Source organism: Vibrio comitans (genome assembly GCA_024346835.1).
Taxonomy (GTDB): domain Bacteria; phylum Pseudomonadota; class Gammaproteobacteria; order Enterobacterales; family Vibrionaceae; genus Vibrio; species Vibrio comitans.
The window spans coordinates 2,421,770-2,883,142 of the sequence record AP024866.1 but is presented as its reverse complement, the minus strand read 5'-3'; the positions used below and the strand labels follow the sequence as shown (position 1 = coordinate 2,883,142).

421 protein-coding genes, 8 tRNA genes, 3 rRNA genes, 1 other RNA gene and 1 pseudogene (2 of these 434 only partly in view) are annotated in these 461,373 nt (G+C 44.9%); 287 read left to right on the top strand and 147 right to left on the bottom strand.

The genetic code is table 11. The features are described 5' to 3' along the window. The 5 genes from OCU46_RS13285 to hemN form a co-directional block, all read left to right on the top strand. Positions 1 to 14: the end of a c-type cytochrome gene (locus OCU46_RS13285; RefSeq protein WP_141271719.1), read on the top strand. Its footprint begins 604 nt before the window's first position; the window shows 14 of its 618 coding nt (coding positions 605–618); the start codon falls outside the window, past its left edge; its stop codon occupies positions 12 to 14. Positions 15 to 759: 745 nt separating this feature from the next. Next, a complete protein-coding gene (locus tag OCU46_RS13280) occupies positions 760 to 1,410 on the top strand; it encodes a methyltransferase domain-containing protein (RefSeq protein WP_141271720.1) in 651 nt (216 codons plus the stop codon). Continuing rightward, on the top strand, positions 1,397 to 1,957 hold the full coding sequence (yihI, locus tag OCU46_RS13275) for a Der GTPase-activating protein YihI (protein WP_141271721.1): 561 nt from the start codon (positions 1,397 to 1,399) through the stop codon (positions 1,955 to 1,957). Before OCU46_RS13280 ends, yihI begins: the two co-directional genes overlap by 14 nt. Before the next feature lie 6 nt (positions 1,958 to 1,963). Further along, positions 1,964 to 2,452 carry a DUF2489 domain-containing protein gene (locus OCU46_RS13270; protein ID WP_141271722.1) on the top strand — a complete coding sequence of 163 codons (489 nt, stop codon included), beginning with the start codon at positions 1,964 to 1,966 and terminating at the stop codon, positions 2,450 to 2,452. Between the two features lie 130 nt (positions 2,453 to 2,582). Further along, positions 2,583 to 3,956 (top strand): oxygen-independent coproporphyrinogen III oxidase, encoded by a 1,374-nt coding sequence (hemN, locus tag OCU46_RS13265; RefSeq protein WP_141271723.1) that lies wholly within the window; start codon positions 2,583 to 2,585, stop codon positions 3,954 to 3,956. A gap of 42 nt (positions 3,957 to 3,998) precedes the next feature. Here the strand turns inward: hemN and glnG are convergent, their stop codons facing one another. From glnG to glnA, 3 genes are all read right to left on the bottom strand, one after another. Continuing rightward, positions 3,999 to 5,408: a nitrogen regulation protein NR(I) gene (gene glnG / locus OCU46_RS13260; protein ID WP_141271724.1), complete on the bottom strand. Its 1,410-nt coding sequence runs from the start codon at positions 5,406 to 5,408 to the stop codon at positions 3,999 to 4,001. 27 nt (positions 5,409 to 5,435) lie between these two features. Continuing rightward, positions 5,436 to 6,491 (bottom strand): nitrogen regulation protein NR(II), encoded by a 1,056-nt coding sequence (gene glnL / locus OCU46_RS13255; protein ID WP_141271725.1) that lies wholly within the window; start codon positions 6,489 to 6,491, stop codon positions 5,436 to 5,438. A gap of 228 nt (positions 6,492 to 6,719) precedes the next feature. Beyond that, a complete protein-coding gene (gene glnA / locus OCU46_RS13250) occupies positions 6,720 to 8,129 on the bottom strand; it encodes a glutamate--ammonia ligase (protein ID WP_141271726.1) in 1,410 nt (469 codons plus the stop codon). A 555-nt stretch (positions 8,130 to 8,684) separates the two neighbouring features. Between glnA and typA the strand changes: the two genes are divergently transcribed. From typA to OCU46_RS13230, 4 genes are all read left to right on the top strand, one after another. Then, positions 8,685 to 10,514, top strand: coding sequence for a translational GTPase TypA (gene typA, locus OCU46_RS13245; protein WP_141271727.1), 1,830 nt, complete (start codon positions 8,685 to 8,687; stop codon positions 10,512 to 10,514). A 377-nt stretch (positions 10,515 to 10,891) separates the two neighbouring features. Next, a complete protein-coding gene (locus OCU46_RS13240) occupies positions 10,892 to 11,806 on the top strand; it encodes a virulence factor BrkB family protein (protein ID WP_141271728.1) in 915 nt (304 codons plus the stop codon). Then, the gene (gene dtd, locus OCU46_RS13235) at positions 11,778 to 12,212 is read left to right on the top strand and encodes a D-aminoacyl-tRNA deacylase (RefSeq protein ID WP_141271729.1); all 435 of its coding nucleotides are present in this window, start codon (positions 11,778 to 11,780) and stop codon (positions 12,210 to 12,212) included. The genes OCU46_RS13240 and dtd overlap by 29 nt, the downstream gene beginning before the upstream one ends. Positions 12,213 to 12,257: 45 nt before the next feature. Then, a complete protein-coding gene (locus tag OCU46_RS13230) occupies positions 12,258 to 13,181 on the top strand; it encodes a bifunctional GNAT family N-acetyltransferase/hotdog fold thioesterase (RefSeq protein WP_141271730.1) in 924 nt (307 codons plus the stop codon). Here the strand turns inward: OCU46_RS13230 and OCU46_RS13225 are convergent. The 4 genes from OCU46_RS13225 to hslR all read right to left on the bottom strand — a co-directional run bounded on the left by OCU46_RS13225 (position 13,178) and on the right by hslR (position 18,401). Next, positions 13,178 to 15,073, bottom strand: coding sequence for an AsmA family protein (locus tag OCU46_RS13225; protein WP_141271731.1), 1,896 nt, complete (start codon positions 15,071 to 15,073; stop codon positions 13,178 to 13,180). The two genes, OCU46_RS13230 and OCU46_RS13225, sit on opposite strands and share 4 nt — an antisense overlap. Before the next feature lie 104 nt (positions 15,074 to 15,177). Then, a complete protein-coding gene (gene pckA / locus OCU46_RS13220; protein WP_141271732.1) occupies positions 15,178 to 16,806 on the bottom strand; it encodes a phosphoenolpyruvate carboxykinase (ATP) in 1,629 nt (542 codons plus the stop codon). Between the two features lie 321 nt (positions 16,807 to 17,127). Further along, positions 17,128 to 18,000: an Hsp33 family molecular chaperone HslO gene (gene hslO, locus OCU46_RS13215; protein WP_141271733.1), complete on the bottom strand. Its 873-nt coding sequence runs from the start codon at positions 17,998 to 18,000 to the stop codon at positions 17,128 to 17,130. A gap of 14 nt (positions 18,001 to 18,014) precedes the next feature. Continuing rightward, a complete protein-coding gene (gene hslR / locus OCU46_RS13210) occupies positions 18,015 to 18,401 on the bottom strand; it encodes a ribosome-associated heat shock protein Hsp15 (protein ID WP_141271734.1) in 387 nt (128 codons plus the stop codon). 183 nt (positions 18,402 to 18,584) lie between these two features. Between hslR and gspC the strand changes: the two genes are divergently transcribed. The 14 genes from gspC to cysQ all read left to right on the top strand — a co-directional run bounded on the left by gspC (position 18,585) and on the right by cysQ (position 31,433). After that, a complete protein-coding gene (gspC, locus tag OCU46_RS13205; RefSeq protein ID WP_141271735.1) occupies positions 18,585 to 19,529 on the top strand; it encodes a type II secretion system protein GspC in 945 nt (314 codons plus the stop codon). A gap of 96 nt (positions 19,530 to 19,625) precedes the next feature. Then, complete coding sequence (gspD, locus tag OCU46_RS13200) at positions 19,626 to 21,656, top strand: type II secretion system secretin GspD (protein ID WP_141271736.1); 2,031 nt, start codon at positions 19,626 to 19,628, stop codon at positions 21,654 to 21,656. Continuing rightward, positions 21,656 to 23,164, top strand: coding sequence for a type II secretion system ATPase GspE (gene gspE / locus OCU46_RS13195; RefSeq protein WP_141271737.1), 1,509 nt, complete (start codon positions 21,656 to 21,658; stop codon positions 23,162 to 23,164). Before gspD ends, gspE begins: the two co-directional genes overlap by 1 nt. Then, positions 23,164 to 24,381: a type II secretion system inner membrane protein GspF gene (gene gspF / locus OCU46_RS13190; protein WP_141271738.1), complete on the top strand. Its 1,218-nt coding sequence runs from the start codon at positions 23,164 to 23,166 to the stop codon at positions 24,379 to 24,381. Before gspE ends, gspF begins: the two co-directional genes overlap by 1 nt. A 29-nt stretch (positions 24,382 to 24,410) precedes the next feature. Continuing rightward, entirely contained in the window at positions 24,411 to 24,854 is a 444-nt protein-coding gene (gene gspG / locus OCU46_RS13185) for a type II secretion system major pseudopilin GspG (protein WP_141271739.1), read from the top strand. Between the two features lie 12 nt (positions 24,855 to 24,866). Beyond that, positions 24,867 to 25,466: a type II secretion system minor pseudopilin GspH gene (gspH, locus tag OCU46_RS13180; RefSeq protein WP_141271740.1), complete on the top strand. Its 600-nt coding sequence runs from the start codon at positions 24,867 to 24,869 to the stop codon at positions 25,464 to 25,466. After that, complete coding sequence (gspI, locus tag OCU46_RS13175; protein WP_141271828.1) at positions 25,453 to 25,809, top strand: type II secretion system minor pseudopilin GspI; 357 nt, start codon at positions 25,453 to 25,455, stop codon at positions 25,807 to 25,809. Before gspH ends, gspI begins: the two co-directional genes overlap by 14 nt. Then, on the top strand, positions 25,796 to 26,437 hold the full coding sequence (gspJ, locus tag OCU46_RS13170) for a type II secretion system minor pseudopilin GspJ (RefSeq protein WP_141271741.1): 642 nt from the start codon (positions 25,796 to 25,798) through the stop codon (positions 26,435 to 26,437). The genes gspI and gspJ overlap by 14 nt, the downstream gene beginning before the upstream one ends. Beyond that, positions 26,418 to 27,464 carry a type II secretion system minor pseudopilin GspK gene (gene gspK, locus OCU46_RS13165; protein WP_141271742.1) on the top strand — a complete coding sequence of 349 codons (1,047 nt, stop codon included), beginning with the start codon at positions 26,418 to 26,420 and terminating at the stop codon, positions 27,462 to 27,464. The genes gspJ and gspK overlap by 20 nt, the downstream gene beginning before the upstream one ends. Further along, positions 27,433 to 28,677, top strand: a complete 1,245-nt coding sequence (gene gspL, locus OCU46_RS13160) for a type II secretion system protein GspL (RefSeq protein WP_167495397.1) — start codon at positions 27,433 to 27,435, stop codon at positions 28,675 to 28,677. The genes gspK and gspL overlap by 32 nt, the downstream gene beginning before the upstream one ends. After that, positions 28,677 to 29,177: a type II secretion system protein GspM gene (gene gspM / locus OCU46_RS13155; RefSeq protein WP_141271743.1), complete on the top strand. Its 501-nt coding sequence runs from the start codon at positions 28,677 to 28,679 to the stop codon at positions 29,175 to 29,177. Before gspL ends, gspM begins: the two co-directional genes overlap by 1 nt. Further along, complete coding sequence (locus OCU46_RS13150; protein ID WP_141271744.1) at positions 29,177 to 29,950, top strand: type II secretion system protein N; 774 nt, start codon at positions 29,177 to 29,179, stop codon at positions 29,948 to 29,950. The genes gspM and OCU46_RS13150 overlap by 1 nt, the downstream gene beginning before the upstream one ends. 101 nt (positions 29,951 to 30,051) lie before the next feature. Then, complete coding sequence (gene nudE / locus OCU46_RS13145) at positions 30,052 to 30,615, top strand: ADP compounds hydrolase NudE (protein ID WP_141271745.1); 564 nt, start codon at positions 30,052 to 30,054, stop codon at positions 30,613 to 30,615. Further along, positions 30,615 to 31,433, top strand: coding sequence for a 3'(2'),5'-bisphosphate nucleotidase CysQ (gene cysQ / locus OCU46_RS13140; RefSeq protein WP_141271746.1), 819 nt, complete (start codon positions 30,615 to 30,617; stop codon positions 31,431 to 31,433). The genes nudE and cysQ overlap by 1 nt, the downstream gene beginning before the upstream one ends. Position 31,434: 1 nt before the next feature. Here cysQ and bioH read toward each other — a convergent pair whose 3' ends face one another. Beyond that, positions 31,435 to 32,199, bottom strand: a complete 765-nt coding sequence (bioH, locus tag OCU46_RS13135) for a pimeloyl-ACP methyl ester esterase BioH (protein WP_141271747.1) — start codon at positions 32,197 to 32,199, stop codon at positions 31,435 to 31,437. A 131-nt stretch (positions 32,200 to 32,330) separates the two neighbouring features. On the opposite strand from bioH, the gene OCU46_RS13130 reads away from it, so the two are divergent. Together OCU46_RS13130 and nfuA are read left to right on the top strand one after the other, a co-directional pair. Further along, entirely contained in the window at positions 32,331 to 33,059 is a 729-nt protein-coding gene (locus OCU46_RS13130; protein WP_244311416.1) for a ComF family protein, read from the top strand. A 155-nt stretch (positions 33,060 to 33,214) separates the two neighbouring features. Then, positions 33,215 to 33,805, top strand: a complete 591-nt coding sequence (nfuA, locus tag OCU46_RS13125) for a Fe-S biogenesis protein NfuA (protein WP_141271748.1) — start codon at positions 33,215 to 33,217, stop codon at positions 33,803 to 33,805. Between the two features lie 72 nt (positions 33,806 to 33,877). On the opposite strand, the gene envZ is transcribed toward nfuA, so the two are convergent. The 4 genes from envZ to OCU46_RS13105 form a co-directional block, all read right to left on the bottom strand. Further along, entirely contained in the window at positions 33,878 to 35,266 is a 1,389-nt protein-coding gene (gene envZ / locus OCU46_RS13120; RefSeq protein WP_141271749.1) for a two-component system sensor histidine kinase EnvZ, read from the bottom strand. Positions 35,267 to 35,282: 16 nt separating this feature from the next. Further along, entirely contained in the window at positions 35,283 to 36,002 is a 720-nt protein-coding gene (gene ompR / locus OCU46_RS13115; protein ID WP_208727146.1) for an osmolarity response regulator transcription factor OmpR, read from the bottom strand. Positions 36,003 to 36,222: 220 nt separating this feature from the next. Beyond that, positions 36,223 to 36,723, bottom strand: a complete 501-nt coding sequence (greB, locus tag OCU46_RS13110; RefSeq protein WP_141271751.1) for a transcription elongation factor GreB — start codon at positions 36,721 to 36,723, stop codon at positions 36,223 to 36,225. A 27-nt stretch (positions 36,724 to 36,750) separates the two neighbouring features. After that, positions 36,751 to 38,652 carry an ATP-dependent zinc protease family protein gene (locus OCU46_RS13105; protein WP_141271752.1) on the bottom strand — a complete coding sequence of 634 codons (1,902 nt, stop codon included), beginning with the start codon at positions 38,650 to 38,652 and terminating at the stop codon, positions 36,751 to 36,753. A 228-nt stretch (positions 38,653 to 38,880) separates the two neighbouring features. Here OCU46_RS13105 and OCU46_RS13100 point away from each other — a divergent pair, with 228 nt between their 5' ends. Continuing rightward, a complete protein-coding gene (locus tag OCU46_RS13100) occupies positions 38,881 to 41,205 on the top strand; it encodes a Tex family protein (protein ID WP_141271753.1) in 2,325 nt (774 codons plus the stop codon). Positions 41,206 to 41,249: 44 nt separating this feature from the next. Here the strand turns inward: OCU46_RS13100 and recG are convergent, their stop codons facing one another. Then, positions 41,250 to 43,328 carry an ATP-dependent DNA helicase RecG gene (recG, locus tag OCU46_RS13095; protein WP_141271754.1) on the bottom strand — a complete coding sequence of 693 codons (2,079 nt, stop codon included), beginning with the start codon at positions 43,326 to 43,328 and terminating at the stop codon, positions 41,250 to 41,252. Positions 43,329 to 43,709: 381 nt separating this feature from the next. On the opposite strand from recG, the gene rpmB reads away from it, so the two are divergent. The 5 genes from rpmB (at position 43,710) to OCU46_RS13070 (ending at position 47,197) form a co-directional block, all read left to right on the top strand. Continuing rightward, positions 43,710 to 43,946 (top strand): 50S ribosomal protein L28, encoded by a 237-nt coding sequence (rpmB, locus tag OCU46_RS13090; RefSeq protein WP_004728407.1) that lies wholly within the window; start codon positions 43,710 to 43,712, stop codon positions 43,944 to 43,946. Between the two features lie 13 nt (positions 43,947 to 43,959). Beyond that, on the top strand, positions 43,960 to 44,127 hold the full coding sequence (rpmG, locus tag OCU46_RS13085) for a 50S ribosomal protein L33 (RefSeq protein ID WP_017029383.1): 168 nt from the start codon (positions 43,960 to 43,962) through the stop codon (positions 44,125 to 44,127). A gap of 106 nt (positions 44,128 to 44,233) precedes the next feature. Beyond that, the gene (gene mutM / locus OCU46_RS13080) at positions 44,234 to 45,049 is read left to right on the top strand and encodes a bifunctional DNA-formamidopyrimidine glycosylase/DNA-(apurinic or apyrimidinic site) lyase (RefSeq protein ID WP_141271755.1); all 816 of its coding nucleotides are present in this window, start codon (positions 44,234 to 44,236) and stop codon (positions 45,047 to 45,049) included. A 95-nt stretch (positions 45,050 to 45,144) separates the two neighbouring features. Then, positions 45,145 to 46,185, top strand: a complete 1,041-nt coding sequence (locus OCU46_RS13075) for a glycosyltransferase family 9 protein (protein ID WP_244311417.1) — start codon at positions 45,145 to 45,147, stop codon at positions 46,183 to 46,185. Between the two features lie 7 nt (positions 46,186 to 46,192). After that, complete coding sequence (locus OCU46_RS13070; protein WP_141271757.1) at positions 46,193 to 47,197, top strand: NAD-dependent epimerase; 1,005 nt, start codon at positions 46,193 to 46,195, stop codon at positions 47,195 to 47,197. 21 nt (positions 47,198 to 47,218) lie between these two features. Here the strand turns inward: OCU46_RS13070 and coaD are convergent, their stop codons facing one another. Continuing rightward, the gene (gene coaD, locus OCU46_RS13065; protein WP_141271758.1) at positions 47,219 to 47,695 is read right to left on the bottom strand and encodes a pantetheine-phosphate adenylyltransferase; all 477 of its coding nucleotides are present in this window, start codon (positions 47,693 to 47,695) and stop codon (positions 47,219 to 47,221) included. Beyond that, on the bottom strand, positions 47,692 to 48,741 hold the full coding sequence (locus OCU46_RS13060; protein WP_141271759.1) for a glycosyltransferase family 9 protein: 1,050 nt from the start codon (positions 48,739 to 48,741) through the stop codon (positions 47,692 to 47,694). Before OCU46_RS13060 ends, coaD begins: the two co-directional genes overlap by 4 nt. A gap of 93 nt (positions 48,742 to 48,834) precedes the next feature. Between OCU46_RS13060 and OCU46_RS13055 the strand changes: the two genes are divergently transcribed. Continuing rightward, positions 48,835 to 49,539 carry a 3-deoxy-D-manno-octulosonic acid kinase gene (locus tag OCU46_RS13055; protein WP_141271760.1) on the top strand — a complete coding sequence of 235 codons (705 nt, stop codon included), beginning with the start codon at positions 48,835 to 48,837 and terminating at the stop codon, positions 49,537 to 49,539. Here OCU46_RS13055 and waaA read toward each other — a convergent pair. Further along, on the bottom strand, positions 49,513 to 50,799 hold the full coding sequence (gene waaA / locus OCU46_RS13050) for a lipid IV(A) 3-deoxy-D-manno-octulosonic acid transferase (RefSeq protein ID WP_141271761.1): 1,287 nt from the start codon (positions 50,797 to 50,799) through the stop codon (positions 49,513 to 49,515). The two genes, OCU46_RS13055 and waaA, sit on opposite strands and share 27 nt — an antisense overlap. A 96-nt stretch (positions 50,800 to 50,895) precedes the next feature. Between waaA and OCU46_RS13045 the strand changes: the two genes are divergently transcribed. The 4 genes from OCU46_RS13045 to OCU46_RS13030 are packed head-to-tail and all read left to right on the top strand — an operon-like array spanning position 50,896 to position 55,135. Further along, the gene (locus tag OCU46_RS13045; protein WP_244311419.1) at positions 50,896 to 51,954 is read left to right on the top strand and encodes a CDP-glycerol glycerophosphotransferase family protein; all 1,059 of its coding nucleotides are present in this window, start codon (positions 50,896 to 50,898) and stop codon (positions 51,952 to 51,954) included. A gap of 24 nt (positions 51,955 to 51,978) precedes the next feature. Next, positions 51,979 to 53,064, top strand: coding sequence for a glycosyltransferase (locus OCU46_RS13040; RefSeq protein WP_141271763.1), 1,086 nt, complete (start codon positions 51,979 to 51,981; stop codon positions 53,062 to 53,064). Then, entirely contained in the window at positions 53,061 to 54,026 is a 966-nt protein-coding gene (locus tag OCU46_RS13035) for a glycosyltransferase family 52 (protein ID WP_141271764.1), read from the top strand. The genes OCU46_RS13040 and OCU46_RS13035 overlap by 4 nt, the downstream gene beginning before the upstream one ends. A 2-nt stretch (positions 54,027 to 54,028) precedes the next feature. Then, complete coding sequence (locus OCU46_RS13030) at positions 54,029 to 55,135, top strand: glycosyltransferase (RefSeq protein ID WP_141271765.1); 1,107 nt, start codon at positions 54,029 to 54,031, stop codon at positions 55,133 to 55,135. 125 nt (positions 55,136 to 55,260) lie between these two features. Here OCU46_RS13030 and OCU46_RS13025 read toward each other — a convergent pair whose 3' ends face one another. Genes OCU46_RS13025 through rfaD form a run of 6 tightly spaced genes read right to left on the bottom strand, consistent with a single transcriptional unit; the run spans position 55,261 to position 61,342 of the window. Then, complete coding sequence (locus OCU46_RS13025) at positions 55,261 to 56,334, bottom strand: glycosyltransferase family 4 protein (protein ID WP_141271766.1); 1,074 nt, start codon at positions 56,332 to 56,334, stop codon at positions 55,261 to 55,263. Next, positions 56,331 to 57,116, bottom strand: a complete 786-nt coding sequence (locus OCU46_RS13020; RefSeq protein WP_141271767.1) for a glycosyltransferase family 2 protein — start codon at positions 57,114 to 57,116, stop codon at positions 56,331 to 56,333. Before OCU46_RS13020 ends, OCU46_RS13025 begins: the two co-directional genes overlap by 4 nt. A 7-nt stretch (positions 57,117 to 57,123) precedes the next feature. Beyond that, entirely contained in the window at positions 57,124 to 58,206 is a 1,083-nt protein-coding gene (waaF, locus tag OCU46_RS13015) for a lipopolysaccharide heptosyltransferase II (RefSeq protein ID WP_141271768.1), read from the bottom strand. Next, a complete protein-coding gene (locus OCU46_RS13010; protein WP_141271769.1) occupies positions 58,199 to 59,422 on the bottom strand; it encodes an O-antigen ligase family protein in 1,224 nt (407 codons plus the stop codon). The genes waaF and OCU46_RS13010 overlap by 8 nt, the downstream gene beginning before the upstream one ends. 4 nt (positions 59,423 to 59,426) lie before the next feature. Further along, the gene (gene lpxM, locus OCU46_RS13005; RefSeq protein ID WP_141271770.1) at positions 59,427 to 60,389 is read right to left on the bottom strand and encodes a lauroyl-Kdo(2)-lipid IV(A) myristoyltransferase; all 963 of its coding nucleotides are present in this window, start codon (positions 60,387 to 60,389) and stop codon (positions 59,427 to 59,429) included. An 11-nt stretch (positions 60,390 to 60,400) separates the two neighbouring features. Next, positions 60,401 to 61,342, bottom strand: a complete 942-nt coding sequence (gene rfaD, locus OCU46_RS13000) for an ADP-glyceromanno-heptose 6-epimerase (RefSeq protein WP_141271771.1) — start codon at positions 61,340 to 61,342, stop codon at positions 60,401 to 60,403. A gap of 168 nt (positions 61,343 to 61,510) precedes the next feature. Between rfaD and OCU46_RS12995 the strand changes: the two genes are divergently transcribed. Further along, a complete protein-coding gene (locus tag OCU46_RS12995; protein ID WP_141271772.1) occupies positions 61,511 to 62,644 on the top strand; it encodes an LPS O-antigen chain length determinant protein WzzB in 1,134 nt (377 codons plus the stop codon). A 15-nt stretch (positions 62,645 to 62,659) separates the two neighbouring features. Further along, positions 62,660 to 63,826, top strand: a complete 1,167-nt coding sequence (locus tag OCU46_RS12990) for a nucleotide sugar dehydrogenase (RefSeq protein ID WP_141271773.1) — start codon at positions 62,660 to 62,662, stop codon at positions 63,824 to 63,826. Positions 63,827 to 63,923: 97 nt separating this feature from the next. On the opposite strand, the gene hslU is transcribed toward OCU46_RS12990, so the two are convergent. The 5 genes from hslU to priA form a co-directional block, all read right to left on the bottom strand. Beyond that, positions 63,924 to 65,258, bottom strand: a complete 1,335-nt coding sequence (gene hslU / locus OCU46_RS12985; RefSeq protein WP_141271774.1) for an HslU--HslV peptidase ATPase subunit — start codon at positions 65,256 to 65,258, stop codon at positions 63,924 to 63,926. 9 nt (positions 65,259 to 65,267) lie between these two features. Then, positions 65,268 to 65,792, bottom strand: a complete 525-nt coding sequence (gene hslV, locus OCU46_RS12980) for an ATP-dependent protease subunit HslV (RefSeq protein WP_141271775.1) — start codon at positions 65,790 to 65,792, stop codon at positions 65,268 to 65,270. A 146-nt stretch (positions 65,793 to 65,938) separates the two neighbouring features. Continuing rightward, entirely contained in the window at positions 65,939 to 66,487 is a 549-nt protein-coding gene (locus tag OCU46_RS12975) for an SPOR domain-containing protein (protein ID WP_141271776.1), read from the bottom strand. Positions 66,488 to 66,553: 66 nt separating this feature from the next. Continuing rightward, on the bottom strand, positions 66,554 to 67,558 hold the full coding sequence (cytR, locus tag OCU46_RS12970) for a DNA-binding transcriptional regulator CytR (protein WP_141271777.1): 1,005 nt from the start codon (positions 67,556 to 67,558) through the stop codon (positions 66,554 to 66,556). Positions 67,559 to 67,749: 191 nt separating this feature from the next. After that, positions 67,750 to 69,951 (bottom strand): primosomal protein N', encoded by a 2,202-nt coding sequence (priA, locus tag OCU46_RS12965; RefSeq protein WP_141271778.1) that lies wholly within the window; start codon positions 69,949 to 69,951, stop codon positions 67,750 to 67,752. Positions 69,952 to 70,250: 299 nt separating this feature from the next. Between priA and rpmE the strand changes: the two genes are divergently transcribed. Together rpmE and OCU46_RS12955 are read left to right on the top strand one after the other, a co-directional pair. Beyond that, positions 70,251 to 70,469, top strand: a complete 219-nt coding sequence (rpmE, locus tag OCU46_RS12960) for a 50S ribosomal protein L31 (RefSeq protein WP_004737142.1) — start codon at positions 70,251 to 70,253, stop codon at positions 70,467 to 70,469. 167 nt (positions 70,470 to 70,636) lie between these two features. After that, positions 70,637 to 71,899, top strand: a complete 1,263-nt coding sequence (locus OCU46_RS12955; RefSeq protein WP_141271779.1) for a malic enzyme-like NAD(P)-binding protein — start codon at positions 70,637 to 70,639, stop codon at positions 71,897 to 71,899. A gap of 95 nt (positions 71,900 to 71,994) precedes the next feature. On the opposite strand, the gene metJ is transcribed toward OCU46_RS12955, so the two are convergent. Next, complete coding sequence (gene metJ / locus OCU46_RS12950) at positions 71,995 to 72,312, bottom strand: met regulon transcriptional regulator MetJ (protein WP_141271780.1); 318 nt, start codon at positions 72,310 to 72,312, stop codon at positions 71,995 to 71,997. Positions 72,313 to 72,502: 190 nt separating this feature from the next. Between metJ and OCU46_RS12945 the strand changes: the two genes are divergently transcribed. From OCU46_RS12945 to metF, 3 genes are all read left to right on the top strand, one after another. Then, positions 72,503 to 73,666, top strand: coding sequence for an O-succinylhomoserine (thiol)-lyase (locus OCU46_RS12945; RefSeq protein WP_141271781.1), 1,164 nt, complete (start codon positions 72,503 to 72,505; stop codon positions 73,664 to 73,666). A 2-nt stretch (positions 73,667 to 73,668) separates the two neighbouring features. Continuing rightward, entirely contained in the window at positions 73,669 to 76,077 is a 2,409-nt protein-coding gene (locus tag OCU46_RS12940) for a bifunctional aspartate kinase/homoserine dehydrogenase II (RefSeq protein ID WP_141271782.1), read from the top strand. A gap of 186 nt (positions 76,078 to 76,263) precedes the next feature. Further along, positions 76,264 to 77,163, top strand: coding sequence for a methylenetetrahydrofolate reductase (metF, locus tag OCU46_RS12935; protein WP_141271783.1), 900 nt, complete (start codon positions 76,264 to 76,266; stop codon positions 77,161 to 77,163). Between the two features lie 66 nt (positions 77,164 to 77,229). Here the strand turns inward: metF and OCU46_RS12930 are convergent, their stop codons facing one another. From OCU46_RS12930 to argE, 3 genes are all read right to left on the bottom strand, one after another. Next, positions 77,230 to 77,760: a PadR family transcriptional regulator gene (locus tag OCU46_RS12930; protein WP_141271784.1), complete on the bottom strand. Its 531-nt coding sequence runs from the start codon at positions 77,758 to 77,760 to the stop codon at positions 77,230 to 77,232. A gap of 386 nt (positions 77,761 to 78,146) precedes the next feature. Next, entirely contained in the window at positions 78,147 to 80,777 is a 2,631-nt protein-coding gene (gene ppc / locus OCU46_RS12925) for a phosphoenolpyruvate carboxylase (RefSeq protein ID WP_141271785.1), read from the bottom strand. Between the two features lie 180 nt (positions 80,778 to 80,957). Continuing rightward, a complete protein-coding gene (gene argE, locus OCU46_RS12920) occupies positions 80,958 to 82,121 on the bottom strand; it encodes an acetylornithine deacetylase (protein ID WP_141271786.1) in 1,164 nt (387 codons plus the stop codon). 131 nt (positions 82,122 to 82,252) lie between these two features. On the opposite strand from argE, the gene argC reads away from it, so the two are divergent. From argC to OCU46_RS12895, 5 genes are all read left to right on the top strand, one after another. Continuing rightward, positions 82,253 to 83,272 carry an N-acetyl-gamma-glutamyl-phosphate reductase gene (gene argC, locus OCU46_RS12915; protein WP_141271787.1) on the top strand — a complete coding sequence of 340 codons (1,020 nt, stop codon included), beginning with the start codon at positions 82,253 to 82,255 and terminating at the stop codon, positions 83,270 to 83,272. A gap of 21 nt (positions 83,273 to 83,293) precedes the next feature. Then, entirely contained in the window at positions 83,294 to 84,076 is a 783-nt protein-coding gene (argB, locus tag OCU46_RS12910; protein WP_141271788.1) for an acetylglutamate kinase, read from the top strand. Positions 84,077 to 84,153: 77 nt separating this feature from the next. Then, a complete protein-coding gene (locus OCU46_RS12905; RefSeq protein WP_141271789.1) occupies positions 84,154 to 85,368 on the top strand; it encodes an argininosuccinate synthase in 1,215 nt (404 codons plus the stop codon). A 53-nt stretch (positions 85,369 to 85,421) separates the two neighbouring features. Next, positions 85,422 to 87,296: an argininosuccinate lyase gene (gene argH, locus OCU46_RS12900; protein ID WP_141271790.1), complete on the top strand. Its 1,875-nt coding sequence runs from the start codon at positions 85,422 to 85,424 to the stop codon at positions 87,294 to 87,296. Positions 87,297 to 87,627: 331 nt separating this feature from the next. Next, positions 87,628 to 87,975, top strand: a complete 348-nt coding sequence (locus OCU46_RS12895) for a RidA family protein (protein WP_141271791.1) — start codon at positions 87,628 to 87,630, stop codon at positions 87,973 to 87,975. Between the two features lie 57 nt (positions 87,976 to 88,032). Here the strand turns inward: OCU46_RS12895 and OCU46_RS12890 are convergent, their stop codons facing one another. Beyond that, on the bottom strand, positions 88,033 to 89,484 hold the full coding sequence (locus tag OCU46_RS12890) for a dihydrolipoyl dehydrogenase (protein ID WP_141271792.1): 1,452 nt from the start codon (positions 89,482 to 89,484) through the stop codon (positions 88,033 to 88,035). A 144-nt stretch (positions 89,485 to 89,628) separates the two neighbouring features. Next, a complete protein-coding gene (locus OCU46_RS12885; RefSeq protein WP_141271793.1) occupies positions 89,629 to 90,357 on the bottom strand; it encodes a glutathione peroxidase in 729 nt (242 codons plus the stop codon). A 138-nt stretch (positions 90,358 to 90,495) separates the two neighbouring features. Between OCU46_RS12885 and oxyR the strand changes: the two genes are divergently transcribed. Further along, positions 90,496 to 91,380: a DNA-binding transcriptional regulator OxyR gene (gene oxyR / locus OCU46_RS12880; protein ID WP_141271794.1), complete on the top strand. Its 885-nt coding sequence runs from the start codon at positions 90,496 to 90,498 to the stop codon at positions 91,378 to 91,380. A gap of 43 nt (positions 91,381 to 91,423) precedes the next feature. Here oxyR and OCU46_RS12875 read toward each other — a convergent pair whose 3' ends face one another. Then, positions 91,424 to 94,066, bottom strand: coding sequence for a penicillin-binding protein 1A (locus OCU46_RS12875; RefSeq protein ID WP_141271795.1), 2,643 nt, complete (start codon positions 94,064 to 94,066; stop codon positions 91,424 to 91,426). A gap of 132 nt (positions 94,067 to 94,198) precedes the next feature. Between OCU46_RS12875 and OCU46_RS12870 the strand changes: the two genes are divergently transcribed. The 16 genes and pseudogenes from OCU46_RS12870 (at position 94,199) to OCU46_RS12795 (ending at position 109,541) form a co-directional block, all read left to right on the top strand. Beyond that, positions 94,199 to 95,050: a hypothetical protein gene (locus OCU46_RS12870; protein WP_141271796.1), complete on the top strand. Its 852-nt coding sequence runs from the start codon at positions 94,199 to 94,201 to the stop codon at positions 95,048 to 95,050. Continuing rightward, positions 95,047 to 95,592 carry a hypothetical protein gene (locus OCU46_RS12865; protein WP_141271797.1) on the top strand — a complete coding sequence of 182 codons (546 nt, stop codon included), beginning with the start codon at positions 95,047 to 95,049 and terminating at the stop codon, positions 95,590 to 95,592. The genes OCU46_RS12870 and OCU46_RS12865 overlap by 4 nt, the downstream gene beginning before the upstream one ends. Beyond that, positions 95,589 to 96,149 (top strand): hypothetical protein, encoded by a 561-nt coding sequence (locus tag OCU46_RS12860; RefSeq protein WP_141271798.1) that lies wholly within the window; start codon positions 95,589 to 95,591, stop codon positions 96,147 to 96,149. The genes OCU46_RS12865 and OCU46_RS12860 overlap by 4 nt, the downstream gene beginning before the upstream one ends. A 175-nt stretch (positions 96,150 to 96,324) precedes the next feature. Next, positions 96,325 to 97,278 (top strand): annotated as a pseudogene (gene pilQ, locus OCU46_RS12855) (type IV pilus secretin PilQ); the annotation flags it as partial. Positions 97,279 to 97,428: 150 nt separating this feature from the next. Beyond that, positions 97,429 to 97,947, top strand: a complete 519-nt coding sequence (aroK, locus tag OCU46_RS12850; RefSeq protein WP_141271800.1) for a shikimate kinase AroK — start codon at positions 97,429 to 97,431, stop codon at positions 97,945 to 97,947. Positions 97,948 to 97,982: 35 nt separating this feature from the next. Next, on the top strand, positions 97,983 to 99,086 hold the full coding sequence (aroB, locus tag OCU46_RS12845) for a 3-dehydroquinate synthase (protein WP_141271801.1): 1,104 nt from the start codon (positions 97,983 to 97,985) through the stop codon (positions 99,084 to 99,086). 21 nt (positions 99,087 to 99,107) lie between these two features. Beyond that, positions 99,108 to 100,529: an SPOR domain-containing protein gene (locus OCU46_RS12840; RefSeq protein ID WP_141271802.1), complete on the top strand. Its 1,422-nt coding sequence runs from the start codon at positions 99,108 to 99,110 to the stop codon at positions 100,527 to 100,529. A 67-nt stretch (positions 100,530 to 100,596) separates the two neighbouring features. Then, the gene (locus tag OCU46_RS12835) at positions 100,597 to 101,418 is read left to right on the top strand and encodes a Dam family site-specific DNA-(adenine-N6)-methyltransferase (protein WP_141271803.1); all 822 of its coding nucleotides are present in this window, start codon (positions 100,597 to 100,599) and stop codon (positions 101,416 to 101,418) included. Positions 101,419 to 101,529: 111 nt separating this feature from the next. Beyond that, positions 101,530 to 102,201 (top strand): ribulose-phosphate 3-epimerase, encoded by a 672-nt coding sequence (rpe, locus tag OCU46_RS12830; protein ID WP_141271804.1) that lies wholly within the window; start codon positions 101,530 to 101,532, stop codon positions 102,199 to 102,201. A 1-nt stretch (position 102,202) separates the two neighbouring features. Beyond that, a complete protein-coding gene (locus OCU46_RS12825) occupies positions 102,203 to 102,886 on the top strand; it encodes a phosphoglycolate phosphatase (RefSeq protein WP_141271805.1) in 684 nt (227 codons plus the stop codon). 142 nt (positions 102,887 to 103,028) lie between these two features. Then, positions 103,029 to 104,054, top strand: coding sequence for a tryptophan--tRNA ligase (gene trpS, locus OCU46_RS12820; RefSeq protein WP_141271806.1), 1,026 nt, complete (start codon positions 103,029 to 103,031; stop codon positions 104,052 to 104,054). Between the two features lie 72 nt (positions 104,055 to 104,126). Continuing rightward, on the top strand, positions 104,127 to 104,717 hold the full coding sequence (locus OCU46_RS12815) for an aminodeoxychorismate/anthranilate synthase component II (RefSeq protein ID WP_141271807.1): 591 nt from the start codon (positions 104,127 to 104,129) through the stop codon (positions 104,715 to 104,717). A 275-nt stretch (positions 104,718 to 104,992) separates the two neighbouring features. Next, on the top strand, positions 104,993 to 106,201 hold the full coding sequence (locus OCU46_RS12810; protein WP_141271808.1) for an aspartate aminotransferase family protein: 1,209 nt from the start codon (positions 104,993 to 104,995) through the stop codon (positions 106,199 to 106,201). A gap of 23 nt (positions 106,202 to 106,224) precedes the next feature. Beyond that, complete coding sequence (astA, locus tag OCU46_RS12805) at positions 106,225 to 107,244, top strand: arginine N-succinyltransferase (RefSeq protein WP_141271809.1); 1,020 nt, start codon at positions 106,225 to 106,227, stop codon at positions 107,242 to 107,244. A gap of 23 nt (positions 107,245 to 107,267) precedes the next feature. After that, positions 107,268 to 108,731 carry a succinylglutamate-semialdehyde dehydrogenase gene (gene astD, locus OCU46_RS12800; protein ID WP_141271810.1) on the top strand — a complete coding sequence of 488 codons (1,464 nt, stop codon included), beginning with the start codon at positions 107,268 to 107,270 and terminating at the stop codon, positions 108,729 to 108,731. Between the two features lie 18 nt (positions 108,732 to 108,749). Further along, positions 108,750 to 109,541, top strand: a complete 792-nt coding sequence (locus OCU46_RS12795) for a DUF1338 domain-containing protein (protein WP_141271811.1) — start codon at positions 108,750 to 108,752, stop codon at positions 109,539 to 109,541. Positions 109,542 to 109,612: 71 nt separating this feature from the next. On the opposite strand, the gene crp is transcribed toward OCU46_RS12795, so the two are convergent. The 6 genes from crp to OCU46_RS12765 form a co-directional block, all read right to left on the bottom strand. Then, the gene (gene crp / locus OCU46_RS12790; RefSeq protein ID WP_141271812.1) at positions 109,613 to 110,245 is read right to left on the bottom strand and encodes a cAMP-activated global transcriptional regulator CRP; all 633 of its coding nucleotides are present in this window, start codon (positions 110,243 to 110,245) and stop codon (positions 109,613 to 109,615) included. A 222-nt stretch (positions 110,246 to 110,467) separates the two neighbouring features. Continuing rightward, positions 110,468 to 111,337: a phosphoribulokinase gene (locus tag OCU46_RS12785; RefSeq protein WP_017031392.1), complete on the bottom strand. Its 870-nt coding sequence runs from the start codon at positions 111,335 to 111,337 to the stop codon at positions 110,468 to 110,470. 66 nt (positions 111,338 to 111,403) lie between these two features. After that, positions 111,404 to 111,625: a YheU family protein gene (locus OCU46_RS12780; protein WP_141271813.1), complete on the bottom strand. Its 222-nt coding sequence runs from the start codon at positions 111,623 to 111,625 to the stop codon at positions 111,404 to 111,406. Positions 111,626 to 111,642: 17 nt separating this feature from the next. Then, the gene (locus tag OCU46_RS12775) at positions 111,643 to 112,623 is read right to left on the bottom strand and encodes a hydrolase (protein ID WP_371858842.1); all 981 of its coding nucleotides are present in this window, start codon (positions 112,621 to 112,623) and stop codon (positions 111,643 to 111,645) included. Further along, entirely contained in the window at positions 112,623 to 113,087 is a 465-nt protein-coding gene (locus tag OCU46_RS12770) for a TIGR02444 family protein (RefSeq protein ID WP_141271815.1), read from the bottom strand. The genes OCU46_RS12775 and OCU46_RS12770 overlap by 1 nt, the downstream gene beginning before the upstream one ends. Next, positions 113,084 to 115,003, bottom strand: a complete 1,920-nt coding sequence (locus OCU46_RS12765; protein ID WP_141271816.1) for an ABC transporter ATP-binding protein — start codon at positions 115,001 to 115,003, stop codon at positions 113,084 to 113,086. Before OCU46_RS12765 ends, OCU46_RS12770 begins: the two co-directional genes overlap by 4 nt. 119 nt (positions 115,004 to 115,122) lie before the next feature. Here OCU46_RS12765 and kefG point away from each other — a divergent pair, with 119 nt between their 5' ends. The 5 genes from kefG to OCU46_RS12740 all read left to right on the top strand — a co-directional run bounded on the left by kefG (position 115,123) and on the right by OCU46_RS12740 (position 119,405). Further along, positions 115,123 to 115,719: a glutathione-regulated potassium-efflux system ancillary protein KefG gene (gene kefG, locus OCU46_RS12760; RefSeq protein WP_141271817.1), complete on the top strand. Its 597-nt coding sequence runs from the start codon at positions 115,123 to 115,125 to the stop codon at positions 115,717 to 115,719. Continuing rightward, positions 115,706 to 117,517: a glutathione-regulated potassium-efflux system protein KefB gene (kefB, locus tag OCU46_RS12755; protein ID WP_141271818.1), complete on the top strand. Its 1,812-nt coding sequence runs from the start codon at positions 115,706 to 115,708 to the stop codon at positions 117,515 to 117,517. The genes kefG and kefB overlap by 14 nt, the downstream gene beginning before the upstream one ends. Then, positions 117,507 to 117,704: a YheV family putative zinc ribbon protein gene (locus tag OCU46_RS12750; protein WP_017029455.1), complete on the top strand. Its 198-nt coding sequence runs from the start codon at positions 117,507 to 117,509 to the stop codon at positions 117,702 to 117,704. Before kefB ends, OCU46_RS12750 begins: the two co-directional genes overlap by 11 nt. Before the next feature lie 86 nt (positions 117,705 to 117,790). After that, the gene (slyD, locus tag OCU46_RS12745; RefSeq protein ID WP_141271819.1) at positions 117,791 to 118,354 is read left to right on the top strand and encodes a peptidylprolyl isomerase; all 564 of its coding nucleotides are present in this window, start codon (positions 117,791 to 117,793) and stop codon (positions 118,352 to 118,354) included. A gap of 109 nt (positions 118,355 to 118,463) precedes the next feature. Continuing rightward, on the top strand, positions 118,464 to 119,405 hold the full coding sequence (locus OCU46_RS12740) for an isoaspartyl peptidase/L-asparaginase family protein (RefSeq protein ID WP_141271820.1): 942 nt from the start codon (positions 118,464 to 118,466) through the stop codon (positions 119,403 to 119,405). 33 nt (positions 119,406 to 119,438) lie between these two features. Here the strand turns inward: OCU46_RS12740 and OCU46_RS12735 are convergent, their stop codons facing one another. Continuing rightward, positions 119,439 to 119,681, bottom strand: coding sequence for a SlyX family protein (locus OCU46_RS12735; protein ID WP_017029458.1), 243 nt, complete (start codon positions 119,679 to 119,681; stop codon positions 119,439 to 119,441). Between the two features lie 265 nt (positions 119,682 to 119,946). Here OCU46_RS12735 and fkpA point away from each other — a divergent pair, with 265 nt between their 5' ends. From fkpA to rplQ, 37 genes are all read left to right on the top strand, one after another. Then, positions 119,947 to 120,717, top strand: a complete 771-nt coding sequence (gene fkpA / locus OCU46_RS12730) for an FKBP-type peptidyl-prolyl cis-trans isomerase (RefSeq protein ID WP_141271821.1) — start codon at positions 119,947 to 119,949, stop codon at positions 120,715 to 120,717. A gap of 151 nt (positions 120,718 to 120,868) precedes the next feature. Then, the gene (locus OCU46_RS12725) at positions 120,869 to 121,594 is read left to right on the top strand and encodes a helix-turn-helix transcriptional regulator (RefSeq protein WP_141271822.1); all 726 of its coding nucleotides are present in this window, start codon (positions 120,869 to 120,871) and stop codon (positions 121,592 to 121,594) included. Position 121,595: 1 nt separating this feature from the next. Beyond that, entirely contained in the window at positions 121,596 to 121,988 is a 393-nt protein-coding gene (gene tusD, locus OCU46_RS12720) for a sulfurtransferase complex subunit TusD (RefSeq protein WP_017031384.1), read from the top strand. Further along, on the top strand, positions 121,985 to 122,341 hold the full coding sequence (tusC, locus tag OCU46_RS12715; RefSeq protein WP_141271823.1) for a sulfurtransferase complex subunit TusC: 357 nt from the start codon (positions 121,985 to 121,987) through the stop codon (positions 122,339 to 122,341). The genes tusD and tusC overlap by 4 nt, the downstream gene beginning before the upstream one ends. A gap of 2 nt (positions 122,342 to 122,343) precedes the next feature. Then, positions 122,344 to 122,616, top strand: coding sequence for a sulfurtransferase complex subunit TusB (tusB, locus tag OCU46_RS12710; RefSeq protein ID WP_141271824.1), 273 nt, complete (start codon positions 122,344 to 122,346; stop codon positions 122,614 to 122,616). Between the two features lie 190 nt (positions 122,617 to 122,806). Then, positions 122,807 to 123,181, top strand: a complete 375-nt coding sequence (gene rpsL, locus OCU46_RS12705) for a 30S ribosomal protein S12 (protein ID WP_004399892.1) — start codon at positions 122,807 to 122,809, stop codon at positions 123,179 to 123,181. Between the two features lie 97 nt (positions 123,182 to 123,278). After that, positions 123,279 to 123,749, top strand: a complete 471-nt coding sequence (gene rpsG, locus OCU46_RS12700; protein ID WP_017029464.1) for a 30S ribosomal protein S7 — start codon at positions 123,279 to 123,281, stop codon at positions 123,747 to 123,749. 136 nt (positions 123,750 to 123,885) lie between these two features. Further along, positions 123,886 to 125,979 (top strand): elongation factor G, encoded by a 2,094-nt coding sequence (gene fusA, locus OCU46_RS12695; RefSeq protein WP_141271825.1) that lies wholly within the window; start codon positions 123,886 to 123,888, stop codon positions 125,977 to 125,979. Positions 125,980 to 126,128: 149 nt separating this feature from the next. Then, the gene (tuf, locus tag OCU46_RS12690) at positions 126,129 to 127,313 is read left to right on the top strand and encodes an elongation factor Tu (protein WP_337972447.1); all 1,185 of its coding nucleotides are present in this window, start codon (positions 126,129 to 126,131) and stop codon (positions 127,311 to 127,313) included. A 470-nt stretch (positions 127,314 to 127,783) separates the two neighbouring features. Continuing rightward, positions 127,784 to 128,095: a 30S ribosomal protein S10 gene (gene rpsJ, locus OCU46_RS12685; protein WP_004736761.1), complete on the top strand. Its 312-nt coding sequence runs from the start codon at positions 127,784 to 127,786 to the stop codon at positions 128,093 to 128,095. 14 nt (positions 128,096 to 128,109) lie between these two features. Beyond that, positions 128,110 to 128,739: a 50S ribosomal protein L3 gene (gene rplC, locus OCU46_RS12680; RefSeq protein WP_141270907.1), complete on the top strand. Its 630-nt coding sequence runs from the start codon at positions 128,110 to 128,112 to the stop codon at positions 128,737 to 128,739. 16 nt (positions 128,740 to 128,755) lie between these two features. Then, positions 128,756 to 129,358 carry a 50S ribosomal protein L4 gene (gene rplD / locus OCU46_RS12675; RefSeq protein WP_141270906.1) on the top strand — a complete coding sequence of 201 codons (603 nt, stop codon included), beginning with the start codon at positions 128,756 to 128,758 and terminating at the stop codon, positions 129,356 to 129,358. Next, positions 129,355 to 129,657 carry a 50S ribosomal protein L23 gene (gene rplW / locus OCU46_RS12670; protein ID WP_017029101.1) on the top strand — a complete coding sequence of 101 codons (303 nt, stop codon included), beginning with the start codon at positions 129,355 to 129,357 and terminating at the stop codon, positions 129,655 to 129,657. Before rplD ends, rplW begins: the two co-directional genes overlap by 4 nt. A 15-nt stretch (positions 129,658 to 129,672) precedes the next feature. Next, entirely contained in the window at positions 129,673 to 130,497 is an 825-nt protein-coding gene (rplB, locus tag OCU46_RS12665; protein WP_141270905.1) for a 50S ribosomal protein L2, read from the top strand. Positions 130,498 to 130,516: 19 nt separating this feature from the next. Next, positions 130,517 to 130,795 carry a 30S ribosomal protein S19 gene (rpsS, locus tag OCU46_RS12660; protein ID WP_004736729.1) on the top strand — a complete coding sequence of 93 codons (279 nt, stop codon included), beginning with the start codon at positions 130,517 to 130,519 and terminating at the stop codon, positions 130,793 to 130,795. Between the two features lie 10 nt (positions 130,796 to 130,805). Next, complete coding sequence (gene rplV, locus OCU46_RS12655; protein ID WP_021712519.1) at positions 130,806 to 131,138, top strand: 50S ribosomal protein L22; 333 nt, start codon at positions 130,806 to 130,808, stop codon at positions 131,136 to 131,138. Between the two features lie 16 nt (positions 131,139 to 131,154). Continuing rightward, a complete protein-coding gene (gene rpsC, locus OCU46_RS12650) occupies positions 131,155 to 131,853 on the top strand; it encodes a 30S ribosomal protein S3 (protein ID WP_017029097.1) in 699 nt (232 codons plus the stop codon). 11 nt (positions 131,854 to 131,864) lie between these two features. Next, positions 131,865 to 132,275, top strand: coding sequence for a 50S ribosomal protein L16 (gene rplP, locus OCU46_RS12645; RefSeq protein ID WP_017029096.1), 411 nt, complete (start codon positions 131,865 to 131,867; stop codon positions 132,273 to 132,275). Continuing rightward, positions 132,275 to 132,466 carry a 50S ribosomal protein L29 gene (gene rpmC, locus OCU46_RS12640; RefSeq protein WP_017029095.1) on the top strand — a complete coding sequence of 64 codons (192 nt, stop codon included), beginning with the start codon at positions 132,275 to 132,277 and terminating at the stop codon, positions 132,464 to 132,466. Before rplP ends, rpmC begins: the two co-directional genes overlap by 1 nt. Then, the gene (rpsQ, locus tag OCU46_RS12635; RefSeq protein WP_017029094.1) at positions 132,466 to 132,720 is read left to right on the top strand and encodes a 30S ribosomal protein S17; all 255 of its coding nucleotides are present in this window, start codon (positions 132,466 to 132,468) and stop codon (positions 132,718 to 132,720) included. The genes rpmC and rpsQ overlap by 1 nt, the downstream gene beginning before the upstream one ends. A 164-nt stretch (positions 132,721 to 132,884) precedes the next feature. After that, the gene (rplN, locus tag OCU46_RS12630; protein ID WP_006075569.1) at positions 132,885 to 133,256 is read left to right on the top strand and encodes a 50S ribosomal protein L14; all 372 of its coding nucleotides are present in this window, start codon (positions 132,885 to 132,887) and stop codon (positions 133,254 to 133,256) included. A gap of 11 nt (positions 133,257 to 133,267) precedes the next feature. Next, on the top strand, positions 133,268 to 133,585 hold the full coding sequence (gene rplX / locus OCU46_RS12625; RefSeq protein ID WP_017029092.1) for a 50S ribosomal protein L24: 318 nt from the start codon (positions 133,268 to 133,270) through the stop codon (positions 133,583 to 133,585). A gap of 24 nt (positions 133,586 to 133,609) precedes the next feature. Then, a complete protein-coding gene (rplE, locus tag OCU46_RS12620) occupies positions 133,610 to 134,149 on the top strand; it encodes a 50S ribosomal protein L5 (protein WP_017029091.1) in 540 nt (179 codons plus the stop codon). A 17-nt stretch (positions 134,150 to 134,166) separates the two neighbouring features. Further along, positions 134,167 to 134,472, top strand: coding sequence for a 30S ribosomal protein S14 (gene rpsN / locus OCU46_RS12615; protein WP_141270904.1), 306 nt, complete (start codon positions 134,167 to 134,169; stop codon positions 134,470 to 134,472). A 30-nt stretch (positions 134,473 to 134,502) separates the two neighbouring features. Next, entirely contained in the window at positions 134,503 to 134,895 is a 393-nt protein-coding gene (rpsH, locus tag OCU46_RS12610) for a 30S ribosomal protein S8 (protein ID WP_017029089.1), read from the top strand. 10 nt (positions 134,896 to 134,905) lie between these two features. After that, positions 134,906 to 135,439 carry a 50S ribosomal protein L6 gene (gene rplF, locus OCU46_RS12605; RefSeq protein WP_141270903.1) on the top strand — a complete coding sequence of 178 codons (534 nt, stop codon included), beginning with the start codon at positions 134,906 to 134,908 and terminating at the stop codon, positions 135,437 to 135,439. 9 nt (positions 135,440 to 135,448) lie between these two features. Beyond that, a complete protein-coding gene (gene rplR / locus OCU46_RS12600) occupies positions 135,449 to 135,802 on the top strand; it encodes a 50S ribosomal protein L18 (protein WP_021712512.1) in 354 nt (117 codons plus the stop codon). Positions 135,803 to 135,816: 14 nt separating this feature from the next. Next, complete coding sequence (gene rpsE / locus OCU46_RS12595; RefSeq protein ID WP_017029086.1) at positions 135,817 to 136,317, top strand: 30S ribosomal protein S5; 501 nt, start codon at positions 135,817 to 135,819, stop codon at positions 136,315 to 136,317. A gap of 5 nt (positions 136,318 to 136,322) precedes the next feature. Next, positions 136,323 to 136,499, top strand: a complete 177-nt coding sequence (gene rpmD, locus OCU46_RS12590) for a 50S ribosomal protein L30 (RefSeq protein WP_017029085.1) — start codon at positions 136,323 to 136,325, stop codon at positions 136,497 to 136,499. Between the two features lie 6 nt (positions 136,500 to 136,505). Beyond that, positions 136,506 to 136,940 carry a 50S ribosomal protein L15 gene (gene rplO / locus OCU46_RS12585; RefSeq protein ID WP_021712509.1) on the top strand — a complete coding sequence of 145 codons (435 nt, stop codon included), beginning with the start codon at positions 136,506 to 136,508 and terminating at the stop codon, positions 136,938 to 136,940. 20 nt (positions 136,941 to 136,960) lie between these two features. Further along, the gene (gene secY / locus OCU46_RS12580) at positions 136,961 to 138,295 is read left to right on the top strand and encodes a preprotein translocase subunit SecY (protein WP_017029082.1); all 1,335 of its coding nucleotides are present in this window, start codon (positions 136,961 to 136,963) and stop codon (positions 138,293 to 138,295) included. Positions 138,296 to 138,334: 39 nt separating this feature from the next. Next, complete coding sequence (rpmJ, locus tag OCU46_RS12575; protein WP_000868186.1) at positions 138,335 to 138,448, top strand: 50S ribosomal protein L36; 114 nt, start codon at positions 138,335 to 138,337, stop codon at positions 138,446 to 138,448. A gap of 147 nt (positions 138,449 to 138,595) precedes the next feature. After that, the gene (rpsM, locus tag OCU46_RS12570; RefSeq protein ID WP_004738779.1) at positions 138,596 to 138,952 is read left to right on the top strand and encodes a 30S ribosomal protein S13; all 357 of its coding nucleotides are present in this window, start codon (positions 138,596 to 138,598) and stop codon (positions 138,950 to 138,952) included. Between the two features lie 21 nt (positions 138,953 to 138,973). After that, the gene (gene rpsK, locus OCU46_RS12565) at positions 138,974 to 139,363 is read left to right on the top strand and encodes a 30S ribosomal protein S11 (RefSeq protein WP_004398450.1); all 390 of its coding nucleotides are present in this window, start codon (positions 138,974 to 138,976) and stop codon (positions 139,361 to 139,363) included. A 31-nt stretch (positions 139,364 to 139,394) separates the two neighbouring features. Continuing rightward, a complete protein-coding gene (gene rpsD, locus OCU46_RS12560) occupies positions 139,395 to 140,015 on the top strand; it encodes a 30S ribosomal protein S4 (RefSeq protein WP_119009569.1) in 621 nt (206 codons plus the stop codon). 24 nt (positions 140,016 to 140,039) lie between these two features. After that, complete coding sequence (locus OCU46_RS12555; protein WP_141270902.1) at positions 140,040 to 141,032, top strand: DNA-directed RNA polymerase subunit alpha; 993 nt, start codon at positions 140,040 to 140,042, stop codon at positions 141,030 to 141,032. A 26-nt stretch (positions 141,033 to 141,058) separates the two neighbouring features. Beyond that, positions 141,059 to 141,439 carry a 50S ribosomal protein L17 gene (gene rplQ / locus OCU46_RS12550; RefSeq protein WP_005383141.1) on the top strand — a complete coding sequence of 127 codons (381 nt, stop codon included), beginning with the start codon at positions 141,059 to 141,061 and terminating at the stop codon, positions 141,437 to 141,439. 109 nt (positions 141,440 to 141,548) lie between these two features. On the opposite strand, the gene OCU46_RS12545 is transcribed toward rplQ, so the two are convergent. The 3 genes from OCU46_RS12545 to OCU46_RS12535 all read right to left on the bottom strand — a co-directional run bounded on the left by OCU46_RS12545 (position 141,549) and on the right by OCU46_RS12535 (position 144,215). Beyond that, positions 141,549 to 142,040, bottom strand: a complete 492-nt coding sequence (locus OCU46_RS12545) for a DUF2780 domain-containing protein (protein WP_141270901.1) — start codon at positions 142,038 to 142,040, stop codon at positions 141,549 to 141,551. Positions 142,041 to 142,174: 134 nt separating this feature from the next. Next, complete coding sequence (locus tag OCU46_RS12540) at positions 142,175 to 143,443, bottom strand: O-acetylhomoserine aminocarboxypropyltransferase/cysteine synthase family protein (RefSeq protein WP_141270900.1); 1,269 nt, start codon at positions 143,441 to 143,443, stop codon at positions 142,175 to 142,177. Between the two features lie 151 nt (positions 143,444 to 143,594). Then, positions 143,595 to 144,215 carry a BamJ family beta-barrel-assembly machinery protein gene (locus OCU46_RS12535; protein WP_141270899.1) on the bottom strand — a complete coding sequence of 207 codons (621 nt, stop codon included), beginning with the start codon at positions 144,213 to 144,215 and terminating at the stop codon, positions 143,595 to 143,597. A gap of 281 nt (positions 144,216 to 144,496) precedes the next feature. Between OCU46_RS12535 and OCU46_RS12530 the strand changes: the two genes are divergently transcribed. Further along, positions 144,497 to 145,081 (top strand): LysM-like peptidoglycan-binding domain-containing protein, encoded by a 585-nt coding sequence (locus OCU46_RS12530; RefSeq protein ID WP_141270898.1) that lies wholly within the window; start codon positions 144,497 to 144,499, stop codon positions 145,079 to 145,081. Between the two features lie 7 nt (positions 145,082 to 145,088). Here the strand turns inward: OCU46_RS12530 and OCU46_RS12525 are convergent, their stop codons facing one another. Then, positions 145,089 to 145,541, bottom strand: a complete 453-nt coding sequence (locus OCU46_RS12525; protein WP_141270897.1) for a GNAT family N-acetyltransferase — start codon at positions 145,539 to 145,541, stop codon at positions 145,089 to 145,091. Positions 145,542 to 145,726: 185 nt separating this feature from the next. Here OCU46_RS12525 and cobA point away from each other — a divergent pair, with 185 nt between their 5' ends. Continuing rightward, the gene (gene cobA / locus OCU46_RS12520) at positions 145,727 to 146,563 is read left to right on the top strand and encodes a uroporphyrinogen-III C-methyltransferase (RefSeq protein ID WP_141270896.1); all 837 of its coding nucleotides are present in this window, start codon (positions 145,727 to 145,729) and stop codon (positions 146,561 to 146,563) included. A gap of 52 nt (positions 146,564 to 146,615) precedes the next feature. Here cobA and OCU46_RS12515 read toward each other — a convergent pair whose 3' ends face one another. The 6 genes from OCU46_RS12515 to msrA all read right to left on the bottom strand — a co-directional run bounded on the left by OCU46_RS12515 (position 146,616) and on the right by msrA (position 151,332). Beyond that, entirely contained in the window at positions 146,616 to 147,107 is a 492-nt protein-coding gene (locus OCU46_RS12515; protein WP_141270895.1) for a DUF3299 domain-containing protein, read from the bottom strand. 10 nt (positions 147,108 to 147,117) lie between these two features. Then, positions 147,118 to 148,377 carry an ABC transporter permease gene (locus OCU46_RS12510; protein WP_141270894.1) on the bottom strand — a complete coding sequence of 420 codons (1,260 nt, stop codon included), beginning with the start codon at positions 148,375 to 148,377 and terminating at the stop codon, positions 147,118 to 147,120. Further along, entirely contained in the window at positions 148,377 to 149,093 is a 717-nt protein-coding gene (locus OCU46_RS12505; protein ID WP_141270893.1) for an ABC transporter ATP-binding protein, read from the bottom strand. Before OCU46_RS12505 ends, OCU46_RS12510 begins: the two co-directional genes overlap by 1 nt. A gap of 72 nt (positions 149,094 to 149,165) precedes the next feature. Next, positions 149,166 to 149,924, bottom strand: coding sequence for a zinc uptake protein ZrgA (gene zrgA / locus OCU46_RS12500; RefSeq protein WP_141270892.1), 759 nt, complete (start codon positions 149,922 to 149,924; stop codon positions 149,166 to 149,168). Between the two features lie 146 nt (positions 149,925 to 150,070). Continuing rightward, complete coding sequence (locus OCU46_RS12495; RefSeq protein ID WP_141270891.1) at positions 150,071 to 150,622, bottom strand: YtfJ family protein; 552 nt, start codon at positions 150,620 to 150,622, stop codon at positions 150,071 to 150,073. Positions 150,623 to 150,690: 68 nt separating this feature from the next. Further along, positions 150,691 to 151,332: a peptide-methionine (S)-S-oxide reductase MsrA gene (gene msrA, locus OCU46_RS12490; RefSeq protein ID WP_141270890.1), complete on the bottom strand. Its 642-nt coding sequence runs from the start codon at positions 151,330 to 151,332 to the stop codon at positions 150,691 to 150,693. 140 nt (positions 151,333 to 151,472) lie between these two features. Between msrA and tamA the strand changes: the two genes are divergently transcribed. The 4 genes from tamA to OCU46_RS12470 are packed head-to-tail and all read left to right on the top strand — an operon-like array spanning position 151,473 to position 157,956. Further along, positions 151,473 to 153,197: an autotransporter assembly complex protein TamA gene (gene tamA, locus OCU46_RS12485; protein ID WP_167495355.1), complete on the top strand. Its 1,725-nt coding sequence runs from the start codon at positions 151,473 to 151,475 to the stop codon at positions 153,195 to 153,197. Continuing rightward, entirely contained in the window at positions 153,197 to 157,036 is a 3,840-nt protein-coding gene (gene tamB / locus OCU46_RS12480) for an autotransporter assembly complex protein TamB (RefSeq protein WP_141270889.1), read from the top strand. The genes tamA and tamB overlap by 1 nt, the downstream gene beginning before the upstream one ends. A gap of 15 nt (positions 157,037 to 157,051) precedes the next feature. Then, the gene (locus OCU46_RS12475; RefSeq protein ID WP_141270888.1) at positions 157,052 to 157,396 is read left to right on the top strand and encodes a gamma-glutamylcyclotransferase family protein; all 345 of its coding nucleotides are present in this window, start codon (positions 157,052 to 157,054) and stop codon (positions 157,394 to 157,396) included. Positions 157,397 to 157,434: 38 nt separating this feature from the next. After that, positions 157,435 to 157,956 (top strand): lipocalin family protein, encoded by a 522-nt coding sequence (locus OCU46_RS12470; RefSeq protein ID WP_141270887.1) that lies wholly within the window; start codon positions 157,435 to 157,437, stop codon positions 157,954 to 157,956. Here the strand turns inward: OCU46_RS12470 and fbp are convergent. After that, complete coding sequence (gene fbp, locus OCU46_RS12465) at positions 157,953 to 158,969, bottom strand: class 1 fructose-bisphosphatase (RefSeq protein WP_141270886.1); 1,017 nt, start codon at positions 158,967 to 158,969, stop codon at positions 157,953 to 157,955. The genes OCU46_RS12470 and fbp overlap by 4 nt on opposite strands. A gap of 217 nt (positions 158,970 to 159,186) precedes the next feature. Between fbp and mpl the strand changes: the two genes are divergently transcribed. Together mpl and OCU46_RS12455 are read left to right on the top strand one after the other, a co-directional pair. Then, the gene (mpl, locus tag OCU46_RS12460) at positions 159,187 to 160,542 is read left to right on the top strand and encodes a UDP-N-acetylmuramate:L-alanyl-gamma-D-glutamyl-meso-diaminopimelate ligase (RefSeq protein ID WP_141270885.1); all 1,356 of its coding nucleotides are present in this window, start codon (positions 159,187 to 159,189) and stop codon (positions 160,540 to 160,542) included. Beyond that, on the top strand, positions 160,542 to 161,171 hold the full coding sequence (locus OCU46_RS12455) for a flavin prenyltransferase UbiX (protein WP_141270884.1): 630 nt from the start codon (positions 160,542 to 160,544) through the stop codon (positions 161,169 to 161,171). Before mpl ends, OCU46_RS12455 begins: the two co-directional genes overlap by 1 nt. A 76-nt stretch (positions 161,172 to 161,247) precedes the next feature. Here the strand turns inward: OCU46_RS12455 and OCU46_RS12450 are convergent, their stop codons facing one another. Beyond that, positions 161,248 to 162,624, bottom strand: a complete 1,377-nt coding sequence (locus OCU46_RS12450) for a PhoH family protein (RefSeq protein ID WP_141270883.1) — start codon at positions 162,622 to 162,624, stop codon at positions 161,248 to 161,250. Between the two features lie 298 nt (positions 162,625 to 162,922). Between OCU46_RS12450 and rapA the strand changes: the two genes are divergently transcribed. The 3 genes from rapA to OCU46_RS12435 are packed head-to-tail and all read left to right on the top strand — an operon-like array spanning position 162,923 to position 167,575. Next, positions 162,923 to 165,829, top strand: coding sequence for an RNA polymerase-associated protein RapA (gene rapA, locus OCU46_RS12445; protein ID WP_141270882.1), 2,907 nt, complete (start codon positions 162,923 to 162,925; stop codon positions 165,827 to 165,829). 15 nt (positions 165,830 to 165,844) lie between these two features. Further along, complete coding sequence (rluA, locus tag OCU46_RS12440) at positions 165,845 to 166,582, top strand: bifunctional tRNA pseudouridine(32) synthase/23S rRNA pseudouridine(746) synthase RluA (RefSeq protein ID WP_141270881.1); 738 nt, start codon at positions 165,845 to 165,847, stop codon at positions 166,580 to 166,582. Positions 166,583 to 166,606: 24 nt separating this feature from the next. After that, positions 166,607 to 167,575 carry a D-2-hydroxyacid dehydrogenase gene (locus tag OCU46_RS12435; protein WP_141270880.1) on the top strand — a complete coding sequence of 323 codons (969 nt, stop codon included), beginning with the start codon at positions 166,607 to 166,609 and terminating at the stop codon, positions 167,573 to 167,575. A 72-nt stretch (positions 167,576 to 167,647) separates the two neighbouring features. Here the strand turns inward: OCU46_RS12435 and OCU46_RS12430 are convergent, their stop codons facing one another. The 4 genes from OCU46_RS12430 to argR form a co-directional block, all read right to left on the bottom strand. Beyond that, entirely contained in the window at positions 167,648 to 168,097 is a 450-nt protein-coding gene (locus OCU46_RS12430) for a universal stress protein (protein WP_141270879.1), read from the bottom strand. A 72-nt stretch (positions 168,098 to 168,169) separates the two neighbouring features. Continuing rightward, a complete protein-coding gene (locus OCU46_RS12425; protein WP_141270878.1) occupies positions 168,170 to 170,743 on the bottom strand; it encodes a TRAP transporter permease in 2,574 nt (857 codons plus the stop codon). 249 nt (positions 170,744 to 170,992) lie between these two features. Further along, the gene (locus OCU46_RS12420; RefSeq protein WP_141270877.1) at positions 170,993 to 171,964 is read right to left on the bottom strand and encodes a TAXI family TRAP transporter solute-binding subunit; all 972 of its coding nucleotides are present in this window, start codon (positions 171,962 to 171,964) and stop codon (positions 170,993 to 170,995) included. A gap of 433 nt (positions 171,965 to 172,397) precedes the next feature. Beyond that, positions 172,398 to 172,868 (bottom strand): transcriptional regulator ArgR, encoded by a 471-nt coding sequence (argR, locus tag OCU46_RS12415; protein ID WP_141270876.1) that lies wholly within the window; start codon positions 172,866 to 172,868, stop codon positions 172,398 to 172,400. A gap of 296 nt (positions 172,869 to 173,164) precedes the next feature. On the opposite strand from argR, the gene mdh reads away from it, so the two are divergent. Next, positions 173,165 to 174,100 (top strand): malate dehydrogenase, encoded by a 936-nt coding sequence (gene mdh / locus OCU46_RS12410; protein ID WP_141270875.1) that lies wholly within the window; start codon positions 173,165 to 173,167, stop codon positions 174,098 to 174,100. Positions 174,101 to 174,218: 118 nt separating this feature from the next. Continuing rightward, a complete protein-coding gene (locus tag OCU46_RS12405) occupies positions 174,219 to 174,407 on the top strand; it encodes a hypothetical protein (protein WP_141270874.1) in 189 nt (62 codons plus the stop codon). Between the two features lie 52 nt (positions 174,408 to 174,459). Here OCU46_RS12405 and ispB read toward each other — a convergent pair whose 3' ends face one another. Then, positions 174,460 to 175,431, bottom strand: coding sequence for an octaprenyl diphosphate synthase (ispB, locus tag OCU46_RS12400; RefSeq protein ID WP_141270873.1), 972 nt, complete (start codon positions 175,429 to 175,431; stop codon positions 174,460 to 174,462). Positions 175,432 to 175,699: 268 nt separating this feature from the next. On the opposite strand from ispB, the gene rplU reads away from it, so the two are divergent. The 9 genes from rplU (at position 175,700) to OCU46_RS12355 (ending at position 182,283) form a co-directional block, all read left to right on the top strand. Then, positions 175,700 to 176,011, top strand: coding sequence for a 50S ribosomal protein L21 (rplU, locus tag OCU46_RS12395; RefSeq protein WP_017029047.1), 312 nt, complete (start codon positions 175,700 to 175,702; stop codon positions 176,009 to 176,011). Positions 176,012 to 176,030: 19 nt separating this feature from the next. Continuing rightward, positions 176,031 to 176,288 carry a 50S ribosomal protein L27 gene (rpmA, locus tag OCU46_RS12390; RefSeq protein ID WP_017029046.1) on the top strand — a complete coding sequence of 86 codons (258 nt, stop codon included), beginning with the start codon at positions 176,031 to 176,033 and terminating at the stop codon, positions 176,286 to 176,288. Between the two features lie 199 nt (positions 176,289 to 176,487). After that, positions 176,488 to 177,654 carry an Obg family GTPase CgtA gene (cgtA, locus tag OCU46_RS12385; RefSeq protein ID WP_141270872.1) on the top strand — a complete coding sequence of 389 codons (1,167 nt, stop codon included), beginning with the start codon at positions 176,488 to 176,490 and terminating at the stop codon, positions 177,652 to 177,654. Between the two features lie 112 nt (positions 177,655 to 177,766). Continuing rightward, positions 177,767 to 178,825 (top strand): FUSC family protein, encoded by a 1,059-nt coding sequence (locus OCU46_RS12380; RefSeq protein ID WP_141270871.1) that lies wholly within the window; start codon positions 177,767 to 177,769, stop codon positions 178,823 to 178,825. A 121-nt stretch (positions 178,826 to 178,946) separates the two neighbouring features. Next, a complete protein-coding gene (locus OCU46_RS12375; protein WP_141270870.1) occupies positions 178,947 to 179,714 on the top strand; it encodes a threonine/serine exporter family protein in 768 nt (255 codons plus the stop codon). Then, a complete protein-coding gene (locus OCU46_RS12370; protein WP_141270869.1) occupies positions 179,711 to 180,187 on the top strand; it encodes a threonine/serine exporter family protein in 477 nt (158 codons plus the stop codon). The genes OCU46_RS12375 and OCU46_RS12370 overlap by 4 nt, the downstream gene beginning before the upstream one ends. An 11-nt stretch (positions 180,188 to 180,198) precedes the next feature. Next, a complete protein-coding gene (gene folA, locus OCU46_RS12365) occupies positions 180,199 to 180,681 on the top strand; it encodes a type 3 dihydrofolate reductase (protein WP_141270868.1) in 483 nt (160 codons plus the stop codon). A 2-nt stretch (positions 180,682 to 180,683) separates the two neighbouring features. Then, positions 180,684 to 181,622 carry a LysR family transcriptional regulator gene (locus OCU46_RS12360; RefSeq protein ID WP_141270867.1) on the top strand — a complete coding sequence of 313 codons (939 nt, stop codon included), beginning with the start codon at positions 180,684 to 180,686 and terminating at the stop codon, positions 181,620 to 181,622. Between the two features lie 121 nt (positions 181,623 to 181,743). Continuing rightward, positions 181,744 to 182,283 (top strand): porin family protein, encoded by a 540-nt coding sequence (locus tag OCU46_RS12355; protein WP_141270866.1) that lies wholly within the window; start codon positions 181,744 to 181,746, stop codon positions 182,281 to 182,283. 5 nt (positions 182,284 to 182,288) lie between these two features. Here OCU46_RS12355 and apaH read toward each other — a convergent pair whose 3' ends face one another. The 6 genes from apaH to lptD are packed head-to-tail and all read right to left on the bottom strand — an operon-like array spanning position 182,289 to position 189,115. Then, entirely contained in the window at positions 182,289 to 183,092 is an 804-nt protein-coding gene (apaH, locus tag OCU46_RS12350; RefSeq protein ID WP_141270865.1) for a bis(5'-nucleosyl)-tetraphosphatase (symmetrical) ApaH, read from the bottom strand. 12 nt (positions 183,093 to 183,104) lie between these two features. Next, on the bottom strand, positions 183,105 to 183,485 hold the full coding sequence (apaG, locus tag OCU46_RS12345; RefSeq protein WP_141270864.1) for a Co2+/Mg2+ efflux protein ApaG: 381 nt from the start codon (positions 183,483 to 183,485) through the stop codon (positions 183,105 to 183,107). A gap of 30 nt (positions 183,486 to 183,515) precedes the next feature. Next, the gene (gene rsmA / locus OCU46_RS12340) at positions 183,516 to 184,319 is read right to left on the bottom strand and encodes a 16S rRNA (adenine(1518)-N(6)/adenine(1519)-N(6))-dimethyltransferase RsmA (protein WP_141270863.1); all 804 of its coding nucleotides are present in this window, start codon (positions 184,317 to 184,319) and stop codon (positions 183,516 to 183,518) included. After that, complete coding sequence (pdxA, locus tag OCU46_RS12335) at positions 184,316 to 185,302, bottom strand: 4-hydroxythreonine-4-phosphate dehydrogenase PdxA (RefSeq protein WP_141270862.1); 987 nt, start codon at positions 185,300 to 185,302, stop codon at positions 184,316 to 184,318. The genes rsmA and pdxA overlap by 4 nt, the downstream gene beginning before the upstream one ends. Further along, the gene (gene surA, locus OCU46_RS12330) at positions 185,292 to 186,602 is read right to left on the bottom strand and encodes a peptidylprolyl isomerase SurA (protein ID WP_141270861.1); all 1,311 of its coding nucleotides are present in this window, start codon (positions 186,600 to 186,602) and stop codon (positions 185,292 to 185,294) included. The genes pdxA and surA overlap by 11 nt, the downstream gene beginning before the upstream one ends. A 53-nt stretch (positions 186,603 to 186,655) precedes the next feature. Then, the gene (gene lptD / locus OCU46_RS12325; protein ID WP_141270860.1) at positions 186,656 to 189,115 is read right to left on the bottom strand and encodes an LPS assembly protein LptD; all 2,460 of its coding nucleotides are present in this window, start codon (positions 189,113 to 189,115) and stop codon (positions 186,656 to 186,658) included. A 150-nt stretch (positions 189,116 to 189,265) separates the two neighbouring features. Here lptD and djlA point away from each other — a divergent pair, with 150 nt between their 5' ends. Next, positions 189,266 to 190,111, top strand: a complete 846-nt coding sequence (gene djlA, locus OCU46_RS12320; RefSeq protein WP_141270859.1) for a co-chaperone DjlA — start codon at positions 189,266 to 189,268, stop codon at positions 190,109 to 190,111. Positions 190,112 to 190,120: 9 nt separating this feature from the next. Further along, positions 190,121 to 190,666 (top strand): DUF924 family protein, encoded by a 546-nt coding sequence (locus OCU46_RS12315; RefSeq protein WP_141270858.1) that lies wholly within the window; start codon positions 190,121 to 190,123, stop codon positions 190,664 to 190,666. Here the strand turns inward: OCU46_RS12315 and OCU46_RS12310 are convergent. The 5 genes from OCU46_RS12310 to leuA all read right to left on the bottom strand — a co-directional run bounded on the left by OCU46_RS12310 (position 190,663) and on the right by leuA (position 196,311). Beyond that, positions 190,663 to 191,442: a DUF547 domain-containing protein gene (locus OCU46_RS12310; protein ID WP_141270857.1), complete on the bottom strand. Its 780-nt coding sequence runs from the start codon at positions 191,440 to 191,442 to the stop codon at positions 190,663 to 190,665. The genes OCU46_RS12315 and OCU46_RS12310 overlap by 4 nt on opposite strands. A gap of 86 nt (positions 191,443 to 191,528) precedes the next feature. After that, entirely contained in the window at positions 191,529 to 192,131 is a 603-nt protein-coding gene (leuD, locus tag OCU46_RS12305; protein WP_141270856.1) for a 3-isopropylmalate dehydratase small subunit, read from the bottom strand. Between the two features lie 11 nt (positions 192,132 to 192,142). Continuing rightward, positions 192,143 to 193,549, bottom strand: coding sequence for a 3-isopropylmalate dehydratase large subunit (gene leuC / locus OCU46_RS12300; RefSeq protein ID WP_141270855.1), 1,407 nt, complete (start codon positions 193,547 to 193,549; stop codon positions 192,143 to 192,145). A gap of 50 nt (positions 193,550 to 193,599) precedes the next feature. Next, positions 193,600 to 194,691: a 3-isopropylmalate dehydrogenase gene (gene leuB, locus OCU46_RS12295; RefSeq protein WP_141270854.1), complete on the bottom strand. Its 1,092-nt coding sequence runs from the start codon at positions 194,689 to 194,691 to the stop codon at positions 193,600 to 193,602. Between the two features lie 69 nt (positions 194,692 to 194,760). After that, a complete protein-coding gene (gene leuA / locus OCU46_RS12290) occupies positions 194,761 to 196,311 on the bottom strand; it encodes a 2-isopropylmalate synthase (RefSeq protein WP_141270853.1) in 1,551 nt (516 codons plus the stop codon). Positions 196,312 to 196,739: 428 nt separating this feature from the next. Between leuA and OCU46_RS12285 the strand changes: the two genes are divergently transcribed. The 10 genes from OCU46_RS12285 to OCU46_RS12240 all read left to right on the top strand — a co-directional run bounded on the left by OCU46_RS12285 (position 196,740) and on the right by OCU46_RS12240 (position 209,968). Further along, positions 196,740 to 197,393, top strand: a complete 654-nt coding sequence (locus OCU46_RS12285) for a TetR/AcrR family transcriptional regulator (RefSeq protein WP_141270852.1) — start codon at positions 196,740 to 196,742, stop codon at positions 197,391 to 197,393. Next, on the top strand, positions 197,390 to 198,715 hold the full coding sequence (locus OCU46_RS12280) for an efflux RND transporter periplasmic adaptor subunit (protein WP_141270851.1): 1,326 nt from the start codon (positions 197,390 to 197,392) through the stop codon (positions 198,713 to 198,715). The genes OCU46_RS12285 and OCU46_RS12280 overlap by 4 nt, the downstream gene beginning before the upstream one ends. Beyond that, positions 198,712 to 201,819 (top strand): efflux RND transporter permease subunit, encoded by a 3,108-nt coding sequence (locus OCU46_RS12275; RefSeq protein WP_141270850.1) that lies wholly within the window; start codon positions 198,712 to 198,714, stop codon positions 201,817 to 201,819. Before OCU46_RS12280 ends, OCU46_RS12275 begins: the two co-directional genes overlap by 4 nt. Positions 201,820 to 201,957: 138 nt before the next feature. After that, entirely contained in the window at positions 201,958 to 202,515 is a 558-nt protein-coding gene (locus OCU46_RS12270) for a phosphatase PAP2 family protein (protein WP_141270849.1), read from the top strand. A 3-nt stretch (positions 202,516 to 202,518) separates the two neighbouring features. Further along, positions 202,519 to 203,577 (top strand): MJ1255/VC2487 family glycosyltransferase, encoded by a 1,059-nt coding sequence (locus OCU46_RS12265; protein WP_141270848.1) that lies wholly within the window; start codon positions 202,519 to 202,521, stop codon positions 203,575 to 203,577. Positions 203,578 to 203,954: 377 nt separating this feature from the next. Continuing rightward, a complete protein-coding gene (gene leuO, locus OCU46_RS12260) occupies positions 203,955 to 204,923 on the top strand; it encodes a transcriptional regulator LeuO (RefSeq protein ID WP_141270847.1) in 969 nt (322 codons plus the stop codon). A 229-nt stretch (positions 204,924 to 205,152) separates the two neighbouring features. Beyond that, a complete protein-coding gene (locus OCU46_RS12255) occupies positions 205,153 to 206,988 on the top strand; it encodes an AMP-dependent synthetase/ligase (RefSeq protein ID WP_141270846.1) in 1,836 nt (611 codons plus the stop codon). A 353-nt stretch (positions 206,989 to 207,341) separates the two neighbouring features. Further along, positions 207,342 to 209,063 (top strand): acetolactate synthase 3 large subunit, encoded by a 1,722-nt coding sequence (locus OCU46_RS12250; protein WP_141270845.1) that lies wholly within the window; start codon positions 207,342 to 207,344, stop codon positions 209,061 to 209,063. A gap of 1 nt (position 209,064) precedes the next feature. Continuing rightward, positions 209,065 to 209,559: an acetolactate synthase small subunit gene (ilvN, locus tag OCU46_RS12245; RefSeq protein ID WP_141270844.1), complete on the top strand. Its 495-nt coding sequence runs from the start codon at positions 209,065 to 209,067 to the stop codon at positions 209,557 to 209,559. Positions 209,560 to 209,836: 277 nt separating this feature from the next. Further along, a complete protein-coding gene (locus OCU46_RS12240; RefSeq protein WP_337972446.1) occupies positions 209,837 to 209,968 on the top strand; it encodes a hypothetical protein in 132 nt (43 codons plus the stop codon). 73 nt (positions 209,969 to 210,041) lie between these two features. On the opposite strand, the gene pykF is transcribed toward OCU46_RS12240, so the two are convergent. Next, a complete protein-coding gene (gene pykF / locus OCU46_RS12235) occupies positions 210,042 to 211,454 on the bottom strand; it encodes a pyruvate kinase PykF (RefSeq protein ID WP_141270843.1) in 1,413 nt (470 codons plus the stop codon). 505 nt (positions 211,455 to 211,959) lie between these two features. Between pykF and OCU46_RS12230 the strand changes: the two genes are divergently transcribed. Both OCU46_RS12230 and OCU46_RS12225 read left to right on the top strand, forming a co-directional pair. Continuing rightward, positions 211,960 to 212,943 (top strand): Gfo/Idh/MocA family protein, encoded by a 984-nt coding sequence (locus OCU46_RS12230; protein WP_141270842.1) that lies wholly within the window; start codon positions 211,960 to 211,962, stop codon positions 212,941 to 212,943. 107 nt (positions 212,944 to 213,050) lie between these two features. Beyond that, positions 213,051 to 213,986, top strand: coding sequence for a LysR family transcriptional regulator (locus OCU46_RS12225; RefSeq protein ID WP_141270841.1), 936 nt, complete (start codon positions 213,051 to 213,053; stop codon positions 213,984 to 213,986). Here OCU46_RS12225 and OCU46_RS12220 read toward each other — a convergent pair. Both OCU46_RS12220 and OCU46_RS12215 read right to left on the bottom strand, forming a co-directional pair. After that, positions 213,979 to 214,473, bottom strand: a complete 495-nt coding sequence (locus OCU46_RS12220) for a hypothetical protein (RefSeq protein ID WP_141270840.1) — start codon at positions 214,471 to 214,473, stop codon at positions 213,979 to 213,981. The genes OCU46_RS12225 and OCU46_RS12220 overlap by 8 nt on opposite strands. A 106-nt stretch (positions 214,474 to 214,579) precedes the next feature. After that, complete coding sequence (locus OCU46_RS12215; RefSeq protein WP_371858836.1) at positions 214,580 to 216,658, bottom strand: alkyl/aryl-sulfatase; 2,079 nt, start codon at positions 216,656 to 216,658, stop codon at positions 214,580 to 214,582. Between the two features lie 267 nt (positions 216,659 to 216,925). Between OCU46_RS12215 and OCU46_RS12210 the strand changes: the two genes are divergently transcribed. From OCU46_RS12210 to OCU46_RS12200, 3 genes are all read left to right on the top strand, one after another. Further along, positions 216,926 to 217,342 (top strand): glycine zipper family protein, encoded by a 417-nt coding sequence (locus OCU46_RS12210; protein ID WP_141270838.1) that lies wholly within the window; start codon positions 216,926 to 216,928, stop codon positions 217,340 to 217,342. A 105-nt stretch (positions 217,343 to 217,447) separates the two neighbouring features. Further along, a complete protein-coding gene (locus tag OCU46_RS12205) occupies positions 217,448 to 218,038 on the top strand; it encodes an alpha-ketoglutarate-dependent dioxygenase AlkB family protein (RefSeq protein ID WP_141270837.1) in 591 nt (196 codons plus the stop codon). 31 nt (positions 218,039 to 218,069) lie between these two features. Then, complete coding sequence (locus tag OCU46_RS12200; RefSeq protein ID WP_141270836.1) at positions 218,070 to 218,987, top strand: M14 family metallopeptidase; 918 nt, start codon at positions 218,070 to 218,072, stop codon at positions 218,985 to 218,987. Positions 218,988 to 219,044: 57 nt separating this feature from the next. Here the strand turns inward: OCU46_RS12200 and OCU46_RS12195 are convergent, their stop codons facing one another. Beyond that, positions 219,045 to 220,412: an MATE family efflux transporter gene (locus tag OCU46_RS12195; RefSeq protein ID WP_141270835.1), complete on the bottom strand. Its 1,368-nt coding sequence runs from the start codon at positions 220,410 to 220,412 to the stop codon at positions 219,045 to 219,047. A 94-nt stretch (positions 220,413 to 220,506) separates the two neighbouring features. On the opposite strand from OCU46_RS12195, the gene OCU46_RS12190 reads away from it, so the two are divergent. Beyond that, positions 220,507 to 221,397: a LysR family transcriptional regulator gene (locus tag OCU46_RS12190; protein WP_141270834.1), complete on the top strand. Its 891-nt coding sequence runs from the start codon at positions 220,507 to 220,509 to the stop codon at positions 221,395 to 221,397. A gap of 23 nt (positions 221,398 to 221,420) precedes the next feature. On the opposite strand, the gene OCU46_RS12185 is transcribed toward OCU46_RS12190, so the two are convergent. After that, on the bottom strand, positions 221,421 to 221,801 hold the full coding sequence (locus tag OCU46_RS12185) for a DoxX family protein (RefSeq protein WP_141270833.1): 381 nt from the start codon (positions 221,799 to 221,801) through the stop codon (positions 221,421 to 221,423). A gap of 445 nt (positions 221,802 to 222,246) precedes the next feature. On the opposite strand from OCU46_RS12185, the gene OCU46_RS12180 reads away from it, so the two are divergent. The 4 genes from OCU46_RS12180 to OCU46_RS12165 all read left to right on the top strand — a co-directional run bounded on the left by OCU46_RS12180 (position 222,247) and on the right by OCU46_RS12165 (position 226,991). Then, positions 222,247 to 224,208, top strand: a complete 1,962-nt coding sequence (locus OCU46_RS12180) for a metallophosphoesterase family protein (RefSeq protein WP_141270832.1) — start codon at positions 222,247 to 222,249, stop codon at positions 224,206 to 224,208. A 73-nt stretch (positions 224,209 to 224,281) separates the two neighbouring features. Next, positions 224,282 to 224,815, top strand: coding sequence for a DUF3299 domain-containing protein (locus tag OCU46_RS12175; protein WP_244311380.1), 534 nt, complete (start codon positions 224,282 to 224,284; stop codon positions 224,813 to 224,815). 201 nt (positions 224,816 to 225,016) lie between these two features. Further along, positions 225,017 to 225,868 carry a formate transporter FocA gene (gene focA / locus OCU46_RS12170; protein ID WP_141270831.1) on the top strand — a complete coding sequence of 284 codons (852 nt, stop codon included), beginning with the start codon at positions 225,017 to 225,019 and terminating at the stop codon, positions 225,866 to 225,868. 115 nt (positions 225,869 to 225,983) lie between these two features. Further along, positions 225,984 to 226,991: a substrate-binding domain-containing protein gene (locus OCU46_RS12165; protein WP_141270830.1), complete on the top strand. Its 1,008-nt coding sequence runs from the start codon at positions 225,984 to 225,986 to the stop codon at positions 226,989 to 226,991. Between the two features lie 59 nt (positions 226,992 to 227,050). On the opposite strand, the gene edd is transcribed toward OCU46_RS12165, so the two are convergent. After that, on the bottom strand, positions 227,051 to 228,847 hold the full coding sequence (gene edd / locus OCU46_RS12160; protein WP_141270829.1) for a phosphogluconate dehydratase: 1,797 nt from the start codon (positions 228,845 to 228,847) through the stop codon (positions 227,051 to 227,053). Further along, positions 228,844 to 229,365 carry a gluconokinase gene (locus OCU46_RS12155; protein WP_141270828.1) on the bottom strand — a complete coding sequence of 174 codons (522 nt, stop codon included), beginning with the start codon at positions 229,363 to 229,365 and terminating at the stop codon, positions 228,844 to 228,846. Before OCU46_RS12155 ends, edd begins: the two co-directional genes overlap by 4 nt. 154 nt (positions 229,366 to 229,519) lie before the next feature. On the opposite strand from OCU46_RS12155, the gene OCU46_RS12150 reads away from it, so the two are divergent. Further along, positions 229,520 to 230,896 carry a GntP family permease gene (locus tag OCU46_RS12150; protein WP_141270827.1) on the top strand — a complete coding sequence of 459 codons (1,377 nt, stop codon included), beginning with the start codon at positions 229,520 to 229,522 and terminating at the stop codon, positions 230,894 to 230,896. Between the two features lie 8 nt (positions 230,897 to 230,904). Continuing rightward, the gene (locus tag OCU46_RS12145) at positions 230,905 to 231,513 is read left to right on the top strand and encodes a bifunctional 4-hydroxy-2-oxoglutarate aldolase/2-dehydro-3-deoxy-phosphogluconate aldolase (protein WP_141270826.1); all 609 of its coding nucleotides are present in this window, start codon (positions 230,905 to 230,907) and stop codon (positions 231,511 to 231,513) included. 70 nt (positions 231,514 to 231,583) lie between these two features. Here OCU46_RS12145 and OCU46_RS12140 read toward each other — a convergent pair whose 3' ends face one another. Beyond that, positions 231,584 to 232,777, bottom strand: a complete 1,194-nt coding sequence (locus tag OCU46_RS12140) for an MFS transporter (protein ID WP_141270825.1) — start codon at positions 232,775 to 232,777, stop codon at positions 231,584 to 231,586. A gap of 112 nt (positions 232,778 to 232,889) precedes the next feature. Between OCU46_RS12140 and OCU46_RS12135 the strand changes: the two genes are divergently transcribed. Beyond that, positions 232,890 to 233,804, top strand: coding sequence for a LysR family transcriptional regulator (locus tag OCU46_RS12135; RefSeq protein ID WP_141270824.1), 915 nt, complete (start codon positions 232,890 to 232,892; stop codon positions 233,802 to 233,804). 63 nt (positions 233,805 to 233,867) lie between these two features. On the opposite strand, the gene OCU46_RS12130 is transcribed toward OCU46_RS12135, so the two are convergent. The 4 genes from OCU46_RS12130 to OCU46_RS12115 form a co-directional block, all read right to left on the bottom strand. Beyond that, positions 233,868 to 235,085: a quaternary amine ABC transporter ATP-binding protein gene (locus tag OCU46_RS12130; protein WP_141270823.1), complete on the bottom strand. Its 1,218-nt coding sequence runs from the start codon at positions 235,083 to 235,085 to the stop codon at positions 233,868 to 233,870. Then, entirely contained in the window at positions 235,078 to 235,977 is a 900-nt protein-coding gene (locus tag OCU46_RS12125) for an ABC transporter permease (protein WP_141270822.1), read from the bottom strand. The genes OCU46_RS12130 and OCU46_RS12125 overlap by 8 nt, the downstream gene beginning before the upstream one ends. 66 nt (positions 235,978 to 236,043) lie before the next feature. Continuing rightward, positions 236,044 to 237,033: an ABC transporter substrate-binding protein gene (locus OCU46_RS12120; RefSeq protein ID WP_141270821.1), complete on the bottom strand. Its 990-nt coding sequence runs from the start codon at positions 237,031 to 237,033 to the stop codon at positions 236,044 to 236,046. A gap of 458 nt (positions 237,034 to 237,491) precedes the next feature. Further along, on the bottom strand, positions 237,492 to 238,010 hold the full coding sequence (locus OCU46_RS12115; RefSeq protein WP_141270820.1) for a tetratricopeptide repeat protein: 519 nt from the start codon (positions 238,008 to 238,010) through the stop codon (positions 237,492 to 237,494). Positions 238,011 to 238,245: 235 nt separating this feature from the next. On the opposite strand from OCU46_RS12115, the gene OCU46_RS12110 reads away from it, so the two are divergent. Continuing rightward, positions 238,246 to 238,515, top strand: coding sequence for a hypothetical protein (locus OCU46_RS12110; RefSeq protein WP_141270819.1), 270 nt, complete (start codon positions 238,246 to 238,248; stop codon positions 238,513 to 238,515). 1,057 nt (positions 238,516 to 239,572) lie between these two features. On the opposite strand, the gene OCU46_RS12105 is transcribed toward OCU46_RS12110, so the two are convergent. From OCU46_RS12105 to OCU46_RS12090, 4 genes are all read right to left on the bottom strand, one after another. Next, positions 239,573 to 240,028 (bottom strand): hypothetical protein, encoded by a 456-nt coding sequence (locus OCU46_RS12105; protein WP_141270818.1) that lies wholly within the window; start codon positions 240,026 to 240,028, stop codon positions 239,573 to 239,575. Then, the gene (locus tag OCU46_RS12100; protein WP_244311379.1) at positions 240,009 to 240,314 is read right to left on the bottom strand and encodes an STAS-like domain-containing protein; all 306 of its coding nucleotides are present in this window, start codon (positions 240,312 to 240,314) and stop codon (positions 240,009 to 240,011) included. Before OCU46_RS12100 ends, OCU46_RS12105 begins: the two co-directional genes overlap by 20 nt. 11 nt (positions 240,315 to 240,325) lie before the next feature. Continuing rightward, entirely contained in the window at positions 240,326 to 241,423 is a 1,098-nt protein-coding gene (locus OCU46_RS12095) for a hypothetical protein (RefSeq protein ID WP_244311378.1), read from the bottom strand. Between the two features lie 479 nt (positions 241,424 to 241,902). Next, a complete protein-coding gene (locus OCU46_RS12090) occupies positions 241,903 to 242,595 on the bottom strand; it encodes a hypothetical protein (protein WP_141270816.1) in 693 nt (230 codons plus the stop codon). A gap of 389 nt (positions 242,596 to 242,984) precedes the next feature. On the opposite strand from OCU46_RS12090, the gene OCU46_RS12085 reads away from it, so the two are divergent. Then, positions 242,985 to 243,905: an IS5 family transposase gene (locus OCU46_RS12085; protein WP_141270815.1), complete on the top strand. Its 921-nt coding sequence runs from the start codon at positions 242,985 to 242,987 to the stop codon at positions 243,903 to 243,905. Positions 243,906 to 244,207: 302 nt separating this feature from the next. Here the strand turns inward: OCU46_RS12085 and OCU46_RS12080 are convergent, their stop codons facing one another. Both OCU46_RS12080 and OCU46_RS12075 read right to left on the bottom strand, forming a co-directional pair. Next, positions 244,208 to 245,227 carry a hypothetical protein gene (locus tag OCU46_RS12080; protein ID WP_141270814.1) on the bottom strand — a complete coding sequence of 340 codons (1,020 nt, stop codon included), beginning with the start codon at positions 245,225 to 245,227 and terminating at the stop codon, positions 244,208 to 244,210. Between the two features lie 949 nt (positions 245,228 to 246,176). Then, the gene (locus tag OCU46_RS12075; protein WP_141270813.1) at positions 246,177 to 246,497 is read right to left on the bottom strand and encodes a hypothetical protein; all 321 of its coding nucleotides are present in this window, start codon (positions 246,495 to 246,497) and stop codon (positions 246,177 to 246,179) included. Positions 246,498 to 246,801: 304 nt separating this feature from the next. Here OCU46_RS12075 and OCU46_RS12070 point away from each other — a divergent pair, with 304 nt between their 5' ends. Beyond that, on the top strand, positions 246,802 to 246,999 hold the full coding sequence (locus OCU46_RS12070) for a helix-turn-helix domain-containing protein (RefSeq protein ID WP_141270812.1): 198 nt from the start codon (positions 246,802 to 246,804) through the stop codon (positions 246,997 to 246,999). 233 nt (positions 247,000 to 247,232) lie between these two features. On the opposite strand, the gene OCU46_RS12065 is transcribed toward OCU46_RS12070, so the two are convergent. The 5 genes from OCU46_RS12065 to rpsU all read right to left on the bottom strand — a co-directional run bounded on the left by OCU46_RS12065 (position 247,233) and on the right by rpsU (position 251,935). Next, positions 247,233 to 247,308 (bottom strand) — tRNA-Ile (locus OCU46_RS12065). A 151-nt stretch (positions 247,309 to 247,459) separates the two neighbouring features. Next, positions 247,460 to 249,304, bottom strand: coding sequence for an RNA polymerase sigma factor RpoD (gene rpoD / locus OCU46_RS12060; protein WP_141270811.1), 1,845 nt, complete (start codon positions 249,302 to 249,304; stop codon positions 247,460 to 247,462). Between the two features lie 96 nt (positions 249,305 to 249,400). Further along, entirely contained in the window at positions 249,401 to 251,164 is a 1,764-nt protein-coding gene (dnaG, locus tag OCU46_RS12055; protein ID WP_141270810.1) for a DNA primase, read from the bottom strand. Between the two features lie 86 nt (positions 251,165 to 251,250). Continuing rightward, positions 251,251 to 251,694: a GatB/YqeY domain-containing protein gene (locus tag OCU46_RS12050; protein ID WP_141270809.1), complete on the bottom strand. Its 444-nt coding sequence runs from the start codon at positions 251,692 to 251,694 to the stop codon at positions 251,251 to 251,253. A gap of 25 nt (positions 251,695 to 251,719) precedes the next feature. Beyond that, a complete protein-coding gene (gene rpsU / locus OCU46_RS12045) occupies positions 251,720 to 251,935 on the bottom strand; it encodes a 30S ribosomal protein S21 (protein WP_001145625.1) in 216 nt (71 codons plus the stop codon). Between the two features lie 221 nt (positions 251,936 to 252,156). Here rpsU and tsaD point away from each other — a divergent pair, with 221 nt between their 5' ends. Together tsaD and OCU46_RS12035 are read left to right on the top strand one after the other, a co-directional pair. Further along, complete coding sequence (gene tsaD, locus OCU46_RS12040) at positions 252,157 to 253,176, top strand: tRNA (adenosine(37)-N6)-threonylcarbamoyltransferase complex transferase subunit TsaD (protein WP_141270808.1); 1,020 nt, start codon at positions 252,157 to 252,159, stop codon at positions 253,174 to 253,176. Positions 253,177 to 253,349: 173 nt separating this feature from the next. Beyond that, positions 253,350 to 253,985, top strand: coding sequence for an alternative oxidase (locus tag OCU46_RS12035; RefSeq protein ID WP_141270807.1), 636 nt, complete (start codon positions 253,350 to 253,352; stop codon positions 253,983 to 253,985). Between the two features lie 55 nt (positions 253,986 to 254,040). On the opposite strand, the gene plsY is transcribed toward OCU46_RS12035, so the two are convergent. Next, complete coding sequence (plsY, locus tag OCU46_RS12030) at positions 254,041 to 254,634, bottom strand: glycerol-3-phosphate 1-O-acyltransferase PlsY (RefSeq protein WP_141270806.1); 594 nt, start codon at positions 254,632 to 254,634, stop codon at positions 254,041 to 254,043. Positions 254,635 to 254,806: 172 nt separating this feature from the next. Here plsY and folB point away from each other — a divergent pair, with 172 nt between their 5' ends. Genes folB through OCU46_RS12015 form a run of 3 tightly spaced genes read left to right on the top strand, consistent with a single transcriptional unit; the run spans position 254,807 to position 256,472 of the window. Then, on the top strand, positions 254,807 to 255,166 hold the full coding sequence (gene folB, locus OCU46_RS12025) for a dihydroneopterin aldolase (protein ID WP_017031336.1): 360 nt from the start codon (positions 254,807 to 254,809) through the stop codon (positions 255,164 to 255,166). Then, a complete protein-coding gene (gene folK, locus OCU46_RS12020; protein ID WP_141270805.1) occupies positions 255,163 to 255,672 on the top strand; it encodes a 2-amino-4-hydroxy-6-hydroxymethyldihydropteridine diphosphokinase in 510 nt (169 codons plus the stop codon). The genes folB and folK overlap by 4 nt, the downstream gene beginning before the upstream one ends. After that, the gene (locus tag OCU46_RS12015; protein ID WP_141270804.1) at positions 255,669 to 256,472 is read left to right on the top strand and encodes an undecaprenyl-diphosphate phosphatase; all 804 of its coding nucleotides are present in this window, start codon (positions 255,669 to 255,671) and stop codon (positions 256,470 to 256,472) included. Before folK ends, OCU46_RS12015 begins: the two co-directional genes overlap by 4 nt. A gap of 72 nt (positions 256,473 to 256,544) precedes the next feature. Here OCU46_RS12015 and OCU46_RS12010 read toward each other — a convergent pair whose 3' ends face one another. After that, entirely contained in the window at positions 256,545 to 257,777 is a 1,233-nt protein-coding gene (locus OCU46_RS12010) for a multifunctional CCA addition/repair protein (RefSeq protein WP_141270803.1), read from the bottom strand. Between the two features lie 165 nt (positions 257,778 to 257,942). On the opposite strand from OCU46_RS12010, the gene OCU46_RS12005 reads away from it, so the two are divergent. After that, positions 257,943 to 259,574 (top strand): ExeA family protein, encoded by a 1,632-nt coding sequence (locus OCU46_RS12005; RefSeq protein WP_141270802.1) that lies wholly within the window; start codon positions 257,943 to 257,945, stop codon positions 259,572 to 259,574. Beyond that, positions 259,574 to 260,398 (top strand): general secretion pathway protein GspB, encoded by an 825-nt coding sequence (locus OCU46_RS12000; RefSeq protein ID WP_141270801.1) that lies wholly within the window; start codon positions 259,574 to 259,576, stop codon positions 260,396 to 260,398. Before OCU46_RS12005 ends, OCU46_RS12000 begins: the two co-directional genes overlap by 1 nt. Before the next feature lie 47 nt (positions 260,399 to 260,445). Here OCU46_RS12000 and OCU46_RS11995 read toward each other — a convergent pair whose 3' ends face one another. From OCU46_RS11995 to OCU46_RS11985, 3 genes are all read right to left on the bottom strand, one after another. After that, complete coding sequence (locus tag OCU46_RS11995) at positions 260,446 to 261,057, bottom strand: TIGR04211 family SH3 domain-containing protein (protein WP_141270800.1); 612 nt, start codon at positions 261,055 to 261,057, stop codon at positions 260,446 to 260,448. Between the two features lie 156 nt (positions 261,058 to 261,213). After that, positions 261,214 to 262,479 carry an inorganic phosphate transporter gene (locus tag OCU46_RS11990; RefSeq protein ID WP_141270799.1) on the bottom strand — a complete coding sequence of 422 codons (1,266 nt, stop codon included), beginning with the start codon at positions 262,477 to 262,479 and terminating at the stop codon, positions 261,214 to 261,216. A gap of 44 nt (positions 262,480 to 262,523) precedes the next feature. Further along, positions 262,524 to 263,204, bottom strand: coding sequence for a TIGR00153 family protein (locus OCU46_RS11985; protein ID WP_141270798.1), 681 nt, complete (start codon positions 263,202 to 263,204; stop codon positions 262,524 to 262,526). 187 nt (positions 263,205 to 263,391) lie between these two features. On the opposite strand from OCU46_RS11985, the gene OCU46_RS11980 reads away from it, so the two are divergent. The 3 genes from OCU46_RS11980 (at position 263,392) to hldE (ending at position 269,398) form a co-directional block, all read left to right on the top strand. Next, entirely contained in the window at positions 263,392 to 264,909 is a 1,518-nt protein-coding gene (locus OCU46_RS11980; RefSeq protein WP_141270797.1) for a CYTH and CHAD domain-containing protein, read from the top strand. A gap of 113 nt (positions 264,910 to 265,022) precedes the next feature. After that, entirely contained in the window at positions 265,023 to 267,887 is a 2,865-nt protein-coding gene (gene glnE, locus OCU46_RS11975; RefSeq protein WP_141270796.1) for a bifunctional [glutamate--ammonia ligase]-adenylyl-L-tyrosine phosphorylase/[glutamate--ammonia-ligase] adenylyltransferase, read from the top strand. A gap of 80 nt (positions 267,888 to 267,967) precedes the next feature. After that, positions 267,968 to 269,398 carry a bifunctional D-glycero-beta-D-manno-heptose-7-phosphate kinase/D-glycero-beta-D-manno-heptose 1-phosphate adenylyltransferase HldE gene (gene hldE, locus OCU46_RS11970; RefSeq protein ID WP_141270795.1) on the top strand — a complete coding sequence of 477 codons (1,431 nt, stop codon included), beginning with the start codon at positions 267,968 to 267,970 and terminating at the stop codon, positions 269,396 to 269,398. Positions 269,399 to 269,552: 154 nt separating this feature from the next. On the opposite strand, the gene tolC is transcribed toward hldE, so the two are convergent. Continuing rightward, positions 269,553 to 270,881, bottom strand: a complete 1,329-nt coding sequence (tolC, locus tag OCU46_RS11965) for an outer membrane channel protein TolC (RefSeq protein ID WP_141270794.1) — start codon at positions 270,879 to 270,881, stop codon at positions 269,553 to 269,555. A gap of 261 nt (positions 270,882 to 271,142) precedes the next feature. Here tolC and nudF point away from each other — a divergent pair, with 261 nt between their 5' ends. From nudF to parC, 6 genes are all read left to right on the top strand, one after another. Beyond that, a complete protein-coding gene (gene nudF, locus OCU46_RS11960; RefSeq protein ID WP_141270793.1) occupies positions 271,143 to 271,778 on the top strand; it encodes an ADP-ribose diphosphatase in 636 nt (211 codons plus the stop codon). Beyond that, the gene (locus tag OCU46_RS11955; RefSeq protein WP_141270792.1) at positions 271,760 to 272,200 is read left to right on the top strand and encodes a DUF1249 family protein; all 441 of its coding nucleotides are present in this window, start codon (positions 271,760 to 271,762) and stop codon (positions 272,198 to 272,200) included. Before nudF ends, OCU46_RS11955 begins: the two co-directional genes overlap by 19 nt. Positions 272,201 to 272,233: 33 nt before the next feature. After that, complete coding sequence (gene cpdA, locus OCU46_RS11950) at positions 272,234 to 273,052, top strand: 3',5'-cyclic-AMP phosphodiesterase (RefSeq protein WP_141270791.1); 819 nt, start codon at positions 272,234 to 272,236, stop codon at positions 273,050 to 273,052. Continuing rightward, positions 273,053 to 273,646: an esterase YqiA gene (gene yqiA / locus OCU46_RS11945; RefSeq protein ID WP_141270790.1), complete on the top strand. Its 594-nt coding sequence runs from the start codon at positions 273,053 to 273,055 to the stop codon at positions 273,644 to 273,646. A 326-nt stretch (positions 273,647 to 273,972) separates the two neighbouring features. Next, on the top strand, positions 273,973 to 275,853 hold the full coding sequence (parE, locus tag OCU46_RS11940; RefSeq protein ID WP_141270789.1) for a DNA topoisomerase IV subunit B: 1,881 nt from the start codon (positions 273,973 to 273,975) through the stop codon (positions 275,851 to 275,853). A 2-nt stretch (positions 275,854 to 275,855) separates the two neighbouring features. Then, positions 275,856 to 278,108: a DNA topoisomerase IV subunit A gene (gene parC / locus OCU46_RS11935; protein ID WP_141270788.1), complete on the top strand. Its 2,253-nt coding sequence runs from the start codon at positions 275,856 to 275,858 to the stop codon at positions 278,106 to 278,108. 221 nt (positions 278,109 to 278,329) lie between these two features. Here the strand turns inward: parC and degS are convergent, their stop codons facing one another. The 3 genes from degS to zapG form a co-directional block, all read right to left on the bottom strand. After that, positions 278,330 to 279,412 (bottom strand): outer membrane-stress sensor serine endopeptidase DegS, encoded by a 1,083-nt coding sequence (gene degS, locus OCU46_RS11930; RefSeq protein WP_141270787.1) that lies wholly within the window; start codon positions 279,410 to 279,412, stop codon positions 278,330 to 278,332. A 103-nt stretch (positions 279,413 to 279,515) separates the two neighbouring features. Next, the gene (locus OCU46_RS11925; protein WP_141270786.1) at positions 279,516 to 280,886 is read right to left on the bottom strand and encodes a Do family serine endopeptidase; all 1,371 of its coding nucleotides are present in this window, start codon (positions 280,884 to 280,886) and stop codon (positions 279,516 to 279,518) included. A gap of 113 nt (positions 280,887 to 280,999) precedes the next feature. Further along, positions 281,000 to 281,434: a Z-ring associated protein ZapG gene (zapG, locus tag OCU46_RS11920; protein WP_141270785.1), complete on the bottom strand. Its 435-nt coding sequence runs from the start codon at positions 281,432 to 281,434 to the stop codon at positions 281,000 to 281,002. A 118-nt stretch (positions 281,435 to 281,552) separates the two neighbouring features. Between zapG and zapE the strand changes: the two genes are divergently transcribed. The 8 genes from zapE to sspB all read left to right on the top strand — a co-directional run bounded on the left by zapE (position 281,553) and on the right by sspB (position 287,900). Next, on the top strand, positions 281,553 to 282,671 hold the full coding sequence (zapE, locus tag OCU46_RS11915; protein WP_141270784.1) for a cell division protein ZapE: 1,119 nt from the start codon (positions 281,553 to 281,555) through the stop codon (positions 282,669 to 282,671). Between the two features lie 266 nt (positions 282,672 to 282,937). After that, the gene (gene rplM, locus OCU46_RS11910) at positions 282,938 to 283,366 is read left to right on the top strand and encodes a 50S ribosomal protein L13 (protein WP_021714364.1); all 429 of its coding nucleotides are present in this window, start codon (positions 282,938 to 282,940) and stop codon (positions 283,364 to 283,366) included. Positions 283,367 to 283,381: 15 nt separating this feature from the next. Further along, the gene (gene rpsI / locus OCU46_RS11905) at positions 283,382 to 283,774 is read left to right on the top strand and encodes a 30S ribosomal protein S9 (protein WP_141270783.1); all 393 of its coding nucleotides are present in this window, start codon (positions 283,382 to 283,384) and stop codon (positions 283,772 to 283,774) included. Between the two features lie 328 nt (positions 283,775 to 284,102). Then, entirely contained in the window at positions 284,103 to 284,693 is a 591-nt protein-coding gene (gene petA / locus OCU46_RS11900) for a ubiquinol-cytochrome c reductase iron-sulfur subunit (protein ID WP_017026826.1), read from the top strand. Continuing rightward, positions 284,693 to 285,955 (top strand): cytochrome b, encoded by a 1,263-nt coding sequence (locus OCU46_RS11895; RefSeq protein WP_141270782.1) that lies wholly within the window; start codon positions 284,693 to 284,695, stop codon positions 285,953 to 285,955. The genes petA and OCU46_RS11895 overlap by 1 nt, the downstream gene beginning before the upstream one ends. Continuing rightward, on the top strand, positions 285,955 to 286,692 hold the full coding sequence (locus OCU46_RS11890) for a cytochrome c1 (protein ID WP_141270781.1): 738 nt from the start codon (positions 285,955 to 285,957) through the stop codon (positions 286,690 to 286,692). The genes OCU46_RS11895 and OCU46_RS11890 overlap by 1 nt, the downstream gene beginning before the upstream one ends. 84 nt (positions 286,693 to 286,776) lie before the next feature. After that, positions 286,777 to 287,412, top strand: coding sequence for a stringent starvation protein SspA (gene sspA / locus OCU46_RS11885; RefSeq protein WP_141270780.1), 636 nt, complete (start codon positions 286,777 to 286,779; stop codon positions 287,410 to 287,412). Then, positions 287,412 to 287,900: a ClpXP protease specificity-enhancing factor gene (gene sspB / locus OCU46_RS11880; RefSeq protein ID WP_208733532.1), complete on the top strand. Its 489-nt coding sequence runs from the start codon at positions 287,412 to 287,414 to the stop codon at positions 287,898 to 287,900. The genes sspA and sspB overlap by 1 nt, the downstream gene beginning before the upstream one ends. Positions 287,901 to 287,958: 58 nt before the next feature. Here the strand turns inward: sspB and OCU46_RS11875 are convergent, their stop codons facing one another. Genes OCU46_RS11875 through OCU46_RS11860 form a run of 4 tightly spaced genes read right to left on the bottom strand, consistent with a single transcriptional unit; the run spans position 287,959 to position 291,535 of the window. Beyond that, positions 287,959 to 288,735: a BON domain-containing protein gene (locus OCU46_RS11875; RefSeq protein ID WP_141270778.1), complete on the bottom strand. Its 777-nt coding sequence runs from the start codon at positions 288,733 to 288,735 to the stop codon at positions 287,959 to 287,961. A 28-nt stretch (positions 288,736 to 288,763) separates the two neighbouring features. Beyond that, complete coding sequence (locus tag OCU46_RS11870) at positions 288,764 to 289,354, bottom strand: phosphoheptose isomerase (protein ID WP_017026832.1); 591 nt, start codon at positions 289,352 to 289,354, stop codon at positions 288,764 to 288,766. 2 nt (positions 289,355 to 289,356) lie between these two features. Continuing rightward, positions 289,357 to 289,725: a YraN family protein gene (locus OCU46_RS11865; protein WP_141270777.1), complete on the bottom strand. Its 369-nt coding sequence runs from the start codon at positions 289,723 to 289,725 to the stop codon at positions 289,357 to 289,359. Beyond that, positions 289,709 to 291,535, bottom strand: coding sequence for a penicillin-binding protein activator (locus tag OCU46_RS11860; protein ID WP_141270776.1), 1,827 nt, complete (start codon positions 291,533 to 291,535; stop codon positions 289,709 to 289,711). Before OCU46_RS11860 ends, OCU46_RS11865 begins: the two co-directional genes overlap by 17 nt. A gap of 62 nt (positions 291,536 to 291,597) precedes the next feature. On the opposite strand from OCU46_RS11860, the gene rsmI reads away from it, so the two are divergent. From rsmI to lpxC, 16 genes are all read left to right on the top strand, one after another. Further along, the gene (gene rsmI / locus OCU46_RS11855) at positions 291,598 to 292,461 is read left to right on the top strand and encodes a 16S rRNA (cytidine(1402)-2'-O)-methyltransferase (RefSeq protein WP_141270775.1); all 864 of its coding nucleotides are present in this window, start codon (positions 291,598 to 291,600) and stop codon (positions 292,459 to 292,461) included. 63 nt (positions 292,462 to 292,524) lie between these two features. Next, positions 292,525 to 292,905: RNase P RNA component class A (rnpB, locus tag OCU46_RS11850), an RNA gene on the top strand. Positions 292,906 to 293,131: 226 nt separating this feature from the next. Further along, positions 293,132 to 294,082 carry a 16S rRNA (cytosine(1402)-N(4))-methyltransferase RsmH gene (gene rsmH / locus OCU46_RS11845; protein ID WP_141270774.1) on the top strand — a complete coding sequence of 317 codons (951 nt, stop codon included), beginning with the start codon at positions 293,132 to 293,134 and terminating at the stop codon, positions 294,080 to 294,082. Continuing rightward, positions 294,079 to 294,414, top strand: coding sequence for a cell division protein FtsL (gene ftsL, locus OCU46_RS11840; RefSeq protein WP_141270773.1), 336 nt, complete (start codon positions 294,079 to 294,081; stop codon positions 294,412 to 294,414). The genes rsmH and ftsL overlap by 4 nt, the downstream gene beginning before the upstream one ends. Further along, positions 294,414 to 296,171: a penicillin-binding transpeptidase domain-containing protein gene (locus OCU46_RS11835; RefSeq protein WP_141270772.1), complete on the top strand. Its 1,758-nt coding sequence runs from the start codon at positions 294,414 to 294,416 to the stop codon at positions 296,169 to 296,171. Before ftsL ends, OCU46_RS11835 begins: the two co-directional genes overlap by 1 nt. 8 nt (positions 296,172 to 296,179) lie before the next feature. Continuing rightward, positions 296,180 to 297,664: a UDP-N-acetylmuramoyl-L-alanyl-D-glutamate--2,6-diaminopimelate ligase gene (gene murE / locus OCU46_RS11830; protein WP_141270771.1), complete on the top strand. Its 1,485-nt coding sequence runs from the start codon at positions 296,180 to 296,182 to the stop codon at positions 297,662 to 297,664. After that, on the top strand, positions 297,664 to 299,025 hold the full coding sequence (locus tag OCU46_RS11825) for a UDP-N-acetylmuramoyl-tripeptide--D-alanyl-D-alanine ligase (RefSeq protein WP_141270770.1): 1,362 nt from the start codon (positions 297,664 to 297,666) through the stop codon (positions 299,023 to 299,025). The genes murE and OCU46_RS11825 overlap by 1 nt, the downstream gene beginning before the upstream one ends. Next, positions 299,022 to 300,104 carry a phospho-N-acetylmuramoyl-pentapeptide-transferase gene (mraY, locus tag OCU46_RS11820; RefSeq protein ID WP_141270769.1) on the top strand — a complete coding sequence of 361 codons (1,083 nt, stop codon included), beginning with the start codon at positions 299,022 to 299,024 and terminating at the stop codon, positions 300,102 to 300,104. Before OCU46_RS11825 ends, mraY begins: the two co-directional genes overlap by 4 nt. A 3-nt stretch (positions 300,105 to 300,107) precedes the next feature. Then, complete coding sequence (gene murD, locus OCU46_RS11815) at positions 300,108 to 301,436, top strand: UDP-N-acetylmuramoyl-L-alanine--D-glutamate ligase (RefSeq protein ID WP_141270768.1); 1,329 nt, start codon at positions 300,108 to 300,110, stop codon at positions 301,434 to 301,436. A gap of 58 nt (positions 301,437 to 301,494) precedes the next feature. Continuing rightward, entirely contained in the window at positions 301,495 to 302,763 is a 1,269-nt protein-coding gene (gene ftsW / locus OCU46_RS11810) for a cell division protein FtsW (protein WP_141270767.1), read from the top strand. A gap of 2 nt (positions 302,764 to 302,765) precedes the next feature. Next, positions 302,766 to 303,842 (top strand): undecaprenyldiphospho-muramoylpentapeptide beta-N-acetylglucosaminyltransferase, encoded by a 1,077-nt coding sequence (gene murG, locus OCU46_RS11805; RefSeq protein WP_141270766.1) that lies wholly within the window; start codon positions 302,766 to 302,768, stop codon positions 303,840 to 303,842. Positions 303,843 to 303,872: 30 nt separating this feature from the next. Next, entirely contained in the window at positions 303,873 to 305,333 is a 1,461-nt protein-coding gene (gene murC, locus OCU46_RS11800; protein ID WP_141270765.1) for a UDP-N-acetylmuramate--L-alanine ligase, read from the top strand. A gap of 126 nt (positions 305,334 to 305,459) precedes the next feature. Beyond that, positions 305,460 to 306,257 carry a cell division protein FtsQ/DivIB gene (locus OCU46_RS11795; RefSeq protein ID WP_141270764.1) on the top strand — a complete coding sequence of 266 codons (798 nt, stop codon included), beginning with the start codon at positions 305,460 to 305,462 and terminating at the stop codon, positions 306,255 to 306,257. After that, positions 306,238 to 307,503 carry a cell division protein FtsA gene (gene ftsA, locus OCU46_RS11790; RefSeq protein ID WP_141270763.1) on the top strand — a complete coding sequence of 422 codons (1,266 nt, stop codon included), beginning with the start codon at positions 306,238 to 306,240 and terminating at the stop codon, positions 307,501 to 307,503. Before OCU46_RS11795 ends, ftsA begins: the two co-directional genes overlap by 20 nt. 30 nt (positions 307,504 to 307,533) lie before the next feature. Further along, positions 307,534 to 308,742 (top strand): cell division protein FtsZ, encoded by a 1,209-nt coding sequence (gene ftsZ, locus OCU46_RS11785; protein ID WP_141270762.1) that lies wholly within the window; start codon positions 307,534 to 307,536, stop codon positions 308,740 to 308,742. Between the two features lie 93 nt (positions 308,743 to 308,835). After that, the gene (gene lpxC / locus OCU46_RS11780; RefSeq protein ID WP_017026849.1) at positions 308,836 to 309,753 is read left to right on the top strand and encodes a UDP-3-O-acyl-N-acetylglucosamine deacetylase; all 918 of its coding nucleotides are present in this window, start codon (positions 308,836 to 308,838) and stop codon (positions 309,751 to 309,753) included. Positions 309,754 to 309,843: 90 nt separating this feature from the next. On the opposite strand, the gene OCU46_RS11775 is transcribed toward lpxC, so the two are convergent. Then, on the bottom strand, positions 309,844 to 310,299 hold the full coding sequence (locus OCU46_RS11775) for a DUF721 domain-containing protein (protein ID WP_141270761.1): 456 nt from the start codon (positions 310,297 to 310,299) through the stop codon (positions 309,844 to 309,846). 283 nt (positions 310,300 to 310,582) lie between these two features. Between OCU46_RS11775 and secA the strand changes: the two genes are divergently transcribed. From secA to OCU46_RS11745, 6 genes are all read left to right on the top strand, one after another. Next, positions 310,583 to 313,309: a preprotein translocase subunit SecA gene (gene secA, locus OCU46_RS11770; protein ID WP_141270760.1), complete on the top strand. Its 2,727-nt coding sequence runs from the start codon at positions 310,583 to 310,585 to the stop codon at positions 313,307 to 313,309. A gap of 77 nt (positions 313,310 to 313,386) precedes the next feature. Next, entirely contained in the window at positions 313,387 to 313,788 is a 402-nt protein-coding gene (gene mutT, locus OCU46_RS11765) for an 8-oxo-dGTP diphosphatase MutT (RefSeq protein WP_141270759.1), read from the top strand. A gap of 64 nt (positions 313,789 to 313,852) precedes the next feature. Beyond that, positions 313,853 to 314,677, top strand: a complete 825-nt coding sequence (gene dapB / locus OCU46_RS11760; protein WP_208733531.1) for a 4-hydroxy-tetrahydrodipicolinate reductase — start codon at positions 313,853 to 313,855, stop codon at positions 314,675 to 314,677. A gap of 459 nt (positions 314,678 to 315,136) precedes the next feature. Next, positions 315,137 to 316,276 (top strand): glutamine-hydrolyzing carbamoyl-phosphate synthase small subunit, encoded by a 1,140-nt coding sequence (carA, locus tag OCU46_RS11755; RefSeq protein ID WP_141270757.1) that lies wholly within the window; start codon positions 315,137 to 315,139, stop codon positions 316,274 to 316,276. Positions 316,277 to 316,292: 16 nt separating this feature from the next. Further along, positions 316,293 to 319,523 carry a carbamoyl-phosphate synthase large subunit gene (carB, locus tag OCU46_RS11750; protein WP_141270756.1) on the top strand — a complete coding sequence of 1,077 codons (3,231 nt, stop codon included), beginning with the start codon at positions 316,293 to 316,295 and terminating at the stop codon, positions 319,521 to 319,523. Positions 319,524 to 319,891: 368 nt separating this feature from the next. Then, the gene (locus tag OCU46_RS11745) at positions 319,892 to 320,686 is read left to right on the top strand and encodes a TSUP family transporter (protein ID WP_141270755.1); all 795 of its coding nucleotides are present in this window, start codon (positions 319,892 to 319,894) and stop codon (positions 320,684 to 320,686) included. On the opposite strand, the gene OCU46_RS11740 is transcribed toward OCU46_RS11745, so the two are convergent. The 8 genes from OCU46_RS11740 to gltB (OCU46_RS11705) form a co-directional block, all read right to left on the bottom strand. After that, complete coding sequence (locus tag OCU46_RS11740) at positions 320,601 to 321,467, bottom strand: LysR family transcriptional regulator (RefSeq protein WP_141270754.1); 867 nt, start codon at positions 321,465 to 321,467, stop codon at positions 320,601 to 320,603. The two genes, OCU46_RS11745 and OCU46_RS11740, sit on opposite strands and share 86 nt — an antisense overlap. A 68-nt stretch (positions 321,468 to 321,535) precedes the next feature. Continuing rightward, the gene (locus tag OCU46_RS11735; RefSeq protein ID WP_141270753.1) at positions 321,536 to 322,150 is read right to left on the bottom strand and encodes a trimeric intracellular cation channel family protein; all 615 of its coding nucleotides are present in this window, start codon (positions 322,148 to 322,150) and stop codon (positions 321,536 to 321,538) included. Continuing rightward, a complete protein-coding gene (mtnN, locus tag OCU46_RS11730; RefSeq protein WP_141270752.1) occupies positions 322,150 to 322,851 on the bottom strand; it encodes a 5'-methylthioadenosine/S-adenosylhomocysteine nucleosidase in 702 nt (233 codons plus the stop codon). Before mtnN ends, OCU46_RS11735 begins: the two co-directional genes overlap by 1 nt. A gap of 75 nt (positions 322,852 to 322,926) precedes the next feature. Continuing rightward, on the bottom strand, positions 322,927 to 323,352 hold the full coding sequence (locus OCU46_RS11725; RefSeq protein ID WP_141270751.1) for a DUF1499 domain-containing protein: 426 nt from the start codon (positions 323,350 to 323,352) through the stop codon (positions 322,927 to 322,929). Between the two features lie 47 nt (positions 323,353 to 323,399). Beyond that, on the bottom strand, positions 323,400 to 324,812 hold the full coding sequence (locus tag OCU46_RS11720) for an FAD-dependent oxidoreductase (protein ID WP_141270750.1): 1,413 nt from the start codon (positions 324,810 to 324,812) through the stop codon (positions 323,400 to 323,402). 26 nt (positions 324,813 to 324,838) lie between these two features. Continuing rightward, positions 324,839 to 329,302 carry a glutamate synthase large subunit gene (gene gltB / locus OCU46_RS11715; RefSeq protein ID WP_141270749.1) on the bottom strand — a complete coding sequence of 1,488 codons (4,464 nt, stop codon included), beginning with the start codon at positions 329,300 to 329,302 and terminating at the stop codon, positions 324,839 to 324,841. Positions 329,303 to 329,713: 411 nt separating this feature from the next. Beyond that, on the bottom strand, positions 329,714 to 331,183 hold the full coding sequence (locus tag OCU46_RS11710) for a glutamate synthase subunit beta (protein ID WP_141270747.1): 1,470 nt from the start codon (positions 331,181 to 331,183) through the stop codon (positions 329,714 to 329,716). Between the two features lie 2 nt (positions 331,184 to 331,185). Further along, positions 331,186 to 335,727, bottom strand: a complete 4,542-nt coding sequence (gltB, locus tag OCU46_RS11705; protein WP_141270746.1) for a glutamate synthase large subunit — start codon at positions 335,725 to 335,727, stop codon at positions 331,186 to 331,188. 521 nt (positions 335,728 to 336,248) lie between these two features. Here gltB (OCU46_RS11705) and mnmL point away from each other — a divergent pair. The 3 genes from mnmL (at position 336,249) to OCU46_RS11690 (ending at position 340,158) form a co-directional block, all read left to right on the top strand. Next, positions 336,249 to 337,187, top strand: coding sequence for a tRNA modification radical SAM protein MnmL/YtqA (mnmL, locus tag OCU46_RS11700; RefSeq protein ID WP_141270745.1), 939 nt, complete (start codon positions 336,249 to 336,251; stop codon positions 337,185 to 337,187). Between the two features lie 86 nt (positions 337,188 to 337,273). Continuing rightward, positions 337,274 to 339,643 (top strand): aerobic respiration two-component sensor histidine kinase ArcB, encoded by a 2,370-nt coding sequence (gene arcB / locus OCU46_RS11695; protein WP_141270744.1) that lies wholly within the window; start codon positions 337,274 to 337,276, stop codon positions 339,641 to 339,643. 50 nt (positions 339,644 to 339,693) lie between these two features. Continuing rightward, a complete protein-coding gene (locus OCU46_RS11690) occupies positions 339,694 to 340,158 on the top strand; it encodes a hypothetical protein (RefSeq protein WP_141270743.1) in 465 nt (154 codons plus the stop codon). A gap of 68 nt (positions 340,159 to 340,226) precedes the next feature. Here OCU46_RS11690 and arcA read toward each other — a convergent pair whose 3' ends face one another. After that, entirely contained in the window at positions 340,227 to 340,940 is a 714-nt protein-coding gene (gene arcA / locus OCU46_RS11685; RefSeq protein WP_141270742.1) for a two-component system response regulator ArcA, read from the bottom strand. A 416-nt stretch (positions 340,941 to 341,356) separates the two neighbouring features. Continuing rightward, the gene (locus OCU46_RS11680) at positions 341,357 to 341,869 is read right to left on the bottom strand and encodes a hypothetical protein (RefSeq protein WP_141270741.1); all 513 of its coding nucleotides are present in this window, start codon (positions 341,867 to 341,869) and stop codon (positions 341,357 to 341,359) included. A gap of 427 nt (positions 341,870 to 342,296) precedes the next feature. Here OCU46_RS11680 and thrA point away from each other — a divergent pair, with 427 nt between their 5' ends. From thrA to thrC, 3 genes are read left to right on the top strand one after another with little or no spacing between them, the layout of a single operon-like run. Next, positions 342,297 to 344,756 (top strand): bifunctional aspartate kinase/homoserine dehydrogenase I, encoded by a 2,460-nt coding sequence (gene thrA / locus OCU46_RS11675; protein ID WP_141270740.1) that lies wholly within the window; start codon positions 342,297 to 342,299, stop codon positions 344,754 to 344,756. 2 nt (positions 344,757 to 344,758) lie between these two features. After that, the gene (gene thrB / locus OCU46_RS11670) at positions 344,759 to 345,721 is read left to right on the top strand and encodes a homoserine kinase (RefSeq protein ID WP_141270739.1); all 963 of its coding nucleotides are present in this window, start codon (positions 344,759 to 344,761) and stop codon (positions 345,719 to 345,721) included. Next, positions 345,718 to 346,998 carry a threonine synthase gene (gene thrC, locus OCU46_RS11665; RefSeq protein ID WP_141270738.1) on the top strand — a complete coding sequence of 427 codons (1,281 nt, stop codon included), beginning with the start codon at positions 345,718 to 345,720 and terminating at the stop codon, positions 346,996 to 346,998. Before thrB ends, thrC begins: the two co-directional genes overlap by 4 nt. Positions 346,999 to 347,121: 123 nt before the next feature. Here the strand turns inward: thrC and grcA are convergent, their stop codons facing one another. Then, the gene (grcA, locus tag OCU46_RS11660; protein ID WP_017026874.1) at positions 347,122 to 347,499 is read right to left on the bottom strand and encodes an autonomous glycyl radical cofactor GrcA; all 378 of its coding nucleotides are present in this window, start codon (positions 347,497 to 347,499) and stop codon (positions 347,122 to 347,124) included. A gap of 319 nt (positions 347,500 to 347,818) precedes the next feature. On the opposite strand from grcA, the gene nfo reads away from it, so the two are divergent. The 3 genes from nfo (at position 347,819) to OCU46_RS11645 (ending at position 350,213) form a co-directional block, all read left to right on the top strand. Then, positions 347,819 to 348,670, top strand: a complete 852-nt coding sequence (gene nfo / locus OCU46_RS11655) for a deoxyribonuclease IV (protein ID WP_141270737.1) — start codon at positions 347,819 to 347,821, stop codon at positions 348,668 to 348,670. Positions 348,671 to 348,910: 240 nt separating this feature from the next. Further along, complete coding sequence (ung, locus tag OCU46_RS11650; protein WP_141270736.1) at positions 348,911 to 349,591, top strand: uracil-DNA glycosylase; 681 nt, start codon at positions 348,911 to 348,913, stop codon at positions 349,589 to 349,591. 70 nt (positions 349,592 to 349,661) lie between these two features. Beyond that, positions 349,662 to 350,213, top strand: coding sequence for a hemerythrin domain-containing protein (locus OCU46_RS11645; protein WP_141270735.1), 552 nt, complete (start codon positions 349,662 to 349,664; stop codon positions 350,211 to 350,213). Positions 350,214 to 350,269: 56 nt separating this feature from the next. On the opposite strand, the gene OCU46_RS11640 is transcribed toward OCU46_RS11645, so the two are convergent. Beyond that, entirely contained in the window at positions 350,270 to 350,455 is a 186-nt protein-coding gene (locus OCU46_RS11640; protein WP_141270734.1) for a DUF3545 family protein, read from the bottom strand. Between the two features lie 401 nt (positions 350,456 to 350,856). On the opposite strand from OCU46_RS11640, the gene OCU46_RS11635 reads away from it, so the two are divergent. From OCU46_RS11635 to OCU46_RS11620, 4 genes are all read left to right on the top strand, one after another. Beyond that, positions 350,857 to 352,311 carry an alanine/glycine:cation symporter family protein gene (locus OCU46_RS11635; protein WP_141270733.1) on the top strand — a complete coding sequence of 485 codons (1,455 nt, stop codon included), beginning with the start codon at positions 350,857 to 350,859 and terminating at the stop codon, positions 352,309 to 352,311. Between the two features lie 105 nt (positions 352,312 to 352,416). Then, positions 352,417 to 353,190, top strand: a complete 774-nt coding sequence (gene yaaA, locus OCU46_RS11630; RefSeq protein ID WP_141270732.1) for a peroxide stress protein YaaA — start codon at positions 352,417 to 352,419, stop codon at positions 353,188 to 353,190. A gap of 51 nt (positions 353,191 to 353,241) precedes the next feature. After that, positions 353,242 to 353,796: a GNAT family N-acetyltransferase gene (locus OCU46_RS11625; RefSeq protein ID WP_141270731.1), complete on the top strand. Its 555-nt coding sequence runs from the start codon at positions 353,242 to 353,244 to the stop codon at positions 353,794 to 353,796. Positions 353,797 to 353,834: 38 nt separating this feature from the next. Continuing rightward, positions 353,835 to 354,263, top strand: a complete 429-nt coding sequence (locus OCU46_RS11620) for a VOC family protein (protein WP_141270730.1) — start codon at positions 353,835 to 353,837, stop codon at positions 354,261 to 354,263. A 40-nt stretch (positions 354,264 to 354,303) separates the two neighbouring features. Here OCU46_RS11620 and srmB read toward each other — a convergent pair whose 3' ends face one another. Both srmB and OCU46_RS11610 read right to left on the bottom strand, forming a co-directional pair. Beyond that, the gene (gene srmB, locus OCU46_RS11615) at positions 354,304 to 355,524 is read right to left on the bottom strand and encodes an ATP-dependent RNA helicase SrmB (RefSeq protein WP_141270729.1); all 1,221 of its coding nucleotides are present in this window, start codon (positions 355,522 to 355,524) and stop codon (positions 354,304 to 354,306) included. 74 nt (positions 355,525 to 355,598) lie between these two features. Further along, entirely contained in the window at positions 355,599 to 356,324 is a 726-nt protein-coding gene (locus tag OCU46_RS11610; RefSeq protein WP_141270728.1) for a tRNA1(Val) (adenine(37)-N6)-methyltransferase, read from the bottom strand. Between the two features lie 306 nt (positions 356,325 to 356,630). On the opposite strand from OCU46_RS11610, the gene brnQ reads away from it, so the two are divergent. Continuing rightward, positions 356,631 to 357,944, top strand: coding sequence for a branched-chain amino acid transport system II carrier protein (gene brnQ, locus OCU46_RS11605; protein WP_141270727.1), 1,314 nt, complete (start codon positions 356,631 to 356,633; stop codon positions 357,942 to 357,944). Positions 357,945 to 358,032: 88 nt separating this feature from the next. Here the strand turns inward: brnQ and fldB are convergent, their stop codons facing one another. Continuing rightward, positions 358,033 to 358,551 (bottom strand): flavodoxin FldB, encoded by a 519-nt coding sequence (gene fldB / locus OCU46_RS11600; RefSeq protein WP_141270726.1) that lies wholly within the window; start codon positions 358,549 to 358,551, stop codon positions 358,033 to 358,035. A gap of 117 nt (positions 358,552 to 358,668) precedes the next feature. On the opposite strand from fldB, the gene xerD reads away from it, so the two are divergent. The 5 genes from xerD (at position 358,669) to lysS (ending at position 364,944) form a co-directional block, all read left to right on the top strand. Beyond that, positions 358,669 to 359,580 (top strand): site-specific tyrosine recombinase XerD, encoded by a 912-nt coding sequence (gene xerD, locus OCU46_RS11595; protein WP_141270725.1) that lies wholly within the window; start codon positions 358,669 to 358,671, stop codon positions 359,578 to 359,580. 50 nt (positions 359,581 to 359,630) lie between these two features. Then, positions 359,631 to 360,371 (top strand): bifunctional protein-disulfide isomerase/oxidoreductase DsbC, encoded by a 741-nt coding sequence (gene dsbC / locus OCU46_RS11590; protein ID WP_141270724.1) that lies wholly within the window; start codon positions 359,631 to 359,633, stop codon positions 360,369 to 360,371. 60 nt (positions 360,372 to 360,431) lie between these two features. Further along, positions 360,432 to 362,171 (top strand): single-stranded-DNA-specific exonuclease RecJ, encoded by a 1,740-nt coding sequence (gene recJ, locus OCU46_RS11585; protein WP_141270723.1) that lies wholly within the window; start codon positions 360,432 to 360,434, stop codon positions 362,169 to 362,171. 117 nt (positions 362,172 to 362,288) lie between these two features. Then, a protein-coding gene (gene prfB / locus OCU46_RS11580; protein WP_141270722.1) for a peptide chain release factor 2 occupies positions 362,289 to 363,387 on the top strand; the annotation gives its coding sequence in 2 pieces (ribosomal slippage) (positions 362,289 to 362,363 and positions 362,365 to 363,387; 1,098 coding nt in all). A 39-nt stretch (positions 363,388 to 363,426) separates the two neighbouring features. Continuing rightward, positions 363,427 to 364,944: a lysine--tRNA ligase gene (gene lysS, locus OCU46_RS11575; RefSeq protein WP_141270721.1), complete on the top strand. Its 1,518-nt coding sequence runs from the start codon at positions 363,427 to 363,429 to the stop codon at positions 364,942 to 364,944. A 51-nt stretch (positions 364,945 to 364,995) separates the two neighbouring features. Here the strand turns inward: lysS and OCU46_RS11570 are convergent, their stop codons facing one another. Further along, entirely contained in the window at positions 364,996 to 365,439 is a 444-nt protein-coding gene (locus OCU46_RS11570; protein WP_141270720.1) for a CBS domain-containing protein, read from the bottom strand. A 247-nt stretch (positions 365,440 to 365,686) separates the two neighbouring features. Here OCU46_RS11570 and queA point away from each other — a divergent pair, with 247 nt between their 5' ends. From queA to ispH, 7 genes are all read left to right on the top strand, one after another. After that, positions 365,687 to 366,739: a tRNA preQ1(34) S-adenosylmethionine ribosyltransferase-isomerase QueA gene (queA, locus tag OCU46_RS11565; protein ID WP_141270719.1), complete on the top strand. Its 1,053-nt coding sequence runs from the start codon at positions 365,687 to 365,689 to the stop codon at positions 366,737 to 366,739. Between the two features lie 204 nt (positions 366,740 to 366,943). Continuing rightward, positions 366,944 to 368,080, top strand: a complete 1,137-nt coding sequence (gene tgt, locus OCU46_RS11560; RefSeq protein WP_141270718.1) for a tRNA guanosine(34) transglycosylase Tgt — start codon at positions 366,944 to 366,946, stop codon at positions 368,078 to 368,080. Between the two features lie 143 nt (positions 368,081 to 368,223). Continuing rightward, on the top strand, positions 368,224 to 368,559 hold the full coding sequence (gene yajC / locus OCU46_RS11555; protein ID WP_141270717.1) for a preprotein translocase subunit YajC: 336 nt from the start codon (positions 368,224 to 368,226) through the stop codon (positions 368,557 to 368,559). Between the two features lie 22 nt (positions 368,560 to 368,581). Then, complete coding sequence (gene secD, locus OCU46_RS11550) at positions 368,582 to 370,435, top strand: protein translocase subunit SecD (RefSeq protein ID WP_141270716.1); 1,854 nt, start codon at positions 368,582 to 368,584, stop codon at positions 370,433 to 370,435. 14 nt (positions 370,436 to 370,449) lie between these two features. After that, positions 370,450 to 371,397: a protein translocase subunit SecF gene (gene secF, locus OCU46_RS11545; protein ID WP_141270715.1), complete on the top strand. Its 948-nt coding sequence runs from the start codon at positions 370,450 to 370,452 to the stop codon at positions 371,395 to 371,397. 88 nt (positions 371,398 to 371,485) lie between these two features. Beyond that, positions 371,486 to 371,917: an FKBP-type peptidyl-prolyl cis-trans isomerase gene (fkpB, locus tag OCU46_RS11540; protein WP_141270714.1), complete on the top strand. Its 432-nt coding sequence runs from the start codon at positions 371,486 to 371,488 to the stop codon at positions 371,915 to 371,917. Positions 371,918 to 372,118: 201 nt separating this feature from the next. Then, on the top strand, positions 372,119 to 373,063 hold the full coding sequence (ispH, locus tag OCU46_RS11535; protein ID WP_141270908.1) for a 4-hydroxy-3-methylbut-2-enyl diphosphate reductase: 945 nt from the start codon (positions 372,119 to 372,121) through the stop codon (positions 373,061 to 373,063). 66 nt (positions 373,064 to 373,129) lie between these two features. On the opposite strand, the gene OCU46_RS11530 is transcribed toward ispH, so the two are convergent. Beyond that, complete coding sequence (locus tag OCU46_RS11530; protein WP_141270713.1) at positions 373,130 to 374,614, bottom strand: carbon starvation CstA family protein; 1,485 nt, start codon at positions 374,612 to 374,614, stop codon at positions 373,130 to 373,132. Positions 374,615 to 374,831: 217 nt separating this feature from the next. On the opposite strand from OCU46_RS11530, the gene OCU46_RS11525 reads away from it, so the two are divergent. Further along, positions 374,832 to 375,188: a DUF2799 domain-containing protein gene (locus OCU46_RS11525; RefSeq protein ID WP_141270712.1), complete on the top strand. Its 357-nt coding sequence runs from the start codon at positions 374,832 to 374,834 to the stop codon at positions 375,186 to 375,188. A 42-nt stretch (positions 375,189 to 375,230) separates the two neighbouring features. On the opposite strand, the gene murQ is transcribed toward OCU46_RS11525, so the two are convergent. Both murQ and OCU46_RS11515 read right to left on the bottom strand, forming a co-directional pair. Continuing rightward, the gene (murQ, locus tag OCU46_RS11520) at positions 375,231 to 376,133 is read right to left on the bottom strand and encodes an N-acetylmuramic acid 6-phosphate etherase (protein ID WP_141270711.1); all 903 of its coding nucleotides are present in this window, start codon (positions 376,131 to 376,133) and stop codon (positions 375,231 to 375,233) included. 8 nt (positions 376,134 to 376,141) lie between these two features. Then, a complete protein-coding gene (locus tag OCU46_RS11515; protein ID WP_141270710.1) occupies positions 376,142 to 377,260 on the bottom strand; it encodes an anhydro-N-acetylmuramic acid kinase in 1,119 nt (372 codons plus the stop codon). 94 nt (positions 377,261 to 377,354) lie between these two features. Between OCU46_RS11515 and nagZ the strand changes: the two genes are divergently transcribed. Beyond that, positions 377,355 to 378,344, top strand: coding sequence for a beta-N-acetylhexosaminidase (gene nagZ / locus OCU46_RS11510; protein ID WP_141270709.1), 990 nt, complete (start codon positions 377,355 to 377,357; stop codon positions 378,342 to 378,344). Here nagZ and btsR read toward each other — a convergent pair. Both btsR and OCU46_RS11500 read right to left on the bottom strand, forming a co-directional pair. Further along, positions 378,318 to 379,043 (bottom strand): two-component system response regulator BtsR, encoded by a 726-nt coding sequence (gene btsR, locus OCU46_RS11505; protein WP_141270708.1) that lies wholly within the window; start codon positions 379,041 to 379,043, stop codon positions 378,318 to 378,320. The two genes, nagZ and btsR, sit on opposite strands and share 27 nt — an antisense overlap. After that, positions 379,036 to 380,721, bottom strand: coding sequence for a sensor histidine kinase (locus OCU46_RS11500; RefSeq protein WP_141270707.1), 1,686 nt, complete (start codon positions 380,719 to 380,721; stop codon positions 379,036 to 379,038). Before OCU46_RS11500 ends, btsR begins: the two co-directional genes overlap by 8 nt. A 266-nt stretch (positions 380,722 to 380,987) precedes the next feature. Here OCU46_RS11500 and OCU46_RS11495 point away from each other — a divergent pair, with 266 nt between their 5' ends. Both OCU46_RS11495 and tyrA read left to right on the top strand, forming a co-directional pair. Beyond that, positions 380,988 to 382,058 (top strand): 3-deoxy-7-phosphoheptulonate synthase, encoded by a 1,071-nt coding sequence (locus tag OCU46_RS11495; protein ID WP_017031266.1) that lies wholly within the window; start codon positions 380,988 to 380,990, stop codon positions 382,056 to 382,058. A gap of 16 nt (positions 382,059 to 382,074) precedes the next feature. Next, positions 382,075 to 383,202, top strand: coding sequence for a bifunctional chorismate mutase/prephenate dehydrogenase (tyrA, locus tag OCU46_RS11490; RefSeq protein ID WP_141270706.1), 1,128 nt, complete (start codon positions 382,075 to 382,077; stop codon positions 383,200 to 383,202). 61 nt (positions 383,203 to 383,263) lie between these two features. On the opposite strand, the gene ettA is transcribed toward tyrA, so the two are convergent. Further along, complete coding sequence (ettA, locus tag OCU46_RS11485; protein ID WP_141270705.1) at positions 383,264 to 384,931, bottom strand: energy-dependent translational throttle protein EttA; 1,668 nt, start codon at positions 384,929 to 384,931, stop codon at positions 383,264 to 383,266. A 198-nt stretch (positions 384,932 to 385,129) separates the two neighbouring features. On the opposite strand from ettA, the gene OCU46_RS11480 reads away from it, so the two are divergent. After that, positions 385,130 to 387,058 (top strand): transglycosylase SLT domain-containing protein, encoded by a 1,929-nt coding sequence (locus OCU46_RS11480; RefSeq protein ID WP_141270704.1) that lies wholly within the window; start codon positions 385,130 to 385,132, stop codon positions 387,056 to 387,058. A gap of 32 nt (positions 387,059 to 387,090) precedes the next feature. Next, the gene (gene trpR, locus OCU46_RS11475; RefSeq protein ID WP_017243547.1) at positions 387,091 to 387,387 is read left to right on the top strand and encodes a trp operon repressor; all 297 of its coding nucleotides are present in this window, start codon (positions 387,091 to 387,093) and stop codon (positions 387,385 to 387,387) included. 54 nt (positions 387,388 to 387,441) lie between these two features. Here the strand turns inward: trpR and yjjX are convergent, their stop codons facing one another. From yjjX to bamD, 5 genes are all read right to left on the bottom strand, one after another. Next, positions 387,442 to 387,957, bottom strand: coding sequence for an inosine/xanthosine triphosphatase (gene yjjX / locus OCU46_RS11470; RefSeq protein ID WP_141270703.1), 516 nt, complete (start codon positions 387,955 to 387,957; stop codon positions 387,442 to 387,444). Positions 387,958 to 387,969: 12 nt separating this feature from the next. After that, positions 387,970 to 389,148: a prephenate dehydratase gene (gene pheA, locus OCU46_RS11465; protein WP_141270702.1), complete on the bottom strand. Its 1,179-nt coding sequence runs from the start codon at positions 389,146 to 389,148 to the stop codon at positions 387,970 to 387,972. 128 nt (positions 389,149 to 389,276) lie between these two features. Further along, complete coding sequence (gene hpf, locus OCU46_RS11460) at positions 389,277 to 389,633, bottom strand: ribosome hibernation-promoting factor, HPF/YfiA family (RefSeq protein ID WP_141270701.1); 357 nt, start codon at positions 389,631 to 389,633, stop codon at positions 389,277 to 389,279. A gap of 268 nt (positions 389,634 to 389,901) precedes the next feature. Beyond that, complete coding sequence (locus tag OCU46_RS11455; RefSeq protein ID WP_141270700.1) at positions 389,902 to 391,353, bottom strand: MltF family protein; 1,452 nt, start codon at positions 391,351 to 391,353, stop codon at positions 389,902 to 389,904. An 89-nt stretch (positions 391,354 to 391,442) separates the two neighbouring features. Continuing rightward, positions 391,443 to 392,168 (bottom strand): outer membrane protein assembly factor BamD, encoded by a 726-nt coding sequence (gene bamD / locus OCU46_RS11450; protein ID WP_141270699.1) that lies wholly within the window; start codon positions 392,166 to 392,168, stop codon positions 391,443 to 391,445. 142 nt (positions 392,169 to 392,310) lie between these two features. Here bamD and rluD point away from each other — a divergent pair, with 142 nt between their 5' ends. The 11 genes from rluD (at position 392,311) to OCU46_RS11395 (ending at position 402,876) form a co-directional block, all read left to right on the top strand. Further along, positions 392,311 to 393,285 carry a 23S rRNA pseudouridine(1911/1915/1917) synthase RluD gene (gene rluD, locus OCU46_RS11445; protein WP_141270698.1) on the top strand — a complete coding sequence of 325 codons (975 nt, stop codon included), beginning with the start codon at positions 392,311 to 392,313 and terminating at the stop codon, positions 393,283 to 393,285. Beyond that, complete coding sequence (pgeF, locus tag OCU46_RS11440) at positions 393,285 to 394,007, top strand: peptidoglycan editing factor PgeF (protein WP_141270697.1); 723 nt, start codon at positions 393,285 to 393,287, stop codon at positions 394,005 to 394,007. The genes rluD and pgeF overlap by 1 nt, the downstream gene beginning before the upstream one ends. A 90-nt stretch (positions 394,008 to 394,097) precedes the next feature. Beyond that, positions 394,098 to 396,674, top strand: a complete 2,577-nt coding sequence (gene clpB / locus OCU46_RS11435; protein ID WP_141270696.1) for an ATP-dependent chaperone ClpB — start codon at positions 394,098 to 394,100, stop codon at positions 396,672 to 396,674. Between the two features lie 506 nt (positions 396,675 to 397,180). Next, positions 397,181 to 398,733 (top strand): 16S ribosomal RNA (locus OCU46_RS11430). A gap of 127 nt (positions 398,734 to 398,860) precedes the next feature. Next, a tRNA-Glu gene (locus OCU46_RS11425) sits at positions 398,861 to 398,936 on the top strand. A 2-nt stretch (positions 398,937 to 398,938) separates the two neighbouring features. Next, positions 398,939 to 399,014, top strand: a tRNA-Lys gene (locus tag OCU46_RS11420). A 38-nt stretch (positions 399,015 to 399,052) separates the two neighbouring features. Then, positions 399,053 to 399,128, top strand: a tRNA-Ala gene (locus tag OCU46_RS11415). A gap of 36 nt (positions 399,129 to 399,164) precedes the next feature. Continuing rightward, a tRNA-Val gene (locus OCU46_RS11410) sits at positions 399,165 to 399,240 on the top strand. Between the two features lie 403 nt (positions 399,241 to 399,643). Beyond that, positions 399,644 to 402,532, top strand: a 23S ribosomal RNA gene (locus OCU46_RS11405). 90 nt (positions 402,533 to 402,622) lie between these two features. Further along, positions 402,623 to 402,738, top strand: a 5S ribosomal RNA gene (gene rrf / locus OCU46_RS11400). The 16S, 23S and 5S rRNA genes sit together here with 5 tRNA genes alongside, the layout of an rRNA operon. Positions 402,739 to 402,799: 61 nt before the next feature. Further along, positions 402,800 to 402,876, top strand: a tRNA-Asp gene (locus OCU46_RS11395). Between the two features lie 603 nt (positions 402,877 to 403,479). Here the strand turns inward: OCU46_RS11395 and OCU46_RS11390 are convergent. From OCU46_RS11390 to rdgC, 5 genes are all read right to left on the bottom strand, one after another. Next, positions 403,480 to 404,310, bottom strand: a complete 831-nt coding sequence (locus OCU46_RS11390) for a DMT family transporter (RefSeq protein ID WP_141272128.1) — start codon at positions 404,308 to 404,310, stop codon at positions 403,480 to 403,482. 29 nt (positions 404,311 to 404,339) lie between these two features. Next, positions 404,340 to 404,795: a DUF6314 family protein gene (locus OCU46_RS11385; protein WP_141271986.1), complete on the bottom strand. Its 456-nt coding sequence runs from the start codon at positions 404,793 to 404,795 to the stop codon at positions 404,340 to 404,342. Between the two features lie 104 nt (positions 404,796 to 404,899). Beyond that, positions 404,900 to 405,154, bottom strand: a complete 255-nt coding sequence (locus tag OCU46_RS11380) for a YfhL family 4Fe-4S dicluster ferredoxin (protein ID WP_017028938.1) — start codon at positions 405,152 to 405,154, stop codon at positions 404,900 to 404,902. Between the two features lie 3 nt (positions 405,155 to 405,157). Next, positions 405,158 to 406,531 carry a prephenate-dependent tRNA uridine(34) hydroxylase TrhP gene (trhP, locus tag OCU46_RS11375; protein WP_141271987.1) on the bottom strand — a complete coding sequence of 458 codons (1,374 nt, stop codon included), beginning with the start codon at positions 406,529 to 406,531 and terminating at the stop codon, positions 405,158 to 405,160. A 128-nt stretch (positions 406,532 to 406,659) separates the two neighbouring features. Beyond that, positions 406,660 to 407,568, bottom strand: coding sequence for a recombination-associated protein RdgC (rdgC, locus tag OCU46_RS11370; protein WP_141271988.1), 909 nt, complete (start codon positions 407,566 to 407,568; stop codon positions 406,660 to 406,662). 182 nt (positions 407,569 to 407,750) lie between these two features. Between rdgC and phoB the strand changes: the two genes are divergently transcribed. The 3 genes from phoB to OCU46_RS11355 are packed head-to-tail and all read left to right on the top strand — an operon-like array spanning position 407,751 to position 410,740. Next, the gene (gene phoB, locus OCU46_RS11365; RefSeq protein WP_017028935.1) at positions 407,751 to 408,440 is read left to right on the top strand and encodes a phosphate regulon transcriptional regulator PhoB; all 690 of its coding nucleotides are present in this window, start codon (positions 407,751 to 407,753) and stop codon (positions 408,438 to 408,440) included. 36 nt (positions 408,441 to 408,476) lie between these two features. Further along, positions 408,477 to 409,790, top strand: a complete 1,314-nt coding sequence (phoR, locus tag OCU46_RS11360) for a phosphate regulon sensor histidine kinase PhoR (protein ID WP_141271989.1) — start codon at positions 408,477 to 408,479, stop codon at positions 409,788 to 409,790. Next, the gene (locus tag OCU46_RS11355) at positions 409,787 to 410,740 is read left to right on the top strand and encodes a PstS family phosphate ABC transporter substrate-binding protein (protein WP_141271990.1); all 954 of its coding nucleotides are present in this window, start codon (positions 409,787 to 409,789) and stop codon (positions 410,738 to 410,740) included. The genes phoR and OCU46_RS11355 overlap by 4 nt, the downstream gene beginning before the upstream one ends. Before the next feature lie 22 nt (positions 410,741 to 410,762). On the opposite strand, the gene ppx is transcribed toward OCU46_RS11355, so the two are convergent. Both ppx and ppk1 read right to left on the bottom strand, forming a co-directional pair. Next, a complete protein-coding gene (gene ppx / locus OCU46_RS11350) occupies positions 410,763 to 412,295 on the bottom strand; it encodes an exopolyphosphatase (RefSeq protein ID WP_208733563.1) in 1,533 nt (510 codons plus the stop codon). Between the two features lie 4 nt (positions 412,296 to 412,299). Further along, positions 412,300 to 414,393 (bottom strand): polyphosphate kinase 1, encoded by a 2,094-nt coding sequence (gene ppk1 / locus OCU46_RS11345; protein WP_141271992.1) that lies wholly within the window; start codon positions 414,391 to 414,393, stop codon positions 412,300 to 412,302. Positions 414,394 to 414,611: 218 nt separating this feature from the next. Here ppk1 and OCU46_RS11340 point away from each other — a divergent pair, with 218 nt between their 5' ends. The 4 genes from OCU46_RS11340 (at position 414,612) to phoU (ending at position 419,992) form a co-directional block, all read left to right on the top strand. Further along, positions 414,612 to 416,774, top strand: a complete 2,163-nt coding sequence (locus tag OCU46_RS11340) for an ABC transporter permease subunit (RefSeq protein WP_244311429.1) — start codon at positions 414,612 to 414,614, stop codon at positions 416,772 to 416,774. 61 nt (positions 416,775 to 416,835) lie between these two features. Continuing rightward, positions 416,836 to 418,467: a phosphate ABC transporter permease PstA gene (gene pstA, locus OCU46_RS11335; protein ID WP_141272129.1), complete on the top strand. Its 1,632-nt coding sequence runs from the start codon at positions 416,836 to 416,838 to the stop codon at positions 418,465 to 418,467. Next, positions 418,457 to 419,275 (top strand): phosphate ABC transporter ATP-binding protein PstB, encoded by an 819-nt coding sequence (pstB, locus tag OCU46_RS11330; protein WP_141271994.1) that lies wholly within the window; start codon positions 418,457 to 418,459, stop codon positions 419,273 to 419,275. Before pstA ends, pstB begins: the two co-directional genes overlap by 11 nt. Positions 419,276 to 419,290: 15 nt before the next feature. Further along, complete coding sequence (gene phoU, locus OCU46_RS11325; protein ID WP_141271995.1) at positions 419,291 to 419,992, top strand: phosphate signaling complex protein PhoU; 702 nt, start codon at positions 419,291 to 419,293, stop codon at positions 419,990 to 419,992. Between the two features lie 39 nt (positions 419,993 to 420,031). On the opposite strand, the gene OCU46_RS11320 is transcribed toward phoU, so the two are convergent. Further along, positions 420,032 to 420,769, bottom strand: a complete 738-nt coding sequence (locus OCU46_RS11320) for a copper homeostasis protein CutC (protein WP_141271996.1) — start codon at positions 420,767 to 420,769, stop codon at positions 420,032 to 420,034. A gap of 109 nt (positions 420,770 to 420,878) precedes the next feature. Then, a complete protein-coding gene (locus OCU46_RS11315; RefSeq protein ID WP_141271997.1) occupies positions 420,879 to 421,487 on the bottom strand; it encodes a peroxiredoxin C in 609 nt (202 codons plus the stop codon). 195 nt (positions 421,488 to 421,682) lie between these two features. Here OCU46_RS11315 and OCU46_RS11310 point away from each other — a divergent pair, with 195 nt between their 5' ends. Both OCU46_RS11310 and OCU46_RS11305 read left to right on the top strand, forming a co-directional pair. Continuing rightward, on the top strand, positions 421,683 to 422,594 hold the full coding sequence (locus OCU46_RS11310; protein ID WP_141271998.1) for a hydrogen peroxide-inducible genes activator: 912 nt from the start codon (positions 421,683 to 421,685) through the stop codon (positions 422,592 to 422,594). Positions 422,595 to 422,719: 125 nt separating this feature from the next. Next, positions 422,720 to 423,031, top strand: coding sequence for a DUF6482 family protein (locus tag OCU46_RS11305; protein ID WP_141271999.1), 312 nt, complete (start codon positions 422,720 to 422,722; stop codon positions 423,029 to 423,031). 16 nt (positions 423,032 to 423,047) lie between these two features. Here OCU46_RS11305 and mutH read toward each other — a convergent pair whose 3' ends face one another. Continuing rightward, a complete protein-coding gene (gene mutH / locus OCU46_RS11300) occupies positions 423,048 to 423,713 on the bottom strand; it encodes a DNA mismatch repair endonuclease MutH (RefSeq protein ID WP_141272000.1) in 666 nt (221 codons plus the stop codon). 612 nt (positions 423,714 to 424,325) lie between these two features. Here mutH and rppH point away from each other — a divergent pair. From rppH to OCU46_RS11270, 6 genes are all read left to right on the top strand, one after another. Further along, positions 424,326 to 424,844, top strand: coding sequence for an RNA pyrophosphohydrolase (gene rppH, locus OCU46_RS11295; protein WP_141272001.1), 519 nt, complete (start codon positions 424,326 to 424,328; stop codon positions 424,842 to 424,844). A gap of 12 nt (positions 424,845 to 424,856) precedes the next feature. Then, positions 424,857 to 427,109 carry a phosphoenolpyruvate--protein phosphotransferase gene (gene ptsP, locus OCU46_RS11290; RefSeq protein WP_141272002.1) on the top strand — a complete coding sequence of 751 codons (2,253 nt, stop codon included), beginning with the start codon at positions 424,857 to 424,859 and terminating at the stop codon, positions 427,107 to 427,109. A 2-nt stretch (positions 427,110 to 427,111) separates the two neighbouring features. Continuing rightward, positions 427,112 to 427,906 (top strand): sulfite exporter TauE/SafE family protein, encoded by a 795-nt coding sequence (locus OCU46_RS11285; protein ID WP_208733564.1) that lies wholly within the window; start codon positions 427,112 to 427,114, stop codon positions 427,904 to 427,906. A 22-nt stretch (positions 427,907 to 427,928) separates the two neighbouring features. After that, entirely contained in the window at positions 427,929 to 428,753 is an 825-nt protein-coding gene (gene lgt / locus OCU46_RS11280; protein ID WP_141272004.1) for a prolipoprotein diacylglyceryl transferase, read from the top strand. Continuing rightward, a complete protein-coding gene (locus OCU46_RS11275) occupies positions 428,753 to 429,604 on the top strand; it encodes a thymidylate synthase (protein ID WP_141272005.1) in 852 nt (283 codons plus the stop codon). Before lgt ends, OCU46_RS11275 begins: the two co-directional genes overlap by 1 nt. 117 nt (positions 429,605 to 429,721) lie before the next feature. Then, positions 429,722 to 430,714 (top strand): Solitary outer membrane autotransporter beta-barrel domain, encoded by a 993-nt coding sequence (locus OCU46_RS11270; protein WP_141272006.1) that lies wholly within the window; start codon positions 429,722 to 429,724, stop codon positions 430,712 to 430,714. Positions 430,715 to 430,777: 63 nt separating this feature from the next. Here OCU46_RS11270 and OCU46_RS11265 read toward each other — a convergent pair whose 3' ends face one another. Beyond that, complete coding sequence (locus tag OCU46_RS11265) at positions 430,778 to 431,926, bottom strand: Na/Pi symporter (RefSeq protein ID WP_141272007.1); 1,149 nt, start codon at positions 431,924 to 431,926, stop codon at positions 430,778 to 430,780. 343 nt (positions 431,927 to 432,269) lie between these two features. On the opposite strand from OCU46_RS11265, the gene nhaR reads away from it, so the two are divergent. Beyond that, positions 432,270 to 433,157 carry a transcriptional activator NhaR gene (gene nhaR, locus OCU46_RS11260; RefSeq protein ID WP_141272008.1) on the top strand — a complete coding sequence of 296 codons (888 nt, stop codon included), beginning with the start codon at positions 432,270 to 432,272 and terminating at the stop codon, positions 433,155 to 433,157. An 84-nt stretch (positions 433,158 to 433,241) separates the two neighbouring features. Then, a complete protein-coding gene (locus tag OCU46_RS11255) occupies positions 433,242 to 433,541 on the top strand; it encodes an ArsR/SmtB family transcription factor (RefSeq protein WP_141272009.1) in 300 nt (99 codons plus the stop codon). Between the two features lie 88 nt (positions 433,542 to 433,629). Here OCU46_RS11255 and rpsT read toward each other — a convergent pair whose 3' ends face one another. Further along, a complete protein-coding gene (gene rpsT / locus OCU46_RS11250; protein WP_017028912.1) occupies positions 433,630 to 433,890 on the bottom strand; it encodes a 30S ribosomal protein S20 in 261 nt (86 codons plus the stop codon). 300 nt (positions 433,891 to 434,190) lie between these two features. Between rpsT and murJ the strand changes: the two genes are divergently transcribed. The 18 genes from murJ (at position 434,191) to OCU46_RS11160 (ending at position 455,319) form a co-directional block, all read left to right on the top strand. Then, positions 434,191 to 435,750: a murein biosynthesis integral membrane protein MurJ gene (gene murJ, locus OCU46_RS11245; RefSeq protein ID WP_141272010.1), complete on the top strand. Its 1,560-nt coding sequence runs from the start codon at positions 434,191 to 434,193 to the stop codon at positions 435,748 to 435,750. 126 nt (positions 435,751 to 435,876) lie between these two features. Beyond that, entirely contained in the window at positions 435,877 to 436,809 is a 933-nt protein-coding gene (ribF, locus tag OCU46_RS11240; RefSeq protein WP_141272011.1) for a bifunctional riboflavin kinase/FAD synthetase, read from the top strand. A gap of 94 nt (positions 436,810 to 436,903) precedes the next feature. After that, the gene (ileS, locus tag OCU46_RS11235; RefSeq protein WP_141272012.1) at positions 436,904 to 439,735 is read left to right on the top strand and encodes an isoleucine--tRNA ligase; all 2,832 of its coding nucleotides are present in this window, start codon (positions 436,904 to 436,906) and stop codon (positions 439,733 to 439,735) included. Position 439,736: 1 nt separating this feature from the next. After that, on the top strand, positions 439,737 to 440,249 hold the full coding sequence (gene lspA / locus OCU46_RS11230; protein ID WP_141272013.1) for a signal peptidase II: 513 nt from the start codon (positions 439,737 to 439,739) through the stop codon (positions 440,247 to 440,249). Positions 440,250 to 440,436: 187 nt separating this feature from the next. Then, positions 440,437 to 440,772: a preprotein translocase subunit SecG gene (gene secG, locus OCU46_RS11225; protein WP_141272014.1), complete on the top strand. Its 336-nt coding sequence runs from the start codon at positions 440,437 to 440,439 to the stop codon at positions 440,770 to 440,772. Between the two features lie 15 nt (positions 440,773 to 440,787). After that, positions 440,788 to 440,871, top strand: a tRNA-Leu gene (locus OCU46_RS11220). Positions 440,872 to 440,921: 50 nt separating this feature from the next. Further along, positions 440,922 to 440,998 (top strand) — tRNA-Met (locus tag OCU46_RS11215). Between the two features lie 208 nt (positions 440,999 to 441,206). Next, a complete protein-coding gene (gene rimP, locus OCU46_RS11210) occupies positions 441,207 to 441,662 on the top strand; it encodes a ribosome maturation factor RimP (protein ID WP_017028906.1) in 456 nt (151 codons plus the stop codon). A gap of 23 nt (positions 441,663 to 441,685) precedes the next feature. Continuing rightward, complete coding sequence (gene nusA, locus OCU46_RS11205; protein WP_017028905.1) at positions 441,686 to 443,173, top strand: transcription termination factor NusA; 1,488 nt, start codon at positions 441,686 to 441,688, stop codon at positions 443,171 to 443,173. A 20-nt stretch (positions 443,174 to 443,193) separates the two neighbouring features. Continuing rightward, on the top strand, positions 443,194 to 445,890 hold the full coding sequence (gene infB, locus OCU46_RS11200) for a translation initiation factor IF-2 (protein ID WP_141272015.1): 2,697 nt from the start codon (positions 443,194 to 443,196) through the stop codon (positions 445,888 to 445,890). Positions 445,891 to 445,998: 108 nt separating this feature from the next. Next, a complete protein-coding gene (rbfA, locus tag OCU46_RS11195; protein WP_141272016.1) occupies positions 445,999 to 446,394 on the top strand; it encodes a 30S ribosome-binding factor RbfA in 396 nt (131 codons plus the stop codon). Beyond that, positions 446,394 to 447,344 (top strand): tRNA pseudouridine(55) synthase TruB, encoded by a 951-nt coding sequence (truB, locus tag OCU46_RS11190; protein WP_141272017.1) that lies wholly within the window; start codon positions 446,394 to 446,396, stop codon positions 447,342 to 447,344. Before rbfA ends, truB begins: the two co-directional genes overlap by 1 nt. Positions 447,345 to 447,466: 122 nt before the next feature. Continuing rightward, the gene (rpsO, locus tag OCU46_RS11185) at positions 447,467 to 447,736 is read left to right on the top strand and encodes a 30S ribosomal protein S15 (protein ID WP_119009784.1); all 270 of its coding nucleotides are present in this window, start codon (positions 447,467 to 447,469) and stop codon (positions 447,734 to 447,736) included. A gap of 355 nt (positions 447,737 to 448,091) precedes the next feature. Continuing rightward, positions 448,092 to 450,215, top strand: coding sequence for a polyribonucleotide nucleotidyltransferase (pnp, locus tag OCU46_RS11180; protein ID WP_141272018.1), 2,124 nt, complete (start codon positions 448,092 to 448,094; stop codon positions 450,213 to 450,215). Positions 450,216 to 450,334: 119 nt separating this feature from the next. Then, the gene (gene nlpI, locus OCU46_RS11175; RefSeq protein ID WP_141272019.1) at positions 450,335 to 451,246 is read left to right on the top strand and encodes a lipoprotein NlpI; all 912 of its coding nucleotides are present in this window, start codon (positions 450,335 to 450,337) and stop codon (positions 451,244 to 451,246) included. A 440-nt stretch (positions 451,247 to 451,686) separates the two neighbouring features. After that, on the top strand, positions 451,687 to 452,982 hold the full coding sequence (locus tag OCU46_RS11170) for a carbohydrate porin (protein ID WP_141272020.1): 1,296 nt from the start codon (positions 451,687 to 451,689) through the stop codon (positions 452,980 to 452,982). A 302-nt stretch (positions 452,983 to 453,284) separates the two neighbouring features. Next, on the top strand, positions 453,285 to 454,295 hold the full coding sequence (locus tag OCU46_RS11165; RefSeq protein WP_141272021.1) for a LacI family DNA-binding transcriptional regulator: 1,011 nt from the start codon (positions 453,285 to 453,287) through the stop codon (positions 454,293 to 454,295). A gap of 19 nt (positions 454,296 to 454,314) precedes the next feature. Then, positions 454,315 to 455,319 (top strand): LacI family DNA-binding transcriptional regulator, encoded by a 1,005-nt coding sequence (locus OCU46_RS11160; protein WP_141272022.1) that lies wholly within the window; start codon positions 454,315 to 454,317, stop codon positions 455,317 to 455,319. 11 nt (positions 455,320 to 455,330) lie between these two features. On the opposite strand, the gene OCU46_RS11155 is transcribed toward OCU46_RS11160, so the two are convergent. Together OCU46_RS11155 and ubiU are read right to left on the bottom strand one after the other, a co-directional pair. Further along, a complete protein-coding gene (locus tag OCU46_RS11155; protein ID WP_141272023.1) occupies positions 455,331 to 456,212 on the bottom strand; it encodes a U32 family peptidase in 882 nt (293 codons plus the stop codon). Between the two features lie 14 nt (positions 456,213 to 456,226). Further along, positions 456,227 to 457,240 carry a ubiquinone anaerobic biosynthesis protein UbiU gene (ubiU, locus tag OCU46_RS11150; protein ID WP_141272024.1) on the bottom strand — a complete coding sequence of 338 codons (1,014 nt, stop codon included), beginning with the start codon at positions 457,238 to 457,240 and terminating at the stop codon, positions 456,227 to 456,229. 194 nt (positions 457,241 to 457,434) lie between these two features. Here ubiU and ubiT point away from each other — a divergent pair, with 194 nt between their 5' ends. The 6 genes from ubiT to OCU46_RS11120 form a co-directional block, all read left to right on the top strand. After that, positions 457,435 to 457,971 (top strand): ubiquinone anaerobic biosynthesis accessory factor UbiT, encoded by a 537-nt coding sequence (gene ubiT / locus OCU46_RS11145; RefSeq protein ID WP_141272025.1) that lies wholly within the window; start codon positions 457,435 to 457,437, stop codon positions 457,969 to 457,971. Further along, positions 457,961 to 458,464: a GNAT family N-acetyltransferase gene (locus tag OCU46_RS11140; protein ID WP_141272026.1), complete on the top strand. Its 504-nt coding sequence runs from the start codon at positions 457,961 to 457,963 to the stop codon at positions 458,462 to 458,464. The genes ubiT and OCU46_RS11140 overlap by 11 nt, the downstream gene beginning before the upstream one ends. Before the next feature lie 7 nt (positions 458,465 to 458,471). After that, complete coding sequence (locus OCU46_RS11135) at positions 458,472 to 458,873, top strand: DNA polymerase III subunit psi (RefSeq protein ID WP_244311430.1); 402 nt, start codon at positions 458,472 to 458,474, stop codon at positions 458,871 to 458,873. Next, positions 458,866 to 459,309 carry a ribosomal protein S18-alanine N-acetyltransferase gene (gene rimI / locus OCU46_RS11130; protein ID WP_141272028.1) on the top strand — a complete coding sequence of 148 codons (444 nt, stop codon included), beginning with the start codon at positions 458,866 to 458,868 and terminating at the stop codon, positions 459,307 to 459,309. The genes OCU46_RS11135 and rimI overlap by 8 nt, the downstream gene beginning before the upstream one ends. Before the next feature lie 285 nt (positions 459,310 to 459,594). After that, positions 459,595 to 461,256: a hydroxylamine reductase gene (hcp, locus tag OCU46_RS11125; protein WP_141272029.1), complete on the top strand. Its 1,662-nt coding sequence runs from the start codon at positions 459,595 to 459,597 to the stop codon at positions 461,254 to 461,256. Between the two features lie 67 nt (positions 461,257 to 461,323). Further along, positions 461,324 to 461,373, top strand: partial view of an FAD-binding oxidoreductase gene (locus OCU46_RS11120; protein WP_141272030.1) — the 5' end (the start) only. 934 nt of this gene lie beyond the right edge of the window; the window shows 50 of its 984 coding nt (coding positions 1–50); it begins with the start codon at positions 461,324 to 461,326; the stop codon falls past the right edge of the window.

Here is a 461,373-nt window from a genome sequence, read left to right as displayed (position 1 = left end):
GTGGTCTTCACTAATCGTCTTACCGAGTACCTAAGAATAGATTTTGAGGCCTAACATCGATTCGATGTTGGGCCTTATTTTATTGTGCTGCTTTTCATTTTTGTCACAGCTTAGCTGTTTACCACGCCTCTTTGTGAGACATTTCTCATTTTCGTTATCCGCTATATTGCACATCACCAATGTAACTAATTGAAAAGTTTAACTAAGATTTGTAGCTTTTCAAAAGTGTGATCGGTTCCTCCTGTTTATTAATTGCACATTTTTTTATCAGGAGTAGAGTAGTCGCTATCGAAAGGACACGATGATTGATTGTTTTCAGTCTTGCTCAGGAAGAGTTTAGGGAATGGTATCGCCTTTGGTGACGTCGGGTTAACAACGGATGGTTTGTTTTTCTCAGGTCGAGAACCCAAATAGGAAGGCTGAGGATTAGCCGCGCAAATGGAAGCTTGCTAGGGATAACAAAAATCATCAGGATGATGAAAAACAAGATTTTGGCATGGAAAGCGTCAAAAACAAATGGAATTTTGAGAGCGATAGGGCAACCTATCGCTTTTTTATTGCCTGAAATTTGCTTTTACCAATCGTACTAAATAACCAGCTATATCTGATCACTTACTTAGTGTGATAGGTATTAAAGGTCGCTCATATGGAAATTTGCCGTATATGCATACAAAAAAAACAGCGGAATTGCGGATTTTTTCTACACTCTTTCCCCATATTTTGATAAGTTGCGCGTCCTAAGCTAAATAGGCGTCTTGAATGTTAGATTGTCCACTTTGTCATCATAGTGAATCGAAGTTTTATTGGGAAGATAAGCGCAGACAGTACCATCAGTGTCAGCGTTGCGAACTGGTGTTTGTTGACCCCAATCAAAGGCTGGATTCAAGCCAAGAAAAGGCTCACTATGATCTACATGAAAATGACCCAACTGATTTGGGTTATCGTAAGTTCTTGTCGAGAGTTCAGATCCCACTTGCCGAAAGAATTGGTTGCCATAAGCAAGGGTTAGACTTTGGTTGTGGCCCCGGTCCTACATTATCTTTGATGATGCAAGAAGCTGGGCACGATGTAGACTTGTATGATCTCTACTACTATCCAGATACCAAGGCATTGAGTAAGAGCTATGACTTTATCACTGCTACAGAGGTAATCGAACACCTCTATCAGCCTGACTTGGTTTGGGCGCAGTGGATGAGTATGTTAAAGCCGGGTGGTTGGTTAGGCTTGATGACTAAGATGGTTCGTGACGTAGAGGCCTTTTCCACATGGCACTATAAGAATGACCACACGCATGTAGTATTTTTTAGCAGAAGCACATTTGAGTTTTTAGCTACGCGAGACGAGCTAGAACTAGAATTTATTGAAAACGACGTAATTTTATTGAGGAAGTCGAGTAATGAGTCGACATAAGAAATCGAGAAAGCCAGGTTCAACAGGTGATGTAGACCTAATTGTAACTCGCAACCGCTCTGAGTCGGATGTTGAGGGACGTCTACGCAAGAAGCTGAAGAAGCGTAAAGGTCAGAAAGCTGGTGCGCGCCACTCGGTTGGCAATGAGTCAAAAGACACAGCAGGTCGCGGTCAACGTGATCCTCGCCTAGGTTCAAAAAAGAAGATTCCGCTGGTTATTGAAGCAGCAGCTAAACCAACTAAGCAGCAGCGCAAATACACCGCAGAGCAAGAATTAGATGCACTTGAGAATGATGCACAATTGAACATCTTGTTGGAACGTATAGAAGCGGGTGAATCTCTGGGTGCTGGACTTCAGTCTTATGTAGACCAGAAGCTAGATCGTATCGAGGTGCTGATGAAGCAGCTTGGTCTGCTTGATCCAGAAGAAGAGCAAGTAGAAGAGTTTGTAGCACCAAGCAATGAAAATGTTCGCAAGAAAGCAAAAACGGAAGACGAGCTTCTTGCATCATTTGAAGATCTAGATTTAGGCGATTTCAAGGACTAAGAATCAATGGATATGGCTGTGCTGGCTTCGATTGGAGTTATCATCATCCTTGGGTTGGGTGGTTACGCTGCGTATTTGCTTAATAAACTAAAAAAGCAGAAGCAGCTTATTTCACAACATCAGGCGCTGGCAATTGCAAAGCGTAATGCCAAGATATTTGAGAGTGTCGATACCTTATGCCTTGCCGGCATTCAGGGACAATGCGACCTTTCGGAATTGAGTATTCGTTTGTGTAATATTCTGGATTATGTTCAGGGCGAACAGCGCATTGATGTAAAGACGCGCTACCCAGCGTTGAGCGAGCTATTTGAAGTAGTTAATGACATGGCTCGAGGCGAAGATCGTCAGCAATTGGCGAAGCAAGAGCGTATGAAACAAAACTTGGCTCGTCACAAAGCTGAGAGTCGTTTGAGTGACACCATCATTGAAGAACTGAAAGATCTTCAGGGGCAAGTAGCTCCATTAAACGACCAAATCTCCATTCAAATGCGATAGCACTCGCCATAGGCGTGATCCTGCTAGCAAATATCAACAATTCTGTCTGATATTTGCTAGCTATAAAAAGAGTCACCTTAGTGGCTGTGGCAAAATAACTCCCCTTATAAGCAGTACTTAGGATATTAGTATGTCTAGCCGACAAATTATCTGGGATCAGAGTGTATTGGATAAATACAACTACTCTGGGCCTCGTTACACTTCTTACCCAACGGCTGTGGAATTCCATGAGGCGTTTACCGTTGCCGAGCTAGACATTGCGTACATGCAATATCCTGAGCGTCCGTTATCTCTCTACATCCACATCCCTTTCTGTCACAAGCTTTGCTATTACTGTGGCTGTAATAAGGTCATCACTCGTCATCAACATAAAGCGGATGATTACCTAGATGTATTGGAGTTCGAAATTCGCCAGCGTGCAGCGCTGTTGAAAGAACGTAAAGTGAATCAATTGCACTTTGGTGGAGGTACACCAACTTTCTTAACCAAGGCGCAAATTAGCCGCTTGATGGCGGTTATTTATGAAGAATTTGGATTCAATGCCGATGCAGAAATCAGCATTGAGGTAGACCCGCGCGAGATTGAGTTGGATATGCTTGATCACTTGCGTGAAAAAGGCTTCAACCGACTGAGTATTGGTGTTCAGGACTTTAATAAAGAAGTACAGCGTGTAGTAAACCGTGAGCAAGATGAAGCGTTCATTTTTGCTATGGTTGAGCGTGCAAGAACACTAGGCTTCCGATCGACCAACCTAGATCTGATTTACGGGCTACCTCTGCAAACGGCAGACTCGTTTGCCGAAACCATGCGTCAGGTGTTGAGCATGCGTCCAGGGCGTTTATCAGTTTTCAATTATGCGCATATGCCTCAATTGTTTGCAGCTCAGCGTAAGATCAAAGATGAAGATTTGCCGATTGCCTCTGAGCGCATGGCTATTTTGCAACAAACCATAGAAACACTGACTACAGAAGGGTATCAGTTTATCGGTATGGACCACTTTGCGCTTCCAGAAGATGAACTGGCAGTCGCACAGCGAAACGGTGAGCTACACCGAAACTTCCAAGGCTACACCACCCAGGGTGATTGTGACCTTATTGGCTTTGGCGTCTCGGCTATCTCTATGGTGGGTGATACGTATGCGCAAAATCAGAAAGAGCTTAAGCTTTACTACGGGCAGATGGAGTCTGAGCGTCATGCGCTATGGAAAGGAGTGGCTCTCGATAAAGATGACCTAACCCGCCGTGAGGTGATCAAACAGCTTATCTGCAACTTTACCTTGAATAAGCGTGATATCGAACAGCAGTTCGGTTTGAGCTTTGATCAGTATTTCAGCGAAGATTTGCAACTACTGCAAACCTTTATCAATGATGAACTGGTTGAGGTATCGGATACTGAGATTAAGGTAAACCTTCGTGGCCGCCTGTTGATTCGAAATATCTGTATGTGCTTTGATAAATACTTCCGAGCTAAAGCGCGCCAGCAGCAGTTTTCTAGAGTTATCTAATTTAAATTAAAAATGGTCAGCTATCGCTGACCATTTTTAGTTTTAGCTCACGCTCAGTTCTTTCAACTTTCTGGTGAGAGTATTTCTACCCCAACCTAGGACTTTAGCGGCATCTTGCTTATGACCATTGGTATGGTTGAGTGCCACTTTCAATAAAATGCGCTCAAATTCAGGAAGGGCATACGAGAGAAGCTCGGTTTCCCCAGAGGCGAGTGCAGTTCTTGCCCACTTCTCTAGCAGCTCTTGCCAGTCTGAGCTATCCGTGCTGGTGGATAGGCTACGCTCTTCTACAAGCTCCTGAGGAAGGTCGGACGGCAGTATTTCGCTACCACTTGCCATTACCGTTAGCCAGCGACAGGTGTTTTCGAGCTGCCTAACATTGCCCGGCCAGCTAAGTCGAGTAAGGATATCTACAGCTTCTTTGGATAAGGTTTTCACCTCAACACTCAACTCTTCTGCGGCTAAATCTAGGAAGTGCTGAGCGAGCTTTTCGATATCTTGTTTACGCTCTCTTAGAGAAGGGATGTGCACGCGAATAACGTTCAATCGATGGAAGAGGTCTTCACGGAAGTCTCCCTCTTTAACAAGAGATTCTAGGTTTTGGTGAGTCGCGGCGATGATTCTTACGTCTACCTTGATGGCAGAGTGACCACCGACACGATAGAACTGCCCATCGGCAAGAACACGCAGTAATCGCGTTTGGATATCCAGTGGCATATCACCAATTTCATCCAAAAATAGCGTGCCGCCATTAGCCTGTTCGAATCGTCCTTGGCGAACGCTGTTTGCACCGGTAAATGCCCCTTTTTCATGTCCGAAAAGCTCTGATTCGATAAGGTCTTTTGGAATCGCAGCCATATTAAGGGCAATAAAAGGGTTTTTGCTGCGAGGACTGTGTTTATGTAAGGCGTGCGCTACCAGTTCTTTACCTGTGCCTGACTCACCATTAATCAAAACAGAGATAGATGAACGGGAGAGGCGACCGATAGCGCGGAACACCTCCTGCATCGCAGGTGCTTCACCTATGATTTCAGGAGTGTCAGCTTTATTTGAGCTTAGTGCGTTGTGGCTTTGTTTTTGTTCTTGGCTATGAGTAATGGCACGATCGGCAAGGGCAAGCGCTTCATCGATATCAAAAGGTTTTGGTAAGTATTCGAAAGCACCTTCTTGATATGCCTTAACGGCTGCATCTAGATCTGAGTGGGCCGTCATAATAATAACAGGCAACTCAGGTGCGGCTATTTGAATCTGTTTCAGCAGCTCAAGGCCATCCATACCAGGCATACGAATGTCTGAGATGATAACGTCTGGAACCTCTCGCTCTAATGCTAAAAGCACGCTTTCAGCATCTGCGAAGGTTTCACACTTTATATTGGCGTTAGAGAGGGTCTTTTCTAGAACCCAGCGTATAGAACTGTCGTCATCAACGACCCACACATAGCCTTTACTCATTATTTTGCCTCCTAGCGCTTTTATTTTTTAATAATCTAAAATGGGTAGATAAACGGTGAACGTTGTTTTTCCGGGCCAACTGTCTACTTCGATCTTGCCTTGATGCTGGTCTATTAGATTTTGCGATATTGATAATCCAAGCCCTGTGCCACCCTCACGGCCACTAACCATAGGGTAAAACAGGGTATCCACGAGCTCTGGTGGAATACCAGGACCGTTATCGACCACCTCTATTCGGGCTGCAAGCTTGACTCGTTTACCGTGGATATTCACCTGATGCTCAGTTCGAGTGGTTAGGGTGATTAGAGCATCATCTTGCTTTTGTAATATTTGAGCGGCATTGCTTACTATGTTCAGCAGTGCTTGCTCGATCTGCTCACTGTCCATGGCAATATCCGGCAAGCTCGGATCATAATCACGCTCAATGCGAACATTTTGACCTAACTCTAGCCCGACTAACTGACGCACCTTTTCTAAAATAAGATGCACGTTCTCCGGCTGTTTGGTACCCGGTCTTTGTGGTCCAAGTAAGCGATCCACTAAATTCCGTAATCTGTCAGCTTGCTCGATAATAATCTGGGTATATTCTCGTAATGATTCCGAAGGCAGCATTTTTTCGAGTAGTTGTGCTGCACCGCGAAGTCCACCAAGCGGGTTCTTAATCTCATGAGCCAGACTTCTCACCAGTAGCTTCGCGGCTTGCTGTTGAGCATGCTGATTGAGTTCCTGGTTGAGTCTTCTTTGTTGATCAACCTGTCGAAATTCAGCTAGCAGCATCACCTTCTTATCCCATGAAATAGGACTAATGGTGAGTTCCAATAGCAAAGGTCTACCGTCTATAACAAAGGTGACATCACTGTCAGTAATGCTCTGCCCTGAAATTAACGGTTGCTCAAATACCGAAAAGTCGATGGATGAGTGCTCCACCAATTCAGGCAAACGCTGATCTACACAACGATTTTTGCTTTGCCCAAATAACTGTTCAGCTGCCGGGTTTAAGTAGCAAACCGTTAATGCGTCATCAATCAGCAAGGTTGCTGTAACAAGTTGTTCTAAGACGGTTTCAGCTAGTGGTTTACTCACGAAAAATCCTTTTTGGTGCACAGAGAATATCTAAGTTTATTATTGCACAATATTGGTGCAATAAGTGCCGCAGTTCGAGGAAATTAGCTCTTCCTTAGATAATGCAAAAAGCTTGCCGCTTTTTGATATTGCTCTGAATTGGTGCTAATTAATTGAAGGTGCGGAAAATGGGGAAGAAAAAAGGGCCTGCCAATGGCAGACCCTTTAAGAATTTGCTTAATCTAAAGATTAAACAGAGTAGTAAAGGTCAAACTCAAGTGGGTGAGTTGTCATGTTGATCTTTTCTACATCTTGAGATTTCAGGTCGATGTAAGAATCGATGAAGTCGTCAGAGAATACGCCGCCAGCAGTTAGGAACTCACGGTCTGCATCTAGAGAAGCAAGAGCTTCTTGTAGTGAAGATGCTACTGTTGGGATTTCAGCTGCTTCTTCTGCAGGTAGGTCGTATAGATCCTTATCCATAGCTTCGCCTGGGTGGATCTTGTTCTTAATACCGTCAAGACCAGCCATTAGCATTGCAGAGTATGCTAGGTATGGGTTAGCTGTTGGATCACCAAAGCGTAGTTCGATACGACGTGCTTTCGGGCTTGGTACCACTGGGATACGGATAGAAGCAGAACGGTTACGTGCAGAGTATGCAAGCATAACTGGAGCTTCGAAGCCTGGAACTAGACGCTTGTATGAGTTAGTTGACGCGTTCGCGAATGCGTTGATTGCGCGAGCGTGCTTAATAACACCACCGATGTAGTAAAGAGCAGTTTCAGAAAGACCGCCGTACTTGTCACCAGCAAATAGGTTAACGCCATCTTTTGCTAGAGATTGGTGAACGTGCATACCAGAACCGTTGTCGCCAACTAGTGGTTTAGGCATGAAAGTTGCTGTTTTACCGTAAGCGTGAGCTACGTTATGAACAACATACTTGTAGATTTGAGTTTCATCAGCTTTAGCAGTTAGCGTGTTGAAGCGAGTAGCGATCTCGTTCTGACCTGCTGTAGCAACTTCGTGGTGGTGTGCTTCAACTACTAGACCCATTTCTTCCATGATTAGACACATAGCAGAACGGATATCTTGAGATGAATCAACAGGAGCTACTGGGAAGTAACCGCCTTTAACACCTGGACGGTGGCCTTTGTTGCCTTCTTCGAAATCAGAACCTGAGTTCCAAGATGCTTCAACGTCATCGATTTTGTAGAAAGAACCTGACATGTCAGTGTTGAACTTAACATCGTCAAATAGGAAGAATTCTGGTTCTGGACCGATTAGTACTGTATCTGCGATTCCAGTAGAACGCATGTACTCTTCAGAGCGCTTAGCGATAGAGCGAGGGTCACGATCGTAGCCTTGCATTGTTGCTGGCTCAAGAATGTCACAACGAATGTTTAGCGTTGCATCTTCTGTGAACGGGTCTAGTACCGCGCTTGCTGCGTCTGGCATCATAACCATGTCAGATTCATTGATACCCTTCCAACCAGCTACAGAAGAACCATCGAACATTTTACCTTCTTCAAAGAAGTCTGCATCGATTTGGTGTGAAGGAAGAGAGATATGTTGCTCTTTACCTTTAGTATCGGTAAAGCGTAAGTCAACGAACTTAACTTCATTTTCTTGGATCAGCGATAGTACATTTTCTACTGACATGATTGGAAAACCTCCAGTGTTGGTAAACGTGATTGCTCGATTTTGGTGAGCATAAAATCCTAGGATTCAATCTACACTCTTTTTTACTCATCGAACAATTAATATTTTTCGACTGCTTTCCCTAATGCGAAAGGTGTGCCAACTTTTCAAAGTCTATATTTATCAATACTTTAATGCATCGACGGTTAGTTTTGCACATTATCGATGCACCAAAATGATCCGTGATTGCACTAAGTTGGGGCGTAAAAATGTGAACTTTGGGTGCAGTTGCTCGATATCAATGAAATATTCTCAACTGAAAATAAGAAACGGATCACTTTCGCCCTAGATTGGTGCGATAAAAGATAGTCTGTAAAAGGTAAATGGGGTTACTAAAAGAGGGAAGCTAGTGATATTTGCTGAGCTAGAGGCTAAATAGAGGTCAAAAATTCATTAATAAGTAAGGTATAGATCACATCTTGTTGGGATTTTGGCTAAAATCTGATACATTACCGCAAATTTTTTTAATTCCTGTCATCGGCAAACCGCCGAGACGCTACTGAGTGAACTCTATTCATGTCTACTCCACAGATTGATAAGTTAAGAAACATCGCCATCATTGCGCACGTTGACCATGGTAAAACAACACTGGTTGATAAGCTGCTACAGCAATCGGGTACGCTTGAGTCTCGTGGTGAAGCTGAAGAGCGCGTAATGGACTCGAACGACATCGAGAAAGAGCGTGGCATTACCATTCTTGCAAAAAACACTGCAATTAACTGGAATGATTATCGCATCAACATCGTAGATACCCCAGGACACGCCGATTTCGGTGGTGAAGTTGAGCGTATCATGTCTATGGTTGATTCTGTTTTGCTTATCGTAGATGCAGTTGACGGCCCAATGCCTCAAACTCGCTTCGTAACACAAAAAGCATTCGCACACGGCCTTAAGCCAATCGTTGTAATCAACAAGATTGACCGCCCTGGCGCTCGTCCTGATTGGGTTATGGACCAAGTTTTCGATCTATTCGACAACCTAGGTGCAACTGACGAACAACTAGACTTTACTGTTGTTTACGCTTCAGCGCTTAACGGTTGGGCAACAATGGAAGAAGGCGAAACTGGCGAGAACATGGAACCATTGTTCCAAGCTGTTGTTGATACAGTAGAATCTCCAGACGTTGACCTAGACGGTCCACTGCAAATGCAGGTTTCTCAGCTTGATTACAGCTCTTACGTTGGTGTTATCGGTGTATGTCGTGTAACTCGCGGTTCTGTTAAGCCTAACCAGCAAGTAACAATTGTGAACGCTGAAGGCCAAAAGCGTAACGGTAAAGTAGGCACGGTACTTGGTTACCTTGGTCTTGACCGTCATGAAGTTGAGCAAGCAAACGCAGGTGACATCATTGCAATCACAGGTCTTGGTGAGCTGAAAATCTCAGACACTATCTGTGATCAAAACAACGTAGAAGCTATGACTCCTCTATCTGTAGATGAGCCAACAGTTACTATGACTTTCCAGGTAAACACTTCTCCGTTCGCGGGTAAAGAAGGCAAGTTCGTTACTTCACGTAACATCCTTGAGCGCCTAGAGAAAGAATTGGTACACAACGTAGCATTGCGCGTTGAAGAAACTGACAACCCTGACCGTTTCCGTGTATCTGGTCGTGGTGAGCTTCACCTTTCGATCCTTATTGAAAACATGCGTCGTGAAGGTTTCGAGCTAGCAGTATCTCGTCCAGAAGTAATCGTTAAAGAAGAAGACGGTCAACTTCTAGAACCATACGAAACAGTAACCATCGATGTGCTTGAAGAGCACCAAGGTGGCATCATGGAAAATATCGGCCTACGTAAAGGTGAGCTAACAGATATGTCTCCAGATGGTAAAGGTCGTGTTCGCATGGACTTTATGATGCCTTCTCGTGGTCTTATCGGTTTCCAAACTGAGTTCCTAACGTTGACATCTGGTTCTGGTCTGATGTACCACACGTTTGATCACTACGGTCCTCACAAAGGCGGCGTAATCGGTCAACGTAACAACGGTGTTCTTATCTCGAACGCAACAGGTAAAGCTCTGACTTATGCTCTGTTTAACCTACAAGAGCGTGGTCGTCTGTTTGCACAGCACGCTGACGAAGTTTACGAAGGTCAAGTTATCGGTATTCATAACCGTTCAAACGACCTAACGGTTAACTGTCTTAAAGGTAAGCAGCTAACTAACGTACGTGCTTCTGGTACGGACGAAGCTCAGGTTCTTTCTCCACCTATCAAGCACACTCTAGAGCAAGCTCTTGAGTTCATTGATGAAGATGAACTAGTAGAAGTAACGCCTGAAAACATTCGTATCCGTAAGAAACTTCTTACTGAGAACGAGCGTAAGCGCGCAGCACGTCCAGCTAAGTAATCTAATCTCAAACTAGCTGTGTACTGAGTGCACAGCTTAGTCTGAATACAGCCCCGCAGGAGTCCCTTTTTTGGCTCACTTCTGCGGGGCTGTTTTTTTTGCTAGACTGAAACTTCTTTCGTAATACCAGTCACACTAAGTCAGCGAACAGAAATAGCGCAGGAAAAATACTTGAGAACAAGGCAGGATTTTTCGATAAGTATTTATTCTACAATCAAAAATTCTAACGCAGTTATCGAGTGTGTTAGCCAGCTAGAATTATTAATTACTTAGTACGATTGGTATAGTAAATTGATTTTTAAAGCGACAAGTCATGATGACTTGTGAATACGTTGCCATTTTCAAACCACTATTGGTATTACAGCAGGACGCAGTAAATGCTCAATCTCCCAAGCTGGGTACATGTTTTTTTACATTACTTTGGCTACCTCTATCAAAGAGCTAAGCACGATAGACTACCTGTGAATGCAGGTTATATGGCTTACATCACTCTATTGTCTTTGGTTCCTTTAACAACAGTTACTTTAACTGCGTTATCGCGTGTGCCTTTATTTGATGGTGTAGGGGATACGGTTCAGCAGTTCGTATTTAGCAACTTTGTACCTGCTGCTGGTGAGGCTATTCAGCTTACCCTGAACGAATTTATTGCTAATACGGGTAAGATGACTTCGATAGGATTAATATTCCTATTTTTTGCTGCCCTGCTGCTGATTTCGGCCATAGATAAAAACCTCAACTACATTTGGCGAGTCCGTAAAAAACGTCGCACAGTGTACTCATTCTCTATGTATTGGATGGTACTCACGCTAGGCCCTGTGTTAGTGGGCATGAGCTTGGTCTTTTCTTCTTATATTGGCTCATTACGGGTGTGGAGCGAAGATACGGTGCATTTGGTGTATGGCCTGTTGCCTATTTCCTTTTCTTTCCTCGCGTTCTTTGGCCTTTATCTGTTGGTGCCTAATATTAAGGTTCGCTTTAATCATGCTTTAGCGGGTGCGTTCGTTGCCGGCTGTTTGTTTGAAATAAGCAAGAAACTGTTTGCTTACTACGTGTCGCAGTTCCCTTCGTACCAATTGATTTATGGTGCTTTGGCAGCGGTACCTCTGTTATTTATGTGGATTTATCTTTGTTGGATGATAGTGTTGATCGGTGCCGAAATCACAGCCAGCTTGGGTGAAGATGAGGTGTGGCGGGTTGATGAACCATTCAGTATTAAATGGTTTTTGTATTACCAAGATAAATTAATGAGAAAAAGGATTCGAAGTGATAGCTCTGATTCAGAGAGTGAGTGAGGCCGCAGTAAAGGTCGACGGTGAAGTGGTCGGAGAGATCGGTAAAGGTTTATTAGTCCTACTTGGCGTAGAAAGAGATGATGATGAAGCCAAAGCTAAACGTTTGATGGAAAGGGTAACCACCTATCGCGTATTTGGTGATGATGAAGACAAAATGAATCTGAATGTGAAGCAAGTTGATGGTAGTGTATTGGTAGTTTCCCAATTCACCCTACCTGCTGATACTAAGAAAGGAACTCGAGCTGGGTTCTCACGTGGTGCAGCGCCTGCGGATGCAGAGCGCTTGTATGAGTACTTTTCTGATCGATGCGCGGAAGTGCTTCCGACTGAGCGTGGTCGATTTGCTGCAGATATGAAGGTCTCGCTGGTTAACGATGGTCCTGTTACCTTCTGGCTTCAAGTTTAAGTCTGTTGTTCTATAACTGATTGATTCAAATGGATCTGAATTCATATGTTTAAACTGATTACACCAAGAACTGAAAATCAACTGCAAAAGTATTATCACTTTCGCTGGCAGATGCTGCGTGAGCCTTGGCAAAGGCCAAAGGGCTCAGAAAGAGATGAATACGATGAGCTAAGCCATCACCGTATGATCGTAGACAGTCGAGGTCGCCCAGTTGCAATTGGACGCCTGTACGTTACTGCCGATGATGATGGTCAGATCCGTTATATGGCGGTGAAAAAGAACCGCCAGGGTAAAGGCGTTGGCTCTTTGATTATGGTCGCTCTAGAGTCTCTGGCTAGAGAAGAGGGCGTAAAGCGACTGGTGTGTAATGCTCGCGAAGACGCTATTGAGTTCTATCGCAATAATGGTTTTGAAAGCCAAGGTGCGTTGAGCGACGAGCGAGGCCCCGTCCGCCATCAGCAAATGATTAAAGCTATCGACCCTATGGCGAACGTTTTGCGACGTCCGGATTGGTGTAACGAGTTGCAAAGTCGCTGGGAAGAGCAGATCCCCATCAGTGATAAAATGGGGATTAAGATCAACCAGTATACGGGCTACAAGTTTGAGTGTGTTGCTCAGTTAAACCCAAACCTTAATCCGCACAATACAATGTTTGCTGGCTCTGCATTTACCTTGGCGACCCTGACAGGGTGGGGGATGGCTTGGTTATTGATGAAAGAGAGAAATCTTCATGCAGATATCGTGCTTGCGGATAGTAACATTCGCTATCGTCATCCTGTAAAAGAGAGCCCGAAAGCAAGTACCTCTTTGGATGGCATTAGTGGAGACCTTGATAGATTAGAAGGTGGTCGTCGTGCGCGAATCATTATTAAGGTGTTTATCTATAGTGGAACACAAGAAGCGGTAGAGTTTACAGGTACTTATGTATTACTACCGAGCTCGAAGGCTAACAAAACCTTAAGTGTTTAGGGTTTTTCTTGAGTATCAGATTTAGGGCAGGTCATCGATATTTGATTTCGCCCTTTGGGCAGTGTTGAAGACAGCGACAGGCAATCTGTGCTGAGGTGAAACTTAATATTCCCTCCTTCTAGATCAACCAGATCAACACTGCCTTGTACGCTTCCAGACAAGTCTTGACTGACGAATTGTATCTCCGACACTTTTACGACCCCTCTCTTTGCCTTGATGTTCACCTCAGGAATGATCACTGAGTGCTGGTCTTTGGGGGAGAAAGGTAAAGTCAGTAGTACATCATGAGGGGCTATTTTTACCTGCCCATCAAGGCTGTGTTTTAGCATCAATTCATCACCGCCAAGTCCGCTTAAGTCAATGGTTAAGTCGGCAAGTCCGCTCCAATCGATGGCGGCATCTAGTGGGTGGGTAATTTCCTCTAAAGGCAGGCCATAGGCCTGAACTGATACTTGCCACGGATAACTGGCAAGCCCTAGGTCAATCGAAGAATCTGCTTTGATTAACCCATCATTGATAGGCACAAAGAGTTGTCTTATGTGCCAAAGTCCGTCAGTGGTATCGGTTTCTAGATAGGGCTTGATCGAAGTCATGCCAAATGCGGACAGGCTATTCGCACTAGCGGCAAAGGAGCCATTCCAAAGAGCCCATGTACCGCCTTTCTTGAGGACAAGTTCCCTGCCTTCGGCATTTACATTGGATGCCTGCCAGTGATGGTCAGTAGAAATATCAATGATTTGACTACGTTCTACCTTAAGCTTCTCAATTTCAATCCTCTTTAGGCTACCTAGGTACTTCAATACAGCATCATGAATATCAGGAACTTCAATACTCCACTCTAGGTTTTTAACCTCGAGCTCATTGAGAAGAACGCTATCTTCTGACAGCTTACCGCTGGTCGTGAATTGGCCTTGCTCAAATAGAAAAGTAAATTTTTCGAACCCGATACCGTGTGATGAAAAATGCCCTGACAGTTGTGGCTCGAGTAGTAATTGCTCATGCCAAGCAACGCTCTCTGCTGAGAACCGGAAAGGACTATCTTGTGCCCACAAGTCTTTGCGTAGGTCCCAGTTGCTGAGTTGTAGATGCATTTGGTTGAGCGCAAGGTCATTGGCCTGCCAACTAGAGCGTTCTATCTCTAGGTGCTCAATCATCGTAATTTGCTTTAGAAGAGGAAGCAGTGGCGGTGGCTCTGATTGAGCGAATAGCGGCTCTGAAAGGTGAAGGTTTCTCACCAACGCATCGTTAATTACCCAGTCATCATTGTTTTCTTCAGCAATGAATTGAATTTCGCCTCCACGCCAATTAAAGCTGACAAGATCTAGCTGTGTTTTGTCTTCAATGTAATTGATTCTGGCTTTGAAATTGTCAAAGGCTTCACCCTTCCAGTACACCTGCTCACTATCGATATTGAGGTACCCTTGCGGATAAGGCGCTTTCGGGGTGTAGGTGAGTTGAATATCTCGAGCGATAAAGTCGTTGTTCGCAAAATCCATGCCTCGGATTTCGACACGTTGAGGCTGCCAATGCTGAACTAGGTCATCGAGCGCTTTTTTGTCAGGGATCCCTTCGGGTAGGTTGACTCCAGAGATCAGCACATTGGTAATTGAGAGTGGTTTAGGCCAGCGCCATTGTGCCTCGAAGCTTAATTGTACGTTATCTATGACTATGACAGAGTCATTGGGCTGAGGGACGGTCACTCTAGATAGAGTCAATTGATCGGGATATTGATAGTGTGACTCTTCAATCTGAATAGCATTGTTGGTGATACGAGACAGGATTTGCTGAGTTAACCAGCTTGAATGAGAGGTTTGTAAGATCAGAAACAGCGCAGCAAGCCCTGCTATTAACAGCAAGATTGCCCAGAAACTGATTTTGATTACAGCCTTCATCCTATTTCCCAATGGTGTTCACGTATGGGTAAAGATGACTTATATCTTATTGTTTATCAATAAAAAAGCCCCTGAAACAGGGGCTTGATTCACAAGAAGGATGATCAGTCGAGCTGTGGTCCAGCTTTAACTAGTGATTTACCTTCATCATTGTCAGTGTACTTGTCAAAGTTATTGATAAAGCGCTCGGCCAAATCATAAGCCTTACTTTCCCACTGCAATGGGTCAACGTAAGTATCGCGAGGATCCAAGATCTCAGGATTAACTTCCGGTAGTGACTTAGGCACTTCTAGGTTAAACACAGGGATAGTGGTGGTTTCTGCTTTCTCGATAGAACCATCAAGAATGGCATCAATAATCGCGCGAGTATCTTGGATAGAGATACGCTTGCCTGAACCATTCCAGCCAGTATTAACCAGATAAGCTTCAGCACCTGCCGCTTCCATACGCTTCACTAGTACTTCTGCATACTTAGTTGGGTGTAAGGTTAGGAACGCTGCGCCAAAACAAGCAGAGAAGGTTGGCGTTGGCTCAGTAATGCCACGCTCAGTACCTGCTAACTTAGCTGTGAAGCCAGAAAGGAAGTGGTACTTAGTCTGCTCTGGGGTAAGTTTAGACACCGGTGGTAAAACGCCAAATGCATCCGCAGATAGGAAGATCACCTTATTCGCATGCCCGCCCTTAGAAACAGGCTTAACGATGTTTTCAATATGATGGATTGGGTAGGAGACTCGAGTATTCTCGGTCTTCGAACCATCATCAAAGTTGATAGAACCATCATTACGTACTGTCACGTTCTCTAATAGTGCATCGCGACGAATAGCGTTGTAAATGTCAGGCTCTGCTTCTTTCGATAACTTGATGGTTTTTGCGTAGCAACCACCCTCAAAGTTAAACACGCCATCGTCATCCCAGCCATGTTCATCATCACCGATCAATGCACGTTTAGGATCGGTCGATAGGGTTGTTTTACCCGTACCAGATAAACCAAAGAATACCGCAACGTCACCTTCTTCACCCATATTTGCAGAACAGTGCATAGAAGCGATGTCTTGCAGAGGAAGGAAGTAGTTCATCATTGCGAACATACCTTTCTTCATCTCGCCACCATACCAGGTGCCACCGATCAGCTGCATTTTCTCTGTTAGGTTAAATACTGTGAAGTTTTCCGAGTTCAGACCATGCTCTTGCCATTTATCATTGGTACATTTCGCACCATTCATTACCACGAAGTCGGGCTTAAAGGTAACAAGCTCTTCTTCAGAGGGGCGTAAGAACATGTTTTTCACGAAGTGAGCCTGCCAAGCTACCTCTGTGATGATACGAACGGCTAAGCGAGTATCAGGGTTAGTACCACAATAACCGTCAATTACGAATAGACGTTTATTAGAAAGTTGATTGGTTACTAGCTGCTTTAGGTCATTCCAAACAGCTTTGTCGATAGGCTTGTTGTCGTTCTTAACTGTATCTGTTGTCCACCACATGTTTTCACGTGTGGTGTCATCCTTAACAATGAATTTATCCTTTGGAGAGCGCCCTGTGAAAATACCAGTATCTACCGCTACAGCGCCTAGTTCTGTCACTATGCCCTTTTCGTAACCTTGTAGTGTTTCACTGGTTTCCTCAGCGAAAAGCGTTTCGTAACTCGGGTTACGAACGATTTCGGTAGAGCCGTTGATACCATATTGAGTAAGATCGATGTTTGCAGCCTTAGTATGTTCCATAACGGTCATAGGTGCTCCTTGTAGGGTATTTATAGTAAGAATAATTTTGAAGTTACTGAATTTATAAGTATTTTGGTCTAGCAAGTAATCTTCTTAACACTGACTATATATGGCTTTTTTGATTATTTTTTCAACAAGGATCACGTTTTTGTAGTTCAGGATTTGGACGGGAATAAGTCTTGAAGTTGATCATAAAAGCGCACAATTGGCATATTTCGTGCTAAAAATGCGAGTCAATGCGGATTTTATGAACATTTTTCGCTATGAAAGGTGATGGATATAAAAAAACCGGCCCACTTGGCCGGTTTATAAAATGCTCAAACTGTGAGCTTAGTGCAATGTAGGCTTATTCTCTGCGTTAGCAAACAATTCTTCTACTTGAGCTGCATCAAAGTCGTATGTAGTTCCGCAGTAGTCACAATGCAAACCTACGCTGCCCTCAGTCGCCAAGATATCGTTAATTTCTTCGCGAGCTACAGTGATGATTGCCGCGCCGCTGCGTTCTCTTGAACAGCCACAGAAGAATTCAACTTCTTGCGGTTCGAACAGCTTAACAGTTTCTTGGTTGTACAGTCGGTACAACAACTCATTGGCAGGTAGACCGAACAACTCTTCGTTCTTCACTGTGTCAGTAAGTTGCTCTAGGTGCTCGAAGTCATCCGCAGAGCCAGTGCCATCAGGAACAACCTGCAACAACATACCCGCAGCGTGTGGCTTGCCTTCATGCTCACCAATACAGAACCACAGGCGTGTTTTTAGCTGCTCTGAGCGCTCAAAGTAAGCCTCTAGAACCTCTGCAAGGGAATCGCCTTCTAGACCCACAACGCCTTGGTAGCGCTCACCTTTATCAGGTGAAATAGTAATAACCAAGTGACCTTTGCCTAGCATGTCATGCAAAGTCGCCGTTTCAGGGACCTCACCCTCGAAGCGAGCAACACCACGCATTTTTTGGTTGTTGTCACCGTTGATTACCGCCAATGATACTGGACCGTCGCCCTGTAATTGAAGCGTGATAGAGCCTTCAAACTTTAGAGTTGCTGTCAGTAGTGATGTAGCCACTAGTAGTTCGCCAAGCAAGGTTTGAACCGCAGCTGGGTATTGCTTGCTGTCTAGGATGGCTTGATAGGCTTTATCTAGCTGTACTAGTTCGCCACGTACAGATAAATCTTCAAATAAGTAACGATTTAACACGTTGTTTTCCATTAGGAAACTCCAGCTTATTGGTTCTTAAATTTAATCAGGTCACGTCGTTGCTTTTTATCAGGACGACGTTCAGGACTCGGGTTATGTGCGTGCATCTTGCGCTCTAAAGCGGTTTTTTCTCGCTTCTCGATACTCTCAGTTGTTTCGCTGTAGAGTAGCTGCGCTTCAGGTGCTCCGCGTCGTTGGTCAGAAACTTTTTCTATTCTAACTGTTTTTTCAACATTTCCCTGTCGTAGGGTAATGGTAGCCCCTAGTTCCACAATTTTGCTCGGTTTGCTACGCTGCCCATCATAGTGGACCTTGCCACCATCAATCATGTTACGAGCGATTGAACGGGTCTTATAAAAGCGTGCTGCCCATAACCATTTGTCTAGTCTTACAGACTCGGTATTGGAACTCATAGTGATCTTTGCTCTCTAAGTGTTATCCAGCAGCCAAATTAATGGTGACGGATATATCATTTTTCAAGTAAATGCATTTATTTACATTCGAATTTATTGGCTGTCTAATTTTGGTAATGTTATTTATGGTAACCTTGCGCACCAATTTAACCCAGTAGCACCAATGCCTCAGTGGCATATACTATGGAAGTCAGTACTTCAAAAGGACCTGTTTTGTCTAAGTTTTCCACATACTCGCACAAAGCCAATCAACTACTAAATAGTGTAGTGAATCAGCAGGCGATAATTGCTCGAGGATTGACTTTTGTTTTGCTAGTCACCTCCGCTTGGCTGTGTGGTCATTTATTCTGGCATTTAATGGGATCGGAATCAGGTGTTGAGCGCTGGAGACCTTCAACCGCTAATGTTGGAACCTCTACAGGCCAGCAACAAGGTACTGATATCGCTCCTTTGCTCGATGCAAACCTATTTGGTGAAGAGTCAGAAGAAGCGCCAGCAGTGGTTGAGCAAGTCGTTGATGCTCCGAAAACACGTTTAAATCTTGTATTGGTGGGTGTGGTTGCCAGCAGCAATCAGAAAAACAGTTTAGCGGTTATTGCTAACAGAGGAAATCAGGACACCTATGGGATTGGTGAGACGATTGATGGCACGCGAGCTCAGCTGCGTAACGTGCTAAAAGATAGAGTTATCATCGAAAACCAAGGTCGTAATGAAACCTTAATGTTAGAAGGGATAGAATATAAGCGCGTTGCGGATGTACAAGAGATCGCGCAACAGCAGCCTCAATCGAATGTTCAGGGTAATAACCCAGAGGTCGACTTAGGTGACCTAGATTCTATCAAAGCAGCAATATCAGAGAATCCTCAGCAGTTCCTCAAGTATATTCGTCTATCTCAAGTTAATCGCGACGGTAAGTTGGTCGGTTATCGTGTTCGTCCAGGACGCGAGCGTGCTTTGTTTGATTCTGTGGGCCTGCAAGATGGCGATATAGCAGTAGAACTCAATGGTGCGGATCTTACCGAACCGTCAGCAATGGGCGAGATTTGGAAGTCTTTGGGCGATTTAAGTGAGATTAACCTCACCGTTGAGCGAGAAGGTCAACGCTACGATATTTATTTACAACTATAGTTTGGTAATAGAGATATTATCGACTAGGAAGCATCGGCTTAACTATGAAAGCCATGCTCGGCATGGAATGCCATTGATTTTTTTTGGGAGTATTAAGTGAAAAGTTGGTTTAGCAAGAGCGCATGGCTGTTGATGGGAAGTTTAGCGTGTGCGCCAGCATTCAGCGCCAATGAATTTAGCGCCAGCTTCAAGGGAACGGATATCGGCGAGTTTATCAATATCGTCGGACGTAACTTAGAGAAAACCATCATTGTTGACCCTACTGTTAGGGGCAAGATTGATGTGCGTAGCTACGATGTGCTTAACGAAGAGCAGTATTACCAGTTTTTCCTTAGTGTTCTTGAGGTGTATGGTTTTGCCGTTGTTGAAATGGAAAACGGTGTCCTTAAAGTCATAAAGGCTAAAGACGCGAAAACCTCAGCAGTTCCAGTAGTTGGAGATTCTAACGTCACTGGCGATGCGGTAGTGACGCGCGTTGTTGCTGTGCGTAACGTTTCGGTTCGCGAATTGTCACCATTATTACGCCAGTTGAACGACAACGCCGGTGCCGGTAACGTTGTTCACTATGACCCTGCCAACATTATTCTGATTACTGGTCGAGCGGCCGTTGTAAATCGATTGGCAGAAATCATTGAGCGAGTTGACCAAGCTGGTGATAAATCCATCGAGGTTGTAGAGCTTCAAAATGCGTCGGCAGCGGAAATGGTTCGTATCGTCGAAGCTTTGAATAAGACTACCGACGCTAAGAACACGCCTGCCTTCTTGCAACCAAAGCTAGTGGCTGATGAGCGTACAAACTCTGTATTGATTTCGGGTGACCCTCAGGTACGTAATCGCCTAAGAAGCGTAGTCTCTAAGTTAGATAAAGAGATGGCCGTTAAGGGAAATAACCAAGTTATTTACCTGAAAAATGCCAATGCTGAAGACCTTGTAGATGTTCTAAAGGGAGTTTCGGACAACCTAGCTGCGGCTAAGAAAACCGCTCAGGGTGGCACTGCTGCTATTCGAAACCCAAATTCAGAAGTAATGATTTCCTCACACAAGGGAACCAACTCCCTCGTGATTACTGCGCCGCCCGATATTATGAAGGCGCTGCGCGACATCATTGCACAGCTAGATATCCGCCGTGCTCAGGTACTGATTGAAGCCTTGATTGTTGAAATGTCTGAAGGTGATGGCATCAACCTTGGTGTGCAATGGGGTAACCTAGAAACAGGTGCAATGATCCAGTATGGCAATACGGGAGCACCGATTGGTCAGGTAATGGTAGGTCTTGAAGAAGCGAAAGATACCGAGACCACGACTGCGGTATACGATGAAAACGGCAATTTCCTTCGAAATGAAACCACAACAGAAGCGGGTGATTATACAGCCTTGGCTTCAGCACTTGGTGGTGTGAATGGTGCGGCGATCAGTCTAGCTATGGGAGATTGGACGGCATTAATTAGTGCGGTGGCCACAGATTCAAACTCCAACATCTTATCGTCTCCGAGTATTACGGTAATGGATAATGGCGAGGCGTCATTCATTGTGGGTGAAGAGGTACCTGTACTGACTGGCTCGACATCGGGATCAAACAATGAAAATCCATTCCAAACCGTTGACCGAAAAGAAGTGGGTATCAAGTTGAAGGTGGTACCACAGATCAACGAAGGTGATTCTGTTCAGCTGCAAATTGAACAAGAGGTTTCGAACGTATTGGGTGCCAATGGCGCAGTGGATGTCCGTTTTGCTAAGCGTCAATTGAATACCTCGGTAATGATTCAAGATGGCCAGATGTTAGTTCTAGGTGGTCTGGTTGATGAGCGTGCGCTGGAGAGTGAATCTAAGGTGCCAATCTTGGGTGACATCCCTTGGTTGGGGCAGTTGTTTAAATCTACCAGTACTCAGGTTGAAAAGAAAAACTTGATGGTGTTCATTAAGCCAACAATTATCCGTGACGGAATGTCGGCTGATGGCATTACCCAACGTAAGTACAACTACATTCGCGCAGAGCAACTGTACAAAGCAGAGGAAGGTCTGAGACTGATGTCGGATGATCTAGTACCTGTGATGCCTAAGTTCGGTGATGAGGCTCGTCGTCCCTCTGAGCTACAAGCCTTTATTGAGCAAGTGGAAGCGAAGTAATGGAGAGTGGTGCGTTTTCAAGGTTTGAGACTAGTATGACTCGTCTGCCATTTAGCTTTGCCAAGCGCTTTAACGTAGTGCTTGAACCTAACGCGGATGCCAGCGCTAACCAGCTGTTTTTTATTGAACCGCTGCAGACCTCAACCCTGCTAGAGGTGACTCGAGTTTCGTCGTTACCCATTCAGTTGGTTGAGCTGGACAAGAAGAGTTTTGACTCAAAGCTTTCTGATGCGTATCAGCGTGATTCATCTGAAGCGCGACAGTTAATGGAAGATATCGGTGCAGACAGCGACGATTTCTTCTCGTTGGCAGAAGAGCTGCCACAAAATGAAGATTTGCTCGAAGCTGAAGATGATGCGCCGATCATTAAACTGATCAACGCCATGCTAGGTGAGGCCATCAAAGAAGGAGCCTCAGATATTCATATCGAGTCCTTCGAGAAGTCACTGTCCATTCGTTTCCGTGTGGATGGTGTACTGCGTGATGTCCTTGCGCCAAGCCGTAAACTAGCACCATTATTGGTGTCTAGAGTTAAGGTTATGGCTAAGCTTGATATTGCCGAGAAGCGTGTACCTCAAGATGGTCGTATCTCGCTACTGATTGGTGGGCGTGCGGTAGATGTGCGTGTGTCTACTATGCCTTCGTCTCATGGCGAGCGAGTGGTGATGCGTCTTCTCGATAAAAATGCGACGCAACTAGACCTAAATAGCTTAGGTATGGCGCAGCACAATCACGTTAATTTCCAAACCCTTATCAAGCGACCTCACGGTATTATCTTGGTAACCGGACCTACGGGTTCTGGTAAATCAACCACCTTGTATGCAGGCTTGCAGGAATTGAATAGTGCTGAGCGCAATATTCTGACTGTAGAGGACCCAATCGAATTCGATATCGACGGTATCGGCCAGACTCAGGTAAATCCTAAGGTTGATATGACCTTTGCCCGCGGATTGAGAGCTATCTTGCGTCAAGACCCCGATGTGGTGATGGTTGGTGAGATTCGTGACCTTGAGACCGCACAGATCGCAGTACAGGCGTCTTTGACTGGTCACTTGGTTATGTCCACGCTACACACCAATACCGCAGTGGGTACGATTACCCGATTGCGAGATATGGGTATAGAACCCTTTCTTATCTCATCATCATTGCTCGGTATCTTAGCTCAGCGTCTGGTACGTACTTTGTGTCAACAATGTAAGCAACCATTCCAAGCTGATTCTGAACAGAAAAAGTTGTTTAACCTGCAACCTGAAGATGACTTAGTTCTGCATAGGCCTAATGGCTGTGAGCACTGTAACCATAAGGGTTATAAAGGTCGAACCGGTATTCATGAGCTTCTCGTTGTCGATGAAAAAGTGCAAGAGCTGATCCATGGCGAGCAGAGCGAACAAGAGATAGAACTGGCAATTCGTGCTTCTACCCCAAGCATCCGTCAAGATGGTCTAGAAAAGGTGAGAGCCGGCAAGACCACCCTTGAAGAAGTAATGCGAGTGACTAGGGAAGAGTAATGGCGGCATTTGAATACAAGGCACTGGATGTCAAAGGACGCCAGAAAAAGGGTGTTATTGAAGGTGATAATGCCCGTCAGGTAAGGCACCGTCTAAAAGAACAGGGCCTGATGCCGGTTGAAATAACCGAAACTAAAGCCAAGCAAGAAGCGGCTAAGTCTAAAGGCTTTCAGCGCGGAATTAGTACCCCTGAACTTGCTTTGTTAACTCGTCAATTGTCTACCTTAGTACAAGCAGGAATGCCACTTGAAGAGTGTCTAAGAGCCGTCGCTGAGCAATCAGAGAAAGCGCGTATCCGCAGTATGTTGGTAAGTGTTCGCTCAAAGGTTGTTGAAGGCTATACCCTCGCGGATAGCATGCGCGAGTATCCAGCCATCTTTGATGATCTTTTTTGCGCCATGGTGGCCGCCGGTGAAAAATCGGGTCACTTAGATGCGGTACTAGAACGTCTGGCGGACTATGCAGAAAAACGTCAACAGCTTCGCTCTAAGCTACAACAAGCCATGATTTATCCAATTATGCTTACCCTAATTGCGGTAGGTGTTATCGGTTTCTTATTGGCGACAGTAGTCCCTAAGATCGTTGACCAATTTATCCAGATGGGGCAAGAACTGCCTACCTCCACTCAAATTTTGATCAACGCCAGTGACTTTGTTCAAGACTATGGCGTGTTGCTGGTTGTCAGCATTTTAGCTCTAATTGTGGGCACTAAGATTTTATTAAGAAAACCAGCGCTTAGGTTAAGTTGGGATCATAAGGTGCTTAGAGTGCCAGTTATTGGCCGAGTAGCTAGAGGGCTTAACACCTCTCGCTTTGCGCGTACTCTTGCGATTTGTTCCGCTAGTGCGATTCCATTGCTGGATGGTATGCGAGTTGCAGCCGAGGTAATGGGTAATAAATTCTTTAAGAAGCAGGTATATGAAGCGTCTGATAAGGTGCGCGAAGGTGCAAGCCTTCGACATTCCCTGCAACAAAGTAAGCTCTTTCCGCCGATGATGCTGCACATGATTGCCAGTGGTGAACAGTCTGGTGAGTTGGAGCAAATGCTGACTCGTGCAGCGGATAACCAAGACCAAGACTTTGAATCGCAAGTGAACCTTGCTTTGGGTATCTTTGAGCCATTACTGATCGTATTTATGGCAGGGATTGTATTGTTTATTGTGGTAGCGACTATGATGCCGCTACTTGAGTTGAATAATTTGGTTTCGGGCGCCTAATGTTTCTGCCCGAGTGTATGGAGAAAAAAATGAAATATAATAAGAAACAACAAGGCTTTACCTTGCTAGAGGTTATGGTTGTTGTCGTTATCCTAGGTATCTTGGCAAGCTTTGTTGTGCCTAACCTTTTGGGTAACAAAGAGAAGGCTGACCAACAGAAAGCGATTACCGATATCGTGGCATTGGAAAATGCACTTGATATGTACAAGCTAGACAACAGTGTTTATCCAACTACAGACCAAGGTTTGGATGCATTGGTGAGCCGTCCAACAGGTTCTCCTGAGCCACGTAACTACCGTAATGATGGCTACATTCGTCGTCTTCCATCTGATCCATGGGGTAATGAGTACCAATACCTGAGCCCTGGTGATAACGGCAACATTGATATCTTTACTCTAGGCGCTGATGGTCAAGAGGGTGGCGAAGGTCCAGCCGCTGATATCGGCAACTGGAATCTACAAGATTTCCAATAATACGTATTAATAGTGAGACGTGATAAACGACAGCGCGGCTTTACCCTCCTAGAGATCATGCTGGTCATGGTCTTGGTGTCGGTCAGCGCCGTAGCGGTAGTGGTTAATTTGCCCACTAGCAGTTCAGATGCTGCAGAGACTCGCGCACAACAGCTTTATCAACGTCTCAACCTATTGCATCAAGATGCAATACTGAACGGTTGGGATCTTGGTATTCGCTTTGATCCCTCTGGTAAGAAGTATCGACTTTTGCAGCTCACCCGAGAGGGTTGGCAGGCATTAGAACATCGCAGAATCCCTGCTGATACCGAGCTTGAAGATGGCCTAACACTCGCCTGGGAATTGGGCGATGGTGTATGGGGCAAGAAGGATAGCTTGTTTGAAGAAGGCTCACTGTTTGATGAGGATATGTTCGCCGAGGAAGAAAACAAAGACAAAGAGGCACCCCCTCAAGTCTTTATTTTGTCTAGCGGTGAGTTGACTCCATTTGAGGTCTATATCCATCCGAGTTCAGAAGCTCAAGGCGATCAAAATTGGCGAGTGATGGCGCTAGAAAACGGCAGCTTTTTATTGTTGAAACCGGGTGAGGAGTTTGATGATGAAGTCCTCTAGAGGCATGACTTTGCTCGAGGTTTTGATCGCTTTAGCTATCTTTGCAACGGCTTCTATCGGCGTGGTTAGGGCGGTTACTCAGCATATTAATAGTATCGGCTACCTTGAGCAAAAGACCTTTGCTGGCATGGTAGTGGACAATCAAATGGCGTTGATGATGCTAGCTGAGCCGCCAAAAACAGCACGTAAAGGCACTTCTGAGTTGGCAGGTTATACCTGGTATTGGTCTATTACACCCATCTCAACCGGTGCTGACTATTTGCGAGCTGTTGATGTCAGTGTGGCTCTAGATGAAAAAATGGATAGCCCCTTAGTAACGGTAAGAAGTTATGTACCGTTATAAAAAGACAAAGGGTTTTACCCTGATTGAGGTGCTGGTGGCGATTGCCGTATTTGCTAGCCTCAGTATCGCTGCCTATCAGGTGGTCTTTCAGACTCAGCTGAGCAATCAGCAGTCTCAAGAGAAATTAGGTCGTTTGCAGCAGTTGCAAGCAACCCTCGTTTATTTAGATAGTGACTTTCGTCAGATAGCGATTCGTCGCTTTCGCAATGACGGACAAGAAGCCGGTGAAGCTCTTATTTATTGGCAAGATAACCTGCTTGATTCCGATGAAAAGGGCGTGCTGTTTACTCGTTTAGGTTGGATTAATCCACAGCAGCAGTTTCCTCGTGGAGAAGTCACTAAGGTAGGCTACCGAGTTCGAGACAACAAACTTGAGCGAGTTTGGTGGCGATACCCAGACACTCCAGTTGGACAGCAAGGCATAGTGACTCCGCTTCTTGATAAGGTCGAGGAGTTTGATATTCGCTTTTACAACGGTGAGAGTTGGCTAGAAGAATGGGAAGATGGAGGCGCGTTGCCAAAGGCAGTTGCCGTGCATTTAACCCTCGAAGACTATGGCAAGCTTGAGCGTATCTACCTAACTGCTGACGGTCAGCTAGAGAGGATCAATGAAGATACGTCACAGTAATTTGCAGCGAATCAAAGGACAAAGTAAACAGCAAGGTGTTGCCTTGCTCGTGGTATTGCTTCTGCTGGCTATCATGACAGCCATTGCGGCCACCATGTCAGAGCGATTGGTTCTGGGGGTGGATAGAGCAAGCAGTCAGGTCAATAACCAGCAAGCCTATTGGTACGCCATCGGTGTTGAGGCACTGGCCAAATACGGTATCGAGGAAAGCTTAGAAGACGGTGATACGGTCAATCTAAGTCAGCCATGGGCATTGGAGGAGCAATCCTATCCATTGGATTATGGTGAGGCAAGGGGTGTGGTTAGGGATATGCAGGCGTGTTTCAACGTCAACTCACTGGCCGCAGTCAATATCGACCCTACCTCCAGTTCTCGCCCATACTTACTACAGGTATGGCGAACCTTGCTTGAAGAAGTGGGACTAGACAGTTATCAAGCTGAAGTCGTTGCGGACTCCACATGGGAATATCTAGACAAAGACGACGGAGTGGTGACTCAGTCTGGTGTCGAAGATGCCACTTATGAGGGATTGTCCCCCTCTTATATGGCCGCTAATGGTCTGATTGCCGATTTGAGTGAGCTGCGCAGCGTTTATCAGATGGATGGCCCATCAATGAGGCGCATCTCATGGTTAGCATGCGCACTTCCCACCGATGACTTGCGTATCAATATAAATACACTTAGGCCATGGCAATCTAAGCTATTGGTCGCACTGTTTGAGCCTGCTTTAAGTGATGATCAGGCAAAACAGGTGATTGAAGACCGTCCATATGATGGATGGGAGAGCACTGATGATTTCTTAGCTGAAGGTAATATTGCCAGTATCAGTGCTGAAGTAAAAAATAAGGCGAAGGAATACCTATCTGTAGATAGCCGTTATTTTGAGCTAGACGCAGAAGTATTTGTGCAGGATGCCCGAGTTCGCTTGAGGAGCCTGCTTTATAGTGAAAATCAAGACGAATCGCGAGTAGTACGCCGACGATTTGGAGGAATTAGTGAGCGAAATCCTGACAGTTCGGCTCAGTAGGCAGAATTTAAAAACAATCCCATGGTTGGTTTGGTCGTCGACAGAGAACGAGATCATTGCCAGTGGTGAATTAGGCAGCTTAGAGGAGTTAGAAGAGCTAACTTCCTATGCGGCTGAGCGAAGCGTTGCCCTATTACTGGACGGCCAAGATGTAGCGTTACGAGAGGTTGGGGTACCTGCGGGTGCGTCACGCCAGTTTTCAACGATGTTGCCATTTCTTTTGGAAGAAGAGCTGGCTCAAGATATTGATGAATTGCACTTCTCGATACTCAAGCAAACGGGCGATAAAGCATGGATAGCTGCGGTAGATAAAGATTATCTTCAGCAATGCATTGAGCGTTTTTCTGAGGCTGGTATTGAGCTTCATCGTGTCTTACCCGATGTTTTATCTATGCCTTTGGATGGTAGCAATTTCACCATGCTTCCTTGGCAAGGTTACTGCTTGATTCGTCAAAACGATTATCAAGGCATCGCACTACCAGAGGCATTAGTACCGTATGCATTAGCTCGTCCTCCTTTCACCGTTGAGATGAACGAAGAGGAAGAGTCTGTTTCTGAAGAACCAGCCCACATTCAATGTTTTGGCTCAATCCCTGAGTCATTAGCTAGCATTGAAAACCCGAAGATTGACGCCTTGCCTGCAGAGCTACCTATGGCGCTATTGGCTAAGAACGCTCAGCTTTCGACCATTAACTTATTATCGGGTGAGTTTAAGCGACAATCATCTTGGCTTAAAAACATTAAGCTTTGGCAGGCCCCAGCTATTGCTGCTTTGGTGTTATTGGTTGTCTTTGGTATCAATACCTACACCCAAGTTAGCCAAATAGAGACTCAAGCAACCGCATATAGAACGGAGAGCGAACGAATTTTTAGAGAAGTCTTTCCTGATAAGCGCCGTATCCCAACAGTAAGCTACCTTAAGCGTCAAATGAGTGATGAGAAAACTCGATTGAGCGGTGGCACAGTGGATGCCCCTCTGATTAGTTGGCTACTTGAGGTGCAAGCGGCTCTCAAAGATTCCAATAAAGTGAAAATACAGAGTATTAAGTTCGACGGTGATCGTGAAGAGTTGCGAATTCAGGCTCAAGCGAGTGACTTCCAAACCTTTGAGCAATTGAGAGTTGCCTTTGCTGAGAAGTTTGTGGTGGACCAAGGTCAGATCAACCGAAACGGTGACTTGGTCAGCAGTAGTTATGTATTGAAGGTGAAGTAATGCGAGGGTTACAACAAGCTATTCTAGGATATTGGAGCAGTATCAGCCTTCGTGAACAGCGTATGTTGATTATTGCTATCGGTTTTGGCGTTGCAGGTTTGCTGTACTGGGGAGGTTTTGCGCCACTCAAACAGAAGAACGAATTGGCACAAACTCGCTTGATCAGTGAAACTCAACTGCTGGGCTGGGTACAAAAAGAAGCGAATGCGATTACTGAACTGCGCAAGACCAGTGGCGCTCCCACTGTATCCAATGAGCCGTTAAACCAATTATTATCGACCTCAACAGGGCGATTTAATATCGAGCTGATACGCCTTCAACCGCGTGATGACATGGTTCAGGTATGGGTTCAGCCCGTTGCGTTTAATCGCCTGATGAATTGGTTGATGTACTTACGCCAAGAGAAAGGGGTCGATGTCGCCTTTTTTGATATCAACGAAACCGAGAAAAACGGGATTGTCGAGGTGAAGAGATTGCAGTTTAAGAGAGCAGGTAGTTAATGTTTGGTATCAGTCTTAAGAAGATTTTTGCATACGGTTTTCTGCTATTAGCCGTATTCTTGTGCAGCGTTATCGTTCACCTACCAGCTAAGTTTGCAATTGAGCAATTGCCTCGTATTAACGGCCTGAGTATTTCAGGTATCAGTGGTACTTTGTGGCAAGGAAGAGCAAAGAGCGTCTCTTGGCAGCAGTATGGTTTCGGTGAAGTGAACTGGGATCTGCAAGCTTGGAAATTGATTCAGGGAAAGGCTGAACTTAATGTCCGTTTTGGTCGAAATAGTGAGTTGGGCTTAACAGGTCGAGGGACGGTAGGTTATGGTTTTAGTGGCCCTTACGCCAATAACTTGATGGCCTCTATCCCTGCACAGCAAGCTTTGAAGTACGTGAACATTCCTGCTCCTGTTAGCGCAGATGGGCAATTTGAACTCATCGTTAAAGACTACAAATATGCCTCACCATGGTGTGAAACGGGTGATGCAAGTCTAGTGTGGAATCAGAGTGTGGTCTCATCACCATTGGGTAATTTAGATCTAGGGACTATTATTTCTGATATTAGTTGTACCGACAGTCAGCTTGCGGCGACGGGCAATCAAGATACGGCTCAGGTTTCAGGAGCATTTACCGCTTCTTTACAGCCAAATATGACCTACGATTTGGATGCATGGTTCAAGCCCGGTGCTGAGTTCCCACAAAGACTGGGTGAGCAATTAAAATGGTTAGGTGAGCCCAATGGACAAGGGCAGTACCCCTTTGTCTACTCCGGGAAGCTTTAAACAACTTATCATCTAGCAATGTTTAGCAGTTTTCATTGAGGGCTTTTTTCCATATAGTGGTTGAGGCTTATACAAATGAATGATTGAAGAGGCTAACTAGGATGGCAGGCGAGAAAAAGCCAAAGATTTTAAACAAAACCGAGGTTGCGCGTTCGCGCTTGTTTAGTATCGAGGCTTTGGATTTAGAGTTTTCTAATGGGGAACGTCGAACCTATGAGCGAATGCGCCCAAGTGGTCGCGATGCTGTTATGGTGGTTCCACTCACTGCAGAGGGAGATCTTCTACTGGTGAGAGAGTACGCTGCCGGTACTGAAAGTTACGAGCTTGGATTTCCCAAAGGCCTGATTGATGCGGGCGAAAGTCCTGTTGAGGCTGCCAATCGTGAGCTAAAAGAAGAGATTGGCTTTGGCGCCAATCTTTTTGTCCCTCTAAAGCAAGTTGTTCTTGCTCCTTCATACTTTTCCAGCAAGATGACCTTGTTTGTTGCCGAAGACCTTTACCCTGAAACCTTGGTAGGTGATGAACCCGAGCCTCTTACTTTGGTTCGTTGGCCTCTTGCTCAAGCAGATGAACTGTTAACGCATATGGATTTTTGTGAGGCTCGCAGTATCAGTGCCTTAATGCTGGCACAGCGCTACTTCTCTCAGAAAAAGGGTGAACAATAATGAGACAAGATCTTTCCCATTTACTACCTAACGTTATAGAGATTGCGCGCTCTGCTGGTCAGCTAATTCTAGATATCTACCAAAAACGAAACTACGAAGAATTTACCAAGTCAGATGACACTCCAGTCACCAGTGCAGATTTGGCTGCACATAAATTGATTATGGAGCGTTTGCCTGAGTTAACTCCGGACATTCCGGTATTATCTGAAGAAGATGCGGACATCAGTCTTGCTGAGCGTGAGCAGTGGGAGCGATACTGGCTGGTGGACCCTCTTGATGGCACCCAAGAGTTTATCGCTCGAAGTGGTGATTTTGCTACTATCATTGCGCTTGTTGAGCATAATAAGCCGGTTATGGGCGTGGTATATGCGCCGGTGTCAGGGGTGGTTTATTATGCCTACCATGGAAAAGGGGCATGGAAGATTCCCGATATGGATGAGAGCATTCGTATCAATACTCATACCCATGAACTTATTAAGCAAAACGTGGCTATTGCGATAAGTCGCCGTCAGGATATCAACCGTATTACCGAACGTATGAGTAATGAATGGAACTATGAGTTAATTCCATTAGGCTCAGCAGCCTTAAAGGCCTGTCTGGTTGCTGAGGGAAGTGCCGACTGCTATCTGCGTTTAGGACCCACGGGTGAATGGGATACAGCAGCCACTCAATGTATTGTTGAAGAGGCGGGTGGCACCATCTTGGATACCGGACTTGAACCACTGTCATACAATTTACGCGAAACCCTAGAAAACCCTAACTTTATAGTCATAGGTGATCGCGACCTTCCTTGGAATAAGATCCTGACTCAGGATTAATCTAGAGCTGCTTTATCAAATCACAGAAGGCCTGTTTCTCGCTCATAAACGGAGCATGGGAGGAGGCCTTAAAAATGTGTGAACTTGCCTGCAACTGCTTATCCAACACTGATGCCACCTTTACCGGCACTAGTCCGTCAAGACGTCCGTACAAGCGATGAATGGGCATAGTTAGGGCATTTAGGTGGTCGCGATAATCAATGCTGGCGAGTAACTCTAGACCCAGATGAAGAGCCTTTGGGTTCGGCATAGGGCGTGATAGAACGGCACTTTTCAATTGCTTTACATCTTGCCTTGCTGACGGACTGCCCATTGCTTGCAGTGCCATAAAGCGCTCTATGGTACCTTGAAAATCATCGGTGAGCTGAGAGGTAAAGTCATTGAGTACACTCGGCGCTATGCCTCTCCATGTACGGCCTTCGGCAGAGAAACGCGGCGAGCTTGCTAGGGTTATTAGCTTTGTGACGCGCTGTGGTTGGTGCAGAGCAGCATGCGTTGCAATTAGACCACCAAGGGACCAGCCAAGCCATATCGCTTGCTCTGGCGCATCTTGCAAGACCTTATCAGCGATGTCAGCAATAGATTGGCTATGTATTTGATGGCTATGACCGTAGCCAGGCAAATCAACTACATGCACACAAAAGTGTTGGCTAAGCTCTTCAACCACCTGATGCCAAACGGCTCCATTCATTCCCCAGCCATGGATAAGGATGAGGTTATCCCCCTCTCCATAAACATCCCAATGTAATTTGGCCTCTGCGCTCATCCCTTTCACCTGTAATTCATACCCTTTTAAGTCCTTGAGTATTAGACGATGGACTAAAAATAAGAGGTAGTACTTGAAGATAAGAGCAGATTATTGGAAATCGACAATTAACTCAATGCTTGCATCGTTTCTTGAGTCGGATACGACATACGGCTTACACGCTATTAGGCTCCAACTGTTACAGTTGCGAGAAGCCACTGCAAGGTGCAGCAAACCCTACGTGGTGCGATGACTGCTTAGAGCTTTTAAAGCCCGTGAGTCGCTGTGAAACCTGTGGCACCTTGATGGAAATGCCAGTCGAGCGCTGTGGTGGATGTGTGAGCTCTCCGCCGCTATGGGATAAACTGTACGGCATCGGCGAATATAGCGAGCCTTTGTCTCGGTATGTGCAGGGGCTAAAGTATCGCCGGCAGATGTGGCACGCTAGAGAGTTAGCTTCACTTTTGGCTCAGCGCATAGAGTCTCCGGCCTCTCTATTGTTGCCTATTCCGCTGCACTGGAAAAGACAGTGCGCACGCGGTTTCAATCAAAGTGACTACTTAGCCGACTACCTCTCACAAAGCTTGAGACAGAGGACGGGGGTTGAGTTGCAGGTTCTATCGAAAGCCATTAAGCGAATCAAAGTTACGAAAACACAGACGGGGCTTAACCGTAGGCAACGCCTAATCAACCTCAAGCATGCCTTTGCTTTATCACCCGACTATCTAGCTAGCATACAAAACCACTCTCACATTGCGCTGGTGGACGACGTAGTTACCACTGGAAGTACGGTGGCAGAGGTGTGTTTGCTTTTGAGAGAGCAGGGAGTGAAGCAAATCGATGTCTACTGCATCTGCAGGGCATCAAAGCCGATTCCATGACGATTGGATGTTCATGAGTGCATTTTGATTGCCATGTCACAATTGTGATTATCAAATAAATAGCGTTAATGATTCATAGCTATTACATGTTTGAAAAAAAAATCTAACGGAGTAGAATACCGATAATAACCTACAGAATTACTCAGGTATTTATCGTGTCTAATACAATTACTATTACAGAAACTGCGCAATCGCATTTTGCTAACCTGCTGGCACAACAAGCAGATGGAACCAACATTCGAGTATTCGTGGTCAACCCTGGCACGCAGAGTGCTGAGTGTGGTGTTTCTTACTGCCCACCAGAAGCAGTAGAAGCAACAGATACTGAATTTCCTTATGAAGATTTTTCTGCGTATGTGGATGAGTTGAGCTTGCCATTTTTGGAAGATGCAGAGATTGACTATGTCACTGACAAGATGGGCTCTCAGCTAACACTGAAGGCGCCAAACGCTAAAATGCGTAAAGTTTCAGATGATGCGCCGCTACTAGAGCGCGTAGAGTATGTTATTCAAACCCAAGTAAACCCGCAGCTAGCTAGCCACGGTGGCCATCTTAGCCTAGTGAAAATCACTGACGACGGCATTGCCCTAGTTCAATTTGGCGGTGGCTGTAACGGTTGTTCAATGGTTGATGTGACGCTAAAAGATGGTATCGAGAAACAACTTCTTCAAGAGTTCGCTGATGAACTCGTTGCGGTTAAAGATGCCACAGAGCATGAGCAGGGCGCTCACTCTTACTATCAGTAAATCAAACGCTTAAAGTAAAAAGCCGAATTTCATAATGAAATTCGGCTTTTTTGTATCTGGTGAGATGGGTTACTAACTACGATTGGTATTACGATAAGCATCAAAGGTGAGTTTAACCTTCAAGCCACCCTCTTTACGGTTCGACATTTCTATCGTGCCGTTGTGCTCGGTCACAATACGCTTAACGATAGATAGGCCAAGACCTGTGCCCTCACTGCCTCGAGACGTATCACCACGAGTGAAGGGTTCAAATACCTTTTGCATCTGCTCATCATCAATACCCGGGCCATTGTCCTCAATGGATATCCAAACCTTCTTGTTTTGGTCAGAGACTCCAGTCTTGATACCAATCCATTTATCGCCGTAGCGCTTGGAGTTCACTAGCAAGTTGCTGAGTGTGCGTCTTATCGGGATGTAACTGGCGTAGATATCGGGCAAATCCTCTTTTAACTCAATATCAAAGGTGTAGTTCAAGATATCTTGGTCAAGCCCACTCTCTAGCGGCCCACCGGCCTCGTAGATTTTAAGTGCGCGTCTTAGTTCTTCAACCATTTCATTCAGGCTGATGTTACTAAAATCGTTACGATCAACGGGCTTAAGGTAGTCGATGAACTGCGCAATGATGTCATTACATTCATCAATATCCTGGATAATCCCATCAGCAAGATAGCTGTCTGTTTCAGACATCATCTCGGTAGCCAATCGAATTCGAGTTAGTGGTGTTCGAATATCATGACTTACGCCTGCAAGCATCAAGCGGCGATCCGTTTCTAGCTCTTCAATGCCTCTAGCCATCTTGTTAAAGGCGGTAGTTACGGCGCGTATCTCAGTGGTACCTTTCTCTGGAAGGGGCTCAGGAATTACCCCATTGCCGACACTGATAGCCGCAGATTCTAGATTTTTGAGTGGCCGGTTTTGCCAGCGTATAAAGCCCCATCCACCCAGTATTAAGAAAATGGTAATTAATAAGCTGTTGATAAATAAAGGCTTAAATTCATTATGAGTGAGTTCGGTTAGAGGGACCCGTAAAAGCCAGTTTGGCATAGCATCGAGCTTGATCCACAGTAAATAGCTTTCACTGTCTCGGGCAAGTCGAGCCTCTGCGGGAGAGCCTAATTCTTCCGTGATTTCATCACTCATGAAATCAAGGTAAAAGGCTTTTTGGTATTCTTCTTCAACGGTTCCTGCTAGTGGATACACGCTAACGCCTAACCTAAGCAGCAAGGCTTGCCTAAGTGGGGTAGTGCGTTCGCTTTCAGGGATACCGAGCTCTGATTCTTGACGAATTCGAGCATACTCTTCCATTACGAGGTTGATCTCGTAGGAGAGGATTCGATTGAACTGCTTAAGGCTAGGAAGTACTGCGTAGTTAAAAATCGCGTAGTAAGAGAAGACCTGACTGGCAATCAAAAGAGCAATGAAGCCAATGATTGTTTGGGTTATCGAACTACGCGATCGCATTAATAAATCCTAGTGCTTAAACTTTACGACCGTCTGGAACAAAGACGTAGCCTAGGCCCCATACAGTTTGAATGTAGCGTGGGTGGCTTGGGTCTTCTTCGAGAATACGGCGCAGACGAGAGATCTGAACGTCGATTGAACGCTCCATTGCTGAGTATTCACGACCGCGAGCTAGGTTCATTAGCTTATCACGTGACATTGGTTCACGTGCATTCGTTACCAGGATCTTAAGAACAGCAAATTCACCTGAGGTAAGAGGGATTAACTCTTCGCCGCGATACATTTCGCGAGTACCTAGGTTTAGCGCAAAGTCACCAAATTCTACGATAGCTTCTTCTGAACTAGGTGCTCCCGGTGCTTCAACAGACTGACGGCGCAATACTGCTTTCGCTCGAGCTAATAGCTCTCTTGGGTTGAATGGTTTTGGAAGGTAATCATCCGCACCGACTTCTAAGCCTACAATTCTATCGATCTCATCACCTTTCGCGGTAAGCATCAGAATAGGTAGCATGTTATTGGCACTACGCAAACGACGGCAGATAGATAGCCCATCTTCTCCCGGCAGCATAAGATCCAATATCATTAAGTTAAAGTTTTCGCGGGTTAGTAGACGATCCATCTGATCAGCATTGGCAACAGAACGGACATGGAAGCCTTGCTCAGAAAGATAACGCTCTAATAGAGAGCGGAGGCGTGCATCGTCATCGACGACCAAAATCTTGAAATTTTCTTGCATTATAATAGACCTACTTAATCCAATTTTTTTGTTCTAAAAGTGGGAGTTGGCGAGTGCGATCAAGTAGTCCGTCACTATTTGCAAATTCGCTCCTTATCACACCTGGCTGATAATACCCGTGGAAATGTAACAAAATTGGACTAATTATAGACAGCTAAAGTGTTAAAAAGTGTTAATGGCGCCCGATATTCATCATTTAAACTGATGTAAATAGCCAATTTCAATCGGTTTCATATTGATCCTGTGATTGGTAACTGATTTTGTTAACAAACCACTCTTTGTTACCCTCTGGTGTTCTCACCACGACTTCATCGTCAACCTCTTTTTTAAGCAGTGCTCGTGCCATCGGTGAGTCAATGGAGATGTAGTGTTTTACTTCATCCCCATAAATCTCATCTGGCCCTACAATACGAAAGTGTTTGATGTCGCCCTCTTCGTTTTCTATTTCAACCCAAGCACCAAAGAACACTTTACCGTCTTGAGCTGCAGCGTAGTCGACAACCTTCAGGTCGGGTAGTCGCTTTCGTAGGTAGCGAACTCGGCGATCGATTTGTCGTAGCAAGCGCTTGTTATATTGATAGTCAGCGTTTTCAGAACGGTCACCTAGGCTCGCAGCCCAAGTGACTATTTTAGTGACCTCTGGACGACGTTCGTTCCAGAGGTAATCATGTTCTTGCTGTAGCTTTTCAAAGCCCTCTCGGGTAATTAAATTTGTTTTCATCTGTGGCTAATATTCATGTTTGCTCGATTACTTACCCAATAGATAAGTATTGTCGCTACCTACTACAACACCATTCTTCAAAAAGTTCTTTCCAAGAATCATGCTGTATTCAAAGCGACTTCTGTCTTGCAGATTAACACGAACCGTCTTGCTGACCTCGCCAAGTGTTACATTCATCATTACCACTGGACGCTCATTAGGCTTTTCTCCTGCTTTCGCTCGGATGCGCATAATGTCGACCACTTCTTTAGTAAAGCTTTGCTTTAAGCCCTCGGCGTTTTCATAATCAAAACTCACCATCTCTTTACCGTCTTTCTCAAAGCGTTTGATGTTTAGAGCATTCATTGAACTGATGTCAGCACCGGTATCCAATTTTACTGAGAACTTAAGCCCTTCAACTTGGGCTTTTTCAATGTAGCCAGCATGGAACAATGGGCGAGGGTCTAATAGGTCTTCAGTGCGGGTATTAACAAGTACACCATCTTTCTTAAAGGCACGACCGATGGCAAAGTGTGGCTCATCGCCTTTGCCAATTGCTTCAAGAGCAAATTCCAGCGTCATCTCTTTACCGCCGATAACCACTTGTTCTTTTAGGATAGGTCGAACACTCTCACCAACGCGGATTTTGCGCTCTACCTTCTTGATAACCTTTTTGTCATTTCCGTCACTACTAGGAATGTAGAAACTGGCTTGCTCACCATTTTTGCCTTTACTCAGCTCAAATCCATCAACAAACAATACAGGGGTGTTGATAGCAAATGATGGTTCTGCATTAACGGGAGTACCATCGAAGTAAACAATCTCATGGGTGGCAACAACCAGAGGGTCACGCTTACTAAGCAGGGTTTCTAGTGTCATGTTTTCTGCTCGTAGCACGTTCTTATCTTTGGTATCGATGATGAAGTACTTGCTCAGTGTATTCTTACCTAAACGCAGTTGAGAACTGTATTTAGAGCGATCCTTTAGGTATGCCAAGATAGGCTTCTCGAAGTCACCCGCCTTAACCGGAACAAATACAAGCGGTCGCTCTTCGCCACTGACTCTAAGCATGCGTTCTAATGGCAGAGTTAGGGTCGTTTTGTCGCCAGACTTATTGGCTGTATCAAAAGTAACGGTGCGCTTTTCTTCATCAACTTTGATGTTCATTGCGTGCATTTGGCTATAGCTGTTGGCAAGAGAGAAACTGGTTTTAAGTGACACACCATCAACAAAAAACTCTTCGCTGCGTCCAACGACACGAGCATCATTTTGTGATTGAAGGTAGTCATAACCCGCAAACACCCATGCATTCTGCTTAAGGAAGGTTTTACCAATTAGGATAGGTGCCGAGAAGTTACTACGGTCGGTAAGGTTAACGTCGGTATTGACCGTAACGCCCGCTATCTTAAGTGGAATATTGATTACTGGTCGATACAGCGGGATTTCACTCGTGCGGCTGCGTATAACACTAGTACGAGCTAGTGGGCGCTCTAAAGAAATGATCTCACCAGTTGTTGGGTGGCGAATATCGAACTTAACTACACCTTGGATGTTTCGCTCTGGAGTATCAAAGCTCTCAAGCCACCAGTTGCTCTTTGGACCACCAAACTCATCAACAATTGTTTGCATGAGTTCGGTATCTTGCATTCCTTTGTATTTCTTGTTGTTGCTGTATACGTGGATGTTTTCAGCATGCATTGAGGTAGTGTCAGCGCCCGTATCTATCTTACCGATGAAAGGCTGTTCACTTAGTCCATCAATATCTTGATAGTAAACGTTTTCCACACGTCCCAATATGACTTTATCTTGCCATTTAAGAGCGGGATCTGCTGTGGTGTACGCCTGCTTGTCATTCTTCATCATTAAGGCTGCATCATTCCCATCAGCCAACAGAGGTAGGCTGACCATTGAGGCAATGAGCAGAGAGAGAGACTTGGTTATCTTTTTCATTATCAACATCCATATCTACCCAACTATTATCAGCTAGGTTTATTTGTTGGGTTACTGTTTTTAATTCTAACTAATAATCAGTGGCTTGCAGGCAAATGTTAGGTTAAATCTTCAAATTAACTCATTGATCGTTGTTTATTCGAGCCATCGCCCCTTTTGCTATCTGGTTTTTCTGACATTTGCCCCCATAGTTAGTTTCAAACCCTAAGGAAAAACAAGTGAATTAAGATGAGTCAGACGATTTTTCAGATTATCGCCGCTGAGCTAAATGTTGCCACGCAACAGGTGACCGCTACGGCAAACCTGATTGATGAAGGGAATACGGTACCGTTTATCGCTCGCTATAGGAAGGAAGTCACGGGAGGGTTGGATGATACCCAACTACGCACCTTAGACAGTCGTTTGACCTACCTACGAGAATTGGCCGAACGCAGACAGTCCATCCTTAAGTCCATTTCTGAGCAGGGTAAGTTAACCCCTGAATTGGAGAAAGAGATTAATCAGGCCGATAACAAGACTCGTCTTGAAGACCTTTATCTACCTTATAAGCCCAAGCGCCGCACTAAGGGACAAATCGCTATAGAGGCAGGCTTAGAGCCTTTGGCGGATGCCATTTGGGGCAATGCCTCGCTTGTACCTGAGGTGGAAGCTGAGAAATACTTGAACCCAGAGCAGGGCATATCGGATATAAAAGCTGCATTGGATGGTGCTAGAGCCATTGTGATGGAAAGAATTGCTGAAGATGCTGATCTACTAGAAAAGCTACGAAACTACCTCACCAAGCACGCACAGCTGCAATCAAGAGTCATCACGGGTAAAGAGTCAGAGGGAGAGAAGTTCAAAGATTACTTTGAACATGATGAGGCGATAAGCCGTGTGCCTTCGCATCGTGCCCTAGCGATGTTGCGCGGCCGCAATGAAGGCTTCTTGCAATTATCCCTTAATGCAGACCCTGCCCAAGACCCGTCTATTCGCAGCTCATATTGCGAAACGATTATTGCGGACCACTACAGAATTTCATTGAGTGATGCTCCAGCTGATACGTGGCGTAAGCAAGTGATTAGTTTTGCTTGGAGAGTAAAGGTCTCCATGCACCTTGAAACTGAACTCATGTCTGCCATGAAAGAGCGAGCGGAGATTGGTGCCATAGAAGTATTTGCGACCAACTTAAAAGACTTATTGATGGCCGCACCTGCTGGGCCTCGTGCAACATTAGGCCTAGATCCTGGATTAAGAACGGGCTGTAAAATCGCAGTTGTAGACGGCACAGGTAAGGTGCTGGCAACTGATGTTATCTACCCTCATCCACCGCAAAAGCAGTACGATAAGTCGATGCAAACCATTGAGCGATTGATCAAACAGCACAATGTGGATTTGGTAGCGATAGGTAACGGCACGGCTTCTCGTGAGTCTGACACCTTCATCGGTGACATCATTAAGAAAGGCATCAAGGTACAAAAGATTGTGGTCAGTGAAGCAGGGGCCTCAGTGTATTCAGCTTCTGAGCTGGCAGCCAAAGAATTTCCAAATATGGATGTATCTTTGCGCGGTGCGGTGTCTATTGCTCGCCGTCTACAAGACCCACTAGCAGAGCTTGTTAAAATCGACCCTAAATCTATCGGAGTGGGCCAATATCAGCACGATGTCAGTCAGTCATCATTGGCAAAGCGTTTGGATGCGGTTGTAGAAGACTGTGTAAACGCCGTCGGTGTGGATGTAAATACGGCTTCAGCAGCACTACTTAATCGCGTTGCAGGATTGTCGACCACTCTTGCGCAAAATATTGTGGCTCATCGTGACGACAACGGACGCTTTGAAAGCCGTGCTAGCCTCAAGAAAGTAGCAAGAATGGGGCCTAAAGCGTTTGAACAGAGCGCGGGCTTTCTGCGAATTATGAATGGTCGCAACCCCCTAGATTCATCGTCAGTGCATCCTGAGGCTTACCCTGTGGTGAAATCGATAGCTGAGAAAACCAGTAAGCCTATTTCAAACCTTATCGGTGATAGTGCCTTCTTAGGTAAGCTCAATGCGATCGATTTTACGAATGAGCAATTTGGTCTACCTACGGTAACGGACATCATCAAAGAGCTGGATAAACCTGGTCGTGACCCAAGACCTGAGTTTAAAACGGCAACCTTTGCTGAAGGTATCGATAAGGTATCTGACCTCGAAGTGGGTATGGTGCTTGAGGGCGTGGTTTCTAACGTGGCTAACTTTGGCGCGTTTGTTGATATTGGCGTGCATCAAGATGGTCTTGTGCATATCTCTGCGCTTACAGATAAGTATGTGTCTGATCCGCGTGAGGTAGTGAAGGCAGGAGATATCGTGAAGGTTAAGGTGATGGAAGTTGATATCCAGCGCAAGCGTATCGCCTTAACTATGCGCCTTAATGATCAGCCTGGGCAAGATAATCGTCCAAGCAGACCGCAAAGCAGCCGAGACAACAAGCGACCAGTGAGAAATGAACGTCGTGACAATCGCTCGTCAGCAGACAATGGCTTAGGTGGTGCTATGGCAGCAGCCTTCGCTAATGCAGGCAAAAAGCGACGCTAACCTGTTTTGCTAGCAAAAAGAGCCCTGTTTAGGGCTCTTTTTATTTATGCCTTAGCATACTCATCACTATTGACTATCCAGCGCTGAATAATGGCTTTTGCATTATCAGGGTATTGTTCATGAATAAAGCGCGCCATTTTTTGCACTTGGGGCACGAGATGTTGATCTCTTACTAAGTCAGCAATCTTGAAATCGGCGATGCCCGTTTGCTTGGTACCTAGGAGCTCCCCTGGGCCTCTTATTTCGAGGTCACGCTGCGCAATAACGAAACCATCATTACTCTCTCTGAGCACTCCTAAGCGCTTTTGCGCCGTTTTAGATAGCGGAGCATGATAGAGAAGCACACAATGACTCGCCACGGTGCCACGCCCCACGCGCCCTCGTAATTGGTGCAATTGGGCAAGACCAAGGCGTTCAGGGTTCTCGATGATCATTAAACTGGCATTGGGCACATCAACACCAACTTCGATGACAGTAGTTGCCACCAGAAGCTGCAGCTCGTTGGCTTTAAACTGCTTCATGATGGCTTGTTTTTCAGCGGGCTTCATTCGACCATGAACTAGGCCTACTTTCAATTCAGGTAACTTAGCAGTTAGCTCTTCTGCAATTTCTGCTGCAGCTTGCGCCTCAAGCACCTCAGACTCATCAATTAAGGTGCAGACCCAATAGGCTTGCTTTCCCTCATGTGCGCAGGCTGCGCGAATTCGTTCAATAATATCAGAGCGTTTAGTGTCAGGAATGGCCACAGTTTGTATTGGTGTTCGTCCTGGTGGAAGCTCATCAATCACAGAGGTTTCAAGGTCGGCATAGGCTGTCATCGCTAGGGTGCGAGGAATAGGTGTTGCCGTCATGATCAGTTGGTGAGGGTATTGGCCAGAAGCGGCGCCTTTTTCTCTTAACTCTAGTCGCTGATGAACACCAAAACGATGCTGTTCATCAATGATAACTAACGATAGGTTGTGAAACTTCACTTGCTCTTGGAAAAGTGCATGTGTTCCAACAACCATCTGCGCCTCGCCACTAGCAATGGCCTCTAACTGAGCTTGCTTGGCCTTACCGGTAACCTTGCCTGCTAGCCAGCCTACTTTTATGCCTAGTGTTTCAAACCAAGCCGCAAAGTTGATGGCATGCTGCTCTGCAAGCAATTCGGTCGGCGCCATCATGGCAACCTGATAGCCCTGCTCAATGGCAGTCACAGCAGCTAGAGCGGCGACAAGCGTTTTACCTGAGCCAACATCACCCTGAACAAGACGCATCATAGGATGAGGCTTGATAAGATCTCCCTCGATCTCATTGACGACTCGAGACTGCGCGTTCGTGGGAGAAAAGGGCAGTAATTCGAGCAATTCAGTTTTTAGGCGTGATGAGGCGGGCAAAGGGATGGCATTGTCCAGTTGACCTTTGCTTCTTAATGCCAGCATAGAAAGGTTTTGCGCGAGCAACTCTTCAATGATCAGCCGCAACTGCGATGGATGGCGACCTAAGTCAAACTGCTCTAAATCGATTTCAGGCTCTGGGCGATGGACAATATGCAGCGCTTGATTGAGAGATAGCTGCGCATCATACAAGCCGCTGGGTAGCAACTCGTTGACTGCGGACTTATCCAATAGCTCTAGTGCCTGATCAGTAAGGGCGCGTAGGGTTAATTGACGTAGACCGTCAGTTGTTGGGTAAACAGGGGTGAGGCTTGATTCAGCAGTGACCGATTTCCCCTCGTTAATAAATTTAAAGTCGGGATGAACGATCTCTAAGCCTTGATTACCCCTTTTTATCTCGCCATAGGCATGCACTAACTTGCCTTCACTGAAATTATTTTTCATTCCAGCAGTAAAGTTAAAAAATCGCAGTGTGATGGTGCCATTGCCGTCACTAATTTTCACAGTCAGCATTTTTCGTCTAGCAAATACTGTATCAACAGTCATTACTTTGCCTTGCACTCCAGCCCAAAGCCCTGCATGTAAACTGGCCATCGGATAGACACGAGTTCGGTCTTCGTAGCGATGAGGGAGGTGAAATAAAAGGTCTTGAACGGTATTCAGGCCTATCTTAGCCAATTTTTCGGCAACTTTAGCACCAACGCCGTTTAGGGATGTCAGTGGGATTGCAGATAGGAGTTGCGACATTCTGACTCCGATAAGTGAATGATTTATATCAATATGGTGGCAGGCTTTACGTTATCTTAGGTTATCAATTTAACCTAGCCAAACACAAATAATCGCCAAGCATAATTAAATATAGGTCTGAAGGAGAATTAGTAGTTGTAGGGTGTAGGATTTCTGGTAACATACGCGCACTATTTTTGAACAATAATCAGCTCTGCTAAAAAAAGATCAGCGATTTATGCAAAAAGGATCTGTTCGGGTCTTGAGCAATTGCGATCAACTTAGTATAATGCGCGACCTTTGATAGCCTTGTATGGGTTTTCCATAACGGTTTTTGACCTCATAAGAGAGGTTCGGCCACCAAGGTTGATATCGAGCTGAAACGATTTGGAGAAGACATTCATGTCCCGAGTATGCCAAGTAACTGGTAAGCGTCCTGTAACGGGTAACAACCGTTCTCACGCACGCAACGCTACTAAGCGCCGTTTTCTGCCGAACCTACAAACTCATCGTTTCTGGGTAGAGAGCGAAAAACGTTTTGTTAAACTACGTCTAACTGCTAAAGGCATGCGTATCATCGACAAGAAAGGCATTGATGCTGTACTTGTAGATATTCGTGCACGTGGCGAAAACGTTTAAGAGGAATTGAGCAATGGCTAAAGGCATTCGCGAAAAAATCAAACTTGTTTCTTCTGCTGGTACAGGTCACTTCTATACTACAGATAAAAACAAGCGTAACATGCCGGGCAAATTTGAGATCAAGAAATTTGATCCAGTTGTTCGTCAGCACGTTATGTACAAAGAAGCTAAAATCAAGTAATTGATACTTCTTTAAGCAGAACATGAAAGCCCAGCACTTGTTGCTGGGTTTTTTTGTGCCTGAAAAACGCTACAATCAACTTCTCTATGATTAATTTGAGCCACTCATGCCTGAGTTACCCGAAGTAGAAGTCTCCCGAATGGGCATCAGCCCACACATTACCGGTCAAACTATAAAGAAACTGGTGGTGCGTCAGCGCCAACTGCGATGGCCAATACCTGAAAAGCTAGAGCGGCTGCAAGGTGTGGTAATTGAGGCGGTTGAGCGCCGAGCTAAATATCTACTGCTACGAACTGAGCAAGGGAGCATAGTGGTTCACCTTGGGATGTCTGGCTCACTGCGAATTCAAGATTCAAGTCTAGAACCGACCAAGCACGATCACGTGGATCTAATTCTAAATAATGGCAAGATGCTCCGATACAACGATCCTCGTCGTTTTGGTTCATGGCTATGGATAGGTAAGGATGAGTCGTTAGCGCTTTTAGACAACCTAGGTCCAGAGCCTCTATCTGATGACTTTTGCTCCGAACACATTATTCCGCTAGCAGCAAAGCGTCGCGTGGCAGTAAAACAGTTCATAATGGATAATAAGGTTGTAGTCGGTGTCGGCAATATCTATGCCAATGAATCTCTATTTAATGCTAGAATTCATCCACTAAGGCCCGCAAATTCATTGTCTTATGATGAATGGGAATTGCTGGTGGAAGAGATCAAACATGTGCTTGATAATGCCATAAAACAAGGTGGCACAACTTTGAATGACTTTGAGCAACCAGATGGTAAACCTGGGTACTTTGCTCAGCAACTGCAGGTTTATGGCCGCGCGGGTGAAGCATGCCCTGTATGCAAAACCGAGATTAGCCAGAAAATGGTCGGGCAGAGGAATACCTTTTGGTGTGATCACTGTCAGGTTGAATGCTAATGAATAGAAAGGCAATGCATAAACAAAGTATCATATGAAAATGATTTTCTTATTTAGCCAAGCATATGCCTCAAAAGATCCTAGTACTATCAACAATGTTGTTAGGTGACAGTCTACTTACCACTGGTTTAACTCGAAGCTTAAGAAGTGCATATCCAGAAAGCCAAATTGATGTTTTAGTGACTCGCAATGGTCACTTAGCCTTTAATGGTAATCCTGATATCGACAATATTGTATATCTAGATAAGAAACCATCGTTTAAAGATCTGTTTGGGTTTGCCGTAAAGAATTGGCGCAAATATGATTTAGTCCTGAATGATAGGATTAGTGACAAGCCGATGCTTTATACATGGATTTGTGGCAAGAAGCGTATCGGTTTTATTGATTCAAAGTTACCTAAAATTAGACGCCTATTTTATACCGAAACAGTAGAGCTCAATTCAAAGGTTGAGCACCAGTTTTATCGCAACATGCGTCTTCTGGATCCTATTGAGATCAATAAAGAAATGCATCTAGTGGCGCCTGAGGCTAAGGCGTGTGACTTACTTGAAGCCTTACCTACTAGATATATTATTTTGCACTGCCCAGCATCCTCTGACTTTAAGCAATGGCCAATTGAATATTGGCAAAGGCTATCCAAAAAGTTACTTGATGAAGGGTACTATTTGGTCTTTACAGGAGCTAATTCAGAGCGAGATGTTCAGATTGTTCAGCAGGTAACTGAAAGTATACCGAAGGCCGGATGGTTAAATGTTTGCGGTAAGATCCCGTTAAACCAAATGAGTCTAGTTGTGAAGAAAAGCTGTGGGTTTGTCGGACCTGATACAGGACCTGCTCATTTGGCGGCAGGGTATCCTGTTCCACAGGTGGTAGTATTTGGCGGTACGTTTCCAGACATATGGGGTCCATGGCCTTACAATTATTCTAAAGATGGGGTACCTTTCAATCGCAAGGGAATCGCGCAATCTGTTAATAATATTACTATTATTCAAAGTGGTTTGGATTGCGTGCCTTGTGGTGGAAAATCTTGTAGCCTCAATAACTCTTCAAAACCCGAGTGCTTGGTTGATATCAATGTTCAAACGGTTTTTGAATCTATATTAAGTAAAATGCCACTGTCTAAGTGTGGCCAATAGTGATGATATGAAATATTTAGTAACTGGAGCTGCTGGCTTCATCGGAAGTGCAGTCGTTGAGCGTTTAACTGAAGCGGGTCATGAAGTTGTTGGTATCGACAATATGAATGACTATTACCAAGTTTCGTTAAAAGAAGATCGTTTACAGCGCATCGTTCACGATAGATTTGTGTTTAAAAATTTAGATCTAGCAGACCGAGAAGGGATTGCTGCGCTATTTGCGAAAGAGCAATTCGATAAGGTTATCCACTTAGCAGCACAAGCAGGCGTTCGCTACTCTATTGATAATCCTCTAGCGTATGCAGATAGCAATCTTGTAGGGCACCTGACCATTCTTGAAGGTTGTCGTCATTATAAGATCAAGCACTTAGTTTATGCATCTTCCAGCTCTGTATATGGTTTAAACAAGAAAATGCCATTTGATACTGCAGATTCAGTTGATCATCCAATCTCCCTGTATGCAGCGACCAAAAAATCGAATGAGTTAATGGCGCATACCTATTCTCATCTCTATGGCGTGCCTACGACCGGCCTACGTTTCTTTACTGTGTACGGCCCATGGGGGCGACCTGATATGGCATTATTTAAGTTCACAAAAGCGATTGTGAATGGTGATGCGATTGATGTGTACAACAATGGCGATATGCAGCGTGATTTTACTTATATCGATGACATCGTTGAAGGCATTATCCGCATTCAAGATGTGGTGCCTGAGGCCAACACCGATTGGAGTGTAGAGCAAGGCTCACCAGCAACCAGTTCGGCCCCTTACCGCGTCTATAACATTGGCCATGGTAGCCCAGTTAAGCTAATGGAATACATTGAAGCCTTAGAAGACGCGCTAGGCATTGAAGCGAAAAAGAACTTTATGCCAATGCAACCTGGTGATGTATACGCGACCTACGCAGATACAGAAGACTTGTTTAAGGCTACAGGCTATAAGCCTCAAGTGAAGGTCAAGGAAGGCGTGAAAGCCTTCGCTGATTGGTATAAAGCGTATTACAAACTGTAAGTCATAAAGGTTTAGCGAAAGCTAAACCTTTTCTTTTACTCGTTTAAAAACAGATACGGGTACAAACCCTTCCACGTCACCACCATGAATTGCCACTTCTCGCACGATAGTTGATGAAAGAAACGCAAACTCTTCTGATGGCGTTAAAAAAATACTCTCCAGTTCAGGCAGTAGTTTTCGATACATGCTCGTCAAGCCAAACTCATACTCGAAGTCCATCGTTGTGCGTAGCCCTCGAATCAGAAGGTTAGCTTTTTTCTGCTTGGCAAACTCGATGAGAAGCCCAGAAAAACCTTCAACTTCGACATTAGGAATGTGGGCCACTGATTCTTGCAGCATTGAAACTCGCTCTTCTAATGAGAACATAGTGTTTTTACTGGGGCTTGCGGCGACGCATACCGTTACGCGTTCAAAAAGATTGGCTGCGCGGGTAATAATATCTAAATGACCATTGGTAAGAGGATCAAAGGTGCCAGGGTAGAGGACATGATTTTTCATAAGTTATTTTTCTCTAAAGCTTTATCGAGTAATTGGCAGACCTGTTCGATGCTAATGGACTTCATTAGATCATCACCTTTGGCTCTGGTCCCCCAAGGAATATCTTTTAACGCTTTACCTGTTTGTAATTGAATGTGTTCATCATAAGCATTCGCAACGATATCTAAACTGTTGTATGGACCTGTTCTACGTGGATCGCTATGCGCGTAGAGCCCAATCACTTTAGTGCCCTGAGTCGTTGCTAAATGTGCTGGACCAGAGTCTGGAGCGAGAACAATATTAGCTTCAGAGAGCAGAGCAGTTAACTGTTTCAATGAGGTCTTGCCAACGAGGTTAATTAGATCTCCTTTAGCCAGCTGTTCTATATTATCTGCTAGTTTCACTTCTCTATCTGCAGGTGAGCCACATAAGATAACTTGCATCCCTTGCTCTATTGCATAATCAACAAGTGAAGCATAGCGATCGGTTAGCCAGTTGCGTGAGTCTTTACTTGCTGCTGCTGAAATGACTAAAGTTGGTTTGCCGTTCACGATGCTTTTAGCAAACTGCAAATCCTCATCTGAGACGGGAATATTCCAACTTGGTTTGGTGAATGGCACACCTAAATATCGAGCAAAATCGGCAAAGTTATCCAGCACATGGAAGTTTTTTGAGTTCGATAGATGTTTGTTTGTGAATAGCCACTGACCTTCCTTCGTTCGATTTTTACCAAAACCGATTTTGTATTTGGCTTTTATACCAAACGATAGTGCACTCGCTCGCAATGCTGCCTGCATATGTAAAAGGGCATCGAATTTAGTTGATGAAAGTTGTTTCCAAACGGCTTTCATTCCTTGGAATCCTAGCTTCTTATCGAAAATAACGATATTGATGCCAGGTAAGTCACCAATGAGTTGAGCCTCAATCTTGCCACAAATCCAAGTGATCTCGGTACTAGGCCAGTGACTTTGTATTGCTTGCACGACGGATATAGCATGGCAAACGTCACCAATTGCCGATAGACGAAGGATGCAGAGTGATTTTGGTGCTGATTTGAACAGTGTCATGCAATTAACTCTTAAAGTTCGATGGATAAATTATGCAGGTGCTAGAGTTAATTGTAAAATTGGGAAGCTATTGATTTTTATCGAGGTTAAAGATTGGAAACGCTGCGAAATAAAACGGAAGTGATTTGGTATGAGCCAGAACTGATGAGCGAACCTCCAGAGATGTGTTTTGAAGCTCCTTATTGGTTTATTCATAACAAAATAGTAGGGAGTGCCAAAGGCAGGGGAACTACTTGGTTTGTTCAGTTAGATAGCCTGCAAGGCGCTCTGCGCCATTATCGCCGCGGTGGTTTATTTGGAAAGTTAGTTAAAGATCAGTACTGGTTTTCTGGATGGGAACAAACCCGCAGCTTCCAAGAGTTTGCTCTACTTCAGCATCTTCGCAATAAAGGTGTGAACGTACCTAGGCCTATCGCAGCCCGCGCGGACAAATTTGGCCCGTTTTATACGGCTGACTTGCTGAGTGAAAGAATCCCCAATGCCAATGATTTGGTAGCAAAACTGCAGGTATCTTCTTTGAGCGCAGAAGTCTACGAATCTATTGGCAGGCAGATTAAGCGTATGCATCTTGCACAAGTGAATCACACTGATCTGAACATTCATAATATTTTGCTAGATGAAAGCAACAAGGTTTGGATTATTGATTTTGACAAATGCTCAGAGCTAACAGGTGATGACTGGAAACAAGGCAATCTAGATAGATTAAAGCGCTCTTTTCATAAAGAAGTTAAGCGCTTTTCTATTCATTGGCGGGAAAGTGATTGGGAGCACTTACTTCGTGGCTATCGTAGTAGCTAAGGCGTCTATAGTCTTAGTTACAGCGCCCTGATTTCGCTTCACTACTTGATAGGCATTGCTCCCCATCTGAAGGCGAGCCGATGAATCTTTAAATAGGCGGATGAGATTATCGCTAATCTCATCCGCAGATTGACAGACGACAAGCGCCTGCTCTTGCATCAGTTGGTTTGTAATATCTTTAAAATTAAAGAAACTAGGCCCATTGATAATGGGTTTTCCAAGCGCCGCAGGCTCTAACATGTTATGCCCTCCGACCTTCTCGCCGACAAGGCTGCCGGCCATGAAACAGATATCGGAAGCACTCATTAATGTCAGCATCTCTCCCATGGTATCACCAAGATAAACATGAACATCAGAGGTGACAGGAGTGTTTTCTGTTCGAGAAACGACCTTCAGGCCATGTTGAGAGCTCAATCCGGCCACAGAAGCGAACCTTTCAGGGTGACGGGGCACTATAATGAGCAGAGCATCTGGAATCCCCTCTAAGAGCTTTTGATGCGCCTGGTAAATAATGTCATCTTCACCTTCATGTGTACTAGCTGCAATCCAAACAGGGCGTTTGTCTCCAAGTTTCTTTCGAAGATGCCCTCCTTGCTGAGTTAATGCTTCAGAGACACTAATATCAAATTTGAGAGATCCAGTAACGGTGATTTTTTCTGAAGCAATACCTAACTGGTTAAACCTTTGAGCATCATCGGAATGCTGACATAGCACTTGGTCTAGATTTTGAGATATTAGATTGAATACGGATTGAAATTTTTTATACCGAAGAGCTGAGCGCTCAGATAATCGGGCGTTTATGACTGCGATTGGAATCCCTGCTTTAGACACTGTATGGAGGGTGTTGGGCCAAAGTTCGGTCTCCATAATCAGCATACACTTTGGCTGTACAACTTTTAAAAAGCGCTTCACACACCAACTGAAATCAACTGGCATGTATCTGTGTTCTGCAATATCTGAGAGCTTTAGCGCTTGTTCAGCACCAGTGGTAGTAGTGGTCGTAATCAAAATTTTTTGTTGTGGGTACTTTTCCTTGATAGCTCTAATCAGGGGCGTTGCCGCTATGGTTTCACCAACAGAAACTGTATGAATCCAGATGGGTTGACTGCCTTTGAGGGAAGGGATAAAACCAAAGTACTCAGCCCAGCGCTTTCCGATACTAGGTTTACCTTCTTTCTTTTTAAGCAGAGAGACAAGGAGGATAGGGCTAAAAACCGCAAGTAAAATGCTATAAGCTGTTCTGATCAAAAAAAAATTCATTATCTACTGTATAATATTTGGACGTAAAAATAAGAGATCACATATGCCTATCATCTTAAGTTACAATGTGGAAGTAAGCCAGAACAGGAAAGCTCAGTGATCTGTAAACATCGACGCTATCTGATGTATATCTCTCAGAACTATTCATATGCAATCTTGCGCCCTATACAGAATTATATTCTGGCACAAGGTGGTGAGGTTTGCTGGTTTTTGGAAGGGGATGAGGTAAATCCCGACTACCTCTCACCAGAAGAAATTGAGCTAAGTAGCATTGATGATGTGATCTCTTGGAATCCAGATGCTGTGTTTGTGCCTGGTAATGTTGTTCCTCATTTTATTCCTGGTGTTAAAGTGGGTGTGTTCCATGGATTCAATTCAGGGAAGCGGGACAATTCCCGAGGACATTTCGATATCCGAGGTTTTTTTGACCTCTACTGCACTCAAGGCCCAAATACTACCGAAGAGTTTCAAAGATTGGCCACTAAACATGGCTTTTTTAATGTCGTAGAAACTGGCTGGTCCAACCTAGACCCGATGTATCGAGCGATCGAGAATAACCCTTATCTTTCATCAGAAGATGCAAGGCCAACAATACTGTTCTGCTCTACATTTACACCTAAATTGTCTTGTGCAGATACCGTTTTTGAAACTGTGAAGCGACTTTCAGAGAAAGGCAATTGGAGGTGGTTAGTCCAGTTTCATCCTAAAATGGAAAACACTATTGTAGAAAAATACAAAAGCATACAAGGCTCCAACCTGCAGTTTGTAGAAACAGATAATGTTATTCCGTTACTAAGAGCAGCAGATGTGATGTTATGCGATACATCTTCTGTGCTAATCATGTTTCTTTTGCTTAACAGGCCTGTGGTTACATTTCGAAATCGTAGCCCGTCTGACTATTTGATTAATGTAACTAAGGTTAATGAGATAGAGGAGGCACTTAGCTTAGCGATATCAAAACCAGATAAAACTATGTCAGCGATAAGAGAGTATGCAGAGCAAGTTCATCCTTATCGAGATGGAATATCTAGCGTGCGTGTTGTAGAAGCGACAAATAAGCTGATTGAGCAAGGGACTGGAAACCTGAAGAGAAAGCCTTTAAACCTATTTAGAAAATTTAAAATTAGAAAAAAGCTTGGGTACTGGAAGCTTTGAATAACCTGATTCAGTGGGGAAACAATGAGAGTAGCGATTGCAATCGATAGGCTAAGTACAGGGGGAGCGGCCAAAGTAATGTACTCATTGGCGGAGGAGTTGCAACGCTCTGGTCATGAGCCACATTTTCTTTTGATGAATGAGCATAATGTTTATAAAGAGACTACATCAATACCTGTTCATGTTTGTTTTGCAGGGCGTCACCGTAAGCTAAACGGTTTGCTATCAGCTAATGCTATGGCTGATGTATTGAAAGAAAAAATCTCTAGTATTGAAAAAGAGATGGGTAAATTTGACTTTTTCTTGTCTAACTTAGATAAAACAAACTTACTTATGGTTAAGTCAAAGGTCTCACCTTTATTTGTTGTTATACATGCCTCTATTGAGGCTGAATTAAAACGACATGCTAAATTAGGACCGATTAAGTACCTTAGAAAAATTAGAGCAAAAAAAGCGCTAAGTAACCAAAATATCATCACTGTATCTAAAGGGATAGAGGGAGAGATTGAGGGTATAAATTTTATTACTCCTAAAACGATAAAGACAATATATAACCCATTTAATGTTAGTGATATAATTGAAAGATCAAATATTAATAATCAACTGATTCCTGATGGTGATTATTTGATTCACGTTGGTCGATTTGTAAAGCAAAAAAGGCATGATGTCTTATTTGACGCTATATCAAAAATGAAGAACAGTTTGCCTGTTGTTTTGCTGGTTAACAATGAGGATAAGGTAAGAAAGCTTGCCGAAAAGTACAATGTAGCAGATAGAATAATCCTGCCAGGTCATCAGACAAACCCATACCCATGGATAAAAAATGCTAAAGCAATGGTATTAAGTTCAGACTTTGAGGGATTGCCAACGGTACTGATCGAATCACTGATCTGTGGTACACCAATAGTCAGCACTGATTGCCCCCACGGCCCTAAAGAAATACTCAAGGACCACTTGTCTAAGTATTTAGTTCCTGTTCAGGATAGCGGTGCTTTAGCTAATGCTGTTGATGACATTCTTACAGATAACCCTAGTGTCATTGATATGGATATTGTTGATGAGGTAAGCGCTTCAAATATAGCGAATATTTATGTAGAGCACTGCACATGAAAAAAACGTTAGTTTTCGAGAATACTTATTTCAGCCTATTTGTTTTCTTTCTTTATGATGAGAATTGGAAAAACTATGACTATTTGCTTTGGGGGAATAGATTTGATCATGATTTTGTTAAGCATCTTTCAACTTATGTGAATGTTTTAGAGCAATCTTATCAGTCAATTCCGAGATTAATTACTAAATCCAGTCATTCATTATCTAAGTACTATTCAGATAAAGTGAAGTTGCGCAGAATTATTAATAAATATGATGCTTGTATTGGAAATGTTCGAGAAATCAATGACCCTTTTACTTCTGTTGATAGAGTTCAGATTGATGATGGAACAGGAACTCATTTGGAATTAGTAAATGGCCCAAAGAAAAAATCGTCGTTCTTTGCCTTTTTTTCTTTTAGAGAAGGTGTGAAAATAAGCAGAACCAGTAAATTCATTCTTACTAAACAGTTTGAGTCTCATTCCGATTATAGGAAAAAGTGTGAGTTTATAAATATTAGAGATGAATGGAATAAAAAAACAGAATCGGACAAAAAAGAATTGCTTAATATATTCGGTGTTTCTTATGAAGATTTCTCGTATATAAATAATAGTTCATCGATATTGTTTACTCAGCCACTTAGTGAGAATAGGAGTGACTACTCTGAATTAGATAAGATTAATGGTTACAAGCACCTTATTAATATGCATGGAATTAAAGAGAAAGATATTATTATTAAGCCACATCCGGCGGAGAAAACAGATTACTCACACTACTTCCCCAATGCAACTATAATTAAATCTAACTTTCCAGCTGAGTTGATAGCTCTTCTTGATGTTAAGTTGGATAAAGTTTTATCTGTAACAACTACTGCAGGGGAGTGCTTTAAGGGCAATTGTAATCTTGTCTACTACGCTAAAGGTGCAGATTTTTTTAATTTCCCCGAATCAGTTGCAAATAGATTAAATTCAATGGATCTATGAATATGGAAAAGATAAATCTTCTAGCTGTTACACATCACAGCCGAAAAAATATTAACCCTATAAGACCGGAAGCGGCTCAAATAATAGGGCTGCATAAATCTGGAAAGGTGAATGTTACGGTGCTTTGTAACCCTGGTTCAACTTTGATTCCACATCTTGAAAAAGAAGGTATTACAGTACTGACTGATCCATTGGACAAAAAAGTATCAATATCGACTATTTCATATATAAAGAAGCTGATTAAAGAAAAGAAAATAGATATATTGCACTTGTTCAATAATATCGCTTGTAGTAATGGAGCAACTGCAGCCATAGGTACTGACACTAAGGTAATAGCATATCGTGGGCAAACTGGTAATGTTAGTCGCTTAGATCCTTCTAGTTACCTTGTTATGTTGCACCCTAGGCTGAACAAAATTATTTGTGTGGCACAAGCTATAGAAAAAGATTTGCGTCAGTTTCTTTGGGGAGATAAATCAAGAGCAACCACGGTTTACAAGGGGCATGACCAATCATGGTATCAAGGCCCCCCAGCGACTTTGGATGAATTTCCTCTTCATCAAGGCTCCTTTAAGTTGTCTATGGTAGCCAACCTTCGTCCAAGAAAAGGCTTAAGTGTATTTATGGACGCTCTAGCCTTGTTACCTGATGGCTTGAATATCGATGTTCTTTTGGTAGGAGCAGACCCTGACAATATTAAGATTCAGGAAATGATTGAGCGAAGTACTCTTAAAGACCGTGTACATGCTCTAGGTTACAGAGAGGATGCACCTGAAGTTGCAGCTGCTTCGGATGTGATTGTCTTACCAACAACGAAAAGAGAAGGTTTGTGTCGCGCAGTTTTGGAAGCGAACTCCTATGGTATTCCAGCCATTGTTTCTGATACTGGTGGGAATGCAGAACTGGTCGCTGATGGTAATACTGGTATTGTAGTGCCCCCTTCAGATGCCCAAGCACTGGCATTTGCTATCCTAAAACTATACAACGATAGAGACCTTTGCAAAGAGTTCGGTAGGAAGGCTAAAGAAAGAGCGATTAATAAATTCAATGTCGAGCAGGGTGTTAGTAACACATTAGAAATCTACCAGTCGCTAATCAACGAAAATTAGTAGATTATTTGCTTGATGGCACCGCCTTAATCGACGGTGTTCATTCATCTATTTAAGCTGCTACTTTGTTGGATATTTTTGCGTGTTGAATAGCAGCACAGGTCTAGCAACTAGACGTTGAAGACCTAGAGTAGTTTATCAAACAATGTAAGATGTTGAGAAACTGATTGTTGAAGGTTGAAATACTCGTTAATGCGCTTTTTTGCTTCATATCCCATTGATGCCAAGGCCTCAGGGTTATCTAGTATTGTTAGAATTCCACTTCTCAGCTCTATACTATTACCATTATCTACAACTAAACCACTAATACCATTTTCAACCAGCTCTGGACTCCCACCAGTTGTAGTAACTATCGATGGAGTTCCACCTGCCATTGCTTCAATAACAGCACGAGGTAAACCCTCTCCACTAATAGATGGTTGAATCTGAAAATCAGCCATTTTCATTAGCTGAGGAACGTCTTTTCTGTGTCCTAGCAAGTGTATACGCTCTTTCATCGAGCAGGATGCGATCTCGTCTTTATGAGCTTCATACCCATTACCTACGAAGAGCATGTGGAAATTCTCGTTTTGGATAGAGTTTAAAGCCTTTAGTAAAACACTGATGCCTTTGCTTGGCCTTACATTACATGCACATATTGCAACAATGTCTGAATCTTTAAGGTTAAATTCGGATCGGAGCGCGGCTTCTGTCTCATACCATTCGACTTTGTGGCCTTTGTATATTCGTTCCACGAGCACTTTCTTGCTCCAAACCCTGCTTTTTACGTCTTTTTGAACAGCATTTGAATTGCATACTATCGCTGAAATTTTTGGGTGTAAGTGAGTGAAGTAGGCTGAAGGGTCGTGACGATACAGACCACCAGTCGTGCCTCGATAGCTTATTACTATAGCTTTAGTTCCTATCGCACCAAATGCAGCATTGGGTATTGTTTTGGAATCAAAGGCGTAACAGATATCATAGTCGCCACTGTTGAGTTCGTTGTGGACAAGTTTAATCGTTCTCAGGCAGACCTTCTTTGATGGGTAGTTATCAATGATCTTAATGCCAGTTTCGGCACAAATTTTTGCGTAAGCAGCATTGGCTTGAGTCATTATAGTTACGCTATGCCCGAGCTTAGATATAGCAATGAATAGTTCAGCTTCAGGTCTAACCGTATTTAAAGGGCCATCATAGGGGCTCATTACAAGAATTTTCATTTAAGGTATTTATCCAATCCGTTGTCGCAACGAGCTAAGTGATGTTTTACGGTGTTATCAAGTATTTTTTGATTGTGGTCTAATAGTTCACGTGGGCTCTCTTTATGATAGAGGTGATAGCCTACTCCGGAAAATTTCAAATATAATCTGTTTTTTCCGGCGTTAAGCATGCGGATAGTGAATTCACTATCTTCTCTTCCCCAACCTATAAAGTCTTCATTAAAGCCATTGACTTCAATTAAGTCATCACGCCAAAAGGCCATATTACACCCACGTGTAGCTTTATCATTGTTGCGCTTAAAAGAAAACAGCACTGACATAATGCTTGAGCAGATTGCGTTTTTACGATTTTTTAAGCTAGGGGTGAAAAAATGCGGTGATTGATTTCCCTTGAGTATATGTGCTGATTGTTGCTCATTGAGCATCGCTCTTCCTGCTTGAACAAACCAGCCTTGCTTTGATGCTTTTATATGAGTTTCGATAAATCTTGGGTGAAGGACAATATCCCCATCTATCATTATAATATAGTCACCGGATGCTCTTGCTATTGCTTTGTTTCGACTTTTGGATAGTTGAAATCCCTCATCGGGCTGCCAAGAATGGACTAAAGATAACGAATGGTTTTTTTGGTAACTAGAAATGAGCTCTGCTGTATCCTTAGTAGAGCCATCATCAGCAATAATCACTTCATCAGGTAATTGAGTTTGATTTTTTACGCTCTCCAAGACTATCTTAAGAGCTTCTTTCCAATTATAGGTAGTTATAATCAGTGAGACTTTCATTGATTACTCACAAACTGTTTGCTGAAGAGTTGGATTTAAAATGGCTTAGCTTATAGAAGGCTTCCATTACCATTGCTGGTGTAAGCTCTTTCAAGCATTTTAGGTGACCATAAGGACATTCTCTTTCAAAACATGGCCTGCACTCGATTTTGGTATTGAGTATAGCGACATTTTTGGAAAGAGGTGGAGTGTAGTTGGGAGAGGTAGAACCGTATAGACCTATAACTGAACACCCAACAGCAGCTGCGATATGCATTGCACCGGAATCATTACTAATTACTGTTTCACAGCAGCTTATCAAGTCGATTGCCTCTACGAGAGTAGAGTTACCCGCTAGGTTAGTAATGTATGCTTGATTGTCATGGTGGACCAAGTTCGCAAGGGAATCACCAGTTTTCTTGTCATTTGGCGAACCAAAAATCCAGACTTGATAGCCTTGCTTGATGACTTCATTGGCGACTTCAGAAAAATACTCAACAGGCCACTGTTTTGATGGACCAAATTCGGCACCAGGGCACAAGCCGACAACAGGGCGAGAAAGATCTATTTTGAACTTACTTAGTGCTCGAGTTCTTTCTACTTCAGGTATTTCTAGCTTCGGATAAGCTAATCGATCTAACCCTCCCAGCGATTCACTATTCAGCATGTCTTTTTTGGGATGAGCAAGTGCTATATAGCGTTCTACCATGTACTTAAAACGCTTGCGATGGTGTCTTACATCGTTAAGTAACCCATAACGCATCTCCCCTTTCCAGCCGATCCTATGAGGAATTCTTGCGATTAGTGGAATTAATGCCGACTTTGCTGAATTAGGCAAAACATAAGCGTGACTGTACCCCTCTTTTGAGAGTTGTTTAGCAAGGTGGTAGCGCGTTCTAAGACAGAGCTGTCCGTGTCCAAGGGGCATATCGATTGCCTTAGAGACTTCAGGCATTCTGTCCAGAACAGGTTTACACCAAGCCGGTGCTAAAACATCGATATCAGCTTTGGGATATTGAGCCTTCAACGTTATATATAAGCTTTGAGACATAACCATATCGCCAACCCATGAAGGGCCTATGATTAAGATTTTAGTTGGCTCACTAGGCAAGTGAAGACTCCTTGATTTCACTATTCTTATGGTACTTGCTGTTAGACACGTAAGCTATAGCTATTCCTACAAACATTAAATAAGTCACGTAACTACTGCCATTGGTTGCAGGAGTGTCGGTTAAACACGCGAAAAAGTAAAGCAGAGGAGGAGCAGATAGTAGCATCATGTATTGCTTATGGTTGTTCCATGCATAAATTAAAGGTAGGCCTAGCCATAGAAACATGGTAGCGACTCCAACTAGGCCTGAAGCGACGCCTTTTTCAATAAAATTATTATGGAAGTTGTAGCCCAAAACTCTTTTTTCAGCAGCAGTAATCTCTTTATTTTTAAACATTTCATCCCACTTACCCGCAAGTTCGTCTTTGCCATGGCCAAAGATTGGTTTTTCTGAGAGCATATTCAGCCCTATTTCATAAATCGAAAACCTTAATCCAATAGATGTTTGGTCGTTACCATTTATAATTTGGTCAATTTCATTAATCGTTCTATCGTATCTAGGTTGTAAATAGGGCAATGATGCAAGAACAGTAATTGAGGCTAGTACCACCCCTACAGTTATGAGCTTATAGTTCAGTTTACCTAGGGAGAGGTAGTAGCAACCTAAAGCACCTATAGTGCACAGCAGAGCCAGAAGAGGCCCTCGACTTTCAGTAATAAAGAGTGCACCAAGTCCAACAGCAATTGCGGTAAGCAAGCTGGCTATTTGCCACTTGAGTTTAGCGCAACTCATTAGTGAGATTGAAAAACCAATTAGTAAGGTAATATAGGAAGCAAACGGGATAGCATTGACAGGCCAGATTCGCCTATCTGTTGGCTGAATATTGGTATAAAAATAGGCGATACATAAAGCACTAAGTGATGCAATCAGCAGTAAAGCGATAATTCTTTTTATTCTGATTTTAGTAAAATCAAAACAAAGTAAGAAGAGCGCTGCTGTTTCTAATGCTCTAAGTTCGCGACTGCCAAATCCATGTATCGCATCTGAAACAACACCAAAAATGATTAACGCTAAAAGCCACTTAATCCAAGGGTTACTTTTCCAGTTATGCTTAATGATTGATAACTTATTGATAGATAGTGAAATTAAAACGCCGATAGCCACAACAATCAACAATATTTTATCCCCTTTATCCACTCCGAACATGCCTGTGGCAATCCATAGAAGGGGTAAATAGACAAGGTTCTCTGAGATACTTTGCTTTAGCTTTGACATGTAATTACTGCTTTATGTTGTATAGGTCTTTGCCATCTTGCTGAGATGCCAACACTTTCAAATTCCACATATACTGCTCAGGCTTAGTTTCGCAGCAGCTTTCAATAAATTGATTCATCGCGATAGCGTCCCCTTCAGGGGAGTCGGTTGGGAATTCTTCTAATGCAGGGTAGACATCGATGACAAACTTGCCTGTTTGAACATCAAATTCAGTCCACAATGGGATAACCTTGCTCTTGCTGGCTTTCGCTAGAAAGCCCATCACAGGAAGTGTTGCCTTAGTCGTGGCACAAAAATCCACAAAAACACTCTTTTTAGGGCCATGATCTTGGTCTGGCAAAAAATAGCCAGTGTAACCTTCGTTAACTGCTTTAATGAAGGGCTTGATACCTCCTGCTCTTTCGTAAAGCCTACCACCGTAGTGCTTTCTCTGCTTCGACATAGCCCATTCACTTAAGGCATTTTTTTGGCTTTTCACCATTGTACACATCGGGTGGCCTTGGGACGCAAGCAACATGGCAAAAACATCGACAGACCAGGTATGAGGGACAAGAAAAATGATGTTTTGCCCGGTTTCTTTGATCTTTGTGAAATGCTCAAGCCCATTAATTGTGGTGTTTTTTGCTAGCCATTTTCTATTGCGCAGCGTTAGCAATGGAAAACGCATTAAATAGGTACCTGCAGTGACCAGCATTTTCTCAATAATCGCCTCACGTCTACTCTCTGACATATCAGGGTAGCAGTGGGCCAGATTCACACGGGCTCGATGTGCCTGACCACGAGTTTTAGACATGATCTTTTTGGTTGCACGAGTGGCAAGCCAGCGATGAAGTGATATTGGGATGAAGCTAAATGGGATAGCGAATAGTATGCCCAGCCAAGTGCTCCAATATTTTGGTGTTAAGAAGCCTTTTTGAAATTCAGGGTTGTAAGCTTTTGGATCAAAGTCATTGCGAGTATTGTTCATTAGTTAATTGACTACTTGTTGATGATTTCTAAGTACTCAGCAACACCTTCGGCGACTGACTTAAAGGTATGATCACACCCTGTAGCACGAAGCTTGGTGAGGTCGGCTTGTGTGTACTCCTGATAAGCCCCTTTTAGATGCTCGGGGAACGGAATAGTTTCAATTACTCCTTTTCCATGGTGTTTAATTGCGGCCTTTGCCACTTCTTCAAAAGACGCGGCATTACCGGTACCCAGGTTGAAAATACCAGAGATTGGATTTTCCAAAAACCACAGGTTAACTGCTGCAACATCACCCACATAAATAAAGTCTCGCTTGAAGTGTTCACTACCTGCAAATAATCTAGGATTTTCTCCGGCGTTTATTTGATTGTTTAAATGGAAAGCAACGGATGCCATTGAGCCCTTGTGTTGTTCTCGCGGTCCGTAGACATTGAAGTAGCGAAAGCCAGTTACCTGAGAGAGTGTTTCTCCGTGGGCTTCGGCATCCTCTACAAGGCGTCGAACATAGTTGTCAAATTGCTGCTTTGAGTAGCCATAGATGTTCAATGCACCCTCGTACTCTTTTTCTTCAATAAAGGTATCGGTTTCACCGTAGGTGGCCGCAGATGATGCGTAAAGAAATGGAATTTCACGATCCAAGCAGTAGTGAAGAAGCTCTTTTGAATACTCGTAGTTATTGAGCATCATGTATTTTCCGTCCCACTCTGTGGTTGCGGAGCAAGCGCCCTCATGGAATATGGCGTCGATTGGCCCAAAATCATCACCGGCCATAATCTGCGTCAGGAAATCATCACGGTCCATGTAATCGGTAATGTCGAGATCGACCAAATTGACAAACTTTTTGCCATTCTTAAGGTTGTCGACAACCAGAATGTCGTTGATCCCTTGGTCATTCAACGCTTTGACAATATTGCTGCCAATCATGCCTGCGCCACCGGTTACTATGATCATTGTGCACTTTCCTTCAAATTTGATTAACTCAGAGTATAACAAGGAACTAAAATCTAGGGAATTAAAGCTACATTTATGAGAAACTTAGGCGTAATTGCAACGGAGTATCTATCTTGTGTGGATACCGTTTCCCCATTATTGAAAAGTCGCAGATAAAGTTATAGAGGAATGAACTTGAATCAGTCTAACCAATCCGTGTCATCGCAGCAGAGCCCTATGGGTGAAGCCTACTATCAGGATGATGAAATTGACCTAAGAGAATTATTCATCGCCCTTTGGAAAGGGAAAATTTTAATTGTGGTGACGACTTTTATCTTCGCTGCTGTTGCTGTGGTATATGCCTTAAATGCTCAGGAGTGGTGGAGCTCTAAAGCGAGAATCGTTGAACCTCAAGTGAGTGACTTTGCGGCATATCGTCAGCAAGTGAAGTCGTTTCAACCGATATTTGACTCTTATCAGGATGACGGTACTGTCCGAGTGAGCAAAGAGCTCGATGACCTAGTAGAGCCCGAGAAAATCTTTGCTCAATTTATTCGCGCCTTTAATGCCACCGCGAACAAAAAACGTTTCTTTGATAATAATGAAACCTTTTTAGCATTTAAGGAAGCATTGAGAGAAGAATCAGATGCTGACGAGGATGCACAGGTAGCACAACGACGCCTCTACAGCGAGTGGTATCAAAAGATATCTGCTGCTCCCGTAGGCAGAGATGAGTACATTGTTTCTCTGCAAGCTACAACGCAGATGGATAGCTACAACCTTCTCAATGATTACATTGCGATGATAGAGAAGAAGGTTCAAGCCGATGCGATTAAGAACCTTGAAGCAACGCTAGACGCTAAAGAGACGCAACTAAAACAACAGAAAGCCATTCTTGAAGGCCAAGCTAAGCGAGTGCTTGAGGTTGAGTTACAGCGTTCACAATATGCCTATGATATTGCAGAGGCAGCATCGGTTAATACACCAGTACAAAACCTAGGTGATAAAGAGCTGTTTGCGATAAATCTGGGGGCAAAAGCGATAAAGGCGAAGATCTCCGCACTTGAAGATGTGAAGAATCTTTCAGTTATTGAACCGCGACTTCAACAGGTAGATGCCAAGCTCGATTTCATGAATAAGCTTGATATTAATGAAAATATTGAGTTGCAAGCTTTTCGCTTTATTGAAGAAGTAGAGCAACCGATTAATCGAGATGCGCCCAAGCGTGCTCTAATCGCAGTTCTAGGGGCTTTATTTGGCGGTATGCTAGGTGTAGGTATTGTTCTAGTGCGTTTTGCACTTGGGCGTAACAACGAAAATTAATCCAAGAGAAGAATAATGAAAATAGCGATTGCAGGTACGGGCTATGTGGGTCTGTCAAACGCTGTGTTGTTGGCGCAGCATCATGAAGTAGTGGCGGTGGATATTATTGCTGAGAAGGTCGAGCTTCTTAACAGCAAAAAATCTCCGATTGTTGATACTGAAATCGAGCAGTTTTTGGCAGAGAAGGAGCTTAACTTTACCGCGACTTTGGATAAAGAGTTAGCATACAAAGGTGCTCAATACGTTGTGATTGCTACTCCGACGGATTACGACCCACAAACCAATTACTTTAATACGTCTTCAGTAGAAGCGGTGATTAAAGAAGTGATGAGCATAAACCCTGACGCCGTAATGGTCATAAAATCAACGGTGCCAGTGGGGTACACTGCTCGCATCAAGGAAGAATTAGGTTGTGAAAACCTGATCTTCTCTCCAGAGTTTTTGCGTGAGGGGCGTGCACTGTATGACAACCTTCATCCATCTCGCATCATCGTGGGTGAGCGCAGTGAGCGTGCTAAGATATTCGCGGACCTTCTAGTTGAAGGGGCTCAAAAGCAAGAGATTGATGTCTTGTTTACTGACTCTACTGAAGCAGAAGCGGTTAAGCTCTTCTCTAATACCTACCTTGCGTTGCGTGTTGCCTACTTTAATGAATTGGACTCCTATGCAGAGGCTCACGGCTTAGATTCTCGCCAAATTATCGAAGGTGTTGGCTTAGACCCTCGTATCGGCAATCACTACAATAACCCTTCATTTGGTTATGGTGGCTACTGTCTGCCTAAAGACACCAAGCAGCTGTTAGCCAATTACGCCGACGTTCCGAACAATATTGTAGGCGCCATCGTTGATGCGAACCGAACTCGTAAGGATTTTATTGCTGACTCGATCTTGAAGCGTAACCCTAAGGTTGTGGGTATCTATCGTCTGATCATGAAAGCAGGCTCAGATAATTTTCGAGCTTCGTCGATTCAGGGCATCATGAAGCGCTTGAAAGCCAAGGGTATTGAGGTAGTGGTTTACGAGCCGGTATTAAAAGAAGAGCACTTCTTCCAATCTCGTAATATTCGAGACCTAGAAGAGTTCAAACAAGTCTCTGATGTGATCGTCTCCAATCGTATGGTTGAAGAGATCAGAGATGTGGAAGCGAAGGTTTATACTCGCGACTTGTTTGGCAGTGACTAATCATCACTATTGATAATGAAAAGGAGGCACAATGTGCCTCCTTTTTGCTTTTGCATAAGCAGCTATTCAATAGATGTCTACTCAACCTCTAAGGTGCTTAAAGAATAAAGCGACTCAGGTCTTCATCTTCAACTAGTCTGCCAAGCTTACTCTCAACGTAATTAGCATCAATTGTGAGTTCAGAACCCGTCTTTTCGGTGGCTTCGTAGGAGATTTCGTCCATCAGGCGCTCCATAACAGTATGTAAGCGACGAGCACCAATGTTCTCGGTGGTTTCGTTTACTTGCCACGCTGCTTCAGCAATACGCTTGATGCCATCATCAGTAAACTCTATGTTCACTTGCTCGGTTTTCATTAGCGCAACGTATTGCTCGGTTAGCGACGCACGTGGTTCTGTCAGAATACGCTCAAAGTCGTGGCTTGATAGTGCTTCAAGTTCAACGCGAATAGGCAGGCGGCCTTGCAGTTCTGGAATAAGATCAGAAGGCTTGGCAACCTGGAATGCACCAGATGCGATAAACAAGATATGGTCGGTTTTGACCATGCCGTGCTTGGTGGAAACGGTGCTACCTTCGATCAGTGGCAGTAGGTCACGCTGCACACCTTCACGAGATACGTCAGGGCCGGAGCTTTCACCGCGCTTACAGATCTTATCGAACTCATCGATAAACACGATACCGTTGTTCTCAACATTGAAGATAGCGTCTTCTTTTAGCTCTTCTTGGTTAACTAGCTTAGCCGCTTCTTCTTCAACAAGCGCTTTGAAAGCGTCCTTGATCTTCAGCTTACGGCTTTTCTTAGTGTTGCCTGCCAAGTTTTGGAACATACCTTGTAGCTGATTGGTCATCTCTTCCATGCCAGGAGGTGACATGATTTCAACACCCATTTGCGGCGCTGCTACTTCGATATCAATTTCTTTGTCATCCAATTTGCCTTCACGCAATTTCTTGCGGAACACCTGGCGAGTATTTGAGCTGGTCTCTTGTGGCTTTTCGTTTTCACCCCAAGCATCGCGAGCCGGTGGCAGTAGAGCATCAAGAATACGCTCTTCGGCTTGCTCTTCGGCGCGGAATTTCACCTTCTCAGTTGCTTGTTGGTGAGTCATTTTCACCGCAACATCGGTAAGGTCACGAATGATGGTTTCAACTTCCTTACCAACGTAGCCCACTTCGGTGAACTTAGTCGCTTCAACCTTGATAAAAGGTGCATTAGCAAGTCTTGCAAGTCGGCGAGCAATCTCGGTTTTACCTACTCCTGTTGGACCAATCATTAGAATGTTTTTTGGGGTCACTTCAGCGCGTAGGCTTGCTTCAAGTTGCATGCGGCGCCAGCGGTTACGTAGTGCAATAGCAACTGAACGCTTGGCATTTTCTTGGCCGATGATGTGTCGGTTTAGTTCGTGAACGATTTCACGAGGTGTCATTTCAGACATATTCTTTCCTTAGTACTCAAGCTCATCAACAGTGTGATTATGGTTGGTGAATACACAGATATCGCCAGCAATGTTCAAAGACTTTTCAGCGATTTCTTTTGCGTCTAATTCGGTATTTTCTAGTAGTGCAGTTGCAGCGGCTTGGGCAAAGTTGCCACCAGAGCCAATTGCAATAAGATCATTCTCAGGCTGAACGACATCGCCGTTGCCGGTAATGATCAGAGAGGCGGTTTCGTCAGCAACAGCAAGCAGGGCTTCTAGACGACGAAGGGCACGGTCACTGCGCCAATCTTTGGCTAATTCTACTGCAGCGCGGGTTAGGTGACCTTGGTGCATTTGTAGTTTGCTTTCGAAACGCTCGAATAGCGTGAATGCGTCAGCGGTACCGCCAGCAAAGCCTGCCAGTACTTTGCCATTGTAAAGGCGGCGAACTTTCTGCGCGTTACCTTTCATGACGGTATTGCCTAGAGATACTTGTCCATCACCAGCGATGACGACTTTATTATTTCGGCGTACGGATACTATGGTAGTCACGAGGTTTCCTTCTTATTTCACTAGTGAGATAGAAATAAAATGGGGATCGTCGTCATCAAATTCAAGGTAGATGGATTGTAGAGATCGTGTAGGGCTGCTGATTCGCTAGAAAAAAGCCCCAGTGTTTCACTGAGGCTATAAAGAGTTTAATTACCGGTGTCTTTCCAAATAACGCAAGGTTCGATCTTCGCGCGTTGCAGTTTGTGCTTATCGCGCTCGGCATCTCTCTTGCGTGCGTAAGGGCCTAGCACAACACGATACCAGCTACTGCCTTCTCGTTGTTTTACTTGGCTATTAAGGCCTTGGAAAGCAATGTCCATCTTTCTTTCATCCGCCTGTGAGCGAGTCTTGTATGCGCCACACTGCATCACGTAAGGGATCTCTGAAAGAACTTCTTCCTTAGGTACAACTTTAACCTCGCGCTCGGGAAGTGTTTTCACATACTCCCATTGCTCTTCGGGAGGTGGAGGAAGAAGCTCAGAGTTATCTACCTCGGTAGGTGCTTTAGTTTTTACTTCAACTTTGACTGGTTTTGGCGGCTCAGGATCTTGGCTTAATACGTAGAGCCCATAGCTAAATCCTCCCAGCATTAGGCCTGCTAGGATGATTGCTTTCCATGGTTTTTTCGATGGGGCAGGCTTACGCGTTCTTTTTGCTTGCGTACGCCCACCCTTCACATAGTCTTTTCTTGCCACTCGAATTAGTCTATTCCGTTGTTAACCGTATCTATGTTAATGCAGAACTCGCACAGATAATAGACCCTAATAACTAGGCGGTAAGGTACTTTCTCTTACCACAAGTTCTGTATCCAGAAGTCGTGAGCCTGAACTAATCTCATTGCCATTCAGAAGTTCGAACAGCATTTGCGTAGCTTGATAACCGATATCGTAACGAGGCTGGGAGACAGTGGTCAGTGGAGGATCGCAGTATTCAGAGAACTCGATATTGTCGAATCCGATAAATGAAATGTCTTGTGGAACTCTAAGCCCCATATTTTTGGCTTCTTTGATTGCGCCAATCGCCATCATATCGTTGTGACAAAAAACAGCGCTTGGTGGAGAGCCCGCGCTCATTAGCTTACGCAGTGCTAATGCCCCAGATTCAAAACTAAAATCACCACTAGCTGAATTGGTCAAGTCGATGCTGAGGCCTGCGCGTCGCAACGCTTGCTGAAAGCCTTGGCTTCGAAAGCTAGATAGCGGCGCATTATCTGGTCCACGAATCTCCCCGATGCGCTTATGCCCAAGCTTGGCGAGATAGTTTACAGCTTGGAAAGAAGCCGTAAGGTTATCGATATGCACGGTTGGCAGTTCTAGCTCTGGCGCGTATTCACAAGCCATCACCATAGGTGGAAGATTTCGCTGTTCTGATTTGCTGGCATCGATAGGTAAATCGGTACCCAGTAGAATCAGGCCATCGGCTTGTTTAGAGTAGATAAGATTGACTAGGGAGTTATCTCGGCATTTTTGCTGTGAGCTGTCGCCGTGAAGTACTAAGTAACCTTGTTCTGAGGCGGCTGCTTCGATGCCACGAATGATTTCTGAAAAGTAGGGGTCACAGAGATCAGGTACTATTACTACAAGGGTTCTTGATTCGTTACGCTTCATGCTACGCATCATGGCGCTTGGGCAGTAACCCGATTCGATAACCGCCTCTTCTACTCGTTTGCGAGTGGAGGAAGAAACCTTTTCTGGGTTCATTAACGCTCTTGATACTGTCGCAGTGGAAACGCCAGCGAGTTCAGCAACATCCTTCATGGTCGCCATAGTACACCTATCCTCTATGATAATTTTTGCGTGCTTGATTCAATCCGTGAAACAAGATGGTATTAAATACTCACGTCTTAATGTATGTGAAAAATAAGTGTAAACATTTTCTTCCGTACTGTTTACGGGACATGTAGCAAAAATGAACAACTTGGTGTGAGGTGACTCTCATTTCACCATATGCGCGCAGTTTAACTTAAATCTTGTGGCTCGACATCTATGTTCCAACGTACTTTTTTTGAGTTGGGTAGCATTTCGATTGCAGGTTTTGCACTCATTAGCAATTTTTGCATGGTAGAGCGCAACTGGCACTGCAAAATAAGTTGCCAACGCGATTTTCCTGCGCGTTTGGCCATTGGAGCGGGAGTTGGCCCTAATACCCAGCAATGTTCATCAAATAGAGGATGAGCTTCAAGGGTATGGCGCACCTGTCTCAAAAAGTCTTCAGCGAGCTGAGAGTGGTTTGACTCTGCGCGAAATAGCGACAGGCTAGCATAAGGAGGCAATTGCGCTACTCGTCGCTCCATGAGGGCGCCTTGTGCAAATTCGGGATAGCCTTTATGAAGTAAAGCTTGTAGCAAGGAATGTTCGGGATGGTGCGTTTGCAATACTACATGTCCAGGCTTGCTAGCCCTTCCTGCACGACCCGCGACTTGGATGAACAACTGTGCCAACTTTTCTGAAGCCCTGAAGTCGCTGCTATATAGAGATGAATCGACATCTAACAGCGCCACTAAGGTTACATCAGGAAAGTGATGTCCCTTTGCCAGCATCTGCGTGCCAATGAGAATTTGGTATTCCCCCTTGCGGATAGACTCAAGCGCTGCTTCTAGGCTGCCTTTTCGACGGGTGTTGTCTCTATCAATACGTATGGTTTTGTATTCAGGAAATAGGGTCTCAAGGTGAGTTTCCAGCTGCTCTGTTCCCACACCTACCGTCACTAAATGAGTGGAACCACAGCTTTGGCATTGATGAACAACGGGTTTTTGCGAACCACAGTGGTGGCAACGCATCTCACTACTACCTTGGTGGAAGGTGTAGTAGGCATCGCACCGGTGGCACTCTGCAATCCAGCCACATTCGTGACACATCATCGCAGGAGAAAATCCACGGCGGTTTAAAAACAACATGACCTGATTGCCTTGCTGCAGGTGTTTTCGCATCTGCGCAATTAAGGGGGCGCTTAAGCCACTATCTAGGTATAGGCCTTTTACGTCTATGACACTGTTCTTTGCCGGTTTCGCGCCGCCAGCTCGTTCTGTCAGTTTTAAATGCAGATACTTATTGGATAAAGCGTTGTTTAGGGTCTCTAAAGAAGGCGTCGCAGAGCCGAGCACAATGGGAATAGACTCAGAATGAGCGCGCATTATCGCCATGTCTCGCGCATGATAACGCAAGCTGTCTTGTTGTTTGTATGAAGAGTCATGCTCCTCATCGACAATAATAATGCCAAGGTCGGCGAACGGAGTCAGCAGAGCAGAACGAGTGCCGATAAGGATTCCGCATTCTTTATTTTTTGCTGCAAGCCAAGCATTTAATCGTTCACTGTCATTGAGACCAGAATGAATAGTTGCAATAGGCACATTGAAGCGTCGCTTAAATCGATTGATGGTTTGCGGGGTCAGGCCAATTTCTGGGACTAATACCAAGGCTTGCTTGCCTTGATTGACCACTTTCTCAATGAGCTGCAGATAAACCTCAGTCTTTCCTGAGCCTGTGACACCATCTAATAAGGCACATTCGTAGTCTTCAACATGATTAATAGTGATGACCGCTAGCATTTGTTCGTGGTTAAGCTCTCGCTTATCATCTTCGTTAACTCGAATGTCTTGCCATTGGTCGTTAATCTCTATGACTTCTGAAGACGCGATCCACCCTTTATCCTGCAGGGTGTTTAACACGGCACTCGAAATTTCCATGTCAACAAGCTCGTGGTGAGACAAAGCACCATGCTGCAGGGCGTTCATGGCTTTGGCTTGTTGCACAGCTCGACCAAAGCCTTGCATTAATTGATTACGACCAGACTCGGTGAGTTGCCAAGTTTTTTGTGGCTGCTTTTGCGCAGGTTTGCCTTTGCGCAGCGCGCCTGGCATGGCGCCGTTTAAGGTATCGCCTAATGGATATTGGTAAAAGCGACTGCCCCAGTGAATCAGTTTATAGAGCTTCACTGGCCATATAGGTTCTAGATCAAGAACCTCAGTCAAAGGTTTAAGCTTATTGATATCGTATTCTGACTGATGGGTTAGAGCTGTGATCACACCAAGGAGTTTTTTTGGACCAAATGGAACCCATGCACGTACACCTACCACTGGAAATAGGTGGGCAGGGATGATGTATTCAAATTCTTTATCCAGAGGAACAGGTAGGGCAACTCTGGCAATGGTTGGTCGCATGAGATCTCTTTGGGGCTTTGCAATCAAGAACGGATAGTCATGATAATACTAGAGAAAAGCGCATAAGATTACGATAATTGAATATAGGTAAGCCTAGCGCATCTTCGTAACTCTTTTATATAAAGAGTTACGGTGAAAAAAGTGGTGAAAAAAGGGACAAATAAGTTGATCCCAACAGACTATTTCATTACTATACTGCGCCTTGAAGATGTCGTATTAAACGATATCACTGTTAGAAACTACGTGTGGTGTTCAGCATAGAACTGGATAGCGACACGGCCTATAAATGAGGTTTTCCCATGAAAGCAGGTATCCATCCTGAGTACAAAGCAGTTACTGCAACATGTTCTTGCGGCAACACTTTTGAGTTCAACTCAACTCTAGCTAAAGAATCTATCCACCTAGACGTATGTGACAAATGTCACCCGTTCTACACTGGTAAGCAACGTATCGTTGATACTGGCGGCCGTGTTGATCGCTTTAACAAGCGTTTCGGTGCTCTTTCTTCTAAGAAGTAATCTTAGTCGTAAAGAAACAGAAAAAGGTCGCTTAGGCGGCCTTTTTTGATCTCAGCTGAAAGCAAAGATTACAATTCATACTCATGCTACCTTGTAGCACATTAAGTTTTTTTTAATTACACTTAACTCTTCTTTTGTACCTCTACACCCTAAAGGAATGCCCTTCGATGTCTGATGACCAACCTGTAAACGATTTTCGCCAGCAAGCTCTTGATTATCATGAGTTCCCAAAACCGGGAAAGATTGCTGTTGAGCTGACTACTCCTGCTGATTCTGTTCATGACCTTGCATTAGCATACAGTCCAGGTGTTGCAGAGCCTGTGCGTGAGATTGCTCAGAATGTGGATAACGTTTACAAGTACACTGCGAAAGGAAACATGGTTGCGGTTATCTCAAATGGCACTGCTATTTTGGGTTTGGGTAACCTAGGTCCTATGGCTTCAAAGCCAGTAATGGAAGGTAAGGCGCTTCTGTTTAAACGTTTTGCTGGTTTAGACTCAATCGACATTGAAGTAAAACACCGTACTATCGATGAATTCGTTGATACAGTAGCGGCAATTGCCGATACCTTTGGTGGTATTAACCTAGAAGATATCAAAGCGCCAGATTGCTTTGAGATTGAAAGTCGTTTGATTGAACGCTGTGACGTACCTGTTTTCCATGACGATCAACACGGGACTGCGATTGTGACTGCAGCGGGCATGTTGAACGCTATAGAGCTTCAAGGTAAGCAACTGTGCGACTCTACTATTGTATGTCTAGGTGCGGGCGCAGCAGCGGTTGCATGTATGGAACTGCTGATTAAATGTGGCGCTCAGCGTGAAAAAATCTACATGCTAGATCGCAAGGGCGTAATTCACACTCGTCGTGACGATTTGAACGAATACAAACAACTATTCGCCAATAATACTGATAAGCGCACGCTAGAAGATGTGATTGAAGGAGCTGATCTGTTCTTGGGTGTATCGGGTCCAAATCTACTATCTCCAGAAGCACTAGCACTAATGGGTGATAAGCCAGTGGTATTCGCCTGTTCAAACCCAGATCCTGAGATTAAACCAGAGCTTGCGCATAAAGTACGTACTGACCTTATTATGGGTACAGGCCGCTCTGATTACCCAAATCAGGTAAACAATGTTATCTGCTTCCCATTCATCTTCCGTGGTGCGTTGGACGTTCGTGCAAGTGAAATCAATATCGAAATGAAACTAGCGGCAGTAGAAGCCATTCGTCAGTTGGCGAAAGAGCCTGTTCCTGCTGAAGTATTGAAAGCGGCTGGTGTGGATTCTTTAGAATTTGGCAATGGCTACATTATACCAAAACCAATGGATCCTCGTTTGCTTCCACGTGTTGCAAGAGCGGTAGCTGAGGCTGCGGTTGAGTCTGGTGTAGCACGCATTGAGCTACCAGAAGGCTACATGCAGGGATAATCCTGAAATATAAAAAAGGGGGTTAGAGTACGCGTACTCTAACCCCCTTTTGCTATCTACTCATCGGCATATCAATTTTGCCAATGGGCGTTAAGTTAGTCATCAAACACTTCTAGTTCGATACCTAGATCAGACATGATTTGCTGAGCTTCAGCTGGGATCTCATCAGGGTGGTCTTTTCTAAGGTCTTCGTCAGTAGGTAGAGGCTGTCCTGTGTAAGCATGCAAGAATGCCTCACAAAGCAGTTCGCTATTGGTTGCATGACGCAGGTTGTTCACCTGGCGACGAGTGCGCTCGTCAGTCAGAATCTTAAGAACCTTAAGCGGAATAGACACAGTGATCTTTTTAACTTGAGTGCTTTTCTTACCGTGCTCAGCATATGGGCTGATGTATTCGCCATTCCAGTCTGCCATTGGAAACCTTTAATTACCTAATATAAGAGTTAATACCCAATTCTAGCGATATTGACTGCTATATGTAAAGGCATTTAGACGTCTAGATGTGTTGATGTCTGATGGTTATCGGGGTAATCTATGAACAGAATTAGATTAATTTGATTGGTATCAAACTCCGCCAGTCATTGTCAAAGGAAAGGACAAGAAAATGAGCAGTAAACACAAGTCATCGACGATTGCCGTTCGTACCGGTATCGAATCTGATACCCAACACCATGCTGTTGTTCCCCCAATTTATCTGTCCACCAACTATGGTTTTCCTTCATTTGGAGATGTACCAAAGTACGACTATACCCGCTCAGGAAACCCAAATCGAGGATTACTAGAGACGGCACTGTTTGAGTTGGAATCAGGTAAAGGCGCAGTGGTAACTAACTGTGGCACTTCAGCTTTAAACCTATGGGTTTCAGCCTTTTTGGGCCCTGATGATTTAATCGTTGCACCGCATGATTGCTATGGTGGAACCTACCGTCTATTCAATACCCGCTCTCTAAAGGGTGACTTCAAGGTAGAGTTTGTCGATCAATCTGACGAGCAAGCACTTGCCGCAGCGATAGCAAAAAAACCAAAACTTATTCTTATCGAAACGCCATCAAACCCTCTGGTTCGTGTAGTGGATATTGCAAAAGTATGCCAACAAGCGGCTGAGGTTGGTGCACTAGTGGGTGTCGACAATACCTTTTTGACGCCTATATTCCAAAAGCCTTTAGAGCTGGGCGCAGACTTCGTTATTCATTCAACCACCAAGTACATTAATGGTCACTCTGACGTTATTGGCGGTGTGGTGATAACCAAAACCGAAGAGCACGCAGAAGAGCTTGGCTGGTGGGGTAATTGCATCGGTGCGACGGGTACGCCATTTGATAGCTACATGACCCTGCGTGGCATTCGTACCTTGGGTGCTCGAATGCGTGTTCATGAAGAAGGGTCACAGCAGATTCTTAACTACCTTCAATCGCAAAAGCGCGTTAAAACCATCTACCACCCAAGCCTTCCTGAGCATCCGGGTCATGAGATTGCAAAGCGCCAACAATCTGGCTTTGGTAGCATGCTGAGCTTTGAATTTGATGGCAGTATGGAAGAGCTAAAAACATTTGTCGGCGGCTTAAAGCTATTCTCACTGGCCGAATCTTTAGGTGGAGTAGAGAGCTTAATTTGCCACCCTGCAACCATGACACACCGTGCTATGGGTGAAGAAGCTCTAGCGGAAGCGGGTGTTTCTCATTTCTTGTTGCGTTTGTCTGTGGGCCTTGAAGATGCTGATGATCTAATTGACGACCTTACTCAAGCATTCGATCTAGTGGAGAAGTAACCATGGGAAACCTAAAGCAGCTTCATAAATTTGGCGGTAGTAGCCTTGCCAATGCTGAGTGTTTTAGTCGCGTTGCCAATATCTTGGCAGAATACTCTAATGTGGAAGATTTGATTATCGTTTCTGCTGCCGGCTCAACCACAAACAATTTGCTACGTTGGTTGGCGGCGTTAGAGAAAGATGGACGAGTTGCTCACGAGATCTTGCTGGAACTGCGTGCATATCAGAACCAATTGATTATCGACCTGCTGCCAGAAGAGAAAGTCGAATCACTACAAGAAGTGTTGAATAATGAATTCACCGCACTGAGTGCTTTAAACGCGCCTTTAAGCGAATCGCAAAGATCGGCAGCACTTGGTCATGGTGAGGTTTGGTCATCTCGCCTGCTTGCGGCTCTCCTCAGTGATAAGGGGATGGAAAGTGTCGCTATCGACTCGCGTGATTTCTTGCGCGCTGAAGTGGGCACACAACCTGAGATCGATCGCGGACTATCTTGGCCACTCGCGAAATCAGTAGTTGCGCAGCACCCACACAGACGACTGGTGGTTACCGGTTTTATGGCTCAGAACCAAGAGGGTGAAACCGTTCTGCTTGGACGTAATGGCTCTGACTATTCGGCAACTATTGTTGGCGCTTTAGCTGAAGTCTCTAAGGTGACTATCTGGAGTGATGTCGCTGGTGTTTACAGTGCCGATCCACGTATTGTCAGTGATGCTTGCTTACTTCCGTTACTTCGTCTTGATGAAGCGAGTGAACTGGCGCGCTTAGCAGCTCCTGTATTACACAGTCGCACATTGCAGCCAGTAGCGCAGAGTACTATGGACATGGAACTGCGTTGCAGTCATCAACCAGAGTCTGGCTCAACGCGCATTGAGCGTGTGCTGGCCTCGGGACGTGGTGCGAAGATCGTTACCTCACTAGACGACGTTAACCTTATTGAGCTGACGCTGAGTCATGCTCATGACTTTGAGCGTTTAGAGCCTCAAGTCTTATCTTTACTGAATAAAGCTCAACTTGCACCGCTAGCCTATGAATCTCAATCAGATAACAACTGTCTGCGTCTTGCTTACACCAGTGAGCTACTTGCTGGCGCATTAGAGTGCATTGAGTCTGCTCATCTTGAGGTTGGCGTAGAGGTGAAATCAGGCTTGTCTTTGATTGCGGCGGTTGGCGCAGGCGTGACCAACAACGCCAATCATTGCTTTGGTTTTTACCAAACACTAAAGAGCGTGCCCGTTGAGTTCATGTTTGAGACAGATTCGGAGCTGAGCTTAATTGCTGTGGTGAGAACCAATAAGGTACCTGAACTGCTTGAGTCTTTGCATAGCCAACTGTTCCAAGCGCAAAAGCGTGTTGGCATAGTGCTGTGTGGTAAAGGCAATATTGGTTCCAATTGGATTGAGCTATTTGCACAGCAAAAAGTCGAGTTAGAAAAGCGCCGAGGCATGAGCTTTGACCTGATCGCCGTTGTAGCGAGTAACCGCTATTGGTTTGATGAGAATGGTATTGATGCTGGCACGTTAAATACCCACTTTGCGGAAGAGGCGGTAGCCGGTGAAGAAGACTGGGTTTCTTTAGTAAGAAAACAATCGAGCTACGACGAGATAGTGGTACTGGATGTTACCGCTAGCCAAGAAGTGTCGGATCGTTATCTAGAGTTTGCTGAGCATGGCATGCATGTTATTTCTGCCAACAAGCTAGCCGGTTCTGCGCCGAGTGAGTTTTACCATCAAGTGCAAGATGTCTTTTCCAAAACAGGACGCCATTGGTTATATAACGCAACAGTGGGTGCTGGTTTACCAGTAAACCATACTGTGCGAGATCTGCGTGAAAGCGGCGACCAGATAGTGGCTATTTCAGGGATTTTCTCTGGCACTCTATCTTGGCTATTCCAGCAGTACGATGGCTTGATTCCATTTAGTGAATTAGTTGATCTTGCTTGGCAACAAGGACTTACTGAGCCTGATCCTAGGGCGGATTTGGATGGCACTGATGTTATGCGTAAATTGGTTATTCTAGCGCGCGAGTCAGGACTAGAGCTTGAGCCAGAGAGCGTCAAGGTAGAGTCTCTAGTACCTAAAGAGTTATTGCATCTATCAGTGGATGACTTCTTCCATCAAGCACATATTCTTAATGAGCTGCTGGCTGAGCGCCTAGATAAGGCTCAGAGCGAAGGCAAGGTACTTCGTTATGTTGCACGTCTATCGAAAGATGGAGAAGCGACAGTGGGCGTAGAGGCGCTTGATGAGCGTCATGCACTGGCGAACTTGCTTCCTTGTGACAATATCTTTGCTATTGAGAGCAAATGGTACAAGGATAACCCGTTGGTTATCCGTGGGCCTGGTGCTGGACGTGAGGTGACTGCTGGTGCATTGCAGTCTGATCTCAACAGACTCTCTGGTTTACTATAAATCTAAAAGCTAATTCATCCGGTGTTGCTAGTGCTTACTAGGCATCGGATGCCTTCCTTCAAAAAATCACTCAAAGTTTGCACGAATTTTTGTTGACATCCCCCTCATAAATTTACATTATCTAGACATATAGACGTCTAAACGTTCAAGGTTATGAGATTGTGCTGACGCACAGGGAGAATAAATATGGGATACACACACGCAAGCCACATCGATGCATTGAATCAAAATATCGCTGAGCTTTCTGACAACATTAATGTCTCTTTTGAGTTCTTTCCTCCAAGTAGTGAAAAAATGGAGGAGACGCTATGGAACTCGGTTCACCGCCTGAAAACCCTGCAACCTAAATTTGTCTCTGTAACCTATGGCGCTAACTCTGGTGAGCGCGATCGCACACACTCCATCATCAAAGAAATCAAAAACCAAACAGGCTTGGTTGCAGCACCGCACTTGACTTGCATTGATGCCTCTCGTGATGAATTGATCACGATTGCAGATGACTACTGGAAGAATGGTATTGAGAGCATCGTTGCTCTGCGTGGCGATATTCCACCGGGCGGCGGTCACCCTGATATGTACGCTTCAGACCTTGTAGAGCTGCTAAAGTCACGCCATGACTTTGATATTTCGGTAGCGGCGTTCCCTGAGGTTCATCCAGAAGCAAAAAGCGCACAGGCCGATCTACTGAACCTTAAGCGTAAAGTAGACGCAGGCGCAAACCGTGCAATCACGCAATTCTTCTTTGATGTAGAGAGCTACCTTCGATTCCGCGACCGCTGTGCGGCTACAGGCATTGATGTAGAGATCGTTCCAGGCATCCTTCCAGTATCAAACTTTAAGCAAGCATCACGCTTTGCTGCAATGAATCATGTGAAGGTTCCGGGCTGGATGGCGCAGCAGTTTGAAGGTTTAGATGATGATCCGACAACTCGTCAGTTGGTTGGGGCAAGTCAAGCAATTGATATGGTGCGTACCTTGAGCCGTGAAGGGGTTAAGGACTTCCACTTCTACACGCTAAACCGTGCTGAAATGACTTATGCACTTTGTCATACCCTAGGTGTCCGTCCTCAAAAAGCCGCTGTTTAAACTTTAGAAGCCGAACATAAAACAAAGGACCTAGTGCATAATGTGCTAGGTCCTTTTGTATATCAGCTAAGCTATCTCGCCTAGCACTTCTTCTGCCCATTCATTCCACGCTTCGCGAGTTAGAAGGTTGCGGCGCAGTGTTAGGCGCTCAATCTTCTCTTTTTGATTCAGAAGGCGAGTATCGGAGTAGTGTGTACCCTCAATCTCTTTGTAAAACTGAACCAGTTTACGTGAGTCGTTTAGTGCATGTTGCAGTTGGTCTGAAAAGCCTTCTGCAGGCTGAACTTCACAAGCGTAAAGTTTAGCGGCAAATTCATCTCGCACCGTTGGGTGTGAAATAGGTTGATCAAACCACTTAGCCAGTGCCTCACGGCCGCGCTCTGTGATGGAGTAAATCTTTTTATCTGGTTTTCCGGATTGAGGTTGTAACTCACAAGTCACTAACTCGTTTGCGGCCAACTTGTTTAGCTCACGATAAACTTGCTGGTGGCTCGCTTTCCAGAAATAGCCGATGCTATAAGAAAACTCTTTTGTAATGTCGTAACCGGTAGCATCTCGTGTGCTTAGTACGGTCAATATAACGTGTGGTAATGACATGTTTTTCTTCCATATATACTGCATATAAAAAACAACGCACCGATCTGACTCTATATTGGTCTTAATTGAAGAGTGCGAGCCACTCAAGATTTCCTTGAGCGCATGTATTACCTTTTAAGCCATTCTCACCTGAGAAAATTGATTTTATTATGTTCAATAGACAGGGGATATTGTGTCTCTGGTTTGTTATTGAAACCCAAGATGCCCTATCTATAAGCTAACAGTTTACTATGATTTGGTAACGTTAGATTAACGCAAAATAAGTATTACAAAAACATGTTTACGGCTTCTAGTCTCATATTGCTAACTGGATCATAAAGACGAAAAAAAGCCCCAGCTCAAAAGAGCTAGGGCTTAGATATCTATCACAATGTGCGGTTCAGCTATTAGCCTGTGTTACGCATACCTGCGGCAATACCCGCGATTGTGATCATCAGCGCTTCTTCAAGATCAGGATTGTTTTCTTCCGTTTTCCTTGTGCGCTTAAGAAGCTCCACTTGCAGCATGTTCAATGGATCAACGTAAATGTTACGTAGACGAATTGACTCAAGACCCCACGGGTCGCTTTGCATTAGGTTTTCGTTGTTCTCAACCTTCAGCACGGCTTGGATGTCTTTTTGCAGTTGTGTACGTAGGCTCTCACCTAGGCGCCATAGAGAAGGATCAGTTAGCTTTTCATCATAAAGCTTGGAGATATCCATGCTGCACTTGTAGTACACCATTTCTAGCATACCTAAGCGGGTAGAGAAGAATGGCCACTCACGACACATCTCTTCTAGAAGCTCAAGGTGACCCTCATCGATAGAGTACTGGATAGCTTCACCTGCACCTAACCACGCTGGAAGAACGAGGCGGTTTTGGCTCCATGAGAAGATCCATGGAATTGCACGCAAGCTCTCAACGCCACCATTAGGGTTACGCTTCGAAGGACGAGAACCTAGAGGCAGTTTGCCTAGTTCAAGCTCTGGCGTCGCTGCGCGGAAGTATGGGACAAAGTCAGGTTCACCACGGACAACGCCACGATAAGCTTCACAAGACACCTGTGACAGCACTTCCATTAGGTCGCGCCAATCTTTCTTAGGCTCTGGTGGTGGAAGAAGGTTCGCTTCTAGAATCGCACTGGCGTATAGGTTTAGGCTGTTTACCGCGACCTGAGGAAGCCCCAATTTAAAGCGAATCATCTCGCCTTGCTCAGTTACACGCAGACCGCCTTGTAGGCTCTTTGGTGGCTGAGAAAGCAGTGCAGCGTGCGCTGGAGCACCGCCACGACCAATAGTACCGCCACGACCGTGGAATAGAGTTAGGTCGATATTTTGTGCTTCACATACCTTAACCAACTTGTCCATGGCATCATACTGAGCCCAACCCGCAGACATAACGCCCGCATCTTTCGCTGAATCAGAGTAACCGATCATTACCATCTGCTCACCTTGGATAAATCCACGGTACCAGTCGATATTAAATAGTTGCTGCATGACGGCTTCGGAGTTGTTCAAGTCATCCAGTGTTTCAAACAAAGGACAAACGCCTAGGCGGAACTTACAGCCTGCCTCACGAAGCAATAGGTGAACGGCTAACACATCTGAAGCCGTGCGTGCCATTGAGATAACATACGCGCCAAAGGCTTCAATTGGGTGTTCAGCAATGGTCTTACAGGTATCAATGACCTCTTTAACTTCTGCTGATGGCTCCCAGTTGTGTGGAATAAGAGGGCGGTTCGAGCTTAGCTCTTTAACTAAGAATGCAACCTTGTCTTGCTCACTCCATTGATCGTAGTCACCTAGGCCAAGGAAACGAGTCACTTCGGATAGTGCATCCGAATGGCGAGTACTTTCTTGACGAATATCCAGGCGAACTAGATGTACACCGAAACACTTAATACGACGTAGAGTATCAAGCAGAGAACCTTCTGCGATTACACCCATGCCACACTCGTGCAAAGAGGTGTAGATAGTGTGTAGAGGATCCCAAAGCTGATCTGCGCTTTCTAGTATCGGTAGGTTAGGAACAGTTGAACCTAACACTTTAGCGTCGATAACCTGCTGAGTGTTACTTAGAAGAGTACGAAGCTCTTTAAGGATTGCACGGTACGGTTCATGGCTGTCACCTGCAAGACTGCGTACAGCATCATTGCATTTCGTCATTGAAAGCTCAGTGATCAGCTCTTCAATGTCCGCATGATAAAGGTCAGCCGCTTTCCAGCGGGATAACCACAATACTTCTTGAGTGATGTTGTGAGTGACAAATGGGTTGCCGTCTCGGTCACCGCCCATCCATGATGAAAAGTGCACTGGGCGAGCATCTATAGGTAGACGCTCATCTAGGTGCGTAGAAACACGATCATCTAGCTCACGTAAGAAGTCTGGAATGGCTTCCCATAGAGAATTTTCTACTACCGCAAAGCCCCATTTAGCCTCATCAAGAGGTGTAGGGCGCTGCTGGCGAATAACGTCAGAGTGCCAGCTTTGAGCAATAAGCTGTTCTAGGCGGCGTTCTGTCTTAATGCGTTCTGATTGGCCAATATCGCTAAGCTCTAATTTAGATAAACAGTCGTTTATCTTAAGAAGCTTGTTGATCATGGTGCGGCGAGTGACTTCTGTTGGGTGAGCGGTTAATACCAATTCGATGTTGAGGTTGTTGATTGCCTCTGACGCTTCAGCTTTTGAGATGTCTTGAGAATGTAGCTTGCTGAAAAGGGTTTGAATGACATCGGGTTCGCAAACCTGCTCTTCGCAATGACGAGAAATAGTGTGGTACTGATCGGCGATGTTGGTCAGATTCAAAAACTGATTGAATGCACGAGCTACTGGAATGAATTGATCGTCCGGTAGGTTTTCAATCTCATTGATTAGAGCTTGTCGGTCTTCTTGGTTGCCGCTGCGAGCTGATTTGGACAGTTTACGAAGGGTCTCAACTTTGTTGAGAATGTCCTCTCCGTGGGCATCTTTGATGGTTCTGCCAAGTAGATTACCAAGCATCTTAACGTTACTTGTGAGTGCAGAATATTTCTTGTTCATTACATTGAGCCTCGTAAATAAATTACATACCGTTCCTTGAGTTGGGATCCAATCTATCCAAGAAAAGGGGCAAGAGTCAAACTTTGAACAAAATTGTTTGAAAAACCAGCGTTGAAATTGATTTCAATCATAACTGCTGGTTTTTGTAAACTTAGTGTTGAAATTTTATTTCACAAATTATTACTGTTTGTCTGAAAAGCAGTACTGATTTATGGATTTTTTGAGTATTGCAATCGTCGGGTCAATGAAATCTAAGCTTAGATACTCATCCGGTTGATGGGCTTGGTCGATAGAGCCCGGTCCCATAACAAGTGTTGGGCACAGTTCCTGTAAAAACGGTGCCTCAGTACAATAGTTAACAGTTTGTGATTCTGTTTCGCAAATGCCCTGCATTTCATGAACGAAATGATGATCTGCCTGACACTCATAGCCTGGTATTGCTTCATGCAGAGGTGTGATGTCTAAGCGACCAGGCCACTTTTGCATAACAGGCTGTAGGTATTCTTGCAGAAGCTGATCTAGGCTCTCAAGGCTTAACCCAGGCAGTGGTCTAAGGTCATAATGCAGCTCACAGCAACCACAAATACGGTTAGCACTGTCACCGCCATGAATGTGCCCAAGATTAAGTGTAGGGCTAGGAATGGCAAAGCCAGGGTGATGGTAGTCTTTTACCAATCTCTGCTTCAACTGCATTAGCGAATACATCACCTCATGCATAATCTCAATCGCATTAATGCCTAAGGCTGGATCAGAGGAGTGGCCTGATTTACCTGTGATACGAATAGAGTTGGCAATATGGCCTTTGTGACCTCGCACAGGTACCAAGCTAGTGGGTTCGCCAATGATGCAGTAGTCAGGCTTAAATGGCGCTTCTTTGGTGAAATGCCTTGCCCCAAGCATGGTGGTCTCTTCATCACAGGTTGCAAGGATGTACAGAGGCTTGGTTTGCGTACTCCAATCAGTACCATTGGCTTTCATCTGTTTTACCGCATCGAGAATGAAAGCAAAGAAGCCTTTCATATCAGCAGTGCCTAGACCGTAGTAGCGATTGTCCGCTAACGTCAGTTGATGTGGGTCATAATTCCAACGCCCTTCATCAAAGGGTACAGTATCGGTATGTCCTGCCAGAAGAAGCCCGCCCTCACCGCTACCCAATTGAGCCATAAGGTTTATTTTGCCTGGTTCTACTTCTTCCGTGGTGACGGTAAAGCCTAGGTCCTCAAACCAGGTGGCTAGTTTAGCGATAACTTGAGCGTTACCTTCATCCCATTTTAGGTCGGTTGAACTAATGGAAGAGGTGCTTATCAAGCCTTGGTAAATATCAACAAATTTAGGTATTGGCATATTATCTTCGTATCCACTATTGACAGATAACTAACGAAAGGTTAAAACACATACTAAGTCACAAAAAATGAATAAAAAAGCAAAATAGCTAATTTTTATTACATTTATAATCAAAAATGCAGAGTCGGTTGATGAGTAACGAAAAACAACTAAAAGTAGCGATTATCGGAGCTAGCGGCTATACAGGCGCTGAACTCGCAAATATGGTGTTTAAACATCCTAGCCTCACGCTATCAGGTTTGTACGTGTCAGCCAACAGCCTAGATGCAAATAAGCCTATTAGTCAGTTACATGGCAAATTGTTGGGCAAGATCGATATGCCATTGTTGCCTCTAGAAGATGTAGCAGCGGTGGCTCAATCGGTTGATATCGTTTTCCTTGCCACGGCTCACCAAGTGAGTCATGACCTAGCGCCATTGTTTTTAGCCAAAGGGTGCCAGGTATTTGATTTGTCAGGTGCATATAGAGTTCAGGCCGAGGGCTTCTACCCAGAATATTATGGTTTTGAACACCAGCACTTAACCGAACTTGATAACGCAGTGTATGGCCTAGCAGAGTGGAATAAGCAGCAAATTGCTAAAACCGATCTTGTTGCGGTGGCGGGTTGTTATCCAACCGCTTCTCAGCTTGCTATCAAGCCGGTGCTAGAAGCTGGATTGCTAGACACTCATCAGTGGCCTGTCATTAATGCAGTCAGTGGTGTATCAGGTGCCGGTATCAAGGCGAGCCAAACGAACAGCTTCTGTGAAGTAAGCTTGCAAGCGTATGGTGTATTTACTCATCGCCACCAACCAGAGATTGCGAGTCATTTAGGTCAGGATGTTATTTTTACTCCACACCTGGGTAACTTTAAGCGTGGCATCTTAGCGACCATCACCATCAAATTGGCCGAGGGTGTATCGGCTGAGCAGGTTGAGCAAGCATTTGAAGGGGCCTATGGCGATGCACAGTTGGTCAGACTAAAGCACCAAGTCATGCCAAAGATTCAGGATGTAGAGCATACTCCGTTTTGCGATATCGGCTGGAGCGTCAAAGGATCTCACTTAATCGTGGTGTCTGCTATCGACAACCTATTAAAGGGTGCATCTTCTCAAGCGATGCAGTGTTTGAACATTCGCAACCAATTCCCAGAAACAACGGCGTTGTTTTAAGTAGTGGCAAAGGAACTAGCTATGAGCACATTACCATTAGTGATTAAATTGGGTGGAGCTGCGCTAGAGTGCAGTGAAACACTATCGAAATTATTTAAGGCCATTGAGCAAGCATCGCAGCAATCTCAGCGTTCAATTGTGATCGTACACGGTGGCGGTTATTTAGTGGATGAGTTGCTAAACAGCCTGCAATTAACCTCTACCAAGAAAGATGGATTGCGCGTCACTCCTGTTGAGCAGATCCCTCTTATTACTGGTGCATTAGCCGGTACCGCCAACAAAATGTTGCAAGGCGAGGCTATTAAGGCCGGCCTAAAAACCGTTGGTTTGTGCTTGGCAGATGGTGAATTGTGTCAGGTTGAGCAACTTGACCCTGAGCTTGGCGCTGTGGGTAAAGCAGTCCCAGGAAACTCAAGCCTATTGCAAGCTATTTTGGCGACGAATACACTGCCAATCATCAGCTCTATTGGTTTAACAAGTAACGGTCAAATGATGAACGTTAATGCCGACCAAGCCGCAGTTGCTGTGGCCGGTGCTCTGGATGCCGAGCTGGCTCTGCTTTCGGATGTGAGTGGAGTACTCGATGGCAAAGGTCATCTGCTAGAGAGTCTCAATGAAGAGCAAGCTGATGCATTGATTCAAGGGAAAGTCATCACCGATGGAATGATCGTTAAGGTTCAAGCCGCATTGCAAGCTGCAAGCGATTTGGGCCGACCTATTCAAGTAGCCTCGTGGCGATACCCAGAAAAATTAGACCAACTGTTTGCAGGGCAAAACGTTGGCACCCTTTTTCAGCCTGAATAACAGGCATTTACATTTAGTGAACGGAAATTACTAGGAATGTTGCAATAACAACCTTCCTACTTATCGGAGAATTTATTATGAGCAAAGTAAGCGTAAATAAGGTTGTCGTTGCCTATTCAGGTGGTTTGGACACATCAGTGATCATTCCTTGGCTTAAAGAAAACTACGACTGTGAAGTCGTTGCATTTGTTGCTGACGTAGGTCAGGGCGAAGAAGAGCTACAAGGCATTGAAGAGAAAGCGAAAGCATCTGGCGCATCTTCTTGCTACATTGCTGATCTTAAAGAAGAAATGGTTGCAGATTACATCTACCCAACTCTTAAAACAGGCGCGTGTTACGAAGGTAAGTACCTGCTAGGTACGTCGATGGCTCGTCCTATCATTGCTAAGGCGCAAGTTGAAGTGGCGCGTAAAGTTGGCGCTGACGCACTGTGTCATGGTTGTACTGGTAAGGGTAATGACCAAGTGCGTTTTGAAGGCGCGTTTGCTGCTCTAGCACCTGATCTGCATGTGATTGCCCCTTGGCGTGAGTGGGATCTAGTAAGTCGTGAAGAGTGTCTAGATTACCTAGCTGAGCGTAATATCCCTTGTTCTGCATCACTGACGAAGATTTATTCTCGCGATGCAAACGCATGGCACATCTCAACAGAAGGTGGCGTGTTAGAAGATACGTGGAATGCACCAAACGAAGATTGCTGGGCATGGACAGTAGATCCAGAACAAGCACCAAACGAATCAGAGACGGTGACCGTTAAGGTTGAGAAAGGCGAAGTAACTGAGATTGATGGCGAGAAAATGACGCCATACAACGCGCTTGTTTACCTGAATGAGAAGGGTGCAAAGCACGGTGTTGGTCGTATCGATATCGTAGAAAACCGTCTTGTAGGCATGAAGTCTCGTGGCTGCTACGAAACTCCGGGTGGCACTATCATCATGGAAGCATTGCGTGCGGTAGAGCAATTGGTTCTTGATAAAACAGCCTTTGAATTCCGTGAAGAGTTGGGCGTGAAAGCTTCTCACCTAGTGTACGATGGCCGTTGGTTTACTCCGCTATGTCGTTCAATTCTTGCTGCTTCAGATGAGCTAGCTCAAGACGTTAACGGTGAAGTGGTTATCAAATTGTACAAAGGACACGCAACTGTCGTTCAGAAACGCTCTGACAATAGCCTTTACTCGGAAGAGTTTGCTACATTTGGCGAAGATGAAGTGTACGACCAAAGTCATGCGGAAGGCTTTATCCGTCTGTACTCGCTTTCAAGCAGAATCCGCGCTCTAAACGAACTTAAGAAATAGCGTCAAAAATAGAATACAGTAAGCACTAGACCAAGGAATTTCAGGAGAAAACAATGGCATTATGGGGCGGTAGATTTACCCAAGCAGCAGACACTCGGTTTAAACAGTTCAACGATTCACTTCGCTTTGATTACCGATTGGCTGAGCAAGACATTGTAGGTTCGATCGCTTGGTCTAAGGCTCTGCATTCTGTTGATGTCCTGACCGAAGAAGAACAGCAGAAGCTCGAACTAGCACTCAATGAGTTGAAGCTTGAAGTGATGGAGGATCCAGAGCAGATCCTTCATTCTGACGCCGAAGATATCCACTCTTGGGTAGAACAGCAGCTTATTGGTAAGGTCGGCGATCTCGGTAAAAAATTGCATACCGGTCGTTCTCGTAATGATCAGGTAGCAACAGATTTAAAACTCTGGTGCCGCCAGCAGGGCAATCAACTACTGATTGCTTTAGATAAACTGCAAACCAAGATGGTTTCAGTGGCAGAGCAACACCAAGGTACTGTTTTACCTGGCTACACTCACTTACAACGTGCACAGCCAGTGACATTTGCTCATTGGTGTCTCGCCTATGTTGAGATGCTTGAACGTGATTACTCAAGATTAAGTGATGCAATCAAACGTCTTGATACTTGTCCTTTGGGCTCTGGTGCTCTTGCGGGTACCGCTTACCCAATGGATAGAGAGCAGTTAGCGCATTCTCTTGGCTTTCGTCGTGCCACTCGTAACAGTCTAGATTCAGTATCAGACCGTGATCATGTGATGGAGCTAATGTCTATCGCATCACTCTCTATGCTGCACCTGTCTCGTCTAGCTGAAGATATGATCTTCTACAACTCAGGTGAGTCCAACTTTATTGAATTAGCCGATACAGTGACCTCTGGTTCATCGCTGATGCCTCAGAAGAAGAACCCTGATGCGCTTGAGCTTATTCGTGGTAAGTGTGGTCGTGTTTATGGCTCTTTGGCTGGCATGATGATGACGGTTAAAGCTCTACCACTGGCGTACAACAAAGACATGCAAGAAGACAAGGAAGGGCTATTTGACGCCTTGGATACTTGGAATGATTGCATGGAAATGGCTGCACTGTGCTTTGAAGGGATCAAGGTTAATGGTGAGCGTACTCTAGAGGCGGCTAAACAAGGCTATGCAAACTCAACTGAGCTTGCTGATTATCTAGTTGCGAAAGGTATTCCGTTCCGTGAAGCGCATCATATTGTAGGTGTGGCGGTAGTTGCTGCTATTTCTAAGGGGTGTGCGCTCGAAGAGCTTACTCTTGAAGAGTTGAAACTGTTCTCAGACGTCATTGAGAATGACGTTTACGATATTTTGACCATTGATTCTTGTCTTGAAAAGCGCTCCGCTCTTGGTGGCGTGAGTCCGAAACAAGTAGCCTACGCGGTAGACCAAGCACAACAACGTTTAGAGCAAAGAGATACCTCTGGCGTGAAAGTGCGTGCGGCTCGCTTAACGGATATCGATACCCTAGAAGGTATGGTGGCTTATTGGGCTGGCCTTGGTGAGAACTTGCCTCGTAATCGTAGTGAACTGATTCGTGATATCGGCTCCTTTGCAGTAGCAGAGCATCATGGTGAAGTCACCGGGTGTGCCTCACTGTATGTCTATGACTCAGGGCTAGCTGAGATTCGCTCTCTTGGCGTAGAAGCTGGCTGGCAAGGTCAAGGGCAGGGTACTGCAATCGTACAGCACCTTGTGGATCGTGCACGTCAAATGGCCATTAAGAAGGTCTTTGTACTGACTCGTACTCCTGAGTTCTTTATGAAGCACAGCTTTATTCCGACCTCGAAGATGCTATTGCCTGAGAAGGTACTAAAAGATTGTGAGCAATGTCCTCGCCAGCACGCTTGTGATGAAGTGGCTCTAGAGTTCAACCTTAATGAGCAAGTGATTGTTAAGGTGAACGTAGCTTAGGATTTAAGTGAAAAAATCCAATTAAAAAGGAACTCATTTAGAAAGGCAGGGTCTATTACTGTACCACTGCTTTTCTTAGACAGATTCTAAGACGGCCCTTGAACAATGATCGTTCAGGGGCCTTTTGTTTTCTGCTCACCTCATTATACCTATCGTAGTAAATAACTGCCCATCCTAGCTTGTTATCCAGCGTTTTTACTGCGCTATTTCTGACTACTTACTCACTGTGATTGGTATTACTCAAATTCCGAACTTTTGGCATCAAATGCCTATCCCTTTACCTTGATATTTCTCTACAATGCTCCTTTCGCTTTAAACAGAAGGACAGGTCATGATCGAACGTCAACAAACCAAGCAACGTATGAGCCGCATTGTAAAACATAACGGTACAATTTATCTGTGTGGTCAGGTGTGCGCCGATGCTACCAAGGGCATTACCGAACAAACTCAAACTATGTTGGACAAGGTTGAGGAGTTATTGCTTGAGGCTGGAAGTGATAAAGAAAACATGCTTTCAGCAACCATCTACGTGAAAGATATGCAGTATTTTCAAGAAATGAATGCAGTTTGGGATGCGTGGGTACCTGAAGGCCATGCACCGGCGAGAGCTTGTGTCACTGCGGATATGGCAAGAGAGGCTTTGCTGGTGGAAATTTCGGTGATTGCCGCTGAAAAGTAAAAAACCTGCGACACTTGTTGAATGCCACAGGCTAGAAGAGCTTAAAGGGAAGAGTGATTAACAGCCTGGACCACAGTCTAGGCAGTGTTTAATCATCTCTGGGCCTAGATGCAACTTAGCGTTTAGGCCTCTAAGTGCGGTACGAACACCTTCCTCAATTACAGGGTGATAGAAAGGCATGTCCAGCATTTGTGAAATGGTCATCTTGTTCTGATGCGCCCAAGCAAGTAGATGTGCTAAGTGCTCTGCATTTGGTCCCATCATCTCAGCTCCCAGGAAACGCCCAGTACCTTGCTCACCATAGACATTTAAGATGCCCTTGTTGCGGAGCATAACGCGAGAACGACCTTGGCCTTCAAAGGATACGGTTCCAGTTTCAAAGCAGCCACAGGTTCCTAAACGCTGTGAGATTTGACGAAATGATTCTCCTACCATGGCAATCTGTGGATCCGTGAAAACCGCCGATATAGTGGAGCGACGCAGGCCAGCTCTAATATCCGGGTAGCGTCCTGCGTTATCACCTGCGATACGGCCTTGATCGGCAGCTTCGTGAAGCAGTGGGATCTGGTTACTTGCATCACCAGAAATAAAAATGTTCTCTATCGAGGTCTGCATTGTGTATGGGTCAGCAGTAGGCACGCCCTTGGCATCCAACTCAATTGGTGTATTTTCTAACCCTAGACTATCAACATTCGGACGACGGCCAGTAGCAGCCAAAACGAAATCCACTTCAAAGCGTTCTGTTTCACCCGAGCGGTTGATGAAGTCGATCTCAACTTTGTCTTCATTACGAACCATTCTCTCTACTTTTACATCTGCATCCAGATAGAACTCTTCTTGAAAGCTCTTGCCTGCGTATGCCATTACTTCTGGGTCGGTTAATGGGCCAACTTGTCCACCCACACCAAATACCTTCACTTTAACGCCTAAGCGGTGCAGAGCTTGGCCTAGTTCTAGGCCGATCACACCTGGGCCAAATACAGCCACTGATTGAGGTAGGTCATCCCAATCAAAGACATCATCATTGATGACTAATCTGTCGCCTAGTTCATTCCATACTGCTGGATAAGCGGGTCTTGAACCAGTTGCAATGACAATGCGCTGGGCATTGATTTGAGTGTGGCCATCTACAACGAGCGTTGAGTTATCAATAAATTGTGCGTAACCGCGAATTTTATCTTCTGCAGGTATCTCATCTACACTCTCAAGTACAAACCCAACAAAGCGGTCGCGTTCGCTTTTGATGCGCTGCATTACCTGCTTGCCATCAATACGGATATCGCCTTGCGGGTGCACGCCAAATTGTGGCGCTTTCTCAATCTGATGCATGCTCTCAGCAGCTGCAATCAGTAGTTTAGAGGGCATACAGCCTACTCGTGCGCAGGTTGTACCGTAAGGGCCACCTTCGATCATTACGACCGAGTCTGTGTGAGCTTTAGCCGCACGGTAAGCCCCAAGGCCTGCTGTACCACCACCAATTACCGCTACGTCGACGTTTAATGACTTCATGGAACCCCCCTAATATTCGCTATAAGCTCATATAACCAAGTGTTCACTCATAGTTAGGCAAACTTTGCTCGATTTCACTTGGGTATATCAACTAGGCCCGCCGTTTGCGGGCCGTATATTAAATTGCACTTACTTAGCAGTTGCTTACGCTAGGTATGTTTCTAACTCTTCGCTACCACCGATGTGCTTACCACCGATGAAGACTTGTGGCACTGTAGAGCGACCAGTGATTGCTCGTAGTGATACGGTAGTTGCATCTTTACCCAATACGATCTCTTCGTACTGAAGACCCTTGTCGATCAGATTTTGTTTCGCTTTTACACAGAAAGGGCAACCTGGCTTGGAGAATACTGTGATTGACTCTTGAACTTTGTATTCAGGGGCAATGTAGTTAAGCATAGTATCTGCATCAGAAACTTTGAACGGGTCACCTGGTTCGTTTGGCTCAATGAACATTTTGTCTACAACGCCGTTTTTAACCAGCATGCTGTAGCGCCATGAGCGTTTGCCGAAGCCTAGCTCTTTCTTATCAACTAGCAGACCCATACCATCAGTAAAGTCACCGTTACCGTCTGGGATGAAGCGAATGTTTTCCGCCTCTTGGTTTTCTTTCCAAGCGTTCATAACGAACGTATCGTTCACTGATACACAGACAATTTCATCAACGCCGTGCTCTTTGAATACAGGGAACAACTCGTTGAAACGAGGTAGATGGCTAGATGAACATGTTGGAGTAAAAGCCCCTGGTAGGCTGAATACAATAACGGTTTTATCTTTAAAGATGTCGTCAGTGGTTACTTGAGTGAATGCGTCACCAACGCGAATTGGGAATGTGACTTGTGGTACAGGCTGACCTTCTTTAGATGCAAACATTGTGTTGTCCTTTTAAATTTTTAAGTTAGGGACTTAGCCCTTTCTGTTTTGTTGAAGCCATTATTAATGATTTCTTTTGATAGATATAACCGTTTGATGCTATTGTTTCAATAGGTAAATATTATCGAGATCATAGAAATGAACATTAGAGATTTTGAATATTTGGTGTCTTTAGCTGAGCATAAGCATTTTCGAAAAGCCGCAGAGGCGTGCTTTGTCAGTCAACCGACCTTGAGTGGACAAATCCGCAAACTAGAAGATGAATTGGGAACCGCTTTACTGGAGCGCAGTAGTCGCAAGGTGTTGTTTACCGATGCTGGATTGCTATTGGTGGAACAGGCCAAAAAGATACTGTCTGAGGTAAAGCAATTCACAGAGATGGCGAGTGCCCAAGGAGACTCGATGGAGGGGCCGATACATATAGGCTTTATTCCTACAGTAGGCCCATACCTGATGCCAATGATAGTTCCAAAGATAAAGCAAGATTTTCCAGACCTAGAACTGTTCCTTTATGAGGCGCAAACCCATCAATTGGTAGCACAATTAGAAGAAGGGAAGTTAGACTGCCTTATTTTGGCTGCGGTAAAGGAAACTGAGCCCTTCAAAGAGCTCGAGATCTATGAAGAGCCGCTGATGATTGCAGTTCCAGAGAATCACCCGTGGGGAGGACTGTCGAGTTTTGATATGCAAAAACTCAATGGTAATACTGTGCTTTCACTGGGGGATGGGCATTGCTTGAGAGATCAGGCTTTAGGATACTGCTTTGCAGCAGGTGCTGAAGATGATCATCGATTCAAAGCAACCAGCTTAGAGACATTGAGAAATATGGTAGCTGCGGGCAGTGGCATTACCTTGTTACCTGAACTTGCCGTACCGCGCGAAAAATCTAAGGATGGGGTGAGTTATATTCCAGCTGAAAATCCAACGCCATGTCGCAAATTAGTGTTGGCTTATCGTCCTGGTTCACCATTCAAACCAAGATTTGAATCTCTGGCCCGCTACATCTCAGACTGCTTGAACTAAAAAAAGACCCGGCCAAATTGGCCGGGTCTTTTTTTATTGTTGGTTAGAACAAGCTTCCACTCTCTTCGCTATCCTCATCATCTGAGGCGCCACTAGAGAAGATATCGTCTCCATATAGGCTATTGCTAGAGTTGTCTGGTTCGTATTCCGTTGGTGCTGTGCCCTGCAAGAAGTACTCAAAGCGAGATGTTTCATCGGCTTTTTGAGTCAGTAATCCAGAACTGCGATCAATACGTGCCTGAATAATCTTGCGTGGTACACGTTTGCGTTGTACTGGTGTGTCTTCTAATGCGACTTTCATGAAGTCTACCCATGCTGGTTGGGCTGTTCGTGCGCCAGCTTCACCACCAGATACTTGGCTTTTACCTAGGTTAGTGTTTTTTTCGGTACGGCCAAGATTACGGTCATGACTATCGAATCCAACCCAGGTTACAGCAACTACGTTTGGACCATAACCGCTATACCATGCATCTTTCGAAGAGTTAGTCGTACCTGTTTTGCCGCCAATATCTCGGCGTTTTAGCGCTTGAGCGCGGAAACCTGTACCGTTCCAGCCTGTGCCTTTAGACCAATTACCGCCACCCCAAACATTGCTGTACATCATTTCACGAACTAGGAATGCAGTTTGTGGAGTGATAACGCGAGGTGCGTAGCGAGGGGTGTCGTCTACCGATTCTACCTTCTCGCCTTCCTCATTGGTCAGTTCGGTAAGCTCAATGTCTTTGTTCTCTGCATACTCTGAAACATCGGTCACTAGCTCGTTGTCACAGTTCTTTTTACAGATAACCGTTGGATTTGCCTCGAAACGTACCTCTCCATATGGATTTTCAACGCGTTCGATGTAGAAAGGTTCTACATAGTAACCGCCATTGGCAAATACTGAGTAACCCTGAGCCATTTGTACTGGTGTTAAGCTACCTGCACCTAAGGCAATGGTCTCTGAGCGTGGAGTATTCTCTTTGGCAAAGCCAAATCGAGTGAGGTAATCACGTGTCTCATCAAGGCCAACAGAGCGTAGAACACGAACCGCCATTACGTTTTTCGATTGAGCAAGACCAATACGAAGGCGTGTTGGACCAAGGTAGGTTGGTGGTGAGTTCTTTGGTCGCCATGCGGTTCCTGCACTCTCATCCCATTGGTTAATAGGAGCGTCGTTGATCAAAGTGGCTAGAGTCATACCCTCATCAATCGCAGCGGAATAGATGAATGGTTTGATACTAGAGCCCACCTGACGTAGAGACTGCGTAGCACGGTTAAACTTGTTGTGTACAAAGTTAAAGCCGCCCACTAAAGAAGTCACACGACCTGATGTTGGCTCAATAGAGACCATCGCCGTATTCGCATTCGGGATCTGGCTCAATCGCCATACGATCGGTTGCTGTTCTTCTGCTGCTTCTTCCTCTGCTTCCGTTGTAGGGGCAGGGGTTAATGCGCGAGCAATATCAGTTGGGCGAACCCAGACTTGTTGACCTACTTCGACAATGTCAGAAGCACTTTTCGGTGCAGGGCCTTGGCGCTCATCTGTTTTGAAGCGGCGAGCCCAACTCATGCCATCCCATTCAATCGTTTGGTAGCCATGACTCTTAACATAAACCTGAGCTGTTTGGCCTTCCACTTTGGTCACTACTGCCGGACGCATAGCGCCGTAGCTAGGTTGAGAACGAAGGTATTGTTGAAGTTCGTCCTGAGCCATTGCGGTTGCAGATGGTTCCCAAGCAATTTTCTCTTCACCTCGATAACCGTGGCGCTCATCGTAGCTGATTAGGTTATTAACTGCGGCGATATTGGCAGCGTTTTGCAATTTAGAGTCAACGGTTGTGTAGATGCGCATGCCAGAGGTATAGGCTTCTTCTTCACCGAACTTCTTAACCATCCATGCACGAGCGATTTCAGCTACGTAAGGAGCTCTAACCTGAATCTCTGCACCATGAGCTTCACCAGTAAGATCTTCTGCGCGAGCGTCATCAAACTGAGCTTGAGTGATCTTGTTTTCTGCCAACATACGACCCAAAACGACATTACGTCGTGTGGTAGCACGATCGATAGAGTAGATAGGGTTCATGGTGGATGGGGCTTTAGGCAGACCGGCAATTACAGCGAGTTCGCCTAGAGTCAAATCTTTCAATTCTTTACCAAAGTAAACCTGCGCTGCCGCACCGACACCGTAAGAGCGGTGCCCTAGGTAGATTTTGTTCAGGTAAAGCTCAAGGATTTCTTGCTTAGTCAGCAGCTGCTCAATATGAACAGCGATAAAGATCTCTTTGATCTTTCGCATTATTTTCTTCTCGTTGGACAAGAAGAAGTTTCTGGCTAACTGCTGGGTAATGGTACTTGCACCTTGGCTGGCAGAACCTGTTGAGATAACTGCTACTGCGGCACGAGTAATACCAATTGGGTCAAAGCCAAAGTGTTCATAGAAACGGCTGTCTTCGGTGGCAATGACTGCGTCTATCAACTCTTGCGGTATTTCGTCCAGCTTGAGAGGAATACGGCGTTTTTCACCGAACTGAGCAATCAGTTTTCCATCGTGTGTATACACCTGCATCGGTGTCTGCAGTTCAACATCTTTCAACGTTGCCACGTCTGGCAATTGTGGTTTTAGATAGTAATAAAAACCAAAAATTGTACCTAGCCCAAGAACTATGCAAGCCAGTGCAAGGACCAATGTAATCTTTATGAACTTCACCCAAGTTTCCTTGTTTTTGGAAGATTGAAATTTGCTCAGTTTTATAACGAGCGTAAACAATAACTTAGTGTAACCCCTTTTTTAACCTGCTACCTATATTTTTGATCTTTATCGCATTTAATAGGGATTTGTATGCTTTATTCCACATATTCTGGCATTTCGGTGCGTCAAAATAATCTGGATTGTGTCGTGATCCGTCGCCGCAAAGCGGGTTGGAAAATAGACTCTTCGTTCACCTTTTTGCTGGAAGATAAACAAGACTGGAAAAGCACATGGGTAAAGTTAAAAAAGCGGTTACCTAGATGGCGAAATTGTGTGTCAATCAGCCTAAATTTTGAAGAGGTGTTAAGTAAAAGTTCTGTAATAAATGCATCGTTATCTGAAAACGAGACCCTAATGCAGGTTCAGGAGCAGCTATCTACCGCCATCACTAAAGAGGAGTTGGTTCATGACTATAGAAAAGGCCAGTTGTTGGATGGCGAGCAAAAGCTAGAACTCTACATCTGTAAAAAAGAAGCACTCACAAGCTTGATGAAACAATGCGAATTGTCGGTCGATGTTGTGGGTTGGGCATTGACCGATCTACGTACACTGAGCAATGAGGTGGAGGTGCACTGTGGGGGTAAAGCTGACGGCTTTATCGAAATAACGGAAAGCCGAATGATAGTGATATCACTCAATGAGCAGAGCCTGCCAATGGTTGTTGATATTACTGGACAGGATTTATCTGTATTTATTGAGAACTTAACTCATGCCTTTTCTAGTTTATCAATGAATTCGGAGGAGGAGAGCGTGACTTTACTGGTATATGGATGCACAGATAGGATTGCTGAGCTTAATAAGTGGTTCAACCATAGCCCCGATCTCAAGTTAATCGATGTATCGCATACTCTTATCGGTCAAAGCTTACCCTCGTTTACTGCAAGTTACCCTGCATTGGCGTGCGCATTGGGTGCTTATTGTTGGTCTAAGGCTTGTCAGTGATCAACCTGCTTCCTTGGCGAGAGCAACAAGCACGTTTGCAAAAATGGCAGTTTGTCACTCGAGTGAGTGCGCCAAGCTTAGTTGTCATCCTCGGGTTTATAGTGATTAACTTTCTCGAACGGCAGTATCAACATAATCTGGAAACTGAGCTTAATACCCTTCAATCAGAAGTGACGAAGGTAAAGCAAATTTACGCAGATGAAGTGGGAGAGATGAGTGAGCAAGCAATATGGCAACAGAGGCTTGTTCAATTACAAAACCAGTTGCGTCTTAGACAGTTGCCTTTACCCCTAGATGTGTTGCCTGAAAAATCTTCGGTCGAGGGCATCAGTTTATTAGCGCTTCATTGTCAGTTGCAACAATGCGTCATAGAAGGGAGTGTCGAGGCCGTTCATCAGTTGAGGCCATTTCTTGACGGCCTAGCCAGTGAACCTCAGGTGAGAAATCTACAGATTGAACACTTGATGCCAGTGACGACTGAAAAAGGTGAAAGCTCAAATCGGTTTAAAATTTCCTTTCAGCTAGGCAGTGATCCATTTTGAGTTGGCTATTTTTTTATGATTGGCAGCGATTATTTCAACTTCCTATAAAGTGGGTGAGCACCTTCGGTCTTGTTGTTGCGTTGATTATTGCTGCGGTTATATGGTTGGCTTGGGGGCAACATACCCAGACCATTCAGAGGCAATTACTTGACGAACTTGCTTTGCAGCAACAGAGCCACTTTATGTATTTAAGCAAACTGAAGCAGTTGGATGACCAGAAGATTGATTATCGAACTAGGTACTTAGAACAAGCAAACATCGGATCTAACCCGCTATCTAAAACTCAGGTGTTTAACTATCTATCATCAGGTTTGATAGGCTCATCGGTGAATGTATCTTCGTGGCGCTGGGAGCAAGAACAGAATAGTCAGCATCTAGTTTTAGACCTCAAAGGCACCTACCCAGAGATAGCACAGTTCTTGAGAATGACTCTTCGCTTTTCTGAGGTGGTCACCATCAAGGAAATGAGTCTTTCTAGGGACTCTGTTGATATAACCTTGATTGATGGGCGATTAATACTGGCCTTTTTTATCGCTGAAAGCGCCGAGTCGCAATAATATGCGCCTGTTTTATTTTTTTGTCATTTCCTTGTTTTGCGGACCATTCTCTTGGGCAGATGAACCTCAGTGGTTCTCTTCAATTAATGAGAAAGTCGAACCAATCGTCGAGTCTCGAGAAGTTGCCTCTCCGCTTAAAACTTTAGAACCCACCCGAGTATCAACTCCCGTCAGACTTGACTCTCAATTGTTTGCCATTAAATACGCTAAAGCATCGGATATCGCTTCTATTCTCGATCATCATCGCAGAGTAGGGACGGTTTCTGAGCTTGGTTTGATTGCGGTAGATGAAAGAACCAATGCTCTGTTGATCTATGATCATCCCGATAATCTGCAACGGATTACTGAGATTATTGATTCACTCGACATCCCCGTTAAACAAGTTCAAATAGAAGCGAGAATAGTGACAATCAATGAAGGAGAGTTAGATGAGATAGGCGTGCGCTGGGGATTTACCAATATTAACGTCGACTCAAAAATCACACCAAGCATCGAGGCTTCAAAAGGCAGTATGGAGCTTGAGGATCACCTAAATGTGAACCTTGGTTTGGCTAACCCCAATGCGTCAACCTTAGCTTTTCAACTGGCAAAGCTCGGGTCTGATACCCTACTGGATCTAGAGTTATCTGCCTTACAAGCGGAGTCTCGAGCGGAAATTATCTCTAGTCCTAGACTTATCACAACTAACAAGCAGCCAGCTTATATTGAGCAAGGCTCAGAGATTCCCTATCTTGAGGCTGCATCCAGTGGCGCAACATCAATTTCCTTCAGAAAAGCGGTGCTCAGTCTTAAGGTGGTGCCACAAATTACGCCAGACAATAAATTGGTTCTGGATCTGCATGTTACCCAAGACAGACCGGGTCAAGTGGTTAAAACAGGGATAGGCGAATCAGTTGCTATTGATACTCAGCGTATTCAAACACAAGTTTTGGTGAATAATGGTGAGACCATAGTGTTAGGTGGTATCTATCAAAAAACAATTACGCGCAATGTGGAGAAAGTTCCGTATCTATCTGATATTCCTTGGCTTGGTCGCTTTTTTAAGCGCACTTCAGACAAGTTCGGTCGTAGTGAGTTACTGATATTTGTTACGCCTTCGATCCTGTTTCCAAAAAAAGATAAAATATAATTTGCATTGTTGATGGCAAATCCAGATAATTTCGGGTCTTATCACGATTCATCTGTGAGGAACTTGGCGCCACTCATCAACCCTGACTTTTATAGCAGCGGCAGAGATGGCGATGTAATTTGACTTTAACGTTGTAAAATACTGCTGAACATGGCTGAGAAACGTAATATTTTCCTTGTTGGCCCAATGGGCGCCGGCAAAAGCACAATAGGTAGACACCTAGCACAACAACTTCATATGGAGTTTGTTGATTCTGATACGGTAATCGAAGAGCGCACTGGCGCTGATATCGCTTGGGTATTCGATGTGGAAGGCGAAGAAGGCTTCCGCAAGCGTGAAGAGGGTGTTATCAACGACCTTACCCAAGAACAGGGTATCGTTCTTGCGACTGGTGGCGGCTCAGTAATGAGTAAAGAAAACCGCAACCGTCTATCTGCACGTGGTGTAGTAGTGTATCTAGAAACTACTATCGAAAAACAACTTGCTCGTACGAACCGCGATAAAAAGCGTCCGCTTCTGCAAACTGATGAGCCTCGTGAGGTTCTTGAGGCTTTGGCTGCACAGCGTAACCCACAGTATGAAGAAGTTGCAGACTACACAGTTAAAACTGATGATCAGAGCGCAAAAGTAGTTGCAAATCAGATCGTTAAAATGTTGGAAGAGCGTTAATCTTCCAACGTTAATCTTACTGAGGAGTGCATCCCATGGAACGGATCACGGTAAGTTTAGGGGAGCGAAGCTACCCGATTTCAATTGGCGCTGGGTTATTGGGTGACCCAGCCCTCTTTTCAAGTCTTTTCCCATCATCTAAAGACCTATCACAACAACAAGTTGTTATTATCACTAATACAACTGTGGGTCCTTTGTACGCTGAAAAAGTTAAGCATCAATTCACTGAACTAGGGTGTAAAACTCGAGTACTTGAGCTTCCTGATGGTGAACAGTTCAAATCGTTGGAGACCTTCAACGATGTAATGAGCTTTTTGCTAGAGGAAAACTACAGCCGTGATGTGCTTTTGGTAGCACTGGGCGGTGGTGTCATTGGTGACTTAGTTGGCTTTGTAGCGGCATGCTACCAACGAGGCGTTGATTTCGTTCAGATCCCAACCACGCTATTGTCTCAAGTGGATTCTTCCGTTGGTGGCAAAACAGCGGTCAATCACCCCTTGGGCAAAAACATGATTGGTGCCTTCTACCAGCCTAAATCAGTGATCATTGATATTGATACCTTAGCCACCCTACCTGACAGAGAGTTTGCTGCTGGCATGGCAGAGGTTGTTAAGTACGGTATTATTATTGATAAGCCTTTCTTTGAGTGGATAGAACAGCATATACAGTCTTTAACTGCTCTGGAAAGCTCATCGATCACTAAAGCGATAGCAAACTGTTGTCAAATTAAGGCTGATGTTGTTGCTCAAGACGAAAAAGAGTCAGGTGTTCGAGCATTATTGAATCTGGGTCATACTTTTGGTCATGCTATTGAGGCCGAATTAGGATATGGTAAATGGTTGCATGGTGAGGCTGTTTCTTCTGGAACAGTGATGGCTGCAAGAGCCGCAGCTCACGCTGGTATGCTTGGTTCTATCGATGTAGATAGAATAAAATCACTACTGGAAGCCTGTCATTTGCCGGTTCATACACCTGAGAGCATGTCGGGTGAAGACTTCATGAAGCATATGATGCGAGACAAAAAAGTTTTATCAGGTCGTCTACGCTTAGTATTACCAGATGCAATTGGTAGCTCTAAGGTTGTAAGCGATATTGACCTAGACCATGTCTACCAAGCAATTGAGGACGGGCGAGAGTAAAGTAACACATAGGGATAGTTGATGAGCAAGGCTCAGAAAACAAGGACATTAGAATTACAGTCTCAGTCGCAGCTGCTTGATAAGCTGCGTCTCATGACTCGATTTGGTTCAAATCTCGTTACTTTTATTGGCGCAAGGGGAGCTGGTAAATCTTGGCTCCTCAACCGTTACTTCTCGCACTTCGTTTCTACTCGCTATAAAGCACTGCTGTTAGGTGATGCTTCCTCGTCTGAACTGGACATCAAGCAAACGCTATTTCAACAACTTATCCCTAATGGCACATTCGATGCCGACCTTAGTCTTTTTGAGAATCTAGATAATGAATTAGGATTGCAAACGACCGAGTTTGTTATCTTGGTTGATGATGCCAGCTTACTCTCCGAAGAGAACCTACTTTTACTTTGGAGTTTGGTGGAGCGCATTCAAGCACACCCTACCTGGACTCTGAGTTTAATTTTGGCATGTGGCCCTGACTTGTTAAGCAAGAAAGTGTTGCCACTAAGTCGGCAATTTAATGTGCAGCCGACAGAGCTAAAAATTGAGCCACTTCGTCAAAGTGAAGCGGAGTTCTTTTTAGAGTTGATGGTCCTTCGTAAATTCGAAAGCCTCAAGAAACGCGATAAAATCCGCAAGAAAGCACAGCGATGTGCTCGATACCCGGGTGAGCTCATTGCACTAGGAAATAAAGTGAAATCAACTAAATCAGCCTTGCCTTCGCATAATGGCTCTGCCAAATCTGGCATTATTATTACCTTGCTCGTTATTTTATTAGGTCTGCTCACTTGGTGGTTACTATCGGGTTCAGGCAAGCCGACAGGCAACGAGCCTGTTCCAATAACGCCGTCTGAAAGTGTAGAAAATCAAAACGAGTTATCGCTATCTGGTGAGAGCAGTGAGGTGGTGGACTTTTCGGTTAAAGAGCAAGACACCCTTATCGATGATACCAAGGAATTGCCCCCTCCAGTGACGGATAAAACAGTCACCTTGGCGGACAATAGCAACGGCAGACAGCGAGTGGTCGTCCCTGATGAGGTTGTTGATTCACTAATAGAGACTGAATCTCAGGTAGCAGCGCCACAACCTAAACAAGTTGAACCTGTGGCAAAAAGTGAAGACAAGCCGCTAAGTAACGCGGTTAATTTCTCTTTTTCTAGAGAAGAGCTGAAGGAAATCAGTGCGAAGCGTTACACGATTCAGCTTGGCGCATTGAGAACTATGCGCGAGGTGCAATCCTTCCTTGATACCCACCAGATGCAAAATGAAACTCGAATCTATCCTACGCTTCGCTCAGGAAAGAAATGGTACATCATTACTTACGGTGACTATCGCTACGTGAAGCTAGCTAGCCAAGGTATTGCTGAGCTGCCAGAGGCGGTTCAAGAGGTGGGGCCTTGGGTTAAGTCTATGACACAAGTGCATAAAGAGATTGAAGCAGGAAAATAACGCTGAGATGAGCTTCGTTTTATGTTACATTCCGCGTCCTATAAATTATGGGTAGTGAAGACCGGCAATGAAAAAACAACGTGCCTTTTTAAAGTGGGCAGGTGGCAAGTATGGACTCGTTGATGATATTCAGCGTCATCTGCCACAAGCAAAAAAGCTGGTTGAACCTTTTGTTGGTGCAGGCTCGGTTTTCTTAAATACTGACTATGAGCAGTATTTGTTAGCAGACATTAACCCAGATTTAATCAATCTTTATAACCTACTGAAGAATGATCCTCAGGCCTATATCAATGAGGCCAAGCGTATGTTTACGCCTGAATACAACCAAAAAGAGGTGTATTTGGAGGTTCGTAGGCAGTTTAACGCTACCGATGACATTCTTTTCCGCTCTGTCGCTTTTTTGTATATGAATCGATTTGGTTTTAATGGCCTGTGTCGATACAACAAGAAGGGCGGATTCAATGTACCTTTTGGTTCCTACAAGAAGCCGTATTTTCCAGAGCAAGAGCTCGAATTTTTTGCTGAGAAAGCCAAAAAGGCGACATTTGTCTGTGAGGGTTATTTAGAAACCTTTAAGCGTGCTCGCAAGGGGAGTGTGGTTTACTGCGATCCTCCTTATGCGCCTTTATCTACCACAGCGAACTTTACCACTTACTCTGGCAATGGTTTCTCTTTAGATGACCAAGCGGCTTTGGCTGATGTTGCAGAGCGCACAGCGACTAAGCGTGGCATACCTGTACTGATTTCCAATCACGATACCATGCTCACTCGTCGTTTATACCATGGCGCTGAACTGAATGTGGTTAAGGTTAAACGTACGATCAGTCGAAATGGTGCGGGACGAAATAAGGTGGATGAATTGCTGGCTCTATTTAATAGCGCGGACTAATTTCTCCTCTGTTATCGCAACAATCATAATCATTTCAAATTTGTCCTTTTAGTTTATCGTTTGCTTTTGTAGAATTGCGCGCAAATTGAACGCCTTATACAGGGGACAGGTATGACCGATTTTCTTATTGCTCCATCTATTTTATCCGCGGATTTTGCTCGTTTAGGTGAAGATGTTGAGCGTGTGCTCGCAGCTGGCGCCGATGTAGTGCATTTTGATGTGATGGACAACCACTACGTTCCAAACCTGACCTTTGGTGCCCCGATCTGTAAGGCACTGCGTGATTATGGAATTACTGCACCTATCGATGTTCATCTAATGGTTAAGCCTGTTGATGCTATCGTCCCTGAGTTTGCCAAAGCTGGCGCAAGCATGATCACCTTCCATGTTGAAGCATCTGAGCACGTTGACCGTACTCTGCAACTGATTAAAGAGCATGGTTGTAAGGCTGGCGTAGTATTAAATCCTGCAACACCTCTATCTCACTTGGACTACATCATGGATAAGGTTGATATGATCTTGCTGATGTCAGTAAATCCTGGCTTTGGTGGTCAGTCTTTCATTCCAAGTACTCTAGATAAACTGCGAGCAGTACGTGAACGTATTGACGCGAGCGGTCGCGATATTCGCTTAGAGATTGATGGTGGCGTGAAGGTAGACAATATTCGCGAGATTGCTGAAGCCGGCGCAGATATGTTTGTTGCAGGTTCAGCTATCTTTAATCAGCCTGATTACAAGCAAGTGATTGATGAAATGCGTGCTGAACTGGCTAAGGTGAAATAACTTGTCGTCAAATACTATTAAGCTTCTTGCCTTTGACCTTGATGGAACGCTACTTGATAGCGTTCCCGACCTGACCACAGCAGTCGATCTTGCCATGAAAGCGATGGGAAGACCGGGCGCATCAGAAGCTCAGGTAAGAGATTGGGTTGGCAACGGAGCAGATACTCTTGTTGCGAGAGCCTTGAGCCAAGATATCGAAATTGATCTAAGCCTAACAGATGAGTCCAAGAGCGAAGCGAGAGCGCATTTTGATCGCTTCTACGCAGAGTGTGGACACACGCAAAGTACTCTATACCCTAGAGTAAAAGAGTCGCTGCGAGCGTTGCACGAAGCGGGCTATCAACTTGCGGTTATTACTAATAAACCGTACCAGTTTGTGCCCGAGATTCTCGCTCAACACGGTATTGATGATCTGTTTATTGACGTTTTAGGTGGGGACAGCCTTGCCAAGAAAAAACCAGATCCTTTGCCATTGACGCATCTAATGGGCAAGTACCAAGCGTCTCTTTCTGAGACCGTTATGATTGGTGATTCTAAAAACGACATATTGGCAGCCAAAAATGCTGGAGTCATGTCTGTCGCTTTGCCATATGGATATAACCATGGCGAACCTATCGAACAAGCGAACCCAGATCACTTGATTCAAGATCTCTCTCAACTGCCAGAGTTACTCACTCGCTGTTAAAACCAAGTAATGAGCTTAAGTTGATATGAAATTCCAACTTAGGCTCATTTTCCTGTTTTTTTCCTTCCAATATACTCATCGATGAGTACACTGCTTTATCGTACAAAATTTTTATTTTAGAAGTATTGAGGAAGTAATTATCATGACCACTAAACCAATAGTGTTGAGCGGTGTTCAGCCGTCTGGTGAATTAAGCATTGGCAACTATCTTGGTGCTTTGCGTCAGTGGCATCAGATGCAAGATGATTACGACTGCCAGTACTGTGTTGTTGACCTTCATGCTATCACGGTTCGTCAAGACGCGAAGGCATTGCACGAAGCAACACTAGACGCACTTGCTATCTGTCTTGCTGTAGGTGTTACGCCAGAGAAAAGCACACTGTTTGTGCAATCTCACGTACCAGAGCATGCTCAACTAGGTTGGATTCTGAACTGTTACACCCAAATGGGTGAGCTAAACCGCATGACGCAGTTTAAAGATAAATCTCAGCGCTACGCTAATGACGTTAACGTGGGTTTGTATGATTACCCAGTGTTGATGGCTGCTGATATTTTGTTGTACGGTGCACACCAAGTGCCAGTCGGTAACGACCAGAAGCAACACCTAGAGTTAGCTCGCGATATCGCAAACCGTTTCAATAACATCTACAGCACGCCGGAAGCGCCAATCTTCCAAGTTCCTGAGCCGTACATTCCAACAGTGAATGCTCGCGTAATGAGCCTGCAAGATGCGACCAAGAAAATGTCGAAGTCAGATGACAACCGTAAGAACGTTATCACTCTTCTTGAAGAGCCAAAATCTATCATTAAGAAGATTAATAAGGCGCAAACGGATCCAGATAACCCACCTCGTATCCATCATGATATTGAGAACAAGGCGGGTATTGCTAACCTAATGGGGCTGTACTCTGCGGCTACGGGTAAAACCTTTGCTGAGATCGAAGCGCAATACCAAGGCGTTGAAATGTATGGGCCATTCAAGAAAGATGTGGGTGAAGCTGTTGTTGCTATGCTTGAGCCTATTCAATCTGAGTACCATCGCATCCGTCAAGACATGCCGTACTTAAACGAAGTAATGAAAGCGGGTGCTGAGAAAGCATCAGCGAAAGCCGCTGTGACTTTAGATAAGGTTTTCGAAGCGGTTGGCTTTGTAAAACGTCCGTTTTAGACCCTGCTCAAATAAGTTGTGATAGAATGCCATCGCCGTCAAGGTGGTGGCATTTTTAGTTTGGACTCTTGCATGCTGTTGATCATTGATAATTACGACTCCTTTACTTACAACCTATATCAGTATTTTTGTGAGTTAGGCTGTGACACTAAGGTCGTTCGTAACGATGCGATCACCATTGCCGAGATCCACGAACTCAAACCGCAAGCCATCGTCATATCACCTGGCCCTTGCACCCCAAATGAAGCCGGTATTTCTCTGCAGGTCATCCAAGAGTTTATGGGGCAGTTGCCTCTACTTGGTGTATGCCTAGGTCATCAAGCCATCGCCCAAGCCCTTGGTGGTAAGGTGATTCGCGCTGACAAAGTCATGCATGGTAAAACCTCACCAATACAACACACCAATGCTGGCGTATTTACAGGCCTTAGTAATCCTTTGACGGTGACTCGTTATCATTCGTTGATTGTCGAAAAAGAAACCCTTCCAGAATGCCTTGAGGTAACCGCTTGGACTCTCGATGAAAAGGGGCAACAAAAAGAGATTATGGGTTATCGTCATAAGACGCTGCCAGTTGAGGCGGTACAGTTTCATCCTGAATCGATCAAAACAGAACAAGGCCATGAGATCCTAGCTAACTTCCTTGCTCGCATCCCCCAAACATAAAGCATATCTATTGAAATTCCTTGCATAACATTTTTGCTACTTATTTGATTTAAAAAGTAGGTTTGTTATGCAACATGATCACTTTCCCTATTTCTTGCTCGAATAGCGTCACACTGCTCACATTTTGCACGGTAAATTAGCCTAATTAGGCGTATTTTTCTCTTGAAATGGTTAATAAATTGTAAATACAATGCCTGTACAGAGGAAATGTCTCCAGCAATGCATAAATAGCGAATTTTTTAATTGCGAGGGGAGTGCATAAAAGGAGTGCAGAAATGACAGATGTAACGCGTAAAGATTTCGATGAAGTTATGGTCCCTTGTTATAACCCGATGGCGGTAATTCCGGTTCGAGGTGAAGGGGCGCGAATCTGGGATCAGCAAGATAAGGAATACGTTGATTTTGCTGGTGGTATCGCGGTGAGTTGCTTAGGTCATTGTCACCCGGTGATGGTAGAAGCACTAACTAAGCAAGCGAATCAGTTATGGCACCTGAGTAATGTGATGACCAATGAGCCTGCTTTGCGTTTGGCTAAGAAATTGGTTGAGCTGAGCTTTGCAGATAAAGTCTTCTTTGCCAACTCTGGCGCAGAAGCCAATGAGGCGGCACTTAAACTGGCTCGTCGCTATGCTGTGGATGAGTTTGGTGAGCACAAATCTAAGATCATCGCCTTCAATAAAGGCTTCCATGGTCGTACCTTCTTTACGGTCACAGTAGGTGGTCAATCTGCTTATTCCGACGGTTTTGGTCCTAAGCCGGGTGATGTCGAGCATATCCCTTACAACGACATCCAAGCATTCGAAGCGGCTATCTCCGATGAAACTTGTGCAGTAATGATGGAGCCTCTACAAGGGGAAGGTGGCATCATTGCACCGACTTCAGAGTTCGTGCAAACCGTTCGTGAGCTGTGTGATAAGCATAATGCACTATTGATCTTCGATGAAGTGCAAACGGGTAACGGCCGTACTGGTGACTTCTATGCATACCAAGGTTTGGGAGTAACGCCTGATATCTTGAGTACCGCTAAGTCTCTTGGTGGTGGTTTCCCTGTAGGCGCGATGCTGACGACAGAAAAACTGGCTAAACACCTTAAAGTAGGTACTCACGGTTCAACCTACGGCGGCAACCCATTAGCGTGTGCTGTTGCTGAAGCGGTTGTTGGACATGTTTCTCAACCCGATGTTCTACAAGGCGTAAAAGAGCGTGAAGGGTTATTCCGAGCAGAGCTAGAACGTATTAACGCTAAGTATCCAATCTTTGCTGAGTTCAGAGGTAAGGGCTTATTACTTGGCGCTGAACTGAATGATGACTGGAAAGGTCGCTCTCGTGACATATTGGTTGCTGCCGGTGAAGAAGGTCTGATGGTGCTGATTGCTGGCGCTGACGTGGTCCGTTTCACTCCTTCATTGGTGATTACACCAGAGGAAATCAAGCAAGGATTTGAGCGCTTTGAGGCAGCTGTAGCTAAGTTATACAACGCATAGTTTTCTATCAGGAGGATAGTGGGATGTTAGTAGTACGCCCAATTTTAAAGGATGATTACGATGCATTGCACCTGTGTGCAGAGGAGTCCGGTCACGGGTTTACCTCTTTGCCAGTCAATGAAGAGCTGCTTACCAATAGAATCGATCACTCAGTGAATAGCTTTCAAAAGCCAGAGGTGACATCACCGGGTGACGAAGGCTACCTTATGGTCGGTGTGGATTGTGATACGGGCGAGGTAGCAGGCACCACAGGTATAGAAGCCTCGATAGGCTGGGACGTCCCTTTCTATTCGTACCATATAAGCAAGGTTGTACATTCGTCGCCAAAACTGGGCGTGAACAATGTCGTGAAGTTACTGACCTTTGGTAACAACTACACTGGGTGTAGTGAAATTTGCACTTTGTTTCTGCGTCCTAAGTTCCGTGGTGGACTGAACGGCCGATTGATGTCTAAGTGTCGCTTCTTAATGTTAGCGGAGCACCCTCATCGATTCTCTAAAACGATCTTTGCGGAGATGAGAGGGGTTTCCGATGAAAAAGGCAATTCTCCATTTTGGGAGTGGTTGCAGGAACACTTCTTCTCTATCGACTTTACTATGGCCGATTACCTCACTGGTATTGGCAAGAAAGGCTTTATCGCTGACCTAATGCCAAAGTTGCCTATCTACATCAATCTATTGAGTAAAGAGGCACAGGCGGTGATTGGCGAGGTGCATGACAATACCCGACCAGCATTGAAATTGCTTGAGAACGAAGGTTTCACCTGTAGAGACTATGTCGACATCTTCGATGCCGGCCCAACAGTGGAATGTGACCTTCGCAATATTGATACTGTGCGCCATTCCTTTAGGGCGCAAGTGTCGGTTGCAGAGCACGGCAGTTCTACCAATTACCTCATTAGTAATACCTCGTTTGAAAACTTCAGAGCGGTAGCTCAACAAGCGGCATTTGATGCTGAAACTCAAAGCGTCATTATCAGCCCTAAAGTTGCTAGCGCCCTTCAAGTTGAGAACGGTGATTGGGTTCGAATGGCGGCGGTATAAACAGAACAACAAGGACGAATTAGATGGAAACGCATTTTATCGCAGGTGAGTGGATTTCAGGCCAAGGTCATGATGTGCACTCTTTATCCCCTTATAACAGTGAGGTGATCTGGCAGGGTCACTCTGCGAGCAAAGGACAGGTTGAACTGGCCGTTTCAAGTGCGCGACATGCGTTTTTGAGCTGGAAAAAGTGCTCTTTTGAAGAGCGTGAGCAAATCGTACTGCGCTTTGCCGAGCTAGTTAAAGAAAATGCAGAGCTGGTTGCTGAGACTGTTGCTAAAGAGACAGGCAAGCCATTATGGGAAACACGTACTGAAGCCGCTGCGATGGCAGGCAAGATCGCGCTATCGATTAAATCCTACCATGAGCGCACAGGCACAAAGCATAAGCAGGTTGCTGGTAATGATGTGACTTTGCAGCATAGACCTTTGGGCGTATTAGCGGTATTTGGTCCGTATAACTTCCCTGTACACCTTCCTAACGGGCATATCGTACCTGCGTTGTTGGCAGGGAACACAGTAGTCTTTAAGCCTTCTGATCTAACGCCACTGTGTGGCGAGCTTGCAGTGAAGCTTTGGCATGAAGCAGGCTTACCTAATGGTGTAATCAATTTGGTTCAAGGTGGTAAAGATACTGGCATTGCACTGGCTGATTCTACGCAAATTGATGGGCTTTTGTTTACCGGTAGTGCCAACACTGGTCATATTCTACATCGCCAGTTTGCTGGGCAACCTGAAAAAATGTTGGCGCTGGAAATGGGCGGCAATAACCCGCTGATTGTTGGTGAAGACTTTGGTGAGCTTGATGCCGCGGTTCACACCGTAGTGCAGTCTGCCTTTATTAGTGCTGGGCAACGGTGTACCTGTGCTAGACGCTTGTATGTCGCGAAAGGTGATGCGGGCGATGAACTCATCGCTCGATTAGTGAAGGTCACAGCGCAGTTAAAGATGGATCAGCCATTTGCACAGCAGCAACCCTTTATGGGGACGCTCATCTCGCGTAGCGCAGCTGAGCAGATTGTGACCGCGAAGCAGACGTTGATCGACCTTGGTGGCAAGCCGCTGCTGGATGGAAAACTGCTGAACGATGCCTTTGTTGAACCGAGCATTTTAGATGTCACTGATATCACGACACTGCCCGATGAAGAGTATTTTGGACCATTGCTACAGATTGTTCGCTATAGCGACTTTGCCCAAGCGATTGAGCTGGCGAATAACACCAAATACGGTCTATCCGCCGGTCTGATATCTGTTGATGATGCTCAGTGGGCGCTCTTCTCAGATGAAATCAGAGCAGGCATAGTCAACCGTAATCGCCCTATCACGGGTGCGAGCGGTGATGCGCCATTCGGTGGTCCGGGTGCGTCAGGCAACCTTCGCCCAAGTGCATTCTATGCGGCAGATTACTGTGCATACCCGATGGCTTCGATAGCAGGAGATGCGCCAATAATGCCAGAGACATTGTCTCCAGGTATTCAATTCGACTAATACAATCAAGGAGGGGTTATGGGTGTCCAAAAGCTATTTGACCAACTGTGGAGTGATTTTAATGGCAGGCTTTGTCCGTCTTCGCACACTATTCATGAGCTATTGAAGCAAGATAAGGCGCTGATCAATGATCACATTGCGTTGCGTACCTTCGATTGTTCACCCATAGGCCTAGAGGTACTGGCGAAGCCATTTATCGAGCTGGGTTATCAAGAGGGTGGCGATTATGTCTTTAAAGCGAAAAAGTTGGTTGCTAAGCACTACCAGCATCCAGACCCTGATATGCCTAAGGTATTTATTAGCCAATTGCAGCTTGAGCAGTGTTCAAGTGAGTTGCAGTCGATTGTGAAAAAGCTCGTTGAGCAGATAGATTCAAGTAAACTGCAAGATTCAGCGTTTTTGCATGGTGGCCGATTGTGGGACGTGAGCTTTGAGGATTATCAGCGCCTAGCCAAAGAGAGTGAATATGCCTCTTGGGTAGCAGCTCATGGTTTTGGTGCCAATCATTTCACTGTGAGCGTGAATCAACTGGCTCAGTTTGAAGATGTTTTTGAGGTGAACACCTTTTTGAAGGATAACCGTTTTGCTATCAATGCATCTGGCGGCGAGGTTAAAGGCTCCCCAGAGGTCTTGTTAGAGCAATCATCGACAATGGCAGATAAAGTGGAGGTGGTATTTTCTGATGGCGTACAGCGCATTCCAGGTGGCTTTTATGAGTTTGCCAAGCGCTATGAGATGTCAGTAGGAAATTTGTACCAAGGTTTTGTTGAGGCTTCTGCGGATAAAATATTTGAGAGCACCAACAACTAACTTCTTGCTTTTAGATATAAAAAAACCGCTGTCATGACAGCGGTTTTTTGTATTTGGTTACTGAGAGTGGATTAGCGAGTGCCGTAAACCACAATAGTTTTACCGTGTGCAGAGATTAGGTTCTGCTCTTCTAGCATCTTCAAGATACGACCTACAGTCTCACGAGAACAACCTACAATCTGGCCGATCTCTTGACGAGTGATCTTGATTTGCATGCCGTCAGGGTGAGTCATTGCATCAGGTTGCTTCGCTAGGTTAAGTAGAGTTTGAGCGATACGACCAGTTACGTCTAGGAACGCTAGATCACCTACTTTTTGGCTAGTTACTTGCAGACGCTTAGCCATTTGCGAAGAAAGACGCATTAGGATGTCTGGGTTAACCTGAATAAGCTGACGGAATTTTTTAAATGAAATCTCAGCAACCTCACAAGGAGATTTTGCACGTACCCAAGCGGTACGCTCTTGATCATCTTCAAAAAGACCTAATTCACCGATGAAGTCACCTTGGTTTAGGTAAGAAAGAATCATTTCTTTCCCTTCTTCATCTTTGATCAGTACGGCTACCGAACCCTTAACGATGTAGTAAAGAGTTTCCGCTTTTTCACCAGCGTGGATCAGTGTGCTTTTTGAAGGGTATTTGTGGATGTGGCAGTGTGACAAAAACCATTCTAACGTTGGATCTGTTTGAGGTTTACCTAAAACCATATTCTTATCTTCCTCTCTCAGCGAGTATAATTATGTTCCCTGACCTCGCCATATAAGGGGAGCGGGGTGTAGTTGCTGCTACTACTTCAAATTTTATCAGTACGAATAGTATCTTTTTTTTGAGTACATTTCTTGATTTTGATCGGTTTGAATTGTCGATTTTACAAGCAAAACCGTGTCCTCAATCACACTCTGAGACAAGAGTGTGGTTCAGGTTCAAAATTAGCCGATCTTACCCGTCTCTAGCAGTTGTTGCAGGATAGGGCGAATAATCAACTCCATAGCAAAACTCATTTTTCCTCCCGGGACAACCAAAGTATTGTGACGAGACATAAATGAGCCATCGATCATTGCCAGTAGGTATGGGAAGTCGACATTCTTAAAGCCGCGCATACGAATGACCACAAAGCTTTCATCTAAACTCGGGATTCCTTTGGCGTTTAGAGGGTTTGAGGTATCTACGGTTGGCACCCGCTGGAAGTTGATGTGTGTGCGAGAAAACTGCGGGGTAATGAAGTTTAAATAGTCGTCCATTGAGCGCACGATGGAGTCCATAACCGCTTCGCGTGAATGACCTCTATCGCGAGTATCGCGGACGAACTTTTGAATCCACTCAAGGTTAACGATGGGTACCATGCCAATCAATAAATCAACATGCTTGGCGACATTACAGGTGCTGTCTACGACGCCACCATGCAAGCCTTCATAGAAGAGAACATCGCTTTCTTGTGGTAATTCTTGCCAGGGAGTGAAGGTACCTGGCATTTGGTTGTATGGCACAGCTTCATCGAATGTGTGTAGATAGCGACGAACCTTGCCTTCGCCTTTTTCGCCATAGTCTTTGAAGAAGTTTTCTAGTGCGGGGAAATCATTGGCTTCTGGGCCAAAGTAACTAATATGTCGTCCCTGCTCTTTTGCTTTACGAATAGCGACATCCATTTCTGGACGAGTAAAACGGTGGAAGCTGTCGCCTTCAACCCAGGCGGCCTTTGCATTCATCATGTTGAACATCTTGCGAAAGGCTTCTGATGTAGTGGTGGTACCGGCTCCTGAAGAACCCGTTACCGCTATAATGGGGTGTTTGGCTGACATGACTTTCCTTGTCTTGTGAGTGAATTAAGGTTGATTGTATACAAATCGAGTTTAACGATTGAGTGCTTATAAGAGTTTTGCGCCTTGGCTCACTTTTATATCAATGCTCTCATGTAGCTCTGAGTACACAATAACCGCTGTACCTTGCTGCAACTGCCATTTGATTTGGTCAACCTTATCTTGCAGTGAGATCTCAACGTCTCCGTAGTCCGTTCCTTCTCTTAGGACAAACTCTTTTATTAGGCTATCTAGTGTTTCAGGAGCGATTTCTTTCCAAGGTACGATCATGGCTGATGCTTATTAGATTAATATGTCTGAGAGGTGAATTTATCATAAAAGCTTGGCACAGCCACCTCCAACCAAAAATAGGGGTTGTTAAATGAGCCGCCAATAAAGCCAACGTGGCCTCCGTTGGCAATCAAGTGATAATTGATATTTTGGTTGAGTTTAAATTTGGGGACGACGTCATCGGTCATAAAAGGGTCATCCTTGGCATGAATGACGTTAATGGGCACAGTCACGCTATTTAGCTTTGGGAGCCCTGAACAACGAGTATAGTAGTCATTGGCATTGGCGTAACCATGCAGTGGTGCGGTAATGGCATTGTCGAATTGATGTAAGAAGCGCATGTTCTTTACGGTATCTACATCGATCTCCAGTGCTTCTTCTAACAAATGAATCTTTTGCAGAGCTGTCTGTTTTAAAGAATCCAACAGATAGTGATGATAGAGCCTCGAGAAGCCTTGCTCGATTCGTCTAGAACAGGCGGCGAGATCGAGAGGAGCACAGATGATGGTTGCTTCATCTATGAGCGGTTGGTCAGCATACCGAGCCAAGTAATTGACCAGCATGTTTCCACCCAGAGAGATCCCAACCGCCACCTTAGGATTATTCGGAAATCGACAATTGAGATGCTCTAGAAAAAAACGCGCATCTTCGGTTTCACCAGAGTGGTAAGCACGAGCTTGTTTATTTGGCTTACCGCTGCAGCCTCGAAAATGCATCATGACAGATAACCATCCTTTCTCAGCGAAAGAGTGCATTAGTCCATGTGCGTAAGGACTATTGAAGCTGCCTTCTAGGCCATGAAATAGGATGAAGATAGGCTTGTTAGCGACAGAATCACACCGCCAATCGTCACTCCAAGCTAGGTCAATAAAGTCATTATCTGGTGTGGTTAGGGTTTCCCACGTAGGTGTAAACAGCGGTTGTTTACGAATAAACCGCGGCATCAATGTCTGAAGGTGAGGGTTCTTCATTGCCCAAAATGGGGAGAAGGTTTTCATCATGGCCTTTGCTTATTGAAGATAATAGCCAAATGCTCTGCCCCTAATTGATGACAGTAGTCGTCTGCGAGGTGAGGCGCTTCCACCTTACTGAGTTCAATTCGATGAATTATATCTATGATGTCAGCCTGTTGCTGGCGCTCTAGTTGCAACTCGAATTGCAGTGAGTCTCTATACAGAGACTCAGGTAGGTGTTGCTTACTTTTACGTCTTAACTCACGAAAATGAAGCAACAGCGCTTCAGTGCGCCCCAAGCTTTGAATTACCTGTGCCCATTGTGCGGATGGGAAAGTAAGTCTGTGTTCATCAAGCCACTTCAATGCCAACAGTAAGTTTACGTTGCCATGGAAGTGGTTTTGCAGGTAGAGACACGCCTCTTTTATCTCCCGCATCGAGTAGTACTGCAAACTGAATTGCCATAGGCTCTCAATGGTTAGGTGATCATTAGGCGTGTTGTTGTTCATTCTGCGTCGAGATTAGCCTGCATATCTTCAAGGGATTCTTGCTCAGTCATCCATTCCATCTCCACTTCCTCAAGCTCTGACTTAGCGCTGGCTTGTTGGCTAAGTACTTGGGTAAGTTTAGACTTATTTTCTGCTTGATACAGTTCGGTATCACCAAGTTGCTCTTCGCATTGCTCTAACACACTGTTGAGCTTATCCATTTTTTTCTCTAAAGCCGTGATATTTTTGCGAATCGGTGCAGTGAGTTTACGAAACTCTGCTTCTTTTCTTTTCTGGTCTTTCTTAGCAGATGCGGAATTGACGCTCGATTTAACCACTTCCTTTGATTGCGCTTTCTTAATTTCTTTTTGCTGCTCTGTTAGCCACTTATAGTAGTCACTCAGGTCGCCATCAAAGGGCTCCACCTGCTTGTCATGCACAAGGTAAAGATCATCGGTGGTCGCACGTAGTAAGTACCTATCGTGGCTAACAATAACCATTGCACCTTCAAAGGTTTGTAGGGCTAGGGTTAGAGCCTGACGCATATCCAAATCAAGGTGGTTGGTAGGCTCATCGAGAAGCAGTAGGTTAGGCTTTTGCCAAACCAGCAATGCCAATACTAAGCGAGCCTTTTCGCCCCCTGAGAATGGTGCGACCTTATCGAGCGCTTTTTCTCCCTGAAATCCGAAGCTACCTAGGTAATCACGAAGTTGTTGCTCAGTATGATTAGGAGCGATTTGCATCAGATGCTGCAGGGGCGTTTCTTCTGGATGAAGAGTCTCCAGTTGATGCTGAGCAAAGTAGCCAATCTTTACGCCCTGCGAGTAGGTAAGCTCACCGCTCTTTGACGCAAGCTCTCCCGATAGCAATTTAATTAGGGTGGATTTACCTGCGCCGTTGCGCCCCAATAAACCAATGCGACTACCAGGAACTAGATTTAAGCGAATCTTATCTAGGATCAAGGTGTCATCGTAGCCTGCTGATACTTGGTCCATCATCACGATAGGGTTGGGTAGAGCGGTTGGCTCGCGAAACTCAAAGCTAAATGGGTTATCAAATTGAGCGGGTAAAACCTGCTCCATCTTTTCCAGCGCTTTGATTCGACTTTGTGCCTGACGTGCCTTAGATGCCTTATAACGGAATCGGTCGATATAGCTCTGCATATGCGTCATCTGCTTTTGCTGCTTTTGATACATAGCTTGTTGAAGTACTAGCTTTTGAGCTCGCTGGGTTTCAAACGACGAGTAGTTACCCGTATATTCATTAAGGGCTTGATTCTCGATATGGATAATACGACCTACCACAGGGTCTAAAAAATCCCTGTCATGGGAAATCAGCACCAAAGTGCCTCTATAGCTTTGCAGCCAACGCTCAAGCCACATTACTGCGTCTAGATCTAAGTGGTTGGTTGGCTCATCGAGCAGTAGCAGGTCTGAACGACATAACAGTGCTTGAGCCAGGTTCAAGCGCATACGCCAGCCACCAGAGAATTGGGTTAGGTTCCATTCCATTTGTGCTTGAGAAAAGCCTAGACCATCGAGAAGCTCAGCCGCGCGTGCACGAATAGAGTAGCCACCAATGGTCTCTATTTTACCGTGTAGCTCGGCCACTTTATTGCCGTTGTCGTCTTTTTCAGCTTGGACTAAGTCAGCTTCTAACTGGCGATATTCTCTGTCGCCATCGATAACATATTCAATTGCTGTGCGTTCAAGGGCAGGCGTTTCCTGCGCAACCCAAGCCAGCTCCCAATGCTTTGGTTGCTTAAAATCACCCGCATCAATGCTGAGCTCATCCTTCATCAAAGCAAATAGGGTTGATTTACCGCACCCGTTTTTCCCAACAAGGCCGACTTTGTCGCCGGGATGAATGGTGGCAGAAGCGTCTTGCAGAAGGGCTTTGCCTCCGCGCAATAATTGAATGTCTGAAATCGTAATCATGAGAATGCTGAGCGTTAATCAAATATGTTGGCTCGCATATTAGGTGGAATAGGGGTAAAAGTCGATCTCTTGGCGTGATAGGATAAACGTAACGTAACAGTTAAGGAATGTGTCAAGGAATGACAAAGCTGTCTGCTTACCCGCCGAATATCCCAAGAGTGCTTGTTATATACGCTCATCCCGAACCTGATAGTTCGGTTGCCAACCAGTGCATGATCGAGAAAATAAAAGATCTTCCCAACGTCACTGTGCATGACCTTTATGCAGAATACCCTGACTTCTTTATTGATATCGCCCTTGAACATCAGCGCTTGCTCGAACATGACTTGATTGTGTTTCAGCACCCTATGTTCCTTTATTCTTGCCCATCACTGCTTAAAGAGTGGATGGATCGTGTATTGGATAAAGGATTTGCCTTCGGCGCTCAATGTGCCTTGAAGGACAAACATTGGCGTAGCGTGATCACTACGGGTGGACAGAAGTCGGCATTTTCTCCTGGGGGTTACAACAAATATCCCCTAGAGCAGATTCTTCAGCCTTTTGAGCTCACCGCAGCGCTTTGTCAGATGAACTGGATAGAGCCATTGGTGCTGTATTGGTCAAGGACGGTATCCGATACCACTCGTGAAGAGCACGCGCTTCAATATCGACATTGGCTATCGGACCCTTTTGCGACGGGGCCTGCCTTGGAGGAGTATACCGATGGCCATGAATAACGAGCTTATAGAGAGCGGAGTGTTGTTTCTTGGTGCTGCGGTTGTCGCAGTTCCATTGGCACAGCGTTTGGGGCTAGGTAGTGTTTTAGGCTATTTGCTCGCTGGTGTGGTTATTGGTCCATGGGGGCTTTCCCTGATCAGCGATGTGGACGCAATACTGCATTTCTCTGAGCTAGGGGTCGTGTTGCTCCTGTTTTTGATTGGCTTGGAACTTAACCCGAAAAAACTATGGGCCATGCGAATGCCCATATTGGGCTTGGGTGGCGCTCAAGTCATAGTGACAACCTTGTTTTTGTCTATGGTGGCCTACCTCCTTGGTCAGTCGTGGATGAGTAGCCTTGCCATAGGTATGGGGCTGGCATTGTCTTCTACCGCCATTGCCCTGCGGGTTATCGATGAGCAGGGGTTGGCAGGTACTGAAACCGGGCAGTCAGGCTTTGCAGTGCTACTGTTTCAAGATATAGCCGTTATCCCCATGTTAGCGTTATTACCACTGCTTGCAGGAGAGGTAGCCGGCAATTGGGCTGATGTAGGCCTAAAGCTCTCAGCGGTGGTCGCCTTGTTGGTCGCGGGTCACTTTTTGCTAAGACCCTTGTTTAGGTTTGTACTTTCTACAGGTACTCGTGAGCTGTTTACTGCAGCTGCGCTACTTGTGGTGTTTGGTATTGCCGTATTTATGCAGCACCTTGGCTTATCGATGGCTCTGGGAACATTCTTGGCTGGGGTGCTTTTGGCTGAGAGTGAATACAGACACGAGTTAGAGATCACTATTGAGCCGTTCAAGGGGTTGTTGCTGGGACTGTTCTTCATCTCTGTTGGCATGTCCGTTAACCTAGGTTTGCTGATAGAAAATCCATTATTAATTCTGGCAACGGTCGCGGGATTAGTCACAGCTAAAGGATTGATCTTATATGTGCTAGCGAGGCTGTTCGGCACAAAATCTAAATCCAGAAGTAGAATGGCGGCGATTCTTAGCCAAGGGGGCGAATTTGCCTTCGTTATATTTACCGCAGCGCTTGGCTTTGGATTGCTCTCCTTGCCTGTTGCCAGTTTCTTGCTGGTGGTAGTGAGTCTATCTATGGTGACCACGCCATTGATTCTTAAGGTGCAGACTTGGGTGTATTCACGCAGCATTAACTCACCAGAAGAAACAGACTCTCATGAGCAGGTACAAGATCGTAGCCCTAGAGTAATAGTGGCAGGGTTTGGTCGATTCGGTCAGGTGGTGGGGCGACTGATGTATGCCAACAAGGTGAAGATCACTATTTTAGAAAGTGATGCTAGCCAGATAAAATTATTGCGTAAGTTTGGCTACAAGGTGTATTACGGAGAGGCTACCAACATTGATTTGCTCAGGGCAGCAGGAGCGCATAATGCAGAAGCGATTGTGCTGTGTACCGATGATCCAGATGAAATTATCCAGACGGTCGAATTGTGTCAACAGCACTTCCCGCATCTAAAGATACTCGCTCGTGCTCGAAGTCGTGTTGAGGCCTATCAATTGCTGAATCATGGTGTCACCAGCTATTCTCGAGAAACCTTCTTAGGCGCGCTCGACCTTGGGCGCCAATTGCTAATAGCTCTTGGCATGCATCCTCATCAAGCCTCCCGAGCAGAAAAGCATTTCAACAAATTGGATAACACCATGTTGAAAGAGTTGCTCCCTCAACACAGCGATGAGAGTAACTTAGCGCTACGAGCCAAAGAAGCGCGTAAAGAACTAGAAGAGATCTTTGACCGAGAAATAGAGAACGAGCGTCAATCGAGTAATTACTGGAATAAAAAAGATGAAGATTAAGAAACGATTTATTGCAGGCGCAGCTTGCCCTGAGTGCAGTGATACCGATAGCCTGCGCTGGTGGGAAGAGAATAATGTTGAGTGGGTAGAGTGTGTTAGCTGTGATTTCAAAGAGCAACGCCTTCCTGCAGATCAGCAAGAGCAAGTGGGTGAGCAAGACCTGATTGGGATCTTTAAACCTGAATAGCATTAAGCGCTAGCCATCACAGAGGTTAATCTGTATTATTGCGCCTCTTTTTTGAACAGTTGAATGACCAACTTTTTGGAGTGACTATGAAAATCGACAATAACTCAGTAGTAAGCCTAGCGTATCAAGTAAAACTTGAAGAAGGCGTAGTTGTTGATCAAGCGGGTGTTGATGCACCATTGGATTATCTACACGGACACAACAACCTAGTAGTTGGTTTAGAAAAAGCGCTTGCTGGCCGTACTATTGGTGACAAGTTCAGCGTAACTGTAGCTCCAGAAGAAGCGTACGGTGAGCATAGCGATGCTATGGTTCAACGCGTTCCTGCTGATGTTTTCCAAGGTGTTGACCAAATCGAAGTGGGCATGCGTTTCCTAGCTGACACTGACCAAGGTCCAATCCCTGTAGAAATTACTGAAGTAGATGGTGATGAAGTAGTGGTTGATGGTAACCACATGCTAGCTGGCCAAACTCTGACTTTTGATGTTGAAGTGGTAGCAATCCGCGAAGCAACTGAGTCTGAGATCGAACATGGTCACATTCACAAAGAAGGTGGTTGCGGCCACGGTCATGACCACGGTGATGATCACGAATGCTGTGGTGGCAAAGGCGATTGCGGTAAAGGCGACGACTGCTGCTCTAACCACTAATCGGTATTTACAACCTTAATGTGCTAAAAGCGCATTTTGAGATTGTTTCGTTATAATGAGCCTCCCACCTAGTGGGGGGCTTTTTTGGTTTTAAGACGAAGGAAATGTTATGCAGCCACCAATCAGTATTGCCATCCATGGCGGAGCCGGCACCATATTGCGCAGTAAAATGAGCGAACAACTCAAGCAAGAGATGCTTACCGTATTAGAGGCTTCCGTACGTGCAGGCTATGAAGTGCTGCAGGCCAGTGGGGATGCTGCAGACGCGACGATAGCGGCAGTGAAGGTAATGGAAGACTCTCCTCATTTTAATGCAGGCAAAGGCTCTGTATTAACCCATGAAGAGTCAATAGAGATGGACGCTTCAATTATGCACGGCAAAGCCCTCAATGCAGGTGCGGTGGCTGGAATCAAAGGCATAAAAAACCCCATAGAGCTTGCCAATTCTGTGATGCTGAACAGCGATCATGTTTTCTTAATAGCAGAGGGTGCTCATCGATTTGCTAAATCACAAGGCTTTGAATTTCTAAATGAAGAGTACTTTGTAACGCAGCGCAGACGTGAGCAGCTGCAAAGCATGAAAGAGAAGGGCATCTTTGCCTTATCTGAGAGTAAGTATCCAGACGATAAGAAATTTGGCACTGTTGGTGCGGTTGCTCTTGATTGCTTTGGTAATCTAGCGGCGGCGACGAGCACTGGCGGTGTAACCAATAAAAAGTTTGGCCGGGTAGGCGATAGCCCAATAATTGGCGCGGGTACCTATGCTGAGAATGGCAACGTAGCGGTATCGACGACAGGTGTGGGTGAGTACTTTATCCGTAAAACGGTGGCGTCAGATCTTGCGGCGCGGATGCGTTATCTCAAAGAGGATGTGCACGTTGCTAGTGAGCAGGTCATTCATGGTGAGCTTGAAGCAATGGGCGGGGAAGGTGGCTTGATTGCCTTAGATTCTAAGGGCGATATCCATTTTGCAATGAACAGTTCAGGGATGTATCGCGCCAGCATTGATGCTCAAGGTTCTGTTACCGTGAAAATCTATGCTGACGAATAGTTAGTTTGTCGCAGTGCTTTTTAGTCGCCTCTCTTAGTAGTGAGGAGGCGGCGTCTCTTCCGTTGGGTCCGCTAGGTTAGAGGCGTCAATATTCTTAACCTTACCGACAACATACTTCATCTGATGCTGCATTTTCGAGATCAGGATCTGTTGCTGACTAAGGGCGTCATTGAGCTCATCGATGGTTTGTTCTTGGAATGCAGCTTTGCACTCAAGGTCATCAATCTTTTGATTGAGTTGCTGAATTAAAGTAGAAATCTCAGTCGTGTTGGACATCAAAGCGAGCCTATAAAGTCGATAATGGCTCGCAGTTTACCCCAGATCACCATTCCCTTCATCTTTTAGGGAACTATTATAATTAACTGTGTCTAAAAGCCCATCGCTCGCAATTTTACTTAGAAATGACAATTAATAGTTGTCTAGACGCAATTATAATTCGTACACTGATCTGTAATTTGTTAATTTTAATAAGATTAACGATAAATAATCTGCACTAAAAAGTGCTCGTAGCAAATGGCGAAGCCATGATTTGGAGAACTCAATGAAACCAATGCTAAAACTTTCTCTGCTTGCAGCAACTGTTGCTCTAGCAGTAGGTTGTCAAAAAGAAGAAGCACCAAAGACAGAAACTGCAGCGGCAGCTCCAGCAGAAGCAGCAGCAATGCAATTCAACTCTGACGACGATAAAGCGGCATACGCAATCGGTGTTTCGTTCGCTACTTACCTAAAAGCAAGTGTAGAGAAGCCTCAAGAAATCGGCATTGAACTTAGCGATGAGATGGTACTTAAAGGTATTACTGATGCGTTTGGCGGTAATGCAGGCCTGAACGAAGATGAAATCCGTCAAGCTCTTGAAGGTCTTGATGCTCGTGTAAGTGAGCAAATGGCAGCTCAAGCAGCAGAGAAATCAGCAGCTGCAATCAAAGCAGGTGAAGACTTCCGCGCTGAATTTGCGAAACAAGACGGCGTAATGCAAACAGAGTCTGGCATTCTTTATCAAGTAGAGAAGCAAGGCGACGGCGCTACTCCTACAGAGACTGACGTTGTTAAAGTTCACTATGTGGGCACACTAACAGACGGCACTCAGTTCGACAGCTCAATTGAGCGTGGCGAACCAGCAACATTCCCTCTTAACCGAGTGATTCCTGGTTGGACTGAAGGCGTTCAGCTGATGCAAGTGGGTTCTAAGTACAAGTTCGTTATCCCACCAGAGCTTGCATACGGTGACCAAGAGTCTCCGGCTATTCCTGCTAACTCAACACTAGTGTTTGAAGTTGAGCTATTGGATATCGAAGCTCCAGCTGCACAGTAACAATTAAAAAATACTTATGAAACCGAGGCTTGCCTCGGTTTTTTTGTATTTTGTTTATGACTCAGATCAGAATATTGCGGTGTTGATTCAGGCAGTACTCTCTTTTTTAAAATATTCTGATAAACTTTGACCTAATATTTGAATTCTGAACATGGACAAGCGCGTGAACACAGAAACTCTTAATACTGACTCGCTTCTAGAGTTGGAGTCCGTCGATGTAAAGCCCTTCACGGAACATGACAAGATCATCCTGCGCTCTTATGAGGCTGTGGTTGATGGCATAGCGAGTTTAATAGGACAATTCTGTGAGATCGTTCTTCACTCTCTAGAGGATCTCAACACCTCTGCTATCCGTATTGCTAACGGTGAAAACACAGGCCGCCAAGTAGGGTCACCTATTACCGATCTAGCATTAAAAATGCTAAAAGACATAGAAGGCTCAGAGCGTAACTTCTCTCGCTCTTACTTTACTCGCGCTAAAGGTGGCGTATTGATGAAGTCCATTACGGTAGCGATCCGTAATGGTGACAATCGCGTTATTGGCCTTTTGTGTATTAACGTCAACCTAGACGCACCTTTCTCTCAAGTGTTGCACTCATTCATGCCAACAGAAGAAGCGGAAGCTGCTGCATCATCCGTAAACTTTGCTAGTGATGTAGAAGAGTTGGTGGATCAGACAGTAGAGCGCACCATCGATGAAGTGAATGCGGACAAGATGGTATCTAACAACACCAAGAATCGTCAGATCGTTATGGAGCTGTACGACAAAGGGATCTTTGATATTAAAGATGCTATCAACCGTGTGGCGGATCGCTTGAACATATCTAAACACACCGTCTATCTCTATATCCGTCAGCGTAAGACTGAGGAAGAGTAGTTTGAGCCTATCGTACACCTTAGTGGTTAGTGGGGAGGTTTATGGTGAGCAATCTAGCTTAAATGCTTACCAATTTGCTGAAGCACTGATAAAAAAAGGCCATCGCTTAGTGAGCGTGTTCTTTTATCAACAAGGCGTAACAAATGGTAATGGCCTTACTGTTCCAGCGAATGACGAGTTTGATTTAGTTTCTGCTTGGCAGCAATTGGCTGCTGAACATGGCGTGTTATTGCAAACCTGTGTTGCGGCAGCATTGCGAAGGGGCATTGTCGGTAAAGAAGAGTCTGAGCAACATCAGCTTGCTCAATCTAATCTCGCGGATGGCTTTGAGCAGTCCGGCTTAGGGAGTCTAGCGGAAGCATTATTGACGCAGGATAGGGTAGTGCAGTTTTGAAGAAAATTACCTTTGTATTTACTAGTACCCCACACAGCACTGCGCAAGGTCGAGAAGGCTTAGATGCTATTCTTGCGACTTCTGCATACAGTGAGAACTTACAGCTGATTTTTGTTGGGGATGGAGTGAGTCAGCTATTAAAACAGCAGCAGCCACAATCTGTCCTTAGTCGAGATTATATCTCTGCATTTCGTTTGTTAGATCTCTACGAAGTAGAAGACGTCTATGTGTGTAATGAAAGCTTGAACGAATTTGGCATTACGCAGCAGCAGCTATTCTTGGGCGCAGAAGTTCTGGGTAGTGAAGAGATAGCACACAAGCTTGCGACATCAGATGTCGTACTAAGGTTTTAGTCATGCTTCATATTGTTTCTCGTTTACACCGTTTAGAGACTCTATCTCGCTATGTATCCGCTAAGGACAGCTTGCTGTTGGTTGAAGAAGCGGTATACGCGGCGAATCCTAAGCATCACAAGCACACATTACTGCCCTCTATAGAGATTAAAGCCCTTGAGCCTGATCTTACTGCTCGAGGCTTAGAGAGTGTATGTGCTTCTCATATTGAAGCAGTCGACTTCGCCGGATTTGTCGACCTTACCGCCGAGCACGGTAAATCCATTACTTGGTAAGCGTCTTTTTGCGCGTTTACTCCCGATCTAGGCACGATCTGGTAAGGATCTGCCCGCTGGTTAAAAAAGATCTGTATATTTCTTGACACCCCCCCCATCCCCGAATAGAATTTCGCGTCCCTAATTGCACTAGTGTGATAGGGCTTAGATTTTTCACAAAGCTTACTTTAAGTAAATCAGGAGCTAGTTAATGGCAACTATTAACCAGTTGGTACGTAAGCCTCGTGCAAAGCAAGTTGTTAAAAGCAACGTGCCTGCACTAGAAGCGTGCCCACAAAAACGTGGTGTATGTACTCGTGTTTACACTACTACACCTAAAAAACCTAACTCAGCACTTCGTAAGGTTTGCCGTGTTCGTCTAACGAACGGCTTTGAAGTGACTTCGTACATCGGCGGTGAAGGTCACAACCTTCAAGAGCACAGTGTTGTTCTTATCCGTGGCGGTCGTGTTAAAGACCTTCCAGGTGTGCGTTACCACACTGTTCGCGGTGCACTTGACTGTGCAGGCGTTAACGACCGTAAACAAGGTCGTTCTAAGTACGGTGTGAAGCGTCCTAAGTCTTAATGGATTCCGTTAAGTAAGGCCAAACACTAAATTAATTTTTAATTTTGAAGAAACTGTAAAGTTTTGGATAACCTGAAGAAGACAACGGAGAATTCCTATGCCACGTCGTCGCGTTATTGGTCAGCGTAAGATCCTTCCAGATCCTAAGTTCAAATCTGAACTGCTGGCAAAATTCGTTAACATCCTTATGGTTGACGGAAAGAAATCTACTGCAGAGAAAATTGTTTACACTGCACTAGAAACTATGGCTGAGAAGTCTGGTAAAGACCACTTAGCTGTATTTGAAGAAGCTCTTGAAAATGTTCGCCCAGCGGTAGAAGTTAAATCTCGCCGTGTAGGTGGTTCAACTTACCAAGTACCTGTAGAAGTTCGTCCGGTTCGCCGTAACGCTCTTGCTATGCGTTGGTTGGTTGAAGCTGCGCGTAAGCGTGGTGAAAAATCTATGGCTCAACGCCTAGCTGCTGAAATGCTAGACGCGTCTGAGAACAAAGGTACTGCGGTTAAGAAACGTGAAGACGTTCACCGCATGGCTGACGCTAACAAAGCGTTCGCACACTACCGCTGGTAATCCCTCGGTAATACCTTTAGTGCAGCGAGCTTTGCTCGCTGCATTTCTCTATTTTTCAGAAAGGAAAAATAGGGTCTATTCATATTTTTAAAGCCCTTTTTAAAATATTAATAGTCCCTAATAAGAGGATACAATCGTGGCTCGTAAAACTCCTATTGAGCACTACCGTAATATCGGTATCGTGGCTCACGTAGATGCAGGTAAAACAACCACAAGTGAGCGTATTCTATTCTATACCGGTCTCTCCCATAAAATTGGTGAGGTTCATGATGGCGCAGCAATCATGGACTGGATGGAGCAAGAGCAAGAGCGTGGTATTACTATCACATCTGCGGCTACCACCACCTTTTGGCGCGGTATGGAAGCTCAATTCCCAGATCATCGCATCAACATCATTGATACCCCAGGACACGTTGACTTCACTATCGAAGTAGAGCGCTCATTGCGCGTACTTGATGGTGCTGTAGTGGTATTCTGTGGCGCGTCTGGTGTTGAGCCTCAATCTGAAACCGTTTGGCGTCAAGCTGATAAATACGGTGTTCCTCGTCTAGTGTTCGTTAATAAGATGGACCGTACGGGTGCAGATTTCTTGCGTGTTGTCGATCAAATTGAAGAGCGTCTAGGCGCAACTCCAATTCCAATCCAACTAAACGTGGGTGCAGAAGAAGAGTTTGCTGGCGTTGTTGACCTTATCAAGATGAAGCGCATCAGCTGGAACGAAGCTGATCAAGGTATGTCTTTCTCTTATGAAGATATCCCAGCTGACATGCTTGAAAGTGCTGAAGAGTGGCGCACCAACTTGGTTGAAGCTGCAGCTGAAGCCAACGAAGAGTTGATGGACAAATACCTTGAAGAGGGTGAGCTAAGCGAAGCGGAGATCAAGCAAGGTCTACGTATCCGTACCCTTAACAATGAAATCGTATTGGCAACTTGCGGAAGTGCCTTCAAAAACAAGGGCGTTCAAGCTGTACTTGATGCTGTTGTTGACTTCCTACCATCGCCAGTGGATGTTCCTGCGATTCAAGGCGTAGATGAGAACGAAAAAGAAGTCGAGCGTCATGCCGACGACAAAGAACCGTTCGCTGCGTTAGCGTTTAAGATTGCAACAGACCCATTTGTGGGTACGTTGAGCTTTATGCGTGTTTACTCTGGTGTTGTCAAAACCGCAGATACGGTCTACAACTCAGTAAAACAGAAAAAAGAACGTCTTGGTCGTATAGTGCAAATGCACTCGAACAAACGTGAAGAAGTGAAAGAAGTACGCGCAGGCGATATTGCAGCTGTAATCGGTCTTAAAGACGTAACGACAGGTGATACCTTATGCGATCAGAACCACAAAGTGATTCTAGAGCGCATGGAATTCCCTGATCCAGTTATTCAGATTGTGGTTGAGCCAAGATCTCAAGCGGACCAAGATAAAATGGCCATTGCGCTAGATAAACTTGCTGCAGAAGATCCTTCTTTCCACGTGGAAATGGACGAAGAAACAGGTCAGACACTGATCTCAGGTATGGGTGAGCTTCACCTTGATATCATCGTCGACCGTATGAAGCGTGAATTCAATGTTGGTTGTAACGTAGGTAACCCTCAAGTGGCTTACCGAGAAGCGATTCGTGGCACAACTGAAATTGAAGGTAAATTTATTCGTCAAGGTGAGCGTAACCAATATGGTCACGTATGGCTTAAACTTGAGCCATCAGAGCCGGGCGAAGGTTTTGTTTTTGTGAACGATATTGTGGATGGTGTGGTTCCAAGTGAATACATCAATTCGGTATCGAAAGGTATCGAAGAGCAAATGATCAATGGTGTGCTTGCCGGCTATCCTATGCAGGATGTCAAAGCGACTTTGTTCGATGGTTCTTACCACGATGTTGACTCAAGTGAGATAGCGTTTAGAATCGCTGCCTCAATGGCGTTCAGGGATGGTGCTCTTAAGGCACAACCAGTTCTCCTTGAACCAATGATGAAAGTTGAAGTAACCACTCCAGAAGACTGGATGGGTAGTGTAGTAGGTGACCTAAACCGTCGCCGCGGCATTATTGAGGGCATGGAAGACGGTACTGCAGGACTAAAAGTTGTCCGCGCGCAGGTTCCACTGTCTGTCATGTTTGGCTATTCAACTGACTTGCGTTCGGCGACACAAGGCCGTGCTTCTTACTCTATGGAGTTTAGTGAGTACGCTGAAGTGCCGAAGAATGTGGCTGATGCTATTATTGCCGAGCGTGGTTAATAATTAGGCGTAACAATTGAGCTGATGAAATTTTCAGATCAGTGCGCCTAAATATTGCGCTAAAGGCGTTTGATGCTTAAAATAGCAAATTCTGGCGCGCCTCGACTATTTTGGGTCGCGGCGAATCATAACTAGGAAGGAACACGATCGTGTCTAAAGAAAAATTTGAACGTACGAAACCGCACGTAAACGTTGGTACTATCGGCCACGTTGACCACGGTAAAACAACTCTAACTGCAGCTATCTGTACTACTCTTTCAAAAGTGTACGGTGGTGAAGCTAAAGACTTCGCATCTATCGATAACGCTCCAGAAGAGCGTGAGCGCGGTATCACAATCGCAACTTCTCACGTTGAGTACGATACTCCAGCTCGTCACTACGCACACGTAGACTGCCCAGGACACGCCGATTATGTTAAAAACATGATCACTGGTGCTGCGCAAATGGACGGTGGTATCCTAGTTGTTGCTGCAACTGATGGTCCTATGCCACAAACTCGTGAGCACATCCTACTTGGCCGTCAGGTTGGTATCCCTTACATCATCGTATTCATGAACAAATGTGACATGGTTGATGATGAAGAACTACTAGAACTAGTAGAAATGGAAGTTCGTGAACTTCTTTCTGAATACGACTTCCCAGGTGATGACCTACCAGTTATCCAGGGTTCTGCTCTTGGCGCTCTAAACGGCGAGAAAGAGTGGGAAGACAAGATCGTTGAGCTTGCAGAAGCACTAGATTCTTACATCCCAGAGCCAGAGCGTGCTGTTGACCAACCGTTCCTACTACCAATTGAAGATGTATTCTCAATCCAAGGTCGTGGTACTGTTGTAACTGGTCGTATCGAGCGCGGTATCCTACGTGTAGGTGACGAAGTAGAAATCGTTGGTATCAAAGAAACCACAATGACTACTTGTACTGGTGTTGAAATGTTCCGTAAGCTGCTTGACGAAGGTCGTGCTGGTGAGAACGTTGGTGCACTACTACGTGGTACTAAGCGTGATGACGTTGAACGTGGCCAAGTACTTGCTGCTAAAGGTTCTATCAACCCACACACTAAGTTTGAGTCTGAAGTATACGTACTTTCTAAAGACGAAGGCGGCCGTCACACTCCTTTCTTCAAGGGTTACCGTCCACAGTTCTACTTCCGTACAACTGACGTAACAGGCGACATCACTCTACCTGAAGGCGTAGAAATGGTAATGCCAGGTGACAACGTTCAAATGACTGTTGAGCTAATCGCTCCAATCGCAATGGACGAAGGTCTACGTTTCGCAATCCGCGAAGGTGGCCGTACTGTAGGTGCTGGTGTTGTTGCTAAGATCTTTGACTAATATTTAGTTAAAATCTTGCGATATTCTTCTTCGGAAGAAACCGCATCTGAAAAGGGGAGCTTCGGCTTCCCTTTTTGCGTTTTATAGCCTCCAGTTCCACGTTGTTAGCAATTGCACCGTTCCAAATCACCCCATTTCTTACTGCTTGAAGCTCGTGTCCGATTATTTTTCACTCACCCCTTGCATACCATTCTGTGATCTGTATAATGCCTCCCACTGACTTAAGTCGGTTGTGAACCAATGAGCACTGAGGAGCTAGGTTTTCCTAGGTAACGTATACTCAGCTTATGTTCGCGGTTAATACAATTAATAAAATAGCGTTAAGCTACAAGTTAATCGAAAATTAACTGACAATGCTTCCTGATTTTGGAGGCTACGGTTTCACATAAATCAATCGGCATTCCCTTATCTTTTTAAGTGTGAGTGGCGATATTGTTTGTGTATTTAATTATTAATTGGAGCTCTGTCTCATGCAGAACCAACGTATTCGTATCCGCCTTAAAGCTTTCGATTATAAACTAATCGATGCTTCAACTGCGGAAATCGTTGAAACAGCAAAACGTACCGGCGCACAGGTTCGTGGTCCTATTCCACTACCTACTCGTAAAGAACGTTTCACTGTTCTAACTTCCCCACACGTTAACAAAGACGCACGTGACCAGTACGAAATTCGTACACACAAGCGTTTGATCGACATCGTAGAACCAACTGACAAGACTGTAGATGCTCTTATGCGTCTAGACCTTGCTGCTGGTGTTGATGTTCAAATCAGCCTAGGTTAAGGGAGATTAGAATAATGATTGGTCTAGTCGGACGTAAAGTGGGTATGACCCGCGTATTTACCGAAGAAGGCGTTTCTATCCCAGTAACTGTAGTGGAAGTAGAAAACAACCGTGTATCACAAGTTCGTACTCTTGATACTGATGGTTACTCTGCAATCCAGATTACAGCTGGTGCTAAGAAAGCTAGCCGCGTTAATAAAGCCGAAGCTGGTCACTTTGCGAAAGCAGGTGTTGAAGCAGGTCGCGGTCTTTGGGAATTCCGTTTAGAAAACGGCGAAGAGTTTGAAGTTGGCGCTGAGCTAAACGTAGAACTTTTCAACGAAGTAAAAAAAGTAGACGTTACTGGTACATCTAAAGGTAAAGGCTTCCAAGGCGCTGTTAAGCGTTGGAACTTCTCTACTCAAGATATGACTCACGGTAACTCCTTGTCTCACCGTGCACCGGGTTCAATTGGCCAATGTCAAACTCCAGGTCGCGTATTTAAAGGCAAGAAAATGGCTGGTCACATGGGTGCTGAGCGTGTAACGACTCAAAACCTAGAGATCGTACGTGTTGACGCTGAGCGCAATCTGCTTCTTATTAAAGGTGCAGTACCAGGCTCAATCGGCGGCAACGTTATCGTAAAACCAGCTGTTAAAGCATAACGTCTAGGAGTAAGTAATGGAATTGATGGTTAAAGGTGCTGATGCACTAACTGTTTCCGAGACTACTTTCGGACGTGACTTCAACGAAGCTCTTGTACACCAAGTAGTTGTTGCATTTGCAGCAGGTGCTCGTCAAGGTACTCGTGCTCAAAAGACTCGTTCTGAAGTATCTGGCGGTGGCGCTAAGCCATGGCGTCAGAAAGGTACTGGCCGTGCACGTGCTGGTACAATTCGTAGCCCAATCTGGCGTTCAGGTGGTGTTACTTTTGCTGCGAAACCACAAGATCACAGCCAAAAAGTAAACAAGAAAATGTACCGCGGCGCTATGAAGAGCATTCTATCTGAGCTAGTTCGTCAAGAACGTCTAGTTGTTGTAGATAACTTCTCAGTAGAAGCACCAAAAACTAAAGAGCTAGTAGCTAAGCTTAAAGATCTTGAGCTTAACGACGTTCTAATCGTGACTAGTGAAGTAGATGAGAATCTATTCTTAGCTGCTCGTAACCTTTATAAAGTTGACGCTCGTGACGTTGCTGCGATTGATCCAGTAAGTCTTATTGCGTTCGACAAGGTTCTAATTACTGCTGACGCAGTGAAGCAAGTTGAGGAGATGCTGGCATGATCACTGAAGAGCGTCTACTAAAAGTTCTACGTGCTCCACATATCTCTGAAAAAGCAACTATGGCTGCAGAGAAAGCGAACACTATCGTTTTCAAAGTAGCAAAAGATGCAACTAAAAAAGAGATCAAAGCAGCTGTAGAAAAGCTATTTGAAGTTGAAGTTAAGTCTGTAAATACTCTTGTTCTTAAGGGTAAGACCAAACGTCAAGGTATGCGTGAAGGCCGTCGTTCAGACGTGAAAAAAGCTTACGTTACTTTGAAAGAAGGTCAAGATCTTGACTTCGTTGGCGGTGCGGAATAACAGGAGTAGTTAAGAATGGCTATTGTTAAATGTAAGCCGACTTCCCCTGGTCGTCGTCACGTAGTTAAAGTTGTTAACGCTGACCTACACAAGGGTAAGCCATACGCTCCACTTCTAGAGAAAAACTCTAAGAACGGTGGTCGTAACAACAACGGTCGTATCACAGTACGTCACATCGGTGGTGGTCACAAGCATCACTACCGTGTAGTTGACTTCAAACGTACTAAAGATGGCATTCCAGCGAAAGTTGAGCGTCTAGAATACGATCCAAACCGTAGCGCAAACATTGCTCTAGTTCTGTACGCAGACGGTGAGCGCCGCTACATTATCGCACCTAAAGGTATTTCAGCTGGTGATACAATCCAGTCTGGTGTTGATGCGCCAATCAAAGCAGGTAACACTCTGCCGATGCGTAACATCCCAGTTGGTTCAACTGTACACTGTGTTGAGCTTAAGCCTGGTAAAGGTGCACAAATTGCTCGTTCTGCAGGTGCATACGCACAAATCATCGCTCGCGATGGTGCATATGTAACTGTACGCCTACGTTCTGGCGAGATGCGCAAAGTTCTTTCTGAAGGTCGTGCAACGATCGGTGAAGTTGGTAACTCTGAGCACATGCTACGTGAACTAGGTAAAGCTGGTGCTTCACGCTGGCGCGGCGTACGTCCAACCGTACGTGGTGTAGTAATGAACCCGGTAGATCACCCACACGGTGGTGGTGAAGGTCGTACATCTGGCGGTCGTCACCCTGTATCACCTTGGGGTCAGCCTACTAAAGGCTTTAAGACTCGTAAGAACAAGCGCACTGACAAGTACATCGTACGTCGTCGTAACAAGTAATCTATAAAGAGGAATCGCCATGCCACGTTCTCTCAAGAAAGGTCCTTTTATTGACCTACACTTGCTGAAGAAGGTAGAGAAAGCGGTGGAAAGCGGAGACAAAAAGCCTATTAAGACTTGGTCCCGTCGTTCAATGATCATCCCAACAATGATTGGTTTGACCATCGCTGTCCATAATGGTCGTCAGCACGTACCAGTATTCGTAACCGAAGAAATGATCGGTCACAAACTGGGCGAATTCGCACCAACTCGTACTTATCGCGGCCACGCTGCAGATAAGAAAGCTAAGAAGAAATAAGGAGTAGATGATGGAAGCTTTAGCTAAACATAACTTTGCTCGTATTTCTCCACAGAAAGCGCGCCTTGTAGCGGACCAAATCCGCGGCAAGAACGTTGATCAAGCACTAGAAATCCTAACTTTCAGCAACAAAAAAGCTGCTGTACTAGTTAAGAAAGTTCTTGAATCAGCAATCGCAAACGCTGAGCATAACGAAGGTGCAGATATCGACGATCTAAACGTCGCTAAAATCTTCGTAGATGAAGGTCCTATCATGAAGCGTATTATGCCTCGTGCTAAAGGCCGTGCCGACCGTATCTTGAAGCGTTCTTGCCACATCACAATTGTTGTTGCAGACGCTTAAGACTAGGAGATAAGCAATGGGTCAGAAAGTACATCCTAATGGTATTCGTCTTGGCATCGTTAAGCCTTGGAATGCTACATGGTTTGCTAATACCAAAGATTTCGCTGACAACCTAGACGGCGACTTCAAGGTACGTCAGTTCCTTACTAAGGAACTTTCAAAAGCGTCTCTTTCACGTATCGTTATCGAGCGTCCAGCTAAGAGCATCCGTGTGACTATTCACACTGCTCGTCCTGGCGTTGTTATCGGTAAGAAAGGTGAAGACGTTGAGAAGCTACGCGCAGCTGTAGCTAAAATCGCAGGTGTACCAGCGCAAATTAACATCGCTGAAGTACGTAAGCCTGAGCTAGATGGTCAATTAGTGGCTGATAGCATCGCGTCTCAGCTAGAGCGTCGTGTTATGTTCCGTCGTGCTATGAAGCGCGCAGTTCAGAACGCAATGCGTCTTGGCGCTAAAGGTATCAAAGTAGAAGTAAGCGGCCGTCTTGGCGGTGCTGAAATCGCGCGTACTGAATGGTACCGTGAAGGCCGTGTGCCACTACATACCCTTCGTGCTGACATCGATTACGCAACTTCTTCGGCTCACACTCAATACGGTGTGATCGGCATTAAAGTCTGGATCTTCAAAGGTGAAATCCTAGGCGGTATGCCAGCTGCTAACGCAGTAGAGCCAAAGGCTGACAAGCCTAAGAAGCAGCGTAAAGGCCGTAAGTAAGGAGTCGACAGATGCTACAACCTAAACGTACTAAGTTCCGTAAGGTTCAGACTGGTCGTAACCGTGGCCTAGCTAAAGGTACTGAAGTAAGCTTCGGCGAATTCGGTCTTAAAGCTGTTGGTCGTGGACGTATTACTGCTCGTCAAATCGAAGCGGCACGTCGTGCAATGACACGTCATGTTAAACGTCAAGGTCAAATTTGGATTCGTATCTTCCCAGACAAGCCGATTACTGAAAAACCTCTTGAAGTTCGTCAAGGTAAAGGTAAAGGTAACGTTGAGTACTGGGTTGCTCAAATCCAACCTGGCAAGGTTATGTACGAAATGAATGGCGTACCTGAAGAGTTGGCACGTGAAGCGTTCCGCCTAGCGGCACGTAAACTGCCTATCAAAACAACATTTGTAACTAAGCAGGTGATGTAATGAAAGCACAAGAGCTACGTGAAAAAAGCGTTGAAGAGCTTAACGCTGAGCTATTAAATTTGCTACGTGAACAGTTTAACTTGCGCATGCAAGCAGCGACTGGTCAACTACAGCAAACACATACTCTTAAAGCTGTACGTCGTGATATCGCACGTGTTAAAACCGTATTGACTGAGAAGGCAGACGCATAATGAGCGACAAAATCCGTACTTCACTTGGTCGTGTTGTTAGTGACAAAGGCGATAAGTCTATTGTTGTTGCTATCGAGCGCATGGTTAAACACCCAATTTACGGCAAGTTCGTAAAGCGCACGACTAAGATTCACGCACATGATGAAAACAACGAGTGTGGCCTAGGCGATACCGTTGAAGTTCAAGAGTGTCGTCCACTGTCTAAGACTAAGTCTTGGACTTTGGTGAAAGTTGTAGAAAAAGCGAAAATCTAATTTTCGTTAATTTTTAGCAACTTAAAGCGGCTTCCAGATTTTTTTGGGAGCCGCTTATTTTTTGTCTACCCAATTGCAAAAAAGGGTGGTACAATTCGCGTCCCTTTAAAGAGGCAGCCCGACCCGAGAGGGTCTAGTTTTTAATATTTAGCGGAGCACTAACAATGATCCAAATGCAAAGTACACTTGACGCTGCAGATAACTCTGGCGCGCGCAAGGTAATGTGTATTAAGGTTCTGGGTGGCTCACACCGTCGTTATGCACATATCGGTGACATCATTAAAGTTACAGTGAAGGAAGCAATTCCTCGCGGTAAAGTTAAAAAAGGTGATGTACTGAAGGCGGTTGTTGTGCGCACTCGTAAAGGCGTACGTCGTCCAGACGGTTCTGTCATTCGCTTCGACCGTAATGCTTGTGTATTGTTGAATGACACTACTGAGCAACCAGTCGGCACTCGTATCTTTGGCCCAGTGACTCGTGAACTTCGTAATGCGAAATTCATGAAGATTGTATCACTGGCTCCAGAAGTACTATAAGGAGCACAGAAATGGCAGCTAAAATCCGTCGTAATGACGAAGTAATCGTTCTTGCTGGTAAAGATAAAGGCAAGAAAGGTAAAGTAACTAAGGTTCTAGCAACCGGTAAAGTTATCGTTGAAGGTATCAACCTTGTTAAGAAACACCAGAAGCCTGTACCGGCAATGGGTGTTCAAGGTGGTATCGTAGAGCAAGAAGCAGCAATTGATGCTTCAAACATTGCAATCTACAACGCAGCTACTGGTAAAGCAGACCGTATCGGTTTCCGTTTTGAAGATGGCAAGAAAGTTCGTTTCTTCAAGTCTAACAACGAAATCGTTTCTAACTAAGAATAGAGTAATTTGGAGTGAACTATGGCGAAACTGCATGATTACTACAAGTCGTCTGTAGTCGCTGAACTGACCAAAGAGTTCAGCTACACAAGCGTCATGCAAGTCCCTAGAATCGAAAAGATCACCCTTAACATGGGTGTGGGTGAAGCAATTAACGATAAGAAGCTTCTAGAAAACGCAGCATCTGATATGGCAACGATCTCTGGTCAAAAGCCACTTATCACTAAAGCGCGTAAATCTGTTGCAGGCTTTAAAATCCGTGAAGGCTACCCAATCGGTTGTAAAGTAACCTTGCGTGGCGAACGTATGTGGGATTTCCTTGAGCGTTTGATTAACATCGCTCTACCACGTGTACGTGACTTCCGTGGTGTTAGCGCTAAGTCTTTTGACGGACGCGGTAACTACAGCATGGGCGTTCGCGAGCAAATCATCTTCCCGGAAATCGACTTTGATAAAGTTGATCGCGTTCGTGGTCTTGATATTACTATCACGACTTCTTCGAACACCGATGAGGAAGGCCGAGCTCTGCTGGCTGCCTTTAACTTCCCATTCCGTAAGTAAGGTGAAGGGTTACTGTTATGGCTAAACAATCTATGAAAGCGCGCGAAGACAAACGCGCGAAGCTAGTAGCAAAATTCGCTGAAAAGCGTCGTGCGCTAAAAATCACTATCAGTGATGTAAACGCATCTGAAGAAGAGCGTTGGGACGCAGTTCTTAAACTGCAATCTCTTCCACGTGATTCAAGTGCATCACGTCAGCGTAACCGTTGCAACCAAACTGGTCGTCCACACGGTTACCTACGTAAGTTCGGTCTTAGCCGTATTAAGGTTCGTGAAGCTTGCATGAAAGGCGAGATTCCGGGTCTTCGTAAGGCTAGCTGGTAATTTGCCACTTAATCATTTGGAGTATAACGTATGAGCATGCAAGATCCGATTTCGGATATGCTGACCCGCATTCGTAACGGTCAGGCAGCAAACAAAGTTGCTGTAAAAATGCCTTCTTCAAAGCTTAAAGTTGCAATTGCTACTTTGCTGAAAAACGAAGGTTACATCACAGACTTCGCTGTAGAAAGCGGAGCAAAACCAGAGCTAGAAGTTACTCTTAAGTACTTCCAAGCAAAACCAGTAATCGAGCAAATCCAACGTGTTTCTCGTCCAGGTCTGCGTGTCTATAAGAATAAAGACAGCCTTCCTTCAGTGATGGGTGGTTTGGGTATTGCTGTAGTGTCCACTTCCAAAGGTCTTATGTCTGACCGCGCCGCTCGCAAAGCGGGTCTTGGTGGTGAGATCATCTGCTACGTAGCTTAAGGAGTAGAATATGTCTCGTGTTGCTAAAGCACCTGTCGCTATTCCAGCTGGAGTAGAGGTGAAGATTAACGGTCAAGAAGTTACTGTGAAAGGCCCTAAGGGTGAACTTTCTCGCGTTTTCAACAACGCAGTAGTAGTTTCTCAGGAAGATAACAACCTAACTTTCGGTCCACGTGAAGGTGTAGCTGGTGCTTGGGCACAAGCTGGTACTGCTCGTGCACTTGTAAACAACATGGTTGTTGGTGTTACTGAAGGCTTTACTAAGAAACTGGTTCTTAAGGGTGTTGGTTACCGTGCTGCTATTAAAGGCAACGCTGTAAACCTAACTCTAGGTTTCTCTCACCCAGTTGAGCACGCTGTGCCAGCGGGTATTAAAGCTGAATGTCCTAGCCAAACTGAAATTGTTCTAACTGGTGCTGATAAGCAACTAGTTGGTCAAGTTGCGGCTGACATTCGTTCTTACCGTGAGCCTGAGCCTTATAAAGGTAAAGGTGTTCGTTACGCAGATGAATATGTGCGTACCAAAGAAGCTAAGAAGAAGTAAGGTAACACTATGGATAAGAAAGCATCTCGCATCCGTCGTGCTACACGTGCACGTCGTAAGATTGCTGAACTTCGTGTGAACCGTCTAGTAGTACACCGTACTCCTCGTCATGTGTATGCACAGGTTATTGCACCAAACGGCTCTGAGGTTATCGCAGCTGCTTCTACTGTAGAAAAAGCGATCCGTGAGCAAGTGAAGAACACTGGTAACGTTGACGCTGCTAAAGCTGTAGGTAAAGCTATTGCTGAGCGCGCTATCGAAAAAGGCATTTCAAATGTTGCTTTCGATCGTTCTGGTTTTCAATACCACGGTCGAGTAGCGGCGCTAGCAGATTCTGCTCGCGAAGCTGGTCTGAAATTCTAAGGTAGGGTTGATCGATGGCTAAAGAACAACAACAAGCTTCAGATTTGGCAGAAAAACTAATCGCCGTTAACCGCGTTGCTAAGACGGTTAAAGGTGGTCGAATCTTTAGTTTCACTGCACTAACAGTAGTTGGTGACGGTAACGGTCGCGTAGGTTTCGGTTACGGCAAAGCTCGTGAAGTACCTGCAGCGATTCAAAAAGCAATGGAAAAAGCACGTCGTAACATGGTTACTATCGCGCTTAATGAGGGTACTCTTCACCACGCGGTGAAAGGTCGTCACACTGGCTCTAAAGTTTACATGCAGCCAGCTGCGGAAGGTACAGGTATCATCGCCGGCGGTGCGATGCGTGCAGTACTTGAAGTTGTAGGTGTTCACAACGTACTAGCGAAAGCGTACGGTTCAACGAACCCTATCAACGTAGTTCGCGCGACTATTGATGGTTTGAGCGGCATGAAATCTCCAGAGATGATAGCTGCTAAACGTGGTCTAACTGTTGAAAATATTTCGGAGTAAGCACCATGGCAACTATTAAAGTAACTCAAACTAAAAGCTCAATCGGTCGTCTACCTAAGCACAAACTGTGCTTACGTGGTCTTGGCCTTCGTCGCATCAACCACACAGTAGAACTTGAAGACACGCCTGCAGTACGCGGCATGATCAACAAGGTTTACTACATGGTTAAAGTTGAGGAGTAATCAGAAATGCGTTTGAATACTCTATCACCGGCTGCGGGTTCTAAGCCTTCTAAGAAGCGCGTAGGTCGTGGTATCGGTTCTGGCCTTGGTAAAACAGGTGGCCGTGGCCATAAAGGTCAAAAGTCTCGCTCTGGCGGCAGTGTTCGTCCAGGTTTTGAAGGCGGTCAAATGCCTTTGAAACAGCGTCTACCTAAGTTCGGCTTCACTTCTCGTAAGAGCCTAGTGTCTGCTGAAGTTCGTCTAGCTGAGCTAGCGAAAGTAACTGGTGACGTTGTAGATCTAAACAGCCTTAAAGCTGCTAACGTAATCACTAAGAACATCGAATTTGTAAAAGTTGTTCTTTCTGGTGAAATTAACAAAGCTGTGACTGTTAAAGGTCTTCGCGTAACTAAAGGCGCTAAAGCTGCTATTGAAGCTGCCGGCGGTAAAATCGAAGAATAATCTTCGAGGGAAAGGTACAGATGGCTAAAAAACCAGGACAAGATTTTAGTAGTGCAAAAAGTGGCGTAGCGGAACTGAAAACACGCCTATTATTCGTATTAGGCGCGTTGTTAGTGTTTCGTGCGGGTTCTTTTGTGCCGATCCCTGGTATTGACGCGGCTGTACTTGCCCAACTGTTAGAACAGCAGCAGGGCACCATCGTTGAAATGTTTAACATGTTCTCCGGTGGTGCACTTGAGCGTGCATCTATCTTGGCCCTTGGTATCATGCCGTATATTTCGGCATCGATTGTGGTCCAGTTGCTAACTGTGGTTCATCCCGCTCTAGCCGAGCTTAAAAAAGAGGGTGAAGCTGGCCGTCGTAAGATCAGTCAGTACACACGTTATGGCACGCTTGTACTTGCAACATTCCAAGCTATCGGTATAGCAACAGGCTTACCGAACATGGTCGACAATCTGGTTGTTATCAACCAAACCATGTTCACCCTGATTGCAACCGTGAGTTTAGTAACCGGTACCATGTTTTTGATGTGGTTAGGTGAACAAATTACAGAGCGCGGAATTGGTAACGGTATTTCGTTAATCATCTTTGCAGGTATTGTTGCAGGATTGCCTTCGGCAATTGGTTCGACAATTGAGCAGGCGCGTCAAGGTGAATTGCACGTACTTCTTCTATTGTTGATTGCAGTTTTAGCATTTGCTGTTATCTACTTTGTTGTATTCATGGAACGTGGTCAGCGTCGTATCGTCGTTAACTACGCCAAGCGTCAACAAGGTCGTAAGGTATTTGCAGCGCAGAGCTCTCACTTGCCATTGAAAATAAACATGGCTGGTGTTATCCCTGCGATATTTGCATCAAGTATTATTTTGTTCCCAGGAACATTAGCACAGTGGTTCGGTCAGAACGGCGAAAGTGCAACATTCGGTTGGTTAACTGATGTTTCACTTGCATTAAGTCCGGGTCAGCCTCTGTACGTAATGCTTTATGCATCAGCAATCATCTTTTTCTGCTTCTTCTACACGGCGTTGGTTTTCAACCCGCGTGAAACAGCAGATAACTTGAAGAAGTCTGGTGCTTTCGTACCCGGCATCCGCCCAGGAGAGCAGACAGCTAGATACATTGATAAAGTTATGACTAGACTAACCCTAGCGGGTGCTCTATATATTACCTTTATCTGTCTGATTCCCGAGTTCATGATGGTCATGTGGAACGTACGTTTCTACTTTGGCGGCACATCACTACTAATCGTAGTTGTTGTAATCATGGATTTCATGGCACAGGTACAGACTCATCTGATGTCACAACAGTATGATTCTGTGTTGAAGAAAGCAAACCTGAAGGGCTACGGCCGTTAATACGGTCTTAGTTCCAGGTTTCATTTACGGAGTTTAGCAATGAAAGTTCGTGCTTCCGTTAAAAAAATCTGCCGTAACTGTAAGGTTATCAAGCGCAACGGTGTTGTGCGCGTAATCTGCAGTGAGCCAAAGCACAAACAGCGCCAAGGCTAATTAGCAGAAATTTTTACTTGAAAAACAGGGTAGGTTCGAGTATATTCCTCGGCCTACCTTTTGCGTGCAAAAGAAGTAGTATGCCGCAGCGTATCCTCGACGGGCTTTGCTGCGGATAATTCTTTACATAAGTACTAGGAGTGAATAGTGGCCCGTATAGCAGGCATTAACATTCCTGATCATAAGCATTCTGTAATTGCACTTACTGCAATCTACGGTATTGGTAAAACTCGCTCTCAAGCTATTCTAGCTGAAGTGGGTATTGCTGAAGATGCTAAGATCAGTGAACTAACTGAAGAGCAGATCGATCAACTGCGTGATGGTGTAGCTAAATACACTGTAGAAGGTGATCTACGTCGTGAAGTATCGATGAACATCAAGCGTCTTATGGACCTTGGCTGTTACCGCGGTCTTCGTCATCGTCGCAGTCTACCACTACGTGGACAGCGTACTAAAACCAACGCTCGCACCCGTAAGGGTCCGCGCAAGCCGATCAAAAAATAATCGGATAAGGTAGAGAGTACAATGGCAAAACAACCAACTCGCGCACGTAAACGCGTTCGCAAGCAAGTAGCTGATGGCGTAGCGCACATTCATGCTTCTTTCAACAACACAATCGTAACCATCACCGACCGTCAAGGTAACGCACTAGCTTGGGCTACTGCAGGTGGTTCAGGTTTCCGTGGTTCTCGTAAGTCAACTCCGTTCGCAGCTCAGGTTGCAGCAGAGCGCGCTGGCGAAATGGCTAAAGAATATGGCCTAAAGAACTTGGAAGTTATGGTTAAGGGCCCTGGTCCTGGTCGTGAGTCAACTATCCGTGCACTAAACGCTGCTGGATACCGCATCACTAACATCGTTGATGCAACTCCGATCCCTCATAACGGTTGTCGTCCACCTAAGAAACGTCGCGTTTAAGTTTCGTTTCTAGGAATATTGGAGAAAGAACATGGCTAGATATTTGGGTCCTAAGCTGAAGCTTAGCCGTCGTGAAGGTACTGACTTATTCCTTAAGTCTGGTGTCCGCGCGATCGATACCAAGTGTAAAATTGATAACGCACCAGGTGTACACGGCGCTCGTCGCGGTCGTCTATCTGAATATGGCGTTCAGCTTCGTGAGAAGCAAAAAGTTCGTCGTACATACGGCGTTCTAGAAAAACAATTCCGTAACTACTACAAAGAAGCTGCACGCCTTAAAGGCAACACAGGTGAAAACCTGCTTCAGCTTCTTGAAGGTCGTCTTGATAACGTAGTTTACCGCATGGGCTTTGGCGCAACTCGCGCAGAAGCACGTCAGCTAGTTAGCCACAAAGCTATCTTAGTTAACGGTAAAGTTGTAAACGTTCCTTCATTCAAAGTAGCGGCAAATGACGTTGTTTCTATCCGTGAGAAAGCTAAACAGCAATCTCGCATTAAAGCGGCTCTAGAAGTTGCTGAACAACGTGAAAAGCCAACTTGGATTGAAGTAGATGGCAGCAAAATGGAAGGCACGTTCAAGCGTTTACCAGAACGTTCTGATCTGTCTGCTGACATCAACGAACACCTGATCGTCGAACTTTACTCTAAGTAAGGTTTAAACTAAAGAGAGGACACAATGCAGGGTTCTGTAACAGAATTTCTTAAGCCACGTCTTGTTGATATCGAACAGATCAATACGACACACGCAAAAGTAACTCTTGAGCCATTAGAGCGTGGTTTCGGCCATACTCTTGGTAATGCACTTCGCCGTATTCTTCTATCTTCTATGCCGGGTTGTGCCGTAACAGAAGTAGAGATTGAAGGTGTGCTACACGAATACAGCACTAAAGAAGGCGTTCAGGAAGACATTCTTGAGATCCTACTAAACCTTAAAGGTTTGGCTGTACGCGTAGCGGAAGGCAAAGATGAAGTGTTTATTACACTGAACAAATCAGGCTCAGGCCCTGTGGTTGCAGGTGACATCACCCATGATGGTGATGTAGAGATCGCTAACCCTGAGCACGTTATTTGTCATCTAACAGATGACAACGCTGATATCGCTATGCGTATCAAAGTTGAACGTGGTCGTGGTTATGTTCCAGCTTCAGCTCGCATCCATACTGAAGAAGATGAGCGCCCAATCGGTCGCCTACTTGTTGACGCTACATACAGCCCAGTAGACAAAATTGCCTACTCTGTTGAAGCAGCACGTGTAGAGCAACGTACTGATTTGGACAAGCTTGTTATCGATATGGAAACGAACGGCACTCTTGAACCGGAAGAAGCTATCCGTCGTGCAGCAACTATTCTTGCTGAGCAATTGGATGCGTTCGTAGATCTTCGTGATGTACGAGTTCCAGAGAAAGAAGAAGAGAAGCCGGAGTTCGATCCTATCCTACTTCGTCCTGTAGACGATCTTGAGCTAACAGTTCGCTCTGCAAACTGTCTAAAAGCAGAAGCGATTCACTACATTGGTGATCTTGTTCAGCGTACTGAAGTGGAGCTTCTTAAAACCCCTAACCTTGGTAAGAAATCACTTACTGAGATTAAGGATGTGCTTGCTTCTCGCGGCTTGTCTCTAGGTATGCGCCTAGAAAACTGGCCACCAGCGTCTATCGCTGAAGATTAATCAATATTAGTTAGAAGGATTAGGTCATGCGCCATCGTAAGAGTGGTCGTCAACTCAACCGCAACAGCTCACATCGCAAAGCGATGTTCAGCAATATGGCTAGCTCTCTTGTACGTCATGAAGTTATCAAGACTACATTGCCAAAAGCAAAAGAGCTACGTCGCGTAGTTGAGCCTTTGATTACATTAGCTAAGACTGACAGTGTTGCTAACCGTCGTCTGGCATTTGCTCGCACTCGTGATAACGAAGTTGTGGCAAAACTATTTAACGAACTAGGTCCACGTTTCGCTGCTCGTCAGGGCGGTTACACACGTATCCTAAAAGCTGGCTTCCGTGCTGGTGATAAAGCTCCAATGGCTTACATTGAGCTTGTAGATCGCCCAGCTGCTGAAGAAGCTGCTGAGTAATAGTTCAGTTAGAACTGAAAAGCCGGGCTTATGCCCGGCTTTTTTGTGTCTGAAATTTAGGTAATGGCAATAACTAGTGAAGCACTGTCCTAACTAAAGTCAGTATTAATTATCCCCACAAGCTTGTTAATGAACCTAGCAATCCGCTACTTGCCCCTTCTGACGTCAAATATTGCAATATAATCGGTGCAAATTGAGAAACCAACGCAGGGTCGATACCCAATCCTTCGAAGGTACTCTTTACTGAATCCATGTTGGTGATCATTGAGGTCAAGCCAGTCGATCCCGTAAAACTGTCTAAGCCAGGGATGAGTGAGCTTAATTCACTCGAGTTTTCATCTGATAGTTGCGTTTGAGCCAACGAAAGTAGCGCTCCAGCACCACCTGCGGCCTGAGTTGGTGTGACATTCAATTCACTGGTGAGCAAGTCCGTTAAAGGTGTGCTTTGAGCAGTGTTAAGCTGCTGATTTACTTGTTCAGTCAGAGCTGACATATCTGCTTTTTCTTCATCATCATCTGAACCAAATAAGCCAAACAACGCGTAACTTGGTGTACTAAGTACTAAGGCACCAATTAAGGTAGATACAGCTAGTCCCTTCATTCCGTATTCCTCTTTATTTTAGGTTTCTTAAGTCTAGGAAAAGAATGAGGGCTTTGCCCAGTTTGCATGGATGAATAGGCAATAAAAAACGGCGTCGAGTGCGCCGTTTTTCTATTAAAAGAATCCAGAAGACATTATTGGTTTAATGCTTGCTCTAGGTCAGCAAGAATATCGTCAATATGCTCGATGCCAACAGATAAGCGAATCATCTCAGGGCTTACGCCGGCATTTTTCTGCTCAAGCTCAGTGAGCTGACGGTGTGTTGTTGATGCAGGGTGGCAAGCTAGCGATTTTGCATCGCCAATATTGACCAGGCGCTTGAAGATCTGCAAAGCGTCATAGAACTTAACACCGGCTTCGTAACCCTCTTTCAAACCAAATGAGAGGATGCTAGATGGCTTACCTTGCATGTATTTCTGTGACAGTTCGTAGAATTCTGAATCAGCAAGGCCTGCATAGCTGACCCAGCTAACCTTTGGATGCTTCTGTAGGAAATTAGCCACCTTAATTGCGTTCTCACAATGGCGTTCCATACGCAAAGAAAGAGTTTCTAGGCCCTGCATTAGCATAAAAGCATTCATAGGAGACAGTGCTGAACCTGTGTTTCTCAATGGCACGGTGCGTGCGCGACCAATGAATGCGGCCTCGCCAAAGGCTTCAGCATAAACTACGCCGTGATAAGAAGGCTCCGGTTGATTGAATACCGGGAATCGGTCTTTGTGTTGCGCCCAAGGGAACTTCCCTGAGTCGATGATCATGCCGCCTAAAGTTGTACCGTGACCACCTACATATTTAGTTAATGAGTGAACCACGATATCAGCGCCGTGCTCGATAGGTTTACATATCGCCGGTGTAGCCACAGTGTTATCCACGATGACAGGAACCCCTTGTTGGTGCGCTAATGTAGAGATGCCTTCGAGATCGGCGATGTTACCTGCTGGGTTACCGATGGATTCACAGTAAACCGCTTTGGTTTTTTCATCTATCAGTGCGGCTAAGGTTTCTGGCTTATCATCGGCAGCGAATCTTACCTCGATGCCTAAACTCGGGAACATGTGAGCGAATAGAGTATAGGTGCCACCGTACAGCTGCGGAGTTGACACTATGTTGTCGCCCGCTTGCGCTAAGGTGAGTACAGCGTAGTGTATTGCCGAGCTTCCCGCACTCACTGCTAGACCTGCGATACCGCCTTCTAGCGCCGCCATACGTTTTTCTAACACATCATTGGTTGGGTTCATGATTCGGGTGTAAATATTACCCGGAACGGCGAGATCGAATAGGTCAGCACCATGCTGCGCATCATCGAACTCATAGGCTACGGTTTGATAAATTGGAGTAGCGCAAGATTTCGTAGTTGGGTCGGTTTCGTATCCATGATGGATAGCTAGAGTTTCGTCTTTCATCAGCTTATTCCTGTCCGTGTGGAAGAAATAAGATGCCATGCTTTTATGGGGTTCGACAAGAGGGGCTGTGTCGCGTTTTTGAACAAAGAGTTTGCATAAAAAAAGGCTTTTCCCTAGAGAAAAGCCTTTTTAAACAAAGTGTTTGCAAGAATTACAGGATAGCCAGTAGTTCTACTTCAAATACTAGTGCAGCAAACGGAGGGATTGCAGCGCCAGCGCCACGCTCACCGTATGCAAGATCTTGAGGAATGTATAGCTTCCACTTAGAACCAACAGGCATTAGTTGAAGTGCTTCAACCCAGCCTTTGATAACGCCAGTTACAGGGAACTCAGCAGGTTGACCGCGAGATACAGAGCTGTCGAATACAGTACCGTCAGTTAGCTCACCGTGGTAATGAACACGTACTTGAACGTCAGCTGATGGGATTTCACCAGTACCTTCGGTTAGTACTTCGTATTGAAGACCAGACTCAAGAACAGTAACTTCTGAGCGAAGAGCGTTGTCTTTAAGGAACGCTTCACCGTCAGCAGCAGCAACTTTAGCTTGTTCAGCACGTGCAGATTCAACACGAGTGTGAAGCTCTTGAAGAGCGTTGTTGATCTCGTCAACTTCGATTGCTGGCATGCCGCCAGTCAAAGCTGTTGCGATACCTGCAGCGATAGCGTCAACGTTAAGGCCTTCAAGACCACTGCCAGCTAGTTGCTGACCCATTTGTAGACCGATACCGTAGCTTGCTTTTTGCTCTACAGTTTCGAATTGAACTTCAGACATAATTGTCACTCTCAGTTTTTTGGTATAAAGGCGCAAGCATACCAGTTCTGGCTAGCGTTGAAAATTGCTCCTATAAATGCTGGTCAAATTTTATATAAATAATCTAAGTATCAGCGTCCATTCGACGACTAAGATTGTAAAAATCAAGTGAGCTAACACTGGAGTAGCTCTCAATTTCAGTTAAATTTCGTTCAATTCTGTTTCATAGAGAGTGTGAGGAGTGTTCATTGAACGGTTTTTTTTATATCCTGATAGAAATGGATAAGTCGGAGTGATATGGGATGAATCGACGTACCCGCTCTAAGAGACACACAGAAGTATTATTAGAAACGTGGAACCAAATAGAGTGGAAAGCACTGCCTTCAAAGATCAAAGGTGGCGTGACTTCATTACCGAAATTACATCGCAGGGCATTAATGGTGGTGGTACCCATTACCTTGATCCTTGTTTTTATGCCAACACCAAATATCACTTCAGGGATTGAAGCGGGCACTCCAATTAACGAAAGGGTATCTGTACCTATCAACACTCGTGGTTTGAGTGAACAGTCAGTGACTACTACTACGACATCAAGCGTTGCAGTGTCAGGTGATGAACCTGTGAAAGAGCAATGGATTGAGTATGAGGTGAAAGCTGGCGACACCTTAGCAAATGTGTTTCGTGAAAATAGCCTTGCAATGACGGATTTGAATGCCTTGGCAAAGATTGAGGGAATAGATAAGCCTCTTAGTCAGATTAAGCAGGGGCAACTGGTACGATTCAAGCGGGATGCAGAAGGTCGCTTAGACATTCTTCAATTAGAGCGCTCTGGTGATTCAGTGATGTTCTTTAGATTATCAGATGGTGGCTTTGGTCGTAGTAAGTAACTACTTACTACGGTTTTCTTCGCATATTTATGTGCGGGATACCATCTTCAAGGTAAGGCGCGGAAAAAGCCTCGAAACCATGTCTTTTATAAAACTGCTCTAAATGCGCTTGAGCACCAATTTCAATGGCTTGATCGGGCCATAGTTGCAGGCACTCAGTTACCGCCTTCTTCATCAAACTATGCCCTAGCTTTAACTCTCTCACCGATGGGCATACTACCACTCTACCTATACTGGTAGCCGGATAAGATAACCCAGCGGGAATCAGACGAGCGCCGGCAACCACTCTTTCGTCAATGAGCCCAATGAGGTGTTTAACGCCGTCAAACAGGTCTTTCTCATCCAGTTCTGGGTAAGCACACTCTTGCTCGACGACAAATACATCGACACGAAGCTTTAATACTTGATAGAGAAGTCGGTTGTCTATCTCGTCAAAGGAAAGCAGTTTCCATTCAATCATGTAAGTACCCATTTACTAACAGTGTTGCGATTGCCCTTAGGTTATCACAACTCTTTAGTGAATTAAGATAGGGACTGCATGTCTATTTTTAAGTCAATTAAGTAATAACAGATGAAAATATAGAATTTCCAGTTATAAATTGAACACTGCATAATCGATCGAAATCTCATTAACAGGACGTTAGTATGCTCGACACAGTTGTTCCTCTTACTCCGCGCTCGGCAATTGACTCTAAATTGCCTTATACAGCCCTTAGAAAAGGGGAAGTTGCATTGGTTGGAGCAGGACCTGGAGATCCAGAATTGTTAACTATCAAAGCCCTTAACATGCTGAGACAAGCCGAGGTTATCTTATACGACTACCTAGTATCGGATGAGATAATGTCGCTAGTCTCTAGCGACGCTATCCTTGTTTGTGTGGGCAAGCGAGCGGGTGCTCATAGTGTTCCACAGCACAAAACCAATCAGCTACTTGTGGACTTTGCCAAACAAGGCTATCGCGTTGTAAGAATTAAAGGTGGCGATCCTTTTGTGTTCGGGCGAGGTGCGGAAGAATTAGAGATCTTGGTGGATAACGGTGTGAGTTTTCAAGTGGTACCCGGTATTACGGCCGCGTCTGGAGCAACAGCATATGCTGGTATTCCTCTTACTCACAGAGATTACGCGCAGTCAGCACTGTTTGTTACTGGTCATCTCAAAGATGAAGACTCGAGTGTTGACTGGTCTACGCTAGCGAGAAAGAACCAAACGCTCGTCATCTACATGGGGTTGATGAAATCTGGCTTCATAGAGAAGCAGCTTCAGCACCATGGCAGGGCAGAAGATACTCCTATCGCGATTATTGAGCGTGGCACACAGTCCTCGCAAAAAGTCATCTATGGCAAGCTTTCAGAGTTAAGTCAGCTATCGACACAGGCTGCCTCTCCAGCACTAATTGTGGTAGGAGAAGTGGTTGCTCTAGGCAAGAAATTAGAGTGGTTCAACAAAGACAGTGAACATAGCCAAGAGTTGGCTTACGTCTAATAAAAAGGGCCTGAGTGATTACTACTCAGGCCCTTGGAATTGGCTAGCGGTTTTAGTCTTCGTAAGCCTCTAATGAGACTCCATTAAGAAGATAGCCAGTTTGAGCTAATTCGCTTTCTATGGTTTGCGCTTTTAGTTCACCAACTACATACACCACATCCCACAACTGCTGGACCGGAGCCCCACTAGGGAACTTCACGTAGATGATTTGGTTTGGCGGTGGCGGTGGTACGTGAATACAAGCGCCAAAGTAGGGGACGAGTAAAAACTCAGTCACTTTATTAGCATCGCCCTCTAATGGGATCACAAACCCCGGGATCTTCACTTGGCTGCCATCTAGTTCGGTACGAACTGATCCAACCATAGATTGTGCCGCAGCGTTTCCATCATGACTTGAAGCCGATGGCATACCTTGAATATCAAATTGAGCGCGCTCACTTTCAGGAACCAGATCAATCCAGTTCAGCTGAAGGGGTTCAGCATGCGCAACAATGTTAAACATTGTTAGCGCGATAGTCGCAACCCAAAGGGTTATCTTCTTCATAACTTCTCTCTTAAATTCGAATTGTCATGCCATCAGCAAGAGACTGACGATATGCCCTAAATGCAGGTATAAATCCGATGACAACTCCCGCGCCTAATACTAGGCCAATCAGAGTCCATTCATGAGTGGTCAACATATTCAATTCAATACTTATACCATAAAGTTGTTGCACTATGGGTTTCAGTATCAATAACAGAGCGTAAAGCCCTGCGACACCGGTAGCAATACCAGCCATAGTCAGCGCTGTTGCTTCGCTTACTAGCAACACAAATATGTGGCGAGGCCTTGCGCCCATCGCTCTTAATATGGCCATTTCTCTGCGGCGCTCTTGTAAGCTAGTTAACAAGCTACTTAGCATACCAAGTAGACCTGCTATCACCACAAAGCCAGATACCGCTAGCAAGGCTTGTTCTGCAACTGACATCATGCCCCAAAGCTCGTGTAAGGCAATGCCAGGCAGGATCGCACTCAAAGGTTCTTTATTGTACGTATTAATTTGGCGCTGCAGGGTAAAGGTTTGTATCTTAGACTTTAACCCCAGCATGAAGGCGGTAATTTCTTTAGGCTGAAAATCTATTTTCTCTAGTACCTCGGCGCCGGGGTTGCCCCCCATGTTGGTGCCAGATTCCCATCCGACATGAATGGCTTCTATCGCCTGCAGAGATACGTGCACCGTTTTATCAACCGGAGTCCCGGTTGGTGCCAAGATACCGACCACTTTAAATGGCAGGTTGTCATGCCTTGCAAAGCCAACATCCGCGATGCCGTGAGCTATGATGATCTCTGTTCCTACTTCGTAACCGAGAGTCTTCGCGACATCAGCGCCAATGGTCGCTTCAAAAAGACCATTGAATGGTTTACCAGCGCTCAGTTCTAGGTGCTGTTTTTTACCGTATTTGTAGTGATCAAAATAGGCTTGTGTGGTGCCCATCACCCTAAAGCCTTTATGGGAGTCGCCAAGGGAGATAGGAATAGCCCAGTCTACCGCTGGATTATTACTGAATTCTTCAAAACTCTTCCAATCGATATTATTGGTAGCATTACCGATACGAAACACCGAGTAGAGCAGCAGGTTCACCTGTCCTGAGCGAGCACCCACTATCAAGTCGGTGCCAGAGATAGTGTTAGCAAAGCTGTTTTTAGCTTGGGTACGAATACGTTCTACGCCAAGGAGTAATATGACCGAGATAGCCACTGTTAAGATGGTGAGAAAAGCAGTGGTCTTTCGGTTTGAAAGGCTTTTCCAAGCTAAATGCGCGGTCGCTTTCATTAATTTAATGCTCCGGTTTTAACTAGGTTGATATCTTGCAGGTTGATGCCCGTATCGAATAGTTTTTCAAGAGTGGGGTCGTGACTAACAAAGACTAACGTTGAATTGGCTTTCTCTGCTTGCTCCATGAGTAATTCGATAAACGCGGTTCGGTTTGCATAATCGAGAGCTGAAGTTGGTTCATCAGCAATGATAAGCTGCGGCTTGCCAATGAGCGCTCGCGCTGCTGCGACACGTTGTTGTTGCCCGATACTCAGCTCTACTACGGGCTTATGCAATAGGTCTTCAGCAAGGTGAAGTCTCATTAATAGCTCGCGAGCTTGTTGCTTGAGATCTCCATCGACACCATTTTTTCTTTGCGTAGAGAAATGACAAGGAAGCACGACATTATCAATCACAGATAAGTAAGGCAGTAGATTAAACTGCTGGAAAATATAACCAATGTTATCCGCTCGAAATCTATCTCTTTGAGTCTGAGATAGGGAAGATAATTCAGTGTCTAACACCTTAAGAGAGCCACTTTCGCAAGAAGCAATTCCTGTCAGCAGGCTAAGCAGAGTCGATTTACCACAACCACTAGGGCCCTTGATAAATACATGCTCTCCTCTATTTACCGTAAGTTTTGGTATATCTAGGGTAGGAGTCGGATTATCTGGCCATGAAAAGCGAACATCTTGCAGTTCGATAACGGTGTCTATTTGAGAACGTTTGGTCACTATGTTTCCTATATCAATCTGTTGAAAAGTGACAGGAGATGGCCACTCCTTTGGGGCGTGGCCATTTTTTGACTAAAGCTTGATGACAGTGTTGCCTTTGGTGAGCTCAGTGGCAATCTGTGCAGAGTCGGTTAGCAGATTAACACGAATTGTTTGCGTGCCACTGAATAGCTTGAACCAATCGCTGTCAATCTCGGCAAGTTTGCTGACATCTTTACATTGGTACTGATACGCAATGTTGAATTCACCGTGGCCGCCACTATGATCGTGGTCATGGTCATGGTCATGGTCATGATGCTCATGGTGATCGTGACCATCAGCGTGTTTATCGTGGTCATGCTCGGAATGATCGTGTGCATCATGGTCGTGATGCTCGTGTTCATCTGCATGCTTGTCGTGGTCGTGAGAGTCATGGTCATGCCCATCATGATGATCAGCGTGATCGTCATGGTGTTTGTCATGATCGTGGCCAGAGTGGTCATGATCTTCATCACCACCTAGTGTGTGAGAAACTTGGGCTGTAGACAGTTCACAGCCTGCTGCTGGGCTCATTTTTAAGATAGAGTCAGCGGCATTAAGTTGAGCAACTGCTTTTTCTAGAGCTTGACGTTGCTCATCATTGTTTGGTGCGTGCTCAAAGCCCACCACATCTGCACCAGGGGCAAGAATTTCAACAAGAAGGTCTTCGCCATCTTGAGCAATATTAAACTCAACACTACCGTGAACGTGAGCGCCATGTTGACGGAAGTTTTCTTCAGCATGAACTGAAACAGAGGCTACCGCTAGCGTTACAGCGCTTAGGGTGAATAGTGGCTTAACAGCTTTTATCATTGTTCTAATTACCTAAAGGAGTAGAAGCGACGCATTGTAGCGTCGAATTCTTTCAATCATATTTCTCTGCTATATCTAAACCCAAGGGGTTAAGTTTGGGCTAGATAACAGAACTCAGACAGCCAAGCTTCTAAAAAGTTTGAGTTTTATAGGTTTTCTCTAACCAAAGTGATCACTTGTTGTATCTCTTCAGCCGTTAACTCACCCTCTTTAGCCCAAAGGATATTACCGTTCTTATCTTGCACCGCTATCAATGAAGTCTTTGGTTCAAGGTCCCACGCTTTTGCTACAGCACCATTTTCATCTAACACGATTGAAGAGTGCGGGAACTCGATTTTACTGTCCTCTGCACTCGATTTTACAAATGAGCTAGTACCCCAAATGGCATCGTCTTGATTGACTATGGTCGTGGTTTGGTACTTATCCTGTGGGAAGTCGGCTTGGACTATTGCATCTATCATTGGCTTATTTAGAGCCTTAGCTGCAGAGCGACCGGCAATAGCTTGTATCACACGTGTCTTACCCACCATGCTTGCTGAATCCCACTCATGATATGTTATATCATCATTTTTTACCATCGCTTCCCCATGACTGGCCACGCTCACCATTGGGGCTTTGTCTCCGGTATTTAGGTTCAGCGCCCATGAAGACAAAGGTAGAGTCATTCCAAGTACTGCGATTAAGTGTTTTGCTTTCATATTTCTTCCGTTGTTGTGCTACAAGCGATAGGTGGTTTTAAGTATATGTTAAATAGATTATTTCACACTTAAGACTCATTATTTTGTGGTGGGAAACAGACGCCAGTACCGCCTATTCCGCAATAACCATTCGGGTTTTTGGCTAAATATTGCTGGTGGTATTCTTCTGCTAAGTAGTAGGGGCCAGCTACTGCTATCTCTGTGGTAATAGAAGGTTTTCCCGACTGGACTAGCAGTTGCTGATAAGTCGTCAGTGACTCTTTCGCAGCAACTAAATGCTCATCACTGTAGGCATAAATAGCAGAGCGGTATTGAGTGCCTCTGTCATTGCCTTGGCGCATCCCTTGAGTAGGGTCGTGCTTTTCCCAAAATACTTGCAGTATTGCCGCTAAAGACACCTGATCTGGATCGAAGACGACGCGTACGATCTCTGTATGACCGGTTTGCCCAGAACAGACCTCTTCATAGGTCGGGTTAGGCGTATAACCTCCGGCATAACCGACGGACGTAGATACAACGCCAGGGATATTCCAGAAAAGACGCTCTGCTCCCCAAAAACAGCCCAAACCAAGCAATATTTGTTGGCAACCTTTTGCTGGTGGCGCGGTCAAATCAGTGTGGTTTACGAAGTGTTGTCCAAACTCAAGGATCGGATTATCGCGACCTGGAAGTGCATCTTCCTTTGAAATCATGATTTGTTTGTCAAACATGTGGCCTCCTAGCGAAAGTAAGTGATTTTTTAAATTTTTTATCATGGATCAATCCTTTATACTATTTAGTCGCTCCCTTGGGGAATTTTTCTGGCTACACACCTCTGTTTCGTTACAGGAAGTACAGTAACAATTACACAATGAATCAACGCGTAATACGGATATTTATCGCTATCGCTTTTTTGGTTTTTAGCCAATTGAGTCGAGCTGAGGCTACCCTCAACGTTAATGGGCTTTCTGAAAAGGCCGAAGAAAACGTTGAGGCTTATCTGTCTGCCATTCCGGAAGAAGATTACTCAACATCCCTTCGTTTCCAATCTCGTGTTGAAGAAAGCATAGTCCAAGCGGTTAGAGCTTTGGGCTATTACCATCCTGAACTCACCTTTACGGTTAATGAAGAAGATCAAGAGCTTAATGTTGATGTTAAGTTAGGCGATCCTGTGGTGATTCAAGCCCTGGATATTCAGGTGAGTGGTGAAGCAAAAGATGACCCCACGTTCGAGGCTTTAATCCAAGCGAGCAAACTCAAACAAGGCGCACAACTGAATCATGGGGATTATGATGCCCTTAAATCAGGGTTACGTAACCTTGCATTGAAGCGAGGCTATTTTGAAGGAGACTTCAGTGTTACACGCCTAGAGGTTGCCCCAGATCTTAATCAGGCTTTTATACATCTACATTATGAAAGTGGCATTCGATATACGTTTGGTCCTACCAGTGTGTCAGGCTCACAAATAGAGCGAGACAGAGTATTCTCGCTAATACCGTTTAAGCAGGGTGATCCTTATCTCGCTACGGATGTTGGCCAGCTCAACCAAAACCTATCCAGCACGTCGTGGTTTTCCTCGGTCTATGTGGAACCCGATTTGAGCCAAGTCGGCAATGGAAACCGTGAATTGCCTATGGCCATTCGTCTTTCGCCACAGTCTCGTCATCTGGTTGAAACGGGTATTGGCTATTCAACAGACGTGGGAGTGAGAGGTTCTCTGAATTGGAAGCGGCCATGGCTGAACCCACAAGGGCACAGCTTTGACAGTAGCTTCTCTTTGTCCAAACCAGAGCAAGAGATCGTCGTTGGCTATAAGATCCCTCTGGAGGACGTGCTTCGGGAGTACTATCGCCTTCAGTATGGTATGAAGTATTTGGATAACAACGATACCACCAGTTTTGAGTCAAGCTTAGGCCTAGAGCGACACTGGCAATTAGACAGTGGTTGGCATCGAACTGCTTTCATTCGTTTGTTAAATGAAGACTTTACACAGGGTGCTCAGGAAGACCGATTTACGATGCTTTTGCCGGGCATCGCCTACAGTAAGACTCGCTCTAGAGGTGGAACAATGCCAACGTGGGGAGATAAGCAATCTATCTCATTTGAATATGGTGACCCTGCGGTTCTCTCGGAAGCAAGAGTATTGAGGGTGGTAGGGCGAACGACTTGGATAAGAAGTTACAAAGAGAACCATAGAGCTATTTTTTATGTGGGCGGCGGTGCTAACTTTACTGAATCTGTTTTTGAACTTCCTCCTTCATTACGTTTCTTTGCTGGTGGTGATAATAACCTGCGTGGTTATGAATACGAATCGATATCGCCAAAAGACAGTGAAGGTAAGCTGACCGGTGCTAAGTTTATGGCCACGACTAGTCTAGAGTATCAATATCGAGTTTATGGGAATTGGTGGTTGGCCACGTTTGTTGACTATGGTGATGCGTGGAATGAAACCCCTGAATGGAAAACAGGTACTGGTGTCGGGATAAGATGGGCTTCACCGGTCGGGCCGGTCAGGCTTGATTTTGCATTTGGTTTAGACGTGGAAGAAGGTACGGATAAATTCCAGCTTCATTTTGGTTTGGGGCCTGAGTTGTAATGATGGAAAAATCACAACAAAACGAACAGCAAACAAGTGCGGAATCTCCGCCAGTAGCGAAGAAAAAACGCTCTTTATGGCGTCGTTTCCTGCGTGCTATTGCTCATTTATCTTTGGGCATGCTGGCGCTTATTTTGTTCATCATCATTATGCTTTGGGTACTGCTTTTCACTAATCCAGGGCTCAACGGAATAATTTGGACAGCGGAAAAGTTTGTGCCCGAGTTAAAGGTAGAGGATACCGAAGGGGCTCTACTGAACGATTTTCAGCTATACGGCATTCAATATAACAATCCTGACTTATTTGTGGCGCTGCAGGCGGAAAAGCTTGAACTGGATATACAGCTGCGTTGCATTCCTAAGGTCGAGCTTTGCATTAAAACCTTAGGTATAGAAGGTGCTAATTTCGCTCTTACCGATATAGCGCCAAGTGAAGAAGTCGCTAACGAGCCGCCAAGTGAGCCTATCACTAGCGTTTCCCTTCCTTTTGGCTTAGGTGTAAATATTGAGCGTCTGTATCTGGATAGAATCGATCTGGATATCTTGGGCAATAAGATCGCATGGAGAGAGTTCGAGACTGGAGCGCAAATGCGCTTTGATAGCCTTACTTTAAATCCAACGCGTCTTGATGGTGGCCGACTCACTCTTGCAACTAGCGAAGGTGAGCCAGAGGTGACACAAGAAACCAGTGCTGATTCGCCTAAATCAAAGATAGTGCTACCTGAGGTGTGGATTCCTCTTAGCGCCAAGATTGAAGATATTACCGTCACCGACTTTAAAATGACGTCCCCAGAGGTAGAGATAGACCGAGCGCATCTGATTGGTTCTGCCGAAGGAAATAACGTCACCGTTCAAACCTTTGAATTAGCGATGCCACTGGTGGATTTAAATCTAGATGGCGAAGTAGAGCTAAAAGAAGATTACCCGCTAACTATCAATACCGACGCAAAGATAAAACAAACCACACTTGCAGGTCAGACTTTGTCACTAAATGCCGAGGGCAGTGTGGCTGATCTGGCACTAAGTGCTGGATTGAGAAAACTCATTGTTGCCGATATCGATGCCAAACTAGAGCCTTTAGACCCAGATATTCCCTTTGATATCGACTTAAGACAAGCGCAAGTGCAATGGCCGTTGCAGGGTGAGGCTGACTACAAAGCACAAATAGCATCGCTTAAAGCAAAAGGTATTTTAGACAACTACACCCTCGATTTAATGGGCGCGGTGCAGGGTAAGGCGATTCCTGATGTGGATCTGACTGTGGATGGAGAGGGTAGCCTAGAGCATATCGATCTAGAAAGCATCGATGTCAAAACCCTACAAGGTGCTATTGAAGGCAGTGTGATGGCGAATTGGGCTAGCCCAATAAATTGGGCAGCCAATCTTCAATTACAAAATATTCAACCAGGGAGTTACTGGCCTGAGGCCGAGGGTGATATTAGTGGGCGCTTAGCTACAACAGGGCGATTGCCAGAAAAAGGCGGTTGGGAGGTTGAGCTTTCAGAGCTTGATATTGACGGTATCTTCCGTGATTACCCGTTGAATATTAACGGTGTTCTTGATGCCAAAGACGCTACTGGAAAGGGAGACTATCGGCTTGATACTCCGGGCTTAGTAGTGGCGCATGGGCAGAACAACATCCGTATTTCGGGAAACCTTGATGAAAACTGGAACCTTGATACCAAGCTGGATATTCCACAAATAAAGCATACGGTGCCAGATTTAGACGGCTCCGCAATAGGGTTAATCGAGCTTCGAGGGCCCTTCGCGACTCCTGAGGTAATCGCCGATGTCACGGCAAATAAGATTGCTTGGCAAGATCAGGTGACGATTGAGTCTATAACCCTGAAAGGGGATGTAGAGCCATTACCGACTCCAGGTGGAAAGCTCAATCTGGTGGTTCAAGGCCTGCAGCATCTCGAACAGAAAGTCACCCGCAGTGAGTTTAGTTTTAGTGGAACTCAAGAGCAGCATAGGGCTTCATTTAGTCTTGATTCCGATATTGTTAAATATATGCTGGATCTGTCTGGGGAACTAGAGACAAAACCTGGAATTAAATGGAAGGGAGAGTTACTTGAGTCTCGCCTAGAGACCGTTCAAGGTGAATGGGCTTTAGATCATACACCGACCATTTCCTATGACGTAGACAAACAAATTGCGTTCGTTGAGGCGCATTGCTGGTTGCAAGCGGACTCTAAGCTCTGCCTTGATAAAGACCTTGAAGCCGGCCAGTCTGGAGAGGTGTTTGCCAGTGTTCAAAACTTCAATTTCTCTCAAGTGGCATCACTACTGCCAAAAGATATTTCACTGGTCGGTAAGGTCGATGCTAATGCTCGCGCGAAGTGGTCTCCAACAGCACTGCCTGAAGTCGAGGTTAAAGTTGAGTTACCAAAAGGGAATGTCACTCAGAAATTAGACCGTCCAGTAACCGTCGGCTGGAATGAGGCGAACCTTAATGCGAGTTTAATTAAGGATGACCTTAACGCTGAGTGGTTGATTGACCTAACCAATAACGGTGACATCAAAGGGCGGGTTGAACTCGATAAAGTTTCTACAGACAACAAGCAGATAGATGCCAGACTGCAATTGCAGCAGATCACACTTGATATGCTAAAGCCCCTATTTGGCGAATTCAGTAAGGTTGGTGCGGATATCAATTCTGATATTGAGCTCAAAGGCCCAGTGAACCAGCCTAAGATATTCGGTGACTTAAGAGTTGAGAATATTATAGCGACAGGCGATGTGAGCCCTATTGACGTTACTTCAGGGCAAGTGATAGCGAAATTCTCCGGCTATCAAAGTAATCTAGATGCCAAGATTGAGACCGAGGATGGGGCGCTGTTAATCACGGGTGAAAGTGATTGGCAAGATATAGAAGATTGGCGAGCTAAGTACAATATCTCAGCAAATCAATTGCTGGTGGAGGTTCCTCCAGTGGTTAAGGCAAGAATCGAACCGGATATTGATATCGCTGTGACCCCAGGATTAATTGATGTGAAAGGTGAAGTTCGATTGCCTTGGGGAAGAATTACCGTCGAAGAGCTTCCGCCTTCTGCAATTTCTGTATCCTCAGATGAAGTTATCTTAGATAAAGACTTGAAACCATTGGATAAAGGTTCTGATTTCCCATTTGAGATTAAGTCTGACATCAAGGTTATTATCGGTGATGACTTCTTGCTAAATGCTTTTGGGTTGCAAGGTGGATTAGTCGGAGAAATCAACGTATCTCAAAAGAACAAAGCGCCGTTCATTCTTGGTGAGGTGAATATCGTCGATGGTAAATATCGCTCCTTTGGTCAAGACTTAATTATTGATGAAGGTAAGGTGCAGTTTAATGGGCCTGCCGATCAGCCGTACTTATCGATTAAGGCAATTCGAAACCCAGACAACACTGAAGATGATGTGGTTGCGGGTATACAGGTATCAGGGCTAGCGGATGAACCGAGTATCGAAGTATTCTCAGATCCAGCTATGCCGCAAGCGAATGCTTTATCGTATATTTTGCGAGGGCAAGATATAGACAGTGATTCGGGCGGTAACGCCATGACAACAGCGCTGATTGGTTTGAGCTTAGCTCGAAGTGGACGAGTTGTCGGTGAGATTGGTGAAGCCTTTGGGGTGAGCGATCTGCAGTTGGATACGACAGGTACTGGGGATGACTCTCAGGTCACCGTAAGTGGCTACATACTCCCTGGCTTACAGGTTAAATACGGCGTGGGTATCTTTGAATCCGTTGGTGAGTTCACATTCCGCTATCGATTGATGAAAGACCTGTATTTAGAAGTGATGTCAGGCACAGACAGCGCCGTAGATTTGTTGTATCAGTTTGAATTCGATTAACCATAGGGTGAAGGTATGCAGCATTTAGTTTTTGTTTATGGAACCTTGAGACGAGATGAAGCGAATCATTACCTTCTACAAGGAAGCGAGTTTCTTGGCTTGTTTGAGACGCCGCCACAGTATGCACTCTATGATTTCAGCACGCTTCCGGGCATTGTTGAGGGGCATGAGGTCATCACAGGGGAGGTGTACAGAATCTCCGAAGAAGTATTAGTTAAGCTAGATATTTTTGAAGATGTTCCTATTGAGTACAGAAGAGAGACTATAGATACTCCCTTCGGAGAGGCGTGGATTTATATTTATCAAGGCACTGAATCAGGTAAGGCGATAGAGTCAGGAGACTGGAACTTACGCAATTAGGCCAATCGGCCCTAGTCATATTAAACAAGGAAGTAAGTATGAAATGGATGTTAACGGCGTTGAGTTGCATGGTGCTATGGGGTTGTGTGGGTAAACCGGATCAGATCACTCCAGTAAACAACTTTGAATTAGAACGATACTTGGGTAAATGGTACGAGATTGCGCGTCTTGACCACTCATTCGAACGAGGTATGAACCAAGTGTCAGCAGAATACTCGATGCGCGAAGACGGTGGAGTCAAGGTGTTAAATTCTGGCTACTCTACGGAAGATAAAGAATGGAACAGTGCTGAAGGCAAGGCCTATTTCGTCGAGTCTGAGGACTTGGGATACTTGAAGGTGTCCTTCTTTGGGCCTTTTTACGGCTCTTACATCGTCTTTGAACTAGAAAAGCAGAACTATGATTATGCCTTTGTCTCAGGGCCGAATCATTCCTATCTTTGGCTATTGTCCAGAACACCGCAGATAAGCGATGACATAAAGCAGAAATTTAAAAGCCAAGCAAAAGAGCTTGGCTTTGATACTAGCGAATTAATCTGGGTCGAACAGACGGCAGATTAGTACTGGTCAGGGTTATCGCGCATGAAACCGTGTAAAGTTTCTACCATGTCAGTCGAGCCGGCAAAGAATGGTACACGTTGGTGTAGTTCTTCTGGCTTGATTTCCATGATACGGCGTGCGCCATCTGTAGCTTCACCGCCAGCTTGTTCCGCTAGGAAAGCAATTGGGTTGCACTCATAAAGAAGACGCAGTTTACCCGTTGGGTAAGCGCGAGTACTAGGGTAAAGGAAGATACCACCTAGTAGTAGGTTACGGTGGAAATCTGATACCAAAGAACCAATGTAGCGAGAAGTGTAAGGGCGCTTGCCTGCTTCATCTTCTTCTTGGCAGTACTTAATGTACTTCTTCACACCAGCAGGGAAGTTAATGTAGTTACCCTCGTTGATAGAGTAGATAAAGCCCTGCTTAGGAATACGCATGTCTTCGTGCGACAGGCAGAAAGAACCGATAGACGGATCGTAAGTGAAGCCGTGAACGCCTTTACCTGTAGTGTAAACTAGCATGGTTGAAGAACCGTAGATTACGTAACCAGAAGCCACTTGCTCTGTACCTGGTTGTAGGAAATCACGAGCTTCAGTTGGACCACCAATAGGTGACAAGCGACGGTAGATAGAGAAGATTGTACCTACAGATACGTTTACATCGATGTTGCTAGAACCATCTAGAGGATCCATCAATACCACGTATTTTGCTTGCTTGTTGATCTCACTGTCGAAAGAAACGAAGTCGTCTTCTTCTTCACTCGCAATACCACAAACTTGGTCACGATTTTCAAGTGCAGCCTTGAAGGTATCGTTTGCTAATACATCCAATTTTTGCTGTGCTTCGCCTTGAATGTTTTCTACACCAGCCGCACCTGTGATATCAACAAGGCCTGCCTTGTTAATCTCACGGTGTACAACTTTAGCCGCCAGATTAATTGACGACAAAAGAGACGAGAGATCACCGCTAGCATGGGGGAAGTCATGCTGCTTCTCGATAATAAATTCACCTAACGTTCTTAAATTGGACATGGGGGGTTCCGTTTATTTGTATGACAAGTTCTTTTTTTAGCCAAATATACAGGACAAAACATATTACGACACGCGAAGTAACTGATCTATTTCACAGTTTTCTGACTTTCATCACTCGCAATGCTATGGGTTAGTGTCCAGAATCTGGTTAGAATCAATTATAAGGCTATTGACTCACCTTCGGATAGAGCCATCTCTCAAAGCAAATGGAAACTTTATGCATATTCATATACTCGGAATTTGTGGCACCTTCATGGGTGGCGCGGCAGTACTAGCAAAGCAGCTTGGTCACAAAGTGACGGGTAGTGATGCGAACGTTTACCCTCCAATGAGCACACTACTTGAGTCGGAGGGGGTTGAGATAATCCAAGGCTACGATCCTAAGCAACTGGAGCCTCGCCCAGACTTAGTGGTTATTGGTAATGCAATGAGTCGTGGCAATCCGTGCGTTGAATATGTATTGGACAACAATCTTAAATACACCTCAGGGCCACAGTGGCTACAAGAGTTCCTTTTGCATGATCGTTGGGTACTGGCTGTCGCGGGTACTCATGGTAAAACGACCACTTCAAGTATGCTGGCTTGGATATTGGAAGATTGCGGCTATGAGCCGGGATTCCTTGTCGGCGGTGTACTAGGCAATTTTGATCAATCTGCTCGCCTTGGTGGCAGTATGTTTTTTGTGGTAGAAGCAGACGAATACGACAGTGCTTTTTTTGATAAACGATCTAAGTTTGTTCACTATCATCCTCGCACCCTGGTGATGAATAACCTTGAATTTGATCATGCAGATATCTTTGACGATCTTGAAGCAATCAAGCGTCAGTTTCATCACTTAGTTAGAACGGTTCCAAGTAACGGGCGCATGCTGTCTCCTGCTGATGACGAGGCAATAAGTGATGTGTTGTCTCGCGGCTGCTGGAGTGAAACGGAGTTCTCTGGCAAAGATTGGCAAGTGAAAAAACAAAAAGCAGACGGCAGTCACTTTGAGGTGTATTTGAAGCAGCAGTTAGTCGGTGAAGTGAAATGGGATCTTGTCGGCGACCATAATGTGAATAATGCTTTGATGGCGATAGCTGCGGCGAGACATGTGGGCGTTGTTCCAGACCTTGCTTGTGAGTCTTTGGGGCGCTTTATTAATACCAAGCGCCGCCTAGAGCTTAAGGGCGAAGTGAATGGCATCACTGTTTATGATGATTTTGCTCACCACCCAACAGCCGTTGAACTGACTCTAGATGGCTTGCGTAATAAAGTTGGTAAGCAAAGAATATTTGCAGTACTTGAACCACGCTCGAGCACTATGAAGATGGGAGTTCACAAAGATACCCTAGCGGCCTCATTAGGTTTGGCTGACAAGGTATTTCTCTATCAACCCGATAGTATCGATTGGTCAGTGCAAGATATTGCACAGCAGTGCTCTCAGCCAGCGCAAGCTTCTAACTCAGTGGATGACATTGTCCAATCTTTAGTGGACGAGACTAAGCCAGGCGACCATATACTGGTGATGAGTAATGGCGGTTTTGAGGGAATCCATACTAAGCTTCTACAAGCACTACAGGTAGCGGAACATTAATGCAGCATAGCCAACAACAGAAAAGCATTACATTAGCGATGACGGGAGCCTCTGGGGCTCCCTACGGCTTAGCATTACTTAAGAAACTACTCGAAGCGGATTATAAGGTGTTCTTTTTAGTTTCTTCAGCGGCTCGTGTAGTGTTAGCCACTGAACATAACCTCAAGCTTCCTAGCGGCCCTGATGCTATCAAAGCGGCATTGGTGGAGCATTTGGGGTGCGATGATTCAAAGCTCATCGTGTGTGGCAAAGAAGATTGGTTCTCGCCAGTCGCTTCCGGATCAGCCGCTCCTAAGCAAATGATTGTTTGTCCTTGTTCGGCAGGTAGTCTTGCGTCGATCGCTCATGGTATCTCTGACAATCTTATTGAGCGTGCGGCAGACGTGGTACTCAAAGAGCGAGGTCAGTTGATTTTGGTAGTGCGTGAAACGCCTTTCTCCACGTTACACCTAGAGAATATGCTCAAGCTATCAAAGATGGGGGCGACTATTATGCCTGCAGCCCCTGGGTTTTATCATCAGCCGCAATCCATTGATGATCTCGTTAACTTTATGGTGGCGCGAGTGCTCGACCATATCGGTGTCAACCAAGATCTGGTGCAGCCTTGGGGCTACGATAGACGTCAGTAACGAATCAAAATATCAACGCCAGCATATTGCTGGCGTTGTTTTTTCTATGTCCTTTTCAACTTCTAACAGACTTGAATTACAGATTCTCCTCTGCAAACTCTGCTAGTCGACTTCGCACCACACCGTTGAGGTGAATATTGGCTGAACCTTCAAAGTTTTTGAAGCGTTCCACCATGTAGGTAAGGCCTGAAGTGACAGGGGTCAGATAAGGGGAGTCTATTTGTGCAAGGTTGCCAGAGCAGACAATCTTGGTACCTTCACCACAACGAGTGATGATGGTTTTGATCTGCGAAGCGGTAAGGTTTTGACACTCATCGAGCAAAACAAAGGCATTTTGGATGGAGCGTCCGCGCATAAAGTTAATGGATTTAAACTGAATGTTGGCTTTCTCGCAAATATAGCGCAGAGAGCCTTCGGTGCAGTGATCGTTCTTGTGCAGCGCCTCTAGTGTATCGGTGACTGCGGCAAGCCAAGGCAACATTTTTTCTTCCTCGTTGCCGGGTAAGAAACCAATGGACTCTCCAATCTCTGGTGTATTTCGTGTCACGATGATTTTATCAAACATGTTGTGTTCGACAGCTTGCTCTAGAGCCGCGGCCATTGCCAGTAAGGTTTTACCACTACCTGCCGCTCCCGTTAATATCACCAAGTCGATATCAGGATCCATAAGGGCATCGAGCGCCATCCCTTGATAGATATTCTTAGGTCTAATATCCCACGCGCGACGACTCATCATCTTGTCGCGACTGAGGTCTTTTAGAGTGACTGATTCTGAATCTATCTCCGTGACTCTCGCGGCAAAATCACTTTCTGAATCAAGAATGTATTGGTTAATATAGGGCTGTTCGATATTGGATTGGTGGATTAGGTGGTGAGTTTTTCCGGCTAGAGCGATGGAGTTGACTTCGTTTATCTTATCCCAGAAGGTTCCGTCGTATTGCACAAACCCTTTGGTTAAATACTGCACATCGTCAATGAGTTGATCTGTGCGGTAGTCTTCTACGTGCCGGACTCCTGCGCCTTTAGCTCGCAGGCGCATGTTAATATCTTTAGTGACGAGAACGACGTCTCGTGGCGAACGTTTGTTTTGTAGGTAGATAACGGCATTGAGTATTCGATTATCCCCCGCCTTATCCGCGAAGGCTTTTACCGTCTCTTGCAGCTCAAAATCAGCCAGTATCGAAAGTGTACCTGTCGATTTTGATTCATTGTTAAAACGGATACCCTCAGATATTTGATCGGGTGTTGCTTCGCGGAATAGATCCTCCAATGTACGAATCGCGACGCGTGCATCACGAGCAACATCTCGTTTGCTGTCTTTGATTCGGTCTAGTTCTTCTAAGACAGTCATCGGAATGACGACGTCGTGTTCTTGAAAGGAAAAAATGGCGTGTGGTTCGTGAAGTAGGATGTTGGTGTCGAGTACGAAAATCTTGCGTTCGCTATCACCCATAAGCGTCTCCTTTGCTTATTTGACGTTGTGTATCCAAGCGATCTCAAAACCCAGTTTTTAGACTGATGAAGAGAGCTCAGTTAGATATCGAAAACCTCTTCTATTTTGAGTGTAGTTTGGTTTCATTTGTTTGACAGTTTGATTGCATAATTTATATCCAGTGAAATTAAGGTTTTACGTGCCCAGCATGCAGCGATGTACTATCATGTCGCCCTTTTTCTGATAGGAAACTTAGCCAGTTTTGCTTGGTTTTCTTCTACTATTGTTAGAGTCGATTTTACAAAAGGGTTTTAGCTGAATGGCATTTGCGATTGGTCAACGTTGGATTAGTGATACAGAGAGTGATTTAGGTCTTGGAACGATAGTTGCCATTGATGCACGAACGGTAACCTTGATGTTTGCCGCCTCGGAAGAGGAGCGACTGTACGCTATCAGTGATGCCCCGATTACTCGCGTCACCTTTGCTGTTGGCGACACTATTGAAGCCCATGAAGGCTGGTCACTGAACGTAGAGCAGGTCATTGAAGAGAAAGAGGTGCTTTGCTACGTGGGTACTCGTGAAGATACCGGTGAGCAAGGTGTCGAGCTTCGTGAAATTTTCCTTAGCCATCAGATCCGCTTTAACAAGCCTCAAGATAAGCTGTTCACAGGTCAAATTGACCGTATGGACAATTTTGTATTGCGTTATCAGGCTCTAAATAATCAATACCAGCAGCATAGAAGTCCACTTCGAGGACTGACGGGAATGCGCGCGGGTTTGATTCCTCATCAGCTTTTTATCGCTCAAGAAGTAGGGCGTCGATACGCCCCTCGTGTTTTGCTAGCCGATGAAGTAGGCCTTGGTAAAACCATTGAAGCCGGCATGATAATCCACCAACAAGTTTTGGCGGGTCGCGCTGAACGAATTCTTATTGTGGTGCCTGAGACGCTAACACACCAATGGCTGGTGGAAATGATGCGTCGCTTCAATTTGCATTTCTCTGTGTTTGATGAAGAGCGTTGTGTTGAGGCTTACGCAGAAGCACCTAATCCATTTGATACTCAACAATTAGTGCTTTGCTCGTTAGATTTTCTTAAGAGCAGTCCTAAGCGTCATCAACAGGCGCTAGAAGCAGAGTGGGACTTATTGGTTATCGATGAGGCTCATCACCTTGAGTGGAGTGTAGATGCGCCAAGCTCTGAGTATATGGCGGTAGAATCGCTAGCATCAAAGATTCCTGCGGTACTCTTGCTAACCGCGACTCCGGAGCAGCTAGGTCGTGAAAGTCACTTTGCAAGACTGCGTCTACTCGATCCTGATCGCTTCTATGATTATCAAGCCTTTGTTAATGAAGAAGAAAACTACGCACCTGTGGCTGAGGCTGTCAGCCAATTGCTTTCAGGCCAAGCACTACCTAATGATGCAAAAAATCAGATCACTGAGTTGTTGTCTGAGCAAGATATTGAGCCGATGCTTAAGGCTATTTCTGATGACCAGCACCCAGAACAGCAGGCATCAGCCAGGCAAGAGCTAATTGATAACCTGATGGATCGCCACGGTACGGGACGCGTATTGTTCCGAAATACTCGTGCGGCTATTAAGGGCTTCCCTGAGCGCCGAGTGCATTTACTGCCTATGCCTTTGCCTGAGCAATATGCTCGCGCCATTAAAGTATCGAAGATGTTCAATGTTGACCTGCCTTTAGAGAAGCAAGCAGGCATCATGCTCTACCCTGAAGAGGTATTCCAAGAGTTGGGAGATACTGGCTCGTGGTGGCAATTTGATAGCCGAGTAGACTGGCTGATCGAGAAGGTTAAAGAGAAGCGCTCTGAAAAGGTACTGGTTATTGCTTCAAGAGCCACCACAGCATTGCAACTTGAACAAGCGCTGCGTGAGCGTGAAGGTATTCGAGCTACCGTGTTCCATGAAGGTATGTCGATTATAGAGCGTGATAAAGCGGCTGCTTATTTTGCTCAAGAAGAGGGTGGCGCACAGGTGCTGATCTGTTCAGAGATTGGTTCTGAGGGACGTAACTTCCAGTTTGCTAATCAGTTGGTGATGTTCGATTTGCCATTTAACCCTGACTTGCTAGAACAGCGCATTGGTCGCTTGGATCGTATAGGCCAAAATTCCGATATTGATGTATTCGTACCGTACCTAGAGGGAAGCTCTCAAGGCGTGCTGGCTCATTGGTACAACGAAGGCCTTAATGCCTTTGCTGAAACCTGCCCAACGGGTCGTACTGTGTATGAGAAGTTCTCTTATGAACTGACAGAAATGATTGCAACCGGAGATAGCTCTGCGCTTCCTGAAGTGATTGCTCAATCGGCAAAGATCAATCAGCAGCTTAAACAAGATCTAGAGCAAGGCCGTGATCGACTGTTAGAGATGCACTCTAATGGCGGTGACAGAGCGCAAGACTTGGTTCAAGAAATTGCCTCTAAAGACAATGACACTCAGTTCATCAGCTTTGCCCTTAGCCTGTTTGACTGTATTGGCCTAAACCAAGACGACAAGGGAGAGAATGCTCTGGTAGTGACTCCTTCTGAGCACATGCTAGTGCCTAGTTATCCTGGCCTTCCATATGATGGTGCAACTATTACCTTTGATCGTGATACGGCTCTTTCTCGTGAAGATATGAACTTCATGTCTTGGGAGCACCCAATGATTCAAGGCGGTATTGACCTACTGCTCAGTGAAGGGGTTGGAGCATCAGCAGTTTCTCTATTAAAAAACAAAGCCTTGCCAGTTGGTACTATGCTGTTAGAACTGGTATATCTGGTTGATGCACAAGCACCTAAACGCAGCGGAATTTCGCGCTTCTTACCACAAACGCCAATTCGTTTGATGCTAGATGGTAAGGGTAACGATCTTTCTGAGCAGGTAGAATTTGATAGCTTTAATCGCCAGCTGAGCCCGATCAATCGTCACATGGCCAGTAAGCTAGTGACCTCTGTTCAGGCACAAGTTCAGGCCTTGATTAGCGTGGGTGATGAGAAGGTTCTGTCAAAGCATGAGCAGGTTAAACAGCAAGCTAAGGCTGAAATGCAAGCAAGCTTAAGTGCTGAGTTAGAGCGTCTACTTGCCCTTAAAGCGGTGAACCCAAATATCCGAGATGAGGAAGTAACGGCAATCGAAGAGCAAATTAGCGAGCTCGATGGCTTTATCTCTCAAGCGCAGATTCAATTGGATTCTTTACGTTTGATCGTTGTGTCTCATAATTAATTCTGGAGAGAAAGCATGGCCATGACTGAGTATCATCCTCCAGTAGATCCGTGGATAGACATCGTCTATCAAGATGAACATATCTTGGTGGCCAATAAGCCTGCTGGCTTATTGTCTGTTCCTGGTAGGGAAGAGCGTCACTACGATAGCTTATGGAGTCGTCTTGTCGAGGAGTATCCTGAGATTCAAGTGGTGCATCGCTTGGACATGGCCACATCCGGTTTAATGTTGTTTGCTCTTAATAAAGAGGCCGAGCGTCATCTTAAAAAGCAATTTCAATATCGCTTAACGCATAAGGTTTATTACGCTCGTGTTTGGGGTGAACTTGAGGAAAAAGAGGGGATCGTCGATCTTCCTCTTATCTGTGATTGGCCAAACAGACCAAGACAGAAGGTGTGTACCCATGATGGCAAACCCTCAAGAACAGACTATCAAAAGGTAGTGCAGGAAGAGAAGACGTGCATTGTGCGCCTGTTGCCTATTACCGGACGGTCGCACCAACTGCGTGTGCATATGAATGAAATGGGACACTCCATTGTGGGTGATGAGTTTTATTCTGAAGGAGAGGCAAGGGCTTACTCTGAGCGCTTGCAACTACACTCTACGGAACTGAGCTTTTATCATCCTAAAGATAACAAATTAGTCAGTATGTTTGTGCCATGCGACTTTTATCCTGAGGCAGAACCTTTAGTATTGGAACTCTACTCTGCGGAGCCTGAGTTACCCGATTATAAAACCTTGCCAAAGCACTAAAGTATCTAGCATTAAGGATTACGCATGCCACAATCGTTACCTAAGGTTGTCTTTTTAGATAAGGCGACTATTCCAGCACACGCCCTATTTCGTAAATTGAGCTTTCCTCATCAGTGGGTGGAGTATGACTTCACCTCTCCTGAGCAGTTAGAAGAACGCTTGGTTGGAGCTGAGATTGTCATTAGTAATAAGGTTGTGTTGAGTGGGGAAACGTTAAGGCAGTTTCCTGATATTAAGTTGATTGCGGTCTCTGCTACTGGAACCAATACTATTGATTTGGATTACTGCGCAGAGAATCAAATCGCGGTGTGCAATATTCAAGGGTATGCCACACGCTCTGTACCTGAACACGTGATTGGGATGATCTTTGCTCTTAAGCGTAATTTGTTCGCTTATCATCAAGATATAGAGAAAGGTGTATGGCAAAAAGACAAACAGTTTTGTTTCTTCACGCACCCTATTACGGATGTAGCAGGGTCGACGATAGCAATTATTGGCAGTGGTAGCTTAGGTCAAGCGGTAGCGACTCTTAGCAGTGCTCTTGGCATGAAAGCCATCTTTGTCGAGCGCAAAGGTGCGACGCAGGTGAGAGAGGGCTATGTTAGCTTTGAAGAGGCTCTACAGCAGGCAGATATTGTGACCTTGCATTGCCCACTAACCCAGAGTACAACCAATCTGATCGCTCGTGGCGAGCTTGCTTTAATGAAGTCGACCTCGGTTTTGATTAACACGGGCAGAGGTGGCTTAGTGAATGAAGACCATCTGGTAGAAGCGCTTAAATCGGGTGAAATAGCGGGTGCGGGAGTTGATGTGTTTACTCAAGAGCCAGCTGATACATCCAACCCTTTACTTGCCAATATGTCACTGCCGAATCTATTGCTAACCCCGCATGTGGCTTGGGGCAGTAACTCAGCATTGCAAAGTCTGGTCGATATTCTGCTCAATAATATTGATGATTTTGTGGCAGGAAAGCACTCAAACAGAGTGGTTTAATACAAAGATATTTAGTACAAAATTACTTAGTACAAATAAAAACGGTCACCTATTTAGGTGACCGTTTTTCATTTATACGTTGTCGTAGCCTTGAGGCTTAATCACTAACACATTGACAGGTGAGTTATGTACGACCTTACTCGCCACTGAACCCAAAACGACATTATCAATTCGCGAGCGTTTGTGGCTTGGCATGACAATTAAGTCAGCGCCTAGCTTTTCTGCATAATCGATAATGGTAGCGTAAGGCTTACCTTCAGCGATGTGAACCTGATAGACCAGTTCTGGGTCTACAAAGCTATCTGCGAAGTTTCTAAGCTGAGTTTCAACATCTTTCTTCATGTCTCGTACTGCATCCTTAGGAAAGTAGGTTGCCACCATGGACATGTGAATCCCTGGTAATACGTTCAAAAGATGCAGTTGTGCATTGCTTTGCTTGGCATGCCAAACGGCTGCCTTTAAGGCTTTATCACTGAAGCCTTTTTCGTTCAGGTCAACGGGGACTAAGATCTGTTTGTACATGGAAAACGCTCTTGAATTTTTGTCGTGCTATTGCCCCATAGTGTAGACCATGGGGCATTGAGCGAAATCAAACTATGCGTTGATAGACTCTCTAGCTCGACGTCGTTTTTGATTTAGCGCCATTAGTAACACTAAAATCAATGCTGGAAGGAACACCCACTCTTTCATAGGGCGCTCTGCCTTTTGAATGATGTGTTTGATTTTCCAATCAAAATCTATGCCAGCAGCTTCTGCAGGACTACCGAATTCGACCATATCTACAATAACGCTGTCATCACTTTGAGACAGCATTAATCCCATAGAAGAAATGCGATCCTCGGCGGAGCTTGCATTGTCATCAAACGGCAAACGGACCGTTTTGCTGATGAATTTACCTTCAAGATTTTCACCTTCAACACGCATTTGTAGAGCCTTGCCTATTGGCATTTGCTCAACAACGGTGGATATCTCAGTCGCTGGTACTTCTAACTGAGCAGGGTAAATGTGATCCCACCAAAATCCTGGACGGAAGAAGGTAAAGGTCAACACGAGTAAGGCAATGGTTTCCCACCATTTATTGCGCGTGAACCACCAACCTTGAGTTGCTGCAGAAAATAGCAACATTGCAGCGGTCGCGGAGAGTATGGTGAGCAGTAAGTGCCACCAACTGTCTATTCCCATCATCAGAAGTTGAGTGTTGAACACAAACATAAACGGCAGAATGGCCGTGCGTATGTCATAGGTAAAGCCTTGAATACCCGTACGAATAGGGTCAGATTTTGCAATTGCTGCTGCCGCAAAGGCGGCCAAGCCAACCGGCGGCGTATCATCGGCAAGGATGCCAAAATAGAATACAAATAGGTGCACGGCAATCAGAGGGATAATCAGTCCATGTGCTGCCCCTAAGGTAACAATTACCGGAGCCATCAAGGTGGATACCACAATGTAGTTGGCTGTGGTTGGCAGTCCCATACCTAGGATAAGGCTGATAACCGCAGTAAACAGCAGCATCATGATGACGCTACCACCAGAGATGAACTCGACGAAATCTGTCATCACCAAACCAATACCAGTAAGTGTTACTACACCCACTACAGTACCTGCTGCTGCCGTCGCGACACCGATGCCTATCATGTTCCTTGCGCCAGAAACCAGAGCCTCTAAAAGGTCATGAAAGCCGATTTTAAATGCTTTCGCAATCTCATGATCATTATTAAAAAAGCTCATCAGTGGGCGCTGAGTGAGGAGGATAAAGATCATGAACACTGTTGCCCAAAAAGCAGATAAGCCCGGCGAGAATCGCTCTACTGTCAAACACCAGACCAGCACCACTATTGGTAGCAAAAAGTGCAGGCCAGATTTAACAGTTGGCCCTACATCTGGGATCTCTGTTAAGTCAGGATCCATCTCAGCATGGTCTTGATATTGCGAGGAAATGCGCACAAGTCCAACGTAAGCAATAAGTAATGCAATGGTCACAATGGGGGTAGCTGCAGCGCCAAATACGTCTTTGGTCCAGCCAATGCCGTAGTAAACGGCTGCACTAATCACGCATAGACCAAGAATGGTGCCCGTGAAAGAGAGTAAGCTCTGCAACTTAGTTGGCGTATGACGACGAGGTAAGCCTTCCATACCCGCCTTACAAGCTTCTAAGTGAACGATATAGATAAGAGCAATATAAGAGATGAGGGCAGGTAATAGCGCAGCCTTAATTACCTCTACATAGGATATACCGACATACTCAACCATTAAGAATGCCGCTGCACCCATGATAGGTGGGGTTAACTGACCATTTGTGGAAGCTGCAACCTCTACGGCGCCCGCTTTAGTGCCAGGAAAACCAACACGCTTCATTAGTGGGATGGTAAAGGTACCTGTAGTTACCACGTTGGCGATAGATGAACCTGATACTAGGCCAGATAAACCAGAGGCAACAACTGCTGCTTTAGCAGGACCGCCACGCATATGACCCAATAGAGAGAAGGCGACCTTAATAAAGTAGGCGCCAGCGCCAGCTCTTTCTAACATGGCACCAAACAGCACAAATAAGAATACAAATGACGTCGAAACGCCTAGAGCAACACCGAATACCCCCTCAGTAGTCAGCCACAAGTGAGACATGGCTTTGTTGAGGCTTGCTCCCTTATGTGCGATGACATCTGGCATATGAGGGCCACCAAAGGTGTAAAGCAGGAATACTGCTGCTACAACCATCAGTGGTGGGCCGAGTGCTCGGCGAGTTGCTTCTAGAAGCAGCACCATACCGATAACCGAAGCCACAATATCCATTGTGGTTGGTGCACCAGAGCGTTCAGCTAATTGGGTATAAAAGAGATAAATGTAACCAGCAGCTAAACTGCCAAGCAGTGCCAATATCCAATCAACGGCAGGAATTCTATCTCGTGGCGATCCCTTTAATGCCGGATAGGCAGTAAAGGCAAGGAATATGGCAAAAGTGAGGTGGATAGAACGCGCTTCGGTATCGTTGAGGATAGCGAAATTGAAAATGAATGGCAGCGGCGAGGCATACCAAAGCTGGAACAGTGACCAGCATAGTGGCACAAACCATAGGATTCGCCCTGGGATACCAGAAGGGTTTCTTGCCCCAGTATCTGCTTGAGCGACGATCTCTTGTGCCTCTTGAATAGGAGTCGTTGAATGTGTCATTAGTGTGTCCTAATTCTGTTGACGCTAGGGTTGGCTAGGCGCGCACCTTTAGGTACTCAATAACCTTAGACCAAGCCCAAATACTAGCCAATAAATTGCAATATAAAGAGAGGGGGTTGCCAAACGGAGGCAAACAGAAAGCCCCAATCGAGAATGGGACATTGGCTAGTAAACATAAGGGGATAGCGTAGCATCCCCTATTTTCACTGAAGAAAAGTAAGGAGGCTCTAGCCTCCTTATCTTATCGGGTTACTTGATAAGGCCTACTTCTTTGTAGTATTTCTCTGCACCTGGGTGAAGAGGAATAGATAGGCCGTCTTTTACCATGTTCTCTTTCTTAAGACTTGAGAATGCAGGGTGTAGTAGACGTTTAAAAGTATCAAAGTTTTCAAATACCGCTTTCGCTACTGTGTAGGCAACTTCATCTGAAACGTCAGTCGTCGTTACCATAGTTGCTGCTACACCGAAGCTATTAACGTCTTGGTCAGTACCACGGTACATTCCAGCAGGTACTGTACTAAATGCATAGTAAGGGTTATCAGCGACGATCTTATCGATCTCTGGGCCCGTTGCTGGAACTAGTTTTGCGTTACAAGAGGTTGTAGCTTCTTTGATTGATCCATTTGGGTGACCAACCATGTAGATGAAGGCATCAATCTTGTTATCACAAAGAGCTTGAGAACGCTCAGAGCCTTTCAGCTCAGAGGCAAGTTTGAAGCTGTCGTTAGTCCAACCCATAGCGTCCATGACTACGCCCATTGTCGCGCGGTCACCAGAACCAGGGTTACCAATGTTTACACGCTTGCCAGCTAGGTCAGATACGTTGTTAATACCAGAGTCTTCGCGTGCAATGATGTTAAAAGGTTCTGTATGAAGAGAGAATACAGCACGAAGCTTTTTGTAAGGACCTTGCTCAGAGAACTTGCTGGTTCCGTTGTAGCCGTGGAACTGCCAATCAGACTGAACGATACCAAAGTCTAATTCACCAGAGCGGATAGTATTTACGTTGTAGATAGAACCGCCAGTAGACTCTACTGAACAGCGTACATTGTGGTCATTGCGGTCTTTGTTAACAAGCTTACAGATTGCACCACCCGTAGGGTAGTAAACACCAGTTACTGAACCAGTACCAATAGTAATGAACTCTTGAGCTGAAACTACGCCTGCGCCCATAACTGCTGCAGCAATCGCACCAAGCTTAATCGCTTTCTTAAATGCCATGATGTTTCTTCCTTATATCCATGATCATACCAACAGCCTTCTATGTGCTGTTGAGGTTTCCTGTATGGAAACGGCATCTTTTTCAATCCTAATTCAGCCAACAGCACTTGATGTAATGTTAAATATTCGAACCAACCGAATCTTCTTAGTTTAGATCGACTTTAGAAGAAACGTTCAACATTACAGCAATAACAGAGGGTAAATCGTTGAAAAAGTGGCTGCATCATAGCAAAAAATAAGCAGAAAGAGAGTGAGCAGAGTGAGTGATAATAAAAAATCAGTTGCTTATGCAGGGAGTTAAAGATGTACGTATTGTGAAATAATCTTTAAAAACAATAAGTTAATTGGTGGCTGGTTTGTTTGTGGGTATTTTAGTGAGATGTGATCAACTTCACAGCCTAATAACTAAGCTGTGAAGGTTAAAAAGGGGATTTTATCCAGCGTATTCAAAGAGTTCGCAAACAGAGTCGAACAGTTGTTTAGTGCTGATTTCAAGGGTAGGGGTGATGAAAATCGTATCATCGCCGGCAACAACACCAAGAATACCTTCTGACTTTCCAAGGGAGTCGAGTAAGCGAGCAATCAGCTGAGCACCTGCTGGCCCTGTATGAATGACGACTAATGCGTTGTTGTAGTCAATATCCAGTACAAGCTCACGCAACGAGCTAGATACCGTAGGAACGCCAAGCTCTGCTGGTAGGCAGTAAACCATTTCCATTTTCGCATTTCGCGTACGAACAGCACCAAACTTGGTTAGCATACGAGAAACCTTAGATTGGTTTATGTTTTCAAAGCCTTCAAGTTTCAGCGCTTCTACAATCTCGCTTTGCGAGCCGAAACGTTCTTGTTTTAAAAGAGATTTGAACTCGCGGACTAAACGGTCCTGTTTTTCGCTGTTTCGCATTCGTTGTTCCACATATTATTGGTTTTATTAGTCGCATGAGGGAATCCCTCAAGCTAGATAGTGTCTCACAGAACTGTAATATACCCAAGTAATCGGTTAGATGTCTCATGAAAACTGATTACTTACTTTTCCAATACGTGAGAAGGGTCTTTTAATACTAAAATTGGTGCTTCGATGAGTGAGTAAGGTCGCAAAGGTGTCGTTACGTGTTTGTAAAGGTAAAGTAAATATTATAGTTTCGAAGCTATATAAGAACTAAAACAACAATTACCTCTATCTTACCCAAGGAGAACACAATGAAAGTCGCTGTTATCGGAGCTGCTGGTGGTATTGGACAAGCACTGGCACTTCTACTAAAAAATAATCTTCCTGCTGGCTCAGATCTCGCTCTGTACGATATCGCACCTGTTACTCCTGGTGTTGCAGCGGATCTTAGCCATATCCCAACTCCAGTATCAGTAGTCGGTTTTTCAGGTGTAGATCCTACTCCGGCTTTAGAAGGAGCAGACGTTGTATTGATCTCTGCGGGTGTTGCTCGTAAACCAGGTATGGATCGTGCGGATCTCTTTAATGTGAACGCGGGTATTGTTAAGTCTCTTGCGGAAAAGATCGCTGTCGTATGTCCAAAAGCGTGTGTGGGTATCATTACTAACCCGGTAAATACAACGGTTGCTATTGCCGCTGATGTACTGAAAAAAGCGGGTGTTTATGACAAGCGTCGTCTATTCGGTGTAACAACACTTGATGTTATCCGCTCTGAGACCTTTGTTGGCCAACTTAAGGGCCTAGATCCTACTAAGTTGGAAGTACCTGTTATCGGCGGTCATTCAGGGGTAACTATCCTTCCACTATTATCTCAAGTTAAAGGTGTTGAGTTCACTAGCGAAGAGATCGCATCACTGACAACTCGTATTCAAAACGCAGGTACCGAAGTTGTAGAAGCAAAAGCTGGCGGCGGTAGTGCAACCCTATCTATGGGCCAAGCAGCCTGTCGCTTTGGTCTATCACTAGTTCGTGCCCTACAAGGCGAAGCGAACGTTGTTGAGTGTGCTTATGTAGAAGGCAGTGGTGAACATACACGCTTCTTTGCACAGCCAGTTAAGTTGGGTACAGAGGGTATTGAAGAAGTATTGGATTACGGTGTGCTAAGTGAGTTTGAAAGAGCTTCTTTAGATGACATGCTTGAAACACTATCTGGCGATATTTCTAAAGGTGAAGAGTTCGCAAAATAAGCATTCTCTGACAAGCAAACAAATATAATTGAAAGCGGATCTTTATGATCCGCTTTTTTGATCCCGCTGTTCAGGAGCTGCGTACTAGTCAATATTCATCAAGAGTGAGGCAACAGCTATGGATATGGATAAAATCGCGACAGGAATGTGGGTAGATTCTTCAGAAGGTCCTGGACGCGTTCTAGCAGTGGATAAGAGAGATGAGATGGTTCTTGTTGAGGGATTGCATGAAGAGCAATGGGCGGTACCGGCTAGCACCGTTAACCAAGACCCTCAGTTGCATCCAGGCTGCGACAAATACTATTAAGGGAAAGTTTGCAAAGGGACGCCACTCTTGGGAGTGGCGTTTTTTGTTTAGGTTACTTGCTACGTTTAACCGCGAGATGCGCTAATGCTTCAAGAGCCTCTTTTTCGGTAGAGTCAGGCAAGCTTTCCAGAGCTGCAATCGCTTTATCGGCTTCTTGGTTGGCGACTTTAGTGGTGTATTCTAGTGAGCCAGTGTCATGCATAGCCTGCATAATCTCGTCCAAGCGCTTCATTCCGTTAGCCTGCTCAATCGCTTCTACAATCATCTCTCGCTGAGCGTCTGAGCCATTTTGCATTGCGTAAAGAAGAGGTAGGGTAGGTTTTCCTTCTGCAAGGTCATCTCCTACGTTTTTACCCATCTCTTTGCCGTCAGCGGTGTAGTCCAATACATCATCGATAAGCTGAAAAGCAGTGCCTAAGTGACGGCCATAGTTTTGCATCGCGATTTCTAGCTCAGGAGTAGAATTAGTCAATATCGCTGCAATTTGCGAAGCTGATTCGAACAGGCGTGCGGTCTTAGAGTAGATCACCTGCATGTAGCTTTCTTCGGTCGTAGAAGCATCATTGCAGTTCATTAATTGCTGAACCTCACCTTCAGCGATCACATTAACAGCTTCACTCATCAACTCGAGGATCCTCAATGATCCTAGGCTTGTCATCATTTGGAAAGAGCGGGTGTAGATGTAATCACCGACCAAAACACTGGCTGCATTACCAAAAGCGGCGTTAGCGGTTTCTTTTCCTCGACGCATATCCGATTCATCAACCACATCATCGTGCAACAGTGTTGCGGTATGAATGAATTCAATGAACGCAGCCGCGGTGATATGTCCTTCGCCTTCATATCCTAAAGCACGAGCCGATAGGAGCGTGATAAGCGGACGTAGACGCTTTCCACCGCCGCTAACAATGTAGTGCCCCAATTGATTGATTAGAGCGACTTCTGAGGTCAGCTGAGCGTGAATTGTTTGGTCTACTTTTACCATGTCTTCGGCAGTGAGGGCCTGAATAGCGCTAAAGTCCATTGTACTTCCGGTTTTGAGTCGCTACGGGGAGTAGCTGGGGTGATAATTAATGTTGAATTTTACACTAAAAAACGTTGCCAAATACACCCGTAAAAGGCATCATTCTCCCACTTTTATGTGGCGATTATCTTTTCGCCAATTTTTTTAAAATATGGCTTGTTTTATGTGATGCGTTCACGTAGAATCTGCGCCCTATTGATGAATTAGTTAGCGCACACCCAAACTACTTAATTAGGTTAAAGGCTGTGCGGAAAAAGCGGAGTAAAATATGTACGCTGTTTTCCAATCTGGTGGTAAACAACACCGTGTAAGCGAAGGTCAAACTCTTCGTTTAGAGAAATTGGACGTTGAAACTGGTGCAACTGTTGAGTTTGACTCAGTTCTTATGATCGCTAACGGTGAAGAAATCACTGTTGGTGCACCTCTTGTTGAAGGTGGCAAAGTTGTAGCTGAAGTGGTTAAGCACGGTCGTGGCGATAAAGTTAAAATCGTTAAGTTCCGTCGTCGTAAGCACTCTCGCAAGCAACAAGGTCATCGTCAGTGGTTCACTGAAGTGAAGATCACTGGCATCAACGCTTAAGTTATAGGAGAGTTTAACAATGGCACACAAAAAAGCTGGCGGTTCTACTCGTAACGGTCGCGATTCAGAAAGCAAACGCCTAGGTGTTAAGCGTTTTGGTGGCGAATCAGTTCTAGCGGGTAACATCATCGTTCGTCAACGTGGTACTAAATTCCACGCTGGTAACAACGTTGGTATCGGTAAAGACCACACTCTTTTCGCTCTTACTGAAGGTAAAGTGAAATTTGAAGTTAAAGGTCCTAAGAACCGTAAATTCGTTAGCATCGACTCTGAGTAATTAATACTTAGTTTCAAGCTGAATTCAAAAGCCCTGCCGATTCGGCGGGGTTTTTTATTTGTAGGATACTAGGTTTCTTGGCTCTGAGTCCTAGGCGCAAACAGCCTAGGGCGTATAGCCCAGACCCCTAGATCCTAATTAGGTATGGATCTGCTAAAGTTGATCCAAGCAAGATATTCACACCAATACGGAGTGAGAAATGAAATTCGTAGATGAAGCAACTGTAAAGGTAGAAGCTGGCGATGGCGGTAACGGCATTGTTAGTTTCTGGCGTGAAAAGTTTATAACTAAAGGTGGCCCCGATGGCGGCGACGGCGGTGATGGTGGTGACATCTACCTTCAAGCTGACGAAAACCTTAATACCTTGATCGATTACCGTTTCCAGCGCTTTTATGCCGCTGAACGTGGTGCGAATGGCCGTGGCGGTAACTGTACAGGTAAGCGTGGTAACGACCTTACACTTAAGGTGCCTGTAGGTACTCGTGCTGTGGACATCCATACCAATGAGGTTGTGGGTGAAGTTGCAGAGCACGGCAAAAAGGTAATGATCGCAAAAGGTGGTTGGCACGGATTAGGTAACACCCGCTTTAAATCATCCGTGAACCGAGCGCCTCGCCAAAAGACGATGGGTACCAAAGGAGAGGTTCGTGAACTTCGCCTAGAGCTACTGTTATTAGCTGACGTGGGTATGCTAGGTCTACCAAATGCAGGTAAATCGACCTTTATTCGCTCGGTTTCTGCAGCGAAACCAAAGGTAGCTGACTACCCGTTTACTACTCTTATCCCTAGCTTGGGTGTAGTGAGTGTGGTTCCAGAAAAGAGCTTTGTTGTTGCTGATATCCCTGGTTTGATTGAGGGTGCTGCAGATGGCGCAGGCTTGGGTATTCGCTTCTTGAAGCACCTAGAGCGCTGTCGTGTATTGCTGCATATGATCGATATTATGCCTGTTGATCAAAGTGATCCGGTGCAAAATGCGTTGACCATCATCGATGAGCTTGAGCAATACAGTGAGAAGTTAGCGGATAAACCACGTTGGTTGGTATTCAATAAGACTGATCTTATGCCTGAAGAAGAAGCTAATGAAAAGATCCAAGAGATCTTGGACGCGCTTGGTTGGGAAGAGCAGTACTTTAAGATCTCAGCTATCAATAAACATGGCACGAAAGAACTGTGTTACAAACTCGCTGACTTTATGGAAACACTTCCTCGTCAAGCGGAAGAAGTTTCAGAAGAAGATAAAGTCGACTTTATGTGGGATGACTACCATAAAGATGCAATGTCAGGCAGCAACGTTGTTACTGAAGACGACGATGACTGGGATGATGACGAAGAAGATGACGGTCATGTTATCTACGTTCGCGACTAGTCTCTTTTGTAGACAATAGTCTGAATAGTAAACATAATAAAAAGAGCTAGGATTCTATCCCGGCTCTTTTTTTGTCTGTGCGAAGCAGAAATTATCTCAAGGATCTGAGAGCATGCACCTAAACCAGAAAATCTCCAATCTAGATGCGTTTATTTTCACCCATTATCGTATTGTCCATGGCATTCGCATTGCCGTAGCCTTTGTTCTCACCTTAATTACAGCAACTTATTTTGAGGTTCCTGAGCGAACTTGGATCCTGATTACTCTCTTTGTGGTGATAGGGCCAATATCTTACTTAGGCAATGTTTTGCCGAGGGCTTGGCATCGTGTTCTAGGCACTTCTCTTGGGGCGATATCAGGAATTGTCGGCATTGCTATCAGTCAGTATTCGATAACGCTAATGTATCTGTGGTGTGCGGTGATCATCTTTTTGAGTGCCTACTTTGCACTTGGAAAGCGGCCGTATGTGGGAATACTGATAGGCATTACTTTAGCGGTTACCTTGGGGGCAGCAAATGCCGATGTCGATGTCGCCATGTGGCGTGGCGTTGATGTGACTATCGGGTGTATTGTGGCGGTACTGTTTTGTCTTATCTATCCACAGAGAGCATTTATCCACTGGCGATTGCGTATCGCAAATACTCTCAATACCTTAGCTAAGGTTTATCATCTTTCTTATTCTCCTAATGTACTAGAAAAGCCCAATCTTGAGGCGTTTCAAAATACACTAGTGAAAGAAATGACGACAATTACCACCTTAACAGCCCCATCGATTAAAGAAACAAAACTCAAGCGTCAATTGCTTGAAGCCATTCAAATCCAACTTCGTAACATGCTGAGTACTATAGATTTGCTGAACCATTCTTATTGGAGTGACAGAGAAAGCCATCTCAATATGCTTTGGTCAAAATCGTTGAAGCAATGCCAGCAGCAAGTGGAGCAGCAGCTTGAAGATTTGGCTTATTTGGTGGAGAAAGGGCAGGTCCGTGGTGAAAATCGCGTTGAAGAAAGGGAGGCTATTACCCGCGATCTAAAGGCTATCATTGCTGAACTGGGTGAAGAAAACTCCAATATCCATGGCTATGTTTGGCTAAACCTCAAATTGATTGAAGATTTGGGAAATCTCAAAAAGTTACTCGTTTTAGCGTTAAATCTGTCGCAGAAATCTTGAGTTGATTAAAGAGCTCAATTTTGGTTGTTCTTAATCAATTAAATTTGAATTATCAGTATTGTTTTATATGCAAACCCAATAGAATATTGGTTTTATTTTAAACAATCTTCAAAGAGATAGAATGGAATCTAAACAACGCGCTGTTTCTCGTCTTATTGCTCAAGCGGGACAGATGTTGCACGCTCATGGAGCGGAAAGTGCGCTTATTGGCGGCATAATGGAGCGTATGGGTCTTGCCTGTGGTATGGATGAGGTTGAGGTATCACTCTCAGCAAGTTCTCTGGTTGTGACTACGGTTACCCATGAGCATTGCATGACTACCGCACGACGCTGCCCCGACAGGGGAATCAATATGCGCGCTGTGACAGAAGTTCAGCGTATCTGCATCATGCTAGAGAAAGGTATCTTAGATCACGAGCTTGCCCAACAGAAGCTGAATAAAATCACCCCAGAGCGTTATAATCGCTGGCTAGTAGTGTTTATGATAGGTCTATCTTGCGCCTCGTTTAGTCATCTTGCTGGGGGCGATAGTGCTGTTTTTGCTATGACTTTTGTCGCTTCTGCTATCGGTATGATTGTCCGACAAGAGATTGGCCATCGCCACTTCAATCCAATGCTTAACTTTGCGACAACTGCTTTTGTGACCACCTTCATTTCAGCGCAAGCTGTGGTGTTTGAGATTGGAAACAATCCTAATGTCGTGATGGCATCATCGGTTCTTATGTTAGTTCCTGGTTTCCCTTTAATTAATTCGGTTGCTGATGTGCTGAAAGGGTATATCAATATGGGGATTGCTCGATTTGTGATGGGTAGCTTACTTACTCTAGCGACCTGTCTAGGCATTGTTGCCGTAAGTGGTGTGTTAGGCATGTTTGGGGTGACATTATGAGTGATTTCTTTGCTTTGCTGTTTGGGCTTATTGATGACATGTTCTTTGCTGCAATCCCTGCTGTAGGATTTGCTCTAGTGTTCAACGTTCCTAAGAGTGCGCTATTTTATTGTGCGTTGGGCGGCGCCATTGGGCATGGCTCTCGCTATTTAATGATGCAGTTTGGAATGCCAATAGAGTGGGCCACCTTGTTTGCCGCCACGATTGTTGGCTTTATAGGGGTTGCTTGGTCACGCCGATTCTTGGCTCATCCCAAAGTCTTTACTGTAGCTGCGATGATACCAATGGTTCCAGGGGTCTATGCCTTCAATGCCATGATAGCCATGGTAGAAATTAACCAATCGGGCTATACCCATGAACTTTTTGCTAGCTTAATAGAGAATTTCCTCACCGCAATGTTTATCATTGCTGGACTTGCCGTTGGGCTCGCAATGCCTGGCCTATTTATTTATCGTCGTCGCCCTATTGTTTAGAGGAATATCCCATGATCGTCAGCATGATCGCCGCTATGGCTAATAACCGTATTATCGGCAAAAACAACCAAATGCCGTGGCACCTGCCAGCAGATTTTATCTGGTTTAAGAAATGCACCATGGGTAAGCCTGTGATCATGGGCAGAAAGACTTATGAATCAATAGGTCGTCCTTTACCTGGTCGACACAACGTTGTTATCAGCCGCGATGCTGGACTAAAGATTGAAGGCGTTACTACAGTAACCTCTATTGAGTCTGCGCTAAAGGTAGTCACTAACGAGCCTGAAGTGATGATCATAGGCGGGGGCTCGATTTATGAGCACTGCTTAACAATGGCAGACAAGCTCTATCTCACCTACATTGATCTTGAAGTAGACGGCGATACACAGTTCCCTGATTGGGGAGGGGGCTGGCAACAAACCCATTCAGAGCAATACTTCTCTGATGAGAAAAATGCGCATGATATGCAGTTTGTAGTGTTGGAAAGAGAGTAATTATGGCGAAAGAGCGCTTTGCAAATCTAGACTTGAACCTCTTAAGAACCTTTCTCGTGTTAACTCAAGAGCTCAACATGCGCAAAGCGTCTGTGCGTCTGAACATTTCCCAGCCTGCAATTAGCCAGGCCTTGCAACGCCTAAGGCATCACTTTGATGATGAGCTGTTTGTAAAGGTGCGCAGTGGGCTTGAGCCAACGGCCTATGCTACTGAACTGTCTAATACCGTGACACCTATCTTGGATGAGTTGGCTGTTGCGATAAATGGAGTAGAGAGTTTCTCTGAAAAAGAGATAGATCAGAAGCTGTGCATTAGTATGAACCCAGTTGTAGAAGCAGCGATAGGTGGCCGTCTATTTAGCTCTTTAGCTCATAAAGCACCGAAGGCAACACTAGAGTTTCAGAGCTGGACATCATCAGCTATGGAAAAGATCTTGGAAGGGCAGACATTGCTGGGTGTTGGCTATTCAAATGAAGATTATAAGGGTGTTTATAGTGAGAAGCTGATCGACCTTACAGGCATGTTGGTGGCAAGAGAAGAACATCTGTTGGCTGGTAAAAAACGACAGGTTCAAGAGTTAGAGGGTGCATCTATCGCCTCACTAGTTTCGAAGGGTTGGAACGAAAATAGAGCCATAGCAGTAGATTACCTTAAGCAATATGGTGTTGATGTTAGTGTCGGCTTTCGTTCTGAGTTGATGCTTCCTCTTATCGATGTTGTACGTCACAGTGATATGCTTTTGGCCGCAACGACACTCTTCCCTGTTTCGCAGCATCAAGGCTTGGTTGCTCTCAATATCGATGTTGCCCCTGAGACTATACAGATTCCTCTTTACGCTCACTATCACGTCAAGAATCGAAAAAATCCTCTTATTCACTGGTTAATAGAGCTCATCAAAGAAGAATTGATACAACAAATTAGTGATAACCAATGCTTATGAGTGCTAATAAGCCTTTAATATTTCACCTTATTAGCACTCATCCTTACACTTCCTCGCAACTTGAATCGCATGGAGCGACATAGACATCAGGGACTAACTGATATTTGCTTGTGAGATTTGTATGAAAAAAATAACAGCTCTAATTGCTTCTCTTTCATTTTTATCTATTCCTGCTTTTGCTGAAGAAGACAACAATGAGCCTAAAGCTCAAGGTCACCGTGTCGGTGTTGGTTTCTCTAAAACCACAGATGTTACCTTTGATGATGTTGATCTTGGAAAGGGCGTGAAGCTTGAATATGGCTATGAGTTTAATAACATCGTAGGGGTGAACTTCTCCTATGCTGGTTTCAGTGACGATGTATTCGGTGGCGCACTAAAGGTTGATGGTTCGACTTTCAAGCTAGATACAGACCTAGGTTACACCTTCCATTTCGACAATTTTGCTATCAAACCTTACGGTGCTATCGGTGTGGTGCGATTGAGTGAAGAGTGGACAGTATTTGGCCAGAAAGATAGCTTTGATGAAACCACGATATTTGTAGGTGTAGGTGCACGTGCAACTCTGTTTGAGCACTACTACACTGATGTCCGTTTTGAAGGTTTCGCCTCAGATTATTCAGACTATTCTCAGTTCTCTATGACCTTCGGTTACCGTTTCTAGCACTATCAAAGCGCTGCTTGAGTAAAGTAGCGCTTGTCTTCCCATCTTAGCATTGTCATGTGATTGCCCCAGACACAGCCGGTATCTAAGCCGATCACATTGTGTGAATCAGTCCCCATCAGTGCTGCCCAGTGCCCAAATATCGATTTTTTTGCCAGTGGCACTCTCTGTTCTAATTCAAACCAAGGTACTAGTTGGCTTTTGTCCACCTCTTCTGGTGGCAGTTTACTGTCCATATCCAAGCGTCCATCATGATAACAATAGCGCATGCGCGTCATTGCATTGATGGTAAACCTTAGTCGGGATACTCCTTCTAATGACGGATCCCAGATATCGGGAGAGTTGCCATACATCTTTTTAATCAGCTTCTTCCAGTTATCTCCTGATAACACCTGCTCGACTTCTTGTGAGGCTTGTCGCGCTTCATCAAGGGTCCAAAGTGGGTAGATGCCTGCATGACTCATCACAAACTCAGGGTGCTCGACTAACAGGGGTTGATGACGTAGCCAATCAATTAACTCAGAGCAGTCCTCAGCATCAAAAATAGGCAGGGTTTGATCCTTTGGTTTGGCCTTATGAATTCCTAAAGAAACAGCAATAAGGTGTAGGTCATGATTACCCAAGACAACTTTAGCTGAGTCACCCATCGAACGTATAAATCGTAGCGTTTCTAGTGATTTAGGGCCACGAGCAACAAGATCTCCAGCAACCCAAAGTATGTCTTGTTGTGGATCGAAGTTGACTTCTTCTAGTAATAACAGGAGTTCATCCAGACAGCCCTGGATGTCTCCAACAAGATAGTTGGACAAGAGAACCTCTAACTAGTTGATAACGTTTGGAACGGAAAGGTTGAAAGGGGCTATCTGAGCTTTAAAGGTATCACCATCGTCAGACTGCATAATATAGTGCCCCTGCATAACACCCACCGGTGTTTCTAGCGCCGTGCCACTGGTATAGGTGTAATCGTCATTGGACGCGATGACAGGTTGCTCTCCAACAACACCATCACCTTCAACGGTGATCTGCTTACCATTACCATCGGTAATGAGCCAGCTACGAGAGAGAAGCTGTACGGAATGAGGGCTGAGATTTTTTATGGTGATCATGTACGCAAATACATAGCGGTCATTATCGGGTTCCGATTGCGCCTCTATGTATTTGGTGTGTACATGACATTTGATACAAGGTTGACTGACGTCCATGTGTGGCCTCCTTGTTAGAGCTTGTTAGCTCTAGTGATTGTCGGCAAGCCAGTTCGCCATATCGACAAATTGTTCCAGAGTTAGATTCTCTGGACGCATGCTTGGGTTAATGCCCAATTGTTCCATCACTTCAATGCTTATCAATGAACGATAGCAATTACGCACTGTTTTACGACGTTGGTTAAAGCCATCGCGGCACACTCTATCTAGCCATTTAAGGTCTTTTGCAGGGTGTGGCAGGGTTTCATACGGCATTAGGCGAACAACTGCAGAATCTACTTTTGGTGGTGGAACAAAAGCTGTCGGTGGTACTTCTAAAACTGGCATGACTTTACAGTAATACTGAGCCATCACCGTCAGACGGCCATAGGCTTTAGTGCCAGGGCCGGCAGCCAAGCGATTAACCACTTCTTTCTGTAACATAAAGTGCATGTCTTGAATGTCTTTATGGAACTCAAATAAGTGAAACATCAATGGCGTTGAGATGTTATAGGGTAAGTTGCCGAAGATACGTAGTTTGTTGTTTGGCTTTACCAGTTGGGTAAAGTCAAAACGCATTGCATCGCCTTCATGGATAGTCAGCTTTTCGCTCAAATCTGGGTGATTACGTAAACGCTCAGCTAGGTCTCTATCGAGCTCAATTACGGTCAGTTTATCAACCAATTTGCCAACAGGTTCAGTAATTGCGCCTAAACCAGGACCAATCTCAACCAAGTTTTGTCCTGGGCGAGGGTTAATAGAAGAAACGATACCGTCGATAATGTACGGGTCGTTTAGAAAGTTTTGACCAAAACGTTTACGCGCTTTGTGTCCTAAGTGGACATCGTTACTCATTGTTTTTTCTCAACTAATTCAATCGCGTGGGAAAGTGCAGTTTGGAAACTTCCTGTATCCGCGTTACCTGTGCCGGCCAAATCCAAGGCTGTGCCGTGGTCGACAGAGGTTCTTATAAAGGGTAGACCTAAAGTGATATTCACTGAGCTTCCAAAGCCTTTGTATTTTAGCACTGGAAGCACTTGGTCGTGGTACATACCCAAAATCACATCAGCATCTTCTAGATACTTGTGATTAAAAATGGTGTCAGCAGGTAGAGGACCAACAATGTCCATACCTTGCTCTCTTAACTTATTTAGGGTCGGAGTTATGGTTTCAATTTCTTCCTGCCCTAAACAGCCGTCTTCCCCTGCATGAGGGTTCAAGCCACAAACGTAGATTCGAGGGTTAGGAAGGGCAAATTTCGTTACCATATCCTTATGCAATATCTGCATAATCTGCTCGATTCTTTCTTCTGTCACCGCCTTTGATACATACGCTAATGGTATGTGCGTGGTGACCAATGCCACTCTTAACCCTTCTGTTGCTAGCATCATCACGACCATAGGCGTGTTGGACTGCTCAGCAAAGAACTCGGTGTGGCCACTAAAGGCAACACCAGCTCGGTTAATGACGCCCTTATGTACAGGGCCGGTCACTATAGCGGCAAATTCATCATTCATACAGCCCTGAGCGGCTCTTTCTAGTGTTTTTAGCACATAGTGTCCATTAGCCTCATCCAGTTGGCCAATTACAGCTTGTTTGGCCATTGGAATATGCTCAACGGTCAGTGTCCCTTTGCGTTGAGGTGATGGAGTTTGCTTAGCATCATAATCGATTAAGTTAACGTCTATGCCTAGATGCTGCGCACGTTGCTGCAACATGTTTTTATCAGCGCACACCACTAACTGATGCGGGTAATCACTGTGCACTAAAGATAGGACTAAATCAGGACCGATCCCGGCAGGCTCACCTGCCGTTATAATGACGCGATTACAGCTCATTGCTGACCTCTTCGTCATCCTGACCTTGTACCATTTCTATAAAGGCACTGGCTCTAAGTTCTTGCATCCAAGCCGAGGCTTCTTCGTTAAATTTACGATTGAATAAGATTCTGTAGGCTTTGTTGTTCATAGCACTATCGGTGCGATCCACTTCACGGCGATCAATGACTTCAACAATGTGCCAACCATGTACCGTTTTGAATGGTTCACTAATTTGGCCGACAGGTAATGTTTCTACTTGGTGTTTAAACTCAGGCACGTATAAATCTGGAGTTTGGTAGCCAAGTTCACCGTCACGAGCGGCAGAACCCGGGTCTGCACTGTATTGTTGAGCTAGTTCGCCAAAGGTTGCTTCACCTGCTCTGATTTGACGAATAAAGCCGTACAGTTCTTTCTGTGCACCTTCATCACTTAGAATTACAGACGTCTTAATCAGAATATGGCGAGCATTCACCTCAGTCACTGCTACCGTCTCAAGACCTTGTACGTCTTCAATTTTTAGAATATGGAAACCAATGCCACTGCGGAATGGACCTATGATGGCGTCTTTGCCTTGGGTAGTGATTTGATCAGCAAAAATTGTCGGCATTTCTTCTTTACGCAACCATCCCCAGTCACCACCTTCTAGCGCTTTAGGACCTTTAGAGTATGCAATGGCAAGATCAGAGAACCTTTCGCCATTTTTCAAACGCTCAACTAATTCATTGGCTTGTTCTTCAACCTCAGCTTTTGAATCATCATCATTGAAGCGCAGCTGAATATGACCGACGCGATAGTTAACGCTTTTATTAGTTTCCTTCGCTAACATACCTGCCATTGATTCTACTTCAGCAGGAAGGATGTTAATTCGGCGACGTACTAGGGCATTACGTGCCTCAGAGATGGCAACCTCTTTGCGAATTTGTTCGCGGAACTCAGTGTAGGTTAAGCCTTGTGCTTGTACGCTTGCAATCAGCTCGGCTTGTGTTTGCTTGTTATTTTGAGCGATGCTTTGCACCGCATCATCAAGGCGGTTGTCGTCAATTCGTACACCAATTCGCTCAGCTTCTTGAGATTGCAATTCATCCATGATCAATTTATCGATCACTTGCTCATTCAGTACATCCGCTTCAGGGAGAGCTTGCTGGTTTTCTTGAGCATTGAACTTAAGTGTCTTCATCGCACTATCAATGTCGCTCTGCAAGATTACGCCATCGTTAACAATTACGACTACTCTGTCCATTTCTACTGGTGCAGCTAGGCTGATAGCCGGCAGCAGCATCAGGAGAATAGTAGTAACGAGTCGTTTAAACTTATTCATTATTTTTCCAATACATCTTATTCATGGTCATCGGCATGTTGCCAATGAGATAATTAATTATTCAGGTAGAAAGGACGACCGTAACCCAGAGCGTTACCTCCGTCACCATAATCCGTACCAAAGTTAGTGCCAAATCCGATAATGCCGATATTAAAGCTGATATTTTCTTCGTACTCAGGTCCTGGGGTAGGTGTGCCTACTCCGCCTGGCCATGAACGAAGTTGGTCAGTGTAAGTTATGCCGACATACCAACAATCAGAGGTATATGTAACTCTTGCTAAAGCCTCTAGCATAATATTTTCGGTAGTATCATGGAAATACTGAGCGTTAAAGTTCCAATTTCTACTGAGTTTGTAACCACCTAGCAGGCCTACCTGTGAAATACCGTCGGTGGTGATTGAGTCTAAATTGATAGAGTCACCTACGGTTTTATCTAGGTAACTCCTCGTGACATAACGATAGTTAGTCTGGATGTAACCTGCACCTTGACGATATTCAATCGTACTGTTGGCTAACTGTACCTCTGAGTCACTGATGTCATATTGAATGCCACCATGATAGAAGAGGTAGTCGTTGAAGTTAAAGTCACTCTCAATAGCCCAAGCTGAGTAGTTAGAATCAGCAGGGTCAGTCTCACTCGTTTTACCGGTATTTAGGTAGTAGATCTGACCAAAAGAGAGATTCATGCGTTCTCTAAAGCTAGAATCGTAAAAACGGGTAGTGGCACCATAACTGATCTGATTTGCGGCAGCGATTTTATCGACGCCACTGTATTTACGAGTCCTGAACAGGCCGTAGTAATCAGTTTGCATGAGCGTGGTGTCGTAATCATAAATGTTGCTTTGATCTTCGTAAGGTACGTACAAGTACTGGACTTTAGGCTCTAATGTCTGAGTGTAACCATCAATAATAGAGGTTCCGCGCTCTAGGTAGAGAGTACCTGTAGTGCGAAATTCCGGAATAATACGTGCTACGTTTGACTCTAGGTTTTGAGTATCTTCTAGAGAGAGGTCTACGCCATCAAGGTCTTGATGGTAATAGGTGCCGAGTACTCGGCCTTCGGTTTCCCAGCTGCCCCAGGTAGTGGTCAGTGGGATGGTTAGTCCGGGCTCTATGTGCAGTCTTGTTGCTTGTCCCGGCTTCGCATTACGCTCATCTTCCGTATCAAAAAGAGTTGCATGGCTGACCATGTCAAAATCAAGATATGGCAAAAGCTCCGGATAGAAATACTTGGCACTCAATTGCGGAACCATACGATAGGGCAAGTCGGTAGTGGTTGATAGCAATTGGAAGTCACGAACCAACAAGCTCGTATCCCAATGGTCATTACGATAGGACACTTTACCTTGTTGTAGTAACTGCCCATCTTCACGCTCACCAATGCTAGACGATACGTCCCTAAAGAAGTAAATATCGCTGACTTTGGCGTAATCGACTTCTAGTTTCCAGTTGCGGTCAAATACACCGTAGTGCGTATAGCCAACGCCCCAGCGATCGCCAAGTTCTGGATACTTCTGATCATCCGCTAGGTACTGGCCTTCAATTTGGCCACGGCCCCAGCCACTTAAATATCTAAATGTTCCGTCTGTCTGCATACCTCGTTCAGACATGTATTTAAACGTGGTTTCTAAATCGTAGTTGGGTGCAAGGTTCCAATAAACAGGGATTTCAAGCTCAAAACCATCACTTGTACCATAAGCGACAGTTGGGTATAGAAAACCTGTTTTACGTGTGTCACCGATAGGTACAGTCAGCCAAGGCGAGTAAAAAACTGGGATGTTTTGAATTTCAAAACGAGGGTGATACAAGGTGGCTTCTTCTGCCTCTTGATCAATCTCGATAGATGAAGAGACTAAGCGCCATGAATTATCATCTTCTGGACAAGAGGTGATAGAGCCATCTTCTAATTCGTAGTAGAGCTTTCCTTCAACGCGAATAACCTTGGCATCGCCACGTCCGTTTTGACAGAGCAAATTATAGTTTGCCATTTCTAGTGTCGTTACATCTGTGTCGAGGTTAGTGGTTGCTGTTTCTGATACGGTCTTGATTTGACCGTCTGACATTTCCACGTTGCCTTTTGCCACTATGGTATTTTCAGCTTGATATAGGGTTACGGTATCAGCATTTACACGCTTGGTTCCCTGGGTAACCTTTACATTGCCTCGGTAGGTGGCTTCTTGACCGTTGATACCATCGAGAGAATCAGCCTCTACATGAGTTGGCTGCTCCTCTTCTTCCTCGGATTGTTCAGGAATAAGACATTGCGAGGTGAGGTCAAAGGTCTGGTCTTCAGCCGCAGAAACGATGGCCGTCAGCTCAGCTGCCGGCTCTGCATTTTCCTCTGCAGTTGAATTATCAGTGAGTTCTGTTTGGGAGTCGCTAAGATCAACTTGTGAAAGTGAGCCTTGATCTTCTGGTGAGTTCTCCTGCACACTAGTTTCTGCCTGCGCATTTGTAACGCACAACGCTGTGGTTATAGAAAGAGCGAGCCAGGTGCGGGGAAATTTTGACATCGAATTAGAAACTTCCTTGATGATGAATAAGTCCGTAGACTGTAATTGACCGTTTACTTGGTCGAATGTTCCTTATGATAATAGAATTTGGAGCGTCAGGCACTAAAAGAGCACATTACTCTATAAAAATTAGTAGATTGAGAAAAAAGCATGTATTTTTTTGGCAAAATTTTAGGCGCATTTTTTGGTTTTCTGTTTGGTGGGCCTATTGGCGCATTCATCGGATTGTATATTGGACACCGTTTTGATCGCGCAAAAGCGATCAATCAAGCCCGTCAGGGCGGTTTTTCTGGATATCAGAGAACCGTTAATCCAGCGCAGCAAGTAGAGTTCTTTAAAGCTGCGTTTTCGGTCATGGGCCATGTCGCAAAGGCAAAAGGGCAGGTAACTGAGAGCGAGATTCAGCTTGCAAGTATCATGATGCAACGCATGAATCTGGATGAAAATCAGAGACGCATTGCTCAAGAAGCATTTCGTGAAGGTAAGTCACCATCTTTTCCATTGAGAGAAGTGCTAGGTCGCGTTCGAGAAGTGAGCGGGCGTAGGCATGACTTGATGCAGTTCTTCCTTGAACTTCAGATTTCTGCAGCCTTTGCCGATGGAAGTATTCACCCTAACGAGCGTGATGTACTGCATATTGTGGCTGAAGTCTTGGGCTTTAGTGCCGCGCAACTTGAGCGCCGACTTAAAATGCAAGAAGCGGCTTATCGGTTTCAACAAAGCGGTGGATATGGCGGACAGTACTCTGGAGGAGGCTATCAGCAGCAAGCCACGACTCAAGATCAGATTGCTGCCGCATATGAAATCCTTGGCGTAGAAGCTTCGGCTGAACCCAAAGAGATTAAGCGTGCTTATCGCAAGCTAATGAATGAGCATCATCCAGATAAATTGTCAGCAAAAGGTTTGCCGCCAGAAATGCTTGAAGTAGCAAAAGAAAAGGCGCAAGAGATTCAGAATGCCTATGATGTAGTAAAGAAAGAGCGAGGCTTTAAGTAAGGGTATTCTATGGCACCAAGTTATGATGATGTGTTGAGCTTTTGGTTCGAAGAGTTACAGCCAAGTGATTGGTTTCGTTCTAGTGCTGAGCTAGATCAACAGATTAAACAGCGATTTGGTGAATTACATAGCAAAGCCTGTCAATGCGAGATGTTCGAATGGCGCCAATCTCCACAGGGGAGATTGGCCGAAATCATCGTATTAGATCAGTTTTCTCGTAATCTATTTAGAGATTCACCTCTAGCGTTTGCCAGTGATCCTTTAGCCCTTGCGCTAGCGCAAGAAGCCGTTTCGCTGAAAGTTGACTCTAAACTCCCTCCACAACAACGTAGCTTTGTTTACATGCCGTACATGCACAGTGAGTCGTTGCTTATTCACGAATATGGACTGCGATTATTTACTCAAAGCGGTTTAACTCAAAATGTCGAGTTTCATCTCAAGCATACCGCGATCATAGAGAAGTATGGCCGCTACCCTCATAGAAACAAAGCGTTAGGTAGGCAAAGTAGCAATGAGGAAATTGAGTTCCTCACTCAGCCAGGCTCAAGCTTTTAGTCGGCTTTGTTAAGTTTCCAGTCGTAATCAAAACTCACTTTCCCTTTAAAGCCTGTGAGATCGGAGCGATACTTTGCGAGGTGTTTAATTACTCCTTGCTCTCCATCAAAATCCACGGCAAACCAGTCATAGATTGACGAAAGCTGAAGCTTACTATTGCTTAGTTTGGCGCCCTTATCACTATTCACAAAGGCTTGTGCACTTTGCTCTAGCAATTGCTCGGTATTTTCTGCGGTAAACGCCTGTGCTTGAAGGTTAGGACAACCTAGACTGGCACAATTAACGGCATAGTGAGTGCGAGGGTCTTGCCAAATTGGGCGCAAAATTCGATGCTCAATATCGTTGAGACTCAATGGTTTTCCCGCCACTTCAATAATCTCATTTCCCCAAGGTCCAAAGCTAAATAATCCGCCTAGTTTGGTGATAGATTTTACTGGGTAGTTATCGAGAATAAGATCGACAGTCAAGGCATTGTAAAGGTTAACCCAATACGCGTATTGCTCTGCTTGAGAGTATTGGCGAGGGTCGATCTTGGCTAAGGATGAGATGTAGGTCTTGAGGGTTTGCTTGTCTGTGCTTGTAACTGAGGCATAACGAAACAAAGTATTTTCACCACGTTCAACTAAATAAGTGTCTAACAGAGTCTGCCATTGACTGTGGTCGATGCTTTGTGTGCTCTGGGTATGTTTATCCCAAAATGGCCATGGTTCAGATTTTGGTGCGCTAAAGGCGTTAAATGAGAACAGCGTGAGAATCAATATCCATACCTTGTACATGTCTTTCTCCATTTGGTATAAGAAATAAAAAAGGCCTTGTATCAACAAGACCTTTCAATTGGGAACTCTATTTCAACAAATTATGCTTAACGCATAAATGCAGGGATATTGTTCTCATATTCAGTAATTTTTTCAGCGTGCTGCAGCGTCAAACCAATGTTATCTAAGCCATTGAGTAGGCAGTGGCGACGAAACTCATCAATTTCAAAGCTGTACTGTTTGCCATTGGCGGTCACTAGCATCGCTTCTAAGTCTACCGTCACTTCAGCACCTTCGTTTGCTTCAACAAAGGTGAAAATTTCATCGACTTCTTGTTCTGTAAGGCGCACTGGAACCATCTGATTGTTGATGGAGTTGCCATAGAAAATATCGGCAAAACTTGGTGCGATCATCACTTGAATGCCGTAGTCAGCGAGTGCCCAAGGTGCGTGTTCACGTGATGAGCCACAACCAAAGTTCTCGCGCGCTAGTAGGATACTTGCGCCCTTGTAGCGAGGCTCATTCATTACAAACTCTGGGTTTGCTTGCTGACCTGCATCATCTAAGAAGCGCCAATCGTGGAACAAGTGCTGACCAAAACCTGTGCGCGTTACCTTTTGCAGAAACTGCTTTGGAATGATGGCATCTGTGTCCACATTCGCAGCATCAAGAGGAACGACTAAGCCTGTATGTTGTTTAAAACCTGACATGTTATTTCCTCTTACTGCTGTTCAAAAGTGCGAATATCAACAAAATGACCAGCGATTGCTGCTGCCGCTGCCATTGCCGGGCTAACTAGATGCGTACGACCTTCACGGCCTTGGCGTCCCTCAAAGTTACGGTTACTGGTAGAGGCACAGCGCTCTTTTGGACCCAAGCGGTCGTTATTCATTGCTAGACACATAGAGCAACCTGGTAGGCGCCACTCAAAGCCTGCCTCGATAAAGATTTTATCTAGACCCTCTGCTTCTGCTTGCGCTTTTACTTGCTCAGAGCCCGGAACGATAAGCGCTTGAACGTGGCTCGCTACTTGACGACCCTGGGCAACTTTTGCTGCTGCGCGCATGTCTTCAATTCGAGAGTTGGTGCAAGAGCCCACAAACACTTTATCGACAGGGTATTCAGAAAGCGACTTACCTGCTTCTAGTCCCATGTAAGCTAATGCTTTTTCCGCAGAGGCTTTCTCTACAGGGTCGCTGAAGCTTGTTGGGTTAGGAATTGGTGTATCAACAGAGATAACCTGACCTGGGTTTGTTCCCCATGTTACTTGAGGTTTGATCTCTGTCGCATCCAGTGTCACTACAGCGTCAAACTCAGCGTCATCATCAGATTTTAGGCTTGACCAGTAAGCAACCGCCTCATCCCAGTCACTGCCTGTTGGTGCAAACTTACGTCCCTTGATGTATTCGAAGGTGGTTTGGTCTGGAGCGACTAGGCCAGCTTTCGCGCCTAGCTCAATCGCCATATTACATACTGTCATACGACCTTCCATCGACAGATCAGTAATGGCTTCACCACAGAATTCAACCACATAGCCAGTACCACCGGCAGCGGTCGTCTTACCGATAATAGCAAGTACGATGTCTTTGGCGGTAATACCCTCTGCAACCTTACCCTTAACCTCAATCTTCATGGTTTTAGCACGAGATTGTTTTAGAGTTTGAGTAGCAAGTACGTGTTCAACTTCAGAGGTACCGATACCAAACGCGATAGAGCCAAATGCGCCGTGAGTTGCGGTATGAGAATCACCACAAACAATGGTCATGCCTGGAAGAGTAATACCAAGCTCTGGGCCCATAACGTGCACAATGCCTTGATACTTATGATTCAAGTCATAAAGGCGAACACCGAACTCAGCACAGTTGCGAGACAATGTTTCCATTTGGATACGAGCCATTTCACCAGAGGCATTGATGTCTTTGGTGGTGGTGGATACGTTGTGATCCATAGTGGCGAAGGTTTTGCTGGTTTGACGTACGCGACGCCCTTTTTCACGCAGACCATCAAACGCTTGTGGTGAGGTCACTTCATGAACTAGGTGGCGGTCAATGTACAAGATAGGGTTTTCACCCTCAGCTTCTACTGCAATATGCGCATCGTAGATTTTTTCGTATAAGGTTTTAGCCATTATTCTTTCCTTTTTGCTTCGCAAATGAATGCGAAGCAAACTAATCCATTTTAAGAGTTACGAATGTATTCAGCGATCTTATCGCCCATCTCTGAAGTCGTCAGCGCGGGTTTGTCGCCAGCTAGGTCTGCAGTAAGTTCACCAGCAGCCAAAGCTTTAGATACGGCATTCTCGATATCTTTTGCTGCTGCTTCTTCACCTAGGCTGTAGCGCAGCATTAGAGCGGCTGACAGGATTTGAGCAACAGGGTTAGCAATGTTTTTGCCTGCGATGTCAGGAGCACTGCCACCGGCTGGTTCGTATAGGCCAAAGTTGCTTTCATTCAAGCTTGCTGACGGTAGCATGCCCATTGAACCTGTGATCATTGCACACTCATCAGAGATGATATCGCCGAAGATGTTTGAGCACAGCATGATATCGAATTGAGACGGGTCCTTGATAAGCTGCATAGTCGCGTTATCGATGTACATGTGGTTCAGTTCAACATCAGGGAAGTCTTTTGCTACTTCTTCTACAACTTCACGCCATAGAATAGAGCTTTGTAGAACGTTCGCTTTGTCAATGGAGTAGACGTTTTTGCCACGTAGACGAGCTGATTCAAACGCGATACGAGCAATACGGTCGATTTCATAGCGATGGTAAACCTCAGTATCAAAGGCTTTCTCGTTTGCGCCTTCGCCTTCACGACCCTTCGGCTGACCGAAGTAGATACCGCCAGTTAGCTCACGAACAACAACGATATCAAAACCACGATCTGAAATGTCTGCACGAAGCGGGGAGAAGCTCTCTAGGCCCTTGTGGATTTGTGCTGGACGTAGGTTACAGAATAGCTGGAAGTGTTTACGCAGAGGAAGCAAGGCGCCACGTTCTGGTTGATCGTTTGGTGGTAGGTTTTCCCATTTAGGACCGCCTACAGAGCCAAATAAGATAGCATCAGAGGCTTCACAACCGTTTAGTGTTGCCTCTGGTAATGGCGAGTCATGATTGTCGATAGCGATACCACCTACATCATGCTCACTACGCTCAAACTTAATAGAGTGCTTGCTTTCAATTGCATCAAGAACTTTATGAGCTTGTTGCATTACTTCTGGGCCAATACCGTCACCCGGTAAAACGGCAATCTTGTAAGATTTATCTGCCATGAAATGGTCTTCCTTAAAATTATAAATGTTTGAGCTGCCCCTTGCGAATAATGACAAGGGGCGAAAGTATTAAACGGTTGCTGTGTTTCTCTTTTGCTTCATCACTTCGATTTGATCGGCACGATGAATGCTATTAATTACATGAAGTAGTGCTTGCCCCGACGCTTCTACAATATCGGTAGCTAGACCTGTGCCGTGATATTTGCGCCCTTTATAGTTGGCAATTATATCCGCCTGGCCTAGGCCATCTTCGCCTTCACCTTTTGCAGTAAGGTGGAACTTATCTAGATCAATTTCGTAACCAGTTAAGCGGTAAATACATTGGTAAAGAGCATCAACAGGGCCGTTGCCCACAGCGGCTTCGCATTTTTCTTCATCGCCACACTGCAATTTGATGCTAGTGGTTGCCATTACACTACCAGACTGAACACTTAAGTAGTTAAGCTTGAAGAAGTCATCCTCGTCACGAAGGTTTGCAAAGTGCATCAATGCTTCAAGGTCGTAGTCGAATACCTGACCTTTGCGGTCGGCCAATTTCAAGAAATCAGCGTACAAGGTATCAAGGTTATACTCTTCCTCTTTATACCCCATGCTATCCATATGACTCTTCACGGCAGCGCGGCCAGAGCGACTGGTCAGATTTAACGCTTGGTTTTTAAGGCCGATAGACTCAGGAGTCATGATCTCGTAGGTGTTCTTGTTCTTAAGCATGCCATCTTGGTGGATGCCAGAGGAGTGACTGAAGGCATTTGCGCCCACAATCGCTTTGTTTGCTTGTACTGGCATATTACAAAGCTGAGAAACCAGCTTGCTGGTACGGTGAATTTCATCGTGTTTAAGGTTGGTTTGAACACCAAGGAAGCTTTCACGAGTCTTGATGATCATTGCAATTTCTTCCAATGAGCAGTTACCCGCACGTTCGCCGATACCGTTGATGGTGCCTTCAATCTGACGAGCACCTGCTTGTACTGCGGCAATTGAGTTTGCCACAGACATGCCTAGATCATCGTGGCAGTGCACCGAGATAATGGCTTTATCAATGTTCGGAACGCGATTAAATAGAGTTTCGATGATGCCGCCAAACTCATTCGGCACTGTGTAGCCCACAGTATCGGGGATGTTGATGGTGTTGGCACCGGCATTGATAGCCGATTCCACCATACGGCATAGGTTATCGATAGGTGTACGGCCTGCATCTTCACAAGAGAACTCAACGTCATCAGTGTATTTACGTGCGTGTTTTACCGCATTTACACCCATTTCAATGACATCATCGTAGCTACGGCGAAGCTTGTCTTGAACATGAATGGTTGAAGTAGAGATGAAGGTATGAATACGGAACTGGTCCGCAACCTTTAGCGCCTCTGCTGCAGCGTCGATATCTTTTGCTACTGCACGAGACAGCGCACAGATACGGCTATTTTTGATGTGTTTAGCAATAGTTTGTACTGACTCAAAATCACCTGGAGAGGAAATAGGGAAGCCAGCTTCAATAACGTCCACACCCAAGCGCTCGAGTGCATAGGCAATCTGTAGTTTCTCTTTGACTGTTAAGCTAGCAGAAAGTGCCTGCTCGCCATCTCGTAGTGTGGTGTCAAAGACAATGACCTTATCGCTCATGTTGGCATCCTTTTTCCAGCGTTGTGATTAAATTTCAGCATAAAAAAACCCGCATTCTAGTTGCGGGTTTTATAAATCTTGGTGGTGTTTTTCGCCCACTAGCAACCCGCGTGTTTAAGTCACGATCAGGAGGAGCAGTAGAGAAGTTGAAACACCAAATTTCATAATAGAAAAACAATCCACCAATTAAGTTAACAAATTAGTACCGCAATTCCCCTGCAAGCGTCAAGGGTTAAGTGGAATAAATCTTCAACATTTCTTCAAAATTAGATTTACAGGTAAAACTTTCCGACTCTATTCCGCCCTTAACGCGTTGATTAAGCTAAATTAATCACTTTCGGCGTTTTTGATTAATTTAACTCCTCTCTATTTCGGTTTTACGTCACTATAATTAATCAATTGAGTAATTAATGGGTGGTGGGAGTTAGATGTCGAGAAAGGCAGGGAGGCCAGCTGAAAAAACCGAGGCGAGAGAGTGTCTTATCCGAAGCGCCAAATTGTTGTTCAGCAGTATGCCCTATGAAAAAGTTTCAACGCGCCTGATTGCAGAAAAGGCGGGAGTTAACTCGGCCATGATTCGTTACTACTTTGGCAATAAAGAAGGGCTTTTTGAAGCCATGATAACCTCTGTAATGACACCGATACTCGACAGCATGCGTAAGCATAAACAAAGTCCAAGCTCGCAATCTTTAGAGACCATCATGCGTACCCATTATTTAGTTATGAGTAAGGACCCCGAGTTTCCTCGTATGCTTGTGCGTATCATGATGCAACCGTCCTCAGAGGTTCAGCGCCAAGTGACGGAAAAGCTGTTTGATCAACTGGTAGGTGCGCTTGATAGTGATCTGCTCTTTACTCAAGGCAAACAAGATGTATTCCGTTCGGACCTGGATGTTAAGAAATGCAAGCTGACTTTTATTAGTATGCTGATGTTTCCCTTCATCTCACCACCGGCAATATTGGAAAAGCATCAAATTGAACTCACCCCGACTTTTCTAGAAGAGATGCTACATCACAACCTAAGTGTCATCGCATCTGGAATGATAAATACCAAGGTTCAGAACCAGGACAACAACCAATGAAACTTAACCGAAAACTACTGTTCTTTCCCGCTCTTGCTGTGGGGATCATCACTCTGGTGGTGATGATTGAAACTCGCCCTGATGTACCAACTAAGCCGGCGGGAGACAGAGCGAGGCCAGTTGAGGTCATGACCATGACTCCGGTCTCTATGGCGCCAGAAGCCATAGGATTTGGACAGGTCTCTCCCAAGTTTGAGTGGAAGGCGATTGCTGAAGTTACCGGCAAGGTGGTTTATCGAAATCCTGATCTTGAGCGTGGGCGCATCTTAACCGCCGGCACTGAAGTGCTCAGGATTGATCCGTTAGATTACGAACTAAAACTGATTCAGGCTAAAGCGGACCTTGGTTCCAGTGAAACCCAACTGAAAAAGCTGGCTTTAGAAAACAGCAATAGTAAGAACAGCTTAAAGATTGAAAAGAACCGCCTAAAGCTGGCAGAAACAGAGCTTAAGCGTATTCAAGATTTGAGAAGCAAGAAAGTGGCCTCTCAGTCTGATGTCGATGCACAGCAACAGACCTACCTTGCGCAGCAGAAGTTAGTTCAAGATATTGAAAATCAGATGGCGCTGTATCCCGATGAGAAAAAAGTCGCAGAGGCATTGATTGAAGTTAATCAAGCTAAAGTGAAAGAGGCTGAACGCTCCCTTGAAAAAACCAGTATTGTTCTTCCTCGCGATCTGCGAATTTCTTCTGTGGATATCGAACTTAACCAAGTCGTTAACCTGCAACAAGAAATGATAGTCGCGCAGGGCCTAGACATAATGGAGGTTGAGGCGCAACTTTCCATCCATGATATGCAATTGCTAGTGCAAAGCCTTGAAGCAAAAGATCGCGATGCAGTGGGCTCTCCATTGCCAAGTTTTTCTCGTCTTAACGCAGAGGTCACCTTATCGAGTGGGAATTTGGAAGCTACGTGGCCCGCTAAAGTCGCCAGAGTGAGTGACTCTATCGACCCCACTCAAGCCACAGCCGGTGTTATTCTCGAGGTCGAACAAGACTACAGTCAGTTATCTCCGAGTAGCAGCCCTCCAATGGTCAGTGGCATGCTAGTTCGAGCTAAAATCGAGGGGACAGAATCGCTAGCATGGGTGGTTCCTGAAAGGGCCTTGCATGGCGACAAGGTTTATTTATTTGAAGACAGTAAGTTAAAAATACTGCCGGTGACCGTGCTCTATCGACGTGATCAACAGGTGATTGTTGATGGTGATTTCTCCGACGGGGATACCTTGATCCTTAACGATCTATTGCCAGCGATACCGGGTATGCTGCTGAAGCTTGAAAGCCTTGACGATCAGTCTGATCCACAGGAGGGTGACGCGTGATTCGTTTTTTTGCAAGGCACCCAACAGCTGCCAACTTATTGATGCTGCTTATCTTCTTGGTGGGCGTGCTTACTTTGCCTACCATCAAGCGGGAAACCTTTCCTGAGTTTTCTCCTCCTTACATTATGGCGACCATTGTCTATCCTGGAGCCTCGCCAATGGAGGTAGAAGAGAGCCTGTGTGTCAGGATGGAAGATGCGGTAGATGGATTATCCAATATCGAAGAAACCACCTGTGAGGCTGTCGAAGGCAGCGCTCGACTGACATTAAAGCTCGATAACTCTGCAGATATTGGGCGTATGTTGGTGGACGTGCAAACCCAGATTAATTCGATTAATGACTTTCCAGACGAGATTGAATCTCCAATGGTGCAAGAGCTAGATTGGAATGAACCTGTGGTCGATGTAGCGATTACTGCAGATACCAGTTGGCCTGAGCTAAAGGCTTATGCAGAAAGCCTGAAGCGCACCATGAAGCTGGACTATGGTGTCTCTCTAGTGGATGTCTCCGGCTTTTCTGATCATCAATATCGTGTCGAACTCAATACCTACATCATGCGTCAGCTTGGATTGAGCGTGAATGATATTGCCTCTCAGATTGGCAAGCAGAACATAAAACTGCCTAGTGGTAACGTGGAAACGCCAGATAAGAATTTATTGATCCGATTTGATGAAAGGCGAGTCACCCCGCAGCAGCTAGAAAGCATAGTGGTGGGTTCTGGTCCCAATGGTTCTATTGTGCGCCTTCGTGATGTGGCGACCATTACCGATCGTTTTGAGCTGGATGAGCAGAAAGTGCTGTTTGATGAAAAGCCTGCAGCAATACTCAAGATCAGCAAAAATAAAGAAGATGATGCACTTAGAATCAAAGACAATGTTGCCCGTTTTGTCGATGATCAGCGTGCAATCGCTCCCGATGGCGTCACGATTGAGATGACTAACGATCTCTCATCTGTACTTTGGGATCGATTGAGCATGATGGTGCGAAATGGCTGGCAAGGCATTGTGTTAGTGTTTGCCACTATGTGGTTGTTCTTTAGTTTGCGTTATTCGTTCTGGGTTGCTGCGGGTCTTCCAGTTGCCTTCCTCGGCGGAATTTTCATGATGGCCAATCTTGGGATATCCATCAATATCATGTCGCTGGTGGGTTTACTGATGGCCATCGGTATCATGATGGATGACGCCATAGTGATCGCCGAATCGATAGCCGCACATTTGGATCGGGGGCAGAGCATTGATGATGCGGTAATAAACGGAGTGAAGAAGGTTCTCCCCGGGGTTGTTTCTTCATTTCTAACCACAGTGTGTATTTTTGGTAGTTTGCTGTTTTTAGATGGTGAGATGGGCGCTGTGCTAAAAGCGGTGCCACAGGTATTGATTCTTGTGCTCAGTATCAGTCTTATTGAGGCTTTTCTGATCTTGCCTCATCACTTATCACATTCGCTACATAGCGCCAAAAAAGAGCGTCCAGACCTGCGCTTTAAAACGGTATTTCTGCAAAAATTTGAACAGTTTCGCAATGGGACGCTAGTGCGTGCAGTAGATAAAGCGGTTGAGTATCGATACTTGTTTATGGGCTCGGTCATCGCAGCCTTGCTCATTTCTGTCTCCTTGCTTGCCGGTGGCCACCTCAAGTTTGTGCCTTTTCCTGAGTTGGATGGGGATATCGCTGAGGCGAGAATTATCCTGCCTCCAGGCTCGTCATTAAGCCAAACCGAAAAAGTAGTGGATCGACTGGTTAAATCTGCAGAGCGGCTTGATAAAGAATGGACTGAAAACGTAGAAAATGGCGTTCCTTTAATTCAGCACATTACCGCAAGTTTCAACAGCAATGCGGATGCGAATGAGTCGGGTCCGCACATTGCTACCGTGCGCCTAGATCTGCTTGGCGCAGAAGTGAGAAATACTATCCTTGATGATTTTATTGATGCTTGGCGCGAAGACGCAGGGGAGATGGCTGCGCCTATTTCACTGGTCTTTAAGCAGCCAACGATGGGGCCAGGCGGTCGAGCAATAGAGATCCGTTTGCAACATGACGACCTTGAGTCGCTTAAGGCGGCCTCGGTAGAGATACAGTCCTATTTGAATGAGTTTGATGGTGTGCATGGCGTGCTTGATGATATGCGGATGGGTAAAGAGGAAGTCTTAGTTAAATTGCGTCCTGGTGCTGAAAGCTATGGTGTGAATGGACAGATGATCGCAAGTCAACTGCGCGCCGCCTTCTATGGTGAAACGGCGGATGAGATTCAGATTGGCGTTGAGAATATTAAGATTGAGGTGCGTTTAGACAAGGAGGAAGCGGGCAACCTTGAGCGTCTGGCCAACTTCCCAATTATCATGCCTGACGGGGCACAGATCCCTCTCGCAACGTTAGCGAGCTTCGATTTTCAGCGTAACTATGTGCGTATTCAGCGCATTAACGGTATGCGCACCGTGGCGGTATTTAGTGATTTAGACACCTCAAAGGCAAGCTCTGGAGAGATTATCAATAAGTTCAAAACTCAAGAGCTTCTAAAACTTCAACAAAAGTACCCAGGTATTCGTGTCGACTTTGAAGGGGAATCCAAGGACACAGCAAAGACTGGTTCATCAATGGGCAAAGGCTTCTTGGTGGGGTTGTTTGGGGTGTTTGCCATTTTGAGTTATCAATTTCGCAGCTATCTCGAACCCTTCGTGGTTATGCTGGCGATACCGCTGGCCTTTATTGGGGTTATTTGGGGGCATTTCTTGCTCGGTCACAATATGAGTATGCCAAGTATTATGGGGTTTGTGTCTCTTGCAGGGATTGTGGTGAATGATTCTATCCTGTTAGTTCAGTACATTCGCTTCCATGTAGACGAAGGGGATACGGTGCATGACGCTGTGGTTAAGGCGAGTAGGGAGCGCTTCCGAGCGGTATTTATTACCTCGATGACAACCGCTGCGGGGTTATTGCCATTGCTACTGGAAACCAGCCTTCAGGCTCAGGTTATTCAGCCTCTGGTGATATCGATAGTTTTTGGTATCTTCGCTTCAACTGTATTGGTGTTATTTATGGTGCCTTGCGCTTATTCCATACTAGCCGATTTTGGCAAGGTATCTAAGCATGAGAACCTGAATGCCTAAGCTTAGTTTGAGTACATCAAAAAGTGCTTAAAATGTAATCTCAACTCAAACAAAACGTCACCTTCTTGTCATTTAACTTCCTTAGTTTGGGCATTAACCCATTGGGAACCCATCTGGGAAGTTGATAAGGAAGGCGACATGAGTAGTTTTGATTTAGAAAGTCAGGGTGTACAGCGAATAAACCCGATAGTTCGTTTTGATCTAGCATTTTCATTGTTCTGTCTTGAGCATAGATTCGCTTCTCAGGTTGGCTTATTCAGCAGGGCCGTCTCTCATTCTGGAGATGGCCACCTCTACGCTGCAATTGCCCTGATTGCTTGGGTTGCAGACTCTACTATAGGTAGTCTATTTCTTGCCTGTGGCCTAATTTCGTTTGTTATTGAGCTACCTATTTATTGGATCGCAAAGAACAGCTTTCGTCGCCGCCGCCCTCATGATTTATCCTCTCGACTGACCAACTTTATTGAGCCCTCCGATAAGTACAGCATGCCATCAGGGCATACTGCTGCTGCGACCATTATGGCGGTATTAACCTGTACCTTCTTTCCGAGCTTAGCCGTGATAGCGGTGGTTTGGGCCGGTCTCATTGCATTATCTCGAATTCTACTGGGTGTTCATTTCTTTAGCGATATCGTCGCAGGTGTGATGCTGGGATTAGCCAGTTCATTCACTGCAATGGCAATTGTAGGAGTTTAATTTGTGAAGATACTCTATGGCGTGCAAGGGACGGGAAATGGACACATTGCTCGAGCAAGGGCTATGGCCGAGGCATTGAAAAAGCAAGACGGCATACAAGTCGACTTTGTGTTTTCGGGTAGAGAAAGAGAAAAGTACTTTTCGATGGAGTCCTTCAATGGTTACCGCTCCTTTTCTGGGCTTACCTTCAACTCTCACTGTGGCAAGGTAGACTACATAAAAACGGCGACCAACAACAACTTGGTAGAGCTGTTCCAAGACATCAACAGCCTAAATGTCAAAGACTACGATTTAGTACTGAATGATTTTGAGCCTATCTCAGCATGGGCAGCTAAGAAGCATAAAGTGCCTTGTATCGGTATTAGTCATCAGAATGCATTTCGCTTTCAGGTTCCAAAGAAGGGCTTTGGCTTGATGGATAAAACCATCATTCACCACTTTGCTCCTTCGGATTTTCAACTGGGTTTGCATTGGTACCACTTTGAGCAACCCATCCTGCCACCTATTGTTCATACTTGTGCACAACATACGGTAGCCGAAGAAGCGTTTATCTTGGTGTATCTACCATTTGAAGATCTAAAACAAGTCGCAGATTTGCTGCAGCGTTTTTCTGATCACACATTTCGTTGTTATCACCCAGATGTCAGAGATGCGGATGATATTGGAAATGTGCAGTTTCGTCCCTTGTCGTTTTCTTCATTTCAGGGCGACCTTTCTCGCTGTCAGGGAGTGATTGCAAACGGTGGATTTGAGTTGCCATCGGAGGCGCTTTCACTTGGTAAAAAACTACTGCTTAAACCGCTTAATGGACAATTTGAGCAGCAAAGTAATGTGGCTACTTTGGAATATCTAGGGCTCGGTTCTGCAATGTTAGAACTGGAAGCTGGGACAATACGAAAATGGTTAGGTGAACAAAAACCGGATCCGATTCATTACCCTGATGTTGCGGGAGCTATCGCTGATTGGGTAGTAGAAGGAGACTGGCATCAGCAAGAAGCATTGAGCCAAACGCTTTGGAAGCAAGTCGATTTCCCTAGTCATATAACACATCTATTGGATTGACCAATACGCTTCACTCGTTCTTATTTCTCTAGTGGTAAATGACCATTTGTTGCTGGTTATTTACCACTTTTAGTGTTGATGCCTTTCATTAATGATTGATTTTTGTCTAATTATTCATCACAAAACCTGATTTAGCTTTTTTTATGCTTATATTAAGTGGTTGTTATGTAAGTTAAAAAACTTATTGTTGATAAAATGTACTGATTCTTTATCAATTTGCTTGTTCATTGGTGATGATTTGAAACATATTAGCCTCATTGAATATTCATCCCGTTGATGATTCGCAGGTTAGTTAGTCGCTTCGTAACTGTTCTTTGATACGAGCGATACAGTAAAACTGACACGCGGTTGGCTAAATAGAATAAAGAGAAGAGTATATGTTAACTAGCAATTCACATGATTGGCAGCAAGGATTAGCTCACCAAGGAACAACCTTACGTGGAGTCGACTTAAATCTGCTAACAGTGTTTGATGCAGTTATGCAGGAGCAAAATATCACTCGCGCAGCAAAAAATCTGAACATGTCTCAGCCTGCAGTAAGTAATGCAGTAGCGCGCTTGAAAGTGATGTTTAAGGACGATCTATTTATGCGTCAAGGTCGTGGTATTTCTCCAACTCTTCGTGCTCGTCAATTGTTTGTTCCAGTTCGTCAGGCACTGCAGTTGGTTAAGAATGAATTGCCGGGTGCTCTATTTGATCCAGCGACATCGACCAATACGTTCTCCATTGCAATTGGAACGCCTAATGACGTTCGATTTGCCCCTCAACTGATCAAGCGCACGACAGAGAAAGCGCCCAACGTTAAGTTAAATCTAGACTCGTTAGGTGGTGTTTCGTTGCATGAGAAACTTAAGCACCAAGAGCTTGATTTTGTGATTGATTATACTCGTTTCGAGCAACCTGGCTTTGTAAGCACTGAGCTCTATAGTGATGAGCTTGTGGTGATTTGTGCTAAAGATCACCCTCGTCTAGGCGACAAGAACCAGATCTCTATGGAGCAACTTTTAACTGAGCAACATGCACGCCTGTCTCCAACTAGCGATGTAATGGGTTTGAGTAATCGAATCTACAAAAGCTTAGAGGTGACCTCTTCATACCGAGGTGCAACATTAGGCAATTTGATTGCGGTCTCTGCGCAATCTGAACTTATTTGTATTGTGCCGCGTTGGGTAAAAGACTTTTTCCCAACAAATCTTGGTATTCATGAATTGCCATTCCCTGGTGAGCCAACTGAGATTAAGGCTTACCTGACATGGCATGAATCGCGTGAAAACGATGAATCTCATGTGTGGATGCGAGAGCAATTAATGACAGTTTGCACAGAAGTGGTAGCAAAAGATCGTTAGGGATCTTTTGCCAAAAATAGCGCATAAAATCATCAAGCACCAAAAAGTCGGTTTTTTGGTGCTTTTTTATTATCCAAATGCAAATAGTGACTACTCTTACCAGTGAGCAAAAACACGGTTTATGTCCAATTTTGTATGATAAGAAAGCTATTAGAATTGCGTTTTATTTGCCCGACTGTAAACTATGCGCTCACTCAGCTTACACCTGTAAGCCAAAAGGTAGAGGTTTATGACCAGTTCAGAGTTTCACATTGTAAAAAAGGTTCGCCAACAGGTTGTAGATGGAGGAGATCGCGCTGCACTCAAACATAAGGTTAATGGTGCTTGGTGCGATATTTCTTGGTCGCAATTTGGACAGCAAATGGACGCTGTTTCTATGGCACTTTTGGCTCAAGGATTGAGTGTTCAGGATAAGGTCGGTATCTATTCTAACAACATGCCAAAATGGACAATGGCAGATATTGGTGCATTACAAGCACGTGTTGTAACCGTTCCTATTTATCCTACTAATACAGCAGAACAATCTGCTTATGTAATTCAAAATGCAGACGTTAAGGTGTTGTTCGTTGGAGAACAAGATCAATATGACGCCTCTGTAGATATCTTCGAGCAATGCGAACAGCTTGAGCTGATCGTTGCGATGTGCGATAGCATCAAACTTGGAGACAATAGCTTCAGCCTTTCTTGGGATGACTTCCTTAAAGCTTCCGAAAAGAATGATGCTGACGCGCTCAGCAATGAATTTGAGCAACGCCTTGCTGATGCAAATCTAGATGATCTTGTGACGCTGATTTATACCTCAGGTACCACAGGTCAACCAAAGGGTGTGATGTTGGATTACGCTAACTTTGCCTCTCAATTAGAAGGCCATGTTGAGCGTTTGAACCTAACCAAAAATGATGTGTCTTTGTGTTTCTTGCCTCTTTCGCACGTATTTGAGCGCGCTTGGACTATGTTCGTTCTGTACACCGGCGCAACCAATGCCTATTTGGTTGATACCATGCAGGTTAAAGATGCGCTAGGTGAGGTTAAGCCGACAGTGATGTGTGCTGTACCTCGCTTCTATGAGAAGATCTTCTCAGCAATTCATGAAAAAGTATCCCGTGCTTCTTTTGTCAAAAAAGCAATGTTCACTTGGGCTGTTAACATGGGTGCACGTATTGCGCTATGTAAGCAGGAACAGCGTGAGCCGTCTTACTTGCTCAAGCGCAGTCATGCCCTAGCGGACAAACTAGTACTGAAAAAGCTCAGAGCTTTGTTAGGTGGCAATATTACGATGATGCCATGTGGCGGTGCTAAGCTGGATGAAACCATTGGCCGCTTTTTCCATGCGCTTGGCTTGAACGTGAAGCTTGGTTACGGCATGACAGAGACTACGGCGACGGTTTCATGTTGGGATGAGCCTGCATTTAACCCTGATTCCATCGGCACTTCAATGCCTGGAGCTCAAGTTAAGATTGGTGAAAACAACGAGATCTTAGTACGCGGTCCTATGGTAATGCGTGGCTACTATAAGTTGCCAGAAGAGACAGCGAAAACCTTTGATGAGCATGGCTTCTTGAAGACGGGAGATGCGGGTCACTTCGATGATAACGGTAACCTATTTATTACTGACCGAATCAAAGAGTTGATGAAGACTTCTGGTGGCAAGTACATCGCCCCTCAAGTCGTCGAAGGCACCATAGGTAAAGACCACTTTATCGAACAAATTGCCGTTATTGCCGATACACGCAAGTTTGTTTCTGCCTTGATCGTCCCAAGCTTTGAGGCGCTAGAAGAGCATGCTAAAGAGCTGAATATCAAATACCACGACAAGGTCGAGCTACTAAAGCACAGCCAAATCGTTGAAATGCTCGAAGATCGAGTTGCTGAACTTCAACAAAACTTAGCCAAGTTTGAGCAAGTGAAAAAGTTCAAACTGCTACCTAAAGCCTTCTCTATGGAGAAGGGGGAACTGACTCCAACTCAGAAACTGCGCCGTAAGGTTATCAATGATCGTTATCAAGACGAAATTGATGAAATGTACGATGAAACGGGCAAGAGCAAGCCAAAGCCTAAAAAGTAGAGAGTTAACGTAAACAATTAGAGCCCGCCACTTTACTAAGTTGGCGGGCTTTTTTTATTTAACGCTATTAAAAACAGGTAGTTAAGAATCATGAGTCATATGGCTGTGCTTTTTTGTGATTTTTGTTAATGAAATGTGGTTTTTGCGTGGACATCTACAGGGCAAAAACGGTATGGTGGGCAGGTTATCCCACACCTGCTATGGCTGGTGTGGTGACATAGTTGAGTTGTTGTTGAGAGGCTTAAACGCTCAGCAATGATAAGGATACTTTTAGGCTACGAATAAGCCCTAGCTATGTAAAACCTAGCGGATAAGTGGACCAAACCTATTCGCAATTGGTAAGGAGAGATTTAATGGAAATGTTATCTGGCGCAGAAATGATCGTCCAGTCATTGATCGAAGAAGAAGTAGAGCAGATCTTTGGCTATCCGGGTGGTTCGGTTCTTGATATCTACGATGCCCTTCATGCAAAGACCGACAAGATCAAGCATGTTTTAGTACGCCATGAACAAGCGGCAACGCATATGGCCGATGGTTATGCTCGCTCAACAGGTAAGCCTGGAGTAGTGCTAGTATGTTCTGGCCCTGGTGCGACGAATACCGTCACTGGTATCGCGACGGCTTACATGGATTCGATCCCAATGATCGTCATTTCAGGAAACGTGCCAAATAGCCTGATAGGTAATGATGCATTCCAAGAATGTGACATTGTGGGCGTATCGCGTCCTATCGTTAAACACAGCTTTTTAGTTAAGCGTGCAGAAGATATTGCCGAAACGGTTAAAAAAGCATTTTTCATCGCCTCTACAGGCCGTCCTGGCCCTGTGGTGATTGATGTGCCGAAAGATGTCATGAATCCTCAGATTAAACTCCCTTACGAGTATCCTGAAACCATCAAGATGCGTTCTTACAATCCAACCACATCTGGGCATAAAGGACAGATTAAAAAGGCGTTGAAGGCCCTTTTAGAGGCGAAAAAGCCAGTGCTTTATGTTGGTGGTGGTGCAGTTATCTCAGAATCAGATAAATACCTAATCAGTTTGGCGGAAAAGCTTAACTTACCTGTGGTGAGTACCCTTATGGGCTTAGGCGCTTTCCCAGGGATGCACAGTAATTCCTTAGGCATGTTAGGCATGCACGGTACCTACGAAGCAAATATGGCGATGCACAATGCCGACCTTATCTTTGGTGTGGGGGTACGATTTGATGACCGTACGACTAATAATCTAGAGAAGTACTGCCCTGACGCTAAGATCATTCACGTGGATATTGACCCGTCTTCAGTATCTAAGAACGTTCGCGCAGACCTGCCAATTGTGGGCTCTGCGGATAAGGTTCTTGAGTGCATGGTGTCACTGCTAGAAAATCAAAACAGTGATAATGACAAAGAAGCCTTAGATCGCTGGTGGACTGAGATTGGAACTTGGCGTGAACGTCAGTGCTTAGCTTACGAGAAGTCGCCAGATAAAATTAAACCGCAACAGGTTATTGAAACACTACACAAACTGACCGATGGTGACGCATATGTTGCCTCTGATGTAGGTCAGCATCAGATGTTTGCAGCTCTTTACTACCCATTCAAACAGTCTCGTCGTTGGATTAACTCCGGTGGTCTAGGCACTATGGGCTTTGGTCTTCCAGCGGGGATGGGGGTTAAGTTTGCACACCCTGAAGAAGAAGTAGTGGTAGTGACGGGCGATGGCAGTATTCAAATGAATATCCAAGAGCTATCTACGGCGCTTCAATACGGCATTCCAGTAAAAATCATTAACCTTAATAACCGCTTCTTGGGAATGGTTAAGCAGTGGCAGGACATCATCTACGAAGGACGTCACTCAAACTCCTACATGACTTCGGTACCTGATTTTGCAGCCATTGCCGAGGCCTATGGTCATGTTGGTATTCGCATTTCTTCACCAGATGAGCTCGAATCAGGACTACAAAAAGCGTTAGATATGAAAGACCGTTTGGTATTTGTCGATATCAGCGTAGACGAAACAGAACACGTGTATCCAATGCAAGTTAAAGGCGAAGGCATGGACAATATGTGGTTAAGCAAGACGGAGAGAACCTAATATGAGACATATCATTTCCCTACTAATGGAAAACCAACCAGGTTCACTGTCTCGAGTCGTGGGTCTGTTTTCACAGCGTGGCTACAACATTGAATCTCTAACGGTATCACCAACCGATGATGAGACCCTTTCACGTCTGAATATCACAACAGAAACCGATGAACTGCAATTAGAGCAAATACAAAAACAGCTGCATAAGTTGATTGATGTACTTAAGGTGCAAGAAGTTACCGAGTTTGAACATATTGAGCGTGAGCTTATGATGGTGAAACTAAAGGCATCAGGATTTGCCCGCGCCGAAGTGAAGCGTACCGCTGATATCTTCCGTGGTCAGATTGTGGATGTCACAGCTTCTCAATACACAGTACAACTGGCAGGTACCAGTGAAAAACTCGATGCCTTCATTCAAGCGGTATCTGAAATTACTGATGTTATTGAGGTTGCTCGAAGCGGCATCGTGGGTATTGCTCGTGGTGAAAGAGCGCTGAAAGCATAGTTTTCATTTAAGACGTGTTGAAAGGTAAGTACTTGCTAACTTAGTTGGTGTATATCTTAACTCACTGAATAATCTGAATTTTATATTTAGCCTTAAAGTCATCTCTGTCACAGGGATGGCTTTTTTAATGTCTAGAACTTTGAGGCAGTGCAAATAGTATGATTATTGTGATTGCGTGGTGCTTTTTTGAACGATACACTGCGCCCAGTTTGAATGAACACAGTATCGCTGAGTGAGATAGGGATAGCGCAACTCTGTGATCATATCGAGGCGAAGTATGTTAAAGAATGCATTTGTAAGATTAGTTGTTGGTGGTTTATTGATGATGGCAGTGACATTTAACGCTGTTTATTTTTTACCACTAGTGTTGTTGATGAATACACACCGAAGAGAGCTGTTCTCTTACTAAAACTTACTCAGTAACAGACATAAAAAAAGAGAGCCAATTGGCTCTCTTTTTTGTATCTGTATCGGACTACAAATTATAGTACGTGTACAGATGCAGTGTTAGTAGTACCTGAAGCAACTAGAGCGCCAGAAACCATAACTACGATGTCGCCTTTCTTACCAAAACCAGACTCTAGAGCGTACTCTTTACCGTTTTTGTAGAATTCGTCAGTGCTGTTGATAGAGTCAACAAGAACTGGGCGAACACCCTTAGTAAGAACTAGCTGAGCAGCAGTCTTAGGGTTAGTAGTTAGAGCAACGATGCTTGCAGTTGGGAAGTACTTACGTACAGAACGTGCAGACTTGCCGCCTTCAGTAGCAACGATGATTAGTGGAGCAGCTAGCTTCTCAGCTGTGTCTACTGCGCCTTTACATACTGCTTCAGTGATACGTAGACGTGGGCTGTCAAGACGAGAACCTAGTTCTGCTTTAAGAGCGCTGTCAGTACGGTTAGCGATTTGAGCCATGATAGCTACTGATTCTACTGGGTACTTACCTTTAGCAGTTTCACCAGAAAGCATTACTGCATCAGTACCATCCATGATTGCGTTCGCAACGTCACCCGCTTCAGCGCGAGTTGGACGTGGGTTGCTGATCATAGAATCAAGCATTTGAGTTGCAGTGATAACAACTTTACGTGCGCGGTTACACTTCTCGATCATCATCTTCTGAGCGAAGATTACTTCTTCAGCTGGGATTTCAACACCTAGGTCACCACGAGCAACCATGATGCCGTCAGAAGCTTCAAGGATAGCGTCAAAGTTATCAACACCTTCTTGGTTCTCGATCTTAGAGATGATGTGGATGTTTTCGCCACCGTTAGCGTTTAGAAGCTCACGGATTTCTTTAACGTCTTCTTCTTTACGGATGAAAGAAGCAGCAACGAAATCAACGCCTTGCTCACAACCGAACTTAAGGTCAGCTTTGTCTTTCTCAGAAAGAGCTGGAAGTTGAACAGAAACGCCAGGAAGGTTAACACCTTTGTTTTCGCCTAGTGCGCCGTTGTTAAGAACTTTACACTTAACTTCAGTTTCAGAAGTAGAGATAACTTCCATTTCGATTAGACCGTCGTCTACTAGGATAGTGTTACCAGCAGATAGGTCGTTTGCGAAACCAAGGTAAGTTACAGCAACGATGTCTTTGTTACCTACTACAGAAGCATCTGTAGTGAAAGTGAATTCTTGACCAGCTACTAGATCAACGTCATTGCCGCCTTCTAGTTTGATAGTACGGATTTCTGGACCTTTAGTGTCTAGAAGGATAGCTAGTTGCTTGCCTACTTTAGACATAACTTCGCGGTAGTTTTCGATACGCGCAGCGTGCTCTTCAAAGTTACCGTGAGAGAAGTTCAGGCGCATTACGTTCATGCCTGCATTTACTAGTTCAGTTAGCTTCTCTACAGATTCAGTTTTAGGGCCAATCGTACATACGATTTTGGTCTTTTTCATGGAAAATACTCTCCGGTAAGTATTACGTAAGATTAAATAGGGTACTGGCGGCCATATTACTTCATTTGTAATTAAATTACAAAATTTACAGCGAGTCGTTATTTTGTGACTCAAAAAGTATTTATTGGCAACCACGACGACCAATCACACATTATTAGTCATTTTTAGACCCATAATTGGATTAATTTTCGTCTAATCCGCCGTTAAAACCCGAATGAACTCTTTAGTCAGTCAGGCACTATCGGCAAAAATTCTGTAATAAAGTTTCTTTCTGGTGTCGGATTCTAACACCGAACTTAATGAAGTTCACGATTTAGAATTGTCTTAGAACAAGGTTTTAGCGCAAAATTATTATTTTTAACATTGAAATAAATCCACAGAGCTAAAACTAGGCTAGATCAGGCTTGAGACGTCTTGCTGTCGTCTAAATTTAGCCTCTCAGAACGTGTTATATTCGGTAGTTGTTGATCGGATGATCATCTGAAATATTTAAAGAGGAAGTAACATGTTGAAACTGGGTGTTATAGGCTCAAACTGGATTACCGAACGCTTTATTGATGCTGCTAAGACCAGCGATTCGTTCTTGTTGCAGGCTGTGTATTCAAGAAATATCGAGAACGCGAAGCAGTTTGCTCAAAAACATCAAGCAAGTTATTACTTTGACTCATTGGAGGCCTTAGCCAGCAGTGATGTTGATGCCGTCTATATAGCCAGTCCAAATTCATTTCACGCCCCTCAGGCGATGCAATTAATGAAGGCAGGTAAACACGTTATTGTTGAGAAACCTATTGCTTCCAACTTTGCATTGGCGCAGCAGATGTATCAGGTAGCGCAAGAGCAAAGTGTGATCCTCTTTGAAGCCTACATGTCTAGCTACCTGCCCAATTTTGATATTGTTAGACAATCTATCCCCAAGCTCGGAAAGCTTCGCAAAGCGAATATTAATTACTGCCAGTATTCTTCTCGCTATCAAAAGTACTTGGATGGAGAGAATCCTAATACTTTTAATCCCTTGTTTTCCAATGGCTCTATTATGGATATTGGCTTTTATTGCATTGCGGCCTGTGTCGAGCTGTTTGGTGAGCCGAGGTCAATAAAAGCACAAGCTGCTTTACTTGAGTCTGGTGTTGATGGTCATGGTAGCGTTATCTTGAATTTTGGTGACTTTGATGCGGTCGTTACCCATTCAAAGGTCAACGATTCTTATCTGCCTAGTGAAATACAAGGCGAAGATGCTGCCCTGCAGATTGATATGATCTCTTTGTGCCAAAGTGTGAAATGGTATCAAAGGGGGGAATCGCCATTGTCTATCGGAGTAAAGCAGCACACTAATCCTATGTACTACGAAGCCAAGGCCTTTGCTAAAGCGATAGGCCTTGGTCGAATTCACGCTGCGGATCAGCATAGAGCCTTGATAACCTCAAAGGTCATTACTGAAATTCGAGCGCAAACTGGAGTGGTTTTCCCAGCCGATAATGAAACCAAGTAGGTTGATATGTCGATAAATATCAGAGTTTTACGCCTTGATGACTGTTGATAGCTGTATCTTGGTTTATTCTTAGATTTGAGCAAATCTCTGTGGAGAAAGCATGTTATATGCGAACTAAAAATAAACGCTTCGACCTCAACTTATTAAGAGTCTTTGTGATTGCTTACCGCAGTCAATCTGTGACCAAGGCTGCTGATGAGTTGGATATGACTCAATCCGCGGTCAGTAATGCGTTGGCACGCCTGAAAGATAATGCCGGTCAGGAGTTGTTCGCTAGAACGGGTAGGGGAATAAAGCCTACTCGATTCGCTCAGGATCTTTACGATAGATTAGCAAGCCCACTTCTCGATATAGAGGCTTGCTTGTCTGGCTTGGAAAGCTTTGAACCCACTCAAAGCCAGCGATCGTTTGTTGTCTATGTGCACGAGGGGCTGATTTATACCTTGCAGCGAGCGCTAGTGAATACAGCGATGCCGCCAGGTATTGATGTAGTGACAAAAGAGCTACCGGCAACAGAGGAAGAGATCTACGATGATCTTAGTAATGAAAAGGTCGATCTTGTTATCGATGTAGTAAAATCTACATCTCGAGTATATGCCAGCCAAGCGTTAACAGAGAATAAACTGTGTTGTGTGGTGCGAAAAGGGCACCCGAGATTACCTAATAATTCGATCAGTAAAGATCAATACCTAAGTGAAAAGCACGCCATACTTAATTTGAGACGAAGAAGCCTGCCATTCGTGGGGTGGTTTGTAGATGAAGTATTACCGCAGCGAGCAGTGCACTCTCAGCACTCGTCATTGATGGGCATAATGAGTGCTGTGTCGTTTAGTGATGCGGTCGCGACGGTTCCTTATCACCTTGCCTTGCAATACCAAGATGCCTTTGGGTTACAAGTCTTAGACTTTCCCTTTGATGTAGATACCTACCAGTCTTATCTCGTTTGGAATAGCCGGATGAATCAAAATAAGGCTAACTTGTGGCTACGTGAACTGGTATCTAGTCTGCTTGAAAAGGATGAACCGATAGTAAGTACTAACTGATTAGCAAATTTCTTGCATTGTTGGGTAAGTACAAAATACCCAGCTCTGCAGCTTGTTTGGCATTTATCTGTTTGCTGACAATAGCGCTCAACACATCGACATCGATGATTATGGATTCTTCACTCTCTCCCTGTGGCACCTCATGTTGTTTGATGTTTATTCCTGAGTTTGACGCGATGATTTTGTAGTAGTGTCCTTTGCTCGACTCAAACAAGAACCACTCACCCTCACTTTTGGCGTTGAGTTGCTGTTGAAGTTGAAACATGAGCATCATCATTCTTTGCTCATAACTACCCCTAGTTGAAGCCGTTATGGTATTGGCTTTAATCGCTTGCGTAGTGGCCAACTGAATACTGAATGTTTGTTTGGGAACTTTGTAAAGTGCGCCGCTGCCAATACCATCCATGACGCATGCTGCTGCCATAGAGGGTACGAGTAATGCAGAAGACAAAAGCACAGCAATGGTTTTTTTGATAAGGGTAGGCATATCGAACTCCAATCATAAAAGACATTAAGCACTTCCGTGTGCCTGAGCTTACCGTAATAAGCCTGCCTCCTAGGACTTTTAGCCAACGAGTGTTGTTATTATTTGATTATCGATTAATCGGTGACTCATTCGTCGCTGAGTAACCCACGCTGTATTTTGAATGGTCTTGTGGCTCTATCACATTGAAGTACATTTCAAAGTTATCAAGATAACCAGTTAGTTCTCCGAGTTTATCGAGGTTACCTTCTGCCTTGATATCTCCGGCTTTGATTAACTCTTGCATCGTCGATTGCTGTGTCAGCAGTTGATCGAAGGCGAAGCGAGGCATACTTAAGGTAAAGTCAGGTTGATTAACATCGTAGCCCTCGATAGAACTCATACGGCCGTTCTTTACTTCAATGGCGAATTTTTCGTTCTCATCAGAAATGATAAGGTTGGCGCGCATTTCAAAATTATCTTGCGCCGCTTTTGGACCGTTTAGACGAACACCCATGTAGTTTAAGAAATCAGCGGTCGGCATGTTCTGAATCATGTCAGCAGAGGCTGTTTTGGTAGAAGCCCCTTTAACTATGCCTCGGCGAAGTTCATCAGCACCCACTAGAAAGACGTTACGTTCTCCCGATGATTCACTCTGATAGCCCAGCTGCTCAAGACAGTCCGCTTGCAAGTATCGAGCTTGTTTGTTTTCAGGCTCAGCAAACACCACTTTGTTGACGATCTCAGCACACCAGCGATAGTCGCCTCTATCAAAGGCTTTGCTACCCGCTGCAATAATGTTGTCGCCGCCAAAGTCTTCAACGTAGCGCTTAGCTGACTCAGTCGTACTGTGTGGAATCAGGTTAGCTGGGTTCATATCAAAATAGCCTAGGTACTTGTTTAGTACCGCTTTTGCATTGCGATGGTATGAGCCGTGATAACCGCGCAGGTACCATTCATTGGCTAGGGTTTCAGGAACCTTAAACTCATCTTGAATGTCATTAATGTTGACGCCATGGTTTGCCAAGCGCAGAGACTCATCGTGCAGGTAGCCATACATGTCGCGTTGCTTCTCGAGGAAGTTAACCACATTGTCGTTACCCCAGCGAGGCCAGCTGTGAGAGGCGATTAACACCTCTGATTGATGACCAAACTCATACAAAGCTTCATTAATTACATCAGCCCATTGCAGGGAATCACGGACAAATGCACCGCGAAGGGTATACAAGTTGTGCAGACCACCAACCGTCGTTTCAGCTCCCCAATACGTCTTGTATTCAGGAATGTAGGTGTTCATCTCTGATGGAGCTTCAGTTTCTGGAGCGTTTTGCATGATGAGTTCTAGGCCATCAACAGTAACGCTTTGAATGTCTTCTTGAACCTCAAGAGTTGGTATGATCAGCGATAGTTCACCAGAGGCTACGCTTTTACCAATTGCGGCATCGACCTGACCTTGTGCCCCTTTCTCTAGAGAAGTACCGTATTGATACAGCACACGACGAGCCATGGCTGTGCCGGCGAGTACGTTTTCTGATATTGAGTGCTTGGTAAAGCCTCGTGGTGCGATGATTTCAACTTCACCAGCATTCACTTGTTCTTGGGATACTATGCCCTTCACGCCACCAAAGTGATCAGCATGAGAGTGGGAGTAAACCACTGCCTTTATAGGTAGATCCCCGTCAGGAACATGCTTCTTAAATAGCTTGTATGCAGCCTCGGCTGTCTCAGGGATGGTCAACGGATCAAACACTATCCAACCATTTTCACTACGAACGAAAGTAATATTCGCTAAGTCGTAGCCACGCACCTGATAGACCCCATCACGCACCTGATAAAGACCGTGCTTCATGTTTAGAACGGCTTGACGCTGCATGCTCGGGTGAATGCTATCAAAGTCTTTGCCTTGCAATAGGAAGTCATAGCTGCCTAACTCCCAAGCAATGCTTTGACCATTTTTATTCATGATTTTCAGGTTATCTTCACGAGCGATGAATCCTTTATCGGCTAATTCAAAATCCGTTGTATCTGCAAAATTCAGTTGTGAGCGTAGCGAACGATTAAAATCTGCTGTGTATTGTGTAGCGTTCTTAGATTCAGCGGTAAATGTCGGTAGTGCGTCATTGGTACCAGCAAATGTAGCGGTTGCGGTTAAAGAGCTAACAATAGCTAAAGATAAAGGAAGAATATTCGCTTTCATAATGTCTCTCATTTGTGGGCTAGGTGCCGATGTGAGTAAGCTTATGAGAACTAGAGATATCAATCATTATGGCTAACTCGCAATCAGATATTTTTAAAATAAATATCTATTCAGCAAGTAGATTGAAGGGTAGATAAAGTAGTCTTAACAATATTGTTACTTGGATGCGTTTTGATATTTTGAATGTAAATATCAGGTTTAGTGTATTTGCTATTTTTTGAATGGTTAGTTTTAGTTAAATTATCAGCGTTCCAAACAATACTGACTATTGAGGTTGCCATGACAATGCGTACTAAATCGACTCTTCTACTTCTGATTGCTTCTCTGTTTACCGTAACAGGTTGTGCATCAAACGAGGCAATGGATGCTGAGAATAAAAACGCGGGCCGTAATCGTGGCGCCATTGGTGGAGCGCTACTGGGTGCTACAGCTGGTGCGTTGACGGGTGATGCTAGCCTTGCGGCTAAAGGCGCTGTTGCGGGTGGTGTTGCCGGTGGTGTTGCAGGGTCAATGAAAGATGTTGATGACGCTCGAGCGAAAGACAGGTCAGAAATTCAAGCGGACGGCTTGAAACAGGACAATCGCTCTGATGCAGAAAAGCGCTTAGCCGAACTAGAAGCAGAAGTGAAAATTAAAGAACTAGAAGCCAAACTGGCTGAGATGGAAAAGCAAGAAGACGACTCTGAAGAGAGCTAATTGCTTAATACTCCATATTAACGCCAAGCATTGCTTGGCGTTTTTGCGTCTATCGAAGGTTTGTTGCTAATCTAAATTCATGTTTCTCGCACGAGTAATTTCATAGTGCTATTTCCAGAGCAACCTCAATGGTCGGAGGTAGAGCAGGGTAGGCTCTATTACGATCCGCAGTTTATGTCATCTAAAGAGACTGATGAACTATTTCAGTCTTTACAAAATCAGCTCCCTTGGGAGCAGAGAGCAATTAAGATGTACGGACGTTCGGTTATGCAGCCAAGGCTACACGTGTTGTGTGGCACTCAGGCTTATCGATATTCTGGTATTACTCTTGAGCCATTGCCTTGGCCTACACCCATACTTCCTATCAAACAAAGAGTAGAAAGCATTGCTGCTCAAAGCTTTAATACGGCATTGATTAACCTCTATCGAGATGGTCAAGATCATATGGGTTGGCATAGTGACAACGAAAAATCACTGGGAGATAGCCCAGTCATCGCGTCAGTCAGTCTAGGTGCAAGTCGGCGCTTTGTGCTTAAGCACAAACAAACTAAACAGAAGATTGAGTACATCTTAGAGGATGGTGCTTTATTGATCATGGCGGGCGATTTGCAAGCGCACTGGCAACACTGCATCCCGAAAACGACAAAAGTCTCACAGCCACGTATTAATCTTACCTTTCGGAGTGTGATAGGCTAGCTCGCATACTCATCTAGAATGGAACACGAGCATGCAACAAACACACACTTATCCAATTGGAACACCCGGTCAAAAGTGGACTCAAAAAGAAGTTCAGCAATGGCGTGAGAGTCGTACTATACAGCGTTCTTATAAAGAAGAAGTGCTTTCTAAGATGGATGAAATCGGTGATAGCTTCGAGCGTGTTCAATATGGAGAACTGGATTACCCATCAGGGCCTTACCCGCTGTTTGGCTTTAAATCTAAGCAATGGAATAGCAATAACCCTACTGTGCTTGTCACTGGTGGTGTACATGGCTATGAGACTAGTGGTGTACAAGGTGCGCTTTTATTCTTGAAAGAAACAGCTTCTCACTATCAGAGTGACTTTAACCTTATTGTTGCACCATGCGTATCTCCATGGGGCTATGAAATCATTAATCGCTGGAACCCAGAGGCAATCGATCCAAATCGCTCATTTGTAGAAAATAGCCCAGCTCCAGAATCGGCATTAGTGATGCAGTTTGTAAAAGATTTAGGCGTTGAAATCTTTGCCCATATCGATCTGCATGAAACGACAGATAGTGACGAGGAAGAATTTAGACCCGCCTTAGCTGCGCGTGACGGACTAGAGTATTTTGAGGGCTCTATCCCTGATGGATTTTACACTGTGGGTGATACTGAAAACCCATGTGAAGAGATGCAAACCGCTATTATTGCTTCAGTAGAAAAGGTCACTCATATCGCACCAGCAGATCCAGATGGCACCATTATTGGGTCAGAGGTAGTGCAGCACGGCGTAATCAATTATCCGCTAGAAAAACTTGGCTTATGTGCTGGCTTCAGCAAGGCTAAATACACCACAACAACCGAAGTGTATCCAGACAGTGTCAAAGCAACAGCAGAAGAGTGTAACCGTGCCCAAGTAGCAGCAATTACCGGAATGCTGGATTACCTGAAAGGGCTTTAATCTATAAATACCAATCGTACTAATTATGAACGCTTACTTAGTGTTATTAGTATAACGTTAAGAGGTGGCGGCGACGGCGTCGGAAATAACCACCTCTTTATTGGTTAGGGCTTGGATATCTTTCCACAGCATTGGGGCTACGATCATGGTCAACGCAAGATTGGACAATGGTACAGCAACCCAAACTCCTTCTACACCAAACCATTGAGGAACAAAGAAAAGAAACGGCAATTGTACGAGCATGTTGCCCACCGAAACGAACATCGCCTTTCCTGCTTTACCCACTGCCATAAAGTACACAGAAGCTAAGAATAAGAACCCATCTAGAAATAGTGCTGCTAGGTGCAGTCTCATTCCCTCTACGGTAGTCGCTATTAGCTCTGCATTTGAATCAGAGAACCAAGAGATAAAAAACTCCGGGAATAGGTTCAACAACACAACTGTCGCAACACCTGATATCAATACAACTTTAAGCGCTAAAGCAACCGTCCCCTTGATGCGGCTATAACGTTTTTCGCCAAAGTCGTAGCTCACAGGAGGCTGCATGCCAGATGCGATGCCCTCAGCAAACAAATAGTACATGGTGGCTATGTAGCCGATAATGGCGAAGGCGCCGACATGAACCTCAGTGCCATAATGCATTAACAAGCGGTTATGCAGCGCAATGACAAATGAGAAATAAGCAAACATCAGCATGCTAGATGCGCCTAACTGACAGATACGAAACGCTTTTTGTAGGCTAAAGGCCAGGCTTGTTAAGCGAATCTCTGCTTTATTAGAGACAAAATATGCAAGACCAAGTGCTGTAACGGTCAGTTGTGATAATGCCGTAGCAATGGCCGCACCTTGCAGTCCTTGATTTAGAACACCTATATACAAGTAGTCCAAGATAATATTGAGTACAGCACCGATAATTGTTAGTACTGTAGCCACCTTTGGACTGTTGTCGTTGCGAACAAGCATTGGGATAAGCGTGGCCGATATCGCCATAGGGGCACTGTAAACAAAGATATTGATGTAATTGAAACCGTGGGTAAGAGACTCACCCGTGGCCCCCTGCAGTATCAATAAGTCTCGTCCCCAAACGCCAATAATTGGCATGGAGATAAGAGAGAACAAGAGCGTTAAACCGATGGCGGTTTGTAAAACACTGCTCGCTTGCTGGGGCTGTTTCTCGCCACGGTACATTGAAACAAGGCTTCCTGCGCCCATACCCACAAGGATGCCAAATCCCATTATGGTCGCGATGATAGGCCATGCCATATTAATACCGGCAAGACCTGCGTAGCCGACATAATGACCAACAAAAATACCGTCGATAATTTGATACAAGCCACTAATCAGCATTGCCGCTACAGAAGGTACGGCAAAGCGCCAAAATACTTGGCTTACAGATTCATCTTGTTTTATCGCTTCGGTGGTCATGCTTTTTTATCTGGCTGAATAATTTGGCCCTATTATCTAGTAAAATATGATATATAAAAGTTAGTTACTATCCGTTTAACGTATAGGTGAGACCATGAACTGGACCCTAGATCAACTGCAGTCATTTGTATATTCAGCTCAATTGGGCTCATTTTCGGCCGCGGCGCGTAAGTTAGGCAAAGCGCAATCTCGAGTCAGTACCGCTGTCGCAAATCTGGAGGCAGATCTAGGCTTTGAGTTATTTGACCGTTCTCGCAAACTACCGGAGCTCACCCCTCTAGGTAAAGAAATGCTGGTGGAGGCGAAGGGCGTACTTGAGCAAGCGCAGCGACTTCAGTCACGAGCATTGAGTGCGTCTAAAAAGGAAGAGATTGAACTGGTATTGGCTGTGGACGAGGCTATTCAGGTCATGGCCTTTGCTCCGATATTTGTTGAGCTAGGTGAGGCTTTTCCAAATCTGAAGCTCACAATTATCAATGGGTCTAGAGAGGATATTGCTCTGTATATAGAACAAGGGAAAGCAGACCTTGGGGTGCTGTTTAAGTCTCGCCAAATAGATGATGAGTTAGAATTTACCTCTATTGGTCAATATCGATTGCGACTCATTGCAGGGCAAGACCATCCGCTTACTCGCTTAAAGTCACCGACCATAGTGGATCTTCAGCAGTATCGACAATTTGTTATTTGCGATCGCAATGGAGAAGGTCGCGATGAACCCTTAGTTGCTCATCATTGGTATATAGACAGCTATTTTGTTATCGGTGATTTAGTGGGAAATGGAATGGGTTGGGCTCTCATTCCTGATCATATTGCTTCTGCTCAGTGGTATCGCGACAGTCTAGTGCAATTATCCGCAGACAATTTGCCTGTTAGCCTTACCGCTGAGGTGGGGCTGATCCGCCGACGAGAAAATGGAATCGGTGTGGTGAGTGAGTGGCTACACCACTCATTGAAAAATATCTTTATTCAACCATCCAGTACTTAGCCTACCCAAAGATGAAGTAACTGTTACTGTTTCTCCGGCATACCTTGCACGGTGACGCAGTCATCGTGTGTAAAATAGGCCACAGTAATAGCCATAAGCGCAAGTATCCCTGTTGGTATCAAATAGAGTGGGGTTTGGTAATAATAAAAATAGAAGCTCATCCCCGCAAAGATAACGTTCATTCCAACCGCAGACATAGAAGCGACGTTCTTTATAAGAATTCCAATTGCCATGGTCATTTCTAGCACAGCAATAAAATAGACATACCAAGTGGATAGGCACATTTCTCTAAAAGGTTGATGGAGTAACTCCATTCCCGAAAACTTGGCGATGCTTGAAATGCCAAAAACGAGTGATAATGCGATGCTGAATATCCTTGTCAGCATCTTGGCTTTTTGGTTCATAAATTTCCCTAGATAGCTCTCACACTTAACGACCACTGGACTCAATTTTAGGGGGGAGGGAAAGGTATATACAACTGAGTGCGTAGTGCCTGATGTGGATTGAAACAAATTGTGAACGGGAATTATACCGTATGGCTCACAGATTGGTAACATTATGATACAAAAAGAGTTTTTATTATACTGCTGATGGCAGGATTGAAGGTCTTAATTGCATGACTAGGCAGAAGGTAACGTGAGCTTACATTGCCTGACATTTCCATTTTCTGATTGTAAAGTAATAGCTCTAACTTATAACTCATTTAAAACAATGACTTAAACTTGCCCTTTTAGATTGAAACAATGCGGTCATCTTACTGTCACGCTTCTCTTAAGAAATTGAAACAAGAACGTAATGTAAGCCTCTTAGATTCCCTACCAATTCATAACCTAGTAGGGAAACAGAACAATGTTACCGTCAAAAAAATCCTTTCTTGCAACCTTAGTTGCACTCACATTGGCTGGCTGTAATAGCAGTGGCAGTGATTCAGATAACAGCACTCAAAAACCCGATGTGCCTGATATTCCTGAAGCCAAAGCTGAGCTAACCATTGGCCTGCTGCCTGATACTCAGGCCGATGGTATTAAGGTTGCTGAGCACCCAATGAGAGCGGTGCTAGATAAGCACCTTGAGCAAGGGGTAAACATTGTTATTCCTGTCGGTGACCTAACGGATAAAGGCACAACAACTGAGTGGGAAAGCTGGGTTGGAATTGCTCGTGAGTATAAGGCTCAAGGCATGGAATTTTTACCTTTGATGGGCAACCACGAAGATAGCTATGCTTATACTACGGAATGGATTGACTACATGAAGGAGTTCATCCCCGAGGACGCTGTGCACATGCCTAAGCGTGAGTGGTTGAACTACTACGTAATACGTAAGAACACCTTGATTATCCCATTGGCGTATTGGAACCTACCTATTGCCTTTCCTTGGATAAAGGATGTGGTTGCGGAGCATCGTGACAACATCGAGCATGTTGTAATTGCTAGCCACGATGGCTTAGTGGGCGCTAAATATGGCGAGACACGCGAGCTTATCGTAGAAGGCACAGAGGGTGGTTATCGTGATGACAAGCTGCACAGCCAATGGGATCAGATCCGTGACTTCTTCTATGAGAACGATGTGGTGTGGGTTCAGGGCCATGAGCATCTTTACCAACGTTCAGTGATCAAAGCGCCAGTTGGCACAGAGACTCAATCTTGGACTCCGACAGGAGGCAACTATCGCCTTCCTCAGTACACTCAGATCGTCAGTGGTAACGCCTCTTACAAAGGCTATGAATTCCGATATGGTGAGCGTGAGCTAGTGCAAAACGTTGTTCAGATGAAAATGGGTACGTATGACGAAGGGCGTGATTCGTACGCTTATGATGTGAATGCCGCGCAACTTGCTATCAAGGGTGATCGTATCGATTACACCGCATTCTCTGCACCACACACCATTAAGCATAATGATGACGGGGCAAAGGAGCTTGCTGATCCTGAGTGGGTACTAATGGATAAGTTCTCTCGCACCAATAATCGTTGTGAAAAAATTATCTATGCCAATAGCCTACCGGAAGATATGCGCCCAGTAATGGAGTACACCTCTAGTTACCGTACCAACGAATGTGTGGCCGATGATGGATCACGTGTGAGGGTTTTGGCCGGAGAGAACAATACCTTTAACCGTGTTGATTCAACGGAAAGAACACTAAGTTGGACAGAGGGTTACAGTAAAGCACAAAGCCAAAACGAGCTAATGCGCATGGCTTACCAATTCCTATTCCAAAAGCATGCCGCATGGACACCGAATCTAAATGGTGATGAGCGTATCTATCCAAACGAAGAGAACGAAAACGTCACTGTTCGCGCGACTACGATTGATATGAAGAAGCTTTTATCACTAAGTTGGTCTGAAGCAACCAAAGAAACAGCATCGGATATTGCGATTATCTCAGGCACTCAAAACCAATCAGGCATCTACCAAAATGCTTATGGCGGTGAAAAAGATATTCAGACTGAGCAGGGGATGCCGGGAAGCCAACCTGATGGCTCAGCGAAAGCGCCTCACCCTCTACCTAGCTACGCGACGGCAGACTGGGATTTGTTAAAGCAATCATCAGACCCGTACGCCTTCCAATTTGAGGTCGCACCAGGGGTTGACCTTGAAAAGCATCAGTTAGCATGGAAGAAAGGCTGGGGAGAATGGCAGACCATTACCTCTAATGAGTGTGTGTTCGAAGGGCGCTTTGAAGAAGAGTACCTAGATACACCACCAAACCGAGCTCCAGGTTGTCATGCAGAGCCTTTGGTCGGTAAAGATGCTGCGGAGAATAACTTCTGGGTTGTTCTTCATGGTGATGCAGAAATTGCGCTGATTAAGTAATCCGTTAGTAAAGTCATAGGGGTGGGAGAGTTCCACCCCTTATTTTTTCCAAAAAGTAGTTTGTATCTTATTTATGTTAAACCGTGTCTGTTTATTGTTATCTGCTGTTCTGTTGATTTGGTTTGTCAGTGGTTGCTCTGATTCATCAACTGAAACCCAATCACATAGCCGACAGATTGATTGGTTGGATCTTGTTCCTGAAGAGGAACGTCTGGCACTTTCACAGCAAATTCAAACCCTACAAGCAATGCCATTGCACAATGAAGAAGCCCCTGGAATGGACCAGCAATATGGTTTGGGAGAGGTGAACTATGCCACTTCCCTAGAGGGAGAGAATATTCGCCTTGCTGGCTTCATGGTCCCACTTGAGGGGGAAAATGGCATGGTGACTGAGTTTATATTGGTGCCGTTCTTTGGTGCTTGCATTCATGTACCACCGCCACCGGCGAATCAAATGATTGTCGTACGCTACGAGGAGGGCATTCCTGCAAGTTACTTCTTCGATTCTATTGTGATTGAGGGCTCTCTAGAGATGTCAGAATTTGAAAGTAACGGTATTGGGGTAGGCTACCAAATGACGGCAGCATACGTTGGTCCAAACGTATAAATTGGCCATTCATTGAGGGTATTTTACCTATGATGATCAAATAGATCGTGATAGGTAAAATACCCTTTAAGCTGTACGGAGGTAAATTTGCTGTCCGCCATATAATCAATATAAAGTTGCATAAACATCCCTATGCAATTGCAGTGATGAAGAGTAGATTCTGCGTACTCTTTAACCCTTATTTATGTGTGAAATTGCGCAATGGCAGATACAACCCCCACTCCTTTTGAGTCTCTTCTCCCACCAGAAATGGCAGCACGTGCGGCTGACGTAGGAGAAAGCAAAGCAACCAAAAAGCCAATAAAATCATTTATGTTAGCGATCGCAGCCGGCATGCATATAGGTATCGCTTTTGTTTTTTATACTGTTGTGACAACGGGCGCTGCGGAAATGCCCTATGGTATGGCGAAGTTGATGGGTGGTCTGGCGTTTAGCTTAGGGCTAATACTTGTCGTCATCACGGGTGGTGAGCTATTTACCAGTACAGTACTGACTCTTGTAGCTAAAGTGAGTGGCCGCATAACCTGGAGTCAGCTGGCCAAAAACTGGTGCGTGGTTTACTTTGGAAATTTTGTCGGGGCTATGATGCTTGTGGGTATCATGATGGTCACAAAAGAATATATGAGCGATGGCGGGCTGATGGGGCTCAATGCCATGGCGATTTCACAGCACAAGCTTCACCACACTTTCTGGCAAGCCGTTGCGTTAGGCCTGATGTGTAACCTGTTGGTTTGCTTGGCTATCTGGATGACCTATAGTGCCCGATCTCTCACTGATAAGGTGATTATCTTGATCTTGCCTGTGGCGATGTTTGTGGCATCTGGCTTTGAGCACAGCATCGCAAACATGTTCCAAGTGCCTATGGCGATTGCCATTAAAAACTTCGCACCCGCTGAGTTTTGGCACATGACGAGTGCAAACATTGCTAACTATGCCGATCTCAATGTAGCGGATTTTGTGATTAATAACCTAATCCCCGTGACTATTGGCAATATCATTGGTGGCGGTTTGTTTGTGGGTATCTACTTTTGGATGATTTATCTAAAAGATTAAGAGGTTATTTGCCTTCTAATATTGTGTGAGTCGCCTTTCCACTGGCGCAATATGTTGTATGCATTAAAGTGATTGGTCATAATGATGACAGCATTATTAGGACCTATCGCTTTTTATGACGCAAACCCCAAAGAAGAACAGACCCACGCTACAGGACGTAGCCGATTTGGTTGGCGTAACCAAGATGACCGTATCGCGTTATTTACGCAATCCGGATTCAGTCGCCGAGAAAACACGCCACAAGATATCTGCGGTATTAGAAGAGGTCGGTTATATTGAAAATCGAGCCCCTGCCATGCTTTCAAAATCCTCTAGCAAGGCAATCGGGGTGCTGCTCCCATCACTATCTAACCAAATCTTTGCCTCATTTGTTCAAGGCATAGAAGCGATCACTAAGGCACAAGGTTATGAAATCTTGATAGCCCACTTTAGCTATGATGAAGAGGAAGAAGAGCGCAAGATAGCCTCTTTGCTTGCCTATCAAGTTGACGGTTTAATTCTAACCGAAAGCCATCACACTAAACGCACTCTGCAGATGATAAAGAACGCTAACGTGCCCGTAGTTGAAACAATGGAACTTCCCGAGAACCCCATTGATATAGCCGTTGGGCTGGATCATGTAGAAGCTTCCTACGTTGCAGTTAAAAAACTGATCGCAGCGGGTAAGACTTCTATTGCTTATTTTGGTGCTCGTTTAGATACACGTACTAAGTTGCGTATGCAGGGCTATGATAAGGCGTTGCTAGAAGCAGGATTAACACCTAAACACATACTGACGTCGGAACATTCAAGTTCGTCGTTAGGGCATGCCTTGTTAGACAAGGCTTTGGAAACCTATCCTGACTTAGATGGAGTGTTTTGCACTAATGATGATATCGCGATAGGTACCGTATTAAGTGCCCAGCAGCGTGGCTTAGAAGTGCCTAAGCAGATTTCCGTGATTGGTTACAATGCCTTGGAGATGGGGCAAACTATTCGCCCAATACTCACTAGTATTGATACCCCACGATACGACATTGGCGCTAAAAGTGCAGATCTTCTTATCCAACGCCTGCAAGGTAAATTGACTACTAGTCCACAAGTCGACATGGGTTATAGCTTTACTCAAGGCGAGAGTGTATAGCGATAAAAAAGCCAGCGAATACTCGCTGGCCTGACATTCCCACATCTATTCGTTAAACGTTAGATGATAAAGCTAGCGCCTTCTTCTGCGCTGGTTACCGTTTGGCGGATGGTCTTAAATAAGTTACGTCCCCAAGTCATTTGATCCGCTTCAGTATCGATATCTAGCATCGTACGACCGCTAGTGTCAGCAAGGTTGTTCAGTTCAGCGGTTTGACAATCCAAACGAATCATATCGCCGTCTCTTACCAAACCAATGGCACCACCACGGATTGCTTCGGGAGAGATGTGGATCGCTGATGGGATCTTGCCTGATGCGCCTGATAAGCGGCCATCAGTGACCAAGGCTATCTTATGGCCAGCTTTTTGGATATTGCCAAGAATTGGCATTAGCTTGTGAAGCTCAGGCATGCCGTTTGCTGCCGGGCCATTATGTGTAACCACAACTACGCAGTCCTTGTTCAGTTCTCCGCGTTGGTAAGCAGCTTCTACATCGTGTTGAGACTGAAAGACAATCGCAGGTGCTTCTATCACGCGTTGATCTTCTTTTACCGCAGATACTTTGACTACTGAGCGGCCTAAGTTGCCATTCAGCACGCGAGTACCACCAGTTTCCTGGAATACCTCATCGGTTGCTGAGATAACACCGGCATCGGCACTGCCTTGGCAGTGATTCCACACTAATTTCCCTTCCTTCAAGCTTGGCAGTGTCATCTGCTCTTCGAAGCTGCCAAAGGTTGGGGTAACATCTTGATGCAGTAGATTCGCTTGATCCAGTCTATGCAGCAGGGCTGGAACGCCTCCGGCTTCTTGGAATGCGTTCATGTCCGCAGGGCCGTTTGGATAGACTCGAGCCAGCAGTGGAACAGTATTAGAAAGATCGCTGATATCTTGCCACGTTAATTGGATGCCCGCGGCACGTGCCACTGCCAACATATGGATGGTGTGGTTAGTACTGCCACCAGAAGCAAGCAGAGCAATCACACCATTGATCAGGCTCTTTTCATTGACTACATCAGAAAGAGGGCGGAAATGACTTGAGCCCGCAGTCATTGATGCGATCTTTTTGGAGGCGAAATCGGTTAATGCATGGCGAAGATCAGAGTTTGGTTGAATAAACGCAGAACCTGGCAGCATCAAGCCCATTGCTTCAAACACCAGTTGATTGGTATTTGCGGTGCCGTAGAAGGTGCAAGTACCGGCCGAGTGGTATGCCTGACATTCCATTTCCAGAAGGGCATCTTTGCCAACTTCACCTGCAGCGTATTGCTGACGAACACTGACTTTCTCTTCATTGCTGATACCAGTTGGCATTAGGCCTGCTGGTACGAATGCCGTTGGCAAGTGCGCGTATGCGAGTGCGCCCATGAGTTGCCCTGGAGCAATTTTGTCACAGATGCCCAATAGCAAAGTGGCATCAAACATGTTGTGACTTAAAGACAGTGCCGTTGATTGCGCGATTAAATCACGAGAAAACAAAGACATATCCATACCAGCCTGACCTTGGGTCACACCATCACACATTGCTGGTACGCCACCCGCTACTTGCGCTGTATGGCCAAGTTCAGCAAGAGATTTCTTAATTTGTTCAGGGTAATATTGATAAGGCTGATGAGCACTTAGCATGTCATTGTAAGAGGTAATTAGCGCCACATTTGAGCGAGTGAAATCGAGAATCTGGCTCTTTTCAGAAGAGCATGATGCAGCTACAGCATGAGCAAGGTTGCCACAGGATAAGTGAGCACGAACCTTGCCTTGTTCTGCTTGTTGCTGAGTTTGAGTAATAAAAGCAGCGCGAGTTTCAAGGCTTCGTTCAATCAAACGCTCTGTTACAGCTTGGACGGTTGGATGAATCATGCAAGGTTCTCACTTTTTTCTGTAATGGCAACAGCAGATCGCTCAACAACTTCTGCGATACTGCAATCAATGTCGATGACGATAGTCTTTGGTTCAGCGTCTGGTCTTTCTAAGGCGTCAAATTGACTGGTGACCATATTCAACTTCATAAAGTGACCTTTACGTTGCTTCATGCGCTCCATGATGAGGTCCATGCTGCCGTCCAAGAATAAGAAGGTAACGTTGCTATTGCCTTCGCGAATTTGCTCGCGATATTTCTTTTTCAGAGCAGAGCAGACGATTACGCCATGTTCATTCTTGCTCTCTAAGCTATAAGCAGCATCACGAATTCGTTCTAGCCAAGGTGTTCGATCGTTATCATCTAATGGCATTCCTGACGCCATTTTCTGAATATTTGCTCTAGGATGAAGGTCATCACCATCAATGAACTTGTACCCTAACTTCTGTGCTAATTGAGCGCCGATAGTGCTTTTTCCACTAGCGCATACACCCATTACGATAATGCTACTGCCCGCCATAATTGTTCCTTTCGATAAAGTTTGCGCGTGATCTCAATTTTCGACACCACTTCAAAATATAGGTTTATCTTATTATTGTTACGGGTAACATGTTACCCGTAACTTAGTTAGATGTGAACCAACACACAAATATTTTAATTCCAAAGGTGGAACCATGGAGCAGATTGCCCAAGCCTCAGATCCTACATATCTGTTAACAATCGCAGGTTTAGCTATTGCAGCTTTACTATTTCTAATTATAAAACTAAAAGTTCATGCTTTTGCTTCTCTGACTCTTGTGAGTTTGGGTACAGCGATTGCTACAGGGGTGAGTACAGACCAAGTGGTACCAACTATGATGGGCGGTTTCGGAGGTACGTTAGCCTCAGTTGCTCTTCTTGTTGGTCTTGGTGCCATGATAGGCAAAATACTTGAGGTAACAGGCGGTGCTAAGGTGCTTGCGGATACCTTGATAGGACGCTTTGGTAAAGAGCGTGCACCTTTAGCATTAGGTATCGCATCTTTGCTATTTGGTTTCCCTATCTTCTTTGATGCTGGCCTTGTGGTCATGATGCCAATCATCTTTAGCGTTGCTAAGCGCTTTGGTGGCTCACCACTTAAATATGCTCTGCCTTCAGCAGGTGCCTTCGCAGTTATGCATGCCTTTGTACCACCGCACCCAGGTCCAGTAGCGGCGGCTGATTTGCTTGGCGCAAACATCGGTCTACTGCTGTTTGTTGGTATCTTAGTTGCTATCCCGACTTGGTACTTTGGTGCTTACCTATTTGGTTTGTATGCAGGTAAGAAATTCGATATTCCACTATCAAAAGCTTTCTTCAATAGTGACGCTATTGTGGATGAATCTCGATTGCCAAAATTTGGCACTGTAATGGCTATCCTAGTTCTTCCGGTAGTACTTATCTGTCTGGATACTGGTCTGAATACGTTATCGGTTGCCGGTGTTATTGATGGTAAATCAGCGGTGGTAGAGTTCTTACGAATGCTAGGTAAAACGCCAATTGCACTTTTGATTACGCTGTTAGTGTGCTTGTTGGTATTTGCTAAAGATTACGGCATGGCAAAGCTTGAAAAACTGTGTGGTGACTCTCTTGCTCCTATTTGTGCGGTCATCTTAGTGACGGGTGCTGGTGGCATGTTTGGTGGCGTACTACGTGCGAGTGGCATTGGTGATGCTCTAGCAGGAGTACTTTCTGATACAGGTATGCCAATTGTGGTTGCAGCGTTTGTAATTTCTACTTGCCTGCGTGTAGCGCAAGGCTCTGCAACGGTCGCTTTGACTACCACAGCAGCCTTGATTGCCCCAACTGTTGCAGCGACAACAGGTCTTTCTGAGCTAGACCTTTGTTTCATCGTTATCTCTATCGCAGGTGGTGCAACAGTACTTTCTCACTTCAATGATTCAGGTTTCTGGCTAGTGTCTCGTCTTATGGAAATGGATGAGAAGACCACGCTTAAAACTTGGACTGTGATGGAGACGCTACTAGGTAGTATTGCCTTCATCATTGTTGCAACTCTTAGCTTCATTCTTTAGGGGCCAACATGTCGAATATAGAACAGCAACTGCGTGAGATTAAGGTTGTTCCGGTAATCACCATTAACAATGCACAGCAAGCAGTACCGTTAGCTAAAGTGCTAGTAGAAAATGGGTTACCTTGTGCTGAGGTGACATTCCGCACTGAAGCAGGAGCCGAGTCAATTCGTCTTATGCGTGAAGCCTACCCTGAGTTGCTTATAGGTGCAGGTACAGTGCTCAACACTGCACAAGTGGATCAAGCAATAGAAGCCGGTGCCGACTTTGTAGTAAGTCCTGGTTTTAACCCTAAGGTCGTTACTTACTGCCAGCAACGCAGCATGCCAATTATTCCAGGGGTAAACAACCCTAGCTTGGTGGAACAAGCGATGGAGCTTGGCTTGAAGACCTTGAAGTTCTTCCCGGCTGAGCCTTCAGGAGGTGTACCTATGCTTAAAGCGCTCACAGCTGTTTATCCAGTTAGCTTTATGCCTACAGGTGGGGTTAGTCCTAAGAACTTATCAGACTACCTAGCAATTGATGCAGTAGTGGCTTGTGGAGGTACTTGGATCGTTCCAACTAAGCTTGTTGATGAACAAGATTGGGATGCGATAGCGCAGTTGATAAAAGCATTGTAACTTATTGATATTTAAATAACTAAGAAGCCGATAGAGAGAACCTATCGGCTTTTTTATGTCCGGTAAATACTTAGCTTGTTACTACTTTCAAAGTATCCTCAGATATTTTGCTTGTTTCGCCCTTATTGGCTTTGAAGATTAATAGCAGACCTATAATTGGAACAATTGCTGCAGTGTAAGGGATCATGCTAGCCCCAAGATGCCCATCTAACACTATGCCACCAAGGAAGCCTCCAAATGCATTCGCTAGATTGAATGCTGAGATGTTGGCTGTAGCAGCTAATTCTTGACCTTCTCCACCGTGATTCATTACACGCAATTGCATTGCTGGTACGTTGGCAAATGAAGCGATACCAAAGATGAAAAGAGATCCAACGAACAGTACTTTGCTGCCTGTAAACAGGCCCACTAGTAGCAGCGATACGATGAGAGCGATGGCCCAAAACATAGAGGCTTTAGTTAAGCTTTTATCTGAAGAGCGACCACCCAATGTATTGCCAATAATTAAGCCAACACCAACCAATACCAGAATCCAAGTAACTGAGTCTTGTTCAAAGCCGGTCACATGCATTGCAATAGGGGCAATGTAGCCGTAAAGCGTCATAAAGCCTGACCAAGCGAAGGCAGTAATAGCTAAACTTATCAATAGCATAGGGTTCTTGAAGGCTTGTAATTGGGTTTTGATGTCTTTGGCTTCACTATGACCTGAAGAGTGGATAGCGAGCATGATAAATACAAGCGCAACAGCGCCAAAAGCCGCCACTGTTAAGAAGGTATTGCTCCAACCAAAGGTTAGGCTTATCCAAGTACCTGCCGGCACACCCAGTACATTAGCTAGAGTAAGCCCTGCAAACATTTGTCCTACAGCTCTACCTGCCATTTTCTCGGAAACTAGATTTGTCGCCACTACTGCACCGATACCGTAAAAAGGCCCCTGAACTAACCCCGCGATTACGCGGCTAGCAAGCAGTAAAGTGTAATTTGGCGCTAGTGCCGAGAGGATGTTGCCTAAGATAAACAGTCCCATTAGACCAATAAGTACGTTCTTCTTGTTAAATTTGGCTAGATAAATGGTCAGAATTGGGCCCCCGACAACAATAGCTAGAGCGTAGGCACTGATTAAGTATCCCGCTTGGCCTTCTGTAATAGACAGTGATGTAGCAATTTGTGGCAGGATACCCGCGATGACAAACTCTGCAGTGCCTATGGCAAACGCTGCCAGCGTTAATATCCAGACCTGCATTGGCATTTTTTGTTGAGTCATAATGTACTCCAGTGATTCGTTTCAATGGCGCTATTATTACTTCTTATGCATATTTTGATAATTGACTAAAAAATGAATATATTATTTAGCTGAAGTTAATAATGGGGCAGTTATGGATAAACTTTCTGATATGGCTATGTTTGTCGCGATAGTGGAGCAGAAAAGCATGGCAGGCACAGCGCGAAAGCTTGGGGTTTCAGCCGCCTCCATCACTACTCGGTTACAAGCGTTGGAAGAGCGTTATGGAGTTAAGTTGCTCAATCGTACAACGCGCCATCTTTCACTCACTGAGGCAGGAGAGTTGTATTATCGATCTTGCCTAGATATTTTGGATAGTGTGAACGAAACAGAAAGCCTGATTAAACAAGGCACTCAGCTCACCCTGGGGCCAATTAAGATAGTAGCGCCAAAAGACATTGGTAAGCAGATACTTTTGCCTATCATCTCTGAATTTACAGATCGTTATCCGGAGATCACACCATCCCTCTATTTGAATGATCATGTACACAACATTGCAGACAGTGGCGTTGATCTAGTGATTCGCTATGGAGAACTGCATGACAGCAACATTATATCTAGAAGACTCGGCAAGAGTGAGCGCGTACTGTGTGCCTCACCTGAGTACTTAAAAGATCATGGTGTTCCCAAAGCTCCAAGTGATCTCTCTGAGCATCATGCTTTGGTTATGTTGAGCGCTGAACAAGAACTGAAAACTTGGTACTTCAGAAAAAACGATAAGCTCGAATCTGTAACCGTGAAGCCAAAGATGTTGTCTGATGATGGTGAGATAATTAAACAACTTGCGATAGATGGGCAGGGAATCGCCATGAAATCACGTTTAGATATTCAATCAGAGATCAGCCGCGGAGTGCTGGTTACAGTACTGGATAATTATACAAAGAACTTCAATTCAGCCACTACCGACACGAGTACAGACTTGAAGGTGTACTACCTAGATAAGAAGTATCAGCCTAAACGTATTCGCCTATTTTTGGATTTTCTGTATGAAAGGTTTTCTGAAATCTGATAGCAAAAAGGCCTGATGACACCAAGTGCTATCAGGCCTTTTAATTTAAGAAAGAGAAGGATACTAGCTCGCCTTCTCTTCTTCCTTTTCGTCTTTCACTTCTTTATCAGAGAAGATATCGGCAACCTTCTCTTTTTCTAGGGTACCTTCTAGCTCGCCCTCTTCATTGATTACTGGTAGAGAGTAATCGGAAGAAATGGCTTCGGTAAGCACCTCTTCAATTGCAGATTCTGATGAGATGGTGGGTACGTCTTCATACAGGCTTGGCTCTATGTTATCGATAGCATCATCTTCAGAGGCTTCTTGCAGGGTTTCTTCGGTGATCAGGCCTTGGTAACCATCTTCGGTAACGTGATAGCCGTAGTCGTGTTCGGACTTTCTCATCTGCCTTAGTGCACCCTCGATAGTGCTGGTGGTAATACGCAGAGCGGGCTTTTGCATTACCGTTTCAACAGTCAGAGCTCGGGCACGGTTTACGTCTTTAACGAAGGCTTCAACGTAATCGGTCGCTGGATGCAATAGAATTTCATCTGGTGTGCCTTGCTGTACCAGCTCACCATCTTTCAAAATAGCGATCTTGTCACCAATGCGAAGCGCTTCATCTAAGTCGTGAGTGATGAAGATGATGGTCTTATGCAGTTTCTCTTGAAGCTCAATCAACTGATCCTGCATCTCACTGCGAATTAGTGGATCGAGCGCAGAGAAGGCTTCATCCATTAATAGAATTTCGGCATCAGTACATAGAGCACGAGCCAAGCCAACACGTTGCTGTTGTCCACCGGATAACTGTGATGGATATTGGTCTTCGTAGCCTTTGAGGCCTACGGTTTCCACCCATTCAGTAGCCTTTGCTAGACGTTCAGTTTTATCAAGACCTTGGATTTCTAGGCCATAGGCAACATTGTCGATCACTTTGCGGTGAGGGAGCAGGCCAAAGCGTTGGAATACCATCGACATCTTATGTCGGCGGAATTCTTCAAGCTCTTTTGGCGAGAACTGCATGACATCGGTGCCTTCGACGTCTATTTGCCCTTCTGTGGGATCAATAAGACGGTTGAAGTGACGAATTAAAGTGGATTTTCCTGAGCCAGATAAGCCCATGATAACGAAAATTTCACCGTTATTAATCTCTAGATTGATGTCCTTCAAGCCTACCGTATGGCCAGTTTTAGCAAGTACTTCATCCTTGCTTAGTCCTTCTTTTACCATAGGTAAAACGGACTGCGGCTTGGGGCCAAATATTTTATACAGGCCAGAGATTTTGATCAGAGGTTTAGTCATGTCTTAAATCTCCTAGGTGAGCCTGAGTTCGTTTAGCATAAGCTTGTGTTGAACGGTCGATAAGAATAGCCAGCACCACAATTGCCAAACCATTGAGTAAGCCTAGAGTGAAGTATTGGTTAGTGATGGATTTAAGTACCGGTTGTCCCAGGCCTTTTACACCGATCATAGAGGCAATGACCACCATAGACAGTGCCATCATTACGGTTTGGTTGATACCAGCCATGATAGTGGGCATTGCTAAGGGAAGTTGAACACCAAACAAACGTTGCCTGCGGCTTGCGCCAAAGGCTGTTGCAGCTTCCATCACTTCTTTATCAACCAATCGGATACCCAGGTTGGTTAGACGAATAACAGGTGGGATCGCGTAGATAACGACGGCGATTAGCCCAGGGATCTTACCTATGCCTAATAGCATTACGACAGGTATTAGATAGACGAAAGCTGGCATGGTTTGCATGATGTCGAGAATCGGTGTCACAACACTTTGCACTCGATTAGAGCGCGCCATAGCTATGCCAATAGGGATGCCGACAACAATGGCGAGTAGGGTACATACAGTGATGATACTGAGCGTTCGCATCGTATCTTCCCACATACCTAAATATCCAATAAAAATAAGTGCAATGACTCCGCCGATAGTCAACTTAATTGAGCGACTGGCTAAGTAAATAAGGGCAGTGATAACGGCTAAAACAATAAACCAAGGCGTGGCAAGTAGTAATTTTTCAAACCACACCAAGAATGAAAGAAGTGGATCAAATAGGGATTCGATGAAGTCGCCATATTCTCTCGAAAAATCTTTATAAGCACCGTCTAGGGATTTACGAATATTTCGCATAGTAGAGCGGTCTATTTCGGGAAAACTGGACAACCAACTGCTATCGAACATATATATTCCTTTATATAGTCGAAAGGGCAACTGGCTGGCTGCCCTTAATTAATGGTTTATATGGGATTATAGATTGGCAGCAATTTTTTCTGCTACTTCAGGTGATACCCATTGCTTCCAAATTTCTGGTGAGGTTTCAAAGAAGTGATACATAGTGTCTTCAGAGCTTGCTTGCTCATCTTCCATCCATGCTAGCAGTTTGTTCATATCGCTATTTTTGAAACCACGCTTAGCCAGATACTCCATGGCCATTGGGTTTTTGTTAGCAAAGGTTGCTGCAACCACAGTGTTAACAGGTGATGGTGGGTACATAGATACGGTTGGGTTTTCGCAACTCTCTAGAGCGATACAATTAACGAATTCTTCTTCGTTAACACCACTACCAAAGTCAACCTTAACCATTTCGTACTTACCAAGAACAGCTGTTGGTGCCCAGTAGTAACCGAACCAACCTTCTTTGCGCTCATAGGCCTTTGCAATAGAACCAGACAGTCCCGCGCTTGAGCCTGAATCAATAAGCTCAAACCCTGCTTCTTCTAGCTCAAGAGCTTCAAATAGGTTGCCACCTGAGATTTGACAGCCCCAACCTGCAGGACAGCCGTAAAAGCCTGCTACATCAGGATCTTCGGGGTGCTTGAATAGCTTAGCGTGCTTTTTTACGCCTTCAATTGTGGCAAGCTCTGGGTATTCTTCAACGAGATAGGATGGCACCCAGAAACCTTCTTCACCACCATCAACAAGGGCTTTACCTGCGTAGGCTAGTCGCCCTTCTTCAACGCCTTTTTCAACGGCATCTTTAACTGAGTTTGTCCAAAGCTCTGGAGCAATATCTGGTTGGCCTTTTTCAATCATTGAGGTAGCGGTTGGCATAGTGTCACCAGGGGTAAGTTCTGCGTCGCAACCGTAGCCATGCTCTAGTATGAAGCGGTCGATATTGGCGATGACACTGGCTGAGTTCCAGTTCATATCTGCGATGGTAACAGTGCCACATTCTTCTGCTTGAACGTGAGTTGAAACACTAGCGATGATCGCTAATGAGGCTAGTTTCCATTTCATCATAAGTCCTTTTATATGGTTTAGTCTCGATTTAAGGTTACAATATATCGGTTAGTTATTGTACCTTCACTTTCTTAGAACCAAAAATAAGCACTTGAAAATTAACCTATTTCTCTATTTTTTAGCAAAATAGAGGCTTAATATCAGAATAAATTACACGCTAAATTTATTCTGATATTAAGCATTAAACTCTTATATATCAGTTACTAAGCGATAATAAAATTAAATGAATTAAAGTGGCTCTTATTTTGTTTGGTTATTTATACTTGGTTCATTCTACGATTTTGCTATAAGCGTTAGAGAAAAGAGAATAAGAGGCTTATTTGGCTCAAATAATGTGTTGAGCTTTTTATAATCGTAAGAGAGATAAGGATATTAATTGTGGCGTTACTCATTCAATCATAGAAAGACACCAAGATTGAGGTGCCTTTCTATGCTGATAGTACAGCGATTGAAATCTAGAGTTTGTTGGAAACGCCAAAGAATTGCTCAGGCGTTTTTTCGCGACCATTTTTGACAACGTATTCCAGTTCTGCTGCCAAGGGTGACTTCATATCTAAAAGCGTTTGATGATCTTCTAGTGCACGCTGTTTATTTCCCATTTGCACATAAAGTACACCTCGGTACATATAAGGCTCAGGCAATTTCTGGTCGAGATAAATCGCCTTGTTGTAGTGGGTGAGTGCTGCTTCATAGTTTTTAGTGCCTTGTTTTCTCAAGGTATAAGCGAGGTTGTTGTGTGCCTCCGCCAACTTTGAATCTTTCTTGATAGCGCTGCGAAACTTCTTCTCCGCTTTACTGAACTTCTTATCCATCATCAGGGTGACGCCCTGATTGTAGAACTTCTCTGCGCTGGTGGAAGAGTTTGAATGGTATGCCCCTGAACCAGCCGCAAAGACTGAAGGGGTGATACACGATGAACCCAGCAATAAAGAGCTGAGTAACAATGCTCTAGTAGAAGACAGCACCTTTAACATGATGAACTCCGATTCACTAACTTTAGATGGTGTGTTAGTTACTTACGGATAGTGCTGTAGTTAGGTTCAATGAGATAGATTGGCTTTATTTCTACCTCTATCTTTTTGTCATCAAATGACCTATTGAAATGCTGTTTTTATCTTTACCTTTGAATTTTTCGCGAAGAATTAATTCATGTATTTATTTCTGAACAGAATATCTAACCAGCACCTATGCTTTTGGTCAAAGAGCAAGATGTCTATCTTTTGGGTCAATGCCATTTTGTATGCTGTCATCATTGGTGCTTGGCAAGTTTATCAAGAAGGGTTACTAGTTCTTAATGAGGAAACAGTTCGCTTTAGTTCAATAGGGTTTGCCTTGCTGGTGTGGGCTCTATTTTTGCTGATCGTAGACATGCTTTTGTCTAAAGAAATCCTAAAACGATTAGATATGAATGCATTTTCGAAGAGTGAGAGAACGGAGATGGAAAAGCCATTTAGTTTATGTTCCCTCTTAAAGGTGTGAGCGCCTTGAGGCAATTTTCAAGTGTGTAGAAAAGCAAAAGGCCTGAGAAGCGATAACGCTCTCAGGCCTTTCTGTATATGGTGGCCCCTCGCGAGTCTGAATGGGGGGTAAGCTCTTGTTTTATAGTTATTTTTTAAATATCTTTGTTGGCAGTGTTACGTGCGGTGTTACATAAACGAAAGGTCATAGCTAAATAGTGCCTCCTGGAACCTCTTTTCTGTGTTTAGAAAAATACAAATATGGGGCCTGTTCATTGTATCGCCTATTCTTCATATTTCTGGTGTTAAAGTAAGACGACTGGATTAATTGAACTACTCCCCCCGCTATCTTTACCGTCAGCAATTTGATATGACCTCAATAGTTCACTAATTAGTTCTGCAAGCTGTCTATATACAGAGAGATAATCTGAATCCGACAACTAGAAAAAACGGAACATTCTGCTCAATCAGAACAAATGACCTGTGTTTTTAAAATAGCCTCCGGCTTTGTAGGGTATGGGGTGGGGTACTGATCCGTTTCTATATAGATAGAGGATATTTTATAGTGACTAAAGAGGGGATGTTATAAACCCTGCTTGTACACGCTATTAATTTAATGGTGCTGTATCGATAGATGTTTCTAGCCTGTAGGACTTCTATTGTTTTATTATGTTATTCATTCACCCTTTCATCTACTTCGTAAGTGTTTGTCTTTACGGTAATTTTTTGATTAGTTAGATTTTCGTTATTCACCATTCGATACAACTCTATTCACCATTTATTCTCTGGATTTTGAGTTGTACATCAATCTTTTTATTGACTACGAGGGTGAGTAATATATTAATAGCTAAGAAATCGAAAATTCAGTGGTTAAGCTATTGAACACTAAGTAGTATCCTCGAAAAGTGGGAATTTGCAGAAGCTTCTTAGGCCACTTCGTTTGATATTATAGATCTTGATGACGTCAAGTAACTTAAAACATTAGCTAGTGGCGATTTCTCAAAAGAGCTTTATCGTTTAGCTTAAACGGCACAAAGACACAGGCTGTCGGATCTATGCCATGAACTAGACTAGTAGAGTCACATAGATTTTTTATAGTGGTTGTTTAAAACGAACTCTAGGCCATGAAGTTTTGATAGAGCATTATTTTTATTTTTTGAATGAAACAGCTCATCGGTAGCTATTTTTTTGATCTCTCTGAGTGCAGATTGCGGCTTTTTCATAGACTTATCTAACTGCTCAATGCGCTCACAAACAACCCTAACCCTGTTTGTCAGCGCAACCATTGTTAAGTAATCCGATTGGTAGAAACTTTTATCTATTAATGAGTTAGCATGTTTTCTGAGGTTCATTATAGAATCATCTAGCTGATCAATGGTTTTATTAATTTCTGTTTTTCGGTTCACTTTTAAACCAAGCGAATAGACGATTGGCCAGCCTACAACTGTGATGAGCAAGCTAATCCAACCTGAATAATCGGTAATACTGGATTGGTTGACTATTTCGATGACACAATTACTTAGCTGAGATGGCATCGTTGACATATTCCTTTATTTCATCAATCAGGTCAGGGTCATCTTCACTGACAATATTCTTTATGATTGAAAGCATCACATCATCATCGATTCCTTTTCTAACGCAACCGCCAAAGATCTCTTCTAGGAATGATGACCCGTATCCAAACACACCATCTAAGTTGATTATGAGCGAGGGGCCTTTATCTCTGATCGCAGGTATAAGCTTGTCGTCTCGAAACTCTTCTCCGCTATGAGGGCCTAAATCACGATATCTTGCACCTGGAAACTTCGTAAAATCTTTCACATATAAAATCATTAATCTTCCACTTCTATGTATGGAATCGTCCACTGGATTATAGTTCCTCCAACAGACCTTTTGTTGTCGTATGCTTGTGATGGGGAATCTTGGCCACGGTATCTGTAGTATCCATGATTTGACAGTATCAACATCTCACTGCCATCAGTTTGATCTACGAAGGTTTTGACGTCGGTACCACCTTTGCCTCTAAACTCCATGCCAGTGCGAGACTCTTTAACCATCGTTGAAGCTCTAATTAAAATACAGTCCTCTGTAGGCTTAGTTTTGAAGCCTAGCTTCTCGAATATTTTTGACAACATTCCTTTAGATTGAGTGGTTTCTAAAGTATCAGGAATGCCGTGTCCGAGATCACATATCAATACAGTAATCTTATCATCTAAAACACCAACAAAGAACCACCAGCGCTCTAAATTGAAAGGCCTCTTAGCTTTTACTTTATCTGTATAAGCGTGTTCTGTTGCGTTTGCAACGGCCTCGAAGCAACTGCGATATAGCTTGTTGGTTTTTACTCCATAAGAAGCTAGTTCTTGTATTAGCCTGGCTGGAATTTCACCATTTGCATCATCACCGTAAGCATACCTCCAACACTTAACGTTAGCCGCATCACATCGACGTTTTATATTCTCATGACCTATAAGTTTGTAAAAGCCAACCCGAACTAAAACACTATCTACAAGGTTTTCCAATTGGCCAAGTTTACTATTTCTATTCGGTGGTCGAGTAACTGCAAATTTGAGACGAGGATGTTTGGATACGATATTGTCCACTGTGGCTATCATCAGCAGCCCTGCGGCAGCAGTGATGTGTGTAGTATTGCGAAAGCAAATCCTCAGTTTTTTACGGTAACTTGATTGGGAAGACTCATCCGCTTTCTTCTCTAATTCCTGCTTAAACATCACAAGCTCTGTATGATAACGAGGGTTGTATAGGTCTATGCGTGTGGGAGCCATTGCAGACACTTCATCTGCATTTTTTGCTCCAAAACTACTGCACTTTTGGCCCTTCTTCTTTTGCTTTCGCTTGATGTTTTTCAAATGTCGTTGTAGTGCTAACCTAGCGAAGTTATAACTCTTCTTTTTATATAAATATTTCATGCTGTTATGCTTACTATGACGAGTTACCATAGTAAGTGTTGTGTGAAAAATGTCCATAGTTGGTAAGTTATAATGATGAGGTAATCTATTATAATTTTTACATTCCGCATAACTTTGTGGAGCATCTAAACGAATATAAAAATTGTATAAGGCTTGATGTTTGAAGTTAATAGGAATTAGTGTGTGGGCTGTTTCTTTATATGAAAAATAGGGTATAAACTTCTCAAAGCAGTGAGAAGTCTATCTATAAGTTACTAAAGGTTAGCTAAGAAGCCATATAGTATAACCCAAGGTAACAAATGTCACGCTCTTAATTATTACGTGAAAGTCCAACTTGTGTCGAGCTAATGCATTTTTCTGGCGGAATAATATGTTTTTATGTGGGGATTAATTCCACAGAATGAGTGGAATCAACCCTTTGTATTACTATTGGATTAATCCATGCTATATTTTAAGTGTAGTAAATCAATCTTGTTTTATTATTTACAATTAATTTCTGATTCTTTCAGGAAACTATTTAAGCTTGATATGTAGCTATGATAAGATTCGTTGTATTTTTTATTTAGCGGCTTCATTAGTAGCCAATAATCCTTATTTATTTTATCTGCATTATGTGCAGCAATGATGTAAGGACTCTCACCATTAATTTGAATGTTTGCATGAGCTTGTTGCTCTCTGATACTTGCTTTTTTAATGGAGCCAAAATTGTCTTTTAATACGACTCTAAACTCTATGACTTGTCTTGATAATACGGCAGCTTGCTCAAGTAAAGTAGAGTCATTTGGAAGGTAAATAACTAAGCGTTGATATGACTTTAGGATTTCTGCTACAGCGTTGCGATAGTTAGCTTGATAGTCGTAAAGAGACTGACCGCCGTCCATAGGGAAATCGCCAAAGTTCACAACTCTTAGCTCATAATTAAATGACGATATTTCATCATAGAAATTTAACAAAGCAGCCTTTCTTTCACTGATATAAGACTTATGAGCATCAGTATTTATGTCTATCTGTGATTTTACCGATTCGATTTTTTCGGTGATATTCTTGATATCTTCTTTTGTGGCTAAATTTTCAGCTTTCTTCTTAACGTAGTTTGGTAAATAAGATTTAAGTAGTAGACCTAAGAGAAATGCTACTATCAAATAAAGGGCTGTAATTTCATCAAATGGCATGTATCAAACTCCAATCAATAATATACGCCCTGTTAAGACGTAAATAATATAATGCCAAAGCAATCGCAGGTTATGTTTTATCACGTATTACTTTTTGTATATATAAATGAGACAACCATCTATCGCGTATTTAGAAGCCGAGCAAGCATCGGGCTAATACTGAGTTAGAAAGCGCTCACAAAACCTATGCTTTAATGACGTATCTACATGGTTACCCAAGAGAGTAGAATAGAACCCTTGAAGCTTAGGGTTTCGATTTTACAGAAACTGTTAGTGAAAGCAACGCAGCTGCGTTTATAGTCTTTATAGGGCTTTGTTGCGTAAATCGAGTGAACTAAATCAGAATCGTACGATCAGATCAGAGACATTCTCTTATTGACTCCGATTTCATGCCCAAGCCGCAATATAAAACCACTAACTGGCGCCAGTACAATAACTCTCTGATCAATCGAGGTTCACTTACATTCTGGATTGACGAAGAAGCGATTGCTGAGTGGAAACAACCTAAGCAAAGTAAACGCGGTAGACCTCGGCTATTCAGTGACCTCGCTATCACAACAGCCCTCATGATAAAACGCCTCTTTTCTTTACCTTTAAGGGCACTTCAAGGCTTTATTAACTCGATATTTAAGCTGGCAAATATACCCTTGGTTTGTCCTCACTATACTTGCATAAGCCGCCGAGCTAAGGATGTGGAGGTTTGCTTCAAAGCCTCTACTAGGGGCACTATCCAACACCTCGCCATTGATGCTAAGGGACTCAAGGTATACGGAGAGGGTGAGTGGAAGGTCAAAAAGCATGGAACAGATGGCAAACGTCGAGTTTGGCGTAAACTCCATCTTGCAGTCGATACTGATACTCATAAGATCATCGCAGCCGAACTGACCTTATCAGGCGTGACAGATGCAGAAGTGCTGCCAAATCTACTCAAGGAAACTCGTCGCACCATTAAAGAAATCTCTGGGGATGGTGCTTACGACACTCGGGAATGCCACCGATCCATTCGTGTAAGGAAGGCCGTTCCTCTCATTCCTCCGCGTGATGGTGCTGCCTTTTGGGAACAGGGACACCCTCGTAATCGAGCTGTTGGTTGCCAAAAACTGTATGGTTCAAACAAGAAATGGAAACAAAAATACGGTTACCACAAACGCTCGCTATCTGAAACAGTCATGTATCGAGTGAAGCAACTACTGGGTGGGAAGTTAAGCCTGCGAAAGTACAATGCACAAGTTGGTGAAACTTACGCCATGATCAAAGCGTTAAATAAACTTACTAGGCTAGGTATGCCTGAAACTCAGTGCATTGTTTAAGAAATAGGCAACAATGGACCAGGCATGTCTTCTATCTGAATTAAGTAACAAAGCCACTATAACTATAAGATTAAGGATACATAAACTAGTTTGACTAACTTGTGATAGTTAAGTAAAAGTTGGTCATTATAATGGTAAGAGATAATATTCTAAGTAATAGTAATAGTAATAGTAATAGTCGTATTAGTGGTTCTTAGTATAAATAAACCATTAATAGTTCTGAGTTATGTTTGGTCAAAAATTGTCGGCTGAATAGTCGTTTTAATTTACAAATTAATATTAAAGTATTTATATTAATCACCCTACTTCCAGTTGTAAGGTGAATTAGTGTTTTCATTATAAGTATAATTACATTCGTAAGAATAGACACGTGAATAATTCGTTTCTTTATTTATTGTTTTATCTTGTTCCTGACGATTCTTTATTTTATTAAATACTTGTTTAGGTAATGACACGAAAGCAGCTCCTATACTGATTTTTACTACATCATATATACCATTTTCGATAAGTGTTTTAACACTTTCATCTCCTACAGTTTGTATCGCATAGGCTATAAATTCATTATATATACTACCTTCTCTAGCTTCCTTTAGAGCCCAAACAATGCCGCTTTTTCCTTCTTGATAGAAAGGGATATTTAGCTCCCTTGATATTTTATCAAGTTCATTTAGAGCAAAAAGAGTAGTATTTAATATAGAGTAAGAAACTATGCCTAGCTCCTTAAGCTCATCTTGATATCCTGTATGGTATAGCGATGATAAATCATTTACATATGGAGACTCTGACTTGAATATAATGCTTCCTATTTCTTTGGCCGATTCTAAATTAGCAAAATCTGATGATCGGTATAGTCTTTTATTATCGAAAGTTAACGGCCTATAAGGGGCATGTAAGGTTTTATTTAAAGCCATATTTTCTTTTTGAACGGAGAGTAGCTGATCTTTTTTGATCTCGGAGGCATGCCGCTCATCACAAATTGAGATATATTTTAATAAGTAATTTGCAATAACTAGACCCTCCAGCGCCAACGCGGATGTGCGACTAGGGTCACTCTCACCGTGGGTGGCGCTATTCCCCTGTATGCGCAAAAAATGGAGCTGATCGCGAAGTTTTGAGTTAGTTATATCAATGAATGCATTGTTTGTAAGCAAACTTAGGAAGTCTTCGTTCAGTGGCTTTTCTAAGCAATATACGTCATATAAACATTTAGTTATTTCTTTGGCAAAACTACGTAATTGGACAAGAGTAGCCGAAGGGTCATGATGTAATGAAGTATTTAGTTTTGCTAACTTTTCATTGTACTTTCGCAAAGGTATCGCCATGAGCTTTGAAGAATCCTTATGTAAGTTAATTTAGTGTAATTGATGCAAACGCATAGATTTTGGTCAAATTACGCATCCAATACACTTATTAAGTAAATGCAATAGGTTGAGCATGTTAAAGTATCTTATAGTACTGTGCATTAAGATTCATAGTGTCATTTTTGCGAGTGGGTACTTATTTAAGGCAAAACAAGGTTTATCGCACCATTTCTATTCAGTCTTTCTCTATCACTTGCAGAAGCCAAGGCACTGGATAAAGCGGTTCGTTTAGAGCTCTCTGAGCGACTTGGGCATCATCGAGTTGATATCACCAATGCCTATTTAGGCTAAATCAACATCAATACCGTATGTTCCTCCAGTGACGAGGGGGAACATCATTAAGCTCCATAAATAGAAGGTCATAGTTCTCACAAACAACCGGAGAACTGATGATGAAGCAGAACACGTACAGGCAGATAATCACTATCATGGCCCTTACCTTAAAAAGGGAATTCCTTTTCGTCGTAAACAGGTCAATCGACTGCTCGCTATCTATGAAGACATCTTCGCCCACGACCCCAACCTCAATCAGGAGATACCTCGTGTCGGTCGACGACAATTCATTGGTTATTGGGAGAGAACCAAACAAGAAACGCAGACGGTAAGAAAAGAGAAATACTCGGTGTTGTGCACGTTCTACAGTAAAGCCAATTTACCTGGGAGAGTGCCTCATCCTAAATAACGTTATTCGTTATCTAACGGACAACGTTATGTGTTATTCGCCTTGTACCACAAGGGCGGAAACGGAAATCGTTAAAGCGTGACTATTTTTGTTCACCTCATGGCTTCATTATTCTTAATAACCCCTTCTTTGATGACGATACATATGAAGCAGGGCAGTAATCCTCATCGGTCCTATCACCCATAAGAAAAAGCACCTACGTTCACTTTATAGGTGCTTTACTCTCATTCAGTATCTAGGAGATTGAACGTGGTTTAATGCCAGTAAGCCATAGACCTTAAAACTTAGGTCAGAAGGATTAATCTCAACGACTACGGCACTCAGTCTCCATTCTTCATGGAAACCATTGTGAGTAAACCACAGAGATTTTTTTGCCTCATTGATAGACAACAGTGATTTATTCATCGAGTTGGCGCAGTTCGTGAGAATTGCGCACTCACTTTCTGGTTGCTTTCCGTTTGGGGTATAGGCGGGCAACAGCACAACTGGAAGCCCTTGGATCTGACGTAAGTCAGAGAGAGTAATGAGAATAGTAACTGTATTAGTCATATTATCTTTCCACCTTGAGTAAATGATTGATGAGTTCGCTGCAGCTGCATTTAACGTATCAAATCTTTACACCAGCGAAAGCGCCTAGCTGGTGTTCGGGTGGACGGTTGCTAATTTTACAAAGGCATCAAGTGAGTTTCTTGCATTTACAATCCCTGAAAACGCTATTTTTGAGAGTGAAGACGTAAAAAATCACACTGATCCCCACTTTTTAAATTAACTTTCGTAATGTTTGTTCAAGCAATCTAAGGCGATCTTGCTTCGGGTTATTCAGTTAATTGTTGATTTACTGCCAAGGAGAAATATGAACAAAACATATTCATGGGAAGACAAAATGTACCTATTGCGTAAAGAAGTAGCTCAAATTTTAAGAGTTAGCTCTGGTACTTTGGCCAACTGGGCTTCAGAGGGGCGGGGCCCATACTTCTGTCGCATGGAAGGTAAAGTGTGTTACCCGACTTCCCAACTGAAAGCGTACTTGCAAAAGCACAACCTCGGTTAAGAATAGGGAACGGCATCGCAAATTTTGCCTGGCAAGTACGGCTTGTCAGGTTTTTTTATGTCCAGGCATTCAGTTTTTTGTCAATTACACTAAGCTAAAATAAAGACAATGAGATGGATACTGCGGGTGGTTCAGTAAGCATTGGGTGAGGTTTGATGATTTGGAAAAGTAGTCCAGAGGTAGTCCAGAACAAAAAAAGCCCAAGAGCAAAAACTCTCAGGCCTTATAGAATATGGTGGCCCCTCGCAGACTTGAACTGCGGACCAATCGATTATGAGTCGACTGCTCTAACCACTGAGCTAAGGGGCCATATAGGGTGAAGATTATATGAGAAGGATGGGGGAGTGTCTAGACGAAGAGTCGGGAATGGTACTGATTTACGTATAGTTTTTATGCGATCAAACCGGCAGATACAAAAAAGGTGAGCTAGTGCTCACCTTTTAAACGTAATTGCTGTCGATTACTCGTCTAGGAAGCTGCGCAGAGTTTCTGAGCGGCTTGGGTGACGTAGTTTACGCAGTGCTTTTGCTTCGATCTGACGGATACGTTCACGAGTAACGTCGAACTGCTTACCTACTTCTTCTAGAGTATGGTCAGTGTTCATATCGATACCAAAGCGCATGCGCAGTACTTTAGCTTCACGAGGAGTTAGGCCCGCTAGAACGTCTTTAGTTGCAAACTTAAGGCTAGTTGCCGTTGCAGAGTCTAAAGGTAGCTCTAGAGTCGTATCCTCAATGAAATCACCTAGATGCGAATCTTCGTCATCACCGATTGGTGTTTCCATAGAGATTGGCTCTTTAGCAATCTTAAGTACTTTACGAATCTTGTCTTCAGGCATTTGCATGCGTTCTGCTAATTCTTCTGGCAGAGGCTCACGACCCATCTCCTGAAGCATCTGGCGAGAGATACGGTTCAGTTTGTTGATGGTCTCGATCATGTGCACAGGGATACGAATAGTACGCGCCTGATCAGCAATTGAACGAGTGATTGCCTGACGAATCCACCAAGTTGCATAAGTAGAGAACTTGTAACCACGGCGGTATTCGAACTTATCAACCGCTTTCATCAGACCAATGTTACCTTCTTGGATAAGATCCAAGAACTGTAGGCCACGGTTGGTGTATTTCTTCGCGATAGAGATAACAAGACGTAAGTTCGCCTCTACCATCTCTTTCTTCGCACGGCGTGCTTTAGCTTCACCAATAGACATACGACGGCTGATGTCTTTAATAGACTGAACCGTTAGAGATGTCTCTTGCTCAATGCTCTTAAGCTTTTGGATAGAACGGCGGATGTCTTCTTCGTTGCGACGGATCTTTTCTTTATAAGGTGCGTCTGAAGATAGAGTTTGGTCTACCCATGCTTCGTTTGATTCATTGCCCGTAAAGATCTTAACGAATTCTTTCTTCGGCATGCCACCGTATTCTACGGTTTGGCGCATGATCAAACGTTCTTGTGTACGAACTCGCTCCATTGAAGTGCGAAGTTGGTTTACAAGGTGATCAAATTGCTTTGGCGTAAGACGGAATTCACGGAATACGTCGTTTACTTTAGCTGTTGCAACCTTAAAGGCAGCGCTATCGCGGCCTTCGGTGTTAGAAACCAACTGTAGATCTTGGTACGTTTTACGAAGTTCGGTAAATCTCTCTAGAGCAAGCTCTGGATCGATACCTGTATCTTCTTCTTCGTCCTCATCATCTTCATCAGCATCTTCTGCATCTTCATCTTTAAGATCAGTTTCAGCTAGCTCAGAACCAACGTGTGTCGCAGTTGGTGCTGTTGTACCGTCATCATCTGGGTCAACAAAGCCAGAAATGATGTCTGTTAGGCGAAGTTCTTCAGCTTGAACTTTATCGAACTGCTCTAAAACATACGGGATTGTGCCAGGAAATTCAGCAACTGATGCTTGAACTTGATTGATGCCATCTTCGATACGCTTAGCGATATCGATCTCGCCTTCACGAGTCAGAAGTTCAACAGTACCCATTTCGCGCATGTACATGCGGACAGGGTCTGTAGTACGACCAATTTCACTTTCAACGGTACTTAAAGCGGCAACCGCTGCTTCCGCAGCATCTTCGTCAACTTCAGTGCTTTCGTCATTGATCGTGTCGTCATCAATTTCAGTGGCATTTTCTACCACTTTGATGCCCATATCGTTGATCATCTGAATGATATCTTCGACCTGTTCTGAGTCGACGATTTCTGGCGGTAGATGGTCATTAACTTCGGCATAAGTTAGATAGCCTTGCTCTTTGCCTTTAAGAACAAGCGCTTTAAGCTGTGACTGCCTATTTTGATCCATAGATGGTATCCAAATTCTGGTCTGGTGAAGGAACTAGTTTGCGAAATGCAGACCGCTAATTATAGCAAAGTTTTTACAATACAAGCGTTCAGGGTCTCATGCTTTTAATTCTAGCATTAAAGCCAGCAGCTCCCTTTTCTCATCGACTGATAAGCCGATACTTCTTTCTTTCGCTTGTAGGGTTTCAATTTGCCTTTCGATGCACTGGTAAATCACCTTATCCAGTGAATCGCAAAAAATATCGTCATGATTGTCTTCTTCTTTATAAGTGGGGAGATCCCAGCTCGCAAGAAGTGACAAAATTCTTTCATCTTTCTGATTACGCCAGTGCTCTAATAACTGGCCTGTGGTGATATGGGGATGATTTATACACTTATCAACCACATCGAGTAATAAACTTAGTCCAGGCAGGTTAGTTTGCCTAATTGAATCTAAGTTTGGCATTAACTCTACGTAATGCGGGTTTTGTAGCAATAATGCTATGACCACACGCATTGGGGTTCGCTCAATCTTTTTATGAGGCGCAGGGCGGGTTGCTTGCTCATCTGATTTTGCAATCAGTTGCTGCAATTGCCTTTCATCAACCAAGCCTAACTTTCGGCCTAGTAACTCACGCAAATACATACGAAGTGTGCCGCCCGGTACTTTACTGATTAGCGGGATCGCTAGGGTACTTAGCTTAGCCATGCCCTCTTTGCTGCTGGTATCAACCTGCTGCATCAAGGTTTGAAACATAAATTCAGACAAGGTTGTAGCGTTGGCAACTTGTTCTTCAAAGGCCTGCTTACCGTGTTGACGAATATAGGTATCAGGATCTTCACCATCAGGCAAAAACATAAACTTAAGCTGGCGGCCATCGTTGAGATAAGGAAGTGCATTTTCCATTGCCCTCCATGCTGCATCACGACCCGCTCGGTCACCATCATAACAACAAACTATGCTGCTGGTTTGGCGAAATAGCATTTGCAAATGATCGCCAGTCGTTGAGGTACCAAGGGATGCAACGGCATAATCTACGCCAAATTGAGCTAGTGCCACCACGTCCATATACCCTTCGACCACCAGAATTTGTTCTGGAGAGCGGTGGGTTTGCAGGACCTCATATAAACCATAAAGCTCTTTACCTTTATGGAATATAGGGGTTTCGGGTGAGTTGAGGTACTTAGGGGTGCCGTCGCCTAGGACGCGGCCCCCAAAGCCAATAACTCGGCCTCGCCGATCTCGTATAGGGAACATGACACGACCACGGAAGCGATCATATCGATTACCCTTATCGTTCTCGATAAGCATGCCTGCACTGACGAGCGCATCTTGTGCTGGCTTTTGTTGTCCAAATTGTTTTCGTACAGAATCCCATTCATCCGGTACGAAACCAATCTCAAATTTTTGTGCTATTTCACCACTAAGACCACGATTTTTTAGGTACTCAATAGCGGTTTTTCCCGCACTTGTTTTTAATTGCGAGCGATAGAAATTGGCAACACTACCTAGTAGGTCGTATAGGCTGCGTTTCTGCTCTGTATTCGCGGTTGGGCCTTTGCTAAATCCACCCTGACGTTGCTCTCTAGGTACCTCGATACCAAGATGTGAGGCAAGTTCTTCAATCGCTTCAACAAACTCAAGACGTTCGTATTCCATCATAAAGTCGATGGCATTACCGTGCACACCACAGCCAAAGCAATGGTAGAACTGTTTTTCTTGGCTAACGCTGAAAGAGGGGGTTTTTTCGTTATGGAATGGGCAGCAAGCGCCGTAGTTCTTGCCTTGTTTCTTTAGTTTTACTCGTGCGTCAACGATATCGACAATATCGAGTCGAGCAAGTAGGTCATCAATGAAGGTACGTGGGATATGTCCAGCCATAGATCCTAAAGAAAGTGCAAGTTGCGAGATACAAACAAGCCGTGCATTCAGAGAATAGCACGGCTTGCTTTAATTTTTATGTGGGATTAAGCCAGTTTAGAACGAACTAAACCACTTACTTTACCCATATCTGCACGCCCTTGAATTTGCGGCTTAAGAACGCCCATTACTTTACCCATGTCTTGCATGCCCGCAGCTTCAGATTCGGTAATTGCACTATCAACTAATGCAGCAACTTCTTCTTCAGTCAGTGGTTGAGGCATAAACTCCTCAAGTACTGTAATTTCAACTTTCTCAGCATCAGCAAGGTCTTGACGACCAGCAGATTCAAATTGAGCGACAGAATCGCGACGTTGTTTAACCATCTTAGTCAGCACAGCAATGATGTCGTTGTCAGTGAGAGTAATTCTCTCGTCAACTTCACGTTGCTTAATTGCTGCTAGAGCTAAACGGATAGTGCCAAGGCGCGCTTTGTCCTTGGCTCTCATCGCAGATTTTTGCTCTTCTTTGAGATTATCAATAAGAGCCATTACTAATTCCTAATTAAATCGGGGATTAGTAAAGACGAACGCGACGTGCGTTTTCGCGAGCTAGCTTCTTAGCGTGACGCTTTTGAGCTGCTGCTTTAGCGCGTTTACGAACTGTAGTTGGTTTCTCATAGTGCTCACGACGACGCACTTCAGAAAGAATACCTGCTTTTTCGCAAGAGCGCTTAAAGCGACGTAGAGCTACGTCGAACGGTTCGTTTTCACGTACTTTAACTACTGGCATATGCCTTTCACCTCAGGGGTTATTCGTTAATACTGGATTCCACTTTCCGGGCAAATAAACTTGCAGGGGGAAATACCAGTTTGATCAAAAATGGTGCGGAATTTTAATCCGAAGTGACTGTGTTTGTAAAGCACTTTATTGCGGAGAAAACGATCAATTATTTGTTTGAACAAATAGGACAAGGTAAACTTGCCGCACATTAATGAAGTCGCGAGAAATTTATGCGTATTTTAGGTATTGAGACCTCCTGTGATGAGACGGGAGTTGCTATTTATGATGGTGAGAAAGGCTTACTGTCACATCAGCTGTATAGCCAAGTGAAGCTACACGCCGATTACGGTGGCGTTGTTCCGGAATTAGCTTCTCGCGATCATGTAAAGAAAACCATTCCTTTGATTAAAGAAGCACTAAAAGATGCTGATTTAACCTCAGATGATATTGATGGTATTGCTTATACAGCAGGACCTGGCTTGGTCGGTGCGCTTTTGGTTGGCGCCACTATAGGCCGCAGTATCGCCTATGCTTGGGATGTGCCTGCTGTGCCTGTTCACCATATGGAAGGTCACTTACTCGCTCCAATGCTTGAGGATAATCCACCGCCGTTTCCATTTGTCGCGCTACTAGTTTCTGGTGGTCACACCATGATAGTGGAAGTGAAAGGGATAGGTGAGTATCAGATTCTAGGTGAATCTATTGATGATGCCGCTGGTGAGGCCTTTGATAAGACCGCCAAGTTAATGGGTTTAGACTACCCTGGTGGCCCATTGCTTTCTCGTTTAGCCGAAAAGGGCACTCCGGGCCGATTTAAGTTTCCGCGTCCAATGACCGATAGACCTGGGCTGGATATGAGCTTTTCGGGTTTGAAAACCTTTGCTGCCAACACCATTGCTGCCAATGACAATGATGATCAGACTCACGCCGATATCGCTTTTGCGTTCCAAGAAGCGGTTTGCGCTACCTTAGCCATTAAATGCAAGCGAGCACTGCAGCAAACAGGAATGAAGCGTATTGTTATTGCTGGTGGTGTAAGTGCAAATAAGCAGTTGCGTATTGAGTTAGAAACTTTGGCGAAGAAAATGGGTGGTGAGGTTTATTATCCACGCACAGAGTTCTGCACCGACAATGGTGCGATGATTGCTTATGCTGGAATGCAACGCCTTAAAAACGGTGAAACCTCTGATCTAGGCGTTAAGGCTCAGCCTCGCTGGCCAATCGATCAGCTAAAGCCTATCGCTGACTAATTATTGGCTGAACTAAGAAACTAAAACGTCCTCATCGAAGGGCGTTTTTTTATGTCTGAGTTCCATGGTTAAAATATTTTTTAAACATTAAAATTAATTTTAATTAAAGCTTGATCTAGATCAATTAAGTTGTATATTGAATGTATCTTATTTATGAGAAAGGCGAACACCATATGACGGGATTCAAGATCACTCATCGAAGCGCAACTAAAGCCAGTGACTACATTGCTTACAAGATCACTCAGGTCTTAAAGTTCACACTGAACATTTTCTATGGGAATAAATACGCTAAACGTGCGGTTATCCTAGAGACGATTGCAGCCGTACCAGGAATGGTTGCAGGTATGTTTAATCACCTTAAAGCTCTGCGCCGCATGAAAGATGATGAAGGTTGGATTCGAGAGTTATTGGACGAAGCTGAAAATGAACGTATGCACTTGATGATCTTTTTAGATATTGCCAAGCCAAGCTGGATCGAGCGTTTGCTCGTGTTGCTAGGGCAAGGCACTTTTATTGTTGTCTATGGTGTGCTTTACCTTTTATCGTCAAAAATCGCTCATCGCATTGTGGGTTATTTTGAAGAAGAAGCGTGTAAAAGCTATACCGAATACTTAGAGAAGATTGATAACGAAGTGGTCGAAAATGTTGCCGCTCCTGAGATAGCTATCAAGTACTACAATTTGCCTGCTGATGCGCGATTAAGAGATGTGATTTTGTTAATTCGTGAAGATGAAGCAAAGCATAGAGATAGAAACCATGAGTTTGCCGACTCCTATCAAGCGAAAGACTTGCCTGCACATCAAAGTTAACAAGCAGCAATTCATTTAAAACCAGCCTACAGAGGCTGGTTTTTTGCTTCAATGGTCACTTTTTTTTTGAGCCAACCTTAGGTTCATTCCCTGCCATCAAACGCTTAATATTCTCTTGATGACGCCAAATGATAAGGCAGCACAGCATAGCTACAGGTAAGGTGTATTGCGGTTTGATAAGCCAGGTATAAAACGGTGCGACTAGCGCAGTTACCAGTGCCGCTAACGATGAATATCGAGAGATAACAGCCGTAGCTAGCCAGGTCCCCATTAACATACCCGTTAAATCCAAGCCGATGGGGGCAATAGCGCCAACAGCAGTTGCGACGCCTTTGCCTCCTTTGAAATGGAAAAAGATGGGGTAGATATGGCCAATACACGCGGAGATACCGATTAATCCGAGCATAACGGGTTCTATGTCTAAGTAGTAAGCTGACCAGACCGGTATGGTTCCTTTTGCCATGTCGCACACTAGTACTAATGCAGCAGGTAGCCTTCCACCAATTCGTAGCACATTGGTGGCGCCAGGGTTATTGGAGCCAGCAGTGCGAGGATCAGGAAGTTTAAATACACGGCAAATCAAGACGGCACTCGACACCGAGCCTAATAGATAGGCTAGGATGATCATGAGTAAAACCGTTGCAGACATAGAGATCCTTTACACTTTGTAGCGATTACCGCTTTATTCAGGATGATAGTTGGGTATTTGATGTAGTATATTACGTTTTTTTATACTTTTGGCTTATCCGACCTCAATCTTTGCCATTGCGCTTAGTTTACGTGCATAAGTTGCAGAAAGAGGCACTAAAGGAATCGAAATCATGAATCAGGACAGAGTCTTCATTGAGCAGCTTGAGGTTATTACTACCATTGGCGTGTATGACTGGGAGCAAGAGATCAAGCAGAAGCTAGTGCTTGATATAGAGATGGCTCATAACAATCAGCCAGCTGGCAACAGTGACAATGTTGAAGATGCACTGGATTACTTTTCGGTAAGCCAAGCGGTGCTTGCTCACATTCAAAATGGTCGCTTTCTATTAGTAGAGAGAGTTGCTGAAGAAGTGGCGGCGTTAATCATGAATCAATTTAATGTACCTTGGCTGAGAATCAAGCTGCGTAAACCCGGTGCTGTTCCACAGGCGAGTAGCGTTGGTGTAGTTATTGAGCGAGGCACGCTGTGACCCAAACCTATTTAGGTATTGGGACAAATATAGAGCGTGATAAGCACGCTCAAGCCGCGATCATAGAGTTGCAACGTTTGGGTGTTAATCTCCAAGTCTCGACGATTTACCGATGCCCAGCTACAGGCTTTGATGGTGCGGAGTTTTATAACTTCGTGGTCGGTATGGATACCAATTTGGCATTACCTGAATTCTCACGTCGGTTGCGAGCCCTAGAAGTGGCTTATGGCAGGCCAGAAAATGCGGTAAAGCAGCAAGATCGAACACTGGATATCGATATTCTTTTGTTTGGTGAGGAGGTATCACAGCAGTCTCCTCAGTTACCAAGACGCGATATCTTCAAGTTCAATTTTGTACTTCAGCCCTTGTATGAGCTGTGTCCTGAACGGATCGTGCCTTGCGATGGGCGCTCAGTAGGACAAATTTGGGAACAAGAATTTCAATCTATAGGCGGTATGTCCAATCTTACTGCTACATCTTTAAACTTAAGTGATGATTATCAATGAGCTATTTTGAAGCCTTTGCGCTGGCCTTAATTCAGGGCCTAACTGAATTTTTACCAATCTCGAGTTCTGCTCACCTTATTTTGCCTTCAGCGGTTTTGGGCTGGGAAGATCAAGGGCTAGCCTTTGACGTAGCTGTGCATGTGGGAACACTGTTGGCTGTGGTTCTTTATTTTAGAAGCGAAGTTGTCACCCTTTTGCGTGCATTCTTTGGCTCGGTGTTCAAGCAGCAACACAACAAAGAATCTAAGCTTGCATGGATGATCATCCTTGCAACTATCCCTGCTGGTCTTGCAGGACTTTTCCTGAACGATCTGATTGAGCTTTACCTGCGCAGTGCTTGGGTTATTGCTTGTACCACTATTATTTTTGGTCTTTTACTGTGGCATGCTGATAAGTCATCAAGCTTTGAGATTAATGAGTATCAAGCGACTTGGAAGAAAACGCTAGTTATTGGTATTGCACAGGCGATGGCAATGATCCCGGGGACTTCACGTTCTGGCGCGACGATTACAGCGGCGCTATACCTAGGCTTTACTCGTGAGGCTGCAGCTCGCTTCTCTTTCTTAATGTCTATTCCTATCATCACTTTGGCGGGTGGATACCTTGGTACTAAGTTGGCGCTTAGCCCTGAGCCGATGCACTTAGGTGTATTGGGTACCGGTATTTTAGTGTCATTTATTAGTGCTTATATCTGTATTCACTACTTCTTGAAGCTGATCTCGCGCATGGGTATGACCCCGTTTGTCATTTACCGATTGCTTCTTGGTGCAGGTCTGTTTGCATTCTTGCTGAGTCAGTAAATTTTGATTGCATGATAAAAATCCCCGCTTAAGCGGGGATTTTTTTATGTTTTACTTGGGAAACTATGGGGTTTAGTCCCACTGCCAAGCTTGCTTTATCTCATCAATAGCATCCACTCTGCGACGGTTTAGCTCCTCACGGATCTCTTTCCCTGCAAAACCATCTTTAATCACTTGCTGCACGTTAACAGAAACCGCGGATTGATAGACAGCCTTAATGTAATCTCGTTGCGGATATGGTGTGGATTCATGCCCAAGACGCCCTTGTGAATCCGCTTGGCAGGTTATCAATACTTGCTCTAGGACCGCGGGCTTACGCCACACATCAAAGCTATCTAGTACTCGCAGTAGAGTTGAAGCCTTGAGCTCTTGAGCTCTATGTATATTAGAGTGTTGCTTACAAACATGCAGTGCCAGTTCTTTATATTGATTAGGCACTCTCAAACGCTTACAGAGCTTATCTATGATCTTTAATCCCGTATGGCAGTGCATTTTGTGACTTGGCCATTCCTGCTCTGGCGTCACGCCTTTGCCTAGGTCATGCATTTGCGCGGCAAAGCGGATCTCTGGCTCTATGGTTAGCTCGGAGGCGCGCTTAGCAACCATAATGGTATGAATGCCCGTATCAATCTCAGGATGCCATTTTTCTGTTTGTGGAACTCCAAACAGTCGGCTTAATTCAGGTATGACAACTTCTAAGGCTCCACAATCTTGCAGAACCTGAACAAAAACTTGAGGATCTTGCGTCTGTAACGACTTTTGCCACTCTTGCCAAACGCGCTCAGCGGTCAGGGCTTCTAGCTCTCCAGATTTTACAATCTCACGCATTAACGTTTGTGTTTCCTGGGCTACGCTAAATCCAAGGTGGTGCAGTTTTGCGGCAAATCGAGCCACTCTAAGCACGCGCAGGGGGTCTTCTACAAAGGCATCGGACACATGGCGAAGTAGTTTATTTTGTATATCTTGTTGCCCGCCATAAGGGTCATAGAGCTCTCCTTTGCTATCTTGCGCCATGGCATTGATAGTGAGGTCACGGCGTATTAGGTCTTCTTCAAGGGTGACGTCCTCGGCAAAATAGCAATCAAATCCGGTGTAGCCAGCGCCTGACTTTCGTTCGGTTCTAGCGAGTGCATATTCTTCATGTGTTTCTGGATGCAAGAATACAGGGAAGTCTTTACCGACAGCTTGGTAGCCAAGGCTCAATAGCGTTTGAGGTGTAGCTCCAACTACAACCCAGTCTTGGTCATAGTTGTCGATATTCAGCAGTCGATCTCGGACTGCTCCACCCACTAGATAGGTTTGCAATTGATTTTCCTCTTTATGGCATATGGGGACAAATGATGTGAGTAGCTTATTGGGAACCCAATACACAGCTATTGGTATCACTTGCCTACAAAGGTTTACTTTACTTTCTTAGTTTCAATGGTAGCTTGGCCGTAGTAGAAAAAGAAGTGTCGATAGAAGTTCTGAATGTATAAGGATTATTTTGGCTTTGTAGAAGAGCCGTTTTCAATTGTTCCTAGCTCAAAGTATCTGTTTTTGAGTGCACGTCATCGTGAGGCTTTGTCTCACCTGCAGATCGGCCTCAACAGTGGCGGCGGTTTTGCTATGCTGACGGGAGAGGTTGGAACAGGTAAAACTACCGTATCAAAGGCGATGCTGGCTAACCTTGAGGGTAACTGGGTCGCAGGCCTAATCCTTAACCCTACCTTTTCTGAAATAGAGCTACTTGAAGCTATTTGTGATGAGTTCTCTCTTTCTTATGAGCAGCCCACAAGCCTCAAGCAACTTTCTCAAATCATCAATAATTACCTTTTAGATAATCACCAGAAAGGTTTACAGACCTTGGTGTTAATTGATGAAGCACAGCACTTGTCTAGACAGGTACTAGAGCAACTGCGTCTGTTAACTAATTTAGAAACGGACAGCCACAAGTTGCTCAAAGTGTTGCTTGTAGGGCAACCGGAGTTGCAACATAAACTGCAGACGATAGAACTGCGGCAGTTGGCGCAACGCATTACAGGGCGCTATCATTTGCTGCCGTTAGTTGAGAAGGAAATTTCAGATTACATAGGGTTTCGCCTACGTATATCAGGAGTGAATGACGCGTTATTTTCGGATAAAGCAATTCGAATCATCGCCTCTCACTCACAAGGCATTCCACGCCTTATCAATTTAATCTGTGATAAAGCACTTCATTACGCGATGCTGACTCAGCAGCGTTCCGTTGACCATAAGGTGGCAGCTAAAGCGTGTGAGGATGTTCTGGCTTATCAAGCTCCAGCGCTTCATCAATCACAGCCAATCAAATCGAAATCCAATAATTGGTTATCGCCAACCTTGCTGGCGTTAGTGGTAGCGGGTAGCTCTTATGTTGGCTTAACGGCTTGGCAGCAGTGGCAGTTTCTGCAAACTGAGCATCAAGTACAGCAGCAACAGTCTCTGCAATTGCAAAGTGAGATGAACGAGTTAAATCAAGCGGCGAATGCAAAGCAGCAACGTTTTACTCAACTGATTGAGCAGAGTCGCTCTCCAATGAGTGCTATGCAGTCTTTGTATCGTTTGTGGGGATACAACGCCTCAATCGTTGATGCGGATTGTGAGTATGGTACACAACCTCCATTTCATTGCTTCCAAGGTGCTGCAGACCTCCCAGAAATTGTCGCTTCCAATAGACCCGTTGTGCTGACTTTATATGAACAGCAACAGCCTTACTTTGCGGTATTAAGAAGCATTCATAATGATAGTGTGGAGTTATTGCTCGCAGGAGAGCGTGTACAACTACCGATCACATGGTTGGATGAGCACTGGAAAGGGCAATTTAGATATTTGTGGTATAGCGAAATACTGCAAACGTTAAGACTAAATAGTTCTGGCGAGCAAGTTCTGATCCTAGATGAGCTTCTGGCAAAGGTTTTAAATGCAAAACCTTTAAATACGGCAGTCTATAACGGTGCTTTGCAAAAGCGAGTTTCAGCATTTCAATCCTGGCAGGGACTCGATGCTGATGGAGTTGCAGGTAATCGAACCTTGCGCCAACTCGATAGATTGACTAGTGAAAAAGCACCGAGATTACTGGGTGATGCCAGGGAGGGCATGTAATGTCACAAGTACTGAAGGCTCTCGAGCAATCTCAAAAACAGTTTGAACAGACTTCTACATTGACGAATATGTCTAACCTTACCCAGAAAACTCAATCAGGTATCGGCAAGGCAAGATTGGTGATTGCGATAGTCGCCGGGCTAGGCTTAGGAGTTGCGGGCCACGCTATGTTAGCCAACTCTTCACTGACCCAAGCGTTAGCCGAGAGTTTAACGCCGTCCCTTAATCGCTTTCTTGTGGATGAGAGTGCTTCATATAGCGAGGTAACTCGGGTTATTGAGCCTAACCTGAATGTGGCCTTTCTTCCTGCAAAGCCGCCTGTTGCGCTTCTCCCTTTACCTAGAATTGAGCAAGAAACTCAGATTGTAGCGTCTCCATCAAGGCCTGAGCCGCAGCCAGCAATGACGATAGATAACGTGTCTCTACCCGAGCCTGTTCGAACTGAAGGGGAGTGGAGCTTACCTGAGTTGGATCTTTCTGGTCTTTCTCCTGAGCTTGCGAGTAGTGTAGCCAGCGTGCTTGATAATCCATCCGACTATCACGTGGAAGAAATTAATGAAGATGAGCTGAGTAATGTGCAAGTGGCTGAGTTAGATAAAGACAGTGAGCGCTTTAGAGGGCGTTTACCTGCATTGAATCTGCAAACTCATATGTACGCCAGCAATCCAAAGCATCGTTGGGTGAAAGTGAATGGTAGTGAGCTACAGGAAGGGGACTCAATTGAAGGTAACATCAAAATAGTGGAAATAGCACCACGTTATATCGTGGTTGAGTTCTCTGGAGAGAAGATAGAAATCCCCGCTCTGTACGACTGGCAGGGATAAGACATAAAAAAAGCTGCCTACGGCAGCTTTTTTTTATGTGATTGGGTTTATGCCCAGCCGTTAGGAGACTTCTTACGACGAGGGATAACGTGTGGAAGCAATAGGCCAAACAATAGACCTAGGCCAGCTACACCACCACCATACATGAAGTATTTCAGCAGAAGGTCTTCTTTTTGAGTATCTAAGCGAGCACGAAGTTCACGAACCTCAGTTTGTGCAGAAAGTAGTTGGTCACTGACTTTCTTGTAGTTTACTTCCATCTCAGAAATTTGCGTATTGCGAGTCTCTAGAGAACGAACCAAACCTTCTTGTTCTTGCTCTGCTTTTTCGTTAAATCCAGCCAACTCAGCTTTTACTTGTGCGAGTTCTTTTTCTAGTCGCGGCATGCGTGTTGCCATGCCTTCTGTATTGGTTACATACTTTGACTCAACCCAACCCTTGCGACCACGTTGATCAACAATTTCAGTGTAACCACTGTTTTTATTTGTTTGCACTAGGGTTACCGCTGCTCCCGCGTCTACGCTACCAATGATTCGGTACTGTGCATTTGGGCCTGAGTGCATATAGGTAAACAGGTTGTCAGAAATATAGCGAGTCTGAGCCCACGCTGCTGGTGCTGTCATCACAGCAGCAAGAGCGATTAAAAAAAGTTTTTTCACTGTGCGTCCTTCAGAAAATCAAATTCAGGTGAGGAATGGCATTCCGTCAATGACTAAATAGTAAGTAGATTCGAGGTTGCCTGCAACTAAAAGAGGGGGCAATGCCCCCTCTCTAACGTAAGTTTGTCAAAATATGACAGACCCTTGACATTTTTCTTAGACGAAAATCATCAACATGATTTCGTAGAACACAATTGCGAGTAAAGCACCAGCAGGAAGTGTCACAACCCAAGACACTACGATGTTACGCACGACGCCAAGGTTAAGTGCTGCAATACCACGTGCAAAGCCTACACCCAGTACCGCACCAACTAAGGTTTGAGTCGTTGAAATTGGCAAACCAGTACCAGAAGCTAGAACTACAGTACTTGCTGTTGCAAGCTGCGCTGCAAAGCCACGGCTTGGAGTTAGTTCAGTGATACCTGTACCTACCGTTGACATTACCTTGTGACCCATAGTCGCAAGACCGACTACGATACCGATACCGCCAAGAGGTAGAATCCACCAAGCAATCTTAGTCTTCTCGCTAATTTCACCCATGTTTTGAATGGTCGAAACGATAGCTGACAATGGACCAATCGCATTAGCAACGTCGTTTGAGCCGTGGGCAAATGCCATCGCACAAGCGGTGATAACCATTAAGGTACTGAATACTTTCTCTACACCAGTAAAGCTGTGTTCATGGTTGTCATGATCAAGCTTGAAGCGTTTTTGAATGTATAGGTAACCTACGAACATTACCAATAAAGATACAGCAACTGCCCAGAACCAAGCTTCACCGTTTGTTAGGTGCAAGCCTACGTGCTTAAGACCTTTCTTGATGGTTACTAGAGCAATAACAATCGTAGTTAAGAACATGTATACAGGTACATATTTCTTAGCATTTTGCAGAGGCTGTTCGGTATTGAATATGAATTTTTGCGCACTGATAAAAATAAAGTAGGCAAATAATCCGGAGATGAATGGCGTAATAACCCAACTACCCACGATGCCTTGTACTGATCCCCAATCAACCGCTTCAGAACCCACCGAAACTAGTGCAAATCCAATGATGGCACCGATAATCGAGTGAGTGGTTGATACAGGCCAGCCCATATAAGAGGCAAGCAGTAGCCAAGTACCAGCTGCCAGCAATGCTGACATCATACCGAACACAAGTAGGTCAGGGGTATTGACGAACAAAGTGGTATCAATAACACCTTTTCGAATAGTGTCAGTTACTTCACCACCGGCAAGGTAAGCACCGGCGAATTCGAAAATCATTGCGATAATGATGGCTTGTTTTACGGTTAACGCTTTAGAACCTACCGAGGTTCCCATTGCGTTTGCGACGTCGTTGGCACCGATACCGATAGCCATCAAAAAACCGAACACGGCAGCAGCAATCAAAAGTATTGTGCCGTAGTTAGCTAGAATATCCATTAAATATCCTTTGATATTAATTAGTTAAATGGGGTGGAGAATGATTAGCTACGTGCAATCATCAATTCTAGACGGGCACAAACACGTTGTGCTTGGTCCGCAATTCCACCAACCCACTCGAGGATTTTGTACAAGAACATCACATCAATTGGATTGTATTGATCTTCTATATCTCTGAGGCTTCGGCGCAAATCTATTTGCATTTGGTCTGTATCGTCTTCAATACGATCGAGTTCATCGATCATAGACTCTACCAGATCCACTTCACGTCCCTTGAAGCCTGTCTCTAGCAATTCATCTAACTCATTGATTACCTTGTGCATTTGCCCTACGGCATCTAGGCAACGTTTAACGTATGCTAAGAATTCTTCGTGCAAAGCTTCAGGTATAAGTAGATTTCGGCCTAGAACACGGCCACAGATGTCTTTAGCAATGTTGGCTACTTTGTCTTGTTGAGTTAACAACTCCAACAGATCACCCCTATCAAATGCCATGAATAGGCCAGTAGGTAGGTGCAAACGAATCTGACGTTTGAGGGTGTCAGCTTCTTTTTCTAATGTAGAGATTTGTTGGCGGTAATCGGCCGCCTTTTCCCAATTATTGGCATTAGAGGCAGCAAAGAATTCAGGCAAAAGTGAAGCACACTCGTAAACCTTCGCTCCGTGTTGTTGCAGTGGTTTTATTGGCGATTTTGCGAATAAACCCATGATCGTATTGACTGGCATATTTGTATTGTCATGTGATTGTCATGCTGGGGTGTAACTATAATAGGTTTTTTTCGTATTAAAAGGGTTTCTGTGACTTAAAAGTGCACAAATGTGCTTTTTTTCGTGATTTAGATCAGGGGAATGTCACTTGCTGATAAACTCTTTTCGACTTAATCTGCATTAGACAGTCGATTATGAGTGAATTATGGAAACTGAAATAGAGCTGAAATTTTTTGTTTCACCACAATTCTCAGAAGTTCTGAGAGAGAAAATTCCGCACAATAAAATTCTTCAACATAGCAGCCGAGAACTCGGAAATATCTATTTTGATACCCCAGATAACTGGTTGCGTGAACACGATATAGGAATGCGCATTCGTCGCTTTGATGACGTCTATGTGCAAACGGTGAAAACTTCAGGCCGAGTCGTGGCTGGTTTACATCAACGCCCAGAGTATAACGCTGAGCACACCAGCGATGATCCAGACCTATCCCTGCACCCAGAAGAGATTTGGCCTGATGGCCGCAGCATCAAGGATCTTGGTGAGCAACTGCAGCCTTTGTTTGCGACTAATTTCACCCGCGAGTTGTGGCTGGTGGGTATGGCTGATGGAAGCCAAGTTGAGGTTGCGTTTGACCAAGGCCTAGTTGTGGCTGGAGACAAGAGTTCGCCTATCTGCGAGGTAGAGCTTGAGCTTAAGTCGGGTCAAACCGATGCCTTGTTTACTCTGGCAAGACAGCTTTGTGAAGATGGTGGCATGCGTCTTGGTAACCTTAGTAAGGCCGCTCGTGGCTATCGCCTAGCACAAGGGTTTACCGGTAGTGAAGCGAAAGCGTTGGGCTTAGTTGAGGTGACTCAGCAAGACAATGTAGAAAGCTGCTTTATCAAATCTTTGGAATACGCTTTGGCACACTGGCTCTATCATGAGCAAGCCTATGTAGAATCGCCTTCTATGGATTGCCTGCATGAGATTTGCTATTCGTTGAGCTTTGTTAGGCAAACCCTTGCTGTCTTTGGCGGTATAGTCCCAAGACGCGCCAGTGCCATTTTGAGACAAGAGCTAAAGTGGCTAGAGCAAGAGTTGGGTTGGATAAAATCAGCAGATTATCTAGATGACCTAACAGAAGACAGAGGTCATGCCTTGCGTAAACTGGATGCTCAGAAGGCACTGGTTAAGCAACTGAAGGTTATGCGCGATGACTTGCCGTCAGAGGACGAAGTTTTACAGTTGCTAGAGTCGGCTCGTTACACTGGCATTATCCTGGATTTAAGTCGCTGGGTATTAACCAAAGGCTGGCAACCATTCTTGGATGAAAAGGCAAGCAATGCGATGTCGGGCAATTTGATGAGCTTTTCTCAAAATCAACTTGATCGTACCTGGGCAGAGCTAGTGAGTGCTTTCCCCGTTGAGCAAACACTAACGCCAGAAGACTATATAGATGAGCACTATCATTTAAATAGAAGTTTATTTTCGGGTATCTGCTTTGCGGCGCTGTACGATCAGGAAACGCGCCAAGCCTTTCGCTTGCCATGGGCGGATCTGTCACAAGGCATAGACGAGCTGCTAACTCTGGCGCCTGTGCGTGAATTAGTCGGTCAGCTTGAAGGTGAAGAGCAAGAGCAGTTGCAACGCTGGTTAGAGCGACAGCAAGCCTCAATATTGCATGCCATGGAGCAAACCAGAGCTATGTGTATGGAAGTTCAGCCATACTGGAAGTCATAGATTCCATAGTTTCCTATGTATTGAAACACATTTCAGTGTCACAGCGCTTGCCCTAGGGTAAGCGCTTTTTTATGCTCTAGTTAATATTGCTTGGACGCAACAATGGAGCCCTCATGCATTCCCACCCAGATCAAGTCGAAATAAATAGATATCAACAGCTTAGTGAAAAGTATCCTTCGGTTATTGAACAATGGCCATCACAAAGGCTGGAAGAACTACAAAGGGTGATTGAGTTTAGTTCGTTTATCTATGAACGACTGCTGTGTGATGAGTCCTTGTTGCAGAAACTTCCAGAGATGCTGGATAGCGCTCAGCGATGCGAACACTATCGAGATGACCTTCAGCAGCGCTTGGCAGAGTGCCATGATGAAAATGCGGTAATGAAGGCGCTTCGACTCTTTCGCAATCATGAGCTTATCACTATTGCTTGGCGTGATATCGTAGCGGCTTGGTCGGTAGAAGAAAGCCTCTCACATGTCTCTATGTTGGCAGAAGCGATGATCTTCGAGAGTTACGCTTGGCACTATGCCGACTGCGCCCGCCTATGGGGTACACCCAAAAATTCACAAGGTATCGAGCAACCTATGCTGATCATTGGTATGGGTAAGCTTGGAGGAGGCGAACTGAATTTTTCTTCGGATATCGATCTCATCTTTACTTACCCTGAAAATGGAGAAACTGAAGGTGCTAGGCGCTCTATTGCCAATGCTCAATTCTTTACTCGTCTAGGGCAACGCCTGATCAAATCGTTGGATCAAGTGACAATTGATGGATTCTGTTATCGCGTAGATATGCGACTTCGCCCCTTTGGCGAAAGTGGCCCATTAGTGATGAGCTTTGCCGCTTTAGAAGACTACTATCAAGAGCAGGGTCGTGACTGGGAGCGATACGCCATGGTCAAAGCTCGGGTAATGGGGCGAGAAATGTACCCTCAGTACCAAGAGCTAAGACAGATGCTGCGCCCATTTGTGTTCCGTAGATATATTGATTTTAGCGCTATCCAATCATTGCGACGCATGAAGGCGATGATTCGTAGCGAAGTGCGCAGACGTGGCCTAACCAACAATATTAAGCTCGGGCCTGGTGGGATTCGTGAGATTGAGTTTATTGCCCAAGTCTTCCAGTTAATTCGCGGAGGGCGAGAGCCGAGCCTACGTGGCAGAGGCTTACTTGAAACTCTAGAGGCGATAAAGATTCAGCATTTGCTTGAGCCAAGCGATGTAGATGGAATGATGTCAGCCTACAAGTTCTTGCGTCGCCTTGAGAATCTCATTCAGGCGATGGAGGACAAGCAAACTCAGACTCTTCCTGATGATGAAGAGAATCAAAGAAGATTAGCCGCTGTGATGGGCTTTGCTAGCTATCTCGAAATGCAGACTCAATTAGATATGCATATGGTCAATGTGCACCAAGTATTTGAATCATTGATTGGCGATGAAGAAGAGCAGGGGCAAGAGATAGATTCTGTCTACATGGAAATGTGGAGTCTAGCGAAAGAGCCAGAGCAGGTAATTCATATCCTGCAAGAGCTGTCTATCGACGTAAAAGAAAAGCAGCTTTCAGAGCTTTCGACTAGCTTGTGTAACTTTAAAACCGATCTAGGTAAAAAGACCTTAGGCCCTAGAGGACGCGAAGTGGTCGGAAACCTAATGCCCAAGCTGCTGCATGCGGTATTGAATCACCCCGAGGGAGAGTTTGGTTTAGAGCGCGTACTGGCTGTACTGTCTAAGATCGTCACCCGAACGACCTACCTAGAGCTACTAGATGAGCATTCCGCTGCCCTTGATCAGCTAGTGAGGCTTTGTACTGCTAGCCCAATGATTACCGAGCTATTGGGCCGTTACCCTATATTGCTTGATGAGTTATTAGACCCACAGCAGCTGTATAAACCTGTTGAGCTTAGCAGCTACAAGTCAGAGTTAAGAGATTACCTTGCTCGTATTCCTGAAGAGGATATGGAGCAGCAAATGGAGGCGTTACGACAATTTAAGCAAACCTGTATTTTACGTATTGCGGCTGCCGATATTGCCGGCGTACTGCCGGTTATGCAGGTTAGCGATCACTTGACCTATTTAGCCGAGGCTATTGTTGAGCAAGTTGTTAATCAGGCGTGGCATCAGATGTCGGCAAAATATGGCGAGCCTAATCATTTACAAAACCGTGATGGCCGTGGATTTGCTGTACTTGGCTACGGAAAAGTAGGCGGATGGGAGTTAGGCTACAACTCCGATCTTGATATTGTGTTTGTTCATGACTGCCCATTGTCGGCCTATACCGATGGCGATAAGTCCATTGATGGCAGGCAGTTCTATCTTCGTCTGGCTCAGCGTATTACCCACTTGTTCTCTACTCGAACCGCGTCAGGGATCCTTTATGAAGTGGATACTCGTTTAAGACCTTCTGGTGCATCTGGCTTGATGGTCAGCCCTATTGAGTCTTATGAGGAGTATCAATTGACAGAAGCGTGGACTTGGGAGCATCAGGCGATCGTTCGTGCTCGTCCAATTTATGGTGATGCTATCTTAGTCGACTCCTTTGCTAAGGTTAGACATAAGGTCCTTTGTTTGGCGCGTGAGCAGAACCAGTTGCGAGATGAAGTAGTCAAAATGCGCGAGAAAATGCGCGATCACTTAGGTGGCAAGAAAAACGATCGATTTATGATTAAGCAGGATCCTGGAGGGATCACCGATATCGAATTCTTAGCGCAATACTGGGTACTTAATTTCTCTCATCAGCACCCGAGTCTTGTGAAGTGGTCCGATAATGTGCGGATCCTTGGGAGCTTGGTTGATGTCGAGATACTTTCTCTTGAGCAAGCAAAAAGCCTAACAGAGGCTTATACAACGATGCGTAATGAAACGCACCGACGCAATCTATTGAATCTTGACGCAGATGTTGCCTTAGATAAGTTTGTTGAGCAGCGTCAACTAGTGATTGATATGTGGCGTGAATGGATGAAAGAAGCACAACAAAGTTAAATTGCTCAAATGGTTAGCGCCACTTTGATATATCCCTAGCTATGCTAGAATTGTAAACAAAAATTCTTAACGGAACCTATATGAAGCCTATTCTTCCCGACTACAGTACATCGGGCGTTCTAATTGTCGGTGATGTCATGTTAGATCGCTATTGGTATGGCCCTACTGGACGTATATCTCCAGAAGCTCCCGTACCTGTAGTCAAAGTCGAAAACAATGAAGAGCGACCAGGTGGTGCTGCTAACGTTGCCATGAATATTGCAGCGCTTGGAGGAAGCACTCATCTTGTAGGTTTAACGGGTATCGATGAGCCGGCGCGAGTGCTGACTGAGAAACTGAATGCGCTTAAAGTACAATGTGACTTTGTTTCTCTTCCTGATTACCCAACGATCACCAAGCTTCGTGTGATGAGTCGTGGCCAGCAGCTGATTCGCCTAGATTTTGAAGATAAATTTGAGCAGGTCGACGCACAGCAGATAATTTCTCGCATGGACTTATCTTTAAATACGGTGAAGGCCGTGATCTTGTCTGACTATGCTAAGGGGGCTTTAGAGCACTCTCGAGCAATGATAGATAAAGCAAATCAGGCAGGCGTCCCTGTATTTGTGGACCCTAAGGGTGCAGACTTCGAGCGCTACCGCGGCGCCACATTACTCACCCCTAATATGTCTGAATTTGAGCATGTAGTTGGGTCGGTGAAAGATGATGAAGAGTTGGCAGAGAAAGGGTTGGCTTTGATCGAAAAATTTGATCTTCAAGCTCTACTGGTTACTCGTAGTGAGCATGGTATGACTCTGCTGCGTCGAGGCCAGAAACCATTCCACCTTCCAACACAAGCACAAGAGGTGTATGACGTCACTGGTGCAGGAGATACAGTCATTTCTGTACTAGCTGCATCTGTCGCGGCAGGTAAGCCTCTAGATGAAGCTTGTGCGCTAGCCAATGCTGCTGCTGGAGTTGTTGTCGGTAAGCTAGGCACCTCAACTCTGTCTACTATTGAACTTGCAGAGGCAGTACACGGCTCTCAGGATACTGACTATGGCGTAATTGGTGAAGCAGCACTGATTAAGGCGGTGAAAAAAGCACAAGCTAAGGGTGAGAAGGTAGTCATGACTAATGGTTGCTTTGATATCTTGCACGCAGGTCATGTTTCATATCTCAACCATGCTGCCGAGTTGGGTGAGCGCCTTATTGTTGCGGTCAACACGGACGATTCAGTTAAACGCTTGAAAGGCCCTGCTAGACCTGTAAACCCGACGGATCGCCGTATGGCCGTGTTAGCGGGTTTAGGCGCGGTAGACTGGGTGGTACCATTTTCCGAAGACACCCCACAGCGCATAATTTCTGAGATCCTCCCTGATCTATTAGTTAAGGGCGGTGACTACAAGCCTGAAGAGATTGCCGGTGGTAAAGAAGTGATTGAAGCGGGCGGTCGAGTAGAAGTGTTGAACTTTGAAGATGGCTGTTCGACAACAGAGATCATTGAAGCAATTAAGGGCGGTAAAGAATAACACCAATCACAGTAAGTGTTCAGCAATAGCGTTTTAACAAGCTAGGATGAACAGTTTTTTACTACGATGGGTATGATACTTACTCCTCGCAATAAAACAAAAGGGCCGGTCATTGACCAGCCCTTTTTAATACGTGTTAATCAAACATGCTCAACTATGATGCAAGTGGATCCGATGTTGGAGCCTTCAAGCCGTTGTTGATCTCAAGAATATCTTGTTCGTTAAGAGTACCTACTGCTTGCTTTAACTGAAGCACACTGATGATGTAGTTGTAACGAGCATCAGACAAGTTTCGTTTTGCTTCAAACACACGACGGGTAAAGTCTAATACGTCTACGATAGTACGCGAACCTACTTCATAGCCAGTTTCTACCGCGGCTAGTGCTGATTCTGCAGAGATCAAAGACTGCTCGAACGCGCGAATAGAGCCAATGGTTGCATCAATGTTGTTGTTTGATGCACGAACGGTTTTCACCACTGAACGATAAGACGCTTCTAGGTCTTCACTTACTGCTACATAGTTGTACTCAGCTTGTTTAACCTGAGACGTAACGCTACCACCAGTATAAAGAGGTACAGAAAGGTTAATACCTAGGTTGTAGTTAGTATCGTCAACATCAGTTCCGCTAATTTCACCGTTGCCATAGCCAGCACTCGCATCGAAGGTTAATGATGGTAAGTGGCCAGAACTTGCTAGGCGAATGTTATCGCGAGCAATATCTTGATTGATACGTGCTGCAAGCAGACTCAGGTTTTGAACTTGAGCTTGATCCACAAGTGCATCGGTGGATTTGTCTGATTTAGAAGCAGAGAAGCGTTCAATATCGAGAATATCTAAATTCTGATGACCGGCACCTGTAATTTCGCGAAGTGTTTCATAGCTATTTACTAAGTCATTTCGAGCAATAACTTCTTCCGCCAAAACGCTATCGTATTCTGCTTGTGCTTCATGAACGTTGGTGATAGCAGATAAGCCTACTTCAAAACGTTGCTTTTCTTGATCAAGTTGGCGCTCAACGGCACTTTTTTCCGCTTGAACGAACTCTAGACTGTCTTGAGCACGCAGTACTTCAAAATAAGCCGTAGCTACTCGAAGAATAAGGTCTTGTTGCTGTGCAGCGTACGCCGAGTCAGCCTGACGAGCATTCTTCTCTGCAGTTTCAAGGGTTACCCAGCTAGAGCGTTGATAAAGCTCTTGGCTAAGACCGATACCTGCAGTGAAGGCATCAGTTTTTGGAGCACCACTACCAGTATCATAGCCTTCGCCATAGTTATAACCTGCTGTGAGGCTAATTTGAGGTAGCAAGGTACTGCGCGATGAGGTGACGGACTCAAAAGCTGCATCACGTTGAGCAGCAGAGCGTAAAAGCGTTGGATCGCTATTCTTGGCTTGATTGTAAACGTCAGCTAGATTCTCCGCCATAGTGGGTAGAGATAACCCACCTAGTGAAACTGATACTAAAATGGACAGCGCTTTCTTCATTGTCGTAACTCTTCCTGCTACTTAAATTCGTGTTTAATAACTAGATTATAGTTCTGTGCTTCTATGTGAGTCGATTTTACACAGTCTTGTATAGAGTACTACAAAAACGAATAAAAACCCTATTGTTACCTGTCTTAGCTCAAAACTTTCATCATCTTATAGAAGCCTGCGGTAATCTTTCTGAAGACGTGGGAGTAATTTGATGGTCAACGCTGTCTACACTTGGTAGGTTTGTTCATTCACTTACTGCAGAGAACCTTTATGTCAAATGTTAGCTCTTATCCTACTTTTCATAATGATGACGTCGAAATCCTTGCGACTGACACCTTGTTTAAAGGCTTTTTCAGTTTAGTTAAAGTGAAGTTTCGTCATCGATTGTTTGCGGGAGGATGGAGCGAAGAGATAGAGCGTGAGCTATTTGAACGTGGGCATGCCGTTGCCATGTTGCCCTACGATCCAGTGAGCGATCAGGTGGTAATGGTAGAGCAGATACGAGTTGGCGCTTTGGGCGAGGAAAGACCTTGGCAGTTGGAAATCGTTGCTGGGATGCTGGATAAAGAAGGTGAAAATCCTATAGATGTAGCAAAACGAGAAGCGGTGGAAGAGGCGGGTCTCGACGTGACTCATATAGAACATATTAGCGGTTATTATCCCTCTGCTGGTGGATGTTCAGAGCGATTAGAGCTGTTTGTTGGGCTGATTACAGCGCCTACATCGGCAGGTGTGTTCGGTTTGGAATCTGAAGGCGAAGATATTCGGGTTCATATTTTGACCAGAGAAGAAGCTTATGAGATGGTTAAAAATGGTACAATCGAGAACGCCGCATCAATTATTACCATTCAATGGCTGATGCTGAATCACCAACAATTGAGGGCACAATGGGCAGTTCAAGGCTAGTGGGTTCAAATTATCATGTTGATTTTGCAGGGCTCATGCGCCTGTACGAGACCAATTATGCCAAATTAAATGCACTGCTTCCTCGCCAACCCGAAGTCGGAGACAAGAGAACTTATCAAGTTCAATCTCAGGTTTATCAGATAAATGTCCTTGAGATAACTCGCTACACGACCTTAGTTGATGTGTTTCAGTGTGATGAAGCTCCCACTTTTCCACTTCCGCACATGACTGTGCGCTTATATCACGATGCAAGGGTTGCAGAAGTATGTGCAAGTGAAAAAATGAGGGTAATTCATGCAAGATACGATTATCCCAACAAAAGAATGATGCAGAAGGATGAAAAGCACCAGCTCAATCAATTCCTTGGAGACTGGCTGACATTCTGCCTAAAAATGGGTATCAGTAGAGAGCCCTTACTGTGAGCTCAGGCAAAAATAATATTGGAAAGACAGATTGTGGAACCACAGATAGTTGCGACGGAAGAGACCGTCCAATTAGTACAGATTACAGATACACACTTATTCGCTGATGACGAAGGGTGTCTGCTAAGTGTTAATACAGGCCAGAGCTTCGTAGCAACGGTAAACGATATCGTTGAACGAAACGTTGAGTTTGACGCAATTGTCGCGACGGGGGATATTTCTCAAGATCACTCTGCGGCTTCCTATTCTCGCTTTGCGGATGGTATTAAACCCCTTGAAAAGCAGTGCTATTGGTTACCTGGCAACCATGACCAAAAATCGAATATGGTCAGTGTATTACCTTCACCTCAAATTCAAGAAGTAGGGCATGTACTGGCTGGAGAATATTGGCAAATAATCATGCTAGACAGCCAAGTTGAAGGTCTGCCGCACGGCTATCTAGAAGCGGAGCAGCTAGAGCTACTCGATAATAAACTGACTGAATTTCCCCAGCGACATACCTTAGTATTATTGCACCATAACGCATTGCCTATTGGCAGCGCTTGGCTAGATCAGCATAAATTGCAACGCGCTCATCAATTCTGGGAAGTGTTAGGGCGTCACCAAAATGTTCGTGCGGTATTGGGTGGGCATGTGCATCAAGACTTTGAGAAAAAGCACAACGGTGTACGAGTTCTAGCAACCCCTTCAACCTGTATTCAATTTAAAGCAAATAATGACGAATTTGCTTTAGATACCTTGTCTCCGGGTTGGCGCCATCTGCAATTGCATAAAGATGGTCAATTAGATTCGCAAGTTTATCGTCTTGAAGAGGGCTGTTTTATCCCTGACTTTGAGGCTGAAGGCTACTAGATGCCAACTCAATCCAAGCCTGCCTTACTTCTTTATTTGCACGGTTTTAATAGCTCACCGCAATCGCTTAAGGCGCAGGTTATGGCTGAGTTCTGCGCGGAATATCGACCGGATATTCGCTTTGTCGCACCTCAATTACCTGTTTATCCCGAGCCTTGTGTTCAAATGCTTGAACAGTTATGTGATGAACTGACCTCAGAGTATCAAGTGGGATTAGTGGGTAGCTCTATGGGTGGCTACTTATCGACCTGGCTAAACAAAAAATACGGTTTTAAAGCGGTATTGGTTAACCCCGCCGCCAAGCCTTATGAACTGCTACAAGATTTCTTAGGACCACAGCTAAATCCATACACTCAAGAAAAATATCTGTTAGAGCCTCAGCATGTTGAGCAGCTTCGAGCTATTGATGTGCCAGAGATTACCAATACGTCAGACTTTTGGTTGCTACAGCAGCAGGGCGATGAAGTCCTGAATTATCAGCAAGCGGTAGACAAGTACCAAGGCTGTAAACAGACCGTCGAAGAGGGTGGAAATCATAGTTTTGTTGGGTTTGAGCGCTACCCAAGCGCAATAGTAGAGTTTCTTCAACTCTAGGCAATCCGTAAACTCATTGCATGTGAATTGCTTGAATAGCACACAATCATCATGCTTTTTAATCAGGAAGTCAGTGCAAACTTGACATAACTGCCACAGCGCCAGACTATGTAATGTAGCCAAGTTGTATCGCGGTTTGTGGAAGACTTACGAACACTCCAAACTCAATTCATCTACATTCAACGCTAAACAGCTATTTGCATCCGTGTGGTGCTAGTCAGGGTTTCTGAGTTTCGACATACAGAAACACTCCAACCAAATAGGTTGCGACTTTTCTCATTGATGAGAAGCGATGTTTAACAACGCCAAGAGTAAATTTTCAAATTATGACTGAACAATATAACGCTGGGGCGATAGAGGTCTTAAATGGCCTAGAGCCAGTCCGCCGTCGCCCGGGCATGTATACCGACACTGTGCGTCCCAACCATCTTGGGCAAGAAGTTATCGATAACAGTGTCGATGAAGCGTTAGCAGGGCATGCGTCCAAAGTACAAGTTATTCTTCATCCCGATCAATCTCTAGAAGTCATTGATGATGGTCGTGGTATGCCGGTGGATATTCACCCAGAAGAAGGCGTGTCAGGTGTTGAACTTATTTTATGTAAGCTGCATGCGGGCGGAAAGTTCTCTAACAAGAACTATCAGTTCTCAGGTGGTTTGCACGGGGTAGGTATCTCTGTTGTAAACGCACTCTCGAAACGCGTTGAAGTGAATGTTCGTCGTGACGGACAGGTCTATCAGATTGCTTTTGAACATGGCGACAAAGTTCAAGACCTGACAGTGGTTGGCACGTGTGGCAAACGCAACAGTGGTACCAGTGTTCACTTCTGGCCAGACAGTAAATACTTCGATTCGGGCAATTTCTCAGTCACTCGATTGATTAACAATCTAAGAGCCAAAGCGGTTCTGTGTCCAGGTCTTGAAATCACTTTTAGCGACAAAGTGAACGGCAATGATCATAAATGGTACTACGAGAGTGGCCTTAAAGATTACCTAGCCGAAGGCGTTAAAGGTTATACCCTGCTTCCAGAAACCCCATTTACGGGGCAGTTTTCTGCTGAAACAGAGGCCGCTGACTGGGCGATTATCTGGCAGCCAGAGGGTGGCGAGCTGATCACAGAAAGCTACGTTAACCTGATCCCTACCTCTCAAGGTGGTACTCATGTTAATGGTCTGCGTCAGGGACTGCTGGATGCGATGCGTGAGTTCTGTGAATTCCGTAATCTACTTCCACGTGGCGTAAAGCTGACCGGTGACGATGTCTTTGAACGTTGTTCTTACGTGCTGTCGATTAAGATGCAAGACCCGCAGTTTGCAGGACAAACCAAAGAGCGTCTCTCTTCTCGTCAGTGTGCAGCGTTTGTTTCTGGCGTAGTGAAGGACGCATTTAGTCTTTGGCTGAATGAAACACCACATATTGCAGAGCAATTAGCTGAGGCATGTATTGCTAATGCACATCGTCGAATGCGAGCCAGCAAAAAAGTAGTACGTAAGAAGGTGGCTTCTGGTCCGGCACTTCCTGGCAAATTGACCGATTGCTCCGTGCAAGATTTAGCTCGTACCGAGCTCTTCCTCGTGGAGGGTGACTCTGCAGGTGGCTCGGCTAAGCAGGCTCGCGACCGTGAGTTTCAAGCTATTATGCCTCTGCGCGGTAAGATCCTTAATACTTGGGAAGTCAGTGCCGATCAGGTTCTGGCCTCACAAGAGGTTCATGATATTTCTGTCGCCCTGGGTATCGACCCAGATACTGAAAACCTTGATGGTCTTCGTTACGGTAAGATCTGTATCTTAGCGGATGCGGACTCGGATGGACTGCATATCGCAACCCTGCTTTGCGCTCTATTTACTCGTCATTTTGGTGCACTGGTGCGTGCAGGTCACGTCTACGTTGCTATGCCACCACTGTTCAGGATTGACTGTGGTAAAGAGGTGTTTTACGCCCTTGATGAAGATGAAAAAGAAGGGGTGCTTGAGCGTCTAAGTAAGAAGAGAGCCAAGATCAATGTTCAGCGATTTAAAGGCTTGGGCGAAATGAACCCGCTACAGCTTCGCGAAACGACTATGGATCCTAATACTCGTCGTCTAGTACAACTGACCATAGACGATGATGAGCAGACAATGGAAATGATGGACATGCTGTTAGGCAAAAAACGCGCGGATGATCGCCGTCATTGGCTACAAAGTAACGGCGATATGGCCGAGGTATAAGAATGTCGAATGAGATAACATACGATGGCGTAGAGCAGCTTCCACTGCGTAAGTTCACCGAAGACGCCTATCTAAATTACTCAATGTACGTGATCATGGATCGTGCATTGCCTTACATCGGCGACGGCCTAAAGCCGGTTCAGCGCCGTATTATTTATGCGATGTCAGAGCTCGGTTTATCGGCCTCTGCTAAATATAAAAAATCAGCACGTACGGTGGGTGATGTACTAGGTAAGTACCATCCACACGGTGATTCAGCGTGTTATGAAGCCATGGTATTAATGGCGCAGCCATTTACCTATCGCTACCCGCTAGTTGATGGTCAGGGTAACTGGGGTGCTCCGGATGATCCTAAATCTTTTGCTGCGATGCGTTATACCGAATCTAAGCTTTCGAAGTTTGCAGAGGTGCTACTTGGAGAATTAGGTCAAGGCACGGTTGAATGGCAACCGAACTTTGATGGCTCGATGAAAGAGCCTCAGATGTTACCAGCACGTCTGCCGCACATTCTGCTTAATGGCATTACCGGTATTGCCGTTGGTATGGCGACCGACATACCACCACACAATGTACGTGAAGTGGCTGATGCCACTATGGCCTTAATTGACAATCCAAAAGCAGAATTGCCAGATGTGATGCAGTTCGTGCAAGGGCCTGATTATCCAACAGAAGCTGAGATCATCTCGCCGAAAACGGATATTGAAAAGATCTATCGTACTGGGCGTGGCAGTATCAAGATGCGCGCGGTATGGCACAAAGAAGCGGGTGATGTGGTTATCACCGCTCTGCCACATCAGGTTTCGGGCTCTAAACTACTTGAGCAAATCGCCAACCAAATGCGTGCGAAGAAGCTACCTATGGTGGACGATCTTCGTGACGAATCTGATCATGAAAACCCAACACGAATTGTGATAGTGCCACGTTCAAATCGTGTGGATTGCGATCAGCTAATGAATCACTTGTTCGCTTCAACGGATTTAGAGAAGAACTACCGCGTTAACCTGAATATGATTGGCCTAGACAAGCGCCCTCAGGTAAAAGGTCTTGTTCAGATCCTAAAAGAGTGGATTGAGTTTCGTCGTGCAACAGTACGTCGTCGCTTGCAGTATCGCCTTGATAAGATCATGGCTCGCTTGCATATCCTTGAGGGTTTGTTGGTTGCCTATCTGAATATTGATGAGGTGATTGAGATTATCCGTACCGAGGATGAACCAAAAGCTGTTCTAATGTCCCGCTTTGAGATTTCTGAAATTCAAGCGGATGCCATCTTGGATACCAAGTTGCGTCAATTGGCGAAGCTAGAAGAATTTAAGATTCGTGGTGAGCAAGATGAGCTAGAAAAAGAGCGTAAACAGCTAGAGTTGTTGCTTGGCTCTGAGCGCCGCATGAATACGTTGCTTAAGAAAGAACTAAAAGCAGACGCCGATAAGTTTGGTGATGATCGCCGCTCTCCAATTGTTGAACGTGCTGAAGCAAGAGCACTGACTGAGAAAGACCTGCTACCGAGCGAGCCAATTACTGTTGTCTTATCTGAGAAGGGATGGATTCGTCATGCTAAAGGGCATGAGGTTGATGCATCGACACTGAACTATAAGTCGGGTGATAAGTACCTTACCTCAGCAAGAGGTAAGAGTAATCAACAAGCCGTGTTCTTGGGTTCTGATGGACGAAGCTACTCATTGGAATCGCACTCACTGCCTTCTGCAAGAAGTCAGGGTGAGCCAATTACTGGGCGCTTGAATGTCTCGACTGGAACCAGTATTCGACAGGTTCTGATGGGCGATGACGAGCAACTATGGCTGGTGGGTTCTGATGCCGGTTATGGATTTGTTTGCCGTGGTAGTGACTTATTGTCGAAGAACCGCAGTGGTAAGGCGTTAGTTAACCTGCCGCAGGCGGCGGAGATCATGTCACCGAGTGCGATATCAGACCTTGAGAGTGATGAAATCTTAGCGATAACCAATCTAGGTCGTATGCTGATCTTTGCAATAAAAGATCTGCCGCAGCTTGGTAAGGGTAAGGGCAACAAAATCATCAACATTCCTTCTGCAAAAGCGAAAAGCAGAGAAGAGTTTGTTACTCAGTTGATTTCTATCCCTGCTGATGCAACCGTTACTCTCTATGCGGGCAAACGTAAGCTTGGCCTTAAGCCTGCTGACCTTGAAAACTTCAGGGGAGAAAGAGGGCGCCGTGGTGCAATGCTACCGCGCGGCTTGCAGCGAGTTACTGAGATAGAAGTGCAAACCAAAGAGTAATACCAATCGTAGCAAATAATTGCTCATCCTAGCTTGTTAAAACACTCGATAACGGCGTTAGAGTTTTTAAATGTAGAATAACTACTTATCAAAAACTCTGCCTTGTTATCCAGTGTTTTTCCTGCGCTATTTCTGATCACTTACTTACTGTGATTGGTATAAGTAGATCTGACTTTACTTCAATAATAAAAAAACCGCCTCGGCGGTTTTTTTATTACTTATTAATTGTTTTGCGGAGTGAAGTTTCTGGTGTCCTCACCAATTTCAACGGTTAGCTCTTTTTGCTTCCCATCTCTAACGACCACGACTTTTACTTCGGCTCCTGGGCGTGCATCCGTCACTGCATCCATCACATTTTGTCGATTGTCTGCAACCATATCTCCGATTTTCACTATGATGTCTTGTGCCTTGATGCCTGCTTTATCTGCCGGACCTCCTGGTTCAACGCCAAGGACAATAATTCCACCTGTGAAGTTTCCAGCGAGTAAACGGTTGGTCATAGAGCTGATATCTTGACCATCAACGCCAATATAGCCTCGGATGACTCGGCCATCAGCAATGATTTTATTCATAATCTTCGAAGCCAGTTTTTCCGGAATGGCGAATGAGATCCCGTAGGTTTCAAGATCAGTGGCTTGTTGGAAGGAAGCAGTGTTGATTCCGACGAGTTCGCCTTGAGAGTTCACCAGAGCGCCACCTGAGTTACCTTCATTGATGGCAGCATCGGTTTGAATGAATGCTTGTCTTCCATCTGTGCTTATTGATGAGCGCCCAGTTGCTGAGATGATGCCAAAGGTGGTGGTTTGCCCAAGATTATATGGGTTACCTATCGCAAGCACTATATCGCCAACCTTGGCCGTGTAGTCCGGGTTTAATGGTATGACAGGAAGATCTGACATGGAGATTTGCAATACGGCAATATCGGTACGTCTGTCTTGGCCAATCAACTGGGCGCTAGCCACTCGACCATCTTGTAAGGCAACGATCACCTGATCGGCACTGGCGACCACATGGTAATTGGTAATGATGTAGCCCTTGTCATTGACTATAACGCCGGAGCCTAATCCCTGAGTTTTTAGCTTGCTGCGATTGTCTTCTGAGTATTGACGACTGTAGATATTGACTACAGCGGGAGCCGCGCGTCTCACTGCTTGATTGAACGAAATTGGACCGGATGCAACGAGCGCTTCATGAGGTTCGCTTGAAGCGGGTATGATTTTACTGCGCAGATCAGGTACCACAGCAATCACTAAGGCGGCGGCAACCAACCCAAGTAAAATAGAGCGCAATAAAAATCTCAGCATGTTTCCCTCAAGAGTGTGGTGTATTACAACAAAGCATAACACTCAATTTTAAGTAAAGAAAAGGGAAGCCACTGGGCTTCCCTAATTAAGTCAATGGTTTGCTTTATCTGACGACTATAACGACCTTACGATCGCCGCGCTGGATGTTAAGTGCGAGTACACCATCTTGTTTTTCTAGGATATCTCGGAACTCACCAAGGTTAGCAACGACTTGGCGGTTAACTCCAACAATGATGTCGCCTTGCTCGATCTGATAGGAAGCGGCTGGAGAACCTTCTGCGACAGAGGTTACCTTGACACCTTTATATCCATCAGAGTCTTTAGTGTTACTGAGCGCTGCACCAGTCAACCCAGGGTGAAGCTGCTCAGCCTTGGTTTGCTGAATCTGTGATTCGCCGAGTGTGACGTCAAACTCTTTCTTGTCACCATCACGGATAACACCAAGTTTGACCTCTTTGCCTGCACCGAGTGTGGCTACTTTAGCGCGAAGCTCACTAAAGGTATCAATGCGCTTACCGTCAATCGAGACAATGATGTCTCCCGCCTGTAGGCCAGCCTCATCAGCAGCGCTATCTGGCATAACTTGGTTTACGAAGGCACCTCTGCTTGACTCATACCCTAGAGCTTCAGCCAGTTCTGAGGTGATTTCACCACCTTGCACGCCTAACATGCCTCGCTTAACCTCACCAAACTCAATGATTTGATCAGTTAGGTTACGCATCATGTTAGAAGGGATAGCAAAACCGATACCGACATTGCCACCATTTGGCCCCAGAATCGCGGTGTTAATACCTATCAACTCACCATTGAGATTAACGAGCGCACCGCCAGAGTTACCACTGTTAATGGCCGCATCGGTTTGAATGAAGTTTTCTAAGTTCTCAAGGTTGAGTCCACTGCGACCCAGCGCCGAGACAATACCTGAAGTAACGGTTTGACCGAGGCCAAACGGGTTACCAATCGCAACAGTGAAGTCGCCAACGCGAAGCTTATCGGAGTCCGCTAGTTTTATTTCGGTCAGGCCTTTGGCCTTTTTCTCTAGTTTGAGTAAGGCTACATCAGACATCTTGTCGCCGCCGACAAGCTCTGCATCGTATTCTCGTCCATCGGTGAGTTGCACCTTGATGGTATCTGCACCATTGATAACGTGGTAGTTAGTGACGATATGACCTTTATCAGCATCGATAATTACACCAGAGCCTAGTCCTCTGAACGGACGCTCTTGAACTTGATCTGTTGGGAACTCGTCCCCGAAGAAGAAACGAAAGCTTTCAGGGATACGCTGTTTGGACACTTGAGTGCCTTCGACAGCAATACTGACCACTGCTGGTGATACGCGCTCTAGCATAGGCGCTAAGCTTGGCAATTCGTTGCCTTCAACCTGGACGGGTAGGGCTGCGCCTGCATGCAGTGGCGTAATAATCGAGCCCAGACTTAAGGCTACAACAGACAAGGCAAGCAAAGGTTTTTTCATCGTTAACTCCTTTAAACAATATGAAGTTTGAGACATAAAAAATTCGAGCAAGTTCCGTTTCTAGATAAAAATCTAGAACGTGTGAGTAGCTTCAAGTTTCTGAATAGACTGAATTATGTTGCCTTGATTGCTTCTGGAGCTTTCAAGATTTCTTTCTGCTCTTCCTTTAGCATACCGGTTGCACCGTTAGCGTAGTCCTTTGGTGGTTCATCGTTAGAGGCGCTTGTGTCTGAACGACCTTCTTTAACTTCAAGGCGCTCGGCAAACGGGTTGTCTTGAGCTGGAAGATTCGGTAGAAGTTCGTTGGAAGTGCTCGCCATGTGCTCATAGAGCTTGCGATATTCTTTACCAATGTTATCGAGGATCTGAGCCGACTCAGAGAAGTGATCATTCAAATCTTGTCGCTGTTGCTCAAGCTCAAACTTAGAGGTCTCTAGTTCTTTTTGTAAATCTTTCTGTTTTTGATATTGCGGGGTGGTGATGCGAGAGATGATCACACCGATGATGATACCCGCGAACAGGCCGATGATCGCATAAATCCAAGGCATAGCATTTCCTTTTGTTATTCTGTTAACAATCTAGTTACCGTGTTCTTACACTGCAACATACCTCATGTTACTATGAGAATCTTATCCAATAAAGAATCTAATGTAGTTCATCTCTAAAATGACACCCTTAGAAAAATATCAATACGATATCGAGCATCACGGTTTTCAATTTGACCCTCAGCAACACAAGGCTGTGCAAGCATTTGAAAACTTGTACGTTCGGCTTGAGCAATATGTCCAAACGCCGGCTCCCGAACCTAAGAAAGGCTGGCGTCAATGGTTTAGTAAGCCAAAACCGCTTGAGCAAGTCGCGCCGCAAGGGCTTTATGTATGGGGCGGAGTCGGTCGCGGCAAAACCTACCTTATGGATAGCTTTTATGAGTTGTATCCAAGCGATAAGAAAATGCGTATGCACTTTCACCGCTTTATGTATCGGGTTCATGATGAACTAAAGCAGCTGCAACAACAAAGTGACCCATTAGAGATTGTGGCTGATAAGTTTAAGAGTGAAGCAGATATTATCTGTTTTGATGAATTTTTTGTCTCTGATATCACAGACGCCATGTTGCTTGGCACCTTATTCCAGGCACTGTTTGCGCGAAACATTATTCTAGTAGCGACCTCAAACATCCCGCCACACCTACTTTATAGAAATGGTTTACAGCGAGCTCGGTTTTTACCCGCCATTGAATTGATCGAAAAAAACTGTCAGGTCTTTGAATTAGACAGTGAAAATGATTTTCGCATGCGCACACTGCAGCAGGCTGAGCTCTATCATTACCCGTTAGATCTTCAGGCGCAGAAAAACCTTGATACCTATTTTGAAACCTTGAGTGCTATAAATGTCGAAAGCGGAGTGGCTGAATCTGCAATAGAAGTGAATCACAGGCAGTTAGAAGTGCTAAGTGCTTACAATGGGGTGCTGATGGCAAGCTTTGCTCAGTTGTGTCAAACCGCACGCAGTCAAAACGACTATATTGAATTGTCGAGGGAGTATCACACGGTATTGTTGTCCGATGTGCCTAAGCTAGATGCGAGCAATGATGATGCAGCAAGGCGCTTTATTGCCTTAGTTGATGAGTTTTATGAAAGGCGTGTTTGCCTTATTATTGCAGCGGCCGTGCCTTTGACCGAGCTCTATGCGGGTGGACGACTTGAATTTGAATTTCAACGTTGCGAATCGCGACTCACTGAGATGCAGAGTAATGACTATTTAGCTGAGGAGCACCTTGCTTAGTCAAATGCAAAAGTCAGTGATAATGGGAGCACTGCCGCCTTATGCTCAGTCTTTACCCACTAAAAAGCGTTCAAAAAACTCTCAAATAGGATTGCGTTTTTAGTAGGCTTCGGTATAATCCTGCGACCCACCGTTACTGCAGGTGATTTTCTTTATTGAAACTTACCAAAGAGTGCCACCACTCGAAGGGGTGATGACTGGGCTCTTAGACAGTGGGAGCATTTGCTCCTTTTAGTTTAAATTCAAATTAACGGGTTATTATTAGCATGAAAACTTTCGTTGCTAAACCAGAAACTGTAAAACGTGACTGGTATGTTGTAGACGCTGAAGGTAAAACTCTTGGTCGTCTTGCAAGTGAAATCGCTTCTCGCCTACGCGGTAAGCATAAAGCTGAATACACTCCTCACTGTGACACTGGTGATTACATCATCGTTGTTAACGCTGAGAAAGTTGCTGTAACTGGTAACAAGGCTAAAGGTAAAGTGTATTACCGTCACTCTGAATTCCCAGGTGGTCTAAAATCTATCACTTTTGAAAAGTTGATCGATAAGAAACCAGAAATGGTTATCGAACTAGCTGTTAAAGGTATGTTACCACGTGGTCCTCTAGGCCGCGCAATGTACCGTAAGCTAAAAGTATACGCTGGCGCTGAGCACAACCATGCTGCTCAACAACCACAAGTACTAGACATCTAATCGGGGAATTTGGAAATGGCAGAGAATCAATACTACGGCACTGGTCGCCGCAAGAGCTCAGCTGCTCGTGTTTTCATCAAACCGGGTGCTGGTAACATCGTAATCAACAAGCGTAGCCTTGATGTTTACTTTGGTCGTGAAACTTCTCGTATGGTTGTTCGTCAGCCACTTGAGCTAGTTGAAATGTTAGACAAGCTAGACCTATACATCACTGTTTCTGGTGGTGGTATTTCTGGTCAAGCTGGCGCTATCCGTCACGGCATCACTCGTGCTCTTATGGAATACGATGAAACTCTACGTCCTGCTCTACGCGCAGCTGGCTACGTTACACGTGACGCACGTCAGGTTGAACGTAAGAAAGTTGGTCTACGTAAAGCACGTCGTCGTCCACAGTTCTCGAAGCGTTAATCTTTCTTTTCAGAAAGAGCAATGCTCCAACCTTTTGGTTGGAATTGTGTCAAAAAAGCTCGGTTTTATACCGGGCTTTTTGTTTTTTTACCTCTTCAAAAACTCCTTTCTACATAGTATCTTCCGCAGTGAATGTTTCACTTTCACCTCTTTTGTGACCTATGCTCTGATTTGCTTCAGATATGTTGTAAAAAAGTAGCTTTATCTTGTCTTAAAGTAGCGTTTTCTTTATCATTTCCCTCATAAAAATAGAATCAAAGTTTGATTTTTTAGCCGTGCTCTGTTGAAGGAGTAATTCTATCCAAAGGAGCAAATGGGAGAATGTTGGATGAGCAATGCGCCACTAAATAATGGACGTCGCAAGTTTCTAACCGCCACCACAGCCGTGGTCGGGGGATTAGGAGCAGCAGCTGTCGCTGTACCCTTTATCAAATCTTGGAATCCAAGTGCTAGAGCTAAATCAGCTGGCGCTCCAGTTGAGTTCGATATTAGCAAGCTAGAAGAGGGGCAGATGGCCCGTGTAATCTGGCGTGGTCAACCTGTTTGGGTTGTTAAGCGTGGGCAAGGTACGCTAGATGAGCTTGGGCAACTTGCTGATCAATTGCGAGATCCAGACTCAGTTGAGGAACAACAACCGTCTTACGCACAAAACCCTTATCGTTCCTTGAAGCCAGAAATCTTTATCGCAGTAGGCCTATGTACTCACTTAGGTTGCTCTCCAACCTACCTGCCGAACAGCTTTGGTGAGCAAGTTAGCGGCGTGAAGTCGGGATTCTTCTGCCCATGTCATGGTTCTAAATTTGATATGGCTGGACGTGTTTTCCAAGGTGTTCCTGCACCTTACAACCTAGCCGTACCGCCACATATGTATCTGGATGATAACCTAATTTTAATCGGCGAAGACCAAGGAGAGGCGTAATGGAGGCTTTACTCGGCTGGATTGAAAAACGCATCCCGGCTATGAATACCTACCGTAAGCACATGTCGGAGTATCCACAGCCAAAGAACTCAAATTTTTGGTATATCTTTGGTGCGCTAGCAATGCTGGTTTTGGTCAATCAGATCGTTACTGGTATTTGGCTAACCATGAACTACGTACCTTCAGCGGAGGGCGCATTCGCTTCTGTTGAATACATCATGCGTGATGTAGAGTACGGTTGGCTTCTTCGTTACATGCACTCTACCGGCGCGTCTTTCTTCTTTATTGTTGTTTATCTGCACATGTACCGCGGCCTCATCTACGGTTCATACCAAAAGCCACGTGAACTCGTGTGGTTATTTGGTATGTTGCTGTTTGTGGTTCTGATGGCTGAGGCCTTCATGGGCTACATGCTACCTTGGGGGCAAATGTCTTACTGGGGTGCACAGGTAATTATCGGCTTGTTTGGTGCTATCCCTGTGATTGGTGATGACCTTACACTGTGGATTCGCGGTGATTACGTTATTTCTGGTGCGACTCTAAACCGCTTCTTTGCTCTGCACGTTATTGCTTTGCCAATCGTCCTATTACTACTTGTTGCTTTGCATATTTTGGCACTGCATGAAGTGGGTTCTAACAACCCTGACGGTATTGATACTAAGCTGCCAAAAGGCACTATGGGCGATGATTACGAGCCAGAATTCAAGTTCCATGAAGACTACAGCAAGAAATACGACATTATCGATTCAATGCCGTTCCATCCATACGGGACTGTAAAAGATCTGTTCTATGTTGGCGTATTCTTATTGTTCTTTAGTTACGTGCTGTTCTATGCCCCAGCGATGGGAGGCTTCTTCCTTGAGCCGCCTAACTTTGAGGTTGCTAACCCACTGAAAACGCCTGAGCATATTGCACCTGTTTGGTATTTCTCTCCGAACTATGCCATTTTGCGTGCGATACCTGATAAGTTGATTGGCTTTATCTTCTTTGGTGGCTCAATTGTTGTGTTGTTCCTACTGCCGTGGATTGACCGTTGTAATGTGCGTTCTTTCCGTTACAGAAGCAAGATCCACTTGATCAACTTGGTTCAGTTTACGATTTCATTCATTGGTCTAGGTGTGCTTGGTACGCTTCCTGCTACTGAGTTGTACACGAACCTATCTCGTTTGTTCAGTCTAGGTTACTTCATGTTCTTTGTAGTGCTCTTCATCTACAGCAAGAACGAAAAGACTAAGACACTACCGACAAGGATCACCAAATAATGAAAAAGTTATTCGTATTGTTATTTGCGCTAGTGCCTGCTCTTGGATTCGCTGCGGGCGGTAACTTCGCTCTGGATAAAGCAAACAATGATATTCGTGACAAAGCGTCTTTGCAGCGTGGTGCACAGACGTTTATGAACTACTGCTTTGCTTGTCACTCGACTCAATACCAGCGTTATGAACGTGTTGCTACCGATCTGGATATTCCACTGGATCTGATGCGTGAGAATCTGATGTTTGATTCTGAAGCGGTTGTGGGTGACCTAATGGTTAATAACATGCCGGCAGAAGATGCGGCTAGATGGTTCGGTGTTGCGCCACCTGACCTAACGTTAACGGCTCGCGTGCGTGGTGTTGATTGGTTGTACACCTACTTGCGTTCTTTCTATGAAGATCCAAGCCGTCCATTTGGTGTGAATAACGTGATCTTCCCGAGCGTGGGTATGCCTCATGTACTGCAAGAACTACAAGGTGTTCCTCAACCTGTTATTGAAACGCACATGGTTGGTGGTCAAGAAGAACAGGTGGTTGTCGGTGTTAAAGCCGATGGTACTGGCGAGCTGAGCCAGAGTGAATATGATGACGCAGTACGCGACCTTGTGAACTTCCTGGAATATGCAGGTGACCCTGTTCAGGTTGAGCGCGAAAGCATGGGTGTTTGGGTGCTGTTATTCCTAGTGATTTTCACTGGTGTTGGCTATCTTCTATATAAAGAGTATTGGCGTGACATTCACTGATTGTGATATCATATCGTGCTGATTTCTGTAATGGAGGCGTGTTGCCTCCATTCTTCTATTTAAAATTACTATACCGGAGGGCTCATGGCTGTAGCTGCCAATAAACGTTCTGTGATGACTCTATTCTCAAGTGCTACTGATATGGCTAGCCATCAGGTACGTATCGTTTTGGCTGAGAAAGGCGTAGCCGTCGAAGTTGAACTCGTTGACGAGGCGAACCTACCTGCTGAACTTGCAGAATTGAACCCATACAAATCTGTTCCAACTCTAGTTGATCGTGAACTGACTCTGTACGATTCAAAGATCATCATGGAGTACCTTGACGAGCGTTTCCCGCATCCGCCGCTAATGCCTGTATACCCTGTAGATCGTGGTAAGAACCGTCTTATGATGTACCGCATCCAGCGTAACTGGTACAGCGTTGCAGAGAAGATCATCTCTACAACAGGCGAAGAGCAAGAGAAAGCACGTCAAAAACTACGCAATGACCTACTAATGCTTGGTCCTCTATTTGCGGAAAGCGAGTACTTCATGAGTGAAGACTTTAGCTTAATTGATTGCTACCTTGCACCGCTATTGTGGCGTTTGCCTACGTTCGGTATCGAGCTTACAGGTCCTGGTTCAAAAGAGCTTAAGATCTACATGAACCGCGTATTTGAGCGTGATTCATTCCTAGCTTCTTTAACTGAAGCAGAACGTGAGATGCGTCTAGTTCGTTAATGGATATTTCTGCAATGACTCCCCGTCGACCATACCTGCTTCGCGCATTTTATGATTGGTTGGCGGAGAATGAACTGACTCCTCATTTAGTAGTTGATGCTACTATGCCAGGAGTACGCGTACCGGAAGAGTATGTGCAAGATGGACAGATCATCTTGAACGTTGCTCCTCGTGCTGTAGGCAACCTAGAAATTGGCAATGAAGCGTTAACGTTTCATGCTCGTTTTGGTGGTCGACCTCATTCAGTTATCGTTCCTATTTATGCTGTGCAGGCTATCTATGCTCGCGAAAATGGCGCAGGAACAATGTTTGAGCCTGAAGAGGCTTACGATGATAACTTAGAGTTGGAAGAAGAGAATCACCTAGCTTCAGCGGACTCTTTAACTGCGGTTGAAGATGTTGTTGAGGCAGAAGAAGATGCCTCTCCAGACCCTGATGACGAACCGCCAAGACCTAAAGGTCGCCCGAGCCTTCGCGTGGTGAAATAACGCCAAACAAACTAAAAAGGAGCCCTAGGGCTCCTTTTTTTATTTTCTGCGTCGAATGTTAATTTTCAATGGACTCTTCGACGATATCTCCAGAGCGGTCAATAACTACATCGCCTTCCATTATATTCCCTTCTGGGCTATCTACTGGCGGCGTTTTCTCAACAGTTGTATCTTCTGCGCTAGCATCCACGACAGGTGCTTCTGCTACAGGTGCTTTCGCATCACTGGTTGGCGCTGGGGCTGTTTTTGCTTCAATGGTTGCAAGGTCTGCAATCTCAAAGCCACGAATCACCAACTTTACACCACTGACGTTGCGCGCTGTCTCTGTTGCAACATCGGCATTTTCAGGTGTGACATAACCGAAAAGGAAGACTTCACTGTTTTCAGTAATCACCTTAACCGATACGCCTTTTAGCTTGTTTTCTCTCACTAGAGCAGATTTCACCTTGGCGGTGATCCAACTATCACGGCTCATCTGAGAGACATTGATCATCGGTTGTACGCGCAGTTGGTTGTAAACCTTTTTAACGCCAGCGATTTTTTCGACATGCTCTTCGACTTGTGCGCTGAGTTCTTCTGTTGGTGCTTGACCAATTAAGACCACTTTCCCCCTAAAGGAGCTAGCTGCTACACGTACTTTACCTGAGAATGGTGGTTTGTTACCTAAGGCGGCCGCTTCAAACTCTATGTTATTGTCACTCCAGATCTCTCGAGTAGAGCGGTCATCGGTCACGATATCCGATGAATCGCTGACAAACATCCCAGCGCAGCCAGAGAGCAGAAGGCACGACAATAATGCCGTGACATATAAGGAGAGTTTACGAGTGTACAACATGGATCTAAATCCTCACTAGTAGCAAATTTTATTCAACGTGTTCTGGGAATAGTACCTGATCAATAAGGTCACATAAGCAGTGTAGAGTCAGCATATGAACTTCATGGATACGCGCTGTGCGATTGGATGGAATTCTGATTTCTACGTCATGTTCGCCTAATAGGCCCGCCATCTCACCACCATCTTTGCCGGTTAGAGCAATGATGGTCATATCCCTTGTTACCGCAGCTTCCATCGCTTTGATGATGTTCTTACTATTACCACTGGTTGAGATAGCCAGTAAGATATCGCCTTGTTGGCCAATGGCTCTCACTTGTTTTGAAAAGACTTCTTGGTAGTGATAATCGTTAGCTACCGCCGTCAATGTGGCGATATCTGAGGTTAGCGTCATCGCGGGTAGGCTAGGTCGCTCTGTCTCAAAGCGATTTAAAAGACAAGAAACGAATTGTTGGGAGTTTGCGCTTGAGCCGCCATTACCACAGCAAAGAATCTTCTTACCGTTTAATAGCGTACTAACCATAGCCTGTGCGGCATGGGTAATGGCATCAGGCAACTCTTCAGCCGCTGCAATTTGAATCTGTATACTCTCTGTAAAACTGGCTTTTATGCTATCGTGCATTTCTATCCTTCGACAATTGCGTTTTGTATCCACTCGATTTGGCTAAGCTCACTGCTCAAAGCTACGACATCGAATCGAAAATAGGTGTGATCAGGGGAGAGGTTGTTTTTACTCAACCACAACAAGGCGGTTTTTTTGAGTTTTGATTGCTTAGCTCTGGTAACCGCTTCTGCTCCGCTACCATAGTGATGCTGTTTTCGGTATTTTACCTCAACAAAAACAATCTCTCGTTGATCGCGCATTATAAGGTCAATTTCACCACACTTTGCGCGAAAGTTCTTTTCTAAAAATATGAGGCCTTGCTTAGCGAGGTATCGCTGTGCTTTGGCCTCATATTTGTGCCCAATGGCAAGTCTACTTAGAAGACTCATACTCGGCCCAGCTAAGCTGGCGCTGTACTACACATTGCTCATCGATACTAAGCACTCCCGTTTGTCCTTGCAGTGAATGACCAGGACTTACTTTCATATTTGGCAAAGCGTTGATCAGGCTGTAAGCATCCATACCCAGTGCGCGTAGACGTTTTTGTTGATTGCTAGATTTTTCCCAGATGCCCTGCATCTGGTTGTCTAACTCTTCATTCGGCTCTACCAGCATTGGGATATCACTGTAGATAACACCAGACAGATCTTGAGATGCACGCTTCACACCTGTATTACTGCGAGAGTTTGCATACAACTTAGGTGGCGTTGCTTCAGGGTTGATTGCTACGTTAATAAACGGCTTGATTAGGTTGAGTTCAGAATCACCAGCAATGATGTAAACGGCATCAATATCTCTACGAGAGCGCTGCTCAGACTCCATTTCCATATCCATTAGCTTATCCATCTGCGCGATACGTTTTTGGCTATCTTGAAGCCCAAAGACAGTATTTATAGCAAACTGCAGTTGGTTCTTAGACCTGAAGTATGAAACTGCACTCTTGGTGTCGTTGTTCTTGCTCCATTCCTCATTGAATGCGTCAGCCATGCGCTGGCCATAGCTTCCACGAGGTGCAATGATCAATGGATATTTAGCGCCAGTATCCGCAAGGTGTCTTGCCGCCTCTGCCGCTTCTTGCTCTGGAGATAGTGTGACATAACAGAAGTCGGTACCTTCCAGAATTTCTTTTGGAAAGTTGAGGGCAAGCATAGGAATTGGTTTGTCGCTGTCTTGCTGAATATCTTGCAGTTCTTCAATCGTGTTGCGCATTAAAGGACCAACTACAAAGTCGACATTCTGTTCTTCTAGCTGCTGCTGAATCTGAGTCGTATCGTTTTTATTACTATCAATAACGACGTACTCTGCTTCAGGAAGTCGCGCATCATCGTTCATCATCGCGAAAACGAAGCCATCTCTGATAACTTCAGCTTGTTTAGCAAACTTGCCACTAAGCGGAAGAACAAGCGCGGTTTTATTTGGTTGGACGATCTCTAAAGCAAGAATGTCTTTTATTTCTTGAGGAGTATAGAGGGCTGCAGGATGACTAAAGTTCTCGTCAATCCAAGCTTGCAACGATTTCTGCAGTTTCGGAAGGTTGTGGCTGTACGACTGATTGTCGATAGCCAACTCTTGCCACCCCTTCAACTCATGTTCATTTTCAGCAATTTGCATTGCCTCAAGTTCGTCGACGGTTACGCTGTTCATTAATGCCCAGATTTGGTCAACGTTCTCTTGTTGTTGCTCTTCCGATAGAAAATCAGCGCGAAGTACTTGCTCTCTAGCGGCATCTAGCGGCTGATAAAGATCTTGATAGATTTCAGAGCGTAGCTCGTAATAACGTTGCCATTGTGTGCGCTCTAGTCGCCATTCATTGCGGAAGTTTAGTTGCTTTAACGCATCGGTTGGCTGTTCTTCGTTGAGAAGCAACTGAGCTCGCGCTAACTGCCATTCTGCTTGTTGTGTTTCAGACATGTTTTGCTGAGCAAGACGCTGGATAATACGATTAGCTAGGCTTGCATTGTCTTCCTCAACAGCTGCTTTCAAAGATAAAATTAACCAATCAATTTGTTCGGAACCGTCAGAGGAATCAGCCTTGATTAGGTAGTATTCTGAGGTTTGTGTTGGCTGATTGAGAATATTGGATTGTTGCGCAGCTTCTGGATCAGAAGAGGGGCTTGAACAAGCCGCAAGAAGTACAGACAATGCAATGGGAGTAAGAATGCGTGATACACTGTATCCAGATCGATTTTTTTGCGCCATGAGTTCTTTAATAATTGTGGATTAATTACCTCTATATTAATCCCTCAAGTGACGGTAAACAAATGACAGATAACAATTCTTTTGATTCTTCGACAGCGACCCTCTATATCGTCCCTACTCCAATAGGGAATTTAGGCGATATTACGCAGCGTGCTATTGAAGTATTGAATGGGGTAGACCTGATTGCAGCGGAAGATACTCGTCACACAGGGCGACTGCTTTCACATCTAAATGTGGGAACGCGCACCTTTGCCTTGCATGACCACAATGAGCAACAGAAAGCTCAAGTTCTAGTGGAAAAACTCCTTGAAGGTCAATCAATTGCATTAGTTTCTGATGCTGGAACTCCTTTAATCAGCGACCCTGGCTATCACTTGGTTAACCAGTGTCGTCAGGCCGGTGTTCGCGTTGTTCCCTTACCGGGAGCTTGCGCGGTAATTACCGCTTTGAGCGCGGCAGGCTTACCGTCGGATCGTTTTAGCTTTGAAGGCTTCTTACCGCCAAAGAGTAAAGGCAGAAAAGATCGCTTCCTTGAGCTTGCTAAGGTAGAACGTACCTGTATTTTTTATGAATCGCCGCACAGAATCATGGATTCTCTCGCCGATATGCTGCAGGTATTAGGGCCAGATCGCCAAGTAGTGTTGGCGCGCGAGCTAACTAAGACGTTCGAAACTATTCAGGGGATGCCTTTAGGTGAGCTTATTCCATGGCTTGAAGAAGATGCCAACCGTATTCGTGGAGAGATGGTATTGCTGGTTCACGGTTACCGTGAAGAAGCCAGCGATGAGTTGCCAGAAGAAGCGCGCCGCACTTTAGCTATTTTGACTAAAGAATTGCCTTTGAAGAAAGCGGCAGCTCTAACCGCAGAGATCTATAGTTTGAAAAAGAATGCACTCTATAAGTGGGGACTTGAGCATATAGAGTAGCGGATAGGGGTTAAGCCCTTATTTGATTAGACATCTGTGATCTTTGTCAGTACAATCCGCCCCGGAGCTAACCAGATAGTCGCTGCTTCGTTGATGTCCTTCGGGAGACTGACGGAGGGGAGGAAAGTCCGGGCTTCATAGAGCAGGGTGCCAGGTAACGCCTGGGGGGCGCAAGCCCACGACAAGTGCAGCAGAGAGAAGACCGCCGATGACCTTCGGGTACAGGTAAGGGTGAAAGGGTGCGGTAAGAGCGCACCGTGCGACTGGCAACAGTTCGTAGCAGGGTAAACTCCACCCGAAGCAAGACCAAATAGGCTCTCACATTGCGTTGCTCGCGTAAGAGGGCGGGTAGGTTGCTCGAGCCAGTGAGCGATTGCTGGCCTAGACGAATGGCTATCACCGCGCAAGCGGATACAGAACCCGGCTTATAGGTAAGCTCCACCTATTGAAGAAGCCCCGCCTTGGCGGGGCTTTTTGCTATCTAGAATCTGCCAAAATGACCTGTAGCTCAGTCTTTATAGGTCTTTCCCTTCGAGTAAAGCACATCAAAGGTGCAACCCTTTGCACTGTTTAAGTAATTATTTGGTGATTTTACTCACTAACGCTGACTAAACCTGACTATTTCAGTACACTAAGCTAATAGTTATCTAAATTAAATCGAGCTTTTGTAATGAGCGAATCCTTTAAACACGTCTCCGTTTTACTCGACGAATCCGTTGATGGTCTTAACATCAAACCAGATGGTACGTATATCGATGGTACCTTTGGACGCGGTGGTCACAGCCGAGTTATTTTGTCTAAACTGGGCGAGAATGGTCGACTGTTTAGTATTGACCGAGATCCGCAAGCCATTGCTGAAGCTGCCAAGATTGATGACCCTAGATTTACCATCATCCATGGTCCTTTTTCAGGTATGGAAGGATATGCACAAGAGCGAGACCTTGTCGGTAAAGTAGACGGTGTGCTTCTTGATCTTGGCGTTTCTTCTCCTCAGTTGGATGATGCCGAGCGCGGTTTCAGCTTTATGAAGGATGGCCCGCTTGATATGCGTATGGACCCAACATCTGGAACTCCAGTATCTCAGTGGTTACAAGATGCGGATGTTGAAGATATTACATGGGTGATTCGTGAATTTGGTGAAGATAAGCATGCATGGCGTATCGCCAAGGCTATCGTCGCTTATCGCGAGAATGAAGAGAACGAACCTCTTCTTCGTACCGGTCAATTAGCTAAACTTATCTCAGAGGCGGCGCCGAAAAGCTTTAAAGAGAAAAAGCACCCTGCGACTCGCTCATTTCAGGCATTCCGCATCTACATCAACAGTGAATTAGATGAGATTGCCACAGCACTTAATGGTGCAAAGAACATTCTTGCTCCTGAGGGGCGCTTATCTGTGATTAGCTTCCACTCATTGGAAGACAGAATGGTGAAGCAGTTCATGCGCAAAGAAAGCCGTGGTCCTCAGGTTCCTCATGGTATCCCTATGACTGAAGAGCAGATTCGTGCTCTTGGCAGTGCTGCAATGAAAACGGTAGGTAAGGCAATTAAGCCATCAGTTTCAGAATTAGACGTCAATATTAGAGCAAGAAGCTCAGTGTTAAGGATTGCCGAAAAGCTATGAATGAATCAGGGAAGTTGATTCAAACTGAAGTGCCACTACTAGGGAAGATGATTATTCGCGACCTGTTTACAGTAGGTCGTGTGCCACTTTTTTTGTTGATCATTCTCTTTTTTAGCGCAATAACCGTAGTACTTACCACGCACATGACGCGACAGGCTATTTCACAAAAAGACGTCGCACTTGAAGAGCGTGAGCAATTAGATGATGAGTGGCGCAACCTGATTCTCGAGGAGAATGCCCTTTCAGAACACAGTCGTGTTCAAAAAATGGCTACCTCTGAACTCGAAATGAAGCGACCAGACTCTGATAAGGAAGTCATAGTTAAACTGTAATGAAGCCGACTAAAAAGAAACCCGTCAAGACCGCTAGAAAGCGAACTCCTAAAAAGGTCGAACCGAGCAAGGTTGCTCCTACTGATACCAGCATTATTAAGTGGCGCTACCAAACCGTATTAGGTTTTATTTTACTATTGCTAGGCGCGCTGCTCGCTCGAGTCGCTTATATCCAAGTTATTGAACCTGATACATTAATTGAACGTGGTGATATGCGTTCAGTTAGGGTAAAGGCGCTGCCTTCAGCGCGTGGAATCATTTCAGATCGCAATGGTGAACAGATAGCGGTCAGTGTGCCAGTAGAAGCGGTTTATGCCGATCCTCGAAATATCTTTACCAAGGGCGATGCTTTGCAAGATGTGGCGCGCTGGCATGCTCTTGCCGACGTACTGCAACTTGATCGAGACGACTTGATTGAGCGAATAGAGAAAAACAAAAACCGCCGTTTTATCTATTTGCAACGCCAAGTTAGCCCTGCCATGGCCAAATACATTAGAGAGTTGAAGCTAAAAGGTATTGGTCTGAGAGACGAATCTCGCCGTTACTACCCTACGGGTGAAATCAGTGCTCATGTTGTTGGGGTAACAGGCATTGATAGCCATGGCTTGGAGGGGGTTGAGCGAAGCTATGACGACTACCTATCTGGCCAAGCTGGCTCACGTAAGGTCCGCAAAGATCGTGATGGTCGAGTGGTAGAGAATATTTCTATGACGGAAAGCAAGCAAGGCAATCCGTTGCAGCTCACCATAGATCAACGCTTACAAGCGATAGCTTATCGCGCAATTAAACAAGCAGTAGCGGATCACCGAGCCACCTCAGGTAGCGTAGTGTTATTGGACGTAAAAACCGGTGGAATATTGGCGATGGTCAACTCACCTTCTTACAACCCAAATACTCGTGATCAACTGCAGTCGTTCCGAATGCGAAACAGAGCGATTACCGATTCTTTAGAACCGGGCTCTTCGGTTAAGCCATTTGTTGTATTAGCGGCATTAGATAATGGAACCGCAGATCTTGATACCGTAATTGATACTGGCAATGGGATCATGCGTATCGGTGGAAGCCGAGTTCGAGACAGTTCGAAGGTTGGTAAGGCTGGTCTTAAAACGATTTTACAAAAATCGAGCAACATTGGTGTAGCCACATTAGCGCTGGGTATGCCTTTAGATTCTTTGCTGGGTATGTATCAATCAGTGGGTTTTGGTTCTACGTCTGGAATTAATCTGGTTGGTGAAACCACGGGCTTATTCCCTAACCGACGCCGCTGGTCACAATTTGAAATTGCGACTCTCTCATTTGGTTACGGCTTATCAGTAACTCCACTGCAGTTGGCACATGCGTATGCGACATTAGGCAGTTACGGCAGCTTCAAACCATTGCATATTATTAAAGATGCAAAAAATCTAGATGCTAAACAGGTAGCTAACCCAAAGCATGCGCGTGAAGTTCTCGAGATGCTTGAGTCCGTTACTCAAAAAGGGGGCACAGCAACTCGAGCCGCTGTACCTGGTTACCGTGTTGGCGCTAAAACGGGCACCTCCCGTAAAGCCAAGGCTGGTGGATACAGTGATGAGTATGTGACGATCACCGCGGGTGTTGCACCAATCAGTAACCCAAGGGTTGCCTTGGTTGTGGTGGTTAATGAGCCGCAAGGTGATGATTATTATGGTGGCTCTGTAGCGGCCCCTGTTTTTTCCGAAGTTTTGAAGGGAGCACTGCAGATATTGAATGTGCCGCCCGATGCTAATAAAAGTTAATAAATAGTATGAATGTTCAATGCACACTACAGCATCTAGTTCAGCCTTGGCTGAATAACCTAAGTGAGAAACTGGCTCATATTTCAGTATCGGACTTAGAGCTAGATAGCAGGCAAATCCAACCAGGCTCTACCTTCGTGGCCATTAAAGGGCATACAGTTGACGGCAGACGCTTTATCTCAAATGCGGTAAAAGCCGGAGCAAGTCTAGTCATTGCGGAAAGTGATGAAGATTACCCTCATGGTAGTAGCGTCTGGATGGATGATACTCCAGTGCTGTATTTGGACAGCCTGAGCCTCAATCTATCTGCACTAGCGAGCCGTTTATATCGCTTTGATAATATGGATCTTATTGCGGTTACTGGGACAAATGGCAAAACGACGATTACGCAAATTATCGCCCAGTGGCTAGATAGCGTAGGTAAGCAAGCTGCAGTGATGGGCACAACCGGTAATGGTTTTCTCTCTTCTCTCAAAGAAGCAAAAAACACCACAGGCAGCGCTATTGAAGTGTGTAGAACACTATCGCAGCTGAGTGAGCTTGGCGCTGATATTACGGCTCTAGAAACCTCTTCACATGGCTTAGTCCAGCATCGTATCAAGGCGCTAAAATTTGTCGCAGCTGTGTTTACCAATCTCAGTCGAGATCACCTTGATTATCACGGAAGTATGGCGGAATACGCTAAGGCAAAACTGAGCCTATTTACCGAACATTCATGTAAACATAAGGTGATTAATGCTGATGACTCTATAGGTCAAGAGTGGTTGGAATTATTGCCTGACGCGATTGCCGTATCTTTGCTAGAAAAACCTCAAGCTAAGCAGTATATGTACGCGAGTAATATTCGTTACTCTGAGCAGGGTATAGAAATTAGCTTTGATAGTAGCTGGGGTAAAGGAGTGTTAAAGGCGCCGCTTATCGGTGAGTTTAATGCGAGTAATCTGCTGCTGGCCTTTACTACTCTTCTTAGTTTGGGCTTTGATATCAGAGTCTTACAAAAGGCAGCAACGCAACTTCAGCCTGTCATTGGCCGAATGGAACTCTTTCAAGCGGCTGACAAAGCTAAAGTAGTGGTGGACTATGCTCATACTCCAGATGCCTTGGAAAAAGCACTGTGTGCCTTGCGAGTGCATTGTGAAGGACAGCTGTGGGCAATCTTTGGTTGTGGTGGCGATAGAGACAGTGGCAAGCGACCTATGATGGCACAGATCGGGGAACGGTTTGCCGATCGCATTATCCTTGCTGATGACAACCCGCGGAGCGAAGATCCAGCTCACATCATCCAAGGCATGTTAAAAGGCGTTTCAAATCAACAATCTGTGACTGTTGAGCATGATAGATTCAAAGCCTTGTCCTATGCTATTGAACATGCAACGTCTAAAGACATTATTTTACTTGCTGGTAAAGGACACGAGGATTATCAAATCTTAGGAGATGACACTATTCATTACTCTGATCGTGAATCGGCAATGACCTTGTTGGAGTTAGTTTAATGATAAGCACTCAATTATCGGATATGGCCACTGCTGTAGACGGACGTTTGCTTGGAAGCAACTTAACGATTGAGTCAGTTTCCACGGATAGTCGCAACATCGACGGCAATGGCTTGTTTGTGGCCTTAGTTGGAGAGCGCTTTGATGCTCATAACTTTTGTGAACAAGCGGTAGAGCAGGGTGCTGTTGCTTTACTGGTAGAGAAAGAACTGCCTTTACCTGTTCCACAACTCATTGTTGAAGATAGTAAGTTGGCCCTAGGAAAACTAGGCGCTTGGAATTTTGCTAAAACAGATATGCCTAAGGTCGCCATCACCGGGAGTTGTGGTAAAACCACAGTAAAAGAGATGCTTGCCTCTATTCTATCTTTGAGAGGTGAAGTTTTAGCTACCGCAGGAAACTTCAATAATGATATAGGCGCTCCACTCACTCTACTGCGCGCCACTACGCAACACGATTTTTCTGTTATTGAGCTGGGTGCAAACCACGAGCATGAAATTGAATATACAGTGAACTTAGTGCAGCCTGATATTGCTCTGGTGAATAACGTTGCAGCTGCTCATCTTGAGGGGTTTGGCTCAATGCAGGGTGTAATGCGAGCCAAGGGCGAGATATTTTCTACTTTAGATGAAGGTGGTCTTGCACTTTATAACTTGGAGAGCCAAGGCGGAGAGTTATGGCAAGCCTTGCTTGAAAATAAGCGCGTACAAACCTTCTCTTTAGATAACTCATTGGCGGAGTACTATGCTGGTAATATTTCTATAGATAGTAATGGGTTAGCGAGTTTTCATCTGCATACCCCATTTGGCATGGCAGAGGTAAAACTTGGGGTTGTTGGACGCCACAATGTGGCGAATGCCGTCGCGGCGGCAGCGATTGCCTTGAATATGGGAACTGAGCTGCCCACAGTGGTTCGTGGACTCGAATCTGTTGCTCAAGTTAAGGGGCGAGTTGCGGTGGAGCAACTGACAGACAACATTCGCCTTATTGACGATAGTTATAATGCTAGCGTACCTGCGATGAAGGCTGCAGCTGACTTGCTTGGTGGGTTCGAAGGAAGCCGTTGGCTGATCTTGGGATTTATGGCTGAATTAGGTAAAGAAAGTCTTGAACTTCATCGGCAAGTCGGTGAATATGCAGCAAAATTTGGGTTTGAGCATGTGCTGACTTATGGGGACGACACTAAAATAATTAGTGATGTTACTCATGGGCGTCATTTTGATGATCACCAAAGCTTAATGGCTTTTATTGAACAGCAACTCTCTACTCAACCACACACTCAACATACCTTGCTCGTTAAGGGCGCAAATAGTGCGCAGATGAGCAAGATTGCCGCTGCTTTGAAGGAGAAGCTTAAATGATTATCTGGCTAGCGGATTTACTACAGCCTTACTTTTCGTTCTTTCGTCTTTTTGATTATCTTTCTTTTCGTTCGATACTCAGCATTATAACTGCATTAGTTCTATCCCTTTGGATGGGGCCTAAGTTGATCCGACGTTTGCAACTACTGCAAATCGGTCAAGTAGTTCGCCATGACGGTCCTGAATCACACTTAAGCAAGCATGGTACACCTACCATGGGCGGAGTGATGATTCTCGCCGCAATTACTATTACGGTACTGTTGTGGGCAAATCTGTCCAACCCTTATGTATGGGCGGTGCTCGCAGTATTGCTTGGCTATGGCGCGGTCGGTTTTGTAGATGACTACCGCAAGGTGGTTCGCAAAAATACTGATGGTCTGATAGCGCGTTGGAAATATTTCTGGCAATCGGCCATCGCTATTGTGGTTGCTTTCGCGCTATATGCGCATGGTAAAGATACGGCGGCCACCCAGCTAGTTGTACCATTTTTCAAAGACATCATGCCTCAATTAGGCCTGTTTTATATTGTTCTTACCTACTTTGTTATTGTCGGTACCAGTAACGCAGTAAACCTAACTGATGGCTTGGACGGTCTAGCGATTATGCCGACCATTTTGGTTGCAGCAGGTTTTGCTGTTATCGCCTACGCGACGGGTAATGTTAACTTCGCTCAGTACCTGCATATCCCTTATATCCCTTACACCAGTGAGCTTGTAATTTTCTGTACCGCTATCGTCGGTGCTGGTCTGGGCTTCCTGTGGTTTAACACCTATCCAGCCCAAGTATTTATGGGCGATGTGGGCTCTCTTGCTTTAGGTGGTGCCTTGGGCACGATTGCGGTTCTTGTTCGTCAAGAGTTCGTACTGGTCATTATGGGGGGCGTTTTTGTAATGGAGACCTTGTCGGTAATCCTTCAGGTAGGCTCATACAAACTGCGCGGACAGCGAGTGTTTCGTATGGCTCCTATTCACCACCACTATGAGCTAAAAGGCTGGCCTGAACCTCGCGTTATTGTTCGTTTTTGGATTATCTCTATCGTGCTAGTACTGATTGGTCTGGCTACCCTGAAGGTGCGTTAATCCATGACAAAGTGGCAAGGTATTCGTGATGTCGTTGTCGTAGGGCTTGGAATCACTGGTTTGTCTGTGGTTAGGCACCTGCAAAAGGTTTCTGAACAACTGGATGCGCCACTGCATATTCGTGTGATTGACACTCGACCTGTCGCACCAGGTGCCGAGCAGTTGTCTGATGATGTTTCACTGCACAGCGGAGGCTGGAATCAGCAATGGCTCAATGAGGCAGACCTCATCGTGGTAAGTCCAGGCATTGCACTTGCTACGCCACAATTAACTCAAGCCGTAGACTTAGGTGTACCTGTAGTCGGTGATATTGAGTTATTTGCCTGGGCGGTGAATAAGCCCGTGCTGGCGATTACCGGTTCTAACGGCAAGAGTACGGTTACCGATCTTACGGGTGTTATGGCTAACGCAGCTGGTGTGAAAACAGCGGTTGGCGGCAATATTGGCGTACCGGCTCTTGAGTTGCTCGATAGTGATGCTGACTTATACGTGCTTGAACTATCCAGCTTTCAACTTGAAACGACCTCAAGTCTAAAACTGCGAGCAGCCGCGTTTCTCAACCTATCCGAAGATCATATGGATAGATATGAGGGAATGCACGACTATCGTCAGGCTAAGCTTCGTATTTTTGAACATGCTGAGGTTAAGATCGTTAACGCTGATGATGAGGCAACCTATCCAGAGAATGTCGATGGACTGATAGAATTTGGTGTTGCTACTGGCGATTATACGCTTTCTGATTTTCAAGGGCAGACATGGTTAACTAGCCATACACAGCGCCTTTTGGCTGCGAATGATCTCTCCATTGTTGGTCAGCACAATATGCTCAATGCCATTGTTGCTATCGCATTGCTGGAATCTGCGGGTATCAAGGTTGAATCCTCACTCGACGCACTAAAAACTTACACGGGCCTGACGCACCGTTGTCAGGTTGTCAGTCGTGAAAACGATATTATCTGGGTCAATGATTCTAAAGCGACCAATGTTGCCAGCACATTAGCGGCTCTAAAGGGGCTAAAAATTGCTGGTCGTTTGTATTTACTTGTCGGCGGTGATGGTAAAGGGGCTGATTTTAGTGAACTAAAGCCAACTCTTGCCTCCTTAGATGTTGAGCTTTGCTGTTTCGGTGCAGATGGTAAGCAGTTGATTTCACTATCTGAAAACAGTGTTTACTTTGATAGCATGCAAGAAGCAGTAACTGCTATTCGACAGAAAGCCAAAGCAGGTGATATGGTGATGCTTTCTCCTGCCTGCGCCAGTTTCGATCAGTTTGCGAATTTTATGCAGCGCGGAGATGTGTTTACTCGGCTCGCTCAGACGCAGGATGCTTAGCGTCCGCTATGCGTAGCAGGATGCAAATCAATCTAGAGATTAGGACAAAGTGAGAAATATGCGTTGGCTCTCTCGTTTCCATGGAAAGGAACCGACTCCCACATTAAGCCCTGAGCAAGATTCTTCTGAAGAGTCGTTAGACGACGCTCAGCAATATTCTGCATTACCAGTGCTATTTGATAGGCAGTTGGTGTGGTTATCACTAATCCTAATGCTTATAGGCTTGGTGATGGTGACGTCTGCTTCGCTACCCGTGAGTTACTCTCATTATGGTTACCCATTCCATTATGCGATTCGTCACGCCTTTTATTTGTGTCTTGCACTCGTGGTGATGGGCGTTGTCATACACGTCCCAACCCATTACTGGTTGAAAAATAGCTCTAAGTTATTGTTTATTTGTATGTTTCTGCTGCTGTTCGTGCTACTTGCGGGTAAGTCAGTAAATGGTGCATCGCGTTGGATCCCTTTGGGTCCCATCAACTTTCAGCCTGCCGAACTGGCTAAGCTAGCACTGTTTATCTTTATGGCTAGCTATTTATATCGCAAGCAACAAGAAGTAAGAGCAAGCTTTACGAGTGGCTTCTTTAAGCCATTTATTGTCTTTGCTTCACTGGCGATCTTGCTTCTTGGGCAACCCGATCTAGGTACTGTCGTCGTAATGTTGGTGACGGTCTTCGGGATGTTATTTATTGCAGGCGCCAAGCTTTGGCAGTTCCTTGCGCTTGTGTTTGCTGGGATCATAGGTATCGGTGTTTTGATTTTGATCGAGCCATACCGAATGAAGCGTGTGACCTCCTTTTTAGACCCATGGGAAGACCCCTTTGGTAGTGGCTACCAATTGACTCAATCATTAATGGCATTTGGTCGAGGAGAGTGGTTCGGCCAAGGTTTAGGAAATTCAATTCAGAAGCTCGCCTACCTTCCTGAAGCACATACTGACTTTGTGTTTGCTGTGATGGGAGAAGAGCTAGGCTTTATTGGCGTGATGGGTATTTTACTGCTGATCTTTGCTCTAGTGTTTAAGTCAGTATTTATAGGCAAACGAGCGTTTGATGCCGGGGATGTGTTTAGCGGTTATCTCGCGTTAGGCTTTGGAATTTGGTTTGCATTTCAGACTGTCGTCAACGTTGGCGCAGCCGCCGGTATGGTACCAACCAAAGGTTTGACCCTGCCATTAATCAGTTATGGTGGCTCGAGCCTTATCATAATGTCCATCGCGGTAGCTATCGTAATACGAATCGATCATGAGCATCGAGTACAAGATTATAAAGAGTCGTTACAAGTAGACGACGTGAAACAAGACGAAGTAAAGCAAGGTGTAGCCTAATAATGACAAACAATAAAAAGCGACTCTTGGTGATGGCGGGTGGCACTGGCGGTCACGTTTTTCCTGGGCTTGCAGTGGCGAAATACCTGCAGCAACAAGGATGGGAAATCCGCTGGTTGGGTACGGCTGATCGTATGGAGGCCGACCTTGTACCAAAGCATGGTATCGAGATAGATTTCATCAAGGTGAAAGGGCTAAGAGGCCAAGGCCTAGGTAAGTTAATCAAGGCTCCTTTTCAGATCATTAATGCCATTAGTCAGGCGAAAGCACACATTAAACGCTACAACCCAGATGTGGTTTTAGGGATGGGCGGTTATGTGAGTGGCCCCGGTGGTATTGCTGCGCGTCAGTGCGGTATTCCACTGGTATTGCACGAACAAAATGCCGTTGCTGGCCTGACTAACGGTTGGTTAGCAAAGGTGGCGAGTAAGGTATTCCAAGCCTTTCCAGGTGCGTTTCCTAATGCAGAAGTGGTGGGTAACCCAGTTAGAACTGATGTTGTCGCGCTTGAGTCCCCGCAGACTAGGCTTGCATCTCACGAGGGTGATATTCGAATCTTAGTGATGGGCGGTAGCCAAGGTGCTCGCATTCTAAATCACACGCTACCAGAAACTATTGCAGCACTAGGTAGTGGTTATACGGTTTGGCATCAGGTGGGTAAAGACAACCTTGAAGATGTAGAGACTCGTTACCGCGATAATGGTGTCCAACAAGCAAAAGTCTCTGAGTTCATTGATGATGTAGCTGCTGCTTATGAGTGGGCTGACTTAATTGTATGTCGCTCTGGCGCATTGACAGTGTCTGAGGTTTCAGCTGCGGGCTTGGCGGCGATATTCATTCCTTACCCGCATAAAGATAGACAACAAGCGCTCAATGGCGACTACCTAGTCGACGCTGACGCTGCAAAAATGATTGAGCAGCAGAACCTTTCTGCCGCCAAATTAACACAAACTATTCAGGGGCTAGATAGAGCCTCATTGCTCGAGATGGCAATTAAATCACGTCAAGCAGCTAAGCTTGATGCAGATAAAGTGGTTGCAGAGGCGATAGTCGCTCTGAGCAACCGCAATGACCAATAATCTCGAACAAAACTGAGCAAGAGAACAAATATGGTAATCGAACATAAACAAGATTTGGCGCATATCCGAGCTATGATCCCTGAGATGCGACGCGTGAAGAGCATTCATTTCGTTGGTATTGGTGGTGCGGGAATGAGTGGTATTGCAGAGGTTTTGCTAAATGAAGGCTACGCCATCTCTGGCTCAGACATCAGTCAAAATGCCGTTACAGATCGACTGCAAAGCAAGGGCGCGACCATCTTTATTGGTCACGACCAAACCAATGTAGAAAATGCCAGTGTAGTCGTAGTGTCTACGGCTATTGACCAAGGCAACCCTGAGCTTGTTGCGGCTAAAACTTTGCGTATTCCCGTTGTGCGCCGTGCAGAAATGCTGGCTGAGATTATGCGCTACCGCCACGGTATTGCTGTAGCGGGCACGCATGGTAAAACCACAACCACAGCCTTAGTGACTCAGATTTATTCTGAGGCTGGCTTAGATCCTACATTTGTTAACGGCGGTCTAGTAAAGAGCGCAGGAACCAATGCACGCTTGGGCTCAAGCCGTATCCTTATTGCTGAGGCTGATGAGAGCGATGCATCCTTCTTGCACCTGCAGCCTATGGTCGCCATTGTCACTAATATTGAAGCCGACCATATGGATACTTACGGCGGTGACTTTGAAGTGCTAAAGCAAACCTTTACTGACTTCCTGCACAAACTGCCGTTCTATGGTCAAGCAATCATGTGCATTGATGACCCTGTGATTCGCGAGATGCTTCCAACCATTAGTCGTCAGGTCATTACTTATGGCTTCTCGGATGATGCAGACGTTAAGATTGTGAATTACCGTCAGCAAGGGCAGCAGAGCTTCTTTACGGTAGAGCGTGAAGGAAAAAATGACTTAGAGATCACGCTGAACATGCCAGGCAAGCATAACGCACTGAATGCGTCAGCTGCTATTGCCGTTGCAACTGAAGATGATATCTCTGATGAAGCGATTCTGTCAGCATTACTAGCAACTCAAGGCACAGGGCGTCGATTTGAACACCTAGGTGAGTTTGAAACGGGTAATGGTACTGCCATGCTGGTGGATGATTACGGCCATCACCCTAGTGAGGTTGATGTCACCATTGACGCTGCGCGTGCGGGTTGGCCGGATAAGCGTTTGGTTATGGTGTTCCAACCACACCGTTACAGTCGTACTCGCGACCTTTACGATGATTTTGCCAATGTTTTGGATAAAGTTGACGTACTACTGATGCTCGACGTTTATTCTGCTGGCGAAGCGCCTATTGCTGGGGCCGACGGACGTTCGTTATGTCGTACTATCCGCAGTAGGGGGCGTATCGATCCTATCTTTGTTAAAGAACAGGATGAACTACCGAAAGTACTGGCCAACTTGTTGCAAGAAGGTGATCTTGTTCTCACTCAGGGCGCCGGTGACGTAGGAAAGGTTGCTAAAAGGTTGGAAAAGTTAGAACTTAACATCAGAGCAATGCAAAAAAGCTAGTTTCCTTATCGAAATATCCGTTATTGCTATGGAAAGATAATGTCGGGCAAGTATAATCAGTCAATAGATATACTTGCCTGTAAAGGGTTATGTGCCGTTAATTAGGAAGTCGACGACATTATAAAAATGGAATCTACATTAGACGTCGAAACCGAATGTAAACAAAGGCCTAGGTTCAAATTTTCTTGGGTTGATGCGAGTTTTTTATTGTTCGTAGTCGCTTTGATTGTGTTTGGTATTTTTTCCACAGTAGCATGGATGCGAGACAGTGGACGACTCCCCCTTTCTCAATTTGTCCTTGAAGGTGATCTTGAATATGTGCACAGCACTGATGTGCAGAGTGTGTTATCACATATTCATCCATTCGGCACATTTATGACTCAGGATGTTAATCAATTGCAAACAGCGGTTGAATCTCTTCCTTGGGTAGCGAGTGCCGCCATTCGTAAGCAATGGCCAAACACTATTAAAGTGTTTTTGATGGAGCATCACCCAGCAGCAATCTGGAATGGTAATGCGCTTCTAAACAGTAACGGTCAGATATTTTATGCCGATGTTGGGCAGTTGCACCAACAAGACCAAGAAATCGTCAAGCTCTATGGACCTGAAACAGAAAGTGAGAAGGTGCTCGACACTTGGCGAGAGATTAGGCCGCAATTTACGGGTCTTGGCCTACAGATTACTTCTGTAGTACTGAATGACAGACATGCTTGGCAGTTAATATTAGATAACGGCATCCGCCTTGAATTAGGTAAAGATGCCTTAGAAGAAAGAATTCAGAGATTTGTTGACCTCTACCACCACATGGATGAGAGGGTTCAGCAGATCAGTTATATAGATTTAAGATATGACACCGGAGCCGCCATTGGCTGGCTATCGGAAGACCAAAGGCAAGAGAGTAGTAATGACCAAGGGAACGGATGACAACCTGATTGTTGGTCTGGATATCGGTACAGCGACTGTTTCAGCGCTAGTAGGCGAAATTCTTCCAGACGGACAGATCAATATTATTGGTGCTGGCAGCAGTCCATCCCGTGGAATGGATAAGGGCGGGGTGAACGACCTCGATTCCGTGATCAAATCAGTTGAGCGCGCGGTGAATCAAGCTGAGCTTATGGCTGAGCACAAGATCACTAACGTGTATCTATCCATCTCAGGTCAGCACATTACCAGCCGTATTGAAAAAGGCATGGGGACCATCTCTGATGAAGAGGTGTCTCAAGAAGATATGGATCGCGCTATCCATACTGCTCGCTCTATCAAGATTGGTGAAGAAGAACGCATCCTGCATGTAATTCCGCAAGAATTTAAAATTGATCACCTTGGTGGGATTAAGAATCCGCTAGGGCTTTCTGGCGTGCGTATGGAAGTGAGCGTTCATATGATCTCTTGCCATAACGATATGGCTCGCAATGTTATCAAGGCAGTAGAGCGCTGCGGCCTAACCGTTGAGCAGTTAGTCTTCTCTGGCCTTGCGGCAAGTGATGCCGTTATTACTGAAGACGAGAAAGAGCTGGGTGTCTGTGTTGTCGATATCGGCGCAGGAACTATGGATGTCGCACTTTGGACTGGCGGCGCATTGCGTCACACCGAAGTGTTTGCCTATGCAGGTAACTCTGTAACCAGCGATATCGCGTTTGCCTTTGGCACGCCAATTAACGATGCCGAAGAGATTAAGGTTAAGTATGGCTGTGCTATGAGTGAACTGGTTAGCAAGGATGACACAGTTAACGTTCCTAGCGTTGGCGGTCGCCCATCTCGCAGTTTACAAAGACAAACCTTATCTGAAGTGATAGAACCGCGTTATACTGAGCTTATGGGTTTAATAAACCAAGCGATTGAAAACGCTCAAAACAAAATGCGAGAGAATGGTGTTAAACACCATCACATTGCCGCTGGTATTGTATTGACTGGTGGCGCTTCGCAAATAGAAGGTTTAGCTGAATGTGCAGAACGCGTGTTTGGCAATCAAGTTAGAATCGGTAAGCCTACAGAAGTAAAAGGCTTAACAGATTACGTAAAGGAGCCGTACCACTCTACGGCAGTTGGTTTATTGCATTATGGCAAAGACAGCAGTTTTAATGATGAAGGCGAGTACTCGGAACCGAAACACTCCTCTCTAACTGGCTTGTTCAGCAAAATGCGTAATTGGATACAAAAAGAATTTTAACCTGGGTAGACAGGAAAACGGAGAAAGCACATGTTTGAACCGATGACGGAAATGAATGACGAAGCCGTAATTAAGGTCGTTGGTGTTGGCGGTGGCGGCGGTAATGCCGTAGAACATATGGTGCGTGAGTCCATCGAGGGCGTAGAATTCATCAGTGTTAATACCGATGCACAGGCGCTTCGCAAAACTAGCGTTAGCTCAGTTATTCAAATTGGTACAGATATCACCAAAGGTCTTGGTGCTGGCGCGAACCCACAAGTAGGTCGTGATTCAGCGCTTGAAGATCGCGAAGCAATCAAAGAAGTACTAGTGGGTGCCGACATGGTATTCATCGCAGCTGGTATGGGCGGCGGTACAGGTACGGGCGCAGCCCCTGTTATTGCAGAAATAGCCAAAGAGCTTGGCGTTCTAACAGTAGCAGTAGTGACCAAGCCATTTGGTTTTGAAGGCAAGAAACGCCTATCGTTTGCAGAGCAAGGAATCGAAGAGCTTTCAAAGCATGTTGATTCATTGATTACGATTCCAAATGAAAAGCTACTAAAGGTGTACGGACGCAATGTGACCCTTTTAGAAGCATTCGGCTATGCAAATGACGTACTAAAAGATGCAGTACAAGGTATTGCAGAGTTGATTACTCGTCCTGGTATGATCAACGTCGACTTCGCGGATGTTCGCACCGTAATGTCTGAGATGGGTCAAGCTATGATGGGCAGTGGCGTATCTACTGGTGAAGACCGTGCAGAAGAAGCAGCAGAGGCAGCAATTTCTCACTCTCTACTAGAAGATATCGACCTAGCTGGCGCACGTGGTGTACTTGTTAACATCACTGCAGGCATGGATATGCGTCTGGATGAATTCGAAATTGTCGGTAACACAGTTAAGGCATTTGCTTCTGATAATGCTACAGTTGTTATTGGTACTTCTCTAGACCCAGATATGTCTGACGAATTCCGTGTAACTGTTGTTGCAACAGGTATCGGCAACGAGAAGAAACCAGAGATTACTTTGGTGGGTGCAGCGTCTAAACCAAAAGCGGTTGCGACTCCTGAGCCACGCGTTGCTGCGGCAACAAAAGCAGAACCTGAAATGAAGATCCAACCTGCTGCAGCGGTTAAGCCAAAAACTGAACCAGCAGCATCTCGCCCAGCGAGTGGAGCGGGTCAACAGGTAGCAAACTCAGGTCAAACTGAGAGCGCATACCTTGATATACCAGCGTTTCTGCGCAACCAAGCGGACTAATTGTTCAATTTTTTGACAATTGTCAAAAAACTGGTAGGATGTGCGACCAAGCTGATAAACAGCTAGCAACTTTGCTTTAATGAGAGGTATTGCATGATTAGGCAGCGTACTTTAAAAGAGATTGTCAAAACAACTGGAGTGGGATTGCACTCTGGGCGCAAAGTGACATTAACGCTTCGCCCAGCAGCAACAAACACAGGTGTTATTTACCGTAGAACAGATCTAGAACCTGCAGTGGACTTCCCTGCGGACGCTAACTCTGTGCGCGATACAATGCTTTGTACAGCTCTTGTTAATGATGAAGGCGTGCGCATCTCTACCGTTGAACACTTAAATGCAGCGCTTGCTGGTATGGGTATCGATAATATTATTATCGAGGTAGATGCACCTGAAATTCCTATTATGGATGGCAGTGCTAGCCCGTTCGTATACTTGCTACAATCTGCAGGTATCGAGGTTCAAAATGCAGCTAAGCGTTTCATTCGTATCAAGAAACCAGTTCGCGTAGAAGACGGTGATAAGTGGGCAGAGCTTGTTCCTTATGACGGTTTCCGCCTGGATTTTGAGATCGAATTTGAGCACCCAGCGATCGATTCAGATGAACAGCATATGCTATTTGATTTCTCTTCGAAGTCATTCGTAAAAGAGATCTCTCGCGCTCGTACATTCGGTTTCATGCGTGATATCGAGTACCTTCAGTCTCAAAACCTATGTCTAGGCGGTAGCTTTGACTGTGCGATCGTATTGGACGAATACCGAATTCTTAACGAAGACGGCTTGCGTTTCTCTAACGAATTTGTGACTCACAAAGTACTTGATGCTATTGGTGATATGTACATGTGTGGTTCTCCTATCGTGGGTGAATTACGTGCATTCAAATCAGGCCATGGCCTGAATAACCAACTTCTTCGAGCAGTGCTTGCTGACCAAGAAGCGTGGGAATGGGCGACCTTCGAAGAAGAAGCAGGCTCACCAGTGGCATTCGCCGAGCCAAACATGGTTCTTGCGTAATTGCTACCTAGAAAGCATTCTAATAAAAAAGCAGCCAATGGCTGCTTTTTTTGTATCTGACTTTCTTGGTGGCTAGTAGCTAGTCGATAGCTACTTTTCAGCGAGTTTAGCGATATTCTGCAGTCGCTGTTTGATTTTGTCAGGCGCCATTTCGGCCAACATATTTAAGTTATCGGCTGTAGTTTGCGATAGAGGAGGTCGAGAAGGGGCTTGCTTTTCTGCTACGAATAATTGATCGCTTTTATAGAGGTCGGGACAGACCTTTACTTCTATATTAATAAGGCGGGCAAAGCCTTGCTGTCTCAATTGCGATAATAGATACAAACGGTCATAGTTGAGCTTCATCATGATTGAAGCATTTGCGACCTCTAAGATTAATTGACTACCTCGACAATTTGCTACGCGACAATAACGCCTGATTTCTTTGGGAAGCAAATCAAGAACGGTGTTATTCAATTTATTGATGGTAGCGGCATGCTCTTGGATCGAACCAAGCTTGGTGTTCTTGATGACGTCTTCGGTAAGTGTTGGTCTATGGTCTCGCACAGCTATGCCTTAATGACAGGTAACAAGGTGATTTTATCACGCCTTGGCCTTTGATTCGCTTTATCTTTAGTCAATACAAAGGAAAAAGTAGAAGCTTGTTCAAACTAAACCAGTTTCTAATGGTGGATAACTTCAAAATTTCATACACTAGAGCGCATTAAATCTAGCTTGAAGCTTGAAATTGCTTGCTTTGAACTCAATATAAATAGCACTCGCTTAATAGATAGACAAGCTGAACAAGTATTTGGGATCTCAGTGATCCACAACAAGAGAAACGATAACAATGATAACTAAGCTACTGACAAAGGTAATTGGCAGTCGAAACGACCGTACTCTTCGCCGTCTTCGTAAGATCGTTAAAGAGATCAATAGCTACGAACCAGATTACGAAAAGCTAAGTGACGAAGAACTAAAAGCCAAAACGGTTGAGTTCCGTCAGCGTCTAGAGCAGGGAGAAACTCTAGACCAGTTACTACCTCATGCATTTGCAACCGTACGCGAAGCATCAAAGCGTGTGTACGGCATGCGTCATTTCGACGTTCAACTTATCGGTGGTATGGTACTGAATAATAGCCAAATCGCAGAGATGCGTACTGGTGAGGGTAAAACCCTAACGGCAACGCTACCAGCATATCTAAACGCCTTAACCGGCAAAGGTGTTCACATCGTTACGGTGAACGACTACTTAGCAAGCCGTGATGCTGAGACCAACCGCCCACTGTTTGAATTCCTTGGAATGTCAGTTGGCGTGAACGTGCCAAACATGGCCCCTCCTGCGAAGAAAGAAGCCTACCAAGCCGATATCCTTTACGGAACAAACAACGAGTTTGGTTTCGATTACCTACGCGATAACATGGCGTTTCGCAGTGAAGACCGCGTGCAACGCGAACGTTTCTTTGCTGTAGTGGATGAGGTTGACTCCATCCTAATCGATGAGGCTCGAACTCCACTTATCATTTCTGGTCCTGCTGAGGATAGCTCAGAGCTTTACACTCGCATCAATACGCTAATTCCACATCTTGAAAAGCAAGATAAAGAAGATAGTGAAGAGTACCGTGGCGATGGTCACTACACTCTGGATGAGAAATCTAAGCAAGTTTACCTAACCGAGACTGGTCAAGAGTTCGTAGAAGAACTCATGGTTAAGAACGGTTTGATGGAAGAGGGCGATACTCTTTACTCTCCAACTAACATCAGCTTACTTCATCACGTGAATGCAGCACTTCGAGCTCATGTATTGTTTGAGCGCAATGTTGATTACATCGTCAATGAAGAAGGCGAAGTGGTTATCGTTGATGAGCACACTGGCCGTACTATGCCAGGTCGTCGTTGGTCTGAAGGTCTTCATCAAGCAGTTGAAGCAAAAGAAGGCGTTAAGATCCAAAACGAAAACCAAACGTTGGCATCGATTACCTTCCAGAACTACTTCCGTCTATACGACAAACTATCAGGTATGACAGGTACCGCAGATACTGAAGCATTTGAGTTCCAGTCTATCTATGGCCTAGAAACAGTAGTTATCCCAACCAACAAGCCGATGGTTCGTAACGATATGCCTGATGTGGTTTATCGTACAGAGACAGAAAAATTTGCCGCTATTATTGAAGACATTAAAGAGCGTGTAGCTGCAGGACAACCATCATTGGTGGGTACTGTTTCTATCGAGAAATCAGAGCTCCTTTCTAATGCTTTGAAAGAGGCGAAGATCAAACACAACGTTCTGAATGCGAAATTCCACGAACGTGAAGCTGAGATTGTTGCTCAAGCGGGTATGCCAGGTGCGGTAACTATCGCAACCAACATGGCAGGTCGTGGTACCGATATCGTTTTAGGTGGTAACTGGAAAGCGGAAGTTGAAGCACTAGACAACCCATCTGAAGAGCAAGTTGAGAAGATCAAACAAGAGTGGATACAAATTCATGACGCTGTATTAGCGTCTGGTGGTTTGCACATCATTGGTACTGAGCGTCACGAATCTCGTCGTATCGATAACCAGTTACGTGGTCGTTCTGGTCGTCAGGGTGACGCTGGTTCATCTCGCTTCTACTTATCTATGGAAGATTCACTGCTACGTATCTTTACATCAGAGCGCATGGCAGGCTTGATTCAGTCTGGCATGGATGAAGGTGAAGCGATTGAGAGTAAGATGCTTTCTCGCTCCATTGAAAAGGCACAACGTAAAGTTGAAGGCCGTAACTTTGATATTCGTAAGCAGCTGCTTGAATACGATGATGTTGCCAACGATCAACGTAAAGTGGTTTACGAATTGCGTGATGAGTTGATGGAAGTTGACGATATCAGCGTGATGATTGAGCAAAACCGTGAAGACGTGGTTGATAGCACAATCAATGAATACATTCCGCCTCAATCTCTAGAAGAGATGTGGGACATCGAAGGCCTAGAGAAGCGTATGAAGTCAGATTTCGATCTAGACCTACCGATTCAAACTTGGCTAGACGAAGACGACAAGCTTTACGAAGAAGCATTGCGTGAGAAGATCCTGAACACTGCAGTTGAAGTGTACAAGCAGAAAGAAGAAGTCGTTGGTGCATCAGTGCTACGCAACTTTGAGAAATCTGTCATGCTTCAGTCTCTTGATGGACTTTGGAAAGAGCATTTGGCTGCAATGGATCACCTACGTCAAGGCATTCATCTACGTGGCTATGCACAGAAGAACCCGAAACAAGAGTATAAGCGTGAATCATTTGAGCTGTTTGAAGGTCTACTAGAAACCCTGAAGACAGACGTGATTACTATTCTGAGTAAGGTTCGTGTACAGCAGCAAGAAGAAGTTGAGCGTATGGAAGCTCAACGTCAAGCTCAGGCAGAAGCGGCTGCTCGTATGGCGCAGGCTCAGCATCAAACAGCTGAAAGCCAGTTAGCGGATGATGAGCAACCTGAAGCCGCGGCTCAAACCCCAGTTCGTAATGAGCAAAAGGTTGGTCGTAACGAGCCTTGCCCATGTGGCTCTGGTAAGAAGTACAAACAGTGCCATGGTAAAATTGCTTAATTATTCAGTTAAGTAATTATGGATATACTAAGAAGAGTCGCTTTAGCGGCTCTTTTTTTGCCTGAAAAGGAGAGCAAATGAAAAGAGTACACATAGTTGCTGGAATTATCTTAAATCCAGAAAAGACACAGGTTTACATAACTAAGCGCCATGATAATGCTCATAAAGGTGGCTTATGGGAGTTTCCCGGTGGAAAAGTAGAAGATAATGAATCTGTTAGTGATGCTATAGAAAGAGAGCTGTTTGAGGAGATAGGTATTCACGATTTACACAGTGAGCCATTCCAGCATTTTGATTTTGACTATACCGATAAGTCGCTGAGCTTTGATTTCTTGCTAATCCATAGCTTTAAAGGCAAGCCTTACGGCAAAGAAGGGCAGCTAGGGCAGTGGGTCACAGTGCCAGAATTAGCTAGCTATGCCTTTCCTGAAGCAAATGTTCCAGTAGTCGAAGCCGTGATCCAACACTTTTGCGTCTAAATGTGAATTGGCTGGATTCCAAAGTGTGATTCAGATACATTAAGTTACCCCCCAGCTTTATATAATGGAGACTAGCGTAGTGGTGCGAATAGCAGTTGCCGGAGCGGCAGGCCGTATGGGCCGTAACTTGGTTAAAGCAACAAATGTCATGGAACAAGCCACCCTTGGTGCAGCCAATGAACGTCCACAATCATCTTTGATTGGTGTTGATGTTGGTGAATTGAGTGGTGAAGGTAAGCTTGATGTCGCATTAGTTGATGACTTCAGCAAGGTTGTCGATGAATTTGACGTAATTGTTGACTTTACAGCACCGGAAAATACGTTAGCGAACCTAGAGCTGTGTAAGCAGCACGGTAAGGCAATTGTCATTGGAACGACTGGCTTTACTGAATCTCAAAAGCAACAGATTAGCGATTATGCTAAAACCGTTTCTATTGTTATGGCGCCAAACTTTAGCGTGGGTGTTAACCTAGTATTTAAGCTTCTTGAAAAAGCAGCCAAGGTAATGGGTGATTACACTGACATTGAGATTGTTGAAGCACACCATCGTCATAAGGTTGATGCGCCATCAGGTACAGCTATCGGTATGGGTGAAGCGATAGCCAACGCAATGGGCAATGAACTTTCGGATGTTGCAGTCTATGCGCGTGAAGGCATTACAGGCGAAAGAACCCGTGATGAAATTGGCTTTGCCACTATCCGAGCTGGCGATATTGTTGGTGAGCATACTGCAATGTTTGCTGATGTAGGTGAGCGTGTTGAGATTACTCACAAGGCAACCGATAGAATGACATTTGCTAATGGTGCTATTAGAGCGGCCCTTTGGTTAGGAAGTAAACCTGCGGGTTTGTACAGTATGACTGATGTGCTCGATTTGAATAATATCTAAAAAAACGCCAGCATTTGCTGGCGTTTTTTTTGCTTAAAATTTATAGGAGCTTTTAATCGGATTATCACTAGGTTTGTTGTTGTTTTCTGGGGTTTCGTTTGAATTTCGCATAAAGCCAGGTGTTTTTGGTTGTTAATTATCCGAGTTAACGTTTGCTATTTTTTTTGGATCATATTTTTGCGATGTTGGAGGGGAAATTAGAGCGCTTGATGTGGTTTCTGTAATTTTTACCCAAAGAAAGTAGGGTTAAGTTTATGTTTTACGGGTTTCATAATGTAAATCATACATGATAGTTAAAAAGTTTAGTTTTTCTATGTCGTTTATTTGACAATAGTGTGGTGCCTCATTAGAATACCGCCAATTTGTCTGAGTTCAGCAAATGTGATCTGTCTCTATATGGAGTCAGGTACTTGAAATTTAATTTATTAATTTCGCATATTTATTTGTTTGGAGGTTGTCTTGAATAAGCCAGCAATATTGGTCCTTGAAGATGGGACTGTGTTCCGTGGTGTAGCGATTGGAGCTGAAGGCTCTGCCGTTGGAGAAGTTGTTTTTAATACCTCGATGACGGGGTACCAAGAAATTCTTACTGATCCTTCCTATTCTCAACAGATCGTTACTCTTACTTACCCTCACATTGGCAATACCGGAACCAATTCCGAAGATGAAGAATCTACTTCAATCCACGCTCAAGGCCTTGTGATTCGCGATCTCCCTCTTATAGCTTCTAACTTCCGTAACGAACAAACCCTTTCTGATTACCTTAAGTCTCAAAACATTGTCGGCATTGCAGACATCGATACGCGTAAACTAACTCGTATTCTACGTGAGAAAGGTGCGCAGAACGGTTGCGTTGTGGCTGGTAACAACCTTGACGAAGCTCTAGCTTTAGCTAAAGCAAAAGAATTCCCTGGTCTAAAAGGAATGGATCTTGCGAAAGAGGTTACAACAAAAGAAGCGTATCAATGGAAACAAGGTTCGTGGACGCTCACGGGTGGTCTTCCAGAAGCGAAAGATGACTCAGAACTGCCACATCACGTTGTTGCCTACGACTTCGGTGCAAAGCGCAACATCCTACGCATGCTTGTTGACCGTGGTTGCCGCCTAACGGTAGTTCCTGCGGAAACCTCAGCGGAAGAAGTACTGGCAATGAACCCAGACGGCGTATTCCTTTCGAATGGCCCTGGTGACCCAGCACCATGTACTTACGCAATTGAAGCGACACAAACTTTCCTAGACAAAGGCCTGCCAATCTTTGGTATCTGCCTTGGTCACCAAATCCTAGCTTTGGCATCTGGTGCTAAAACAGTGAAGATGAAGTTTGGTCACCACGGTGCCAACCATCCTGTTAAAGACCTAGATCGCGATGTAGTGATGATTACTTCTCAGAACCACGGCTTCGCTGCTGATGAAGAAACACTACCAGCTAACTTACGCGCAACGCACAAGTCACTATTTGATGGCTCTTTGCAGGGTATTCACCGCACAGATAAGCCAGCATTTAGCTTCCAAGGTCACCCAGAAGCGAGCCCAGGTCCACACGACGCGGCGCCGCTATTTGACCATTTCATTGACCTGATTAAAGAACACAAAGCGTAAGTTGGAGTAGAGAAAAATGCCAAAACGTAATGACATTAAAAGCATTCTAATTTTAGGTGCTGGCCCGATCGTAATCGGTCAGGCGTGTGAGTTTGACTACTCTGGCGCACAAGCGTGTAAAGCACTTCGTGAAGAAGGCTACCGAGTAATTCTAGTTAACTCAAACCCAGCAACTATCATGACTGACCCAGACATGGCCGATGCGACTTACATCGAACCAATCCAGTGGGAAGTTGTACGTAACATCATTGCTAAAGAGAAGCCTGATGCAGTTCTGCCTACTATGGGCGGTCAGACTGCACTTAACTGTGCTCTAGACTTAGAAAAGCACGGCGTTCTGGAAGAGTTCGGTGTTGAAATGATTGGTGCAACGGCTGACGCTATTGATAAAGCAGAAGACCGTTCACGTTTCGATAAAGCAATGAAATCAATTGGTCTTGAATGTCCAACTGCTGACACAGCGAAAAGCATGGAAGAAGCTTACAAAGTTTTAGACATGGTTGGCTTCCCTTGTATCATTCGCCCATCGTTCACTATGGGTGGTACTGGTGGCGGTATCGCTTACAACAAAGAAGAATTTGAAGAAATCTGTCGTCGTGGTTTGGACCTATCTCCAACGAACGAGCTTCTAATCGATGAATCTCTTATCGGTTGGAAAGAGTACGAGATGGAAGTGGTTCGTGACAAAAACGACAACTGTATCATCGTATGTGCGATTGAAAACTTCGACCCAATGGGTATTCACACAGGTGACTCAATCACTGTGGCTCCAGCTCAAACGCTGACAGACAAAGAATACCAATTGATGCGTAACGCATCTCTAGCAGTACTGCGTGAGATTGGTGTTGAAACAGGTGGTTCAAACGTACAGTTTGGTATCAACCCGAAAGATGGCCGTATGGTTATCATCGAGATGAACCCACGTGTATCTCGCTCTTCAGCACTAGCTTCTAAAGCTACAGGTTTCCCAATCGCTAAGATTGCAGCAAAACTGGCTGTTGGTTTCACGCTAGACGAGCTAATGAATGACATCACTGGCGGCGCAACGCCAGCATCATTCGAACCAACAATCGACTACGTAGTAACTAAGATTCCTCGTTTTAACTTCGAGAAATTTGCAGGTGCTAACGACCGTCTAACCACACAGATGAAATCTGTTGGTGAAGTTATGGCTATCGGCCGTAACCAACAAGAATCTCTACAAAAAGCACTTCGCGGCCTAGAAGTTGGCGCGACTGGCTTTGACGAGATGGTTGACCTAGACGCACCAGATGCACTGACTAAGATTCGTCACGAGCTTAAAGAAGCTGGCGCTGAGCGTATTTGGTACATTGCGGATGCATTCCGTGCAGGTATGTCTGTAGATGGCGTATTTAACCTGACGCAAATCGACCGTTGGTTCCTAGTTCAAATTGAAGACCTAGTGAAGCTAGAGCAACAAGTTAAAGCGAACGGTTTTGCTGGTTTGAACAAAGACGTTCTAAACCAACTGAAGCGCAAAGGCTTTGCGGATGCTCGCCTATCTAAGCTTCTTGGTGTATCTGAAAGTGAAATTCGTCGTCTACGCGACCAGTATGACATCCACCCTGTTTACAAGCGTGTTGATACTTGTGCTGCTGAGTTCTCTTCTGATACAGCTTACATGTACTCATCTTACGATGAAGAGTGTGAAGCAAACCCAACAGACAAAGACAAGATCATGATTCTTGGTGGCGGTCCAAACCGTATCGGCCAAGGCATTGAGTTTGACTACTGCTGTGTTCACGCCTCTCTAGCGCTACGTGAAGATGGCTACGAAACTATCATGGTTAACTGTAACCCTGAGACTGTTTCTACAGACTACGACACATCAGATCGCCTGTACTTTGAACCAGTTACACTGGAAGACGTACTAGCAATCGCTCGCGTTGAGAAGCCTAAAGGCGTTATCGTTCAGTACGGTGGTCAAACACCACTGAAACTGGCTCGTGCTCTTGAAGCGGCTGGCGTACCAATCATCGGTACTAGCCCTGATGCTATCGACCGCGCAGAAGACCGTGAGCGCTTCCAAGTTGCTGTTGACCGTCTTGGTCTACTACAGCCAGAGAACGCAACGGTTACGACTATGGAACAAGCGATTGAGAAGTCACGCGAGATTGGCTACCCACTAGTTGTTCGTCCTTCTTACGTTCTTGGTGGTCGTGCGATGGAAATCGTATACGACGAGCAAGACCTACGTCGTTACTTCAACGAAGCAGTAAGCGTTTCTAACGAATCTCCAGTACTTCTTGATAGCTTCCTAGACGATGCTGTAGAAGTGGATGTCGATGCTATCTGTGACGGTGAGCGCGTAGTTATTGGTGGTATCATGGAGCACATTGAACAAGCAGGTGTTCACTCAGGTGACTCAGCATGTTCACTTCCGGCTTACACGCTAAGCCAGGAAATCCAAGATGTAATGCGTGAGCAAGTTGAAAAGCTAGCGTTTGAGCTAGGTGTTCGCGGCTTGATGAACACTCAGTTCGCTGTTAAGAACAACGAAGTGTACCTAATCGAGGTTAACCCTCGTGCAGCACGTACTGTACCGTTCGTATCTAAAGCAACTGGCGCTCCAATCGCTAAAATTGCAGCACGCGTAATGGCTGGTCAATCTCTAGAAGCTCAAGGCTTCACTAAAGAGATCATCCCACCATACTACTCAGTTAAAGAAGTAGTACTGCCGTTCAACAAGTTCCCTGGTGTAGATCCACTATTGGGCCCTGAAATGCGCTCTACTGGTGAAGTAATGGGTGTGGGTGCAACATTTGCAGAGGCTTACGCTAAAGCTGAGCTAGGTTGTGGCAATGTTTACCCTGAAGGTGGCCGTGCACTTCTTTCTGTTCGTGAAGGCGACAAAGAACGCGTAGTTGACCTAGCATCTAAGCTAACTAAGCTTGGCTACCAATTAGATGCTACTCACGGCACAGCAGTAATCCTTGGTGAAGCTGGTATTAACCCGCGTCTAGTAAACAAGGTACACGAGGGCCGTCCTCATATTCTTGACCGTATCAAGAACAATGAGTACACCTACATCGTGAACACTGCCGCTGGCCGTCAAGCGATTGAAGACTCTAAAGTACTTCGTCGTGGCGCTCTAGCTGAGAAGGTGAACTACACCACGACGCTAAACGCGGCATTTGCTACTTGTATGGGTCATACTGCGGACGCTAAGACTAACGTAACGTCGGTACAAGAACTGCATGCAAAGGTTAAATCTAGCCTAGCGTAAAAACGATTTTAAAATAATAAATAGGCGGGGGTATAGCCTCCGCCATGACAACCTCATTTGCCCGCTTTATGCGGGCTTTTTTCTGCATGTAGTTTTGTTATACCAATCGTAGTAAATAACAGCTCACCCTAGCTTGTTAAAACACTTGATAACCGCGTTAGAATTTTTGATTGTAGAATAACTACTTATCAAAAAATCCTGCCTTGTTATCCAGCGTTTTCCAGCGCTATGTTTGTTCACTTACTTACTGTGATTGGTATTTTCTATTGATGAATTTTAGGAATGAGTTGCTTGCGTAGAATTCGCTATTGTGATGTTAGTCGCAATGGTACTGTAGCGTCCTAACATAATTGAGTGGTCCCCAATACATGGAAGTCAGTTTCGAGGTTCTTACATTTCTATTTTTTGTTGCCGGCTTAGCAGGTTTTATCGATGCTATGGCGGGTGGTGGAGGACTTCTAACGCTTCCTGCTTTATTGGCGGCAGGTGTACCTCCAACCCAAGCGCTTGCCACGAATAAGCTTCAAAGCTCATTTGGCAGCTTTTCTGCTAGCTTTTATTTTGTTCGTAATGGTTTGGTTAACCTAAAAGAAATGCGCCTTGCGATTGCTTGCACCTTCATTGGGGCGGCAATAGGTGCTGAAGCGGTGCAGTTTATTGATGCCAGTCTTCTAACCAGCCTTATCCCAGCGCTATTGATTTTGATTTCTCTGTACTTTTTACTGGCACCGCAGACTCGTGAATCTGCCGGCAAACAGACAATGTCTGAGGCGATGTTTGCCTTAATGATCGGTGGTGGTGTTGGCTTTTATGATGGTTTCTTCGGGCCAGGCACAGGCTCAATCTTTACAGTTTGCTTTGTCGCCATCGGACATTTCTCACTAGTCGATGCGACCGCTAGAACCAAAATATTGAATTTCACCTCAAATATTGCTGCGCTAACCTTCTTCGTTATCGCAGGTCTGCCTATTTGGGAAATTGGCCTAGTCATGGCTGTGGGCGGGTTTATCGGTGCTCGATTTGGCGCTAAGGTCGTGGTATCTAAGGGACAAAAATGGATTCGTCCATTGGTCATCTTTATGTCAATGACGATGGCTCTGAAGCTGCTTTGGGAACAGCATCAGCAATGGTTTCAATCAGTATTTTCACTCTTTCATTTTTAAGTGATTTAGCTCGAACACACAGATGAACAGGGCGCACTAAAGGCCGCAGCTCTTCAAACTCGAATATATGTTGCGGTGCAATGTTGAGTGTCTTGATAATTGATAAAGGGATCAAAGCAGGAGCAAGCCCGCCAAGCGCAAGCCTAGCCGCGGCGGTATACGAGTCCATTTCCATTAATGGAGATACCCCAAGCGAACTTAAAAACTCTAACTGATAAGTATTGGCTGGGTTGGTGAGATCATTGCAGATAAGACCTGAAGGTAGCTTTGTTAGATGACTGCCACTAACAACAAAGAAAGACTCATCAAATAGATGAAACGTTTTCAAACCATGGCGTTTAGGCAGGTAACCTGCGCATAGGCCAAGTGTCGCTCTACCTGACTGCACATTCTCTACGATTCTTGGCGTATGGTTAGTGGTAATGGATAGGGCTCTATCCACTGTACGAAAGTACTCTACTTGTGTAGAGAGATAACCCGACAACAAGGTTTCAGAGCAATCCATTTTGATGATGGCATCGGATGATAGGCTCTGTTCGTCACTAATTAGGCCTTGTAACTCAATAAAGGTAGGGCCGACATTGCGAATTAAAGCCTCAGCCGCTGGTGTTAAGCGAATGAGTCTGCCGTCGGGCTCGACCAACTTTTTGTCTAATTTCTTTTCAAGATTTGCGATGCGTTTGCTGACGGCTGATTGGCTAATATAAAGCTGAGAGCCAGTGCGACTCATGGTTTTTTCTTTATTTAACACCAGCAGTGTTTCGATACCTTCGAGTAGCATGGTTCAGTCGTGAATATTTGGAATAGATAGCTGACAGTGTAGTGCTGTCAGCCTTAAGCTACAACTGGTTAGCGATTGAGAGCAAAGGTCGGTAAGGATAGATGCCAACGAATAGCAGCTAAGCGTATTGATAGAGTAACTGCAATACCGCCTAGCATAGCGTTAGTATTGCTTAGCCCAAACATCAGCAGTCCAACGTGCATGCTTCCTCCAGCCATACATGCAGTAGCATAAACTTCGCTACGAAGTACCATAGGGATTTCTCTAGCGAGAATGTCACGCAAGATACCACCGCCACATCCCGTTAATACACCCATCATCACTGCAATTAAATGCGAGTCCTGGTAAGTCAGTGCTTTTTCAACGCCGATGCCGACGAAAGCGGCTAACCCTATGGCATCACATACTGGTAGTAGATACCAAGCTACACGCTTAGGGCGTCGCACAATCAACATGGTGATTAAGCTGGTAATAATAATCACCCAGATATAGCTGGTATCTCCGATCCAAAAGACCGGCGTTGCACCAAGCATCATATCGCGGATAGTACCGCCACCGATGGCAGTCACCGATGCCAGTACCATCACCCCAAAAGGGTCCATTCTTAATCGACCCGCTAACAGTACCCCAGAAATCGCAAAGATAGCGGTACCAAACAGGTCGATAAAGTACAGCAGGCTCATTATGCAGCTTTAACCAATGACAACATGTTAAGCACCATTTCAGAAGAGCTTTCTGCTGCTAGAGGTAAGAATTCTTCAAAGCTTATTGGAGACTCTTTGTCTGCAACATCAGAAATAGCGCGAACCACAACAAATGGCACATCAAATTGGTGGCAGGTCTGCGCAATAGCAGAGGCTTCCATTTCAACGGCAATAACAGAAGGGAAGTTAGTGCGAATTCTTTGCTGCGCTTCAGCTGTGCATACGAAGGTGTCACCAGTACAGATTAAGCCATGAACAGCGTGCTTGTTGCTCATTTTATCTAGTGCAAATTGCGCTAGATTGATCAGGCTCTCATCCGCTTTAAATGCGGCTGGTTGGCTAGCCATTTGGCCAATTTCGTAACCAAATGCTGTTACATCAGCATCGTGATGGCGAACCTCTGTTGAGATGATGACATCACCTAGGTTTAACGTGGAGTCAAAACCGCCAGCAGAGCCCGTATTGATGATAACGTCAGGCTGGTAGTCACTGATCAGCAGTGTCGTACCTACGGATGCTGCTACCTTACCGATACCAGATTGAAGTAGAACGACTTCAACACCATCGATATCGCCAGAGAAGAAGGTACAACCGCCTTTTTTCTCTTCTTTCATTTGGTTGATAGATTGTTTTAGGATGGCAACTTCTTGTTCCATCGCGCCGATAATGCCGACTTTCATGAAAATCTCGCTCTGATCAATATAGCTAAGTAGATAGAGCGAGATTGTAGCATAGGAGTTTTAGGGAGGAGAGATTTAGATGAGTCCAGCTTGCTTTAGCGCTTCTCTTAATGCGTCAGCTCGTTTTCGGTTCACCCCGAAGTCAGAGTGGCCAGTGCGAGATTCTGAGCGAACGATTAAGTTGTTGCCCTCAATACGAAGCTCAAGATCATCAACAAAACGAAACACTCGACTGGTGTATTCAATCCTTAAATAGTTTTGCTCTTTGTCTGCGGTCTTTGCTCGCCCTAAGCTTAATGCGGCTTTTTCAATCTCGTCTAAGCTGGCATTTTCCGTTAGCGTAAAGGGAGCAAGAGTAAACTCTTCACGACTATCTTGAGTGGAAACGCAATTAGGTTTGTCACCACAAGGTTGCGCACTTCGGTCTTGCATGGTTATCTCTCCATTACTGCAGCCGAGTAGCGTCAGTGCTACTGCGGCTAATGTGAATATTTTGAACATCTTGTCTCTCTATATTGAGTCTACGCGTCGAATTTATGCATACAATCTTATACATCTAAGAAGTCGAGTATACCGTCAGCAGCCTTGCGGCCTTCGTCAATAGCCGTCACCACCAAATCTGATCCCCTTACGGCATCGCCACCGGAGAAGATTTTTTTATTGGAGGTTTGGAAAGCAAACTCTTGATTGGCTGGTGCTTTAATTCTTCCCCATTGGTCCAAATCAACACCATGAGGTGTTAGCCAATCCATTGCATGAGGCTGGAAACCAAAGGCCATAATCACGGCATCTGCCGCTAGCACATGTTCACTGCCGTCGACCTCAACAGGGCGACGACGACCGGCTTCATCAGGCTCACCAAGAGTGGTTTTTACCACCTTGACCCCTGTGACATTGCCATTGTCATCGACTTCGATGCCAAGTGGCTGCAAGTTAAACTGAAAATCAACGCCTTCTTCACGAGCATTTTTTACTTCACGTCGTGAGCCGGGCATGTTCTTTTCATCACGGCGGTAGGCACAAATAACATTGCTAGCATTTTGGCGAATTGAGGTGCGAACACAGTCCATAGCAGTATCACCACCACCTAGCACCACCACTCGCTTATCTTTCATACTGACAAGAGGGTGTTTGTCTTCAAATCCCATAACGTCATAGGTATTGGAGATCAAAAATGGTAGGGCATCGTAAACGCCATTGGCATCTTCGTTGTCCAAGCCTGCTCGGATATTTTTATAGGTCCCTACACCTAAAAAGACCGCGTCATGTTTATTGATAAGATCATCCATAGAGATGTCTTTACCGACTTCTGTATTGAGCTGAAATTCAACGCCCATCTCAGTGAATATCTTACGTCGGTTTTGCATCACTTCTTTTTCCAACTTAAAAGAAGGGATGCCAAAGGTAAGCAGTCCACCGATTTCAGGGTAGCGGTCATAAACGATAGCTTTAACCCCGTTACGAACCAAAATATCCGCAGCGGCTAAGCCTGCAGGCCCCGCGCCTATGATAGCAACGGTTTTATCTGTCCATTCGACATTAGACATGTCGGGTTTCCAGCCCATCTCAAAGGCTTTATCGGTGATGTATTTTTCAATGTTGCCAATGGTGACCGCGCCAAATTCATCATTTAGAGTACACGAACCCTCACAGAGTCTATCTTGAGGGCAGACTCGTCCACACACCTCTGGCAAGGAGTTCGTTTGATGAGACAACTCTGCTGCCTCAATGATGCGTCCTTCATTCGCTAGCTTTAGCCATTGAGGGATATAGTTGTGAACGGGACATTTCCACTCACAATAGGGGTTACCACAATCTAGGCATCGATCAGCCTGTGCACTTGCTTGCTGTTTAGTAAAGGGCTCATAGATCTCCACAAACTCAATCTTGCGGATTTTCAACGGCTTCTTTGCCGGGTCGACACGGCTTACATCGATGAATTGATAAACATTCTGACTCATAACTCAGTATCCTTACTTTGAGCTCATTACTGAGCTTGAACCCTTAATTCAGCGGCGCTACGGCTTTGATGCCCTAGCAAGGTGTTCAAATCTGCAGCCTTTGGTTTGATCAGGTAGAACCTTGGTATCCAGTTATCGAAATTCGCTAGGATATCCTCAGCATGAGAAGACGCTGTTTCTTCAAGGTGCTCTGCAATCAAACCTCGCAAGTGTTCTTGGTGAATCACTAGAGATTCAAGTGAGATTGCTTCTACTGATTCTTGGTTCACTCGGCCTTGGAAGTCTTGGTTATGGTCAAATACATAAGCAAAGCCGCCCGTCATTCCTGCGCCAAAGTTCACGCCAGTAGCCCCTAAGATAGCGACAATGCCACCTGTCATATACTCACAGGCATTATCACCCGCACCTTCAACCACTGCTATGGTGCCTGAGTTACGTACGGCAAATCGCTCACCAGCGCGCCCTGCGGCAAATAGTTTGCCGCCAGTGGCGCCATACAAACAGGTATTACCAATAATGGCAGCCTGTTGGCTTTCAAAGGCTGAGCCCAGATGAGGACGGATGGAGATCTTACCTCCCGCCATGCCTTTACCGACATAGTCGTTGGCATCACCAGTGAGTTTAATGTGCACACCGCCAGCGTTCCAAACACCAAGAGATTGTCCTGCGGTGCCGTTTAGGTTTAAGCAAATAGGTGAGCCTGCGACGCCAGCATTACCATATCGACGTGCAATCTCACCAGAGAGGCGTGCGCCAATTGAGCGGTCGGTATTCTTCACATCATAGTAAAGATTGAGTGATGCTCTAGCTTCAACCGCTGCTAATGCATCTTCAACGATAGTTTGGTTAAGGAAGGCCTTATCAAACGGCTTATTCGGCTCAGACCAGAATACTGGTGCCTCGGTAGGAGAGACTGGAGCCTCTAGGATATCGCTAAGATCTAGCTTGCTTTGCTTCGCGGTAAAGCCTTCGACAACCTCGAGCAAGTCGGTACGACCAATTAAATCTGTCAGTTTTTCTACACCTAATTCAGCCAGATAACCTCGAACCTCTTCGGCAAGACCCGTAAAATAGTTAATGACCATTTCAGGCAAACCTTTAAAGTATTCCTTGCGCAGGGTTTCATCCTGAGTGGCCACTCCAGTAGCGCAGTTGTTTAGGTGACAAATTCTTAGGAACTTACAGCCCATAGCGACCATTGGCGCAGTGCCAAAACCAAAGCTTTCTGCGCCTAAGATTGCACCCTTAATAACGTCTAGGCCTGTTTTTAGGCCACCATCTACTTGCAGGCGAATCTTATGGCGAAGCCCATTTGCAACCAGTGCTTGTTGAGTTTCAGCAAGCCCTAACTCCCACGGACTACCCGCATACTTCACCGATGTGAGCGGACTGGCCGCTGTCCCGCCGTCGTATCCTGAGATAGTGATAAGATCGGCATAAGCCTTGGCGACACCTGTTGCAATGGTGCCAACACCTGGCTCTGAAACCAACTTCACTGAGACTAAGGCGTCTGGGTTGACCTGCTTAAGATCGAAGATCAATTGCGCCAGATCTTCGATAGAATAAATGTCGTGATGAGGAGGAGGGGAGATCAATGTCACCCCTTGTACAGAATGCCTTAATTTGGCGATTTCTGCAGTCACTTTGTGGCCGGGTAACTGGCCGCCTTCACCGGGCTTGGCCCCTTGCGCTACCTTGATCTGCAGGACATCGGCATTGGTGAGATAGTGAGGCGTTACACCAAAGCGCCCTGATGCGACTTGCTTAATGCGTGAGTTGCGGTTGGTGCCAAAGCGAGTTGGATCTTCTCCGCCTTCTCCTGAGTTGGAGTAGCCACCAAGGTGGTTCATAGCTTGTGCCAAAGCTTGGTGAGCCTCAGGGCTAAGAGCACCGATGGACATAGCTGCTGAGTCGAAGCGTTTAAAGAGCTCTTTAGCGGGTTCTACTTGCTCATTAGCTAGTGGTTGTGGTGCTTTCTTCAGCTGCATCAGATCACGCAGAGTCGAGACTGGACGCTGATTTACCTGATTAGCGTAGGTTTGATAATCTTGGTTTTCCCCTGTTTTAACGGCAGTTTGTAGCTGGCTAACAACATCAGGGTTGTAGGTATGGTATTCGCCACCGTGAACGTATTTTAGTAAGCCACCATGTTCGATATCTTTGCGTTTTGCCCACGCCTTTCGCGATAGGTTAAATAGGTCTTGCTGGAAATCATCGAAGTGAGCGCCTTGAATACGGCTACTGACCCCCTTAAAGCACAGCTCGACAATGTCTTGATGCAGGCCAACCGCTTCAAACAGTTGTGAGCAACGATAAGACGCAATAGTCGAGATGCCCATCTTGGACATGATCTTAAATAGGCCCTTATCTATGCCTTTACGGTAGTTAAGCATAACCTCGGCATAAGGTTTATCGATGCCACCATTATCTATCTGTTCAGCAAGTACCTCGTAGGCAAGGTATGGGTAAACGGCTGTTGCGCCAAAGCCAAAGAGAACCGCAAACTGGTGAGGGTCACGAGCGGTAGCGGTTTTGACAATAATATTGGTATCACAGCGCAATTGCGCTTCCACCAGTCTGTTTTGCACAGCACCCACCGCCATAGCGGCAGGAATAGGCAGCTTGCCTTTTTCTAAATTTCTATCGGATAGTACAAGCAACACCGCGCCATCACGTACCGCTTGCTCAGAAGCGTCACATAGGGCTCTGATGGCTTGCTCTAGAGAAAGTTCATCGGGTGAATAGCACAGGTTAAAATACTGATGTTGATAGTGTTTCTGATTTAATTCTAGCAGTTGCTGCATGTCAGAATAGAGCAACACAGGCGAATCAAAGGTGACTCGATACGCATGTCCATCAGTCTCGTTAAAGACATTCATCTCTTTGCCGACACTTGTGGCAAGAGACATAACGTGTTTTTCACGCAATGGGTCTATCGGTGGGTTGGTGACTTGAGCAAACTTCTGTCTAAAGTAATCGGTGACTAAGCGCTCACGAGATGAAAGCACCGCCATAGGGGTATCATCACCCATAGAGCCAACCGCTTCTTGCCCCATATCACCAAGCACTTTAAGCACTTGCTCTCGCTCTTCTCGGCTGAAGGCAAATTGCTTTTGATAAGTCTTAAGCTCGTCATCGCTTAGGCTACGCTGTCCAATTTCATCACTGCTGAGCTTGGAAAATGGGGTAAGTTTATGAACGTTGTTCTCCATCCACTCTCGATAAGGGTGACGACTCTTTAGGTCGTTATCGATTTCGTCGGAATGCCATAGCTTGCCTTCTTTGGTATCGACTACGAGTAGCTCACCAGGGCCAACGCGTCCCTTTTCAGAAACCTCGTCTGGAGCGTAATCCCAGATCCCTACCTCTGATGCAAGGGTGATCAGCTTATCTTTAGTGATGACATAGCGTGCGGGACGCAAGCCATTGCGGTCTAAGTTACAGGCCGCGTAGCGACCATTGGACAACACAATACCTGCCGGTCCATCCCAGGGTTCCATATGTTTGGAGTTGAAGTCATAGAAAGCACGTAGGTCAGGATCCATATCTGGATGGTTTTGCCATGCTGGTGGCACGAGCATACGCATGGCTCTAAATATATCCATTCCGCCAGCAAGGAAGAGATCAAGCATATTATCTAGGCTGGATGAATCAGATCCTGTCTCATTGACGAATGGAGCCGCAGTTTGCAGATCAGGTAGCAATGGTGATGCGAATTTATAGGCTCGAGCTTTCGCCCACTGCCTGTTTCCTTGAATGGTGTTGATCTCACCATTGTGAGCGAGATAGCGAAACGGCTGTGCCAGTGGCCAGCGAGGTTGGGTATTGGTTGAGAATCGCTGGTGGAATAGACAGATCGCAGACTCAAGGCGAAGATCCGCGAGATCAAGGTAGAAGCGGGGTAGATCCGCTGGCATACATAGGCCTTTATATACGATCACCTTGGTAGAAAGGCTACAGATATAGAAGTCTTGTTGCTCAGCTAGTACTTTTTCAATTCGGCGTCGCGCTATATAGAGGCGGCGTTCAATATCTTTTTCACTCCAGCCAGCAGGCGCAGAAACAAAGACTTGTTCAATGGATGGAAGGGATTCTAATGCGATAGGACCGAGTACATCACTATTGGTTGGCACAGTACGCCAGCCCTCTACAGATAGTGTCTCTTGTCCGAGTTCTTTATTGATGGTCGCTTTGCATTGTTCGCTGATAACAGGGTCGCAGCTTAAGAAGAACATACCAACGGCATATTGTTTACCTAGGTTCCATTGCGCTTCTTGGGCAATCATACGAAAGTAAGAGTCGGGTTTTTGTAGCAACAATCCACAACCATCACCTGTTTTACCATCGGCGGCAATACCACCTCGGTGGGTCATTCTGTCCAGTGCTGATATAGCGGTACGTACTAATTTATGACTTGCCTCGCCCTCCATATGGGCGATTAATCCAAATCCACAGTTGTCTCTTTCAAAGCTCGGATCATACAAAGCCATCGCATTACTCCTTTTGCTCATTGCCTTAGCAATGACATCTCCAATGAATATTTAGGCATTCCAATGCCCAAAATATGTCACATTATGGATACATTTTTTTTGCATGGGTTTGACAAATTAAATCCAAAACGGAAAAAGGTCAAGGAGTGAACGATGCAGAAGTGGGGCGATAGGATACCAATCGTAGTAAATAGCTGCTCATCCTCGCTTGTTAAAACACTCGATAACGGCGTTAGAATTTTTAACTGTAGAACAACTACTTATCAAAAACTCTGCTTTGCTATCCAGCATTTCCCCTGCGCTATTTCTGAACACTTACTTACTGTGATTGGTATGAGGCCGTTTACGCTAGATATAAAAAAGGCCAGCGTTGTTACGGCTGGCCAAAGATTGAAATTTTTAACTGTCTAACTATTCAGCAAGCATTAAAGAATCAGCTTTAGCTTCAAGGTTAGAGTTTTGCATTAGGTATTTGTCGATAGCGATTGCACTTTCACGGCCTTCGTTGATACAGCGAACAACTAAAGACTGTCCAGTGCGCATATCGCCGGCAGCAAATACACCTTTTTGGTTCGTTGCAAATCCTTCGGTTGCTACGTTGCCTCGGTCATCAAGCTTGATGTCCAGTTGAGCCAATACACCTGTTGGTTCTGGGTGCAGGAAGCCCATCGCAAGGAACGCCATATCACAAGGGATCACACGCTCACTGCCTGCCACTTCTTCAAATGATGGACGCTCACCAGGAGCAGCGTCTTGCCAAACGATATCAGCAATGCGCAGACCAGTTACCTCACCTTTATCGTTACCGATAAACTCTTTGGTTAGGATATTCCAATGACGCTCACAGCCTTCTTCATGAGAAGTGGTTGTTTTCATGATCATTGGGTATTGCGGCCATGGCATGTTAGCTGGGCGCTTCTCTGGTGGGATCGGCATGATCTCAACCTGAGTAATGCTCGCCGCTTTATGGCGGTTAGAAGTACCCACACAGTCAGAACCTGTATCGCCACCACCGATAACGACAACATGCTTCCCTGCAGCGTGAATTTCTTCACCCTTTAGATCCATGTCGTTAGCACGACGGTTGTTTTGACCCAAGAACTCCATTGCGAAGTGAACGCCAGAGAGTTCACGACCAGGGATCGGAAGGTCACGCGGTACAGTTGAACCACCTGTTAGCAATACAACGTCAAAGTCTTGGCGTAATTGCTGAGCGTTGATATCAACGCCAATATGAGCATTGACTTCAAATTTCACACCGGCTTCAGCCATAAGGTCAATCTTACGGTCGATGATATTCATGCCCAGTTTAAAGTCAGGGATACCAAAGCGCAGTAGACCACCCACTTTTTCGTCACGCTCAAAGACAGTCACGCAGTGACCAGCACTGTTTAGCTGTTCTGCAGCCGCTAGACCAGCAGGACCACTACCAATGATAGCGATGCTCTTACCTGTGCGAGCACGTGGCTTCTTAGGCTTCGCGTATCCTTCTTTATAGGCACGCTCAACGATGGTCTTCTCGATGTTACAGATAGTAATAGGGTCTTGGTTGATCCCTAATACACACGCTGTTTCACACGGAGAAGGACATACACGACCCGTAAATTCAGGGAAGTTATTGGTAGAGCTTAGGATGTTCCAAGCCTCTTCCCAGCTGTCACGGTAAACCGCATCGTTGAACTCAGGAATGATGTTACCAATTGGGCAACCGCTGTGGCAGAAAGGTACGCCACAGTCCATACAACGAGATGCTTGAGTATTAATTTTTTCACCGAACTCTTCGTTGAGTACAAACTCTTTGTTGTCCTCGATACGAACAGATGGATCGCGTTTTTGTGGAAGCTCGCGACCGTGCTCCAAAAATCCAGTAGGCTTACCCATGATTAAACTGCCTCCGCTTCTGTTTGTTGCGCAGCGATTGCCTTGCGTTTTTGAAGAACGGCTTTGTAGTCACGTGGCATTACTTTCACCAATGACTGCAAGCTCACTTCAAAGTTGTCTAGGAAAGACTGAGCAACCTCACTTCCTGTGAATTGAACATGTTTAGTTAGCATATCAAGTAGCAGAGCTTTGTCTTCTGCTTCGATAGGATCTAGGTCTACAAGCTCAGCGTTAAGCTTGCTTTCAAAATCGCCAGCTTTGTCCCAAACGTACGCAACACCGCCACTCATACCAGCAGCAAAGTTACGACCTGTAGAGCCAAGGATTATAGCCACACCACCAGTCATGTATTCACAACCATGGTCGCCGACACCTTCTACAACAACCTTGGCGCCAGAGTTACGAACACAGAAGCGCTCGCCTGCTAGACCGCGGATGTATGACTCACCAGAGGTTGCACCGTAGAAACAAACGTTACCCACAACGATGTTATCTTCAGGAACGATGTTTGAGTTAGCATCAGGGTAGAGTACTAGCGTACCGCCTGACAGGCCTTTACCCCAGTAGTCGTTCGCGTCACCCTCAACCTCAAACTTCACGCCTTTAGCAAGGAATGCACCGAATGACTGACCTGCGCTACCATTGAATTTAACCTTCATTGGTTCAGGTAGACCTTGGTCTTTGTACACCTTCGAGATTTCGTTAGACAACATGGTGCCTACACTTCGGTCGGTGTTGATGATTGGGAATTCAGCTTCAACCGCCGCGCCCTTCTCTAGAGCAGGGATCGCTGTTTGGATAAGTTTGCGGTCCAATACATCTTCAAGGTTATGGTTTTGCTCAATCTGGTTAAATACGCCGTCTTCAGCACGCGCTGGTTCTACGTGTAGAACAGGCGACAAGTCTAGGTTTTTGTATTTCCAGTGTGCGATGTCTTCACGAACTTTTAGCTTGTGAGACTGACCAACCATCTCATCGATAGTACGGAAGCCAAGTTCAGCCATGATTTCGCGCATGCCTTCAGCCATGTATTGGAAGAAGGTCACAACGTCTTCTACGCGGCCATCAAAGCGCTCACGCAGAGTTTTGTTTTGCGTTGCGATACCAACAGGACAAGTGTTTTTATGACACTTACGCATCATGATACAGCCTTCAACAACCAATGCTGCAGTTGCCACGCCCCACTCTTCAGCACCGAGTAGTGTTGCCACTGCAAGGTCACGAGGTGTTTTCATCTGGCCATCAGACTGAACAACGATACGGTTACGTAGACCATTCTTCAGTAGTGTTTGGTGAGTTTCAGCTAGACCTAGCTCCCACGGCAAACCAGTGTGACGGATAGAAGACATTGGCGATGCGCCTGTACCACCATCAAAGCCAGCAATAAGAACAACGTCGGCTTTTGCTTTCGCTACGCCCGATGCGATCGTACCTACACCTGCCTCTGATACTAGCTTCACGTTCACGCGGCCAGCACGGTTAGCGTTCTTCAAGTCGTAGATCAGCTGAGCCAAATCTTCGATTGAGTAGATATCGTGGTGTGGTGGTGGTGAAATCAAGCCAACTCCTGGTGTGGAGTGACGTGTAGCACCGATCCAGTCATCGACTTTATCGCCCGGCAGTTGACCACCTTCGCCTGGTTTCGCACCTTGCGCCATCTTAATCTGAACTTCATCAGAGTTAGTTAGGTAGTAAGAGGTTACACCGAAGCGACCTGAAGCCACCTGCTTGATAGCAGAGCGTTCCCAATCACCGTTTTCTTTGCGCTCAAAGCGAGATGGGTCTTCACCGCCTTCACCTGAGTTTGATTTCGCACCGATGCGGTTCATAGCAACAGCAAGAGTAGAGTGCGCCTCGTAAGAGATAGAGCCGAATGACATTGCACCTGTTGCAAAGCGCTTTAGGATGCTTTCGATTGGTTCTACTTCTTCAATTGGGATTGAGCCTGCTGGGTTCTTAACAAAATCCAACTGACTACGTAAAGTAGCTGCGTTATCACCTTGGCTATCTACGGCCTGAGTGTATTGCTTAAACTGTGCAAAGTCTTTATTGCGAGTTGACTGTTGCAGAAGTGAGATGGTTTCAGGGTTAAACAGGTGTTTTTCACCACGCTGTTTCCACTGATAAACGCCACCTACATCGAGAAGTTGTATTGGGATCTCACGCGTTGGGTAACCAATGCGGTGACGAACCATCACTTCTTTAGCGATGTCATCAATGGTTAGACCCTGAATACGAGAAACCGTACCAGTGAAGTACTTATCGACAACAGACTTGCTGATACCCAGTGCTTCAAAGATTTGAGCGCCGTGGTAAGACTGCAATGTCGAGATACCCATCTTAGAGAAGATCTTCAGTAGGCCGCCATTAACGCCCTTACGGTAGTTCTCAAATAGGTCTTTAATGTGCGCTTCTGGGTCTAGTTTCTTAGTGCGCTGCAGATCAACCATAGTTTCAATAACTAGGTAAGGGTTAACTGCATTCGCACCGTAACCGATTAGCGTTGCAAAGTGGTGTGTTTCGCGAGCGTCGCCCGTCTCAACCACGATGTCACATTTAGCACGTAGACCTTTACGGATTAGGTGGTGGTGTACTGCGCCCACTGCTAGCATTGCTGGGATTGCAGCATGGTTTGAGTTCACCGCACGGTCAGTCAGAAGGATGATTGAGTAGCCATCGACTACGGCATCTTCTGCGTATTGGCAGATACGTTTTAGGGCGCGCTCTAGCTTGCCTTTGTCTTCGCCTGCTTGGAATACGATATCCAGAGTTTTAGCTTGCAGGTGCTCGTTATCGATAGCACGCAGTTTCTCAAGTTCAGAGTTTGATAGAACAGGAGACTCAAGCTCTACTTTTTGACAGTGTTCAGGTGTTTCAGTCAGTAGGTTCTGATCCTTACCAAGGTAAGTATTCAGAGACATAACCATGCGCTCACGAATTGGATCGATTGGCGGGTTAGTTACCTGAGCAAATAGCTGCTTAAAGTAGTTAGAAAGATGTTGAGACTGATGCGATAGCACAGCTAGCGGCCAGTCAGCACCCATAGCAGAAAGAGGCTCTTTACCTTCTTTTGCCATTGGTACAATAATTTCATTTACTTCTTCAGAGCTAACACCGAATGCTTGTTGCTTATGCAGTAAGCGCTCTGCTGAAGGTTGGTTGAATTCATTCTCTGCGTCAGGCAGTTTTTTCAGACTCAATAGGTTTTCTTCAACCCACTTCTCATACGGCTGAGCGTTTGAGATTGAATCTTTTACTTCTTCATCTGAGATGATGCGACCTTGCTCAAGGTCAGCAACGAAGATACGGCCAGGTTGTAGGCGACCACGGAATTCAACGTTTTCTGGTTCAATTTCTACTACGCCAGATTCTGATGCCATCACTAGGAAGTCATCTTTAGTTACTGTGTAGCGAGAAGGGCGCAGACCGTTACGGTCTAGTGTTGCACCTACTTGAACACCATCAGTAAAACATACTGATGCAGGGCCGTCCCATGGTTCCATGATATTCGCGTGATACTGATAGAAAGCACGACGCTTAGGATCCATGTTCTTGTTCTCTTGCCATGCTTCTGGAATGAGCATCATCAGAGCATGTGGAAGAGTACGACCTGATAGCACTAGAAGCTCTAGAGCCATATCAAAGTTGGATGAATCTGAACTACCTTCTTGACAGATAGGTAGAAGCATATCGATTTCAGCTTGGCTGAATAGATCAGATTCAAGAATTGCCTCACGCGCCTTCATCCAGTTCAGGTTACCGCGAACTGTGTTGATCTCACCATTGTGCGCAATGTAGCGGAAAGGCTGAGCCAGACGCCATCTTGGGAATGTGTTGGTTGAGAAGCGTGAGTGAACCAAGGCAAGTGCAGTCACCATGGTTGGGTTTTGTAGGTCAAGGAAGTACTGAGGTACTTGCTCTGTAGTTAGCTGACCTTTGTAAACTAGTGTCTTATAAGACAAAGAGTTGATATAGAAGTCATCGCCAATGTTAGAAACACTTTCCAGACAAACTCGAACAGTATAGTTACGCAGAACGTATAGCTTTCTTTCAAGCTCTTCAGGTGTTGTGCTTGGGCCACCTGTAATGAATACATGCTCGAATTGAGGCTCAGTGCTTAATGGGTCGGCACCCAGCATAGAGTTATCAGTAGGCAGAACGCGGTAGCCTAGAACTTCAAGGTCTAGTCGTTGTGCGTTGCGCTCTAGAATGTCGCGACACTGTGCACGTTTATACTCATCACGAGGGAAGAGTACTACACCCACACCGTACTTCTCAAAAGACGGCAGGCGAATGCCCAGTTTAACAGTCTCTTCTAGTAGAAACTCATGCGGTTTCTGAAGCAGAATACCTGCACCATCACCTGAACATGGATCACAGCCTTGGCCACCACGGTGTTCCATACGGGCTAGCATATCCAATGCTTGAGTTACGACTTGATGAGATTTTCGGTTTTTGAGGTGAGCAACAAAACCGATGCCACAAGCGTCATGCTCCAATTCAGGAGTATATAAACCCTGGGCTGATTGCTCTCTATCCAACATAGGTAAATCCTTCCAATCTAATACGGCGGTGGGAGTGCTCCCGTGCCATTCCTTATAATTGTCTTCTTAAGGGCTAATTGTGTGCATTAGCCTGCTTCCATTCCGTCTCTCGCTGAAAAGTTTGCGAGAAAAACATTCCTTGGTCATTTCCAATATTTAGCTTCTGATTAATAGAATCTTATAAAGGTAGGTGCGGAATATGACCGACTATTCATCTAAATCGAAGGCTTTAAAATAGCCGATTTTAGGCGATAGTTGTAACTATCCTACAATTTTGTCTAGCTTAATTCCAACTAAAGTTGCACCAAAATGGATTTTTTATGAACAGTTATCGATTGCATTTAGTTAACATCTTTGCATTTGTATTCACATGCAACCCTTTGCGTGAATAGATAGTGCAAAAAATACCCATCGATATAAAAAGACGAAAATGCTAAAATACGCGGCCTTTGCTTGCAGGGATGTAATTTAGTTTCACGACAGGATGTCGGCCATAAATCGCTTTACAGGTTAATTATCCAATGCAGTTACATGAACTCGTCAATACCTTAGGTCAGGACCTCCAACGTCGTTACGGCGAAAAGGTGCATAAACTGACTCTTCATGGTGGTTTTAGCTGTCCCAATCGCGATGGAACGATTGGCCGTGGTGGCTGTACGTTCTGCAATGTCTCATCATTTGTAGATGAATCGACACAAACACAAGCAATCCAAGTTCAGCTGAGCGATCGCTCTAAAGAAATAAAGCGCGCCAAGAAATACTTTGCGTACTTTCAGGCTTATACCAATACCTTTGCTGAGGTTCAGGTTCTCAGAAATATGTATGAAGAGGCCTTAGAGTCTGCTGACATAGTGGGACTTTGTGTTGGTACACGCCCAGATTGTGTTCCTGATGCAGTGATGGATCTGCTGGTGGAATATAAGCAAAAAGGCTATGAAATATGGCTGGAGTTAGGGCTGCAAACGGCCAACAACGATACTCTTAAGCGTATTAATCGTGGCCATGACTTCGAATGCTATGCAGAGATCACTAAGAAAGCTCGCGAAAATGGTATTAAGGTATGTACGCACTTGATTGTGGGCCTACCTAAAGAGACCAAGCAAGATAATATCGAAACTTTGCAAAAAGTGCTGGAGGTCGGGACTGACGGTATTAAGTTGCACGGCTTACATATTGTGGAAGGCAGCACTATGGCTAAGGCATGGAAGGCGGGGAAACTTGAAGCGCCTGAGCTTGATGTTTACGTCGATATTGCGTCGGAGCTAATTCGAATGACACCCCCAGAGGTGGTTTATCATCGTGTATCTTCGGCGGCGCGCAGACCTACTTTGCTATCCCCATTATGGTGCGAGAATCGCTGGTTGGCGATGACCGAAATAGGGCGTGCATTGGATCGCGATGGTGCGCAGGGCTCTCTTATTGAGCAACCCTTCCTCTACACAAAGCCAGTATTGAGCTAACTTACCTCTAATTTACTCTCTTGCCTTACTTACTTTTACGGTTAGGCAAGATAGACTACAAGCAGTTACAGCAATTGGACTGCTTGATGAAACAGCTGAAAACCTACTCACAATACTACGTCGATCTTCTGGTTAAACTTGGGATATATCGATTCTCTTTTCTCATTGCCGTTGCATTGATCACTTTGGCGATCTTGGTACAGCTGGGCATTAGTTGGGTTCTAGGGGAAGAGTTTGAGTATAAGCACATGCTTCGCTCCCTCGCTTTTGGACTGATCATGACACCTTGGGCGGTGTACTTTATTTCGATAGTCGTTGAACAACTTGAAGAGTCTCGTCGTCGTCTGTCGAAACTGGTTTCAAAGCTCAGCGATATGCGAGAACGGGATTTAGAGCTGAATAACCAGCTTACCCAGAACCTAGATAAATTGAATCTTGAGATGAAGGAGCGCTTGTCCGCTGAGGAGTCTCGAGAGCAAGCAATGCTGGATCTTGAGCATGAGGTGATTCAGCGAGAAGTCACTCAGATAGCCCTTTCTGAAAGAACAGCACTGCTTCGCTCATTTATTGATGCCTGTCCTGATTTGTTTTATTACCGCACCGCCGACGGCGTTTTTTCTGGATGTAACCAAGCGGTAGAAAAACTTACTGGTAAGAAGGAAAAAGAGCTCGTAGGCCTAACACCATGGCAGGTCTATAAAAAAGAGATCGCACAACAGATCGTAGAAACCGATCAGATCGTGTTTGAGAACAAAGAAGAGCTCATATACGAGCAGTGGCTTGAGTACCCCGATGGTAGAAAAGCCTACTTTGAGTTGCGTAAGGTGCCTTTCTTTAATAAAGATGGCCAGCATCTTGGTTTGGTGGGCTTTGGTCGTGATATCACAGAGCGCAAGCTCAATGAGAAATCCCTAGAGAAGGCCAGCCGAGATAAAACCACCTTTATCTCTACCATTAGTCATGAGCTAAGAACACCACTTAACGGCATCGTTGGGCTTAGCCGAATGTTATTGGGCACGAGTCTCGATAAAGAGCAGCGCCAGTATATGCAAACTATCAATGTCAGTGCGATTACATTGGGGCATATCTTTAACGATATCATTGATATAGATAAGTTCGACCGCAATAAACTGGAGCTAGTGCCATCCGAGTTAAATTTTAATGACTTTGTTACTGAGCTAGATAGCTTGTCGCGCCTTATGGCGGAACAAAAAAGCCTAAGATTTGAATTAGAAAGACTGACCGACATGCCCGATAGCATCGTTGTTGATGCTACGCGATTGCGCCAGGTGTTGTGGAACCTTATCAGCAATGCAATGAAGTTTACCGCTGAGGGTGGGGTATTCGTGAATGTGAGTGCAGACCCAACAGATGACAACCAAATAGCGATTCGCTTTGAAATAGAAGATACCGGTGTCGGGATCCCAGAGTCTGAACTAAAGAAGATCTTTGCCATGTATTATCAGGTGAAGTCGAAAGAAGGGAATCTACATGCCGTGGGCACAGGCATTGGTTTGGCGGTTTCTCAGTCTCTGATTCGAAAAATGGGTGGCGATATCTATGTGAATAGTGAACTGGGGCATGGTAGTACCTTTACTGTTGAGATTATCGTTCCGCGCGGGAAAGGCCTCACTGCTATTGTTGAAAGCCCTGAACCGCAACAGCGTCCACTTTCTATTTTTATGATTGAGGATATCGAGCTTAACATCACAGTGGCACGTTCGCTGATCAATAGCTTCGGTCACTCTGTTGATGTTGCCATGACTGGTCAAGAAGCCCTGAGTAAGTTTGAGCCTACCAAATACGACATCGTGCTACTGGATATACAATTGCCAGACATGACCGGGTTTGATATCGCGAAAGAGCTACAAAGTCGCTATACAAACCTACCTCCTATCGTGGCGCTTACGGCTAATCTTGTGAAAGACAAAACCGCTTATCGTGAAGCGGGTATGCAGGATGCGATTAGTAAGCCACTATCAGCAAAAGCACTGCGCAAGATATTGAAGAAGCTCTGCTATTTGGATGATCAAAGTGTCGAGGAGAAAACTCATGCGACTAAGTCAGTCTTGGAAGACACCACAGTAGAGCAGGTCGTAACAGATGAGTTAGTTGATAAAGAGATGCTCACCTCTTACATAGAGATCGTTGGTAAAAAGCCAGTTTTAGATAGCGTAGAGTTGTTTAAAGAAATGATGCCTGAATATGTCGCTATATTGGACTCCAACTTAGTCGCAAGGGATCAAGAAGCGATTGTCTCTGAAGCACATAAGATCAAAGGAGCGGCTGGTTCAGTTGGGCTTAAGCGAATCCAAATGGTAGCCCAACAAGCTCAGTCACCCGAGTTGCCTGCATGGTGGGAGAACATCAATGATTGGATCGATGAGATAAAAACCAGCTATCTATCGGATATAGATGTCCTTAAAGATTGGATTGAGCAAGAGTTTGATAAATAATAGGTTTATAATCAAATACATTCATAATGGTTTACGAACAGGAGTCAGCCATGAGAGTTAAAGTATTAGGAACAGTATTACTTAGTTCTGCATTATTGTTTGGTTGCGCTTCTACAGGTGAACAAGTGCCTTGGATGGAAGCTGCACCAACAGCGCAGGTTGAGCAAACCAGTGTGGTACTCGAGTCAACCATGTGGGGCAATAAGATGCCGACTTTTGATGAGGTGCATTCTTTTCCTCTACACGGCACTCTAATCTTGAGCTCAAGTGATGCTATCCCAGCGGACCTAGGCGTGACCTCTATCTGGATTCGACACAATGGCGAGGCGTTTCAAATTGACGCTGATGCTTTTGATGTAGAAGCGATTACCGAAAAGCAGTGGAAGATTTCATTTAAACAAGTGGAATACTTCGACGGTAGCTTTGAATCTGCGGACGTGGCAGTAGAGTTGGAGAGCGACGTTCAAAAAATTTGGCTAGTTGAAAAGTCCGTTGATGTGGATACGGTATACTAATACCCAGCGTAGAAATGAAAAAACCCAGCATACGCTGGGTTTTTTTATAATCAATACGAAATCGACTATTAGTCTAGGTCACCACAGAAGCGGTAGCCTTCACCGTGAATGGTCGCGATGATCTCAGGAGTACCAGCAACTGATTCGAAGTGCTTACGAATACGACGGATAGTTACGTCTACTGTACGGTCGTGTGGCTTAAGCTCACGTCCAGTCATCTTCTTAAGCAATTCGGCACGAGTTTGGATTTTGCCTGGGTTTTCACAGAAGTGAAGTAGGGCACGAAACTCTGAGCGAGGTAGCTTGTAGCCTTCGCCGTTTGGATTAATCAAAGAGCGGCTGTTGATATCTAGAACCCAACCGTTGAATGTGTACTTCTCAACGTTTTTGCTTTCTTCTTCATCTTTGCTCACATTCATTGAACGAGATAGAAGGTTACGAGCACGGATAGTCAGTTCACGTGGGTTGAAAGGCTTAGTGATGTAGTCATCAGCGCCGATTTCAAGACCCAAAATTTTGTCAACTTCGTTGTCACGGCCAGTCAGGAACATAAGTGCAACGTTCGCTTGTTCTCTTAGCTCACGAGCTAGAAGAAGACCATTTTTACCTGGTAGGTTGATATCCATTATCACCAAGTTTACTGAGTTCTCAGAGATCACTTGATGCATAGAATCGCCGTCGATAGCTTCGAATACACTGTATCCTTCAGCTTCAAAGATGCTCTTGAGGGTACTACGAGTAACTTGTTCGTCTTCTACAATAAGAATGTTAGGGGTTTGCATTGGCTCTACCTAAACTATGTGTAATGGGTTTTAAATATATAAATTCTAGGCAAAAAAATAACATTAAGGTAATCATTTGTGCATACTTATTGATGCGACTTATGATCTCTTCAACCTCAATGTCCCCCTCCTTGGAAATTCTCTAAGATACCTATAAGTCCGTAAGTATCTATCATTCTTAGCCAAATTAGTTGCGCATCATACCGACTTAACAGCTTTCTAACAATCGCTTGTTGTTAATTTATTTCACTTTATTGATTTAAATCAATCGATATTTTTAACAATGTTCCGAAAAGGCCGTGAAAAACCGTGATGTAGCTCTATATTCGCTGTAGCTAAGTTACAGTACCGCGTTCCGTAGTGTAAGTTAAAAGGGGTATCGTTACGCAGGTGTAAAAAGCATGTGTAAGAAAAACTTAAAAACTGAACCCTAACTTCACTTCGATTGCACTTTGCCAGTCTTCGTAATCTAGCGTTGCTTTCAAATTAAGGCTGTCGGTAAGCATATATTTACCTGATAGTTCAGCGCCCATAGAGTCTGTGATGCTTTCCTCGCTGGAGTCTGAAGCGGTATAAATGGCACTATTGAGAGACAATTTTTGGTTGAACTGGTAGTTAACACCGCTGAGAAAGCCTCGGTTGGGCTGCTTGTCTCCTGAGTTTGAGATTCGGGTAGCGACAAATAAGTCTATATTGTCGAGGACTGAGTAGGCATACCCAGTGTCCATTCGCCATTCATCAAATTGTTCACCAGAGGTGGAGTCTGCAGACATAAATAAGCGGTGAGGGGATTGGGAGCTCAAGGACACTGCATTTGCATCGTACTCTGTCTCGTTTTCAAAGTCGGATGCCGCATGAGCAATTGTCGTCAGCAGCAAAGAGACAATCAGCGTGGCAAAAAGCATCGCTTTACGAACATTCAATCGCATTTTGCCTCCTAATCAGTCCTTTGAAGAGTATCAATTATGGATGGAGAAAAGACGATTTTCCAATCTGTTAGTTATATTTTGCATGTCTAGTCTATGCAATATTGTGCATTTCCTTTTTTTAGTTAAATTTTTCATGCTGTTATGCGACTTCTGTGCTCTCATTTTTATTATCAAAAATGAAAAATTAATCTGTTTTGTTAATTTGTCGTTGACGAATTAAAGCAAAATAGGTAATTCTAGAGTCAGACACAGAAAATAGATTGATTAGAATAGACTGATGAACACACGTAGCCTGATTACCCGAATGATTATTACCAGCACCATGAGTGTTGGGGCAGGCTGCTGAAAGAAACATTTTTTAAAAAAGGCCTGTATCCCACCAGATACAGGCCTTTTTTTTGACAATTTTTAGCTCAGGGAGAATGGAATGCGAGTATTGAAATTTGGAGGATCTTCGTTAGCAGATGCAGATAGATTTTTGCGAGCGGCGAACATCATTGCGAATAATGCGGATCAAGAAGAGCTAGCGGTAGTACTGTCAGCTCCAGGAAAAACCACCAACAAGCTGGTAGCGATCATTGATGCCGCTTTACAAAAGCAAGGTGCAGAACTACAGATCAAAGAACTGCGTAACTCTTTCACTGAGTTGGCTAACGAGATCAAGCAAGAGCTGCCAAACATCCAACTAGAAGAATTTGAGGCTCAAGTTAAAGAGTCCCTAGATAATCTAGTTGAGTTTGTTCAAGGCATCGAGCTATTAGGCATGTGCCCAAACAATGTGAATGCTCGCATCATTAGTAAGGGAGAGAAGGTTTCTATTCGCTTGATGAAAGCGGTCCTTGAAGCTAAAGGTCAAGCAGCGGGTCTGATTGACCCAGTTCAATACCTTTACGCTAAGGGTGATCACCTAGAAGCAATGGTCGATGTTGAAGTCTCAACACAAAACTTTATTCAATCTCCGCTTCCAAAAGGGCAAGTACACTTAATGCCAGGCTTTACAGCAGGCAATGCTAAAGGTGAGTTGGTTACACTTGGACGTAATGGTTCTGACTATTCAGCGGCTGTTTTGGCTGCATGTCTACGCGCAGATTGCTGTGAAATTTGGACTGATGTTGATGGTGTTTATAACTGTGACCCTCGCCTTGTAGAAGATGCACGCCTATTAAAATCTCTAAGCTACCAAGAAGCGATGGAGCTTTCTTATTTTGGTGCATCGGTTTTGCATCCAAAGACTATTGCCCCTATTGCTCAATTCCATATTCCATGTCTAATTAAAAACAGCTTTAACCCGCAGGGTGCGGGTACCTTGATTGGTCTAGATACAGGTGAAGACAACCTGGATATCAAGGGTATTACTACCCTTAATGAACTCACAATGGTGAATGTCTCAGGCCCAGGAATGAAGGGCATGGTAGGCATGGCAAGTCGCGTATTTGGCGCTATGTCTTCAGCTGGCATCTCTATTGTTCTTATTACTCAGTCTTCTTCAGAATACAGCATCAGTTTCTGTATTGAAGCGGCGGATCGTCAGCGAGCTAAAGCAGTACTTGAAGAAGCGTTTGAGTTAGAGCTGAAAGACAGCCTATTAGAGCCTGTAGAATTTATTGATGATGTGGCTATTTTGACGCTAGTGGGTGATGGTATGCGTACCTCTCGCGGCGTAGCATCTAAATTCTTCACTTCTTTAACTCAGGTGAATGTAAACATTACTGCTATTGCTCAGGGCTCTTCTGAGCGCGCAATCTCAGCCGTTATTCCAGAAGATAAGATCTCTAAGGCCATCAAGGCGTGTCATGAAAACCTATTCAACTCGAAGCACTTCCTTGACCTATTTGTAGTCGGTGTAGGTGGTGTTGGTGGTGAGCTTGTGGATCAGGTGGCTCGTCAGCAACAGAAGTTAGCGAAAAAAGGCATTGTTATCCGCGTATGTGCTCTAGCAAATAGCCAAGGCATGCTGCTGGATGGTGAAGGCCTGAATCTTGAGCATTGGCGTGACCGCATGAGCAACGCAAGTGAGAAGTTCAGCCTAGCGTCACTTAGTGCAATGGTTCAACGCAACCACATCATCAACCCTGTACTAGTTGATTGTACTTCTAGTGAGAACGTTGCTGGGCAATATGCTGATTTCCTTCAAGCGGGTTTCCACGTAGTAACGCCAAACAAGAAAGCCAACACAGCGAGCATGGCGTACTACCATCAGCTTCGTCAGGTTGCGCGTTCTTCTCGTCGCAAGCTTATGTATGAAACTACGGTAGGCGCAGGCTTACCTGTAATCGAAAACCTACAAAATCTGATCAGTGCAGGTGATGAACTGGTTAAGTTCAACGGCATCTTATCCGGCTCTCTTTCTTTCATCTTCGGTAAGTTAGATGAAGGCATGACATTAAGTGAAGCAACTAAAGTTGCTATGGAGAACGGCTTCACCGAGCCAGACCCTCGTGATGACCTGTCTGGCATGGATGTGGCGCGTAAGCTTCTTATCCTAGCCCGTGAAACAGGAATGGCAATTGAACTGGAAGACGTTGTCGTTGACCAAGCACTGCCACCTGGCTTTGATGATTCAGGTTCAATTGAAGAGTTTGTTGAGCGTCTACCTCAAGCTGATGCTTACTTCTCTGAAATGTCACAAAAGGCTGCTGAAGAAGGCAAGGTACTTCGTTATGTAGGTGAAATTGTTGACGGCAAGTGTCGTGTGACGATCGCTGCGGTTAATGAAGATGATCCTCTATTTAAAGTTAAAGATGGTGAAAATGCTCTGGCATTCTACAGCCGTTACTATCAACCAATTCCATTGGTGATGCGTGGCTATGGTGCGGGTACAGAGGTAACGGCTGCCGGTGTATTCTCTGATGTCATGCGTACATTGGGCTGGAAACTGGGGATCTAAACATGAAAGAGAGTGTTTGTGTTTATGCTCCAGCATCAATTGGCAATGTGAGCGTTGGCTTTGATGTGCTAGGAGCTGCGGTATCTCCTGTTGATGGTACGCTACTTGGCGACCGTGTGATGGTTGCTGCTGGAGAATCTGAATTTGAACTAAAAACAGCAGGTCGTTTTGTCGCAAAGCTACCTACTGATGCGAAACAAAATATTGTGTATCGCTGTTGGCAGGTATTTGCTCGTGAAATGTCGAGCAAGGGGCAACCGATGCGCCATTTAGAAATGACGCTAGAAAAGAATATGCCAATTGGTTCAGGGCTAGGTTCAAGTGCTTGTTCTATTGTAGCGGCGCTGGATGCTTTGAATCAATTTCATGACAACCCACTTAACCAAACAGAGCTGTTAGCGTTAATGGGGGAGATGGAAGGCGAGATCTCTGGCGGTGTTCACTATGACAATGTCGCGCCTTGCTACCTTGGTGGTGTGCAGTTGATGGTTGAAGAGCTAGGCATTATCAGTCAAGAGGTGCCGAGTTTTGAAAACTGGTATTGGGTAATGGCGTATCCTGGCATCAACGTGTCCACAGCGGCTGCGCGTGAGATTCTGCCTGCTCAATACCGTCGACAAGACATTATCGCTCATGGACGTCACTTAGCTGGCTTTATCCATGCTAGCTATTCGGGTCAACCAGAGCTTGCGGCTAAGATGATCAAAGACGTCATCGCTGAACCGTATAGACAGCGTCTATTACCTGGTTTCCCAGAAGCTCGAAGCTATGCAGCAACAGCCGGCGCTCTAACTTCAGGAATTTCAGGAAGCGGTCCCACAATGTTTACTATCTGTGATAGTTTAGAGGTTGCGGAGCGAGTCAAATCTTGGCTTGAAGTTAATTATGTACAAAATGATGAAGGATTCGTGCACATCTGCAAGATCGATCAGCAGGGCTCGAAAGTAACAGGAAGTAAATTATGAAGCTGTATAACATCAAAGAAAATGACGAACAGGTCTCTTTTGGACAAGCGGTTCGTCAGGGATTAGGTCGTAATCAAGGGTTGTTTTTCCCTACTGATATCCCAGCACTCGATAACATCGACGCGTTGCTCGAGGAAGACTTTGTAACCCGAAGCAGTAAGATACTTTCGGCGCTTATTGGTGACGAGCTTTCTGAGTCACAGGTATCTCAGATGGTGGATACTGCATTTCAGTTCCCAGCGCCTATCAAATCAGTAAAAGATGGCACCTATGCACTAGAGTTGTTCCATGGTCCAACGCTAGCGTTTAAGGACTTTGGCGGTCGCTTTATGGCTCAGTCACTAGCAACGGTTTCAGAAGGTGGCAAGATCACTATCCTGACGGCAACCTCAGGTGACACTGGCGCAGCGGTTGCTCATGCTTTCTATGGTATGGCAGATATCAACGTCGTTATTCTGTACCCAAAAGGCAAGATCAGCCCTCTTCAAGAGAAACTGTTCTGTACGCTAGGTAAGAATATCCACACTGTTGCTATCGATGGTGATTTTGATGACTGTCAGTCATTGGTTAAGAAAGCGTTTGATGATGAAGCTCTGCGTCAAGAAATCGGCCTGAACTCGGCAAACTCAATCAACATCAGCCGTCTGATGGCTCAAATCTGCTACTACTTTGAAGCAGCAGCTCAAATGAGCAAATCAGAGCGTGAAAATCTAGTCATTTCAGTGCCAAGTGGTAACTTTGGTAACCTAACAGCAGGCTTGCTTGCTAAAGCTCTAGGCTTGCCGATTAAGCGCTTTATTGCGGCAACTAACGCTAATGACACTGTGCCACGCTATCTAGAAACGGGTAAGTGGGAGCCAAAACCAACGGTTGCTACAACGTCAAACGCAATGGATGTTAGCCAACCAAACAACTGGCCTCGTATTGAAGAGCTTTGTCAGCGTAAAGGCTGGGGCTTGGATACACTTGGCAGTGCTGCAGTAACTGACGAGCAAAGTGCTGAGAGTGTGAAGGCGCTGTACGATTCAGGCTATCTGTGTGAGCCTCATGGCGCGATTGCGTACCGAGCGCTTCAAGAGCAGCTTGCTGAGGGTGAAACGGGATTGTTCCTATGTACTGCTCATCCAGCGAAGTTCAAAGAAGTGGTCGATGATATCCTAGGCAGTGATATCGAATTACCAGGCCCTCTAGCCAAGCATGCTGCGATGGACTTGTTATCTGAAGATCTTGCTAATGATTTCGACCTTCTGAAGGCTGTATTAAGAAAAGTACAGTAATCGTCTTCAGACAAAAATAACGGCGCTTAGGCGCCGTTTTTTGTATCTGCAGTAAATGGACAGATACAAAAAAGCCCGGCAACGTGAATTGCCAGGCTTTTAGAATTTTACTAAAGCTCTAGATTATAGAGACTCAGTGAAAGTACGTGCGATAACGTCTTTTTGCTGTTCAGCAGTTAGAGAGTTGAAACGTACAGCGTAGCCCGATACACGGATAGTTAGCTGTGGGTATTTCTCTGGGTGCTTAACAGCGTCTTCTAGCGTATCACGTTTAAGAACGTTCACGTTTAGGTGCTGACCGCCTTCGATTTTTGGTGCTTTTTCGATAGCGATTTCACGGCTCTCGTAGTCACCTAGATCTGAAGCAGGGATCACTTGATCAGCTTCATAGCCAGACGCTGCAACAACACAACGAGCTTCGTTCTTTTCAGAATCTAGTAGCCAGATAGAGTTTAGTAGCTCATCGTTAGCTGCTTTAGTGATTTGAATTCCTTGGATCATAATTTTCTCCTCAGCCACATATGTGGGTTCGATTTACGGATAAACTTGGAGCTTTTTCAATCGCTCACTGCATGTTTGCCATTTTAATATTGATTTACGTCAAAAAACAACTAAAAACCATATTTTTTTTAAGGTGTTTTCCATGACTATGATCAAGTTATAATTAATTCATTGATTTATCGACCGATCTTTAACAAGATTGGCGAAGTTAGCCGTTTTTGTGTAGTTTTTTAACAACACCTGTATAAAATTTGTTGCCGTACATGTTGAGCATATCACGCTGTAAGTGGCAAAAATTAGAAGATAAAGAGAACCTTTTATGTCAACAAACAAGTTTATTGGTGCACATGTATCAGCCGCTGGTGGTGTCGAGAACGCGCCTCTTAGAGCCAAAGAAATTGGTGCGAATGCCTTCGCCTTATTTACTAAGAATCAGCGTCAGTGGGTGGCCAAACCTTTAACGCAAAAAAGCATCGATTCGTTCAAGAAAAACTGTACGGCTTTAGGGTTCACTTCAGAGCAAATTTTGCCACACGACTCCTATCTAATTAACTTAGGAGCGCCTGAAGAAGAAAAGTTAGAGAAGTCTCGCGCTGCATTTATTGATGAGATGGAACGTTGTGAGCAGCTTGGTCTGACGCTATTGAATTTCCACCCTGGTAGTCATTTAAAGAAAATCTCAGAAACGGAGTGCTTAGCTCGCATTGCTGAGTCCATTAATCTGGCGCACAAAGCGGTACCGAATGTCATTGCAGTTATTGAGAATACAGCAGGACAGGGTACCAACCTAGGCTGGCGATTTGAGCACTTAGCCGAGATCATTGAGCAAGTTGAAGATAAAAGCCGTGTTGGTGTCTGTATCGATACTTGCCACACTTTTGTTGCTGGGTATGACCTACGAACGTTTGAGGCTTGTGAGGCGACGTTTGCAGAGTTTGATCGTGTAGTGGGGATGCACTATCTGCGTGCAATGCACATCAATGACTCAAAAATAGCCTTGGGTGGTAAGGTCGATCGACACCATTCATTGGGAGCTGGAGAGATTGGCTGGGATTGTTTTAAGTACATTTGCCAAGACTCCCGTTTCGATGGAATCCCGCTAATCCTTGAGACCATTGAGCCTGAGATATGGAAAGATGAGATCCAAAGCCTGAGAGCGTTCGCGCTTTAAATTATTTTTTTAATAGTTTGTTTTATTGGCACGCTTCTTTCATTACTTCATGTGGTAGTAGTCACAAATAGAACTGGAGTGTGCCATGTTTACATCTATCTTTCCGCAAGCTCGACCATGTCAGCGTAGTCAAGGTCACCACCGCTCACCTCAACGTAGTACTAAAAAGAAGTAATACCTAAATCCGACTCAATATGCCAATATCTTCTTTATTGTTAGCAAGAGATAGAGAAGACGGCATTGAGTTGGCAAGATTTTATTGAACAGGAGCGCTCGCAAGAGTACTTCCAAACCCTACAAGCTTTTATCGATGAAGAACGCGCTTTAGGTAAAGCAATTTATCCTGCACCGGAGCATGTATTTGCGGCATTTGAGCAGACACCGATAGAGAAGGTTAAAGTAGTCATTCTTGGCCAAGATCCTTATCACGGGCCAAATCAGGCTCATGGCCTTAGCTTTTCAGTGTTGCCGGGTAATAAAATTCCACCCTCTCTTCGCAATATTTATAAAGAGCTTTCACAAGATATAGAGGGCTTTCAGGTACCAGAGCATGGATACCTAAAATCTTGGGCTGAGCAGGGGGTGTTATTGCTGAATACAGTCCTGACTGTTGAACAAGGCAAAGCGCATTCTCACGCCAAAAGTGGCTGGGAAATATTTACTCAAAGAGCCATTGAGTACTTAGCTAACCATCAGAAAAATATAGTTTTTATGCTGTGGGGTGCACACGCTCAGAAAAAAATGGCGAGCATCAATGCGGATGACCACTGTATATTGACCTCAGTTCATCCATCTCCATTATCGGCTCGACGTGGATTCTTTGGTTGCCGACATTTTTCTTTAGCCAATCACTATTTAGATCAACATGGCAAAAACGGCATAAACTGGCATATCCCAACAGTTAATTTGACGCTTTTTTGAGGTATCCCCAAAACATAGATCAATAAAATTGCTTAAACTTAAGTCAGCTATTGATATGGAGGGATGAATCATGATGATTGAAAGGATCCGTCGCGAGCACGGCTACATGGTGCGCTTGCTCGCGATCTTGAGGAAGAAACTGACGCAACTGAAAAGTGAAGAACCGATCAACTATGCTTTGCTAAAAGAGATTGTTGATTACTTGTGTGATCACTCAGAAAGAACGCACCATCCGAAAGAAGATCTTATTTATCATTATTTTATCGAAAAGTATGGTGAGCAAGAGAAAATCAGCAATCTTGAGGAAGAGCATGTCGTTTTATCGAAGACAACCCACGAGTTTTTGGATGTCGTAGATATGATCCTGCAAGATGCCGTCGTTCCTTTAGATGTGTTTGCACAGCAACTTGAAACCTTTATTCAAGAACAAAAGCGACACCTAGATCTTGAAGAGCGTGAAGTTTTACCTTTGATTAATAGAACTTTTAGCACTTCAGATTGGCAGTATCTTGAGAAAAAATGGGGCGCACAAGAAGACGACCCTGTATTTGGTGAGACGATTGCTGATAAGTACAAGCAGTTGGCGGCTAGAGTCAAGCAAACTGATGAAGAGTGTATTTAGTAAGATATAAAAAAGGATGGGTTTAGACCCATCCTTTCTCTTTTAAGGGAATCGGTTTACAGCTGAATGTCTTCTAAGCGATATTCACTGCACACGTCCAAATCCAACAACTCCTTTTGTAGTCTCTGACGGTCTTTGATTGCTTCAATTTCACGCCATTTACGTTTTACCGGTTTTGAGCGGCCTCTACGAGCCCCGCGTTCTTCTGATTCAAAGATACTTTCAAGTTGCAAGCCATCCATAAGCTATCCCTTCTAACTGTAATTAAGTACTTTTCTAGCGTTTACCTAGCGTGGGTTAAAAACCCTTTAACCAGCTAAGCAAGCTTGCCGACATTATTACCATGAACATTGCCACTTTATCTTTGAACTGTTTCGCAATTATTTCTCAATCGTGAAGCTTTTGTTCGTCAATGAGGGCTATTTCACACTGCCACATAACATAGCTGTATGAAAAATATACGAAAAAGTGTGCGATTTGATTTCTGATGACGATGACGGCATGATGCGCTCGAAAAATGTAATTCGAAGAATGGTGTATGGGTAATCGTTTGCCTTCTACAATACTCAGGTCAAATTATAAAAAAACCGAGTAGTAACCATTCCTTTGCTCTTAATTGAGCCTATTTGAGTACGAGGTTGATGTGACAGACATAATCAATTTAATGAACGATCTTCTTTGGGGATCAATCCTTGTTTACCTACTTGTAGGTGGCGGTATTTACTTCACCGTTCGTCTTGGTTTTATTCAGTTCAGACACTTTGGTCACATGTTCAGTGTTCTGAAAAACAGCCGTAAAGCTGACAAAGCTGGTATCTCTTCTTTCCAAGCACTTTGTACCAGTCTTGCTGCTCGTGTTGGTACCGGTAATATGGCCGGTGTTGCAGTAGCACTAACCGTAGGTGGCCCAGGTGCTATCTTCTGGATGTGGCTGATCGCTATGCTAGGTATGGCAACGTCATTTGCTGAGAGTTCACTAGCGCAGTTATACAAGACCAAAGATGAAGACGGTAATTACCGTGGTGGCCCAGCTTACTACATGGAAAAAGGTCTGGGCATGCGTTGGATGGGGGTATTGTTCTCAATCTTCCTAATCATCGCTTTCGGTCTAGTATTTAACTCAGTACAAGCGAACTCAATTGCAAGTGCGATGAACACGGCATTTGGTATTGAGCCAATGTATGTAGGTATCGGTGTTGCCCTGCTGTCTGCATTCGTTATCTTCGGTGGTATTCGTAAGATTGCTCGCACTGCAGAACTTATCGTTCCAGTGATGGCTTTAGCTTACCTTGCTCTAGCACTGTTCGTTATGTTCACTAACTTGGATAAAGTACCGGATGTATTGGTGCTTATCTTCAAGAGTGCATTCGGTTTGCAAGAAGCGGCTGCTGGTGGCGTAGGCTACGCAATTGCTCAAGCAATGATTAATGGTATCAAGCGCGGTTTGTTCTCGAACGAAGCCGGTATGGGTTCTGCACCTAACGCTGCAGCGTCTGCAACGCCTTACCCGCCGCACCCTGCATCACAAGGTTATGTACAGATGCTAGGTGTGTTTACTGACACTATCGTTATCTGTTCTGCAACGGTTGCGATTATTTTGGTTTCTGGTGAGTATGTACCTCACGGTGAAATTACCGGTATCGAGCTAACTCAGCGCGCATTGACTGCAGAAGTCGGCGAATGGGGTGGCATCTTTGTTGCTGTTGCAATCTTCTTCTTTGCGTTCACGTCTATCATTGCGAACTACTCGTACGCAGAAACGAACCTTATCTTCCTTGAGCACAACCACAAAGCGGGTCTTAACATCTTCCGCGTGATTGTACTTGGCATGGTATTGTTCGGTGCTGTATCAAGTTTACCAGTAGTTTGGGCTATGGCTGATGTGTCTATGGGCTTGATGGCGATAGTCAATATGGTCGCTATCTTGCTACTGTCTGGCATCGTAGTGAAGCTGGCAAAAGACTACAATCAACAGCTAAAAGCGGGCAAGGTTCCAACTTTCAACGCAAAAGACTATCCAGAGCTTCACTCTCAACTAGAAGAGGGTATCTGGGATGACCATGAAGAGCTTAAGGCTCAAGTGGAAAGAAACAAATAATCGAGAACTCCGATTAAAACAATAGTAAGAGCCGTGCTGACTTAGCACGGCTTTTTTTATACCCTAAGGAACATATGGTAAGAAATCTAAGTAAAGGACATTGGTATGCTGATTTTAGTCTCACCGGCAAAAACGCTAGACTTTGAATCGCCACTGGCGACAGAGCGCTACACACAACCCGATTTTATTGCTGATTCAGCTGAATTGGTGAAGGTTTGCAAAAAACTGACTCCAGCTGATATCTCTGGCTTGATGAAGGTAAGCGATAAGATTGCTGGATTGAACGTGGCGCGCTTCCAGGAATGGAGCAAAACCTTTACACCAGATAACTCACGTCCTGCTATCTTGGCCTTTAAGGGAGACGTCTACACAGGGCTTGAGGCTGAGACCTTCAGTGAGCAAGACTTCGACTATGCTCAGAGTCATTTCCGTATGCTATCGGGCCTATATGGGCTGTTAAAGCCACTAGACCTTATGCAACCTTACCGCTTAGAGATGGGAACAAGGCTTGCCAACGATAGAGGCAGCAATCTGTACCATTTCTGGGGTGATAAGATCACCGATAAGGTCAACGAAGCCTTAGCCGAGCAAGGTGATGATCTTCTTATCAATCTTGCATCGAATGAGTACTTTAAGGCGGTCAAGCCAAAGAATGTTCAAGGTCGAGTCATCACTCCTGTGTTTAAGGACCTGAAAAACGGACAATATAAAGTCATCAGCTTTTTTGCTAAGAAGGCGAGGGGCATGATGGCGAAATACATTATTCAGAATCAAGTCGACAGTCTTGATGCTTTGAAGCAGTTTGATTACGCAGGTTATTACTTTAGCGACACGGATTCTACCGCTCGAGAGTTAGTATTCAAGCGCGACCAGCAGTAAAAACCAGCCATTAAACCCAGCATAAGCTGGGTTTAATGTAAGGATATTCCCATGATTCTAGAAACGCCCAGACTTCTTTTGAGAACATGGAAGCCGACGGATTTTGATGCCTTTGTTCAGATGAATCTTAGCCCAGAGGTAATGCGATTTTTCCCTGATACTTTGACCCCAATGCAAAGTGTAGAATCTGTGCGGCGCTTATCTGAAGAACTGGATAGTCAAGGTTGGGGAATGTGGGCGATAGAATGCAAATTAACTCATCAATTTGTCGGCATGGTGGGTTTACAGCAACGCTCGGCCGAAGACGGCATTCTGGATATTTCCTTTGTTGAAATTGCTTGGCGATTGCCGCAAGCATTTTGGGGGCAGGGTATAGCCCCAGAGGCCGCAAGCACTGTACTCGCACATGCCTTCACCCACCTGCAATTCGAGACCATCTATAGCTTAACGGCGTTGAGTAACCTACCCTCTCAGCGAGTAATGCAGAAGATAGGTATGCACAATACCGATAAAGACTTCCAGCACCCAAAGCTCGACGCTGATTCTCCTCTTAGCTGGCACTGTTTATATAAGCTCACCAAATCACAGTGGTTAAACTCGAGATGATCCTAAACTAAGGGAATCAATTAACTGGGAGTTGATCAATGGACGCAAGAGTAAGCATCATTACATTGGGGGTGTCAGACCTAAAGCGTTCACACGCTTTCTATTCCGCGCTTGGTTTTCCCTCTAGTTTTACTGGAGAGCAAGATATTGTGTTCTTCAAAACATCCGGTGTCTGTGTAGCCCTTTATCCAATGCAAAAATTGGCCGAAGATATTGGGATTAATATTCCGGATAATCAAAGCCCAACTCCGATGATGACTCTTGCACACAACACCAAGGCACAACATGAAGTGGATGAGATTTTAGAGTTGGCGGTGAAAGCTGGTGGAACGTTAGTTAAGCCCGCCGAGCGAGTATTTTGGGGTGGATATAGCGGTTACTTTCGAGACCCGGACGGGCATTATTGGGAGATAGCCCATGCTGATTTTTGGCAATTCAATGACGATGGCAGTTTAGTGATTGAGTGACAAAGAAAAATCCCCGCCTCTTAAGAGCCGGGGATTAGGGTTATTTCTTCTTTTTCTTAGCCTTGGTTGCTGTTTTAGCGGCTGGCTTCTTTTTCTTTTTCTTAAACACTGGTTTTTTGTGTTTAGGACGAAGCTCCTTGATGAAACGCTCTTTAATGGCTTCTTTTGTGTAGCGCTCAACACGCTCAATCATTGGTTGATCGTGCGCCTCAACGATAGAGACTGCGTTGCCTTTTTTACCAGCTCGCGCTGTACGGCCAATACGGTGGAGATAGACATCAGCTGTACGAGGTAGATCGTAGTTGATCACATGGCTGACGTCTGGCAAATCAATACCACGAGCGGCAACATCGGTTGCTAGCAATACGTTTACTTGGCCATCACGGAAGCGAGCAATCGCGTTGTTACGGCGATCTTGAGGCATTTCGCCTTGGATCCAGCTACAAGGGATTTGCGCACTGTCCAATTGTTGACGAAGCTCAGCAAGACGCTCACGAGTCTTTAGGAAGATAATGCTTCTTTCCGCTTGCTCGGTAATGATGTGTTTAAGCAGCTCTAGTTTATGCTCTGCATCGTCCGCACGGTGATACCATTGTTGAATCTTCTTACGTTCTTTTAGTGAAGGCTGTGCATCAATTTCTGCAGGATCTTTAAGTAGACCTTCTGTGAAGCCTTCAACGCCTTTGCCTTCTAGTGTTGCAGAGAACAATAGTGTTTGTTTACGCCAGCGACATTCGTTAGACAGTCGGTCTACAATTGGACCAAAGCCCATGTCTAGCATTCGGTCTGCTTCATCTAAGATCAGCCATTCGATAGCACGGCAGTCAAAACGCTCTGCATTGATGTATTCCATCAATCGACCAGGCGTTGCAACCACGATATCTTGAGTTGTTGATAGGATATCAGCGTGATCTTGATACATAACACCACCGGTAATGGTGAAAATATTAAGATTAGTGTGCTTTGCCAACTCTTTAGCTTGCTCTGTAATTTGCATCGCCAACTCACGAGTAGGAGTTAGGATCAATACGCGTGCTGGACCGCCACGACGACGTGGAAAGTCTATGAGGTATTGCAACGCAGGAAGTACAAAAGCCGCGGTCTTGCCTGTGCCTGTTGGGGCAGAAGCTAGGATATCTCTACCGTCCAAGGCTTGAGGGATCGCTTCACTTTGTACTTTTGTTGGTCTTTCAAAGCCGATTTCTTCTATGGCTTTAATAAGGGATTGGTCTAAATCTAACTCAGCAAAAGTTCTTAACACTGCAGTGCTCCGCAAACGGGTGGACGATAAAAGAAAGTATTATAGTTTAATGGTGACGCACGTCACACTCTTATTTACATCTTTAAGTAAAAACTCTGTGTTAGCGCAACAAACTCTGCGCTGTAGCCATCATCTTTATGGATGATGAGCTCTGTTTCTTCGGTTGGATCGCTTTGATCCGCATTCAATTGCAATTCAAACAGGTAGCGGGTGTGATCCTTTTTTTGTGTGGTTTTCACCTTGCACAACCGGCTTAGATGCCACCCGTTGTCGGTAGCGCGCTGAATACACTGTTTAGCTTCTTCTTTGGGCAATATAAAACTCGCACTACCATCACTTAAGAGTAGCTCTTTACAAGAGTCTAGGAGTGCTGGATGAGATAGTGTGTCGGTATGTCTAGCAGTGGCTCTGGTGGCCGATGAAGACTGCTCACCTGAATTGAAATATGGTGGATTACAGATAATGGTATCAAATGCTGCCGTATTTGATTTAGAGAATGAGACGATATCTGAATGAAATAGCTGGAAACGGGACTCCCATGGGCTAGCAGCAAAATTTGTTTTTGCTGCTTCAATCGCGTGATCGTCAATATCGACAGCCACGATATTCAGTTCTGTGTTTCGTTGCGCGCACATCAGAGCAAGCAATCCCGTGCCTGTGCCTATATCAACTAGTCTGTTGCTTTGATTCACGTTTGCCCAAGCCCCCAGTAGCACCCCATCAGTACTCACTGGCATGCCACTATTCCCTCCCCAAATAGAGAAAGACTTGAACTGGAAGTTCTTTGTTTTTGTGGTCATGACGAGATTGAATCCTAAGTTGTTTGTAACGTGAGTTGTGGTTTGTTTTATGCAAATGCGGTGTATGCAATGATTTTGTTATTACTTTTGAGTGTTCTGTTGGTTTTTGGTTTAGCTTGAAACACTGCTTTACTATATAAAAGCTGGGTTAATTAACTGCCAATTGAGTAAAAAAGCGAAACTATATGGTGTTTATGGTTGTTCGCTTGAGATTGTTTATTGGTCTATTCATTATGCTTCTTATAAAAATTAATCATAGAGGCGCTGAATTAGCGCGTCCAGCAACTATTTATCTTCGAGGTTATTTTGAAGAAAAGCTTATCCATTTCAGACATTGTTGCACTTGGCTTCATGCTATTTGCGTTTTTCTTAGGTGCTGGCAACATCATCTTTCCACCAATGGCCGGTCAATTAGCAGGAGAAAACCTGATACCTGCAATGGGGGGCTTTTTGCTTACCGCTGCTGGGCTGCCACTAATTACAGTTGTAGCCGTGGCGACAGCCGGTGGTACCTGGGACCATCTCACGAGCGATCTTCCTAAGAAGGTGGCCTTGCTCATCGCTGCGCTAATTTTCATTATCATAGGTCCTGCATTTGCTGCGCCTCGCGCAGGCTTAGTGGCTTATGAAATGGGTATTCGACCGTTTGTTTCTCAACCAGGAACGCTACACCTAGCACTCTTTTCTATTACCTTCTTTGTTCTTGCCATGGCACTGGCTTGGGCGCAAGGGTCATTGCTAGACACCATTGGCAAGGTGTTAACACCTATCATGTTTGTAGGCTTAGTTGCTTTATCTGTTGCTGTGGTTTTTAATCCTCAGGGGCCGATTATTCATGCCCAGGGTGACTATATGAGTCAGCCTTTTACCAAGGGTATCTTGGAAGGCTATCTGACAATGGATACCTTTGCTTCGCTGATGTTCGGTATGCTACTTGTTCAAGCCATTAACTCTAAGGGTGTGACAGAGCGTAAAGATGTTGCTCGTTATCTTATTGCTGCTGGTGTTATTGCTGCTGTAGGGTTATGTCTTGTTTATATTGCCCTGTTTTACTTAGGCGCGACCAGTAACGGTATTGCGGCTGGGCTTGAAAACGGTGGCGCTATTCTTGCTGAATATGTGAAGGCTCTGTTTGGAGATAAAGGTCAGTGGGTTCTTTCGGTCATTGTGCTATTGGCTTGTTTAACGACGGCGGTTGGTTTGATTTCTGCGAGTTCTGACTTCTTCAGCAAAAACACTAAGCTGGGCTATAAGTTCTGGGTTGTTGTAAATGGTAGTACTTGTGCGCTAGTTGCCAATGTTGGCCTTGCGCAGTTAATTGAGCTATCTGTTCCTGTACTATTTGCTCTTTATCCAATTGCTATTGCTTTAGTGGCACTTACTTTTATTCGACCATGGCTACCGAATCCTAAATTGGCCTATCGCTTCGTACTAATGATTGCTTTCATCTGCGCTTTAGTTGATGCCGCAAAAGTAGCAGGGCTAGATGTATCTCTATTCAAATTCTTACCGATGTTTGAACTAGGCTTAGGCTGGGTATTGCCTACCTCTGTTGCTTTGGTCGCCATGCTATTCACGGGGTCACAACAGTCGAAACTAGAGAAGCAGGTCGAAGCCTAGCTCATTGAAGGTAAAACCACTTTTCGAAATGTGAAAGACCAATAAAAAGGAGGCATATAAAATGCCTCCTTTTTTTATGTCTGCTTACTTACAGTGAGTTAGAGTACTCAATGAGGATTTGCTCGCACCAAGTAGCGATGCGCTCATCACTAAACTCGTACTGAGAATCTTCATCAAGTGCTAGCCCTACAAATTTTGAGCCATCTTCGGTGAGAGCCTTTGAAGCCTGGAATTCATAGCCCTCTATCGGCCAGTAGCCAATAAAGTTAGGTTTGCTTGGCTGAAGCTGCTGATGAAGTAGTCCCATCGCATCCTGAAACCATTCGCCATATCCTTCTTGATCCCCTAAGCCGAATAACGCGACGTGCTTGCCTGTTAGCGGTACGCCATCTATGTCGTGCCATAATGCTCCCCAGTCCTCTTGAAGTTCACCGAAATCCCATGTGGAAATCCCTAGAATCAGAAAGTCGTAGTCGTTCATCAGGGAAAGTGGGGAATCTTTTACATTGTGCAGATCTACAATGTCGCTTCCAATGATGTCTCGAATTTTTTCTGCTGCCATTTCGGTATAGCAGGTGGTAGAGCCGAAAAATAGTCCTATTTTCATCATTTCAATTATAGCTAATGGTCATGCCGTTGATTCTACCTTTATTTTTACTAACTTTCAGTGCCCGCCACTAGCAATCAGCCTAATGCTTGTATACTTTAAGGTGACTATATTGGTATGACTGGAACTTTTAGCTTGTTAAATCAGAATCTTATAGAGCAATTCTTAGACGCCATCTGGATGGAAAAGGGCCTGTCCGAAAATACCTTAGCGTCTTATAGATTGGATCTGAGTAAGTTGTCGCAATGGTTGGAGCAGAATAAATCGGATTTATCCTCAGTCAGTTACCAAGAGTTGTTAGATTATCAAGCTTGGCTAGTGGACAAGAACTTTGCCCAGTCAAGTCGTGCTCGAATGTTGTCCGCTATGCGCCGATTGTTCCAGTATTTGTATCGAGAGAAAGTACGCCCTGATGATCCGAGTGCATTATTGATCAGACCTAAGCTTCCAAAGCGTTTGCCAAAGGATATCAGTGAGCAACAGGTTGATAGTTTGCTTGATGCACCTAATGTGGATGACCCAATAGAGCTTCGCGACAAGGCTATGCTTGAGCTTTTATACGCAACCGGCTTGCGTGTATCAGAGCTTGTCGGTCTCACGATGGAAAATATGAGCCTACGACAAGGTGTTGTGCGAGTAGTGGGTAAAGGGGGAAAAGAGCGATTGGTTCCTATGGGCGAAAATGCCATTGATTGGATTGAACGTTTTCTTACCCATGGCCGGTCTCAATTGATGGGAGAAAATTCCTCGGACGTTGTATTCCCGAGTAAACGCTCTCGACAAATGACTCGGCAAACGTTTTGGCATCGTATCAAGTACTATGCACAGATTGCGGGGATTGATACCGATACGCTCTCACCACACGTGATGAGGCATGCCTTTGCCACTCATTTATTGAACTATGGTGCAGACTTACGTGTCGTACAGATGTTGCTAGGACATAGTGACTTATCTACGACTCAAATTTATACTCATGTTGCCACCGAGAGATTGAAACAGATCCATCAGCAGCATCACCCAAGAGCGTGAGCAGCAGTTTTATGTTCACACGCTATACCCATTATTTAGTAGGAAATTGTATGAATATTTTAGGTCGAGTCTTCGGCGTGGTTATGTGCTCTTTGCTTGCCTTTAGTGTGAGTGCAACAGAGTTTAACGAGGCGCAAATTAAGGAGCGATTCGCCAAAATCGGTGTATCCGTAATGCAAATAGATGCCATTGAGGTTGATGGATTGGTAGAAGTCACAACCAATCAAGGAACCTTCTATGCAACCCCAACGGCTGATTACTTTATTCCAGGCAAATTATACTCTCTTGACGATAAGGGTAATTTCCAAGATGTAGCCGCGCTTAGGAATGGTCCAAAAATCGTAAGCTTACTCGATCAAGCTAGTGATGAGATGATCGTTTACAAGGCAGACAATGAAAAATATGTTGTGACTGTCTTTACCGATATCTCTTGTGGCTACTGCCTGAAGCTACACCGCCAAATGGCGGAGTACAATAAATTGGGTATTACCGTCCGCTACCTTGCTTTCCCTAGAGCGGGTGATCGCAGTGATATAGGCCAAACGATGGCCAATATTTGGTGTAGTGCCGACCCAGCTAAAGCGATGAACGATGCTAAGCTACGCGGTGAAAACGTCAACGCTTCGAGCGATAGTATTCAGCAGTGCCAAACTATGGTTTCAGAGCAGTACCAATTGGGTAAAGCGATTGGCGTATCAGGTACTCCTGCGGTGTACACCTCAAAAGGAATGAATGTTGGCGGTTACCTGTCACCTGAAGATCTGCTGAAAAGACTAGAATCACAAGGCTAGCCTTTATAAGCGCTGTCATTGAGTACAGCGCTTTTCCCCCCATTACTAGATTAAGAAGCCATGATCGAGATTAAACGTCGTCCCGCTGCTGATATTTCCAACCTGCCCACCACACTGTCTGCGTTGATGCGACGTATTTATGCCGCTCGTGGTATTGAGTCTTCGGTGCAATTAGAACGTGGTGCCAAAGGCTTACTTCCACCGCAGAAGCTTCATGGCATCAAAGCGGCTGCAGAGCTGCTTTTGAGTGCTATTAAAGACAATAAGCGTATTATTGTGGTTGGCGATTTTGATGCTGATGGTGCGACCTCTTCGGCATTGTCGGTGCTGGCGCTACGCATGTTGGGTTCAAGCAATGTCGATTATCTGGTCCCCAACCGTTTTGAAGATGGTTATGGCTTAAGCCCTGAGGTTGTAGAACAAGCCATCGAAATGGGCGTCGACCTCATCATGACTGTAGATAATGGCGTATCTTCTATAGAAGGGGTGCGATTTGCTAAACAAAACAACATTCAGGTATTGGTCACAGACCACCACTTACCAGGGCATGTATTGCCGGAAGCCGATGCCATGGTTAACCCGAATCTGCATGAATGCGATTTTCCTTCTAAGGCATTAGCAGGTGTTGGCGTAGCCTTTTATTTGATGGTGGCGCTACGCGCTTTGATGCGCCAAACAAACTGGTTCAATGAATCTGGCATAGCAGAGCCTAACCTTACCGAATTACTCGACTTAGTAGCACTCGGCACCGTTGCCGATGTCGTGCCACTGGATGAGAACAATCGAATCTTGGTACATCAAGGTTTGCAGCGTATTAGAGCAGGCCTTGGTCGCCCAGGAATTCAGGCTCTTATTGAAGTATCAAAACGAGAGCCTAGCCGCTTGGTCGCGTCTGATTTTGGTTTTGCACTCGGGCCTCGTATTAACGCGGCTGGACGCTTGGATGATATGTCGTTTGGCGTAGAACTATTGATGTGTAATAACATTCATGCTGCGAGACGTATGGCGACTGAACTTGATGCGCTTAATATTACTCGACGAGAAATTGAAGAGGGCATGAAGCAAGAAGCGCTGGCATTTTGCGAGCGATTGCAGTTCAGTGCCGATCAAGAAATGCCCTATGGAATTACGCTATTTCAGCGTGACTGGCACCAAGGGGTAATTGGTATTCTTGCTTCAAGAATCAAAGATAAATTCCATCGACCTGTTATTGCATTTGCCGATGGCGGTGACGGTTTGATTAAGGGGTCATGTCGCTCAATCAAAGGGCTACACATGCGTGATGCCTTAGATAAGATTGACGTACAAAACCCTGGGCTAATCCTAAAGTTTGGCGGGCATGCCATGGCTGCCGGATTGACCATTAAAGAGAGTGACTTTACGCGCTTTAGTGAGTTATTCGATCAAGCGGTTCGAGATGAGGTTGATGAGCATGCCTTAAAGGGCATTGTATTATCTGATGGTGAATTAACACCTGAAGAGTTCAATATGCATACTGCAATGGAGATCCGTAATGGTGGTCCTTGGGGGCAAGCCTTTCCTGAACCTATCTTTGATGGCGAGTTTAAGGTTTTGCATCAAAAGTTGGTGGGTGAGAAGCACCTTAAGCTGATGCTTGAACCTTTGCACAAGTCTCATGCCACTAACATTATGATCGATGCGATTGCCTTTAACGTCGATTTGCGTCGCTGGCCAGATCCTGCAACAACTAAAGTCAGAATGGCTTATCGCCTTGATATCAATGAGTTTAGAGGCAATCAATCCTTACAACTTATGGTTGAACATATTGATGCTGCCTAGCAAGGCAGCTCTATTTTCGGCTCTTTAATATCCACGAACTTCAAAATATTTCTGTATCTTGGTCACATTTTTGAGTAAAATTCCGCGGTTATTTTCTATTCAAAATATTGGCCAAAGATGTTTGAAATCAATCCGATTAAAAACCGCCTACAGGACGTGTCTGAGCGCACGAATGTCCTGAGGGGGTACCTTTGACTATGACGCTAAGAAAGAGCGCCTAGAAGAAGTAAATGCAGAGCTAGAACAACCAGATGTATGGAACGAACCTGAGCGTGCTCAAGCGCTAGGTAAAGAACGTGCATCACTAGAAGCTGTCGTTGAAACCATTGATTTACTGGATCAAGGTGTTGAAGACGTTGAAGGCTTGCTTGAACTAGCGGTTGAAGAAGAAGACCAAGAAACCTTTGACGAGATTGAACCTGAACTAGCAGAGCTTGAAGCTAAGCTAGCGAAGCTAGAGTTCCGTCGCATGTTCTCTGGTGACCACGATGGTGCTGATTGTTACATCGACCTTCAATCGGGTTCAGGTGGTACAGAAGCTCAGGATTGGACCAACATGATGCTACGCATGTACTTGCGTTGGGCTGATGCAAAAGGGTTCAAGACAGAGGTTATCGAAGTGTCTGAGGGTGAAGTTGCAGGCCTTAAAGGCGCAACAGTAAAGATTTCTGGTGAGTACGCCTACGGTTGGCTTCGCACTGAAACGGGTGTACACCGTCTCGTGCGTAAATCACCGTTTGACTCCAGTGGTCGTCGCCATACTTCGTTTGCATCTGCATTTATTTATCCAGAGATTGATGACAACATCCAGATCGATATTAATCCATCAGATCTTCGTATTGATGTATACCGCGCTTCTGGTGCAGGTGGTCAGCACGTAAACACCACTGAATCTGCGGTTCGTATTACTCACGTACCGACTAATATTGTGGTTCAGTGTCAGAATGACCGTTCTCAGCATAAGAACAAAGACCAAGCAATGAAACAGCTTCGTGCTAAATTGTTTGAGTTTGAATTGCAGAAACAAAACGCTGAGAAACAAGCAAACGAAGATGCGAAATCAGATATCGGTTGGGGTAGCCAAATTCGTTCTTACGTATTGGACGACTCTCGCATTAAAGATCTGCGCACTGGTGTTGAAAATCGTAACACCCAAGCCGTGCTTGACGGCGACCTAGACAAATTTATTGAAGCTAGCCTGAAATCAGGTCTGTAAGCTTTTCACCGAAAAAGAAGAAAACAGGATACATCGAAAATGACTGATGCTGTTCAAAATGAAAACCAACAAGAAGAAAATAAGCTAATTGCTGAGCGTCGTAGCAAGCTGGATCATATCCGCAAGACCTGCAAAGCAAACGGCCACCCAAATGACTTCCGTCGTGAGCACCTAGCTGGCGATCTTCAAGCGGAATTCGGTGAAAAGACCAAAGAAGAGCTAGAAGAGCTGAACCACATCGTAGCGATCGCTGGTCGTGTTATGGCGAAGCGTGGTCCTTTCTTGGCTATTCAAGAAACGTCTGGTCGTATCCAAGCATACGCAGCAAAAGATGTTCAAAAGCAGCTTAAAGAGCAATACCAAGGTTTAGACATCGGTGACATCATCGGTGTTAAGGGTGCACTGCACAAATCTGGTAAGGGTGACCTATACGTGAACATGGAAGAGTACGAGTTGCTGACTAAAGCACTGCGTCCACTTCCAGAGAAGTTCCACGGTTTGACCGACCAAGAGATGCGTTACCGTCAGCGCTATGTTGACCTGATCGTTAACGAAGATTCTCGTGAAGCGTTCATCATTCGCTCTAAGCTGGTTTCTTCTATCCGTAACTTCATGAGCTCTAAGGGTTACCTAGAAGTAGAAACTCCAATGATGCACGTGATCCCTGGTGGCGCAACAGCGCGTCCATTTATCACGCACCACAACGCGCTAGACATCGACATGTACCTACGTGTTGCTCCAGAGCTTTACCTCAAGCGTCTAGTTGTTGGTGGTTTTGACCGCGTATTTGAGATCAACCGTAACTTCCGTAACGAAGGTCTATCTCCGCGCCACAACCCTGAATTCACTATGATGGAATTCTACCAAGCTTATGCTGATTACAAAGATCTGATGGATCTGACTGAAGAGATGCTAAGCACAGTGGCTATGGATGTTCTAGGTTCAACCTCTATGCCTTACGGTGAAGAGACTGTTGAGTTTGGTGGCACATACGCTCGTATGAGCATGTTTGAAGCGATCAAACACTACAACCCAGACCATGCTGAAATTCAAGCGCTAACAGAAGCCGATCTACAAGACCGTGACAAGATGGTAGCCATTGCGAAATCTGTACACGTGCAAGTAGAAACGTTCTGGACTTGTGGTCAGCTTCTTGAAGAGATCTTTGGTGAAACGGCTGAGCCTCAGTTAATTCAGCCTACCTTCATTACAGGTTACCCTGCGGACATCTCTCCATTGGCTCGCCGTAGCGACAGCAACCCGTTCTTCACTGACCGCTTTGAGTTCTTCATTGGTGGCCGTGAGGTAGCAAATGGTTTCTCTGAGCTTAACGATGCAGAAGATCAAGATGCGCGCTTTAAAGCTCAGGTTGATGCGAAAGATGCAGGTGATGATGAAGCAATGTACTACGATGCTGATTACATTACAGCGCTAGAGCACGGTCTTCCACCGACAGCAGGTCAAGGTATTGGTATTGATCGCCTAGCGATGCTATTTACCAACACCCACACTATTCGTGACGTGATCCTATTCCCAGCGATGCGCCCTCAGCAGTAATCGCAGTTATAGAAGAATGAACAAGCCACATCAGCAATGATGTGGCTTTTTTTATGTTCCTGACTCTACCGGTTCCACTTCCTCTTGCAGTTCAAGTAGGTTAATCGCAATAGCGACAAAATCACTGTCAGTAATGATGCCAACCAATTTGCCATTCTGTACCACGGGTAAGCACCCAACTTTGCGCTTTTGCATCATCATTGCACTTTCTCGTAAACCGGCATGAGGGCTTACGGTGATGACGCTCCTACACATAGCTTGGTTGAGTGGGGTTTCTAGGGTATAGGCACTTTTATCTGGGTTAATTTGCAAGCTTGAGTCTTGAGCGGCCAATATGTCTCTTTGAGTCACTAAGCCTAGTAGCTCATCATCAACATCGACAACGGGTACATGCCTTATTTCATGCTCTGCCATCAGCTTTTTAGCATCAGCCAGAGTGTTGGAACGCAACAGGGTGTAGGGGTTGCGAGTCATAAGCTCGGCAATTTTTATCATAATAATCTCCTAGCAAGTTCCTAACCGATTCAACTCATTTAACTATAGTAATCAGACTCAATTTATACTTTGATTTACCCCTTAATTTGGATGAAAAAACGCAGAAAAATCCACTATTAAGTAAACTTGTGACCAGACAATATCTTGGCTGGTTTTCGTGAGTGATTGAGCATCTTTCCTTGATCTTGTCGGGGGGCAATCTATACTAGCGCCCTGCAAAATATTTAGCCTAGGAACGTTAATCGCCATGCAAGTTTCAGATTTTCATTTTGATCTACCCGATGAATTGATCGCGCGCTACCCGATGCCAGATCGTACTTCGAGTCGCCTACTGCAATTAACGGGCAATAGCGGTGAAGTTCAAGATAAAAGCTTTACTGACGTACTGGACTTGGTGAACGAGGGTGACTTGTTAGTGTTTAACAACACTCGAGTGATCCCTGCTCGTGTATTTGGCCGTAAGGCAAGTGGCGGTAAGATTGAGGTCCTAGTTGAGAGAATGGTGGATGAGCACACGATATTGGCTCATGTGCGTTCTTCAAAATCTCCAAAACCGGGTACTGAGTTGTTCCTTGGCGATAAAGATCAGTACGCGGCTAAAATGGTCGCTAGGCACGATGCCTTGTTTGAGATTCGTTTTACCTCTGATAAAGCGGTACTACAGATCTTAGAAGAAGTCGGTCACATGCCTTTGCCTCCTTATATTGATCGTCCGGATGAGGACTCAGATCAGGAGCGCTATCAAACGGTTTACAATGAGAAGCCGGGGGCAGTGGCTGCGCCAACAGCGGGTCTGCACTTTGATGATGAGATCTTAGAAAAGATTAAAGCAAAAGGCGCAAACCTTGCGTTTGTTACCTTGCATGTGGGAGCAGGTACATTCCAGCCTGTACGTGTTGATAATATTCTCGAGCATCACATGCACGCAGAATACGTAGAGGTAACTCAAGAGGTTGTTGATGCAATTAACGAGACCAAAGCTAAAGGCGGTCGTGTTATAGCGGTAGGCACTACCTCTGTGCGCTCATTGGAGAGCGCAGCTCAAGATGCTGTTCGTAATGGCACAAAGCTGAAACCATTCTTTGGTGACACCGATATCTTTATTTACCCTGGTTACGAGTTTCAGCTTATTGATTGCTTGCTTACCAACTTTCATTTACCTGAGTCGACACTGATTATGTTAGTGAGTGCCTTTGCTGGCTACGATAATGTAATGGGAGCTTATCAGCATGCAGTGGAGCACAAGTATCGATTCTTTAGTTATGGCGATGCGATGTTCGTTACTCGTAAGGGCTTGTAAGTTAAGTTGAAAAGTTAGATACCATTCCGATTTAGTTTGAAGGGTTCTATACAATTCATTTCGTGAGTGCTAGCTGTGCTAGGGGGCCTTGTTTAACAAGGCCTTTCGCGTAAAACGCGGCCACTCTTTTTTGGGACAAGTCGAAAGTAGATTATTGTCCTAAACTAACCGTCAGATTGTTTCTCTGGCACATTGGAGTAATTCGTGAAATTTGAACTTAAAAAAACCGACGGCGTAGCTCGTCGTGGTCAGCTACAGTTTGAACGAGGTTCGGTTCAAACCCCTGCATTTATGCCTGTTGGTACCTACGGTACTGTTAAGGGCATGACACCAGAAGAAGTGAAAGGGACTGGAGCTGAAATTTTACTGGGTAATACATTCCACCTTTGGCTAAGACCTGGCCAAGAAGTAATGAAGTTGCATGGTGATCTGCATGACTTCATGAACTGGCAAGGACCGATCTTGACTGATTCAGGTGGCTTTCAGGTATTTAGCTTAGGCGATATCCGTAAAATCACGGAAAAAGGCGTTCATTTCCGTAATCCGGTAAATGGTGACAAGATTTTCATGGATGCTGAGAAATCTATGGAAATTCAAAAAGATCTTGGCTCTGATGTCGTGATGATCTTCGACGAATGTACTCCTTATCCTGCTACGCATAACGAAGCTAAGAAATCGATGGAGATGTCTCTTCGTTGGGCTCAGCGCTCACGTGATCACTTCGATAAGCTAGAAAACCCTAATTCTCTATTCGGGATTGTGCAGGGCGGTGTTTATGAAGACCTGCGTGATGTTTCTGTTGAAGGTCTGACTAAGATTGGATTTGATGGTTACGCGGTAGGCGGTCTTGCTGTTGGTGAGCCAAAAGAAGACATGCACCGAATTCTTGAACACACGTGTCCGCAATTGCCTGTCGATAAGCCTCGCTACCTAATGGGCGTAGGTAAACCTGAGGACTTGGTTGAAGGTGTTCGTCGCGGTATCGACATGTTTGACTGCGTAATGCCGACTCGAAATGCACGTAATGGCCACCTATTTGTGACTGGCGGTGTGATCAAGATCCGAAACGCGAAACATAAAACCGATACAACCCCTCTAGATCCTGAGTGTGACTGTTACACTTGCCAGAACTATTCTAAATCGTATTTGCATCATCTAGATCGTTGTAATGAGATCTTGGGCTCTCGCCTGAACACCATTCATAACCTTCGTTACTATCAGCGCTTAATGGAAAGCATTCGTAAGGCGATTGATGAAGACAGGTTTGAATCTTTTGTAGAAGAGTTTTATGCACGTCGTGATCGCGAAGTGCCGCCGATGCTAAAGGCTGACGCTGAATAACAAACAATCATAAAAGGTGATGTAATCATACAAATTGTTGCATCTTCCTTGGTGGCTTTGTCGCTTACCCCTTGAAAAAGGGCCGATGAGGCCACATTTTGTCTTATAACTTAAATTTAATATTTTTTTAAAGGGGATTTTTAATGAGTCTATTCATTTCTCAAGCTCATGCAGCTGCAGAAGGTGGAGCACAAGGTGGTGGTTTTGAGATGCTGATCATGCTTGGCATGTTCGCGGTTATCTTTTACTTCATGATTTACCGTCCACAATCTAAGCGTGTAAAAGAGCACAAAAACCTAATCGCTTCAATGAGCAAAGGTGATGAAGTTCTAACTAGCGGTGGTCTAGTAGGTAAGATTTCTTCAATCTCTGAAGAGAACGATTTTCTTGCTATCGAACTAAATCCAAATAACGAAGTTGTAATCAAAAAGGACTTTGTTACTGCAGTGCTACCAAAAGGTACGCTGAAATCTCTTTAAGAACAGCTAGAGGATCCTCGCTGTGTTAAACCGTTATCCGTTATGGAAGTACTTGATGGTGGTTATGGCCATCTTAGTTGCGGCTTTGTACGCACTTCCAAATCTTTACGGTGAAGATCCAGCCATTCAAGTCACAGGGGCACGTGGTGCCTCTGTTGATATGGCAACCATGGACTCTGTCACCAACGCTCTTGATAAAGAGAACCTTTCCCATAAATCTATCGCCTTAGAGAATGGCTCCATTCTTGTTCGCTTTAGCGACACTGATACTCAAATTAGTGCACGTGACGTAATTAGCGAAGCACTGGGCTCAGATCTTATTGTTGCACTTAACCTTGCTCCAGCGACTCCAGGCTGGCTAGAAAGCATTGGTGCTGCTCCTATGAAGCTCGGTCTTGACCTACGTGGTGGTGTTCACTTCTTGATGGAAGTGGATATGGACGCTGCGATGGACAAGCTGATTGCGCAGCAAGAAGAGGCCTTCCGTAGCGAATTGCGCGAAGACCGCATTCGTTACCGCGCAATTCGTGCAGGCAAAGATTCAGTTGAAGTGATTCTGCGTGATGCTGAGCAGCTTGCTCAAGCAGAAACGACACTTAAGTCTAAGCACCCAGACATGATATTTGTTGATTCAGATAGCAATGGTCGCTTTATGCTGACGGCTACCTTCAACGACGCTCGTCTTGCTGAAATCCGTAATTACGCTGTTGAGCAAAATATTACTATCTTGCGTAACCGTGTGAACGAGTTAGGTGTTGCTGAGCCATTGGTTCAACGTCAAGGCGCTAGCCGCATCGTTGTTGAACTGCCAGGTGTTCAAGACACTGCACGAGCTAAAGAGATCCTAGGTGCTACGGCAACACTAGAATTCCGCGAAGTAGATATGCAGGCTGACTTAGCCGCTGCTGCAAATGGTCGTGTACCAGCAGGTAGTGAAGTTAAGTATGACCGTGATGGTCGTCCAGCGGTATTGAAAAAGCGTGTCATTCTTGGTGGTTCTAGCATTACCGATGCAAGCTCAAGTGCTGATGAATATGGTCGCCCTCAAGTAAACATCTCGCTAGATAGCGAAGGTGGTAGCAAGATGGCTGCTTTCTCTCGTCAGAACATTGGCAAGCTAATGGCCACGGTATTTGCGGAATACAAAGACAGTGGTAAGCGCACTCCTGAAGGCAAAGTCATCCTTGATAAGCATGAAGAAGTGATCAACCAAGCGACGATTCAGTCAGCTCTTGGTCGTAGCTTCCGTATTACGGGTATCGACTCTGCATCTGAAGCACACAACCTAGCATTGCTACTTCGTGCTGGTGCATTGATTGCGCCAATCTCGATTGTAGAAGAGCGCACCATCGGTCCTTCTATGGGTCAACAGAATATCGATATGGGTATTCAGGCGTGTATCTGGGGTATGGTGGCAGTAATGCTATTTACTCTTATTTACTACCGTAAGTTTGGCTTTATTGCCAACATGGCGCTAATGGCGAACCTTGTACTGATTATCGGTGTAATGTCGATGATTCCTGGTGCGACAATGACGCTACCGGGTATTGCGGGTATCGTATTGACTGTCGGTATGGCGGTCGATGCCAACGTTCTGATATTCGAGCGTATCCGTGAAGAGTTGCGCGAAGGGCGAAATCCTCAGCAAGCGATTCACCAAGGTTACGCTAACGCATTTAGTACGATTGCCGATGCCAATATTACAACGCTACTGACTGCAATCATCTTGTTTGCTGTAGGTACTGGTGCAATCAAAGGCTTTGCTGTGACTCTGTCTATCGGTATTTTAACCTCAATGTTTACTGCGATTATCGGTACACGTTGTGTGGTTAACCTGCTGTATGGCGGCAAGCGTGTTAACAAACTGTCGATCTAATTGAAGGTATTTCCATGTTTCAACTAATGAAAGCTGACAAAACGATCGACTTTATGCGCTGGTCAAAAGGCGCAGTAGTGTTTTCGTTGTTAATGATTGCAGCTTCTATCTATACCATTTCAACTAACTGGTTGAACTGGGGTCTAGATTTTACCGGTGGTACTCTGATTGAGGTGGGTTTTGAACACCCAGCTAATCTAGAAGAAATCCGAGCCTCTCTTGATGAAAAAGGCTTTGGCGATGCCACGGTACAAAACTTTGGTTCAGCTCGTGACGTAATGGTGCGTTTGCGCCCTCGTGACGATCTACAAGGTGAGCAGCTAGGTAGTCAAATCATCCGTGCTCTAGAAGAAGGCACTGGCGAATCTGTTGAGATGCGCCGTGTTGAATTCGTTGGGCCGAATGTAGGTGACGAGCTGGCAGAGGCGGGTGGTTTAGCAATCATCGTTTCTCTTATCTGTATTTTGCTGTATGTCTCTATGCGATTTGAATGGCGCCTAGCGGCTGGTGCGGTACTTGCACTAGCGCACGACGTTATCATTACGGTAGGCATCTTCTCTATCATGCAGATTGAGGTAGACCTGACCATCGTTGCGGCACTATTGACGGTTGTCGGTTACTCCCTCAACGATACCATCGTTGTATTTGACCGGATTCGTGAGAACTTCCGTAAGATGCGTAAGGGCGAATCGGTAGATATCATCAACGGTGCAATTACTCAGACATTGAGCCGTACCTTGATTACATCCGGTACAACCTTGTTCGTAGTTATCGCTCTATTTACTAAGGGCGGCGCTAACATCCACGGCTTTGCAACGGCATTGCTACTGGGTATTACAGTAGGTACATACTCATCTATCTACGTAGCTTCGAACTTGGCGCTAAAACTAGGTGTCTCTCGTGAGCACTTAATGCCACCTCAAGTTGAGAAGGAAGGCGCAGAATTTGACGAAATGCCTTAAGGCTTCGTTTAATTTCTAGTAGTCTTTTAAAGCGGTCAACGGAGAGTTGGCCGCTTTTCTTTTAAGCCCAATGTTGTAAGGAAACACCATGTCAGTAATTACCAATAACAGTGCCGTAACCATGCACTTTGCCATCAAGCTTGAGGATGGATCTATTGCAGATAGCACCTATCAGATGGGTAAGCCCGCTAAGTTAGTGATGGGTGATGGCAGTTTGAGTGACAACTTTGAGGCATGCTTGCTAGGTTTACAGGCTGGCGACAAAAATAGCGTTGAGCTAAAAGCGGCCGATGCGTTTGGCTTATCTAACCCAGATAACATTCATCATATGGATCGTGCCAAGTTTGTAGGTGAGGCACAGGTTGAGGTAGGCACTATCATGGCGTTTAACGGCCCAGATGGTGTGGAGATCCCTGGCATCATAACTGAGATAGCTGGTGATTCAGTGACGGTCGATTTTAACCACCCTTTAGCCGGTCGTGATGTAACCTTTGATGTAGAAATTGTCGCGATTGACTAATACCAACCGTAGTAAATAACTGCTTAGTCTAGCTAGTTAAAACACTCTACTCTTCAACTAAACTTACCTAGCAGGAATACCCACTCACTATTCGTGGTCATTCCTGTCTTGAGGTTACCTCGATAATATCGGTACAATGAGCGCGACTTTAGGTTGCTCATTGACTGGGTAACAAGGCCTTCACTAATGAAAGAAAAGACAATGGAAATCCTATTAGCTAACCCCCGTGGTTTTTGTGCCGGTGTAGACCGAGCAATCAGCATCGTCGAGCGAGCGCTTGAGATGTATCAACCACCGATCTATGTCCGTCACGAAGTGGTGCATAACCGCTTTGTTGTTGAGGGACTTAAGGCACGTGGAGCCATTTTTGTCGAAGAACTCAGTGAAGTACCAGACGACAATATCGTTATCTTTTCAGCGCATGGTGTTTCTCAAGCCGTGCGTAAAGAGGCCAAGCAGCGCGATTTAACTGTGTTCGATGCAACCTGTCCTCTAGTAACTAAAGTGCATATGGAGGTTGCTCGCGCAAGCCGCAAAAGTATTGAAGTCGTGTTAATTGGCCATGCTGGACACCCAGAAGTAGAAGGCACTATGGGGCAGTACGCCAGTGAAACTGGTGGTATGTACCTAGTCGAAAAGCCAGAAGATGTGGACTCATTATCAGTGAAAGACCCATCGAACTTACACTATGTGAGCCAAACTACGCTTTCGGTTGATGAAACTGCTGATGTTATTGATCGATTGCGCCAAGTGTTCCCTGAGATCCAAGGCCCACGTAAGGATGACATCTGCTACGCTACTCAAAACCGTCAAGATGCAGTGCGCACAATGGCAAATGAAGTGGACGTGATGATAGTGGTTGGTTCTAAGAACTCATCAAACTCTACTCGACTCAAAGAGCTAGCAGAGAAACTGGGTACTCCAGCCTATCTAACCGATTGCCCTGAAGATCTAGATGCGCAGTGGTTTAAAGGGAAGAATAAGGTGGGTATGACAGCTGGAGCTTCTGCACCAGAGGAGCTGGTTAATACGATCCTAGATAAGATTAAAACCTTATCGGATTGCAATGAGGTGACTGAGATTACTGGCCGCGAAGAGAACATGTTCTTCGAAGTCCCTAAAGAGCTGCAAGTTAAAGCAGTTTAGATTTTAGTTGATTATAAAAAAACGGGCTCCCTTTGGGAGCCCGTTTCGCTTGGTAAAGATTGAATACTAAGCGTTTTCTGTCACTGGATTAGGTTTCTCTTCATCAAGGTACTCGTCGTCGCCCTTGCCTTTAGAGATCTTAATTACTGTGCCTGTAATACCTAGCATTGTTAGCACACCAACGATGGTAGAAATCTGCATACCTAGACCAAAACCAAGTGTTGAGTTATTCAGGATGAAGGTAATACATACTGTGGTCATGAACATTGCAGGAACCGTTGTCACCCAGTGGAACTTGTTGTGACGCAATAGGTAAGCCGAAGCGGTCCAAAGCATCATTACTGCAGTTGTTTGGTTAGCAAAACCGAAGTAGCGCCAGATAACACCGAAGTCTACTTGAGTTAAGATTCCACCTACAACGAACAGTGGAACAGCCATCATTAGGCGGTTACGCATAGCGCGTTGGTCTAGGTTGAAGTACTCAGCAAGGATCAAGCGGCTTGAACGGAATGCCGTGTCACCTGAAGTAATTGGCAGGATAACCACACCTAGGAAGGCGATGATGCCACCGAATACACCTAGTAGGCCAAACGATGAGTCATAAACCACTTTACCTGGACCACCATTGGCAACAACGTCAGACAGTGCTTCTACAGAGCCGAAGAATGATAGTGCTAGTGCACACCAGATAAGAGCGATAATGCCTTCACCAATCATTGCACCGTAGAATACGAAGCGGCCATTCTTTTCGTTATCCATACAGCGAGCCATCAGCGGAGACTGAGTCGCGTGGAAACCAGAGATTGCACCACAAGCGATAGTGATGAATAGCGCAGGCCATAGCGGTAGATCATTAGGGTTCATGTTTGAGAACATATCGCTAATCTCGAAACCACCCATAATAGTGTGCTCACTAGACATAGCGACAGCTGAGATTAGACCTACAGACATGAAGATAAGTAGTGCACCGAACAGCGGATAGAAGCGCCCGATGATTTTGTCTACTGGTACGATAGTTGCGATGATGTAGTACGTGAAAATGATGGCAACCATGGTGCCCATAGTCACTGTCATATCAGTTTGGTCATTCACAAGGTTTGTGATCATGCCTGCTGGAGCCGATACGAAAACCACACCCACAAGAAGCAACAGAACAATGGCAAAAATGTTCATAAAGTGTTTTGCGCCATTGCCTAGGTAACGTCCAGTCAGTGTTGGTACAGAAGCACCGCCGTTACGGACGGAAAGCATACCAGAGAAGTAATCGTGTACCGCACCCGCAAAGATACAACCTAGTACGATCCAAAGCATTGCAGCTGGGCCGTAAAGTGCACCCATGATTGGGCCGAAGATTGGGCCTACGCCAGCAATGTTAAGTAGCTGAACTAGGTAAACCTTTTTAGTCGACATCGGTACGAAATCAACGCCATCTTGCTTAGTAATTGCCGGGGTTTGACGATTTTCATTGATGCCGAATATTTTTTCTATCACGGCGCCATAGATAAAGTAGCCAGCAATCAATGCTGCTACGCAGGTAAGAAACCACATCATAACTATATTCTCTTTTGGTTACGGGTTTAAATCAGGAAATTTCTGATTACATAGTATGAAAACCGCAATGCAACTACATTCGGTGTGTGGGTTAGTGGTCGAATAGCAAGTTAAGTGGCTAAATAACCGTGTGAGTGGTTTAAAGAAACCTCACTTTTTAGATAATGTGATCTGTGTATGCTAAGCTCTTAAAAAACAATATGTTAAGTGAGTCACAATGAAAGGATTTAAGCTGGTTCTACTTTCCGTCATCCCATTTTTATTTGCCTGTGCAAGTGGGGATGAGGCATTAGCAGAGAAAGGCGACTGGGAAGGCATTGGGTACGCGGACGGTGTGAAAGGACGCACTCAGCGCTCCTATTCCACCCTCAATGAACTTGGTGCAGCCAACATGGGTGCTTATGAGCAAGGTTATAGCAAAGGCGTTGCCGAGTTTTGTAACCCTAATTTTGCTTATCAAATGGGGTTGTCTGGAGTGTATTACGAAGGGGTTTGTGAAGGCACCAAAGACGGGCAAAAGTTTCGTATGGAGTGGCAGCGAGGCTGGAACGAGAGTAACCAACTCGGCTATTAAAATAGTGAGTTAATTACTCCCTTCATTCTAGTCAAAAAGGATTTATCCGCGAATAAATCCTTTTTGTCTTGCGAGTTGTTGCTGAGCCTGCTGTTTGTTTTGGCCAGTCAGTTGCATCATGATTGCGAGCTTCACTTGCATATCGGCGTCAGATAAGACCTTTTCAGCCTCTTGTTCACTGCACTCAGTCGCTTGCATAATAATTCTCACTGCACGTGCATTAAGCTTTTCATTACTAGGCTTAACGTCAACCATGAGGTTTTGATAAGCCTTACCTACCTTAATCATACTGGCTGTGCTTAACATATTTAGCACTAACTTTTGCGCTGTTCCTGCTTTTAGTCGAGTAGAGCCCGTTAATACCTCTGGCCCTACAACGGGACTGATCGCAGTCTTTGCAAGGGAGGCAATCGCCGAATCTGGATTGCAAGACAATGAAACTGTGTAGGCACCAAGTGCATTGGCGTAGTTTAACGCACCAATCACATAAGGGGTTCGGCCGCTGGCTGCGATGCCAACCACGACGTCTTTATCGGTTAGGTTTAGCAGCTTTAGGTCTTGCTCGGCTAAAGTTAAGCTATCTTCTGCCCCTTCTTGAGCGCGAAACATCGCTTCTTTGCCTCCCGCAATCAACCCGATCACCATGTTGTCATCCACGCTAAAGGTAGGAGGACACTCAGAAGCATCGAGTACGCCAAGTCGTCCGCTGGTACCCGCGCCAAGATAGATAAGTCGACCGCCCTGTTGGAATGCCTCGCAGATGCGATCTACAGCCTTGGCTATATGTGGCAGTTCTTTTTGGATAGCTATGGGAACTTCCGCATCCGCTTGATTCATCTTCTCAACGATTTCTAAGCAGCTAAGAGTATCGATATCCATAGTCTCAGGATTTCGATTTTCTGAGACTAATTTTGAGAGTGAGTTGAGCAATGTACTTTGTGACATGAAAAACCTTATTCTGGGTTGTAGATGACGCCAAGAGAGGTCGCTTGGCGTGCCCCTGTGACCTTAGGAAGATTACTTGGAAGATTGTGAATACGGCGATAGGCTAACCAAGCAAAGGCCAGTGCTTCCATATAATCGCCGCTAATGCCTTGAGAATCAGTGGTATCAAGATTCCAGTTCTCAAGCAACGTCTGAAGTCTTTGCATGAGCGCTGTATTGCGAGCACCGCCGCCACAAACCAGCAGTTGGTCACTATGCTCAGTGCTGTAAAGCTGGCATTGCTGGGCAATGCTAAGGGCTGTAAATTCCAACAGCGTTGCTTGCACATCTTCGGCTAGCAATGGCTGTTGTAGCTTGTTAACAATACTTTCAAGCCATACTAAGTTGTAATGCTCTCTTCCCGTACTCTTTGGTGGAAGCTCAGATAGGTAGGGGTCTTGCATTAATTGGTTTAGTAATTGAGGGTGGACTTGCCCACTGCGAGCAAAAAGCCCATCATGATCAAATTGCTTGTTAAGGTGTTTTTGTACCCAAGCGTCCATCAACATATTGCCCGGCCCCGTATCGTAGCCTAGCACCTCTCCTGTGGGTTGAAGCACTGAGATATTAGAGATGCCACCAATATTCAATATCAACTTACAGCCACTGCTTATATTGAACAACGTTTGGTGATAGGCGGGTACCAAAGGTGCGCCTTGTCCGCCTAAGGCCATATCTTTACGTCTAAAGTCTGCAACAGTGGTGATACCTGTGTTAACCGCAATTAGGTTGGCGTCACCAATTTGAGTGGTAAAGGGTGTATCACCCGTAGGCTGGTGGTAAACGGTTTGGCCGTGACAACCAATGGCGGTGATCTCTGCGGGATCTAACTTTAGAAACGTCAAAAATGCCTGAACGGCATCGGCATACAGCAGTGCAAATTGATGATCGAGAGTGCCGAGTTCTTTTAGCGTGGTTGACTGCCCTTGGCATACATTGAGTGTTCTTTGTTTTAGATCTTTGGGCAAAGGGAATTCAAAGGTCTCGAGGCAATGAGTTTTGCCATGCTCAAAGTGAGCGAGAGCGAGGTCGACACCATCTAAACTAGTGCCAGACATGATTCCAATATAGAGCTCTTTTTTGTCCATATTTGAGGGGTCAAATCCGTTCAGTCATTGTCAAAATACAATAAACTGAATACCCTGCTAATGCCACACTAGATATGCGATATAAGGATGAAAGATGGGCCCGCTTTGGTTAGATGTTGAAAGCTTTGAAGTTGATGCAGAAGAAAAAGAAATCTTGCAGCACCCTACGGTAGGCGGTGTAATCCTTTTTGCACGCAACTACCACGATAATGAACAGCTACAAGCTTTGACAGAGTCTATCCGTGCTGCTGCAAAACGCCCAATATTGATTGGTGTTGACCAAGAGGGGGGCCGAGTGCAGCGCTTTAAAGACGGCTTTACCCGTATTCCTGCTGCGCAAAGCTTCGCTACTCACGCCAATGGTGAGCAACTAGCAAAACAGGCTGGTTGGTTAATGGCGTCTGAAGTCATTGCACACGGTATTGATCTTAGTTTTGCCCCTGTTTTGGATCAAGGGCATCAGTGTTTGGCGATTGGTTCGCGCGCTTTTGGTGAAGGCAAAGAGACCATACTCCGTCATAGTACGGCCTATATGCTTGGCATGAAACAGGCGGGTATGGCGACAACGGGCAAGCACTTTCCTGGCCATGGCGGTGTCATTGCGGACTCTCATAAAGAGACTCCTATTGATCAACGTCAGAATATCTTTGATCTCGATATGGATATCTTTCGCGCGCAGATTGAAGCAGGACTACTTGATGCAATGATGCCGGCACATGTGATTTATCCTGCTTATGACGATAAGCCAGCAAGTGGCTCTGAATATTGGTTAAAGTCGATTCTTCGCCAAAAGCTGGGCTTTCAAGGCTTGGTATTCTCTGATGATTTAAATATGGAAGGGGCGGGTATCATGGGCGGCGCTGCAGATAGGGCAACACAAAGCCTACGTGCTGGGTGCGATATGGTTCTGATGTGCAATAACCGTGAGCGAGCTGTTCAGATCCTTGATGCCCTGCCAGTCACTGAGGTGCCAAAGGCAGAGCTGCTAGTGAAGAAACAGTCTTTTAACTTGCAAGAACTCAGAGCAAGTAGAGAATGGAAAGAAGCCACGGAAAGTTTAAGTAAAGCCGAGCTTTTCCTTTAACACCTTCAAGTAACGTCTACTCACAGGGGCTTGGTGACCACCTATGGTGATAATCTCAGCCAAGCCTTGATCCAGTAATTTAATCTCACGAATCGCTTTTGGGCTGACTAGATATTGCCGATGACAGCGCATTAGTGAGGTTTTCTCTTCCAGTACCTTCAAGGTTAATTGACTGCTAGTGGTGTGCTCACTTGTTTGGATGTTCACACCGCTAATATCACTGTACGCCACCTCAATATCCTCTACTGGGACGAGCATTATTCTGTTATGACCAATACAGGGGACTTGTTCTAGTGTGGCTGGAGTAATGGCTGAGATATCAGCGCTAAGCAGCTCTTTCTTAAATCGCTTAATGAGTCGACAAACCGTTTTTTCTAATCGCTGCGGATCAACGGGTTTGAGAAGATAATCAAAGGCATTATCTTCAAAGGCTTGCAGCGCATATTGATCATAGGCAGTAATAAACACCACCAGTGGCATAGTGTCAGGGTCTAGCATGCTTAGTAATTCAATACCTGATACCTGTGGCATGTGGATATCTAGAAACACTACATCCGGTTTCAAGGTATTGATCTTTTGTAGCCCTTGTATGGCATTTGCTGCTTGATCAATGACTTCAATTTGTTGAGTTTGTTCAAGAAGCTCAATTAGCTCTTCTCTAGCAAACAGTTCATCATCGATGACTAGGGCCTTAAGCATGTTTGTCCTTATGCTGATTTGGGATGATAAAACTCATTCGAGTGTGATTGTTAGGGTCACATTCAATCTTCAGTTGATACTGCTCCCCAAAGTAGTTTGTTAGACGTTTAGCGACGATTTGCATCCCAAGTCCCGTTTGATCTTTGTTTTCAGGTTCATAAGACCCTGCGTTATCTTCTACAGTAATGCGATCGCCTGTGGCATCGGGGCTGCTATAAATCTTCACTATGCCATTTTCAAGTAAGTTGGAGACTCCATGCTTGATGGCGTTTTCAACTAGGGGTTGCAGTGTGAAACTAGGTACCATTCTGTCTAGCAGGTGCTCTGCAATATCAATCTCAACGTCTAAGCGATCCACAAAGCGTGATTTCTCAATAGTTAGGTAAGAATTGACGTGTGCTAACTCTTCTTTAAGGGTAACAAACTCAGTATTTCGCTTCAGATTTCCGCGAAAAAACTGTGAAAGATGCTGGATAAGTTCTCTGGCTTTGTGAGGATCTCGACGTGTGATAGCGCTAATCGTGTTCAGGGCATTAAATAGGAAATGAGGGTTTACCTGCGCGTGCAGCAGTTTTATTTCAGCTTGAGACAGCAGCATTTTTTTCTGCTGATACTCACTGTTAAGGATCTGGCTGGAAAGTAGCTCTGCAATCCCTTTGGCCATGGTCATATTAATAGATGAAAAAAGCTTAACTCTTGGCTCATACAGCTTAATGGTTCCAATCACTTTATCATCGGCAATTAGGGGGATAACTAGGGCAGAACCCAATTTACAGTCAGAAGAAAGGGAGCATTGATAGGGGCTTTTTCTGCCATCAAGATAGATAATTCGCTGCTCTCGGATAGAGGTATGGGTATATTCAGAAGAAATAGGAGTATTTGGCCTATGATGATCCGACCCGATGCCTTCGAAGGCCAAGATCTTATCTTTATCGGTAATGGCAACCGCGCCAACATGGGTCTCATCTTGAATAATTGAGGCTATTTTTTGGGCGCTTTGTGTATTGAGTCCTTCAGATAACACACCGACGGTTCTCTCTGCAATATTTAGGGCTCGCCTAGAATAAGCAGAAGAGTATTTCTCTAAGATGGCGCGCCTATCTTGTAGAATGCTAATAAAGAATGCTGCGCCAAGGGAGTTGGCCAGAATCATTGGTATAGCGATAGCCTCTACCAGTGATATTGCCTGTTCCATGGGTTTTGCCACAATCACAATGATCAGCATTTGCATGATTTCAGCGACTAAGGTGACGTTAAAGACGATCACAGCACTGAATAGGCGATCTGTCTTGCCTTTCCTGACCATATATAAGTGCACTAGGCCGCCAATCAGTCCTTCTACTGTGGTGGAAATTGCACAAGCAAGGTCGGTAAATCCGCCCATGGAGTAACGGTGCATACCACCGGTGAAGCCTACCGCGAACCCAACCAATGGCCCGCCAAATATCCCACCCAGCACTGCACCGATTGCGCGGGTGTTAGCGATGGCATCATCGATCTGCAAACCAAAATAGGTACCGAGAATGCAGAACAGAGAAAACATGACATAGCAGATGAGTTTGTGGCTGCGCCTTTCTGAAATATTGAGAAGAGGGATAACCAATGGGGTCTTACTTAGGGTATAAGCCACCATTAGATACACACACATTTGCTGTAGGAGAGAAAGGATCAATTCCATTTTTGGTTAACTCAGCGCAATAGATACCCCTAATTCTATACTTATTGTTGTTTTGGACTGGATTTTTTATTGTGAAAACAAGGGGTAGAACACTCATGAAGTAAGCGTATATCGAGGGTAAAGAAACACCTTTAACCTAAAGTGTAAATCAAGGTGTACATTGAGTGTAATTTTTGGCGTACAAAGTTGTTGATTTTAATTCTGAGTTCGGTATTGTTTGAATCATACCTTGAAAGTTTATGTACAGATTTATTTACGGTGACACTATGCAACGCAGCGAACTTAGCAACATTCATATCAGTGACGAACAAATCCTTATTACTCCAGAAGAGCTAAAGGCGAAGATCCCTTTAAGTGAGTCGGCAAGACAGTTTGTTCAACAATCGCGTGAAACGATCGCTGATATCATCAAGAAGAAAGATCATCGCTTACTGGTAGTATGCGGCCCTTGTTCTATTCATGATGTAGAAGCTGCTAAAGAATATGCGAAGCGTTTGAAGGCATTGTCTGAGGTTGTTGGTGATCAGTTATACCTTGTAATGCGAGTCTACTTTGAGAAGCCCCGCACCACGGTAGGTTGGAAAGGCTTAATTAATGACCCGCATCTAGATGGATCATTTGATATTGAGCATGGTCTGCACACAGCACGTAATTTGCTGGTGGAGTTGGCAGAGATGGGTATCCCACTTGCTACCGAAGCACTAGATCCAATTAGCCCGCAGTACGTTGCAGATACCTTTAGCTGGTCAGCGATTGGTGCTCGTACTACTGAATCTCAAACACACCGTGAAATGGCCAGTGGCCTATCAATGCCTGTTGGCTTTAAGAATGGCACTGATGGCAGTCTTTCTACTGCGATTAATGCAATGCAAGCGGCGTCCTCTAGTCACCGCTTCATTGGTATTAACCGTGAAGGGCAGGTAGCTCTGCTAACAACCAAAGGTAATCCAGACGGTCACGTTATTCTTCGTGGTGGTAAGCAAACTAACTACGATTCAGTATCTGTTCGTGAGTGTGAAGATGAATTGGCAAAAGCGGGCCTAGATGCAGCGCTTATGATTGACTGTAGTCATGCTAACTCACGTAAAGATTTCCGTCGCCAACCACTAGTCGCCTCTGATGCCATCCAACAAATCAGAGAGGGGAATAAATCGATTATTGGCCTGATGATTGAAAGTAACATTAATGAAGGCAACCAAGGTTCAGATATTCCTCTAGACCAAATGAAATACGGTGTTTCTATTACTGATGCATGTATCAATTGGGAATCAACTGAGGCACTATTAACTAAAGCTCATGAAGAGTTGATTCCGTTTTTACAAGACAGATTGAAGTAAGTAGTAGAGTACGAAAATGGCAAAGGAACTACAGGGTTTAAGAGATAAGATTGATTCAGTAGACAAGCAAATGCTTGATTTACTGGAGCAAAGATTGAAGTTGGTGGAAGAGGTTGGAGAGGTTAAGAGCGAACACGGTCTGCCTATCTATGCCCCAGATCGTGAAGCAGCAATGCTCGCTTCACGTCGACAAGAAGCAGAGAAGCGTGGCGTTCCTGCTCAACTTATTGAAGATATCCTACGCAGAGTAATGCGCGAGTCCTATGCCAGTGAAAAAGACTCTGGCTTCAAGTGCCTGAAACCCGATTTGGGTGATGTGGTCATTATCGGTGGTAATGGCCAGCTCGGTGGCTTGTTTAAGAAGATGTTTGAGTTGTCTGGCTACAAGGTGAGTGTTGTAGGCAGTAAGAACTGGCATGAAGCGGACTCCATGTTTGCAACCGCTGGCTTGGTGGTCGTTACCGTACCAATCAATAAAACCGAGTCGATCATTGCTAAGTTAGGTAACCTACCGAAAGATTGCATCTTATGTGACTTTACCTCAATTAAAGCCAAGCCACTTCAGGCAATGATGAACGTTCACGCAGGTCCTGTAGTAGGTCTTCACCCAATGTTTGGACCTGATGTGCCTAGCCTTGCAAAGCAGGTTATTGTTCATTGTGAAGGACGCGGTGCAGAAAGCTATCAATGGCTGTTAGACCAGTTTGCTATTTGGGGTGCAAGCTTATGTCCTATGGATGCAGAGCAACACGATAATGGCATGACCTTGATTCAGGCGCTTCGTCACTTTACGTCTTTTGCGTATGGCTTACATCTAAGTAAAGAAAACCCGAATATTGATACCTTGCTGAAATTAAGCTCGCCAATCTATCGTCTTGAAATTGCGATGGTTGGTCGACTGTTTGCACAGGACCCAGATCTTTACGGTGATATCATTTTGTCTTCAGAGCAAAACGTGGAGATGATCAAGCGCTTCCACACTCGATTCGGTGAGGCTTTGGCGTTATTGGATAACCACGACAAAACTGCTTTTGTTGAGCAATTTAACGCTGTATCTGGATGGTTTGGTGACTACTCACAACAATTTATGAATGAGAGTCAGAATCTGCTCAAGCAAGCCAATGACTCAATACAAAGAGACTAAATGAACAAAGGGCCGCAATATGCGGCCCTTTTCTTATCGCTTAAAGCTAATAGCTAAGTGCTTACTTAGTTACACGCTTGTACTTGATGCGGTGTGGTTCAGCCGCTTCAGGACCAAGAGTTTTCTTCAGCCATTCCATGTATTCGTTGTAGTTACCTTCGTAGAAGTTAACCTGCCCCTCATCACGGTAATCGATGATGTGAGTGGCGATACGGTCTAGGAACCAACGGTCGTGCGAGATAACCATTGCACAGCCAGGGAACTCAAGTAGAGCCTCTTCTAGTGCACGCAAGGTTTCTACGTCAAGGTCATTGGTTGGCTCATCGAGAAGCAATACGTTGCCACCCGTTTTAAGAAGCTTAGCAAGGTGAACACGGTTACGTTCACCACCAGAAAGCTCACCGATGACTTTTTGCTGGTCAGAGCCTTTGAAGTTAAAGCGCGAGCAGTAAGCACGTGCTGGAATTTCAAAGTTGTTGATCTTGATGATGTCAGCACCCTCAGAGATCTCTTGGAAGACGGTTTTCTTGTCATCCATGCTGTCACGGAACTGATCAACAGAAGCAAGCTTAACTGTATCACCCATTTCAACAGTGCCTGAATCAGGCTGCTCTGTGCCGCTTAGCATCTTGAATAGAGTGGATTTACCTGCACCGTTGGCACCGATAATACCTACGATAGCGCCCTTAGGCATGCTGAATGACAAGTCATCGATCAGTACACGGCCATCAAAAGATTTCGTTAGGTTTTTAACCTCGATAACTTTGTCACCTAGACGTTCACCTGGTGGGATGAACAATTCATTGGTTTCGTTACGCTTCTGACGATCGCCACTTTGTAGTTCTTCAAAGCGAGCCATACGAGCTTTAGACTTAGATTGACGGCCTTTAGGGTTTTGACGAACCCACTCAAGCTCTTTCTCAATAGTCTTTTGACGAGCACTCTCTTGAGAAGCTTCTTGTTGTAGACGAGCATCTTTTTGCTCAAGCCAAGAGGTGTAGTTACCTTCCCATGGAATACCTTCACCACGGTCAAGTTCTAGAATCCAACCAGCTGCGTTATCTAGGAAGTAACGGTCGTGGGTAATCGCCACAACAGTGCCGGTATAGTCAACAAGGAAGCGTTCTAGCCAAGCAACAGATTCTGCATCCAAGTGGTTGGTAGGCTCATCAAGAAGCAACATGTCAGGCTTCTCAAGAAGCAGGCGACAGATAGCAACACGGCGACGCTCACCACCAGAAAGGTGTTCAATTTTTTGATCCCATTCTGGCAGGCGAAGTGCGTCGGCAGCACGCTCAAGAGAGTTTTCAAGGTTGTGGCCGTCTTTCGCTTGGATAAGCGCTTCAAGGTCGCCTTGCTCTTTAGCTAGAGCATCAAAATCAGCGTCAGGTTCAGCGTAAGCTGCGTAAACCTCGTCTAGGCGCTTCATTGCACCCGCTACGTCTGATACTGCTTCTTCAACGATTTCACGAACGGTCTTGGATTCATCCAGTTTAGGTTCCTGAGGAAGGTAACCTACGTTCAGTCCAGGTTGAGGACGTGCTTCACCATCGATGTCTGTATCGATACCCGCCATAATGCGAAGAAGGGTCGACTTACCAGCACCGTTTAGACCTAGAACACCAATCTTGGCGCCAGGGAAGAAACTTAGTGAGATGTCTTTTAGGATTTGACGTTTTGGTGGCACAATTTTGCTCACCCGAGACATGGTATAGACGTATTCAGCCATTACCTAGAGATCCTGTGTTAAATGGAGATAAAGCGTTATTTTATACCATGCGAGCGCTTTTTGTTACTGCGTAAGACGCAAAATCCTGCGTCCTTGAATTCATAAATAGTTATTTACATGTTTCTTACAAATGTCACCAATTGTTGCGTATTATGAAAGAAGGCAATTGAACCATTATCATCACCATAAGAGAGAAACATGTCTGCATTCATCAAATGGTTAGGAGTAGGGGTAGGGGTAGGGATGGTTTCCCTATCTGTTTCAGCATTAACACTGCAACAGCAACGAGATATTTATGAGGAAGCTCAGTCTCTAATTACTAAAAACAATTTAACTGAATACCAATCTCTTAGAAAACAACTCGATAGCTACACATTAACGCCTTATCTGGATTATCGCGTTTATATGAAAGGTATCGCAACGCGTACCCCTGATGAAGTCGAACAGTATATTAAAGAAAACTATCAATATCCTTTTTCTCAATCGGTGAGAGGTGCTTACCTCGATGCTTTAGTTGAGGCGGAAGATTGGCAGGGTTTTTATCGCTTTCAGGCCAATAAACCACGAATGCAAAGTTATCAATGCAGTTATTACTTTGCTCAGCACCAAGTCGGTAAAACGGTTGATGCGTTCAAAGGAGCCTCAGAGTTGTGGTTAACGGGCTCAAGCATTGCTCCTGAGTGTGATGAATTATTTGAAGCCTGGAGCGAGGCTGGCCTGCGCAATGATGAGCTAATATTGCAACGTATTGAATTGGCATTTGCTCGCCGCAATGGTCGATTGCTCAATTATCTAAAGGATCTACCTAAGTCGGAAGCCGCCAGAGAAAACGCTGTCGTCATTTATAACCTTTACAAAAATAAGTCAAAGATCGAAAAGTTTGCCACTTCTCAGCCACAGACCGAAATCAATAAAAAGGTCTCCCTAGCCGCGTTAAAGCGCATTACCTATCAAGAAGCGAACCCAGAGCTTGCGATACAGGTGTTGGACAACGTCGCTAAGGCTCAGCAATTCTCAGACAAAGAGTATCAAGATACCGCGGATTACATTGCGTATAGCTTGATCAATACTGAAGATGAAGACCTCGCTAAATGGCGAGACAAGGCGCTTTTGAGCAGTACTAACCCAAAATGGTTGGAGCGAAGAGCACGCTTGGCGATTCAGCATCAAGATTGGAAAGGGTTAGATGTATGGATTAGCAAGTTGCCAAGTAAGGAGAAAAACTCTAAGCGCTGGAAATATTGGCAAGCTCGTACCGATATTGCTTTAGGTGAAGTAGAGCAGGGCAAAGCCCAGATGCAGAGCCTATTGGGTGACAGGAACTTCTATAGCATTGCTGCAGCAGACTATCTGGGTAAGCCTATAAAGTACAGCACGTCAGTATTGACTGAGCAGAAGGCGTCTATCAAGCCTTTCTCATCCTCATTGGCACGCATAAAAGAGTTGATTGCGGTTGATAAGATCACGGCCGCAAAAAGTGAGTGGCGCTGGTTGCTGGCGCGCGCTAATTCAGAACAGAAAAAGGCATTGGCTCAATATGCAGCATCGATGCGTTGGAACCACCTGACAGTCATTGCCACTATCGACGCCAAAATGTGGGATCACATTAGTTTGCGCTTTCCTATTGCTCACCAATGGTGGTTTAACTTCTATGCCGAGAAATATGACCTTGATCCTGTGACCCTGATGGCGTTGGCAAGGCAAGAAAGTGCTCTGGATATTGATGCTCAATCACCTGTGGGTGCTCGAGGATTGATGCAAATTATGCCTAAAACAGCCTCATACACGGCGAAGAAATACGATATCGACTACGCAGGTGCTGATGAGTTATTTGAGGTAAACAAGAATATAGAGATAGGCAGTCAATACCTTGCTGGGTTACTCGGTGACTATCAGGGCAATCGCATACTAGCCTTTGGTGCTTATAATGCAGGGCCACACAGAGTGAAGCTTTGGAGAGAACGCACCGGCGGTAAAGTGGATGCCTATTCCTATATAGAAGCGATTCCATTTAAAGAAACCCGTGGCTACATTCAAAATATCCTTATGTTTGAAGTCTACTATCGCGATATTTTGAACCAGCAAGGGGCATTTTTATCTGACTTAGAGTCTGAAATGAAGTATTAATAGGGGAGTTTCAATTAGTCAGTCAACATACTATGAATTCAGTTGAACAAGAGTGGCAAAAGCTACTTTTCACCATTGCCAAGGCCACGGAAGAAGGAGAGCATCAGACGCTACTGTCTATTATGCTCACTCCAGACGAAAAAGAGGCCTTGGTAACTCGCGCCAAAATTTTACATAAATTGCTCAACGAGAAATGCTCACAGCGTCAGATTAGTCAAGAGCTTGGTGTCGGTATCGCAACAGTGACGCGCGGTTCTAATGAGTTAAAGAGACGTTCAGAAGAGGAGCAGCAATTGGTTTCTCGCTTGCTTAAACCATTCATAGAATAAAGCCTCAGCACTTAAAAAATACTGAGGCTTTGGTGTCATTTTATATTAAGGCGCTCAAAAGGCGTCTTGATTAACAAATGGGATAAGAGCCAAAATCAAAGCTTGGTGATAGACACTGCTTCGGCTTAGGCGGTTATTGGTCAAGATACCAATAGCACCGCCTTTTTGCTTTATGTTTATTGTGCCGTAAACTTCATCCATCGCATCGCCGAGTTCTTTGCCTTGCTCTATTAAGCTCAATACCTTGGGTGGTAGCATCAAACTCGATGAGCGAGATTCTCCATGCTGATCTTTCGATTCTATGACCATCCATGCAAACGTGGCATTACCCTCAATACCTGCCTCTAAACCGACATAATAGTCCGCACTTTGGATTACTTGTTTTGCATTGGAAACTCGATTTTGAGCACCTAGCTTTGTCTCTTCGTTAGAAAGTGGCTGATCGCTTACGCCACTATCAACACTCACGCCATCAAAGCTGAACGCTTGATCCGGGAACACCTCACTAAAAGCACTTTCCACAGCTTTTATTTTGGCTGGATTTAGAGAGGCGACAATGACTGTTTCCATCGCAATACTCTCCTAAGGAATCTTAATCTGAGTCGGCTTGATGTTCTCACTTGGATAGCATCCCAACACTTTTAGGAAGCGAGTGATTTTCACCAATTCGTTGATGGCCATCTGGGTTGCTTGTGAGTCTAAGTGCGCTTCAAGATCCATATAGAACATTTCTTCCCAAGGATTACCCATGATTGGGCGCGACTCTAGCTTGGTAATGTTGATGCTGTGGCGTTGCAACACCAGCAAGGTTTCAACAAGTGAACCCGCTTCTTGAGAGGTTGACATGATGAGAGTAGTTTTAGCTGGGATCTGATCAGAAACGCTAACAGACTTGCGAGCAACAACAATAAAGCGGGTGTGATTCTCTGTTTGGTTGGCGATATTTTCTTGTACATTTTGCAGGCCATACAGCTTGCCACTTAACGCATTACCAATGGCAGCAGCATCAGGGCGGTTAAGCTCTTTCACCTTCATCATGGCATCAGCTGTGCTTGCGCAGGTTTCTAATTTAACGCCCTTTAAGCGTCCCAAGAAGTCACTGCATTGCTGATGAGGTTGTGGGTGAGAGTATAGGGTTTTAATCTCCTCTAATCGCACGTCAGTAGTCGACAGCAGGCAGTGCTCAATAGGTTGTGATAGTTCACCAACGATATACAGAGTAGTGTGCTGAAGAAGATCATATACCTCGTTGATAGAGCCTGAGCTGGTATTTTCTATTGGTAATACGCCATAGTCCGCATGCCCAGATTCAACGGTTTTGGTAACCTCTTTAAAGGAATCACAATTGAGCTCAATGAGGTCTGTATTACGACGACTGAAGTAATCACGACTTGCTAGATGTGAATATGAGCCTTTAGCCCCCAGGAACGCGACTCTTGCCAATGGTTTACGTTGTAGAGAGGGGTTTACTAGGTTTTGCAGATAGGATTGCTGCAGTAATACGGAGTCTTCAATGATGGTGTGAAATACCTTAGTGATGTATTCCGCATCCAGTTGATACTTATCTTTGCCATTGTTAATAAGCTTTACAAGCAGTTGCTGCTCTCTATCTGCATCACGAACAGGCTTCGATGTTTCCACTTTGCTTTTCGCAACTTCTAGGCTCAAGCTACGACGCTCTGACAGCAAACTCAGTAGCTTGTCGTCTAGAACATTGAGTCGATTGCGAATTTCATCGAGAGAAAGTGGTGTTTCAGCCATTCCTAATTCCTTTATATGGGGGTTGCGAAAGAGATATACGATTCACAATAAGCTAAGGCGGGAATTAGGGTCAAGGAAAAACAGCGCCATAAAGGCGCTGTTTGTGTAAGTTAAGTTCCTGTGTTCTGTTAGTAGACTTCTTCTTCTTCAATTACAGGCTGTTCCGGCTCAGCAGGAACCTCGGCATGACTGGCTCGTCGTGCTTCAGGCTTATGACGAAGTTTGTTCAGTTGTCTCTCTAGTTTTTGTTCTACTTCGTTTATGGCTGTGTATAGGTCCGCGTTAACAGCAGAGGCAACCAGTTGCCCTTTTGGAACGTTAAGTACTGCTTCAAATTTTTTATTCTTGTTTGGTTCTTCTTGGAAGCTAGCGTTGCAACCAATAATGTCGACTTGCCATTTTTCTAGTTTCTTGAATTTTTCTTCAATGTGAGCACGAATCGCAGAGGTGATTTCGATGTTTTTGCCAGTGATATTCATTTTCATATATGTCGCTTCCTCTGTGTAAACCCCTTATGGGATGACTTCAGATTACGACTCTGATGAAATTATTTTTGTGATCTAGGTCACATTAAGTATGGATTGTTCAATAGCCGATAATGTTTGTGATTATTTGCATATCTTTGCAAGATAATCCTTGCGGACATCACTTTTTGATGTCAAATTTGAATGGATAGAGGCACTAAGAATTAATGATTTTTAGTGCCTCTTTTCGTTTTTTATTTACTTGATTTATAAAGTAGATGGATGGGAATTAATCATCTACATCAAAGATTAACTGCACCGCTTCTATCTCTTCAATCAGTTCATTGCTATGTTCGTTTCGCTGATCTTGGATTTCTCCCAACTGTTTATAGATGGTGTAGTAGCGATTGATGTTGGCAACGTACTGCACAGGTTCGCGACCAATATTGCGTCGAGCTACAATCTCTACATTGTTAAACCATACGTTGTGGTCAAAGCCTTGTTTCTCCGCCAGTGCTCGCATTCTGCGAATCTTTGCTGGGCCGGCATTATAGGAGGCTAGGCTAAAGTAAACCTTATCATTGGCGTCGATTTCAGGGTCGCTAAAGTATCGATCATGGATAAAGCGTAAGTATTTTGTACCTGCGTGAATATTGTTTTCAACGGGCTTGATGTTGGGAATGTTGATGTAAGGATCTCTTGCCGTAGCCGGCAACACCTGCATTATTCCCACAGCTCCTCGATGCGAGACTTTGCTGTTATCTAAGCCAGATTCTTGGAAAGCTTGAGCCGACAACATAACCCAATCAATTTGGTACTCCTGCCCGTAACGTTCAAACAACTTAGACAGGTTCGCTAGCCTTTCCATCTTTTTAGGGTTCAATGCGCGAGTTAACCAGCGAGTGTCTTGTAGGTATTTACCGTAGATGACATTGCCAAGTAATGTTCCTCCCTTGGCTGTCTTCAAATAACTGTTAATAACCTTCTTAAACTCAGGGCTATCGTGGCGCAGAGCCCATGCGATCTGTCCTTCGCTACGCAGTGGCATTTGTTCGTGCACCTGAACGTTTTCCATGACGTTCATCCATAATTGCGCTTTGTGGCTATCAATGATGGTGGCTGGAATCAGCCCTTGATTAACCATTTCGATCAACTCAATGTCTTGAAGGTTCTCTTGAATAAAGTTGACTCTAACCGGTGTGTGGCCATTGCTAGATAGTTTTCGGTTGAGCACTTGAATACTTTCAAAGTAGCTTGAACTGGCTCGTATCCATACTTCCATACCACTTGCTTGTTCGAAAGACGTAATTTCCTCAACAGTGTTACTGGTGAGAAATAACTCACTAACCCCTTCTAGGATAGGGGTGCTGAAGTCGATGATCTTCTCTCGGCGTTCAGTAATGGTAAGGTTTGCCACTGCAATATCACCATACCCTTCATTCAAAGCATCAAACAATTCATCTCGGGCTACCGGAATGATCTTGACCCTCATATAAGGGTGGGCTTTTTTGAGATTCATTTCGAAGTGATGAAGCTGCTCGGCGATAATGCCTTTGGGTCTGCCACCCTCGACATAATAAAAACCAAGATCCGCTGATACCAATGCACGTACAACTCCCTTGTCTTTAAGGGTTTTATAGTCACCGGTATAGGTGTTGTTAAGTAGAGGAGACAGCTCCAATGCTTGTGTAGAAAAGGATATTAATGATGAGGCAAGTAGCCAAATTATAAGATTTTTCATACAACATTCCGTGTTGGGTTATGAAAAAGTGACGCATGCGCCACGACGGAATGTTAAAAATTTAACATTCCGTCTCTAGAATTTAACACTTAAAGGGGATTTAGCTCAATCAGTTTTTCAGTTCGAGCTACAGCATCTTCTAAATTAAGCTCTTTGTAAGCAATAAGTTGCAGGCGTAGAGACTTTCTTGCTGCTTCTGTATCAGGATAACTACGCTGAATCTCTTGACTGCGATTGATAGCGGCGATCCATGCTTCACGGCGGATATAAAAATCTGCAGTCGCATAGTCATAGTTTGCTAGGCGGTTTTTTAGAAACACTAAGCGTTGCTGGGAATCTTCAGCGTACGGACTATTTGGGTAACGTTGTAGCAGGCGCTTGAAATCATTAAATGCCAATTTTACCGGCTCTGGATCTCTGTCTGAACGGTCGATATTAAAGACATCGTGCAGGAAGTTTCTGTCTTGGGCCATATGAGAAAGACCACGCATATACAAAATCCAATCTGATTTTTCGTGCGTTGGGTTCAAGCGAGTAAAGCGCTCAATGGTGGCCAGAGCTAATGGTAACTCGTCGTTCTTATAGTAGGCATACACAAGATCCAGTTGAACTTGCTCTGAGTATGGGCCGAATGGATATCGAGAATCCAAAGCTTCCAGTTTCTCTACAGCAGAAGACCAATTGCCCGCTCTCAAAGAGATCTGAGCCTCAGCATACAGCTCTGCTGGTGGGATATCAGGTACGATTTCATCACTACTACTGCATCCAAAAAGCAACAACGCAGACAGAAGACCGATTATAGTTTGATGTTTCATGTTAAAACGAGAAGCCATGCTCAATTAAATTATTTCCTTGGTTGCCGTTACAATCGGCGAGTAAGCAGATACAATAACGGATAGAACGCTTATTTTTTCATATTAACAAGCATTAGTCCCACAGTTTTTTAAAAAGTTCGATATGGCCCAGCAGATAGAATTAAAAAGTACCGTAAAAGAGAGCCAACTAGGTCAACGCCTAGATCAGGCCATTGCAGAATTGTTCGATGAGTTTTCTCGTTCGCGCATGAAAGAATGGCTGCTTAATGGAAAGGTCAGCGTTGATGGCGTTGTCGTGACCAAAGCTCGCGTAAAGGTAATGGGCGGTGAAGAAATCACTGTTCAAGCCGAGATCGAAGATGAAGAACGTTGGGAAGCACAAGATATTCCTTTAGATATCGTTTACGAAGACGACGATCTACTGGTTATCAACAAGCCTCGTGGATTCGTTGTTCACCCTGGAGCAGGAACCCCTGATGGCACAGTGCTTAATGCCTTGTTGTTCCATTATCCGCAAATTGCAGAAGTACCGCGCGCTGGTATTGTGCACCGTCTTGATAAAGACACCACTGGTTTGATGGTGGTTGCGAAGAATGTTCCGACTCAGACTCGTCTTGTACGTGCCTTGCAAAAGCGCCGTATTACTCGTGAATACGAAGCGATTGCGATTGGTAAAATGACCGCTGGTGGCATGGTAGAAAAGCCAATTGGTCGCCATTCTACTAAACGTACCTTGATGGCAGTCAATGAATTAGGTAAGCCGGCGGTAACGCACTACCGAGTAGCGGAGCACTTCCGTGAGCATACTCGTATTAGACTACGTCTAGAAACCGGTCGTACTCACCAGATTCGTGTGCACATGTCTTATTTGCAGCACCCTCTACTTGGCGATATCGCTTATGGCGGTCGTGCTCGCATCCCTAAAGGTGCTTCAGAAGACTTAACTTCGATGATTCGTGGTTTTGATCGTCAAGCCCTGCATGCTGTTATGTTGAAATTCGATCACCCATCTACCGGTGAAGAAATGCAGTTCCATGCACCAGTGCCTGATGACATGGTCGAAATGGCAGAGGCACTGCGCCAAGATATGCGTCTTAATCACGAAGACGACTATTAATGAGTTACTTGCATCCTAGTTGGGAAGTAGCAGATCGTGTGAAATCTATTAGCTCTACTCGAGTTGGTGGTTTTTCAACGGGCGATTTTGCAAGCCTGAATCTAGGAATGCATGTGAATGATGACCCAGTTATCGTTCAAAAAAACCGAGACCATCTTGCTCAGCTGAGCAAGATGCCTTTATCTACAGTGTGGATGAATCAAACACATTCTACGACCGTGGTCGAATTGACCGAGCCTACCTCTGAAACTATTGAAGCTGATGCCTTGGTAACCTCTGTACCTGGGATCGTCTGCAGTGTAATGACCGCAGATTGTTTGCCTGTGTTATTCGCTAGTGCCGATGGTAGGAAAGTGGCGAGTGCTCACGCAGGATGGCGAGGCTTAGTCGGTGGAATATTAGAAAATACCTTGAGCCATTTTACCTCTCCCGTTATCGCTTGGGTTGGCCCAGCGATCAGCCTAGATGCATTTGAGGTAGGAGATGAAGTCAGGCAGCAGTTTGTTGATAGTAACAGTGACGATGCCATTGCCTTTCATCAGCACAAACCGGGTAAGTGGATGGCTGATCTTCCCTTGCTTGCTAAGCTAAGATTGCAAAGAGCCGGTTGCCACGATGTTACTCTTTCGGGCTTATGTACTTACTCCGATGCAGAGCGTTTCTTTTCTTACCGTAGACAAGCATCTACTGGACGACAATCTAGCTTTATTTGGATCGAATAACCCTTCTTCTTTCTACTCGACACTTGAAATTGTCTTTTGATGCAACCATGTGATTATTAAATAATCATTAATTGCTCTCAGGAGGCCAACATGCGTTACGATCGTTTAACCGGTAAATTTCAAGCCGCACTTTCTGATGCTCAGTCTTTGGCAGTAGGCCGAGATCATCAATATATCGAGCCGTCACATCTACTCTTCTCTTTGCTCAATCAAGAGGGAGGCAGCGTAAGACCACTATTAACCTTGATACAGGTTGATATTGCGCAGCTGCGTGCTCAGTTATCAGAAAAGCTGGATAGTTTCCCAAAAGTCAGCGGCATGTCTGCTGATGTACAAGTGTCTTCTTCACTGACCAAGCTACTTAATCTATGCGATAAGTTCGCCCAAAAGCGTAACGATAGCTACATCTCATCTGAATTATTCCTGCAAGCGGCGATCCATGACAACAGTCAGCTAGGGCCAGTGCTCAAATCTCAAGGCGTCACCGAAAAGAAAATCGTTGATGCAATCGAAAAGATCACTGGTGGTCAAAAGGTCGATGACCCTAATGCAGAAGAGCAACGCCAAGCGTTGGAGAAATACACTATCGACCTTACTGCTCGTGCAGAACAAGGAAAACTCGATCCTGTGATTGGTCGAGATGATGAGATTCGTCGCACCATTCAAGTGTTGCAGCGTAGAACTAAAAACAACCCAGTGCTTATCGGTGAACCTGGTGTAGGTAAAACCGCTATTGTCGAAGGGCTTGCCCAGCGCATCATCAATGATGAAGTCCCAGAAGGACTTCGAGGACGTCGCGTACTTGCTTTGGATATGGGAGCACTGATCGCAGGTGCCAAATATCGAGGTGAGTTTGAAGAGCGTCTAAAAGCTGTGTTGAATGAACTGGCTCAAGAAGAGGGGAATATCATCCTCTTTATTGATGAGATGCATACTATGGTCGGTGCAGGCAAAGCCGATGGCGCTATGGATGCAGGTAATATGCTAAAACCTGCATTAGCTCGAGGTGAGCTTCACTGCGTAGGGGCAACAACATTAGATGAACACCGCCAATATATAGAGAAAGATCCCGCGCTGGAACGCCGCTTTCAAAAAGTGCTGGTGGATGAGCCTAGTGTAGAAGATACCATCGCAATTCTGCGTGGTTTGAAAGAGAAGTATGAGCTTCACCATCATGTAGATATTACAGATCCAGCGATTGTTGCAGCCGCGACGCTATCACATCGTTATGTTTCAGACCGCCAATTACCAGATAAGGCGATTGATCTGATAGATGAAGCAGCTTCGTCTATTCGTATGCAGATCGACTCTAAACCAGAGGCAATGGATAAGCTTGATCGTAAAATCATTCAGTTGAAGATGGAGCAACAAGCGCTAAATAAAGAAGATGATGATGCAAGTCGTAAACGCATAACGCTCATCAATGAAGAATTGTCTGATAAAGAACGCCAGTATGCTGAGCTTGATGAAGTGTGGACTGCTGAAAAAGCTTCGCTATCGGGTACGCAAAATATCAAAGCAGAGCTAGAGCAGGCACGTTTAGATATTGAGTTTGCGCGTCGTGCTGGCGATCTTAACCGAATGTCTGAGCTGCAATATGGTCGTATCCCTGAGTTGGAGAAACAATTACAACTCGCTTCTGAAGCTGAACAGAAAGAGCTGACCTTACTTAAGAACAAAGTAGGGGATGCAGAAATTGCAGAGGTACTTTCAAAACAAACCGGTATTCCTGTAGCGAAAATGCTTGAGGCTGAAAAGTCGAAGCTACTGCGCATGGAAGAAGAACTGCATGAAAATGTGATTGGACAAAATGAGGCGGTCAATGCGGTCTCTGATGCAATACGCCGCAGTCGTGCTGGGCTTTCGGATCCCAATAAACCTATTGGGTCATTCCTATTCCTCGGTCCGACCGGTGTAGGTAAGACCGAACTGTGTAAGACATTAGCGAACTTTATGTTTGATAGTGAAGATGCCATGGTTCGTATTGATATGTCGGAATTCATGGAGAAACACTCCGTTGCGAGATTAGTGGGTGCACCTCCAGGTTATGTGGGTTACGAAGAGGGTGGCTACCTTACTGAAGCGGTAAGACGTAAACCTTATTCGGTCATTCTTTTAGATGAAGTAGAGAAAGCCCATCCGGATGTATTCAACATACTGCTGCAGGTGCTTGATGATGGGCGACTTACTGATGGACAAGGTCGCACTGTCGATTTTCGTAATACCGTGTTAATCATGACCTCTAACTTAGGCTCTACACAGATCCAAGAGGGATTTGGCGAGGCTTCTTATATACAAATGAAAGAGCGAGTAATGGATGTGGTCAGAAGTCACTTCCGTCCAGAGTTTTTAAACCGTGTAGATGAAAGTGTCGTATTCCACCCTCTAGGTGAAAAACACATTCGCAATATTGCTTCTATTCAGCTTCAAGCATTGATTGCACGATTAGAGGCAAAAGAGTATCCGTTGTCTATTACCGATGAAGCATTGGATAAAATTGCTCACATTGGTTTTGATCCAGTTTATGGCGCAAGACCACTTAAACGAGCGATTCAACAATATATTGAAAATCCGTTGGCAAAATCACTGTTGTCAGGAAAATTTTCTCCAGGAGAGCCGATAGAATTGGTTGTTGAGGACGACAATATTGTAGCGAGACAAGGTTAATCCCCTAAATTACGGGTTTAAATCACGGTAAAATTGCCCCGAAAACGTTTGCTTTGTTTGAAAAATAAACGGTCGATACTTTTTAATGAAAAAAGTGCTTTTTAGGGGTTGTCAGGGGGCGTTTTATTCTTATAATGCGCCTCCGTTGTCACGATAAACATCGCAGACAACAAGCGGTACTAAAAAGATGAAATGATTAATAAAAAAGTGGTTGACACTGATAATTATCTCATTAGAATAGGCCGTCCGCTTGGAGAGGTAACCCTTGAAAAGCAACGCTCTTTAACAATTTAAACCTATCAATCTGTGTGGGCACTCGTTGATGATAATCGAAAAGATTTATCAATGAACTGAGTGACCAATACAATGATTTTTAATCATTGGCACAGTCAATTCATTATCGTTCTGTTGGGACGATAATAGCTTTAAAATTACTTCTTACTTTCGAGTAAGGAACAGTTTTGAAGTCAGTATTCATTGAGCCGGTCGTAAGACCAAAAAAACTTTAATTGAAGAGTTTGATCATGGCTCAGATTGAACGCTGGCGGCAGGCCTAACACATGCAAGTCGAGCGGAAACGACAACATTGACCCTTCGGGTGATTTGTTGGGCGTCGAGCGGCGGACGGGTGAGTAATGCCTGGGAAATTGCCCTGATGTGGGGGATAACCATTGGAAACGATGGCTAATACCGCATAATGTCTACGGACCAAAGAGGGGGACCTTCGGGCCTCTCGCTTCAGGATATGCCCAGGTGGGATTAGCTAGTTGGTGAGGTAATGGCTCACCAAGGCGACGATCCCTAGCTGGTCTGAGAGGATGATCAGCCACACTGGAACTGAGACACGGTCCAGACTCCTACGGGAGGCAGCAGTGGGGAATATTGCACAATGGGCGCAAGCCTGATGCAGCCATGCCGCGTGTATGAAGAAGGCCTTCGGGTTGTAAAGTACTTTCAGTCGTGAGGAAGGCGTTGAAGTTAATAGCTTCATCGTTTGACGTTAGCGACAGAAGAAGCACCGGCTAACTCCGTGCCAGCAGCCGCGGTAATACGGAGGGTGCGAGCGTTAATCGGAATTACTGGGCGTAAAGCGCATGCAGGTGGTTTGTTAAGTCAGATGTGAAAGCCCGGGGCTCAACCTCGGAACCGCATTTGAAACTGGCAGGCTAGAGTACTGTAGAGGGGGGTAGAATTTCAGGTGTAGCGGTGAAATGCGTAGAGATCTGAAGGAATACCAGTGGCGAAGGCGGCCCCCTGGACAGATACTGACACTCAGATGCGAAAGCGTGGGGAGCAAACAGGATTAGATACCCTGGTAGTCCACGCCGTAAACGATGTCTACTTGGAGGTTGTGGCCTTGAGCCGTGGCTTTCGGAGCTAACGCGTTAAGTAGACCGCCTGGGGAGTACGGTCGCAAGATTAAAACTCAAATGAATTGACGGGGGCCCGCACAAGCGGTGGAGCATGTGGTTTAATTCGATGCAACGCGAAGAACCTTACCTACTCTTGACATCCAGAGAACTCGCTAGAGATAGCTTGGTGCCTTCGGGAACTCTGAGACAGGTGCTGCATGGCTGTCGTCAGCTCGTGTTGTGAAATGTTGGGTTAAGTCCCGCAACGAGCGCAACCCTTATCCTTGTTTGCCAGCACGTAATGGTGGGAACTCCAGGGAGACTGCCGGTGATAAACCGGAGGAAGGTGGGGACGACGTCAAGTCATCATGGCCCTTACGAGTAGGGCTACACACGTGCTACAATGGCGCATACAGAGGGCGGCCAACCAGCGATGGTGAGCGAATCCCAAAAAGTGCGTCGTAGTCCGGATTGGAGTCTGCAACTCGACTCCATGAAGTCGGAATCGCTAGTAATCGTGAATCAGAATGTCACGGTGAATACGTTCCCGGGCCTTGTACACACCGCCCGTCACACCATGGGAGTGGGCTGCAAAAGAAGTGGGTAGTTTAACCTTCGGGAGGACGCTCACCACTTTGTGGTTCATGACTGGGGTGAAGTCGTAACAAGGTAGCCCTAGGGGAACCTGGGGCTGGATCACCTCCTTATACGATGATTATTCACGATGAGTGTCCACACAGATTGATACGGTTTAGAAAGTAAAGAGATTTTGAAACACCCCCCAAGGTGTTTCGACAGTTTATGTTTGCTCTTCGGAGTGAAGATAAATCTAGTGTCCCGTTCGTCTAGAGGCCTAGGACACCGCCCTTTCACGGCGGTAACAGGGGTTCGACTCCCCTACGGGATACCATTGGGTCGTTAGCTCAGCTGGTAGAGCAGTTGACTTTTAATCAATTGGTCGCAGGTTCGAATCCTGCACGACCCACCATTTTCTCCCTTTAAAAGGAGAAAATAAGTTCCTAAGATGGGGCTATAGCTCAGCTGGGAGAGCGCCTGCCTTGCACGCAGGAGGTCTGCGGTTCGATCCCGCATAGCTCCACCATCTTGGAAATGTTCATACCACTGAACAATAAAATGTGGGCGATTAGCTCAGTTGGGAGAGCACCTCCCTTACAAGGAGGGGGTCACTGGTTCGAGCCCGGTATCGCCCACCATTCTCTAACTATTTTTGGAAAATTATTCCAAACCAGAACAAGAAATTGACACTGGTTGGGATTTTTGTCGCCTAAGCGAAGTAACTGAAAGTAATTAGAAAATGTTTTTTTATTGCCTTTTGGCTAGAAAATCATGCTCTTTAACAATTTGGAAAGCTGACGATAAATAATGTGATTTCATTATTTATCAAATTTAAAAGTTCTCAAATCCTAGTGATTTATCATTAGGTACCAACACACATTCAAGTGTTCTTGGGAATGTATTCTTGCCAGGATGCATTCAAATTTGAGTCCGGCAAAATCGAATGTTATCTCGCTCATAATAAAGAGATAACGCACCTTGGAAACGTCATACTGCAGCGTAGCAACTGCATTGCGTAAGCAAGACCCTTTGGGGTTGTATGGTTAAGTGACTAAGCGTACACGGTGGATGCCTTGGCAGTCAGAGGCGATGAAAGACGTAATAACTTGCGATAAGCCCAGATTAGGTAGTAATAACCATTTGAGTCTGGGATTTCTGAATGGGGAAACCCACGTGCATAAGCACGTATCGTTATGTGAATACATAGCATAACGAGGCAAACCCGGGGAACTGAAACATCTAAGTACCCGGAGGAAGAGAAATCAACCGAGATTCCGAAAGTAGCGGCGAGCGAAATTGGATTAGCCCTTAAGCTTTTAATGCGTCAGGTGAAGAGTCTGGAAAGTCTCGCAGTATAGGGTGATAGCCCCGTAACCGACAACGCATTTTAAGTGAAAACGAGTAAGGCGGGACACGTGATATCCTGTTTGAACATGGGGGGACCATCCTCCAAGGCTAAATACTACTGACTGACCGATAGTGAACCAGTACCGTGAGGGAAAGGCGAAAAGAACCCCTGTGAGGGGAGTGAAATAGAACCTGAAACCGTGTACGTACAAGCAGTAGGAGCGCCTCGAAGCGTGACTGCGTACCTTTTGTATAATGGGTCAGCGACTTATATTCAGTGGCAAGGTTAACCGTTTAGGGGAGCCGTAGGGAAACCGAGTCTTAACTGGGCGTTCAGTCTCTGGATATAGACCCGAAACCAGGTGATCTAGCCATGGGCAGGTTGAAGGTTGAGTAACATCAACTGGAGGACCGAACCGACTAATGTTGAAAAATTAGCGGATGACTTGTGGCTAGGGGTGAAAGGCCAATCAAACCTGGAGATAGCTGGTTCTCCCCGAAAGCTATTTAGGTAGCGCCTCGGACGAATACCAATGGGGGTAGAGCACTGTTAAGGCTAGGGGGTCATCCCGACTTACCAACCCTTTGCAAACTCCGAATACCATTGAGTACTATCCGGGAGACACACGGCGGGTGCTAACGTCCGTCGTGGAGAGGGAAACAACCCAGACCGCCAGCTAAGGTCCCAAAGTATAGCTAAGTGGGAAACGATGTGGGAAGGCTCAGACAGCCAGGATGTTGGCTTAGAAGCAGCCATCATTTAAAGAAAGCGTAATAGCTCACTGGTCGAGTCGGCCTGCGCGGAAGATGTAACGGGGCTAAGCTATACACCGAAGCTGCGGCTGCATACTTTGTATGCGGGGTAGGGGAGCGTTCTGTAAGCGGTTGAAGGTGGTCTGTAAGGGCTGCTGGACGTATCAGAAGTGCGAATGCTGACATGAGTAACGATAAAGGGGGTGAAAAACCCCCTCGCCGGAAGACCAAGGGTTCCTGTCCAACGTTAATCGGGGCAGGGTAAGTCGACCCCTAAGGCGAGGCCGAAAGGCGTAGTCGATGGGAAACGGGTTAATATTCCCGTACTTCTTATAATTGCGATGGGGGGACGGAGAAGGCTAGGTGGGCCTGGCGATGGTTGTCCAGGTTCAAGTATGTAGGCGGAAGGTTTAGGTAAATCCGGACTTTCTTAACGCTGAGATACGATGTCGAGCTGCTACGTGCAGTGAAGTCATTGATGCCATGCTTCCAGGAAAAGCCTCTAAGCTTCAGATTATAAGAAATCGTACCCCAAACCGACACAGGTGGTCGGGTAGAGAATACCAAGGCGCTTGAGAGAACTCGGGTGAAGGAACTAGGCAAAATGGTACCGTAACTTCGGGAGAAGGTACGCTCTTGGCGGTGAAGTCCCTTGCGGATGGAGCTACTAGGAGTCGCAGATACCAGGTGGCTGCAACTGTTTATTAAAAACACAGCACTGTGCAAAATCGTAAGATGACGTATACGGTGTGACGCCTGCCCGGTGCCGGAAGGTTAATTGATGGGGTTAGACTTCGGTCGAAGCTCTTGATCGAAGCCCCGGTAAACGGCGGCCGTAACTATAACGGTCCTAAGGTAGCGAAATTCCTTGTCGGGTAAGTTCCGACCTGCACGAATGGCGTAATGATGGCCACGCTGTCTCCACCCGAGACTCAGTGAAATTGAAATCGCTGTGAAGATGCAGTGTACCCGCGGCTAGACGGAAAGACCCCGTGAACCTTTACTACAGCTTGGCACTGAACATTGAGCCTACATGTGTAGGATAGGTGGGAGGCTTTGAAGACGGTACGCCAGTATCGTTGGAGCCATCCTTGAAATACCACCCTTGTATGTTTGATGTTCTAACTTAGCCCCCTTATCGGGGGTGAGGACAGTGCCTGGTGGGTAGTTTGACTGGGGCGGTCTCCTCCCAAAGAGTAACGGAGGAGCACGAAGGTGGGCTAAACACGGTTGGACATCGTGTGGTTAGTGCAATGGCATAAGCCCGCTTGACTGCGAGAATGACAATTCGAGCAGGTGCGAAAGCAGGTCATAGTGATCCGGTGGTTCTGAATGGAAGGGCCATCGCTCAACGGATAAAAGGTACTCCGGGGATAACAGGCTGATACCGCCCAAGAGTTCATATCGACGGCGGTGTTTGGCACCTCGATGTCGGCTCATCACATCCTGGGGCTGAAGTCGGTCCCAAGGGTATGGCTGTTCGCCATTTAAAGTGGTACGCGAGCTGGGTTTAGAACGTCGTGAGACAGTTCGGTCCCTATCTGCCGTGGGCGTTGGAAGATTGAAGGGGGCTGCTCCTAGTACGAGAGGACCGGAGTGGACGAACCTCTGGTGTTCGGGTTGTCATGCCAATGGCATTGCCCGGTAGCTAAGTTCGGAATCGATAACCGCTGAAAGCATCTAAGCGGGAAGCGAGCCCTGAGATGAGTCTTCCCTGGCACTTTAAGTGTCCTAAAGGGTTGTTCGAGACTAGAACGTTGATAGGCAGGGTGTGTAAGTGCTGCGAGGCATTGAGCTAACCTGTACTAATTGCCCGTGAGGCTTAACCATACAACACCCAAGGGGTTTTGTGGACTCGAAGTAAGAACTTTGAATGTGTATATGACTTTTAAATAACAGTTTTCCGAATTTTAAAATTTGCTTGGCGACCATAGCATTGTGGACCCACCTGATTCCATGCCGAACTCAGAAGTGAAACACAATAGCGCCGATGGTAGTGTGGGGCTTCCCCATGTGAGAGTAGGACATCGCCAGGCTTTAAATTACATCTAACTAAAGCAACGCGAGTAAGACTTTAGCTAGATAACAAATTGGTGCGGAGTGGTAGTTCAGTTGGTTAGAATACCGGCCTGTCACGCCGGGGGTCGCGGGTTCGAGTCCCGTCCACTCCGCCACTAATAAGAAGCCCTAGTCGAAAGACTAGGGCTTTTTTTCGTCTGTGAATCACTGATTTGTAGTTAGTAAAACCTCAGACTAGCCGCTCGCGACAAGAGGCTGAGGATTTTTGCTATTCATAGCACTTTTTTTTACTCTTTGAGTAAACGAGTGCAGCTCGGTTGCAAGTCCAATTGAGTGCAAGCGCGGCCTTTCGCCACTAATAAGAAGCCCTAGACTGGCCGTCCGAGTCGAAAGACTGAGGTCTTTTGTTCTTTGAACAAATGAATCGCAGTTGGTCTCGATTCCAATCATTCGGAAACCTTTATAGCTTTTCCTCGTCTATAGAAAACTATTGCAGCGCTCAGTTCATTAACCTTAGTTGCACTCAAGTTATCCAGACTAATGCTCTAAGAACTGTTTAGTGACTAGAAACGACCTGCATAGTGGCTTACCTACTCACCTCTTCAATTCGTATCAATGGTTTAAAGAGAGTAATTCGTACAGAATTTATAAGACCAAAGTTGGTTGTTATTCTTTTGCTTTAGAGCCTATCTAAAAGCGTTTTTTAAATACAAAAAAAGGCCACCTATCGGCAGCCTATTTAAGTTTATCTATGCGAACTAGCTCTTAACGGTTTTACGCTTTATCCTCGAATGAATAAACAGAGCTAATAGGATGATGGCACCGCCAATGATAAGGCGAGTCATGTCTACATCTCGATTCCAGATAGTGACATTAACAATCAATCCGGCCGGTATAAGTGCGTTGTTCATTATGGCAAGGTAACCAGGGTCTACTTGACTTGCACCTCGGTTCCATAAGAAATAGCCTAAGCCAGAGGCTCCGATACCAAGCCATAACAGCACACCAATCTGTGTTGGGTCTGTTGGTAGTTCCGCTTTGCCCCAGATAGCCCAAGCAATAGTGACTACAACCAAGGCACCAATATAGAACCAACCAAAGATGTCTCGCTGCGCCATTTCTTCGCGACTCTCTTTAAAGTACTTGTAGCCAACCTGACCAAATGCAAAGCAAAGATTAGAGCATTGGACGACCAAAAAGCCGATAAGGTAATCCTCGGTAAGATTGTCGTAGCGAATAACCAAAGCGCCGATGACGGCAACAAAAGCACTGACTAAATAGAGAGGATTGAATTGCTTCTTGAGGGCATCATAAATGAGAGTGACATAGATTGGGGTAAAGACGGTAAACACCAACACTTCTGGTACTGTCAGTAGTAAGAATGATTGGTAGTAGAAAATGTACATTAAACCCAGTTGGATACCACCAATACCCATGAGCTGTAGCGCCTCGGACTTTTTAACAGCCTTTAGGCGAAGCAAAGGTAAAAAGACTACGGCGGCCAATGCTATACGAATCCAAACCGATACATACGCATCAACTTGTCCCGCTAAATAGACACCAATTAAACTGAAAGATAACGACCACATGATCGTTGTAACGATTAAATATCCCAAAACTACCTCGTATAGCGATAATGCAAGTTTTCTTGTTTACGCGGACCGCTGATTGACCAATTAAACTCGATAGAGTCATTATTCCATTTGGCCATGCCGCTATATAGATCATCACCACAAACATGTGCTGAGTCACTAATCCATTGTTTTGTTTCAGCGTTATAGCTGAGTACAAATAGCTCTACTGCATTTTCTCTGCCGAAGCGACTGTGCAGTAATTTAATTTTCGAAGCGTTCAGACGTTGCCATATAAACTCGTTTTGAGTATCAACAGTATGTCCATTTTGCTTGAGAGTGAAACGCCCTTGCTCTTTAAAGTAAAGGGTGTCGCTTCCTTCCATCTCTATGTTGACTGAACCACTGCCTTCTCCAGCCCAGCCCATAACTGAATTGGCTCCAGGTTTTGATTGGTATTGGTAGTGATTAATCAATTGCAGTTGTTGCCAAAGATCAAACATAGTCGCTCTCTGCTTTCCCCAATTTGTTGAGTTTTCTTTAGTTATAAAAAATCCGATAGTCAGTAATGAGTATCGGATTTTATAGGATGATAATTTAAGTGGCTCTATGCCATACCTTGAATAATCACAAACTTCTCGAGTAGTTCCTCTTCAGTCTCTACATGTTGAGGGTCAGTGATAATACACTTAGTAATAGGACACACCGACTGGCAGGTAGGTGCGTCATAGTGCCCTTTGCACTCAGTACACAGGTTTGGGTCTATCTCGTAGATAGAATCACCCATGCTGATAGCATCGTTCGGGCATTCAGGTTCGCACATATCGCAATTTATGCACGTTTTTTGGATCAATAGAGCCATCGATTATTTACCTGATGGGTTACGAGTATCTTGACCAGCGCTTAGGTTGCGCATTAGCAAACCAAACTCTAGGTTCATATCTTCTGGTACTGGGATAAAGACAAAGTGTCCATTACCTTTAGCATCGTCGATGCTCTCAGACTTACGGTTTTCCATTACTTCAAGATTGAAGACAACGTTACCTTCTGGAGTCATTAGCTCTAGGCTATCACCGACCATGAACTTGTTCTTCACTTCTACTTCTGCAAGGTCACCACGGCGTTTGCCAGTAAATTCACCCACAAACTGTTGAGAATCTGATATTGAGTAACCGTACTCATAGTTCTGGTAAGCGTCATGTGTATGACGGCGCAAGAAACCTTCAGTGTAGCCACGGTGAGCAAGGCTCTCTAGAGTACCTAGTAGGTTTGGATCAAATGGCTTGCCTTCTACAGCATCATCGATAGCTTTACGGTAAACCTGAGCTGTACGCGCACAGTAATAGAAAGACTTTGTGCGGCCTTCAATTTTCAGTGAGTGTACACCCATTTTAGTTAAACGCTCTACGTGTTGAACTGCACGTAAATCTTTAGAGTTCATGATGTAAGTACCATGCTCATCTTCAAACGCTGCCATTTTTTCTTCTGGGCGATGAGATTCTGATAGCAAAATCACTTCATCCGTTGGTTTACCAAGACCTAGAGTATTGTCAGGGCGCTCTTGGTTTTCAGCAGTCACGGCTTCTTGAATCTCAACGATTTGACCAGCGTCATCTTCCGTAGCTTTCTCTGCCTTGTACTCCCAACGACAAGCATTGGTGCAGGTACCTTGGTTAGGGTCACGCTTATTCATGTAGCCAGACAGTAAGCATCGACCTGAGTACGCCATGCACAATGCACCGTGAACAAAGATTTCTAGTTCAGTTTCAGGGCAGTGCTCGCGAATCTCTTCGATTTCTTCTAGTGAAAGCTCACGAGAAAGGATAACGCGCTCTACGCCTTGAGTAGACCAGAATTTTACTGTTGCCCAGTTAACTGCGTTTGCCTGAACTGATAGGTGAATTGGCATTTCTGGGAATGCTTCGCGAACCATCATGATAAGGCCTGGGTCAGACATGATCAGAGCGTCAGGGCCCATCTCAACTACTGGCTTAAGATCGCGGATAAAGGTCTTTAGCTTAGAGTTATGAGGCTGGATGTTACAAACCACATACAATTTCTTGCCTTGCGCATGTGCTTCATTGATACCGATTTGTAGGTTTTCGTGGTTGAACTCGTTGTTACGAACACGAAGACTGTATCGTGGCTGGCCTGCATAAACAGCGTCTGCACCGTATGCAAATGCGTAGCGCATGTTTTTAAGGCTACCCGCAGGAGAAAGTAATTCTGGTTTGAACATGTTTGTATACTCTATTCTGATTTCAAGTCAGGATCTCGCCACCTTGTAGCGAGATATAAGGAGGGCGAATTTTACGGGATCGTCGCAAAAATCGCCACTAAAAAGTATACATGTCACAGAATGTAGGGTTAGTTTTTCTCTAAACCGCCTAATTCGGTGTGTAAATTGCCTACCAAGGCCAGCAATTCACTGCTCATCAATGAAAAGTCAGCATCAAAACGAGCAGCTTTATCTTCACGAGGAATGTCTTCGTTCTGATCTTTTACCTCTTCACCAAACTTAATTCGTTTCAAACTTGCGTCTTCGGCAAGGATAAACTCGACACGATCCTGCCAATTTAATGCCAATTTTGTAACAAATTTATTCGCTTCGATATGATTTAAGATTTCTTCGCTTTGCAAATCTTGTTGCTTACAACGAATTATGCCGCCATCTTCTAGTGCTGATTTCAGCTCTGCTTCAGCAAGGATCTCGAAGCCCGTAGGTTGGCTTTCACCCTTAATCCATTCCGTTAATGTTGTCTCTACAGGTGTCTCAGGTAGGGCTGGAACTACCGGCAAACTACCGATGGTTTTACGCAGTAGTGCGAGGGCATCTTCTGCCTTTTTTGAGCTCGAAGCATCTACAAGAATGACACCATCTTCGATGGAAACAAGTAGATAGGTAAGTTGGCTACGAGTGAAGGCACGAGGCAGTAAATCCATCAGGATCTCGTCCTTAATTGTATCGCGTTCAGTCTTCTTCAGACGACGGTTTTCCTGCTCTTCAAGCAGATTAACCTTGTTAGCAACTGCATCATTGACCACAGAAGCAGGTAGCAGTTTTTCTTCTTTTTTTGCACACAGCAGAATGCGATTTTGCGCTACATGGCTGAGTAATTGATCTTGGCCTGGCATCGCGAAAGACCAACCAAATTTTTGTTTGTCTTGGCTGCCGCAAGGCTTGAATTGAAACTCTTTAAGTTGCTCTTCAAGAGCTTCAGCTTGTATGTCTACTTCACGGTTGAAGCGGTAGACGAGGCAGTTTTTAAACCACATGATGTGTCTCTGTATTGCAATGGGAAAACCTAATGATAAAGGAAGGTTTGCACCTATGCCTAATACAATATTCGTCTTGTGCGATGAATTTATTATGATTTTTTGTTTTCAATAGACACAAAAGTGTCATAATTTAGCAAGATAATATGCCGAGTTTACGAATAATCGAGGTTATCAGAAAGATGTCTAGAAGAATCCTAGTTGTAGAGGATGAAGCTCCAATTCGCGAGATGCTTTGCTTTGTTTTAGAGCAAAAAGGTTATGAAACGGTAGAAGCTGAAGACTACGATACCGCGGTAAGTATGCTCAAAGAACCCTTTCCAGATTTGATCCTTTTAGATTGGATGTTGCCTGGTGGTACTGGTATTAACTTCATCAAGCACCTTAAGCGTGATGAAATGACGCGTAACATTCCAGTTGTGATGCTGACTGCTCGTGGAGAAGAAGAAGACAAGGTTAAGGGCCTAGAGGTAGGCGCAGATGATTACATCACTAAGCCTTTCTCGCCAAAAGAACTTCTTGCTCGCCTAAAAGCCGTGATTCGTCGCGCATCACCAACCTCTACAGAAGAGGTGATTGATGTACAAGGACTGCGTCTTGATCCAGTATCACACCGAGTGACAGCTCATGATCAAGCACTGGATATGGGACCAACCGAATTTAAGATGTTGCACTTTTTCATGACTCACCAAGAGCGTGTATATAGCCGTGAGCAACTTCTGAACCATGTTTGGGGCACCAATGTTTACGTTGAAGACAGAACCGTTGATGTTCATATTCGTCGTCTGCGTAAGGCGCTGGAAGCTACTGAACATCATAAACTTGTTCAAACTGTACGCGGTGCAGGTTACCGATTCTCGACCAAAGCCTAACCAGCAGGCTCGTCGAACTCTGGAGTACGCCTTTAGATGGTAGAAAAACTGACATGGAGAAAGCTGGCTTTAGAGCTGGCTTTTTTTTATACACCTTGGGTTTTGCTTGGATGGTTTGTAGGGTACATGCCATGGATGCTGCTGATTGCAACAGTATTGCAATTAGGCTGGCACCTGCATAATCAAATCCGTTTTTCACAGTGGCTGTGGAATGACAAGCGCCTTTCTCCGCCTTCAAGCTCCGGTAATTGGGAGCCTTTGTTTAATGGCATGTATCGCTTACAGCAGCGTCAGCGTCGTAAACGAAAAGAGCTTACCGGCCTTATTCGTCGTTTTCGCAATGGTGCAGAGTCCTTGCCTGATGCGGTAGTGGTATTTCGTGATGAAGGCAATATTGTTTGGTGTAACCGATTAGCACAGCAACTACTAGGCTTTCGCTGGCCAGAAGATTCTGAATTACCGATTACCAATCTACTGCGTTCTCCAGACTTTATTAAATATCTGAACAAAAATGACTTTTCAGAACCTTTAGAGATGCGCTCTCCGCTGAATGTGGAGCGTATATTGGAATTGCGTATTGTGCCGTATACCGACGGTGAGCATTTGATGGTAGTACGTGATGTCTCTCAGCTAAAAACCCTTGAGGGTATGCGTCGCAACTTTTTTGCCAATGTGTCTCATGAACTGCGGACCCCGATGACGGTATTGCAGGGCTACTTAGAAATGACGGCCGATCCAGATATGCTGGTAGGCCCAATGTGGCCAAAAGCTCATGGTGTTATGACTGAGCAGCTCAATCGAATGAATAGCTTGGTGAATCAACTTCTGACGTTATCTAAAATTGAAGCGGCTCCAATGGGCGGCGGCGATGATATTGTTGATGTCCCTCGCATGTTGCACGTGCTAGAGAAAGAAGCGCAAGCATTGAGTGGCAGCAAAGAACATCAGCTTAAGTTTGATATTGATGAGTCACTGAAGGTCATGGGTGATGAAGATCAACTACGCAGTGCCATTTCTAACCTAGTTTACAACGCGGTGAAATACACTCCAGCAGGCTCTCATATTCATGTTACTTGGAATGAAACCGTGCAAGGTGCTTACTTGCAGGTTGCTGATACTGGTGAGGGAATAGAACCTCAACATCTACATAGACTGACCGAGCGTTTTTATCGAGTAGATAAGGCTCGCTCAAGAGAAACGGGTGGTAGTGGTTTAGGTTTGGCTATCGTGAAACACACTTTGAGTCATCATGATTCACAGTTAGAAATACAAAGTGAGGTGGGCAAGGGCAGTCAATTCTCCTTTGTACTTCCTAAGCGCTTAGTCGCTAGGGAGTTGACGCCATCGTGAGACGTTCGTTGATTGCTGGTTTATTGGTTTTTGTGACGTCATTTTGTAGCGCGTCAACTCCTTTACCTGATTACAGAGCCATTCAAGGCATCTCCGGTAACTTAACATCCGTGGGCTCAGACTCCCTGGCAGGTATTATTACTGCGTGGGCAGAAGAGTTTTCAGCCCTTTATCCTAGTGTTAATGTTCAGGTGCAAGCCTCGGGCAGTTCGACGGCGGTTCCTGCTCTTACTGAGGGGACAGCGCAGTTTGGGCCGATGAGTCGAGAAATGCAGCCTAGCGAGATAGCCGCTTTTGAGCGTGAATATGGCTATGCACCAACGGAGCTTGTGGTGGCACTCGATGCTTTGGGCGTATTTGTTCATCAAGATAATCCAATTCAAGGTTTAAATTTTGTTGAGCTGGATGCCATTTTTTCAACCACTTACTTTTGTGGCACCAACCGATACATAGATACATGGAGTGACCTTGGGGTTTTGCAACCTTGGGGAAAGCTAAAGATACAAAAGTATGGGCGTAATCCAGTATCGGGAACTCATGGTGTATTTAAGAGTAAAGTCTTGTGTGGTGGAGACTTTGACAGTTCGGTGAATGAACTGCTAGGGGCGACCTCTGTGGTTCAAGGTGTGGCATCATCAGTATCCTCTATAGGGTACTCGGGCGTAGCCTCTAAAGCGGTAGGAACTCGCTTACTTCCTATAGCTGAGTTTGATGACAATTATACTTTACCAACACCTGAGAACATCATTAGTGGTAAGTATCCACTTAGCCGCCAACTTTATATTTATGTAAATAAACAGCCGAATAGGGCACTGCCGCGCAGTCAACGTGAGTTGATTCGCTTTATCTACTCTAAGCAAGGGCAACAAGCGGTGTCTCGTGAAGGGTATATCCCCATCTCTCGTGAATTGGCACAGAAAGAACTGAATAAGGTCGATTTGAAATTATAAAGGGCTCTGAGAGCCCTTTTATTTATCTGTCTTCAAGTAAATCACAGAACTCGAACCTTAATCTCCAACCGACACTCTGCCAGTAGAGTTGCTCTTGCTCTAAGTCTGAGATCAGCAGGCGATTCTCCTTCAAATGGTCTAAATCTGAGTGAGACAATACCCAGTCGCCATCCTCAATCGTGAGTTGCCAAAGGCTTGCTTTCACATCATTTCGGGATACATTAATCACAATGGAGAGGCGTAATATCTTGATAAGCTCAAGAATGTCCTCTTTGGCATAAAGGCTAAACTCTTCCATCTCACTGAGTTTTAAGGCCTTCCTTTGGAATCGCACTAGGGTAGCGATCAGCCTTTGTTGCTCGCTATTGAAGCCTGGCATATTGGTATGCTGAAGAAGGTAGTGAGAATGGCGGTGATAACCCCGATAGCTTAAACTCAATCCTACTTCATGCAATAAGGCGGCCCAGTTAAGTAGCTTGACCAATTCACTACTCTTTTCTAAGTCCGTATCGTCAATGACCTGCTTGAGGAAATGCTTGCTGTGTTGCCTCACACGATTAGCTTGCTCGACATCGATCCTGTGTTTAAGTGCTAGGTTCTCGGCGGTTCGCATACGAATATCTGAATGGGCAAAGCGTTCTTCCATTTCATACATCGCCCCTTCACGCAAAGCGCCAGAAGAATAATGAAGCTCTTCAATTTCTAGTGACTGCAAAATGGCTTGTAAGATGGCAACGCCTGGCGCGAGTACTGAGAGTCGTTCCTCGATAATGCCCTTGATCGCTATCTTTTCCACCTTCTTAAATTCACAAAGGTGCTTCACCAGCTTTTTGAGGCGTTTAGGTGTGATAATGCCGTCTTCATAGTCAAGGCTAACCAAGCACTCACGAATGGCTTTTACCGTTCCAGATGACCCTAAGGTTAACTCCCAACCATGCCGCTTGTATTGTTTCGCCAGAAATTCTAATTCTCGCTGTGCAGCAAGGCTTGCGGCGACAAAGTTTTTTGTGTTCAGCTTTCCATCACTAAAGTAGCGATGAGCATAGCTAACACACCCCATCTGCTGGCTGTTGACTAGTTCGGCTTCAAAGCCTTCACCAATCACAAGCTCGGTACTACCACCACCGATATCGATAACAAGTTTGCTCTTCGATACAGGTTGAGTGTGGGCTACACCAAGGTAGATAAGGCGTGCTTCTTCTTCCCCTGGAATGACTTCTATGGGAAAGGGCAGTACCTGTCTAGCTCGCTGAATAAATAGATGGGCGTTATTGGCGATACGCAGGGTATGAGTGGCAACGATTCTCACGTTGCCTTTTTTGAAACCGTCTAGTCGTTCGGCGAACATCTTCAAGCAATCGAGACCGCGCTGCATGGCCTCATTGGTAAGGTTGTTCTGTAAATCCAGACCACTGGCCAGTTTAACTCGCTGCTTATGGCGACTGACTATCTGTAAGTCTTGCCCCACCACTTTTGCGACCACCATATGGAAGCTATTGGAGCCAAGGTCAATGGCTGCAATGTCTTTTTCTGGGATAGCCTCACTGCTGTGCATCACGTCAGGATGCTTCAATTGCTTGCTCACTCAGTTTTCTAGCCTGCTTTTCTACTTGTTTAATATACTCGTAGGTAGCGATCTGAGAGCGAACCTTGCGGCGATTTCCTCGTGCCACATAGCTGTTCGACATCTCCTTGTCGATCCATCGAGCCTTAACGGTATCCGTAAATTGTAGCTCCATAATATCAATGATTCTTTGCTTTAGCCTATTATCATTGATTGGCGTTGCGACCTCGATACGATGCTCAATATTTCGGGTCATCCAGTCTGCGGAAGAGATAAACACTTTAGGGTCGCCATTGTTCTCGGTAATAATGACTCTTGGATGCTCAAGAAAACGGTCTATTACACTGATGACTTTTATATTCTCGCTAATTCCCTCCACTCCAGGAACGAGAGAACACATGCCTCGAATGATCATGCGAATAGGAACTCCAGAAGTGCTCGCTTGATAGAGCTTATTGATCAGTCCTTTATCAACTAGATTATTGATTTTAAGAGTGATCCCACTTTTATTGCCCAACTCAGCGTTTTCTATCTCAGCGTCTATCAACTTGTAGAGGCGCTTGCGCGAGTTCTTTGGAGAGACTATCAACTGATGAAAAGCGACTGGGCGATAAGGGTTTTCAATGTAACCAAATACATTGCGAACCTCATCGGTAATCTCTGGCTTGGCAGTCAGTAGAGAGAAGTCGGTATAGATGCGCGCAGTTTTTTCGTGGAAGTTACCTGTACCTATGTGTGCATAGCGTTTTATTTCCTCGCCCTCACGGCGACTAATTAACAGTAGCTTAGAGTGTATCTTTAAACCGGGAGCGCCAAAGACCACTTGTACACCTGCGTCAGTTAAACGCTTTGACCACAAAATGTTGGCTTCTTCATCAAAGCGTGCCTGCAGTTCAACCACAACGGTCACTTTCTTTCCGTTGTTCACCGCATCAATTAATGAATTCATCAATTTTGACTCTTTAGCCACACGGTAGATATTGATCTTAATGCTGATGACTTTTGGGTCAAACGATGCCTGACGTACAAGCTCTGATACATGGTCGAAGGTGTGGTAAGGGTAGTGAAGCAGAATATCTTCAGCGCTAATGGCATCAAAGCTATTGTTGTACTGCTCAAAGACGGCCGATTTTAGTGGCGGTAATGGTTTATTTTCTAAGTATTCACGGCCTACGTTTGGAAAGCCAATGAAATCCTTGAAGTTATGATAACGCCCACCCGGTATTAAGCTGTCATAGTTGGAGATCTCGAGTTTTCGGCATAGAAACTCCAGCATTTCGCGAGGCATCTCTCTTTGGTAAACGAAGCGCACAGGCATGGCTGAAAGACGCTGACTTAGGCCTTCTGACATTTGCTCGAGCAGGCTGTGTTCAACCTCGTGGCTTAAATCGTACTCTGCATCGCGAGTCATCTTCATTGAATAGCAGCTGATTTCGTCATACTCAAAGAAACCATTGAAGATATCGTCTAGGCAGTGGCGAATTACGTTGTCGAGCAGGATGATAGTCTTACGACGCTTTCCTTTTTGCTCTGGTACCATAACGAAGCGGGGCAGATGATCGGTTGGGATTTCTAGAAGTGCGTATTGCGATACGTTATCTTTAACTAGCGCTACGCTTAGGTAGGCGTATTCATCTTTAAGGAAATCCAGTACATTAATATCCTCATGCATCACGATAGGGGTGATATGAGGCAGTACTTGTTTACGAAAGAACTTCCTTAGCCATTGCTGCTGAGTTTCGTTGACCTGCACCTCGTTGACTAAGAAGATACGGCGGCGAGCCATTTCGAGAAGCAGTTCGTTATACAGTTCGTCAAAGCGTTGATTGAGCTTCATTGCCTTGCTTTGCATTTTACTGAGTAAGCGTTTTGAATTGTCTTGACGACCTCGTTCCTGGTTGATCAAGATACGGCGTTTAACATCGGAAAATCGTACCTTGTAGAACTCATCGAGGTTGTTGGAAAATATGCCCAGAAATCGGATTCTTTCTATTAAGGGAACCGACTTATCAGCGGCCTCTTGCAGGACTCGTTCATTAAAAGAAAGCCAGCTAAGTTCTTTTTCTACATACAGTTTTTCTGTGCTCATCTTCTGTTCCGTTTTCTAGTTTGCAATGCAAGTCTAGTGCTAAAATGGTGGGAGAGAATATTATTGCAGTTAGATTTCAGTCATGTGACAGTCGTCACATTGCGTGTAAGAGAATGTGTCGCACAAACTATTACTAAATTGTGTCACCTTTATGTCAAATGCTTGAGTTACAATCGCTAGATCAGAGAAGATCACATTAAATGAATAGGGCTACATCGTTGTTAAAAGAGACCAATAAAGCTCGTCTGATCAAGGATAAGTTGATAACCGTATTGGTCAAGGCTAGTGGCCTAGGAATGCTGGTGGGCTTATTCGGCATTCTTATTTATTTCATTTCAGAAACCCTGCCAATTTTTGGCACGTCCTCCTATCAGCAAACGGAATATCACCTGCCAGTTTCTGGTGATTCATTCGTTGATGTCAACATTGATAATACGGGGCGAAACGGAACGGCAATTAATAACAAGGGCGAGGTTCTTTACTTTTCTCTGGATGATAATTTTAAATTAATCAACCGAGCCTTGGCGCAGAAAGATCCGGTAGCCATTGCTAAGGATTCGCCGCAGCCATGGACTGCAATGATAGATGCCAGTGGCAATATCGAGGTAGTCATGCCCGAATTTATCGTCTCTCACTCGCAAACCAGAAAAGTGTACACGCCTAACCTGAGAGTAGATAGTGAGCTGTCAGCTCTGCGATTTGACAACCCTAACTTTGACACTCAATTTTTAGATTTTTCCTTACTCACTGATGGGGCGATTATTGCTAGAGCCAGTGAAACAAAAGTAGAGGTCTTTGATTACTTTTCAGGTAACAGTGATCGAATAGTGTCATTGCCTGCGGTGTTTGATGACGTCAACGGTCTTTTTACTGCTAGAGATGGGTTGTATGTCGTCGTGCTTGATGGGGACACAGTAAAATTATTCTCTCGACGCACGAGAGCCGAAGAATTTAGATTGGCATTTCAGCGCCAAGACGAGACGCCAGACGGGAAAAATAGAGAGTTTAAATTCCTCAACGGAGATAAAGGTGCCATTGTTTCCAATGCCAATGAGGATCTGGAATTTTGGTTCTTGGTTTTTCAAAATGAGAGACGTCTGCAGACTGCTCGCAAATATACAACCAGCTCTGAGGTATTAAATATACTGTCAGAGCATACGACTAAAGGCTTTTGGACTATTGGTGCCAATGGTACACACAGTCTTTTTTACGCGACACGCTCTAAGCCTATTTTAGATATAAGTACTGAACGCCCTCCATTGCTGAGTGCCTTATCGCAAAATGATCGTTATTTGATCAGTGTGTATAAGGATAAAATTCAGCGATTTCGTATTGATGCACCTCATCCTGAAATCTCTGTAAAAGAGCTGACGCAAAAGGTGCAATATGAAGGGTACTCTAAGCCAGATTATGTTTGGCAGACCTCTGCGTCGGCAGAAGACGTCGAGCCCAAGTTTAGTCTTGTTCCACTGGTGTTTGGTACTGTCAAAGCGGCGTTATATGCCATGCTGTTTTCTATTCCTATCGCTGTACTAGGCGCAGTCTATACCGCTTACTTTATGTCGACTAAGATGCGAAACACCATCAAGCCGGCGATTGAATTGATGGAAGCATTACCCACCTTGGTGATCGGTTTTCTTGCTGCAGTTTGGCTTGCTCCAATTATGGAGAAAAATTTACTCGCCTTTATGCTTAGCATTGTGGTTATTCCCCTTACTGCTCTTGGGTGTGGTGGGTTATGGGCATTGCTACCAGTGCGGGTGAAATCTCAGGTACCCAAAGGATTGCATCTCATTACTTTATTGCCTGCGATTGTTCTGATTTGGTGGGGATTGTTTGAATACTCCCCTTATTTAGAGAAGCTCTTCTTTGATGATGGCTTGATTTATTTTCTAGCCGACAAAGGCTGGGACTATCAGCAGCGCAATACCTTAATTGTGGGCATTGCGATGGGTTTTGCGGTTATTCCAACCATATTTACTATTTCGGAAGACGCCATTTATTCAGTGCCTAAACATTTATCTAATGGTGCATTGGCGCTGGGTGCTACCGAGTGGCAAACCCTTACTCGAGTCGTACTATTGACCGCTAGCCCTGGCATTATATCCGCGATTATGTTGGGACTAGGGCGCGCAATGGGGGAAACCATGATTGTGTTAACGGTAACGGGGAATACGCCAATAACAGACTGGAATGTGTTTGAAGGCTTGCGTTCGTTGACAGCAACTATTGCGACGGAATTGCCTGAGTCGAAAGTGGGCAGTTCCCATTATCGACTGTTGTTTTTGTCAGCACTAATTTTGTTTTTGTTTACCTTTATTGTGAATAGTGTCGGTGAGAGTGTTCGCCAACGCCTTCGTGATAAGTATCGATCTCTATAGGCAGGAATACTGAGTGATTAAGTGGTTTAGGTCGGGTAAACCTTGGATATGGTTAACTTCCATGGCTGTGACGATCAGCATACTTTCAATGCTGACCGTATTGCTGTTAATTGGTTGGAAGGGTATGAGTCATTTCTGGCCACAGAAGGTTTATGAGTGGAAGAATGATTCGGGTCAGACATTAATTGGTCAGATTTATCAAAGACAGCAGGTGCCGTGGTCTCAATTATCGATAACCCAGCGCCAAGCAATCCCTAGTGCGTTGCGAAGTGAATTAGAGACTCAAACTCTCCCTGAACTTGAGCGCTTGGTAATAAAAGTTGGTAATCGAGATATCTATGGGGGCGAGTTTGTCTCTGAGTTTCTTCACGATTGGTCACAGCCCGTCGCTGAACCTGATTTAATTGTGGTAGAGCGTAAACGAGGTGGACAATTCTTTGGGCGAGTATCAGCCTATGAGGATCAAGACACTAGACAAACGATTAATTCTGCAAAAGAGATCAAAGCGTTACTTGATCTTACCCAGCAAGAGAGAGACAAGATAGAGTTTATCGTCGATACACAGGTAGAGCCTGCAAGTGATGGGTTGCGAAGAGCAGACCAAGCATTGCGCCGTCTACAGGCCGATAAATCGACCGATAAACGACGAATTTCGCTATTGGTGTCCACCAAAGATCAGTTAAATGCCAATAGAACCCAAGCGGAGTTGCAGATAGAAGAGATTCGCCAGCGAATCGAGCAACGAATGCTGGTGGTGAAGGATATGAACGGCGATCTTCACAGCATCAGCTTTTCTTTGATTATCGATGCTTGGTATCCAAACCAGATGACACTGCTTGATAAAGTAGGGCATTGGTTTCACCAAGGCGCCCTGTTCTTGTATGACGAACCTCGCGAGTCGAACTCTGAAGGTGGCGTATTCCCTGCAATTTTTGGCACCATATTGCTCGTATTACTGATGTCGGTGGCTGTGATGCCACTAGGTGTGCTCGCAGGATTATATTTGCATGAATATGCCGAGAATAATTGGCTAACCCGATTGATTCGGATCACTGTGCAAAACCTCGCAGGTGTTCCATCGATAGTATACGGTGTATTTGGCTTAGGCTTCTTTGTGTATACCCTAGGGGGTAGCATCGATGATCTATTCTATTCTGACAATTTGCCCGCCCCTACCTTTGGCACACCAGGCTTGTTATGGGCATCTTTGACCTTAGCAATGCTAACCTTACCCGTGGTAGTAGTGACCATTGAGGACGGCTTGTCGCGTATTCCTAGATCTGTCAGAGATGGTGCATTTGCTCTAGGAGCAACCAAATCTGAGACCATTTTTAGGGTGGTATTACCCATGGCTCTTCCTGCTGTACTTACCGCGCTAATTTTAGCCGTGGCAAGAGCGGCTGGCGAAGTTGCTCCGCTGATGTTGGTTGGGGTGGTAAAACTTGCGCCTAACTTGCCTATCGATGGTCAGTTTCCTTACATACACCTAGAGCGTAAGTTTATGCACCTTGGTTTTCATATTTATGATGCCGGATTTCAGACAACCAATTTAGAAGGCGCCAAGTCATTGGTTTATGCGACCTCTATGTTGCTTGTGACCGTTATTATCGGCTTGAACCTAATCGCGATTCGTATACGAAATTCCCTACGCAACAGTTACCGAAATTTAGGATTTGATGAGCATGTTTTCTAGCCCTGCAACTATAAATGTATTAAAGCCTCTTGATGTTGCTAACCTACCTGCAGAAAAAACTGCGATAGAGTTAGAAAACTTAAACCTTTTTTATCGTCAAAAGCAGGTATTACATGATATCTCTATGCGAATTCCTAAAGGAAAGGTGACGGCTTTCATTGGGCCTTCAGGCTGTGGAAAGTCAACGATCATGCGCTCCATCAATCGGATGAATGATTTAATCGAGGGATGCAAAGTCGAGGGTAATATTCGACTGCTTGGCAAGGATATCTACGATGAAGAGGTGGATGTTTCTGCGTTAAGACGAAGAATTGGCATGGTTTTTCAAAAACCTAACCCTTTTCCAAAAACCATATACGAGAATGTGGTTTTTGGACTTCGATTACAAGGTATTAGAAACAGCCGAGTGCTTGATGATTGTTGTGAGCAAGCATTGCGCGGTGCAGGGTTATGGGGAGAAGTAAAAAATCGTCTTCATGAAAATGCAGTGAATCTAGCAGCAGGTCAGCAGCAGAGATTAGTCATTGCCAGAGCCATTGCGATTGAACCGGAAGTATTACTGCTTGATGAGCCGACCTCTTCTTTGGATCCTATCTCTACACTGACCATTGAAGAGCTGATCAACGATCTAAAAACCAAATATACGGTGGTGATTGTCACTCACAATATGCAACAGGCCGCTAGGGTGAGTGATTATACGGCGTTTGTGCATATGGGTAGGATTGTTGAATACTCGGATACAGATACGGTGTTCACATCACCGAAAGAGAAGAAAACTGAAGATTACATAACGGGTCGAATAGGGTAAGGAGAAGTAAATTAAATGCATACTGGTCGCCATATATCTGGGCAATACAACGTTGAGCTAGAGGCTATTCGAAGCCACGTCCTTACTATGGGGGGGCTGGTTGAGCAGCAATTGGCCTATGCGTTGCGCTCGCTGGTTAAGCAAGACTATGAGTTGGCGAAGAAAGTAGTGGCCGAAGACCATAATGTAAACTCTATGGAAGTGGTTATTGATGAGGCTTGCACTCGGATTATCGCCAGACGTCAGCCTACAGCGGGTGATTTAAGATTGGTAATGACCATTATCAAGACCATCACCGAGCTAGAACGCATTGGTGATGTTGCCTCGCGTCTTGCCCGTACCTCTCTGGAAAATAAAAGCGCAGATCCTCGCTATCAAAACTCTCTCGAGCCACTTTGCCGATTGGCCATTGATATGCTTCATCAAGTACTTGATGCCTTTGCTCGTCTTGATATCGATGCGGCAGCGAATATCTATGAGATTGATGATCGAGTGGATGAGGAGTATCAGAATATCATTCGTCAGTTAACTCAGAATATGATGGATGAGCCTGAAATGATTCCTACTATTTTGCAGGTTATGTGGTCAGCCCGAGCTATCGAACGAGTCGGAGACCGTTGTCAGAATATCTGTGAATACATCATCTACTGCGTAAAGGGCAAAGACGTCAGACACTCCGACGATAAAGAAATCTACAAATACAAAGATAAAGAATAAGCCTTCTCTTTATGTCCTACAGAAGGCTTACTGGGACTCTTATTTGTAAATACTTTTCACAGATTGGATAGCGGTAAAGCTCGTTACTGGAATCTGGAAATCATCCACATCACTCGCTCCCATTTGCGCTTCACTTTGAATACTGTTCATTTTGCTTGAGCGCACAGTCTTACCTGACAGATGAAGTTCTTTAATACCGGTCTTATTTAGAATCTCAAGTGCATTGTCCGCATTAACGCCAGCACCCGCCATAATTTGAATTCGTCCCGCTGCTTGTTGATGTAGTTTAGCGAGGGTTTCGATACCTGCTAGCGCGGTGCTTCTTTGCCCTGAAGTCAGTATTCGCTCGCAGCCAAGGGAAATAATATCTTCCAATGCTCTCTCAACATTCTGGCACTGATCGATGGCTCGATGAAAAGTCACCCCTAGTCCTGATGCTGCGCTTATCAGTTTTTTGCAAACAGAAACGTTCACATGTGCATCCGCAGTCAAAACACCAATGACGATGCCATCTAAGTTGGCATTTTTCGCAGCCTGAATATCGGCAAGCATGATTTCGACGTCTTCATCGGAGAATAGGAAGTCGCCTTGTCTTGGCCTTATCATTGCGTAAATAGGGATAGAAGAGGCTTGTTTAGCTTGCTTCATGAATCCAAAGCTGGGCGTGAGTCCACCAAGAGCAAGGGAAGAGCAAAGCTCGATGCGTGTTGCTCCGGCCTTAATAGCGGTGTGCAGAGATTCTATATTGTCGATACAAACTTCAAGTTGATAGTTCATAGGTGTAGGCCTAATAATTTTTTACGATTATATCAGCCTTATAAACAATAAAAAGCCGGCCAATACAAGGTATTGGCCGGCTTTACGTTAACTCGTTACAAGTATTAAATTACTTGCTTAGGTCTTCTGCGTGCTCAGATAGGAATGCAGCAACGCCTGTTGGAGATGCGTCCATACCTGCTTTACCTTCTTCCCACTGTGCCGGACAAACTTCACCTTCTTTCTGGTGGAAGTTTAGTGCGTCAACCATACGTAGCATTTCGTCGATGTTACGGCCTAGAGGAAGGTCGTTAACTACTTGGTGACGTACTAGACCATCTTCGTCGATTAGGAAAGAACCACGGAAAGCAACACCTGCTTCTGGGTGCTCAACATCGTACGCTTTACAGATCTCGTGCTTAACGTCAGCAATTAGAGGGTACTTAACTTGACCGATACCGCCATCATCGATAGCAGTGTTACGCCATGCGTTATGAGAGAACTGAGAATCGATAGAAACGCCGATTACTTCAACGCCTTTGTCTTTGAAATCCTGGTAACGGTTATCGAACGCGATCAACTCAGATGGGCAAACAAATGTGAAGTCTAGAGGGTAGAAGAAAACTACCGCTTTCTTGCCTTTAGTGAATTCTGCAAAGTTGAAGTTATCAACGATTTCACCATTGCCTAGAACAGCTGCAGCTGTGAAATCTGGTGCTTGACGGCCTACTAATACCATTTGGAGCTCCTAAAATGTGTGATGATGCCTGTGTTTCAGGCTTAGTCCATGTTTGTACGAGACAAACTATAATACACAATATACTATTGAAAAAAGCGAATTAAATAGATTAAGTCAATCGAAAAAAGCGATGTTTAAAACTTGTTAACTAGCGCACAAAACGATTGATAACCGACGGTAATTTTTGAACTTTATATGAACAAATGGCCCAGTCTTAAACAGCTTCATTATCTGATCACTTTGCATGAAACACGTCACTTTGGTGAGGCCGCTCAGCTGTGTTTTGTTAGCCAGTCCACCCTAAGTAAAGGGATCCAGAATCTCGAAGAGCAATTTGGTTGTTCGCTGTATGAGAAGAAAGACAAGAAAAGTGCGCTGGTGTTTACCCAAGTGGGTGAAATGGTGGTTAAGCAAGGGCGAGATCTACTGACTAAGAGTCAAGACTTGATGGAGCTTGGTCAACTTGCGTGTGGCGGCGCAATGCAGGGTCAATTGAGGCTTGGGGCTATTCCAACGATCGCTCCGTTTCTGTTAAGCGGCCTTGTCCATGAAGTGAACAAGAATTTTCCTGATTTAACCTTGCTACTAAGAGAAGATACCACTGCAAATTTGCTAACGGCTTTGCAAGACGGTCAACTGGACGTATTGGTGCTAGCACTACCTGTAGATATTGGCAACTTTGCCAGCAAGGTAGTAGGGCGCGACCAATTTAGAATGGTGATCAGTGAGTCGCAGGCAGGAAGTGTAAAGACACCATTGCACTACTCGGACCTTCCAGATGAGTCGGTGTTCTTACTTGAGAAAGAGCATTGTCTTACTGATCATGCTGTTTCTGCGTGTAATCTCACCGAGAAAAGTAAGATAAACCCATTTACAGCAACGAGCTTGCATACCTTAGTACAGATGGTTGCCAATGGTCTGGGCACGACCTTTATTCCTCAAATGGCAATTGATCACGGATTACTGGCAAACCATTCATTGCGTGTTATTGATCCACCGGGTCGTCAGGCATATCGAAACATAGGGTTAGTGTGGAGGCCAAGCAGCACTAGAACCGAAACCTTTACTCAGTTGGCCGAAGTAATCGAAAAGCTACTGGAAAAATAAATGATATAGCCCATTTACAACTCCCTTACGTATACCTAAATGAGTCTAATTTGCAGAAAGATCTTCAATTTAGTTGATCCTCTATAGCTGGTGGTCTTTACTGAAAAGTAGTGTGGGGGTGTATCATGCAAAAACATCAGTTCGACCAATGGATTCATGCTGATATCGAGAGGCATACGGAAGTGCCAAAAGTCTTCGTTATCGGGTGTGCTGATCTTTCTACTTATCAGCTTGCTGTTGAATTTAAGCACAAGCTTGAGCCGATACGTGAAGACGATAAGCCTATGTCTTTTGCTTCATTAGAAATCGTCAAAGAAGAGCTGATTAAGCTAGGGTTAGATAGCGCTTACTTGCGATTGCATAACGCTTATGATGAGTGTGGCTCACCAGACGATAAGCCTTATTGTGATATTGAGCTCTCTCTCAAGAGCTATTAGCGCTAAGCAAGCTGAGCTATTGGCTTTCGAGCAAGATTGAGTGGGTAAAGTGACTTCGTAGGTAAAAACCTCGAGGCAGGGTTTTTATTTGCTTACCGCTAGCTCCATACGCGTCAGTCAATGCTCGGCTGTTAGCCGCTTTAGGGCGGATTTGCATCACCTCACCATGTCTTGCACTAATTTCATGGATACGTCCTGTGGCGATCATTTCCATCAATTCTTCCCAGTCCTCTCTCAACAAAGTCTCTTGCTGAACCGTTGGGGTCCATAATTTCGGAAACCCTACATGGCGCTCCGAGATAGGCAATTCTCTTTCCCCTTCTACGGGTACCCACAATACCTTGCTTAGCTTTTGTCTTACGTGACTTTGTTGCCAGGTAAGGCCATGAATGCCGGTCAAGGGTGCAACACAAACAAAGGTGCTTTCTAAAGGTTTACCTGAGTGGCTAAGGGGGATTGTTTTTAGTTCGATACCAAGGTGAGCAAAGTCTTGCTCAGGTCGACTTCCTGCTTCAGCACCAAGGTGAGTTTCGATAAGTTGGCCAACCCAGCCTTTATCGCGACGAAGATCCTTTGGCACCTCAACACCCGCTTCTTCTGCTAATTCAGCAAAAGAATACCCAGCTAGGGACTCTGCTCTATTGAGTAGCTCTAGCTCGGATTGTGGGGGGGATGTCTTCACAGCTGATCTCCATTTGCAAAAGATCGTTATTTGTTAAAGATCTTTGATGATAGGGGAATGGACAATTATAAGCCAACTAGAGCACAAAATGAAGGTTATCCACAGGGTAGGAGATAATAACTGTAATAATTGATACTTATGTATAAATAAACAGGGGTTTGTGTCACGTTATCTGCTTGTTTTGCTGAGTTAAGTATGCCTTACTGGTCTTGTTGTGTGGATAAATGGATGGGTGGTTGAATTTTGAACGATCCAAAAGGATCAAATATTAATCAGGTTAAGTCTGAGTGATCTATGTGCAATTTATTATGTATAATGCTGATATTAAAGAATAAATTTATTTTTATTTATGGTGCTGTGTTTTTTATTGAGATCAAAAATTAGTCCGAATATTAATTATCTCAAGTTTTCTCACAAAGTTACTCACAGATATAGTGAATAAATAGCTCAAATTAAAGTTACGCTGTTGATAAAGTGATATTTGCTCGCTATTTATCCAATGGAGGCACTCTGACTTCATAGTTTGACAACTTTTACTTCAGTTGCATTTGCTCAACTGGGGGATCTGTGGAAAAATCGACTCATATAAAATTTATCAGTAGAGGTTAGCCAGTGATCGATGGCGATGGTTACCGCTTAAATGTGGGAATCGTAATATGTAACAACCACGGTCAAGTGTTTTGGGCTAAACGATACGGACAACATTCATGGCAATTTCCACAAGGTGGAATAGACGACGGTGAGACGCCAGAACAGGCGATGTACCGAGAATTGTATGAAGAGGTCGGATTAACCAAACAAGATGTAAAAATTGTCACTACTAGTCGTCATTGGTTGCGATATCGCTTACCAAAAAGATTAGTACGTTGGGACTCCAAACCTGTCTGTATCGGGCAAAAACAGAAATGGTTCTTATTGCAATTAACCTGTGATGAATCGCAGATTAATATGCAAAGAGGGCCAACTCCAGAATTTGATGGATGGCGTTGGGTAAGCTTTTGGTACCCAGTGAGACAAGTTGTCTCTTTTAAAAGGGATGTCTACCGCAGAGCAATGAAGGAATTCGCTTCTTTTGCTATGCCTTTCAAAGATCGAAAGCAAAACCGAAAACGCAAACACCGCAGAGGGTAGTGGAGCGCAATAATGCTAAATCAGCTAAGGGATATAGTTGAGCACGTATCTCGGGTCGAAGATATACATCAAGCACTTGAGGTGTTTGTTGAGCGTACCTGTGATGCTATTAATAGCGAATGTTGCACCATTTATCTTTCTAATCACCAAAAGCAGCGCCTTGAGCTAATGGCAACCAAGGGGCTGACTTTTTCTGGTGAGCGCCTTCACATAGGTTTCCAAGAAGGGTTAGTTGGCCTAGTTCATAGGACTGCAGAACCTTTAAACGTCGCAAAAGCTTCTCTTCATCCTGATTTCAAATTTTTTCCACAACTTGGCGAAGATGTTTATCAAGCCTTTTTGGCGACGCCTATCGTCCACCGCAAGCGTATGCTAGGTGTGGTGGTTATCCAACAGAAAACTCCGCGATTATTTAGTGATACTGAAGAGTCTTTTTTAGTCACGCTTGCAGCTCAGTTAGCGGTACTTATCGCCAGCGAGCAGCAGCAAGGTAACTGGCTTTTACAAGAACGAAAAAGCTCTACTATAACGGGGCTTTCTGCTTGTAACGGGATTGCCATTGGGCCAATTTGGCGTGGTAACGATGAACCCCTGCTCAAAGACGTATCGCCAGCGTCTGCAATTGATACCGAGAAAGACAAGGAATGGCTGCTTGTTGCCGTAGAGTCGGCCCTGACCGAATTTAGACGCCTTAGAAAGCAGCTTGATAGCGACCTCAACAAAGATGCCTTAGCTATCTTTGACTTGTTTACTCACCTTTTGAATGATCCCAAGCTTAGAGGGGATCTGATTAAGCAGATCGAGAAAGGCGACACCGCTGATTGGGCACTGCGTCAGGTGATAGAGCGGTACTCCAATCACTTTGCTCGTATGAATGATATTTACCTCCAAGAGCGCTCTCAAGATGTTAGGGAGTTAGGTCAGAGGCTGTTGTATTTCCTCTATCATTCACAAACCAAAGAAATCAAACTCGAGAAACCGGTCATCTTTGTGGTGAATGAACTCACGACGACATTGCTAGCCTCAGTACCTAGAGACAAGCTTTTGGGAGTAATATCATTACAAGGCGGGGTAAACTCTCATGCGGCAATTTTATCTCGCGCTCTGGGTATACCTTCGGTAATTGGTTCAAACCTCAATGGTATTGAAGCTGATGATAGACATATCATCCTAGATGGTTATAGCGGTGAGGTATTCCTCAACCCAACAGCCAAAGAGATGCACGACTATCAGAAGCTATTAGCTGAAGAGCAAGAAGTTCGTTCTATGGTTGAATCAGAGGTGCGTGAGCCTGCGTTGACCTCAGATAAAGTTCCCATCACTATTTTGCTTAACGCAGGGCTAGGCGCCGACGCAAGTTATTCATTCTTTGATGTTGTGGATGGTGTAGGACTCTATCGTACCGAGATATCCTTTATCGTTAAGCAGGCTTTTCCTTCCGAAGATGAGCAAGTCGAGACCTATCGAAAAGTATTGGCTTATTCACAAGGCAAACCTGTTGTGATGAGGACTCTAGATATTGGTGGTGATAAATCACTACCGTACTTCCCTATGGAAGAAGAAAATCCATTCTTGGGCTGGAGAGGGATTCGCTTTACTCTCGATCACCCAGATATCTTCTTGATTCAAGTTCGTGCAATGATGAGAGCGAGTGTTGGTCAAAAGAGTGAATTAAAGATCCTCTTACCTATGATCTCCGGTGTTCCTGAACTGGACTCCGCGCTTTCTCTGATTGCACAGGCATATCATGAGGTGGCACTCACTTATCCCGGTGTGAAAAAGCCTAAAGTCGGTATCATGCTTGAAGTGCCTTCTATGATCTATTTGCTACCAGTGATTGCCAAGCGAATTGATTTTGTCTCTGTAGGTACTAATGACCTTACTCAATACCTATTAGCGGTGGATAGAAACAATAGCCAAGTTTCAGAGCTATACGAAGTGGTTCACCCTTCTGTATTGTTAGCGCTGAAACAAATACATGATGCTTGCCGACATTCAAAAATCCCAGTATCAATCTGTGGTGAGTTAGCCGGTGATCCTATTGGCGTTTTATTGTTATTAGGTTTGGGGTTCAAGCAGCTCAGTATGAACTCAGCTAACGTAGCTAATATAAAATACGTGATTAGGCAGTCAAATCTCGATGACTTAGAGACACTTGCCAATCAAGCTATAACCAAAGCCTATGCCTCTGACGTGCATAAGCTTGCCTTCGACTACCTAGAGAAACGAGACCTTGCTGGGTTTGTTCGGCCCGGAAAACATTAATGATTACATTCGAATTAATCGCCATCTTAGTAATGATTGGCGCGCTGGTGGGCGTGCTTGCAGGATTGCTAGGTATTGGCGGTGGACTTATTATCGTCCCTGCATTGTTATTTTTATTACCAAAATCTGGCGTATCAGCAGATATTGCTATGCAAATGGCGCTAGCGACTTCCTTGGCTTGCATCATCATTACCTCTGGCTCATCAGCACTCAATCATTATCGAGTGAACAATATCGATATGTTTGTGGTCAAATTCTTGATTCCAGGAGTCATACTCGGTGGATTTGGAGGTAGTTTTGTGGCGGAATTTATCCCAAGCCAGTATTTGCCCCCCGTTTTTGGCTGTATCGTTCTGTTCTTATCCATCAAGATGTTTATCTCGGTGAACATAAGGGCTGTAAAACCTTTACCAAGCGCAACAAAGACCTTTATATCTGGAACGACGATCGGTACTATCTCAAGCTTAGCTGGTATCGGTGGTGGGTCTCTGATGGTGCCGTTTCTTAACCGTCACGGAATAGAAATGCGTAAAGCGATAGGCACTTCATCGTTTTGTGGCGCATTACTAGCGGCTTCTGGAATGATCGGCTTTATTTTTCACGGAGTTGGGGCGAAAGACTTACCTGCCCATAGCGTGGGTTATGTGTATCTTCCTGCCTTGCTAGCGATTGCATGTAGCTCAGTTCTAACCAGTAAGCTCGGTGTGAGGTTAACCTCTGTATTACCCACCCAAGTACTGAAAAAATGTTTTGCAGTATTGCTACTGATAATAGCGATACGAATGCTTTTCTTTTAATGATTTGCTCTAAGAAGATTTTATGAATCAAGGATTTATCTCTTTCCCTCATATCGATCCAGTATTGCTAGAAATTGGTCCAGTTTCTATTCGCTGGTATGGACTGATGTACCTTTTTGGCTTTGCATTTGCGATGTGGTTAGCCAACCGTCGCGCCGACCAACCAAACAGTGGCTGGACGCGAGAGCAAGTATCCGACATGTTGTTCTTAGGGTTTCTCGGCGTAGTCGTCGGTGGGCGAGTCGGGTATGTATTGTTCTATCATTTCGACCTTTTTTTAGATAACCCACTTTACTTATTCCAAGTATGGACGGGGGGCATGTCATTCCACGGCGGTTTGTTGGGCGTGATCTCGGCAATGGCATTCTATGCTTACCGCAACGGTCGTACCTTCTTTAATGTGGCTGATTTTATTGCTCCGCTTATCCCGTTTGGATTGGGCGTTGGGCGTATCGGTAACTTTATGAATGACGAACTGTGGGGCAGGGTTACTGATGTTCCATGGGCGGTAATGTTCCCATCGGGCGGTTACTTACCACGACACCCCTCACAGCTTTATGAAGCCATCTTAGAAGGGGTAGTGCTGTTCTTTATCTTGAATTTCTTTATTCGCAAACCTAGACCAGCTGGCGCTGTCTCAGGGTTGTTCTTGATTGGCTACGGCTCTTTCCGCTTCATCGTTGAGTATTTCCGTGAACCGGATGCCCATCTAGGTCTGTTTGGTAACTGGATCTCTATGGGGCAAATATTATCAACACCAATGATCCTTATTGGCGCCGCTATGATGTGGTGGGCATACAAATACAACCAGAAGTCCCTTGAAGTGAACAAGGCGAAGGAGAAGTAATGAAGCAGTATCTAGACCTATGTCGCCGTATCGTTGATGAAGGGCACTGGATTGAGAATGAGCGTACAGGCAAGCGTTGCTTGACCGTTATCAATGCAGATCTCACCTATGATGTAGCGAATAATGCTTTTCCACTGGTGACGACACGTAAAAGTTTCTGGAAAGCAGCAGTTGCAGAGCTGCTCGGATACATTCGTGGTTACGATAGCGCAGAGCAGTTTCGTCAGCTAGGCACAAAAACCTGGGATGCTAACTCGAACTTGAACGATGCGTGGTTAAACAATCCTTACCGTAAAGGTGAAGATGACATGGGGCGTGTATACGGCGTTCAAGGTCGTCAATGGGCTAAGCCAGATGGCGGGCATATTGATCAGCTACGCAAGATTGTTGATGATCTTACGAAAGGTGTCGATGACCGTGGCGAGATACTGAATTTTTACAATCCTGGTGAGTTCCACATGGGGTGTTTACGCCCATGTATGTACAGCCATCATTTCTCTTTATTGGGCGATACCTTGTATCTAAATAGCACGCAGCGTTCGTGTGACGTGCCACTGGGGCTGAACTTCAATATGGTGCAAGTGTATGCATTCTTGGCCATCATGGCACAGATCACGGGTAAGAAGCCGGGTGTGGCATATCACAAGATAGTGAATGCGCATATTTACGAGGATCAGCTTGAGTTGATGCGAGACGTTCAGTTGCAACGTGAGCCTCTAGATGCTCCTAAGTTTATTATCAATCCTGATATTAAGAGCTTAGAAGACTTAGAAACTTGGGTGACCTTAGACGATTTTTCAGTGGAGGGGTATGACTCTCACCCTGCAATTCGCTACCCGTTCTCAGTGTAAGAGCAAATAAGTTTAAATTTATCTCACTGAATTTTAAAAACTATTATTTAAGAGGCTAATATTTAGGTATTGGCCTTTTTTAATGCTCGGAACTCAGTGGATAGAGTTAACTTTAAAATGAAACATGGATGTAGTTTTGCGTTGGCAGTAGTAGTGTGCGGGCTCCCTAACTCCGCGATTGCTAGCCTTATAGACCCTGATGAATATCTAACTAGTATTTACTCAACGGCTTTGGTGTTGACTGAGAGTGAATTGTTGACCGTGGGCTTTGGTAGTTTCGATCCTAACCAAATATTTGGTACCAACAACCCTGATTTTGGTGGGCAGGAGACAATTGATACCAAGCGTAAAATAGCGGTAACCTCCCTCCCGATATCTTTTTTGTTTTCCAATGATGAAAGCCCCTGGTTACATCGTTTGAAGCTCAGAGCCGCTTATATGGGGTTAACAAGAGATATTGACTATGACCAGCTAGAAGATTTGGGTGTTAGCTGGGAGAGTGATAAGAACGAAGACCACGTCATAGCGGGCTATGCTGAATATGCTTTAGGCTATCAAATATCAGAGGGTTGGCAGTTTTTCACGGGTTCTGGGCTACACCTCATGCACTACAAGAACGAATTTACCGCTAATAGTCCAGCAGCGGATAAAATTGAAGAGCAAGGCATTAATTCAGCGATTAATGGGTCGTCCAATATTTGGATTGCTGAGCCTCAAGCTGATTTGATTTATACCAAAGATACCGGTCCCGGTGAGATTCGCTTTAATAGTGAATATCACTATTTTTGGGGTAGAAGCTTTGGTGGCAGCATTGGCACATCCAATGCAACCCCTGAAGGCTGGCGTATTATGAATGGCATACAATACAAATATCATCTAGATCCTTGGGGAAGCCGTAAGCAAGATCTTTTGTTTAGAGTACGTCGAATTGATGTCGGTGGTGACTTAAGAGAGCCCCTAGATACCACTCACTATGCAGAATACAGCTTCGGATGGGTGATAGACACTAGCGATTATTCTTCATTGATCTATAACCTTGGTGTAGGTGTTACTTTAAATTACGGCAGCTCATTGAAAGGGGGGGCATTAGTCATCTATTACAATGAGTAATCCAAAGCATCAGACGAAAAAAAACCTGCTAAATTAGCAGGTTTTTTTCAATTATTCAGTTGGTTATGCAGTCATCGCAATAATCGCACCAGGCATTACTACGAACACAGCAATCAGGTATCCAGCAACAACGCTCTTGTTCTTAATTGCCATTGTTGAGATCCAATCAGCGCCTTTCAGTGGTAGTTCACGCAAGAACGGGATACCAAAGATGAACAAGGTTGCCGCTATGTTGAACAACAGGTGAACTAGAGCAATTTGCAGTGCAAAGGCTGCAAATTCACCGGTTACCGCTGTGGCAGCAAGAAGCGCCGTAATACAGGTACCGATGTTCGCACCTAGCGTAAATGGATACACATCACGCACCTTAAGAACACCTGAACCCACTAATGGAACCATTAAGCTCGTCGTCGTCGATGAAGACTGAACCAATACCGTGACAACAGAGCCAGAGAAGATACCGTGCAGAGGACCGCGGCCAATAGCGTTCTTCAAAATCTCACGTGCACGACCTACCATTAGGCTCTTCATTAGCTTACCCATGATGGTGATAGAGATAATGATAGTCGCGATGCCCAGGATAATCATGCTTACACCAGCAGCAATCGGGCCAAAGGCTGTTAGAGGCTCTTGAACGATACTAATTAGTGGTTTAGTCAGCGGCTTAATAAAGTTAAAGCCACCCATGTCTAGGTCACCTGTGCTCATTAGTGGAGCGACTAGCCAAGCTGAAAGCTTGCCAAAGATGCCAAACATCATTTCTAGTGGAAGGAAAATCAGCACCGCTAACAAGTTAAAGAAGTCATGAACGGTCGCACTTGCAAATGCGCGTTTAAACTCTTCTTTGCAGCGAAGGTGACCAAGGCTCACTAGAGTGTTGGTTACCGTGGTACCGATGTTTGCACCCATAACCATAGGGATAGCGATTTGAACTGGAAGCCCGCCTGCTACAAGGCCTACAATGATAGAGGTAACTGTACTTGATGATTGAATAAGAGCCGTTGCTACAAGGCCGATCATCAAACCTGCTACTGGGTGAGAAGCAAAGTCAAAAAGTGTTTTTGCATGTTCGCCAGAGGCCATCTTGAAGCCACTGCCAACCATTGAAACTGAAACAAGAAGTAGGTACAGCATGAAAGCCAAGTTAGCCCAACGTAACCAGCTGGTTTTACCTGCCGATGCTGCTGAAACTGAGGATGCTTGGTTGTTCATTTGTTATCTCCGGGCCCGTTTTAGGCTTTTAATCAACTGTTGGCGAGTTTAGATAACTAATATTTCAGTTATATTACAGTTTTATAAATAATCGCCTTTTTCTTAGTCAACTCAAGTAAACGTTTGCGCAAGTTTTATTTTGACTTAAGATATTGATTTTTATGCATTTTCTTTTTATTGCCTTCCTTGTCTTTGGATGCTCCTTGAGCAACTTTAGTGTCAAATATTGATCTGGTCCAAATATTAATGTGACAAAACTGTCATCTTGCTTTAACTTTAGTTCGGTAATATCGAAGTTTAATGCACTTTACCTTTAATTTTAAAGGTGAACACAGGAGAGGAAATGTCGCATTTAAATTACAATCATCTCTATTATTTCTGGATGGTCTGCAAACAAGGGTCATTGACCAAGGCAGCCGACGCCCTATTTCTAACACCACAGACGGTGACGGGGCAGATCAAAGCATTAGAACAACGTTTGAATGGTAAGTTAACTAAGCGTAATGGCCGCAGCATAGAGCCTACCGAACTCGGTCAGTTAGTATTTAAGTATGCCGATAGGATGTATGACTTAAGCTATGAGATGCTCGATATCGTTAACTACAGTCAACGAGCCAACCTATTGTTTGAGGTTGGGGTAGCAGATGCACTATCAAAAAGCTTAGTTAGCCGTATTCTTTCTACAACGATTCCATCTGACGGTAATATCCACCTTAGATGTTATGAGTCTACCCACGAATTATTGTTGGAGAAACTGTCTCAGCATAAACTGGATATGATTCTCTCTGATTGCCCAATAGATTCATCACAAAATGCTGGTTTATATAGTAAAAAGCTAGGAGAGTGCAAAATGAGCTTTTGCTCTGCAACTCCTATTGATGAAAAAGAGTTCTTGGCAAATCTAGAGAAATATAAGCTATTGATCCCTGGTTCTAGAACTTCTATGGGGCGCAAGATTACAGAATGGTGCGATAGGCAAGGATATCAACCTACCATTCTTGGCGAGTTTGATGATTTTGCCTTAATGAAGGCCTTTGCTGAGGCACATCCTGATACTGTATTTGTGGCTCCAACTCGTTACCCTTATAAAAAGGACACCGGCGGCTTCCATAGAATTTCATCAATAGATGCGTTAAAGGAAGAGTATTACGTGATTTTTGCAGAGAGAATGATCCAGCATCCTGCGGTAAAAAGTGTTTGTGATGCTGATTTTTCTAATATTTTCCACTAATTTGTGCGAACAGAGGTTTAACTTTGTGAGCCTCAGCGGTAGTCTTAATCCAGTAATCGAACTATGAGATATGATTGATACGCTATGAATTTGAAAGCAATGGAGAAAAATTCTCCTCAAGCCATTTCATTGCTTAAGGCAATGGCAAACCAAAGACGTCTTTTTATCTTGTGCATGTTGCATGACAGGGAGTTATCAGTAGGGGAGCTGTGTCAACAACTAGACCTTAGCCAGTCAGCATTATCTCAACATCTTGCATGGCTTAGAGGTGATGGCTTAGTTGAAACTCGCAAAGAGGCTCAAACGGTCTATTACTCCCTGAGTAGCCCAGAGGTTAAACGTATGATTCATCTTCTGCACGATATGTATTGCTCAGAAGAGTAAGGTGAGGGGGCTTAATTGGCCCATTACAGGATCTATAGATACAAAAAAACCGGCAGAAGCCGGTTTTTTATCTGAATCGAAGTTCTAATTAAAGAGCTTTGATTGCAGCAGCGAAGCGTGCCTTATGACGTGCAGCTTTATTCTTATGAATAAGGCCTTTAGTCGCAGCGCGATCTAGGATCGGTGCAACAGCTTTTAGTTCAGCAGTTGCAGCTTCTTTGTCGCCAGCTTCAATAGCAGCGATAGTTTTTTTCATGTAAGTGCGCATCATAGAACGACGGCTAGCATTGTGCTGGCGACGTTTCTCAGCTTGGATAGCGCGCTTCTTAGCAGATTTACTGTTTGCCAAGGGTCTAACTCCCAAAAACTTGTTCGGTAACAATATAGGGCGTGGAGAATGCCTGTTTGCTAATCGAAAGTCAATTGATTTGTGTGAAAACTCATCTAAAACAAGGTAATTTTGTTTCGACGGGTTAACACGGTTAAGATGGCGGGGATTTTAACAGCATTTAGGGGTTAGATCTACACTCAACCCAAGATACTTATCCCTAAGTGTATATATCAATAAGTTGGAGTATCTTTCTGGTAGGCTGTGCCTTCGCTAGGAGCATGCTAATTACCAGTTGCATCAGTTAATTAAGGAATAAAAGTGAGTAAAGGCCTTCTTCGGTCGGGCGCCATTGTTAGCGCCATGACCCTAGTCTCTCGTGTTTTAGGATTAGTGCGCGACGTTGTGGTTGCCAACCTTATGGGTGCAGGAGCAAGTGCAGACGTATTCTTCTTCGCCAATAAGATCCCAAACTTTTTAAGACGACTGTTTGCTGAGGGCGCTTTCTCACAAGCCTTCGTGCCCGTATTGACTGAATATCACTCTAAGGGTGATATGAATGAAACTAGGCAATTGATCGCCAAGGTATCAGGAACGCTAGGGGTAATCGTCTCCATTGTAACGGTTGTTGGTGTTTTAGGATCTGGTGTAGTCACCGCTATTTTTGGTACTGGTTGGTTTCTAGACTGGCTTAATGGTGGTCCATCGGCTGAAAAATTTGAGATGGCCAGCTTGATGCTGAAGATCACCTTTCCTTATTTATGGTTTATCACCTTTGTTGCTTTATCAGGCTCAATACTGAATACCTTAGGCAAGTTTGCGGTTTCTTCTTTTACTCCCGTATTCTTGAACGTGATGATCATCTTATCGGCAACGATGATCTCACCACGCTTAGCAAATCCAGAAATTGGGTTGGCGATCGGCGTTTTCCTCGGTGGCTTGGTGCAGTTCTTCTTTCAGCTTCCTTTCCTTATTAAAGAAGGTGTTCTGGTTAAACCAAAATGGGGATGGCGTGATCCTGGCGTGGTGAGAATTCGCACCTTGATGATCCCTGCTTTATTTGGTGTTTCAGTCAGTCAGATCAACTTACTGCTAGATACCTTTATTGCCAGTTTCCTGCAAACCGGTTCTATTAGTTGGCTTTATTACTCTGACCGTCTGCTTGAATTTCCATTAGGCTTGTTTGGTATTGCTATTGCTACTGTGATTTTGCCTGCATTATCTCGAAAGCACGTCGATGCACAGAGCCAAGGCTTTGCCTCAACAATGGACTGGGGCGTGCGTATGGTGTTGTTACTTGGTTTGCCTGCCATGCTGGGTTTGATCGTATTGGCTAAACCTATGCTAATGGTACTGTTCATGCGCGGAGAGTTTGGTGTTTATGAGGTACAACAATCTTCCTATTCATTAGTTGCCTATGCATCAGGCTTGCTGAACTTTATGCTAATAAAGGTGCTGGCACCTGGGTATTACTCTCGTCAAGACACTAAAACACCAGTGCGTTACGGTATTATCGCGATGACGTCTAACATGGTGTTTAATATCATCTTTGCTTGGCATTACGGCTATGTCGGACTGGCAATGGCCACAGCCTTGTCGGCATTTGTGAATATGGGCTTGCTTTATAGAGGCCTACATAAAGCTCAAGTTTACCGTTTAACGGGACAAACTTTGGGTTTTATGTTGCGTCTCGCGGTTTCCGGCGCTGCTATGGTAGGAGCAATTCTGTATCTACTTAAACCATTAGAGAGCTGGGTTAGCATGTCACTCACCGAGAGAATCCTTGAATTGACCTTGATGATAGGCACGGGTGCTACAGCATATTTATTGACGGCATTGCTACTTGGTGTTCGATTTAAACACCTAAAAGCGAGTGCTTAATTTAGGTCAAAAGAAATCAGCGCTTCTCGTTGCTAGCATCTATTACAGGTTTCGGTATATAATTCGCCAGTTTAGGGCTTTAGGGCCCGCAATGTCGACTGAGAAGGTTAGGTTTTAACACGTTACATGCATCTTATCCGAGGTAGCCACAACATACGCTCTGAGCATCAGGGGTGTGTCTTGACCATAGGTAACTTTGATGGTGTCCACTTAGGGCATCAAACGGTCTTGAAGCAGGTACAACAAAAAGCTGAAGTTCTTGGTCTTCCCGCTGTGGTGATGACGTTTGAACCGCAGCCTTTAGAGCTATTCCTGCAAAGTAAGGCGCCAGCTAGGCTGACTCGGTTGCGTGACAAATACGTGCAACTCAGTAAATTAAACCTAGAGCGACTGCTTTGTGTGAACTTTAGTAAGCGTTTTGCCGGACTTCCTCCAGAGCAGTTTATTAAAGAGTTGCTGGTGGAAAAGCTCGGGGTGAAATTTCTCGTTGTCGGTGATGATTTTCGCTTTGGACGTAAACGTCAAGGTGACTTTTCTATGCTTCAACAAGCAGGAAAAGAGTATGGATTTGAGGTTGTGAGCACTGAAAGTTTCTGTCTAAATACAGAAAGAGTTAGCAGCACAGCAATTCGTCAGGCATTAGCCAATGATGAACTGGCACAAGCCAAATCCATGCTAGGAAGACATTACAGCATTAGTGGGCGTGTATCACACGGACGAAAGCTAGGAAGAACCATAGGTTTTCCTACTGCAAATATCCCATTGAAGCGAACCGTGTCTCCCGTCTCTGGCGTGTATGTGGTGAAAACCAGCATAGACGGTCGAATGGTTGGTGGTGTGGCTAATGTTGGCCAGCGACCAACAGTAAACGGTGTACGACAGCAATTAGAAGTACATTTTTTTGATTTTTCAGAAGATTTATATGGCAGACAATTAGAGGTCTGTCTTTTACACAAGTTGCGCGAAGAAGTGAAATTTCCTTCGTTCGAAGCACTTAAAACTCAAATTGAATTAGATGCAGAAGCTGCTCGGGTGTGGTTGCTTCAGCACAGGCGCTGACGATATTTAAGGCTTTGCAATACTATTTGCACAGCGTTAAATAGAGGTTCGCCATAATGTCTAACTTCGCCCAATATTACGGAAATAAGAATCGATGACTGACTATAAAGATACCCTGAACCTCCCAGAAACAGGGTTTCCAATGCGCGGTAATCTGGCGAATCGTGAACCAGAAATGCTTAAGCGTTGGTATAAAGAAGATCTTTACGGTGCTATCCGTGAAGCTAAAAAAGGCAACAAGCCTTTTGTTTTGCATGATGGCCCTCCATACGCAAACGGTGACATCCACATTGGTCACGCGCTAAATAAGATTCTTAAAGACATTATTATTAAATCAAAGACTCTTTCTGGTTACGATGCACCTTATATCCCAGGCTGGGATTGCCACGGTCTTCCAATCGAACTAATGGTCGAGAAGAAAAAAGGCAAGCCAGGTCATAAGATCTCTGCTGCTGAGTTCCGTGAAGAGTGTCGTAAGTATGCGGCTGGTCAAGTTGAAGGTCAGAAAGAAAGCTTCAAGCGTCTTGGTATCATGGGTGAGTGGGATAAACCATATCGCACTATGGACTTCGGTACTGAAGCCAACATCATTCGCGCTCTGGGTAAAATTGCGGATAACGGCCACCTATTGAAAGGCTTTAAGCCAGTTCACTGGTGTACTGACTGTGGTTCAGCTCTTGCAGAAGCGGAAGTTGAATACAAAGACAAAGTTTCTCCGTCAATTGATGTGAAATTTGCTGCGGCTGATGAAAAAGCAGTATTGAGCAAGTTCTCTCTAGCTGACGGCCATGAAGGCGAAGGTGATATCTCTGTTGTTATCTGGACAACGACGCCTTGGACTCTTCCTGCTAACCGCGCTGTATGTATGCGTGATGATCTTGAGTATGTACTGGTTCAGGTTGAAGGCGAAAACCCTCAGCGTTTGATCCTAGCTTCTGATCTTGCGAAAGACGTAATGGATCGCGCAGGTATCGAGCATTTCCATAACCTTGGCTTTGCTAAGGGTGCAGACCTTGAGTTGTTGAACTTCCAACATCCGTTCTATGACTTTACTGTTCCAGCGATCCTTGGCGATCACGTAACGACAGATTCAGGTACGGGTATCGTTCACACTGCCCCTGGTCACGGCCAAGAAGATTTCGCGGTTGGTCAACACTACAACCTAGAAGTGGCTAACCCTGTAGGTTCAAATGGTGTGTATCTTCCAGATACTGAACTATTTGCTGGTCAGCACGTGTTTAAAGCAAATAACTCGGTACTAGACGTACTTAAAGAGAAAGGTGCTCTGCTACATCACCATGCGTATGAGCACAGCTACCCACACTGCTGGCGCCACAAAACGCCGATCATCTTCCGCGCTACGCCACAATGGTTTGTTTCTATGGATCAAGCGGGCTTGCGTTCAAACGCTCTGGAAGCAATCAAGGGCGTTCAATGGATGCCTGAGTGGGGTCAAAGCCGCATCGAAGGTATGGTTGAAGGCCGTCCAGAATGGTGTATCTCTCGTCAACGTACTTGGGGCGTGCCAATCACTTTGTTCGTACACAAAGAGACCTCTGAGCTTCACCCAGATACTCAAGAGCTGATTGAGAAAGTAGCTCAACTCGTTGAAGAGAAGGGTATTCAAGCTTGGTGGGATGTAGACGCTGTAGAACTTCTTGGTGAAGAAGACGCTGCAAACTACGAAAAAACGCTAGATACTCTAGATGTATGGTTTGATTCAGGTGTGACTCACTATTCTGTCGTTGATGCTCGTGAAGAGTTCAATGGTGCAGGTGCAGATCTATACCTTGAAGGCTCAGACCAACACCGCGGTTGGTTCCAATCTTCATTGATTTCTTCAATTGCAATGAAGGGTGAAGCACCTTACAAGCAAGTACTAACTCACGGCTTCGTTGTAGATGGTCAAGGCCGTAAGATGTCTAAGTCTATCGGTAACGTTGTTGCTCCTAAAGATGTGACCAACAAGCTAGGCGCAGATATTCTTCGTCTATGGGTTTCTTCTACAGATTACACTGGTGAAGTAGCGGTTTCTGATGAAATCCTAAAGCGCAGTGCTGATGCATATCGTCGTATCCGTAACACGGCTCGTTTCTTCCTTGCAAACCTAAGCGGTTTCAACCCTGCAACGGACCTTGTTCCTGCTGAAGAAATGGTTGCGTTAGATCGCTGGGCAGTAGGCCGTGCACAAGCTGCACAACAAGAAATTGTTAAGGCTTACGAAGACTACAATACGCATGCAGTAACACAGCGTTTGATGCAGTTCTGTTCTATCGAGATGGGTTCTTTCTACCTAGATGTAATTAAAGACCGTCAGTACACAGCTAAGAAGGGCAGTCATGCTCAACGCAGCTGTCAGACTGCACTTTACTACATCGTAGAAGCGCTTGTTCGTTGGATGGCGCCAATCATGTCATTCACTGCAGACGAGATCTGGAATGAAATGCCAGGTGAGCGCGATAAGTTTGTATTCACTGGCGAATGGTTCGACGGTTTATTCGGCTTAGCTGAAGGCGAAGAGCTAAACAACGAGTTCTGGGCTGACGTACAACAGGTTCGTGCTTCTGTGAACAAGCTTCTTGAAGAAGCGCGTAAAGAGAAGCTGATCGGTGGTGCTCTTCAAGCAGAAATCACTCTGTACGCAGATGACGCATTGGCGAGCAAGCTAAACAAGCTTGGCGATGAACTACGTTTTGTACTGCTAACGTCTCGTGCTGACGTAGCATCAGTAACTGACAAGCCTGACACTGCTCAGCAAACCGAGACTGAAGGCTTGTTCGTTCAAGTTAACGCGACTGAGCTTGAGAAGTGTGACCGTTGTTGGCACCACACTGCAGATGTAGGCACTATCGAAGGCCATGAAACAATCTGTGGTCGTTGTGTGTCAAACGTAGAAGGCGAAGGCGAGGTTCGTAAGTTTGCCTAATATGAACTTACTAAAACAGACAGGGTTACGCTGGCTTTGGCTAGCGGCTCTGATCTTTGTTGCTGACATAGCAATAAAGCTGGTGGTGATGGACACCATGGGATATGGCTGGGCGAACCGCATTGAGGTATTGCCTTTCTTTAACCTGCTTTATGTGCACAACTACGGTGCTGCGTTTAGCTTCCTAGGTGACCAAGGTGGTTGGCAACGCTGGCTATTTACTGGCATAGCCATTGCCGTGTGCGGAATGTTGATGTTCTGGATGCGAAAGCTGCCTCAAACTGAAAAGTGGAATAACATTGCGTATTCACTGATCATTGGTGGTGCTCTAGGCAATGTTTTTGACCGTATCGTGCATGGTTTTGTGGTTGATTACCTCGATTTCTTCGTGGGAACGTATCACTGGCCTGCATTTAACCTTGCTGATAGCGCTATTTGTATTGGTGCAGGCATGGTTATTCTTGATGGCTTTATTAGCGGAAAACGCGACTCAGAAAATTCTACTGAGAAGTAATACCCCTTAACCGTGTGCTCGATAAGTGAGCACTTGGTGGTGGTGGCAGTATATTTTACTTGTCACCGCTACAAGGTTTCGCTAGTATTGCGTCCGCCCTATAAAGGGGCGCGCTAGCTTTGTTGTAATCTAATTTAAATCACGATTATGACGCGCTGGCTCAACAATTTGGAACATAGGTGGAAAGATGTTTGAAACTCTACTTGTGATTTACCTGTTGGCTGCGCTTGGTGTGATTGGCCTAGTTCTGATTCAACAAGGTAAAGGCGCAGATATGGGAGCCTCGTTCGGTGCAGGCGCATCAAATACAGTATTTGGCGCAGGCGGCTCTGGCAATTTTTTAACCCGAATGACTGCAGTTTTTGCAACAATCTTCATCGTTGTTTGTTTGTTTCTTGGCAATATGTCTACGCATAAATCCGAGTCACAATGGGTTGACCCAACAGCTGGTCAAACTATTCAAAAAACAGATGACGTAGCGAGCGAAATTCCAGCTGAAAAAGGCGCGGAAATTCCTCAGTAAGCTGAAATGCTTATTGCCGAGATGGTGAAATTGGTAGACACGCCAGCATGAGGTGCTGGTGCCTTTGGTGTGAGGGTTCGAGTCCCTCTCTCGGCACCATATATTGTTTGAAAAGCAATCTATTGAGCATATAATGTTCGATAGTCGGACGCGGGGTGGAGCAGCTTGGTAGCTCGTCGGGCTCATAACCCGAAGGTCGTCGGTTCAAATCCGGCCCCCGCAACCATTTTTAGTTGAGTCTGAATTTTCAAACATCATAACTGAAATTTTTCGGTTATGAGCTAAGCTTCTTTTAGCTTAGTGATATCAGGGTCCAGCAGCATAAAACCCCGACTATCGGGGTTTTTTGTTATCTGCGGTTTATCACTGTGGATGTGTGCTTGGTAAATGAAATGGGCTTTATGCCCTTTTTTTGTTTCTGGAGTGGTTGAACAATGACTGGTTTAGAAAGACAACTAACTGAGATGCTTGAAGCGCCTGTAGAGGCATTAGGTTATGAGTTAGTTGGACTTGAGTTTATTCGCGCGGGCGAATATTCGACATTACGCATTTATATCGATAGCGAAAACGGTATTAATGTTGACGATTGTGCTGAAGTAAGCCATCAGGTTAGTGCAGTAATGGATGTAGAAGATCCTATTTCTGTTGCTTATAACCTTGAAGTGTCTTCACCAGGACTTGAGCGACCGCTTTTCAAAGCCGCACACTATGAACAGTTTGTAGGCCAAGAGGTCAGCATTGTGTTGAAGATGGGTGTTGGAAATCGCCGCAAGTGGAAGGGCGTTATCAAGGGTGTTGATGGTGAACTCATCACTGTTGAAACTGACAACCAAGATAATGAGTTTGCTCTGAGCAACATATCTAAAGCCAATCTGATCCCTAAGTTTTAAGTCTATTTAAAGAGGCTATAAGAATGAATAAAGAAATTCTAGCTGTAGTAGAAGCGGTTTCAAATGAAAAAGCCGTTCCTCGCGAGCGTATTTTTGAAGCGCTAGAAATCGCGCTTTCAACTGCGACAAAGAAAAAGTACGAGATGGAAATCGAAGTACGCGTTGAGATCGATCGCAAGAGCGGTGACTTTGAAACTTTCCGTCGCTGGGAAGTGGTTGCTGAAGTTGAAAATCCAACATTGGAAATGTCAATCGAAGCTGCACAGTTCGACGATGAAACCCTAGGTTTAGGTGATTTCGTTGAAGATGAAATTGATTCGGTTAAATTTGACCGTATTACTGTGCAAACAGCGAAACAAGTTATCGTTCAGAAAGTTCGTGAAGCAGAGCGTGAGCAAATCGTTGAACAGTTTATTGATAACGAAGGTGAGCTAATCACTGGTGTTGTTAAGAAAGTAAACCGTGAAACAGTGGTTCTAGACCTTGGTAACAACGCAGAAGCCGTTATCCTTCGTGATGATCAGCTACCTCGTGAAAACTTCCGTCCAGGCGACCGTGTACGTGGTCTTCTTTATTCTGTACGCCCAGAAGCGCGTGGCTTCCAGCTATTCATTACTCGCTCTAAGCCTGAAATGCTAACTGAGCTATTCCGTATCGAAGTGCCTGAAATTGCAGAAGACATCATTGAGCTTAAAGCAGCAGCTCGTGATCCAGGTTCTCGTGCGAAGATCGCAGTTAAAACTAACGATCGCCGTATCGACCCAGTAGGTGCATGTGTGGGTATGCGTGGTGCACGCGTACAAGCTGTATCTGGTGAGTTAGGTAATGAGCGTATCGATATCATCCTTTGGGATGACAACCCAGCGCAATTTGTTATCAACGCAATGGCTCCTGCTGATGTAGCGTCAATCATCGTAGATGAAGATACGCACTCAATGGATATCGCAGTTGAAGCTGATAACCTAGCGCAAGCAATTGGCCGTAGTGGTCAAAACGTACGTTTGGCATCGCAACTTACCGGTTGGGAACTGAACGTAATGACTGTAGAAGACCTACAGAAGAAGCACGAAGCAGAATCCACTGAAGCTATTGAAAGCTTCATGAAGCACCTAGACCTAGAACAAGATTTCGCAGAAATGTTGGTAGAAGAAGGCTTCTCAACTCTTGAAGAAGTGGCATACGTGCCAATGAGTGAGCTTTTGGAAATTAACGGTCTAGATGAAGATTTGGTCGAAGAACTACGTAGTCGAGCTAAAGATGCACTCACCACCCTTGCACTAGCGCAAGAAGAGTCGTTTGAAGGCCTACACCCAGCTGATGACCTATTAGCATTAGAAGGCTTAGAGCGCGAAATGGCGTTCAAACTAGCTGCCAAAGGTGTAGTGACCCTAGAAGATCTTGCTGACCAAGGCACAGATGATCTTGAAGGTATCGACGACTTAACAGAAGAACGTGCTGGTGAGCTAATCATGGCTGCACGTAACATCTGTTGGTTTGGTGACGAAGAATAATCCGGCACGGAGGTAGTTGCATGACACAACTTACAGTTAAAGCCCTAAGTGAAGAAATTGGTACGCCGGTTGAGCGCTTAATTGAACAACTTGAAGACGCAGGTCTGAAAAAGAACTCTAGCGACAATGTAACTGACGAAGAAAAGCAGACATTGTTGACGCACCTGAAAAAAGAACATGGTGATACGTCTGGCGAGTCTGAACCAACCCGTCTAACTTTACAACGTAAGAAGCGTAGCACACTGAGTGTTGCAGCTGGCGGCGGCAAGAGCAAGGATGTGACAGTAGAAGTACGTAAGAAACGTACCTACGTGAAGCGTAGCTCTGTTGATGAGCAAGCTCGTCTTGAAGCTGAGGAAAAAGCACGCCTAGAAGCAGAAGCTGCAGCTAAACGCGAAGCTGAAGAAAATGCGAAACGTGAAGCTGAAGAAAAAGCACAGCGTGAAGCAGAAGCAAAAGCAAAACGTGACGCTGAAGAAAAAGCGAAACAAGAAGCGGCTGCTAAGGCGAAAGCAAGTTCAGCGGAAGCTCCACAAATTGACTCTGAAGAGCGTAAAGTGAAAGATCAAGCAGCAAAAGATGCGGCTGACCTAAAACGTCGCCAAGAAGAAGAAGCTAAGCGTAAAGCAGAACAAGAAGCAGAAAAACTTCTTGAAGAAGCACGTAAACTTGCAGAAGAAAATGCAGAGCGCTGGGCAAAAGAAGAACAAAGCAAGAAGACCGAAACTACGGACTACCACGTAACGACTTCTACTTACGCTCGTGAAGCTGAAGATGCAGCTGACCGTCGTGCAGATGGCGGTGGCCAACGTAAGAAGAAGAAGAAAAAACCAGCTGATGCTAACGCGAACTCAAATGCTCGTGGCAATCAACGTAACCAACGTGGTCAGCGCGGTCGTAAAGGCAAGCTAGCTAAACCGACTTCAATGCAGCAAGGTTTTGATAAGACAGCAACAGTAGCGAAAGCTGACGTTGCTATCGGCGAAACTATCGTTGTATCTGAACTGGCTAACAAGATGTCAGTTAAAGCGACTGAAGTGATCAAGGTTATGATGAAGATGGGCGCTATGGCGACTATCAACCAAGTAATCGACCAAGAAACTGCAGCACTAGTTGCAGAAGAAATGGGTCACAAAGTGGTTCTTCGTAAAGAGAACGAACTAGAAGAAGCAGTAATGTCAGACCGTGACAGCTCACTTGAGTCTGTATCACGTGCACCTGTTGTTACTATCATGGGTCACGTTGACCACGGTAAAACTTCTACACTTGATTACATTCGTAAAGCACACGTTGCTGATGCGGAAGCCGGTGGTATTACTCAGCACATCGGTGCTTACCACGTTGAAACTGACAACGGTATGATTACCTTCTTGGATACTCCTGGACACGCAGCGTTTACTGCAATGCGTGCTCGTGGTGCTCAAGCGACAGATATCGTAGTTCTAGTTGTTGCTGCAGATGATGGCGTAATGCCACAGACTGTGGAAGCGATTCAGCACGCACAAGCGGCTGGCGTTCCATTGATCGTTGCGGTGAACAAGATCGATAAAGAGGGTGCAAACCCAGACAACGTTAAGAACGAACTAGCACAGTACGACGTTATCCCTGAAGAGTGGGGCGGTGAGAACATGTTTGTTCACATCTCTGCGAAACAAGGTACTAACATCGACGGTCTACTAGAAACTATCCTTCTACAATCTGAAGTTCTTGAACTTACAGCAGTAGCAGAAGGCATGGCGTCTGGTGTAGTTGTAGAATCTCGTCTTGATAAAGGCCGCGGTCCTGTTGCAACTGTTCTTGTACAGTCTGGTACGCTTAACAAGGGCGATATCCTACTTTGTGGTCAAGAATACGGCCGTGTTCGTGCAATGCGCGATGAGAACGGTGCTGAAATCACAGAAGCTGGTCCTTCTATCCCTGTCGAAATCATCGGTCTGTCTGGTGTTCCTGCGTCAGGTGACGAAGCAACTGTAGTTCGTGATGAGCGTAAAGCTCGTGAAGTAGCGAACTACCGTCAAGGTAAATTCCGTGAAGTGAAACTAGCACGTCAACAGAAAGCGAAACTTGAGAACATGTTCTCTAACATGGCTGCTGGTGAAGTTGCTGAGCTTAACGTTGTACTTAAAGCTGATGTACAGGGTTCTGTGGAAGCTATCGCAGATTCTCTACGTAAACTTTCTACTGAAGAAGTGAAAGTGAACATCGTAGGTTCTGGTGTTGGTGGTATCACTGAAACTGATGCAGTACTTGCTGCAGCATCTAACGCTATCGTTCTTGGCTTTAACGTTCGTGCTGATGCATCTGCTCGCCGCGCTGTTGAAAACGAGAACCTAGACCTTCGTTACTACTCAATCATTTACCAATTGATTGACGAAGTTAAACAAGCGATGGGCGGTATGCTTGCTCCAGAATTCAGACAAGAAATCATTGGTCTTGCTGAAGTTCGTGACGTATTTAAGTCACCTAAACTGGGCGCAATCGCTGGTTGTATGGTTACTGAAGGCGTGATTAAGCGTAACAACCCAATCCGCGTACTTCGCGAAAACGTTGTAATCTACGAAGGTGAGCTAGAATCTCTACGCCGCTTCAAAGATGACGTTCAAGAAGTTAAGAATGGCTACGAGTGTGGTATCGGCGTTAAGAACTACAATGATGTTCGCGTTGGTGACCAAATCGAAGTATTCGAAATCGTTGAAGTTCAGCGTACGCTTGACTAATCAACACATTGACAAAAATTATCTGACCCCTAAGGTTAGATAATTGGTTGTTGAATACACCATGGGGGGCTTATGCCCCTCATTATTTTTTCTAAAGTGAGAAAAGAAATGTCAAAAGAATTTAGCCGCACACAGCGTGTGTCGCAACAACTGCAAAAAGAACTGGCTGTATTACTACAGCGTGAAGTTCGTGACTCTCGTATTGGAATGGTGACCATTTCAGACGTAGAAGTGTCTCGTGACCTAGCGGTTGCTAAAGTATTTGTTACCTTCTTCTGTGTGGGTGACCAAACGCCAGAATCTAGCCTTGCTGCTCTTAAAGAGCACGAAGTTGAGATTCGCATGATGCTAGGTAAACGCATCCGCCTGCGTCTGACTCCTGAAGTTCGCTTTGTTTATGACAACACACTAGTTGAAGGTATGCGCATGTCTAACCTTGTCAGTGAAGTTGTGTCTAAAGACGAGAAGAAGAAAGCTGAATCAGGTCGTGAGGACGAAGAGTAATGGCAAGACGTCGTAAAGGCCGCCCAGTCAACGGCGTCGTTCTGTTGGATAAACCAACAGGGATCTCTTCAAACGATGCGCTACAAAAAGTAAAGCGTATCTACTTTGCAGAAAAAGCAGGCCACACAGGGGCTCTAGACCCTCTAGCCACTGGTATGCTACCTATCTGCTTAGGTGAAGCGACTAAGTTTTCTCAGTTCTTATTGGACTCAGATAAGCGCTACCGCACCATAGCGAAACTAGGTGAGCGTACTAATACCTCTGATTCAGATGGTGAAGTGGTAGAAACTCGCCCTGTTGCGGTTACCAAAGAGCAACTGCTTGAAGCGATTGCATCGTTTCGTGGCACAACAGATCAAGTTCCTTCGATGTTCTCTGCCTTAAAATACCAAGGTAAACCTTTGTATGAATATGCACGTGCAGGTATTGAAGTACCGCGTGAATCTCGCCGAATTACGGTTTATGAGATTGAGCTTATTCGTTTCGAAGGCGACGAAGTTGAACTAGAAGTTCACTGCTCTAAAGGCACTTATATTCGTACCATCGTTGATGATCTTGGCGAAATGCTAGGCTGTGGGGCTCATGTTACTTATCTACGTCGTACAGGTGTTGCTAAATACCCTTACGAAAAGATGGTGACATTAGAACAACTGCAAGCACTGCTTGAGAAAGCCAATGCTGAAGAGATTGCACCGAAAGAACTATTGGATGAGCTATTGCTACCAATGGATACTGCGGTAGAAGATCTGCCAGAAGTGAACCTGATTCCAGAATTAACCGATATGGTTCAACATGGGCAACCGGTTCAAGTTTTTGGTGCACCTACAGAAGGCGTGGTTCGCATGACTTCTGGTGAGGAGAAAACCTTTATTGGTGTTGCTGAAATTGATGACGATGGACGCATTGCACCTAAGCGATTAGTGGTATTTAGAGAAGAAACTGAAAGCTAACCGCTTTCAGTTGATAGCTCTTGCTTTACGGTTTTCTTATCCGTATAATTCGCGCTTCGCGTAGCGGCTGAATCAGAGATTGGCGCTACAACTTTTAAACTTACTCTTATCAGGAGAGAATTATGTCTCTGAATGCAGAAACTAAAGCAGCAATCGTTGCAGAATACGCACAAGGTGAAGGCGATACAGGTTCACCAGAAGTTCAAGTAGCTCTACTTACAGCTTCTATCAACCACCTTCAAGGTCACTTTGCTAACCACAAGCACGATCACCACAGCCGTCGTGGTCTGCTACGTATGGTTTCTCGTCGCCGTAAGCTTCTAGATTACCTTAAAGGTAAAAACCTAGCTCGCTACCAAGACCTAATCAAACGTCTAGGCCTACGTCGCTAATTAAGCGACTGCGTCAAGCAGTTTGAAGAAAAAGGAGCCTATGGCTCCTTTTTTTGTTTCTGATGAAAGCGAATGGCCAACTTGTAAACGTGTTTTCAGGTATAGCCCAGCTTTTTCTTCTCTAGATTACAAAATCTAACCTAAGTAGTTTATACTACGCCTCGTTATTTGTATTTTCACGAATAGCTACCGACCCAACACATTACAGTCACAGATGTCGGCCACTAGGTCGCGACTATTACAAGTAGATTTAAGAACCTTTCTTTAGTCTGTTTTTACTAGTCGCGATTGGTAGTGTTTTGGGTTTTCACTAAATTTTTCTATAGCTGAAACGCTATGGAACAAGGAAACAAGAATGTTCGAAAAACCAGTTGTTAAGACTTTCCAGTACGGTAACCACACGGTTACTCTAGAGACTGGCGTAATTGCACGTCAAGCTACTGCAGCAGTAATGGCGACAATGGACGATACTTCAGTATTCGTATCTGTTGTAGCTAAGAAAGAAGCAGTAGAAGGCCAAGATTTCTTCCCTCTTACAGTAAACTACCAAGAGCGTACATACGCTGCAGGTAAAATCCCTGGTGGTTTCTTCAAGCGTGAAGGTCGTCCTTCAGAAGGCGAAACACTAACGGCTCGTCTAATCGACCGTCCAATTCGTCCTCTATTCCCAGAAGGCTTCAAGAACGAAGTTCAGGTTATCGCGACAGTAATGTCTGTTAACCCTGACGTACAACCAGACATGATCACTATGCTTGCAACTTCTGCTGCATTGTCTATCTCTGGTGTTCCTTTCAACGGTCCTATTGGTGCAGCACGTGTTGCTCACATTGATGGCGAGCTAGTGCTTAACCCGTCAATGACTGAACTAGAAAGCTCTAAGCTAGACCTAGTGGTTTCTGGTACTGAAGGCGCTGTTCTTATGGTTGAGTCTGAAGCAGACAACCTAACAGAAGAAGAGATGCTAGCTGCTGTTGTTTACGGTCACGACCAACAACAAGTTGCAATCCAAGCGATCAAAGAGTTTGCTGCAGAAGTAGCGACTCCTTCTTGGAACTGGGAAGCACCTGCTGAAAACACAGAGCTTGTAAACAAGATTGCTGAACTAGCAGAAGCACAGGTAGTTGAAGCTTACCAAATCACTGAAAAGATGGCTCGTTATGACCGTATCCATCAGATCGGCGACGAAGTAAAAGCAACTCTACTTGCTGAAAACGCTGAGCTTAACCCGAAAGAAATCCACACTATCTTCCATGATCTTGAAAAGACAGTAGTACGTCGTGGCATCATCGCGGGTAACCCACGTATCGATGGTCGTGAAAAAGATATGGTTCGTGCTCTAGACGTACGTACTGGCGTTCTTCCACGTACTCACGGTTCTGCGCTATTCACTCGTGGTGAAACTCAGGCGATCGTTACTGCAACTCTTGGTACTCAACGTGATGCACAAATCATCGATGAGCTAACAGGCGAGCGTAAAGACAACTTCCTACTGCACTACAACTTCCCTCCATACTGTGTAGGTGAAACTGGTTTTGTTGGTTCACCTAAGCGTCGTGAAATCGGCCACGGTAAACTGGCTAAGCGTGGTATTGCAGCGGTAATGCCTTCTGTTGAAGAGTTCCCATACACAGTTCGTGTTGTATCGGAAATCACAGAATCTAACGGTTCTTCTTCAATGGCTTCTGTATGTGGTACTTCTCTTGCTCTTATGGACGCAGGTGTGCCAATTAAAGCTTCTGTTGCGGGTATCGCAATGGGTCTAGTTAAAGAAGGCGAAGAGTTCGTTGTTCTTTCTGACATCCTAGGTGACGAAGACCACCTTGGTGACATGGACTTTAAAGTAGCCGGTACTAACGACGGTATCACTGCACTGCAGATGGATATCAAGATCGAAGGTATCACTAAAGAGATCATGCAAATTGCTCTTAACCAAGCGCAAGGTGCACGTAAGCACATCCTATCTGTAATGGATGACGCTATCTCTGGTGCTCGTGAAGAGATTTCTCAATTCGCTCCACGTATCCACCAAATGAAGATCAACCCTGAGAAGATCCGTGACGTTATAGGTAAAGGCGGCGCAGTAATTCGTTCACTTTGTGAAGAAACTGGCACAACTATCGAGATCGAAGACGACGGTACAGTGAAGATCGCTGCAACTTCTGGCGAGCAAGCACAAGATGCAATCGACCGCATCAAGGCGCTAACTGCTGAAGTAGAAGTAGGTACTATCTACACAGGTAAAGTTGCTCGTCTAGCTGACTTCGGTGCGTTCGTTACTATCCTTCCTGGTAAAGATGGTCTAGTACACATCTCTCAAATCGCTGACAAGCGCGTAGAGAAAGTATCTGACTACCTAACTGAAGGCCAAGAAGTTAAAGTTAAGGTTCTTGAAATCGACCGTCAAGGTCGTGTACGTCTAAGCATGAAGGAAGCTGTTGAAGCTCCTGCAGCAGATGACGCAGCACCAGCCGCTGAATAATATTGATTTTTAAGAAAAAATTGATGTATGTGTAAATAAAGAGGAGCTTTTTAGCTCCTCTTTTTCTATGCTAAAGGAATACGATTCGAATTCGATGATCCACATGGAGGTAGTATTTCGTGAAATGGTTTAGTGTGCTGATAGCTGGTGTAGTACTAATGGTGTCCGGCTGTTCAAGCATCGGCGGTCAAAGTCAAAAATGGGCGCCACCACCAATGGCCGTTCCTCTACAGCCTTCAATTCAACAAGAAGTGCAGATTGCTCGCACAACACAGCTGCTGTTGCGTAGCGATATTAATGATCAAGAAAGAGCAGAGCTACACTTTCAACGTGGCGTGTATTACGACAGCCTTGGGCTACGTGAGCTAGCACGCTATGACTTCAATCAAAGCTTATCCATCAACCCTGCTCAACCCGATATCTTCAACTTACTGGGTGTTTATTTCACTCAGGTTGGCCAGTACGACGCCGCCTATGAGGCGTTTGACTCCACTTTGGAGTTAGACCCTAATAATCAATATGCAGAGCGTAACAGGGCCATAGCGCTCTATTATGGTGATAGAGTGGATCTTGCATTGGAAGAAATGACCCGACACTATAATGATGATCCCAGTGATCCATTTCGCGCAATCTGGTTATACATCATTGAAACAGAATCTAACCCACAGCAAGCTTTAGATAAACTGACGCAAAGCTATGCCAACAGGAATCAAGAGTGGGCGTGGGTATTAGTTGGTTTGATGCTAGATGAAGTACCTGAAGATGATGCCTTTATGGAAATCGCGGCGGGTGCGAAAGATAACCTCACACTCGCTCAGCGTCTAACGGAAGCTTATTTCTATCTTGCAAAGCGACACCAGCTTCAAGGTGAATACGCAGAAGCGGTGAGTTTGTACAAACTTTCTTTGAGCCTGAATGTCTATGAATACGTTGAGCATCGTTATGCGTTTCTTGAGTTAGGTAAGATTTTTTCAGATATCCGCGCTGAACGAAAACTGCAACTTGAGCAAAGTCAGCAAGAGAATGAATAGATAACTGCAATATAGTTGAACTTCTTTCTGTAATCAGACTCATATAAATACCGCTCTCATTTGAGGCGGTATTTTTCTTTTCTGCCCAATACGACAGTTATTGTTTAAATCTCCTTCATATTATTTTTCAGAAGTTTCATAACTTTCATAAGTGTGAAATTTATGAAAGAAATCCAACAAAAACTCATTGTCTCATCTGATATTTTTGTGACCATTTTCTGCTATCTCATGAAATGAAACCGCTTTCTCAGAGCTTTGATGAGTCTTTTTATTTTAATAACCTGTTGTATTTGCTTGATTTGGGTGTTTTATCGGCGCTGTGAATATTTCATGGGATTATTATCCATCATTCATTGTGAGGTATCGCTGAACTTTCATCTCTTTCATTGGATAACATTTGTTTCGTGGACATAAAACCTATAACAAAACTAGGAAATAACATGAAACTTTTTAAACTCTTACCTCTATCCCTAGCAGTGGCTGGTACCCTAGCTTCTGCCGGCGCACTCGCTGACAACCATGACATCGATGCGATGGAAGCGCGACTAGCAGAGCTTGAAGCTCGTGTTGGTGGCCAATTCAACGACACGCAACAACCAGCGGTACTAAACGCTCAGTCTGAAGTTCCTTTAGGTATCGTATTCTCTGGTTATGCTCGTTACGGTGCTGGCTACCAAGGCGGTGACTCTCTGTATGTTGGTACTGCAGGCGGTATTGGTGGTGGTAACAAAACTGGTCGCTTAGGTAATGAGCAAAACGGTGGTGAGATCCAATTCGCTAAAGCATTTGAAAGTGATGCTGGTGCAATCTGGGATATCGTATTCATGGTTGACCACTGGGAAGATGCTTCTTGGGGCAACACTGGTGGTACTCAAGTCAAAAAACTATACGCTGGCGCATCAAACGTATTTGAATCTCAGCCAGATCTATACATTTGGGCAGGTCGTGACTTCCACCAACGTCCACAAACAGACATCGACGATTACTTCTGGATGATGCACGATGGTCAAGGTGCTGGTTTCTACAACCTAAACCTTGGTGGCGTAAAATTTGACTTCTCTGTTGTTGGGCAAGTTGAAGGTGAGTTTGTTGGTGATAATGGCAAGTATGCAGCAACTTCTAAACTACACGGCATGAATCTTGGTGGTGTAGATCTAGCGTTATACGCGAACTACGGCTTCAAATCAGACAAGCTAGAGAATGATAATGATGTTGCTGATAGTGCATACCAATTAGCAGCAGAAGCGAACTTCTCTGGTCAAAAATTTCTTGTACGTTACTCAGACAGTGCAGTAGATAGCGTGTTTGACCTAAAAGAAGATCAAACAGCATTGCTATTTAGCTTTAGCGGTGGTGTTGGTCTAACAGATAACGCTGGTATTCAATACCTAACTTCATATCAAATGAATGAAGGTGATGCAGTAGAAGACCGTGCTCAATACAACGTAATTGTTCGCCCAACTTATCAATGGAATGACGTCCACTCTACATGGCTTGAGGGTGGCTACAACGTCGTCGATTTTGATGACATCGATGCAACTAACTCCTCTTGGAAAGTAACGCTGTCTCAAAACATTGCAATCGGTGGTGAAACTTGGTCTCGTCCAATGCTTCGCTTCTACGCAACTGTGGGTGAAGCAGACAACGAGTACACAGGTCAAAACCCAGATGGCTCTTACACAACTAGCAACCCAGACACTCTAACTGTTGGTGCTATGTTCGAAGCTTGGTGGTAAACACTAGCCAACTGTTAATTTGATGTAAGTTCTTCAATTGGTCCCTTTTCCCTTGAAGGGACCATTTTTTCGACAAAATAACTCCCGTCGGTTGGGCACATTAGTGCCCACTTTTCTATTTTGAATGTATTTACTCTAAGTTACTCACTCTGTTTTCCTGCTTGAAAGCGTTATGTCGCTCAAACTTCTAGAGATCTTTTTACCCAAGATCCTCACCCTGTGATCCTCTTCCTTAATTTTATGTGACTTCATTGATATTGTCCCAATCCAAGAAAGCGCTTTCTTTTTGGTTGGGGGTAAATGTGGCAACAATTAAGGATGTATCGGAACTGGCCGGAGTGTCTCAAGCAACTGTATCTCGAGTTGTAAATGGCACCACAAGGGTCAGTCATACCAAAAAATTAAAAGTGGAAAAGGCGATTCGAGAGCTAGGGTATAAACTTAGTGCCTTTGGTCGTACGCCGAGTAACACCCGTACAGGAAGTATCGGGATCATTGTTCCCGAACTCGGTGGGCCTTTCTATTCTGAGATCCTTGATAATATTGAAAGCACTCTTAGTCGTTACGGTTATCACACAGTTGTTACTTCCGGTCAGTCTTCAGAGCACTGCCAAAAAGAATCCATTGAGTTCCTACTCGGGCGAAGAGTAGATGGCCTGATCTTACTCACCCCAAATCTTACCGATGACTATTTGATCAACTTAGAAAATCAAGGTGTCCCATTAGTTGTTTTGAACCGTACAATTCCTGAAATGCCGCGCAGTTGTATCAATATTGACAATGAGCTTGGCAGTCGCAGTGCGATCCAGTACCTGATCAAACAAGGTCATACTTCGATTGCGTGTATTTCGGGCCCTCTATCTGAAGCTGATGCTCGAGCTAGACTGTTGGGTTATAGAAGAGCTCTTGAAGAAGCGGATATTGCCTACGATGAAATGCTAGTGTGTGAAGGTGGATATACCGAAACTTCAGGTAAAACCGTAATGGCAAAATTGCTTCGTAGAGAGCGAGGGTTTACTGCGGTGTTTGCTTGTAACGATCATATGGCATTTGGCGCTTATGAGACGCTACGCGAAGAGGGGATTTCTGTACCAGAGGATATTTCTCTGATTGGTTTTGATAACGTTAATTTTGCCCGTTATCTAACGCCAGCTCTAACAACCGTCAGTTTTCCAATAAAAGAAATGTGCATGGAGGCGGTAGAGTTGATGTTCCAAAAACTGAATAAAAACCAAACTCAAGTACGCTATCGTCTATTACCTTCGTTGGTGATCCGTGACTCTGTTGCAGAAAAGTCACTGATTCACGCATAGAGATCAAGTGGGCCTTACTATGGATACATCTAAGGTAAAAAGGAAAGTCACCGTACACCAGGTAGCCAAAGAGGCGGGAGTTTCTGCAAGCACAGTTTCTCGATTTTTAAATCAAACCACTTTCGTTGCAGAAGACAAACGCAAACAGATTTTAGAGGCTATCCGCAAAACAGGTTACCAAACTCAAGCCACAAACAGTAAGTCATCATTGGGCAGTCGAACCATTGGCGTGCTAGTGCAAAATCCCGAAAGCCCCCACAACACTCGAATCCTAGAAGATATGGAAAAGGTGCTGTTTTCTTACGGTTATACCATCTTGATTGCAGCTGGACACTGGAAGTTGAAAAACCAGTTACACGGATTGGAGTATTTAAAGAAAAGTGGCGTAGATGGGGTTATTGTCGTGATGGGCAACCTGAGAGAGCAGCATATTCAGGAGTACGCGAAGACAATCCCGGTCATCGCTGTAGGCTATCGAATATCAGGTCACAATATTCACTCACTTTGCAATGACAATACCATTGGCGGGTATATGGCTACCTTGCACCTGCTACAAAAGGGGCATAAGAGAATAGCTCACATCAAAGGAGTGCAAGAGCAACCCGATGGAGTAACGCGTTGTGATGGATATAAAAGAGCTTTGACCGAGGCTGGCTTGAAAATCGATCCACAATTGATCAAGCAAGGGGATTTTGGCTCTGAAATGGGGTACCAAAAAACCATTGAGCTAATTGAATCCCGCGCCCCATTTACTGCTATTTTTGCCGCTAACGATCAAACGGCCTACGGTGCTATAAAAGCTATCCATGATAAAGGCTTACGAGTGCCAGAGGATATTGCCGTGATTGGCTTTGATGACCTAGCAACCTCTCGTTACTTCACTCCGTCCCTTACGACTATGCGCCAACCCATTGAAGAAATAGGGGCAACCTGCGCTGAGTCTATGGTGCGATTTTTGGAGGCAGGGAAGCAACTGAAACCGCGGCTTCCCCCTATCGAGCTGATCGTTAGGCAATCTACCTAACGATCCTCTGCCTAGTTGCTATTGCGTAACTCCAGCCCTGCGATCTGATGCCAGTAGCCATTGCACTGGCGATCTTCAATCACAATAGGGCTGTTACCCTTTTCATTTGCTTTGAAAGCATCAATATGACTGAAGGTATCTACGCCTAGCGGGCTTAGGCGAATAACATCCACCAAGCCTTGCATCGATGGTATATCGTTACCTAGGTTGTAACAGTAACCAGATTGAGTTTGAATACCGTTTAAGTTAAATACCGTTTGTCCCTCTTGGCTGTCTACCTTTAGGCCTGTTGGGTATTTAATACAGCATGTCTCGCATTCATCTTTGGCTTTGTTTTCTGCGCGAGCAGTAAAACAACGGGCTGAGTAAGCCAGTGGCAGGTAGCCGTGGCTGAACACTTCAACCTCGAACTTGTTGCGAATACCAATGTCATCGCACTGATTCAAAGTGTTCGCTAGCCAATCACGAGAAAGTTCTACCGGCATACACCAGCGAATCATACCTTGTTTAAGAAACAGATTTAGGGTGTGCGCATTGTAGGTATTGATGGCTGGACCAACAACAAAGGGGACGCCTTTTTCATGGGCAAGCTGTATCCCAGACACATCATTGGCTTCAATAGCGAAATCACCGTTGTCGATGTATTTCTTCATGATGTTAACTTCGCTTGGTGCTTCTAACAGCGCCATGGTTGATAACACCACTTGCTTACCCGAGTCTGCAAGCTCTTTAGCGATATCAAACCAATGCTTTGGCTTCATTTCTCTGCGTTTTGAGCAAACCGACTCACCTAAATAAATAATGTCAGCGCTAGATTGCTGTGCTTGCTGATAAAAGCTTTCTACGTCTTGTTTTGGCCAAAAGTAGAGTAGAGGGCCTAATGAGTATTTCATATTAATGTCTCCTGCTACTGCCATTTACGATGATAAGCACCCAGAGTGGTTTGGGTGCCTTCTGATACATTTGCCAAAGCTCTATCCCATTCAGGCTGCACCTGATAGTTTTCTGGATTTCGCTGATAGGCATCAATTGCCGCGCGCCAAGTGCGTGTTACTTGCTCAACATAAGCAGGGCTACGCTGACGGCCTTCAATTTTCACTGATGCGACGTTGGCAGCAAATAGTTCAGGTAGTAAAGACAAGGTATTTAGGCTAGTTGGCTCTTCTAAGGCGTGGTAAAGCTTGTTTTCACCTTCAACGGTCGCATTGAAGCGGCCTTTACATAAGGTTGGATAGCCTGCGTTTTCACCTTGTGCATAACGGTCAATTAGGATCTCATTCAATCTCGATTCAAGGCCTGCGTCTGTTTCTTGCCAGCGAACGTATTTTGCAGGAGAGCAAGCGCCAACTGTGTTTGGAGACTCACCGGTAAGATATGAAGACAAGTAACAACGACCTTCAGACATTATGCATAAGCTACCAAAGGCGAATACTTCGAGCTCAACGTCAGAGGTTAGGTTTCTAGACAGTTGTTTAACCTGATGTATGGACAAAACTCGAGGTAGAACGACGCGCTTGATGTTGAAGTTACTGTGATAGTAGTCAACGGCGGCCACATTGGTTGCAGAGGCTTGAACGGAAAGGTGCAGTTCAAGCTCAGGGTAACGTCTTGCTGCATATTCCAGTACCGCAATATCAGCAACAATTAGGGCGTCAATGCCATTTTGCGCTGCCATATCGACTGCATTGGTCCAACGCTCGAAACCAGATGGCTGGGCGAAGGTATTTAATGCGACATGAATTTTCTTGTTAGCATTGTGCACATATTGCACCGCTTTCTCGAATTTTTTACCGTTAAAGTTCAAACCAGCGAAGTGACGAGCATTGGTATCGTCTTTGAAGCCGACGTAAACCGCATCAGCGCCGCAATCAATGGCAGTTTTCAGTGCAGGTAGATTACCGGCAGGGCAGAGTAGTTCCATAGTTCTGATAATTTACTGAGCAAAATAGTGAAGTAGTGTATCTAATGGTGATGAAGCGGTAATTGATATGGGGCAGTTTTGTTATTTGTCTGTGCGATTTTTAATCACGCCATCTTGTAGTTTGACCAAACTCAGTTCATTTATTTAGTTATTTGAGTATGATGTGCATCAAACTATGGATGAGAGTAGTAATCGTGCTTGAGAGAGTTAGACAACAATTAGTCGCTAATGCGGCAACCATTTTTCGTGTTCCTGCCAAATTAATGCCAGCCAAAATTCAAAGTATGACCTTACTTGAAGGTCTAAAGCTGGTATTTAAAGAAGCATTAGAAGACGGTGATTTTGAGTTTCTTGAAGGCAAGTGGCTAAAGGTTTCTGTCTGCGATATGGACCTTAGCTGGTTTATCAGCTGCGATGATGGAGAACTCTTAGTAAGCGCTGAAGAAGTTGAACATCATGTTAGCTTTAGTGGTTCATTGAATGATCTGGTTCTCATCGCGGGAAGAAAAGAAGATCCTGATACCCTGTTTTTCCAACGTCGCTTAAGCATTGAAGGTGATACTGAACTAGGGTTAGAAGTTAAGAACCTAATGGACAGCGTCGATCTTGACGCACTACCTAAAACAGTGAAGATTGGTTTGGAGCAATTAGCGACATTTGTTTCTAAAGGCGTGCAGACTTCAACTGAATTACCATCAAACTCGGTGAGAGAGACTGGAAATGCTTATTAGAACAGAGGCACCTGCAGACAACCTGGGCATTCTTGCTCTTTTAGAGCACGCGTTTCCGACGGATGCAGAAGCTAAGTTGGTTAATAGCCTTAGAGAGAATGGCAAGATTACACTCAGCATCGTGGCAAGTGATGATGAGGGAAAAGTGATCGGTTGTGCTCAGTTTTCTCCCGTCACGCTTTCGGGCAATGATTATGGGTGGCAAGGCTTAGCACCTGTCGCTGTGCATGAAGATTATCGAAATCAAGGCGTTGCTGAGAAGATGATCAAAGCAGGTTTAGACTCATTATTGGAATTTGGCTATTCGGCATGTGTGGTTTTAGGTGAGCCGGAGTATTACTCTCGCTTCGGTTTCTCTTGTGCAGAGAAAAATCGTTTTCGCTGTCAGTGGGATCTTCCTGTCGGTATTTTTCAAGTGCTGGATCTTACCGGTGAAAGCTTTGAAGGCCTATCTGGTCTAATTGAATATAGTGAAGAATTTGATCAGTTCTGAGGTCGCATTGAAATCACAATCACCTTCTGCACTACTGGCAGAAATGGATATACAAGAGTGGCAACTGCTGCATCCTGAGCGACTACAAGGTTATCAACAACCTGAGATTACTTTGGATGCTTCAGTCAAATTGTTGTTTGTGTCACCAGAGCTGCCTTCAGGACATTATGCTGAGTTTCTGCAGAAAGTATTGAAGGCAATGAAGTTAGATCTTAACGATTGTCGCCATCTTTACCCTAATCAGGTGCAGCAGTTGGCCTCTCATTCTTTGCAGTGGCTATGGTTCAGTAATTGTACCTCGCAGCCTCTAGACAACATCAAAGTCATTACCTCTCCCGCACTTTCTGAGATTGACGGGCATAACGAAAATCGTCGCCAACTGTGGAATCAAATACAAGCCAATGCTTAACCTTTCTCCTATAGAGCCATCACATCTTGAAAAGGTGTGGCAGATTGAATCCAAAGCGCACTCTCATCCATGGAAGCGCTCTATGATTGATGATCTTGCCAGCCGTGGTGCAATGCATTTTGCATTTATTCAAGATGAACAAGTCGTGGGTTACTTCTATGCGCAAAATATTGTTGGTGAAGTGACCTTGCTTAATATTGCTATCGATCCTAAATGCCAAGGTCAGGGACTGGGTAGTAAGCTGGTTGAGGGCTTTATTGAACTGTGTGAACAACAAGGTGTAGAGAGCATCTGGCTTGAGGTTCGTGAATCAAATCAAAGAGCACAATCGCTTTATCTTAACGCTGGATTCAATGAAGTTGACCGGCGTAACAACTACTACCCAACGGCTGGTGGTCGTGAAGACGCGATCATTATGAGCTACCTCTGCTTATAATCTCTCTAAGAATCGCTACGGATTAAGTTCGTAGCGATTTTTTTACCTCTACTCTTTTTCATTTTTCTTTTCTCCGAGTTGCATAGCTTAGCTCTACGATAGCTCCGCCTGTTTTTTGTCTGTTACACCTCGTAAATACAATTGCTTCTTCTTCACTCTAGTTTTTTATTGATCTAGATCAGCTAGATATTAAGTTGCAATTTAAATGCTTCTTTAAGTTTTTGTTAGGGTCTAATATTTAGCACTCATAACATATATTTTAAATGTCATTTAAAGGAAAGCGAGATGTTCTGTATTCAATGTGAGCAAACAATGCAAACCCCAGTAGCCAATGGCTGCCAATACGCCATGGGTATGTGTGGTAAAACAGCAGAGATTTCTGATCTACAAGACGTATTGATTTACATCCTTCAAGGTGTAAGTGCGTACGCGAATGCTGCGCGCAGTTTAGGCGTTGTGGATTCAGATGCGGATGCTTATGTACCACAAGCATTCTTTGCAACGTTGACCAACGTAAATTTTGATGATGCACGTTTGATTGAATACACAGAGCAAGCTCTTTCTTACAAAGCCAAGTTAAAGGCGGCTTATGAGGCGACATGCGTTTTACAAAACGTAGAACCTAAAGTGCTTGAAGGCGCGGCGCAGTTCACCATTGAAGCTGAAAAAGTGACGTTGCTAAGTAAAGCGACGGATACGGCGCTTAACCATGATGTCAGTGAAGTGGGTGAAGATATCTTAGGTCTACGCTTACTTGCACTTTACGGCCTGAAGGGTGTGGCTGCTTACATGGAGCACGCACGTATTCTTGGTCAGCAAAATGACGAAGTTTACGCAGAGTTCCATCGCATTATGGCTCGCCTTGGTGAGAACCCAAGTGAAATGAATGAGTTGCTAGAGCTTGCTATGGCGTGTGGTCACTTGAACTACAGCGTGATGCAGATGCTAGATACTGGCGAAACAGAAGCCTTTGGTCACCCTGTCCCTACTAAAGTGAACATGAAACCAATCGCAGGTAAGGCGATCTTGGTCTCTGGCCATGACCTTATTGATCTGAAATACATCCTTGAGCAAACCAAAGACAAAGGCATCAACGTATACACACACGGCGAGATGCTTCCTGCACACGCGTATCCAGAGCTTGGCGGTAAATACCCACATCTAGTCGGCAACTACGGCAGTGCTTGGCAAAACCAGCAAAAAGAATTTGCTAATTTCCCTGGTGCGATCGTAATGACATCTAACTGTCTAATTAACCCAGAAACGAATGGTTATGCTGATCGTATGTTCACTCGTAACATCGTAGGCTGGCCTGGCGTTGAGCACCACACTGGCCATGATTTCTCTGCAGTGATTGAGAAAGCGCTGGAATGTGAAGGCTTTAAGTTTGATGAGATCCCGCTGTATACAACCACGGGTTTTGCTCACAACGCACTAATGGAAGCAGCACCTGCGGTAATCGAACAAGTGAAAGCAGGCAACATCCGTCACTTCTTCCTAGTTGGTGGCTGTGATGGTGATAAAAAAGAGCGTAACTACTTTACTGAGTTCACTAAAGCTGCGCCTCAAGACACGCTGATCCTAACACTTGCTTGCGGCAAATTTAAATTTAACGACCTTGAATTTGGTGATGTGAATGGTATTCCACGCTTATTGGATGTGGGTCAATGTAACGATGCCTATTCTGCAATTCAACTGGCGCTAGCTTTAGCAGAAACCTTCGAGTGTGGTGTTAATGAATTGCCTTTATCTCTGATTTTGTCTTGGTTTGAGCAAAAGGCCATCGCCATTCTGCTTACCTTGCTAGCTCTGGGTATTAAAGACATTCGTGTTGGTCCTACCGCGCCAGCATTCTTAACTGAGAATCTTCTTAACCATCTCAATAAGCAAACCGGTCTCCGTTTGATCACTACGGTTGAACAAGATCTTGCTGACATCTTGGGTTAATCCTAGTAATCACCACTAAGAGGAGCTTAGCTCCTCTTTTTTTAACTGCTGACAATGAGTTTTAAAGATGCAACTGACCTGTACTGATATTCGACAAGACACCGCTGATGTAACGAC

Coding starts and splice junctions, on each gene's coding strand:
- OCU46_RS13280 (WP_141271720.1), top strand. CDS start 760: ATGTTAGATTGTCCACTTTGTCATCATAGTGAATCGAAGTTTTATTGG.
- yihI (WP_141271721.1), top strand. CDS start 1,397: ATGAGTCGACATAAGAAATCGAGAAAGCCAGGTTCAACAGGTGATGTA.
- OCU46_RS13270 (WP_141271722.1), top strand. CDS start 1,964: ATGGATATGGCTGTGCTGGCTTCGATTGGAGTTATCATCATCCTTGGG.
- hemN (WP_141271723.1), top strand. CDS start 2,583: ATGTCTAGCCGACAAATTATCTGGGATCAGAGTGTATTGGATAAATAC.
- glnG (WP_141271724.1), bottom strand. CDS start 5,408: ATGAGTAAAGGCTATGTGTGGGTCGTTGATGACGACAGTTCTATACGC.
- glnA (WP_141271726.1), bottom strand. CDS start 8,129: ATGTCAGTAGAAAATGTACTATCGCTGATCCAAGAAAATGAAGTTAAG.
- typA (WP_141271727.1), top strand. CDS start 8,685: ATGTCTACTCCACAGATTGATAAGTTAAGAAACATCGCCATCATTGCG.
- OCU46_RS13240 (WP_141271728.1), top strand. CDS start 10,892: ATGCTCAATCTCCCAAGCTGGGTACATGTTTTTTTACATTACTTTGGC.
- OCU46_RS13230 (WP_141271730.1), top strand. CDS start 12,258: ATGTTTAAACTGATTACACCAAGAACTGAAAATCAACTGCAAAAGTAT.
- OCU46_RS13225 (WP_141271731.1), bottom strand. CDS start 15,073: ATGAAGGCTGTAATCAAAATCAGTTTCTGGGCAATCTTGCTGTTAATA.
- pckA (WP_141271732.1), bottom strand. CDS start 16,806: ATGACCGTTATGGAACATACTAAGGCTGCAAACATCGATCTTACTCAA.
- hslO (WP_141271733.1), bottom strand. CDS start 18,000: ATGGAAAACAACGTGTTAAATCGTTACTTATTTGAAGATTTATCTGTA.
- hslR (WP_141271734.1), bottom strand. CDS start 18,401: ATGAGTTCCAATACCGAGTCTGTAAGACTAGACAAATGGTTATGGGCA.
- gspC (WP_141271735.1), top strand. CDS start 18,585: ATGGAAGTCAGTACTTCAAAAGGACCTGTTTTGTCTAAGTTTTCCACA.
- gspE (WP_141271737.1), top strand. CDS start 21,656: ATGGAGAGTGGTGCGTTTTCAAGGTTTGAGACTAGTATGACTCGTCTG.
- gspF (WP_141271738.1), top strand. CDS start 23,164: ATGGCGGCATTTGAATACAAGGCACTGGATGTCAAAGGACGCCAGAAA.
- gspG (WP_141271739.1), top strand. CDS start 24,411: ATGAAATATAATAAGAAACAACAAGGCTTTACCTTGCTAGAGGTTATG.
- gspI (WP_141271828.1), top strand. CDS start 25,453: ATGAAGTCCTCTAGAGGCATGACTTTGCTCGAGGTTTTGATCGCTTTA.
- gspJ (WP_141271741.1), top strand. CDS start 25,796: ATGTACCGTTATAAAAAGACAAAGGGTTTTACCCTGATTGAGGTGCTG.
- gspK (WP_141271742.1), top strand. CDS start 26,418: ATGAAGATACGTCACAGTAATTTGCAGCGAATCAAAGGACAAAGTAAA.
- gspM (WP_141271743.1), top strand. CDS start 28,677: ATGCGAGGGTTACAACAAGCTATTCTAGGATATTGGAGCAGTATCAGC.
- OCU46_RS13150 (WP_141271744.1), top strand. CDS start 29,177: ATGTTTGGTATCAGTCTTAAGAAGATTTTTGCATACGGTTTTCTGCTA.
- nudE (WP_141271745.1), top strand. CDS start 30,052: ATGGCAGGCGAGAAAAAGCCAAAGATTTTAAACAAAACCGAGGTTGCG.
- cysQ (WP_141271746.1), top strand. CDS start 30,615: ATGAGACAAGATCTTTCCCATTTACTACCTAACGTTATAGAGATTGCG.
- bioH (WP_141271747.1), bottom strand. CDS start 32,199: ATGAGCGCAGAGGCCAAATTACATTGGGATGTTTATGGAGAGGGGGAT.
- envZ (WP_141271749.1), bottom strand. CDS start 35,266: ATGCGATCGCGTAGTTCGATAACCCAAACAATCATTGGCTTCATTGCT.
- ompR (WP_208727146.1), bottom strand. CDS start 36,002: ATGCAAGAAAATTTCAAGATTTTGGTCGTCGATGACGATGCACGCCTC.
- greB (WP_141271751.1), bottom strand. CDS start 36,723: ATGAAAACAAATTTAATTACCCGAGAGGGCTTTGAAAAGCTACAGCAA.
- OCU46_RS13105 (WP_141271752.1), bottom strand. CDS start 38,652: ATGAAAAAGATAACCAAGTCTCTCTCTCTGCTCATTGCCTCAATGGTC.
- OCU46_RS13100 (WP_141271753.1), top strand. CDS start 38,881: ATGAGTCAGACGATTTTTCAGATTATCGCCGCTGAGCTAAATGTTGCC.
- recG (WP_141271754.1), bottom strand. CDS start 43,328: ATGTCGCAACTCCTATCTGCAATCCCACTGACATCCCTAAACGGCGTT.
- rpmB (WP_004728407.1), top strand. CDS start 43,710: ATGTCCCGAGTATGCCAAGTAACTGGTAAGCGTCCTGTAACGGGTAAC.
- rpmG (WP_017029383.1), top strand. CDS start 43,960: ATGGCTAAAGGCATTCGCGAAAAAATCAAACTTGTTTCTTCTGCTGGT.
- mutM (WP_141271755.1), top strand. CDS start 44,234: ATGCCTGAGTTACCCGAAGTAGAAGTCTCCCGAATGGGCATCAGCCCA.
- OCU46_RS13075 (WP_244311417.1), top strand. CDS start 45,145: ATGTTGTTAGGTGACAGTCTACTTACCACTGGTTTAACTCGAAGCTTA.
- OCU46_RS13070 (WP_141271757.1), top strand. CDS start 46,193: ATGAAATATTTAGTAACTGGAGCTGCTGGCTTCATCGGAAGTGCAGTC.
- coaD (WP_141271758.1), bottom strand. CDS start 47,695: ATGAAAAATCATGTCCTCTACCCTGGCACCTTTGATCCTCTTACCAAT.
- OCU46_RS13060 (WP_141271759.1), bottom strand. CDS start 48,741: ATGACACTGTTCAAATCAGCACCAAAATCACTCTGCATCCTTCGTCTA.
- waaA (WP_141271761.1), bottom strand. CDS start 50,799: ATGAATTTTTTTTTGATCAGAACAGCTTATAGCATTTTACTTGCGGTT.
- OCU46_RS13040 (WP_141271763.1), top strand. CDS start 51,979: ATGAGAGTAGCGATTGCAATCGATAGGCTAAGTACAGGGGGAGCGGCC.
- OCU46_RS13035 (WP_141271764.1), top strand. CDS start 53,061: ATGAAAAAAACGTTAGTTTTCGAGAATACTTATTTCAGCCTATTTGTT.
- OCU46_RS13030 (WP_141271765.1), top strand. CDS start 54,029: ATGGAAAAGATAAATCTTCTAGCTGTTACACATCACAGCCGAAAAAAT.
- OCU46_RS13025 (WP_141271766.1), bottom strand. CDS start 56,334: ATGAAAATTCTTGTAATGAGCCCCTATGATGGCCCTTTAAATACGGTT.
- OCU46_RS13020 (WP_141271767.1), bottom strand. CDS start 57,116: ATGAAAGTCTCACTGATTATAACTACCTATAATTGGAAAGAAGCTCTT.
- OCU46_RS13010 (WP_141271769.1), bottom strand. CDS start 59,422: ATGTCAAAGCTAAAGCAAAGTATCTCAGAGAACCTTGTCTATTTACCC.
- lpxM (WP_141271770.1), bottom strand. CDS start 60,389: ATGAACAATACTCGCAATGACTTTGATCCAAAAGCTTACAACCCTGAA.
- rfaD (WP_141271771.1), bottom strand. CDS start 61,342: ATGATCATAGTAACCGGTGGCGCAGGCATGATTGGCAGCAATATTGTC.
- OCU46_RS12995 (WP_141271772.1), top strand. CDS start 61,511: ATGAACTTGAATCAGTCTAACCAATCCGTGTCATCGCAGCAGAGCCCT.
- OCU46_RS12990 (WP_141271773.1), top strand. CDS start 62,660: ATGAAAATAGCGATTGCAGGTACGGGCTATGTGGGTCTGTCAAACGCT.
- hslU (WP_141271774.1), bottom strand. CDS start 65,258: ATGTCTGAAATGACACCTCGTGAAATCGTTCACGAACTAAACCGACAC.
- cytR (WP_141271777.1), bottom strand. CDS start 67,558: ATGGCGACCATGAAGGATGTTGCTGAACTCGCTGGCGTTTCCACTGCG.
- priA (WP_141271778.1), bottom strand. CDS start 69,951: ATGCGACCAACCATTGCCAGAGTTGCCCTACCTGTTCCTCTGGATAAA.
- rpmE (WP_004737142.1), top strand. CDS start 70,251: ATGAAAGCAGGTATCCATCCTGAGTACAAAGCAGTTACTGCAACATGT.
- OCU46_RS12955 (WP_141271779.1), top strand. CDS start 70,637: ATGTCTGATGACCAACCTGTAAACGATTTTCGCCAGCAAGCTCTTGAT.
- metJ (WP_141271780.1), bottom strand. CDS start 72,312: ATGGCAGACTGGAATGGCGAATACATCAGCCCATATGCTGAGCACGGT.
- OCU46_RS12945 (WP_141271781.1), top strand. CDS start 72,503: ATGAGCAGTAAACACAAGTCATCGACGATTGCCGTTCGTACCGGTATC.
- OCU46_RS12940 (WP_141271782.1), top strand. CDS start 73,669: ATGGGAAACCTAAAGCAGCTTCATAAATTTGGCGGTAGTAGCCTTGCC.
- metF (WP_141271783.1), top strand. CDS start 76,264: ATGGGATACACACACGCAAGCCACATCGATGCATTGAATCAAAATATC.
- OCU46_RS12930 (WP_141271784.1), bottom strand. CDS start 77,760: ATGTCATTACCACACGTTATATTGACCGTACTAAGCACACGAGATGCT.
- ppc (WP_141271785.1), bottom strand. CDS start 80,777: ATGAACAAGAAATATTCTGCACTCACAAGTAACGTTAAGATGCTTGGT.
- argE (WP_141271786.1), bottom strand. CDS start 82,121: ATGCCAATACCTAAATTTGTTGATATTTACCAAGGCTTGATAAGCACC.
- argC (WP_141271787.1), top strand. CDS start 82,253: ATGAGTAACGAAAAACAACTAAAAGTAGCGATTATCGGAGCTAGCGGC.
- argB (WP_141271788.1), top strand. CDS start 83,294: ATGAGCACATTACCATTAGTGATTAAATTGGGTGGAGCTGCGCTAGAG.
- OCU46_RS12905 (WP_141271789.1), top strand. CDS start 84,154: ATGAGCAAAGTAAGCGTAAATAAGGTTGTCGTTGCCTATTCAGGTGGT.
- argH (WP_141271790.1), top strand. CDS start 85,422: ATGGCATTATGGGGCGGTAGATTTACCCAAGCAGCAGACACTCGGTTT.
- OCU46_RS12895 (WP_141271791.1), top strand. CDS start 87,628: ATGATCGAACGTCAACAAACCAAGCAACGTATGAGCCGCATTGTAAAA.
- OCU46_RS12890 (WP_141271792.1), bottom strand. CDS start 89,484: ATGAAGTCATTAAACGTCGACGTAGCGGTAATTGGTGGTGGTACAGCA.
- OCU46_RS12885 (WP_141271793.1), bottom strand. CDS start 90,357: ATGTTTGCATCTAAAGAAGGTCAGCCTGTACCACAAGTCACATTCCCA.
- oxyR (WP_141271794.1), top strand. CDS start 90,496: ATGAACATTAGAGATTTTGAATATTTGGTGTCTTTAGCTGAGCATAAG.
- OCU46_RS12870 (WP_141271796.1), top strand. CDS start 94,199: ATGCTTTATTCCACATATTCTGGCATTTCGGTGCGTCAAAATAATCTG.
- aroK (WP_141271800.1), top strand. CDS start 97,429: ATGGCTGAGAAACGTAATATTTTCCTTGTTGGCCCAATGGGCGCCGGC.
- aroB (WP_141271801.1), top strand. CDS start 97,983: ATGGAACGGATCACGGTAAGTTTAGGGGAGCGAAGCTACCCGATTTCA.
- OCU46_RS12840 (WP_141271802.1), top strand. CDS start 99,108: ATGAGCAAGGCTCAGAAAACAAGGACATTAGAATTACAGTCTCAGTCG.
- OCU46_RS12835 (WP_141271803.1), top strand. CDS start 100,597: ATGAAAAAACAACGTGCCTTTTTAAAGTGGGCAGGTGGCAAGTATGGA.
- rpe (WP_141271804.1), top strand. CDS start 101,530: ATGACCGATTTTCTTATTGCTCCATCTATTTTATCCGCGGATTTTGCT.
- trpS (WP_141271806.1), top strand. CDS start 103,029: ATGACCACTAAACCAATAGTGTTGAGCGGTGTTCAGCCGTCTGGTGAA.
- OCU46_RS12815 (WP_141271807.1), top strand. CDS start 104,127: ATGCTGTTGATCATTGATAATTACGACTCCTTTACTTACAACCTATAT.
- OCU46_RS12810 (WP_141271808.1), top strand. CDS start 104,993: ATGACAGATGTAACGCGTAAAGATTTCGATGAAGTTATGGTCCCTTGT.
- astA (WP_141271809.1), top strand. CDS start 106,225: ATGTTAGTAGTACGCCCAATTTTAAAGGATGATTACGATGCATTGCAC.
- astD (WP_141271810.1), top strand. CDS start 107,268: ATGGAAACGCATTTTATCGCAGGTGAGTGGATTTCAGGCCAAGGTCAT.
- OCU46_RS12795 (WP_141271811.1), top strand. CDS start 108,750: ATGGGTGTCCAAAAGCTATTTGACCAACTGTGGAGTGATTTTAATGGC.
- crp (WP_141271812.1), bottom strand. CDS start 110,245: ATGGTTTTAGGTAAACCTCAAACAGATCCAACGTTAGAATGGTTTTTG.
- OCU46_RS12785 (WP_017031392.1), bottom strand. CDS start 111,337: ATGTCAGCCAAACACCCCATTATAGCGGTAACGGGTTCTTCAGGAGCC.
- OCU46_RS12780 (WP_141271813.1), bottom strand. CDS start 111,625: ATGATCGTACCTTGGAAAGAAATCGCTCCTGAAACACTAGATAGCCTA.
- OCU46_RS12775 (WP_371858842.1), bottom strand. CDS start 112,623: ATGAAAACCTTCTCCCCATTTTGGGCAATGAAGAACCCTCACCTTCAG.
- OCU46_RS12770 (WP_141271815.1), bottom strand. CDS start 113,087: ATGAACAACAACACGCCTAATGATCACCTAACCATTGAGAGCCTATGG.
- OCU46_RS12765 (WP_141271816.1), bottom strand. CDS start 115,003: ATGATTACGATTTCAGACATTCAATTATTGCGCGGAGGCAAAGCCCTT.
- kefG (WP_141271817.1), top strand. CDS start 115,123: ATGACAAAGCTGTCTGCTTACCCGCCGAATATCCCAAGAGTGCTTGTT.
- kefB (WP_141271818.1), top strand. CDS start 115,706: ATGGCCATGAATAACGAGCTTATAGAGAGCGGAGTGTTGTTTCTTGGT.
- OCU46_RS12750 (WP_017029455.1), top strand. CDS start 117,507: ATGAAGATTAAGAAACGATTTATTGCAGGCGCAGCTTGCCCTGAGTGC.
- slyD (WP_141271819.1), top strand. CDS start 117,791: ATGAAAATCGACAATAACTCAGTAGTAAGCCTAGCGTATCAAGTAAAA.
- OCU46_RS12740 (WP_141271820.1), top strand. CDS start 118,464: ATGCAGCCACCAATCAGTATTGCCATCCATGGCGGAGCCGGCACCATA.
- OCU46_RS12735 (WP_017029458.1), bottom strand. CDS start 119,681: ATGTCCAACACGACTGAGATTTCTACTTTAATTCAGCAACTCAATCAA.
- fkpA (WP_141271821.1), top strand. CDS start 119,947: ATGAAACCAATGCTAAAACTTTCTCTGCTTGCAGCAACTGTTGCTCTA.
- OCU46_RS12725 (WP_141271822.1), top strand. CDS start 120,869: ATGGACAAGCGCGTGAACACAGAAACTCTTAATACTGACTCGCTTCTA.
- tusB (WP_141271824.1), top strand. CDS start 122,344: ATGCTTCATATTGTTTCTCGTTTACACCGTTTAGAGACTCTATCTCGC.
- rpsL (WP_004399892.1), top strand. CDS start 122,807: ATGGCAACTATTAACCAGTTGGTACGTAAGCCTCGTGCAAAGCAAGTT.
- rpsG (WP_017029464.1), top strand. CDS start 123,279: ATGCCACGTCGTCGCGTTATTGGTCAGCGTAAGATCCTTCCAGATCCT.
- rpsJ (WP_004736761.1), top strand. CDS start 127,784: ATGCAGAACCAACGTATTCGTATCCGCCTTAAAGCTTTCGATTATAAA.
- rplC (WP_141270907.1), top strand. CDS start 128,110: ATGATTGGTCTAGTCGGACGTAAAGTGGGTATGACCCGCGTATTTACC.
- rplD (WP_141270906.1), top strand. CDS start 128,756: ATGGAATTGATGGTTAAAGGTGCTGATGCACTAACTGTTTCCGAGACT.
- rplW (WP_017029101.1), top strand. CDS start 129,355: ATGATCACTGAAGAGCGTCTACTAAAAGTTCTACGTGCTCCACATATC.
- rplB (WP_141270905.1), top strand. CDS start 129,673: ATGGCTATTGTTAAATGTAAGCCGACTTCCCCTGGTCGTCGTCACGTA.
- rpsS (WP_004736729.1), top strand. CDS start 130,517: ATGCCACGTTCTCTCAAGAAAGGTCCTTTTATTGACCTACACTTGCTG.
- rplV (WP_021712519.1), top strand. CDS start 130,806: ATGGAAGCTTTAGCTAAACATAACTTTGCTCGTATTTCTCCACAGAAA.
- rpsC (WP_017029097.1), top strand. CDS start 131,155: ATGGGTCAGAAAGTACATCCTAATGGTATTCGTCTTGGCATCGTTAAG.
- rplP (WP_017029096.1), top strand. CDS start 131,865: ATGCTACAACCTAAACGTACTAAGTTCCGTAAGGTTCAGACTGGTCGT.
- rpmC (WP_017029095.1), top strand. CDS start 132,275: ATGAAAGCACAAGAGCTACGTGAAAAAAGCGTTGAAGAGCTTAACGCT.
- rpsQ (WP_017029094.1), top strand. CDS start 132,466: ATGAGCGACAAAATCCGTACTTCACTTGGTCGTGTTGTTAGTGACAAA.
- rplN (WP_006075569.1), top strand. CDS start 132,885: ATGATCCAAATGCAAAGTACACTTGACGCTGCAGATAACTCTGGCGCG.
- rplX (WP_017029092.1), top strand. CDS start 133,268: ATGGCAGCTAAAATCCGTCGTAATGACGAAGTAATCGTTCTTGCTGGT.
- rplE (WP_017029091.1), top strand. CDS start 133,610: ATGGCGAAACTGCATGATTACTACAAGTCGTCTGTAGTCGCTGAACTG.
- rpsN (WP_141270904.1), top strand. CDS start 134,167: ATGGCTAAACAATCTATGAAAGCGCGCGAAGACAAACGCGCGAAGCTA.
- rpsH (WP_017029089.1), top strand. CDS start 134,503: ATGAGCATGCAAGATCCGATTTCGGATATGCTGACCCGCATTCGTAAC.
- rplF (WP_141270903.1), top strand. CDS start 134,906: ATGTCTCGTGTTGCTAAAGCACCTGTCGCTATTCCAGCTGGAGTAGAG.
- rplR (WP_021712512.1), top strand. CDS start 135,449: ATGGATAAGAAAGCATCTCGCATCCGTCGTGCTACACGTGCACGTCGT.
- rpsE (WP_017029086.1), top strand. CDS start 135,817: ATGGCTAAAGAACAACAACAAGCTTCAGATTTGGCAGAAAAACTAATC.
- rpmD (WP_017029085.1), top strand. CDS start 136,323: ATGGCAACTATTAAAGTAACTCAAACTAAAAGCTCAATCGGTCGTCTA.
- rplO (WP_021712509.1), top strand. CDS start 136,506: ATGCGTTTGAATACTCTATCACCGGCTGCGGGTTCTAAGCCTTCTAAG.
- secY (WP_017029082.1), top strand. CDS start 136,961: ATGGCTAAAAAACCAGGACAAGATTTTAGTAGTGCAAAAAGTGGCGTA.
- rpmJ (WP_000868186.1), top strand. CDS start 138,335: ATGAAAGTTCGTGCTTCCGTTAAAAAAATCTGCCGTAACTGTAAGGTT.
- rpsK (WP_004398450.1), top strand. CDS start 138,974: ATGGCAAAACAACCAACTCGCGCACGTAAACGCGTTCGCAAGCAAGTA.
- rpsD (WP_119009569.1), top strand. CDS start 139,395: ATGGCTAGATATTTGGGTCCTAAGCTGAAGCTTAGCCGTCGTGAAGGT.
- OCU46_RS12555 (WP_141270902.1), top strand. CDS start 140,040: ATGCAGGGTTCTGTAACAGAATTTCTTAAGCCACGTCTTGTTGATATC.
- rplQ (WP_005383141.1), top strand. CDS start 141,059: ATGCGCCATCGTAAGAGTGGTCGTCAACTCAACCGCAACAGCTCACAT.
- OCU46_RS12545 (WP_141270901.1), bottom strand. CDS start 142,040: ATGAAGGGACTAGCTGTATCTACCTTAATTGGTGCCTTAGTACTTAGT.
- OCU46_RS12540 (WP_141270900.1), bottom strand. CDS start 143,443: ATGAAAGACGAAACTCTAGCTATCCATCATGGATACGAAACCGACCCA.
- OCU46_RS12535 (WP_141270899.1), bottom strand. CDS start 144,215: ATGTCTGAAGTTCAATTCGAAACTGTAGAGCAAAAAGCAAGCTACGGT.
- OCU46_RS12530 (WP_141270898.1), top strand. CDS start 144,497: ATGAATCGACGTACCCGCTCTAAGAGACACACAGAAGTATTATTAGAA.
- OCU46_RS12525 (WP_141270897.1), bottom strand. CDS start 145,541: ATGATTGAATGGAAACTGCTTTCCTTTGACGAGATAGACAACCGACTT.
- cobA (WP_141270896.1), top strand. CDS start 145,727: ATGCTCGACACAGTTGTTCCTCTTACTCCGCGCTCGGCAATTGACTCT.
- OCU46_RS12515 (WP_141270895.1), bottom strand. CDS start 147,107: ATGAAGAAGATAACCCTTTGGGTTGCGACTATCGCGCTAACAATGTTT.
- OCU46_RS12510 (WP_141270894.1), bottom strand. CDS start 148,377: ATGAAAGCGACCGCGCATTTAGCTTGGAAAAGCCTTTCAAACCGAAAG.
- zrgA (WP_141270892.1), bottom strand. CDS start 149,924: ATGATAAAAGCTGTTAAGCCACTATTCACCCTAAGCGCTGTAACGCTA.
- OCU46_RS12495 (WP_141270891.1), bottom strand. CDS start 150,622: ATGAAAGCAAAACACTTAATCGCAGTACTTGGAATGACTCTACCTTTG.
- msrA (WP_141270890.1), bottom strand. CDS start 151,332: ATGTTTGACAAACAAATCATGATTTCAAAGGAAGATGCACTTCCAGGT.
- tamA (WP_167495355.1), top strand. CDS start 151,473: ATGAATCAACGCGTAATACGGATATTTATCGCTATCGCTTTTTTGGTT.
- tamB (WP_141270889.1), top strand. CDS start 153,197: ATGATGGAAAAATCACAACAAAACGAACAGCAAACAAGTGCGGAATCT.
- OCU46_RS12475 (WP_141270888.1), top strand. CDS start 157,052: ATGCAGCATTTAGTTTTTGTTTATGGAACCTTGAGACGAGATGAAGCG.
- OCU46_RS12470 (WP_141270887.1), top strand. CDS start 157,435: ATGAAATGGATGTTAACGGCGTTGAGTTGCATGGTGCTATGGGGTTGT.
- fbp (WP_141270886.1), bottom strand. CDS start 158,969: ATGTCCAATTTAAGAACGTTAGGTGAATTTATTATCGAGAAGCAGCAT.
- mpl (WP_141270885.1), top strand. CDS start 159,187: ATGCATATTCATATACTCGGAATTTGTGGCACCTTCATGGGTGGCGCG.
- OCU46_RS12455 (WP_141270884.1), top strand. CDS start 160,542: ATGCAGCATAGCCAACAACAGAAAAGCATTACATTAGCGATGACGGGA.
- OCU46_RS12450 (WP_141270883.1), bottom strand. CDS start 162,624: ATGGGTGATAGCGAACGCAAGATTTTCGTACTCGACACCAACATCCTA.
- rapA (WP_141270882.1), top strand. CDS start 162,923: ATGGCATTTGCGATTGGTCAACGTTGGATTAGTGATACAGAGAGTGAT.
- rluA (WP_141270881.1), top strand. CDS start 165,845: ATGGCCATGACTGAGTATCATCCTCCAGTAGATCCGTGGATAGACATC.
- OCU46_RS12435 (WP_141270880.1), top strand. CDS start 166,607: ATGCCACAATCGTTACCTAAGGTTGTCTTTTTAGATAAGGCGACTATT.
- OCU46_RS12430 (WP_141270879.1), bottom strand. CDS start 168,097: ATGTACAAACAGATCTTAGTCCCCGTTGACCTGAACGAAAAAGGCTTC.
- OCU46_RS12425 (WP_141270878.1), bottom strand. CDS start 170,743: ATGACACATTCAACGACTCCTATTCAAGAGGCACAAGAGATCGTCGCT.
- OCU46_RS12420 (WP_141270877.1), bottom strand. CDS start 171,964: ATGGCATTTAAGAAAGCGATTAAGCTTGGTGCGATTGCTGCAGCAGTT.
- argR (WP_141270876.1), bottom strand. CDS start 172,868: ATGCGAAACAGCGAAAAACAGGACCGTTTAGTCCGCGAGTTCAAATCT.
- mdh (WP_141270875.1), top strand. CDS start 173,165: ATGAAAGTCGCTGTTATCGGAGCTGCTGGTGGTATTGGACAAGCACTG.
- OCU46_RS12405 (WP_141270874.1), top strand. CDS start 174,219: ATGGATATGGATAAAATCGCGACAGGAATGTGGGTAGATTCTTCAGAA.
- ispB (WP_141270873.1), bottom strand. CDS start 175,431: ATGGACTTTAGCGCTATTCAGGCCCTCACTGCCGAAGACATGGTAAAA.
- rplU (WP_017029047.1), top strand. CDS start 175,700: ATGTACGCTGTTTTCCAATCTGGTGGTAAACAACACCGTGTAAGCGAA.
- rpmA (WP_017029046.1), top strand. CDS start 176,031: ATGGCACACAAAAAAGCTGGCGGTTCTACTCGTAACGGTCGCGATTCA.
- cgtA (WP_141270872.1), top strand. CDS start 176,488: ATGAAATTCGTAGATGAAGCAACTGTAAAGGTAGAAGCTGGCGATGGC.
- OCU46_RS12380 (WP_141270871.1), top strand. CDS start 177,767: ATGCACCTAAACCAGAAAATCTCCAATCTAGATGCGTTTATTTTCACC.
- OCU46_RS12375 (WP_141270870.1), top strand. CDS start 178,947: ATGGAATCTAAACAACGCGCTGTTTCTCGTCTTATTGCTCAAGCGGGA.
- OCU46_RS12370 (WP_141270869.1), top strand. CDS start 179,711: ATGAGTGATTTCTTTGCTTTGCTGTTTGGGCTTATTGATGACATGTTC.
- folA (WP_141270868.1), top strand. CDS start 180,199: ATGATCGTCAGCATGATCGCCGCTATGGCTAATAACCGTATTATCGGC.
- OCU46_RS12360 (WP_141270867.1), top strand. CDS start 180,684: ATGGCGAAAGAGCGCTTTGCAAATCTAGACTTGAACCTCTTAAGAACC.
- OCU46_RS12355 (WP_141270866.1), top strand. CDS start 181,744: ATGAAAAAAATAACAGCTCTAATTGCTTCTCTTTCATTTTTATCTATT.
- apaG (WP_141270864.1), bottom strand. CDS start 183,485: ATGGACGTCAGTCAACCTTGTATCAAATGTCATGTACACACCAAATAC.
- rsmA (WP_141270863.1), bottom strand. CDS start 184,319: ATGAGTAACGATGTCCACTTAGGACACAAAGCGCGTAAACGTTTTGGT.
- pdxA (WP_141270862.1), bottom strand. CDS start 185,302: ATGAGCTGTAATCGCGTCATTATAACGGCAGGTGAGCCTGCCGGGATC.
- surA (WP_141270861.1), bottom strand. CDS start 186,602: ATGAATAAGTTTAAACGACTCGTTACTACTATTCTCCTGATGCTGCTG.
- lptD (WP_141270860.1), bottom strand. CDS start 189,115: ATGTCAAAATTTCCCCGCACCTGGCTCGCTCTTTCTATAACCACAGCG.
- djlA (WP_141270859.1), top strand. CDS start 189,266: ATGTATTTTTTTGGCAAAATTTTAGGCGCATTTTTTGGTTTTCTGTTT.
- OCU46_RS12315 (WP_141270858.1), top strand. CDS start 190,121: ATGGCACCAAGTTATGATGATGTGTTGAGCTTTTGGTTCGAAGAGTTA.
- OCU46_RS12310 (WP_141270857.1), bottom strand. CDS start 191,442: ATGTACAAGGTATGGATATTGATTCTCACGCTGTTCTCATTTAACGCC.
- leuD (WP_141270856.1), bottom strand. CDS start 192,131: ATGTCAGGTTTTAAACAACATACAGGCTTAGTCGTTCCTCTTGATGCT.
- leuC (WP_141270855.1), bottom strand. CDS start 193,549: ATGGCTAAAACCTTATACGAAAAAATCTACGATGCGCATATTGCAGTA.
- leuB (WP_141270854.1), bottom strand. CDS start 194,691: ATGGCAGATAAATCTTACAAGATTGCCGTTTTACCGGGTGACGGTATT.
- leuA (WP_141270853.1), bottom strand. CDS start 196,311: ATGAGCGATAAGGTCATTGTCTTTGACACCACACTACGAGATGGCGAG.
- OCU46_RS12285 (WP_141270852.1), top strand. CDS start 196,740: ATGTCGAGAAAGGCAGGGAGGCCAGCTGAAAAAACCGAGGCGAGAGAG.
- OCU46_RS12280 (WP_141270851.1), top strand. CDS start 197,390: ATGAAACTTAACCGAAAACTACTGTTCTTTCCCGCTCTTGCTGTGGGG.
- OCU46_RS12270 (WP_141270849.1), top strand. CDS start 201,958: ATGAGTAGTTTTGATTTAGAAAGTCAGGGTGTACAGCGAATAAACCCG.
- leuO (WP_141270847.1), top strand. CDS start 203,955: ATGTTAACTAGCAATTCACATGATTGGCAGCAAGGATTAGCTCACCAA.
- OCU46_RS12255 (WP_141270846.1), top strand. CDS start 205,153: ATGACCAGTTCAGAGTTTCACATTGTAAAAAAGGTTCGCCAACAGGTT.
- OCU46_RS12250 (WP_141270845.1), top strand. CDS start 207,342: ATGGAAATGTTATCTGGCGCAGAAATGATCGTCCAGTCATTGATCGAA.
- ilvN (WP_141270844.1), top strand. CDS start 209,065: ATGAGACATATCATTTCCCTACTAATGGAAAACCAACCAGGTTCACTG.
- OCU46_RS12240 (WP_337972446.1), top strand. CDS start 209,837: ATGTTAAAGAATGCATTTGTAAGATTAGTTGTTGGTGGTTTATTGATG.
- pykF (WP_141270843.1), bottom strand. CDS start 211,454: ATGAAAAAGACCAAAATCGTATGTACGATTGGCCCTAAAACTGAATCT.
- OCU46_RS12230 (WP_141270842.1), top strand. CDS start 211,960: ATGTTGAAACTGGGTGTTATAGGCTCAAACTGGATTACCGAACGCTTT.
- OCU46_RS12225 (WP_141270841.1), top strand. CDS start 213,051: ATGCGAACTAAAAATAAACGCTTCGACCTCAACTTATTAAGAGTCTTT.
- OCU46_RS12220 (WP_141270840.1), bottom strand. CDS start 214,473: ATGCCTACCCTTATCAAAAAAACCATTGCTGTGCTTTTGTCTTCTGCA.
- OCU46_RS12215 (WP_371858836.1), bottom strand. CDS start 216,658: ATGAGAGACATTATGAAAGCGAATATTCTTCCTTTATCTTTAGCTATT.
- OCU46_RS12210 (WP_141270838.1), top strand. CDS start 216,926: ATGACAATGCGTACTAAATCGACTCTTCTACTTCTGATTGCTTCTCTG.
- OCU46_RS12200 (WP_141270836.1), top strand. CDS start 218,070: ATGCAACAAACACACACTTATCCAATTGGAACACCCGGTCAAAAGTGG.
- OCU46_RS12195 (WP_141270835.1), bottom strand. CDS start 220,412: ATGACCACCGAAGCGATAAAACAAGATGAATCTGTAAGCCAAGTATTT.
- OCU46_RS12190 (WP_141270834.1), top strand. CDS start 220,507: ATGAACTGGACCCTAGATCAACTGCAGTCATTTGTATATTCAGCTCAA.
- OCU46_RS12185 (WP_141270833.1), bottom strand. CDS start 221,801: ATGAACCAAAAAGCCAAGATGCTGACAAGGATATTCAGCATCGCATTA.
- OCU46_RS12180 (WP_141270832.1), top strand. CDS start 222,247: ATGTTACCGTCAAAAAAATCCTTTCTTGCAACCTTAGTTGCACTCACA.
- OCU46_RS12175 (WP_244311380.1), top strand. CDS start 224,282: ATGTTAAACCGTGTCTGTTTATTGTTATCTGCTGTTCTGTTGATTTGG.
- focA (WP_141270831.1), top strand. CDS start 225,017: ATGGCAGATACAACCCCCACTCCTTTTGAGTCTCTTCTCCCACCAGAA.
- OCU46_RS12165 (WP_141270830.1), top strand. CDS start 225,984: ATGACGCAAACCCCAAAGAAGAACAGACCCACGCTACAGGACGTAGCC.
- edd (WP_141270829.1), bottom strand. CDS start 228,847: ATGATTCATCCAACCGTCCAAGCTGTAACAGAGCGTTTGATTGAACGA.
- OCU46_RS12155 (WP_141270828.1), bottom strand. CDS start 229,365: ATGGCGGGCAGTAGCATTATCGTAATGGGTGTATGCGCTAGTGGAAAA.
- OCU46_RS12150 (WP_141270827.1), top strand. CDS start 229,520: ATGGAGCAGATTGCCCAAGCCTCAGATCCTACATATCTGTTAACAATC.
- OCU46_RS12145 (WP_141270826.1), top strand. CDS start 230,905: ATGTCGAATATAGAACAGCAACTGCGTGAGATTAAGGTTGTTCCGGTA.
- OCU46_RS12140 (WP_141270825.1), bottom strand. CDS start 232,777: ATGACTCAACAAAAAATGCCAATGCAGGTCTGGATATTAACGCTGGCA.
- OCU46_RS12135 (WP_141270824.1), top strand. CDS start 232,890: ATGGATAAACTTTCTGATATGGCTATGTTTGTCGCGATAGTGGAGCAG.
- OCU46_RS12130 (WP_141270823.1), bottom strand. CDS start 235,085: ATGACTAAACCTCTGATCAAAATCTCTGGCCTGTATAAAATATTTGGC.
- OCU46_RS12125 (WP_141270822.1), bottom strand. CDS start 235,977: ATGTTCGATAGCAGTTGGTTGTCCAGTTTTCCCGAAATAGACCGCTCT.
- OCU46_RS12120 (WP_141270821.1), bottom strand. CDS start 237,033: ATGAAATGGAAACTAGCCTCATTAGCGATCATCGCTAGTGTTTCAACT.
- OCU46_RS12115 (WP_141270820.1), bottom strand. CDS start 238,010: ATGTTAAAGGTGCTGTCTTCTACTAGAGCATTGTTACTCAGCTCTTTA.
- OCU46_RS12110 (WP_141270819.1), top strand. CDS start 238,246: ATGTCTATCTTTTGGGTCAATGCCATTTTGTATGCTGTCATCATTGGT.
- OCU46_RS12105 (WP_141270818.1), bottom strand. CDS start 240,028: ATGCCATCTCAGCTAAGTAATTGTGTCATCGAAATAGTCAACCAATCC.
- OCU46_RS12095 (WP_244311378.1), bottom strand. CDS start 241,423: ATGAAATATTTATATAAAAAGAAGAGTTATAACTTCGCTAGGTTAGCA.
- OCU46_RS12090 (WP_141270816.1), bottom strand. CDS start 242,595: ATGCCATTTGATGAAATTACAGCCCTTTATTTGATAGTAGCATTTCTC.
- OCU46_RS12085 (WP_141270815.1), top strand. CDS start 242,985: ATGCCCAAGCCGCAATATAAAACCACTAACTGGCGCCAGTACAATAAC.
- OCU46_RS12080 (WP_141270814.1), bottom strand. CDS start 245,227: ATGGCGATACCTTTGCGAAAGTACAATGAAAAGTTAGCAAAACTAAAT.
- OCU46_RS12075 (WP_141270813.1), bottom strand. CDS start 246,497: ATGACTAATACAGTTACTATTCTCATTACTCTCTCTGACTTACGTCAG.
- OCU46_RS12070 (WP_141270812.1), top strand. CDS start 246,802: ATGAACAAAACATATTCATGGGAAGACAAAATGTACCTATTGCGTAAA.
- rpoD (WP_141270811.1), bottom strand. CDS start 249,304: ATGGATCAAAATAGGCAGTCACAGCTTAAAGCGCTTGTTCTTAAAGGC.
- dnaG (WP_141270810.1), bottom strand. CDS start 251,164: ATGGCTGGACATATCCCACGTACCTTCATTGATGACCTACTTGCTCGA.
- OCU46_RS12050 (WP_141270809.1), bottom strand. CDS start 251,694: ATGGCTCTTATTGATAATCTCAAAGAAGAGCAAAAATCTGCGATGAGA.
- rpsU (WP_001145625.1), bottom strand. CDS start 251,935: ATGCCAGTAGTTAAAGTACGTGAAAACGAACCGTTCGACGTAGCTCTA.
- tsaD (WP_141270808.1), top strand. CDS start 252,157: ATGCGTATTTTAGGTATTGAGACCTCCTGTGATGAGACGGGAGTTGCT.
- OCU46_RS12035 (WP_141270807.1), top strand. CDS start 253,350: ATGACGGGATTCAAGATCACTCATCGAAGCGCAACTAAAGCCAGTGAC.
- plsY (WP_141270806.1), bottom strand. CDS start 254,634: ATGTCTGCAACGGTTTTACTCATGATCATCCTAGCCTATCTATTAGGC.
- folB (WP_017031336.1), top strand. CDS start 254,807: ATGAATCAGGACAGAGTCTTCATTGAGCAGCTTGAGGTTATTACTACC.
- OCU46_RS12015 (WP_141270804.1), top strand. CDS start 255,669: ATGAGCTATTTTGAAGCCTTTGCGCTGGCCTTAATTCAGGGCCTAACT.
- OCU46_RS12005 (WP_141270802.1), top strand. CDS start 257,943: ATGTATAAGGATTATTTTGGCTTTGTAGAAGAGCCGTTTTCAATTGTT.
- OCU46_RS12000 (WP_141270801.1), top strand. CDS start 259,574: ATGTCACAAGTACTGAAGGCTCTCGAGCAATCTCAAAAACAGTTTGAA.
- OCU46_RS11990 (WP_141270799.1), bottom strand. CDS start 262,479: ATGGATATTCTAGCTAACTACGGCACAATACTTTTGATTGCTGCTGCC.
- OCU46_RS11985 (WP_141270798.1), bottom strand. CDS start 263,204: ATGCCAGTCAATACGATCATGGGTTTATTCGCAAAATCGCCAATAAAA.
- OCU46_RS11980 (WP_141270797.1), top strand. CDS start 263,392: ATGGAAACTGAAATAGAGCTGAAATTTTTTGTTTCACCACAATTCTCA.
- glnE (WP_141270796.1), top strand. CDS start 265,023: ATGCATTCCCACCCAGATCAAGTCGAAATAAATAGATATCAACAGCTT.
- hldE (WP_141270795.1), top strand. CDS start 267,968: ATGAAGCCTATTCTTCCCGACTACAGTACATCGGGCGTTCTAATTGTC.
- tolC (WP_141270794.1), bottom strand. CDS start 270,881: ATGAAGAAAGCGCTGTCCATTTTAGTATCAGTTTCACTAGGTGGGTTA.
- nudF (WP_141270793.1), top strand. CDS start 271,143: ATGTCAAATGTTAGCTCTTATCCTACTTTTCATAATGATGACGTCGAA.
- OCU46_RS11955 (WP_141270792.1), top strand. CDS start 271,760: ATGGGCAGTTCAAGGCTAGTGGGTTCAAATTATCATGTTGATTTTGCA.
- yqiA (WP_141270790.1), top strand. CDS start 273,053: ATGCCAACTCAATCCAAGCCTGCCTTACTTCTTTATTTGCACGGTTTT.
- parE (WP_141270789.1), top strand. CDS start 273,973: ATGACTGAACAATATAACGCTGGGGCGATAGAGGTCTTAAATGGCCTA.
- parC (WP_141270788.1), top strand. CDS start 275,856: ATGTCGAATGAGATAACATACGATGGCGTAGAGCAGCTTCCACTGCGT.
- degS (WP_141270787.1), bottom strand. CDS start 279,412: ATGCTGAGATTTTTATTGCGCTCTATTTTACTTGGGTTGGTTGCCGCC.
- OCU46_RS11925 (WP_141270786.1), bottom strand. CDS start 280,886: ATGAAAAAACCTTTGCTTGCCTTGTCTGTTGTAGCCTTAAGTCTGGGC.
- zapG (WP_141270785.1), bottom strand. CDS start 281,434: ATGCCTTGGATTTATGCGATCATCGGCCTGTTCGCGGGTATCATCATC.
- zapE (WP_141270784.1), top strand. CDS start 281,553: ATGACACCCTTAGAAAAATATCAATACGATATCGAGCATCACGGTTTT.
- rplM (WP_021714364.1), top strand. CDS start 282,938: ATGAAAACTTTCGTTGCTAAACCAGAAACTGTAAAACGTGACTGGTAT.
- rpsI (WP_141270783.1), top strand. CDS start 283,382: ATGGCAGAGAATCAATACTACGGCACTGGTCGCCGCAAGAGCTCAGCT.
- petA (WP_017026826.1), top strand. CDS start 284,103: ATGAGCAATGCGCCACTAAATAATGGACGTCGCAAGTTTCTAACCGCC.
- OCU46_RS11895 (WP_141270782.1), top strand. CDS start 284,693: ATGGAGGCTTTACTCGGCTGGATTGAAAAACGCATCCCGGCTATGAAT.
- OCU46_RS11890 (WP_141270781.1), top strand. CDS start 285,955: ATGAAAAAGTTATTCGTATTGTTATTTGCGCTAGTGCCTGCTCTTGGA.
- sspA (WP_141270780.1), top strand. CDS start 286,777: ATGGCTGTAGCTGCCAATAAACGTTCTGTGATGACTCTATTCTCAAGT.
- sspB (WP_208733532.1), top strand. CDS start 287,412: ATGGATATTTCTGCAATGACTCCCCGTCGACCATACCTGCTTCGCGCA.
- OCU46_RS11875 (WP_141270778.1), bottom strand. CDS start 288,735: ATGTTGTACACTCGTAAACTCTCCTTATATGTCACGGCATTATTGTCG.
- OCU46_RS11870 (WP_017026832.1), bottom strand. CDS start 289,354: ATGCACGATAGCATAAAAGCCAGTTTTACAGAGAGTATACAGATTCAA.
- OCU46_RS11865 (WP_141270777.1), bottom strand. CDS start 289,725: ATGAGTCTTCTAAGTAGACTTGCCATTGGGCACAAATATGAGGCCAAA.
- OCU46_RS11860 (WP_141270776.1), bottom strand. CDS start 291,535: ATGGCGCAAAAAAATCGATCTGGATACAGTGTATCACGCATTCTTACT.
- rsmI (WP_141270775.1), top strand. CDS start 291,598: ATGACAGATAACAATTCTTTTGATTCTTCGACAGCGACCCTCTATATC.
- rsmH (WP_141270774.1), top strand. CDS start 293,132: ATGAGCGAATCCTTTAAACACGTCTCCGTTTTACTCGACGAATCCGTT.
- ftsL (WP_141270773.1), top strand. CDS start 294,079: ATGAATGAATCAGGGAAGTTGATTCAAACTGAAGTGCCACTACTAGGG.
- OCU46_RS11835 (WP_141270772.1), top strand. CDS start 294,414: ATGAAGCCGACTAAAAAGAAACCCGTCAAGACCGCTAGAAAGCGAACT.
- murE (WP_141270771.1), top strand. CDS start 296,180: ATGAATGTTCAATGCACACTACAGCATCTAGTTCAGCCTTGGCTGAAT.
- OCU46_RS11825 (WP_141270770.1), top strand. CDS start 297,664: ATGATAAGCACTCAATTATCGGATATGGCCACTGCTGTAGACGGACGT.
- mraY (WP_141270769.1), top strand. CDS start 299,022: ATGATTATCTGGCTAGCGGATTTACTACAGCCTTACTTTTCGTTCTTT.
- murD (WP_141270768.1), top strand. CDS start 300,108: ATGACAAAGTGGCAAGGTATTCGTGATGTCGTTGTCGTAGGGCTTGGA.
- ftsW (WP_141270767.1), top strand. CDS start 301,495: ATGCGTTGGCTCTCTCGTTTCCATGGAAAGGAACCGACTCCCACATTA.
- murG (WP_141270766.1), top strand. CDS start 302,766: ATGACAAACAATAAAAAGCGACTCTTGGTGATGGCGGGTGGCACTGGC.
- murC (WP_141270765.1), top strand. CDS start 303,873: ATGGTAATCGAACATAAACAAGATTTGGCGCATATCCGAGCTATGATC.
- OCU46_RS11795 (WP_141270764.1), top strand. CDS start 305,460: ATGGAATCTACATTAGACGTCGAAACCGAATGTAAACAAAGGCCTAGG.
- ftsA (WP_141270763.1), top strand. CDS start 306,238: ATGACCAAGGGAACGGATGACAACCTGATTGTTGGTCTGGATATCGGT.
- ftsZ (WP_141270762.1), top strand. CDS start 307,534: ATGTTTGAACCGATGACGGAAATGAATGACGAAGCCGTAATTAAGGTC.
- lpxC (WP_017026849.1), top strand. CDS start 308,836: ATGATTAGGCAGCGTACTTTAAAAGAGATTGTCAAAACAACTGGAGTG.
- secA (WP_141270760.1), top strand. CDS start 310,583: ATGATAACTAAGCTACTGACAAAGGTAATTGGCAGTCGAAACGACCGT.
- mutT (WP_141270759.1), top strand. CDS start 313,387: ATGAAAAGAGTACACATAGTTGCTGGAATTATCTTAAATCCAGAAAAG.
- dapB (WP_208733531.1), top strand. CDS start 313,853: ATGGAGACTAGCGTAGTGGTGCGAATAGCAGTTGCCGGAGCGGCAGGC.
- carB (WP_141270756.1), top strand. CDS start 316,293: ATGCCAAAACGTAATGACATTAAAAGCATTCTAATTTTAGGTGCTGGC.
- OCU46_RS11745 (WP_141270755.1), top strand. CDS start 319,892: ATGGAAGTCAGTTTCGAGGTTCTTACATTTCTATTTTTTGTTGCCGGC.
- OCU46_RS11740 (WP_141270754.1), bottom strand. CDS start 321,467: ATGCTACTCGAAGGTATCGAAACACTGCTGGTGTTAAATAAAGAAAAA.
- OCU46_RS11735 (WP_141270753.1), bottom strand. CDS start 322,150: ATGAGCCTGCTGTACTTTATCGACCTGTTTGGTACCGCTATCTTTGCG.
- mtnN (WP_141270752.1), bottom strand. CDS start 322,851: ATGAAAGTCGGCATTATCGGCGCGATGGAACAAGAAGTTGCCATCCTA.
- OCU46_RS11725 (WP_141270751.1), bottom strand. CDS start 323,352: ATGTTCAAAATATTCACATTAGCCGCAGTAGCACTGACGCTACTCGGC.
- OCU46_RS11720 (WP_141270750.1), bottom strand. CDS start 324,812: ATGAGTCAGAATGTTTATCAATTCATCGATGTAAGCCGTGTCGACCCG.
- gltB (WP_141270749.1), bottom strand. CDS start 329,302: ATGGCTTTGTATGATCCGAGCTTTGAAAGAGACAACTGTGGATTTGGA.
- OCU46_RS11710 (WP_141270747.1), bottom strand. CDS start 331,183: ATGGGTAAGCCTACTGGATTTTTGGAGCACGGTCGCGAGCTTCCACAA.
- gltB (WP_141270746.1), bottom strand. CDS start 335,727: ATGTTGGATAGAGAGCAATCAGCCCAGGGTTTATATACTCCTGAATTG.
- mnmL (WP_141270745.1), top strand. CDS start 336,249: ATGCAGTTACATGAACTCGTCAATACCTTAGGTCAGGACCTCCAACGT.
- arcB (WP_141270744.1), top strand. CDS start 337,274: ATGAAACAGCTGAAAACCTACTCACAATACTACGTCGATCTTCTGGTT.
- OCU46_RS11690 (WP_141270743.1), top strand. CDS start 339,694: ATGAGAGTTAAAGTATTAGGAACAGTATTACTTAGTTCTGCATTATTG.
- arcA (WP_141270742.1), bottom strand. CDS start 340,940: ATGCAAACCCCTAACATTCTTATTGTAGAAGACGAACAAGTTACTCGT.
- OCU46_RS11680 (WP_141270741.1), bottom strand. CDS start 341,869: ATGCGATTGAATGTTCGTAAAGCGATGCTTTTTGCCACGCTGATTGTC.
- thrA (WP_141270740.1), top strand. CDS start 342,297: ATGCGAGTATTGAAATTTGGAGGATCTTCGTTAGCAGATGCAGATAGA.
- thrB (WP_141270739.1), top strand. CDS start 344,759: ATGAAAGAGAGTGTTTGTGTTTATGCTCCAGCATCAATTGGCAATGTG.
- thrC (WP_141270738.1), top strand. CDS start 345,718: ATGAAGCTGTATAACATCAAAGAAAATGACGAACAGGTCTCTTTTGGA.
- grcA (WP_017026874.1), bottom strand. CDS start 347,499: ATGATCCAAGGAATTCAAATCACTAAAGCAGCTAACGATGAGCTACTA.
- nfo (WP_141270737.1), top strand. CDS start 347,819: ATGTCAACAAACAAGTTTATTGGTGCACATGTATCAGCCGCTGGTGGT.
- OCU46_RS11645 (WP_141270735.1), top strand. CDS start 349,662: ATGATGATTGAAAGGATCCGTCGCGAGCACGGCTACATGGTGCGCTTG.
- OCU46_RS11640 (WP_141270734.1), bottom strand. CDS start 350,455: ATGGATGGCTTGCAACTTGAAAGTATCTTTGAATCAGAAGAACGCGGG.
- yaaA (WP_141270732.1), top strand. CDS start 352,417: ATGCTGATTTTAGTCTCACCGGCAAAAACGCTAGACTTTGAATCGCCA.
- OCU46_RS11625 (WP_141270731.1), top strand. CDS start 353,242: ATGATTCTAGAAACGCCCAGACTTCTTTTGAGAACATGGAAGCCGACG.
- OCU46_RS11620 (WP_141270730.1), top strand. CDS start 353,835: ATGGACGCAAGAGTAAGCATCATTACATTGGGGGTGTCAGACCTAAAG.
- OCU46_RS11610 (WP_141270728.1), bottom strand. CDS start 356,324: ATGACCACAAAAACAAAGAACTTCCAGTTCAAGTCTTTCTCTATTTGG.
- fldB (WP_141270726.1), bottom strand. CDS start 358,551: ATGAAAATAGGACTATTTTTCGGCTCTACCACCTGCTATACCGAAATG.
- xerD (WP_141270725.1), top strand. CDS start 358,669: ATGACTGGAACTTTTAGCTTGTTAAATCAGAATCTTATAGAGCAATTC.
- dsbC (WP_141270724.1), top strand. CDS start 359,631: ATGAATATTTTAGGTCGAGTCTTCGGCGTGGTTATGTGCTCTTTGCTT.
- recJ (WP_141270723.1), top strand. CDS start 360,432: ATGATCGAGATTAAACGTCGTCCCGCTGCTGATATTTCCAACCTGCCC.
- lysS (WP_141270721.1), top strand. CDS start 363,427: ATGACTGATGCTGTTCAAAATGAAAACCAACAAGAAGAAAATAAGCTA.
- OCU46_RS11570 (WP_141270720.1), bottom strand. CDS start 365,439: ATGATAAAAATTGCCGAGCTTATGACTCGCAACCCCTACACCCTGTTG.
- queA (WP_141270719.1), top strand. CDS start 365,687: ATGCAAGTTTCAGATTTTCATTTTGATCTACCCGATGAATTGATCGCG.
- yajC (WP_141270717.1), top strand. CDS start 368,224: ATGAGTCTATTCATTTCTCAAGCTCATGCAGCTGCAGAAGGTGGAGCA.
- secF (WP_141270715.1), top strand. CDS start 370,450: ATGTTTCAACTAATGAAAGCTGACAAAACGATCGACTTTATGCGCTGG.
- fkpB (WP_141270714.1), top strand. CDS start 371,486: ATGTCAGTAATTACCAATAACAGTGCCGTAACCATGCACTTTGCCATC.
- ispH (WP_141270908.1), top strand. CDS start 372,119: ATGGAAATCCTATTAGCTAACCCCCGTGGTTTTTGTGCCGGTGTAGAC.
- OCU46_RS11530 (WP_141270713.1), bottom strand. CDS start 374,614: ATGATGTGGTTTCTTACCTGCGTAGCAGCATTGATTGCTGGCTACTTT.
- OCU46_RS11525 (WP_141270712.1), top strand. CDS start 374,832: ATGAAAGGATTTAAGCTGGTTCTACTTTCCGTCATCCCATTTTTATTT.
- murQ (WP_141270711.1), bottom strand. CDS start 376,133: ATGTCACAAAGTACATTGCTCAACTCACTCTCAAAATTAGTCTCAGAA.
- OCU46_RS11515 (WP_141270710.1), bottom strand. CDS start 377,260: ATGGACAAAAAAGAGCTCTATATTGGAATCATGTCTGGCACTAGTTTA.
- nagZ (WP_141270709.1), top strand. CDS start 377,355: ATGGGCCCGCTTTGGTTAGATGTTGAAAGCTTTGAAGTTGATGCAGAA.
- btsR (WP_141270708.1), bottom strand. CDS start 379,043: ATGCTTAAGGCCCTAGTCATCGATGATGAACTGTTTGCTAGAGAAGAG.
- OCU46_RS11500 (WP_141270707.1), bottom strand. CDS start 380,721: ATGGAATTGATCCTTTCTCTCCTACAGCAAATGTGTGTGTATCTAATG.
- OCU46_RS11495 (WP_017031266.1), top strand. CDS start 380,988: ATGCAACGCAGCGAACTTAGCAACATTCATATCAGTGACGAACAAATC.
- tyrA (WP_141270706.1), top strand. CDS start 382,075: ATGGCAAAGGAACTACAGGGTTTAAGAGATAAGATTGATTCAGTAGAC.
- ettA (WP_141270705.1), bottom strand. CDS start 384,931: ATGGCTGAATACGTCTATACCATGTCTCGGGTGAGCAAAATTGTGCCA.
- OCU46_RS11480 (WP_141270704.1), top strand. CDS start 385,130: ATGTCTGCATTCATCAAATGGTTAGGAGTAGGGGTAGGGGTAGGGATG.
- trpR (WP_017243547.1), top strand. CDS start 387,091: ATGAATTCAGTTGAACAAGAGTGGCAAAAGCTACTTTTCACCATTGCC.
- yjjX (WP_141270703.1), bottom strand. CDS start 387,957: ATGGAAACAGTCATTGTCGCCTCTCTAAATCCAGCCAAAATAAAAGCT.
- pheA (WP_141270702.1), bottom strand. CDS start 389,148: ATGGCTGAAACACCACTTTCTCTCGATGAAATTCGCAATCGACTCAAT.
- hpf (WP_141270701.1), bottom strand. CDS start 389,633: ATGAAAATGAATATCACTGGCAAAAACATCGAAATCACCTCTGCGATT.
- OCU46_RS11455 (WP_141270700.1), bottom strand. CDS start 391,353: ATGAAAAATCTTATAATTTGGCTACTTGCCTCATCATTAATATCCTTT.
- bamD (WP_141270699.1), bottom strand. CDS start 392,168: ATGAAACATCAAACTATAATCGGTCTTCTGTCTGCGTTGTTGCTTTTT.
- rluD (WP_141270698.1), top strand. CDS start 392,311: ATGGCCCAGCAGATAGAATTAAAAAGTACCGTAAAAGAGAGCCAACTA.
- pgeF (WP_141270697.1), top strand. CDS start 393,285: ATGAGTTACTTGCATCCTAGTTGGGAAGTAGCAGATCGTGTGAAATCT.
- clpB (WP_141270696.1), top strand. CDS start 394,098: ATGCGTTACGATCGTTTAACCGGTAAATTTCAAGCCGCACTTTCTGAT.
- OCU46_RS11390 (WP_141272128.1), bottom strand. CDS start 404,310: ATGTGGTCGTTATCTTTCAGTTTAATTGGTGTCTATTTAGCGGGACAA.
- OCU46_RS11385 (WP_141271986.1), bottom strand. CDS start 404,795: ATGTTTGATCTTTGGCAACAACTGCAATTGATTAATCACTACCAATAC.
- OCU46_RS11380 (WP_017028938.1), bottom strand. CDS start 405,154: ATGGCTCTATTGATCCAAAAAACGTGCATAAATTGCGATATGTGCGAA.
- trhP (WP_141271987.1), bottom strand. CDS start 406,531: ATGTTCAAACCAGAATTACTTTCTCCTGCGGGTAGCCTTAAAAACATG.
- rdgC (WP_141271988.1), bottom strand. CDS start 407,568: ATGTGGTTTAAAAACTGCCTCGTCTACCGCTTCAACCGTGAAGTAGAC.
- phoB (WP_017028935.1), top strand. CDS start 407,751: ATGTCTAGAAGAATCCTAGTTGTAGAGGATGAAGCTCCAATTCGCGAG.
- phoR (WP_141271989.1), top strand. CDS start 408,477: ATGGTAGAAAAACTGACATGGAGAAAGCTGGCTTTAGAGCTGGCTTTT.
- ppx (WP_208733563.1), bottom strand. CDS start 412,295: ATGCACAGCAGTGAGGCTATCCCAGAAAAAGACATTGCAGCCATTGAC.
- ppk1 (WP_141271992.1), bottom strand. CDS start 414,393: ATGAGCACAGAAAAACTGTATGTAGAAAAAGAACTTAGCTGGCTTTCT.
- pstA (WP_141272129.1), top strand. CDS start 416,836: ATGGCTGTGACGATCAGCATACTTTCAATGCTGACCGTATTGCTGTTA.
- pstB (WP_141271994.1), top strand. CDS start 418,457: ATGTTTTCTAGCCCTGCAACTATAAATGTATTAAAGCCTCTTGATGTT.
- phoU (WP_141271995.1), top strand. CDS start 419,291: ATGCATACTGGTCGCCATATATCTGGGCAATACAACGTTGAGCTAGAG.
- OCU46_RS11320 (WP_141271996.1), bottom strand. CDS start 420,769: ATGAACTATCAACTTGAAGTTTGTATCGACAATATAGAATCTCTGCAC.
- OCU46_RS11315 (WP_141271997.1), bottom strand. CDS start 421,487: ATGGTATTAGTAGGCCGTCAAGCACCAGATTTCACAGCTGCAGCTGTT.
- OCU46_RS11310 (WP_141271998.1), top strand. CDS start 421,683: ATGAACAAATGGCCCAGTCTTAAACAGCTTCATTATCTGATCACTTTG.
- OCU46_RS11305 (WP_141271999.1), top strand. CDS start 422,720: ATGCAAAAACATCAGTTCGACCAATGGATTCATGCTGATATCGAGAGG.
- ptsP (WP_141272002.1), top strand. CDS start 424,857: ATGCTAAATCAGCTAAGGGATATAGTTGAGCACGTATCTCGGGTCGAA.
- lgt (WP_141272004.1), top strand. CDS start 427,929: ATGAATCAAGGATTTATCTCTTTCCCTCATATCGATCCAGTATTGCTA.
- OCU46_RS11275 (WP_141272005.1), top strand. CDS start 428,753: ATGAAGCAGTATCTAGACCTATGTCGCCGTATCGTTGATGAAGGGCAC.
- OCU46_RS11270 (WP_141272006.1), top strand. CDS start 429,722: ATGAAACATGGATGTAGTTTTGCGTTGGCAGTAGTAGTGTGCGGGCTC.
- OCU46_RS11265 (WP_141272007.1), bottom strand. CDS start 431,926: ATGAACAACCAAGCATCCTCAGTTTCAGCAGCATCGGCAGGTAAAACC.
- nhaR (WP_141272008.1), top strand. CDS start 432,270: ATGTCGCATTTAAATTACAATCATCTCTATTATTTCTGGATGGTCTGC.
- OCU46_RS11255 (WP_141272009.1), top strand. CDS start 433,242: ATGAATTTGAAAGCAATGGAGAAAAATTCTCCTCAAGCCATTTCATTG.
- ribF (WP_141272011.1), top strand. CDS start 435,877: ATGCATCTTATCCGAGGTAGCCACAACATACGCTCTGAGCATCAGGGG.
- ileS (WP_141272012.1), top strand. CDS start 436,904: ATGACTGACTATAAAGATACCCTGAACCTCCCAGAAACAGGGTTTCCA.
- lspA (WP_141272013.1), top strand. CDS start 439,737: ATGAACTTACTAAAACAGACAGGGTTACGCTGGCTTTGGCTAGCGGCT.
- secG (WP_141272014.1), top strand. CDS start 440,437: ATGTTTGAAACTCTACTTGTGATTTACCTGTTGGCTGCGCTTGGTGTG.
- rimP (WP_017028906.1), top strand. CDS start 441,207: ATGACTGGTTTAGAAAGACAACTAACTGAGATGCTTGAAGCGCCTGTA.
- nusA (WP_017028905.1), top strand. CDS start 441,686: ATGAATAAAGAAATTCTAGCTGTAGTAGAAGCGGTTTCAAATGAAAAA.
- infB (WP_141272015.1), top strand. CDS start 443,194: ATGACACAACTTACAGTTAAAGCCCTAAGTGAAGAAATTGGTACGCCG.
- rbfA (WP_141272016.1), top strand. CDS start 445,999: ATGTCAAAAGAATTTAGCCGCACACAGCGTGTGTCGCAACAACTGCAA.
- truB (WP_141272017.1), top strand. CDS start 446,394: ATGGCAAGACGTCGTAAAGGCCGCCCAGTCAACGGCGTCGTTCTGTTG.
- rpsO (WP_119009784.1), top strand. CDS start 447,467: ATGTCTCTGAATGCAGAAACTAAAGCAGCAATCGTTGCAGAATACGCA.
- pnp (WP_141272018.1), top strand. CDS start 448,092: ATGTTCGAAAAACCAGTTGTTAAGACTTTCCAGTACGGTAACCACACG.
- OCU46_RS11170 (WP_141272020.1), top strand. CDS start 451,687: ATGAAACTTTTTAAACTCTTACCTCTATCCCTAGCAGTGGCTGGTACC.
- OCU46_RS11160 (WP_141272022.1), top strand. CDS start 454,315: ATGGATACATCTAAGGTAAAAAGGAAAGTCACCGTACACCAGGTAGCC.
- OCU46_RS11155 (WP_141272023.1), bottom strand. CDS start 456,212: ATGAAATACTCATTAGGCCCTCTACTCTACTTTTGGCCAAAACAAGAC.
- ubiU (WP_141272024.1), bottom strand. CDS start 457,240: ATGGAACTACTCTGCCCTGCCGGTAATCTACCTGCACTGAAAACTGCC.
- OCU46_RS11140 (WP_141272026.1), top strand. CDS start 457,961: ATGCTTATTAGAACAGAGGCACCTGCAGACAACCTGGGCATTCTTGCT.
- rimI (WP_141272028.1), top strand. CDS start 458,866: ATGCTTAACCTTTCTCCTATAGAGCCATCACATCTTGAAAAGGTGTGG.
- hcp (WP_141272029.1), top strand. CDS start 459,595: ATGTTCTGTATTCAATGTGAGCAAACAATGCAAACCCCAGTAGCCAAT.